The 454,326-nt window shown below is 61.5% G+C and carries 425 protein-coding genes, 1 tRNA gene, 1 pseudogene and 3 riboswitches (2 of these 430 only partly in view); of the genes and pseudogenes, 214 read left to right on the top strand and 213 right to left on the bottom strand.

What is annotated here, in order from left to right; all coding sequences use genetic code 11:
- Positions 1-1,232, top strand: the final stretch of a protein-coding gene (locus ALTER154_RS10000) for a class I adenylate cyclase (RefSeq protein ID WP_160086681.1). Its footprint begins 1,624 nt before the window's first position; only the last 1,232 of its 2,856 coding nucleotides appear in the window; its start codon lies off the left edge, out of view; it ends in the stop codon at positions 1,230-1,232.
- Positions 1,233-1,241: 9 nt separating this feature from the next.
- Here ALTER154_RS10000 and rnk read toward each other — a convergent pair whose 3' ends face one another.
- The 4 genes from rnk to ALTER154_RS09980 all read right to left on the bottom strand — a co-directional run bounded on the left by rnk (position 1,242) and on the right by ALTER154_RS09980 (position 3,383).
- Positions 1,242-1,652, bottom strand: a complete 411-nt coding sequence (gene rnk / locus ALTER154_RS09995; protein WP_090254613.1) for a nucleoside diphosphate kinase regulator — start codon at positions 1,650-1,652, stop codon at positions 1,242-1,244.
- A gap of 118 nt (positions 1,653-1,770) precedes the next feature.
- Positions 1,771-1,977 (bottom strand): DUF1289 domain-containing protein, encoded by a 207-nt coding sequence (locus ALTER154_RS09990; RefSeq protein WP_160086679.1) that lies wholly within the window; start codon positions 1,975-1,977, stop codon positions 1,771-1,773.
- Positions 1,958-2,290 carry an iron donor protein CyaY gene (cyaY, locus tag ALTER154_RS09985; RefSeq protein ID WP_090254611.1) on the bottom strand — a complete coding sequence of 111 codons (333 nt, stop codon included), beginning with the start codon at positions 2,288-2,290 and terminating at the stop codon, positions 1,958-1,960. Before cyaY ends, ALTER154_RS09990 begins: the two co-directional genes overlap by 20 nt.
- A 52-nt stretch (positions 2,291-2,342) precedes the next feature.
- Complete coding sequence (locus tag ALTER154_RS09980) at positions 2,343-3,383, bottom strand: AraC family transcriptional regulator (protein WP_160086677.1); 1,041 nt, start codon at positions 3,381-3,383, stop codon at positions 2,343-2,345.
- 258 nt (positions 3,384-3,641) lie between these two features.
- Here ALTER154_RS09980 and ALTER154_RS09975 point away from each other — a divergent pair, with 258 nt between their 5' ends.
- From ALTER154_RS09975 to ALTER154_RS09950, 6 genes are read left to right on the top strand one after another with little or no spacing between them, the layout of a single operon-like run.
- Positions 3,642-3,767 carry a lipoprotein gene (locus ALTER154_RS09975; protein WP_090254607.1) on the top strand — a complete coding sequence of 42 codons (126 nt, stop codon included), beginning with the start codon at positions 3,642-3,644 and terminating at the stop codon, positions 3,765-3,767.
- Between the two features lie 9 nt (positions 3,768-3,776).
- Complete coding sequence (gene lysA, locus ALTER154_RS09970) at positions 3,777-5,024, top strand: diaminopimelate decarboxylase (RefSeq protein WP_160086675.1); 1,248 nt, start codon at positions 3,777-3,779, stop codon at positions 5,022-5,024.
- A gap of 5 nt (positions 5,025-5,029) precedes the next feature.
- On the top strand, positions 5,030-5,860 hold the full coding sequence (gene dapF, locus ALTER154_RS09965) for a diaminopimelate epimerase (protein ID WP_160086673.1): 831 nt from the start codon (positions 5,030-5,032) through the stop codon (positions 5,858-5,860).
- Positions 5,857-6,555, top strand: coding sequence for a DUF484 family protein (locus ALTER154_RS09960; RefSeq protein WP_160086671.1), 699 nt, complete (start codon positions 5,857-5,859; stop codon positions 6,553-6,555). Before dapF ends, ALTER154_RS09960 begins: the two co-directional genes overlap by 4 nt.
- Positions 6,556-6,593: 38 nt before the next feature.
- Positions 6,594-7,490: a tyrosine recombinase XerC gene (xerC, locus tag ALTER154_RS09955; protein ID WP_160086669.1), complete on the top strand. Its 897-nt coding sequence runs from the start codon at positions 6,594-6,596 to the stop codon at positions 7,488-7,490.
- Positions 7,487-8,182, top strand: a complete 696-nt coding sequence (locus ALTER154_RS09950; RefSeq protein ID WP_160086667.1) for an HAD family hydrolase — start codon at positions 7,487-7,489, stop codon at positions 8,180-8,182. The genes xerC and ALTER154_RS09950 overlap by 4 nt, the downstream gene beginning before the upstream one ends.
- 151 nt (positions 8,183-8,333) lie before the next feature.
- Here the strand turns inward: ALTER154_RS09950 and sutA are convergent, their stop codons facing one another.
- The 4 genes from sutA to glnK form a co-directional block, all read right to left on the bottom strand.
- Complete coding sequence (gene sutA / locus ALTER154_RS09945; protein ID WP_160014953.1) at positions 8,334-8,663, bottom strand: transcriptional regulator SutA; 330 nt, start codon at positions 8,661-8,663, stop codon at positions 8,334-8,336.
- Positions 8,664-8,921: 258 nt separating this feature from the next.
- Complete coding sequence (locus tag ALTER154_RS09940) at positions 8,922-10,172, bottom strand: ammonium transporter (protein ID WP_160086665.1); 1,251 nt, start codon at positions 10,170-10,172, stop codon at positions 8,922-8,924.
- A 78-nt stretch (positions 10,173-10,250) separates the two neighbouring features.
- Positions 10,251-11,564: an ammonium transporter gene (locus ALTER154_RS09935; protein ID WP_160086663.1), complete on the bottom strand. Its 1,314-nt coding sequence runs from the start codon at positions 11,562-11,564 to the stop codon at positions 10,251-10,253.
- 36 nt (positions 11,565-11,600) lie between these two features.
- Positions 11,601-11,939 (bottom strand): P-II family nitrogen regulator, encoded by a 339-nt coding sequence (gene glnK, locus ALTER154_RS09930; protein ID WP_021700071.1) that lies wholly within the window; start codon positions 11,937-11,939, stop codon positions 11,601-11,603.
- 426 nt (positions 11,940-12,365) lie between these two features.
- Here glnK and ALTER154_RS09925 point away from each other — a divergent pair, with 426 nt between their 5' ends.
- Positions 12,366-12,635 carry an accessory factor UbiK family protein gene (locus ALTER154_RS09925; protein ID WP_090254591.1) on the top strand — a complete coding sequence of 90 codons (270 nt, stop codon included), beginning with the start codon at positions 12,366-12,368 and terminating at the stop codon, positions 12,633-12,635.
- Positions 12,636-12,674: 39 nt separating this feature from the next.
- Positions 12,675-14,174, top strand: coding sequence for a YifB family Mg chelatase-like AAA ATPase (locus ALTER154_RS09920; protein ID WP_160086661.1), 1,500 nt, complete (start codon positions 12,675-12,677; stop codon positions 14,172-14,174).
- A gap of 56 nt (positions 14,175-14,230) precedes the next feature.
- On the opposite strand, the gene ALTER154_RS09915 is transcribed toward ALTER154_RS09920, so the two are convergent.
- Together ALTER154_RS09915 and ALTER154_RS09910 are read right to left on the bottom strand one after the other, a co-directional pair.
- Complete coding sequence (locus tag ALTER154_RS09915) at positions 14,231-15,019, bottom strand: gamma-glutamyl-gamma-aminobutyrate hydrolase family protein (protein ID WP_160086659.1); 789 nt, start codon at positions 15,017-15,019, stop codon at positions 14,231-14,233.
- Between the two features lie 338 nt (positions 15,020-15,357).
- On the bottom strand, positions 15,358-16,287 hold the full coding sequence (locus tag ALTER154_RS09910; protein ID WP_160086657.1) for a LysR substrate-binding domain-containing protein: 930 nt from the start codon (positions 16,285-16,287) through the stop codon (positions 15,358-15,360).
- A gap of 138 nt (positions 16,288-16,425) precedes the next feature.
- Between ALTER154_RS09910 and ALTER154_RS09905 the strand changes: the two genes are divergently transcribed.
- Positions 16,426-17,823, top strand: coding sequence for a NorM family multidrug efflux MATE transporter (locus ALTER154_RS09905; protein WP_160086655.1), 1,398 nt, complete (start codon positions 16,426-16,428; stop codon positions 17,821-17,823).
- On the opposite strand, the gene ALTER154_RS09900 is transcribed toward ALTER154_RS09905, so the two are convergent.
- From ALTER154_RS09900 to ALTER154_RS09880, 5 genes are all read right to left on the bottom strand, one after another.
- Positions 17,804-18,724, bottom strand: a complete 921-nt coding sequence (locus tag ALTER154_RS09900) for an SdiA-regulated domain-containing protein (RefSeq protein WP_160086653.1) — start codon at positions 18,722-18,724, stop codon at positions 17,804-17,806. The two genes, ALTER154_RS09905 and ALTER154_RS09900, sit on opposite strands and share 20 nt — an antisense overlap.
- An 88-nt stretch (positions 18,725-18,812) precedes the next feature.
- Complete coding sequence (locus ALTER154_RS09895; protein ID WP_160086651.1) at positions 18,813-19,160, bottom strand: NirD/YgiW/YdeI family stress tolerance protein; 348 nt, start codon at positions 19,158-19,160, stop codon at positions 18,813-18,815.
- A gap of 84 nt (positions 19,161-19,244) precedes the next feature.
- A complete protein-coding gene (locus ALTER154_RS09890) occupies positions 19,245-20,180 on the bottom strand; it encodes an SdiA-regulated domain-containing protein (protein ID WP_160086649.1) in 936 nt (311 codons plus the stop codon).
- Positions 20,181-20,293: 113 nt separating this feature from the next.
- Positions 20,294-20,959 (bottom strand): fumarylacetoacetate hydrolase family protein, encoded by a 666-nt coding sequence (locus ALTER154_RS09885; RefSeq protein ID WP_160086647.1) that lies wholly within the window; start codon positions 20,957-20,959, stop codon positions 20,294-20,296.
- A 272-nt stretch (positions 20,960-21,231) separates the two neighbouring features.
- Positions 21,232-22,626 (bottom strand): FAD-binding oxidoreductase, encoded by a 1,395-nt coding sequence (locus tag ALTER154_RS09880; RefSeq protein ID WP_160086645.1) that lies wholly within the window; start codon positions 22,624-22,626, stop codon positions 21,232-21,234.
- Between the two features lie 185 nt (positions 22,627-22,811).
- Between ALTER154_RS09880 and serA the strand changes: the two genes are divergently transcribed.
- Together serA and ALTER154_RS09870 are read left to right on the top strand one after the other, a co-directional pair.
- Positions 22,812-24,041, top strand: coding sequence for a phosphoglycerate dehydrogenase (gene serA, locus ALTER154_RS09875; RefSeq protein ID WP_108486783.1), 1,230 nt, complete (start codon positions 22,812-22,814; stop codon positions 24,039-24,041).
- Positions 24,042-24,112: 71 nt separating this feature from the next.
- Positions 24,113-24,895, top strand: a complete 783-nt coding sequence (locus tag ALTER154_RS09870; protein ID WP_160086643.1) for a DUF4344 domain-containing metallopeptidase — start codon at positions 24,113-24,115, stop codon at positions 24,893-24,895.
- On the opposite strand, the gene ALTER154_RS09865 is transcribed toward ALTER154_RS09870, so the two are convergent.
- Complete coding sequence (locus ALTER154_RS09865; RefSeq protein WP_160086641.1) at positions 24,892-25,386, bottom strand: DUF523 domain-containing protein; 495 nt, start codon at positions 25,384-25,386, stop codon at positions 24,892-24,894. The genes ALTER154_RS09870 and ALTER154_RS09865 overlap by 4 nt on opposite strands.
- Positions 25,387-25,605: 219 nt before the next feature.
- Here ALTER154_RS09865 and ALTER154_RS09860 point away from each other — a divergent pair, with 219 nt between their 5' ends.
- Positions 25,606-26,163 (top strand): DUF6160 family protein, encoded by a 558-nt coding sequence (locus ALTER154_RS09860; protein WP_160086639.1) that lies wholly within the window; start codon positions 25,606-25,608, stop codon positions 26,161-26,163.
- Positions 26,164-26,315: 152 nt separating this feature from the next.
- Here the strand turns inward: ALTER154_RS09860 and ALTER154_RS09855 are convergent, their stop codons facing one another.
- Entirely contained in the window at positions 26,316-26,939 is a 624-nt protein-coding gene (locus ALTER154_RS09855; protein ID WP_160086637.1) for a 2OG-Fe(II) oxygenase, read from the bottom strand.
- Between the two features lie 84 nt (positions 26,940-27,023).
- On the opposite strand from ALTER154_RS09855, the gene ALTER154_RS09850 reads away from it, so the two are divergent.
- Entirely contained in the window at positions 27,024-27,791 is a 768-nt protein-coding gene (locus ALTER154_RS09850) for a hypothetical protein (RefSeq protein WP_160086635.1), read from the top strand.
- Here the strand turns inward: ALTER154_RS09850 and ALTER154_RS09845 are convergent, their stop codons facing one another.
- On the bottom strand, positions 27,792-28,724 hold the full coding sequence (locus tag ALTER154_RS09845; protein WP_160086633.1) for an alpha/beta hydrolase: 933 nt from the start codon (positions 28,722-28,724) through the stop codon (positions 27,792-27,794).
- An 85-nt stretch (positions 28,725-28,809) separates the two neighbouring features.
- Here ALTER154_RS09845 and ALTER154_RS09840 point away from each other — a divergent pair, with 85 nt between their 5' ends.
- Positions 28,810-29,418, top strand: a complete 609-nt coding sequence (locus ALTER154_RS09840) for a DUF6436 domain-containing protein (protein WP_160086631.1) — start codon at positions 28,810-28,812, stop codon at positions 29,416-29,418.
- Here the strand turns inward: ALTER154_RS09840 and ALTER154_RS09835 are convergent, their stop codons facing one another.
- Positions 29,419-30,207 carry an ABC transporter substrate-binding protein gene (locus tag ALTER154_RS09835; protein WP_160086629.1) on the bottom strand — a complete coding sequence of 263 codons (789 nt, stop codon included), beginning with the start codon at positions 30,205-30,207 and terminating at the stop codon, positions 29,419-29,421.
- A gap of 219 nt (positions 30,208-30,426) precedes the next feature.
- Between ALTER154_RS09835 and ALTER154_RS09830 the strand changes: the two genes are divergently transcribed.
- Positions 30,427-31,926: a methyl-accepting chemotaxis protein gene (locus tag ALTER154_RS09830; RefSeq protein ID WP_090254556.1), complete on the top strand. Its 1,500-nt coding sequence runs from the start codon at positions 30,427-30,429 to the stop codon at positions 31,924-31,926.
- Here the strand turns inward: ALTER154_RS09830 and ALTER154_RS09825 are convergent.
- Complete coding sequence (locus ALTER154_RS09825; protein ID WP_160086627.1) at positions 31,916-32,944, bottom strand: AraC family transcriptional regulator; 1,029 nt, start codon at positions 32,942-32,944, stop codon at positions 31,916-31,918. The genes ALTER154_RS09830 and ALTER154_RS09825 overlap by 11 nt on opposite strands.
- A 115-nt stretch (positions 32,945-33,059) precedes the next feature.
- Between ALTER154_RS09825 and ALTER154_RS09820 the strand changes: the two genes are divergently transcribed.
- The 7 genes from ALTER154_RS09820 (at position 33,060) to ALTER154_RS09790 (ending at position 41,239) form a co-directional block, all read left to right on the top strand.
- Positions 33,060-35,435: a penicillin acylase family protein gene (locus tag ALTER154_RS09820; protein ID WP_160086625.1), complete on the top strand. Its 2,376-nt coding sequence runs from the start codon at positions 33,060-33,062 to the stop codon at positions 35,433-35,435.
- Positions 35,436-35,451: 16 nt separating this feature from the next.
- A complete protein-coding gene (locus tag ALTER154_RS09815; RefSeq protein ID WP_160086623.1) occupies positions 35,452-36,945 on the top strand; it encodes a M20 family peptidase in 1,494 nt (497 codons plus the stop codon).
- Between the two features lie 144 nt (positions 36,946-37,089).
- Complete coding sequence (locus tag ALTER154_RS09810; protein WP_160086621.1) at positions 37,090-37,305, top strand: hypothetical protein; 216 nt, start codon at positions 37,090-37,092, stop codon at positions 37,303-37,305.
- 208 nt (positions 37,306-37,513) lie between these two features.
- Positions 37,514-37,984: a hypothetical protein gene (locus ALTER154_RS09805; protein ID WP_160086619.1), complete on the top strand. Its 471-nt coding sequence runs from the start codon at positions 37,514-37,516 to the stop codon at positions 37,982-37,984.
- Between the two features lie 93 nt (positions 37,985-38,077).
- Complete coding sequence (locus ALTER154_RS09800; protein ID WP_160086617.1) at positions 38,078-38,527, top strand: hypothetical protein; 450 nt, start codon at positions 38,078-38,080, stop codon at positions 38,525-38,527.
- A gap of 189 nt (positions 38,528-38,716) precedes the next feature.
- A complete protein-coding gene (locus ALTER154_RS09795; RefSeq protein WP_160086615.1) occupies positions 38,717-40,915 on the top strand; it encodes an OsmC domain/YcaO domain-containing protein in 2,199 nt (732 codons plus the stop codon).
- Positions 40,916-40,987: 72 nt separating this feature from the next.
- Entirely contained in the window at positions 40,988-41,239 is a 252-nt protein-coding gene (locus ALTER154_RS09790; protein WP_090254542.1) for a TIGR03643 family protein, read from the top strand.
- Positions 41,240-41,255: 16 nt separating this feature from the next.
- Here ALTER154_RS09790 and ALTER154_RS09785 read toward each other — a convergent pair whose 3' ends face one another.
- The 9 genes from ALTER154_RS09785 to ALTER154_RS09745 all read right to left on the bottom strand — a co-directional run bounded on the left by ALTER154_RS09785 (position 41,256) and on the right by ALTER154_RS09745 (position 51,433).
- Positions 41,256-42,194 (bottom strand): sensor domain-containing diguanylate cyclase, encoded by a 939-nt coding sequence (locus ALTER154_RS09785; protein ID WP_160086613.1) that lies wholly within the window; start codon positions 42,192-42,194, stop codon positions 41,256-41,258.
- A 143-nt stretch (positions 42,195-42,337) separates the two neighbouring features.
- The gene (locus ALTER154_RS09780) at positions 42,338-43,231 is read right to left on the bottom strand and encodes an ABC transporter permease subunit (RefSeq protein ID WP_090254539.1); all 894 of its coding nucleotides are present in this window, start codon (positions 43,229-43,231) and stop codon (positions 42,338-42,340) included.
- Entirely contained in the window at positions 43,228-44,109 is an 882-nt protein-coding gene (locus ALTER154_RS09775; RefSeq protein WP_167147075.1) for an ABC transporter permease subunit, read from the bottom strand. Before ALTER154_RS09775 ends, ALTER154_RS09780 begins: the two co-directional genes overlap by 4 nt.
- Positions 44,110-44,135: 26 nt before the next feature.
- On the bottom strand, positions 44,136-45,278 hold the full coding sequence (gene potA, locus ALTER154_RS09770) for a polyamine ABC transporter ATP-binding protein (protein WP_090254534.1): 1,143 nt from the start codon (positions 45,276-45,278) through the stop codon (positions 44,136-44,138).
- Between the two features lie 113 nt (positions 45,279-45,391).
- Positions 45,392-46,483 (bottom strand): polyamine ABC transporter substrate-binding protein, encoded by a 1,092-nt coding sequence (locus ALTER154_RS09765; protein ID WP_160086611.1) that lies wholly within the window; start codon positions 46,481-46,483, stop codon positions 45,392-45,394.
- 68 nt (positions 46,484-46,551) lie between these two features.
- Positions 46,552-47,649: an extracellular solute-binding protein gene (locus ALTER154_RS09760; protein ID WP_160086609.1), complete on the bottom strand. Its 1,098-nt coding sequence runs from the start codon at positions 47,647-47,649 to the stop codon at positions 46,552-46,554.
- A gap of 158 nt (positions 47,650-47,807) precedes the next feature.
- Positions 47,808-49,181 carry an aspartate aminotransferase family protein gene (locus ALTER154_RS09755; protein WP_160086607.1) on the bottom strand — a complete coding sequence of 458 codons (1,374 nt, stop codon included), beginning with the start codon at positions 49,179-49,181 and terminating at the stop codon, positions 47,808-47,810.
- 97 nt (positions 49,182-49,278) lie between these two features.
- Positions 49,279-50,637 carry a glutamine synthetase family protein gene (locus ALTER154_RS09750; protein ID WP_090254525.1) on the bottom strand — a complete coding sequence of 453 codons (1,359 nt, stop codon included), beginning with the start codon at positions 50,635-50,637 and terminating at the stop codon, positions 49,279-49,281.
- Between the two features lie 43 nt (positions 50,638-50,680).
- Complete coding sequence (locus ALTER154_RS09745; RefSeq protein WP_160086605.1) at positions 50,681-51,433, bottom strand: gamma-glutamyl-gamma-aminobutyrate hydrolase family protein; 753 nt, start codon at positions 51,431-51,433, stop codon at positions 50,681-50,683.
- A 276-nt stretch (positions 51,434-51,709) separates the two neighbouring features.
- Here ALTER154_RS09745 and ALTER154_RS09740 point away from each other — a divergent pair, with 276 nt between their 5' ends.
- Both ALTER154_RS09740 and ALTER154_RS09735 read left to right on the top strand, forming a co-directional pair.
- Complete coding sequence (locus ALTER154_RS09740; RefSeq protein ID WP_090254520.1) at positions 51,710-53,086, top strand: glutamine synthetase family protein; 1,377 nt, start codon at positions 51,710-51,712, stop codon at positions 53,084-53,086.
- Positions 53,087-53,250: 164 nt separating this feature from the next.
- A complete protein-coding gene (locus tag ALTER154_RS09735) occupies positions 53,251-54,309 on the top strand; it encodes an extracellular solute-binding protein (RefSeq protein WP_160086603.1) in 1,059 nt (352 codons plus the stop codon).
- Between the two features lie 62 nt (positions 54,310-54,371).
- Here the strand turns inward: ALTER154_RS09735 and ALTER154_RS09730 are convergent, their stop codons facing one another.
- A complete protein-coding gene (locus tag ALTER154_RS09730; protein WP_160086601.1) occupies positions 54,372-55,736 on the bottom strand; it encodes an inorganic triphosphatase in 1,365 nt (454 codons plus the stop codon).
- A gap of 112 nt (positions 55,737-55,848) precedes the next feature.
- Here ALTER154_RS09730 and ALTER154_RS09725 point away from each other — a divergent pair, with 112 nt between their 5' ends.
- The 4 genes from ALTER154_RS09725 (at position 55,849) to argA (ending at position 60,481) form a co-directional block, all read left to right on the top strand.
- On the top strand, positions 55,849-56,526 hold the full coding sequence (locus ALTER154_RS09725) for a TIGR00153 family protein (RefSeq protein WP_160014094.1): 678 nt from the start codon (positions 55,849-55,851) through the stop codon (positions 56,524-56,526).
- Between the two features lie 39 nt (positions 56,527-56,565).
- Positions 56,566-57,831, top strand: coding sequence for an inorganic phosphate transporter (locus ALTER154_RS09720; protein ID WP_160086599.1), 1,266 nt, complete (start codon positions 56,566-56,568; stop codon positions 57,829-57,831).
- Positions 57,832-57,900: 69 nt separating this feature from the next.
- Entirely contained in the window at positions 57,901-59,079 is a 1,179-nt protein-coding gene (gene argE, locus ALTER154_RS09715; protein ID WP_160086597.1) for an acetylornithine deacetylase, read from the top strand.
- Between the two features lie 103 nt (positions 59,080-59,182).
- Positions 59,183-60,481 (top strand): amino-acid N-acetyltransferase, encoded by a 1,299-nt coding sequence (gene argA, locus ALTER154_RS09710; RefSeq protein ID WP_090254507.1) that lies wholly within the window; start codon positions 59,183-59,185, stop codon positions 60,479-60,481.
- 30 nt (positions 60,482-60,511) lie between these two features.
- Here the strand turns inward: argA and ALTER154_RS09705 are convergent, their stop codons facing one another.
- The 3 genes from ALTER154_RS09705 to trpB form a co-directional block, all read right to left on the bottom strand.
- Positions 60,512-61,144: a TetR/AcrR family transcriptional regulator gene (locus tag ALTER154_RS09705; protein ID WP_160086595.1), complete on the bottom strand. Its 633-nt coding sequence runs from the start codon at positions 61,142-61,144 to the stop codon at positions 60,512-60,514.
- Between the two features lie 242 nt (positions 61,145-61,386).
- Positions 61,387-62,196 carry a tryptophan synthase subunit alpha gene (gene trpA / locus ALTER154_RS09700; protein WP_160086593.1) on the bottom strand — a complete coding sequence of 270 codons (810 nt, stop codon included), beginning with the start codon at positions 62,194-62,196 and terminating at the stop codon, positions 61,387-61,389.
- Complete coding sequence (gene trpB / locus ALTER154_RS09695; protein WP_090254501.1) at positions 62,193-63,404, bottom strand: tryptophan synthase subunit beta; 1,212 nt, start codon at positions 63,402-63,404, stop codon at positions 62,193-62,195. The genes trpA and trpB overlap by 4 nt, the downstream gene beginning before the upstream one ends.
- 134 nt (positions 63,405-63,538) lie before the next feature.
- On the opposite strand from trpB, the gene ALTER154_RS09690 reads away from it, so the two are divergent.
- The 4 genes from ALTER154_RS09690 (at position 63,539) to ALTER154_RS09675 (ending at position 66,407) form a co-directional block, all read left to right on the top strand.
- The gene (locus ALTER154_RS09690; RefSeq protein WP_160086591.1) at positions 63,539-64,426 is read left to right on the top strand and encodes a LysR family transcriptional regulator; all 888 of its coding nucleotides are present in this window, start codon (positions 63,539-63,541) and stop codon (positions 64,424-64,426) included.
- 110 nt (positions 64,427-64,536) lie between these two features.
- Entirely contained in the window at positions 64,537-64,752 is a 216-nt protein-coding gene (locus ALTER154_RS09685) for a dodecin (protein WP_090254497.1), read from the top strand.
- Positions 64,753-64,904: 152 nt separating this feature from the next.
- On the top strand, positions 64,905-65,900 hold the full coding sequence (locus ALTER154_RS09680; RefSeq protein ID WP_160086589.1) for an LLM class flavin-dependent oxidoreductase: 996 nt from the start codon (positions 64,905-64,907) through the stop codon (positions 65,898-65,900).
- Between the two features lie 81 nt (positions 65,901-65,981).
- Complete coding sequence (locus ALTER154_RS09675) at positions 65,982-66,407, top strand: OsmC family protein (RefSeq protein WP_160086587.1); 426 nt, start codon at positions 65,982-65,984, stop codon at positions 66,405-66,407.
- Here ALTER154_RS09675 and ALTER154_RS09670 read toward each other — a convergent pair whose 3' ends face one another.
- The gene (locus ALTER154_RS09670) at positions 66,408-66,827 is read right to left on the bottom strand and encodes a hypothetical protein (protein ID WP_160086585.1); all 420 of its coding nucleotides are present in this window, start codon (positions 66,825-66,827) and stop codon (positions 66,408-66,410) included. It abuts the gene before it with no gap.
- A 109-nt stretch (positions 66,828-66,936) separates the two neighbouring features.
- Here ALTER154_RS09670 and ALTER154_RS09665 point away from each other — a divergent pair, with 109 nt between their 5' ends.
- Positions 66,937-67,989 carry an aminopeptidase gene (locus ALTER154_RS09665; RefSeq protein ID WP_160086583.1) on the top strand — a complete coding sequence of 351 codons (1,053 nt, stop codon included), beginning with the start codon at positions 66,937-66,939 and terminating at the stop codon, positions 67,987-67,989.
- 64 nt (positions 67,990-68,053) lie between these two features.
- Positions 68,054-68,284, top strand: coding sequence for a DUF1161 domain-containing protein (locus ALTER154_RS09660; protein WP_090254486.1), 231 nt, complete (start codon positions 68,054-68,056; stop codon positions 68,282-68,284).
- Positions 68,285-68,329: 45 nt separating this feature from the next.
- Here the strand turns inward: ALTER154_RS09660 and ALTER154_RS09655 are convergent, their stop codons facing one another.
- Both ALTER154_RS09655 and ALTER154_RS09650 read right to left on the bottom strand, forming a co-directional pair.
- A complete protein-coding gene (locus ALTER154_RS09655; protein WP_160090092.1) occupies positions 68,330-68,977 on the bottom strand; it encodes an HAD family hydrolase in 648 nt (215 codons plus the stop codon).
- A gap of 14 nt (positions 68,978-68,991) precedes the next feature.
- Positions 68,992-69,534 carry a gamma carbonic anhydrase family protein gene (locus tag ALTER154_RS09650; protein ID WP_160086581.1) on the bottom strand — a complete coding sequence of 181 codons (543 nt, stop codon included), beginning with the start codon at positions 69,532-69,534 and terminating at the stop codon, positions 68,992-68,994.
- Between the two features lie 171 nt (positions 69,535-69,705).
- Here ALTER154_RS09650 and prlC point away from each other — a divergent pair, with 171 nt between their 5' ends.
- Positions 69,706-71,754 carry an oligopeptidase A gene (prlC, locus tag ALTER154_RS09645; RefSeq protein ID WP_160086579.1) on the top strand — a complete coding sequence of 683 codons (2,049 nt, stop codon included), beginning with the start codon at positions 69,706-69,708 and terminating at the stop codon, positions 71,752-71,754.
- Entirely contained in the window at positions 71,751-72,029 is a 279-nt protein-coding gene (locus ALTER154_RS09640; RefSeq protein WP_160086577.1) for a YheV family putative zinc ribbon protein, read from the top strand. The genes prlC and ALTER154_RS09640 overlap by 4 nt, the downstream gene beginning before the upstream one ends.
- A 46-nt stretch (positions 72,030-72,075) precedes the next feature.
- Here ALTER154_RS09640 and ALTER154_RS09635 read toward each other — a convergent pair whose 3' ends face one another.
- The 5 genes from ALTER154_RS09635 to recC form a co-directional block, all read right to left on the bottom strand.
- Positions 72,076-72,840, bottom strand: coding sequence for an ABC transporter substrate-binding protein (locus tag ALTER154_RS09635; RefSeq protein WP_160086574.1), 765 nt, complete (start codon positions 72,838-72,840; stop codon positions 72,076-72,078).
- Positions 72,841-72,944: 104 nt separating this feature from the next.
- A complete protein-coding gene (locus ALTER154_RS09630; RefSeq protein ID WP_160086572.1) occupies positions 72,945-73,385 on the bottom strand; it encodes a hypothetical protein in 441 nt (146 codons plus the stop codon).
- Between the two features lie 7 nt (positions 73,386-73,392).
- Positions 73,393-75,237, bottom strand: coding sequence for an exodeoxyribonuclease V subunit alpha (gene recD, locus ALTER154_RS09625; RefSeq protein ID WP_160086570.1), 1,845 nt, complete (start codon positions 75,235-75,237; stop codon positions 73,393-73,395).
- Positions 75,238-75,327: 90 nt separating this feature from the next.
- Positions 75,328-78,873, bottom strand: a complete 3,546-nt coding sequence (gene recB, locus ALTER154_RS09620; RefSeq protein WP_160086568.1) for an exodeoxyribonuclease V subunit beta — start codon at positions 78,871-78,873, stop codon at positions 75,328-75,330.
- The gene (gene recC, locus ALTER154_RS09615; RefSeq protein WP_160086566.1) at positions 78,870-82,124 is read right to left on the bottom strand and encodes an exodeoxyribonuclease V subunit gamma; all 3,255 of its coding nucleotides are present in this window, start codon (positions 82,122-82,124) and stop codon (positions 78,870-78,872) included. Before recC ends, recB begins: the two co-directional genes overlap by 4 nt.
- Before the next feature lie 192 nt (positions 82,125-82,316).
- Here recC and ALTER154_RS09610 point away from each other — a divergent pair, with 192 nt between their 5' ends.
- The 4 genes from ALTER154_RS09610 to ALTER154_RS09595 all read left to right on the top strand — a co-directional run bounded on the left by ALTER154_RS09610 (position 82,317) and on the right by ALTER154_RS09595 (position 86,915).
- Positions 82,317-83,963 (top strand): Na/Pi cotransporter family protein, encoded by a 1,647-nt coding sequence (locus tag ALTER154_RS09610; RefSeq protein WP_160086564.1) that lies wholly within the window; start codon positions 82,317-82,319, stop codon positions 83,961-83,963.
- 153 nt (positions 83,964-84,116) lie between these two features.
- Positions 84,117-85,106 (top strand): phospholipase, encoded by a 990-nt coding sequence (locus tag ALTER154_RS09605; protein ID WP_160086562.1) that lies wholly within the window; start codon positions 84,117-84,119, stop codon positions 85,104-85,106.
- A 1-nt stretch (position 85,107) separates the two neighbouring features.
- Positions 85,108-86,358 carry a peptidyl-prolyl cis-trans isomerase gene (locus tag ALTER154_RS09600; RefSeq protein ID WP_178126337.1) on the top strand — a complete coding sequence of 417 codons (1,251 nt, stop codon included), beginning with the start codon at positions 85,108-85,110 and terminating at the stop codon, positions 86,356-86,358.
- Positions 86,355-86,915 (top strand): hypothetical protein, encoded by a 561-nt coding sequence (locus ALTER154_RS09595; protein WP_160086560.1) that lies wholly within the window; start codon positions 86,355-86,357, stop codon positions 86,913-86,915. The genes ALTER154_RS09600 and ALTER154_RS09595 overlap by 4 nt, the downstream gene beginning before the upstream one ends.
- Positions 86,916-86,921: 6 nt before the next feature.
- Here the strand turns inward: ALTER154_RS09595 and ALTER154_RS21000 are convergent, their stop codons facing one another.
- From ALTER154_RS21000 to ALTER154_RS09565, 6 genes are all read right to left on the bottom strand, one after another.
- Positions 86,922-88,178 carry a hypothetical protein gene (locus tag ALTER154_RS21000; RefSeq protein ID WP_256665624.1) on the bottom strand — a complete coding sequence of 419 codons (1,257 nt, stop codon included), beginning with the start codon at positions 88,176-88,178 and terminating at the stop codon, positions 86,922-86,924.
- Entirely contained in the window at positions 88,175-91,387 is a 3,213-nt protein-coding gene (locus tag ALTER154_RS09585; RefSeq protein ID WP_160086558.1) for a hypothetical protein, read from the bottom strand. Before ALTER154_RS09585 ends, ALTER154_RS21000 begins: the two co-directional genes overlap by 4 nt.
- Positions 91,384-93,474, bottom strand: a complete 2,091-nt coding sequence (tssI, locus tag ALTER154_RS09580) for a type VI secretion system tip protein TssI/VgrG (RefSeq protein WP_160086556.1) — start codon at positions 93,472-93,474, stop codon at positions 91,384-91,386. The genes ALTER154_RS09585 and tssI (ALTER154_RS09580) overlap by 4 nt, the downstream gene beginning before the upstream one ends.
- A 189-nt stretch (positions 93,475-93,663) precedes the next feature.
- A complete protein-coding gene (locus ALTER154_RS09575; RefSeq protein WP_108490538.1) occupies positions 93,664-94,182 on the bottom strand; it encodes an Hcp family type VI secretion system effector in 519 nt (172 codons plus the stop codon).
- 302 nt (positions 94,183-94,484) lie between these two features.
- Positions 94,485-97,043, bottom strand: a complete 2,559-nt coding sequence (locus ALTER154_RS09570) for a TRAP transporter permease (RefSeq protein WP_160086554.1) — start codon at positions 97,041-97,043, stop codon at positions 94,485-94,487.
- Between the two features lie 109 nt (positions 97,044-97,152).
- Positions 97,153-98,124: a TAXI family TRAP transporter solute-binding subunit gene (locus ALTER154_RS09565; protein WP_160086552.1), complete on the bottom strand. Its 972-nt coding sequence runs from the start codon at positions 98,122-98,124 to the stop codon at positions 97,153-97,155.
- 227 nt (positions 98,125-98,351) lie between these two features.
- Here ALTER154_RS09565 and ALTER154_RS09560 point away from each other — a divergent pair, with 227 nt between their 5' ends.
- Together ALTER154_RS09560 and ALTER154_RS09555 are read left to right on the top strand one after the other, a co-directional pair.
- Positions 98,352-99,377 (top strand): AraC family transcriptional regulator, encoded by a 1,026-nt coding sequence (locus ALTER154_RS09560; protein WP_160086550.1) that lies wholly within the window; start codon positions 98,352-98,354, stop codon positions 99,375-99,377.
- Positions 99,378-99,407: 30 nt separating this feature from the next.
- Complete coding sequence (locus ALTER154_RS09555; protein WP_160086548.1) at positions 99,408-99,890, top strand: hypothetical protein; 483 nt, start codon at positions 99,408-99,410, stop codon at positions 99,888-99,890.
- 25 nt (positions 99,891-99,915) lie between these two features.
- Here the strand turns inward: ALTER154_RS09555 and ALTER154_RS09550 are convergent, their stop codons facing one another.
- Entirely contained in the window at positions 99,916-100,878 is a 963-nt protein-coding gene (locus ALTER154_RS09550; protein WP_160086546.1) for an SDR family oxidoreductase, read from the bottom strand.
- A 205-nt stretch (positions 100,879-101,083) separates the two neighbouring features.
- Here ALTER154_RS09550 and ALTER154_RS09545 point away from each other — a divergent pair, with 205 nt between their 5' ends.
- The gene (locus ALTER154_RS09545; RefSeq protein WP_160086544.1) at positions 101,084-101,431 is read left to right on the top strand and encodes a VOC family protein; all 348 of its coding nucleotides are present in this window, start codon (positions 101,084-101,086) and stop codon (positions 101,429-101,431) included.
- Between the two features lie 11 nt (positions 101,432-101,442).
- Positions 101,443-102,456: a DUF5924 family protein gene (locus tag ALTER154_RS09540; RefSeq protein ID WP_160086542.1), complete on the top strand. Its 1,014-nt coding sequence runs from the start codon at positions 101,443-101,445 to the stop codon at positions 102,454-102,456.
- 334 nt (positions 102,457-102,790) lie between these two features.
- On the opposite strand, the gene ALTER154_RS09535 is transcribed toward ALTER154_RS09540, so the two are convergent.
- From ALTER154_RS09535 to ALTER154_RS09515, 5 genes are all read right to left on the bottom strand, one after another.
- Positions 102,791-104,020 carry a nucleoside recognition domain-containing protein gene (locus tag ALTER154_RS09535; RefSeq protein ID WP_160086540.1) on the bottom strand — a complete coding sequence of 410 codons (1,230 nt, stop codon included), beginning with the start codon at positions 104,018-104,020 and terminating at the stop codon, positions 102,791-102,793.
- Between the two features lie 327 nt (positions 104,021-104,347).
- On the bottom strand, positions 104,348-104,806 hold the full coding sequence (locus ALTER154_RS09530) for an inhibitor of vertebrate lysozyme family protein (RefSeq protein WP_160086538.1): 459 nt from the start codon (positions 104,804-104,806) through the stop codon (positions 104,348-104,350).
- Between the two features lie 181 nt (positions 104,807-104,987).
- On the bottom strand, positions 104,988-105,152 hold the full coding sequence (locus tag ALTER154_RS09525) for a DUF1328 domain-containing protein (protein WP_069521449.1): 165 nt from the start codon (positions 105,150-105,152) through the stop codon (positions 104,988-104,990).
- A gap of 77 nt (positions 105,153-105,229) precedes the next feature.
- Entirely contained in the window at positions 105,230-105,664 is a 435-nt protein-coding gene (locus ALTER154_RS09520) for a PA2169 family four-helix-bundle protein (protein ID WP_090254447.1), read from the bottom strand.
- 83 nt (positions 105,665-105,747) lie between these two features.
- A complete protein-coding gene (locus ALTER154_RS09515; protein ID WP_090254445.1) occupies positions 105,748-106,584 on the bottom strand; it encodes a BON domain-containing protein in 837 nt (278 codons plus the stop codon).
- A gap of 252 nt (positions 106,585-106,836) precedes the next feature.
- Here ALTER154_RS09515 and algB point away from each other — a divergent pair, with 252 nt between their 5' ends.
- From algB to ALTER154_RS09500, 3 genes are all read left to right on the top strand, one after another.
- Positions 106,837-108,189, top strand: coding sequence for a sigma-54-dependent response regulator transcription factor AlgB (algB, locus tag ALTER154_RS09510; RefSeq protein WP_160086536.1), 1,353 nt, complete (start codon positions 106,837-106,839; stop codon positions 108,187-108,189).
- Positions 108,186-109,961 carry a KinB sensor domain-containing domain gene (locus ALTER154_RS09505; protein ID WP_256665623.1) on the top strand — a complete coding sequence of 592 codons (1,776 nt, stop codon included), beginning with the start codon at positions 108,186-108,188 and terminating at the stop codon, positions 109,959-109,961. Before algB ends, ALTER154_RS09505 begins: the two co-directional genes overlap by 4 nt.
- 94 nt (positions 109,962-110,055) lie before the next feature.
- Positions 110,056-110,460, top strand: coding sequence for a DUF1330 domain-containing protein (locus tag ALTER154_RS09500; protein ID WP_160086534.1), 405 nt, complete (start codon positions 110,056-110,058; stop codon positions 110,458-110,460).
- Positions 110,461-110,480: 20 nt separating this feature from the next.
- Here the strand turns inward: ALTER154_RS09500 and ALTER154_RS09495 are convergent, their stop codons facing one another.
- The 3 genes from ALTER154_RS09495 to ALTER154_RS09485 all read right to left on the bottom strand — a co-directional run bounded on the left by ALTER154_RS09495 (position 110,481) and on the right by ALTER154_RS09485 (position 113,539).
- Entirely contained in the window at positions 110,481-111,965 is a 1,485-nt protein-coding gene (locus tag ALTER154_RS09495; protein ID WP_160086532.1) for a nucleobase:cation symporter-2 family protein, read from the bottom strand.
- A 207-nt stretch (positions 111,966-112,172) separates the two neighbouring features.
- Positions 112,173-112,949, bottom strand: a complete 777-nt coding sequence (locus ALTER154_RS09490; RefSeq protein WP_160086530.1) for an N-acetylmuramoyl-L-alanine amidase — start codon at positions 112,947-112,949, stop codon at positions 112,173-112,175.
- Positions 112,946-113,539 (bottom strand): MarC family protein, encoded by a 594-nt coding sequence (locus tag ALTER154_RS09485; protein ID WP_090254436.1) that lies wholly within the window; start codon positions 113,537-113,539, stop codon positions 112,946-112,948. Before ALTER154_RS09485 ends, ALTER154_RS09490 begins: the two co-directional genes overlap by 4 nt.
- A gap of 310 nt (positions 113,540-113,849) precedes the next feature.
- Here ALTER154_RS09485 and ALTER154_RS09480 point away from each other — a divergent pair, with 310 nt between their 5' ends.
- Positions 113,850-115,268 carry a DASH family cryptochrome gene (locus ALTER154_RS09480; protein WP_160086528.1) on the top strand — a complete coding sequence of 473 codons (1,419 nt, stop codon included), beginning with the start codon at positions 113,850-113,852 and terminating at the stop codon, positions 115,266-115,268.
- Between the two features lie 6 nt (positions 115,269-115,274).
- On the opposite strand, the gene ALTER154_RS09475 is transcribed toward ALTER154_RS09480, so the two are convergent.
- The 5 genes from ALTER154_RS09475 to ALTER154_RS09455 form a co-directional block, all read right to left on the bottom strand.
- Positions 115,275-117,137 (bottom strand): GGDEF domain-containing protein, encoded by a 1,863-nt coding sequence (locus ALTER154_RS09475; protein WP_160086526.1) that lies wholly within the window; start codon positions 117,135-117,137, stop codon positions 115,275-115,277.
- A 15-nt stretch (positions 117,138-117,152) separates the two neighbouring features.
- Entirely contained in the window at positions 117,153-118,016 is an 864-nt protein-coding gene (locus ALTER154_RS09470) for an endonuclease/exonuclease/phosphatase family protein (RefSeq protein ID WP_160086524.1), read from the bottom strand.
- Between the two features lie 23 nt (positions 118,017-118,039).
- Complete coding sequence (locus ALTER154_RS09465) at positions 118,040-118,669, bottom strand: thiol:disulfide interchange protein DsbA/DsbL (RefSeq protein ID WP_160086522.1); 630 nt, start codon at positions 118,667-118,669, stop codon at positions 118,040-118,042.
- 154 nt (positions 118,670-118,823) lie between these two features.
- Positions 118,824-119,429, bottom strand: a complete 606-nt coding sequence (locus ALTER154_RS09460; protein ID WP_160086520.1) for a cytochrome c — start codon at positions 119,427-119,429, stop codon at positions 118,824-118,826.
- 45 nt (positions 119,430-119,474) lie between these two features.
- Positions 119,475-119,765: a cytochrome c5 family protein gene (locus ALTER154_RS09455; RefSeq protein WP_090254425.1), complete on the bottom strand. Its 291-nt coding sequence runs from the start codon at positions 119,763-119,765 to the stop codon at positions 119,475-119,477.
- 246 nt (positions 119,766-120,011) lie between these two features.
- On the opposite strand from ALTER154_RS09455, the gene yihA reads away from it, so the two are divergent.
- Complete coding sequence (gene yihA / locus ALTER154_RS09450; protein WP_160086518.1) at positions 120,012-120,665, top strand: ribosome biogenesis GTP-binding protein YihA/YsxC; 654 nt, start codon at positions 120,012-120,014, stop codon at positions 120,663-120,665.
- Positions 120,666-120,971: 306 nt separating this feature from the next.
- Here the strand turns inward: yihA and polA are convergent, their stop codons facing one another.
- Positions 120,972-123,824 carry a DNA polymerase I gene (polA, locus tag ALTER154_RS09445; protein ID WP_160086516.1) on the bottom strand — a complete coding sequence of 951 codons (2,853 nt, stop codon included), beginning with the start codon at positions 123,822-123,824 and terminating at the stop codon, positions 120,972-120,974.
- A gap of 74 nt (positions 123,825-123,898) precedes the next feature.
- Between polA and ALTER154_RS09440 the strand changes: the two genes are divergently transcribed.
- Positions 123,899-124,183 (top strand): DUF2782 domain-containing protein, encoded by a 285-nt coding sequence (locus ALTER154_RS09440; RefSeq protein ID WP_090254419.1) that lies wholly within the window; start codon positions 123,899-123,901, stop codon positions 124,181-124,183.
- Between the two features lie 15 nt (positions 124,184-124,198).
- Positions 124,199-125,149 (top strand): homoserine kinase, encoded by a 951-nt coding sequence (locus tag ALTER154_RS09435; RefSeq protein WP_090254417.1) that lies wholly within the window; start codon positions 124,199-124,201, stop codon positions 125,147-125,149.
- 14 nt (positions 125,150-125,163) lie between these two features.
- On the opposite strand, the gene znuA is transcribed toward ALTER154_RS09435, so the two are convergent.
- Complete coding sequence (gene znuA / locus ALTER154_RS09430) at positions 125,164-126,177, bottom strand: zinc ABC transporter substrate-binding protein ZnuA (RefSeq protein WP_160086514.1); 1,014 nt, start codon at positions 126,175-126,177, stop codon at positions 125,164-125,166.
- A 66-nt stretch (positions 126,178-126,243) separates the two neighbouring features.
- Here znuA and ALTER154_RS09425 point away from each other — a divergent pair, with 66 nt between their 5' ends.
- From ALTER154_RS09425 to ALTER154_RS09395, 7 genes are all read left to right on the top strand, one after another.
- Positions 126,244-126,729, top strand: coding sequence for a Fur family transcriptional regulator (locus ALTER154_RS09425; protein WP_160086512.1), 486 nt, complete (start codon positions 126,244-126,246; stop codon positions 126,727-126,729).
- Complete coding sequence (znuC, locus tag ALTER154_RS09420; RefSeq protein WP_160086510.1) at positions 126,726-127,532, top strand: zinc ABC transporter ATP-binding protein ZnuC; 807 nt, start codon at positions 126,726-126,728, stop codon at positions 127,530-127,532. The genes ALTER154_RS09425 and znuC overlap by 4 nt, the downstream gene beginning before the upstream one ends.
- Complete coding sequence (gene znuB, locus ALTER154_RS09415; RefSeq protein WP_160086508.1) at positions 127,525-128,313, top strand: zinc ABC transporter permease subunit ZnuB; 789 nt, start codon at positions 127,525-127,527, stop codon at positions 128,311-128,313. Before znuC ends, znuB begins: the two co-directional genes overlap by 8 nt.
- A 68-nt stretch (positions 128,314-128,381) precedes the next feature.
- On the top strand, positions 128,382-129,236 hold the full coding sequence (locus ALTER154_RS09410; RefSeq protein ID WP_090254408.1) for a PA5502 family lipoprotein: 855 nt from the start codon (positions 128,382-128,384) through the stop codon (positions 129,234-129,236).
- A gap of 201 nt (positions 129,237-129,437) precedes the next feature.
- A complete protein-coding gene (locus ALTER154_RS09405) occupies positions 129,438-130,445 on the top strand; it encodes a methionine ABC transporter ATP-binding protein (RefSeq protein ID WP_160086506.1) in 1,008 nt (335 codons plus the stop codon).
- Positions 130,445-131,122 (top strand): methionine ABC transporter permease, encoded by a 678-nt coding sequence (locus tag ALTER154_RS09400; protein ID WP_090254404.1) that lies wholly within the window; start codon positions 130,445-130,447, stop codon positions 131,120-131,122. The genes ALTER154_RS09405 and ALTER154_RS09400 overlap by 1 nt, the downstream gene beginning before the upstream one ends.
- A gap of 79 nt (positions 131,123-131,201) precedes the next feature.
- Positions 131,202-131,972 (top strand): MetQ/NlpA family ABC transporter substrate-binding protein, encoded by a 771-nt coding sequence (locus tag ALTER154_RS09395; RefSeq protein WP_160086504.1) that lies wholly within the window; start codon positions 131,202-131,204, stop codon positions 131,970-131,972.
- Here ALTER154_RS09395 and ALTER154_RS09390 read toward each other — a convergent pair.
- Entirely contained in the window at positions 131,969-132,889 is a 921-nt protein-coding gene (locus tag ALTER154_RS09390) for a LysR substrate-binding domain-containing protein (protein ID WP_160086502.1), read from the bottom strand. The genes ALTER154_RS09395 and ALTER154_RS09390 overlap by 4 nt on opposite strands.
- A gap of 110 nt (positions 132,890-132,999) precedes the next feature.
- On the opposite strand from ALTER154_RS09390, the gene ALTER154_RS09385 reads away from it, so the two are divergent.
- Positions 133,000-133,425, top strand: a complete 426-nt coding sequence (locus ALTER154_RS09385) for a VOC family protein (protein WP_160086500.1) — start codon at positions 133,000-133,002, stop codon at positions 133,423-133,425.
- Positions 133,426-133,429: 4 nt separating this feature from the next.
- On the opposite strand, the gene ALTER154_RS09380 is transcribed toward ALTER154_RS09385, so the two are convergent.
- From ALTER154_RS09380 to ALTER154_RS09360, 5 genes are read right to left on the bottom strand one after another with little or no spacing between them, the layout of a single operon-like run.
- Complete coding sequence (locus ALTER154_RS09380) at positions 133,430-134,062, bottom strand: SCO family protein (RefSeq protein WP_160086498.1); 633 nt, start codon at positions 134,060-134,062, stop codon at positions 133,430-133,432.
- Between the two features lie 11 nt (positions 134,063-134,073).
- Positions 134,074-134,973, bottom strand: coding sequence for a heme o synthase (cyoE, locus tag ALTER154_RS09375; protein WP_160086496.1), 900 nt, complete (start codon positions 134,971-134,973; stop codon positions 134,074-134,076).
- A gap of 24 nt (positions 134,974-134,997) precedes the next feature.
- Entirely contained in the window at positions 134,998-136,038 is a 1,041-nt protein-coding gene (locus ALTER154_RS09370; protein WP_160086494.1) for a heme A synthase, read from the bottom strand.
- Between the two features lie 25 nt (positions 136,039-136,063).
- Entirely contained in the window at positions 136,064-136,648 is a 585-nt protein-coding gene (locus tag ALTER154_RS09365; RefSeq protein ID WP_160086492.1) for a hypothetical protein, read from the bottom strand.
- Positions 136,623-137,354 (bottom strand): SURF1 family protein, encoded by a 732-nt coding sequence (locus ALTER154_RS09360; RefSeq protein WP_160086490.1) that lies wholly within the window; start codon positions 137,352-137,354, stop codon positions 136,623-136,625. The genes ALTER154_RS09365 and ALTER154_RS09360 overlap by 26 nt, the downstream gene beginning before the upstream one ends.
- Before the next feature lie 88 nt (positions 137,355-137,442).
- Here ALTER154_RS09360 and ALTER154_RS09355 point away from each other — a divergent pair, with 88 nt between their 5' ends.
- Positions 137,443-137,646, top strand: a complete 204-nt coding sequence (locus ALTER154_RS09355; protein WP_090254385.1) for a twin transmembrane helix small protein — start codon at positions 137,443-137,445, stop codon at positions 137,644-137,646.
- Between the two features lie 6 nt (positions 137,647-137,652).
- Here the strand turns inward: ALTER154_RS09355 and ALTER154_RS09350 are convergent, their stop codons facing one another.
- Genes ALTER154_RS09350 through coxB form a run of 4 tightly spaced genes read right to left on the bottom strand, consistent with a single transcriptional unit; the run spans position 137,653 to position 141,873 of the window.
- Positions 137,653-138,549, bottom strand: coding sequence for a cytochrome c oxidase subunit 3 (locus ALTER154_RS09350; protein WP_090254383.1), 897 nt, complete (start codon positions 138,547-138,549; stop codon positions 137,653-137,655).
- Positions 138,550-138,561: 12 nt separating this feature from the next.
- Positions 138,562-139,128, bottom strand: coding sequence for a cytochrome c oxidase assembly protein (locus ALTER154_RS09345; RefSeq protein ID WP_160086488.1), 567 nt, complete (start codon positions 139,126-139,128; stop codon positions 138,562-138,564).
- Between the two features lie 11 nt (positions 139,129-139,139).
- On the bottom strand, positions 139,140-140,744 hold the full coding sequence (gene ctaD / locus ALTER154_RS09340; protein ID WP_160086486.1) for a cytochrome c oxidase subunit I: 1,605 nt from the start codon (positions 140,742-140,744) through the stop codon (positions 139,140-139,142).
- Between the two features lie 4 nt (positions 140,745-140,748).
- Complete coding sequence (coxB, locus tag ALTER154_RS09335) at positions 140,749-141,873, bottom strand: cytochrome c oxidase subunit II (protein ID WP_178126336.1); 1,125 nt, start codon at positions 141,871-141,873, stop codon at positions 140,749-140,751.
- Positions 141,874-142,235: 362 nt separating this feature from the next.
- On the opposite strand from coxB, the gene ALTER154_RS09330 reads away from it, so the two are divergent.
- Positions 142,236-142,892 carry a hypothetical protein gene (locus tag ALTER154_RS09330; RefSeq protein WP_160086482.1) on the top strand — a complete coding sequence of 219 codons (657 nt, stop codon included), beginning with the start codon at positions 142,236-142,238 and terminating at the stop codon, positions 142,890-142,892.
- Positions 142,893-142,946: 54 nt separating this feature from the next.
- Here the strand turns inward: ALTER154_RS09330 and ALTER154_RS09325 are convergent, their stop codons facing one another.
- The 3 genes from ALTER154_RS09325 to ALTER154_RS09315 all read right to left on the bottom strand — a co-directional run bounded on the left by ALTER154_RS09325 (position 142,947) and on the right by ALTER154_RS09315 (position 145,871).
- Entirely contained in the window at positions 142,947-143,675 is a 729-nt protein-coding gene (locus ALTER154_RS09325; RefSeq protein ID WP_160086480.1) for a carbonic anhydrase, read from the bottom strand.
- A 118-nt stretch (positions 143,676-143,793) separates the two neighbouring features.
- The gene (locus tag ALTER154_RS09320) at positions 143,794-144,852 is read right to left on the bottom strand and encodes a PA0069 family radical SAM protein (protein ID WP_160086478.1); all 1,059 of its coding nucleotides are present in this window, start codon (positions 144,850-144,852) and stop codon (positions 143,794-143,796) included.
- Between the two features lie 92 nt (positions 144,853-144,944).
- On the bottom strand, positions 144,945-145,871 hold the full coding sequence (locus tag ALTER154_RS09315; RefSeq protein ID WP_256665696.1) for an AEC family transporter: 927 nt from the start codon (positions 145,869-145,871) through the stop codon (positions 144,945-144,947).
- 91 nt (positions 145,872-145,962) lie between these two features.
- Between ALTER154_RS09315 and ALTER154_RS09310 the strand changes: the two genes are divergently transcribed.
- Positions 145,963-146,367 carry a GFA family protein gene (locus ALTER154_RS09310; protein ID WP_160086474.1) on the top strand — a complete coding sequence of 135 codons (405 nt, stop codon included), beginning with the start codon at positions 145,963-145,965 and terminating at the stop codon, positions 146,365-146,367.
- Here the strand turns inward: ALTER154_RS09310 and ALTER154_RS09305 are convergent.
- The 9 genes from ALTER154_RS09305 to ALTER154_RS09265 form a co-directional block, all read right to left on the bottom strand.
- Positions 146,364-148,316, bottom strand: a complete 1,953-nt coding sequence (locus ALTER154_RS09305) for a DUF4105 domain-containing protein (RefSeq protein WP_160086472.1) — start codon at positions 148,314-148,316, stop codon at positions 146,364-146,366. The two genes, ALTER154_RS09310 and ALTER154_RS09305, sit on opposite strands and share 4 nt — an antisense overlap.
- Complete coding sequence (locus tag ALTER154_RS09300) at positions 148,313-148,633, bottom strand: DUF2388 domain-containing protein (protein ID WP_090254365.1); 321 nt, start codon at positions 148,631-148,633, stop codon at positions 148,313-148,315. The genes ALTER154_RS09305 and ALTER154_RS09300 overlap by 4 nt, the downstream gene beginning before the upstream one ends.
- Positions 148,634-148,737: 104 nt before the next feature.
- The gene (locus tag ALTER154_RS09295) at positions 148,738-149,055 is read right to left on the bottom strand and encodes a DUF2388 domain-containing protein (RefSeq protein ID WP_090254363.1); all 318 of its coding nucleotides are present in this window, start codon (positions 149,053-149,055) and stop codon (positions 148,738-148,740) included.
- 79 nt (positions 149,056-149,134) lie between these two features.
- The gene (locus tag ALTER154_RS09290; protein ID WP_160086470.1) at positions 149,135-149,341 is read right to left on the bottom strand and encodes a DUF1127 domain-containing protein; all 207 of its coding nucleotides are present in this window, start codon (positions 149,339-149,341) and stop codon (positions 149,135-149,137) included.
- Between the two features lie 265 nt (positions 149,342-149,606).
- Positions 149,607-149,822, bottom strand: coding sequence for a DUF1127 domain-containing protein (locus ALTER154_RS09285; RefSeq protein WP_090254359.1), 216 nt, complete (start codon positions 149,820-149,822; stop codon positions 149,607-149,609).
- Between the two features lie 381 nt (positions 149,823-150,203).
- Positions 150,204-151,640, bottom strand: a complete 1,437-nt coding sequence (locus tag ALTER154_RS09280) for an NAD(P)(+) transhydrogenase (Re/Si-specific) subunit beta (protein WP_090254357.1) — start codon at positions 151,638-151,640, stop codon at positions 150,204-150,206.
- Positions 151,640-151,954 (bottom strand): NAD(P) transhydrogenase subunit alpha, encoded by a 315-nt coding sequence (locus ALTER154_RS09275; RefSeq protein WP_090254355.1) that lies wholly within the window; start codon positions 151,952-151,954, stop codon positions 151,640-151,642. Before ALTER154_RS09275 ends, ALTER154_RS09280 begins: the two co-directional genes overlap by 1 nt.
- A gap of 14 nt (positions 151,955-151,968) precedes the next feature.
- Complete coding sequence (locus ALTER154_RS09270; RefSeq protein ID WP_090254353.1) at positions 151,969-153,090, bottom strand: Re/Si-specific NAD(P)(+) transhydrogenase subunit alpha; 1,122 nt, start codon at positions 153,088-153,090, stop codon at positions 151,969-151,971.
- Between the two features lie 554 nt (positions 153,091-153,644).
- Positions 153,645-154,553 carry a LysR family transcriptional regulator gene (locus ALTER154_RS09265; RefSeq protein WP_160086468.1) on the bottom strand — a complete coding sequence of 303 codons (909 nt, stop codon included), beginning with the start codon at positions 154,551-154,553 and terminating at the stop codon, positions 153,645-153,647.
- A 196-nt stretch (positions 154,554-154,749) separates the two neighbouring features.
- Between ALTER154_RS09265 and ALTER154_RS09260 the strand changes: the two genes are divergently transcribed.
- On the top strand, positions 154,750-155,928 hold the full coding sequence (locus ALTER154_RS09260) for an acyl-CoA dehydrogenase (protein WP_160086466.1): 1,179 nt from the start codon (positions 154,750-154,752) through the stop codon (positions 155,926-155,928).
- 120 nt (positions 155,929-156,048) lie between these two features.
- The gene (locus ALTER154_RS09255; protein WP_160086464.1) at positions 156,049-157,272 is read left to right on the top strand and encodes a CaiB/BaiF CoA-transferase family protein; all 1,224 of its coding nucleotides are present in this window, start codon (positions 156,049-156,051) and stop codon (positions 157,270-157,272) included.
- A 6-nt stretch (positions 157,273-157,278) separates the two neighbouring features.
- On the opposite strand, the gene ALTER154_RS09250 is transcribed toward ALTER154_RS09255, so the two are convergent.
- Genes ALTER154_RS09250 through hmpA form a run of 3 tightly spaced genes read right to left on the bottom strand, consistent with a single transcriptional unit; the run spans position 157,279 to position 159,922 of the window.
- The gene (locus ALTER154_RS09250; RefSeq protein WP_160086462.1) at positions 157,279-158,469 is read right to left on the bottom strand and encodes an NnrS family protein; all 1,191 of its coding nucleotides are present in this window, start codon (positions 158,467-158,469) and stop codon (positions 157,279-157,281) included.
- Entirely contained in the window at positions 158,456-158,710 is a 255-nt protein-coding gene (locus ALTER154_RS09245) for a transmembrane sensor/regulator PpyR (RefSeq protein ID WP_160086460.1), read from the bottom strand. Before ALTER154_RS09245 ends, ALTER154_RS09250 begins: the two co-directional genes overlap by 14 nt.
- A 30-nt stretch (positions 158,711-158,740) precedes the next feature.
- A complete protein-coding gene (gene hmpA / locus ALTER154_RS09240; protein ID WP_160086458.1) occupies positions 158,741-159,922 on the bottom strand; it encodes an NO-inducible flavohemoprotein in 1,182 nt (393 codons plus the stop codon).
- Positions 159,923-160,096: 174 nt separating this feature from the next.
- Between hmpA and norR the strand changes: the two genes are divergently transcribed.
- From norR to ALTER154_RS09225, 3 genes are all read left to right on the top strand, one after another.
- A complete protein-coding gene (gene norR / locus ALTER154_RS09235; RefSeq protein WP_160086456.1) occupies positions 160,097-161,650 on the top strand; it encodes a nitric oxide reductase transcriptional regulator NorR in 1,554 nt (517 codons plus the stop codon).
- A gap of 180 nt (positions 161,651-161,830) precedes the next feature.
- On the top strand, positions 161,831-163,066 hold the full coding sequence (locus ALTER154_RS09230; RefSeq protein WP_160086454.1) for an HD-GYP domain-containing protein: 1,236 nt from the start codon (positions 161,831-161,833) through the stop codon (positions 163,064-163,066).
- Between the two features lie 143 nt (positions 163,067-163,209).
- Entirely contained in the window at positions 163,210-163,722 is a 513-nt protein-coding gene (locus ALTER154_RS09225; RefSeq protein WP_160086452.1) for a DUF4410 domain-containing protein, read from the top strand.
- A gap of 273 nt (positions 163,723-163,995) precedes the next feature.
- Here the strand turns inward: ALTER154_RS09225 and ALTER154_RS09220 are convergent.
- Positions 163,996-164,072 (bottom strand) — tRNA-Arg (locus tag ALTER154_RS09220).
- 336 nt (positions 164,073-164,408) lie between these two features.
- Between ALTER154_RS09220 and gabD the strand changes: the two genes are divergently transcribed.
- The 3 genes from gabD to ALTER154_RS09205 all read left to right on the top strand — a co-directional run bounded on the left by gabD (position 164,409) and on the right by ALTER154_RS09205 (position 168,765).
- Positions 164,409-165,857 (top strand): NADP-dependent succinate-semialdehyde dehydrogenase, encoded by a 1,449-nt coding sequence (gene gabD, locus ALTER154_RS09215; RefSeq protein WP_160086450.1) that lies wholly within the window; start codon positions 164,409-164,411, stop codon positions 165,855-165,857.
- Positions 165,858-166,025: 168 nt separating this feature from the next.
- The gene (gabT, locus tag ALTER154_RS09210; RefSeq protein ID WP_160086448.1) at positions 166,026-167,306 is read left to right on the top strand and encodes a 4-aminobutyrate--2-oxoglutarate transaminase; all 1,281 of its coding nucleotides are present in this window, start codon (positions 166,026-166,028) and stop codon (positions 167,304-167,306) included.
- A gap of 256 nt (positions 167,307-167,562) precedes the next feature.
- Positions 167,563-168,765 (top strand): HDOD domain-containing protein, encoded by a 1,203-nt coding sequence (locus ALTER154_RS09205; RefSeq protein ID WP_160086446.1) that lies wholly within the window; start codon positions 167,563-167,565, stop codon positions 168,763-168,765.
- A 28-nt stretch (positions 168,766-168,793) separates the two neighbouring features.
- On the opposite strand, the gene ALTER154_RS21245 is transcribed toward ALTER154_RS09205, so the two are convergent.
- The 5 genes and pseudogenes from ALTER154_RS21245 to ALTER154_RS09185 all read right to left on the bottom strand — a co-directional run bounded on the left by ALTER154_RS21245 (position 168,794) and on the right by ALTER154_RS09185 (position 173,810).
- Complete coding sequence (locus ALTER154_RS21245; protein ID WP_256665695.1) at positions 168,794-169,159, bottom strand: CZB domain-containing protein; 366 nt, start codon at positions 169,157-169,159, stop codon at positions 168,794-168,796.
- A 27-nt stretch (positions 169,160-169,186) separates the two neighbouring features.
- Positions 169,187-169,459, bottom strand: a pseudogene (locus ALTER154_RS21240) (methyl-accepting chemotaxis protein); the annotation flags it as partial.
- A gap of 511 nt (positions 169,460-169,970) precedes the next feature.
- Positions 169,971-172,862 (bottom strand): EAL domain-containing protein, encoded by a 2,892-nt coding sequence (locus ALTER154_RS09195; protein ID WP_160086442.1) that lies wholly within the window; start codon positions 172,860-172,862, stop codon positions 169,971-169,973.
- A gap of 85 nt (positions 172,863-172,947) precedes the next feature.
- On the bottom strand, positions 172,948-173,382 hold the full coding sequence (locus ALTER154_RS09190) for a BLUF domain-containing protein (protein WP_160086440.1): 435 nt from the start codon (positions 173,380-173,382) through the stop codon (positions 172,948-172,950).
- 11 nt (positions 173,383-173,393) lie between these two features.
- The gene (locus tag ALTER154_RS09185; protein WP_090254313.1) at positions 173,394-173,810 is read right to left on the bottom strand and encodes a hypothetical protein; all 417 of its coding nucleotides are present in this window, start codon (positions 173,808-173,810) and stop codon (positions 173,394-173,396) included.
- A 190-nt stretch (positions 173,811-174,000) separates the two neighbouring features.
- On the opposite strand from ALTER154_RS09185, the gene arsS reads away from it, so the two are divergent.
- The 9 genes from arsS (at position 174,001) to ALTER154_RS09140 (ending at position 184,625) form a co-directional block, all read left to right on the top strand.
- Positions 174,001-174,966, top strand: a complete 966-nt coding sequence (gene arsS, locus ALTER154_RS09180) for an arsenosugar biosynthesis radical SAM (seleno)protein ArsS (RefSeq protein WP_218585099.1) — start codon at positions 174,001-174,003, stop codon at positions 174,964-174,966.
- 10 nt (positions 174,967-174,976) lie between these two features.
- Positions 174,977-176,368 carry a sodium:solute symporter gene (locus tag ALTER154_RS09175; RefSeq protein ID WP_160086436.1) on the top strand — a complete coding sequence of 464 codons (1,392 nt, stop codon included), beginning with the start codon at positions 174,977-174,979 and terminating at the stop codon, positions 176,366-176,368.
- Positions 176,368-177,336 (top strand): hypothetical protein, encoded by a 969-nt coding sequence (locus tag ALTER154_RS09170; RefSeq protein ID WP_160086434.1) that lies wholly within the window; start codon positions 176,368-176,370, stop codon positions 177,334-177,336. Before ALTER154_RS09175 ends, ALTER154_RS09170 begins: the two co-directional genes overlap by 1 nt.
- On the top strand, positions 177,329-179,470 hold the full coding sequence (locus ALTER154_RS09165) for an FAD-dependent oxidoreductase (protein ID WP_160086432.1): 2,142 nt from the start codon (positions 177,329-177,331) through the stop codon (positions 179,468-179,470). The genes ALTER154_RS09170 and ALTER154_RS09165 overlap by 8 nt, the downstream gene beginning before the upstream one ends.
- Positions 179,470-180,174: a DUF3047 domain-containing protein gene (locus tag ALTER154_RS09160; RefSeq protein ID WP_160086430.1), complete on the top strand. Its 705-nt coding sequence runs from the start codon at positions 179,470-179,472 to the stop codon at positions 180,172-180,174. Before ALTER154_RS09165 ends, ALTER154_RS09160 begins: the two co-directional genes overlap by 1 nt.
- Before the next feature lie 60 nt (positions 180,175-180,234).
- Positions 180,235-181,308: an FAD-dependent oxidoreductase gene (locus tag ALTER154_RS09155; RefSeq protein WP_160086428.1), complete on the top strand. Its 1,074-nt coding sequence runs from the start codon at positions 180,235-180,237 to the stop codon at positions 181,306-181,308.
- A 28-nt stretch (positions 181,309-181,336) separates the two neighbouring features.
- Positions 181,337-183,139: a methyl-accepting chemotaxis protein gene (locus ALTER154_RS09150; RefSeq protein WP_372239923.1), complete on the top strand. Its 1,803-nt coding sequence runs from the start codon at positions 181,337-181,339 to the stop codon at positions 183,137-183,139.
- 120 nt (positions 183,140-183,259) lie between these two features.
- Complete coding sequence (locus ALTER154_RS09145) at positions 183,260-183,943, top strand: type 1 glutamine amidotransferase domain-containing protein (RefSeq protein ID WP_160086426.1); 684 nt, start codon at positions 183,260-183,262, stop codon at positions 183,941-183,943.
- A 25-nt stretch (positions 183,944-183,968) separates the two neighbouring features.
- Positions 183,969-184,625: a cupin domain-containing protein gene (locus tag ALTER154_RS09140; RefSeq protein WP_160086424.1), complete on the top strand. Its 657-nt coding sequence runs from the start codon at positions 183,969-183,971 to the stop codon at positions 184,623-184,625.
- Here ALTER154_RS09140 and ALTER154_RS09135 read toward each other — a convergent pair.
- A complete protein-coding gene (locus tag ALTER154_RS09135; protein ID WP_160086422.1) occupies positions 184,622-185,848 on the bottom strand; it encodes an NADH:flavin oxidoreductase/NADH oxidase family protein in 1,227 nt (408 codons plus the stop codon). The genes ALTER154_RS09140 and ALTER154_RS09135 overlap by 4 nt on opposite strands.
- A gap of 77 nt (positions 185,849-185,925) precedes the next feature.
- On the opposite strand from ALTER154_RS09135, the gene ALTER154_RS09130 reads away from it, so the two are divergent.
- From ALTER154_RS09130 to ALTER154_RS09090, 9 genes are all read left to right on the top strand, one after another.
- The gene (locus ALTER154_RS09130) at positions 185,926-186,330 is read left to right on the top strand and encodes a MerR family transcriptional regulator (RefSeq protein WP_160086420.1); all 405 of its coding nucleotides are present in this window, start codon (positions 185,926-185,928) and stop codon (positions 186,328-186,330) included.
- Between the two features lie 89 nt (positions 186,331-186,419).
- Entirely contained in the window at positions 186,420-186,566 is a 147-nt protein-coding gene (locus ALTER154_RS09125) for a hypothetical protein (protein WP_160086418.1), read from the top strand.
- 39 nt (positions 186,567-186,605) lie between these two features.
- Positions 186,606-187,919, top strand: a complete 1,314-nt coding sequence (locus ALTER154_RS09120; protein ID WP_160086416.1) for an FAD-binding oxidoreductase — start codon at positions 186,606-186,608, stop codon at positions 187,917-187,919.
- 135 nt (positions 187,920-188,054) lie between these two features.
- The gene (locus ALTER154_RS09115) at positions 188,055-188,564 is read left to right on the top strand and encodes a sigma-70 family RNA polymerase sigma factor (RefSeq protein ID WP_160086414.1); all 510 of its coding nucleotides are present in this window, start codon (positions 188,055-188,057) and stop codon (positions 188,562-188,564) included.
- A gap of 1 nt (position 188,565) precedes the next feature.
- Positions 188,566-189,597 carry a FecR domain-containing protein gene (locus tag ALTER154_RS09110; RefSeq protein ID WP_160086412.1) on the top strand — a complete coding sequence of 344 codons (1,032 nt, stop codon included), beginning with the start codon at positions 188,566-188,568 and terminating at the stop codon, positions 189,595-189,597.
- A 122-nt stretch (positions 189,598-189,719) separates the two neighbouring features.
- Positions 189,720-192,182, top strand: coding sequence for a TonB-dependent siderophore receptor (locus tag ALTER154_RS09105; protein ID WP_160086410.1), 2,463 nt, complete (start codon positions 189,720-189,722; stop codon positions 192,180-192,182).
- 7 nt (positions 192,183-192,189) lie between these two features.
- Positions 192,190-192,486 carry a hypothetical protein gene (locus ALTER154_RS09100; RefSeq protein ID WP_160086408.1) on the top strand — a complete coding sequence of 99 codons (297 nt, stop codon included), beginning with the start codon at positions 192,190-192,192 and terminating at the stop codon, positions 192,484-192,486.
- Complete coding sequence (locus tag ALTER154_RS09095) at positions 192,483-194,078, top strand: PepSY domain-containing protein (protein WP_160086406.1); 1,596 nt, start codon at positions 192,483-192,485, stop codon at positions 194,076-194,078. The genes ALTER154_RS09100 and ALTER154_RS09095 overlap by 4 nt, the downstream gene beginning before the upstream one ends.
- Positions 194,071-194,409, top strand: a complete 339-nt coding sequence (locus ALTER154_RS09090) for a DUF3325 domain-containing protein (protein ID WP_160086404.1) — start codon at positions 194,071-194,073, stop codon at positions 194,407-194,409. The genes ALTER154_RS09095 and ALTER154_RS09090 overlap by 8 nt, the downstream gene beginning before the upstream one ends.
- On the opposite strand, the gene ALTER154_RS09085 is transcribed toward ALTER154_RS09090, so the two are convergent.
- Together ALTER154_RS09085 and ALTER154_RS09080 are read right to left on the bottom strand one after the other, a co-directional pair.
- Positions 194,385-196,391: an alkaline phosphatase D family protein gene (locus tag ALTER154_RS09085; protein ID WP_160086402.1), complete on the bottom strand. Its 2,007-nt coding sequence runs from the start codon at positions 196,389-196,391 to the stop codon at positions 194,385-194,387. The two genes, ALTER154_RS09090 and ALTER154_RS09085, sit on opposite strands and share 25 nt — an antisense overlap.
- Positions 196,392-196,472: 81 nt before the next feature.
- Positions 196,473-197,156, bottom strand: a complete 684-nt coding sequence (locus tag ALTER154_RS09080) for a Crp/Fnr family transcriptional regulator (protein WP_160086400.1) — start codon at positions 197,154-197,156, stop codon at positions 196,473-196,475.
- A 92-nt stretch (positions 197,157-197,248) separates the two neighbouring features.
- Here ALTER154_RS09080 and ALTER154_RS09075 point away from each other — a divergent pair, with 92 nt between their 5' ends.
- Positions 197,249-197,773: a DUF962 domain-containing protein gene (locus tag ALTER154_RS09075; protein ID WP_160086398.1), complete on the top strand. Its 525-nt coding sequence runs from the start codon at positions 197,249-197,251 to the stop codon at positions 197,771-197,773.
- 60 nt (positions 197,774-197,833) lie between these two features.
- On the opposite strand, the gene ALTER154_RS09070 is transcribed toward ALTER154_RS09075, so the two are convergent.
- The gene (locus ALTER154_RS09070) at positions 197,834-198,577 is read right to left on the bottom strand and encodes a hypothetical protein (RefSeq protein WP_160086396.1); all 744 of its coding nucleotides are present in this window, start codon (positions 198,575-198,577) and stop codon (positions 197,834-197,836) included.
- A 102-nt stretch (positions 198,578-198,679) separates the two neighbouring features.
- On the bottom strand, positions 198,680-199,492 hold the full coding sequence (locus ALTER154_RS09065) for a helix-turn-helix domain-containing protein (RefSeq protein ID WP_160086394.1): 813 nt from the start codon (positions 199,490-199,492) through the stop codon (positions 198,680-198,682).
- Between the two features lie 125 nt (positions 199,493-199,617).
- Between ALTER154_RS09065 and ALTER154_RS09060 the strand changes: the two genes are divergently transcribed.
- Complete coding sequence (locus ALTER154_RS09060; RefSeq protein ID WP_160086392.1) at positions 199,618-200,049, top strand: hypothetical protein; 432 nt, start codon at positions 199,618-199,620, stop codon at positions 200,047-200,049.
- On the opposite strand, the gene modC is transcribed toward ALTER154_RS09060, so the two are convergent.
- From modC to nirB, 5 genes are all read right to left on the bottom strand, one after another.
- The gene (gene modC, locus ALTER154_RS09055) at positions 200,032-201,174 is read right to left on the bottom strand and encodes a molybdenum ABC transporter ATP-binding protein (protein WP_160086390.1); all 1,143 of its coding nucleotides are present in this window, start codon (positions 201,172-201,174) and stop codon (positions 200,032-200,034) included. The two genes, ALTER154_RS09060 and modC, sit on opposite strands and share 18 nt — an antisense overlap.
- Positions 201,171-201,851, bottom strand: a complete 681-nt coding sequence (gene modB / locus ALTER154_RS09050; RefSeq protein WP_160086388.1) for a molybdate ABC transporter permease subunit — start codon at positions 201,849-201,851, stop codon at positions 201,171-201,173. Before modB ends, modC begins: the two co-directional genes overlap by 4 nt.
- Positions 201,852-201,863: 12 nt before the next feature.
- Positions 201,864-202,610, bottom strand: coding sequence for a molybdate ABC transporter substrate-binding protein (gene modA / locus ALTER154_RS09045; RefSeq protein WP_160086386.1), 747 nt, complete (start codon positions 202,608-202,610; stop codon positions 201,864-201,866).
- Between the two features lie 259 nt (positions 202,611-202,869).
- A complete protein-coding gene (nirD, locus tag ALTER154_RS09040; RefSeq protein WP_160086384.1) occupies positions 202,870-203,247 on the bottom strand; it encodes a nitrite reductase small subunit NirD in 378 nt (125 codons plus the stop codon).
- The gene (gene nirB, locus ALTER154_RS09035; RefSeq protein ID WP_160086382.1) at positions 203,247-205,802 is read right to left on the bottom strand and encodes a nitrite reductase large subunit NirB; all 2,556 of its coding nucleotides are present in this window, start codon (positions 205,800-205,802) and stop codon (positions 203,247-203,249) included. Before nirB ends, nirD begins: the two co-directional genes overlap by 1 nt.
- Positions 205,803-206,346: 544 nt before the next feature.
- On the opposite strand from nirB, the gene ALTER154_RS09030 reads away from it, so the two are divergent.
- The gene (locus ALTER154_RS09030; RefSeq protein ID WP_160086380.1) at positions 206,347-210,417 is read left to right on the top strand and encodes a bifunctional nitrate reductase/sulfite reductase flavoprotein subunit alpha; all 4,071 of its coding nucleotides are present in this window, start codon (positions 206,347-206,349) and stop codon (positions 210,415-210,417) included.
- A 4-nt stretch (positions 210,418-210,421) separates the two neighbouring features.
- Here the strand turns inward: ALTER154_RS09030 and ALTER154_RS09025 are convergent, their stop codons facing one another.
- The 3 genes from ALTER154_RS09025 to hemF form a co-directional block, all read right to left on the bottom strand.
- On the bottom strand, positions 210,422-211,048 hold the full coding sequence (locus ALTER154_RS09025; protein WP_160086378.1) for a bifunctional 2-polyprenyl-6-hydroxyphenol methylase/3-demethylubiquinol 3-O-methyltransferase UbiG: 627 nt from the start codon (positions 211,046-211,048) through the stop codon (positions 210,422-210,424).
- Positions 211,049-211,052: 4 nt separating this feature from the next.
- A complete protein-coding gene (gene aroE / locus ALTER154_RS09020; RefSeq protein WP_160086376.1) occupies positions 211,053-211,877 on the bottom strand; it encodes a shikimate dehydrogenase in 825 nt (274 codons plus the stop codon).
- A gap of 144 nt (positions 211,878-212,021) precedes the next feature.
- Complete coding sequence (gene hemF / locus ALTER154_RS09015) at positions 212,022-212,939, bottom strand: oxygen-dependent coproporphyrinogen oxidase (protein WP_160086374.1); 918 nt, start codon at positions 212,937-212,939, stop codon at positions 212,022-212,024.
- Positions 212,940-213,121: 182 nt separating this feature from the next.
- Between hemF and ALTER154_RS09010 the strand changes: the two genes are divergently transcribed.
- Positions 213,122-214,099, top strand: coding sequence for an NADPH:quinone reductase (locus ALTER154_RS09010; protein WP_160086372.1), 978 nt, complete (start codon positions 213,122-213,124; stop codon positions 214,097-214,099).
- Positions 214,100-214,114: 15 nt separating this feature from the next.
- Here ALTER154_RS09010 and ALTER154_RS09005 read toward each other — a convergent pair whose 3' ends face one another.
- The 3 genes from ALTER154_RS09005 to ALTER154_RS08995 all read right to left on the bottom strand — a co-directional run bounded on the left by ALTER154_RS09005 (position 214,115) and on the right by ALTER154_RS08995 (position 216,944).
- Positions 214,115-214,672, bottom strand: a complete 558-nt coding sequence (locus ALTER154_RS09005) for an L-threonylcarbamoyladenylate synthase (RefSeq protein ID WP_160086370.1) — start codon at positions 214,670-214,672, stop codon at positions 214,115-214,117.
- 41 nt (positions 214,673-214,713) lie between these two features.
- A complete protein-coding gene (gene dprA, locus ALTER154_RS09000; protein ID WP_160086368.1) occupies positions 214,714-215,829 on the bottom strand; it encodes a DNA-processing protein DprA in 1,116 nt (371 codons plus the stop codon).
- An 89-nt stretch (positions 215,830-215,918) separates the two neighbouring features.
- Positions 215,919-216,944, bottom strand: coding sequence for a LysM peptidoglycan-binding domain-containing protein (locus ALTER154_RS08995; RefSeq protein WP_160086366.1), 1,026 nt, complete (start codon positions 216,942-216,944; stop codon positions 215,919-215,921).
- Between the two features lie 152 nt (positions 216,945-217,096).
- Here ALTER154_RS08995 and def point away from each other — a divergent pair, with 152 nt between their 5' ends.
- The 5 genes from def to ALTER154_RS08970 are packed head-to-tail and all read left to right on the top strand — an operon-like array spanning position 217,097 to position 221,629.
- A complete protein-coding gene (def, locus tag ALTER154_RS08990; RefSeq protein ID WP_160086364.1) occupies positions 217,097-217,603 on the top strand; it encodes a peptide deformylase in 507 nt (168 codons plus the stop codon).
- A 58-nt stretch (positions 217,604-217,661) separates the two neighbouring features.
- Positions 217,662-218,606, top strand: coding sequence for a methionyl-tRNA formyltransferase (fmt, locus tag ALTER154_RS08985; RefSeq protein ID WP_160086362.1), 945 nt, complete (start codon positions 217,662-217,664; stop codon positions 218,604-218,606).
- A complete protein-coding gene (gene rsmB / locus ALTER154_RS08980; protein WP_160086360.1) occupies positions 218,603-219,916 on the top strand; it encodes a 16S rRNA (cytosine(967)-C(5))-methyltransferase RsmB in 1,314 nt (437 codons plus the stop codon). The genes fmt and rsmB overlap by 4 nt, the downstream gene beginning before the upstream one ends.
- A 12-nt stretch (positions 219,917-219,928) precedes the next feature.
- On the top strand, positions 219,929-221,302 hold the full coding sequence (gene trkA / locus ALTER154_RS08975) for a Trk system potassium transporter TrkA (protein WP_090254226.1): 1,374 nt from the start codon (positions 219,929-219,931) through the stop codon (positions 221,300-221,302).
- A 9-nt stretch (positions 221,303-221,311) separates the two neighbouring features.
- The gene (locus ALTER154_RS08970) at positions 221,312-221,629 is read left to right on the top strand and encodes a hypothetical protein (RefSeq protein WP_160086358.1); all 318 of its coding nucleotides are present in this window, start codon (positions 221,312-221,314) and stop codon (positions 221,627-221,629) included.
- Between the two features lie 18 nt (positions 221,630-221,647).
- On the opposite strand, the gene ALTER154_RS08965 is transcribed toward ALTER154_RS08970, so the two are convergent.
- The 3 genes from ALTER154_RS08965 to ALTER154_RS08955 all read right to left on the bottom strand — a co-directional run bounded on the left by ALTER154_RS08965 (position 221,648) and on the right by ALTER154_RS08955 (position 223,479).
- Positions 221,648-221,920 carry a PilZ domain-containing protein gene (locus ALTER154_RS08965; protein WP_160086356.1) on the bottom strand — a complete coding sequence of 91 codons (273 nt, stop codon included), beginning with the start codon at positions 221,918-221,920 and terminating at the stop codon, positions 221,648-221,650.
- A gap of 68 nt (positions 221,921-221,988) precedes the next feature.
- Entirely contained in the window at positions 221,989-222,876 is an 888-nt protein-coding gene (locus ALTER154_RS08960) for a lysophospholipid acyltransferase (protein WP_160086352.1), read from the bottom strand.
- Positions 222,877-222,921: 45 nt separating this feature from the next.
- The gene (locus ALTER154_RS08955) at positions 222,922-223,479 is read right to left on the bottom strand and encodes a DNA-3-methyladenine glycosylase I (protein ID WP_160086350.1); all 558 of its coding nucleotides are present in this window, start codon (positions 223,477-223,479) and stop codon (positions 222,922-222,924) included.
- A 66-nt stretch (positions 223,480-223,545) separates the two neighbouring features.
- On the opposite strand from ALTER154_RS08955, the gene glyQ reads away from it, so the two are divergent.
- The 4 genes from glyQ (at position 223,546) to ALTER154_RS08935 (ending at position 227,974) form a co-directional block, all read left to right on the top strand.
- On the top strand, positions 223,546-224,493 hold the full coding sequence (gene glyQ, locus ALTER154_RS08950) for a glycine--tRNA ligase subunit alpha (protein WP_160086348.1): 948 nt from the start codon (positions 223,546-223,548) through the stop codon (positions 224,491-224,493).
- On the top strand, positions 224,490-226,544 hold the full coding sequence (gene glyS, locus ALTER154_RS08945; RefSeq protein WP_160086346.1) for a glycine--tRNA ligase subunit beta: 2,055 nt from the start codon (positions 224,490-224,492) through the stop codon (positions 226,542-226,544). Before glyQ ends, glyS begins: the two co-directional genes overlap by 4 nt.
- Before the next feature lie 90 nt (positions 226,545-226,634).
- Entirely contained in the window at positions 226,635-227,168 is a 534-nt protein-coding gene (gene gmhB / locus ALTER154_RS08940) for a D-glycero-beta-D-manno-heptose 1,7-bisphosphate 7-phosphatase (protein WP_160086344.1), read from the top strand.
- 32 nt (positions 227,169-227,200) lie between these two features.
- Positions 227,201-227,974: a 1-acyl-sn-glycerol-3-phosphate acyltransferase gene (locus tag ALTER154_RS08935; RefSeq protein ID WP_160086342.1), complete on the top strand. Its 774-nt coding sequence runs from the start codon at positions 227,201-227,203 to the stop codon at positions 227,972-227,974.
- Positions 227,975-228,272: 298 nt separating this feature from the next.
- Here the strand turns inward: ALTER154_RS08935 and gyrB are convergent, their stop codons facing one another.
- From gyrB to dnaA, 4 genes are read right to left on the bottom strand one after another with little or no spacing between them, the layout of a single operon-like run.
- Positions 228,273-230,690, bottom strand: coding sequence for a DNA topoisomerase (ATP-hydrolyzing) subunit B (gene gyrB, locus ALTER154_RS08930; RefSeq protein ID WP_160086340.1), 2,418 nt, complete (start codon positions 230,688-230,690; stop codon positions 228,273-228,275).
- Positions 230,691-230,694: 4 nt separating this feature from the next.
- On the bottom strand, positions 230,695-231,798 hold the full coding sequence (gene recF, locus ALTER154_RS08925; RefSeq protein WP_160086338.1) for a DNA replication/repair protein RecF: 1,104 nt from the start codon (positions 231,796-231,798) through the stop codon (positions 230,695-230,697).
- A 7-nt stretch (positions 231,799-231,805) separates the two neighbouring features.
- On the bottom strand, positions 231,806-232,909 hold the full coding sequence (gene dnaN, locus ALTER154_RS08920; protein WP_160086336.1) for a DNA polymerase III subunit beta: 1,104 nt from the start codon (positions 232,907-232,909) through the stop codon (positions 231,806-231,808).
- 31 nt (positions 232,910-232,940) lie between these two features.
- Complete coding sequence (gene dnaA / locus ALTER154_RS08915) at positions 232,941-234,410, bottom strand: chromosomal replication initiator protein DnaA (protein ID WP_160086334.1); 1,470 nt, start codon at positions 234,408-234,410, stop codon at positions 232,941-232,943.
- 522 nt (positions 234,411-234,932) lie between these two features.
- Between dnaA and rpmH the strand changes: the two genes are divergently transcribed.
- The 23 genes from rpmH (at position 234,933) to ALTER154_RS08800 (ending at position 256,347) form a co-directional block, all read left to right on the top strand.
- Complete coding sequence (rpmH, locus tag ALTER154_RS08910; protein ID WP_002551315.1) at positions 234,933-235,067, top strand: 50S ribosomal protein L34; 135 nt, start codon at positions 234,933-234,935, stop codon at positions 235,065-235,067.
- An 11-nt stretch (positions 235,068-235,078) separates the two neighbouring features.
- The gene (gene rnpA, locus ALTER154_RS08905) at positions 235,079-235,483 is read left to right on the top strand and encodes a ribonuclease P protein component (RefSeq protein ID WP_372239922.1); all 405 of its coding nucleotides are present in this window, start codon (positions 235,079-235,081) and stop codon (positions 235,481-235,483) included.
- Complete coding sequence (gene yidD / locus ALTER154_RS08900) at positions 235,476-235,721, top strand: membrane protein insertion efficiency factor YidD (RefSeq protein ID WP_090254202.1); 246 nt, start codon at positions 235,476-235,478, stop codon at positions 235,719-235,721. The genes rnpA and yidD (ALTER154_RS08900) overlap by 8 nt, the downstream gene beginning before the upstream one ends.
- Before the next feature lie 2 nt (positions 235,722-235,723).
- Positions 235,724-237,475 (top strand): membrane protein insertase YidC, encoded by a 1,752-nt coding sequence (yidC, locus tag ALTER154_RS08895; RefSeq protein ID WP_160086330.1) that lies wholly within the window; start codon positions 235,724-235,726, stop codon positions 237,473-237,475.
- A 75-nt stretch (positions 237,476-237,550) separates the two neighbouring features.
- Positions 237,551-238,918: a tRNA uridine-5-carboxymethylaminomethyl(34) synthesis GTPase MnmE gene (mnmE, locus tag ALTER154_RS08890; protein WP_160086328.1), complete on the top strand. Its 1,368-nt coding sequence runs from the start codon at positions 237,551-237,553 to the stop codon at positions 238,916-238,918.
- A 626-nt stretch (positions 238,919-239,544) separates the two neighbouring features.
- Entirely contained in the window at positions 239,545-241,437 is a 1,893-nt protein-coding gene (gene mnmG, locus ALTER154_RS08885; protein ID WP_160086326.1) for a tRNA uridine-5-carboxymethylaminomethyl(34) synthesis enzyme MnmG, read from the top strand.
- The gene (gene rsmG / locus ALTER154_RS08880) at positions 241,437-242,084 is read left to right on the top strand and encodes a 16S rRNA (guanine(527)-N(7))-methyltransferase RsmG (protein WP_160086324.1); all 648 of its coding nucleotides are present in this window, start codon (positions 241,437-241,439) and stop codon (positions 242,082-242,084) included. The genes mnmG and rsmG overlap by 1 nt, the downstream gene beginning before the upstream one ends.
- Positions 242,085-242,096: 12 nt before the next feature.
- Positions 242,097-242,885, top strand: coding sequence for a ParA family protein (locus ALTER154_RS08875; RefSeq protein WP_090254191.1), 789 nt, complete (start codon positions 242,097-242,099; stop codon positions 242,883-242,885).
- Positions 242,886-242,895: 10 nt separating this feature from the next.
- Positions 242,896-243,768: a ParB/RepB/Spo0J family partition protein gene (locus ALTER154_RS08870; RefSeq protein WP_090378678.1), complete on the top strand. Its 873-nt coding sequence runs from the start codon at positions 242,896-242,898 to the stop codon at positions 243,766-243,768.
- A 157-nt stretch (positions 243,769-243,925) separates the two neighbouring features.
- Positions 243,926-244,333, top strand: coding sequence for a F0F1 ATP synthase subunit I (locus tag ALTER154_RS08865; RefSeq protein WP_160086322.1), 408 nt, complete (start codon positions 243,926-243,928; stop codon positions 244,331-244,333).
- Positions 244,334-244,347: 14 nt separating this feature from the next.
- Positions 244,348-245,217, top strand: coding sequence for a F0F1 ATP synthase subunit A (gene atpB, locus ALTER154_RS08860; protein ID WP_160086320.1), 870 nt, complete (start codon positions 244,348-244,350; stop codon positions 245,215-245,217).
- 116 nt (positions 245,218-245,333) lie between these two features.
- Positions 245,334-245,591, top strand: coding sequence for a F0F1 ATP synthase subunit C (gene atpE / locus ALTER154_RS08855; RefSeq protein WP_003097235.1), 258 nt, complete (start codon positions 245,334-245,336; stop codon positions 245,589-245,591).
- Positions 245,592-245,647: 56 nt separating this feature from the next.
- Positions 245,648-246,118 carry a F0F1 ATP synthase subunit B gene (locus tag ALTER154_RS08850; protein WP_090254183.1) on the top strand — a complete coding sequence of 157 codons (471 nt, stop codon included), beginning with the start codon at positions 245,648-245,650 and terminating at the stop codon, positions 246,116-246,118.
- Positions 246,119-246,133: 15 nt separating this feature from the next.
- Positions 246,134-246,670 carry a F0F1 ATP synthase subunit delta gene (locus ALTER154_RS08845; protein ID WP_090254181.1) on the top strand — a complete coding sequence of 179 codons (537 nt, stop codon included), beginning with the start codon at positions 246,134-246,136 and terminating at the stop codon, positions 246,668-246,670.
- 21 nt (positions 246,671-246,691) lie between these two features.
- Complete coding sequence (gene atpA, locus ALTER154_RS08840; RefSeq protein WP_090254179.1) at positions 246,692-248,236, top strand: F0F1 ATP synthase subunit alpha; 1,545 nt, start codon at positions 246,692-246,694, stop codon at positions 248,234-248,236.
- 50 nt (positions 248,237-248,286) lie between these two features.
- Positions 248,287-249,147 carry a F0F1 ATP synthase subunit gamma gene (atpG, locus tag ALTER154_RS08835; RefSeq protein ID WP_090254176.1) on the top strand — a complete coding sequence of 287 codons (861 nt, stop codon included), beginning with the start codon at positions 248,287-248,289 and terminating at the stop codon, positions 249,145-249,147.
- Positions 249,148-249,177: 30 nt separating this feature from the next.
- Positions 249,178-250,554: a F0F1 ATP synthase subunit beta gene (gene atpD / locus ALTER154_RS08830; RefSeq protein ID WP_090378655.1), complete on the top strand. Its 1,377-nt coding sequence runs from the start codon at positions 249,178-249,180 to the stop codon at positions 250,552-250,554.
- 83 nt (positions 250,555-250,637) lie between these two features.
- The gene (locus ALTER154_RS08825) at positions 250,638-251,063 is read left to right on the top strand and encodes a F0F1 ATP synthase subunit epsilon (RefSeq protein WP_090254171.1); all 426 of its coding nucleotides are present in this window, start codon (positions 250,638-250,640) and stop codon (positions 251,061-251,063) included.
- A 130-nt stretch (positions 251,064-251,193) separates the two neighbouring features.
- The gene (gene glmU / locus ALTER154_RS08820) at positions 251,194-252,558 is read left to right on the top strand and encodes a bifunctional UDP-N-acetylglucosamine diphosphorylase/glucosamine-1-phosphate N-acetyltransferase GlmU (RefSeq protein WP_160086318.1); all 1,365 of its coding nucleotides are present in this window, start codon (positions 251,194-251,196) and stop codon (positions 252,556-252,558) included.
- 128 nt (positions 252,559-252,686) lie between these two features.
- On the top strand, positions 252,687-253,454 hold the full coding sequence (locus ALTER154_RS08815; protein ID WP_160086316.1) for a DeoR/GlpR family DNA-binding transcription regulator: 768 nt from the start codon (positions 252,687-252,689) through the stop codon (positions 253,452-253,454).
- A 10-nt stretch (positions 253,455-253,464) separates the two neighbouring features.
- The gene (glmS, locus tag ALTER154_RS08810; RefSeq protein ID WP_160086314.1) at positions 253,465-255,315 is read left to right on the top strand and encodes a glutamine--fructose-6-phosphate transaminase (isomerizing); all 1,851 of its coding nucleotides are present in this window, start codon (positions 253,465-253,467) and stop codon (positions 255,313-255,315) included.
- Positions 255,316-255,329: 14 nt separating this feature from the next.
- Entirely contained in the window at positions 255,330-255,560 is a 231-nt protein-coding gene (locus tag ALTER154_RS08805; protein WP_160086312.1) for a hypothetical protein, read from the top strand.
- Positions 255,561-255,585: 25 nt separating this feature from the next.
- Entirely contained in the window at positions 255,586-256,347 is a 762-nt protein-coding gene (locus ALTER154_RS08800; RefSeq protein WP_160086310.1) for a YoaK family protein, read from the top strand.
- Positions 256,348-256,368: 21 nt separating this feature from the next.
- Here the strand turns inward: ALTER154_RS08800 and cobM are convergent, their stop codons facing one another.
- The gene (gene cobM / locus ALTER154_RS08795; protein WP_160086308.1) at positions 256,369-257,124 is read right to left on the bottom strand and encodes a precorrin-4 C(11)-methyltransferase; all 756 of its coding nucleotides are present in this window, start codon (positions 257,122-257,124) and stop codon (positions 256,369-256,371) included.
- Positions 257,121-257,564, bottom strand: a complete 444-nt coding sequence (locus ALTER154_RS08790; protein WP_160090082.1) for a cobalamin biosynthesis protein — start codon at positions 257,562-257,564, stop codon at positions 257,121-257,123. The genes cobM and ALTER154_RS08790 overlap by 4 nt, the downstream gene beginning before the upstream one ends.
- Before the next feature lie 86 nt (positions 257,565-257,650).
- A riboswitch (cobalamin riboswitch) is annotated at positions 257,651-257,845 on the top strand.
- A 100-nt stretch (positions 257,846-257,945) separates the two neighbouring features.
- Between ALTER154_RS08790 and cobW the strand changes: the two genes are divergently transcribed.
- From cobW to cobF, 5 genes are all read left to right on the top strand, one after another.
- Positions 257,946-259,001: a cobalamin biosynthesis protein CobW gene (gene cobW, locus ALTER154_RS08785; protein WP_160086306.1), complete on the top strand. Its 1,056-nt coding sequence runs from the start codon at positions 257,946-257,948 to the stop codon at positions 258,999-259,001.
- 6 nt (positions 259,002-259,007) lie between these two features.
- On the top strand, positions 259,008-262,742 hold the full coding sequence (gene cobN / locus ALTER154_RS08780; protein ID WP_160086304.1) for a cobaltochelatase subunit CobN: 3,735 nt from the start codon (positions 259,008-259,010) through the stop codon (positions 262,740-262,742).
- Between the two features lie 144 nt (positions 262,743-262,886).
- On the top strand, positions 262,887-263,900 hold the full coding sequence (locus ALTER154_RS08775; RefSeq protein ID WP_160086302.1) for an ATP-binding protein: 1,014 nt from the start codon (positions 262,887-262,889) through the stop codon (positions 263,898-263,900).
- Positions 263,882-264,589: a VWA domain-containing protein gene (locus ALTER154_RS08770; RefSeq protein ID WP_372239947.1), complete on the top strand. Its 708-nt coding sequence runs from the start codon at positions 263,882-263,884 to the stop codon at positions 264,587-264,589. The genes ALTER154_RS08775 and ALTER154_RS08770 overlap by 19 nt, the downstream gene beginning before the upstream one ends.
- Positions 264,586-265,359: a precorrin-6A synthase (deacetylating) gene (cobF, locus tag ALTER154_RS08765; protein ID WP_160086300.1), complete on the top strand. Its 774-nt coding sequence runs from the start codon at positions 264,586-264,588 to the stop codon at positions 265,357-265,359. Before ALTER154_RS08770 ends, cobF begins: the two co-directional genes overlap by 4 nt.
- A 54-nt stretch (positions 265,360-265,413) precedes the next feature.
- Here the strand turns inward: cobF and ALTER154_RS08760 are convergent, their stop codons facing one another.
- The 5 genes from ALTER154_RS08760 to cobG are packed head-to-tail and all read right to left on the bottom strand — an operon-like array spanning position 265,414 to position 270,859.
- Entirely contained in the window at positions 265,414-266,379 is a 966-nt protein-coding gene (locus ALTER154_RS08760; RefSeq protein WP_160086298.1) for a hypothetical protein, read from the bottom strand.
- A gap of 37 nt (positions 266,380-266,416) precedes the next feature.
- Complete coding sequence (gene cobJ, locus ALTER154_RS08755) at positions 266,417-268,111, bottom strand: precorrin-3B C(17)-methyltransferase (RefSeq protein WP_160086296.1); 1,695 nt, start codon at positions 268,109-268,111, stop codon at positions 266,417-266,419.
- A gap of 36 nt (positions 268,112-268,147) precedes the next feature.
- The gene (locus ALTER154_RS08750) at positions 268,148-268,900 is read right to left on the bottom strand and encodes a precorrin-2 C(20)-methyltransferase (RefSeq protein WP_160086294.1); all 753 of its coding nucleotides are present in this window, start codon (positions 268,898-268,900) and stop codon (positions 268,148-268,150) included.
- Entirely contained in the window at positions 268,897-269,523 is a 627-nt protein-coding gene (locus ALTER154_RS08745; protein WP_090251038.1) for a precorrin-8X methylmutase, read from the bottom strand. The genes ALTER154_RS08750 and ALTER154_RS08745 overlap by 4 nt, the downstream gene beginning before the upstream one ends.
- Complete coding sequence (gene cobG / locus ALTER154_RS08740; RefSeq protein ID WP_256665622.1) at positions 269,516-270,859, bottom strand: precorrin-3B synthase; 1,344 nt, start codon at positions 270,857-270,859, stop codon at positions 269,516-269,518. The genes ALTER154_RS08745 and cobG overlap by 8 nt, the downstream gene beginning before the upstream one ends.
- A gap of 95 nt (positions 270,860-270,954) precedes the next feature.
- Positions 270,955-271,156: riboswitch (cobalamin riboswitch) on the bottom strand.
- Between the two features lie 58 nt (positions 271,157-271,214).
- Between cobG and cbiE the strand changes: the two genes are divergently transcribed.
- The 11 genes from cbiE (at position 271,215) to ALTER154_RS08685 (ending at position 282,097) form a co-directional block, all read left to right on the top strand.
- Entirely contained in the window at positions 271,215-272,417 is a 1,203-nt protein-coding gene (gene cbiE / locus ALTER154_RS08735) for a precorrin-6y C5,15-methyltransferase (decarboxylating) subunit CbiE (RefSeq protein ID WP_160086292.1), read from the top strand.
- A complete protein-coding gene (locus tag ALTER154_RS08730) occupies positions 272,414-273,133 on the top strand; it encodes a cobalt-precorrin-6A reductase (RefSeq protein WP_160086290.1) in 720 nt (239 codons plus the stop codon). The genes cbiE and ALTER154_RS08730 overlap by 4 nt, the downstream gene beginning before the upstream one ends.
- Positions 273,134-273,216: 83 nt before the next feature.
- On the top strand, positions 273,217-273,927 hold the full coding sequence (locus tag ALTER154_RS08725; RefSeq protein ID WP_160090076.1) for a (2Fe-2S) ferredoxin domain-containing protein: 711 nt from the start codon (positions 273,217-273,219) through the stop codon (positions 273,925-273,927).
- Between the two features lie 62 nt (positions 273,928-273,989).
- Positions 273,990-274,195, top strand: a riboswitch (cobalamin riboswitch).
- 296 nt (positions 274,196-274,491) lie between these two features.
- Entirely contained in the window at positions 274,492-276,603 is a 2,112-nt protein-coding gene (locus ALTER154_RS08720; protein WP_160086288.1) for a TonB-dependent siderophore receptor, read from the top strand.
- On the top strand, positions 276,603-277,373 hold the full coding sequence (locus ALTER154_RS08715) for an ABC transporter ATP-binding protein (RefSeq protein WP_160086286.1): 771 nt from the start codon (positions 276,603-276,605) through the stop codon (positions 277,371-277,373). Before ALTER154_RS08720 ends, ALTER154_RS08715 begins: the two co-directional genes overlap by 1 nt.
- Positions 277,370-278,323 carry an ABC transporter substrate-binding protein gene (locus tag ALTER154_RS08710; RefSeq protein WP_160086284.1) on the top strand — a complete coding sequence of 318 codons (954 nt, stop codon included), beginning with the start codon at positions 277,370-277,372 and terminating at the stop codon, positions 278,321-278,323. The genes ALTER154_RS08715 and ALTER154_RS08710 overlap by 4 nt, the downstream gene beginning before the upstream one ends.
- Positions 278,320-279,339 carry an iron ABC transporter permease gene (locus ALTER154_RS08705; protein ID WP_160086282.1) on the top strand — a complete coding sequence of 340 codons (1,020 nt, stop codon included), beginning with the start codon at positions 278,320-278,322 and terminating at the stop codon, positions 279,337-279,339. The genes ALTER154_RS08710 and ALTER154_RS08705 overlap by 4 nt, the downstream gene beginning before the upstream one ends.
- Before the next feature lie 117 nt (positions 279,340-279,456).
- Positions 279,457-279,714, top strand: coding sequence for a hypothetical protein (locus ALTER154_RS08700; protein ID WP_090378569.1), 258 nt, complete (start codon positions 279,457-279,459; stop codon positions 279,712-279,714).
- A gap of 56 nt (positions 279,715-279,770) precedes the next feature.
- Positions 279,771-280,607 (top strand): DUF692 domain-containing protein, encoded by an 837-nt coding sequence (locus tag ALTER154_RS08695; RefSeq protein ID WP_160086280.1) that lies wholly within the window; start codon positions 279,771-279,773, stop codon positions 280,605-280,607.
- Complete coding sequence (locus ALTER154_RS08690) at positions 280,607-281,401, top strand: DUF2063 domain-containing protein (protein ID WP_160086278.1); 795 nt, start codon at positions 280,607-280,609, stop codon at positions 281,399-281,401. The genes ALTER154_RS08695 and ALTER154_RS08690 overlap by 1 nt, the downstream gene beginning before the upstream one ends.
- Positions 281,402-281,509: 108 nt before the next feature.
- Positions 281,510-282,097, top strand: coding sequence for a LysE family translocator (locus tag ALTER154_RS08685; protein WP_160086276.1), 588 nt, complete (start codon positions 281,510-281,512; stop codon positions 282,095-282,097).
- On the opposite strand, the gene ALTER154_RS08680 is transcribed toward ALTER154_RS08685, so the two are convergent.
- The gene (locus tag ALTER154_RS08680) at positions 282,098-282,925 is read right to left on the bottom strand and encodes an AraC family transcriptional regulator (protein ID WP_256665621.1); all 828 of its coding nucleotides are present in this window, start codon (positions 282,923-282,925) and stop codon (positions 282,098-282,100) included.
- Positions 282,926-283,067: 142 nt separating this feature from the next.
- Between ALTER154_RS08680 and ALTER154_RS08675 the strand changes: the two genes are divergently transcribed.
- The 7 genes from ALTER154_RS08675 (at position 283,068) to ALTER154_RS08645 (ending at position 291,394) form a co-directional block, all read left to right on the top strand.
- Complete coding sequence (locus ALTER154_RS08675; protein WP_160086272.1) at positions 283,068-284,822, top strand: ATP-binding protein; 1,755 nt, start codon at positions 283,068-283,070, stop codon at positions 284,820-284,822.
- Between the two features lie 66 nt (positions 284,823-284,888).
- Positions 284,889-286,241 carry a sigma-54 dependent transcriptional regulator gene (locus ALTER154_RS08670; protein WP_160086270.1) on the top strand — a complete coding sequence of 451 codons (1,353 nt, stop codon included), beginning with the start codon at positions 284,889-284,891 and terminating at the stop codon, positions 286,239-286,241.
- A 403-nt stretch (positions 286,242-286,644) separates the two neighbouring features.
- Entirely contained in the window at positions 286,645-287,598 is a 954-nt protein-coding gene (locus tag ALTER154_RS08665) for a TAXI family TRAP transporter solute-binding subunit (RefSeq protein WP_160086268.1), read from the top strand.
- Positions 287,599-287,753: 155 nt separating this feature from the next.
- Positions 287,754-289,781 (top strand): TRAP transporter permease, encoded by a 2,028-nt coding sequence (locus tag ALTER154_RS08660; RefSeq protein WP_160086266.1) that lies wholly within the window; start codon positions 287,754-287,756, stop codon positions 289,779-289,781.
- A complete protein-coding gene (locus ALTER154_RS08655; RefSeq protein WP_160086264.1) occupies positions 289,778-290,200 on the top strand; it encodes a DUF1850 domain-containing protein in 423 nt (140 codons plus the stop codon). Before ALTER154_RS08660 ends, ALTER154_RS08655 begins: the two co-directional genes overlap by 4 nt.
- A gap of 131 nt (positions 290,201-290,331) precedes the next feature.
- Positions 290,332-290,832 (top strand): GNAT family N-acetyltransferase, encoded by a 501-nt coding sequence (locus tag ALTER154_RS08650; RefSeq protein WP_160086262.1) that lies wholly within the window; start codon positions 290,332-290,334, stop codon positions 290,830-290,832.
- A 46-nt stretch (positions 290,833-290,878) separates the two neighbouring features.
- Complete coding sequence (locus ALTER154_RS08645) at positions 290,879-291,394, top strand: DUF3617 domain-containing protein (protein WP_160086260.1); 516 nt, start codon at positions 290,879-290,881, stop codon at positions 291,392-291,394.
- Positions 291,395-291,408: 14 nt separating this feature from the next.
- Here ALTER154_RS08645 and ALTER154_RS08640 read toward each other — a convergent pair whose 3' ends face one another.
- Positions 291,409-292,155 (bottom strand): ABC transporter substrate-binding protein, encoded by a 747-nt coding sequence (locus tag ALTER154_RS08640; RefSeq protein ID WP_160086258.1) that lies wholly within the window; start codon positions 292,153-292,155, stop codon positions 291,409-291,411.
- A gap of 276 nt (positions 292,156-292,431) precedes the next feature.
- Here ALTER154_RS08640 and ALTER154_RS08635 point away from each other — a divergent pair, with 276 nt between their 5' ends.
- Positions 292,432-294,099: a BCCT family transporter gene (locus ALTER154_RS08635; RefSeq protein WP_090250981.1), complete on the top strand. Its 1,668-nt coding sequence runs from the start codon at positions 292,432-292,434 to the stop codon at positions 294,097-294,099.
- Positions 294,100-294,201: 102 nt separating this feature from the next.
- Here ALTER154_RS08635 and ALTER154_RS08630 read toward each other — a convergent pair whose 3' ends face one another.
- The 3 genes from ALTER154_RS08630 to ALTER154_RS08620 form a co-directional block, all read right to left on the bottom strand.
- Positions 294,202-294,414: a DUF6434 domain-containing protein gene (locus ALTER154_RS08630; protein WP_160086256.1), complete on the bottom strand. Its 213-nt coding sequence runs from the start codon at positions 294,412-294,414 to the stop codon at positions 294,202-294,204.
- 109 nt (positions 294,415-294,523) lie between these two features.
- Positions 294,524-295,234 (bottom strand): 3'-5' exonuclease, encoded by a 711-nt coding sequence (locus tag ALTER154_RS08625; protein ID WP_160086254.1) that lies wholly within the window; start codon positions 295,232-295,234, stop codon positions 294,524-294,526.
- Positions 295,231-297,105 carry a DUF294 nucleotidyltransferase-like domain-containing protein gene (locus ALTER154_RS08620; RefSeq protein ID WP_160086252.1) on the bottom strand — a complete coding sequence of 625 codons (1,875 nt, stop codon included), beginning with the start codon at positions 297,103-297,105 and terminating at the stop codon, positions 295,231-295,233. Before ALTER154_RS08620 ends, ALTER154_RS08625 begins: the two co-directional genes overlap by 4 nt.
- A gap of 164 nt (positions 297,106-297,269) precedes the next feature.
- Here ALTER154_RS08620 and ALTER154_RS08615 point away from each other — a divergent pair, with 164 nt between their 5' ends.
- Entirely contained in the window at positions 297,270-297,836 is a 567-nt protein-coding gene (locus tag ALTER154_RS08615) for a LemA family protein (protein ID WP_160086250.1), read from the top strand.
- A 1-nt stretch (position 297,837) separates the two neighbouring features.
- Complete coding sequence (locus ALTER154_RS08610) at positions 297,838-299,766, top strand: DUF2207 domain-containing protein (protein WP_160086248.1); 1,929 nt, start codon at positions 297,838-297,840, stop codon at positions 299,764-299,766.
- Between the two features lie 130 nt (positions 299,767-299,896).
- Here the strand turns inward: ALTER154_RS08610 and ALTER154_RS08605 are convergent, their stop codons facing one another.
- The 12 genes from ALTER154_RS08605 to folE2 all read right to left on the bottom strand — a co-directional run bounded on the left by ALTER154_RS08605 (position 299,897) and on the right by folE2 (position 308,626).
- On the bottom strand, positions 299,897-300,133 hold the full coding sequence (locus ALTER154_RS08605) for a hypothetical protein (protein ID WP_160086246.1): 237 nt from the start codon (positions 300,131-300,133) through the stop codon (positions 299,897-299,899).
- Complete coding sequence (locus tag ALTER154_RS08600; RefSeq protein WP_218585080.1) at positions 300,130-300,618, bottom strand: GNAT family N-acetyltransferase; 489 nt, start codon at positions 300,616-300,618, stop codon at positions 300,130-300,132. Before ALTER154_RS08600 ends, ALTER154_RS08605 begins: the two co-directional genes overlap by 4 nt.
- An 89-nt stretch (positions 300,619-300,707) precedes the next feature.
- Entirely contained in the window at positions 300,708-300,890 is a 183-nt protein-coding gene (locus ALTER154_RS08595) for a DUF1289 domain-containing protein (protein ID WP_160086244.1), read from the bottom strand.
- Between the two features lie 3 nt (positions 300,891-300,893).
- Complete coding sequence (locus tag ALTER154_RS08590; protein ID WP_160086242.1) at positions 300,894-301,265, bottom strand: hypothetical protein; 372 nt, start codon at positions 301,263-301,265, stop codon at positions 300,894-300,896.
- A gap of 107 nt (positions 301,266-301,372) precedes the next feature.
- Positions 301,373-303,298, bottom strand: coding sequence for a threonine--tRNA ligase (gene thrS / locus ALTER154_RS08585; protein ID WP_160086240.1), 1,926 nt, complete (start codon positions 303,296-303,298; stop codon positions 301,373-301,375).
- Positions 303,299-303,334: 36 nt separating this feature from the next.
- Positions 303,335-304,675, bottom strand: a complete 1,341-nt coding sequence (locus tag ALTER154_RS08580; RefSeq protein ID WP_160086238.1) for a dihydroorotase — start codon at positions 304,673-304,675, stop codon at positions 303,335-303,337.
- The gene (yidD, locus tag ALTER154_RS08575; protein ID WP_218585079.1) at positions 304,668-304,916 is read right to left on the bottom strand and encodes a membrane protein insertion efficiency factor YidD; all 249 of its coding nucleotides are present in this window, start codon (positions 304,914-304,916) and stop codon (positions 304,668-304,670) included. Before yidD (ALTER154_RS08575) ends, ALTER154_RS08580 begins: the two co-directional genes overlap by 8 nt.
- On the bottom strand, positions 304,913-305,320 hold the full coding sequence (hisI, locus tag ALTER154_RS08570; protein WP_160086234.1) for a phosphoribosyl-AMP cyclohydrolase: 408 nt from the start codon (positions 305,318-305,320) through the stop codon (positions 304,913-304,915). The genes yidD (ALTER154_RS08575) and hisI overlap by 4 nt, the downstream gene beginning before the upstream one ends.
- Positions 305,317-306,189, bottom strand: coding sequence for a metal ABC transporter substrate-binding protein (locus ALTER154_RS08565; RefSeq protein ID WP_160086232.1), 873 nt, complete (start codon positions 306,187-306,189; stop codon positions 305,317-305,319). The genes hisI and ALTER154_RS08565 overlap by 4 nt, the downstream gene beginning before the upstream one ends.
- 9 nt (positions 306,190-306,198) lie before the next feature.
- Positions 306,199-307,020 carry a metal ABC transporter permease gene (locus ALTER154_RS08560; RefSeq protein ID WP_160090072.1) on the bottom strand — a complete coding sequence of 274 codons (822 nt, stop codon included), beginning with the start codon at positions 307,018-307,020 and terminating at the stop codon, positions 306,199-306,201.
- Between the two features lie 41 nt (positions 307,021-307,061).
- Positions 307,062-307,733 carry a metal ABC transporter ATP-binding protein gene (locus tag ALTER154_RS08555; protein ID WP_160086230.1) on the bottom strand — a complete coding sequence of 224 codons (672 nt, stop codon included), beginning with the start codon at positions 307,731-307,733 and terminating at the stop codon, positions 307,062-307,064.
- The gene (gene folE2 / locus ALTER154_RS08550) at positions 307,730-308,626 is read right to left on the bottom strand and encodes a GTP cyclohydrolase FolE2 (RefSeq protein ID WP_160086228.1); all 897 of its coding nucleotides are present in this window, start codon (positions 308,624-308,626) and stop codon (positions 307,730-307,732) included. Before folE2 ends, ALTER154_RS08555 begins: the two co-directional genes overlap by 4 nt.
- Before the next feature lie 76 nt (positions 308,627-308,702).
- Between folE2 and dksA the strand changes: the two genes are divergently transcribed.
- Genes dksA through ALTER154_RS08535 form a run of 3 tightly spaced genes read left to right on the top strand, consistent with a single transcriptional unit; the run spans position 308,703 to position 310,992 of the window.
- The gene (gene dksA / locus ALTER154_RS08545) at positions 308,703-309,128 is read left to right on the top strand and encodes an RNA polymerase-binding protein DksA (RefSeq protein WP_372239921.1); all 426 of its coding nucleotides are present in this window, start codon (positions 308,703-308,705) and stop codon (positions 309,126-309,128) included.
- Positions 309,129-309,142: 14 nt separating this feature from the next.
- Positions 309,143-310,348, top strand: a complete 1,206-nt coding sequence (gene zigA, locus ALTER154_RS08540; RefSeq protein ID WP_160086226.1) for a zinc metallochaperone GTPase ZigA — start codon at positions 309,143-309,145, stop codon at positions 310,346-310,348.
- Positions 310,348-310,992 carry a DUF1826 domain-containing protein gene (locus ALTER154_RS08535; RefSeq protein WP_160086224.1) on the top strand — a complete coding sequence of 215 codons (645 nt, stop codon included), beginning with the start codon at positions 310,348-310,350 and terminating at the stop codon, positions 310,990-310,992. The genes zigA and ALTER154_RS08535 overlap by 1 nt, the downstream gene beginning before the upstream one ends.
- 134 nt (positions 310,993-311,126) lie before the next feature.
- Here the strand turns inward: ALTER154_RS08535 and ALTER154_RS08530 are convergent, their stop codons facing one another.
- Positions 311,127-311,480 carry an NADH:ubiquinone oxidoreductase gene (locus ALTER154_RS08530; RefSeq protein ID WP_090250956.1) on the bottom strand — a complete coding sequence of 118 codons (354 nt, stop codon included), beginning with the start codon at positions 311,478-311,480 and terminating at the stop codon, positions 311,127-311,129.
- A 143-nt stretch (positions 311,481-311,623) separates the two neighbouring features.
- On the opposite strand from ALTER154_RS08530, the gene ALTER154_RS08525 reads away from it, so the two are divergent.
- Positions 311,624-312,661 (top strand): GTP-binding protein, encoded by a 1,038-nt coding sequence (locus ALTER154_RS08525; RefSeq protein WP_160086222.1) that lies wholly within the window; start codon positions 311,624-311,626, stop codon positions 312,659-312,661.
- On the opposite strand, the gene ALTER154_RS08520 is transcribed toward ALTER154_RS08525, so the two are convergent.
- Positions 312,581-312,940 carry a hypothetical protein gene (locus ALTER154_RS08520; protein WP_160086220.1) on the bottom strand — a complete coding sequence of 120 codons (360 nt, stop codon included), beginning with the start codon at positions 312,938-312,940 and terminating at the stop codon, positions 312,581-312,583. The two genes, ALTER154_RS08525 and ALTER154_RS08520, sit on opposite strands and share 81 nt — an antisense overlap.
- A 114-nt stretch (positions 312,941-313,054) precedes the next feature.
- Between ALTER154_RS08520 and ALTER154_RS08515 the strand changes: the two genes are divergently transcribed.
- Positions 313,055-313,933 carry an alpha/beta fold hydrolase gene (locus ALTER154_RS08515; RefSeq protein WP_160086218.1) on the top strand — a complete coding sequence of 293 codons (879 nt, stop codon included), beginning with the start codon at positions 313,055-313,057 and terminating at the stop codon, positions 313,931-313,933.
- Positions 313,934-313,938: 5 nt separating this feature from the next.
- Positions 313,939-314,298, top strand: a complete 360-nt coding sequence (locus ALTER154_RS08510) for a hypothetical protein (protein ID WP_160086216.1) — start codon at positions 313,939-313,941, stop codon at positions 314,296-314,298.
- A gap of 6 nt (positions 314,299-314,304) precedes the next feature.
- Here ALTER154_RS08510 and ALTER154_RS08505 read toward each other — a convergent pair whose 3' ends face one another.
- The 6 genes from ALTER154_RS08505 to ALTER154_RS08480 form a co-directional block, all read right to left on the bottom strand.
- Positions 314,305-314,706: a DUF3301 domain-containing protein gene (locus ALTER154_RS08505; RefSeq protein WP_160086214.1), complete on the bottom strand. Its 402-nt coding sequence runs from the start codon at positions 314,704-314,706 to the stop codon at positions 314,305-314,307.
- Positions 314,707-314,754: 48 nt separating this feature from the next.
- Positions 314,755-316,293 (bottom strand): sensor domain-containing diguanylate cyclase, encoded by a 1,539-nt coding sequence (locus ALTER154_RS08500; RefSeq protein ID WP_160086212.1) that lies wholly within the window; start codon positions 316,291-316,293, stop codon positions 314,755-314,757.
- A 64-nt stretch (positions 316,294-316,357) separates the two neighbouring features.
- Positions 316,358-316,843, bottom strand: coding sequence for an acyl-CoA thioesterase (locus ALTER154_RS08495; protein ID WP_090250937.1), 486 nt, complete (start codon positions 316,841-316,843; stop codon positions 316,358-316,360).
- 63 nt (positions 316,844-316,906) lie between these two features.
- Entirely contained in the window at positions 316,907-317,638 is a 732-nt protein-coding gene (locus ALTER154_RS08490) for an ABC transporter substrate-binding protein (RefSeq protein WP_160086210.1), read from the bottom strand.
- 55 nt (positions 317,639-317,693) lie between these two features.
- Positions 317,694-319,061, bottom strand: coding sequence for a glutamine synthetase family protein (locus tag ALTER154_RS08485; protein WP_160086208.1), 1,368 nt, complete (start codon positions 319,059-319,061; stop codon positions 317,694-317,696).
- Positions 319,062-319,151: 90 nt separating this feature from the next.
- Positions 319,152-320,543 (bottom strand): aspartate aminotransferase family protein, encoded by a 1,392-nt coding sequence (locus ALTER154_RS08480; protein ID WP_160086206.1) that lies wholly within the window; start codon positions 320,541-320,543, stop codon positions 319,152-319,154.
- Between the two features lie 122 nt (positions 320,544-320,665).
- On the opposite strand from ALTER154_RS08480, the gene ALTER154_RS08475 reads away from it, so the two are divergent.
- The 4 genes from ALTER154_RS08475 (at position 320,666) to ALTER154_RS08460 (ending at position 324,587) form a co-directional block, all read left to right on the top strand.
- Entirely contained in the window at positions 320,666-321,436 is a 771-nt protein-coding gene (locus ALTER154_RS08475; RefSeq protein WP_160086204.1) for an SDR family NAD(P)-dependent oxidoreductase, read from the top strand.
- A gap of 123 nt (positions 321,437-321,559) precedes the next feature.
- Entirely contained in the window at positions 321,560-322,213 is a 654-nt protein-coding gene (locus ALTER154_RS08470; protein ID WP_160086202.1) for a GntR family transcriptional regulator, read from the top strand.
- An 80-nt stretch (positions 322,214-322,293) separates the two neighbouring features.
- Positions 322,294-323,898 (top strand): tetratricopeptide repeat-containing response regulator, encoded by a 1,605-nt coding sequence (locus ALTER154_RS08465; protein WP_160086200.1) that lies wholly within the window; start codon positions 322,294-322,296, stop codon positions 323,896-323,898.
- Positions 323,895-324,587: a sensor histidine kinase KdpD gene (locus tag ALTER154_RS08460; protein ID WP_160086198.1), complete on the top strand. Its 693-nt coding sequence runs from the start codon at positions 323,895-323,897 to the stop codon at positions 324,585-324,587. The genes ALTER154_RS08465 and ALTER154_RS08460 overlap by 4 nt, the downstream gene beginning before the upstream one ends.
- A 23-nt stretch (positions 324,588-324,610) precedes the next feature.
- Here the strand turns inward: ALTER154_RS08460 and ALTER154_RS08455 are convergent, their stop codons facing one another.
- The 3 genes from ALTER154_RS08455 to ALTER154_RS08445 all read right to left on the bottom strand — a co-directional run bounded on the left by ALTER154_RS08455 (position 324,611) and on the right by ALTER154_RS08445 (position 328,645).
- Positions 324,611-325,474, bottom strand: a complete 864-nt coding sequence (locus ALTER154_RS08455) for an alpha/beta hydrolase (RefSeq protein ID WP_178126333.1) — start codon at positions 325,472-325,474, stop codon at positions 324,611-324,613.
- Positions 325,474-328,044 carry an autotransporter outer membrane beta-barrel domain-containing protein gene (locus ALTER154_RS08450; protein ID WP_160086196.1) on the bottom strand — a complete coding sequence of 857 codons (2,571 nt, stop codon included), beginning with the start codon at positions 328,042-328,044 and terminating at the stop codon, positions 325,474-325,476. Before ALTER154_RS08450 ends, ALTER154_RS08455 begins: the two co-directional genes overlap by 1 nt.
- 190 nt (positions 328,045-328,234) lie before the next feature.
- A complete protein-coding gene (locus ALTER154_RS08445; protein ID WP_090250916.1) occupies positions 328,235-328,645 on the bottom strand; it encodes an SMI1/KNR4 family protein in 411 nt (136 codons plus the stop codon).
- Between the two features lie 131 nt (positions 328,646-328,776).
- Here ALTER154_RS08445 and ALTER154_RS08440 point away from each other — a divergent pair, with 131 nt between their 5' ends.
- Positions 328,777-329,370: a hypothetical protein gene (locus ALTER154_RS08440; RefSeq protein WP_160086194.1), complete on the top strand. Its 594-nt coding sequence runs from the start codon at positions 328,777-328,779 to the stop codon at positions 329,368-329,370.
- A 3-nt stretch (positions 329,371-329,373) separates the two neighbouring features.
- Here the strand turns inward: ALTER154_RS08440 and ALTER154_RS08435 are convergent, their stop codons facing one another.
- The 5 genes from ALTER154_RS08435 to uvrD form a co-directional block, all read right to left on the bottom strand.
- A complete protein-coding gene (locus ALTER154_RS08435) occupies positions 329,374-329,742 on the bottom strand; it encodes a VOC family protein (RefSeq protein ID WP_160086192.1) in 369 nt (122 codons plus the stop codon).
- Between the two features lie 137 nt (positions 329,743-329,879).
- Positions 329,880-330,725, bottom strand: a complete 846-nt coding sequence (locus tag ALTER154_RS08430; RefSeq protein ID WP_160086190.1) for a Tim44 domain-containing protein — start codon at positions 330,723-330,725, stop codon at positions 329,880-329,882.
- Positions 330,726-330,829: 104 nt separating this feature from the next.
- The gene (locus tag ALTER154_RS08425) at positions 330,830-331,408 is read right to left on the bottom strand and encodes a TetR/AcrR family transcriptional regulator (protein WP_160086188.1); all 579 of its coding nucleotides are present in this window, start codon (positions 331,406-331,408) and stop codon (positions 330,830-330,832) included.
- 103 nt (positions 331,409-331,511) lie between these two features.
- Positions 331,512-332,603, bottom strand: a complete 1,092-nt coding sequence (locus ALTER154_RS08420) for a TRAP transporter substrate-binding protein (RefSeq protein ID WP_160086186.1) — start codon at positions 332,601-332,603, stop codon at positions 331,512-331,514.
- A 32-nt stretch (positions 332,604-332,635) separates the two neighbouring features.
- The gene (gene uvrD / locus ALTER154_RS08415) at positions 332,636-334,840 is read right to left on the bottom strand and encodes a DNA helicase II (protein WP_160086184.1); all 2,205 of its coding nucleotides are present in this window, start codon (positions 334,838-334,840) and stop codon (positions 332,636-332,638) included.
- A 222-nt stretch (positions 334,841-335,062) separates the two neighbouring features.
- On the opposite strand from uvrD, the gene ALTER154_RS08410 reads away from it, so the two are divergent.
- From ALTER154_RS08410 to ALTER154_RS08400, 3 genes are all read left to right on the top strand, one after another.
- Positions 335,063-337,945 (top strand): EAL domain-containing protein, encoded by a 2,883-nt coding sequence (locus ALTER154_RS08410; RefSeq protein WP_160086182.1) that lies wholly within the window; start codon positions 335,063-335,065, stop codon positions 337,943-337,945.
- A gap of 74 nt (positions 337,946-338,019) precedes the next feature.
- Positions 338,020-339,288, top strand: coding sequence for an MFS transporter (locus ALTER154_RS08405; protein ID WP_160086180.1), 1,269 nt, complete (start codon positions 338,020-338,022; stop codon positions 339,286-339,288).
- Between the two features lie 163 nt (positions 339,289-339,451).
- A complete protein-coding gene (locus ALTER154_RS08400; RefSeq protein ID WP_090250891.1) occupies positions 339,452-340,126 on the top strand; it encodes a hypothetical protein in 675 nt (224 codons plus the stop codon).
- An 8-nt stretch (positions 340,127-340,134) separates the two neighbouring features.
- Here the strand turns inward: ALTER154_RS08400 and zwf are convergent, their stop codons facing one another.
- Positions 340,135-341,622, bottom strand: a complete 1,488-nt coding sequence (gene zwf, locus ALTER154_RS08395; protein WP_178126332.1) for a glucose-6-phosphate dehydrogenase — start codon at positions 341,620-341,622, stop codon at positions 340,135-340,137.
- A 111-nt stretch (positions 341,623-341,733) separates the two neighbouring features.
- On the opposite strand from zwf, the gene hexR reads away from it, so the two are divergent.
- The gene (hexR, locus tag ALTER154_RS08390) at positions 341,734-342,600 is read left to right on the top strand and encodes a transcriptional regulator HexR (RefSeq protein WP_090250886.1); all 867 of its coding nucleotides are present in this window, start codon (positions 341,734-341,736) and stop codon (positions 342,598-342,600) included.
- An 89-nt stretch (positions 342,601-342,689) separates the two neighbouring features.
- Positions 342,690-342,914, top strand: a complete 225-nt coding sequence (locus tag ALTER154_RS08385) for a PA3496 family putative envelope integrity protein (protein WP_160086176.1) — start codon at positions 342,690-342,692, stop codon at positions 342,912-342,914.
- Here the strand turns inward: ALTER154_RS08385 and ALTER154_RS08380 are convergent.
- Positions 342,856-343,818: a LysR family transcriptional regulator gene (locus ALTER154_RS08380; protein ID WP_090250880.1), complete on the bottom strand. Its 963-nt coding sequence runs from the start codon at positions 343,816-343,818 to the stop codon at positions 342,856-342,858. The genes ALTER154_RS08385 and ALTER154_RS08380 overlap by 59 nt on opposite strands.
- 189 nt (positions 343,819-344,007) lie before the next feature.
- On the opposite strand from ALTER154_RS08380, the gene ALTER154_RS08375 reads away from it, so the two are divergent.
- The 4 genes from ALTER154_RS08375 to ALTER154_RS08360 all read left to right on the top strand — a co-directional run bounded on the left by ALTER154_RS08375 (position 344,008) and on the right by ALTER154_RS08360 (position 348,799).
- Entirely contained in the window at positions 344,008-345,426 is a 1,419-nt protein-coding gene (locus tag ALTER154_RS08375; RefSeq protein ID WP_090250877.1) for an acetyl-CoA carboxylase biotin carboxylase subunit, read from the top strand.
- A 16-nt stretch (positions 345,427-345,442) separates the two neighbouring features.
- The gene (oadA, locus tag ALTER154_RS08370) at positions 345,443-347,251 is read left to right on the top strand and encodes a sodium-extruding oxaloacetate decarboxylase subunit alpha (protein WP_160086174.1); all 1,809 of its coding nucleotides are present in this window, start codon (positions 345,443-345,445) and stop codon (positions 347,249-347,251) included.
- Between the two features lie 303 nt (positions 347,252-347,554).
- Entirely contained in the window at positions 347,555-348,496 is a 942-nt protein-coding gene (locus tag ALTER154_RS08365; protein ID WP_090250873.1) for a sodium-dependent bicarbonate transport family permease, read from the top strand.
- Positions 348,497-348,799: a DUF3240 family protein gene (locus tag ALTER154_RS08360; RefSeq protein ID WP_160086172.1), complete on the top strand. Its 303-nt coding sequence runs from the start codon at positions 348,497-348,499 to the stop codon at positions 348,797-348,799.
- On the opposite strand, the gene ALTER154_RS08355 is transcribed toward ALTER154_RS08360, so the two are convergent.
- Complete coding sequence (locus ALTER154_RS08355) at positions 348,796-349,191, bottom strand: hypothetical protein (protein WP_160086170.1); 396 nt, start codon at positions 349,189-349,191, stop codon at positions 348,796-348,798. The two genes, ALTER154_RS08360 and ALTER154_RS08355, sit on opposite strands and share 4 nt — an antisense overlap.
- Before the next feature lie 216 nt (positions 349,192-349,407).
- On the opposite strand from ALTER154_RS08355, the gene glsB reads away from it, so the two are divergent.
- Positions 349,408-350,316, top strand: coding sequence for a glutaminase B (glsB, locus tag ALTER154_RS08350; protein ID WP_090250868.1), 909 nt, complete (start codon positions 349,408-349,410; stop codon positions 350,314-350,316).
- 55 nt (positions 350,317-350,371) lie between these two features.
- Here the strand turns inward: glsB and ALTER154_RS08345 are convergent, their stop codons facing one another.
- From ALTER154_RS08345 to ALTER154_RS08330, 4 genes are all read right to left on the bottom strand, one after another.
- Positions 350,372-351,727 carry an 8-oxoguanine deaminase gene (locus ALTER154_RS08345; protein WP_160086168.1) on the bottom strand — a complete coding sequence of 452 codons (1,356 nt, stop codon included), beginning with the start codon at positions 351,725-351,727 and terminating at the stop codon, positions 350,372-350,374.
- Between the two features lie 169 nt (positions 351,728-351,896).
- Complete coding sequence (locus ALTER154_RS08340) at positions 351,897-352,352, bottom strand: GNAT family N-acetyltransferase (protein ID WP_160086166.1); 456 nt, start codon at positions 352,350-352,352, stop codon at positions 351,897-351,899.
- A gap of 58 nt (positions 352,353-352,410) precedes the next feature.
- Positions 352,411-353,397 carry an asparaginase gene (locus tag ALTER154_RS08335; RefSeq protein ID WP_160086164.1) on the bottom strand — a complete coding sequence of 329 codons (987 nt, stop codon included), beginning with the start codon at positions 353,395-353,397 and terminating at the stop codon, positions 352,411-352,413.
- Positions 353,398-353,485: 88 nt separating this feature from the next.
- Positions 353,486-354,928: a sodium:alanine symporter family protein gene (locus ALTER154_RS08330; RefSeq protein WP_160086162.1), complete on the bottom strand. Its 1,443-nt coding sequence runs from the start codon at positions 354,926-354,928 to the stop codon at positions 353,486-353,488.
- A gap of 152 nt (positions 354,929-355,080) precedes the next feature.
- Here ALTER154_RS08330 and ALTER154_RS08325 point away from each other — a divergent pair, with 152 nt between their 5' ends.
- The gene (locus tag ALTER154_RS08325) at positions 355,081-355,899 is read left to right on the top strand and encodes a helix-turn-helix transcriptional regulator (RefSeq protein WP_160086160.1); all 819 of its coding nucleotides are present in this window, start codon (positions 355,081-355,083) and stop codon (positions 355,897-355,899) included.
- A 12-nt stretch (positions 355,900-355,911) separates the two neighbouring features.
- Here ALTER154_RS08325 and ALTER154_RS08320 read toward each other — a convergent pair whose 3' ends face one another.
- The 3 genes from ALTER154_RS08320 to ALTER154_RS08310 are packed head-to-tail and all read right to left on the bottom strand — an operon-like array spanning position 355,912 to position 357,694.
- Entirely contained in the window at positions 355,912-356,589 is a 678-nt protein-coding gene (locus tag ALTER154_RS08320) for a GNAT family N-acetyltransferase (RefSeq protein ID WP_160086158.1), read from the bottom strand.
- A gap of 14 nt (positions 356,590-356,603) precedes the next feature.
- A complete protein-coding gene (locus ALTER154_RS08315; protein ID WP_160086156.1) occupies positions 356,604-357,047 on the bottom strand; it encodes a GNAT family N-acetyltransferase in 444 nt (147 codons plus the stop codon).
- 14 nt (positions 357,048-357,061) lie between these two features.
- A complete protein-coding gene (locus ALTER154_RS08310) occupies positions 357,062-357,694 on the bottom strand; it encodes an FMN-binding negative transcriptional regulator (protein ID WP_160086154.1) in 633 nt (210 codons plus the stop codon).
- 103 nt (positions 357,695-357,797) lie between these two features.
- On the opposite strand from ALTER154_RS08310, the gene ALTER154_RS08305 reads away from it, so the two are divergent.
- Positions 357,798-359,282, top strand: coding sequence for a PLP-dependent aminotransferase family protein (locus tag ALTER154_RS08305; RefSeq protein WP_372239920.1), 1,485 nt, complete (start codon positions 357,798-357,800; stop codon positions 359,280-359,282).
- A gap of 6 nt (positions 359,283-359,288) precedes the next feature.
- Here ALTER154_RS08305 and ALTER154_RS08300 read toward each other — a convergent pair whose 3' ends face one another.
- Positions 359,289-359,906 (bottom strand): LysE family translocator, encoded by a 618-nt coding sequence (locus ALTER154_RS08300; protein ID WP_160086152.1) that lies wholly within the window; start codon positions 359,904-359,906, stop codon positions 359,289-359,291.
- A 183-nt stretch (positions 359,907-360,089) separates the two neighbouring features.
- Here ALTER154_RS08300 and ALTER154_RS08295 point away from each other — a divergent pair, with 183 nt between their 5' ends.
- The gene (locus ALTER154_RS08295; protein WP_160086150.1) at positions 360,090-361,127 is read left to right on the top strand and encodes a helix-turn-helix domain-containing protein; all 1,038 of its coding nucleotides are present in this window, start codon (positions 360,090-360,092) and stop codon (positions 361,125-361,127) included.
- Positions 361,128-361,262: 135 nt separating this feature from the next.
- Here the strand turns inward: ALTER154_RS08295 and ALTER154_RS08290 are convergent, their stop codons facing one another.
- Entirely contained in the window at positions 361,263-362,687 is a 1,425-nt protein-coding gene (locus ALTER154_RS08290) for an aspartate ammonia-lyase (protein WP_160086148.1), read from the bottom strand.
- Between the two features lie 169 nt (positions 362,688-362,856).
- On the opposite strand from ALTER154_RS08290, the gene ALTER154_RS08285 reads away from it, so the two are divergent.
- From ALTER154_RS08285 to ALTER154_RS08275, 3 genes are all read left to right on the top strand, one after another.
- Positions 362,857-363,765 carry a LysR substrate-binding domain-containing protein gene (locus tag ALTER154_RS08285; protein WP_160086146.1) on the top strand — a complete coding sequence of 303 codons (909 nt, stop codon included), beginning with the start codon at positions 362,857-362,859 and terminating at the stop codon, positions 363,763-363,765.
- Between the two features lie 109 nt (positions 363,766-363,874).
- Positions 363,875-366,745, top strand: coding sequence for an ATP-binding protein (locus ALTER154_RS08280; RefSeq protein WP_160086144.1), 2,871 nt, complete (start codon positions 363,875-363,877; stop codon positions 366,743-366,745).
- Complete coding sequence (locus ALTER154_RS08275; protein WP_160086142.1) at positions 366,735-367,805, top strand: HD domain-containing phosphohydrolase; 1,071 nt, start codon at positions 366,735-366,737, stop codon at positions 367,803-367,805. The genes ALTER154_RS08280 and ALTER154_RS08275 overlap by 11 nt, the downstream gene beginning before the upstream one ends.
- Before the next feature lie 109 nt (positions 367,806-367,914).
- On the opposite strand, the gene ALTER154_RS08270 is transcribed toward ALTER154_RS08275, so the two are convergent.
- Together ALTER154_RS08270 and ALTER154_RS08265 are read right to left on the bottom strand one after the other, a co-directional pair.
- A complete protein-coding gene (locus ALTER154_RS08270) occupies positions 367,915-369,039 on the bottom strand; it encodes a polyamine ABC transporter substrate-binding protein (protein ID WP_090250835.1) in 1,125 nt (374 codons plus the stop codon).
- Positions 369,040-369,077: 38 nt separating this feature from the next.
- Positions 369,078-370,118, bottom strand: a complete 1,041-nt coding sequence (locus tag ALTER154_RS08265; RefSeq protein ID WP_160086140.1) for a histone deacetylase family protein — start codon at positions 370,116-370,118, stop codon at positions 369,078-369,080.
- A 235-nt stretch (positions 370,119-370,353) separates the two neighbouring features.
- Between ALTER154_RS08265 and ALTER154_RS08260 the strand changes: the two genes are divergently transcribed.
- The 4 genes from ALTER154_RS08260 to ALTER154_RS08245 are packed head-to-tail and all read left to right on the top strand — an operon-like array spanning position 370,354 to position 374,555.
- Entirely contained in the window at positions 370,354-370,647 is a 294-nt protein-coding gene (locus ALTER154_RS08260) for a PepSY domain-containing protein (RefSeq protein WP_160086138.1), read from the top strand.
- Positions 370,648-370,670: 23 nt separating this feature from the next.
- Positions 370,671-371,918, top strand: coding sequence for an exo-alpha-sialidase (locus tag ALTER154_RS08255; protein WP_178126362.1), 1,248 nt, complete (start codon positions 370,671-370,673; stop codon positions 371,916-371,918).
- Positions 371,911-372,522: a hypothetical protein gene (locus tag ALTER154_RS08250; protein WP_160086134.1), complete on the top strand. Its 612-nt coding sequence runs from the start codon at positions 371,911-371,913 to the stop codon at positions 372,520-372,522. Before ALTER154_RS08255 ends, ALTER154_RS08250 begins: the two co-directional genes overlap by 8 nt.
- Positions 372,519-374,555, top strand: a complete 2,037-nt coding sequence (locus ALTER154_RS08245; protein WP_160086132.1) for an LTA synthase family protein — start codon at positions 372,519-372,521, stop codon at positions 374,553-374,555. The genes ALTER154_RS08250 and ALTER154_RS08245 overlap by 4 nt, the downstream gene beginning before the upstream one ends.
- 21 nt (positions 374,556-374,576) lie before the next feature.
- Here ALTER154_RS08245 and ALTER154_RS08240 read toward each other — a convergent pair whose 3' ends face one another.
- Together ALTER154_RS08240 and ALTER154_RS08235 are read right to left on the bottom strand one after the other, a co-directional pair.
- Entirely contained in the window at positions 374,577-375,569 is a 993-nt protein-coding gene (locus ALTER154_RS08240; RefSeq protein ID WP_160086130.1) for an AraC family transcriptional regulator, read from the bottom strand.
- Between the two features lie 101 nt (positions 375,570-375,670).
- Complete coding sequence (locus ALTER154_RS08235) at positions 375,671-376,465, bottom strand: hypothetical protein (protein WP_160086128.1); 795 nt, start codon at positions 376,463-376,465, stop codon at positions 375,671-375,673.
- A 292-nt stretch (positions 376,466-376,757) separates the two neighbouring features.
- Between ALTER154_RS08235 and purE the strand changes: the two genes are divergently transcribed.
- The 6 genes from purE to ALTER154_RS08205 all read left to right on the top strand — a co-directional run bounded on the left by purE (position 376,758) and on the right by ALTER154_RS08205 (position 380,512).
- Positions 376,758-377,249, top strand: a complete 492-nt coding sequence (gene purE / locus ALTER154_RS08230) for a 5-(carboxyamino)imidazole ribonucleotide mutase (protein WP_090250815.1) — start codon at positions 376,758-376,760, stop codon at positions 377,247-377,249.
- A 3-nt stretch (positions 377,250-377,252) separates the two neighbouring features.
- Positions 377,253-378,338 carry a 5-(carboxyamino)imidazole ribonucleotide synthase gene (locus ALTER154_RS08225; protein WP_160086126.1) on the top strand — a complete coding sequence of 362 codons (1,086 nt, stop codon included), beginning with the start codon at positions 377,253-377,255 and terminating at the stop codon, positions 378,336-378,338.
- A 49-nt stretch (positions 378,339-378,387) separates the two neighbouring features.
- The gene (locus ALTER154_RS08220; protein ID WP_160086124.1) at positions 378,388-379,146 is read left to right on the top strand and encodes an ABC transporter substrate-binding protein; all 759 of its coding nucleotides are present in this window, start codon (positions 378,388-378,390) and stop codon (positions 379,144-379,146) included.
- 68 nt (positions 379,147-379,214) lie between these two features.
- The gene (locus ALTER154_RS08215) at positions 379,215-379,460 is read left to right on the top strand and encodes a GlsB/YeaQ/YmgE family stress response membrane protein (protein ID WP_090250808.1); all 246 of its coding nucleotides are present in this window, start codon (positions 379,215-379,217) and stop codon (positions 379,458-379,460) included.
- Between the two features lie 34 nt (positions 379,461-379,494).
- Positions 379,495-380,028, top strand: a complete 534-nt coding sequence (locus ALTER154_RS08210; protein ID WP_160086122.1) for a DUF3299 domain-containing protein — start codon at positions 379,495-379,497, stop codon at positions 380,026-380,028.
- Positions 380,029-380,044: 16 nt separating this feature from the next.
- Positions 380,045-380,512 carry an FAD/FMN-containing dehydrogenase gene (locus ALTER154_RS08205; protein ID WP_160086120.1) on the top strand — a complete coding sequence of 156 codons (468 nt, stop codon included), beginning with the start codon at positions 380,045-380,047 and terminating at the stop codon, positions 380,510-380,512.
- Positions 380,513-380,556: 44 nt separating this feature from the next.
- Here the strand turns inward: ALTER154_RS08205 and ALTER154_RS08200 are convergent, their stop codons facing one another.
- The 31 genes from ALTER154_RS08200 to ALTER154_RS08050 all read right to left on the bottom strand — a co-directional run bounded on the left by ALTER154_RS08200 (position 380,557) and on the right by ALTER154_RS08050 (position 416,863).
- A complete protein-coding gene (locus ALTER154_RS08200; RefSeq protein ID WP_160086118.1) occupies positions 380,557-381,318 on the bottom strand; it encodes a hypothetical protein in 762 nt (253 codons plus the stop codon).
- Positions 381,319-381,354: 36 nt separating this feature from the next.
- The gene (locus tag ALTER154_RS08195) at positions 381,355-381,606 is read right to left on the bottom strand and encodes a hypothetical protein (protein WP_160086116.1); all 252 of its coding nucleotides are present in this window, start codon (positions 381,604-381,606) and stop codon (positions 381,355-381,357) included.
- Positions 381,607-381,780: 174 nt separating this feature from the next.
- Positions 381,781-382,200 (bottom strand): lysozyme inhibitor LprI family protein, encoded by a 420-nt coding sequence (locus tag ALTER154_RS08190; RefSeq protein ID WP_160086114.1) that lies wholly within the window; start codon positions 382,198-382,200, stop codon positions 381,781-381,783.
- A 9-nt stretch (positions 382,201-382,209) separates the two neighbouring features.
- Complete coding sequence (locus ALTER154_RS20985; protein WP_256665620.1) at positions 382,210-385,602, bottom strand: hypothetical protein; 3,393 nt, start codon at positions 385,600-385,602, stop codon at positions 382,210-382,212.
- A 45-nt stretch (positions 385,603-385,647) separates the two neighbouring features.
- Complete coding sequence (locus ALTER154_RS08180) at positions 385,648-386,151, bottom strand: hypothetical protein (RefSeq protein ID WP_160086112.1); 504 nt, start codon at positions 386,149-386,151, stop codon at positions 385,648-385,650.
- Positions 386,152-386,195: 44 nt separating this feature from the next.
- Positions 386,196-388,244 carry a type VI secretion system tip protein TssI/VgrG gene (gene tssI, locus ALTER154_RS08175; RefSeq protein WP_160086110.1) on the bottom strand — a complete coding sequence of 683 codons (2,049 nt, stop codon included), beginning with the start codon at positions 388,242-388,244 and terminating at the stop codon, positions 386,196-386,198.
- 54 nt (positions 388,245-388,298) lie between these two features.
- On the bottom strand, positions 388,299-389,294 hold the full coding sequence (locus ALTER154_RS08170; protein ID WP_160086108.1) for a serine/threonine-protein kinase: 996 nt from the start codon (positions 389,292-389,294) through the stop codon (positions 388,299-388,301).
- Between the two features lie 10 nt (positions 389,295-389,304).
- The gene (locus ALTER154_RS08165; protein ID WP_160086106.1) at positions 389,305-390,033 is read right to left on the bottom strand and encodes a PP2C family serine/threonine-protein phosphatase; all 729 of its coding nucleotides are present in this window, start codon (positions 390,031-390,033) and stop codon (positions 389,305-389,307) included.
- Positions 390,033-393,572, bottom strand: a complete 3,540-nt coding sequence (tssM, locus tag ALTER154_RS08160) for a type VI secretion system membrane subunit TssM (RefSeq protein WP_160086104.1) — start codon at positions 393,570-393,572, stop codon at positions 390,033-390,035. Before tssM ends, ALTER154_RS08165 begins: the two co-directional genes overlap by 1 nt.
- The gene (gene icmH, locus ALTER154_RS08155; RefSeq protein WP_160086102.1) at positions 393,569-394,450 is read right to left on the bottom strand and encodes a type IVB secretion system protein IcmH/DotU; all 882 of its coding nucleotides are present in this window, start codon (positions 394,448-394,450) and stop codon (positions 393,569-393,571) included. Before icmH ends, tssM begins: the two co-directional genes overlap by 4 nt.
- Before the next feature lie 2 nt (positions 394,451-394,452).
- Positions 394,453-395,784, bottom strand: coding sequence for a type VI secretion system baseplate subunit TssK (tssK, locus tag ALTER154_RS08150; RefSeq protein WP_160086100.1), 1,332 nt, complete (start codon positions 395,782-395,784; stop codon positions 394,453-394,455).
- Positions 395,785-395,787: 3 nt separating this feature from the next.
- A complete protein-coding gene (gene tssJ, locus ALTER154_RS08145) occupies positions 395,788-396,270 on the bottom strand; it encodes a type VI secretion system lipoprotein TssJ (RefSeq protein ID WP_160086098.1) in 483 nt (160 codons plus the stop codon).
- A gap of 5 nt (positions 396,271-396,275) precedes the next feature.
- A complete protein-coding gene (gene tagH / locus ALTER154_RS08140) occupies positions 396,276-397,472 on the bottom strand; it encodes a type VI secretion system-associated FHA domain protein TagH (RefSeq protein ID WP_160086096.1) in 1,197 nt (398 codons plus the stop codon).
- A gap of 19 nt (positions 397,473-397,491) precedes the next feature.
- Positions 397,492-397,626, bottom strand: a complete 135-nt coding sequence (locus ALTER154_RS08135; protein WP_160086094.1) for a type VI secretion protein — start codon at positions 397,624-397,626, stop codon at positions 397,492-397,494.
- 54 nt (positions 397,627-397,680) lie between these two features.
- On the bottom strand, positions 397,681-398,418 hold the full coding sequence (locus ALTER154_RS08130; RefSeq protein ID WP_160086092.1) for an Imm52 family immunity protein: 738 nt from the start codon (positions 398,416-398,418) through the stop codon (positions 397,681-397,683).
- Complete coding sequence (locus tag ALTER154_RS20980; RefSeq protein ID WP_256665619.1) at positions 398,415-398,768, bottom strand: Tox-REase-5 domain-containing protein; 354 nt, start codon at positions 398,766-398,768, stop codon at positions 398,415-398,417. The genes ALTER154_RS08130 and ALTER154_RS20980 overlap by 4 nt, the downstream gene beginning before the upstream one ends.
- Positions 398,769-399,070: 302 nt before the next feature.
- A complete protein-coding gene (locus tag ALTER154_RS08120) occupies positions 399,071-399,409 on the bottom strand; it encodes a hypothetical protein (protein WP_160086090.1) in 339 nt (112 codons plus the stop codon).
- Positions 399,402-399,896, bottom strand: a complete 495-nt coding sequence (locus ALTER154_RS08115) for a DUF4123 domain-containing protein (protein ID WP_160086088.1) — start codon at positions 399,894-399,896, stop codon at positions 399,402-399,404. The genes ALTER154_RS08120 and ALTER154_RS08115 overlap by 8 nt, the downstream gene beginning before the upstream one ends.
- A gap of 5 nt (positions 399,897-399,901) precedes the next feature.
- A complete protein-coding gene (locus tag ALTER154_RS08110) occupies positions 399,902-401,956 on the bottom strand; it encodes a type VI secretion system tip protein VgrG (RefSeq protein ID WP_160086086.1) in 2,055 nt (684 codons plus the stop codon).
- 17 nt (positions 401,957-401,973) lie between these two features.
- Positions 401,974-403,485, bottom strand: a complete 1,512-nt coding sequence (locus ALTER154_RS08105; protein ID WP_160090062.1) for a sigma-54-dependent Fis family transcriptional regulator — start codon at positions 403,483-403,485, stop codon at positions 401,974-401,976.
- 10 nt (positions 403,486-403,495) lie between these two features.
- Positions 403,496-406,099 carry a type VI secretion system ATPase TssH gene (gene tssH, locus ALTER154_RS08100; protein ID WP_160086084.1) on the bottom strand — a complete coding sequence of 868 codons (2,604 nt, stop codon included), beginning with the start codon at positions 406,097-406,099 and terminating at the stop codon, positions 403,496-403,498.
- An 11-nt stretch (positions 406,100-406,110) separates the two neighbouring features.
- Positions 406,111-407,118 (bottom strand): type VI secretion system baseplate subunit TssG, encoded by a 1,008-nt coding sequence (gene tssG / locus ALTER154_RS08095; protein ID WP_160086082.1) that lies wholly within the window; start codon positions 407,116-407,118, stop codon positions 406,111-406,113.
- Positions 407,082-408,872 carry a type VI secretion system baseplate subunit TssF gene (tssF, locus tag ALTER154_RS08090; RefSeq protein ID WP_160086080.1) on the bottom strand — a complete coding sequence of 597 codons (1,791 nt, stop codon included), beginning with the start codon at positions 408,870-408,872 and terminating at the stop codon, positions 407,082-407,084. Before tssF ends, tssG begins: the two co-directional genes overlap by 37 nt.
- A gap of 31 nt (positions 408,873-408,903) precedes the next feature.
- Positions 408,904-409,179 carry a PAAR domain-containing protein gene (locus ALTER154_RS08085; RefSeq protein ID WP_160086078.1) on the bottom strand — a complete coding sequence of 92 codons (276 nt, stop codon included), beginning with the start codon at positions 409,177-409,179 and terminating at the stop codon, positions 408,904-408,906.
- A gap of 9 nt (positions 409,180-409,188) precedes the next feature.
- A complete protein-coding gene (tssE, locus tag ALTER154_RS08080; protein ID WP_160086076.1) occupies positions 409,189-409,596 on the bottom strand; it encodes a type VI secretion system baseplate subunit TssE in 408 nt (135 codons plus the stop codon).
- Between the two features lie 270 nt (positions 409,597-409,866).
- Positions 409,867-411,342: a type VI secretion system contractile sheath large subunit gene (tssC, locus tag ALTER154_RS08075; protein WP_108489172.1), complete on the bottom strand. Its 1,476-nt coding sequence runs from the start codon at positions 411,340-411,342 to the stop codon at positions 409,867-409,869.
- Positions 411,343-411,366: 24 nt separating this feature from the next.
- Positions 411,367-411,873: a type VI secretion system contractile sheath small subunit gene (gene tssB / locus ALTER154_RS08070; protein WP_160086074.1), complete on the bottom strand. Its 507-nt coding sequence runs from the start codon at positions 411,871-411,873 to the stop codon at positions 411,367-411,369.
- A gap of 33 nt (positions 411,874-411,906) precedes the next feature.
- Positions 411,907-413,469, bottom strand: coding sequence for a type VI secretion system protein TssA (gene tssA / locus ALTER154_RS08065; RefSeq protein ID WP_160086072.1), 1,563 nt, complete (start codon positions 413,467-413,469; stop codon positions 411,907-411,909).
- A 468-nt stretch (positions 413,470-413,937) separates the two neighbouring features.
- Positions 413,938-414,843: a D-hexose-6-phosphate mutarotase gene (locus ALTER154_RS08060; RefSeq protein ID WP_160086070.1), complete on the bottom strand. Its 906-nt coding sequence runs from the start codon at positions 414,841-414,843 to the stop codon at positions 413,938-413,940.
- Positions 414,844-414,948: 105 nt separating this feature from the next.
- Positions 414,949-416,325 (bottom strand): TRAP transporter large permease subunit, encoded by a 1,377-nt coding sequence (locus ALTER154_RS08055; RefSeq protein ID WP_160086068.1) that lies wholly within the window; start codon positions 416,323-416,325, stop codon positions 414,949-414,951.
- Entirely contained in the window at positions 416,318-416,863 is a 546-nt protein-coding gene (locus ALTER154_RS08050) for a TRAP transporter small permease subunit (RefSeq protein ID WP_160086066.1), read from the bottom strand. The genes ALTER154_RS08055 and ALTER154_RS08050 overlap by 8 nt, the downstream gene beginning before the upstream one ends.
- A 196-nt stretch (positions 416,864-417,059) precedes the next feature.
- Here ALTER154_RS08050 and ALTER154_RS08045 point away from each other — a divergent pair, with 196 nt between their 5' ends.
- Positions 417,060-418,160 (top strand): TRAP transporter substrate-binding protein, encoded by a 1,101-nt coding sequence (locus ALTER154_RS08045; protein ID WP_090250792.1) that lies wholly within the window; start codon positions 417,060-417,062, stop codon positions 418,158-418,160.
- A 60-nt stretch (positions 418,161-418,220) separates the two neighbouring features.
- Here ALTER154_RS08045 and ALTER154_RS08040 read toward each other — a convergent pair whose 3' ends face one another.
- Positions 418,221-418,622: an acyl-CoA thioesterase gene (locus ALTER154_RS08040; protein ID WP_090250791.1), complete on the bottom strand. Its 402-nt coding sequence runs from the start codon at positions 418,620-418,622 to the stop codon at positions 418,221-418,223.
- Between the two features lie 311 nt (positions 418,623-418,933).
- On the opposite strand from ALTER154_RS08040, the gene ALTER154_RS08035 reads away from it, so the two are divergent.
- From ALTER154_RS08035 to ALTER154_RS08005, 7 genes are all read left to right on the top strand, one after another.
- Positions 418,934-419,905: a PstS family phosphate ABC transporter substrate-binding protein gene (locus ALTER154_RS08035; RefSeq protein ID WP_160086064.1), complete on the top strand. Its 972-nt coding sequence runs from the start codon at positions 418,934-418,936 to the stop codon at positions 419,903-419,905.
- A 180-nt stretch (positions 419,906-420,085) separates the two neighbouring features.
- The gene (locus ALTER154_RS08030) at positions 420,086-422,371 is read left to right on the top strand and encodes an ABC transporter permease subunit (protein WP_160086062.1); all 2,286 of its coding nucleotides are present in this window, start codon (positions 420,086-420,088) and stop codon (positions 422,369-422,371) included.
- Positions 422,372-422,386: 15 nt separating this feature from the next.
- Complete coding sequence (gene pstA, locus ALTER154_RS08025; protein WP_178126331.1) at positions 422,387-424,063, top strand: phosphate ABC transporter permease PstA; 1,677 nt, start codon at positions 422,387-422,389, stop codon at positions 424,061-424,063.
- A 63-nt stretch (positions 424,064-424,126) separates the two neighbouring features.
- Complete coding sequence (pstB, locus tag ALTER154_RS08020; RefSeq protein WP_090250782.1) at positions 424,127-424,960, top strand: phosphate ABC transporter ATP-binding protein PstB; 834 nt, start codon at positions 424,127-424,129, stop codon at positions 424,958-424,960.
- A gap of 53 nt (positions 424,961-425,013) precedes the next feature.
- A complete protein-coding gene (gene phoU, locus ALTER154_RS08015; RefSeq protein WP_160086060.1) occupies positions 425,014-425,745 on the top strand; it encodes a phosphate signaling complex protein PhoU in 732 nt (243 codons plus the stop codon).
- A gap of 132 nt (positions 425,746-425,877) precedes the next feature.
- Positions 425,878-426,780, top strand: a complete 903-nt coding sequence (locus ALTER154_RS08010; RefSeq protein ID WP_160086058.1) for a response regulator — start codon at positions 425,878-425,880, stop codon at positions 426,778-426,780.
- Positions 426,781-426,901: 121 nt separating this feature from the next.
- Positions 426,902-427,798, top strand: a complete 897-nt coding sequence (locus tag ALTER154_RS08005) for a peptidoglycan DD-metalloendopeptidase family protein (RefSeq protein ID WP_160086056.1) — start codon at positions 426,902-426,904, stop codon at positions 427,796-427,798.
- 252 nt (positions 427,799-428,050) lie between these two features.
- On the opposite strand, the gene ALTER154_RS08000 is transcribed toward ALTER154_RS08005, so the two are convergent.
- The 5 genes from ALTER154_RS08000 to ALTER154_RS07980 form a co-directional block, all read right to left on the bottom strand.
- Entirely contained in the window at positions 428,051-429,391 is a 1,341-nt protein-coding gene (locus ALTER154_RS08000; protein ID WP_160086054.1) for a hemolysin family protein, read from the bottom strand.
- Between the two features lie 69 nt (positions 429,392-429,460).
- The gene (phoR, locus tag ALTER154_RS07995; protein WP_160086052.1) at positions 429,461-430,768 is read right to left on the bottom strand and encodes a phosphate regulon sensor histidine kinase PhoR; all 1,308 of its coding nucleotides are present in this window, start codon (positions 430,766-430,768) and stop codon (positions 429,461-429,463) included.
- A gap of 69 nt (positions 430,769-430,837) precedes the next feature.
- The gene (phoB, locus tag ALTER154_RS07990) at positions 430,838-431,527 is read right to left on the bottom strand and encodes a phosphate regulon transcriptional regulator PhoB (RefSeq protein ID WP_090250769.1); all 690 of its coding nucleotides are present in this window, start codon (positions 431,525-431,527) and stop codon (positions 430,838-430,840) included.
- Between the two features lie 91 nt (positions 431,528-431,618).
- Positions 431,619-432,512 (bottom strand): 4-hydroxybenzoate octaprenyltransferase, encoded by an 894-nt coding sequence (gene ubiA / locus ALTER154_RS07985; RefSeq protein ID WP_160086050.1) that lies wholly within the window; start codon positions 432,510-432,512, stop codon positions 431,619-431,621.
- Between the two features lie 110 nt (positions 432,513-432,622).
- Entirely contained in the window at positions 432,623-433,177 is a 555-nt protein-coding gene (locus ALTER154_RS07980) for a chorismate lyase (protein WP_160086048.1), read from the bottom strand.
- A gap of 214 nt (positions 433,178-433,391) precedes the next feature.
- On the opposite strand from ALTER154_RS07980, the gene ALTER154_RS07975 reads away from it, so the two are divergent.
- The 6 genes from ALTER154_RS07975 (at position 433,392) to ALTER154_RS07950 (ending at position 436,843) form a co-directional block, all read left to right on the top strand.
- Entirely contained in the window at positions 433,392-433,559 is a 168-nt protein-coding gene (locus tag ALTER154_RS07975; protein ID WP_090250760.1) for a rubredoxin, read from the top strand.
- 97 nt (positions 433,560-433,656) lie between these two features.
- Complete coding sequence (locus ALTER154_RS07970; RefSeq protein WP_160086046.1) at positions 433,657-433,824, top strand: rubredoxin; 168 nt, start codon at positions 433,657-433,659, stop codon at positions 433,822-433,824.
- Between the two features lie 63 nt (positions 433,825-433,887).
- Positions 433,888-435,036, top strand: coding sequence for an NAD(P)/FAD-dependent oxidoreductase (locus ALTER154_RS07965; protein WP_160086044.1), 1,149 nt, complete (start codon positions 433,888-433,890; stop codon positions 435,034-435,036).
- A gap of 186 nt (positions 435,037-435,222) precedes the next feature.
- Positions 435,223-435,495 carry an HU family DNA-binding protein gene (locus ALTER154_RS07960; RefSeq protein ID WP_090250753.1) on the top strand — a complete coding sequence of 91 codons (273 nt, stop codon included), beginning with the start codon at positions 435,223-435,225 and terminating at the stop codon, positions 435,493-435,495.
- Between the two features lie 138 nt (positions 435,496-435,633).
- Complete coding sequence (locus tag ALTER154_RS07955) at positions 435,634-436,026, top strand: helicase (protein WP_160086042.1); 393 nt, start codon at positions 435,634-435,636, stop codon at positions 436,024-436,026.
- Between the two features lie 79 nt (positions 436,027-436,105).
- Positions 436,106-436,843 (top strand): hypothetical protein, encoded by a 738-nt coding sequence (locus ALTER154_RS07950; protein ID WP_160086040.1) that lies wholly within the window; start codon positions 436,106-436,108, stop codon positions 436,841-436,843.
- Positions 436,844-436,899: 56 nt separating this feature from the next.
- On the opposite strand, the gene ALTER154_RS07945 is transcribed toward ALTER154_RS07950, so the two are convergent.
- The 3 genes from ALTER154_RS07945 to ALTER154_RS07935 form a co-directional block, all read right to left on the bottom strand.
- Positions 436,900-438,306, bottom strand: a complete 1,407-nt coding sequence (locus tag ALTER154_RS07945) for an aminoacyl-tRNA deacylase and HDOD domain-containing protein (RefSeq protein ID WP_160086038.1) — start codon at positions 438,304-438,306, stop codon at positions 436,900-436,902.
- Positions 438,307-438,658: 352 nt separating this feature from the next.
- A complete protein-coding gene (gene recG, locus ALTER154_RS07940) occupies positions 438,659-440,734 on the bottom strand; it encodes an ATP-dependent DNA helicase RecG (protein ID WP_178126330.1) in 2,076 nt (691 codons plus the stop codon).
- Positions 440,735-440,742: 8 nt separating this feature from the next.
- On the bottom strand, positions 440,743-441,669 hold the full coding sequence (locus ALTER154_RS07935; protein ID WP_090250610.1) for a hydrogen peroxide-inducible genes activator: 927 nt from the start codon (positions 441,667-441,669) through the stop codon (positions 440,743-440,745).
- A gap of 266 nt (positions 441,670-441,935) precedes the next feature.
- On the opposite strand from ALTER154_RS07935, the gene ALTER154_RS07930 reads away from it, so the two are divergent.
- From ALTER154_RS07930 to nuoM, 12 genes are all read left to right on the top strand, one after another.
- Positions 441,936-442,349 (top strand): NADH-quinone oxidoreductase subunit A, encoded by a 414-nt coding sequence (locus ALTER154_RS07930; protein WP_090250607.1) that lies wholly within the window; start codon positions 441,936-441,938, stop codon positions 442,347-442,349.
- Positions 442,350-442,359: 10 nt separating this feature from the next.
- Positions 442,360-443,037, top strand: a complete 678-nt coding sequence (locus ALTER154_RS07925; RefSeq protein WP_090250605.1) for an NADH-quinone oxidoreductase subunit B family protein — start codon at positions 442,360-442,362, stop codon at positions 443,035-443,037.
- A gap of 56 nt (positions 443,038-443,093) precedes the next feature.
- Positions 443,094-444,875 (top strand): NADH-quinone oxidoreductase subunit C/D, encoded by a 1,782-nt coding sequence (nuoC, locus tag ALTER154_RS07920; RefSeq protein ID WP_160086034.1) that lies wholly within the window; start codon positions 443,094-443,096, stop codon positions 444,873-444,875.
- Between the two features lies 1 nt (position 444,876).
- Positions 444,877-445,377 carry an NADH-quinone oxidoreductase subunit NuoE gene (gene nuoE, locus ALTER154_RS07915; protein WP_160086032.1) on the top strand — a complete coding sequence of 167 codons (501 nt, stop codon included), beginning with the start codon at positions 444,877-444,879 and terminating at the stop codon, positions 445,375-445,377.
- Positions 445,374-446,729: an NADH-quinone oxidoreductase subunit NuoF gene (gene nuoF / locus ALTER154_RS07910; RefSeq protein ID WP_178126329.1), complete on the top strand. Its 1,356-nt coding sequence runs from the start codon at positions 445,374-445,376 to the stop codon at positions 446,727-446,729. The genes nuoE and nuoF overlap by 4 nt, the downstream gene beginning before the upstream one ends.
- Positions 446,730-446,825: 96 nt before the next feature.
- A complete protein-coding gene (nuoG, locus tag ALTER154_RS07905; RefSeq protein WP_160086030.1) occupies positions 446,826-449,546 on the top strand; it encodes an NADH-quinone oxidoreductase subunit NuoG in 2,721 nt (906 codons plus the stop codon).
- Positions 449,543-450,535: an NADH-quinone oxidoreductase subunit NuoH gene (gene nuoH / locus ALTER154_RS07900; RefSeq protein WP_160086028.1), complete on the top strand. Its 993-nt coding sequence runs from the start codon at positions 449,543-449,545 to the stop codon at positions 450,533-450,535. The genes nuoG and nuoH overlap by 4 nt, the downstream gene beginning before the upstream one ends.
- Positions 450,536-450,548: 13 nt before the next feature.
- Positions 450,549-451,097 (top strand): NADH-quinone oxidoreductase subunit NuoI, encoded by a 549-nt coding sequence (gene nuoI, locus ALTER154_RS07895; RefSeq protein ID WP_160086025.1) that lies wholly within the window; start codon positions 450,549-450,551, stop codon positions 451,095-451,097.
- Between the two features lie 9 nt (positions 451,098-451,106).
- The gene (nuoJ, locus tag ALTER154_RS07890; RefSeq protein ID WP_160086023.1) at positions 451,107-451,616 is read left to right on the top strand and encodes an NADH-quinone oxidoreductase subunit J; all 510 of its coding nucleotides are present in this window, start codon (positions 451,107-451,109) and stop codon (positions 451,614-451,616) included.
- The gene (nuoK, locus tag ALTER154_RS07885; RefSeq protein WP_090250586.1) at positions 451,613-451,921 is read left to right on the top strand and encodes an NADH-quinone oxidoreductase subunit NuoK; all 309 of its coding nucleotides are present in this window, start codon (positions 451,613-451,615) and stop codon (positions 451,919-451,921) included. The genes nuoJ and nuoK overlap by 4 nt, the downstream gene beginning before the upstream one ends.
- Complete coding sequence (gene nuoL, locus ALTER154_RS07880) at positions 451,918-453,768, top strand: NADH-quinone oxidoreductase subunit L (RefSeq protein ID WP_160086021.1); 1,851 nt, start codon at positions 451,918-451,920, stop codon at positions 453,766-453,768. The genes nuoK and nuoL overlap by 4 nt, the downstream gene beginning before the upstream one ends.
- 15 nt (positions 453,769-453,783) lie before the next feature.
- A protein-coding gene (nuoM, locus tag ALTER154_RS07875; RefSeq protein ID WP_160086019.1) for an NADH-quinone oxidoreductase subunit M crosses the window boundary here: on the top strand, positions 453,784-454,326 show its 5' end (the start). The gene runs 987 nt beyond the window's last position; 543 of the gene's 1,530 nt are visible here — the first part of the coding sequence; its start codon is at positions 453,784-453,786; its stop codon lies off the right edge, out of view.

The raw sequence follows: 454,326 nt of genomic DNA, 5'->3' as shown, positions 1-454,326 counted from the left end.
TGCTCAACAGCTTGCAGCAGGTGGTGCCACTGCCCTTGCCGGCCGTTGACGAGGCGGCACTACTGAGCGCCAGCGTACCCGGCGAGGTGCTGCTGCTGGTCAACGTTGGCGTCGACCCGCTCAGGCAGTTCAGCCAGATGAACATGCACATGACCACCGAGCGCACCGATGCACTGGGCTACTCTGGGGTGCGCGAGAACCTGATTCTGACCATCGACCAGGTCACGCTGAACAGCTGGAATGAGCTGCTGGTGACCCGCTATGACGGTCCGCACGCACTGCTCGACTGCCTGCGCGACTTCCTCAACGCCCTGCCCGCCCGGGGTAGGAAGCCGAACCTTCGCGTACGCTGTTTCTGCCGCAACCGCGCCACAGCGATTGCCGAGCGGGTGGAAGAGCTGTTCCGCGAAACCCTGGGTAGCTTCAGCAGCGATCAGGCCAACCGCTACCTGCTGCAGATCAAACAGCAGTATCACCTGCTCGAATTGAAGCCTGGCCATGTCAGCCACACCAGCCTGAAAGACCTACCCAGCCTGATCGAGCACTTGGGTGAGGAGCTGCCCGGCTACAGCGAACTGCACCTGGACCGCAGCGCCCTGGAAGGGGAAGACCTGGCGCTGATTTTGCCCGTGGGTCGGCCGCAGTGCATTCAAGTGTTCTACCGGTTGAATGAAGCCAGCGCCACGGCTGAGCTGAGCGTACTCGATGAACACAACGCCCTGTGGCGCCAGCAGATGCCGTTCCGCGATGAACAGAGCCTGCTGACCCCGCTGCAACGTTTTCTGCAATCGGTGCTGTACCGGCGCAACGCCTTGCTGCCGCTGGATAACCTGCCGGCGCATCAGCCGCTGGAGGTGCTGTATTACCAGGTGCTACCGGACGCACCTTTGCGCGCCCAGCGCCTGGAGCGCCGACCGCCGCCACTGTCACCGATCAGCCACCCGTTCTATGACGTACAGGCCATCGTCGAGCCTGGCGATGGCAAGCGCTCACACGTCAGCCTGTACTGTAATCACCGCGAATTTTCCGAGCTGGAGTACGCTGGCGACCTATACGCCGCCGTGGCCCAGCACATCCTCGCGCAGCGCCGCGATGGTGCGCGCTACCCCTGCTACATCACCGACCTTGATCTGTCGGCAGTGCTGGGCGAAGGGCACATGCAGAGCGTGCATTACCTGCGCTACAAGAGCCGCCTGGAGGCGGCGCTGAATCAAGCCCTGCAAAAGGCCTGACCGGCCTACTCAAGCACGGCTGTACTCACCCGCCGCTTCCGGCTGATATTCCACCGCCAGCAGGGTCAGCTTGAGTACTTTGCCGCCGGGCGCGGCCCAGTCGATATGCTGACCCACGGACAGCCCCAGCAGGGCCGTGCCGACCGGCGCCAGCACCGACACACAGCCTTCGCCGCCGGCGTCCTGCGGATAGACCAGGGTCAGGTGGTAATCCTTGCCGCTGCTTTCCTCACGGCAATGCACCCGCGAATTCATGGTCACCACCCCGGCCGGCACCTCGTCGTGGCCAACCACATCGGCGCGGTCCAGTTCGGCCTGCAACGCGATGGCACTGGGGCCGAAGTCGTCCAGGCTGTCGAGCAGATGCTCCAAGCGCTGCAGGTCAAGACGGGTGATGGTGAGCGAAGGTGCGCTGGTCATGGTGCGGGTATGTCCCCTTTACGGATCGTGAAAAAAGCAAAACCCCATCACTAAGACGGGGTTTTGCAAGGCTTGGGCTGACCGTACCACAGCTAGTCAAATAAACAAGACCGCCCGGTCAAGGTGCCGCGCTACGCTGTTGCAAGCGCGCTTCAGCAGCCGCGCAGATGCTGCGTTTGCCCGCTATATCGGCTTTGCCCCAGTCGAGAATCTCCTGCAGCGAACGGCCACAGCCCAGGCATATATCCTGATCATCCAGACAACACTGGCGGCGGCAGGGCGAGGCGACCTCCTGGCCCGCGCCGTCAGAGCTCTTCGAACTCAAGGTCGGCACCGGATTGTTCCAGGGTGATACGCGCCAGCATTTCGCCCAGCTGCTCGTCGCTGCTGTCGCAGATCCAGCGCTCGCTGGCCTGGTCGTAATCGAAGTGGAAGCCGCCCGAACGCGCCGCCAGCCACAGCTGACGCAGCGGCTCCTGACGACTGAAGATCAGCTGAGTGCCGTTTTCAAAACGCACAGTCAGCACCCCGGCGGAGTTTTCCAGGTCGAGGTCCAGGTCGCTGTCATCGAAGATATCTTCCACCGCCTGCTGGGTGGCATCGACCAGATCGTGAAAGCGGGCTTCGGTCAAACTCATTGCGACTTACCTCAAAAAATTCAGCGACTGCAAAAGTCTTGGGCTGCGGTGATTAATGTTCTTTCAAGCTACGGCGATATTCGCCTGGGCTTTGCCCGGTCCAACGGCGAAACGCGCGGGCCAGTGAACCGGGCTCGCTGAAACCGACCAGGAAGGCGATTTCTGCCAGTTCGAGCGCCGGGTCGCGCAGGTAATGCAACACCAGTTGCTGACGGGTTTCATCCACCAACTGATTGAAGGATAACCCGGCTTCGCGCAAACGCCGCTGCAGGGTACGCGGACTAAGCGCCAAACGCGCGGCGATTTGCTGCAGATCGGCGCCCACTTCCGGCAGCTGGCGGGACAATTCCAGGCGCGCGCGGTCGAGCACGCTATGGCCCTGCTGAATCTCGCCAAGCAGGCGATCAGCATAGGCATCGAGCGTCAGGCGCACCTGCGCATCGGCCTGACCGAGGGGCGTGGCGAGCAGGCGTTTGGGGAATACCAGGGCGTTATCGGCCTGATCGAACAGCACCGGACAACGGAAGATCCGTTGATATTCGGAGGCATCCACCGGGGCCGAATGCTGGAAGCGTACCTCGGTCGGAGGAATATCCAGGCCGCTGATCCAGTGGCCGAAGGTTACCCAACCGGCCAGAGTTTCCTCGCTGAGCTGACGCTTCTGCTGCGGCAGCAACGGCTGCCAGCTATGCGCCACCTGCGGCTCCAGCCCTGCACGCGGCGGCTCATCGGCAAGATCAACCTGGCCCAGGTTACCGACCAGCGCGGCATAGCGCGCTTGGCGATGCAACGCGTCGGCGAGGGTCGCGCAGCTCATGATCAGATAACCCAAAACGCCGTAATAACCGGGACGCACCGCCTCACCCAAATGCAGGCCCAGCTGCTCATCGCCGGTCAACCGCACGCCATGGCCGAGCAGCTCTAGATAAGTGCTGGCGGCAATGCGCTGATCTCGCTGAGCAAGAATCTGCGGGCTGAGCTGCACTCGTTCCAGCAGCTCTGCGCTGTCGACACCCTGGCGCGTCAGGTAATCGAGCAAACCTTGCAGGTAGGCAACGGAAACCGAGCTGCTCGTGGGTACGGGGTTGTCCATCCAGTCTCCTGATCGCTGGCGATGGGTGCAAAGCGAGGGTCTGTTCCCGTTTCGTTCGCGGCCGCGCTAAAACTAGCCCGGCCCTTCGGGTTGCGCGAAAAATCTCGCCAGGCAACGCGGCTCGTGACGAAATGGGAACAGACCCTAGCGCCAAAGATACAGGCAAAGCCCCGCCCGACGGGAACCCCGGCGCATAGGCAAGGCGCCGGGGGGTCGGTATACTCCGGCGCAATCATGCTTTATTACAAGGATTCCACCATGAAGCGGTTATTTACTGCCTTTATCGCGATGCTTGCCGTCAGCGCCCTGCTCGCTGGCTGCGGCCAGAAAGGCCCGCTGTACCTGCCGGAAGAAAGCCAGCCAGCGCCTGCGCAAACCGAATAAGGACAGCTTATGAACGCCTTCAACTACCGCGACGGTGCGCTGTTCGCGGAAGGCGTGGCGTTGTCCGCCATCGCCCAACGCTTCGGTACGCCGACCTACGTTTACTCGCGTGCGCACATCGAAGCGCAGTACCGCGCCTATGCCGATGCCCTGCAGGGCATGCCGCATCTGGTGTGCTTTGCGGTTAAAGCCAACTCCAATATCGGCGTGCTGAATGTCCTGGCGCGCCTAGGTGCCGGTTTCGACATCGTCTCCCGTGGCGAGCTGGAACGCGTACTGAGCGCCGGTGGCGAGCCGAGCAAGATCGTCTTCTCTGGCGTTGGCAAGAGCCGCGATGACATGCGCCGCGCCCTGGAAGTTGGCGTGCACTGCTTCAACGTCGAGTCCACTGACGAGCTGGAGCGCCTGCAACTGGTGGCCGCCGAGTTGGGCAAGACTGCGGCGATCTCGCTGCGGGTCAACCCGGACGTCGACGCCGGCACCCACCCGTATATCTCCACGGGCCTTAAAGAAAACAAATTCGGCATCGATATCGAGCAGGCTCCGGCCGTTTATGCCCGCGCCGCTGCGCTGCCGAACCTGCAGGTGGTTGGTGTCGATTGCCATATCGGCTCGCAGCTGACCACGTTGCCACCGTTTCTCGATGCCCTCGACCGTCTGCTCGCGCTGATCGATCAGCTCGCAGCTGACGGCATCCGCATCAAGCACCTGGACCTGGGCGGCGGTCTCGGCGTGCAATACCGCGACGAGCAGCCGCCACTGGCCGGCGATTACATCAAGGCCGTGCGCGAACGCATTGCTGGCCGCGACCTGGCCCTGGTGTTCGAGCCGGGCCGCTCGATCGTCGCCAACGCTGGCGTGCTGCTGACCCAGGTCGAGTACCTCAAGCACACTGAGCACAAGGACTTCGCCATCGTCGATGCGGCGATGAACGACCTGATCCGCCCGGCCCTGTACCAGGCCTGGATGGACGTGGTCGCAGTTCAGCCGCGCGACAGTGCGCCGCGCAACTATGACATCGTCGGGCCGATCTGCGAGACCGGCGACTTCCTTGCCAAGGATCGCCAGCTAGCCCTGGCCGAAGGTGACCTGCTGGCTGTGCGCTCGGCCGGTGCCTACGGTTTTGTCATGAGCTCCAACTACAACACCCGCGGCCGCGCCGCCGAGGTGATGGTGGATGGTGATCAAGCCTTCGAAGTGCGTCGCCGTGAGACGCTCAGCGAACTCTTTGCGGGCGAAAGCCGCCTGCCGGAGTAGTGGCGATGTTATTGCGCTTTACCAAGATGCACGGCCTCGGCAATGACTTTATGGTCCTCGACCTGGTCAGCCAGCACGCGCATATCCAGCCGAAGAACGCCAAGCAGTGGGGCGACCGCCACACCGGCGTAGGTTTCGATCAGCTGCTGCTGGTCGAGCCACCGAGTAACCCGGACGTGGATTTCCGCTACCGCATCTTCAATGCCGACGGTTCGGAAGTGGAGCAGTGCGGTAACGGTGCGCGCTGCTTCGCCCGCTTCGTGCTGGACAAGCGCCTGACGGTGAAGAAGCAGATGCGCGTGGAAACCAAGGGCGGCATCATCGAACTGGACGTGCGCAACGACGGGCAGATCAGCGTCAACATGGGCGCACCGCGCCTGGTGCCAGCCGAGATCCCGTTCCAGGCCGAACAGCAAGCACTGAGCTACAGCTTGGCCGTCGATGGTCAGACCGTTGAGCTGGCTGCCGTATCCATGGGCAACCCGCATGCCGTGCTGCGCGTCGACAACGTCGACAACGCACCAGTGCACAGCCTGGGGGCAAAACTCGAACACCATTCGCGCTTTCCGCAGCGGGTGAACGTCGGTTTCCTGCAAGTGGTCGACCGCCAACGCGCCAAGCTACGCGTCTGGGAACGTGGCGCCGGGGAAACCCAGGCCTGCGGTACCGGCGCCTGCGCTGCGGCAGTGGCGGCAATCAGCCAGGGCTGGATGGACTCACCGGTGCAGATCGAACTGCCCGGCGGCAAACTGAGCATCGAGTGGGCAGGTCCTGGCCAGCCCGTTATGATGACCGGACCCGCAGTACGTGTGTACGAAGGACAGGTTCGCCTATGACCGACAAGCAGGATTCACCCAAGCCATTGGATTCGGAAACGGTTGCCGCTTATCTGCGTCTGCATCCGGAATTCTTTATCGACCACGACGAGTTGATCCCCGAGCTGCGCATTCCGCACCAGCGCGGCGATACCGTATCGTTGGTCGAGCGCCAGGTGAAACTGCTGCGCGAGCGCAATATCGAAATGCGCCACCGCCTCTCGCAACTGATGGACGTGGCCCGCGACAACGATCGTTTGTTCGACAAGACCCGCCGCCTGGTGCTCGACCTACTCGACGCCAGTAGCCTGGAAGAAGTGGTCAGTTGCGTCGAAGACAGCCTGCGCCGCGAGTTTCAGGTGCCTTTTGTCAGCTTGATTCTGTTCAGTGATACGCCCATACCGGTCGGCCGTTCAGTCAGCAGCGCTGAAGCGCATCAAGCCATCGGCGGCCTGCTGGCTGGTGGCAAAACCATTTGTGGCGTGCTGCGCGAGCATGAACTGAACTTCCTGTTCGGCAACGAAGACGGTGCCCAGGTGGGCTCAGCGGCGGTGGTCAGCATCAGCCATCAGGGCCTGCATGGCGTGCTGGCGATTGGCAGCGCCGATCCGCAGCATTACAAAAGCTCGCTGGGCACGCTGTTCCTCGGTTACATCGCCGAAGTACTGGCACGCGTCGCTCCAGGCTTTGCCACACCTTTGCGCTCGGTGCGCTAGCGCTAAACATTGCACCGACCGCACCGCAGGGAGCTTCCATGCAAGACCTCTTGGACGCCTACCTTGAACACCTGCGCAGCGAACGTCAGCTGTCCCCGCACACCCTGATTGGCTATCGCCACGACCTCAGCACGCTGTTGGCGCTCTGCACCCAAGAGCAGATCGACAGCTGGCGTACGCTCGATACCCCACGCCTACGCCGCATGGTCGGTCGCCTGCACATGCAGGGCCAGTCCAGCCGCAGCCTGGCGCGCCTGCTCTCGGCCACCCGTGGCCTCTATCGTTATCTGATTCGTGAGGGCCACTGCGACAGCGATCCAGCCAGCGGGCTGACGCCGCCCAAGGGCGAGCGCCGCTTGCCAAAGACCCTGGACGCTGACCGCACCGCACAACTGCTCGACGGCGCCTTGGAAGATGACTTTATCGCCCGCCGCGATCAGGCCATGCTGGAGCTGTTCTACTCGTCAGGCTTGCGTCTGTCGGAGCTGGTGAGCCTCAACCTCGACGGCCTCGATCTGCCCGCCGGATTGGTAAGGGTTATCGGCAAGGGCAACAAGACCCGCGAGCTGCCGCTTGGGCGCATGGCACGTGAAGCGATGCAGCAGTGGCTGCCACTGCGTGCGCTGGCGAACCCGAGCGACGGCGCGGTATTTATCAGCCAGCAAGGTCGGCGTATTGGTCCACGCGCGGTGCAACTGCGCGTGCGCCAGGCCGGCGTGCGTGAGCTGGGCCAGCACCTGCACCCGCATATGCTGCGCCACAGCTTCGCCAGTCATATGCTCGAATCATCCCAGGACCTGCGCGCGGTGCAGGAGCTGCTCGGCCATGCCGACATCGCCACCACCCAGGTTTATACCCACCTGGATTTCCAGCACCTGGCCACTGTTTATGACCAGGCCCACCCAAGGGCCAAACGCAAAGGCAACACAGAATGAGCATTCAGCTGATCACTTTCGACCTCGACGACACTCTGTGGGATGTCACCCCAGTGATGCAGGACGCCGAAGCGGCGCTGCGCAACTGGCTGGCGATGCACGCGCCGCGGCTGGGTGCGGTGCCGGTGGAGCATCTGTGGTCGATTCGCGCCACCTTGCTGCAGGCCGAGCCGATGCTCAAGCATCGCCTCAGCGAACTGCGCCGGCGCATTCTGCTGCATGCCCTAACAGACGCTGGCTATGCGCACGCGGATGCGCAGGCGCTGGCCGAAGCGGGCTTTCAGGTATTTCTCGCCGCGCGCCATCAGGTCGAACTGTTTGCCGAGGTGCATCCAACCCTTGAAGCTTTGGCCAACCGCTTCCAGCTCGGGGTCATCACCAACGGCAATGCCGATGTGCGTCGTCTGGGCCTGGCCGACTACTTCCAGTTCGCCCTGTGCGCCGAAGAGCTTGGGATTGGCAAACCCGACCCGAAGCCCTTCGAGGAAGCGCTCAAGCGCGCCGGGATAGCCGCCGAACACGCGGTACACATCGGCGACCACCCCAGCGATGACATCGCCGGAGCCAAGGCCGCCGGGCTGCGGGCGATCTGGTTCAACCCGCAGGGTAAGACCTGGAGCGACGCGATTACGCCTGATGGCGAGATCCGCAGCCTGGCCGAACTGCCGGCGCTGCTGCACAGCTGGGCATAGGCTGCAGACGCGCGGCGCTGGCCGACGATGAACGGTGGATGGATAAAGCGCCATCCACCCTACAAAGCCATCTGCCTGCCTTAACAAGGCATCGCGCACAAAAAAGCCCGCACGCGGATGGCATGCGGGCTTTTTGTTTTACAGCAGGCCCTTAGATAGGGCGGCTGCCGTACTTGCTGTCCGGCTTTTTGGGCGGATCAGATACCACATTCGGCTCGACTTCCTGCACCTTGCCACCACGGGAGAGGAACTCTTCCATGGCGCGGGCCAGTGCATCACGCTCTTTCTGCTTGGCTTCGATGCTCGGCAGTTCTTCTACGTCGACGGCGGCTTTGGCTTTTTTGCCTTTGCTGGCGGGTACGACTTCGTCGTCACCATCGCCATCATCGCTGCTGTCGCCATCATCGGCGGCAGCCAGCTCCTCGCCTTCGTCTTCGTCAGCGCCTTCTAATTCGTCGTGTTCCAGATCTTCGTCGCTCATGTTCCAACCTCATGACTTGCGAAAAGCAGAGTAGTTATAGCCCAGCTGCGTCAGCTTTCTAACGTCGCTGATAAAAAATCCCGTGGCCTTGCCTAGGGCTGAGCGCCGCGCATCGGCGAACTGCGCTCAACGGCGCGCATTCTAGGGTCTGTTGCCGCTCCATCACAACCGCGCACACGCTGAAAAACCACAACCTTTAATGGGCATTCAGAAAAAACAAAGGGCGCCCTAAGGCGCCCTTGTCGAAACCAGAGGAAATCAACGCTTGGTGAATTCCGGGTAGGCTTCCATACCGCATTCGGCGATGTCCACGCCTTCGTACTCTTCTTCCTCGCTGACGCGCAGACCAATCACCAACTTAATGATGGACCAGACAATCAGGCTGCAGACGAAGACCCAAGCGAAGATCGAACCTATACCCAGCAGCTGTGCGCCGAGAGTAGCGTCGCTATTGGTCAGGCAGACCGCCAGCAGGCCCCAGATACCGACCACGCCGTGTACGGAGATGGCACCGACTGGATCGTCGAGCTTGAGTTTGTCCAGACCGAGGATCGAGAACACCACCAGCACGCCACCCACGCCACCGATCAGGGTTGCTTGCAGGGCAGTCGGGGTCAGCGGCTCGGCAGTGATTGCCACCAGGCCAGCCAGGGCACCGTTGAGGGCCATGGTCAGGTCAGCCTTGCCGAACAGGATGCGTGCCACGATCAGCGCAGCGATCAAGCCACCGGCAGCCGCCATGTTGGTGTTAACAAACACGTTAGCCACGGCGTTGGCGTCTTCGATGGTGCTCATCTTCAGCTGCGAGCCACCGTTGAAGCCGAACCAGCCCATCCACAGGATGAAAGTACCCAGCGCGGCCATCGGCAGGTTGGCACCCGGAATGGCGTTGACCTGGCCATTCGGGCCGTACTTGCCTTTACGTGCGCCGAGCAGCAGTACGCCAGCCAGAGCAGCAGTAGCGCCAGCCATGTGCACCACGCCAGAACCGGCGAAGTCGAGGAAGCCAGCTTCGTTGAGGAAGCCCGAACCCCATTTCCAGAAGCCCTGTACCGGGTAGATGAAACCGGTCATGACCACAGCGAATGCCAGGAAGGCAAACAGCTTCATGCGCTCAGCAACGGCACCGGAAACGATCGACATACAGGTCGCGGCAAACACTACCTGGAAGAAGAAGTCCGAACGAGCCGAGTAGTAAGGGGCATCGTCACCGCCGGCCAGAACCGACTCAACGCTGTTCTCTTCACCCAGCAGGAAACCCAGGCTTGGCAGGATGCCGCCTTCCGGGCTGGAGTACATGATGTGGTAGCCGATCACCAGGTACATGATGCTCGCCACTGCGTACAGGGCGATGTTCTTGGTAAGAATTTCAGTGGTGTTCTTGGCTCGCACCAGACCGGATTCGAGCATGGCAAAACCCGCTGCCATCCACATTACCAGGGCGCCGCAAACCAAAAAGTAGAAGGTATCAAAACCGTACTGCAGTGCAGTCAATGCTGTGTTGTCCATGGTTCACCTCTTGCCGTTGCGCTTTTTAGCGCTATTCGGTTAAGACGTCCGGGTTGGCTCCGGACGCGCTCCGTGTGCTTACAGGTTGTAGCCGCGCTCGTTATGCAGGGCGAGATCGAGACCGATGGTCTCTTCCTCTTCGCTGACACGCAGGCCCATTACTAGGTCGATCACTTTCAGAATCACGAAGGTCACCACTGCGGTGTACACCACGGTGAAGGCCACCCCCTCGAACTGGATCCACAGCTGCGCCGGAATATTTTCCACCGTGCCGAAGCCACCCAAGGCCGGTGCGGCGAACGCCCCGGTGAGAATGGCGCCGACAATGCCGCCCACGGCGTGCACGCCGAACACGTCGAGGGAATCGTCATAACCCAGCTTGCGTTTCAGGCTGGTGGCGCAGAAGAAGCAGATCGCCCCACTTGCCAGGCCAATCGCCAGAGCGCCCATAGGCCCCGCCGTGCCGGACGCCGGAGTGATCGCCACCAAACCCGCCACAGCGCCCGAGGCAATGCCCAGAACGCTTGGTTTGCGGTGAGTGATCCACTCGGCGAACATCCAGCTCAGCGCCGCTGTAGCGGTGGCAATCTGGGTTACCAGCATGGCCATACCGGCGCTGCCGTTGGCTGCCAGCGCAGAACCTGCGTTGAAGCCGAACCAGCCGACCCAGAGCATGCTTGCGCCGATCAGGGTGTAGCCGAGGTTGTGCGGCGGCATGGCGGTCGTTGGGAAACCCTTGCGCTTGCCCAGCACCAAGCAGGCCACCAGACCGGCGATACCGGCGTTGATGTGCACCACGGTGCCGCCCGCAAAGTCGAGCACGCCCCAGTCCCACATCAGCGCCCCGTTGCCGCCCCAAACCATGTGCGCGATAGGCGCATAGACCAGGGTGAACCACACGGCCATGAAGATCAGCATGGCCGAGAACTTCATGCGCTCAGCGAAGGCACCGACGATCAGCGCCGGAGTGATGATGGCGAAGGTCATCTGAAAGGTGATGAACACGCTCTCTGGAATCCCAGCCACCAGGCTGTCCAGGGTCAAACCAGATAGGAAGGCTTTGGAGAAACCGCCGACGAAGGAGTTGAAGTTGACGACTCCCTGCTCCATGCCAGTGGTATCAAAGGCCAGGCTGTAGCCGTAAACGACCCACAGAATGCTGATCAACCCGGTTACTGCAAAACACTGCATCAACACCGATAGCACGTTCTTCGAACGCACCATGCCAGCGTAGAAAAGCGCCAGACCGGGGATGGTCATAAACAGCACCAGTACAGTGGCGACCAACATCCAAGCGGTGTCGCCGCTGTTCAGGCTTGCCTCTTCGGCCATGGCAAAGCCAGGAACGAGAGACAAAAGGGCTCCTAGCCCTGCGATTTTTCGCAGAGTCATGGTTTAACTCCTGGGGCGTGGGGTTCGTTCGGAGGCTTAAACTGCGTCGGTGCCGGTTTCGCCGGTACGGATGCGGATCGCCTGTTCCAGGTTTACAACGAAAATCTTGCCGTCACCGATCTTGCCGGTGTTAGCAGCTTTGGTGATGGCCTCGATGACGCGATCGAGTTGATCGTCAGCGATGGCCACGTCGATTTTCACTTTTGGCAAGAAATCGACCACGTATTCAGCACCGCGATACAGCTCGGTATGGCCTTTCTGGCGACCGAAGCCTTTGACTTCAGTGACGGTGATACCCTGCACGCCGATCTCCGACAGTGACTCACGGACGTCGTCCAGCTTGAACGGCTTGATGATGGCAGTGACTAGCTTCATGTAACTCTCTCCCGTGTAAGGTGGACATGCCCCAGGAATTGCGAACCCGGACCAAGTCTAAGCGCAGTGCCTGGCTTTTGTAATGCATCGCCGCCCTGATCCAGCAGCACCGATACTCACCAACCGCTCCCGACGAAGCACTTCCCCGCTTCGCCTGACGCACCGGAACTGCATCGGTGCATGCGTCGCAAGAGACAAAGCAGAAAGCTTGCCAGATCAGGTAAAACCGATTTATTTCATGCAGTTACCCGGCAAACGGGCGTTTTAGCCCGGTAATAGCCAACCGCCAGCGCACAACAACGGTGCAACAGCCTGCCAAGCAGCGCGCGAAAACCGTGCAGAAGCCGCCAACCCGTTCCGGACCCGGCCGGCAAGCCCGATAAAGCTGCGTGCTACACTGCCGCCATCTGTAAACGGAACCTCATCATGCTGCCACCTAAAGCCCTACTAGACGCCCTGACCACCCACGCCTCGCGCCTGTTCAACGGTGACGCGCCCTTGCCGCGCGGCGAGTTCGAAGCCCAGTTCAAAGTGCTGCTGCAAAGCGCCTTCAGCAAACTCGACTTGGTCAGCCGCGACGAATTCGACAGCCAGATGGTCGTACTCGCCCGCACCCGCGCCCGCCTGGAAGCTCTCGAGGCCAAGGTTGCCGAAATGGAAGCACGCAGCGCAGACGCCCCAGCCACCCGCGAGTAACACCCGCAGCGGATGCATCAGCCGATCAAGGAGTGATCGATGTCCCTGGCCATAGTCCACAGCCGCGCCCAAGTAGGTGTTGAAGCCCCCGCCGTCACCGTCGAAGCCCACTTGGCCAACGGCCTGCCCTCGCTGGCCCTAGTTGGTTTGCCGGAAACCGCCGTCAAGGAAAGCAAGGACCGGGTGCGCAGCGCCATCCTCAATTGCGCCTTCGAGTTCCCGCCCAGGCGGATTACCTTGAATCTGGCACCGGCCGATTTACCCAAGGACGGCGGGCGCTTCGACCTGGCGATTGCCCTCGGCATTCTCGCCGCCAGCGGACAGGTGCCAAGCACCGCACTGGAGCCGCTTGAGTGCCTGGGTGAACTGGCGCTGTCCGGGGCGATTCGCCCGGTACAAGGCGTCTTACCCGCCGCGCTAGCCGCCCGCGCCGCCGGACGCACCTTAGTAGTGCCCAAGGCCAATGCCGAGGAAGCCAGCCTAGCCTCGGGACTCACGGTGATTGCCGTCGAGCACCTGCTGGAAGTCGCCGCCCACCTCAATGGCCAAACACCGATTGCGCCCTATCAGGCCCAGGGCTTGCTGCGACAAGTGCTGCCCTATCCCGATCTGGCCGAGGTGCAAGGACAGATCGCCGCCAAACGCGCGCTGCTGGTCGCAGCGGCCGGCTCGCACAACCTTCTATTTACCGGGCCACCCGGCACGGGAAAAACCCTGCTGGCCAGCCGCCTGCCCGGCTTGTTGCCGCCACTGGATGAACAGGAAGCATTGGAAGTCGCTGCAATTCATTCCGTGGCCAGCCACGTTCCGCTTAACGCCTGGCCGCAACGCCCCTTCAGAACCCCGCACCACAGTGCCTCCGGTCCCGCGCTGGTCGGTGGCGGCAGTCGCCCGCAACCGGGTGAAATCACGTTGGCTCATCACGGCGTTTTATTCCTCGATGAGCTCCCCGAATTTGATCGCAAGGTTTTGGAGGTGCTGCGCGAGCCCCTGGAAAGTGGCCAGATCGTGATTGCTCGGGCACGCGACAAAGTGCGTTTTCCTGCGCGCTTTCAGCTGGTGGCGGCGATGAATCCGTGCCCCTGTGGGCATCTGGGCGATCCATCCGGGCGCTGCCGCTGTTCCACTGAACAGATCCAGCGCTACCGCGGCAAACTCTCAGGCCCGCTGCTCGACCGCATCGATCTGCACCTCAGCGTGCCGCGGGAAACCACCCGACTGAACGCTGACGCCGAGCCCAGCCCAAGCAGCGCCGAACTGGCCGAGCAGGTGGTGCAGGCACGCCAGCAGCAACTGGCTCGCCAGGGCTGCGCCAATGCCCACCTCGATCTCAATGGCGTGCAGCAACATTGCAGCCTGCCGGGCGAAGACCGCCAGTGGCTGGAAAATGCCTGCGAGCGCCTGGGACTGAGCCTGCGTGCAGCACACCGCGTATTGAAAGTGGCACGCACCCTGGCCGACTTGGACAGTGCTGCACATATTCGCCGCAGCCACTTGGGTGAAGCCCTGCAGTACCGACCCAGCATCAGCGGGGCCTGAATCGCAGCCATAAAAAAGCCCCGCATGCGGGGCTTCTTAATGTGCAGTTGGAACGCTTACTGGTCGCGGCGGGCTACCTGCTCACGACACGCATCACCGAACGCCTTGAAGATTTTCACCGAATGCGGGTTCTGCGCCGCCTGCCACTCCGGGTGCCATTGCACCGCCAGGGTGAACTGCTCGGCGCCCGGCAGGTGAATCGCCTCAACCAGACCGTCCTCGGCATGGGCTAGCGCCTCGACGCCCTCACCCAGCTGATCCAACGCCTGGCCGTGCAGCGAGTTGACCGGGAACTCGGCCTCACCCATCAGCTCGGCAAACCAGCTACCCGGCAGCGCGCGCACGCTGTGGCTGTCGGCGTATTGCACCTCCACCGGAGCACTGGTGTCTTCGCGGTGGTCATTCATGCCCGGGACTTCGTAGACCTTCTGGTGGATATTGCCGCCCAGGGCCACGTTGATTTCCTGCATGCCACGGCAGATCGCGAACAGCGGCAGACCACGGGCCAACGCAGCGCGAATCAGTGGAATATCAAACAGATCACGGTCCTTATCCTGGCCCTTAGTCGGGGTCAGGTTTTCCTGGCCGTAGAGGGCCGGATCGATATTGCTGCCCGCACCGGTCAGGTACACGCCATCGACCATCGACAGGTACTGCTCGATGTCATCCGCGCCGCAGCAGCTGGGCGCCAGCAGCGGCACACAGCCCGACAGTTCGACCAGCGGGGTTATGTATTTGTGGGTCATGACTTGATAGGCATGCCCTTTGCGCTCTTGAGCGCCCATGGACATCAGGACAACCGGTTTACGCGCGCCTGGGCGCTGTTTCGTATTGTTGTTGGACATACATCACCTTGGGGCAGCCGGGATTGGCTGCCGTTGTTGTGCAGAAGGGCTGACGGTTGTCGCGCACCTTCTGTTTTACGGCTGATTGCGCCTGTCTAGATGCCCGCCGCAGCGGCATCAGATGCACGATAAGCGCTCATCTGGCAGCCACAATCCTGAAGCCAGTCTGCCAAAGCCGTAAAATATGTCAAACGAATACGCTCGGATCGTTAAGAAATCAGACCGCAAGCAGCAGACAGCTCAATCTAAAATCGCATTAACCCTATGTTTTAAAAGCGTTAATACGAATAAGCCAACAAACGATAGTCCAATATTTTTTACGCTCTGCGCGTAACCCGCTAACGTGCCCGACTTCCCACCCGCTCAACCACCGGCAGTTGCATGGCTGCCACATCAGCCACGAGATAATCGCGCAAGCGGCGAAAACGCTCCTGGCCTCGGCGCGCTTTTGGCCATACCAGGTAGTAGCTGTAGCCACTGGGCACGGCGCTAGGCCAGGGCAGACCGAGACGGCCCTGGGCGACATCCTCGGCGACCATTACCAAATCGCCGATCGACACGCCATAGCCACGCGCCGCAGCCACCATGCCCAGCTCCAAGGTATCGAACACCTGGCCACCCTTGAGCGGCACCTGATCCGCCAGGCCCATGGCCATCAACCACTGCCGCCAGTCGCGGCGATCCGGGGTCGGGTGCAGCAGTTCGGCGGCCTGCAGACGTGCCAGACCCCAAGGTTGTTCGCCCAAGACTTCTGGCGCGCAGACCGGAATCAACCATTCGGCAAACAGCTCGGTGCTTTCCCATTCCTCCGGGAAATCGCCCTGACTCAGCAGGACGGCGCAGTCGAATGGCTCATGCAGAAAGTCCACCTTATCCACATCCATCCAGGCGCTGGTCAGTTGCACCTCACTGGCGCTTAGCAGGCGATAGCGCGACAGGCGCGCCAGTAACCAGCGCATGGTCAGCGTCGACGGGGCTTTCAGGCGCAGCACCGCGTCGTCGACACGCAGGGTGTTACAGGCGCGTTCCAGCGCCTCGAAGCCATCGCGCAGCCCAGGCAGCAACATGCGCGCCGTTTCGGTGAGTTGCAGGCTGCGGCCTCGACGCTCGAACAGCCGGCAAGCGAAATGATCTTCCAGGGTGCGCACATGTCGGCTGACTGCACTCTGGGTAATCGCCAGCTCTTCGGCGGCGCGGGTAAAGGAGCTGTGCCGCGCCGCGGCCTCGAATGCGCGCAGGGCATACAGCGGTGGCAGGCGCTGGCTCATACACCTAACCCATGAGTAATAGTCATGCCTGTCATCGCTATTATCCTTTTGTGCTGCCACGGCTGGCTTATGAGAATAGGCGTATTCTCTGCCTGCGCGGATCACCCGAGCAAGCCTTCTAACTGAGTAGAACTCATCATGCTGCATCCGCTTCGTGGCGAACTGCGCGCCATCCTGAAACTTGCCGGGCCGCTGATTGCCGCGCAACTGGCACATGTGCTGATGGTGTTTACCGATACGGTGATGATGGGTCTGCTTGGCCCCGCCACCCTGGCCGCTGGCGGCCTGGGCGCAGCCAGTTACTCCTTTGTCTCAATCTTCTGCGTCGGGGTGATTGCCTCGGTTGGCAACCTGGTGGCCATCCGCCACGGCGCGCAGGACGCGGCCGGCGTCACCCGGCTGACGCAGAACGGCCTGTGGCTCGGCTGGGGTCTGGCGTTGTTGGCTGGCCTGGCGCTGTGGAACCTGGGCCCAGCATTGCTGTACTTCGGCCAGAAGCCGGAGAACGTCAGCGGCGGCATGCAGTTTCTCTCCACCCTGGTGTTTGCCCTGCCTGGCTATATGAGCTTTATGGCGCTGCGTGGCTTTACCAGCGCCATCGGCCGCCCTGGCCCGGTAATGGCCATCAGCATTGGCGGCGCGCTGGCCAACTTCGTCCTCAACTATGCACTGATCAAGGGCTGGTTCGGCCTGCCGCCACTGGGCCTGGCCGGAATCGGCCTAGTGACGGCCGTGGTGATGAATGTCATGGCGCTGCTGCTGGCTTGGCATGTGCTGCACCACAGTGCCTACAGCCCTTATCCGCTGTGGCGCGGCTTGTTGCGGCCGGTGTGGGGCGAGCTGAAAGAGCTGCTGCGTCTAGGCCTGCCGATTGGCGGCACCTATGCGGTGGAATCAGGCCTGTTTGCCTTTGCCGCACTGTGCATGGGCGCGCTGGGCAGCACGCAACTGGCGGCGCACCAGATCGCAATCATGTCGGTGTACGTGGCGTTTATGGTGCCAGTGGGAATTTCCTATGCGGTGACCTTCCGCATCGGCCAGCACTTTGGTGCCGGCCGCCTGCAGCAGGCACGCCAAGCCGGTCGCCTGGGCCTTGGCCTCGGTGCGCTGTGCATGCTCGGTTTCGCCTGCCTGTTCTGGCTGGCGCCGCATTGGGTAGTGGGGCTGTTTCTCGACCACAACGACAGCGCCTATGCCGAGGTGGTGAGCCTGGCCGTGGCACTGCTAGCGATTGCTGCCTGGTTCGAGTTCTTCGATGGGATCCAGACCATCGCCATGGGCGCAATTCGCGGCCTAAAGGACGCCAAGACCACCTTCTGGGTTGGCCTCGGCTGCTACTGGGCAGTTGGCGCGCCATTGGCCTGGGCTCTAGCCTTCCCGCTGGGCTGGGGCGCAGAAGGCGTTTGGTGGGGATTAGCCGGCGGCCTGGCCTGCGCCGCCATCGGCCTGACCCTGGGTTTTGAGTGGAAAACCGCGCGCCTGCTGCAACCGGCGGCCGCAGCCTTTACGCCACAGCCTAAGCGCCTGGTTTCTTGAAGCGATAGAACAGATTCGGCTCGCTAACCAGATAGAGCACGCCCTGGTTATCCATGGCGATGCCTTCGCCCTGCGGTACGCTGCGTTTGAGGCCGTTACGTCCACCAAGCAGCGACAGGCTGCTGATCGGTTTGCCCTCGACATTCAGCTCCAGCACCAGGCGTGACTCGTCGGACAGCGCCAGCAAATGCCCGCTGCGCTCATCAAATTGCAGGCTGGAGAGGTCACGTACAAATAGCCCAGCGTCACGCTGCTGATCATCCACCACGTGCACGGCAAAGGGGCTCTGTGGGTCTCGCTGAGGAAAACCGTGAATCTCATAGATGCGCATCGGATCGCGCTCTTTGGCAACAAACAGACGCTGCCCAGCCGAATCGTAGGCCAAGCCCTCAAACCCCTTGTTGCCATTCAGGCCAATGCTCAACGAGAACTGCTGAGCCTGGTCGGCATGCAACTCGGTGGTGGCATCATCCACCCGCACCTTGATCAGGCGCTGCTTACGCTCATCAGTGATCACATACAGGCCTGGGCTGATGTACTCAACCGCTTCAGCATCGCCAAAACCGTGCAAATCGATACGCCGTAGCAGCTCACCATCCAGCGATAACTCCAGCAGCTGCGGCTTCTGGTTGGTCACGGTGAACAGGCTGTTGCGGTCTGGGTCGAAGGTCAGCGCCGAGACATCATCGTTCAGGCCCTCGATCACGCGGGCCTCAAGGTCCACCTGATAATCCGCCAACAGCATGGAGCCCTGCTGCCCGCTACCGGCTTTCTGCCACTGCTGCACATTGAACCAAGCCCGCTCGAACAAACGGTACTCCTGCGCAAACAAGCCCAGCAGCAGCAAGGACAGCGCGACAAGGCTCAGCAGCAGACGTTTCAGGGTGAAATGATCTCGCATGACGCTTCACTCTCAACAGTAACGGGTGGCGCAACGGCGTCAGCCCGAAGCAGGGCTTCGGGCTGACATGGGCACATGATCGAGTGATTTACTTGACCAGTTCGAGGTACTCGACATCGATTTCGCGGCTGGTTAGGTCACGATCCACTTCACCACTGATCTTGACCACGGCCTTTTCAGAAATGGCCTGGGCCGGCCAATGCTCGTCGTCGATTTCGACGTTGATGGTGCCGCTGGCGTCTTTGAATTCGTACAACTCATCCTGCAGACGCTTGACGATCTGCCCTTGCAACACCACCGGTGTATCGTCGGCAGCGTCCAATGCGGCCGCTACGGTGGTGACCTGAGCAGTGGCGCCTGGGCCGGTATAACCGGTGGCCATGGCGGCGGTGGAGAACAGTGGAGCCAGCAGCAGAGCCAAGGTGAAACGCTTCATGGGGTAACCCTCTAATCAGTTAGGTGATGGGGCCAGAGTAGAGGGCCTAGCTGAAGCCAGGCTTAATCGGTGCTTAAGCCAAACTTAATCCGCAACAGCGGGCTGTTCGGCCGCCGGGTCCTTGCGCAGGACGTAGAACAGGTTGGGCTCGCTGACGATATAGATATTGCCTGCCGCATCCATTGTTACCCCTTCGGCCTGCTCAATGCCGCCATGCAGGCCATTCATGCCGCGACTCAGGCTGATAAAGCTGACGGGCTCGCCCAGAGCATCCACCTCCAGCAGCAGGCTGGATTCATCGGAAAGCACCAACGCATGCCCAGTCCGAGGATCGTAGGTCAGTGAGGAAATATCACGCAGAAACAGGTGCCCGGAACTCATCGGCTCAAGGGTGCCCGTGGCACCGTCCTCGCCTGGAAACGGCAGGCTAAACAACCCCAGCGGACCACGCTCCTTACCCAGCAGCACGCGCTCATTGCGCGAATCCCAGGCAATGCCCTCGAAGCCCTTATTGCCGGCATCAATAAAACCCAGGTCGAACGACGGTAGATCGGCAAACTCCAGGCGGCGTGTCAGGGCGCTGAGTTTGAAGGTGGTCAAGGTGCGCTTGCGCTCATCGATAATCGCCAGGCGGCCGTCGGACAGCATCTCGACCCCTTCGGGATTGGCGAAGCCGAGCAGATCGATACGCCGGAGCACCTGACCATCCAGGGTCAGCTCGATCAACTGTGGGTATTTCCCAGTCACGGTAAACAGGGTGTCGCTTTCCGCGCTGTAGGTCAGCCCGGACACCTCGTCGTCTTCCAGCCCTTGCAGTGGTTTGCCTTGCAGCACGGCCCGGTAACCCGGCAGCCAGATGCTCTGCTGTTGCTCGGCAACGCCCACCTGCTGCTGCTGAATCCAGAAGGACAGGCGATCGTCCCAATGGCGGTAATTCATCGCCAGTAATGCCACCACTAGCAGGCACAACACCCCAACCAACCAGCGCACACGCACCAGCCGAGTAATCCAGATCGACATCGCACACAACTCAGCAGAACGATGGCTATCAGACTAGAGAGCAACCCTTAAGTTTCTATGACGCCACCCAACCAACAGGCACCTCCAGGTGCCTGCGTACATGGCCAGATGACCTAGAGCGCGCGACTGGCGAAAAGGCTGTGGCCGACCAGTTCCAGCACCAGCTCATCGCCCTTGTGCAGTGGGCCGACACCCACTGGCGTACCGGTGAGGATCACATCGCCCGGCTGCAGGCTGAAGTGGCCGCAGATGTGCTGGATCATCGGCAGAATCGGGTTAAGCATGTCACGGCTGTTGCCGTCCTGACGCACTTCACCGTTGATCGCCAGGCGGATGCCGATATCGGCAAGGTCTTCAACGGCATCACCCGGCACGAACGGCGCCAGCACGCAGGCACCGTCGAAGGATTTGGCGGTTTCCCAGGGGTAACCCTTGGCCTTGAGCGTGGCCTGTAGGTCACGCAGCGTCAGGTCCAACGCCGGGGCGAAGCCGGAAATGGCATCACGTACTTCTTCAGCGTTCGGCGTGCGCGACAGCGGCTTGCCGATCAGCACGGCGATTTCCGCCTCGTAATGCACATCACCCTTACCTTCAACCAGGGTAAAACCGTCATCCAGCGGCACCACACAGCTGCCCGCTTTGATAAACAGCAAGGGCTCGGTCGGCACCGGGTTGTTCAGTTCCTTGGCATGCTCGGCGTAGTTACGGCCGATGCACACCACCTTGCCCATGGGGAAGTGGATATGGGTGCCATCGACATACTGATGCTGGTAGCTCATAAGCAACTCCTGATGGGAATGCATGACGCCGCTCGTTGTGCGAGCAGACGGCGTAGAGCGGTAGCCCCGCCCTACGCTCTGAATCGTTGATAGCCCATGGTGGACGACCTCTCACGGGCTGTCGTTTCGACTAAAGACTTAATTCAGCTTGCTGAAAGCGTTGCGAGCGAAGGCCAGGCAAGGCGGCGAAGTCGGGAAAAAGCGGAGTTGGCTTGTGCCAATGAGCATTTTTCCTGACTTCGCCAACGCAGCATGACCGAGCGCAGCAGCTTTCAGAGCGGGAAGATCTTGCCCGGGTTCATGATGCCGTTGGGGTCAAACACTGCCTTGATCGCCTTCATATAACCAATCTCGGCTTCCGAACGGCTGTAGGTCAGGTAATCGCGCTTGGTCATGCCCACACCGTGTTCGGCGCTGATCGAGCCGTTGTACTTCTGTACGGTCTCGAACACCCACTTGTTGACGGTGGCGCACTTGGCGAAGAACTCGTCCTTGGACAGGTTCTCCGGCTTCAAGATGTTCAGGTGCAGGTTGCCGTCACCGATATGGCCGAACCAGACGATTTCGAAGTCCGGGTAGTGTTCGCCGACGATACGATCGATATCGTGCAGGAAAGCCGGCACCTTGGAGACGGTGACCGAAATATCGTTCTTGTACGGCGTCCAGTGGCTGATGGTTTCCGAGATGTACTCGCGCAGCTTCCACAGGTTCTGCAGCTGCTGCTCGCTCTGGCTCATCACGCCATCCAGTACCCAGCCCTGCTCGACGCAATGCTCGAAGGTGGCCAGGGCCGCTTCGGCGACTTCCTCGGTGGTGGCTTCGAATTCCAGCAGAGCGTAGAACGGGCAATCGGTTTCAAACGCCGCCGGCACGTCACCACGGGCCATGATCTTGGCCAGGGCCTTGTCGGAGAAGAACTCGAAGGCGGTCAGGTCCAGCTTGTTCTGGAAGGCATGCAGCACCGGCATGATCGAGTCGAAGTCCGGGGTGCCGAGCACCATTGCGGTGAGGTTCTTCGGCGCACGGTCCAGGCGCATGGTGGCCTCGACGACGAAGCCCAGGGTGCCTTCAGCGCCGATAAACAGCTGACGCATGTCGTAGCCGGTGGCGTTCTTGATCAGGTCCTTGTTCAGTTCCAGCAGCTCGCCGGTGCCGGTGACGACCTTCAGGCCAGCCACCCAGTTGCGGGTCATGCCGTAGCGAATCACCTTGATGCCACCGGCATTGGTGCCGATATTGCCGCCGATCTGGCTGGAACCCGCCGAGGCGAAGTCCACCGGGTAATACAGGCCCTTGTCCTCAGCGAACATCTGCAGCTGCTTGGTCACCACGCCGGGCTGGCATACCGCCGTGCGATCGAATTCGTTGAAGTCGAGAATCTGGTTCATGTAGTCGAAGGCCACAACCACTTCACCATTGGCCGCCACCGCGCCGGCGGACAAACCGGTGCGGCCACCCGACGGCACCAGCGCGACCTTGTGCTGATTGGCCCAGCGAACGATGGCCTGCACCTGCTCGATGCTCTTGGGGAAGGCAATCGCCAGCGGCGCTGGGGCGAAGTGCTTGGTCCAGTCCTTACCGTAGGTATTGAGGGAATCGGCATCGGTCAGCACCTTGCCGGGCTCAACCAGGGTCTTCAGCTCTTCGATCAGCGCAGGGTTGGTCATCTACGGAACTCTCAAACGATTCATGGTCACCCTGAGCACGCTTCATCTGCCAGGGTAGGTGTTTCGCGGGGCTCGTATGCTAGCATACGCCCCCCGTGAATCGTGCCCCCGCGCCGATCTGCGGGCTGCGGCCGGCGGCGCTCGGCCTCTTCCCTGACACTATTTGTGGGACAACAGGTACTCCGATGAGCAAGACCTCTCTCGACAAGAGCAAGATCAAGTTCCTTCTTCTTGAAGGCGTCCACCAGAATGCAGTGGACACCCTGAAGGCCGCTGGTTACACCAACATCGAGTACCTCAAGGGCGCACTCTCCGACGACGAACTGAAAGAAAAGATCGCCGACGCGCACTTTATCGGTATCCGTTCGCGCACCCAGCTGACCGCCGAAGTCTTTGACTGCGCCAAGCGCCTGGTAGCTGTGGGCTGCTTCTGCATCGGCACCAACCAGGTTGACCTCGACGCCGCTCGCGAGCGCGGTATCGCCGTGTTCAACGCACCGTATTCGAACACCCGCTCGGTGGCCGAGCTGGTATTGGCCCAGGCCATCCTGCTGCTGCGCGGCATCCCCGAGAAAAACGCCTCCTGCCACCGTGGTGGCTGGATCAAATCGGCGGCCAACTCCTTCGAAATCCGCGGCAAAAAGCTGGGTATCGTCGGTTACGGCTCGATCGGCACCCAACTCTCGGTACTCGCCGAAGCCATGGGCATGCAGGTGTTCTTCTACGACACCGTGACCAAGCTGCCACTGGGCAACGCCACCCAGATCGCCAAGCTGCATGACCTGCTGGGCATGTGCGACATCGTGTCGCTGCACGTGCCTGAGCTGCCGTCCACCCAGTGGATGATCGGCGAGAAGGAAATCCGCGCGATGAAAAAAGGCGGCATTCTGATCAACGCCGCACGTGGCACCGTGGTCGAGCTGGAGCACCTGGCCGCCGCGATCAAGGACGAGCACCTGATCGGCGCCGCCATCGACGTGTTCCCGGTCGAGCCGAAATCCAACGACGAAGAGTTCGAAAGCCCGCTGCGTGGCCTGGATCGCGTGATCCTGACTCCGCACATCGGTGGTTCGACTGCAGAAGCGCAGGCCAATATCGGCCTGGAAGTGGCCGAGAAGCTGGTCAAGTACAGCGACAACGGTACCTCGGTGTCCTCGGTCAACTTCCCCGAAGTGGCCCTGCCGGCGCACCCGGGCAAGCATCGCCTGTTGCACATCCACGCCAACATCCCGGGCGTGATGAGCGAGATCAACAACGTGTTTGCCGAAAACGGCATCAACATCTCTGGCCAGTTCCTGCAGACCAACGACAAGGTCGGCTATGTGGTCATCGACGTCGACGCCGATTACTCCGATCTGGCGCTGGAGAAGCTGCAGCACGTTAAAGGCACCATCCGTAGCCGCGTCTTGTTCTAACGCGGCGCAGACATTAAAAAGGCGACTTCGGTCGCCTTTTTAGTGCGCGCTCGACACACCCAGGAATTCCTATGCTCACCCTTCCAGCCCGTTTTGCCCTGCTATTGGCCGGCTTACTAGCCCTCGATTGCACTCAGGCCCAATCCAATTCCAACAAGTTGAGCGTGCGCTACGAGGCTGCGCCGCTTGAGCTGCGAGACATCGCTGCACAGGCCGAACAGGATGCCATTCTCGAGGGTTGGCGTGAGCATATCGACGCGTTGCTGCCGGATCAGGGCCTGCAACTGCTGCTGACGATGCGCACATGCGATGAGGCCAACGCTTTTTACGACAGCGACGAACAGAGCATCATTTATTGCTATGAAGAGCTGCAAGACACGCAAAACAACTTCGCTCAATTTGAAGCCGAGGGCCAACTCAATGCCGAAGAGGCGCAGGCGTTCGCCGTCGGCTGGAGCGACTACCTGTTCTTCCACGAACTGGGCCACGCGCTGATCGATCAATTGGAAATCCCCATGCTGGGGCGCGAAGAAGATGTGGCCGATCAGATCAGCACCTACATTTGGGTGCACCGTGAAGATGGCGAGCACATACTCAACGGCACCATTTTCAGCTTTGGCGCGTGGGAAGACGACATCAGCGAAGACGGGCTGGCCGCGACGCACAGCCTGAACGGGCAACGCTATTACAACGTCATGTGCTGGGCATACGGTGCCGACATCGAGCGCTACAGCGATGCGGGCGATCAGCTCCCTGAGGAGCGCCGGGACAGTTGTGAAGAGGAGTATTGGCAGCTGGCCAATGCCATCGAACAGCTTCTGCCACTGCACTTCGATGATGATCAAGCGCCTTAATCAGTGCCATCCAGCACCGCCAGAAAGGCCTGCGCCGCCGCCAGTTCTTCTTCACTGAACACCCGCACCCCGGCGCGGCGCAAGGCCGCGGCCGTCACGCCTTCGCCAGCGACCTTGGTGCCGCTAAAACTGCCGTCATACGCCTCGAAATTGCCACACGAGGGACTGCGCGCCTTGAGCAGTGCCAGTCGGATGCCATGCTGCGCCACCAAGGCCAAAGCCTGCTGTGCGCCGTCAACAAAAGCCGCCGTGACATCCTCGCCAGTCACCGTCAGCACCGGCAGCTGCCCGTCGAGTACTTTTGCCCCCTGACCACCGGCAATTTCCGCAGGTGCGCGCGGAGTTGGCAGGCCACCGGCGACTTCCGGGCACAGCGGCACAATGCGCCCCTCCTGCTGCCAGCGCTCCAGCAGGCTGAACGGGCCATGGGCGCCACCGTCATAACGTACGCGCTGGCCCAACAGGCAACGGCTCACCAGAATCTTCTGCATCACTCTCTCATTAGTCACCCGCCGTAACACCGTCAGGTTACTGCGCTTGCTGGCCGCCGATCAAAGGGACGGGCTGCCGAGCAGATTGCCAAGCACATCACGCCGGCAGCGCCATTCGCGCGCACCGCCGGCCTATCCTTCGGCGGGAAGCAACGCGGCCCGATGGCGCGCGCGCCAGGCCCAGCACAGACTCTCGGCACTCTAGTCGAGGACACTTCCATGCATCGCCCACTTCGCACCCTTGCCCTGTCACTCGCCGCCAGCCTTGCGGTCTGCACCCTGCCAAGCCAGGCGGCCCTGCTGCCGATGGACAACCAGAGCCTGAGCGAGATCAGCGGTCAGGCCGGTATCAGCATCCGTGCCGACGTGCTGGCGACGATCAACCGGATCAGCTGGAATGACGATGGCGGCAGTGCATCACTGCGCAACGTGAAAATCGACAACGGCTGCCTCACCCCCGCCAGCTGCCCGAACGGCTCTGGCGGCAGCTTCGCCTTCGGCGCGGCGCAACTGGGGCTGACCCTGCCAATCTTCGGCGTCAACCTGCCCACCTTGAAAATCGATGTGGTGTCCAATGGCAGCGGCCAACAGCAACTGCAACTAACCCTCCCCGACCTCACCACCATCAATGATCAACTGGTGGCCAGCGGTATCCCGGCGCAGCGCATTCGCGTGCGGGTGGCGGCTGATATGTACGTCGGCGAAAGCCGTCTGGGCAGCATCGAGATGCGCGACATCACTGATTTGCGGGGGACCTTCAAGGTCTGGGGCCACTAAGAACCTCCTCACGATCTGCTGCGCGTCGGCCCTGCAGCGTTAAAAACAGGCTCGGAATGCTCATGTACAAAAGTACACTCCGCTTCCTCGCCTGTTTTTGCCTTGCATGGCTCTAGCTCGCGAGATCGTGAACAGGTTCTAGCCAATCTTGACTAGAACGGCCCATTGCCCCGCCGGCGAAACCAGCCGGTCAGCGACAGTCGATCACGGCTGGCCGGCAAGACCTCATGGGGCATGTCGGCGGATAGAAACAACAGCAGGCTGCCCGCTTGCGGCAATACGTCGCGAGTCTCGCCATTCGGTAGGTACAGGCGCAGCGCGCCGCCTTGTTCGGCCTGCCAATCCTCATTGAGGTAGAACACCGCGGACACCGCGCGGCGGTCGTCATCACGAAAGCGGTCCACGTGCTTCTGGTAGAACGCACCCGGTGGATACAGGGCGAAATGCCCCTCGAAATCCTCCAGCCCCAGGTACAAGCCCTGGTTCAGCGCCACGCGCAGCTCATCAAACGCCTGTAGATATTGATCACAGGCCTCAGCCTGACCGGCCTCCAGCCACTGGATATGATCGCCGCGCACCCCTTCGCGGATCTGCTGCTGCACGCCACGGCCGACGCCGGCGGGTGCCAATGCACCGTGTGCGGCACGTTTACGGCACTCTTCGGCCAGGTCGAGGGTCAGAGAGGGGGCAATAAACTGCGGCTGCAGTGACCACCCCTGTTCGGCCAGGTCGTCAACGATGCGGGTCAGGAGCGCGGTATGGGTATCGGTCGTCATGCCGGCAATTCTACCAGCGCCCTGCCGAGCCTCGACAAGCGTCAGCATGCCGCAGAAAATAGCCGCCCCTGAATGGAGTCCCTAATGCGCGCCCTTTCCGTTGTACTGACCCTGCTGCTCAGCCTGCCCGCCCTGGCCGACGATTACCTGCAGCTGTATCAGGCGGCCGGCTGGCCGCAACAGCGCATGCACTTCAGCGATGCCTTGCAGGCCGCCCAGGAACGCTACCGCAGCAGCCTGCCGCCGGCGGTGCATCAAGCATTGGTGAACAACAGCAACCAGCGCTTTGCCGCAGCGGCCGTGGATCAGCGCGCGCAACAAGGTCTGCGTGACAACCTCGGCGAGCCGGGCAGCGCCCTGCAGTTTTTCCTGTCGCCACTGGGGCGCAAGATTGTCGATGCCGAGCTGCTCGCCACCCGCAGCGATCAACTGGCGCGCTACGCCAACGGCCTGCCACGCAGTGAGGCCAGCGCCACCCGCCGCCTGCTGATTCGCCACCTTGCCCAGGCCCTGCCGGCGCGGGAAGCCGGTGCCGAAGTCAGCCTGGCCCTGGCCGGTGTAGCCGCCGACAGCCTCAGCCAGATGCTCCCCGGTCTGCTCGGGGGCGACAGCGCCCAGGCCATGCTTAATGGCCAGCGCCAGCGGTTGATGGAGCAAATCGGGGCGGATCTGGATAACACCCTGCTGCACGTCTACCGCGAGCTGAGCGACCCGGAGCTGGAAGAGTTCGTCAGTTTCGCCCAGTCCGATGCCGGCAAGGCCTACTACCAGGCCGCCCTGGCGGCGATCCGCAGCGGCCTGGCGGTTGGCCAGAGCAGCGCAGCGCTGGCTCCGGCGCCGCGCGGTATCTGATTAGCTCAACCGCTGGCTAAGAAACTCGAAATAGCGCTGGCGCAAGGCCGGCGTTTCGTTGGCCAGGTGGTGCCGCGCCTCGGGCAGACGCAGCATCTGCGGGTCAGCGAACTTGTCCTGCAGCACCCGCAGGTTGTAGCGCCAGGCCACCGTCATGTCGGCTTCCCCCTGAATGATCAGAGGGCTGCGCGTACTGCGCGGCGCGGCTTCGATGTGCGGCACCCATCGGCTGAGCGCCCCAACCCAGGCGGTCGGCAAATTGCGCGGCTGCAGCGGATCCTGGTGGTGAACGAAATCGATAAACTCGGCATCGCTGGAATTGACGCTGAAACGCCGAGGAATCTCGCTGACAAAGCGCTTCATGATGCGGTAACTGAACTGTGACCAGCCCCAGGCGCGTGGCCGCACCAGCGGTGCCAGCAGAATGGTTTCACCAATTTCCGACCTCGGTGCGCCGGTCAGCAGGTAATCAATCAGAATCGCCCCACCCGTACTCTGCCCGCACAGGTGCCAGGGCTGCGGCAACGCCAGGGCTGCCGCTTCGGCCAGCACTGCGCGCAACACCGTTTGATACTCGCTGAACGCACCGATGCTCGCCCGCGCACCGCTGGACAAGCCATGCCCCGGCAAGTCGAAGGCCAGCACGGCAAAACCCATTCCAAGAGCCCATTCGATCACATGGCGATACAGGCCAACGTGGTCGTAATAGCCATGCAGCAGCACCAGCGTGGCGCGCGGCTGCTCAGGCCACCAAGCCTGCACAGCAATCTGGTAACCGGCGGCCTGCAGCGTACCCATGCGGGTGTGCGTCGCCCAAGTATCGCTGAAGCCGTAAAACTGTCGGTAGGCCTGTTCGGCCGGTAAAAGCGCAGCGGCTGCGGCCAAGGGTCGCAGAGTGGCAAGCAGGTTTTCGGGCTGAAACGGCTCTGGCATAGGGCTTCCATCAAACTTACGGGGTAATCACAGGCCATCCTGGGCCGCGCAATCAGGTTGCGGATATTCAGCTGTCGCGCCAGTCATGGCAAGCTGCGCGCCTGTTTGCCGAAGGCTGCTCATGACTCGACCCACGCGCAAGACCCTACTCGCCAGCCTACTGATTCTGTTCTGGGCAGCCGCCATGCTGGCCGCCTACTGGTGGTACGAAGCACGCTACCTGCGCAGCTTCAGTGAACAAACCGCGCTGTTCTATGGCGAACAACTGCGTCTGCCCGACGAGCTGGCCGGCCCTGGGCCAATTCGCCTGGTGCATTTTTGGGACCCCGCCTGCCCGTGCAATGTTGGCAATCAACAGCACCTGGCCGAATTGATCGAACGCTTCGGCGCCCAGGACGTTACCTTCTATGCCTTACAAAAACCCGGTACCAACGGTCAACTGCCCAGCACCCTGAGCGCCCTGCAACCCCTGGCTGAACTGGCTGGCAGCGAGCAAATTCCCGCCAGCCCGGCGGTGGCGATCTGGGACCGCAATGGCCAACTGGCGTACTTCGGCCCCTACAGCGAAGGCGCTACCTGTACCTCCAGCAACAGTTTTATCGAGCCGATTCTCGACGCCTTGGTCGCCAACCGCCCGGTCAACGCCAGCAACACCCTGGCGGTGGGCTGTTTCTGCGACTGGCAACGCCACTGACTAGCGCAGACCATCCGGGGTAAAGCGCTGAAAGATCTGCTGCGCTTCACCGCTGGCCTGCAGTTGCTTGAGTTGATGATCAAACTGCGAGATAAGCCGTTCACCACGCGGCGAGCCCCTACTGACCAGCAGATAGAACGCTTTGCTTGCGACCAGTGGCATATGCCGCAACTGCTCATGGCCCTGATAAATACCCAGCGCCAGGCCGCCATACAACGGCTCAATCTCGCTGGGGAAGAAGTCGCAACGTTGGCGCTGCAGCATATCCAGGTTCTGCTGAATGCTGGGGAAGCGCTTGATCGGCTCGCCCAAGCCAAACGGCTGGTAGTTGTAGCCAATCACACCGCACACCCGATAGGGCTGTAGGTTCTGCAGCAAGGCGGGCAACGGCACTTCGGCAAAGCGCTGCGCGGAGTAAAACAGCCCCAGGCGCGCTTCATACAACTGCGCGCTGTAATAGGCATAGGCGGCACGCTCCGCGTTGTAGCTGGCATCCCAGGTCAGCTCGCAGCGACCCTTTTCAGCAAAGTCTGCCAGCTCCTGCTGCACCCGCGCCCAGGGCATGTAGTGCACCTCATAGGGCAGCTGCAAACGCTGCAGAATCGCCAGCACCAGGGTGCTGGCCGACCCAGTCAGACGGCTGCGGTCCACCTCGCCATCGCTGCGCTGCCAATAGGTATAGGGCGGCCACTCGTTACTATCGCCCAAGCAGATCTGCACTGGCGGCGTTGCGGCCAGACAGGGCAGCCCGATCAGGGTAAACCACGCACCGACTAGCACCTGCTGCATAAGCATGACCTCCTTGCGTGCTTATGAGGCTAGATCAGTCTGAAACCAGCACGGTACCCACTGACCGCCGGCGACATGCACTGAGCCCTGTATGTTTACCGAATAAAATTGTACAAATGACATACCATGTACAACTTCTAACCATAGAAAAGCCCTGCGCACCCACGGACGGCTGCCATACTTGATCCGAATACCACGCTACTTTTTAGGTCTTTCGCCATGCCTAGCCGTCTTTCACCCTTAGAGCTGCACTACCGTAAAGCGGACCGCATCATGCTGATGGTGCTGTGGCTGATGTTTCTTTACTCGCTGGGTCTGGCGCTCTGGCACGGTACCTGGGGCCAAGCCTTGCTGGTGGGCGGTGGAACAGCGGCGGTGATGACCGTACTGCAGCAGCTGATTGCCGGGCGCCGTCTGCTGCGCTGTGCGATTGGTGCGGCGTTTATGGTGATGTCCGCACTGCACATCAACCAGGCCGGCGGCATGCTGGAAATGCACTTCGGTATTTTCGTGTTGCTGGCGTTTCTGGTGTATTACCGCGACTGGCTGCCGATCGTGGTGGCGGCTGCAGTGATTGCAGTTCACCACCTGGGCTTCTATGCCCTGCAAACCCAAGGGTTCAGCGTCACAGTGGTGGCACAAGGCAGCTGGCCCATCATCTTCCTGCATGCGTTCTACGTGGTGTTGGAAAGCGCGATTCTGATTTACCTGGCCCTGCAAACCCATGCCGAAGCCGTGGAGGGGGCCGCCCTGATGCAAACCGCCGAACAACTCACCGAAAATGACGACGCCATTGACCTGAGCTACCGCAGCAATGCTGAAGGCAAGGTCAGCAAGCGCTTTAACCGCTTCCTCGACACCCTGGATGAGCTGGTTGGCGAAGTGATCAAAGACACCCAGGGCCTGCAAACGATGGGCGACAACCTGGCCCAAGCCACCGGTCATCTGCGCAGTGGCGCCGATCGCCAGCAGGGTGAAATCGTCTACATGAGTTCAGCCATGCAGCAGATGAGCAGCGCCATTGATGAAGTGGCCGGGCATGCCGATGGGGCTGCCAGTGCCGCGCAAACGGCCAACCAGCAAGCCGCCGAAGGCAGCCGTTCGGTCAATCATGTACGCAGCGAAATCGGTAAGCTGGCCGCTCAGATCGACGTCACCGAAGGTGAAGTGCAGGCGTTGGCCAACCAATCTGAACAGATCGGTAAGGTGCTGGAAGTGATCCGTTCGATTGCCGAACAGACCAACCTGCTGGCCCTCAACGCCGCCATCGAAGCTGCTCGCGCCGGTGATCAGGGCCGTGGCTTTGCTGTGGTCGCCGACGAGGTGCGTAACCTGGCACAGAAAACCGCCCTGTCCACCGCTGAAATTCAGCAGATCATCAGCCGCTTGCAACAAGGCAGCCGTCAGGCCGCCGAAGCCATGCAGCAGAGCCGCGACAGCGTGCGCAGTTGCGTACAGGACAGCCAGGCCACTGCCGATCTGCTCGGCGCCGTGGCGCAGGACATCAGCTCGATCACTCAGATGAACGAGCTGATTGCCGCCGCCACCCACCAGCAGGCGGCCGTCAGCGCGGAGGTCAGCCAGCACCTGACCAGCGTGCAACAGGTCGCTGAACAAAACCTCAGTGATGCCGAAGCCCTGAGTCACGATGGCCAGCAACTCAGCCACTTATCTGAGCGGTTGAGCGACCTGAGCCGGCGCTTCCGCGTCAGCCGCTAGTGCGGTAAGCCTGCGGGGTCGCGCCCTGCCAGCGCTTGAACGCACGGTAGAACGGCGACAGCTCGGCAAAACCACAGGCGCGGGCCACTTCACGGATAGCCAGGCCGCTTTCCAGCAGAGTCTGCGCACGCAAGCGACGCACCTCATCGTGCAGCTGGCGAAAGCTCTGCTGCTGTTCGGTCAACGCCCGCTGAAGCCCGCTGACGCTGTAACCCAGCGCGGTGGCGCAGCGGGGCAGGTCGCACAGCTGTACGCCCAGATTGACCTCCAGCCAATAGCGCACGCGGTTGAGCAGCTGGTTTTCTTCCAGCTCGGCCAGCTCCACTTCCGCCTGCGCCCAGAGCACCGCGAACAACCGTGGGTTGGCGCTGCGCGAGGGCCGGCTGAGCCAGGCGCGCGGGAAGATCAGCGCATCATGCGCCTGGGCAAAACGCGGCAGCAGGCCAAACAGCCGGCGATGCTCACTCAGCCGACGCGGGGCCGGGTGGCGAAACTCCACACCATCGAGCGCAAAGCCGCCGTCGTTGACGCTGGCGAGCATTTTCTGCAGCAGCAGCGCCAGGCACTCCATCTGCTGGCGCAACGAACCCACGCCACGGTAATTGAGGTCGAAGATCAGCCGCGCCTGCTCGCCCTCCAGCTCCAGGCGCGCGGCAAAACCGCCGGAGAGGATGTGCTGAAAGCGTACAAAACTCTCCACTGCCTGGCCTAGGTCACGGCTGGCCAGCAGCAGGTAACCCACCACATCCATCGGCCGAGGCTGCATGGTTTCACCCAGGTGCAGACCGATGTCAGGATCACCGCTGATGCCCGCCAGCGCCTGCCAGAAACGTGGCGCGTTGTCGTGGTCCTCACGGGCATTGAGCAGCGGCGGCGCCAGTACTACGCCCTGATACGCCTGGCGATAGGTGTCGGTGGGGTCCAGCCCCAACCCCGCCAAGGCTTCGTAGAGCAGCCGGCGCAAGGTTGAAGAATGGGTCAACGCGCTGGCAATGCTGTTGTGCGGATCGTGTGGCATAGCGGCCTCTTGGATTGACCAAAGACTTTCACTCTTGCCGTATTGGGTCAATGCCTGCGCAGTCGGCAGTGCGCACAATGGCCAGGCTGATAAAACCTATAACAAGGAAAACCCCATGAAACGCACCCTGACTGCCCTGGCTCTGATCGTCGCGGCCTCTACCGCCGGCGCTTACTGGTACATCGACAGCAAGCAGCCGCAACGTGACGGCGAGCTGCAGCTGAGCCATCTGCAGGCCGCAGTCACGGTGGATTACGACGAACGCGGCGTACCGCATATCCAGGCGCAGAACGAGGCTGATATGTACCGCGCGCTCGGTTATGTGCACGCCCAGGACCGTCTGTTTCAGATGGAAATCCTGCGGCGCCTGGCCCGTGGCGAGCTGGCCGAGGTGCTCGGCAGCAAACTGGTCGACACCGACCGCCTGTTCCGCACCCTGGGCATCCGCGAACACGCCGACCGCTACGCCGCGAAGATGGACATGAACGCCCCGGCCAGCCAGGCGTTGCAGGCTTATCTGGATGGCATCAACCAATACCAGGCCAACCACCCGGCGCCGATCGAGTTCGATGTGCTGGGCATTGAAAAACGCCCGTTCAACGTCGCCGACACCCTCAGCGTCGCCGGCTATATGGCCTACAGCTTTGCTGCCGCCTTCCGCACCGAGCCGGTGCTGACGCACATCCGCGATCAGCTGGGCGCCGATTACCTCAAGGTCTTTGACCTCGACTGGCACCCGCAGGGCGTGGTCGGGCAAAACCTCGCGGCCGGCGACTGGCAGGACCTCAATGCCATCGCCGAGCTGAGCCACGCCGCGCTGCTGGATGCCGGCCTGCCGCAGTTCGAGGGCAGTAACGCCTGGGCGATCTCCGGCAGCCGCACCGCCAGCGGCAAACCGCTGCTGGCCGGCGACCCGCATATCCGCTTCGCCGTGCCGTCGGTGTGGTACGAGGCCAACCTGAGTTACCCCGGTTTCAGCCTGTACGGCCATCACCAAGCGCTTAACCCAGTGGCCTCGCTGGGCCACAACCGCGACTTTGCCTGGAGCATCACCATGTTCCAGAACGACGACCTCGACCTGATCGCCGAGAAAACCAACCCGGACAACCCCAACCAGGTCTGGTACCGCGGCCAGTGGGTCGAGCTGCAAAGCCGTGAGGAGCTGATCAGCGTCAAGGATGCTGAGCCAGTGCGCCTGACCATCCGCCGCTCGCCGCACGGCCCGATCATCAACAGCGCCCTGGGCGAAACCGTCGGCAGCACGCCGATTGCCATGTGGTGGGCGTTCCTCGAGACCGAGAACCCGATCCTCGATGGTTTCTATCAGCTCAACCGCGCCGCCACGCTGGAGCAAGCCCGCGTCGCCGCCGAGCACATCGAAGCGCCCGGATTGAACGTGGTGTGGGCCAACGCCACAGGTGATATCGGCTGGTGGGCGGCGGCGAAACTGCCGCGCCGCCCGGCCGGGATCAACCCGAGCTTTATCCTCGACGGCAGCAACGGTGAAGCGGAAAAAGACGGCTACTACCCGTTCAGCGCCAACCCGCAGGAAGAGAACCCCGCGCGCGGCTATATCCTCTCCGCCAACTACCAGCCCGTATCGCCGACTGGCATGGAAGTGCCGGGCTACTACAACCTGGCCGATCGCGGCCAGCGCCTCGACGAACGCCTGCGCGACACCAGCGTGAAGTGGGACGTACACAACAGCCAGGCGCTGCAACTGGAGCCAGGCACCGGCTACCCGCAACGCCTGCTCGCCCCGCTGGCAGCTGACCTGCGGGCCGCCGCCACTGGCAGCGAAGAGCAGGCGCTGGTCGAGCAGCTGCTCAACTGGGATGGCCAGCATCAGGTCGAGAACACTGCGGCTACGCTGTTCAACCAGCTGGTTTACCAGTTGGCGCGCGAAGCCATGGCCGATGAACTGAGCGACGCCTTCTTCGCCAACCTGCTGCAAACCCGCGTGCTCGACAGCGCCCTGCCGCGCCTGGCCGCCGATGCCAGTTCACCCTGGTGGGACAACCGCGGCAGCGAGGCCGTGGAAAGCCGCGCCGATACCGTCAAAGCCGCCTGGCAGGCCAGCCTTGCCCACCTGCGCAGCACCCTCGGTGAAGACAGCGCGAAATGGGCCTGGGGCAGCGCACATACCCTTACGCACAGCCACCCGCTGGGCCAGCAAAAGCCGCTGGATAAGCTGTTCAACGTCGGTGCCTTTGCCGCACCGGGTGGCCATGAAACACCGAACAACCTCTCGCAACCGGTCGGCCCGGCGCCCTGGTCGGTGGTCTACGGCCCCTCGACCCGCCGCCTGATCGATATGGCAGACGCCAACAAAGCCCTGGGCATCAACCCGGTGGGCCAGAGCGGCGTATTGTTCGATCGGCATTACAAGGATCAGGCCGATGCCTATATGCGCGGCGAGTACGTGCCGATGCACCTGGATGCCGAAGCGATCAAAGCCAACAGTCGCAGCCAGCTGATTCTGCGCCCATAAGCCAAGGAGAACGGCGATGAAACGTCTGTTACTGCTTCTGCTGCTCATCCTGCTCGGCCTGCTGGCCGTGGTAGTCGGCCGCACCCTGCTGCTACCGGCTGCGGCTTACAACAGCGCGCCGGTCAGTCTGCCTGAAGGGCTGGATGGCCAACGCGCTGCCGAAAGCCTGGCGGCTGCCATTCGTCTGCCGACCCTGTCGCATCAGGTCGGCGCACCGGCCAGCCAACTGGCCGCCAGCGACGCCGCGTTCGCCGGGCTGCGCGAATGGCTGGCACTGCGCTACCCACAGGTCACCGCCAACACCGAGCCGCTCGCCACTGGCAGCCCGAGCATCCTGCTGCGCTGGCCGGGCAAGGACGCTCAATTACCCGCTGCCCTGCTGATGGCGCACCAGGACGTGGTGCCCGTCGCACCGGGCACCGAAGAGCTGTGGACCCATCCGCCGTTCTCCGGGGCGATTGCCTATGGCTTTGTCTGGGGCCGTGGCGCCATCGACAGCAAAGGCTCGATGGTGGCCATTCTCGAAGCGGTGGAAACCCTGATCGCCCAGGGCTTCCAACCACAACGCGATGTGCTACTGGCCTTCGGTCACGATGAAGAAATCGGCGGCCACCAGGGCAACCGACGCATCGCCGCGCAGTTGCAGGAACAGGGCAAACGCCTCGCTTGGGTCAGCGATGAAGGCGGCTTTGTGGTGCGCGGGCAAATCCCCGGCGTCAGCCAGGATGTCGCCGTGATCGGTATCGCAGAAAAGGGCTACGTCAGCCTGACCCTGCAAGCTAACGCACAGGGTGGCCACTCCTCGCAGCCGCCCGCCTTTGATGAAACCGCCATCGGCCGTCTCAGCCAAGCCCTGCAGCGGGTGGGCGATGCGCCCTTCCAGCGCGGTTTCGACGGTCCCACCGGCGACCTACTGGCCAGCTTTACCCCGGCGCAATCTTTCGGCTACCGGCTGATCTTCGCCAACCTCTGGCTGTTTGGCCCGCTGGTGGAACAACAACTGGCCGCATCGCCAGCCGGTGCCGCGCAGCTGCAAACCTCATTGTCGCCAACCCTGCTGCGCGCCGGGATCAAGGAAAACGTACTGCCGCCCAGCGCCCGCGCCACCCTTAACCTGCGCATCCACCCGCGCGACAGCATCGCCAGCGTGGCCACACATGTGCGCAGCGCCGTGGCGGATGAACAGATTCAGGTCAAAGTCATGCCCGGCGGGCGCGAGCCATCGGCGGTATCCGATGTCAGAGGCGAGGCCTATCAGCAGTTCGCCGAGGTGATCCGCCAGAGCTTCAGCAATACCCTTGTCAGCCCCAACCTCACCGTCGGCGGCACTGATTCGCGCTATTACGAGCCGCTGACCGACAACGTCTTCCGCTTCAGCCCACTGCTGATGGAGCGCGACGACCTGCCGCGTATGCACGGCACCAACGAGCGCGTAGCGATCGATACGCTGGCCAATGCCAGTGGGTTTTACTACCGCCTGCTGCAGACTCTGAACACCTCGGCCAACTAGGCCCAGACCACACGAGGGGCGCAATGCCCCTTGCCCGCACGGTAAGGTGGACAACGCGAAGCGAGCCCACCTTATGCTCACTTGAGCCCCCCAGTGGATACAGGCAGACTGCCGGCAGGACACTGCCACCCCACGAGGCACGATATGGACGTTGTAAAAAGCCTCAAGTCAGGCAAGAACGGCAGCAAACGCTTTGTCGAACGCTACGACGCCGAACAACAGATCAGCTACAACACCGTCGAACTGATCGTCGAACGCAAACACAAACCACCCAAACCCGCACCCAACCGCCCAAACAACCAGCGGCGCTGGTATTCGTACGCGTCGGTTTTCACGAGAAAGATATGCAATTGGCGGTAAAGCAGGCGGGTGGTAAATGGCAACCTGAAGAATAAGCCTGGTTGCTGAGTTGCAAAGCAGCAGTCGAGCTTGGGCTGCAAGAACGGATCATCAACCGCTGATGGTCAGATATGGATACGAGATAGCCAGATTTGGATACTTATTGCCAGCAGTGGCAACAGTGTGCAGATATGGATATGTCGTCTAATTATAGTTTGCTGCCATCTAAATGCCATCTCTACAGTCCATTACAGAAATTGAAGTCAGATATGTCGAGCTTAAGCACAGTCCTTCATTAGGTGAGGCGCTAATACTTTTGCGTATGCGTTGGCGCGAGGGGAAGAAAGATCGTGAGACAGCGCTCAGGCTTGCCTTTCTTGCATGGTACTCCTACACAGAGCCTGCATTTCTAACTGGCTTGCCATTAGATGAGGATCTATCTGGTATTTTCGTGGAATCATTTAATTCACTGGGTGGCGAACAATCAACTGACGCCGAGGTGTGCTTCGTATTCGGCACCATGATTGAAATTTCCACGCTATGTATGGGCGATAACTCGCATTGGCCAGCAATTGGGAAAAAGCTTATGTCACGATTTAGCGCGATTTGCCCGCAAGGCTTACCTCAGGAAATATTTTCTCAACGAGGTGCCTATGGCGCTTACTTTGGTCACATCTCACACATTCGCCCACACAGCTAACAACTTGTTCAAACCGTTCGCTTCGCTCACTGGGACGGGCTAAAGCCCGCCCCTTAACCAAACGTTATAAGTCATAGGGAATCGTTAAACCGCATGAAGAAAGCAACAATATTTATTGCAGCACTTCTGTCTGGCTGCGCTGAAATGCCAGCATATAGCAACATTGAATCTGATTTCATTGATGAATCAAAATATGTGACTCTGGAAACAGACACCTATGCTGAAAGAAAGAGCAGATCGCTTCTAAGCTTAGAAGCAAATCTAAACATAATAAGAATAAATGGAAAGAAAGTAGGCGACATCCCGTTTTCAACATATTACTACAGAAATGACTCCCCTCAGAAAGCACTATTAAAACCTGGAAAATACACAATACAACTTGAATACAAACTACCAAGTCATTTTTTGTTTGCTAACTTAGAATTCTTGGGGCACGCCGGACAAAAAATCTTAGCAAAATCAGCTTATATTGGTTTAAATCGAGTTGATGTATGGCTTGAGGACGCTGAGACAGGAAAGAAAATAAGCAGTCGCGTTAAATAACGTCCAGCAATGCTCACTGGGGCGGACTAAAGCACGCCTCAGTGAGCCCTGCACTCCAATCGACACAATTGGTGGTCGGCGCCAGTAGCACTGCGCGCTCGTCAGTCCTACCCCGCACCGCGCACCACTTCCCGCCGAAAACCCGGATAATGGCCGCCATTCGTTTAGCCCGTATTCTGGTAATCCCGCATGGAAATCAAGGTCAAGTTTCTCGACAACCTCCGACTTGAAGCCAAGTTCGATGACTTCACGGTGGTGGCTGACCAGCCCATCCGCTACAAGGGCGATGGCTCGGCGCCGGGGCCGTTTGATTACTTCCTGGCCTCCTCGGCGCTGTGTGCGGCGTACTTTGTGAAGCTGTATTGCGATACGCGCAATATCCCCACCGACAACATCCGCCTGTCGCAGAACAACATCGTTGACCCGGAAAACCGCTACCAGCAGATCTTCAAGATTCAGGTCGAGCTGCCGGCGGATATCTCCGAGAAGGACCGCCTGGGCATTCTGCGTTCCATCGATCGTTGCACGGTGAAGAAGGTGGTGCAGGCCGGGCCGGAGTTCGTAATCGAAGAGGTGGACAACCTCGATGCCGATGCCCAGGCATTGTTGATCCCCGCACTGACAGCCGGTGAAGGCACGCGCATCCTCGGCAAGGACCTGCCGCTGGAAGAAACCATCGCCAATATGTCGGGCATCATGGCCAAGCTCGGCATGAAGATTGAGATCGCCTCGTGGCGCAATATCGTGCCCAACGTCTGGTCGCTGCATATCCGCGATGCGCATTCGCCGATGTGTTTTACCAACGGCAAGGGCGCAACCAAGGAGAGCGCGCTGGCCTCGGCGCTGGGCGAGTTTATCGAGCGGCTTAACTGCAACTTCTTCTACAACGATCAGTTCTGGGGCGAGGAGATCGCCAATGCGGCGTTCGTGCATTACCCGGACGAGCGCTGGTTCAAGCCGGGGCCCAAGGATGCACTGCCGGCAGAGATTCTCGACGATTACTGCCTGGCGATTTACAACCCGGACGACGAGCTGCGCGGCTCGCACCTGTATGACACCAACTCCGGCAACACGCTGCGCGGCATCTGCTCGTTGCCGTTTGTACGCCAGTCGGATGGCGAGGTGGTGTATTTCCCTTCCAACCTGATCGAAAACCTCTACCTCAGTAATGGCATGAGTGCCGGCAATACCCTGGCCGAGGCGCAGGTGCAGTGCCTGTCGGAAATCTTCGAGCGTGCGGTCAAACGCGAAATCCTCGAAGGCGAGTTGTGCCTGCCGGACGTGCCAGCCGAGGTGCTGGCCAAGTACCCGGGCATCGTTGCCGGCATTCAGGGCCTGGAAGCCCAGGGCTTCCCGGTATTGGTGAAGGATGCTTCCTTGGGCGGCGAATTCCCGGTGATGTGTGTGACCCTGATGAACCCACGCACTGGCGGCGTATTCGCCTCGTTCGGCGCGCACCCAAGCTTTGAAGTGGCGCTGGAGCGCAGCCTGACTGAGTTGCTGCAGGGCCGTAGCTTCGAGGGCCTGAATGATCTGCCCCCGCCGACCTTTGAAAGCCAGGCGCTGATGGAGCCGAATAACTTCGTCGAGCATTTCATCGACTCCAGCGGCGTGGTGTCGTGGCGCTTCTTCAGCGCTAAAGCCGATTACGAATTCGTCGAGTGGGACTTCTCCAGCGAAGGCGAACAGGCCAACGCCGAGGAAGCCGCGACCCTGTTCGGTATTCTCGAGGCCATGGGCAAAGAAGCCTATATGGCGGTGTACGAACACCTGGGCGCCACGGCCTGCCGCATCCTGGTGCCGGGCTATTCGGAGATCTACCCGGTTGAGGACCTGATCTGGGACAACACCAACAAGGCGCTGCTGTTCCGCGCGGACATCCTCAACCTGCACAGCCTGAATGATCGCGGCTTGAAATCCCTGCTGCGCAACCTGGAAAACAGCGATGTTGACGATTACACCGATATCACCACGCTGATCGGCGTCGAGTTCGACGACAACACGGTGTGGGGCCAGCTGACGATTCTGGAGCTGAAGCTGCTGATCCACCTGGCACTGAAGAAGTACGACGACGCTAAGGAGCTGACGGAGACCTTCCTGCAGTACAACGACAACACCGTCGAGCGCGGTCTGTTCTATCAGGCACTGAATGCCGCGCTGGAAGTACAGATGGACAGCGAGCTGGAGATGAGCGACTTCGAGCCGAACTTCCGCCGCATGTTTGGCAATGAGCGCATGGACGCAGTACTGGGCTCACTGGACGGCAGCGTGCGCTTCCACGGGCTGATGCCAACCAACATGCAGCTGGAAGGGCTGGACCGTCACCTGCGCCTGATTGAAAGCTACAAGAAGCTGCATGCCGCGCGGGCCCAGGCAGTGCTGGGCTGACCGCTTGAATAACCTGCAAGCTGGCGCAGCTCGTGGGGCTGCCCGACGTGCTCAGACGGATTGAGGTGCAAGATGCTGCAATCAGCAGATGAGGTGTCACGGGTGATCGAGATGGCCTGGGAAGATCGCACCCCATTTGAGGCCATTGAGGTGCAGTTTGGCCTGCCCGAAGCGCAGGTGATCGCCTTGATGCGGCGCCACCTCAAACCGAGCAGCTTCAAACTGTGGCGTGAACGGGTCAGTGGTCGGCAGACCAAGCACCTGCAGCTGCGTGACCCGCAGGTGTCACGGGCGTATTGCCCAAGCCAATACAAGCCGCGTTAGCGCCTAACCAGGCGCCTTAAGGGGCTGCGGCCAGCATGGCCTGGTTACGCCCGGCGTGCTTGGCCTTGTAGAGCAGGCGATCAACCTGCTCGAGGAAGGCCTGAGGCGTGTCGAGCGGGCCCGGTGTCAGGGTGCCTACACCGAGGCTCAGGGTCAGCCATGCACTGACGCGCGAATGCGCGTGGTGAATCTGCTGCTCATGAATCAGCTGGCGGCAGCGCTCGGCAACCTGGGCCGCCGCCTGGGCATCGGTTTCCGGCAGCAGCAGAACAAACTCCTCACCGCCATAGCGGGCCATCAGGTCACGCGGGCGCACGGCGGCGGCGCTCAAGGCCCGAGCAACGCCTTTCAGGCAATCATCGCCCTGGATATGCCCGTAGTGATCGTTGTATTCCTTGAAGTAGTCGATATCCAGCAGGATCAGTGACAGCGGCTGACCGGTACGCTGAGCGTTGCTCCACTCCAGCTGTAAGCGGCTGTCGAACATGCGTCGGTTGGCCACGCCGGTGAGGCCGTCGAGGTAGGAGAGCTCTTCCAACTGTTGCTGCAATTGCTGCAGCTGCTGTTCGGTCTGCTTACGCTCGCTGATGTCGAACATAAAGCCAATCAGCGACTCCACCTCGCCCGCTTCATTACGCAGCACGTGCACCACATCGCGAATCCACACATAACCGCCATCTCGGGTCAGGGCGCGGTAGTCAGCCTCATGGTCGGTGCCCGCCTGGGACTGCGACACACAGAAGGCCACAACGCTGTCGCGGTCTTCGGGATGCATACGCTCTGCCCAGTCGTTGGCGCTGACCCAGCTGGCCTGCGGCCAACCGAGTAGGGTTTCGATCTGCGGGCCGATATAGGCGAAGGTCATGCTCGCCCAGTCGATCTTCCAGGGGATGGCCTTGGTCGACTCCAGCAGGGTCTTGTACACCGCGCTTTCGGTGCTGTTCGAGTCGGTCATGGCAGGCAATCCGGACGGCTGATAGCTGAGGTTGTAACCAAGATCAGCGGGCGGCGCAACACTGGCCGGGCTGACTGGTCAGTGCTGCCGCAGAATGCACAAGGGCCGCTAATGCGGCCCTTGTGGGTTACTCCGAGGTGCGATCAGGCATGCACCTGGGATGGGTCACGACGGCTGTCGGGGCCGTTCATCAGCGCGGCACCGGTGGTTTCATCCATGGCCTGCTGCAGGGCCTTCTTGCGCTTCTCTTCGGCACGGTGGGCGAAGAACCACACCAGGAAGGTGGCGAAGGACACTGCCAGCAGGATCAGGCTGGCCACGGCGTTGATTTCCGGCTTCACGCCCAGACGCACGGCAGAGAAGACTTCCATCGGCAAAGTCGTGGAACCTGGACCGGAGACGAAGCTGGCGAGTACCAGATCGTCCAGCGACAAGGCAAAGGACATCATGCCGCCGGCCGCCAACGAAGGCGCAATCATCGGGATGGTGATCAGGAAGAACACCTTCCACGGTTTGGCGCCCAGGTCCATGGCCGCTTCTTCGATGGACAGGTCCAGCTCACGCAGACGCGACGACACCACCACGGCCACATAGGCCGAACAGAAGGTGGTGTGAGCGATCCAGATGGTCAGCACACCACGCTCAGCAGGCCAGCCGATCAGCTGGGCCATGGCCACGAATAGCAGCAGCAGCGATAGACCGGTGATCACCTCAGGCATTACCAGCGGCGCGGTGACCAGGCCACCGAACAGCGTACGCCCCTTGAAGCGAGTGACGCGGGTCAGCACGAAGGCGGCCATAGTGCCCAGCGCTACGGCGGCAATCGCGGTGTAGCAGGCGATTTCCAACGAGCGCATGACCGAGTTCATCAGCTGGGTGTTGTCCAGCAGACCCATGTACCACTTCAGCGACCAGCCGCCCCACACCGTTACCAGCCGCGAGGCGTTGAACGAGTAGATGACCAGAATCAGCATGGGCAGGTAGATAAAGGTCAGGCCGGCCCACAGCATGAAGTTGGAGAAACTGAAACGCTTCATGGTCGACCCTCCATCTCTTTCGCTTGGTTACGGTTAAACAGGATGATGGGCACGATCAGGATCGCCAGCATCACCACCGCCAAGGCAGAGGCTACAGGCCAGTCGCGGTTGTTGAAGAACTCTTGCCACAGCACCTTACCAATCATCAGGGTTTCGGGGCCGCCCAGCAGTTCCGGAATCACGAACTCACCCACCACCGGGATAAACACCAGCATGCAGCCGGCGATGATGCCGTTCTTGGCCAACGGCACGGTGATTTTCCAGAAGCTGTTATAGGTGCTCGAACCCAGATCCGCGGCCGCTTCCAGCAAGCTCTGGTCGTGTTTCACCAGGTTGGCGAACAGCGGCAGAATCATGAAGGGTAGGTACGAATAAACGATACCGATGTACACCGCCAAGTTGGTGTTGAGGATCTGCAACGGCTCGTTGATCAACCCCAACCACATCAGGAAGCCATTGAGCAGGCCGTTGTTGCTGAGAATACCCATCCAGGCGTACACGCGGATCAGGATGGCCGTCCAGGTCGGCATCATGATCAGCAGCAACAGGACCATCTGCTTGTCCTTGTCGGCGCGGGCAATCGCATACGCCATCGGGAAGCCGATGACCAAACACAACAAGGTGCTGACCGCGGCCATTTTCAGGGAGCCCAGGTAAGCAGCCAGGTACAACGCATCTTCGCTGAGGAAGATGTAGTTACCCAGGTTGAGTACCAGGGTGAATTTGTTTTCCACCCAGGTGTACACGTCGGTGTACGGCGGGATGGCCACGTCGGCTTCGGCGAAGCTGATCTTCAGAACAATGAAGAACGGCAACATAAAGAACAGGAACAGCCAGAGGAACGGCACCCCGATAACCAGGTGCCGGCCCTTGGGCATACGGCGGCTGATGCTTCGGATAATGTTCATGAGCGCAATGCCACCCCGCTATCGTCCTCCCACCAGACGAACACTTCATCGTCCCAGGTAGGTCGGGCGCCACGCCGCTCGGCGTTGGCAACGAAGGATTGCACCACTTTGCCGCTTGGCAGCAGCACGTGGAATACCGAGTGGCCGCCGAGGTAGGCGATGTCATGCACGGTGCCGCGCGACCAGTTGTATTCGCAGGTCGGTTGCTCGGTGGTGACGATCAACTTCTCCGGGCGAATCGCGTAGGTGATGCTCTTATCCTGCACCGAGGTGCTGACGCCGTGGCCAACGTAGATGTTGCGTTCCAGATCCGGGCTGGCGATCAGTGCATGGCCTTCCATGTCCTCGACCACCTGGCCTTCGAACAGGTTGACGTTGCCGATAAATTCGCAGACCAGGCGGCTGGTCGGGGTTTCGTAGATGTCCACCGGACTGCCGATTTGGGCGATCCAGCCCAGGTGCATGATGGCAATACGCTGGGCCATGGTCATGGCCTCTTCCTGGTCGTGGGTCACCATGACGCAGGTTACGCCGACGCGCTCGATGATCTCGACAAGCTCAAGCTGCATCTGCGAGCGCAGCTTCTTGTCCAAAGCACCCATAGGTTCGTCGAGCAGCAACAGTTTCGGGCGCTTGGCCAGCGAACGGGCCAGAGCCACACGCTGACGCTGACCACCAGACAACTGGTGCGGCTTGCGCTTGGCGTACTGGGTCATGTGCACCAGTTTGAGCATCTCGTCGACGCGGGCGTCGATTTCAGCCTTAGGCAGTTTGTCCTGCTTGAGGCCGAAGGCGATGTTGTCAGCCACGCTCATGTGCGGGAACAGCGCGTAGGACTGGAACATCATGTTGATCGGCCGCTCGTAGGGCGGCAGGTCGGTGATGTCGACACCGTCCAGAATGATGCGCCCTTCTGTCGGTCGCTCGAAGCCGGCAAGCATGCGCAGCAGGGTCGATTTACCCGAGCCGGAACCGCCGAGCAGGGCGAAGATTTCGCCTTTGTTGATGGTCAGCGAAACGTCATCAACGGCGATGGTTTCATCAAATTTCTTGGTTACGCGCTCGATCTTGACCAGCACCTCTTTCGGTTGCTGATCACCCTCGAGAACCTTTTTATAGGCACTGGAAGCAACTGCCATTACCAAAACTCCCGCAAATAATGGGTCGTGGACCCGAATAAAATCTGCCGCGCATCACGCAGCGGGCCGTACGGTCAGGCAAAGCCTGCCGTACGCTGTGTTTCAGCTTCCGCTTACTGGCCTGACTTAATCTTCGACCAGGCGCGCGTCATCGCACGCTGGATCTTCGGAGGCAGCTCAGCAGAGATGTAGAGACGGTCCAGCACGGCTTGCGCTGGATAGACCGACGGATCGTTACGCACTTCCTGATCCATCAGTTCGCCCGCCTTGAGGTTCGGGTTGGCGTAACCCACATAGTCACTGACCTTGGCGATCACCGCAGGGTCAAGCAAGTAGTTGATGAAGGCATGCGCTTCCTTGACGTTCTTCGCATCGGCCGGAATGGCCATCAGGTCGAACCACAGGTTGGCGCCTTCCTTGGGAATACTGTAGGCAATCTCGATGCCTTTACCGGCTTCTTCAGCGCGCGCCGCTGCTTGGAATACGTCGCCGGAATAACCGAATGCCACACAGATGTCGCCGTTGGCCAGGTCGCCGATGTACTTCGAGGAATGGAAGTAGGTGACGTAAGGACGCACGGCCATCAGCTTGGCTTCGGCTTTCTGATAGTCCTCGGCATTGGTGCTGCGTGGGTCAAGGCCCAGGTAGTTAAGGACGGCCGGGAACATCTCGTCGGGCGAATCCATGAAGGCCACACCGCAGGCGTTGAGCTTCTTCAGGTTCTCTGGCTCGAAGAGCATGGCCCAGGAGTCGATCTCGTCGACGCCGAGTACTTCTTTGACCTTGGCCACGTTGTAGCCAATGCCATTGGTGCCCCACAGGTAGGGCACCGAATACAGGTTGCCAGGATCGTTGACCTCCAGCTGCTTGAGCAGCGCGGGATCAAGGTTCTCCCAGTTCGGCAGCAGACTGCGGTCGAGCTTCTGGAACGCGCCCGCTTTGATCTGCTTGCCAAGGAAATGGTTGGACGGCACCACGATGTCGTAGCCGGAACGGCCCGCCAGCAGTTTGCCTTCCAGGGTTTCATTGGAGTCGAACACGTCATACATGGCTTTGATGCCAGTAGCCTTCTGGAAGTCGGCCAGGGTGGTTTCGCCGATGTAGTCAGACCAGTTGTAGACATTGACTACGGGTTCAGCGGCTTGCACAGCGCTGATGCTGACGGCGGCGGCCAGCAGGCCAGCCAGAAGTGGGGTACGACGCATAGGAGCTTCCTTATTGTTGTGGGTGAATGCGGCGGAGCAACCCGCCGCACACCGTTAGGTCTATGGCATTACTTACCCGATTTGATCTTGGTCCAGCTGCGGTTCATCGCGCGTTGCGCGTTAGCTGGCAGATCCGGGAAGGTGTAGATCTTGGCCATGGTGGCCGCGTCCGGGTAAATGCCCGGGTCGTTGCGCAGCACTTCGTCGACCAGCGGAGTAGCCGCCGCGTTGCCGTTCGGGAACTGCACGAAGTTGGTGATGTTGGCCATGACTTCTGGCTTCATCAGGTAGTTGAGGAACACGTGAGCGGCTTCGACGTTTTTCGCATCAGCCGGGATGGCCATCATGTCGAAGAAGCTACCAGCACCTTCTTTCGGGATGCTGTAGGAGATGTTCACGCCGTTCTTGGCTTCTTCAGCGCGGGACTTGGACTGGTACAGGTCGCCCGAGTAGCCGATGGCCACACAGATGTTGCCGTTGGCCAGGTCACCGATGTACTTGGAGCTGTGGAAGTAGGAGGTCGAGGAACGGATCGAAAGGAACAGTTCTTCGGCTTTCTTCAGCTCGGCAGCATTGGTGCTATCGGATTTGAAGCCCAGGTAGTTAAGGGCTGCCGGGAGGATTTCGGTCGGTGAATCGAGGAAGGACACACCGCAGTCTTTCAGCTTGGCGATGTTTTCTGGTTTGAACACCAGGTCCCAGGAATTGACCGGTGCGTCTTCGCCCAGAGCCGCTTTAACCTTGTCGACGTTGTAACCGATGCCGATGGTGCCCCACATGTAAGGGATCGAGTACTGATTGCCCGGATCGCTTGGGTCGAGGGCCTTGAGCAGGCTCTTGTCGAGGTTTTCCCAGTTTGGCAGCTTGGACTTATCCAGCTTCTGGAACACACCGGCCTTGATCTGCTTGGCCAGGAATGGGTTGGACGGTACCACGATGTCGTAACCGGAGCTGCCGGCCAGCAGTTTGGCTTCCAGGGTTTCGTTGCTGTCAAAGACGTCGTAGACGACCTTGATACCAGTTTCCTTCTGGAAGTTGTCGAGGGTGTCTTCTGCGATGTAGTCGGACCAGTTGTAAACGTGCAGGACCTTGTCATCCGCGTGTGCGGCACTCACTACGGCCCCAGCAAGGGACAACGCGAGAAGGGTTTTGCCGAATGTGTTCATGCGTACAGCTCCTGTTGTTGTAGTCGTTTTCCGGAAGATGCGCAGCCATCTGCAGCACCTTCCGGTGAGCCTGACCTACGCATTGGCGCAGTCTGGCAAGGTCACCACCCGTTGACAACTTTCAGACGTAAGCATCTGAAACCAAAGGTAATTGAACCTTAAACCAGCACCTCTGCGGCAGTCAGGTCGAGGCATTTACGGGCCTTTTCAACCAGTTCGTCGATTTCCGCGTGGCTGATTACCAGCGGCGGCGAGATGATCATGGTGTCGCCCACGGCGCGCATGATCAGCCCGTTATTAAAGCAGTGACCGCGGCAGATCATGCCAACGCCGACATCTCCGGCAAAACGTTGGCGGCTTGCCTTGTCCTGCACCAACTCAATGGCGCCCAACATGCCAACGCCACGCACTTCACCCACCAGCGGGTGATCGGCCAGTTCACGCAAACGCTTTTGCAAATACGGTGCCGTTTCTGCCTTGACGCGCTCAACAATCTTTTCTTCGCGCAGAATCCGCAGGTTTTCCAGCGCCACAGCCGCCGCAACCGGGTGCCCGGAATAAGTGAAACCGTGGTTGAAGTCACCGCCCTGGTTGAGAACCTCGACGATATCGTCGCGCACGATCAGCCCGCCCATGGGGATGTAGCCACTGGTCAGGCCTTTGGCGATGGTCATCATGTGCGGCGTATTACCGAAGTAATCGCTACCGAACCACTCGCCGGTACGGCCAAAACCGCAGATCACTTCATCGGCAACAAACAGAATGTCGTACTTGGCGAGGATCTCGCGAATACGCGGCCAGTAGCTGTCCGGCGGGATGATCACGCCGCCCGCGCCCTGGATCGGCTCGGCAATAAAGGCGGCAACATTCTCTTCGCCGACTTCGAGGATCTTCTGCTCCAGCTGGTCAGCGGCCCAGATACCGAACGCTTCGGGGCTCATATCGCCGCCTTCACCGAACCAGTACGGCTGCGGGATGTGCACGATGCCCGGAATCGGCAGGTCGCCCTGCTCATGCATGTACTTCATGCCGCCCAGGCTGGCGCCAGCCACGGTAGAGCCGTGGTAACCGTTAACCCGGCTGATAATGACCTTCTTGTTTGGCTGCCCCTTGATCGCCCAGTAATGGCGCACCATCCGCAGCATGGTGTCGTTGCCTTCCGAACCTGAACCGGTGAAGAACACGTGGTTCATGCCGGCCGGAGCCAGCTCAGAAATCGCCTTGGCCAGCTCCAGCGCGGGCGGCGTGGCGGTCTGGAAGAACATGTTGTAGTAGGGCAGCTCTTGCATCTGTTTCGCGGCGGCGTCTGCCAGTTCCTTGCGACCATAACCAATCGCCACACACCAGAGCCCGGCCATGGCATCGAGGATCTTGTTGCCCTCGCTGTCCCACAGGTACACCCCGTCGGCCTTGGTGATGATGCGCGGCCCATTTTCCGCCAGCTGTTTGAAATCGCTGAACGGCGCGAGGTGGTGTTCGCGGCTCATGGCCTGCCACTCGCGGGTTTTCGGGTTGGTCACTTGACTGTTCATAACAACACCTTGATTACACAGGCCGCGTATTGCCGCAGCCCCAGAAAATTCTTGGTGGCGGCTGGCGCAGGGATCACCCACGCCAGCCGCCTGAGGGTTACACCGACAGCAGCAGGAACTCACGCTCCCAGGAGCTGATGACCCGCTTGTAGTTTTCGTGCTCGGCGCGCTTCACCGCGACGTAGCCGCGCATGAATTTTTCACCCAGGAACTTCTCTGCATCCTTACAGGCTTCCATGCGTTCCAGCGCGTGCTCGATGGTGATCGGCAGACGCAGGTTACGGCGCTCGTAAGCACGGCCTTTGACCGGCGCGCTTGGCTTGAAGTCGCCGACCATGCCCATGTAGCCACACAGCAGCGAAGCCGCCAGCACCAGATAAGGGTTGGCGTCGGCACCGGCCAGACGGTTTTCCACGCGGCGGTTCTGCGGCGTGGCTTCCGGTACGCGCAGACCCACGGTGCGGTTCTCTTCGCCCCACTCGACGTTCACCGGCGCCGAGGTATCCGGCAGGAAGCGGCGGAACGAGTTGACGTTAGGTGCGAACAGCGGCAGCAGCTCGGGGATGTATTTCTGCAGGCCACCGATGTGCAGCATGAACAGTTCGCTCATGCTGCCATCCGGGTTGGAGAACAGGTTCTTGCCGGTTTTGATGTCAACCACGCTCTGGTGGATGTGCATCGCGCTGCCTGGCTGATCAGTGATCGGCTTGGCCATAAAGGTCGCGGCCACATCGTGCTTGAGCGCCGCTTCACGCATGGTGCGCTTGAACACGGTGATCTGGTCGGCCAGGTGCAGGGCCTCGCCATGACGGAAGTTAATTTCCATCTGCGCCGGGCCGTCTTCGTGAATCAGCGTGTCGAGGTCCAGGCCCTGGATTTCACACCAGTCGTAGACGTCTTCAAACAGCGGATCGAATTCGTTGGCGGCATCGATGGAAAACGACTGACGGCCCACTTCCGGACGCCCGGAACGGCCCATCGGCGCGACCAGCGGGAAGTCCGGGTCACTGTTGCGCTTGGTCAGGTAGAACTCCATTTCCGGCGCGACGATTGGCTTCCAGCCCTTGTCCGCGTAGAGCTTGAGCACATTCTTGAGAATATTGCGCGGCGACAGCTCGATCGGGTTGCCCTGCTTATCAAAGGTGTCGTGAATCACCATCGCAGTCGGCTCAATGGCCCAGGGCACGAGGAATACGGCGTTCTCGTCCGGGCGGCAGAACATATCGATGTCCGCTTCGTCGAGCAGGTCGTAATAGATGTCGTCCTCGACGTAGTCGCCGGTCACGGTCTGCAGCAGCACACTCTCGGGGAGGCGCATGCCCTTCTCGTCGAGGAACTTGTTGGTCGGCGAAATCTTGCCACGGGCAATGCCGGTAAGATCGCTGATCAGGCATTCAACTTCGGTGATTTTGCGTTCTTTCAGCCAGCTCGAAAGCTGGTCTAATTTGGTGCTCATAGAGACCTCAGGGTTGGTTAGAGCCGACTTATATATAGTCGGCTCAGCGTTGCCCCGCCGTCTTCCTGCAAGCCTCACCAAAGGCCTGGAAGATGGCGAGATAATTCGGGTTGGATCGTACCTGCCATTCAGGGTGCCATTGCACCCCCAATGCGAAGCTTTTGGCACCTTCGACGGAGAAGGCTTCGATCAACCCGTCAGGCGCCAGTGCTTCTACGCGAAGGCCCGGCGCCAGACGCTGAACGCCCTGGCCATGAATGGAATTGACTTGAATCTCGTCCGGCAAGCCGATGCCGGCGAGCAGCCCGCCCGGCTGCACATGCAGCGCGTGACGCAGGCCATATTGCTGTTCTGCGGGCAGGTCACTCGGCTCGCGGTGATCCATAAGCCCAGCAACCTCGTGTACACGCTGGTGCAGCGCGCCACCGAAGGCCACATTCATCTCCTGAAAGCCACGGCAAATGCCAAGCACCGGGATACCGGCGGCAATTGCTGCTTTAATCAAGGGAAGGGTTGTACTGTCACGCGCCGGGTCATGGGCTGTGCCGGGTTCGCTGGCGTCGCCAGCGTAGTGGTGCGGTTCGACGTTGGATGGCGAGCCGGTAAAAACCAGGCCATCGAGGTGCTGCAGCAGGTAAGCCTGATCCAGTTGCTCACCCAGCGCAGGAATGATCACTGGCATACCGCCAACCACCTGTACGATGGCCTGCAAGTATTTATCGCCTGCGGTGTGGTAGATGTTGTGCCCGATCTGCTTGGTGCAGGCACTAACGCCGATAATCGGCTGGCGCGACATGAGACACCCGTTTTATTGCTGTTATGGGTTTCGACCGAGCTTAGCCTTGTTCATTTTTTTTCACAATAGTCATGTAAAAAATTGAACACACCCGACTGAGCACCCCGGCAGGCAAGGCTTTGAGGAGGGCTGCACTGCCCTGTAATGCCCTAAAACTGGCCATCAAGCACCCTTTTGGGGCAAAATGCGCCTCTCTTGACAGCACCAGGTGTTTAAGATTGACTCACACCTGTGCAGTTGCATGATTGATATTTTTAACAAAAAAGGTGTTGCATCATGTCGGTACCCCCGCGTGCCGTTCAGCTTAACGAAGCGAACGCGTTCCTTAAGAAACATCCTGAGGTCCTGTTCGTCGACCTTCTGATCGCAGATATGAATGGTGTGGTGCGCGGCAAGCGTATCGAGCGTGCGAGCCTGCATAAGGTTTACGAGCGCGGCATTAATCTCCCGGCGTCCCTTTTCGCCCTCGATATCAACGGCTCAACAGTGGAAAGCACTGGTCTGGGTCTGGATATCGGTGACGCTGACCGGGTCTGCTTTCCCATCCCCAACACCCTGAGCAATGAGCCTTGGCAGAAGCGCCCAACTGCGCAACTGTTGATGACCATGCACGAAATGGAAGGCGAGCCGTTCTTTGCCGACCCACGGGAAGTGTTGCGTCAGGTGGTGGCGAAGTTCGACGAACTGGGCCTTACGATTTGCGCAGCCTTTGAACTTGAGTTCTACCTGATCGACCAAGCCAACGTGAACGGCCGGCCGCAGCCACCGCTGTCGCCGCTGTCAGGCAAGCGCCCACAGTCGACCCAGGTGTACCTGATTGACGACCTCGACGAATACGCCGAGTGCCTGCAGGACATCCTTGAAGGCGCCAAAGAGCAGGGCATTCCTGCTGACGCCATCGTCAAGGAAAGCGCCCCGGCCCAGTTCGAAGTGAACCTGCACCACGTGGCAGACCCGATCAAGGCCTGCGACCACGCGCTGCTGCTCAAGCGCCTGGTGAAAAACATCGCTTACGACCATGAGATGGACACCACCTTCATGGCCAAACCGTACCCCAACCAGGCGGGTAACGGTCTGCATGTTCACATTTCGATTCTCGACAAGCAGGGCAACAATATCTTCGCCTGCGATGACCCCGAGCAGAATGACGCCTTGCGCCATGCCATCGGCGGCGTATTGGAAACCATGCCCGCGTCAATGGCGTTCCTCTGCCCGAACGTCAACTCCTACCGTCGTTTCGGCGCGCAGTACTACGTGCCGAACTCGCCATGCTGGGGCATCGACAACCGCACCGTGGCCTTGCGTGTGCCGAACGACACAGCCGACGCGGTGCGCATCGAACATCGCGTTGCCGGTGCCGATGCCAACCCGTACCTGCTGATGTCAGCCGTGCTGGCGGGCGTTCACCATGGCCTGACCAACAAGATCGAGCCAAACGCCCCCGTAGAAGGCAACTCCTACGAGCAGAACGAGCAGAGCCTGCCGAACAACCTGCGCGATGCCCTGCGCGAGCTGGACGACAGTGAAGTGCTGGCTCGTTATATCGACCCGAAATACATCGACATCTTCGTCGCCTGTAAGGAAAGCGAGTTGGCCGAGTTTGAAAACTCGATCTCCGACCTCGAATACAACTGGTACTTGCACACGGTTTGATGCAACACCCAACGCCGGCCATTGAGCCGGCGTTTTTTATGGCCCTGGCCATTTTATTCCGCGCGTTGCGCAGCCCTGCCGCTTATTCACGCCCCGGCGTGATGACGGACAGATTGCGCCGCGCGTTTCAGTTGACGCGACATCACCCTACTCAGGAGACCTCCATGCCTCGCCTGTTTGCCGCATTGCTACTTGCCTTGACGCCCATGCTGGCCAGCGCCGAAGAGGTGATTCGCGTCTACAACTGGAACGACTACATCGCCCCGCAGGTGCTGAAAGACTTCGAGGCCGAAACCGGCATCCGCGTCGACTACCACACCTACAGCACCGCTGAAGAGTTGGCGGCGGTTCTGGCAACCGGTGAAGCCATTGATGTTGCCGTGCCGTCGCACGACGCCCTGCCAGCGATGATCAAGAGCGGCACCCTGCAACCGCTGGATTTCAGCCTGCTGCCCAACCGCAAGCACCTCGACAAGCAGCTGCTCAGTACCTTGGTCGCCCTTGACCCCGCCAATCGCCATGCAGTGCCCTACCTATGGGGCGCGGTCGGGCTGGCGATCAACACGCCGCAGGCCGAAGCAGCCTTTGGCGGCCCACTGCCCAATAGCTGGAGCCTGCTATTTGATGCGGAGCAAAGTGCGCGCCTCGCCAGTTGCGGCATTAGCGTGCTGGACGCTCCTGACGAAACCTTGACGCTGCTGCTCAACTATCAGGGCCGCAGCCTGGCGCGTAGCGCACCGAGCCGTATCGAACGGTCCAGCCGTGTCTTGGATGGTTTGCGGCCGAGCCTGCGCTACGTCGACAGCGAGCGCTACATCGAGGACCTCAACCAGGGCAAGTTGTGTGTAGCCATGGCCTGGGTCGGTGATGCCTTGGCCGCCGCGGATGCCGGGCAGCCCGTGCGCTTTTTAGTGCCGGATGAAGGCTCGATCCTGTTTATCGACAACCTGGTGATTCCCAGCAGCGCCACGCGCGTCGATCTGGCGCATCGTTTTATCGATTACCTGATGCAGCCCAAGGTGGCGGCATTGATCACCGCCGAAACCCTGTACCCCAGTGGCAATGCCGACTCCCGCGAGTTTCTTGACGAAGCCCTGCGCAACCAGCCCGACCTCTACCCGGACCGCGATACCAAACGCCGCTTGCATCCGCTGGAAACCCTGCCAGAAAAGCACAGCGCAACGCGCGACGCCGTGTGGACGCGCTTTCGGGATGGCAGTTGAGTGATGCGAAAAGAGCCCGGGGATGATCCGGGCTCCTGAAAAAGCCGACAGCAACGCGGCCGTTACTTGACCAGCTGACGCCAGGCTTTCAGCGAACCAATGGTCAGCAGCTGCGCCTTGCGCGCCTCTAGCACGTCCGGATCGATGGACTGATTGGCCAGCTCCACCAACTTGTTGAGCTCGCCATACAGGCGATCGACCTCGGGTACCTCCAGCACACCACGCGCCAGGTGCAACCAAACCAGCAGACGCTCGATACGTGGCAGCTGCTCGGCAAGGTCTTCCGGCTGCTGCACATAACGCCGCAGCTGCAGGGCCTCGCCTTCATCCGCAACCAGAGTCGGCAGCCAGTTGCCCAAGGGCGCTGCGCCCTGACGATTGCCCCGGTTGTTACGCTCCACCGTCCAGCTGCGCGCCAGCAACCAGCGCGACAGGTTCAACGAAAATAGCCCCCAGCGATTACCCAGCAACTCGGCAGCGAACAACGCCGGTGCATTCTTGCGCAGACTGTCATTGTCCTGGCCGGCCAGAACACGTGGGCGCCACTCCAACAACAGGGCATCCAGTAGCTCGCGCAGCGCATGACTGCTGGCGCGCGGCGCCGCCTGGCCCAGACTGCCGAGCAATGCACGCAGACCGATCAGTTGCTCCAGCCAATCGACCAGCAAACGCCAGTGGCCATTAAAGCGGTACTGTTCGGCCAGGCGTTGGCTGCTGCCCAGTAGGTGCCAGGCCAGTGCCGCAACGCTGTCATCCAGGCTGGTTTGCGCAGTCAGGCTCGGCGCCGGCAGATTCAGGCTGTAGCTGCCGGCATCGAACAGGCGATAACCGCGCTCGGCCTTGCTGATATCGCAGGGCATCAACGCCAGGTCGGCCGCCAACTCAGCGGCCAGCTCCAGCAATGCCTCAGGCTCACCCTGGCGCAGCTCCAGCTCCAGCTCACAGATTTCCTCTTCGCCTTCACCAGCAATCACCTTACCGAGGTCCAGCGCCGCCTCAATCACCACCTTGGCCTTGCCGCGACCCCAGGCGATTTCCGCCTTCTCACGGATAAAGTCCGTGGTGAAGATCGGCATCAGCTGTTTCTTGTCCAGGTCGGCCAAGGCCGCCGGCCAGCAGCTGTCATCGAGTTTTTTCAGGTCCAGCTTGGCCTTGGCCAGGTTCCAATCCCACTCATTGCGCTCGGACAAACCGGCCACGCTCTGCCCGCGGGTTTTCAGGGTCTGGATGAACTGCTCGCCGTCACGGCGCACGCGCAGGGCGACCTTGGCCGCCGCGAGGTCACGCTCAGGGGTATCGAAGTACTGATTGAACAGTTCGCGCTGCTCCCAACCACTCTTGTTGCGCTTCTTCAGCAACGGGTGATCACGCAGGGCGGCCAGGGTTTCACGGCTAACCCGCAGTTTGATTTCGGTTTCTTTGTTCATGATGGTGGGAATCAACGCCTACTATGAAATTGTGACAGTCCGATTACATGCGCTGGCGACCCTGCGGACTGATCCGTATACTTGCCGCCTTCTTAACGCCGGGGTTCACCCTATGCCAGTCAATCCATTTGCCAGCCTGTTTGGCCGTTCACCGATTGGGCCGATGCAAAAACACTTTGCTAAAGCCCACGAGTGCGCAGCCAATCTGGTGCCTTTCTTCGAAGCCGTGATGGTTGAAGATTGGGCCAAGGTGGAACAGGTACAACAGGAAATGGCCAGCCTCGAACATGAGGCCGACAAGCTCAAGAAAAGCGTGCGTTTGCACCTGCCCAAGAGCCTGTTCCTGCCCGTACCGCGCTCGGATCTGCTTGAGCTGCTGAGTGTACAGGACAAAGTCGCCAACCGCGCCAAGGACATCGCCGGCCTTATGCTGGGCCGCGAAATGGCCATTCCACAGGCTCTGCAGCCGCTGATGCGGGCCTTTGTGCAGCGCACTGTAGATGCCAGCGCACAAGCGCTGAAAGCCATGAACGAGCTCGACGAGCTGTTGGAAACCGGCTTCGGTGGCCGTGAAGCGGCGCTGGTCGAATCCATGGTCATGGAGCTGGAACAAATCGAACGCGATACCGACAAGATGCAAATCGAAGTGCGGCGTGCGCTGTTCAAACTGGAAAAGGACCTTCCCGCTGTCGATGTGATGTTCCTCTACAAGATCATCGAATGGATCGGCGACGTAGCCGACCGTGCCGAACGTGTCGGCAACCGACTGGAACAACTGCTGGCGCGCTAAGCGCCAGTGTCCTTTCTGGAATCTACGGATTAATTATTTATGTCTTTGATTGCGGACTACGGCCTCGTATTGCTGCTGCTTGCCTGTCTCTTTGGTTTTTTCATGGCCTGGGGTGTGGGCGCCAACGACGTGGCCAACGCCATGGGTACTTCGGTCGGCTCTAAAGCCCTGACCATCAAACAGGCGATCCTGATCGCCATGGTCTTCGAGTTCGCCGGCGCCTACCTTGCCGGCGGTGAGGTGACCGAAACCATCAAGAGCGGCATTGTCGATGCGTCGATGATCAGCCCGGACCTGATGGTGCTGGGCATGATGTCGGCCCTGCTGGCGGCCGGCACCTGGCTGCTGGTGGCGTCGACCAAGGGCTGGCCGGTGTCGACCACTCACTCCATCGTCGGCGCAGTCATCGGCTTCGCAGCCGTTGGTGTGTCCATGGACGCGGTGCACTGGGACGGCGTGGGTCCCATCGTCGCCAGCTGGGTGGTGTCCCCAGTGCTGTCGGGTATCGTCGCCTTTGGCCTGTTCGTCAGCGTACAGAAGCTGATTATCGACACCGATAATCCCTTCCTCAACGCCAAACGCTTCGTGCCGCTGTACATGTTTGCCACCGGCTTCATGGTAAGCATCATGACCCTGACCAAAGGCCTCAAGCACATTGGCCTGGACCTCTCCACGACCGAGGGCTTCTTCCTGTCGCTCGGTGTCGGTGGCCTGATCATGCTGCTGGGCATCGTCCTGCTTAGCCGAATCAAGATCGATGTCGAAGCAGACAAAGACTTCCACTACGCCAGCGTGGAGAAAGTCTTCGCCGTGCTGATGATCTTCACCGCATGCGCCATGGCCTTCGCCCACGGCTCCAACGACGTAGCCAACGCCGTAGGCCCACTGGCGGCCATTGTCGGGGTGATCCAGTCCGGTGGCGAAATGGCCGTTGGCGCCAAATCGGCCGTACCCGGCTGGGTATTGCTGCTCGGCGCCGTGGGTATCGTCATTGGCCTAGCCACCTACGGCTACAAGGTGATCGCGACCATCGGCAAGGAAATCACCGAGCTGACCCCAAGCCGTGGTTTTGCCGCTGAACTGGCCACCGCCACCACCGTGGTTGGCGCCTCGGCCATCGGCCTGCCGGTGTCCACCACCCACACCCTGGTCGGTGCGGTACTCGGTGTCGGCCTGGCGCGCGGCATTGGCGCGCTGAACCTTGGCGTGATTGGCAAGATCTTTATGTCCTGGCTGATCACCCTGCCCGTGGGTGCTGCGCTGTCGATTCTTTTCTTCTACATCCTGCGCGGCGTTTTCCTCTAAACACCCGCTGCACGGTTTTATCTGCGCAGGCGATGGCCCTATGATGGGTCTCGCTTGCGGAGATGACCGATGCCCCTGCCTTCTTTCAAAGACCAATTCGCCGCCCTGATCGCCGCGCCATCGGTGAGCTGCACCCAGGCGCATTGGGACCAGTCCAACCGCGCCGTTATTGAGCTGCTAGCAAGCTGGCTCGGCGACCTCGGTTTCGCCTGCGATATGCAGCAAGTCGCCCCCGGCAAATTCAATCTGCTTGCCAGCTATGGCAGCGGCCCTGGCGGCCTGGTGCTGGCCGGGCACAGCGACACCGTGCCATTCGACGCCGCGCTGTGGCAGACCGATCCGCTCAAGCTCACCGAAGTCGATGGCCGCTGGGTGGGCCTCGGCAGTTGCGACATGAAGGGCTTTTTCGCCCTGATCATCGAAGCCGTGCAACCCTTGCTGACGCAGCGTTTCCAACAGCCGCTGCTGATTCTCGCCACCTGCGATGAAGAGAGCTCGATGTCCGGGGCCCGCGCCCTGGCGCAAGCCGGACAGCCGCTGGGCCGTGCGGCAGTGATCGGCGAGCCGACCGGCCTCAAGCCCATCCGCCTGCACAAGGGCATTATGATGGAGCGCATCGATATTCTTGGGCAAAGCGGCCACTCTTCCGATCCGAGCCTCGGCCACAGCGCCCTGGAAGCCATGCAGGACGTGATGATCGAGCTGCGCGGCCTGCGTGCGCAGTGGCAGCGCGAGTACAACAATCCGCAATTCAGCGTGCCCACGCCGACCCTGAACTTCGGCTGCATCCACGGCGGCGACAACCCCAACCGCATCTGCGGCCAATGCTCGCTGGAATTCGACCTGCGCCCGCTGCCGGGCATGCAGCCAGAAGCCCTGCGCGCGGCGATCCGGCAGAAGCTGCAACCGTTAGCTGAGCAGCATCAGGTGAAGATCGATTTCGCCCCGCTGTTTCCCAGCGTGCCGCCCTTCGAGCAAAACGCCGACAGTGAGCTGGTGCGCATTGCCGAGCGCCTGACCGGACACAGCGCCACAGCGGTGGCATTTGCCACCGAAGCGCCTTATCTTCAGCAGCTTGGCTGCGAAACCCTGGTGCTCGGCCCTGGCGATATCGACTGCGCCCACCAGCCTGGCGAGTACCTGGAAATGTCACGTTTGCAGCCTACTGTGCGTCTGCTGCAACAGCTGATCGAACACTACTGCCTGCAAACCAAACAACCTGAGTCATCCGGAGGAGAGAACGCGTGAAGCTGCCCCAACTGCGACGATAAAACCGCTGCTCTCGGCTGCCGCCTGGCGCAACCTTGCGCCCTTCCCATGCGTTCCGTATTCGACACAGGTTCTTCAAGCAATGCACGACCACGTTAACTGGCTCCGCCACGCTTCGCCCTATATCAATGCCCACCGTGACTGCACCTTTGTGGTGATGCTGCCGGGCGAGGGTGTTGCCCACCCGAATTTCGGCAATATCGTCCACGACCTAGTGCTGCTGCACAGCCTCGGCGTACGCCTGGTACTGGTGCACGGCTCGCGCCCGCAGATCGAAGCACGCCTGGCCAACAACGGCCTCACTCCACGCTTTCACCGTGACCTGCGGATCACCGACAGCCCGACCCTGGAATGCGTGATCGATGCCGTCGGCCAGCTGCGCATCGCCATCGAAGCACGCCTATCGATGGACATGGCGCGCTCGCCGATGCAGGGCTCGCGCCTGCGCATTACTAGCGGTAACTTCGTCACTGCGCGGCCGATTGGCGTGGTCGATGGCGTCGACTATCACCACACCGGCGAAGTTCGCCGCATCGACCGCAAAGGCATCAATCGCCAGCTGGATGAGCGCAGCATCGTGTTGCTGTCGCCACTGGGTTATTCGCCTACCGGGGAGATCTTCAACCTCGCCTGCGAAGACGTCGCCACCCGCGCCGCCATCGACCTGGACGCAGACAAGCTGCTGCTGTTCGGCGCCGAGTGCGGCCTGCTCGACGAAGCCGGCAAGCTGGTGCGTGAACTGCGCCCGCAGCAGGTGCCCGCGCACCTGCTGCGCCTGGGCAGCAGCTACCAGGCTGAACTGCTGGATGCCGCCGCCGAAGCCTGCAAAGCCGGAGTACGCCGCAGCCATATCGTCAGTTATGCGGAAGACGGGGCATTGCTTAGCGAGCTGTTTACCCGCACCGGCAACGGCACTCTGGTGGCGCAGGAGCAGTTTGAATCGCTGCGCGAAGCGACAATCGAGGATGTTGGCGGGCTGATGGAGCTGATCACCCCGCTGGAAGACCAGGGCATTCTGGTGCGCCGCTCACGCGAGGTGCTGGAGCGTGAGATCGAGCAGTTCAGCATCGTCGAACGTGAAGGGCTGATCATCGCCTGCGCCGCGCTGTACCAGATTGCCGACTCGGATTTCGGCGAGCTGGCGTGCCTGGCGGTCAACCCAGCCTACCGCCATGGCGGACGCGGTGACGAGCTGCTCGAACGCATCGAGGAACGCGCCCGCGCCCAGGGCCTGAAAACACTCTTCGTACTTACCACGCGCACCGCACATTGGTTCCGCGAACGCGGCTTTATGCCCAGCAGTGTCGACCGCCTGCCAGCTGCGCGCGCCTCGCTGTACAACTACCAGCGCAACTCGCAGGTGTTTGAAAAGGCGCTCTGAACGAGCTGTGGTGGAAATTGAAAAGGACGCTTAGAGCGCCCTTTTTGGTAGATGGGGTGGCAGATAAAGACTGAGATAGGCATCGAACACCCGCATGCCTTCCTCAGCCATGCGCGGGGTAATGGCGCCGTGCAGCTGCACCGAGCGGGCATAAACGCGGTCACCCAGCTCCATGGCCAGGGCGAACACATCAACATCTTGTGGCAGCTGCGGCAGCGGGAAGTGGTGATCGAACAACTGCTGCATCAACTGGCCCAGCTCGATATCGTGCTGACGGTCCGCCTGGGTGACTTCGGCTAGGCCGTGCTGCGCCAAAATCAACTGGCGCGCGGCGGCATCAGCCGCGTAGATCGCCAGCATTCGCTGCTCCACTAAACGCGACAGGTCACGCCAATCGCGCAGTTGCGCATGTTCAATCGGTTCCTGCAGACAGGCGCGAAACGCGCTGTGAATGTCTGCCGTCAGCCCTTCCAGTAAGGCGGGCACACTGGCGAAGAAGTGGTACACCGAAGACGGCGGAATCTGCGCGCGCTCCGCCACGCTGTAAATCGACAGGCTGGCCACGCCCTGCTCGGCCAGCAACTCACGGGCAGCAGCCAGAATGCCGGCGATGCGACTCTGGCTACTGGCGCGTGGTTTGCGAGCTACAGGGGAGCGTGACATGGCGAGACTCGGAGCAGGGAAATAGGGCGGATGACATTTCACCGCCTACCCTACACCGAACCCATAGCCCGGATAAAATCCAGGAACGCTTTTCATGGCAAGAAATGCTGCGAATGACCTCCGGCAGAGCGGGAGCCATACGAGTTAGATCGGGGTGAGAAGGGTGGATGACACTTTTTTCATCCACCGATGCAGCGGTGGATGGGTGGAGCGTCCGTTACGAGCTCCGCCCACCCTAGGACTCAGCGGCGCGCGCCGCGCACCCCTTCAGCCAACGCCGCACATAGGCTCAGCACACCGTCTACGGCCTGCTCGTTGCTGCTGGCATTGGCGATCTGGTCGATCAATGCCGAGCCGACCACCACGCCTTCGGCCAGACGGGCGATGGTCGCCGCATGCTCCGGGGTGCGGATGCCGAAGCCGATACACAGCGGCAGGTCAGTGTGGCGACGCAGGCGGGTGACCGCTTGTTCTACGTGGTCCAGAGTGGCCGAGCCAGCACCGGTCACACCGGCAACCGATACGTAGTAGACAAAGCCAGAGCTGCCGTTCAGCACTTTCGGCAGGCGTTTGTCGTCGGTGGTCGGGGTGGTCAGACGGATAAAGTCCAGGCCAGCAGCCTGAGCTGGGTCGCACAGGTCAGCGTTATGCTCGGGCGGCAGGTCGACCACGATCAAGCCGTCGACGCCGGCGTCTTTGGCTTCGGCAATAAACCGCGCCACGCCGTATTTGTGGATTGGGTTGAAGTAGCCCATCAGCACCAGCGGGGTGACCTGCTCGCCTTCGCGGAACTCACGAACCATCTGCAGGGTTTTCGCCAGGTCCTGACCGTTGTCCAAGGCGCGAATATTGGCCAGTTGGATCGCCGGACCATCGGCCATTGGATCGGTGAAGGGCATACCCAGCTCAATCACATCCGCGCCGGCGGCAGGCAGACCCTTGAGGATGGCCAGCGAGGTGTCGTAGTTCGGGTCGCCACCGGTGACGAAGGTCACCAGGGCCGCGCGGTTCTGTTGTTTCAGCTCGGCAAAGCGGCTTTGCAGGCGGCTCATGCGTGCTTCTCCTGTTGTTCCATGTGGTGCACGATGGTTTGCATGTCCTTGTCGCCGCGGCCGGAAAGGTTAATCACCATCAGGTGATCCTTGGGCAGCTTCGGCGCGCGCTTGAACACTTCCGCCAGGGCGTGAGCGGTTTCCAGAGCGGGGATGATGCCCTCCTGACGGCAGCAGATGTGGAAGGCTTCCAGGGCTTCGGTGTCGGTCACCGAGGTGTATTCGACGCGGCCGACTTCATGCAACCAGGCGTGTTCCGGGCCGATGCCGGGGTAATCCAGGCCCGCGGAAATCGAGTGGGCGTCGATGATCTGGCCATCGTCGCTTTGCAGCAAGAAGGTACGGTTACCGTGCAGCACGCCCGGTACGCCGCCGTTGAGGCTGGCCGCGTGTTTGCCGGTTTCGATGCCGTGGCCAGCCGCTTCCACGCCGATGATCTTCACGTCTTTGTCATCGAGGAAGGGGTGGAACAGGCCGATGGCATTCGAGCCACCGCCGATGCAGGCGATCAAGCTGTCCGGCAGGCGACCTTCCTGGGCGAGCATCTGGTCGCGGGTTTCCTTGCCGATTACGGCCTGGAAGTCACGGACCATCGCCGGGTACGGGTGCGGGCCGGCCACAGTGCCGATCATGTAGAAGGTGGTGTCGACGTTGGTCACCCAGTCACGCAGGGCTTCGTTCATCGCATCTTTCAAGGTCCCAGTACCGGCGACTACAGGCACCACGGTGGCGCCCATCAGCTTCATGCGCAGTACGTTGGCGTTCTGCCGATGGATGTCGGTGCTGCCCATAAAGATCACGCATTCCATGCCGAAGCGCGCTGCGACGGTGGCAGTGGCCACGCCGTGCATGCCGGCGCCGGTCTCGGCGATGATGCGTTTTTTGCCCATGCGCTTGGCCAACAGCACCTGGCCGATGCAGTTGTTGATCTTGTGCGCGCCGGTGTGATTCAACTCTTCACGCTTGAAGTAGATCTTCGCGCCGCCGCACATCTCGGTCAGGCGCTCGGCGAAATACAGCGGGCTGGGACGGCCGACGAAATCACGCTGGAAGTACGCCAGCTCTTTCTGGAACTCGGGGTCGAGCTTGGCTTTCTCGTACTCATCGGCCAGGTCGTGGATCAGCGGCATCAAGGTTTCAGCGACGTATTGGCCGCCGAACGAGCCGAACAGGCCGTTGGCATCAGGACCAGCGCGGAAGGAAGTCATGGCGTTCTCCTCAGAAAATTCGGGCGCGCTTGGCAGGCCATCGGCCTGCTTCTACGGCAATGGACACAGGATAAAGCTGTGGCGTGCGCGGCAAAAGCGATAAGATTGCCGCAACCTGTTAGGAAAACTCACAGATGAGCCAAGACCTTCCGCCACTTAATGCCTTGCGCGCCTTCGAAGCGGCTGCCCGATTGAACAGCGTCAGCCAGGCGGCTAACGAACTGAACGTCACTCATGGCGCAGTCAGCCGGCAAGTGCGCAGCCTGGAAGAGCACCTGGGCGTGGCCTTGTTCAGCAAGGAAGGTCGAGGCCTTAAACTCACAGATGCGGGCATTCGTCTGCGCGATATCAGCGCCGAACTGTTCAACCGCCTGCGCAGCACCTGCGCTGAACTGCAGCAGGGGCAGGCCGACGCGCCGTTTGTGCTGGCCTGCCCGGGCAGCCTGTTGGCGCGCTGGTTTATTCCGCGCCTGGACCGGCTCAACCGCGAGCTGCCAGAACTGCGCCTGCAGCTGTCCGCCAGCGAAGGTGAACTCGACCCGCGCCGCAGCGGGGTGGACGCCACACTGTGGTTCGCCGAACCGCCGTGGCCGGCGGATATGCAGGTGTTCGAGCTGGCCGCCGAGCGCATCGGCCCGGTGCTCAGCCCGCGTTATGCGCAGTTCGCGACACTGCATCAGGCTGCCGCTGCCGTCCTGCTCGGCGAGCCCTTGCTGCACACCAGCTCGCGCCCGCAAGCCTGGCCCAGCTGGGCCGCCAGTAACGGGCTGGATTCCAGCGCGCTGAAGCTCGGCCAGGGTTTCGAGCATCTTTATTACTTGCTGGAAGCCGCCGCGGCAGGCCTCGGCGTGGCCATCGCACCGCAGCAACTGGTCGCCGATGATCTGACCGCCGGTCGCCTGGTCGCGCCCTGGGGCTTTGTCGAAACCAGCGCACGCTTGGCGCTTTGGGTGCCAATACGCAGCCGCAATAACCGCGCCGAACGCCTGGCACAGTGGCTGCGCAAGGAGCTGGAGCGCTAGCAGCAGTCACCGGCAAACGGGCAGACCAAGTGCGACTAATCTGAACTTTAGCGTTCAGGGGTGGGACTCAACTAGATGACCCACCTGTTCAACCACCTGGGAGAGCTGCAATGTCCGATCATCACACCTACAAGAAAATCGAAATCGTCGGTTCCTCGAAAGTCAGCATCGAAGATGCCATCGAAAATGCCCTGGCCGAATGCGCCAAGTCGGTGCGTAACATGGACTGGTTCGAGGTAGTGGAAACCCGCGGGCACATCGTGGATGGCAAGGTCGGTCATTACCAGGTCACCCTGAAAATCGGCTTCCGCCTGAGCAATAGCTGAGTCCATAGGCATGCGGTCATGCCACACATGGCCGCCGATCCACCCACCCCACGCACATTGCCCCTTGGAATCTGCAGAATAAGCCCCACTATCTAACTCAGGTATTGGCGCTTTGTGGCGCCCGAACACACGGATAACCCACAGGCAGCCCGATGAGCGCACTCGCACAGAGCAAATTCTCCACCCTGGACCTCGCCCCGATTCGCGATGACGGCAACGCCGCCCAGGCTCTGCACAACTCCCTGGCGCTGGCGCAGCATGTCGAACGCCTGGGCTTCGAGCGTTTCTGGGTGGCCGAACACCACAATATGGATGGCATCGCCAGTTCAGCCACCGCCGTGCTGCTCGGCTACCTGGCAGCTGGTACATCGAAGATTCGCCTGGGCTCCGGCGGGGTAATGCTGCCCAACCATGCGCCGCTGGTGATCGCCGAGCAGTTCGGCACCCTGGCCACGCTCTATCCCGGCCGCATCGAGCTGGGCCTGGGTCGCGCGCCGGGGGCCGATCACTTCACCGCCCAGGCGCTTCGCCGCGACCGGATTGGCAACGCCGATGACTTCCCAGCGGATGTTGCAGAGCTGCAGCGCTACCTTGGGCCACGCACGCCGGATCAGCGGGTGATCGCCATGCCTGGCAGCGACACCAATGTGCCAATCTGGCTGCTCGGCTCCAGCCTGTTCAGCGCCCAGCTGGCTGGCGAAAGGGGCCTGCCTTACGCCTTCGCCTCGCACTTCGCGCCGCGCTTTATGCATGAGGCGATTCGCGTCTACCGCAATCACTTCAAGCCCTCGGCGGTGCTCGACAAACCCTATGTGATGCTCGGCGTGCCGCTGATCACTGCCGACACGGATGAACAGGCTGAATACCTGGCAACCTCGGCCTACCAGCGCATCCTCGCGCTGATTCGTGGCCAGAGCCTGGTGCAGAGACCGCCCGTTACCAACATGCAGGGTTTGTGGTTGCCGCATGAGAAAGAAGCAGTGAGCAGCTTCCTCGGCATGGCGATGATCGGCGGCCCGGAGAAGGTGCGCGCACGCCTGGAAGTGCTATTGGAACAGACCGGTGCCGATGAACTGATTTTCACCTGCGACCTGTACGACTTTGCCGACCGACTGCATGCATTCGAGCTGGTCGCGCAACTGCGTTAACCGACTAGCGGGACTTATTTTTCGAACTTGTGCCACCTCAGCCTGCTCTCAACCTAGTAACCCACGCACTGGAGAACTCGGATGAAGAAGACAGCATCAGCCCACTGGCAAGGTGGCATCAAGGACGGCAAAGGTACGATTTCGACCCAGAGCGGCGCCCTGAAAAGCGCGCCCTATGGCTTCAACACCCGCTTCGAAGATCAGCCTGGCACCAACCCGGAGGAACTGCTGGGCGCCGCTCACGCCGGCTGCTTTTCCATGGCGCTGTCAAAGGAGCTGGGCGAAGCCGGAATGACCGCTGAGCGTATCGACACACAAGCGGAAGTCACCCTGGACAAAGCCGACGGCGGTTTTTCCATCACCGCCGTGCATCTGACGCTCAAGGCGCGCATCCCCGGCGCCGACCGCGCGGCCTTCGAGAAAGCCGTAGAAACCGCCAAGAACGGCTGTCCGGTGTCCAAGGTACTGAACGCCGATATCACCCTGGAAGCGGTGCTCGACAGCTGATCAGAAGGTGCCGCAGCGCAAAACCTTACCGCGCGCCAGCACATTGCGCTGCTCGTCATACAGCCAGGCCTGCGCCTTCATCTGCATGGGCCTGGCTTCCAGCCGGTAGCGCTGGCCGGCCACGAAATTGTCATGCCGCACGCGAATCTCACAGGTCACCTGACGCGGCTCATAGGCGCCATCCAGGCCACCGCCGCCATTCACCTCGAACTGAAAACGCGCCTGCAGCTCATGAGCACCAGCAGGCACCTGAAAGTAACGACCATCGTTGAGGCGCTGGCCATCAAGGCGATCGGCCATCAGCAGGGTGCCGGCATTACTGCGCAGGTCCACCCAAGCCTGGCTCGGATCAGGCGCAGGCACGGCAGAGGCGCAGGCGCTGAGCACCAGCACACCGCCAAGCAAAGCCAGGTAACGCATGGGACACCTCCATAAATCGCAACGACAGTTAGCCTACGCCGATCCCGTGCTGGAGGCAGCAGCGCCGATGCGCTAGCGTGACAGCCTGTTTACTCACGGGTACTGATCCATGTTCGACGCTCTGCTCTGGCGCTGGGTTCCGCTGGCCGCTGCGCTGCTGCTGAACGGCTGTAGCACCCTGGACTACTACAGCCACCTGGCCGGCGGGCAACTGCACCTGCTGCAGGCGCGCGAGCCGATTGCCGAGCTGCTGGAGAACCCGACTGCCGACCCCGAACTCAAGCAACGCCTGGCACGTGCTCAACAGGCGCGGGATTTCGCCAGCGCCCAGCTGAGCCTGCCCGACAATGACAGCTACCGCCTGTACGCCGATATTCAGCGGCCGTTTGTAGTGTGGAATGTGTTTGCCACACCGGAATTTTCCCTGTCGCCCGAGCTGCACTGTTTTCCCATCGCCGGTTGCGTGGCCTATCGCGGTTTCTACAGCCAAGGCCGCGCGCGTGGTTCGGCAGCACTGCTGAAACAGCAGGGCCTGGACACCTATCTGGGCGGCGTCGAGGCCTACTCCACCCTCGGCTGGTTCGATGACCCGATTCTCAACACCATGCTGCGCTGGAGCGATGAGCGCCTGGTGGCGGTGATCTTCCACGAACTGGCGCACCAGCAGCTGTATGTGGCCAACGACACCGCGTTCAACGAATCCTTCGCCAGCTTTGTCGAGCGTGAAGGCCTAAGCCAATGGCGCATCAAACAGGGGCTGCCGCCTAACGATCCGCAGGGCGAACAACAGCGCGAGCAATTTATCGCCCTGGTGCTGGCCAGCCGAACACGCCTGCAGCAGCTCTATGCCAGCGATCTGCCACCCGCACAGATGCGCAGTGGCAAGCAGGCCGAGATCGCCCGCCTGCGCGCCGAATACCATGCACTCAGAAAGCGCGAGTGGGGCGGTAGCGGGCGTTACGACGACTGGATCAACGCGCCGATAAACAACGCCAAGCTGCTGCCGTTTGGCCTCTATGATCAATGGGTGCCGGCCTTCGCCGCGCTGTTTGAACACGTTGAGCGCGATTGGCCTCGCTTTTATCAGCGTGTCGCCGCCTTGGGCGAGTTGCCCGAACGCGAACGGCATCAGGCGCTGATGGACTTATCTGCGGGCTCTTAGAACTTACGTACCGAGTTCCCACTCCAACATCAGTAGTTTCTGTTCACGCAAAAGGAGCGATGCAATGAACAAATTCACCCTGGCCGTGCTGCTTGGCCTACTCAGCACCAGCGTGTTGGCCGCACCCAAGCCCTGCGAAGAGCTGCGTGCGGAGATCGAAGTGAAAATCCAGGCCGCCGGCGTTGCCAGCTACACCCTGGAAATCGTGCCCAACGAAGACGCCCAAGACCCCAATATGGTGGTCGGCAGCTGCGACGGCGGCACCAAGAAGATCATCTACCAGAAAAACGGCTAATCCTCGTATGCGGGCTGCCTGATGTAGGCAGCCCGCATACGACACCTACCGCACAAACGCCTGGTGCAACTCGGCCAGACTGTGGAAGTGATAGGTCGGCGCTTCGGCCTGCAATTCGGCGAGGCTGCCAAAGCCATAGCCCACCGCGGCCACATCCAGGCCATTACGTCGCGCGCCGATCAAGTCGTGCTTACGATCCCCGATCATCAGCGTGCTCTGCACCGGCAATTGTTCTTTTTCCAGCAGGTGGGCGATCAGCTCAACCTTGTCGGTACGCGTGCCGTCCAGTTCGCTGCCGTAGATCACCTTGAAGTGCTTCGCAAAACCAAAGTGCTTAGCAATTTGCTCGGCAAACACCGTCGGTTTGCTGGTGGCGATATACAAGGTGCGCTGCTGGTTCTGCAGCAGCTGCAACAGTTCGCCCACGCCGTCGAATAGCTGGTTTTCATACAACCCGACCTCGCGGAAGCGCTCGCGGTAATGGTTCACCGCCTGCCAGGCGGTGGCCTCGTCGAACTGGTAGGTCTGCATAAAACACTGCAGCAGCGGTGGGCCGATAAAGTGCTCCAGCGCCTGTAAGTCAGGCTCATCGATGCCCAGCTTGGCCAGCGCATGCTGCACCGAGCGGGTAATCCCCTCACGCGGATCGGTCAGTGTGCCGTCGAGGTCAAACAGGATGTTCTGGTAATGCATGACAGGTTCGCTCATCAGCCGGCATAACCTTCCAGCAGATGCTGGTCCTTTAGCCGCACGTAGTTGGCCGCGCTGTAGCCGAAGTAACTGCGCTCCTTGTCTGTCAGTGGCCGCGCCTGTTTCACCGGGCTGCCGACGTACAGGTAACCGCTTTCCAACAATTTTCCCGGCGGCACCAGGGAGCCTGCACCGATCACCACCTCATCCTGCACCACAGCACCGTCCATGATGATGCTGCCCATGCCGACCAGAATGCGGTTACCCAGGCTGCAACCGTGCAAAGTGACATTGTGGCCGATGGTCACCTCCTCGCCGATATTCAGCGGAAAACCCTGCGGGTTGAACGGCCCGGCATGGGTGATGTGCAACACGCTGCCGTCCTGCACACTGCTGCGCTCACCGATGCGGATGCTGTGCATGTCACCGCGAATCACCACCAGCGGCCACACCGAGCTGTCGGTGCCAATCTCCACATCGCCCAGCACCACCGCCGAGGCATCGACAAATACCCGCTCGCCAAGCTGCGGGGTGAACTGCTGGTAAGTACGAATCGCCACGATAGAAACCTCTTAAGCTGCGTCTGGCCTTGATTGTAATTAAGATGGCACCCATGTTCAGGACAACTGCGCTGCTTTATGGCGCCGCTGTCCACTCAAGCCTGCCCCTGGGAGCCTTTTGCGCCCCCCAGGGTCACAGCTGCAAACCCATTTCGTAACAGGTGACCTGTCGTGACTGCCACTAACCCGCTGCTGCAAGCCTTCGATCTGCCCCCCTACAGCGCCATCCGTCCGGAGCATGTCGAGCCCGCCGTCGAGCAGATTCTGGCCGACAACCGCGCCGCCATGAGCCGTCTGCTGGAACAACAGGCCGCTGACCCAAGCTGGGACGGCCTGGTGCTGGCCCTGGACGAACTGGGCGCGCGCCTGGGCCGCGCCTGGAGCCCGGTCAGCCACCTGAACGCCGTGTGCAACAGCGCTGAACTGCGCGCAGCTTATGAGGCCTGCCTGCCCAAGCTGTCTGAATACTGGACCGAAATCGGCCAGAACCAACCGCTGTTCCAGGCGTATCAAGCGCTGGCCGAGAGCCCTGCAGCAGCCGGTTTCGACGTGGCGCAGAAGACCATCCTCGAACATGCCCTGCGCGATTTCCGCCTGTCCGGTATCGACTTGCCGGCCGAGCAGCAGAAGCGCTACGGCGAGATCCAGATGAAGCTCTCCGAACTGGCCAGCAAGTTCTCCAACCAGCTGCTGGATGCCACCCAGGCCTGGACCAAGCACGTCACCGACGAGGCCGCTCTGGATGGCCTGACCGATTCGGCCAAGGCGCAGATGAAGCAAGCCGCAGAGGCCAAGGGCCTGGACGGCTGGCTGATCAGCCTGGAATTCCCCAGCTATTTTGCGGTGATGACCTACGCTAACGACCGCGCGCTGCGTGAAGAGCTATATGCCGCTTACTGCACCCGTGCCTCCGACCAGGGGCCGAATGCCGGGCAGAACGACAATGGCCCGGTGATGCAGGAGATTCTCGTCTTGCGTCAGGAACTGGCCAAGCTGCTGGGTTTCGGCAACTACGCAGAACTGAGCCTGGCCAGCAAAATGGCTGAAACCACCGATCAGGTGCTGCACTTCCTGCGCGACCTGGGCACTCGCGGCAAGCCATTTGCCGAGCAGGACCTGCGCGAACTACAAGCCTTCGCCAGTGAGCAGGGCTGCAGCGAGCTGCAAAGCTGGGACGTCGGCTACTACAGCGAGAAACTGCGCGAGCAGCGCTACAGCATTTCCCAGGAAATCCTGCGTGCCTACTTCCCCATCGACAAGGTGCTGACTGGCCTGTTCGCTATCGTTGAAAAACTCTACGGCATCCAGATCGAGGAATTGAGTGGCTTCGACACCTGGCACCCGGATGTGCGCCTGTTTGAAATCACCGAAAACGGTGCGCACGTCGGGCGCTTTTTCTTCGACCTCTACGCCCGCGCCAACAAGCGCGGCGGCGCCTGGATGGACGGCGCGCGTGACAAACGTCGCACCGCCGATGGCACGCTGATCAGCCCAGTGGCCAATCTGGTGTGTAACTTCACCCCTGCCGTCGGCGACAAGCCAGCGCTACTCACCCACGATGAAGTCACCACCCTGTTCCACGAATTCGGCCATGGTTTGCATCACCTGTTGACCCGCGTCGAACACGCCGGTGCGTCCGGTATCAACGGCGTGGCCTGGGATGCGGTCGAGCTGCCGAGCCAGTTTATGGAGAACTGGTGCTGGGAACCGGAAGGTCTGGCGCTGATCTCCGGTCACTACGAGACTGGCGAACCGCTGCCGCAGGACCTGCTGGACAAGATGCTGGCGGCGAAGAACTTCCAGTCCGGCTTGATGATGGTGCGGCAGATCGAGTTCAGCCTGTTCGACTTCGAACTGCACGCCACCCACGGCGACGGCCGCAGCGTGCTCGACGTACTCGAAGGCATCCGCGCGGAAGTCTCGGTGCTGCGTCCACCGGCCTACAACCGCTTCCCCAACAGCTTCGCGCACATCTTCGCCGGCGGTTACGCGGCCGGTTACTACAGCTACAAATGGGCCGAAGTGCTGAGCGCCGATGCCTTCTCCAAGTTCGAGGAAGAAGGCGTATTCAATAGCGCCACTGGGCAAGCCTTCCGTGAAGCCATCCTGGCGCGCGGCGGCTCGCAGGCACCGATGGTGCTGTTTGTGGATTTCCGTGGCCGCGAGCCGTCGATCGACGCGCTGCTGCGCCACCTTGGTTTGAGCCAGGAGGCCGCATGACAGATGCACCTGTGAATATCAGCGCAAAACGCTTTATCGCCGGCGCGGTCTGCCCGGCGTGCAGCGAAATGGACAAGATCCAGATGTGGAACGTGGACGGCGTGCCGCACCGCGAGTGCATCGGCTGCGGCTACGCCGACACCCTGGACGAACGCGGCAACTCAGTGCCGCGTGAACTGCCCACACGGGTCAATATCAGCGCCCTGAAACCCAAGATTGCCGACCCCAAAGTGCAAGTCGTGCAGTTCTTTCCTAACCCCAAACTTAAGAAATAGCTGGGTGGCCGCCAGGGATGGCCGGCCATAAAGCCACTGCGCTAACTCAGGGCGCAGCGACCTCACTCTGCTGCAGGTTGCGCTCAAGCATGCGCTGATAATCGCCACTGGCGCGCAACTGCGCCAAGCCCTGATTGAACTGCGCGATGATCACCGCCGCCTGCGGGTGGCTGCGCGGCACGATCAGGTGCAGGGTGCTGCGGTTAATGGCGCTGTTGGAGCGACGAAAGCGTTCTAAAGGCACACCGCTCAATTGCAACGCGGTCTCGCCCAGGCGTCGATCCGAGATAAAAAAATCATCGCGGTCCATCAACAGCAAACGGGCGCACTCATTCAATCCGGTAGGGGAATGCCGGCGTAACTGCCCATCATCCAGCAACTGCTGAATGGTGGGTGGCGGCTGCCAACCCAGCGGGTAGCAGAGTCGCAACCCTTGCATACTGGGGACATCATCGAGCTCGATTACCTCACCTGCCCGGCTGAAAATATACTGCTCGGCAGTAAACAACGGCTCCGAGTAGAGAAACACCTCTTCACGCTGCGCAGTGCGGACATACGGGAATGTCGCGTCGTAATCGCCTTGCAGGGTTTTCAGGTAACCGCGCTTCCAGGGCTGCCAGTCCAGGCTGCTGGCGATGCTGCTGCGCTGCAACGCCGCACGCACCAACTGCGTCAGCATGCCACCTGCAGGCAGCGCCTTACCGGTAAAGGGCGCGTAGTCATCGCCGGTGACTAGACGCAACGGCGCCGCCAGGACGCCGGTGCAGAGCGCCTGGCTTAAGAACAAACAGATAAGTGTTCGAATGCGCATTGCGCCTCAACCTTAGCGGTCAGCACCGCGGCGGATCGCAAAACTCAGTAATTGCTTTCGCAGTGTAGGCGTTCAGACGGATTACACGGCAGCCTACCGCAACGTCAGCGGCGGTATTGACGGATCACGCCCAGCAGAAAAAACATCATCCCCAGCCCAAATGCCAACAACGCGATGATCGGCCCCCAGTGACCGACCAAAGCTTGCAAACCCTCCAGTAGCAAACTGCTCAAGTATGTCTTACGCCCTGAAGAGCTGGGTACATAAATACCCTGCAACCAGGTTTCGTAGGCACCGTATAAGGGCAGCAAGCACAATGGCAACAGCAGCAGGCATAACCAGAAGCCCACATTGCTGGAACCAAATAAAGCTTTGCTACGGTAGCCTTCTTGAATCAACTTGAAGCTACAAACCGCGGCATAGGCCACGCCGGCAAAAAGCAGATAACTCTGATAGCTACCGGGGCTTCTCCACAGACCAAGGCTGGCGACACACCCCAACGGCAAAAAAAGCACGGCCCATATCGTCAGAAAAACATACTTCATACGGTCCTTAGAAAAGCGAAAATTGAGTGGATCCGTCTGCTGCGAATGGCTGCGGCGTTGCTATTAAAGACGTTGCGGCTAACCGCTCAGCCAACCCCGCTGCCCGTTCCGCGCGGGTGGCCACGGCTTCGCTTAAACGCGCCGGAAAACCCCAGATTTCCACCTTATGTTTGGCGCGGGTGATGCCGGTGTAGAACAGGCTACGGGTCAGCAGGGGGCTGGGTTGTTCGGGCAGCACCAGCAGCACTTCGCTGAACTCTGAGCCCTGGCTTTTATGCACAGTCATGGCAAAGGCGCTGTCGTGGCTGGGCAGGCGCGCCGGGGCAAAGGGGCGGTAGCCGTCCTCACCTTCAAAGAACACTCGCAGGCCGTACTCAGTGTGTAAGCAAATACCGATATCGCCGTTAAACAGGCCGAGTGCGTAGTCGTTCTGCCGCACCATCACCGGCCGGCCTACATACCAGCGTTCGCGGCTAGGCACCTGGCTGCGGCGCTTGATCCGTGCCTCCAGGGCTTCGTTGATCCCGGCCACGCCCCAGGCCCCTTCACGTTGAGCGCAGAGCGCGCGAAAGGCATTGAACGCGGCAAAGGCGGCGGCGGGGTCGGCGCTTTTGGCGGCGCTGATATAGGGCGCGTAGCCCTGATCCAGACGCTCCAGCAAATCATTGGGCGTCGGCGTGGCCATCCAGGTCAGGTCGCTGCGGCCTTCCTTGAGCAGGTTGAGCGTGCCGCTGACATCGCCGCCATTAATGCGCCGCGCCAGTTCGCCAATGCCGCTGTCACCGGCAAAGCGGTGACTGTGAGTCAGCAGCACCACGGCGTCGCCCAGTTGCGAGGTCGGCTGGCTGATCGGCACTTGCTGGCCGGTGATGCGTTGCAGTTCGCTCGCCGCCTGAGCATCAAAGCCACGGCCCTCGCAGAGTTCGGCAAACACCGCACCGGCTTCCACGGCGCACAGTTGGTCTTTATCGCCGAGCAGGATCAATCGTGCAGTGGGCGGCAGTGCATCAAGCAGCTTGGCCATCAGCGCCAGATCGACCATCGAGGCTTCGTCCACCACCAGCACATCCAGCGCCAGCGGGTTGGCCGCGTGATGGCGCACTTGCGGGCTGTCGCCCCGGCTGCCGAGCAGGCGGTGCAGGGTGCGCGCCTCATCCGGCAGCGCGGCTTTGATTGCCTCGCTGACCGGCAACTCGGCTTTGGCATTACGGATCGCCTCGGCCATGCGCGCAGCGGCTTTACCGGTAGGCGCGGCCAGGCCGATGGCCAGCGGAGCGCCGCCCGGATGTTCGCAACCGGGCTGTTCAAGCAGCGCCGCCAGCAAGCGCACCACGGTGGTGGTTTTACCGGTGCCGGGGCCGCCGGAGATCACCGCCAGCTTGCGCCGCACCGCTTGCGCGGCGGCCAGGCGCTGCCAGTCGGGTTGCTGTTGGTTAAAGGCAAATAGTCGGATCAGGCTTTCACTGAGCTGGGCTTCATCCACCTCGGGCAAATCGGCGGCACGTTGCAGCAACTGCTCGGCCAACTGGCGCTCATAGGCCTGATACCGTGCCAGGTAGAGGCGGCCGTGCTCAAGGATCAGCGGTGTGAAAGCGCCCTCGCCGCCTACCAACGCGGATGCCTGCAACTGCGCTTGCCAGTCCGCCAGTTTCGGCAGGTTGAAGGCATGCTCCGGCCAAGGCCGCTGCCCGGCCATGCGCACCAAAGGCAGGCAGACATCGCCTTTGTCCAAGGCCATGCACAGCAGCGCCGCTGACGCCAAAACCACAGGTGACGCCTGCGGGTCGAGACGCTGCAAGCTGGCGACCAGCGCGCGTTCCAACGGGCCAAGAGGCAGATCAGCAAGCGTCATCGTTCACTCCCGTAGCCCGGATGTAATCCGGGGCATGTGTGAGGCGGTGCGATGACCGTTCCCGGATTGCACCCGGGCTACTCGGCAACATCATTTACCCTCCGCAAACAAGGTATCCAGCGCATCCAACAGTCCATCGCTGGGCCGTGAGAAATACACCCCGGCGCTCGGCATGCCGCGCAGAAACAGGTAATACGCGCCGCCCAGCTGCTCATTCTTGAAATCGTCCAGACGCTGCCGCAGGAAGCGTCGCAGCGCCACCAGGTAGATCAGGTATTGCAGGTAGTAATGCTCGGCGGCCAGGGCTTGCAGCAGGCGTTCGCCGCCGTAGTAGCTGGCGTCCGGGCCGAGCCAGTTGGACTTGTAGTCGGCGATGTACCAGCGTCCGTCGTGCTCGAAGGTCAGGTCGATAAAGCCCTTGAGAAAGCCCTTGAGGCTGTCGAATTCCAGCCGCGCCGCCGCCTCGCGCATCGGTGCCGCCAGGCCATGCGCCGGGTCGCAGAGAATGGCGCGCATGCGCTGCACATCCAGCCCGGCCAGGGGAAAGGTAAAGCCCAGTTCGGGCAAGCGCCGGGTTGGATTCAAGCCGGCGAGGGTCAGCCCCTTGCCATCCAGATCGGCGTCGATCACCTGTTGCAGATGCTCAAGCGCCACGGCCTGCCAGTCGTTGCTGATGCCGTGGCCGCTCAGCCCCGGTTCGATCAGTTCAGCCAGCGCGCCTTTGCCGCGCGCCCAATCTTCCAGAATGGCATGCAGGCAAGTACCGGCCCGCGCACCACGGGGGAAGGCGAAGAAGCCAGTGCCCGGTTCGCTGGCGTCCGGCAGCACCAGGCCGTCACGGTCCGGCGCTTCCATATGCATACCGGCGGCCAGCCCTGAGAAGCTGCCGATGCGCCAGGCGCTGTGCAGGCTGCGTTGCAAGGTAGCGAGTTGCTGCGGGGCCGGGCCGCGTTGCTCACCGGCGGCGCTGGCTTCGCTGTCACGCAACGGCTGAAGGGTCATCTGGCCTTGGCTGCTGGAAATTAACTGTTCGACTTCCGCACGCAAACCCTGCGGACTGAGGTTTTGCAGGTGGCCGGCCAGTTCGCTCAGGGCATCCTCACCCGATAACCCACGGCCGTGCAGCAGCCAGGCCAGGGCGCTGCTGTGCAGGCCGCTGTCGCCGAGGGTGCCGTCCTTTTTCGGTTTGCAGTCCACCGGCCCCCAGTGCAGCCACAGGCGATCACGCGCGCGGGTCAGGGCGACGTAGGTCAGGCGCAGTTTTTCGGCGAAACGCTCATGGCGGGCGCGCTCGCGGTGCACGTCGAGCTGCTCGCTGCCCAGGTCCAACAGTGGTGTGCCGTCGTCGGCGTGGCAGCTGATGTCCTCATGCTGGCGCAGCAGTGCGCCGTCCCACAGGTAGGGGCAGAACACCAGCGGGTATTCCAGGCCTTTGGAGGTGTGGATGGTGACGATCTGCACCCGCTCGGCATCGCTTTCCAAACGCAGCAAGGCGTCTTCGCCGTGGGCCTCGGCGCTGCGCTGGGCGTTGAACCAGGCGAGTAATTGCTCCAGACCGGGGCGTTGCAGGCTTTCGGTTTGCAGCAGCTCGGCCAGGTGCAGCAGGTTGGTCAGGCGGCGCTCGCCATCGACCAACGCCAGCAGCCGCTGAGCCACGTGTTGCTCATCCAGCCAGGCGCGGAAAGCGCGCATAAAGCCCTGTTGTTGCCAGAGTTGGTGGTAGCGCTCGGCGGCTTCGCGCTCGCGGTCCCAGGCTTGAGCGTCCTCGCTGCAGGCGGCCAGATCGGCAGCGCTACGGCCCAGCAAACGGCTGGCCAGGGCATAACGCAATGCGCCCTCGCGGCCCGGTTCGGCGTAGGCGGCGAGCACGGCGGACAGCTCATCGGCCTCTTCGCTGTGCCAGACGTTCTCCTTGCCTCGGCGCACACTGGGCACGCCACGGGCGGCCAGCTCGGCGGCCACTTCGCCAGCCTGACGGTGGCTGGCCACAAGCACGGCGATATCGCCACCTTTGAGCGGTATGCGCGTGCCGTCTTGCTCAAAAAAGGCTTGGCCCTGACTGCTCGCGCTTAGCACCGCCGCAATGCGCCGCGCCGTATCCCGTGCCACCAGTGCGCCCGCTTCGCCCTTGCCCAGGTAGTCGTTATCCAGCCAGACCAACGCCAGCGGTGCGTCAGTTTCATCCTCAATACGCGGCAATACCAACTGTGCCCGCGCCTTGCTGCTGGCCCCGACCTGCTGGTAAGCCAAGCCTTGCTCGGCAAAGGGCATGGGCCGGTCGAACAGCTGATTCAGCGCGGCGATCAGCTCGGGCGTGGATCTATGGTTGGTGGCCAGGCTGTATTGCCGCGCGGCTTCGCTGCGGGCTTTTAAATACGTGGCTAAGTCGGCACCGCGAAACGCATAGATGGCCTGCTTCGGATCGCCGACGAAACACAGATCGCCGGCGTCCTGATAAATGCGATGAAACACCCGGTACTGCACCGGATCGGTGTCCTGAAACTCGTCGATCAGCGCCACCGGATACTGCGTGCGCAGGGTGCTGGCCAGGTGCTCGCCGCCCTCGCTCTGCAAGGCTTGCTGCAGCTTGTTGAGCAGGTCATCGAAGGCCAGCAGGCGTTGCGCCGCTTTGCGCGCGGGCAGTTGTTCGTTGAGCTGATGAATCAAGCGCACCTGCAGGTCGATCAGGCGTTGCTCGGCCTCGGGTTGTGCGGCATCCAGCGCATCGCAGAGTTCCTGTAGCGCAGCGGCCAGCGGATTGGCCGGGGCTTCGCAGCCCTTTTTGCTGGCCTTGTTCAGCCCTTCGCGGGCCAGCCGACGGTGCGCTTCGGTTTTGCTGAACAGCGCAGCGGCGTCGCTGAAATAACCGTCCAGCTCGGACTGCCAGACGCCCAGTTTGGCCGCGTTGCACATATTGCTCTTGAAACCGTCAAAGGCCTTGAGCTGCGCCAGCCAGCCGGCGCTTTCGCCCTGCCAAAGACGTTGCGCCTGCTGCCAGGCGGCGCGCAGAGCGCTCATCTCACTGCGCGTACCGGGTTGCGGTTCGATGCGCAGGTACGGCTTGCCCAGGTGGTTGCGCAAACGCTGACGCAAGACCTGCGGAGTGATTTTCTGCTGCACCAGAAACGCCGCCCATTCCGGCTCGGCGCTGGCCAGCTCATGCCGCCAAAGATCGGCGAGCAGGGCATCGATAATCTCGCGGTCGTCGTGGGTCAGCTCGTTGTCGAAATCGCCACCCGCTTCAAACGCGGCGTCCTGCAAAGCCCGCTGGCAGAAGCCGTGGATGGTGAAGATCGCCGCCTCGTCAAAACCGTGCACCGCCAGCAGCAAACGCCGGTGGCTGGCTGCATCCGGGTACTGGGCGTGCAGTTCATTGAGCAAGGCGTCGTCACCCGGCCCTTGTTCATACACCGCCAGCAACTCGGCCAGGCGCATACGAATGCGCTCGCGCAGCTCGGCGGTGGCAGCGGTGGTAAAGGTCACCACCAGAATCTGGCTGACGCTGAGCTGCTTCTCCAGTAACAGGCGCGCGTATAACGCGGTCAGGGTCCAGGTTTTGCCGGTGCCGGCGCTGGCTTCGATCAGCGAGCGGCCGGTGAAGCTGTCGTGCAGCAGGTTCAGGCTGGCGCTGCTCATGCTTCGTCCTCGTCACTGTCTTGCAGGGCGTCCAGCGCTGGGCCGTAGAGTTGTTCGGCCAACACCTCAAAGCGCTCATCCAGCGCTTCACGGTCGCGGAAGGCCAGGGCATTCCAGGGGTCTTGGCCTTCGCCGGCCATAAAGTCATTGCCTTGCCACATCACCCGCGCTTCGCTGCGGGCGGCGTCAATCGGCTCCTTGCGCCCGGGGTTGCGCCATTTGCGGGCGAAACCGTGGCTGCATTTGGCGAACAGCGGCAGCGGCTCGCACAGCGCGCTTTTGTAGGCTTCGAGCCAGGGTAAGAGCAGCTCACGGGCATTGGTCAACGCGCCCAGACGCCATTCGCTTTTTGGTGAGAGCAGGCGGCTGTCGCGGCTGATGTCAGGCGTGGCAGCGCAGTTGAGCAGCAGATGGCGCAACCAGAACGGCGCCAGCTCCCAGGCGCCGAGATCACGCAGGCGGTAATCAAACAACCCCTCACTGGTCACGCCATCCAGCCAGCCGTGGATGTGCACACCCGCCAGCTCGATATCGACCAACAGCGGTTGCGGCGCGTCATCCGGGCGCTCGTCAAACAGGGTTGGCGCAAAGGCGCGGATTGGCCCGCGAATCTGCCCCCAATGTGCCTGGCCCAGTTCGCCCACCGGTAGCCAGCTGGAAGCCGCCGCCACGGCGCGCTCTTCACGCTCGCTCCAGACGCGTTCGACGGCCTGCAATGCCAGCTGGCGCAGGCCGTGCTGGCGGGTCCACTCGACGCTGAACGGCTCGTCGCCGGCCAGGGTTTCCTCGCTCTGCGCTAGGCGCAGGCCGAGACGTTGTTCCAGCAGGTAGCGCGCTGGATGTTTAAAGCAGTGGATCAGCTGGCTGGGTTCGATGCTCAGCCAGTCTTGATCCGGCTTATCCAACGGACTGGCAAAGGGCGCGGGGGCTTGCACCGCCTGACTCAAACGCTGCGCAGCGTGGAACCAGGGCGCGGCAAAGCCGGCATGGCGGTTGCCGGCGAAGTTACCCGGCGCGAAGGGTTGCAATGGATGGTGGTGAGTAACCCTTGCGCTGGCCGGGCCGTTGCCATCTACCGCCGTGAGGTCGACCACATCCAGCAATTCGCTGACCAACACCGAAGGCGGCAGCTCGGCGTTGCTGCGCGGGTCGCGGCCGACGTAGCTCAGGTATAGGCCGCCACGGGCCGAGAGCAAGGTTTCCAGCAGCAGGTAACGGTCGTCCAGACGGCGTGCGCGGTCGCCACGGCGGGGTTTCTGGCCGATCAGGTCAAAGCCTGCTGCCGGGGTGCGGCGCGGCAAGGCACCGTCATCCAGACCGAGCAGGCAGACCAGACGAAACGGCAGGCTGCGCATCGGCACCATGGTGCAGAAGGTCACTGCGCCGGTGAGAAAGCCCGAAGCGGCGCTGCCCTGCTCCAAGGCGGCGGTCAGTTGCTGACGAATCAGCGCCAGTTCAATTGGCCGCTCAACCCCCGAGGCGTCGCCCTGTTCTTTGAGCGCTGCGCAGGCCTTGGACAGCAGCAACAGGGTGTCGCCGGCCTCGTGCTCATCGAACAACTGTTCGATCAGTCCTTGCAGGGATTCGGCCCATTCGCCCAGGGCGCGTGGCCGTTGCAGGCTCTGCGCCAGCGCGGCCAAGCGCTCGACAAAACCGGCCAAGCGCCCGAGCAGTTGTGCGCGGCCGCCTTCCAGCGCATCCAGCGGCCAACTGGCACCCAGCAGCGGCGCGGCCAGGCCCGCAAGCTGCGGCGGCGCAGCAAAGCCCAGTAGCAGGCGATCCAGCCCTTGCCGCCAGGTAAAGGCCGCATCCGCCGGCAGGCCCAGTTGCTCGCGGTGCGTTTCATCGCGGCCCCAGCGCACGCCGGCGTCGCGCAGCCAGTCGCGTAGCAGCGGTAAATCTTCGGCTTCGATACCTGCGCGGCGGGCAATAGACGGCTGTTCCAGCCAGGCCAGAATTTCTTCGGCAGCAAAGCGGCTGTCCGGCAGCGCAAGCAGGTTGAGGAAGGCTTCGATCAGCGGAATTTCTGCGCGCAGGCTGCGGTCTGCCAGGCTGAACGGCACGCGCGGCACACCTTCACGCGGGGCAAACACCGCTTCGATATAGGGCGCATACCGCTCGATGTCCGGGGTCAGCACCACCACCTGATCGGGCGTCAGCGCGGGGTCGGCGGCAAAGCGGGCGAGCAGTTGGTCATGCAGGATTTCCACCTCGCGCAGCGGCGAGTGGGCGACGTGCAGTTCCAGCGAGCGATCGTCCTCACGCAGCACCATGCGTTCAGCCGCCGTTCGGGTGCGCAGGCGCAGGATATCGTTCTGCAATGCCTGCAACAGGCTGGCGTCGTGCAGGTCAGCGTCTTCGGAATACAGGCCGATTTCCTGACTGCCCTCGCTGGAGGCCAGGCTAAACAGGCTGTCGAAAAAATCGCGGCCCTGTTTGCCCAGGCTGGCCAGCAGCGGATGGCCGACATCCAGGTACCAGTCTTCTGGACTGGCTTCGGGTTGCCGCGCCAGCTCGCGGATATCACGAATCTCACCCCAGGCTTCGCGGCACGGGTTGAGGGCGAAAACAATCACCTGGGTGTGCCGCGCCAAGCCTTCCAATACCCGCATATGGTGCGGCGGCAGCGAACTGATGCCGAACACCAGCACGCGCTCGGGCAGCCCGGCGATGGGCGTGGCGTCATACAGGCGGGTGAGCAGCTCTTCCAGCAACCGCGCGCGGTGTGGATGGCCGTCTTTGGTCAGCTCGCGCCAGAGCAGCGCCTGCCAGGCTTCATCCGGGCCGAGATCGAGCAAGTCGTTGCGCTCCCAGGCGGCCAGCCAGTCGTCGCGATACAGCAGGTATTGGTCGAATACGTCGGCGATCTTCACGGCCAATGACAGCCTGCGGCGCTCATCGCCACCTTCCAGGTAATGCGCCAGACGCGGTGCTTCAGCCAGGTGGGCCGGCTCGCACAGCCAGTCATACAAACGCCAGCTCAAACTGCTGGGGCTGAACGCCGACTGCTCCGGCAACTGCCCCAGGCACAGGCGCGAGAGGTCCCAGACGAACTTGGCCGGCAGCTGCACCTCCAGCTGCATGGCAATGCCCTGCTTGCGCGCCAGCTCCAGCGTCAGCCAGCGCCCCATACCCTGGCTCGGCACCACCACCAGGGCCGGCGCAAAGGGATCACGCATCGGCGTAGCGAGCAGCGTGGTGGCCAGCTCGCCAAGGGTTTCCAGATCGGGGGCGTGATAAAGCGTCAGCATCGGAGGGCATCCATTCAGTAGCGAGCAAGGTTATCAGCTCACGCAGCTTGACGGGATTACGCGACAGCCTGTGTCGTTCGCTGGCGCGCAGCGCCAACCCCAGCTAAAGCTAAACATAGGGCTTTAGCCTTTATAACAAGTAAAAACCACGCGTCACGCTGCAACCGGGCGGGCGCGCCAGGGAGCAGCACCATGCTCACCCTGCTTAATCTTCTGTCTGCCGTCGCCTTGCTGATCTGGGGCACCCATATCGTCCGTACCGGCATCCTGCGGGTGTATGGCTCGCACCTGCGCAAGGTGCTTAGCCATAACGTCAGCAAGCGCCCACTAGCCTTTGCTGCCGGCATCGGCGTGACCGCGCTGGTGCAGAGCAGCAACGCCACCGCGCTGCTGGTTACTTCATTTGTCGCTCAGGGCCTGATGGCGCTGACCCCGGCGCTGGCGATCATGCTCGGTGCGGACGTCGGCACGGCGTTGATGGCGCGGGTGCTGACCCTCGACCTGAGCTGGCTAAGCCCGCTGCTGATTTTCCTCGGTGTGATCTTCTTTCTCTCGCGCAAGCAGACCCGCGCCGGCCAGCTCGGCCGCGTGGCCATCGGCCTGGGGCTTATGCTGCTGGCGCTTGAGCTGATCGTTGCCGCCGCTACGCCGATAACCCAGGAGCAGGGGATCCGCGTGCTGTTCGCCTCACTGACCGGCGACCTGCTGCTGGATGCGCTGGTCGGCGCGCTGTTTGCGCTGATTTCCTATTCCAGCCTGGCCGCCGTGCTGCTTACCGCGACGCTGACCGGCGCCGGTTTGATTGGCCTGCCGGTGGCCATTGGCCTGGTGATTGGCGCCAATATCGGCAGCGGCGTGCTGGCCTTTCTCACCAGCAGCCTGCAAACCCCAGCCGGGCGGCGCGTGGCCCTGGGCAGCCTGCTGTACAAACTGATCGGCCTGCTGCTGGTGATGCCGTTTCTCGATCCGCTGGCCAACTGGCTAGACAGCCTGAAGTGGCGGCCCGAGGAGTTGGTGATCGGCTTTCACCTGCTCTACAACGGCCTGCGCTGCGTGCTGATGCTGCCCACAGTCGGGCTGATGGCGCGCTTCTGTAATTGGCTGCTGCCGGATCGCCCGGACGAAAACGGCGTCGCCCGCCCGCGCCACCTCGACCCCACCGCGCTGGCAACACCAAGCCTGGCGCTGGCCAATGCAGTGCGCGAAACCCTGCGCATCGGCGACCTGATCGAGACCATGCTCAACCATTTGCTGGAAGTACTAAGTGGCGGGCAAACCGCCCTGGGCAAGGAGCTGCGCCGCCTGGATGACGATGTCGATGCGCTCTATAGCGCGGTCAAACTCTATCTGGCGCAGGTGCCACGCGAGGTGTTGAGTGAGCACGACAGCCGGCGCTGGGCGGAGATCATCGAGCTGGCCGTCAACCTGGAGCAGGCCGGCGACATCATCGAACGCATGCTCGGCAAAGTGCAGGATCAGAAAACCGCGCAGCGCCATTCGTTTTCAGACAGCGGCCTGGAGGAACTCACCACCCTGCACGCCCAACTGCTGGCCAACCTGCGCCTTGGCCTCTCGGTGTTTCTCTCTGCCGACAAAGAAAGCGCGCGCCAGCTGCTGCGCGAAAAACGCCGCTTCCGCGCCCAGGAGCGACGACTGGCACACGCGCATGTCAGCCGTCTGCACCATCAGGTGGTGCAAAGCATCGAAACCAGCGCCCTGCACATGGAGCTGATCGCCGACATGAAACGCCTCAACTCACTGTTCTGCGCCAGCGCCTATGTGGTGCTGGAAAGCAGCGAGACAGGGGCCTTGCATCAGGAAGACAACGGCGCGGATTAAGACGTACAAGAAAATTGGTCTATACCACCAAACCTTAGTTGGGTTGAGGCAACACAGCGCATCAGCTTTAAGTTGGCGTGCGGCATTGCAACAGTTCTGCCATCAATGACCGCTAATACTGCTCAACTCCAACAACAAAAGAGCGCCTTCCCTATGAAAAACCTCACCTCCCTGGTCGTTGGTCTAGGCCTGGCATTCAGCGCCAGCCACGCCAGCGCCTGGTCGCAACCGACGCACAAGAACATCGTCAAAGACGCCCTGGCCTTCCTCAACTCGGCCCATGCCACGCCCGAGATGAGACGCGCCTACCAGTTCTACGTCGGCGCAGCCGGCAGCGAAGCCCGCGCGGGGGAAATCCTCGGCCAGGCGGCCTATGACGTTGACGATTTCCAGGACACCCGCCTGGGCGGCTGGTGGGTCGGCTACGAGCATGCGCCGGTGTATGGCGCCGCCGCTTCGCTGGTCAACTACACCTCGTACTGGCACTTCATCAACATGGCCCGCCAGGGCGACGCCCACGGTAACGACCACGGCGGCTACGACTACCGCTACCGCAAGGTAGATGGCAGCTGGAGCGGCGACGTTGACTGGTACGCCATGGTTTACCTGTACAACCGCGAGCTGAAGAAGAGCGACTTCGACACCACCGAAGCGCATTACCGCCAGGGCACCTCCTCCAACTGGCAAACGCACTACGGCGACTTCCAGACGGCGGCCTTCCAGCCCATCGATAACCTGGCCAAGTACTGGTTCGATCAGTTCAAGAACGCGCCGTCCCTGCAAACCATCGGCTACTCGTTGCACACCACCGGCGATGTCGCGCAGCCGCACCATGCCTGGGTTACGTCGGGCAATGGCCACTCCGGCTGGGAAGGCTGGGTGGATGACCATTACTTCAGCGAAGGCCTGAACAATATGGCGGCAGTGGCCAACCGGGTCGGCAGCTATAACGCGCAGAAGCCGATCCGCGATCTGCTGACCCAGACCGCCCAGGTCGCCTACCAGCGTCCCGAGCCGCTGTATGACACCAGCTACGCCACCCGCCTGCGAGTGGCCAAGGAGCTGATTCCGGAGTCCATCGCCCTCACCGTCAGCGTGCTGACCAAGGGTGCCAACACCTTCTACGGCCAGGGTGGCCTGTAAGGTGCGCTCGATCATCCAGCGCAGTTTGCTGGTACTGGGGCTGACCGGCATCTGCCTGTCAGCCCTGGGCAGCCAGGACATGCGCATCAACGGTGAACGCCTGCCCGGTAAAAGCATCGGCCTGCTGGAGCAGGCCATGACCCGGGTCAAATTCAACACCGACCTGCGCTTGCTGCGTACAGGCCTGGCGGAAAACCACCTGCTGGCCCGCGAAGTGGAAGCCGAGCTGAGCAGCAAATACAGCAGCGATCTGGATGCCTTGGTCGAACGCGAAGCCGCCAACCTGATCGAGCAGGTCTACGGCCGCCAGTTCGATCACGATGTACGGCCCTTTCTGCGCCAGCCACAGGCGCTGAGCAGCGCCCGCCTGCGCCAAGTACTAACCGCGCCAACCCAAGGCGTGGTGCTCGATAGCCTGCAGTTGAGCCCCCAGCAACAAGTCGATGCCGCCCAGGTGCAGCTAATCAGTTGGCAATTCCCCGGTCAGGCCGAACAACGCCTGAACCTGCTCGAGCTGTATCAGGGCGATAACGTACAAGGCCGCGTGGAGCTGCAACAGGGCAACCTGGTGTACCTGGCAGAACAGGTGCGTCAGCGAGCGCTGCGCGACTACCTCTGGTATCAACTCGGAGAGAAGGGCTTCAGCGCGGACGAACAGGCCGGCATCCGCCAGCTGGTGCGCGACAAACTGGTCCGCCACAAGTACCTGCACCAACTCGGCCTGCACAACGACTTTCACCATGAAACCGCCAGCCTGCGCGAACGCGCCAGCCGGGTCAGCGATGCGGACGCCGAGGCCTACTACCAGCGCAACCTGCAGCTCTACCTGAACGTTGCTCAGGTGCAAGCCAGCCATATCCGCCTGACTGATCAAGCCAGTGCCGACCGGGTGTATGCCGAACTGCAAAAGGGCCTGAGCTTCGATGACGCCGTACACCGCTATTCACTGGCTGACAGCAAAAGCCACACGCCACCCGGCGACCTTGGCCTGATTCGTCCGCAGGATGCGCAGCTGGACTTTCTGCGCAAGACCGCCCTGTTGCAGAAGGCAGGCAGCTTGTCCCAACCGATGCTGATCGACGGCGCGTTCGAGATCGTCCAGGTGCGCAGCCGTGAGGATAAGCAACTGCCGCTTAGCGACCCCAGCGTGCGTTATGAAGTCAACCAGGCCGTGGCCAAGGAGCAGCTGACCCAAGCCTTCCAAGCCCGCGTGAACGCCCTGCTGACCAACGCCAAGGTAGAAGGACTATGAGGGCCTGGCTCGGCATCGGTCTTCTCGGCGTGATCACGGCGGTGACCATAGTCGTTGTGCGCACGCCCCAGGCCGACACCGCGCCAGCCGCTGCAGCACAGGCTGCAACGCCGATCAGCCCGCCTATCCGCTTGCCAGAGATGCCCGCCGCCTTGCCGGCACAGCAACCTGTAGCAATCCCAGCGCCTGCAGAAAAATCGGTGGAAGAACCGCCAAGCGAGCCGCAACTGAATGCCCAGGAAGCGCAAATGCTGATTCAGCTAATGGCCGACCAAGGCGACCCTCGCAGCCCGGCCCTCGGCCAACTCAAACCCCGCCAACCCGCATCCGCCGCACAGCTGGCCGACCCGACGCAGTACAGCGCCTTCGAAGACCAACAAACCCGCGACCAGATCATGGCCTACGCCAGCGGCGTGCAGCAGATCCCCGCCATCCGCGAACGCATCGAACAAGCTGCGCAATCTGGAGAACACAGCCAAATCGAACTAGACGAAGCCCGCGCCGCACTGGAGCAGCTGGAAATGTTGCAGAGCAAACTGCAGAGGGAGAGGCCATAACATTTATCAGCGGCGATGGACGTTATCGAAATCATCGCCCTTGGGGGTGGCCTGCATGCCTTTGGCCTCTTGCTGACGGTAATAAACTTCGATGCTGAGGTTCGGGTCGATCTTGGATTGGAGAATGCAGGGTTGCTCTTGCCACTTGTATTCACGGTTACGTTTCATCATCTCTGCACGACCGCGGCGCTCCCAAACTTTGTAAGGCATATCACGCCAACGGCGAGGGTCGCGCTTGCTCTGCCGGTCGTGCTCGGCAGTGGTGGGGTCGAGGTGGCGGAACTGTTCGAGGATCGGCAGTTCGGGTAAGGGCTGGGTCACGTCCATATAGCGTTGCAAGGTATCCCAAAAGGCCAGCGCCTCTTCAAGGTTCATACCCAGGGACTGAATTTTGCCACCGAGAAACACCTCGACCGAGGTGTAACGGTGATGCAGCCAGATAGCGAAACCGCTATTACCGTGGGGGCCGGGGCGAAACTCCAGGGTGGCGTCGAACTCGTAGAGGGGGGCGCTAAAGGGCCTTTGAAAGCGCCGGCCGATGCTCAGCATGCCGGTCTGGCGGTTAAAGCCGCTGCCATCGTGAGCGAATACGCGTAAATAGAGGTCTTGTAAGTAATCCCAGCCGATCAGACCCATAAAGACGCTAAAGGCCATATATGCGCAGAGCCAGAACATGTTCGTACCAGTAGAGGTACTTTGGAAGGTAAATAGCGATGCTATCAAAGCTAAGGCAAGGCCGGCGCCGACTTGGATTAGATATCTTTTATAACGCGGGTTATCTCCCCCCCATATATACCAGGCACTAAGACCTACAAAGAAGAAAGCTATTATGAGAGAGATAAAAGTAATAACCACGTAAGAATTTACACTATTTATTCCTGTGGCCCACGCCATGGCTGCAGCAAGAGCTTCTGTAATCACAAACCCCCAGAGAACCCATGGGATGAAAAATAAAAACGAATATTTTAAATATGGAATCAAAATCATCCATTTACTGGTGTTATCGAAGTTCCAGCGCTTTTGATTTATATAAAGGTCATCTTCTTTTTTCCCGTCTAGATAATCACGCATACCGGACTGCAACTGAGCATCCACATCCTGCCACGGCTCTAAGTTGGCGTAATGCCCCCAGCGCAATTGGGTACGAGTGGTGCCAGTACGGTTGGCATCCTGCGACCACTTATGCGGAGGCTGCGCTGGAATGGCACTGCTGCGGTAGGCCGAATCAGCATAAGGCGCTGTCGGTTTAACGGGGGCATTCATACTTTGGCAAAGTCCCTTTGGGTGATCAGCCAATAGGCTACGTCATCGGCATTGTCGCCGTCTGCGGGTCGCTTAGCTGTAAACACTTGCCAGTTACGCGGCTTCGGCTGGGGTAGGGTGATGCGGTTATAGCCAGGGAAAGGGTCGTCTGCGTAGCAGATGTTTTCTCCCAGATGGAACTGGCCACAGACCTTAAGGCTGTATTCGATGGCTTGCCGGTAGCGCAGCGGGTCATCTACTGAGGCCACAGCAAACTGTGCAGGCAGTACAAAAAGCAAGCGATTACCGTCGAGCACCACAGCGCCAAGCTTTTCCTTGGGGATAGGCTGGTAACGGTAAGTCCAACCCGAGGTATGGCCACGGGTGCGCACGATTTCCCTGGCGATTAGGTTGAAGTCAAGGCCATTGCGGAACTGACCTAGCAACGGGGTGCTGAGTTCAACTACCCAATCTTGCGGAGCCAATTGGGCTCGCGATTGAGTTTGCGCATCGAGCAGGCGAGCCTTGTCCGCCGTATTGGCCTTATCTTGCCAATGCTGCAAACGCTGGATATGGAAACGAGGTTCGCCCAAGGCGCCAAGCAGTTGCTGGTAGGCCTGCAAGGGGCTGCTCATCTGCGATAGACGCTGTTTTTTCCCAAAAGGGCCATGCTTGATGGCCTGCTCCACTGCACTATCGGCCAGCAATACCGTGCCGATAACGCCAGCGACCAGCAACCCGACACCAAGCCCGAGCAGCCAAGGACTGGCTAAGAGGCCAATGGTATAGAGCGCCCAGATCCCCGAGCCGCTGGCTGCAATCATATTGGCCACAGCAACATCGTCGTCACCGTCACGTAGGGCGCGGCCGGCATCCCAGGCAAACAAGCCAGCGGTAATAATGCCCATTGCGATAAATGAGCCGACACGTGACGCATTCAGCCATGTGCTGCCGGTGCGCTTTAGCAGGTTGTCAGCCCAAAAGCCTGAGGTTTGGAAGCGGCCTCGCTCCCAGAACACATGCCAGGGATTGCCGCTACGCTTGGCATCGGCTAGCAGCTTAAGTGCAACGTTATTGCTGGCTAAACCGAGATCAGCCAAAGCCCCGCCTACACCAAGGAAATATCTCCCTTCCTCGTTTTGGCTGACTAAATCTTTTGCTCCCCATAAATTCGCATACAAACTAAACCCTGCACACACAGTCGCCAATATGGGTAGCGTTTTACTGTTAGCGAGAGCCTTGGCCGTATCCAGATGACCTGCAGCGGTGCGCCACTGTTTGTAGTCCGCCACTAAGGGATCGTTAGCCTCGGCGGCGATAACCATAACCTGGCCCAGGTCTTTACGGGCAAAGCCCAAGCGCTCCGCTAGCTTGCCGCTGCTTGTTACCTGCACCTTGCCATTTTTCGCTTCCAAGCTGGCATAGAGATAATTATCGCGGGTCAGCGTGGCGCGTTCGGCAGCCGTGATGCCAAAGCTGAAGCCATCGCCATGCACGCCCAGCACGACCATATTCTTGGCGAGTGCTTCACCTTGGGGCAGCAGCTTTAACCCTTTGGCACGACTATGCAGTTTGTTCAGCACATCGAAGGTCGGCGCAAAGCTACGGTGCAGTTGCACCTGAGTAACGCTAGTGCTTTCACTAATACGCTTAACCGCGAGCATACTGGCCGTGGCGACATGGTTAAGTAACTCATCCACTGACGACAGCAGGTTCTGGCCAATATAGGCATTGTTGAGAAAGCTCAGTGCGCTCAAGCCCAGCCGCTCTGGTTTTATCGCGATACCGCTCGCCACAAGTGCCTGTAAGCGCTTGGCGGTTTCTGGTAATTCACCTTGGACATTGGCCAACAAGCCTTTGGTCAACACGTGGGTGGCTTCAATCAGTTGGCGGCTGAGCTTGTCCACCGCAGCACTGACTTTCATATCCTGCGCTTCAATACAGCGTGGATCGCACCCCTTTGGCGAGCGGTTCAGCACTTCCAGTAATTCACACAACTGGGCATAAGGCTCAAGCAGACGCTCATCACGGCTGTGTTGGAAATCATTCCATACCGCAGGCAAGCGTTTAACCAACTCCAGCATGCGTTCTTGTTGGCGATAAAGCTGTTCTCGGGCTTGCTCTCGCTCCACATGCAAGGTGGCTTTCTTCAGAGCAGCAATATCAATGTGCGCCTTGAACTCTTGCAGGGGACCATTTGCCCGCATGGCCTCGCTGTAAAGCACCTCGGCATAACGGCCAAAAGGCTGGTGCGGAACCAAGGCATTAAGGGTTTGCAACAGCTCAGCACATAGCCTCGACTGAGCAACCACATGCCGTAGGGCAAAAATGGGGTCATCGAGTATCACGCCAACCAGTTGCGGATGACCGCGCAGCTGGTACTCCGTCAGCAAGTCTTTACCGGCCGGCATTGTGGGCAGAGGTGCGGGTGGCGTGGTCTTAATAAAACCTGCCAACTCTTTTTGTCGCTGCTCAAGCTGTTTAACCAACGAGGTAGCGGGTAACTCCTTGAGGCCGGAATTAAATAGCAGAGGGTCTTCAAGCAGGGTTTCCAGATGCAACTCGCGGGCACACATACCTTTGCTAATACGTGTGATCTGAATAATTGGCATCGCTTGAGTCGCTTTCCATTGCTCAGGACCTACAACAGCAGCAGCCCAAGCAGGGGCGATGCTCTGACAACGTTGCTTGATTCGTCCAGAACTGGCTTCTAGCCACTCGATGTATTCCCACGTCCAAGGCAATTCGCTGTACGCCATGGCAAGCTGGTCACCCACAAAACGCCCTTGCAGCAACATGGGTACAAGGATCAGATGCTGCCTGGCACCAACAGGCTTACGCTCATCTGCCTTGCCGCCACTTTTTGCCGTTTTACGCCAGTGCGCGACATCCACCTCGAAAAGCTGACCTTTGCCGTCACTTTCCAGCTCACGCCACAGCTTGCCCTTGCGGAAAACGTAAAGACGACCGGGTCGCAGCAGCCCGCCTTTAGGGGCTTCATTGTATTTCTCATAACCCGGCAGACGTGCCATAGGCACCACAGCAAGAAAGGTATTTTGCTGAATCTCTGGCTCTTCTTCGTGGCTGCGCATATCCAGTTCGACAGGAATCTGCAGCATCCCACCATCAGTGCGCTCGATATTCAGAGCCAACCGAGCACGGCGTGTATTGTCGTACTCTGCGCGTTTGCGGATCCCCTGCTTGATTGGCTGATCCTTTAGCTCACTCATGCGTCACCTTCCGGGTCGAGCAGTTGTACTTGGCCACCGAAGGCGGGGTCGCCCCATACATCGATAATCAGTTGTTGTGGCCCTTGCTCACCCAGACTCGCTAGCGGCAGCAACGGATTGATATTGGCCTGGCCGGTCTTTTCACCCACAGGTGCGGTATCTGCGGGTTTGGGAATAACCGGCAATACCGGCGCAGCCCCAGAGCCACTCCCCGGCGCGCCGCCGGAGTTGAATTTGATGATCGGGCCGACCATGGTGATGCCGCTGGCGTCGAGTTTGATAAAGCTGCCGGCGGCTTTTAAGGTCAGTTCGCTGCCGGCTTCGAGTACGACTTTCTGGCCGCTGGACAGATGGATCTCTTGGCCTGCGTTAATAAATTGGCCGGTGCCGATTTTAATGTGCTGGTTGTTGCCGACGGTGAGGTGGTCGTTAGCTTTGATCTCGCTTTTACGGTCCGCGTGGGTGGTGCGGTGTTCTTCGGCTTTGAATTCGCTGTAGCTGTTGGCTTCGACGGTGTCGTGGCGTTCGTTGCCGATGCGGATTTTCTGGTCGTGCTCGATGTTCTCATCCCAATCGCGCTCGGCGTGGATGTAGATCTGTTCAGCGCCCTTCTTATCTTCGATACGCAGCTCGTTATAGCCGCCACCGCCGGGGCTGCTGAGGGTCTTGAACAGGCTGCGGGTCTTGTTCGCCGGCAGGGCGTAGGGCACCACGTGTTCAGCGTGGTACAGGCAGCCGGTGACCAGCGGTTGATCGGGGTCGCCTTCGAGGAAGGTGACCAGCACCTCCATGCCCACCCGCGGGATGGCGATGCCGCCGTAGCGGTCGCCGGCCCAGCTTGAACTCACGCGCAGCCAGCAGCTGGTTTTGTCGTCGGCTTGGCCTTCGCGGTCCCAGAAGAACTGCACCTTGATCCGGCCGTATTCGTCGCAGTGAATCTCTTCACCCGCAGGCCCGGTGACCACCGCGCTTTGGTTGCCGAGGATGCGCGGTTTCGGGTGGTTAAGCGGCGGGCGATACAACACTGTCCAGGGCGTGGCGGTGAAGCGGTTGCGGTAGCCCTGCTGGAAGCCATCGCTGACTTCGGTGTGGCTGGTCACCGACTCTTCCAGCACCTGCGGCTGCTTGCCCTCGTGGTGGATTTCGGTGAGCAGCCAGAGGTCGTTCCAGCTGGCGCGCGGGTGCTCGGTCAACGCCAGGAAATGGCCGCTGACCAGCAGCGGCTGATCGCCGTCGCCTTGCGCCAGTTCGAAGTCGTGACGATGGCGTTCGAGGCTGCGCTGGCTCAGGTGTTTGCCGCGCTCGCGGTCGACAAAGCGGCCGGGGTAGTCGTAATCCTCAAGGTCGGGCTTGAACGCACTCTTGGCGTCCGCCTCCATCAGCAGCTTGGGCTTCTCGAAATCGTAATCGCGGCGGGTCACCCGGCTCGAGCGGGTTTCCACGCGCACGCCGAAGCGCTTGATTACCGGCTGATCGGCGACCAGGCCGCTGTCTTGTTGATAGGCCGTTGGCGCCAGTTTGGGGAAGACCGTTTGGTCGTCGCCAAAGGTCAGTACATGGCCTTGTTCGCTGTGCTGGAAGTGGTAGTGAATACCTTCTTCCTCGCACAGGCGCTGAACGAAGTGCAGATCGGATTCGTCGTACTGCACGCAGTACTCGCGCTCGGGGTAAATCGAGCCGAGTTGGAATTGGTAGGCATTGGCCTGAATACCGTGCTCTTGCAGCACTTGGCTAATGATCTTCTCCACCGTCAGGTGCTGGAAGATGCGTTGGTTGCTGCGGTGCGCCAGGTACACCAGTTGCGGGCGCAAGGTGACATGGTAGCGGGTCAGGCGCTTGCCGGATTCGCCCTGAGCGACGCGGTAGATCTGCCCGTGAATGCCGTGGCCGGCCTGATCGAACGCAAGAAAAGCGGCCTGATGCAGCAGGCTTTCCAGATCCAGGTCAGGACGTTCGCTGACCAGTTCCAGTTCGAACTCGAAGGGCTGACTGATCGCCTCGCGACCGTTGAATTCGAGCACCTGCAGGTCGTGGTTTACACCTTCGATCGTCAGGCTGAAATGAGTCTGGTTGGCGGCGGCGAACATTCGTTGTTCCTCTCGTTTCGTTCCATGAATCAAACCACTGCGCATTTCTAAACCAGGCCTGGCCTGGCAGCCGTGCCTGTTCGCGGTTTTGCGCGATGCCTGTCAGCGTTTGGCGACGCAGGTCTCACTGAAAACGCAGCGGCCAGGACAAGCCTGGCCGAAGCGGTATTACGCGAGCTCAGCCAATGCTTAGGCGGAGATCGGGGTACGCCAGTCGTCGGAACCGGAAGTACCGGAGACTTCGTGGGTCCAGACGATTTTGCGGTAGGTGAAGTACACGTCTTCGAGGTGAGTGAAGTGCGACATGTTCGGATCCTGGCAGTTCGGCATACGCGACTGCACGTCAACGATCACGGCATCTTCCAACTCGATGGTGAAGTAGTGCTCTTGAGTACCGGTGGAGGAAGTGCGGTACCACTCCAGACGGCACTTGGACAGACGCTCACCGGAGGTCAGGGAGTTGAAGATCAGCGGCGAGGATTTGTCGAAGACTTTGGTGATCATCAGCGGCTTGTGGACGCGCTGGCCAGTCGGCTGACCGGACTGCGGATCACGCGGGATGATGACCTGGTGGTTGAAGGCTTGAACCAAGATCTGGTCTTCATGACCTTCCTGGAAGATGTTACCGACGGAATCTTCGGTGAAGGTGCCGGCAGTGATCAGGCCTTGTTTGGTGCCTTCGAGGGACAGATACGCGGGTGTTGGCATGAGTGCTTTCCTTGCCTTGGGTCATGGATCTGCAGTGATCCGGGAACTCCCCATATAGCGACAAGCATGCCAATTAAATAAAAACCTTATAAATCAGTATCTTGCAATCTTTTAAAGCGCGAACTCAAACCCACTGTGCGCCAGATCACTAAAAGCTGAGCAACTTGTTGCGCAGGGCTGCGCAAGTTTCTGCGCAGCCCGCTCAAAGCCAATGGCGACAAGACCTACAGCCTGATCCCCAGAGACTTATCAACAATCCGCTGCGCAACAAGCTGCGCAGCGGGTAGGGCGTCAGGCTCGACTCAAGCCGCACCGTTGGCCCGCCGGCGACGCTGCAACCAGACCACCAGGGCGAACACCAGGAAGCCAGGAATCCACATCAGCTCCTTGGTCCAGCGATCCGTTGGCGCGCGCACCTTGAGGATTTCCTGATCGAACTCCAGGCCGGCTTCGGCTGCTGGGCTGCCGAAGGTGACGCTGTCGACCAGCACCTTGCCGCCCTCTTCATAGGTCAGCAGGCCGAGCTTCTCCAGGCGCTCTTCACCCGTGGCGCCTTCCGGCACAGGCAGCAGCAGGCTGAATTCGCGGGCATCGCCCACGGCATCCTCACCTTTGATGCGCAAACGCAGCTGGCTGCCATCGGCTACATCACCCAGGGCCTGGGCCAGTTGCGCGGGCGGGATGTCGCGGTAAGGGTCGTGCACGATGTCCATCCAGAAGCCCGGACGGAACAGGGTGAAGGCCACCAGCAGCAGCAGCAGGTTCTCGTACCAGCGGCTGCGCACCAGGAAGTAACCCTGAGTGCCAGCCGCGAAGATCAGCATGGCAACGGTGGCGATGATAAATATCAGCACACCGTGCCAGAAATCCACGTCGATCAGCAGCAAGTCGGTGTTGAAGATAAACAGGAACGGCAACACCGCTGTGCGCAGGCTGTAGTAGAAGGCCTGAATCCCGGTACTGATCGGGTCGCCCTTGGACACTGCCGCCGCCGCGAACGAAGCCAGGCCCACCGGCGGCGTCACGTCGGCCATGATGCCGAAGTAGAAGACGAACAGGTGCACCGCGATCAGCGGCACGATCAGGCCGTTCTGCTGGCCGAGGGTGACGATCACCGGCACCAGCAGGCTGGACACCACAATGTAGTTGGCAGTGGTCGGCAAGCCCATGCCCAGCACCAGGCTGAAGATTGCCGTCAGCACCAGCATCAGCAGCAGATTGCCCATCGACAGCAATTCGACCAGATCGGCCAACACCAGGCCAACCCCGGTTTGCGACACCGCGCCGACGATGATGCCCGCCGCCGCCGTGGCAATACCGATGCCAATCATATTGCGCGCACCGGCAATCAGGCCTTCACGCAGGTCGATCACGCCGTCCATAAACGAGCCGTGAGCATGCGTGCCATCGGTGCGCAGCCAGGTCAGCAACGGGCGCTGGGTCAGCAGGATGATCACCAGCATCACGCTGCCCCAGAAGGCCGACAGGCCGGGGGACAGGCGCTCGATCATCAAGCACCAGACCAGCACCACCACTGGCAGCAGGAAGTGCAGGCCGGAGAGCAGCACGGCGCGGGTTTGCGGCAGTTTGTCGAGCGGCGCGTCTGGGTCTTCAGCCGGCAGCACCGGCACGCTAGCGGCGATTTTCAGCAGGCCCAGGTAGACCAGCGCCAACAGCGCGCCGATACCCGGCAGGGCATATTCACCCAGCGCCGGCTTGAGCCAGCCAAGGCCGTAATACACCGCCAGCGACAGGCCGCTGATCAGCGCCGCACCAAAGGCGAAGCCGGTTAGGCGACGCAGCCAGGGCTTGGGCTGATGCCCGCCCACCGGCTGCAGGCCGAGCTTCAGCGCTTCCAGATGGACGATATACAGCAGGGCGATATAGGAAATCGCCGCCGGCAGGAAGGCGTGCTTGATGATCTCGACATAGGGCATGCCGATGTACTCGACCATCAGAAAGGCCGCTGCGCCCATCACCGGCGGCATGATTTGACCATTCACCGACGACGCCACTTCCACCGCGCCGGCCTTCTCGGCCGAGAAGCCAGTGCGCTTCATCATCGGAATGGTGAAGGTGCCGGTGGTCACTACGTTGGCAATCGACGAGCCGGAGATCAGACCGGTCAGCCCCGACGCCACCACTGCGGCCTTGGCCGGACCACCGCGGAAGTGACCAAGCATGCTGAAAGCCAGCTGAATAAAGTAATGCCCCGCGCCGGCCCGTTCGAGCAAGGCACCGAACAGCACAAAGAGAAACACGAAGCTGGTGGATACGCCAAGGGCGATGCCGAACACCCCTTCGGTGGTGATCCACTGGTGGTTGGCCATGGCATTGAAGCTGACCCCACGGTGCGCCAGCATCCCCGGCATATATGGCCCGGCCAAGCTGTAGACGAGGAACAGCAGGGCGATGATCGCCAGTGGCGGGCCGAGCACTCGGCGGGTGGCTTCCAGCAGCAACGGGATGCCGATGCACGCGGTCAGCATGTCCGCAGTGGTCAGGCTACCGGGGCGCAACGCCAACTGCTGGTAGAAAATAAACAGGTAGGCGGCGCTGGCGGCAGCGACCAGACCTAGGGCGATATCCAGCAGCGGCACGCGGTCACGCGGCGACTTGCGAAAGGCCGGGTAGGCGAGAAACGCCAGCAACAGGGCAAACGCCAGGTGGATAGAGCGGGTTTCGGTGTCATTGAATACACCAATGCCGAACACGAACGGCAGCGGCGAGGCGATCCACAGTTGAAACAGCGACCAGAGCAGGGCCAGGCCGGTGATTACCTGGGCCATCGCCCCCAATGGGGTACGCGCACCGACATCCTGGGCGATCAGTTCTTCGGTGGACAGTTGCTTGTCATGCATGGGTTGAACCTGCATTCGAGAGTACGGAAACGGCAAAACCCGCAGCCTTGCAGCTGCGGGTTTGCTTATCTAGATACACTAGCCCGTTTGGGCGGGTAGCGTGGGCCGCTTACAGCCAGCCGCGCTCTTTGTAATAGCGCACGGCACCTTCGTGCAGCTCTGCGCTAAGACCGACTTTGATCATGTCTGCTTCTTTCAGGTCGGCAAATGCAGGGTGCAGACGCTTGAAGCGATCAATGTTGTCGAAGACCGATTTAACCAGCTGGTAAACCACTTCCGGGCTGGCCTTGGCCGAGGTGGAAAGCACCGCTTTGCCGCCGATCGACGGGGTTGGCGCGTCGTTGCCCTTGTACACGCCGCCGGGGATATCAGCCTTGGTGTAGTAGCTCTTCGCAGCCAGCAGTTTGTCGATTTCCGCACCGGTCACCGGCACCAGTACCGCATCGGTAGTGGTGGTGGCTTCCTGGATGGCACCGTTCGGGTGGCCAACGAAGTAGGTCATCGCGTCGATATTGTTGTCGCCCAGGGCAGAAGCCTGCTCAGCTGGCTTCAACTCGGCGGCCAGGGAGAAGGCGGAGCGATCCCAGCCCTTGACCTGCATGATCTCTTCCAGGGTGTCGCGCTGACCGGAACCTGGGTTGCCGATGTTTACGCGCTTGCCTTTGAGGTCATCGAAGCTGGCGATGTTGGCATCACGGCGGGCGAGGATGGTGAACACCTCACTCTGCAGCGAGAACACCGCACGGATGTCCTCCATGGCGCCTTCTTTCTCGAACGGCGCAACGCCCTTCATGGCCTTGAACTGGTGGTCCGACTGCATGATGCCGAAATTGAATTCGCCACTGCGGATGCCGTTGACGTTGGCCACACCGCCGCCGCTGGCTGGGGCGTTGCACTTGATGCCGTGCTCAGCCGCACCGCGATTGAGGAAGCGGCAGATCGATTGGCCGGCAACGTAATAAACGCCGGTTTGACCACCGGTGCCGATGGTGACGAATTTCTCTTCGGCCTGTACGGCGCTGCTCAGGGTAATACCTGCGAGTGCAGCCGACAGGGCCCATGCCAGGGATTTACCTTTCATGGGAGTTCTCCTTTTCTGTTTATTTTTGAGCCGGCCGCACCTTTTGAGTGCGCCCGGAGGACAAGAGTCTAACCGCTCAGCCACAGGTTGCACGGAGTAATACCGACGCTCCTGGTAACCAAGTGTTAGAGAGAGTCGTTGCCGTTTCGTTCGCTGCTGCGCGAATGGAACAGATTCTAGACGTCTTAACGCTACCTTCAGGCCACAGCTTTGGGCAGAATCGAGCCATGCCCAAGCACACACTCGACTCGCAACACACCTCCGTCAGCGCCAGCATCACCCTGGCGGTACTGCATGCCGCCAGCCGCCTGGGCGTTGATCGCGCTCAATTGATGAGCGCCTGCGAACTGCACGACAGCCAACTCAGCGACCCCGATGCGCGCGTGCCTTTCGCCACTCAGGAACAACTGTGGCAACACCTCAGCCGTATCGAACATGCCGAACCCGGCCTGGCCCTGGGCTGCAACCTCGCCCCTGGCCCGTTCAGCGTGCTCGGTTACCTGTTGCAGAGTAGCCCGACCCTTGGCGACGCGCTGGCCGCCGGGCTGCGCTATCAGCGTCTAGTGGGTGAGGGCGGCGAGGTGCAATTGCGTGAGCAAGGCGAGGAGCTGCAACTGCTCTACCGCCCGCTGCATCCCGAGCTGCCGGCCACCCGCACCCGCGTACTGGCACTGATGGCCTGCTGGGTACAGATGCTGCATCCGCTGCTGGATAACTGGCAGCTGCTGCGCGCGCAGTTCGTTCACCCCGAGCCGCCGACGCTGGACAGCTACCGCGAGACTTTCGCCTGCCCGCTGCAATTTGCCGCCAGTGATTACGGCATCGTCCTGCCACGCAGCCTGGCCCGCGCGCCGCTGATCCAGGCCAACCCGCCGCTGCAAAACCTGCTGCGCCAGCATGCCGAAGCCCTGCTGGCACGCCTGCCCAGCGAAGGACTAAGCGCCCGCGTGGTGGCTTTACTCGGCGAACAACTGGCGCGCGGCGAGCCGGACCGCAGCGAACTGGCGCGCCATCTGCACCTGAGCGAACGCACCCTGCAGCGACGTCTGGCCGATGAAGGCTGCAACTACCAGCAACTGCTTAACGACACCCGCCAGCAACTGGCCGAACAACACCTGAGCACCGGCGACTTACCCGCCGCAGAAATCGCCCTGCTGCTGGGCTACTCGGAACCCAGCGTGTTCTTTCGCGCGTTTCGCCAATGGACTGGGTTAACGCCAGGCGAGTATCGGGCGCGGCAGAAAGCCAAGTAACTATCTATTAAGTATCTTCAAGGGAGCAACATGGAACTTAAAGTAGGAAACTTCACCTTCGGAAGGTGCGACAAAATGGCTGCAGAATGGATGCATCAACACGGCCAAGTTTTACTGAAGTATTCTTTATCAATCATATTTATTTGGCTTGGAGCGCTGAAACCGCTTGGCTTGAGCCCAGTAAATGATCTGATAACCAACACAATAACCTGGCTTCCTCCCGACATCTTTATCCCTATCCTGGGGTACTGGGAGATTGCCATCGGTATATGCCTGCTTTTTAGACCCCTCCTGAGAATTGCCCTGACCCTACTGTTCTTACAGTTGTTCGGAACTATCCTCCCGTTATTTGTACTGCCTGAAATCTGCTTTATAAAATTCCCTTACGCCTTAACTCTTGAAGGGCAATACATAATTAAAAATTGCGTGATCTTGAGCGCGGCCCTTGTGGTTGGCGGTGGCTTAAGCAAAGACAGCTCGCTGCATACCAACCAATGTGTTCAAGAAACCTAACGTGTGTTCAAGTTGCTAGCGAGAATCAAGCCTGCCCTTCAATCCCCTGCGCCCGTAAAAACGCCAGAAACGCTTCGCGCGAGCTGTAGCGCGGGCTAAAGCCGAAGTCCTGTTTCAGCCGGCGGTTACTCAGCACCGGGCGATAACGCAGAAAATCCACTTGCTCAGGACCGTAGGGGCTTAAGCCCAGTGGCTTGAGCACGCGCAACGCGGCGCGGATCAGCCAGGCTGGCAAGGGGCGGTAGGGTTTGCCCAGCAGCTCGGCGATTTCCTTGAGCGACAGGGCACCGTCGCCAGCCAGGTTGAAGATGCCGGCGCTCTGCTGGCGCAGGCCGCGGCAGATGATGTCCACCACATCCTGATCCCAGATAAATACGAAGCGGCTATCGCTGCCGCGAATACCCAGCACTGACGGCTTTTTGAACAGCTCGGTGATCTGGTTGTTCACCTGTTTGCCGAGAATGGTGCCGGGGCGCAGCACCAGCTGCTTGAGGTGCGGGTGCTGCGTGCGGGCCTCGGCCAGCAGCACCTCCACTTCACGTTTGTGCTTGGCGTAGGCGAACTGTGCATGGCCGCGCAGCGGCTGGTCTTCATCCAGCCACTCGGCATTCTGCGGGTCATAGCCATAGGCGGCGCCGGAGCTGGTAACGATCAACTGTTCGACGCCATGGGCCGCAGCCGCCTGGATCAACGATTGGGTGCCGCCGACATCGATGGCATGCAACTGTTCTTCGCTCATGCCTGGCGGCGGGGTGACCACCGAGGCCAGGTGAACGATCGCCTGCGGCAGCCAAGTGGCGACACAACTCGCCACGGCGGCTGAGTTGCTGATATCAAGCAGTACCGGTTCGATATTCAGTTTTAGCCCCGCGCGGCTTTGCGGGCGGATATCAGCGGCAATCAGCGTCCACTGCGGGTGCTGTATGGCCAGTTGGTTAAGCAGCTGCTGGCCAATATAGCCAGCGGCGCCGGTGATCAAGACACGCATTTCCCTCTCCGTACCCAGCACCGCACAAAGGCGCGAGCGCTGCATTTCTAAAGACTGTGATACCCCATTGCAGGCTATCCAGCGGGTTGCACGGAGGCAGTGGCAAGGCTGGCCAAACAGCGTGGCGAAAGGCGACAGATGCGTGTGCCCTGGCCGGCTGGGCGCGCTATGCTCTGCGCCCCCGCCATTCCCCAGGTATGCTGCCATGAGCCAAACCGAACAGAATCTGCGTATCGACTACATCGAGTTCGCCGCCGTCGACCTGCCGGCGCTCAAGCATTTTTATGAACAGGTCTTTGGCTGGCGCTTTACCGACTATGGCCCGCACTACAGCAGCTTTACCGACGGACGCATGACGGGTGGCTTTACCACTGACAGCGCAGCGGGTAGCGGGCCGCTGGTGGTGATCTACGCCACAGACCTGCAGGCTGTGTGCACCCAGGTGGCGGCGGCAGGCGGGCAGATCACTCAGGAAATTTTCAGCTTCCCCGGCGGGCGACGCTTCGAGTTCAGCGATCCCAGTGGTAATCGTCTGGCCGTGTGGTCGGAGTAATCGGACGTCCCATGCAAGCAGTGAAACAACAGGTGTTCAAACTGATCGCCCTGATTCAGCGCAATCCGGGGATGGTGGCGATCTTTGGCTTTGCCTCGGGGTTGGCGAGCTTTCTGCTGGTCGAGCGGCATGCCGGACTGGCGCAGGTGCTGGCGCTGGTGATGCTGGTCAGCTGGTTGTGGCTAATTCTGGAAAACATCCTGCGCGAGCGCATCGCCCAGTGGTTCGGTTTCGAATTACCGCCGCCGCTGCTGCGCTATGCCACGCAGATGATCCACCAGGAGAGCCTGTTCTTCGTTCTGCCGTTCTTCTTTATCACCACCACCTGGAACAGCGGCCAGTTGCTGTTCAGCGGCCTACTGGCTTGCGCGGCGCTGATTTCGATCATTGATCCGCTGTACTACAAGTGGCTGGCGCCCAAGCGCTGGCTGTTTCTCGCCTATCACACCCTGGCGCTGTTCGCGGTGCTGCTCACCGCGCTGCCGATCATCTTCAAACTGACCACTCCGCAGAGTTACCAGCTGGCACTGGCGGCGGCGGTATTGCTGTCGTTTCCCTCGCTGTTCGCGATCATCACCGTGCGCCGTTGGTGGCGTGGCCTGCTGTTGGTGGGCATGACCCTGGCCATCGGTGCTGGCGGCTGGTTGGCGCGCACCTGGGTGCCACCGGCGACCTTGTGGCTGACCGAGGTGGCGGTCACCAGTGAATTCGACAACCAAAACCGCGCGCCGGGCGAGAGCATCAAGGAGCTGAGCGTGACGCAGCTGCGCAGTCAGGGCTTGTTCGCCTACACCGCGATCAACGCACCGCGTGGGCTGAATGAGCGGATTTATCACGTCTGGCGCCGCGATGGCGGCGAGGTCGAGCGCATCGCCCTGGATATTCACGGCGGGCGCAAGGAAGGCTACCGCGCCTGGACCCACAAACAGAACTTCCCCGCCGACGCCGTAGGCCGCTGGCAGGTGCAGGTGCTGACCGAAGCCGGGCAGATGATTGGGGTGCTTCGGTTTAAGGTGGTGGAGTAGCGGGTAGGTTGGCGTTGAGGAGCACAGCGACGAAGCCCAACGCGGCTACAACGCTTCCGCGTGGAGGAATAACGTGGCTAAACCAATCTGAGATCTCGCGAGCTAGAGTCCTGCAAGGCAAAAACAGGCGAGAAACGTAGCGCAGCGGAGTAACAGCCAACGGCTGGCCCGTAGGGTGAGCGCAGCGAATCAAGCGGAGTGAATGAGCTGTACATGAGCATTACTCGTTTCACTCGCCCCTTCGGGGTCGCGCTGAAGCGCGTTAGCCGCAAGCGGCTTCCGAGCCTGTTTTTAACGCCGCAGGGCCGACGCGCAGCAGATCGTTGCCGAACACCTAGCCGAAGAACCAGTAGCAGACGAAGATCGCCGCCACCACGCCGGCAAACTCGGCCAGCAGCGCACAGCCCACGGCGTGGCGCACACGCTGGATACCGACCGCACCGAAGTACACCGCCAGCACATAGAAGGTGGTTTCCGTGCTGCCCTGGATGGTCGCGGCCACCAGCGCGGCGAAGCTGTCGACGCCCTGGGTTTGCATGGTTTCGATCAGCATGGCGCGCGCCGCGCTGCCGGAGAAGGGTTTGACCAGCGCGGTGGGCAGCGCTTCGACAAAGCGCGTATCCCAACCGAACACCTCGACCAGCCAGCGAATACCGTCGAGGCCGAATTCCAAGGCGCCAGATGCGCGTAATACGCCAATCGCACAGAGCATCGCCACCAAGTAGGGCAGCAGGCTTTTGGCCACGTCGAAGCCTTCTTTCGCGCCTTCGACAAACTCCTCGTACACCGCCACCTTCTTCAGCGCGCCGAGCAGCAGAAACAGCATGATGATGCCGAACAGGGTGAGGTTACCGGCCAGTGACGACAGGGCCGCCAGCGCCGTGGCGGACATGGTCGCCAGCACAGCCATAAAGCTGCCCAGCAGCAGCGCGCCGGGGATCAGGTACGCCAGCACCACCGGGTCCCACAGGCGCAGGCGCTGCATCAGCGCCACCGACAGCAGACCGACCAGGGTTGAGGCGCTGGTGGCCAGCAGGATCGGCAGAAACACCAGAGTCGGGTCAGGCGCACCCTGCTGGGCGCGGTACATAAAGATGGTCACCGGCAGCAGGGTCAGCGACGAGGCGTTAAGCACCAGAAACAGGATCTGCGCATTACTCGCCGTGGTGCTGCTGGGGTTGAGCGTCTGCAGGGAGCGCATGGCTTTCAGGCCAATCGGCGTGGCGGCGTTGTCCAGGCCCAGGCCATTGGCGGCGAAGTTCATGGTGATCAGGCCGAGGGCCGGATGGCCGCGCGGCACTTCCGGCATCAGTCGCGCAAACAGCGGGCCGAGCATGCGTGCCAGGGCATCGACCAGGCCGGCTTTCTCGGCGATACGCAGCAGGCCGAGCCAGAGGGTCAGGGTGCCGAACAGCAGCACCATGACCTCGACCGACAGCTTGGCCATGGCAAACAGGCTTTCGACCATGGCAGCGAACACCGCCGGGTCGTCACCGAGCAACCAGCGCGACAGACCGGCAATGGCCGCCACCACGAAAAACCCCAGCCACAGCCAATTGAGCATGCCGTATCTCCCCCAGATCAATGGGCGGGATGATAGCGCGGCTTATACAGCGGCTTATACAAAGGAGATGGAGAGAGTCTTTTTACGAGCTTGCGAGCTAGAGTCCTGCAAGGCAAAAACAGGCGAGAAACGAAGCGCAGCGGAGTAACAGCCAACGGCTGGCCCGTAGGGTGAGCGCAGCGAATCAAGCGAAGTGTACTGTTGTACATGAGCAGTACTCTTTCTACTCGCCCTCCGGGCCGCGCTAAAGCGCGTTAGCCGCAAGCGGCTTACCGAGCCTGTTTTTAACGCAGCAGGGCCGACGCGCAGCAGATCGTAAATAGACTCTTAGTACCAATTCGGGTCGCTTTTCAGTTGCTCTTGAAGCAACTGCTGAGTCGCTTCATCCGGTTCGCCGAGCCAGCGCAGGGTGGCGTGCTGGCTGGGTGCCTTGTCCGTCGGCAGGCCCTCGGGCAGTTGCACATAGAGAGCGTAGGCGTCCTCCTTGTCCCAGCTGAAGGCCACGTAGAGGCGCTGGTTGAAGCAGTTGTGCGCTTCACACAGCTGGCCGACCAGGTACTTGTCGCCGTCGTCATCCAGGCCCTGCATGGGGCTGGCGATGCCGCTGAGGTTCATCACCCACTCCGGCAAACGGCTTTCGTCTTCCACCAGTTCTTGCCAGCTTTCTTGATAGGCAGGGTCACTGGCGAGCAGTTCATTGAGGCGGAATTGGCCATCGGTATCCGCGGCCAAAGCCGCCGCACTGCCGCCCAGCAACAGGGCGGCAAGCAGCGTCTTGATGGTCATGGTTGCTCCTCTAGAAGGTCGTTGGAAAAACGTAGGCGAGGCAGGCAAGACAAGGCGCAACGTAGTAACAGCCGAAGGCTGGTCAAAGCGACCTAGAAAGCGGAGTTTACGGCTGTAAATGAGCATTTCTAGGGCGCTTTTAACGCGGTATTGCCAACGCAGGTAGTTTTTCAACGACCGGCTATCCACGTGGGCGACGGCCCATGATGAACGAGACAACAAACATCACCAGGAACACCACGAAGAGAATTTTCGCGATACCCGTGGCGGTGCCGGCGATACCACCGAAGCCCAGGACTGCAGCGATGATGGCGATAATCAGAAAGGTAATGGCCCAACTCAGCATGGCGATACTCCTTGTTTACTCAGTGTGCGCCGTGGCGCGGTAAGACCCGGTGTGGCGCAAACCACACCGGACCGGGCTTACTGCATGGACTGTTTCAGGGTACGCATGCGGTCATGGTTGGCGCGCACTTTCGGCATTTCTGCGGTCAGTAGAGCCTGTACATCGGGCTCGGCGCTTTCCAGAGCATCCTCGAAGGCATGCAGGATGCGGTCTTCGGCTTCTTCCAGCTGCGACACGTAGGTGGCTTCGGTGTCGCTGACCAGGGTCGCTTTGGTATCGGCGTAAACCTGACGCAGCTTGCCGACAAAGGTGCCGCCGCTGGCCGGGACTTCCTGGTTGGCAGCAACTTTTACCGACAGCGCGCGGATCAGCTCACTCTTGCTCTGCGACATGTCGCGGAACAGCACCTGCAGGCGCACGTCCTTCACTTCATCGTGGGCGTGCTGGTAGAAGCGCTGGCCGTCACGGGTGATTTCGATCAGTTCGTTAAGTTGCTCTGTTTTATCAGTCATGGTGGATCTCCTATGAGTTGTATTGGCTGCCAAGGCAGCCTCAGACAACAGGCCGCGACCGGTATGGCCGCCGCCCGGATGAATTAGCTATCGATGCGCAGAGCATCGGCGTCAACGCCGCGCACGCCACGAATATTGCGGGCGGTTTCAATCGCCAGTTGCTTCTCGGCGTTGCTCAGCACGGTGCCGCTGAGGCTGACCATGCCCTTCTGGGTGTCGACGGAAATATCCAGACCGTCGAGGTTACGGCTGTAGATAAAGCTGGATTTCACCTTGCTGGTGATCCACGCATCGCTGATCACCGCAGCGGTGTCATCGGCCGCGTTCTGCGCCTTGGCAGCGGTGCTGTCAGTGGCGCTGACGCTGAGCTGATTGTTCACTGCACGCACGCCATCGGTGTTGGCCGCCAAACGACCAGCCAGCTCCTTGGCTTCAGCGGTCTGCGCGTTACCGGTCAGGCTGACTTTGCCGTTGTCCGCATTAACGTTGATATCCAGACCTTCGGTATTGCTGTTCCACAGCAGCTTGGATTTCACCGTGGCGACCAGGGTCGCGTCGTCAAAACGCTGCGACAGGTTCGGCTCGGCGCTGGCCTTGGCTTCAAAGGCCGGGTCGAGGGTCAGCTGGTTGTCGACCTTCTTCACCCCTTCGATACCCAGGGCAATCTGCTCGGCCAGGTCACGCTCAACATCGGTTTCCACCTTGCCGGTCAGCTTGGCGCTGCCGTTCTCCACATCCACATCGATGGTGAAGGGGTTGAGGTGGCGGTTAAGGGCAAACGCGGTCCAGATCGAGCCTTCCTGGCGCGCCTCGCTCAGCTCGCGGCTGGCATCGCCCTCGGCAGCATAGGCAGCGAAAGGCGCCAGACCGATCAGGCCGGCGGTCGCAGTGGCCAGGGCCAGAGTTTTCAATTGATGCATGGCAGTTCCTCCAATGGATAACGATCAAGCAGACGGCCGTTTGTCGCCGTCGTTACTGATAGATCGCAAGCCGCATGCCAGCTTTTTTAATCTTAATAAATCCATATAAATCAGTTACTTAACCTTGATTAGCGCACACGCAAAGCTTGCAGCTTGCATGATCGCCACAGAACAGCCGTGCAACTTGCACGACGCGCCGCGGACTAACCCTGTGCACGCAATGACTGCGTGCGGGATAAGAAGGAGATGGCTATGCACGCAAGCACGGAAGAACACAGCCTGGGGCGCATTTTGCTGGTGGATGACGAGACCGCCATCCTGCGCACCTTCCGCTACTGCCTGGAAGATCAGGGTTATCAGGTGAGTACCGCGAGCAGCGCGGCACAGGCCGATGCCCTGCTGCTGCGGCAGGTATTCGATCTGTGCTTTCTCGATCTGCGCCTGGGCGCAGACGACGGCCTGGAGGTGCTGGCGCAGATGCGTCTGCAGGCGCCCTGGATGCGTGTAGTGATCGTCACCGCGCACTCGGCGGTAGACACTGCGGTGGATGCCATTCAAGCCGGCGCGGCGGATTATCTGGTCAAGCCCTGCAGCCCGGAGCAGCTACGCCTGGCCGCCGCCAAACAGCTGGAAGCGCGCCAACTGGTTGAACGCCTGGAGCGTCTGGAAGGCTATGCGCGCAAGCCCGGCGATGGCCTCGACTCGCAGAGCCCGGCGCTGATGGCGGTGCTGCAAACAGCCAAGCAGGTGGCTGATACCGACGCCAACATTCTGATTCTCGGCGAGTCCGGCACCGGCAAGGGTGAGCTGGCGCAAGCCATTCACCGCTGGAGCAAGCGTGCGAAGAAATCCTGCATCACCATCAACTGCCCGTCGCTGAGCGCCGAGCTGATGGAAAGCGAGCTATTCGGGCATAACCGCGGCGCCTTTACCGGTGCCAGCGAGAGTACTCTGGGCCGGGTCAACCAGGCCGATGGCGGCAGCCTGTTCCTTGACGAGATCGGTGACTTCCCATTGGCGCTGCAGCCCAAGCTGCTGCGCTTTATTCAGGACAAGCAATACGAGCGCATCGGCGACCCGGTAACCCGTCAGGCCGATGTGCGGATTCTCGCGGCCACTAACCTCAACCTGGATGAAATGGTCCAGCAAGGGCGCTTCCGTGAAGACCTGCTGTATCGCCTCAACGTCATTACCCTGACCCTGCCGCCGTTGCGCGAGCGCCGCGAGGACATCCTCGACCTGGCCGAGCGTTTTCTGGCGCGCTTTGTCGTCGAGTACGCGCGGCCGGCACGCAACTTCAGCGAGGAAGCGCGCGAGGCGCTGCTCACCTACGCCTGGCCGGGCAATATCCGCGAGCTGCGCAACGTGATTGAGCGCGCCAGCATCATCTGCAGCGAAGAACTGGTGCAGGTCAGCCACCTCGGGCTCAACGCCCAGGCCAACCCATGTGCACCACAAATCGGTGACCAGCTGAGCCTTGAAGCCCTGGAAAAAGCCCACATCAGCGCCGTGATGGCCAACAGCGAAAGCCTCGACCAGGCGGCAAAAACCCTCGGCATCGATGCCTCGACCCTATACCGCAAACGCAAGCAGCTCAGCCTGTGAACCTGCGCAGCCGGCTGTTTATCAGCAGCAGTGCGCTGCTCACCGTCGCCTTGGTCGGGTTGTTATTGGGGATGTTCAGCGTGCTACAGCTGACCCAGGTGCAGAGCCAGGCGATGACCCGCAACCTGCAGATCATCGATGCCAGCCTGGGCCTGCGTCAGGAGCTGGGCAAACAGGTGATTCTGCTGCTCGCCGAAGACCTCGACCGTGAGGCACTGAAAGCCTCCGATGAGCAGTTCAAGCTCTGGCTACAGCGCGCCGCCGAAAGCGCCACCGATGACAGCGACCGTCAGGCGGTTGCCGAAATTGAGCGCGCCTACGCCAGCTTCGATGACCTGCTAGCCAAGCCCTTGACCGTGCGCCGTGAGCTGCTTAGCAATGACAGCTTCGGCCTGGCCATTGAGGCCCTGCGCGACCGCATCAACGCGGTGCAAACGCGTTACGTCGACGCCGCCGCGCTCGAAGAAACCCGCGCACGCGAGCGTGCCTGGCTGATCGCCGGCCTGCTCGGACTGATCTGCATGGCCGTACTGGTGATCGGTTTTGTCACCGCGCACAACATCGCCCAACGTTTCGGCCGGCCCATTGAGGCGCTGGCGCGCGCCGCCGACCAGATCGGCAAGGGCGATTTCCAGGTCACTCTGCCGCTGACCCCGGTGGCGGAAATGTCTGCCCTGAGTCAGCGTTTTGGCCTGATGGCCGAGGCCCTGCGCGAGTTCAAGAGCAGCGATGTGGCCGCCCTGCAGGCCGAGCAACAGCGCCTGCAAGCGGTGCTCGACAGCATCGACGACGGCCTGCTGATCTTCGATTGCGCCGGCCGGGTCGAGCACGTCAACCCGGTGGCCCTGCGCCAGTTGGGCTGGGGTGCCGAGCAGCTCGGGCAGACCCTCGACGTGGCCCTGAATCGCGCCGATCTGGCCGAGCAGTTGCACAAGGTGCTGCAGGGCGAAAGCCTGGATGAGGTGCTGGACGATGTGCAGACCGAGGTCGATGGCGAGCAACGTGTGCTGGCCTACAGCCTGTCTGGCGTCCATCACAGCGAAGGGCGCTTTATGTGCGCGGTGATGGTGCTGCGCGATGTGACCGAGCAGCGCGCCTTTGAACGGGTGCGCAGCGAGTTCGTGCTGCGCGCCTCGCATGAACTGCGTACGCCGGTGACCGGCATGCTGATGGCGTTCGGCCTGCTGCAGGAGCGCCTGCAGTTTGCCGCAGAATCCCGTGAAGCCGACCTACTGAATACCGTGGATGAGGAGATGCACCGCCTGCTGCGCCTGATCAACGATCTGCTGAATTTCTCGCGCTACCAGAATGGCCTGCAGACCCTGGAGCTTTCTACCTGTGCCCTAGGCACGCTGCTGCAACAGACCCAGCAACGCTTCACCACCCAGGCCGACGAGCTGCAGATCAGCCTGGCCTGTGAAGTGCACGGCGATCTGCCGGACGTGCAGATCGATCCGCTGCAGATCGAGCGGGTGCTCGATAACCTGATCGGCAACGCCCTGCGCCACAGCCACCCCGGCGGGCACATCCGTCTGCAGGCACGGCAGCAGGATGATCGGGTGGTGCTCAGTGTGGAAGACAACGGCGAGGGCATTCCCTATCGCCAGCAGGCGCGAATCTTCGAGCCCTTCGTGCAGGTCAGCCGCAAGAAAGGCGGCGCCGGCCTCGGCCTGGCGCTGTGCAAGGAAATCATCCAGCTGCATGGCGGACAGATCGGCGTGCATTCACGCGCCGGTCAGGGTGCGCAGTTTTATGTGGCGTTGCCGGTTTAAGGCTTCGATTACAGGCAATCAGCCTGGCTGATGCAGATTGCCTGTGAGCCTACGCAGGCCGACACTGGGCGCTCCACACATGAGGATCGCTGTCATGCCCAGCATCAACCCCAGCCCTGCCCAACTGGCTGCCTTTAGCGCTGCAGTAGCCGACGATACGCCATTGCTGATGCTCAACCTGCTGCGCTTTCAGTCCCAGGCCAGCTACTCCAGCGGCAGCAGCCATACTCCCTGCAGCGGGCGCGAAGCCTATGCACGCTACAGCCAAAAGGCGCTGCGCAAAGTGCGCGGGGTGGGGGGTGAGGTGCAGGTCATGGCCGCCGCACAAGCGGCCCTGATTGCCCCGGAGGGTGAACAGTGGGATGAACTGCTGTTGGTACGCTACCCCTCCAAGGCGGCCTTTCTCAGCATGCTTGCCGACCCGGAGTACCGCGCGGCCACCGAACACCGCACGGCCGCTCTGGCCGACTCACGCCTGATCGCCACCACGCCGCGTTAAACGCGTGGTGGCAAGCCCGGCTAGTGCCCTGACGCTTCCTTGATCAGCGGCACTTCCTTGCCTTCGGCATCGAACAGCTTGCCGCCTTTGAAGTAATCGCCATCGTTCAGTGCGGCAATGTCCTGGTAACGCAGGGTGCGCTCGTGGCCGGCCACGAAGACCGATTGCTGGTCCGAGTTGCCGGTTTTGAAGTGGTTGAAGGCCAGGTTGAGCACAATCGCCATGATCGCCGCCGAACTGATGCCCGAATGGAAAATGGTTTCGAACCAGGCCGGGAAGTGGTGGTAGAAGGTCGGCGCAGCAATCGGGATCATGCCGAAACCGATCGATGTGGCGACGATGATCAGGTTCATGTTGTTGCGGTAATCAACTTTGGACAGGGTACGGATACCGCTGGCCGCCACGGTGCCGAACAGCACCACGCCAGCACCGCCGAGCACCGCCGTGGGCACGGCAGCGACCAGACGGCCCATCACCGGCAGCAGGCCGAGGGTCACCAGAATCAAGCCGGCCGAGGCCACCACATAGCGACTCTTCACCCCGGTCACCGCCACCAGGCCGACGTTCTGGGCAAAGGCACTCTGGGTGAACGAGCCAAAGATCGGTGCAAACACGCTGGAGATCATGTCCGCACGCAGGCCGTTGCCGAGGCGCTTGGAGTCGACCTTGGTTTCGATGATGTCACCGACCGCAAGGATGTCCGCCGAAGTTTCCACCAGGGTGACGATGATCACGATCAGCATCGAAATGATGGCCGCGACATGGAAGGTCGGCATGCCGAAATGGAACGGACTGGGCAGCGCCACCATCGGCCCTTCAGTCACCTTGGAAAAATCCGCCATACCCAGGGCCACGGCCACCAGGGTGCCGATGACCATGGCCAGCAGGATCGACAGGCGCGAGATGCTCGAACTGCCCAGTTTGCTCAACAGCAGCACGGTAACCAGGGTCAGCGCGGCCAGACCGATATTGGCCATGCTACCGAAATCCACCGCGGCACTGTTGCCGCCCATGGCCCAGCGCGCCGCCACCGGCATCAGCGTCAGGCCAATGATGGTGATGACAATGCCATTGACCAGTGGCGGGAAGAATTTGGTGATGCGTGAGAACACGGGCGTGATCAGCAAGCCGATCAGCGACGCCGCAATTACCGCGCCGAACACTGCCGGGAGACCGCCGGCACCATCGCTACCGATAATCGCGATCATGGTCGCCACACCGGCAAAGGACACGCCCTGCACCAGCGGCAGCTGCGAGCCGAAGAACGGCAGGCCGAGGGTTTGCAGCAGGGTCGCCAGGCCACCGGCAAACAATGAGGCGGCAATCAGCAGACCAATATCCGCCGGCGACAGTCCAGCCGCCTGACCGACAATCAACGGAACCGCGACAATCCCGCCGTACATGGTCAGCACATGCTGCAGGCCATAGGCGAGGTTGGCACCGATACCGAGGTTTTCGTCTTCCGGACGCTGCGCGGAGGACGGCGTAACAGGTGAAGTCGTCATGCTGAGTTACTCGCTGTTGTTCTTGTCCGGCTAATGTAGACAAACCAAAAAGCTCTTGGCTACAACTTTGTATACATTTTTAGACAAAAGAGCATCGGCAGAACGATTATCGAATACACAGTCTAGAAAAGAACATGCACACATAAAAAACCGCCGAAACACACGTTGTTTCGGCGGTCGTTTATCACCAACGCTGCGGGCCTCGGTTTAGAGCATTGCGGCCAGTACCACCAGCAGCGCTGCCGTCTGGGCATCCGGCTCGCCGTCATAACGTGCCGGGCGGTATTTCATCTGAAAGGCCGCGATGACATTGCGCGTGGCTTGATCCAGCTCACCATTCAGCGGCACCGCGTAGCCCTGCCGCATCAATTGCTCTTGAAACCATTGCACGCTTGGCAGACTGGCGCTGAACAGCGCCTGCTGACGCGCCACAGCCTTGGCATCCGGCCAAGGCATCAGACCGGCATCGGCCAAGCGTTTCCAGGGGAACAGCGGACCGGGGTCAACCTTGCGCTGCGGCGCGACATCACTGTGCGCCAGGATGCTGCCAGGCGGCAGTTGGTGGCGTTGCATGATGTCTTTAAGCAGCTCGATCAGCGCGTCGATCTGCGCCGGAGCAAAGGGCTGCCAGTAACGGCCGCTGGGCGTGTCATAAAACCCCTGGTTAACCAGCTCGATGCCAATCGTGGTGCCATTGAGCCAGGTCCGCCCCTGCCACTGGCTGTCACCGGCATGCCAGGCACGGCGGTTCTCGTCGACCAGGCGGTAGATGGTCGGCGGGGCTTCGTCGATCAGGTAATGACTGCTGACGTCGGTCTCGGTCAGCAATTGCAGCGAGCGCGCCATGTCGGTAGAGGTGTAGTGCAGCACGATGTACTGCACGCGGCTGTTCTGCCCGGTGGCGGTATAGCTATCATCGATGCGCAGGCCACTGCTACAGCCGGCCAGCCATAGCACCAGAATACTTAAACACAGAGCTTTCATGGGCTGATATGCAACACGCTTTGCAGGTTATCCAGCAGCATATCGACGCTGAGCATGATCAACAGCATGCCCATCAACCGCTCCACTGCGGTCAACCCGCGAGGTCCGAGAAACCGCTGCAGCCATGAAGCCTGCAGCAAAATGAATGCAGTCGCCGCCCAGGCCAACACGACGGCGGCATAGAGCTCCCAAAGCTCACCCTCGTGGGTATTGCGCAGGGTCATCAACACCGCCAAGGCGGAAGGTCCGGCAACCGCCGGAGTGGCCAGTGGCACCAGCATGGGCTCGCCATCCGGCACATCACCCAATACCCCTTGCGGGCCGGGGAAGATCAGGCGCATGGCGATCACAAACAGGATGATACCGCCGGCAATCGCAGTTGCCTCCCGCGACAGCCCCAGCGCGCTGAGCACTTTGTCACCAAAGGTAAGAAACAGCAGCAACAACGCCAGCGCAAACAGCAACTCACGTGCTGCAACCCATAGGCGACGTTTGGCCGGTACGTTTTTCAATGCGGCGATAAAGATGGCGATATTGCCGAAGGGATCGGTGACCAGAAAGATCAACGCAGCGATGCCGAAAATATCCATAGTGACTCCTCAACAGATCGGCAGAGTTTAGGGCCTGTTGCCGTTGCAATGCGAACGCGCCTTACTGTGCGCAGGCATGGGGCCTAGCAAGCATGGCGGTCGTGCTGAGTCACATTCGCCACCGAGCACCACAGCCACACGCTCAACCAGCGCTCTGCGGTTAGCCGTCGGTGTAGAAAAGACCTTTGATCCGGCAGATTTGCCGCGCTGGTCTATTGCCCGGGCAAGACACAATTGGCGCTGCTAGACTAGAAGCTGTACAAATATGGATATCTTGTACAGTTTTTGTATTGCTTAGGAGGCCAGCACCATGCGCGCACTGCTGTGGTTCAAACAGGATCTACGCCTTGATGACCACCCCGCCTTACAGGCGGGCCTAACGGCTGAATGCCTGTTACCGGTGTATGTGCTGGACCCGGCACTGCTGCAACTCAACGCGTTTGGCATGCGCCGCATGGGCGTCCATCGTGCGCGCTTTCTGCTGGAAAGCCTGGTGGCGCTGGAAGGTGAATTGCGCCAACGCGGCTCACATCTGCTGCTGGTAATCGGCGAGGCGGAGCAGGTGATCCCGCAACTGGTAGCCCAGTTTAATCTGGATCAAGTGCTGACCCTGGAGGAAATCGCGCCCGACGAACGTGCCCAGGTGGCCCGAGTCGCCCGACAACTCGGCGATGTCACGTTGCAACAGGCGCCCGCCAACAATCTGTTGCGCCCAGATGAACTGCCCTTCAGTGTCGATCAGCTGCCACATGTGTTCAGCCGTTTCCGCAGCCTAGTGGAAGAGCGCCTGCAGGTATTCCAACCGCGCCATGCGCCCGACCGCTTACCGGGGCTACCAGATGGTGCGCTGGCGTTGATGCAGCCGCTGCCGACCTTGTCGCAGCTGGGCCTCGGCGAACCGCTCAGCGTGGCCGCCAGTGCGTTCCCATTCGCCGGCGGCGAACCCGCGGCGCTGGGCCGGTTACGCGACTACTTGTGGAAAACCCAGGCGGTACGGCAATACAAAGACACCCGCAACGGCATGATCGGCAGTGAGTACTCCTCAAAATTCTCACCCTGGTTGGCCAACGGCAGCCTCTCGGCACGCCGCGTGGTGGCCGAACTGCGTCGGCATGAAGCGCAGTTCAAACGCAATGATTCGACCTACTGGCTATGGGTCGAAATGCTCTGGCGCGACTTCTTCCGCTGGACCCTGCTTCGCCATGGCAGCACACTGTTCAAGGCGGGCGGCCTGAAAGCCACTGAACGGGCACCGCAGCAGCTGGACCAGCGGTTTCAGGACTGGTCACGCGGTCGCACGGGCATGCCGCTGGTGGATGCCAATATGCGCGAACTGGCCGCCACCGGCTTTATGTCCAATCGCGGTCGTCAGGTGGTCGCCAGCTACCTGATCAATGATTTACAGCAGGACTGGCGCCACGGCGCGGCCTGGTTTGAAGAGCATCTGATCGATTACGACCCGGCCAGCAACTGGGGTAACTGGGCCTACCTGGCCGGCGTGGGCAACGACCCACGGCACAACCGTGTCTTCAATGCCCTGCGCCAGGCCCGTGAATATGACCCTGAAGCGCAGTACGTCAGCCTTTGGCTACCGGAACTGCGTGACGTGCCGCAAGCGCTGCGCCATACGCCTTTCTTACTTGCGGGGGGACACCTGCGCAGCCTTGGCTACCCGCAGTTGGACAGCATTCCGGAGAGCTGGAAGCCTTACCTGCACGCAGTGGCCTGAATCGGCTCAGTTCAGTTCAACGCGATTGCGCCCGCCGCTCTTGGCGCGATACAGCGCCTGATCGGCCCGCTCGAAGACCTTGTCGCTGTCTTCTCCACTGGCAAAGGCCGTCAGACCGGCCGACAGGGTGATGGTCACGCGCTCTCCCCGAAAGTGAAAAGGGCACTGCTCCACGCCATCCAGCAGGGTTTGCAACAGCTGGTGACCGCCCTCTAACGGGGTGGAAGGAATCAGCAGAACAAATTCCTCACCGCCAAAACGGGCAATAAAGTCTGTCTTGCGCAAACGTTTGGCCAACTCACCGGCGATGATCTTCAATACTTTGTCGCCCGCCAGATGACCGTAGCCATCGTTGATCCGCTTGAAGTGGTCAATATCCAGTACCGCCAGCAGCAACTCGCCGCCATAGCGTTTCCAGCGTGCCATCTCCAGCTCAAGGCGCTCACTCCAGCCGGCACGGTTGGGTAGGCCGGTGAGCGGGTCGATCAGGGCTTTCTGCCGCTGCTCTTCGAGGTGATCACGGAAGCTCTGCGCTTCCTGCTCCATATCGGCAACCTTCTGGGTCAGGCTTTGCAGCCGCTGCGCCACGGCCTCTTCGTGGCCATCACGTTGCTTCTGGTGCTCGCTGACCGTGCTGAGTAAGCCATCCAGGCGGGCCTCCAGTGATTGCTTGAGCGTCGGCAGATCAACCGCATCCTGTACACTGGCCTGCAAACCGCTGACCTGATCGCGCAGCTCCTGATTGAACGTGCGCGCACTCTCCGCCGACTCGCTGTAGCCCTCGTGAGCCTCGCTGAGGGTGCTGAGAAACGATGCCAGACGCTCATTGAGCTGCTTGAGGTAGCTGGCAAACTCACGCTGACCGCTGTCAGTAACGGCCAAGACCAGCACAGCCAGATCGTCCAGCACCGACACCAGCTCATACCAGTTCAAACCACCCTGCACGCGCTGACGCAACACCTCACCCTGCGGCCGATGACGCTCCGGCAAGTCCAACTCATCGAGCAAGCCCATCAGGCTATCGCCAATATGCGGCGCTACCGCGCTGTAACCCGGCTCGGGAATTTCTGGCAGCGCATACGCCGGGTCCCCGGAGGCCTGGGCTGGCATTGCGGACACGGGCGTCACGGCGGCGATGGACGTTACGGCGGCAGGTGATGGCGTAGGGGCGGGATTTGGCGTGACCGGCGCCACAACCGCAGCCGCTTCACTGCTCGCCTTCAGCGTTGGTTCAACCGCCTGCGCAAGAGGCTCAGGCTGTGCGACAGCGTTTGGAGCAGGGGCAACGGGCGGCGCATCATCAGCGGTTGCCGGCTCGCTATCGGCGGGGCTAACGGGTGCAGCATCCTTGCCCCCAAACAGGCGCTGGAGGAACCCCGGACGGGCCTGAGTAGCCTCGTCATCAAGCGCCGCCAGGGCTTGCTGCTGCAGGCTGCTCAACTCGCTCAGCAGTGCCGGCAGCTCACGCGGTTGGCTGGCACGCTCTTCAATGCGCTTAGCAAACTGCTTGAGCGCTTTGCGCACTTCGCGCGGAGGCTCCAGGGCAAGCAATTGATCGGTCAGGCTGGTGACGCCGGAGATGTTCTGCTCGACGCGATCCTGGCGGCGCTTTTCCGAATCCAGCACGGCTTTTTCCAGCCGAGGAATCAGCCCCGACAGACCGGCGTCAATATCATCGCGACGCAGAATGTCGCGCAGCTCCTGCATGCACTGGTCAACCGACTTGTCACTGCCTTCGGCGGCCAGCGAACTGCGCACCAGGCCACGTCGTAGCAGATCGAGCCGGGCATCCCAACGGCGTTCTAGCTTTTCTTGTTGTTCCAGGCTTTCCAGGTACTTGCTTTTCCAGCGCTGGGCATCGTCAGTCATGGTTGCAGTCCACGTTTAAGGCTCACTCAGCATAGGCGTTGCCGGCCCATAGAGTGAAGTGGGCAAACGAATTTGCACGGCCACGGGCAAGTGATCGGAAATAGGCTGCGACAGCACTTCACAGCGTTCCAGGGGTAAATCCGGGCTGAGCAGAATGTGGTCCAGGCAGCGCTGCGGCCGCCAGCTTGGAAAGGTCGCCTCGATCTGCGGAGCAACCAGGCCAAGGTCGCGCAGCGGTGAATGCAGCAGCAAATCATTGGCATGGGTGTTCATATCACCCATCAGCACCATGTGCCGGTAGTCACTGAGCAGTTCGCGGATATAAGCCAGCTGACGGGTACGAGTACGCGCGCCAAGGGACAGGTGCATCATCACCACGGCAATCGCGTCCGGTCCGTCACCGATGCGCAGCAACATCGCGCCTCGGCCGGGCGGGCCGGGCAGCGGGTGGTCTTCCAGCAAACTAGGACGCAAACGACTGAGCACACCGTTGCTATGCTGCGCGAAACGGCCAAGGTTACGGTTGAGTTGCTGGTACCAGTAAGGGAAGGCGCCGAGATGCGCGAGGTGCTCGACCTGATTGACGTAGCCCGAGCGCAGGCTGCCGCCATCGACCTCCTGAAGCGCGACCAAGTCGAAATCACCAAGCAGATCGCCAATCCGTTGCAGATTGCCGCTGCGCCCGGCATGCGGCAACAAATGCTGCCAGCTGCGTGTCAGGTAGTGGTGATAACGCTGGGTGCTGATGCCGACCTGAATGTTGAAACTGAGCAACCGCAGGCTGCCATTTTGCGGCCAGTCGTCGGCTGGCGCGCAACGTGGATTGACCTGTGGATCACACAGGTCAATCGCCCGTCTGGCCGGCCAGCGCCTGAGCATTACGCGTTATCCGCGCACGCCGATTACTGCGCGGCGCGTTCTTTGGCGATCAGATGATCCGCCACTTGCAGGGTTTGCTGCGGGCCGCCCGAACTGCTGATGTCGAAACGGTATTTGCCGTTGACGATCATCACCGGTACACCAGTGATCTGGTAAGCCATAGCGAGTTTCTTGGCCTTTTCCAGCTGGCTCTTCACGCCAAACGAGTTGTAGGTTTTGAGGAAGGCGTCCTTGTCGATGCCTTCGGCAGCCAGGAAGTCGGCCATTTCTTCCGGGGTGGCGAGCTTCTTGCCCTGTACGTGGATGGCGTCAAACACTGCGGCATGCACCTTGTGCTCGGCTTTCATCGCTTCCAGGGTGATAAACATCTGACCATGTACGTTCCACATGCCACCGAACATGGCCGGAATGCGGACGAAGTTGACGTCATCCGGCAGGGTATCGATCCATGGGTTGATGGTTTCTTCAAATTTGTAGCAATGGCCACAGCCGTACCAGAACAGCTCAACCACTTCGATCTTGCCAGGCTTGGCAACCGGTACTGGATTGCCCAGCTCAACATACTGCTTGCCCGCTTCAATTGGCTCGGCATGAGCGCTCAAGCCAAACAGGCTGGCGGTGACGAGAGTGGCACTGAGGATCAGGTTACGCATGCATTACTCCTTGGCTATAAACGGCGCGTGATGGCGAACCGGAGTTCGACCTGCGAAGCAAACTGGGGTTCCGTGCATTGTAGCGATGCCCACAATGAAAAAGGGTGGCCTGGGCCACCCTAATTTCATCACAACATGTCGCAGTATTCGCGAATCAATGCAGACCTTGGATAAAGCTGGAAACCGCTTCGATATCCTTGTTGCTCAGCTTGGCCGCGATGGAACGCATGATCATGGTGTCACCATCATTGGTGCGGTTGCCTTCGCGGAAATCCGTCAGCTGCTTGGCGATATAGGTTGCATGCTGACCACCCAGTTGCGGGTAACCGGCGGCATCCAGGCCAGCACCATTCGGCGAATGGCAGCCGGTGCAGGCCGGCATGCCTTCATCCAATTTGCCACCTCGGAACAGCTCGCCGCCCCGCGCGACCAATTTCGGGTCAGCGGCGCCCACGCTCATTTGCTGGCTAGCAAAGTAAGCCGAGATGTCCTGCAGGTCCTGATCACTCAGGTTATCCAGCAAACCGGTCATTTCCACAATTGGACGGGCACCCGACTTGATGTCCTTCAGCTGCTTGAGCAAGTAGCGCTCGCCTTGCCCAGCCAGTTTCGGGAAGTTCGGTGCAGCACTGTTGCCATCGGCACCATGGCACGCACCACACACAACCACCTTACCCTGGCCAGCTTCAGCATTGCCTGCAGCATGTGCGAAGCCAGTGAGGCCCAGGGTCAACAGCAGACTCACGAGTACTTTGTTCATCAGCTAATCCAATTTGCGACTAAGAAAAAGAGTTTGTGCCCAGGCCTACTCGGACATCAGTTTGATGACCGCTTGGTAATCCTCGGCCGAGCAATCCATGCACAGGCCGCGAGGCGGCATGGCATTTAGACCATTGGTGACGCTCAGTACCAGCGCATCCATGCCCTTGGCCAGACGCGGCTCCCATGCAGCTTTATCACCACGCTTGGGCGCAGTTGGGATGGCGCCGCTATGGCACACACCGCACGCACGGGCGTAGACGGCTTCCGGGTCCTGCGCAGCTTGAGCACTCAACGACAGCATCAACGCACTGGCTGCAATCAGCAATTTTTTCATCAGATCAACCTCATCAGGGAGGGGAACGTACTGCTTTCTATGGGCAGATGATCTAAATCGTTCCCGTGAACACTTATCCAAAAGCGGGAGAAAGCGCACACAAAATCTGCGCCATTATATACTGGCGTCATTGAAACGGAAACGACGCAGCTTGCCCGCTATGCGGCAACAGGCAGGCTGCGCGCAAATGTCGCAAGGGCATCGCGCCTGTAACGCCACTCTATGCCCGCCCTCACGGATACCCAGATGCAAGCCAAGAACCCCATTATCGGTCTGTGCCAACAGGCTACTTTCCTTATCAGCGCGGCCAAAGTCGACCAGTGCCCTGAAGATTTCGGCCATGAAGTGGCCTTCGCCGGGCGCTCTAACGCCGGTAAATCCAGCGCGCTGAACACCCTGACCCACGCCAGCCTGGCACGCACCTCGAAGACGCCGGGGCGCACCCAGCTGCTCAACTTCTTCAAACTTGACGAAGAGCGCCGCCTGGTCGACTTGCCGGGTTACGGGTATGCCAAGGTGCCGATCCCGTTGAAACTGCACTGGCAGAAACACTTGGAAGCCTACCTGGGCAGCCGCGAATGCTTGCGCGGGTTGATGCTGATGATGGACATCCGCAAACCGCTGACCGAGTTCGATATCCTCATGTTGGATTGGTCGGTTGCCAGCGAAATGCCCATGCATATCCTGCTGACCAAGGCCGATAAGCTGGCTTTTGGTGCAGCGAAGAACACCTTGCTCAAAGTGCGTCAGGATATTCAAAAGGGCTGGGGTGATCGCGTCAGCATCCAATTGTTCTCTGCGCCCAAGCGCATTGGCATCGAAGACGCTCAGGAAGTACTGGCGCAATGGATGCAACTGGGCGAGTTTGCCCTGCCGGATGACGAAGAAACCGAAGCCTGATCCAGACGGCCGAAGGGCAGCCACCCCGGATAGCAGGCAAAAAAAACCCCGAAACTTCTTATGGGGGAGGGAAGTTTCGGGGTTCAACATCCGAACCGCTAGGGCGGGGTCCAGAATCTGCCAACACTTAACACAACAAAGGAGCATCGAATGGTTGTCTAGGCCATTCATAAACTCTGAGTGGTTAAGCCGAGGCAAAGTTCAGGATCGCGGCGTAATTAATTAGTTATAAGCGCGCCCGTATTGATACTCATACGCCTTTAGCACCCGCCATATGGGCGCTGCAGCCAAATTGCGGCGCGCGAATCAATGGGCTTCATCCCAGTTATCGCCCACACCTACTTCCACCAGCAACGGAACATCCAGCGCGGCGGCATTGCCCATCAGCGGCTTGATCTGCTCGCTGACCTGCGCGACAAGATCCTCACGCACCTCCAACACCAGTTCGTCGTGCACCTGCAGGATGACTTTGGCGTCCAGGCCGGATTCGCTCAGCCAGTTGTCCACGGTGACCATGGCGCGCTTGATGATGTCCGCCGCCGTGCCCTGCATCGGCGCATTGATCGCGGTGCGCTCGGCGCCTTTACGCAGCGCCTGGTTCTTCGCGTGGATATCCGGCAGGTACAGGCGGCGGCCGAACAGGGTTTCGACAAAACCCTGCTCGGAGGCCTGCTCGCGGGTACGTTCCATATAAGCCAGCACGCCGGGGTAACGGGCGAAATACACATCGATATAGGCCTGCGCCTGCTTGCGGTCGCAGCCGATCTGCTTAGCCAGGCCGAACGCGCTCATACCGTAGATCAGGCCGAAGTTGATCGCCTTGGCGCTGCGGCGCTGATCACTGGTGACCTCCTCCAACGGCACGCCGAACACTTCGGCAGCGGTGGCCTTGTGCACATCGCGGCCATGGCGGAAGGCATCCAGCAGGCTTTCGTCCTTAGCCAGGTGGGCCATGATGCGCAGCTCGATCTGCGAATAGTCCGCCGCCAGCAGCTTATAGCCCTTCGGCGCGACAAAGGCCTGGCGAATACGCCGGCCTTCAGCGGTGCGGATCGGGATGTTCTGCAGGTTCGGGTCGGTGGACGACAAGCGTCCGGTCGCCGCCACCGCCTGGTGATAACTGGTGTGGATACGCCCGGTGCGCGGGTTGATCTGCTCTGGCAGACGGTCGGTGTAGGTACTTTTCAGCTTGCTTAAGGAACGGTACTGCATCAGCACCTTGGGCAGCTCGAAGTCCTGTTCGGCCAGTTCGGCCAACACCGCTTCAGCCGTAGAAGCCTGACCCTTGGCGGTTTTGCTAAGCACAGGCAAACCCAGTTTCTCGTAGAGAATTACGCCCAGCTGCTTGGGTGACGCCAGGTTGAATTCCTCACCAGCAATTTCGAAGGCCTGACGCTCCAGGGCCACCAGCTTTTCGCCCAATTCGTTGCTTTGCAGGCCGAGCAGGTTGGCATCCACCAACGCCCCCTGGCGTTCGATACGCGCCAGCACCGGCACCAGTGGCATTTCGATTTCCTGCAGCACCTTGGCCAGGCTCGGCTCGGTCGACAGTTTGCTCCACAGGTGCTGGTGCAGACGCAGGGTCACATCGGCATCTTCAGCGGCATAGGGCGAAGCCTGGGCCAGGTCAATCTGGTCGAAGGTCAGCTGCTTGGCGCCTTTGCCGGCGATGTCCTCAAAGCGGATATTGCTGTGATCCAGGTACTTGAGCGCCAGGCTATCCATATCGTGACGGGTGGCAGTGGAATCCAGCACATAGGATTCGAGCATGGTGTCGAAGGCAACGCCCTGCACCTCGATGGGCGTGCTGGCATTGGCGAGAATATTGATGTCGTACTTGGCGTGCTGGCCGACCTTGGCTTTGTTCGGGTCTTCGAGAATCGGCTTCAGCGCCTTGAGCACCGCATCGCGGTCGAGCTGAGTCGGTACACCCATATAGGAATGCGCGACCGGGATATAAGCCGCTTCGCCGGCCTTGACCGCAAAGGACAGGCCGACCAACTGGGCCTTTTGTGCATCCAGGCCGGTGGTTTCAGTGTCGAACGCGATCAGCTCGGCGTTGCGCAGTTTTTCCAGCCACTGATCGAACTGCGCCTGATCGAGGATGCACTGGTAATCGCCCAACGCTGCCGCGGCGGGCAATTCGGCAACAACCACTTCGGCAGTCGGTGCATCAGCGGCCGAATTGGCCGGCGTAACGACAGCAGCACTGGCTCTGGGCGCCAGAGCAAACAGGTCATCGGCAGGCGCTGCGACCGGGGCTTTGACCGCCGGGGCCGGGTTGCTGCGCAGCAACTCATCGCGCCAAGTCTTGAATTCCAGCTCGGCGTACAGCTCCATCAGGGCCGGAACATCCATCTCACCCGGGTGCAGCGAGTCGATGGCGATATTCAGCGGCACATCCAGTTTGATTGTCGCCAGGGCGTAGGACAGGTAGGCCATGTCCTTGTGCTCGGCGAGTTTGGCCGGCAGGGTCTTGGCCCCACGAATCGGCAATTCCGGCACCTTGTCGAGATTGGCGTAGAGCACATCCAGACCGCCGCCGACGCCGACCAGCAGGCCCAGCGCGGTCTTCTCGCCCACGCCCGGCACGCCGGGAATGTTGTCGACCTTATCGCCCATCAGCGCCAGGTAGTCGATGATCAGCTCAGGACCGACACCGAATTTCGCTTTCACGCCATCGATGTCGTAGACGCTACCGGTCATGGTGTTGACCAGCGTAACGTGCGGGCAAACCAGCTGCGCCATGTCCTTGTCGCCGGTGGAGATCACCACGTCACGGCCCTCGGCTGCGCACTGGCGGGCCAGGGTGCCGATCACGTCATCGGCCTCAACGCCCTCGACACACAGCAGCGGGTAGCCCATGGCCTTGACGCTGGCGTGCAGCGGCTCGACCTGGACGCGCAACTCATCGGGCATCGACGGGCGATTGGCCTTGTACTCGGCGAACATTTCATCGCGGAAGGTCCCGCCCTTGGCGTCGAACACCACAGCAAACGGGCTTTTCGGGTACTGCTTGCGCAGGCTCTTGAGCATGTTCAGCACGCCCTTCACCGCGCCGGTGGGTAAGCCCTTGGAGGTGGTCAGCGGCGGCAGGGCGTGGAAGGCACGGTAAAGGTAAGACGAACCGTCAACCAGAACGAGAGGGGCTTGGCTCATGAGCAGGATCAACCTTTTCGGCGGGGGCGGCGGTAGAATGGCCGCACCATTGGAATCAAAGGGACAAGGTTATCATGCGCGCACTCAATCGCCTGTTGCTCGCCAGCCTGCTGGCATTCACCACCCTAGTCGCCCACGCCGAAGATCCGGTTTCGGCCGATCCGGATGTAACCATTCGCCAGGACGGCGACCGCACCATCCATGAATACCGGGTCAACGGTTTTCTCTACGCGGTCAAGGTCATCCCTAAAGGCGGCAAACCGTACTTCTTGGTACGCGCCGATGGCAGCGATGGCAACTTCGTCCGCTCGGACAGCCCGGATATGTTGATTCCGGCCTGGGAAATTTTCAGCTGGTAAGAAGGCAGTTCTGCAATGTCGGTGTTTACCCCGCTTGAGCGCCACGAGCTCGAGGCGTTTCTCGCCCCCTATGGCCTGGGTCGCTTGCGCGACTTCCAGGGCATTGCTGCTGGCAGCGAGAACAGCAATTTCTTCGTCAGCCTAGAGCAGGGCGAGTTCGTTCTGACCCTGATCGAGCGCGGCCCAAGCGCCGACTTGCCATTCTTTATCGAGTTGCTCGACGTATTGCACGACGCGGGGCTGCCCGTGCCTTACGCCCTGCGCACGACCAGCGGTGAAGCGCTGCGCAGCCTGGCGGCAAAACCGGCGCTGCTGCAACCGCGCCTGGCCGGCAAGCATGTACATGAGGCCAACCCGCATCACTGTCAGGAAGTCGGTGCGCTGCTGGCGCGCATTCACCTGGCCACGCGCAATCAGCCGCTGCCGCGCAAGAGTGATCGGGGACTGGACTGGATGCTCGCCGAAGGGCCAAGCCTGGCCCTGAAGTTGCCTGATGAACAGGTGCCACTGCTGCGTGATGCACTGGCGGAGATCCACACGCTCAAGCCGCGCATCCTCGCCTTGCCGCAGGCCAACCTGCATGCCGACCTGTTCCGCGACAACGTGCTGTTCGATGGTAACCACTTGGCCGGGGTGATCGACTTCTACAACGCCTGTTCGGGGCCGATGCTCTATGACTTGGCGATTGCCCTGAACGACTGGTGCTCGCGGGATGACGGCAGCCTCGACAGCAAGCGCGCGCAGGCACTGCTAGGCGCCTACGCTGGTTTGCGACCGTTTACTGCGGCCGAAGCTGAATTGTGGCCGGCCATGCTACGCATCGCCTGTGTGCGCTTCTGGCTGTCACGCCTGATCGCTGCCGAATCCTTCGCCGGCCAGGAAGTGCTGATCCACGACCCGGCAGAATTCCAGCGCCGCCTGGCACAGCGTCAGCAGGTCGAGCTGGCGCTACCGTTCGCCTTCTAAAGTCAGGGCGCTAATTACAGCGCTTCGAGACACCCGGCCAATTCGCCCGCCATGTTTTCCAGCAGGGCTTCGTAGCCGCCAGTATCCACTGGCAAAGCGCCGCCCATAGCGTCTAACTCAGCCAGGGTGACCGGCAGGCCGCCGGTCAGGGTTTGCGCCAGGCGCGGGCGAAACGGCGGCTCGCTGAACACACAACTCGGGCCGGCCTGCTGCAAGCGTTCGCGCATGGCAGCCACGTGCTGGGCGCCGGGCTGCACCTCGCCAAGCACACTGAATACCCCCGCGTGCTTGAGGCCATAGGCGGCCTCGAAGTAGTCGTAGGCTTCGTGGAAAACGAAGTAGGGCTTGCCAGCCAGACCATTCAGGCGACTTTTCAGGCGCTGATCCAGAGCATCCAGGCGCGCGCCAAAAGCCTTGGCATTGGCCTGGTAACGCGCGGCATTGGCCGGGTCGGCTTGCGCCAGGTCGGTGGCGATCTTGCCGGCAATCACCCGGGCATTGGCCGGCAGCAACCAGAGGTGCGCGTCCAGGCTGCCGGGGCGGTGGGCGTGGTCATGCTGGTCAGCGGCATGCGCGTGATCTGCGTGATCTGCGTGATCTGCGTGATCTGCGTGATCTGCGTGATCTGCGTGATCTGCGTGATCTGCGTGATCATCCTCATGCTCGGCGTGTTGCGCATCGCTGTCGCCAAAATGACGCAAGGACATACCTGGAACATCCTGCACCGCCACACTCGGCTTATCGCGGCCAGCCAGCACGCGCGGTAGGAAGCTTTCCAGATCCGGGCCGATCCAGTACAGCAGGTCGGCTTCGCGCACGCTGCGCACATCGGAGGGGCGCAGCGCATAGTGGTGCGGTGAAGCGCCAGGCGGCAGCAGTACATCAGGCTGGCCAACGCCATCCTGCACAGCAGCGGCAATCAGCTGCAGCGGCTTGATGCTGGTCAGCACGCGCACATCGGCGTGAACCCCGAAACTCAGGGGAAAAGTGATAAACAACAGGGCAAAAGCCGGAAAAAGACGCAACACGGAGAGCACTCAAGCGGGAAGGAACAGGTAATATAATAACGTCTCTCACCTTATTCGTCGTTGCCCATGACTCAAGCGCCCCTGGCCTCACGCCCACACGACCATTCTCATTGCGTCAGCCATGCCCTGGCAGAGGCGGAGAGCATCTGCACGCGCCAGGGGCTGCGCCTGACCACCTTGCGTAAACGCGTGCTGGAACTGGTCTGGGCCAGCCACAAACCGCTGGGCGCCTACGACATTCTCGGCGTGTTGAGCGACGAAGACGGCCGCCGCGCCGCGCCGCCGACGGTGTACCGCGCCCTGGATTTCCTGCTGGAAAACGGCCTGGTGCACCGCATCGCCTCGCTTAACGCCTTTGTCGGCTGCAGCCACCCGGAACACGCCCACCAGGGCCAGTTCCTGATCTGCCGAAGCTGCAATGCGGCCATCGAGCTGGAACAGGCCACGATCAGCAACGCCATTATCAGCAGCGCGGCCGGTGTCGGCTTTGCCGTGGAAAGCCAGACGGTGGAAGTGGTCGGCCTGTGCGCAGGCTGCCAGGAGCCCGCATGAGCGATGCCCTGATCAGTCTCGCCGGGGTGGGTGTGACCTTCGCCGGGCAGAATGTGCTGCAGGATGTACAGCTCAGCGTAAAGCCGGGTGAAATCGTCACCCTGATCGGCCCCAACGGCGCCGGTAAAACCACGCTGGTGCGCGCTGTACTCGGTCTGCTCAAGCCGGACAGCGGCAGCGTCTGGCGCAAGCCCAAACTGCGCGTCGGCTATATGCCGCAGAAGCTGCATGTGGATGCCACCCTGCCGCTCTCGGTGCTGCGCTTTCTGCGCCTGGTGCCGGGCGTCAGCCGTACGGATGTGCAAGCAGCGCTGGCCGAAGTGGGCGCGGAACAGGTAATCGACAGCCCGCTGCAAAGCATCTCCGGCGGCGAACTGCAGCGCGTGCTGCTAGCACGTGCCCTGCTGCGCAAGCCAGAACTGTTGGTGCTGGATGAGCCGGTACAGGGCGTCGACGTTGCCGGCCAGGCTGAGTTGTACCGCTTGATCACCCAGCTGCGCGATCGCCATGGTTGCGGTGTGCTGATGGTCTCCCACGACCTGCACCTGGTGATGAGCACCACTGATCAGGTGGTCTGCCTCAACCGTCACGTCTGCTGTTCCGGCCATCCGGAACAGGTCAGCTTCGATCCGGCCTTTGTCGAGCTGTTCGGCGAGGACGCCAAGAGCCTGGCCGTCTACACCCACCACCATGACCATGAGCACGATCTGCATGGCGCGGTAGTTACCGAGGCACCTGCGGGCCTGAGCATCAAAGGCCCGGTAAAACCGCATATTCACGGAGATGGCTGCAAGCATGGCTGATTTTCTGCTCAACGCCCTGCTCGCCGGCCTCGCCCTGGCGTTAGTCGCCGGCCCGCTGGGTTCCTTTGTGGTGTGGCGGCGCATGGCTTATTTCGGCGACACCCTGTCGCATGCCGCGTTGCTCGGCGTGGCACTCGGCCTGATGCTCGACGTCAGCCCGACCCTGGCGGTGACCGTCGGCTGCGTGCTCCTGGCGGTATTGCTGGTGACCCTGCAAAGCCGCCAGCCGCTGGCCTCCGACACCCTGCTCGGCATCCTCGCCCACAGCACCTTGTCGCTGGGCCTGGTGGTGCTGAGCTTTATGCAGGATGTACGCATCGACCTGATGGGCTATTTATTCGGCGACCTGCTGGCGGTCGGCCCCACTGATCTCGCCTGGATCATCGGCGGCAGCGCCCTGGTGCTGGTGCTGCTGGCCCTGCTGTGGCGGCCGTTGCTCGCGATTACCGTGCATGAAGAGCTGGCCAAGGTCGAAGGTCTACCGGTGGCGGCAATTCGTCTGAGCCTGATGCTGCTGATCGCCGTGGTGATCGCCGTGGCGATGAAGATCGTCGGCGTGCTGCTGATCACCTCCCTGCTGATCATTCCCGCCGCTGCCGCCCAACGCCATGCGCGCACCCCGGAACAGATGGCGTTCGGCGCCAGCCTACTGGGCATCGTCGCGGTATGCGGTGGGCTGAGCCTGTCTTGGTTTCAGGACACGCCGGCCGGTCCGTCCATTGTGGTCAACGCCGCAGCATTGTTTCTACTGAGTTTTGCCCTTCCCAGACGCACCGCCTGAAAAATTGGTTGTGTCAGGCGGCGCAGTGTAAACTTGCGCGTTTTTTGCACAACTCGAGACGCGCAGTCATGAAATCGTTCGTTTTCCGTGGTTTTGCCCTGAGCCTGGTTCTGCTGCTGGCCGGCTGCCAAAGTGCGCCGCAGCAACCGGCCAACTTGCCGGTGGATGACCTGGTCAGCGCTTTTCGCCAGCTCGATCAGAGCCTGGCCAGCGGCGACCTGAGCAGCGCCGAGAGCCAGCTTGGCAGCCTGCAGCAACGCGCCGCCGGCGATACCCGCCTGGAGCAATACCAGCGCCAACTCGCCGAAGCCCATCTGCAACAGGGCCAGAAAGCCCTGCAGGCCGGTGATCTGGATAACGCCACCAAAGCCCTGAGCCGCGCTCGCAGCCTGATGCCGCAGGCGCCGGCACTGACCACCGGCCTGGATGGCGCCATCGCCCAGGCCCGTGAAGCCGAACTGGCCGCTGCCGAACAACGTCGCCGTGCCGCCGAGCAAGCGGCTGCCCAGGCCGAAGCCGCCCGTCTGGAGCAAGCGCGTCAGTTGCGCCTGGCGGCCGAACGGCAGGCCGCCGCGATTCAGGCCACTCAGCTACCGAATACCCCGCCAGCCGAAGAGCCCGCACCAGCCAAGCCGCAAGCGAGGCTGATCAACCCCGCCGCCGCCAGCAGCGTGATTGGCATGCCGATGCTGGATAACCAGGACAACGAGCGCCTGCGCAGCCTGCTCGACGGTGTGGCGGCGGATATGGTCGCGTTCAATTGCGCGGTGCGCATCGAAGTACGCCAGGCCAAGGATTTCCCCTGGGTCGCCTCCCTGCTCAATGCGCGGATCAAGCGCCTAGACCCGAGTTTCAGCCCGCGCATAAGCCAGGTGATCAAGCCCGCTCAGGTGCCGCAGCTGGTGCTTAGCCCGCAGCGTTAACCACGTTGCGCTGCGATCACGACCGGGCTTGCCCGGTCGTTTGCATTGGCGCTGGCTACACTGCCCATAGCAGTCAGCCATCTAATGCAATTTAGCTATAACCATAGGTCTACAAAGATTTTTGCGACCTAAACAGCGCCGGGTAGACTAGCCGCCGTTTCGGCCTACCCGGCAGCCCGAAAAACCCAAAAGGTTTATCCCGTGATCAATTTTCACCAGGTCCACAAGGCGTATCGCGTCGGTGGTCAGGACATCCCCGCGTTGCAACCGAGCGATCTGCAGATTGCCCGGGGCGAAGTGTTCGGCATCATCGGTCACTCCGGCGCCGGCAAAAGCACCCTGCTGCGTCTGATCAACCGCCTGGAACAGCCCTCCGGCGGGCGCATCGAGATCGACGGTGAAGACGTCACCGCGCTCGATGCCACAGGCCTGCGGCGTTTCCGCCAACAGGTCGGGATGATCTTCCAGCACTTCAATCTGCTGTATTCCAAGACCGTTGCCGACAACGTCGCTCTGCCGCTGAAACTGGCCGGCGAGTTGCCGCGCAGCGCGATCAATGCCCGCGTTGCCGAGTTGCTGGCGCGGGTCGGCCTGCAGGATCACGCCAACAAGTACCCGGCGCAGCTCTCCGGTGGACAGAAACAACGCGTCGGCATTGCCCGCGCCCTGGCCACCGAACCGAAAATTCTGCTGTGCGACGAAGCCACCAGCGCCCTCGACCCGCAGACCACCGCCTCAGTGTTGCAGCTGCTGGCCGAGATCAACCGCGAGCTGAACCTGACCATCGTGTTGATCACCCACGAGATGGACGTGATCCGCCGCGTCTGCGACCGCGTTGCCGTCATGGATGCCGGCGTTATCGTCGAATCCGGCCCGGTGGCCGAAGTGTTTCTGCATCCGCAGCACGCCACCACCAAACGCTTCGTGCAGGAAGCCGAGCAGATCGACGAGAACGAACAGCGTGACGATTTTGCCCATGTCGCCGGGCGCATCCTGCGCCTGACCTTCCAGGGCGAGGCCACCTACGCGCCGCTGCTGGGCACCGTGGCCCGCGAAACCGGAGTGGATTACAGCATCCTCGCGGGGCGTATCGACCGCATCAAGGACACCCCCTACGGCCAGCTGACCCTGGCCCTGACCGGCGGTGATCTCGACGCCGCGCTGGCGCGTTTCGAAGCCGCCGACGTTCATCTGGAGGTGCTGCGCTAATGGAAGCCTTACTGACTCGCCTGCTACCCAACGTTGATTGGGCGGAGATAGGCTACGCCAGCCTGGACACCCTGAGCATGCTCGGCGGCTCCATGCTGTTTACTGTGCTGCTCGGCCTACCGCTGGGTGTGCTGCTGTTTCTCACCAGCCCACGGCAGATGTTCGAACAGAAGGCCTTCTACGGTTTTCTGTCGCTGCTGGTGAACATTCTGCGTTCGGTGCCGTTCGTGATCCTGCTGATCGTGATGATCCCCTTCACGGTAATCGTCACCGGCACCTCGCTGGGCGTCGCCGGGGCCATCCCGCCGCTGGTAGTCGGGGCCACGCCGTTCTTCGCGCGGCTGGTGGAAACCGCGCTGCGTGAAGTCGACCGCGGCATTATCGAAGCGACCCAGGCCATGGGCGCGACCACCCGGCAGATCGTGGTCAACGCGCTGCTGCCCGAGGCGCTGCCCGGCATTATCGCGGCCATCACCGTAACGGCGATCACCTTGGTGTCCTACACCGCCATGAGCGGCCTGATTGGCGGCGGAGGCCTCGGCGACCTGGCCGTGCGTTATGGCTATCAGCGTTATCAGCCGGACGTGATGGCGGTGACGGTGATCCTGCTGCTGGTGCTGGTACAGATTCTACAAACCGTCGGCGACAAGCTGGTGGTGCACTTTTCCAGAAAATAAGGTGCCCCACGGGGCACACAAAATAGCGGAATACCGGTTACCTGCCGGACTCCGCACACATCCCACAAGGAGCTTTACGATGAAAAAACTGATCGCTGCATTCGCTGCCCTGGCAGCCTTCTCCGCCCAGGCCGAAAGCCTGAGCGTCGCGGCCACTGCCGTACCGCACGCGGAAATCCTCGAGTTCGTTAAGCCGGCCCTGGCCAAAGAAGGCGTTGAGCTGAACATCAAGGTATTCACTGACTACGTGCAGCCGAACGTGCAAGTTGCCGAGAAGCGCCTGGATGCCAATTTCTTCCAGCATCAGCCGTACCTGGATGAATTCAACAAGAGCCGTGGCACCGAGCTGGTCAGCGTAGCCGGCGTACACGTCGAGCCATTCGGCGCCTACTCCAGCCAACACAAAACCCTGGCCGACCTGCCGCAAGGCGCCAACGTGGTCATCCCTAACGACGCCACCAACGGCGGCCGCGCCCTGTTGCTGCTGCAAAAGGCCGGGGTGATTACCCTGAAGCCGGAAGCCGGCATCCTCGCCACGCCAAAAGACATCGTCGAGAACCCGAAAACCATCAAGGTGCGTGAACTGGAAGCGGCCACCCTGCCGCGCGTGCTGACCCAGGTCGACCTGGCGCTGATCAACACCAACTACGCCCTGGAAGCCAAGCTCAACCCGACCAAGGATGCGCTGATCATCGAAGGTAACGACTCGCCGTACGTCAACATCCTGGTTGCGCGTGCCGACAACAAGGACAACGCCGCCCTGCAGAAACTGGCCAAGGCGCTGAACAGCGCTGAAGTGAAAGTCTTTATCGCTGAGAAGTACCAGGGCGCCGTAGTTCCGGCGTTCTAAGACGCCGCGTTATCTGCACCCTCTGCCAAACCCCGCCTCGTGCGGGGTTTGTCGTTTAGGGCCGCCTCGCGCAAGCACTCCAGCAGGCAGTCCAGAGCCGGCTGACGCTGAGCGCGGCGCAATATCGCCACCAACTCGCGGTGAAAGGTCAGCTCGCCCAGCTCGATCACCCGCAACTGCGTCGGCCGCTGCAGCCACAGACCGGCACGCGGAACCAGCGACACACCGAGGCCGCACTCGACCATCCGTACGATGGCCTCCAGCTCATCCAGTTCCAGCGCTTCCTGCACCACCAGACGCTGCTCGCGGAGGAACTGGTTGACCCGTCGCCCGCCAAACGAGCGTCGGTCGTAACGCACGAACGGCTGCTCGGCAAGGATCTGCAACGGATCATCCGCCGTTACGCCGAGCGGGGTGATCAGCACAAACGGCTCGCGCGCCAAGCTGATCTGCAACAGCTCTTTGGGTAGCTCGAACGGCGGCTTGATCAGCAGCGCCAGGTCCAGTTCGCCGGCATCGATCTGGCTCAGCAGATTCAGCGATACGCCCGGCACCAGCTTCAGCTCGACGCGTGGGGCGGCCGCGCGGAAACGCGGCAGGGCTTCGGGCAGCAGCCCCGTCTGCAACGTGGCAATCGCGCCGACCTTGAGCTCGCCCTGCCACTCGGCCGCGCTGGTCGGCAGGGCCATCTGCGCATAGAGCCCAAGCATCTGCTCCGCCAGCGGCAAGGCATGCCGACCGGCCGCATTGAGCACCGCCGAGCGTCCACTGCGCTCGAACAGGCGGACGCCCAGCCCCTGCTCCAGCACACGCATCTGCGCGCTCACCGCCGACTGAGTCAGGCCAACCTGCTGACCCGCCGCCGCGAAGGTGCCATGCCGCGCCACCGCCACAAAGGTTTTCAATTCGCGCAGCATCGACGCCTCGACTGATCAATTTTGTTTGTGCTTGCGAACAAGGATATTCGCTTTTAATCAGAATCGCTGTTGCTGAGAATCAGCAGACCTCCCTTTCAAGGAACTCCAGCATGGCGCTCGCACCCTTTCACCTGGCAATTCCCGTTTACGACCTGGCAGCTGCACGGCACTTCTACGGCGAAGTGTTCGGCTGTGCCGAGGGCCGTAGTAGCGACCACTGGGTGGATTTCGACTTCTTCGGCCACCAGCTGGTGATCCACCAGGCGCCGAAGATGGCCTATCAGGAAGCCGCGCACAGCAACCCGGTGGACGGCCACAACGTACCGGTGCCGCATTTCGGTGTGGTGCTGGGCTGGGAGGATTGGCAGGTACTGGCGGCGCGACTACAGGCCAAGGGCACGCCATTTGTGATCGAGCCCTATGTGCGCTTCGCCGGCCAGGTTGGCGAGCAAGCCACGTTGTTCCTGCTCGACCCGTGCGGCAACGCCCTGGAGTTCAAGGCGTTCAAGGACATCAGCCAGCTATTCGCCAAATAGTTGGCTATGGGCGATCGAGTAGGCTGGGCAGCTGCGCAGCCAGCTTGGTATTGTTGATCGGCGCGCGGATAAAGCCACGCTGCTTGCCGTCCGGGCCGATCAGCACCAGGTTGCCGCTGTGATCGACGGTGTAGTTTTCCTTGCTGGTATCGGCAGGGATAAACGGAATGCTGACACCGTTGGCCAGCTTCTGGATGATCGCCTCTTCGCCGGTCAGGCCGATAAAACCGGCATCGAAATACTCCAGGTATTTCTTCAACTGCTCCGGGGTGTCGCGATGCGGATCCACCGTGACCAGCACGATGCGCAGCTTGGCCAGGGTTTCCGGCGGTAGCTGGCCCTGCAGCTGGCGCAGCTGGGCGAGGGTGGCCGGGCAAATGTCCGGGCAGAAGGTGTAACCGAAGAACAGCAGGCTCCACTGGTCCTTGAGCTGATCAACCGCCACGGTCTGCCCATCCTGATTGGTCAGGCTTAGCTCCGGCAGGCTGCGACTTTGTGGCAGCAGGACGATGCCGGCATCGAGCAGAACGGTGGGATCACCCTGGCCCTTGCTGGTCAGCACCTTGTTGACGGTCAGGCCCAGCACCAGGGCGACGATGGCAACGAGAACAAAAACGGTGATCTGGGTTCGGGTCATGGCACCAACGATTACAGGTTTAACAGCAGATAGTGGTCGATCAGCAGGGCGATAAACAGCGCGAAAAGATACCAGATGCTGTACTTGAAGGTGCTGATCGCCGCATGCGGTTTGCTGTCACGGTACAGCACCACCGCCCAGTACAGAAAGCGCCCGCCCAACACCACGGCGCAGGCGAGATAGAGCAGCCCGCTCATATGGATGGCATAAGGCAGCAGGGTCACGGCAAACATCACCAGGGTGTACAGCAGGATATGCACCTTGGTGTAGTGCTCGCCGTGGGTCACCGGCAGCATGGGGATATCGGCCTTGGCATATTCCTCCTTGCGGTGGATGGCCAGGGCCCAGAAATGCGGCGGCGTCCAGGCGAAAATGATCAGCACCAGCAGCAGCGGTTCGGCGCTGATATGCCCGGTAACCGCGACCCAGCCGAGCAACGGCGGCGCAGCACCGGCCAGGCCGCCGATGACAATGTTCTGCGGCGTGGCGCGCTTGAGAAAGCCGGTGTAGAGCACCGCGTAACCGAGCAAGGAGGCCAGGGTCAGCCAGGCGGCCAGCTCGTTGGTGAAGGTCAGCAGCAGGACCATCCCGGCCACCGCCAGCAGCAGGGCAAAGCCCAGCGCCGCAGTCGGCGACAAACGCCCGGCCGTAACTGGCCGCTTGTGGGTGCGCGCCATAATCGAATCGATACGCCGATCGACCACATGGTTAACCGCTGCCGCAGCCCCCGCGCACAGGCCGATACCCAGGTTGCCGAAAATAAGAACCGGCCAAGCGACACCTGCGCGGGTGGCGAGAAACATGCCGACCAAGGAGGTGATCAGCATCAGCACCACCACGCGGGGTTTGGTCAGCTCCAGATAATCGCGCCACGTGGCGTGGGCTTGCTGTTCGCGCACTAGAGTAGCCATAAGGTCTCTCCTCGATTGTTCTGCTTATTTGCCGGGCAGCGCAGTGAAGCCGACGGGCGTATCTGTAGCGGGGGATGCCAGCCGTGCAGTGCTGCGCAACCGGTAATTGATCAGTACCAGGGTCAGCAGCAGCGCCGCGCCGCCGAGGTTGTGCGCCACCGCCACCAGCAACGGCAGGTGAAACACCACGTTGCTGATGCCCAGGCTGATCTGCACAGTCAGCGCCAGCACCAGCAACCCGGCCAACCGCGCCAGGCCATGGCGTTTGAGTTGCCAGGCCAACAGCAGCAGCACCAGGGTCACCAGCAGCGCGCCAATGCGGTGGGTCATATGAATGGCGGTGCGCGCGTCGCTGTCGAGCTGGCCACCGAGATAATTAGGGCCGATATGCTGGGTCAGGTGAAAGCCATTGGCGAAGTCCATCGCTGGCCACCATTCGCCGTGACAGGTCGGCAGATCGACGCAGGCGACCGCCGCATAGTTGCTGCTGACCCAGCCACCGAGGGCGATCTGCCCGACAACCAGCAGCAAACCAAGCGCCGCCAGGCTGCGCAGTCGTGCGGGAAGATTGGCCAAGGCGGCCGCCTTACCGGATAGACGTAGCGTTAGAAGAAACAACAGGCTAAGGGTGGCGAAACCACCGAGCAGGTGCGCGGTAACGACTTGCGGCCAGAGTTTCAGGGTCACCGTCCACATGCCGAAGGCTGCTTGCAGCGTCACCAAGCCCAGCAAAAACAGGGGCAGTTTGAGTGGCTGATCTACTTCGCCACGGCGGCGCAGCGCCTGTACCGCCAGACCGAGAATCACCAAGCCCAGGGCGCCGGCAAAATAGCGGTGGATCATCTCGTACCAGCCCTTGGCGACTTCGACCGGCGCTTCGGGGAAACGCGCCTCGGCCAGGGTCTGTTTATGCTCGCTCATCGGCACGCCGATAAAGCCGTAGCAGCCCGGCCAGTCCGGGCAACCGAGGCCGGCGTGGGTCAAGCGGGTATAGGCACCGAGCAGCACCACCACGACCGCCAACAGCGTGGCGAACAGGGCAAAACGGTAACCAGGCTTGCTCATCATCAGTCCTTAGCCGTGGGCAGCATTAACCAATTTGCGAGATTTTCAACAGGTGCCGCAGGTCGTTGAGAATCGCCTTGCCCTTGCTGGTGGCGTCATAACGCAGCACCAGATTGCCGTGTGGATCAACGATCCACAGCTGCGCGCCGGAGGCGGAGCCGGCGGTTTTGCCGTAAGCATCCAGCTGCAGCTGATAGCGGGTCAGCTGCGGGTATTCGCGGCGTAGCTGGGCGTCATAGTCGCCGACGATGGGCTGGGCAGTTGCCAAGCCATGGGCAGCGCGGCCGACATCACGGTTTAGACCGATATGCACCTGGCGGGAGAGGAACACCAACTCCTTGCAGGCGGCATCACAGACATCCGGCACGGTCACCAACAGTTGCCAGCGCTGCTCATCGGCACCGACCACACCGAGGTCGGCGCGGGTCTGCCCGGTGCCGATCAGCTCACCGTGATAGCTGCGGGTTTCCGGCACCCAGAAACGCCACTGATACATGGCGCTGGCGAGAATCATCGGGCCGATAACCACGGCCAGAATCAGGATCAGCTGCAGCCGCCCACGGCGACGCTGGCTGGGCGACACTTCAGGCAGGGCGATGGCTGGGTTCATGGCGAGTCTCCCGCGCGTTAGATAGACCTAAATAGATAAACAGGCAGAGCAAGGCCGCGGCCAGGGCGAACCATTGCACGGCATAACCGAGATGTTTGTCGGGGCTCATGGCGATAACCGGCCAATCGCTTTGAAATGAGGCGGGGCCAGGCTCGAGGCGCACCTCATAGCTCAGGCCACCACGCCCCAGTTGCTGCCAGAGGTCGTCCGGCTTGACCTCACTGATCACCTGCGGCCAGCCTGCAGTCGGTTGCGCATCCTGCAGCTGAAACGCTTCGCCCAGCGGCACATACACCGTGGCCTGCAGACGCAGCGGTGTATCCGGGGTGGCGAAGGTTGGGCTGATGCGCCGATCCGGCCAGGGCAGCCAGCCGCGATTGAGCAACAGCCACAGGCCGCTGGTTTGGTCATAGAAGGGTTGCAGCACTTCCACGCCAACCTTACCGTCGCGGGTGCGGTTGTCGAGCAGCAAGGTATGCCGCGCGTCGAAGAAACCCTGCAACTGTACGCGCTGGTAAGCCGGATTGGGCTGGCGCTCCAGCTCATCAATGCTGATCGGTGCGGCCAGTTGCTGGGCTTGATGCGCAGCCAACAGCTCGCGCTTTTCTTCGGCCCGCGACAGCTGCCAGAAGCCTAGAGCGACCAGGCACGGAAATAGCAGCAGCACCAGTACGCTGGGCAGCCAGCCAGGACGGAAGGCGCTCATAGCAACCTTCCTAAAGCCCTGAACAAGCTGGCTATACTGCAGCTGAAGCGCATTTCCCTTCCCCCGAAGTTCCGCTTGGGAGTCACGCATGCTCAAAGCCGCGATCGTCCTGTTACTACTGGCTACTCTGGTCAGCCTATTCAGTGGCCTGTTCTTTCTGGTCAAGGACGAAGGTAGAACCTCCCGTGTGGTCAACGCGCTGACAGTACGCGTGAGCCTCACTGCCTTGACCGTCGCCCTTATTGCCTGGGGTTTCTACAGTGGCCAACTGGTCTCGCATGTCACCTGGTAAGGCTCGTCACAGCACATAAACGAAGACGAACAAACCAATCCACACCACATCGACAAAGTGCCAATACCAGGCCGCCGCTTCGAAGCCGAAGTGCTGCTCGGGGCTGAAATGGCCGCGAATAACCCGAATCAACATAATGCTCAGCATCAGCGCGCCCAGGGTTACGTGGGCGCCGTGGAAGCCGGTGAGCATAAAGAAAGTCGCGCCGTAGATGCCCGAACCCAGGGTCAGCCCCAGTTCGGTGTAGGCGTGGATATATTCCTCGACCTGCAGCACCAGAAAGGCGATGCCGAGAATCACCGTTAGAGCCAGCCACAGGGTCAGCGGCTTGCGGTGGTTCTTGCGCAGCGCGTGGTGGGCGAAGGTCAGGGTAAAACTGGAAGTGACCAGCAGAATGGTGTTGATCAGCGGCAAACCCCAAGCGCTGATGGTGCCACTCGGCGCCGGATAGAGTTTCGGGTCAGGCGTATTGAGCAGCGGCCAGGTGTATTCGAAGCCCGGCCAGAGCATATTGCTCACCCCTTTGTCGCCCTCACCGCCGAGCCAGGGACCAGCCCAGGTACGCACGTAAAACAGCACGCCGAAGAAGGCGGCAAAGAACATCACCTCGGAGAAAATAAACCAGCTCATGCCCCAGCGGAACGAGCGGTCCATCTGCGGGCTGTACATGCCGGAGCGGCTTTCCTTGATCACATTGCCAAACCAGCCGAACAGCATATAGGCGAGAAACAGGCCGCCGATAAAGAAGATCAGCGGGCCGTTGGAATCGGCGCGATCGGCCTTCATGTCGTTGAACCAGGTGCCTACGCCGTACACCGAGAACAGCATGCCCAGGGTGGCAATGATCGGCCACTTGCTCTGGGCCGGGACGTAATAGCTTTCGTGAGTTTCGTGACTCGACATTTATTGTTCTCCTTATGGAGCCGCCCGGGTAAGGGTCGCTTGTGTCACCGGCGGTTTGCGCACGGTGATATCAAACAAGGTGTAGGCCAGGGTCAGGTGGCGAACATCTGCCGGCAAGTCTCTATCGACGATAAACCGCACCGGCATTTCGATACGCTCACCGGGTTGCAGTACCTGCTGGGTAAAGCAAAAACACTCGGTCTTGTGAAAATAGGCAGCGGCTTTGGACGGCGCCACACTGGGGATCGCCTGCGCGGTCATCGGCTTGTCGGTGGGGTTGTAGGCGACAAACAGCATCTGCGTGCTGTCACCCGGATGCACCAGAACCTCGTCGGCCTGAGGACCGAACTCCCAGACCATCTCAGCGGCATTGGTGGCGAGAAACTGCACCCGCACCTGGCGCGACTCATCGGTGCTTTGCAGCCCAGCCTCATAGGCACCGGCGGTTTTGCCGTTGATGCCAAAGGCCTGGCACATCACGTCATAGATCGGCACCAGAGCGAAGCCGAAGCCGAACATGCCGACCACCACCAGTGACAGGCGGATAACTAGACGGCGAGTCGACAGGGCTTCACTCATCGGTCGGCCCCCTATTTCACTTCAGGTGGTGTGGAGAAGGTGTGATAAGGCGCCGGCGACGGCACGGTCCACTCCAGCCCCTCGGCACCATCCCAAGGCTTGGCCGCAGCGGGTTTGCCGCCACGGATGCACTTGATGACGATAAACAGGAACAGCAACTGAGTGGCGCCGAACATAAAGGCGCCGATGCTCGAGACCATGTTGAAGTTGGCGAACATCATGTTGTAGTCCGGGATACGTCGCGGCATGCCGGCCAGACCAACAAAGTGCATCGGGAAGAACGCCATGTTCATGCCGATAAAGCTCATCCAGAAATGCAGCTTGCCGAGGGTTTCGTCATACATATGCCCGGTCCACTTCGGCAGCCAGTAGTAGGCCGAGGCGAAGATGCCGAAGATCGCCCCAGGCACCAACACATAGTGGAAATGCGCCACCACGAAGTAGGTGTCGTGGTACTGGAAGTCCGCCGGGGCGATGGCCAGCATCAGGCCGGAAAAGCCACCGATGGTGAACAGGATGACGAAGGCCACCGAAAACAGCATGGGCGTTTCAAAGGTCATCGAGCCGCGCCACATGGTGCTGGCCCAGTTGAACACCTTCACCCCAGTCGGCACGGCGATCAGCATGGTCGCGTACATAAAAAACAGCTCACCGGTCAGCGGGATGCCGACGGTGAACATGTGGTGCGCCCAGACGATAAACGACAGGAAGGCGATGCTCGCCGTCGCATAAACCATCGAGGTGTAGCCAAACAGCGGCTTACGGGCGAAGGCAGGAATGATCGCACTGACCGCGCCGAACGCCGGCAGGATCATGATGTACACCTCGGGGTGACCGAAGAACCAGAAAACGTGCTGGAACAGCACTGGGTCACCGCCACCGGCGGCACTGAAGAAGCTGGTGCCGAAGTGGATGTCCATCAACATCATAGTTACGCAGCCGGCGAGTACCGGCATTACCGCGATCAGCAGGAAGGCCGTGATCAGCCAGGTCCAGACGAACAGCGGCATCTTCATCAGGGTCATGCCGGGGGCGCGCAGGTTGAGGATGGTGGCGACCACGTTGATCGCGCCCATGATCGAACTGATGCCCATCAGGTGCACAGCGAAGATAAAGAAGGTTACCGATTCCGGCGCGTAGGTGGTCGACAGCGGTGCATAGAAGGTCCAGCCGAAGTTCGGTCCGCCGCCCTCCATAAACAATGTGCTGATCAACATGCCGAACGCAGCAGGCAGCAGCCAGAAGCTGAAGTTGTTCATCCGTGGCAGGGCCATGTCCGGCGCGCCGATCATCAGCGGAATCATCCAGTTGGCCAGGCCAACAAACGCCGGCATCACCGCACCGAAGACCATGATCAGGCCGTGCATGGTGGTCATTTGGTTGAAGAATTCCGGCTGCACGATCTGCAGGCCCGGCTGGAACAGCTCGGCACGAATCACCATGGCCATGCTGCCACCCAGCAGGAACATGGCGAAGCTGAACCACAGGTACATGGTGCCGATGTCTTTGTGGTTGGTGGTCAATACCCAGCGCATCAGGCCTTTGGCCGGGCCGTGGTGATGGTCATGTCCGGCATGACCGTGGCCAACGTGGCCCGGATCGATCACTGCACTCATGTCCTTACTCCTGAGCCTGTTTGAACGCGAGGATGTCTTTCGGCGTGACCATGTCGCCTACCGCATTGCCCCAGGCATTGCGTTCGTAGGTGATGATCGCGGCGATATCGACTTCCGAGAGTTGCTTGCCAAAAGCGGCCATCGAAGTGCCCGACTTGCCGTTGACCACGATGCCGATATGACCGGCCGCAGGTCCGGTAGCAATCGCCGAGCCTTTGAGTGCAGGGAACATCGGCGGCAGGCCTTCACCGGTTGGCTGGTGGCAGGAGGCGCAGTTGGTCTGGTAGGACTTCTCGCCACGCGCCATCAGCTCGTCCATGGTCCACTCTTTAGTGGTCAGCTCACGTTCGGCAGCCGCTGCAACCTTGCGCTCGGCGATCCAGGTGGCGTAGTCCTCTTTCGACTTGGCTTCTACCACCACGGGCATAAAACCGTGATCCTTGCCGCACAACTCGGTGCACTGGCCACGGTAGATGCCCGGCTCGTCGATACGTGTCCAGGATTCGTTGATAAAACCAGGGATGGCGTCCTTCTTCACCGCAAGTGCCGGCACCCACCAGGAGTGAATCACGTCGGCGGCGGTGATCAGAAAGCGTACTTTGGTGCCGACCGGCACCACCAGCGGCTCATCCACCTCGAGCAGGTAGTGCTCGCCCTTGGTGGCTTTGTTGTTGATTTGATCCTTGGGCGTTGTGAGGTTGCTGAAGAACTCGACGTCTTCACCCAAGTATTTGTAGTGCCATTTCCATTGATAACCCGTGACCTGAATATCCAGCTCGGATTCGCTGGAGTCATAGATCTCGATCAGGGTCTTGGTCGCCGGTATCGCCATCAGCACCAGAATCACCAACGGCACAACCGTCCAGAGAATCTCGACCGTGGTGCTTTCATGGAAGTGTGCGGGCTGCTGGCCTGTTGAGCGACGGTGGACGAGCATCGACCAGAACATCGCGCCGAACACGATCACGCCGATGACGACGCAGATCCAGAAGATGGTCATGTGCAAATCAAATACTGAGCGGCTGACCTCGGTGGCACCGGGCGTCATATTGATGCCCCAGCTGGCGTGTGCCGAGCTGAATACCAACCACAACAGGAGGCCCATCCAGACTCGTGGATGTCGCATCATTGCGGGTTCCCCTTAATTGTTCTTGTTATCCCGCCGAATCGGTCAGTGGCTCAGCAAGCGCAGATCTTTGCGGTGAAAATGCCTGCGAGGACTGTCCATGCCAGAGCCGATTCGGAGTTATCAGGTACTGCCTTTCGAATTCGAGTATAGACACGGACTTACACCTGGCAACGCGAAAGCCGAAATGAGCCATGCACTGCAGACCACACGCTAAAGACCACGGCTGACGCGGGATCGGCGGAGGTTGGCGCTGCGACATATAGCCGACTCGCATAACTGTTTAATAATTATGACAATCGGGTCTTAGCCAAGACGTTCAGCCAGCTAAGGTTCTCGCCCATGTCCTCATTTCAGGAGCAGTCATGAACATCGCCGCTTTGCACGTACTGATTCAGCGTGCGCACCAACACGAAGCCAGCACGGATCAGCTGGCCAGTCAGATGCAAGCCCACCTGGGTCAATTGCACCCCTCCATTCGCCTGCCCAATGAAGACACCCACGGCGTGTTGCAGCGTTTTGTCAGCGCGTATATCGAACAGGTGCCAGAACTGTTGCAGGCGGCCCATGAGGTTTCGCTGGAAGCAGGAATCGAGGCGCAGATCAAACCGGTGCTCAAGGTGGCTGAGCAGTTTTTTCTGCAACCGCCAGCGCTGATGGCCGGCCATGAGGGGCTGGAGGGATTACTCGACGAGGCCTATCTGGCCCATCGCTTGGTCGAGGAAGTGAATGATCGCTACATCGCCCACCTGGGCGCGCCGTTGATTCCGCTGGATACCACAGTGGCCAATCTGATCGCCCACCAATTGATTGGCGAGGCCTTTGCCAACCAATTGGACGAGGCCGTGCACCATGCGGTCGACGGCATGCTCGACGAGGCCAGCTTTGCTCAGGACTCAGTGCAAGCCTACCGCGAACGCTTGAACAACCCGCAGACAGATGCGGCCTGGAAGCGCTGGCCATGCCTATCTCGGCAGCTCGGTGTGGAGCTGCAGCTGAATGAAACCCGCGCGACGGGTTGACTGGCCTTAAACCCAGCGCGCGTTTGCCTAGGCCGGTGGTTATTCAATAGCCTGCTAGCTGTTCGGCAGATAGCGCGCACGGGGGGTGGCCATCGGCAGCGGACCGTCGCCAATCAAGCGAAACTCACCTTTCACCGCGTCGTACGCTTTGATCTCGCTGGTCTCGATGTCGTACACCCAGCCGTGAATAAACAATTGGCCGCTGGCCACCCGCGCCGCCACCGACGGGTGAGTGCACAGGTGATTGAGCTGAGCCACCACGTTCTCCTCGGTGAGAATGCCCAGCCTGTCATGGCCTTCACAGCCGCAGTTCGCCTCGACCACCTTGAGCGCCACTTCGCTGTGACGCAGCCAGGCTTTCACCGTCGGCATGCTCTCCAGGGTCTCGGGGGCCAATACGGCCTTCATCGCACCGCAGTCAGAGTGGCCACAGACGATGATGTGTTGCACGCCCAGCGCCAGCACCGCGTACTCGATGGCGGTGGACACCCCCCCCATCATCTGGCCGTAAGCCGGCACCACGTTACCAACGTTGCGGTTGACGAACAGGTCGCCCGGCGAGCTTTGAGTGATCAACTCCGGCACCACCCGCGAGTCGGCGCAGGTGATAAACATCGCACGCGGGTTCTGCGCAGTGGCGAGCTTTTTGAACAGGTCTTCCTGCTGCGGAAAGATTTCGCTGCGAAAGCGCTTGAAACCATCAACGATGGTCTGCAGGGCTTCCTCGGCACTCTCAGTGCCTGTGCGACCTTGCAGCGGAATCAACTGATGCTTGTATGGCATGTTTGCGACCTCTGAACCTGAAAAAACCTGCTAAAGCGACAGCCAAGCAGGCTGGCAAGTCACATGCCAAGTGTTACTGCCCTGAACCCTCACGGCAATCTTTAACGGTACCTGCCCATTAGAGCAGCGCCAGCTGACCACCCGGCGGACAGAAGCGCGTGCAGTCCAGGTTTAACCCCTCACGTCGATTCAGGCCCAGGCGCTTGCTGGCCAGGGCAAAGCGTTGCGCAAGCAATTCGGCAAACGCCCCTTCACCCCGAAAACGCTGACCGAAGCGGCTGTCATACAGCGCACCACCACGGCTCTGCCGGATCAGGCTGAGCACATGCTCAGCGCGCTGCGGGTAGTGCGCCTGCAACCACTCCTCGAATAACGGTGCCACTTCGCGCGGCAGACGAAGCAGCATGTAATTGGCGCTCTGCGCGCCAGCATCCTTGGCCGCTGCCAGCAAGTGCTCCAGCTCCATATCGTTGATCATCGGGATCATCGGTGAGCACAGCACGCCGACCGGAATACGGTTTTCACGCAACACACGGATCGCCCGCAAACGCGCCGCAGGTGCCGCTGCGCGCGGCTCCATGATGCGTTTGAGTTCGTCATCCAGGGTGGTCAGGCTGATCATCACCGCCACCAGCCGCTGCTGCGCCAGCTCAGTAAGCAGATCAAGGTCACGCAGAATCAAGGCACCCTTGGTGATGATGGTCACGGGATGACGGTAGTCGAGCAGCACCTTGAGGCTGTTGCGGGTCAGCAGGTGCTGGCGTTCGATCGGTTGATAGGGATCGGTATTGGAACCCAGGTTGATCGGCGCGCAGACATAGCCAGGCTTGCTCAGCTGCTGTTCGAGCAGGGCCACGGCATTGGTCTTGGCGATCAGCTTGGTTTCAAAATCCAGCCCCGGCGACAGATCCCAGTAAGCGTGGCTGGGCCTGGCGTAACAATAAATGCAGCCATGTTCACAGCCACGGTAGGGATTGAGCGAACGGTCGAAGGGCAGATCCGGCGACTGGTTACGGGTGATAATGCTTTTTGCGGTTTCGCTGCGCACCTCGGTCGCCCGGCTCGCCGGCACCTCCTGAAACCAGCCGTCATCGCTGGCGATAATGCGCAGCGGCGCAAAACGGTTATGCGGATTACTGGCGGTACCGCGACCGCGCGGCGGCAGAGCAATGGACATGGGCTGACTCCATAAATTACTGTATATAAATACAGTAATTTATATGTACCACCAAGCACCGACCATCCGCCCGACCTTTCCTGGGATATGAATCAGCCAACCACCAGTAGCAACAGCAGCGGCAAACTGGCCGCTGCCAGCAGGGTTTGCAGGGTGATGATGCCGGCCATCAATTGGCTGTCACCGCCCAGCTGTCGGGTTAATACATAGGCTGTAGGTGCAGTTGGCAGAGCAAAGAACAGCACCAATACGGTGCTTTCCATCGCCGGCAACTGCAGACCGTAGGCCACCGCCCAGGCCAGCATCGGCATGCCCAGCAGGCGCAGCAGGCTGTTCCACCCCAGGGCCGGAATCTCACCACCCAACTGTTCAGGTTTCAGCGCCGCACCAACGCAAAGCAGGCCCAGCGGTAGGCTGGCGGCAGCCAACAGACTGAGCAGCCGATCACTGCCGCCCGGTAGGCCGAGACCGCTGAGGTTGACCAGCGCGCCGCCCAGGCAGGCGAGGATCAACGGATTCTTCAGAATCGGCAGCAACAGACTGCGCGCACTGACGCCACGTTCGGCGGTCAGCGACCAGACGGAGAGCACATTCACTGTTGGCACCATCAGGGCGAGCATGATGGCCGCCAGGGTCAGGCCTTCCTGGCCAAACAGGCTGCCCACCGCTGCCAGGCCGAGGTAAGTGTTGAACCGCAGAATGCCCTGGCTAAATGCCCCAAAACGTCCTGCTGGCCAGCCCCGTATGCGCCGTGCCAGCAACAGCGCCAGCCAGGCGATGCCCAGCGCCAGCAGCACGGCCAAACCCAGGCGCGGCAACGCTGGATTATCCAGTGGCGCAGTCGCCAGGCTGCTGAACAGCAGCGCCGGGAACAGCATGAAATAGTTCAGCCGCTCAGCACCCGGCCAGAACGCCTCATTGGGGAACGCCCGGCGTCGCAGGTAATACCCAGCGACGATTAAGGCAAACAACGGCCACAAGGCCAACAGCAACTCCAGCACGGCAACCTCCAGCCACAGCTAAGCCGCCATCTTGAGCAGCCAACAGGGGTGACGCAAGGATGATATCGGGATTAGGCTGGCTTACCTGCCCTTTGCGATGAGGACACCCATGCCTGCTATTCATCAAGGTGGCTGCCAGTGCGGCGCATTGCGCTATCAGTTCGCGGCGCCACTGCAGGACATTGCCCACTGCCATTGCTCGATCTGTCGACGCAGTACAGGGGGCATCGTTACCACCTGGGTTACCGTGCCGCTGGCGAGCTTTCGCTGGCTGACCGACATGCCACGTGAGTACGCCTCATCATCCAGCTGCACGCGTTATTTCTGTGGGCAATGCGGCGCGCATCTGGCGTTGTTCACACAGCTCAGTCCAGAGACACTGGATGTGACCGTCGCTACGCTGGACGAGCCGGAGCAGGCCCCAGCGGATCGACATATCTGGGTGCAAAGCCGTCTGCCGTGGCTGCACCTCGACCCGCAGTTGCCCGAGGAAGATCAGGAACTCATGGACTAGGGCAACTGCAGGCCGCCGCCGGCTTTGTGCAGCGTGCGCAGATGCTTGCCCAGTTGCGTCAGGTTGGCTTCAGTGGCCTGTAATTCGGCCAGTCGCGCCGGCGCCAACAGGGTGCGCACTTCCTGGTCGAGGTTGTCGCTGAGCTGGCGCAGTTGCTGCTGACGCGCCTGGCTTTCGGTTTCCAGGCGCTGCCATTCGGCGCGCTGCGGCAGGCCGTAGCCACCCTCGAGCAACTCGGCCGGGCGACTGAGAAAGCCGCTGTTGGCGAGGATCTGCTGCAGCGCGCCGCCGGCCTTGTTCACCGTGGGATCAACGCCCTCACGGCCGCTGAGGTAGCGGCGCTTGAGTTCATCCTGAGCCAATAACAGTTGCCGACGCAGTGCCGCCTGTTCGAGCAACAACAGCGCCGCGCTGGTGCGCAGATCGGCGCGGTCAAACCAGGGTTGGCGCTTCTCGGCTGGCTGGGTCAGCCAGTCCTCAACCTGCGTTTGCTCAATCGGCAGCTGCGCCTGCAGCACGCTGAACATGGCCTGGTAACGGTCACGGAACGAGTCGAAGCGATAACCCAGGCGCAGGGCTTCGGTGGAGTCGTTCAGCACATTGCGGTCGGCCAAATCGCGCGCCACCAGCGTGTCGAGCAAGCCGTTGGGCATGATGCTGTCGAGCGCGTGCAGGCGCGGGTGCTGGCTGCCGCTGCGCAGCAGCTTGAGGGTTTCCACGGCGCAGTTGTTGGAGATAAACCAGTAGTTTCCGTCGTAACTCCAGTGCTGCTCAGCAGCGCGGGTCACCAGTTGTTCCAGCTGCATACGGTCCAGTTTGAGCGGCACCGAGGCCAGGCTGCGCAGCTCGACCTTGGTGTATTCCTCGATCACCTGCTCCAGCGGCAGAACGAACAGCCGCGACGGATAAACACCGGTCAGACCATCCCAACTCGATAGCTGCACGTCGCCGACAAAGGCGCGGTAGGACAGCACCAGATGCTCCTGCAGATCCAGCCGACAGTCCGGCCCCAGCGGCCGGCCGGGCGCGCAGATGACCAGGCGCAGCATGCTGTGGCCCCAGCGGCTGGCCAGTGCATCGTTGGCTTCGGCCAGCAGGTAATCCACCTGATAAACCCGCTGCGGATCGATGCTGCCCAGCGGTTGGCGGGCAAAGTCCCGCCCGGCATTCAGGTAAGCCAGACCTTCGGCGCAAGGCTGCAGATTGGCCGGCGTCCAAGCGAAATGCGCACTCAGGTAACGCGCCAGCGAGGGCCGGCGACAGGCGTAGCTGGGGTCGAGGATGAAGTACTCCATATTCACCGCAAGAAACTCGCGCGGGTTGCTCAGCTCATAGCTATCCGGGCTGCGCGCGACCTGATGATTGTCCGGCTCGCGCGCACCACGCCGCCCGACCTGCTGTGGCCAGCCGGCCAGGTCCAGCAGTAGCGGATCATCGCTCAGGGTGAAGCGCCGCGTGGTTTGCCCGCGGCAGTGATCCGGCAAGCCAACGGCTCCAAGACTCTGTTCGCGTTGGCGACACTGGCGCTGCAACTGCCGATCCTCCGGCGGCCAGAGCTGGGCACGGTCATATAGATGGGTGATTTCATGCAGCACGGTCGCCAGCAACTCTTGGCGCACGCTGCCATGGGGTCGATTGGTTAGGCTGGTGGCGCTGCTACCGTCACTTAACCCTGGCAGCAACGCGGCATTCAGTTCGATGCCGCTGAACCGCCCTGCGCGGCCATACACCTGCGCAGGCAAACTACGCCAGCGCACTCTGACGCTACGGTCGAGTTGCTGTTTGAGCTTTGGCGGCAAGGCGGCCAGCGCGTCTTGCAACAGTTGCTGGCTGGCCTGGCGCTCAGCAGGGCTGAGCTCGGCGCCCGCGAGCTGCAGGCGCAACTCGGCCTGGCTGCAGGTGCTGGCCAGTAGCGCCAGCCAGAGCAGCCAGGTACGCGGCCAACTCACAGCGCCAGAATGGCTTCGGCCAATACCAGGTCGGAAGCGCCTTGCGCCTCAGGCACTTGGCTGCGGATGGTGCTTATAGCGGCTTCCAGCTGAGCGCCGCGGATCTGCCCTTGGCTGGCGACGAAACTGGCCGCATCGTCACGCGCCGCGAGCACGACTTTCGAGTCGCGCACCGAGGTGGTGGTATCCGAGGTGAAGTCGAAGGTGCGATCCAGCGCGCGTACGATGATATTGCTGGTCGCCACCAGGGTTTGCGCCTGTGCGGTGGCACTGAACAGAACAACTGCAACTACGGCACTGAGCAAGATAGGGCGCATATACATCTCCAATAATCAGCCATCACATCGTTTGGACTGGCTTAGACGAGCAGTGTGCCACACAGTTCCGCCAGCGCTTCTGGCTAAGCGCCGGCGGTGTGCGCTCAAAGGCTGAGGATGGCCGTCGCCAACTGCATATCGTCGCCCTGTAACGTCGGCACCTGCTGACGGATATGTTGCAGAGCGGCCTCCAGGCGCGCCCCACGGATGTCGCCCTGACTGGCGACAAACGCGGCGGCATCGTCGCGCGCAGCCAGCACAATCTTGTCATCGGTAAAGGACGAGGACACATCGGAACTCGCCTCCGAGGTCGCCCCGACCGCACCCACCACCGCATCAGTGGTGACCACAAAGCTGGTGGCGCTAGCCGTGCCGGTCAACGCCAGTAATGCCGCAAGGCTCAAGGTCTTTATCGCATTCATATCCACGCTCCTGAAAAGGCCCAACAGACAGGCTGGGTTCAGTGTAGACCTTGACGATGCGGGTTGGTTGCCAGGCAATTTATCTCCAGAACGGCTTTGCCAGCTCCGCCTGTCGTTGCGCCTCCGTAATACCTGCGTCGGCCAGCTGACGACTATCGAGGCGCGCCAATTGGCTTCGAGTCCGCAGATTACGCTGCCAGCCACAGAGCGCGGCATAGACACGCAACCAGAGCGGTTGGTTTACCCGAGCCGTTGCGTTGGATGAGTGTTTGAGTGTGCGTTCCATGGCGCAATTCCTTGTCAGAGACAAAAGAGGGCAGTCCATGGTGCGCGCAAGCTGACAGCAGGGTCAGAGACAGCACCTGAAAATTGTTATGGCGCAGTAAGCTTTTTATAAGAACTGTACCGCTTAACAGCACAGCAGACTGTTGCAGCTACGTAGTTGCTTCAGCACTTTCCACGGCACATAAAAAGAAAGCCCCAACACGCAGGGCGCTGGAGCTTTCAAAAATCCCATTAAGGGAGGAGCAGAAATCGATGTCTGGCAGCAGTTAACGCCAGAAGGGCTTGCTCAGTTCAGCGTGACGCTGTGCTTCGCTGATACCGGCGTCTGCGAGCAGACGGGAGTCCAGACGAGCCAGCTGGCGGCGGCTAACAACGCGGCGCTGCCATTGCAGAACAGAAGCCAGCATGCGCAGCGGCAACGCGCTGGAGCCGGTGGATTGGCTGTGATCAAAAAACAGGTCGGAACTGAGGGTACGTTCCATGGTGGTCATCCTTCCGCTTGTGGCGGGTCAGTGGTGTGTTGCGATGGGAGAATTATTGCCGTTGCCCCCACTTCGCTGTAGCCACAGCTGAATGAAATTGCAGCACAAATAGATAGTTTGCTTTGTAACTGTTTGACCTATTTTACACTCAGCTGTACTGGCCATAAGTGCTTTAGACTAAAAATGGTACAAAAGCAGATGAAAGACCTGCGTTTAACACTGAATTTCAGTGAAACCATATAGGTACAGTTTCAAATTGCACTTATGTGACAGCTGACCTGTTTTTCAGATTTTGCCTTGAGAAAAACACTTTTCTGATCGAGTGGACAGAAAAAAGCCCGGCTATTGAGCCGGGCTTTTTCTACAGCGTCGCAGCGAGGATTAGTCGACCGCTTTAACCATGTCTTCGATGACTTTCTTGGCGTCGCCGAAAACCATCATGGTCTTGTCCAGGTAGAACAGTTCGTTGTCCAGGCCGGCGTAGCCGCTGGCCATCGAGCGCTTGTTGACGATCACGGTCTTGGCTTTATAAGCCTCGAGGATCGGCATGCCAGCGATCGGCGACTTCGGATCGTTCTTCGCCGCCGGATTGACCACGTCGTTGGCACCGAGCACCAGCACCACGTCGGCCTGGCCGAACTCGGAGTTGATGTCGTCCATTTCGAACACCTGCTCGTAAGGCACTTCAGCCTCAGCCAGCAGTACGTTCATGTGGCCAGGCATACGACCGGCAACCGGGTGGATCGCGTACTTCACGGTCACGCCACGGTGGGTCAGCTTCTCAGCCAGCTCCATCAGCGCGTGCTGGGCACGGGCTACTGCCAGGCCGTAACCCGGAACGATGATCACGGTGTCGGCGTTGGTCAGCAGGAAAGCCGCATCGTCGGACGAGCCAGACTTAACCGGACGCGCTTCCTGAGCACCGGCAGGGCCAGCTGCTTCAGCCGCGCCACCGAAACCACCGAGGATCACGTTGAAGAACGAACGGTTCATCGCCTTGCACATGATGTACGAGAGGATCGCGCCCGAAGAACCTACCAGCGAACCGGCAATGATCAGCATCGAGTTGTTCAGCGAGAAGCCGATACCAGCAGCCGCCCAGCCCGAGTAGCTGTTGAGCATCGACACGACGACCGGCATGTCCGCGCCACCAATCGGGATGATGATCAGCACGCCGATGACGAAGGCCAGGGCCAGCAGGATGGCGAAGGCGGTGATATCACCGGTGAAGGTGTACACCAAACCCAAGCCCAGAATCGCCAGACCGATGGCCAGGTTCACCCAGTGTTGGCCCTTGAACTGTACCGGGGCGCCCTGGAACAGGCGGAACTTGTACTTGCCCGAGAGTTTACCGAAGGCGATCACCGATCCGGAGAAGGTGATGGCACCGATGGCCGCACCGAGAAACAGCTCCAGACGGTTACCGGCCGGAATCGCATCGCCCAGCGCCGCAACGATACCCAGCGACTGCGGTTCAACGACAGCGGCAATGGCGATAAACACCGCGGCCAGGCCGATCATGCTGTGCATGAAGGCGACCAGTTCCGGCATCTTGGTCATTTCCACGCGCTTGGCCATGATCGAACCGGCAGTGCCACCGACCAACAGGCCAACAATCACGTAGCCAATGCCCTGGGTGGCGATTTCCGCACCCAGCTTGTAGATCAGGCCGACGGTGGTGAGCACGGCAATGCCCATACCGATCATGCCGAACAGGTTGCCGCGACGCGACGTGGTCGGGTGCGACAGACCTTTAAGCGCCTGGATAAAGCAGATCGAGGCGACGAGGTAGAGAACAGTGATCAGATTCATGCTCATCAGTGCTTCTCCACCTGCGCCTTAGGCGCTTTCTTCTTGAACATTTCCAGCATGCGCCGGGTTACCAGGAAGCCACCGAACACGTTAACCGCAGCCAGAGCCACCGCCAGGGTGCCCATGGTCTTGCCCAGCGGGGTCACGGTCAGCGCGGCAGCCAACATGGCGCCGACGATAACGATGGCGGAAATTGCGTTGGTCACTGCCATCAACGGGGTGTGCAGGGCCGGTGTCACGTTCCATACCACGTGGTAGCCCACGTAAATGGCCAGCACGAAGATGATCAGGTTGTAGATGCCGTCAGAAATCATATCCATGAGCGGTGCTCCCCTTAGCCGTTAGTGCGCACGACGTTGCCGTCACGGCACATCAGGCACGCAGCGACGATGTCGTCTTCAAGGTTGAGGTGGAACTTGCCTTCGCCGTCGATAACCAGCTTGAGGAAGTCCAGCAGATTGCGTGCGTACAGCGCCGAAGCATCAGCCGGCACCAGGGCCGCCAGGTTGCTGTGGCCGACGATGGTCACGCCATGCTGCACCACCACCTGTTCAGCGACGGTCAGCGGGCAGTTGCCGCCTTGCGCTGCAGCCAGGTCGATGATCACCGAGCCAGGCTTCATTTCCGCCACGGTGGCGGCATGCAGCAGGGTCGGTGCCTTGCGGCCCGGGATCAGTGCAGTGGTGATGACGATATCAGCCTGCTTGGCGCGCTCATGCACCGCCTTGGCCTGACGCTCCATCCACGAAGCCGGCATCGGCCGCGCGTAGCCGCCAACACCCTGGGCGCATTCGCGCTCTTCATCGGTCTCGAATGGCACATCGACGAACTTGGCGCCGAGCGACTCAATCTGCTCTTTCACCGCCGGACGCACGTCCGAAGCCTCGATCACCGCACCCAGGCGCTTGGCCGTGGCGATGGCCTGCAGGCCAGCTACACCCGCGCCGAGAATCAGAATACGCGCGGCCTTCACGGTACCGGCAGCAGTCATCAACATCGGCATAAAGCGCGGGTAGTGATGCGCGGCCAGCAGCACAGCTTTGTAGCCGGCGATGTTGGCCTGCGAGCTGAGCACGTCCAGGCTCTGCGCGCGGGACGTGCGCGGGGCAGCTTCCAGGGCGAAGGCGGTCACGCCGCGAGCATTGATGCGCGCGATGGTCTCGTTGCTGAACGGATTGAGCATGCCCACCAATACGGCACCGGCTTTCATGTGCGCCAGCTCAGCATCGGTTGGGGCAACCACTTTCAGCACCAGATCGGCACCAAAAGCAGCAGCGTCGTTGCCGATAGCCGCGCCAACCGCTTCATAGGCGCTGTCCGGAATGCTCGCGCTAACGCCAGCACCGGTCTGAACAGTCACCTGATGGCCTTGGCCGATCAGCTTCTTGATGGTTTCGGGAGTTGCGGCAACGCGCGTCTCACCAGCATGGGTTTCGAGAGGAACACCGATGTGCACTTCAATTCTCCTGCGTGATCTTTTTGGTGAACCGGCGCACTGCGGGTGGCACGCGGGCATTAGGGAGGATCAGCACAAACCCGCTCAGGCTTCAGTTGCACAATGGCGGGGCGCGGCATTTTGCAGGCGATAGCCATTGCCTTCAAGGCGTTATGAAGTAAAACCTTGCGATAACTACAAGTCACTGCATGACCTTATAGGCAGCCAATTCCTTGCAAGCCTTTTGGATAAAGGCCTGCAGCGTTTTCGCTGGGATAAATCGAGACCGATGCATTCTTGAAACAAATACAGCGCCATCAGATCAACGGCGTTGCCGTTATTCGCGCAGTAAACCCCTGTTTCAGTGGGCTGCAGCGGTTTTTGTGTGCAAAAAATGCAACACCCTGTACCTGCTGTAGGCAGCGAAAGTGTAGCCATCCAGATAGCTGACTACGGGGTCAACATACCTCCGGCGCGCACTCTAGACGGCCAGTCTCAGGAGGTAAAGTATTTTACGACCAGTTGCCGCCGAAGCCTTGACGGTCTTTTTCGCCAACAACCTGACAGGCTGTTGTCTATTTCAGGCCATGGGCCAATGCATAAGCGTGTGCCTCGCGCACCAACCAATCCCGCAAAAGCATAAGGGCTGCTGACTCCAACTTGCGCTCCGGAATCATCAGGTAATACGCCTTGTCCGTCGGCAGACTGAGTGGCGCGGCAATCACCAACCGCCCCTCATCCAACTCACGGCGAATCAGAAACGGTGGAATCAGCGCCACGCCCATCTCGTGCATGGCCGCCTGGGCCAGCATGGAGAACAGCTCATAGCGTGGCCCGGCCATATCCCGTGCGGTATTCAGGCCCTGGGCGCTGAACCACTGACGCCAGGCATAAGGCCGCGTGGTCTGCTGCAACAGCGGCAGGCTGGCGATCTGCTCGGCGCTTAGCTGCGTCTGTTCAGCCAGCAACGCCGGGCTGCATACCGGCATGGGGTTCTCGCCCATCAGCAAATGGGCCTGAGTACCGGACCAATCGCCATCGCCGAAGTACACCGCCGCGTCGAACTCGGTATCGGCAAACAGAAAGGGCCGCGTGCGGTTGGTCAGGTTGACCGTGATCTCCGGGTGCAGGCGCTGAAAATCCTTCAAGCGTGGCAGCAACCACTGCGTACCGAAGGTCGGCACCACCGCCAGCTCGATGCTCATCGCGCCCTGCTGGCCCATCACCGCCAGGGTGTCGCGCTCCACTGCATCGAGCTGGCCGGCCACTCGCCGCGCGTAGGACTGCCCGGCTTCTGTGAGCACCACGCCACGCCGCGAACGGCGAAACAGCTCGATATTAAGGAAGGCCTCCAGCGCGGCGATCTGCCGGCACACCGCGCCCTGGGTCAGGCTCAGCTCCTGCGCGGCCTTGGTAAAACTCTGATGGCGAGCGGCGGACTCGAAGGCGATCAGGGCGGCGGTGCTGGGGATCTTGCGGCGCATCTGTGCGTCACCCTCACTTTGATCGGTTAAATAGGCTGACTAAAGCTATCCCGAAGTGAGCAAATCGCACAACTACGTGCGCAATACTCGTTTGCCTGCCTGCCACAAGCGGCCTAGGATCAATCCACTCACCGGCGAGCGCAGCGCGGCTGCGCAGATACCCGCCCTATCACTGTCTGATTTCGAGGTTTTCGCGATGGCCAAGGCAAGCTTCAACTGGATCGACCCGCTGCTGCTCGACCAGCAACTGACCGAAGAAGAACGCATGGTGCGTGACAGCGCTCAGCAGTTCGCCGCCGACAAGCTGGCCCCACGTGTACTGGAAGCCTTCCGCCATGAGCAGACCGACCCGAAAATCTTCCGTGAAATGGGCGATACCGGCCTGCTCGGCGCCACCATCCCCTCTGAGTACGGCGGCAGCGGCCTGAACTACGTGTGCTACGGCCTGATTGCTCGCGAAGTCGAGCGCATCGACTCCGGCTACCGCTCGATGATGAGCGTGCAGTCGTCGCTGGTAATGGTGCCGATCTATGAATTCGGCAACGAAGCGACCAAGCAGAAATACCTGCCCAAACTGGCCAGCGGCGAATACATCGGCTGCTTCGGCCTCACCGAGCCGGATCACGGCTCCGACCCTGGCTCGATGATCACCCGCGCGAAAAAGGTCGACGGCGGCTACCGCCTGACCGGCGCGAAGATGTGGATCACCAACAGCCCGATCGCCGATGTGTTTGTGGTCTGGGCCAAGGATGATGCCGGGGAGATTCGCGGCTTTGTCCTGGAAAAAGGCTGGCAGGGCCTGAGCACCCCGGCGATTCACGGCAAGGTTGGTCTGCGTGCGTCGATCACCGGTGAAATCGTCATGGACAACGTGTTCTGCCCGGAAGAAAACGCCTTCCCCGACGTACGCGGCCTGAAAGGCCCGTTCACCTGCCTCAACTCCGCCCGTTACGGCATCAGCTGGGGCGCGCTGGGGGCCGCCGAGTTTTGCTGGCACACCGCGCGTCAGTACACCCTCGACCGCAAACAGTTCGGCCGCCCGCTGGCGCAGACCCAACTGATCCAGAAGAAGCTCGCCGATATGCAGACCGAGATCACCATGGCCCTGCAAGGCTGCCTGCGTCTGGGCCGGATGAAGGACGAAGGCACCGCTGCGGTGGAAATCACCTCGATGATGAAACGCAACAGCTGCGGCAAGTCCCTGGATATCGCGCGCATGGCCCGCGACATGCTCGGCGGCAACGGCATCAGCGACGAGTACGGCGTGGCCCGCCACCTAGTCAACCTGGAAGTGGTCAACACCTATGAAGGCACCCACGACGTCCACGCGCTGATCCTCGGCCGCGCGCAGACCGGCCTGCAGGCGTTCTTCTAAAACGCTTCGGAGGATGGGTTAGCCGCGCAGCGGCGTAACCCATCACTCGGCCGATGGGTATCGCTGCGCTCAACCTGCACGGCCCGACCCATCCTACGTTTCCACTTTCGAGATATCCCTATGCCCGGCGCACTCTCGCATATCCGCGTACTCGACCTGTCCCGCGTACTCGCCGGGCCCTGGGCCGGGCAGATTCTCGGTGACCTCGGTGCCGAGGTGATCAAGGTCGAGCGCCCCGGCAGCGGCGACGACACCCGCCATTGGGGTCCGCCCTATGTGAAAGATGCCGAAGGCAACGACTCACGCGAGGCGGCCTACTTCCAGAGCGCCAACCGCAACAAACAGTCGGTGACGCTGGATTTCACCCAACCGGAAGGCCAACGCCTGGTGCGCGAGCTGGTGCAGAACTGCGATGTGCTGTTGGAGAACTTCAAGGTCGGCGGCCTAGCGGCCTACGGTCTCGATTATGCCTCACTGAAAGCCATCAACCCACGGCTGATCTACTGCTCCATCACTGGCTTCGGGCAAAACGGGCCCTACGCCAAGCGAGCAGGTTATGACTTTATGATCCAGGGCCTCGGCGGGCTGATGAGCCTGACCGGCAAGCCCGACGGCGAGGAGGGCGCCGGCCCCATAAAGGTCGGCGTCGCCCTCACCGATATTCTCACCGGCCTGTACGCCACGGTCGGCGTGCTGGCGGCACTCAACCAACGTGAACAATCCGGCCTCGGTCAGCATATCGACGTCGCACTGCTCGACGTGCAGGTGGCCTGCCTGGCCAATCAGGCGATGAACTACCTGAATACCGGGGTCGCGCCCAAACGCTTGGGCAACGCTCACCCGAATATCGTGCCTTATCAGGATTTCCCCTCGGCCGATGGCAACTTCATTATCGCCGTGGGTAACGACGGACAATTCCGCAAGCTGTGCGAGGTTGCCGGCCTGACGGCGCTGGCCGATGACCCGCGTTTTTCTTCAAACAAGGCCCGCGTCGCCCATCGCGCCGAGTTGATACCGCTGCTGCGTCAGGCCACGGTGTTCAAAACCACCGCCGAATGGGTAACGCTACTGGAAGCCGCCGGCGTACCGTGTGGGCCGATCAACGACCTGGCTCAGGTCTTCAACGACCCACAGGTCAAAGCCCGCGGCCTGCGTATCGACCTGCCCAATAGCCTGGGCAGCACAACACCCCAGGTCGCCAGCCCGCTACGCCTGTCCGAAACCCCGGTGGAATACCGCAACGCACCACCCCTGCTCGGCGAACATACCGAGCAGGTACTCACCCGACACCTGGGCCTAAGCCCGGAACAGATAGCCACCTTGCGTGAAGCTGGGGTGCTGTAGAGCGCGCTAACCCGGCTGCCCATCCACGCGCGAAGTGCAGAACATCACCGCGTAGTAGCGTACGAACAGGGCAAAGGCCGCGATCCACAACAGGCTGGAAAGCCCCAGTCCAGCAGCGGGCGCAAACGGCACCAGCAGCACCCGTGCCAAAACCGCCAGCTGGAGACTGGCAAACGCCCAGCCCATCGCGACCGGCGGCTGCAACGGCCGACCGGTATGCCCAAGGCTGACCCGCGCCAACATCGCCAAAATCGCACCGCCGACCGTACCCAGCGCCAGGGCGTGATAAGCCAGGCTAGCGTTGTTCAGCCAGCCGGCATGCCAGGCCGCCAGAGCCAGTAACGCCAGCGGCAACCAGGCATAGGCCAGGTGCAACGACCAGAGCAGCGGTACGCGCCAGATTCCGCCGTTGTACCAGTGCCACAGACGCAAGCCGTGCAGCGCAGCCAGGGCCAGCAACAGCGGCAACATCCATAGCGATGGCTGCAAGGCCAGGCCACTGGCAAACAGCAGCGCCAGGCTTAGCGACAGCACCAGTACCAGCAGATCCAGCCGTGGTCTTGGGCTAGCAGGCGCAAGCTGGTTGAGGCCGCGTTGGGTAAAGAACGGAATCACCCGCCCGCCGATAATGCTCACCAGCGCCGCGATCAGCCATAAACCGGCCAATGCACCGCGCCGCTGTAGAGCGTCATCACCCAACGCCAGACCATACAGCAGTAACCACTCGCAACCGGCCATCAGCAACAGCACGACTACCAGCGGGTAATTGCGCCGCTGGCGCACCACCCACAGCTGCCGCCCAAGCAACAACGCCAGCAGCGGTAGAAAGGGCAGCTGCAGCACCAGCAAGAGTGGCAACGGCGCACCGAACAGCCAGGCCAGTCGCGCCAGTAACCACAAGCCGAACAGCGCCGCCAGCGGCCAACCGCTCAGGCCTGGCAGCCCCGTCCAGTTCTGCACGGCGGTGAGCAGAAAGCCGGCAATGATCGCCACGGCAAAGCCGAACGGCAGCTCATGCCGGTGCCAGGCCAAACTCCCGCCCACCGGCTGCCAACCCGGCAGATAGCCCAGCAGCACCGCCGCCCACAGGCCAATCGCCAACATGGCAAACAGCGCGCCGCCGAGAAAAAACGGGCGAAAGCCCAGCCGCCACAGTGGCGCAATGGCCAGTTCCTGCTGCCGATCACGCAATTGCACAGCAAGGCTCCTGTTGCTTGCGCAGATGCTGCTGCGCGGCCAGGCGCAGCACATAACCGAGCTTGAGCAGGCCTGGGCCGATGATCGTCAGCGAGTGCGCCGTGACCAGGCCGCCCATGCTCAACTGCGCCTCAAGGCCATAGGCACCCAGTAAGCCGCTGAGCAACAGCAGCACGCCGACCAGCAGCATGCGGTTCGCCAGTTGCAGCACCCGCAAAGGGCAGGATAGATAAGCCAACATAATCACCTCCCAGGCTGTTAAGCCTCTGTTTTAGCTATCCAGCGCGCTGGCCGGGCCAAAGAACTCGTAATGGCTCTGCGCCGCCGGCACACCGAGGCTGTGCAGATGGCGTTTGACCTGCGCCATAAACGGCTTGGGGCCGAGGAAGTAGGCATCCAGATCGCGTTGCTCAGGCAGCCATTGCTCCAGCTGTTCCAGGCTGAGCAGGCCTTCGGCATCGCCCACATCGCCTGCGCGCGGCTCGCTATAGCACACGTAATGACGCAGCTGCGGACGCTCGGCGCGCTGCGCCTCAACCCAGTCGCGGAAGGCATGCACCCCGGCGTGACGCGCGCAGTGGATAAAGTGGATATCGCGGCCCGTGTCGCGCGCCGCTTCCAGCATGCTCAGCGCCGGAGTGATACCGACACCCGCAGTGATCAACACCAGCGGCTTGGCCGACTCACGCAGAACGAAATTCCCTGCTGGCGCGAACAGCTCCAGGCTGTCGCCGACCTGCAGCTGGTCATGCAGGTAATTGGAGACCTTGCCGCCCACCTCGCGCTTGACGCTGATGCGGTACTCGCGGCCATTGCTCAAGGCCGACAGCGAGTAGTTGCGGCGCTGCTCGCCACCGTCCAGCAGCAGGCGCAGGCCGATGTACTGGCCGGGCTGGAATGCCGCCAGCGCGCCACCGTCGGCCGGCACCAGGTACAGCGAGACAATCTCCTCGCTTTCCTGCACCTTGCGGCTCAGGCGGAAACTGCGCGCCCCGCGCCAGCCACCCTCGGCAGTGGCGTTGGCGCTATACGCGGCCTCTTCGGCACCGATGAGGATGTCCGCCAGTTGCCCATAAGCCACGGCCCAGGCCTCGATCACCGCATCGGTGGCGATCTCTTCACCAAGCACTTCACGAATCGCCCGCAACAGGCAGCTGCCGACAATCGGGTAATGCTCGGGCAGGATCTGCAGCGACACATGCTTGTTGACGATCTGCCCAACCAACGGCCCCAGCGCCTCCAACCGGTCGATATGCCGGGCGTACATCAGCACCGCATTGGCCAGGGCCCGCTGTTGGCCGCCGCTGGCCTGGTGCGCCTGATTGAACAGCGCGCGCACCTCGGGGTATTCGCTCAGCATCATCTGGTAGAAGTGCCGGGTCAGGGCTTCACCGCCGCTTTCCAGCAGCGGTACGGTGGCTTTGATCAGGGCGTTTTGGCCAGGGGTCAACATAGGGCTTCCTCGTCAGGGCGACACGCTGCACTTGCGCAGCGCTTCGGTTCATATCACCCTGACTACTACAGGAAGCGTGCCAATTATTTTTAATATATAAATCATAGACTTATAAATACTTGTGTCTTTATGACAGCAAGCATTCCGAGTCTTAATGACAACTAGTGTGTCCTTATGACAGCAAATCCACTGCTTACCGCCCTGATTCCCCTGGTCGCCGATCTGTCCCGCGAACTGCCGGAAGCCGAGCGCTATCGCCGCCTGCTACAGGCGCTGCGGCAGCTGCTGCCGTGCGACGCCGTGGCGCTGCTCAAGCTCGACGGCGATGTGCTGATTCCGCTGGCCGTTGAAGGGCTGAGCGCCGACACCCTCGGCCGGCGTTTCAAGCTCGACGAACACCCGCGCCTGCAGGCGCTGCTGGCGCAACGCGGGCCGACCCGCTTTGCCACCGATTGCGAGATGCCCGACCCCTATGACGGCCTGGTCGACGGCCATCGCGGCCACCTGCCCGTGCATGACTGCCTCGGCTGCCCGTTGTATGTGCAGGACCAGCCCTGGGGGCTGCTGACCCTCGACTCGCTCGATCCGGCGAGCTTCGGCCGCGTCGATCTGGACAACCTGCAGGCTTTCGCCAGCCTGGCCGCTGCTACCGTGATGGCCAGCGAGCGGATCAACGCACTGCTGCAACGCGCCGAGGATCAGCACCAGTTGGCCGAGGCTTACAAGCAGGCCGCCGTCCAGCAACGCCCGCGCGAACTGATCGGCCAGAGCGCTGTGCACAAGCGCCTGGCAGCGGAGATTGCGCTGGTCGGCAACAGTGAACTGAGCGTGCTGATCAGCGGTGAAACTGGGGTCGGTAAAGAGCTGGTTGCCGAAGCCCTGCATGCCGCATCCCAGCGCGCAGCCAAGCCGCTGATCAGCCTCAACTGCGCGGCGCTGCCCGATAACCTGGTGGAAAGCGAACTGTTCGGCCATGTACGCGGGGCCTTTACCGGCGCGCACAACGAACGGCGCGGCAAGTTCGAACTGGCCGATGGCGGCAGCCTGTTTCTCGATGAAATCGGCGAGCTGCCGCTGGCCGCGCAAGCCAAGCTGTTGCGCGTACTGCAGAGCGGCCAGCTGCAACGGGTCGGTGCCGACCAGGAGCAGCGGGTCAACGTACGCGTGCTGGCCGCCAGCAACCGCGACCTGGCCGAGGAGGTGCGCGCCGGGCGTTTTCGCGCCGACCTCTACCACCGCCTCAGCGTCTACCCGCTGAAAGTCCCGGCGCTGCGCGAACGCGGTCGCGATGTGTTGCTGCTGGCCGGCTACTTCCTCGAAGAAAACCGCGCCCGGCTGGGGCTGCGCAGCCTGCGCCTGACGACCGACGCCCAGGCCAGCCTGCTGGCGTACAGCTGGCCGGGCAACGTGCGCGAACTCGAACACCTGATCGGCCGCGCCGCGCTCAAGGCACTGGCCGGCTGCAGCGAGCGCCCACGCATCCTCAGCATTGACAGCACCCATCTGGATTTGCCGAGCAGCCAGCCAACAGCAGCACCTGCGACTCAACGCACAGCAGAGCCACACAGCCAACTGCTACTGCGCGAAGCCCTCGACGCCTACCAGAAACAGCTGATCAGCCAGGCGCTGGAGCGCCACCAACACAAATGGGCCCCCGCCGCCCGCGAGCTGGGCATCGACCGCGCCAACCTGATCCGCCTGGCCAAGCGCCTGGGCCTGTCCCATTAATCGCCCAGCAGCCGACGGTGTGCTCCACAACAGCCGATTGGTGGCTAACCTTGAGGGAGTGGCACACGTTCAGCACGCTGATGCTGCAACCCAACGCCATCAATAGGTAAATGCAATTTGCTGCCCACACACCACGGGTAGCTAATGGCCAGTATTTAGCGACTTCCTTTGGAAAGCCCCATGGCCGACGAAGCCAAACCAGACCGTATCAAAGTTGACGCTGCGCAACTGACCATCGGCATGTACGTGGTGGAGCTGGATCGGCCCTGGACAGACACCACCTTCCTCTTTCAAGGCTTTCGCATCCGCCAGCAGCTGGACATACGCCTGCTGCAGGAAGTCTGCAGCTACGTCTGGGTGGATGCTCGGCAATCTGTAACGGTACACGATCAGGTCACGGCCAATATCGCCCAGCCCGAAGCCCTGCAACCGGCCATCGCCAAGGTCGATTTCAACTTGGAAATGCTCCAGGCCGCTCCCACCTGGAGCGCTGCACGCGACGAGTCGTTGCGAATTCTGCAAGCGGTCAAGCTCGGCCAGGAGCTGGATGTTGAAGCGGTCAAAGCCGTCATCAAAGACTGTGTTGAAAGCATCCTGCGCAACCCGGCGGCGATGCTCTGGCTGGCGCGCATCAAGAACAGCGACGAATACACCGCCGAGCACTCGCTGCGTGTGTCCATCCTTTCAATTGCCCTGGCCAAGGAACTGGGTCTGCCGGTCTATCAGCTTGAGCAAATCGGCATATGCGGCATGCTCCATGATGTCGGCAAGATCAAGGTGCCCAACGAAATCCTCAACAAACCCGGCGCGCTGACCGCCGAAGAGCTATGCATCATGCAGAGCCACGCCGCCGAGGGCCGCAAACTGCTGATGAGTAACCAGCAGGTCACTGCCGCCACCGTCGACGTCGCCTACTCGCACCATGAGCGCCTGGATGGCCAGGGTTACCCACGCGGTCTGGATGCCAGCAAGATCCCTTATTTCGCCAAGATCATCGCGGTGGCCGACAGCTATGACGCGATCAACAGCGACCGCGTATACAGCAAGGGCAAATCCAGCCTGGAGTCATTGCGCATCCTGCTGGAAGCGGTCAACAGCCATTTCGACGAAGAGATTGTGGGCTGCTTTATCCGTATGGTCGGCATCTACCCGCCAGGGGAAATCGTCGAGCTGACCAATGGCGAAGTCGGCATCATCATCGGCTGCCCGCCTGGCAACAAACTCAAACCCAGGGTACTGCGCGTGCTCGACGGGCAGAAGCAACCCTGCAAGGAAAGCATCATCGACCTGGGCAAAACTGCCAAGGACCCAAGCGGCAAACCCTACCGCATCCATGAGGTGCATAGCAGCGGCGCCTTTGGCATTGATATAGAGGCATACCGACGCAAAGGCTTGGTGATTCCAAACACACTCTGAGGGTCGCCACGGTATCGCCGGGCGTCGCTCATCACAGCCACTGGGCAACTCGCTGCCTGCGGCTCGACAGTTCTTCGTGCATGTTCTAGCGTCGCAGCTTCCACACTCTGCCAATGGTTTCTATGCGCCCGATTCTGCTCGCTATGTTTGCCCTCTTGCTGCCGATGATCGCGGCCGCCACTGAACCCACCAACGTCATCTACCTGACGGCTTTCGCGGTGGACAACCCGGCAGACAGCCAACAGCGTGAGCGTGCGGCGCAGTTGGATGACGCCCTTCTTCGGGCGCTGCAGGCTCGCCAGATTCAGGTCAAGCCCGTCAGTCAGCAGGCGGCATTGCCGACCAGCGGCTGGTTAGTGCAAGGGCAGGTGTCCAGCGAAGCCGGTCGGCGCCTGGTGCGCACGGTTGTTGGCTTCGGCGCCGGCGCCAGTAATGTTGAAGCGCACGTCTGGATCAGTGACCTTGCCGCCGAAGAACAGCAGCAACTGACAGCCCAGGACCGCTCCAAACGCCTGCCGGGTGCGCTGGTTACACGCAACCCTCAGCTGGCAGCGGCAAAATTCCTGCTGGAACGTCGCGCACTGAACCGCAACATTGATGAAGTGGCGGCCGATCTGGCGGACGACATAAACAAAGCATTGGCCAACGCGTACTGAGTGGCAGGCCCAGGACGGTCCTGGCAACAAGCATCTGCAAACGGGCTCAGCCCTTGAAGCACTGAACGCCTGCGTTGCCTGGATTCAGCACATCGATAGAACGCGCGCCACATCAGGCAATGGCGTGCAGCGATTGAGCCGACGGGTCGATATGGCCAAACAATGAACCGATTTTTCAACATCGGATCACTGGCAGGGCTAAAAAGACGGCAGCGCGCATAATCATTCAGGCAAAAAAAGGGCCTAGGTTTTCACCTAAGCCCTTGCTTTATATGGCGCACCAGGCGGGATTCGAACCCACGACCCCTGCCTTCGGAGGGCAGTACTCTATCCAGCTGAGCTACTGGTGCAGCGCGGGCGCAATCATACGCATGTCGCTGGCGGGCGTCCATGCCGCTGCCTTGTTCGCGATTCTGCACGCAATCATCCCTGCAGCTGTCTATGTCTATAAAGGCCTTGAATAAACGCATTATTGCGTTAATTTTTTCGAACAGGCTCTTGCCCTTTACCCCTCTTGACCCTAGGATTCGTTTGAGATTTCAAACGCTCTTGCTGAAAATCCTATGCGGCTCGTACTTCCCCGCTGATTTGCAGCCTGAGCCAACGGATAAAGCCCAGGTGTGCCGCCGTGCGGTGCATTCGATGACACGTACCGATGCCAGGGTGTCGGAATTTAGGAGACTGCCATGCAACTGAAAGACACCCAGCTGTTCCGTCAGCAGGCTTATATCGACGGTACCTGGCTGGACGCCGACAACGGCCAGACCATCAAGGTCAACAACCCGGCCACCGGCGAGATCATTGGCAGCGTGCCGAAGATGGGCGCTGCGGAAACCCGTCGTGCCATCGAAGCCGCCGACCGTGCCTTGCCGGCCTGGCGCGCGCTGACTGCCAAGGAGCGTGCGGGCAAGCTGCGCCGCTGGTTCGAACTGCTGATGGAGAACCAGGACGACCTCGGCCGCCTGATGACCCTGGAACAGGGCAAGCCGCTGGCCGAAGCCAAGGGCGAGATCGCCTATGCAGCGTCCTTTATCGAGTGGTTCGCCGAAGAAGCCAAACGCGTGTATGGCGATGTGATCCCAGGCCACCAGCCGGACAAGCGCCTGATCGTCATTAAACAGCCAATCGGCGTCACTGCCGCCATTACCCCGTGGAACTTCCCGGCGGCGATGATCACCCGTAAAGCCGGCCCAGCCCTGGCCGCCGGTTGCACCATGGTGATCAAGCCGGCTTCGCAAACGCCGTTCTCCGCCCTGGCCCTGGTCGAACTGGCGCACCGCGCCGGCATCCCGAAAGGCGTATTGAGCGTGGTCACCGGCAGTGCCGGCGAAGTCGGCGGCGAGCTGACCAGCAACCCGATCGTGCGCAAGCTGAGCTTCACCGGCTCGACCGAAATCGGTCGCCAGCTGATGGCCGAATGCGCCAAGGACATCAAGAAGGTCTCGCTGGAACTGGGCGGCAACGCGCCGTTTATCGTGTTCGACGATGCCGACCTGGACAAGGCCGTCGAAGGCGCGCTGATCTCCAAATACCGCAACAACGGCCAGACCTGCGTGTGCGCCAACCGCCTGTACATTCAGGACGGCGTGTACGACGCCTTCGCCGAGAAGCTGGCCGCCGCCGTGGCCAAACTGCAGATCGGTAATGGCCTGGATGAAGACACCACCACTGGTCCGCTGATCGACGACAAGGCCATGGCCAAGGTTCAGGAACACATCGAGGACGCCGTCAGCAAAGGCGCGCGCCTGCTCGCCGGCGGCAAGCCGCACGCCCTGGGTGGCAGCTTCTTCGAGCCGACCATTCTGGTCGACGTGCCGAAAACTGCTGCGGTGGCCAAGGAAGAAACCTTCGGCCCGTTGGCGCCGCTGTTCCGCTTCAAGGACGAGGCCGAAGTGATCGCCATGTCCAACGACACCGAGTTCGGCCTGGCCTCGTATTTCTATGCCCGTGACCTGGGTCGCGTGTTCCGTGTGGCGGAAGCCTTGGAATACGGTATGGTCGGCGTCAACACCGGGTTGATCTCCAATGAAGTCGCGCCGTTCGGCGGCGTGAAAGCCTCGGGCCTCGGCCGTGAAGGCTCGAAGTACGGCATTGAGGACTACCTGGAAATCAAATACCTCTGCCTGGGCATCTAACCCGGCGAAGTAACCCCGCAGAGGCGCACGAGAGCGCTGCGCCTCCTGCGTTTATATGGACATAGCTGTGCCCGGGCGTACTGTGGCAGTCGATCATCGAATACTGCCAAGCCGCACCGGTGACACATCCTTGAACCACGCCGAGATTGACCGGCGAATGAGGACATCATGAGCAAGACCAACGAATCCCTGATGCAACGCCGCACCGCTGCCGTTCCGCGCGGCGTGGGCCAGATCCACCCGATTTTTGCCGAACGCGCGGAAAACGCCAGCGTGTGGGACGTCGAAGGCCGCGAGTACATCGACTTCGCCGGCGGCATCGCCGTGCTGAACACCGGCCACCTGCACCCGAAAGTGGTTGCGGCGGTGCAAGAGCAGCTGACCAAGCTGTCGCACACCTGTTTCCAGGTGCTGGCCTATGAGCCCTACGTCGAGCTGTGCGAAGAAATCGCCAAGCGCGTACCGGGCAACTTTGCCAAAAAGACCCTGCTGGTTACCTCCGGCTCCGAAGCCGTCGAGAACGCCGTGAAGATTGCCCGCGCCGCCACTGGCCGTGCCGGCGTGATCGCCTTCACCGGGGCCTATCACGGCCGCACCATGATGACCCTGAGCCTGACCGGCAAGGTTGTACCGTACTCCGCCGGCATGGGCCTGATGCCGGCCGGTGTGTACCGCGCCCAGTCGCCGTGCGAACTGCATGGCGTGAGCGAGGACGAGTCCATCGCCAGCATCGAGCGCATTTTCAAGAACGATGCGCAGCCGCAAGACATCGCCGCGATCATCATCGAGCCGGTGCAGGGTGAAGGCGGTTTCTACACCAACTCCCCGGCCTTTATGCAGCGCCTGCGTGCCCTGTGCGACGAGCACGGCATCCTGCTGATCGCTGACGAAGTGCAAACCGGCGCAGGCCGTACCGGTACCTTCTTCGCCACCGAACAACTGGGTGTGGTGCCGGACCTGACCACTTTCGCCAAATCCGTTGGCGGCGGCTTCCCGATCTCCGGCGTGTGCGGCAAAGCCGAGATCATGGACGTGATCGCACCTGGCGGCCTGGGCGGCACCTATGCCGGTAGTCCGATTGCCTGCGCAGCAGCCCTGGCCGTACTCAAGGTGTTCGACGAAGAAAAACTGCTGGAGCGCTCGCAGGCACTGGGCGAGAAGGTCAAGGCTGGGCTGCGCGCGATCCAGGCCAAGCACAAGGTGATTGGCGACGTACGCGGCCTGGGCTCGATGATTGCCATCGAACTGTTCGAGACCGACGAGAAGCGCACGCCGGCAGCTGCCCTGGTCGGCAAGATCGTCGCCCGCGCCCGCGAGAAAGGCCTGATCCTGCTGTCGTGCGGCACCTACTACAACGTGATCCGCTTCCTGATGCCCGTCACCATCCCTGACGCGCAACTGGAAAAAGGCCTCGCCATCGTCGCCGAGTGCTTCGACGAACTGGCCTGATAGACCGCTGCAATAAAAAAACCCGCTTCGGCGGGTTTTTTTATTGCACGCCATCTTGCCCAAAGCCCCTTGCAAAGGCTCTTTGTAGGACAAACAAGCCGCTCTAGCACGGCTCATTCAGCTATGATGCAAAACCTGACGAAGTGATCAACAGTTCGTCGGCCTGCGCTGGTTATTCACGGGTTGCTGGGTAGACTGCGCGCCGCCATCACGATGACGCCATTATTTTGCCATTACGCTTTTTCCTGAGGTTTCCATGACTGCCCCGGCCAAGGCTCCGGAGATTCTGATCGCCGAAGCAGACCCCTGGACTGCTGACCTGCTCGTGCAACTGGTACGCGATGTGCGGCCGGATGCGCGCATTCTGCAGGTCACCGACGGCGAAGCCGCATTGGCCAAATGCAAGCGCCGCCTGCCCAGCCTGGTGATCGCCGATGGCGACCTGCCCGCCGTGGATGGTCTGGAACTGCTGCGCCAGCTGCGCCGCCACCCGCGCACGCCGGCCCTGCCGTTTATCCTGATCAGCGGCCGCCTGGACGCCAACAGCGTGCGCGCCGCGCGGCCGCTGGCACCCACCGCCTACCTGGCCAAACCCTTCAATGCCGAACAACTGCGTCAGCGCCTGCTCGGCATTCTTGGCAGCGCCGCCGCCAGCGAAACAGCGATAGCGGCACCCTTGCTGGTCGACAGCCTGGATGATTACCTCAATGCGGTGCGCGAAGAAGGTCAGGGCGCGCCGTTGCTGGCTTCGGTACGCGACTCGGTGAGCCAGTGCCTCAACGGTGACGACAGCGATCTGCGTGAGCTGGAAGAGGTGTTTGCCCGTGATCCGCAGATCACCGCGCGACTGATCGCCGCCGCCAATAGCGCCGCCCAGCACCAGGGCGCACCCTGCCAGACCCTCAGCCAGGCACTGCCGCGCCTGGGCCTGGCGCGTACGCTGAATCTGGTACTGGGCATGGCCGTGCAACGCAATGCACTGCTCAGTGATCCGCGCCTCGCCGAGCTGGCCAGCAGCGCCTGGGACAGCGCACAGCGCAGCGCCGAACTGGCGCGCTGGCTGGCAGATGAGCTGCAACTGGATGCCGAGCTGTGCTTTACCGCCGGCCTACTGCACAACATCGGCGAACTGGCTCTACTGCGCAGCCTGCAGGATTGGCAGGACGCTGGCGGCGTATTGCGCGATGAGGATATTCACCAGAGCTTCCAGCAACGCGCCGCCGGCTTCGGTTCGGCGCTGCGCATCCGTTGGCGCCTGCCGTTCGGCCTGCGTGAGCTGATCGCGGCGTTCTACAACCTCGGCAGCGGAGTGTTTAGTCGCGAGGCGCTGGTGCTCAATCTGGTCTGCCAGGTGCTGCGCCTGCGCAGTAACCAGTCGCCCAAAGAGCTACGCGATGAACGCTGTGTGCGCATGCTGCGCTTGGACCTCAGCCTGCTGGAACGCATGCCTTCGGTGTAGCGTGCAGGTAACGCTGCATAGCAGCGAATCAGCTACCCGCCAACTCCGAAATCAGCGAATTGACCTCCATGCTGGCCTTCTCCATATCGCTGACGGCGCGCAGCACCTTGCTCCACTCCTTCGCCTGGGCGGCGTGCAGGGCCTCATGCGCGCTGTCATGGACCACCCGATGTGGCTGCTCCAGCTGCTGGAAGCTGCGCTGCTTGCCGTAGCGCACGTTGGTGTCGCTGCTCTGGTACCACTGACCCAGGCGACAGCTGGTGTGGCTGCTCAGCTGGGTGTTGCCGTCATGCAGGAACAGGCGCTGGTAGACCGTGAGTTTGAACAGCAGATGATCGAGTTTGACCGCCTCGCAGAACGAGCCCAGGGCGATGCTTTCGATCAGCTGGCTCATGTGTTCGCCCAGCACGACCATTTCATCCAGGGTCTGCGCCGAGTGCGAAACATCCCCGGATAAGCGCGTAGCCTCACTGGACAGGCTGCCGATGGAACGGCTGGCACTGTCGGTTTCCTGATTGATGCTGCCGACCAGGGTGCTGATTTCCTGGGTAGCCTGACTGGTGCGCTGCGCCAGCGCGCGAACCTCATCGGCTACTACGGCAAAGCCACGGCCCTGTTCACCGGCGCGGGCTGCTTCGATGGCGGCGTTCAACGCGAGCAGGTTGGTCTGGTCGGAAATCGCCTTGATCAGCTCAACAATCCGGCTGATCTCGCTGACCCGCTGCTGCAGCAGATCGACACTTTGCACGCTGCTCACACCCTGCACCGCCATGCTGCTCAGGGAGTCCGAGAAGCCTGCCAGCAGCACTGAGGTTTGCTGGAAGATGCCGCTGTGCTGTTCGAGCTTGGCGACTTCCTGGTTCAGCTGTTCGGCCTGGGCCACCACGCCATCACGGGTCTGCGAGAGGGAATCTTCAAAGCGGCTCAGTTTGCCATGCAGCTCATGCTGATAACGGGTTACACCATTGAGCTCGTTGCGCTCCTGCTGGCTCTGTTGATGCAAGCTGCGCAGCTCGTCCAACTCGCGCTGCATGGCGGATTTTTCCTGACTTAGACGACTGACTTCCTGCTCCAGACTCTCACAACGCAAACGCCATTTACGGTCAAACATGATGCACGCAACTCCAAAAAGACGGCAGGAGACAGCAGCCGGAACTACCGGCGATAAGCTTATTTCGGCAACCTCAGATAAAGGTTGAGCAGGATCAACGACGGTCGAGGGCGAGCTGCATCTGCACTTCTGCATCGGCCGCATCGCTTAGCTGAGTCAGTGGTTGCGGATGGCCGATGCAATAGCCCTGGGCATAGTCGAGGCCCAGTTTGCGCACACACTCAAGCGTCTCCGGGCTTTCGACGAATTCAGCCACGGTACTCAGACCCAGCTGGCTGGCGATCTGCTGCATCGAGCCGACCATGGCCTGGTTGATCGGGTCACTCTCGATACCGCGGATAAAACTGCCGTCGATCTTGACGATATCCAGCGGCAGATGGCGCAGGTAAGCGTAGGAGGCAAAGCCGCTGCCAAAGTCATCCAGCGCCACTTTCAGGCCCAGGCTGCGCAACTGCTTGATCCACTGCGCAGACACCCCCAGCTCGCCCAGCGCGACCATCTCGGTCACTTCGATGCACAGCTTGTGCGCCGGCAAGTTGTGCCGCAGAAGCTCGCTGTGGAGCATCTCGTGGAAGTGCGCGTTGAGCAGCGAGCTGGCAGTCAGGTTGAAATTCACCTGAGCCAATTGCTGGACATGCCGTGGGTTGTCCGCCAGCCATTGCAGCAGGCGCATCACCACCCAGCGGTCGATGGCACCGAGAAAGCCGTAGCGCTCGGCGGCACCGAGAAACTGCCCCGGGCTGATCCACTCACCACTGTGCGGGTCGTGGTAGCGCAGCAGCACTTCATAGCGCAGGCCATCGCTGGCGTTCTGCAGCGCCATTACCGGCTGATAGAACAGCTCGAAATGGCCCAGTTCGATGGCCTCACGCAGGCGGGTGATCCATTGCAGCTGGCGCTGATGCTCCAGCAGCACGCCATCGGCCGGGTTGAACTGCTGCACGCGGTTGCGGCCGAGGTGTTTGGCCAACTGGCTGGCGCTGTCGGCCCAGTTCAATGCGGTTTCCCAGTCGCTTACGCCGCTGTCCAGCTCCAGCAGGCCGATGCTGGCCTGCACACGGAATGGTCGGCCTTGCCAGCTGAAGACGAATTGCTCAACGCAGTGGCGCAGATTTTCGGCATGTTCCAGAGCGGCGTCGTTATTGATTTCACGCAGCAGCACGGCGAATTCATCGCCACCAATGCGCGCCAGTTCGGCATGCCGCGGCAGTTGGTGCCGTAAGTGGCCGGACAGTTGGCGCAGCAGCTGATCACCCGCCGAGTGCCCGCAGAGGTCATTGACCTGCTTGAACTGATCCAGGTCCAGGCACAGCAAATGGCTGTAACGCGGTGCGCTCTGGCCCTTGAGGCTTTCACGCAGCAGACGCTCTAACTCGCGGCGGTTGAGCAGGCCGGTCAGCGAGTCATGTGCCGCCAGGTACTGCAGGCGCTCTTCCAGCGCGCGGCGCTCACTGAGGTCGACCACGATGCCTTCGATGCAGTCCTGGGTCGGGCGCAGGTGCAGCGACAGGTACACCCAATGGCTCTGCCCATCGAGACCATGAATCTGACATTCCTGGCTGGTGGCCGGTTGCTCGTTGTGCAGTTGCGCCACGTGCTCGGCCCACTGTTCGGTGCCCAACAGCTGCTGCATCGACAGCTCACGGCTGTCCTGGGTCAGCCCCAATAGCGCGGTAAAACTGGGGTTGGCTTCAATCAGGGCGCCGCTGCGGGTGCAACGGAAAATGCCTTCGCCACTGCTGCTGAACAACGCCTGGTACTGCTCCAGATTCCCCAGCGCCTGGGCCTTGCTCTGCAACAAGGCACGGCGGATATGTTCCAGTTGCTTATCGAGGATGGCGCCAAACAGCAGCATGCTCAGCACCGGCAGGTAGGCATGCATGTAATTAAACCCCGGCGGCAAGGGAATCACTCCCGTGCGGCCCAGGGGTACCAAGAGCATCAGCAACAGGGCCGAACTCCAGCACAACAGGTAACCGATGGCATAAGGCCGCCGCTGACGCACGCCGAGAATCAACAAGAGCAGCTGGAACATGCCGTTAAACAGGATCAGCACATTCAATGCCTGGTAGGAGCGGAAGTGGCCATAACTGACCATAGTCCAACCGCACACCAGCAGGGTCACGGCAAACAGCACGTTGCGTAGATGGCGCACACGGCCCAGCTCCAGTTTCAGCGAGCTGGCAAGAAACAGGCTGCTGAAGATCAACATGCCAGGGTTGGCCAAATTGGCCATCTGAGCCGACAACCACACCCACTGCGGCGCCAGCAGGCTGATGACACCGTGCATGCTGGCGTTGTACAGCGCCACACTGGCCACCGTCAGGCAAAACCACACCAGCTGCGTTTCGCGCAACGCGCTGTATTTCACCAGGAAGAACAGGGTCAAGCTGAGCAGCGCACCCAACAACAAGCCGCTGCGCATCCAGTGTTCGGCCAGCAATAGCGGGCTTTGTTCGGCCGCCACCAGCTGCATCGGCACACTCACCGACGAACCGCTTTGCACCCGCAGTAACAAGGTATGCGGACCTTCGCCAAGGCGCGGCAGGTTGAGCAGAAAATGTGGAGAGGGCGCACCACGCAAAAGAAAATCGCGGTGGTCACCGCTGTAGAAGGGCGCGATCAACCGCTCACGGTCGTATAGCCAGACTTCGATGTCGTCGAGAAAAGGCCGGTCGATCATCAGGTCGAGGCGTTCGGCCACCGGTGCATCAAGGCGAAACGCCAGCCACCAGGCGCTGGCGGAGTAACCCAGGCGCGGCACGCCATCCATTCGCGTGCCTTCGCGGTCAATTCGCTGCTGCACTTCGGCCGCGGTCAAATTGCCACTGGGGTCTTCCAGCACCAAACTGGCGGGCACTTCTACCGGCCGCGTGAGCTGTTCGTTGCTCAGCACCAACAATGGCAGCTCAGCAAACGCCGAAGCGCTGCCCAGTGCAAAGCAGAGCAATGCAGCCAGCAAAGGAAGGTTGAGCAAACGGAGCATCCTGGCGCCTCAATAAACTGCGAGGTGCGCCAAGGCTCAGGGTGAACACAGCTCGCCGGCTAGAGCGAGTTGACGCTCGGGAATTCTAGCTGAGAACTGGCGATTTGATTGCGCTGACGGTCTCACTCAGCTCCAGTAGCAGCCCGGTAATTTGCTCGGCACTCATGTTGAAGGGGTCAAAACGGTCGCTGGAGGAATATTTCAGAAACAACTCGCGGTTGGCCTGCTTCGCACCAGCCCAGCCCATGCTCCAGTTGCCGTAACGGCGCATGCTGATTTCCGCGTAATCGAGGATGGTCAGGTCCTTGTGCCGGCTGTCATCTGCCAATCGGTTGTACAGGGCGTTCACCTCTGCACGCGGGCCTTCCAGCGCCTGCAGGAAGATATCCGCGTTGCAACAGAGGATGCCGGTCAGTCCTTTGCCTGGATTGTTGCGCTGTGAACTGTCGAGAATCTCGCGGATCAGCTCGGAAGTAACGCCGTGACTGGCACGGCTGGCGTAGGTGAGGCGCACAAGCATGGTGATCTCCTTTAGCGCGGAAGCAGGGTCCGGGCCAGAATCAGGGTGCCCACGCCCCAGGTGGCGTTGAGCAGAAAGCCAATCAAAAAGCGGCCCGGCAACTGCGCCGGATCAACCCCCATACCCTTGAGCGGAAACACCACCAGCAGGGCAACAGTAGTCAGGGCGATACCACCAAACAGCAGAGCCTTGATCCAGGGTTGTGGCTTGTGTGCATCCCAGCGCAACACCAGCAGCATCACCACCGCCCAGACACCGCCCCAGAAGGATGCCGAAAGCAATGACGGCACTCCCAGCGGCGCCGTTGGAGTCAAGTTGAACGGCGCAAACGGCACCACAGCCAAGGCATGCAGCACGCCCAAAACCGGCTGATGAAAGAACGGCACGGCCAGAAAACCCGCTACAAAGAACAAGCTAAGACGTAGCATCGACACATCTCTCGCTGAGAATTATCAGCCGATACTGCCCTATCTGTATAAGATTTGTATAACTAATTGCGTAACATTCTTCTGCCTACACGCGTAACAAAAGCCCTCGGGCACTCTCTATAGTGGCTACTTAGCGGCTGACATAATCAACCGACGCATCAGCATCAAGGAAACAGACACCGTGCATGCCATGCTTCCCTTGCTCGACCAACTGGCGTTTCCGGCCATCCGCCGTGGCCAGCTGGAAGCACTGCAGATCAACCTGACCTACCGCTGCAACCAGCGCTGCCTGCATTGCCATGTCAATGCCGGGCCGACCCGCACCGAGGCCATGACCGATGAAAGCCTGGCCCTGCTGCATCAGGTGATCGACGCCCACCCTGTGCACACCCTCGACCTCACCGGCGGTGCGCCGGAGATGCACCCGCGTTTTCGCGAAATCGTCAGCCACGCGCGCCGCGAAGGCCTGCGGGTGATCGATCGCTGCAACCTGACCATCCTCAGTGAACCGGGCTATGAAGACCTGGCGCAGTTTCTCGCCGACCAGGGCGTAGAAATCAGTGCTTCGCTGCCTTGTTACTCACGCGATAACGTCGACAAGCAGCGCGGCGACGGCGTGTTTGATGCCAGCATCAAAGGCCTGCAACAGCTCAATGCCCTGGGCTACGGCCAGCCGGGTAGCGGCCTGATCCTCAACCTGGTGTACAACCCGCAAGGGCCGAGCCTGCCGCCACCGCAAGCGGCGCTGGAAGCCGATTACAAACGCCATCTGGTCGAGGACTTCGGCATCGTCTTCAACCACCTGCTGACCATCACCAACCAGCCGATTGCGCGCTTTGGCAGCACCCTGGTCAGCAAGGGCCAGTTCGACGGCTACATGCAGCTGTTGCGCGACAGCTACCGGCCGGAAAACCTCGAACCCTTGATGTGCCGCAGTCTGGTCAGCGTCGATTGGCAGGGCTACCTGTACGACTGCGATTTCAACCAGATGCTCGATCTGCCGCTGCAACTGCCAGAGGTGATCGGCCGTGATCGGCCGCACCTGCGCGATCTGCTTAGTGCAACACTGGCCGGCAACCCCATCGTGACCCGTGATCATTGTTATGCCTGCACCGCCGGCCAGGGCTCCAGCTGCGGCGGCTCGTTAACTTCCTAAGGATCAATCCATGCAACCAACCAGTCTCACCGGGCTGTTCTTCTGGGGCTTTCTTGTGGTCTACGGCGCGCTGATGCTGGCCTTGTCGCCACGCGCCGTAACCCTGGGCGGGTTCTTTAATGGCGAGGACAACCAGGGCCGCAGCGCCAGCCCGTGGTTGATCACCTCCAGCATCTTTATCAGCTGGATCTTCGCCAAATCGGTGACCAATGCCGCCAATCTGGGGGCGACTTATGGCCTGGTCGGCGGCTTGGCCTATGCCATGTACTGGCTGTCAATTCCGCTCACTGGCTTTGTCATCTACCGCCTGCGTCGGCGCTTTGCGGCGACCGGCCTGGTCAGCTTCCTGAGCAGTCACTACGGCCGTGGCGCAGCGCTGGCGTTTTCCGCGGCGATTCTGATTCGCCTGTTCAACGAGGTGTGGAGCAACACGGCCGTGGTCGGCGGTTATTACGGCGACTCGGGCAGCTTCGAATTTATTGCCTCGGCTTTGCTGTTTACCGCAGTGACTCTGGCCTACAGCCTGCGCGGCGGGCTGCGCAGCTCGATCCTTACCGACGCGGCGCAAGCGGCGATCTTCGTGATTGCCCTGGTCTGGGTTCTCGGCCTGGTGCTGCCGCAGCATTCGCCGACTGAGCTGGCCAGCACCAGCAACTGGGCACTAAATGCCGGCGTCGATCTGCTGCTGGTCGCCGGCCTGCAGGCCTTCAGCTACGGCTTCCATGATCCGGTACTGACAGATAGGGGCTTTATCAGCGAAGAGAAGGCCATGCGCCGCTCCTTCGTGATTGCCGGGGTGCTGGGCTTTATCGCCATCCTCGCCTTTAGCCTGATCGGCGTGCACGCCCAACTTACCGGCCTGGCCGCCTCCGACAACGTACCCGCCGCCCTGGCTAAGAGCCTGGGCATCGGCGCGCTACTGGTGATGACCGTGGTGATGGTTTCCGCTGCTGGTTCGACCCTGGATTCGACCTTCTCCAGCCTGGCAAAACTGGCCGGACGCGAGTTGCCGAAGCTGGCCGGGCGAGACCTCGGACAGAAAGCCATTGGCGTCGGCATGGCGGTGATGGTGGTGTTCGCACTGCTCGGTAACCTGCCAATGATCGCCGGCACCGATATTCTCAAGGCCACCACCATCAGCGGCACCATGGTCATTGGCCTGGCCCCGGTATTCGTCCTGCACGGCCTGACCACTCCGACGCGGTTGGGCTTTCACCTGAGCTTCTGGACTGGCCTGGGTCTGGGCGTTGCCCTGACCTTGAACTGGATTCCGCAAAGCTGGGCCATCGGTGATGGTAAATACGCGCTGTTGTTGGGCACCAACCTGTATGGCTTGGGCCTCTGCGTGCTGGGTTATCTATTGCCAGGTTGGTTACAGCAGCGCAAAGAAGGTACAGCCTGATGCGCGCCGGCCGCGACTGCCCGCTGGACTATCGCCTGACGCGGGATGCCTTTAGCGGCGAGCCGCTATTCGAGTGCGACACCCTCTATGTGGTCGGCGGCCTGTATGGCAATCGCCAGGCCCTGGCCGCCCTGCAACGGCGCCTAGCCGCCGAACCACAGGCGCGTGTGGTGTTTAACGGCGACGCGCACTGGTTTGACCGCGACCCGCAGATTTTCCAGCAGATTGAGCAGGGCATCAGCGCCCATATGGCCCTGCGCGGCAATGTTGAGACCGAACTCGGTCGTGCCGACGACAGCGGAGCCGGTTGCGGCTGCGCTTACCCGATGACTGTGGATGAGGCAGTGGTCGAGCGCTCCAATGCCATTCAGCAGGAATTGAACCGCACCGTGCAGGGCTTGCCGGGCATGGCCGAGCGCCTGGCAGCGCGGCCGAGTACGGCGCTGGTCAGCGTCGGCGGGCAGCGCGTGGCGATCAGCCATGGCGACGAGCAGTCACTGGCTGGCTGGAGCTGCTCGCGGGAATCGCTCAGCGAGCCGGAGCGTCAGCAGCAACTGGATGCCTGGTTTACCGCCAACAGGGTGCAGGTGCTCGCCACCAGCCATACCTGCTCGGCGGTGGCCTTGAACCTTGAGCACGGCGCGCTGATCAATAACGGCGCGGCCGGACTGCCGAACTTTGCCGGCGGCCGCTATGGCCTGCTCAGTCGCATCGCCACCACGCCACACCCGGCGGCCCTTTACCGTTGCCAGCGTGACGGCCTGTTTATCGAAGCGCTGCCGCTGAACTACGACCACACTACTTTTCTCGCCGACTTCGACCGCCAGTGGCCTGCCCATAGCCCGGCGGCGTTGTCCTATCGTTCGCGGGTGCTCGGCCAACTGACCGACCGCCCCGAGACTGCTCTGCTGGCCGGTTTTAGCCTGTGCCAAAGCCTTTGCGCCTTGGAGGCGCTGACTGATGAATAGCCGCAAACTCGCCCTGATGGGCCTGATCCTCGCGCTGCTGGGCAGCTTCTTTGTCTTCGACATCGGCCAGTACCTCAACCTGGAAGCACTCAAGGCGCAGCAAGCGGCGCTGAATGCTCAAGTGGCCGCGCAGCCCTGGCTAGCGGCGGGGCTGTTCTTTATCGCTTACGTCGCGGTCACGGCGCTGTCGCTGCCCGGCGCGGCCTTGATGACCTTGCTGGCCGGCGCACTGTTCGGTCTGCTCGAAGGCTTTGTGCTGGTGTCATTCGCCTCGACGATGGGCGCGACCCTGGCCATGCTCAGCAGCCGTTTTCTGCTGCGCGATTGGGTGCAAAGCCGCTTCGGCCAGCGCCTGGCCGGTATTGATGCGGGCATCGAACGTGAAGGCGCGTTCTACCTGTTCGCTCTGCGCCTGGTGCCGCTGTTTCCGTTCTTTCTGATCAACCTGGCCATGGGCCTGACCCGCCTGCCGGCGCGCACCTACTGGTGGGTCAGCCAGCTCGGCATGCTGCCGGGCACCCTGGTCTTCGTAAATGCCGGCCGCGAACTGGGCCAGCTGGACTCCTTGGCTGGCATCCTCTCGCCGGGGCTACTGGGTGCCTTCGTGCTGCTGGGGGTATTCCCGCTGATCGCGCGCAAGCTGCTCGGCCTGATTCAGGCGCGGCGGGTGTATGCCGGTTGGCACAAACCGAAAACCTTCGACCGTAACCTGCTGGTGATCGGTGCGGGTGCCGGTGGCTTGGTCAGCGCCTATATTGCGGCGGCGGTGAAGGCCAAGGTCAGCCTGATCGAAAAACACCAGATGGGCGGCGACTGCCTGAACACCGGTTGCGTGCCATCCAAGGCGCTGCTGCGTTCGGCCAAGCTGGCCAATGAACTGAAAAAGGGCCAGGCATTGGGCTTTACCGGCGTGCAGGGCACGGTGGATTTCCCGGCCGTGATGCAGCGCATCCAGCGGGTGATCGCCGACATCGAACCGCATGATTCAGTGGAGCGTTACACCGGCCTTGGCGTCGAAGTGATTCAGGGCGAAGCGAAGATCCTCTCGCCCTGGAGCGTGGAAGTGAATGGCCAGACCCTGACCAGCCGCAACCTGATCATCGCGGCCGGGGCGCGGCCGCTGGTGCCGAAGATTCCTGGCCTGGAGCAGGTGCAGAGTTACACATCGGACAGCATCTGGAGCCTGCGTGAACAGCCGCGCTGGCTACTGGTGCTCGGTGGCGGACCGATTGGCTGCGAGCTGGCCCAGGCCTTCCAGCGCCTCGGCAGCCAGGTGATTCAGGTGGAGCTGGCCGAACGCCTGCTGCCGCGCGAGGATGCCGACGCCAGCGAGTTGGTACTGAATAGCCTGCGTGCCGACGGCGTGGATGTGCGCCTGCAACACCGTGCCGAACGCTTTGAAGTGGTCAATGGCGAACAACGCATGGTCGCCCGCCGCGTGGACACCGGTGAGGAGGTGACCATCGCCTTCGACGGCCTGCTGCTGGCCCTCGGCCGGGTGGCCAATGTCAGCGGCTACGGCGTCGAGGAACTGGGCCTGACGGTGCGGCCTAACGGCACCCTGGAAACCGACGAATACCTGGCGACACGCTTCCCCAATATCTACGCGGTGGGCGATGTCACCGGGCCGTACCAGTTCACCCATGTGGCGGCGCACCAAGCCTGGTATGCGGCGGTCAATGCGCTGTTCTCAGGTTTCAAGCGCTTCAAGGTGGATTACCGGGTGATTCCTGCCTGCACCTTTACCGACCCCGAAGTCGCCCGCGTCGGCCTCTCCGAAGGCGAAGCCAAGGCGCAGAATATCGCCTATGAGGTGACCCGCTACGGCATCGATGACCTCGACCGGGCGATTGCCGACGAGGCTGCCCACGGCTTTGTCAAAGTGCTGACCGTGCCGGGCAAGGACCAGATTCTCGGTGTGACCATCGTCGGCGAACACGCCGGGGAGCTGCTCGCCGAATACGTGCTGGCGATGAAGCATGGCCTGGGTCTGAACAAGATTCTCGGCACCATTCACACCTACCCGACCATGGCTGAGGCCAACAAATACGCAGCCGGCGAATGGAAGCGCGCCCATGCTCCGCAAGGCCTGCTGCGCCTGGTCGAGCGTTTCCATACCTGGCGCCGCAGCTGATGCGCGGGTTACTGCTGGCCCTGCTGATGCTGACGCCGCTGGCGCAAGCCGAAAACCAACTGACGCCCTGGACGGCCGGCCAGCCCAGCGGCGAATGGTCAGCGCCCTGGCGCCTGGCGGATATCCCCAAACTCAAACCGTCCGCGCGCACACTGGTCGAGCAGGATGGCCAGCAGGTGTTGCGGATTACGGCCGATGCTGCCGCCGGTGGCTTACTGCATCCGCTGGACCTGCCCGGCGATCAGCCCTGGCAACTGAGCTGGCAGTGGCGCACCGAGCGCAAACTGGAGCAGGCGCGCTTCGCCACCCGTGAAGGAGACGACTACGCCGCGCGGGTTTATGTGCTGCTGGATTACCCGCTGGATTCGCTGAGCTTCGTCACCCGGCAGAAGCTTCGCTTGGCGCGTACGTTCTTTGATCCCGACCTGCCAGCGGCAACCCTCAGCTACGTCTGGGACAACCGCGCCGCCCCCGGTACCCATGCCCGCAGCGCCTATACCGAGACGGTGGAAATGCACGTGCTGCGCGGCCCGGAAGCGCCGCTGGGGCAATGGCTCAGCGAAAGCCGCGATGTGAATGCCGATGCCATCGCCGCCTTTGGCAGCGCACCTCGCAGGATTCTTGGTGTGGTGTTTGCCGCCGACAGCGACAACACCAAGGAGTTGGCCGAAAGCTATTTTGCCTTGCCGCAGTTGCAGCGCTAACGGGCCGAGGCGCAAGCCCGTACCATTAGCGCACACCGATTACCTGATGGACGTCCGCGTGTGAGCACTCATTACGACCTTCTATTGATCGGCGCCGGCCACGCCCACCTCGGCGTGCTGCGGCGCTGGGCCCTGGTCGAGCGGCCGCCAGGGCGCATTGCGCTGCTCAGTGCCGGTCCGGTGGCCTGGTATTCCGGCATGCTACCGGGGCTGCTGGCTGGGCGGCATCGGCCAGAGGATTGCCAGGTCGAGCTGCAGGCGCTGTGCCGCGCGGCAAAGGTCGAGTTGATTGTCAGCCCGCTGGAAAGCCTGTCCGCCGCACAGCAACAGGTGCAACTGGCCAATGGGCAAACCTTGAATGGCAGCTGGCTGTCGCTGAATGTCGGCGCGCAGGTCTCTGCACCTGCGCAGCACGGTGATGGCATGCAGGTGCTGGCAGTAAAACCCTTCGCGGCATTTCTTGATGGTTGGCAACGCTGGCAGGCCGAGCCTCAGCCCTTGGCGATTCTCGGCGGCGGCGCGGCGGGAGTTGAACTGGCGCTGGCCTTGGCCGGGAAGGTGCCGCAACAGGCGCTGTTCTGTGCCGGGCATCTGCTCGATGGTTTGTCTGCTGGCGTGCGTCTGCGGGCCCTCGGCCATCTGCGTCAGCGTGGTGTGTGGGTGCGCGAGGATTGCCCAATCGACCGCATCGAGGACGACTGCCTGTTCAGCGGCGACGAACCGGTCTGGCGCGGTCAACGGCTGCTGCTGGCCAGCGGTGCCAAGGCCTTTGCCTGGCCAGCGCACAGTGGCCTGGGCTGCGATGAGCAGGGCTTTGTATTGATTGCGCCGACGCTGCAGAGCTACACCCACCCGACGATTTTCGCCGTGGGCGACTGCGCCAGCCTGCCCGGCGCACGCAAAAGCGGGGTGTACGCGGTGCGTCAGGGGCCGGTGCTGGCGAATAACCTCAGCGCCGCCTTGCGCGGCCTGCCCCTCAAACGCTACCGGCCGCAACGCCAGAGCTTAGCGCTGCTGGCCACCGGCGACGGCGGTGCCCTGTTGGACTGGCATGGACACAGTGCCGGCGGGCGTTTCTACGGGCGCTGGAAGGATTTTCTCGACAAGGGTTTTATTCAGCGCCATCGCCTGTAAGGACTGATCCACCTGCGACCAAAGTGCCATGGCCCTGAACCGCCACGGGTGCTCGAATCATCCTCCCAGCAAAGGTTGGCCGCAGGGAGCGACACCCGCTATGGTCTATAGATTCGCTGACAGCGGCCGATTGCCTACCCAGGCATCTCCAGCTGCACGCACTCCCATTTCAGCAGGCATGGCCCGTCCACTTCATGGTGGCGTGCCGCAGGCAGTTTCTGGCCGTGGTTCGACCAGAATAAAAATAACGAGGTTTGTCATGCGTTCTGCGTTTATTACCTACCCTAAGGCCTGCCTGCTGCATGCCATCGGGCTGGCCGGGTTGATGGTGACGTACCAGCAGATCCAGCTGCCCTGGTTTATCAGCATTCCGTCCTTTCTGCTGCTGGCCCTGTGGCCCTGGCTAGGGCCCTGGCAGCGCCAGCATGAAGACCATCCAGCGCCCGCCAATGCGCAGCACGACACGTTCAGCACCCTCAGCCAGAGCCTGTCGCGTCACACCTGCCACAACGCCCTGGCCGCCGCCGAAGTGGCGCATGCGGCGCAGCAGCTGGCCGGCAAACTGCAATCGCAACTGAGCGCCACCGAGCAGATCAACCAGGCCGCCGAGGCCATCACCCACACCGAACAGGACAGTGCCCAGCGCGCCGAACAGACCCTGATTGCCGCGCAGAGCGTGCGGCAAGACAGCAGCAGCGGGCAGCAGGAGCTGCGTCAGGCAATCGATGCCATGCAGCACCTGAGTGCGCAGACCGCCACCAGCCGCGAACTGATTGACGGCCTGAGCAGCCGCACCGAGCAGATCGAGAAAGTCACCCAGGTCATCCAGTCGATTGCCAGCCAGACCAACCTGCTGGCGCTCAATGCGGCCATCGAGGCGGCACGCGCCGGTGAACTCGGCCGCGGCTTTGCGGTGGTCGCCGATGAGGTGCGTAACCTGGCCGGCCGCACCAGCAGCGCCACCGAGGAAGTCGGGCAGATCGTCAGCGATATCCGCCAGCAGAGCGCGGCGGTGGTCAGCCATATGCAGCAGCAGGCCGAACAACTGACCCTGGCCGCGCAGCAGGTCGAGCACACCGGCGCGCAACTGCAAGGCATTGCTGGATTGGCAGCGAATGTAGAGGATCAGGTCAGCCAGATCGACAGCGGCACCCGGCAGAACCACGAACGCCTGGCTGAGCTGTCCGTGGCGGTCGGCCAGCTGCGCGGCGATGTCAGCGACAGCGAAGGGCAGACGCGTCAACTCAGCAGCGCCGCCGAGCGGTTAGTCGCGCAGGCCGAAAGCGTCAGCGAACAACTCGCCGAAGTCGGCCTGGATGACTACCACCAGCGCATCTACGACCTCGCGCGCAGCGCCGCGGTGCAGATTGCCGCGCAGTTCGAGGCTGACCTGCAAAGCGGACGGATCAGCGCCAGTGACCTGTTCGACCGTCACTATCAACCGATTGCCGGCAGCTTCCCGGCCAAGTACAAAACGCGCTTTGACGGCTATGCCGATCAGGTACTGCCGGCCATTCAGGAACCCCTGCTCAGCCAGCACGAGGGCCTGGTGTTCGCCATCGCCTGCACCGCCGAAGGCTACGTGCCAACGCACAACAATGCCTTCAACCACCCACCATGCGGGGACCGCGCGGTGGACACGCTGAAGAGTCGCAGCAAGCGCCTGTTCAACGACCGCACCGGCATCCGCTGTGGCAGCCATCAGAAACCGGTGCTGCTGCAGACCTATATGCGCGACACCGGTGAGCTGATGCATGACCTGTCGGTGCCGATTATGGTCAACGGCCGGCATTGGGGCGGCATTCGCCTCGGATACAAACCCGAACCCTGATCGGCGCTGTATGCCTGCACGTGATAGGCACCATCAAGCCGTTTAAATTATCGCCAGCGGCTAACGCGCGTAAGCTGCATGCCTCTTTGCTCATCAGGGCCTGCGCCCCAAGGAATACCCATGAAGATCCTGCTGGTACTGACTTCTCACGACCAACTGGGCAACACCGGGCAGAAGACCGGTTTCTGGCTGGAGGAATTCGCCTCGCCGTACTACGTGTTCAAGGATGCCGGCGCGCAACTGACCCTGGCCTCGCCCAAAGGCGGCCAGCCGCCCTTGGACCCTAAGAGCGACGCCCCTGATGCACAGACAGCCGCTACCGAGCGCTTCCGTGCTGATCCGGCAGCGCAACAGGCGCTGGCCAACACCGTGCCGCTGAGCCAGGTGAAGGCCGATGATTTCGACGCCGTGTTCTATCCAGGCGGCCATGGCCCACTGTGGGATTTGGCCGAAGACCGCACCTCCATCGCACTGATCGAACACTTCCAGGCACAAAACAAACCGGTAGCGGCGGTCTGTCACGCTCCGGGTGTGCTGCGTCATGTCAAAGCGCCCAACGGTCTGCCGCTGGTCAGCGGCAAGAAAGTCACCGGCTTTAGCAACAGCGAAGAGGCTGCGGTGCAGCTAACCGACGTGGTGCCATTCCTGGTGCAGGATATGCTCATCGCCAACGGTGGCCATTACACCAGCACGAACGATTGGCAGAGCCATGTAGCCGTAGATGGTCTGCTGATCACCGGGCAAAACCCGGCCTCATCGGATGCCACCGCAGACGCGTTGATCCACCTGCTCAAGCAGGCCTGAATCAGACGGAGTTAAGGGGGCGACCATGCAACTGAATGCCGACTTTAGTCAGCGCGCCTTGATCCGTCCGGCCGACAGCCCCTGGGTGGCTTCACCCATGCCAGGGGTGGAGCGGCGCATGCTGGACCGCATCGGCGAGGAGGTGGCACGCGCCACCAGCATCGTGCGCTACGCGGCAGGTTCGCGCTTCAGCGAGCATCACCACCCCGGCGGCGAGGAGTTTCTCGTACTCGACGGGGTGTTCTCCGATGAACGCGGCGATTACCCCGCCGGCACTTACGTACGTAACCCCATCGGCAGCCATCACGCGCCTTTCAGCCGTGAAGGCTGCACGATCTTCGTCAAACTGATGCAGTTCGATGCGGCCGATAACAAGCCTGTAGTGATCGACAGCACCCAGGCACAATGGCGGCCCGGACTGGTGCCGGGCCTGCAGGTGTTGCCGTTGCACCAGCACGGTACCGAGCACGTGGCGCTGGTGCGTTGGGCCCCCGGCACCTACTTCAATGCACACCGGCATTGGGGCGGCGAAGAAATCCTGGTACTCGAAGGCACCTTTCAGGACGAGTTCGGCGACTACCCGGCCGGCAGCTGGCTGCGCAGCCCACACCTGTCACAGCACACACCGTTCAGCGAAGCAGGCTGCCTGATCTGGGTCAAAACCGGGCATTTGCCCGATTAACCCGCTGCCATCAGGCGTTTGTAGTGGCGGGTACGTCGCGCGCTTTTCAGCTGTTCCAGCACCAGCGCGCGTAGCGGCGAGACCCCAGCGTGGGTGTGCTTGCCCAGGCTGAGCTGGCGCAGTTGATACTTCACCACGGCCATGTATGCCAGGGAGGCAAACGCCTTGTTCTTCCAATGGATTGCTGGCAACTCGGCGCTGCTGGGCTGCCCGGCCTGCCATTGTTTCGGCAGCGCTGGGTTGATCGCCAAGGCCGTGGCTATCCCAGCCATAGCCACGCCGCTGGCCAGCACCTGCTCGACCACTGGCAGACGGCGAATCCCACCGGTGACCATCACCGGCATGCTCGCCACAGCGGCAATCTCACCGGCGAACTCCAGGAAGTAGGCTTCGCGCGCCAGGGTACGGCCGTCGCGGGCATCGCCCTGCATAGCCGGCGCTTCATAGCTGCCGCCGGACAGCTCGACCAGATCAACCGCCAGCTCATTGAGCAACTGCACCACCTGCTTGGCATCGGCCGCGTCGAAGCCGCCACGCTGGAAGTCCGCCGAATTGAGTTTGACCGCCACGCAGAAGCTGGGGGCCACCACAGCCCGTACCGCCTTGACCACCTCAAGCAGAAAGCGCGCACGGTTTTCCAGCGGGCCGCCCCAGCGATCGCTGCGCTTGTTGCTGATCGGCGAAAGGAATTGGCTGAGCAGATAACCGTGCGCCGCATGAACCTGCACGCCCGTAAAGCCGGCCTGTTCGGCCAACTGTGCGGTGCGCGCATAGCGCTGAATCAGACTTTGGATTTCTGCTTCATCCAACGCCTTGGGCACGGGGAACATTTTCGACAGGCCACCCAGCTCCAGCGCGACCGCTGACGGCGCGACGGTCTGCTGGCCAAGGTTGGCCTGCATCTGCCGGCCGGGATGGTTGATCTGCATCCAGACCTGCCCACCTTGAGCGCGGCTGATCCGGGCCCACTCGCGGAATTTATCCAGCTGGCGCTCATCCTCCAGCACCACGCCGCCGGGGCCGGTCATGGCTCGGCGGTCGACCATCACGTTACCGGTGATCAGCAACCCGGCACCACCCTCGGCCCAGGCCTGGTAAAGGCGCAGCAATTCAGCGGACGGGCCTTGGCTGGCGTCCGCCAAGTTCTCTTCCATCGCCGCCTTGGCAATGCGGTTGGGGATGACAGTACCGTTGGGCAGGTGCAGCGGTTGAAAGGCAGTCATGGCGTACTCCGAGGTAGCAGGTGGAGCAAGGCTAAGGTTAAAGTCAACTTTAAGGTCAATAGCCCGGAGTACTGAGGATGAAAATCGGTGAACTGGCCAGCCGCACGGGGCTGGCGGCATCGCGCATACGTTTCTATGAGGCCAGTGGGTTGATCAGCGCCCAACGTCAGGCCAACGGCTACCGCCGCTACCCGGAACAGGCGGTGCAGACCCTGGGTATCATCAGCTGCGCGCAGCAGGCCGGATTCAGCCTCGACGAAATCCGCCGGCTGCTGCCGCAAGGCGACTCACAGGGCCTGGCGCACGCGGAGCTGCTGGCCAGCCTGCAGCGTAAAGTCGGTGAGATCGAGGCCATGCAACAACGGCTGGCGCAGAACAAGGCGCAGCTGCTGAGCATCATCGCCAGCATCGAAAGCAAACCCGAGGGCATGCCCTGCGCCGAGAATGCCGAGCGGGTGATGGCGCAGTTACGCGGTGGCTGATGGACGCGCGTAATGTTTAGCCCAACAGCAACCAAGCATGTAAAAAACCGCATTTAACCAACGCATGGCCCTGTGTGAACCTTGTGGCCATGCGCTTTTCTCATGTGTTTTCCCCCGTTTCCCTGCACGCAGCCGCGCCGCGTGACCAGGTCAAACTGCCGCATACCCTGGCGTTCTGGGCGTTGTGGCATTGCCGTCACGCGCGCCCGCCGGATGACTGGACCGCTCTGCCCTGACTGCTCTGCCCATTCCCGTCGTCTACCAGGAAGCTGCTTATGAATGCCGCCCTCAAACCTGTTACCCCGGCTGCTGTGCGCTGCCCGTCCTACTACAGCGCCACCCTCAATGAAGAAACCGATTACCCGCCCCTGCAAGGCGAGGTCAGCGTCGATGTGGTGATCATCGGCGGCGGCTTTACCGGCGTGGCGTCTGCCGTGGAGCTGGCCGAGCGCGGCCTCAAGGTGGCGATTGTCGAAGCCAACAAGATCGGCTGGGGTGCCACCGGGCGCAACGGCGGCCAGGTCACTGGCAGCCTGTCGGGCGACGCGGCGATGACCAAGCAGATGCGCAACACCCTCGGCGAGGAAGTCGAAGACTTTATCTGGCACCTGCGCTGGCGCGGTCACGAGATCATCAAGAACCGCGTGGAAAAGTACGGCATTCAGTGCGACCTCAAGCACGGCCACCTGCATGCGGCGATGAAGCCCACGCACATGCAGGAACTAGAAGCCACCTACGCCGAAGCACAGCGTCGCGGCATGGGCGCTGATGTGACCCTGCTCGACCGCGCCGGCGTGCGCAGCCACCTGGCCAGCGACCTGTACAGCGGCGCGCTGAAGAACACCCGCAACATGCACCTGCACCCGCTGAACCTGTGCATCGGCGAAGCCAAGGCCGCCGCCAGCCTGGGCGCGCTGATATTCGAGCACTCCGAAGTGCTGGAGATTGTGCATGGCACCAAGCCGGCGGTGGTCACAGCCCAAGGCCGGATCAACGCCAAGCAGGTGCTGCTGGCCGGCGATGTGTACCACAAGCTGGAGCCGAAAAAGCTCAAGGGCATGATCTTCCCGGCCATGGGCGGCATCGTCACCACCGCGCCGCTGGGTGAACTGGCGAAAGAAATCAATCCGCAGGACCTGGCCGTGTACGACTGCCGCTTCGTCCTCGACTACTACCGCATGACCGCCGACGGCCGCCTGCTGTTCGGCGGTGGCTGCAACTACTCCGGGCGCGACTCACGGGATATCGCCGCCGAACTGCGCCCCGGTATCGAACAGACCTTCCCGCAGCTCAAGGGCATCGATATCGACTTCCAGTGGAGCTGCGCCATGGGCATCGTGATCAACCGCATCCCGCAACTCGGCAAACTCTCGGACAACGTCTGGTACTGCCAGGGCTACTCCGGCCACGGCATCGCCACCACCCACATCATGGGCGAGATCATGGCCAACGCCCTGACCGGCACCCTGGGCCACTACGACACCTTTGCCGCCTGCAAACACATCAAGGTGCCGCTGGGTGATGTGTTCGGCAACCCGATGCTGGCCGCCGGCATGTGGTACTACCAGATGCTGGAAAAGCTGCGTTAAGAACGCTGCGGCGCTGACGCGTGAGCGCAGTCCGCTGATCAGCTGCCGGGGCACACGTCACCGGCAGCATTGAGTTTTTAATAATAATAATTATCATGTGCGCCTGAGTAGCCATCCGGCTGACCGGAGCTCACTGTGCCTGCCTCTGAATTTGACCTGTCTACCGACCTCGACACGCTCTACCGCCAGCACCACGGCTGGCTGGAAGGCTGGTTGCGGCGCAAGCTGAACGACACCTTTGCCGCCGCAGACCTGGCCCAGGACACCTTCGTCAGCGTTATTCATTCCGGTCAGGCCCATGAAATTCGCGAACCCCGGCCCTTTCTGGCGACCATTGCGCGCCGGCTGATTGCCCATCGTCATCGCCGCCAGCGCCTCGAAGACGCCTACCTTGAAGTGCTCGCCAGCCTGCCGGAAGCGGTTTACCCCTCGCCGGAAGAACAGCTGCAGGCACTGGAAACCCTGCGTCAGATCGACAGCGCCCTCGACGGTCTGCCGGCCCAGGTCAAGGAAGCATTCCTGCTCGCCCACCTGGAAGAACTTAGCTATGCCGAGATCGCCGAACGCCTGGGCGTGTCCAGCAGCTCGGTGAAGCAGTACCTGATGCGCGCCAACCGCCAATACCTGTTTGCCCTGGCCAGCTGAGATGAACGGACAGCACAGCACGGTTTACCCCAACACACCCGCCAGGCTCTTGGCCGAAGGCCAGCCGATCAGCGCAGCCGTGGCCGACCAGGCAGTGGAATGGCTGACATTGCTGATGTCCGGCGCAACCAGCGCGCAGGAGCAGCTGGCTTGGCAGACCTGGCGCGCGGCCAGCCCTGAGCACGAACGCGCCTGGCGGCATATCGAGGCCATGACCGGACGGCTCAAGGCATTGCCGGCCAAGAGTGCCTACCAGACGCTCTCGCCCTATGCCCGCCAAACCGCTCAGGCCAGCCGCCGCACGCTGCTGCGCTCGCTGTTCTGGGGTGGGTTGCTGGCCGGCTCTGGGCTGCTGGCCAGCCGCACCAATACCTGGCAGGAACAGCTGGCCGAACACCGCACCGGCACGGGCGAGCAACGCCGCGTGACCCTCAGCGACGGCACCCGCGTGACGCTCAACACCGCCACGGCGCTCGATTTGCAGTTCGATGCGCAGACCCGCCTGCTGCACCTGCGCGCAGGCGAAATCATGGTCGTCACCGCTGCGGCTCAAGGCCTGCAGCCTGTCGACCCACGTCCGCTGGAGGTGCAGACCGCACAAGGGCGTATCCGCGCGCTGGGCACGCGTTTCAGCGTGCGCCAGAACGACGGCCACACCCAGGTGGCCGTGCAGGAAAGTGCCGTACAGCTCCACCCGATCCGCAGTGACCGTGTGCAGGTGCTGCTGGCCGGGCAACGCACCGGCTTCAGCCGCACCCATATCGACCCGCTGCGCCCGCTGCATGAGGCTGATCTGGCCTGGACCCGTGGGCAGATCATTGCCGACGACATGCCCCTGGGCGAATTCATCGCCGAGCTTGATCGCTACCGCCCCGGGGTGCTGCGCTGCGATCCGCACGTGGCCGGGTTACGCCTGTCAGGGGTGTTCCCGGTGCACGACAGCGATCGCATTCTCGCCACCCTACCCAGCGTGCTGCCCGTGCAGGTGCGCACGCGCAGCCGCTACTGGGTGCTGATCGAACAGGCCGGCTAGGCCCGCGTCGCAGCGGATAGCCGAGCGCGGCGAAAAATAATTCAGCCGCGCACTGCCCGATTGCCATTCTCGCGGCACCTACACAGCAAGAACCTCATTCGCTTTCTGTGCCAGGAGCCCCCATGCACCGTGCCAATCGCCCCGTGACGCCGCCGCGTCACACCGCGCACAACTTCCAACTGCGACCGAGTGGCCGCCTGCTCTTGGCCCTGGCCTGCAGCCTGGCGCTCCAGCAACTGCCGGGCGTGGCCCTGGCCGCAGGCACCGCGCCGGCCCAACAGCAGGGGCAGCAAACCTTCGCGATTGCCGCCGGGCCTTTGGCACCGGCGCTGCGCATCCTGTCGAGCAGCGCCAACCTGTTGCTCAGCTATACCGCCGAGCAAACGGCCGACAAGGTAACCGCAGGTCTTCAAGGCCACTACACCGTGCCCGAAGCACTGGCGGCGCTGCTGGCCGGTACCGGCTTGCAGGCTGTGCAGGTAGAGGCCGGTGGTTATGTGCTACGGCCCGCACCCGCGCAAACGAACAACGCAGCGGCCCGCACCGAGCTGCCCGCCATGACCATTTCCGGCAAGGCCAGCCGTTACCAGAGCAGCGTGCCGGTGAGCAGCGCCACCCGCACCGATGCCGACTCGCTGGATGTACCGCAGACGGTCGATGCGGTCCCGGCCGCGGTGCTGCGTGATCGTGGCGCGCGCTCCATCAAGGAAGCCCTGGCCTACACCCCTGGCGTGACCAGCAGCACCGGCGAGGGCATTCGCGAGCAGTTCATTATCCGTGGCTTCTCAGCTATTTCTGATACCTATGTAGACGGCATGCGCGATGGCGGTAATACCTTCCGCGACACCTTCAACCTGGAGCAGGTCGAAGTGGTCAAAGGCCCCAGCGGCGTGCTCTACGGCCGGGGGTCGGCCGGTGGCTTGATCAACCTGGTGAGCAAGCGCCCGCACCAGCAAGCGCAGACTGACCTAGCGGCCAGTCTGGGCTCCTACGATGCCCGGCGCCTGACCCTCGATGTCAACCAGCCTATCAACGAAGCGGTGCAGGTGCGCATCAATGCCATGGCCGACGAAGGCGACTCGTACCGCGATGAGGTCTGGTACAAGAAGCACGGCCTGGCGCTGGCCTCTACCCTGCGTTTCAACGATGACGTGACCCTCGACCTGCGCGCCCAGCACCTGGCGGATGAACGCGTGTTCGACGCCGGTATTCCCGGCATCAACGGCAAGCCGGCGGATGTCTCGCGCTCGACCTATTACGGCTCGGCCAACCCCGGCGATAACGACAGCGGCACCAGCGCCGACAGCACCTTCCAGGCCGACCTCAAGGTGGACCTGAGCGACAGCCTGCAACTGCGCAACACCCTGAGCTACCGCACCCTGGACCTTGAACGTAACCAGACCACCATCAACCGCCTGCTACTCAACACCGCCACGCCCACCGTGCGCCTGTCGCGCAGCAACTTCGACAGTCAGCAGACTGACCTGGCCAACAAGCTGGAGCTGAGCAAGCAGGTCGAGTGGCTGGGCATCCAGCACGAGCTGATGGTCGGTGCCGAGTACGCTATCGAGGAACGCGACACCCTGTCACGCGGCGGCGACCTGCCCGCCGCCTACAACCTGTCGGTGTACAACCCGGTGCTCAAGACCGTGCCCTACAGCGCTGCCTCCGTGCGCCGCGATGGCATCTATGAAACCCATACCGCCGGCTATTACATCCAGGACCTGATGCGCTTCAACGAGCACTGGGTGATGCTGCTGGGCCTGCGCGAAGATCAGCTGGAGCGCGACTTCGACAACCGCGTCGGCAGTGATTACAGCCGTGATGATGATTACCGCAGCCCGCGCGCCGGCCTGGTCTATCAGCCCAATGACTGGTCGTCCTACTACCTGTCCGCCTCGCGCTCCTACCAGCCAGGCAGCGCCACCGGGGTGATTGATCCCGGCAACGCCATCCAGCCGCCGGAGATCACCACCAGCTATGAGCTGGGCAGCAAGCTGCGCCTGAATGACGGTGCCTTGGAGCTGGGCCTGAGCCTGTTCCAGATCATCAAGGAAAACGTACCGACTCGAGACCCCAGCGACCCCAATGGCCCGTCGCTGTATGTCGGTGAAATCACCGCCGAAGGCGTCGAACTGTCGGCCCTCGGCGATCTCGGCCACGGCCTGAGCCTGCAGGGCGGGCTCACCTACCTGGATGCACGGGTGACCCAGTCGAACAACACCACGGCGCCGGCGATCACCCCGACGCAGCCGGCCACGCCGCTGGAAGGCAAACGGGCGGCCAACGCCCCACGCTTTAGCGCCACCCTGTGGGGCGTCAAAGAGCTGGGTAACGGCTGGCGCGTCGGCCTCGGTGTGCGCCATCAGGGCGATTCCTTCGCCTCGACCACCAACGCCGTCACCCTGCCGGCCTACACCGTGCTGGATGCCGGGCTGTTCCATGAGCGCGGCCCCTGGGCGTTTGCCCTCAACGCCCGCAACCTGGGCAACAAGACCTACTACGAGTCGGCCACCAATGACCTCGGCATCCTGCCGGGCGAACCGCGTTCGCTGCAATTCAGCACCAGCTACCGCTTCGAGTGAGGCCGTCATGCACCTGCGCGATGTTATCCAACCGGCCGTGACGGCTACCCACGTTGTCGGCCTATGTGCGCTGGCCTATTTCGCCAGCGCACAACTGGTTGGCCTGAGCGGCCTGCTGGCCTGGTGGGCCGGTATGAGTCAGGGCGATGCGGTGATGCTGGCGCTCATGCTCGGCTTCATTTACCTGTTGCTGTTGCTGCTCTGGGGCTTTTCCCGCGAGCGCCGGCGTAACGCATGGTTGTTGCTCAGCGGCCTGAGCCTGCTGGCCTGGGGCACACCACTGCTGCTGCAGGGGCACCCATGAAAACAGGATTCAGAAGCCGCATGGGCGAGCTGCACACCTGGGCCGGCGTGTTGCTCGGCGTCTTGCTGTTCGCCGTATTCTGGACCGGCAGCCTGTCGGTGTTCGACAAGGAAATCGACCGCTGGATGATGCCCAGCACGCGTCTGCACTGGGATGACAGCATGCAGCGGCCGTCGCTGGACCGTGACATTCGCCCACTGCTGGAACAACGCGCCGCCAACGCGCCCGTCTGGACCATCATCCTGCCCCTGGAACGCACACCGTTTCTGACCCTGACTTACGGCAGCGAAGAGTCGCGCAAGAGCAGCCGCGACCTGTTCCACCCGATCACTCTTGAGCCGCTGGCCAAGCCGTTGACCCTGGGGGCCAGTGGCTTTATCTACCCCTTCCACCACAACCTGACGCTGCGCTACAAAAACATCGGTGCCTGGCTGGTGGGCATCGCCGGCATGGCCATGCTCTGCCTGCTGGTGTCCGGCGTGGTCATCCACCGCAAGCTGTTCAGCGAGTTCTTCACCCTGCGTCTGCACCGCGCCTTCGGCCGCAGCACTCTGGATGTGCATAACGTGGTCGGTGTGGCGCTGCTGCCGTTCCACCTGATGATCACCCTGTCCGGGCTGATCGTCGCGTTCGCCATCTACTACCCCGATGCGCCGCAACAGACTTACCGCGAGCAGGTGCAAAGCGGCGTCAGCGCCGAACGCGCCTTCCTCGGTGAAGCACTCGGCCGTATCCGCCTGCGGGCCGCCAAAGAGCCGGGCGAACTGGCACCGTTGGAGCCCATGGTGACCAGGGCCGAACAATATTGGGGGCCGGGCTCGGTGTACCTACTGCGGGTTAACAATCCCAAGGATGCCAACGGCAATGTGCTGCTGCGCCGCACCAGCCACAGCAGCGTGACCAAGGACATCGACAACTTCCGCTTTGCCAACGTCAGCGGTGAGGTCATGGGTCGCTTTCAGGCCTCAGCCACGGTGAACACCTGGAACTTCATTGCCGGCCTGCACTACATCCAGTTCCGCCACGACGCCCTGCGCTGGCTGTACTTCCTTGGCGGGCTAGGCGGCTGTGTGGTGATCGCCACCGGGCTGTTCTTCTGGACCCAGGCCCGGCGCAAGAAGCAGCAGCGCCACGGCCATCTCGGTGTCTCGCTGCTGGATGCCCTGAGTGTTGCCGGCGTGTGCGGGGTGATTCTCGCCACCCTGGCGTTTCTGCTCGCCAACCGCTGGCTGCCCATGCAGGAGCAGCTGTTTGGCCTGGGCCGCGCCCGCGTCGAAATCCTGAGCTTCTATGCCCTGTGGCTCGTGGCGAGCGCCCATGCCGTGTGGCGCGTGATGCATGACCAGCGCCTCGGTTACCTGCAGGCCTGGCGCGAGCAGTGCACGGCGATTGCGCTGCTGGCCGTGCTGGCCGTTCTAGCCAACTGGCTGACCACCGGCGATCACCTGCTGGCCACCCTGCGCAGCGGTAACGGCCCGGTGGCCGGCACCGACTTGTGCCTGCTCGCTGCAGCCGCACTCGCCCTGCTGGCCGCGCACAAGCTGCGCCGCCGCGTGCCGCAGGAAGAAACGCTGGAGGTCGCCCATGTCTGACGCCGCTCTGTACTCGCTGTTGGCCCTGCTGCTGGCGGTGCTGGGCTTTGCCTGGCTCGCCCTGGCCTTGCCCAACCATTGGCGTCAGGTGCATCAAGGCGTGCAACAGACGGCGTCACGGCAAGTCGCCCTGCGCAGCGGCGCCAGCCTGATGCTCGGGCTGTCATTGGTGTGCAGCCTGGCGGGCGATTCGCCGGCCATGGCCATCCTGCTGTGGCTGATGCTGCTGGGCGTCGCCACGCTGATCGTCGCCCTGACCTTAAGCTGGCGCGCGCAATGGCTGGCCCTGCTCTGGCCAGTGCGGCCTCAGGCCGAGCGATCTGCCGACTGAGCTGGCGCGCGGCGGGCAGGCGCCGTGCTCGGTGCGTTATCACGGTCATCGACAAACGCCACCGCGGGAGAGCCATCGGCATTCAGCTGGTAGATCGCGCTCGGCTGGCCGTTGTCGTTGAACCACACCTGACCGAGCCCCGCCCCATTCCACAGGCGTTCGCCGGCCTTGCTGCGCGAGGGGATGCGCGGTTTGACCTGCATGCGCCGGCGCGTGGTCAGCCAGTTGAGCGGTGACCACGGCGCGTAGAGCCAGCGGTTGAGGCGGTCGAACCAGTCGAGCAGGCGCGGCGGGAATTCGTTTTTCAGGCCGCTGCTGGTGATCTGCCAAAGCTTCGGCCCGCGCTTGCGCTGGCGAATCAGCACCTCGTAGACAAACGAGTAATGCACATCGCCGGAGAGAATCACGTAGTTACCCGGCGTGCGCGAGTGGCGGAAGATGTTCAGCATCACCTGCGCTGCGCCCCGATGGGCCATCCAGTTTTCGGCGTCGACCATCAGCGGATGGCCGGCCCAGCTGAAGACCTTCTGGATGGTCTCGATCAGCTTGACGCCAAACATCGGCGCGGGGGAGACGATGATCGCTGCCGGATGATCCAGCAGCTCTTGCTGAAACTCGCACAGCGCTTCCCAATCCAGCAGGCCGGACGGCCGCTTGAGGTTGCGCTCGCTGCGCCAGCGCCGCGTACGCGTGTCGAGCACCACCAGCGCCGGGCTGCTCGGCAGAACGAATTGCCACTGGTGAAAGCTCAGCAAGGTGTCGATCAGCGAATCCTGCGGCTCACTGTCCATGTGGTTTGCAGTATCGCGGCCCTCGGTCATCGCGCGGATCATCTGTAGCGGCTCAGCAAACACATCCGGGTTATTGCCCCAACCCTGGCACAGCAAGTAGGCGATCAGCGCATTGCCGATGATGCGTTTGGAAAACGGGTGGCCGTAGGCCGTCTCTTCCCACTGCGCGGAGAGGTTCCAGTCATCGGTGATGTCGTGATCATCGAAGATCATCAGCGTCGGCAAGTGGGCGAGGGCACGGGCGACCTGGCCCAGACCGCAGCGAAACGCTTCAATGCGCTCACGCTCGGCTTGATAACGCGGCACTTCCTCGGCGCTGAGCGCCGGCATTTCCGCATCCAGCAACGTCCATGGCGTCGGCGACCAGACCAGCAGGTACATGGCCAATACTTCGGCGCAGGTCACCAGGTGGTTGTCGGCGCTGCTGGTGGTGAACACCGGTTTTTCCACGCCGCCGAAGAAGCGCTCGCGCAGGGTTTCGTTGCTCTTCAGCGCAGGCAGCAGCTCGGCGCGCTGGTAGTAGCTGGCCGGGTGCTGGTACAGCGCCGTGCTGTCATCGACCACCGCGCCTTCCAGGTGCTCGCCGAACAGGCCGAGACGCTCAATCACCTGATGAATCGCCCGCAGTATCGGCCCGCTGACATCATCGGCGTAGATCTGATCGCCACTCATCAGCAGCAAGGCCGGGCGCTGCTCGGGGGCATGTGCTTCGGCCAGCAGACGGTCGGCGCAGAGCAAGCCGTCAGCCGCCGGGTGATGCGGCTTGCGGCAAGAGCCGTGGAGGAGATGATCCAGCTGCGCGCGCAGGACGAAATTGGCCTGGGTCACGCCGTCGTACAGCAAGTGCGGCGCCCAGTCGGCGATGCCCATTTCAGACTGATCCGGCTGTTCAATCAGCAGGTCGTAGTCGATCTGCACATCGCAGGGCAGCGGCGCTTCCAGCTTGAGGTCAATCAGGTGGATAAATGCCTGTTCGCCAATCTGGATAACCTGGCAGCTGTCACCGTGCAGCGGTAAGCGCTGTGGCTCGGGTGAATCACCATGGCTCAGCTGCAGGGTTAGCGATAAGGGCCGGCTGCCAACCAGCCAGAGCACCAGGCGCTGCGCTTCCATGCGGCGCAGCAGCGGGCCGGCCAGCACCAGGGGCAGGTCAGCGTGGATGGCAGGGAGTGTCTCAGCGGTTATCGGCATCAGTACATCGGGCTCTGGCGGCAAACAGGTCGGCAATAGAGCGTCATTCTGCGCCAGAGGTTCAGTCTTTGCAGCCGCTGCCTACTGCGCCGCCTGACGTAAGCGCGGCAGATCGAGGAGTTCGATCTCGCCATAGGTCAGGCGCAGAATGCCCTGGGCCTCCAACTCCTTGAGTATCTGGTTGGTGGTCTGCCGGGAGATCGCCAGCATCAGCGCCAGCTGTTCCTGCGGCAGGTGCAGCACGCGGCGCGGCTCGCCTTCACCGTAGTTCTCGGCAATCAGCAGCAGGCGCCGGGCCAGACGCGGGGCGGCGGGCAGCAGGCTCATTTCTTCCAGGGCGATAAACGCCAGGCGCAGTTTATGGCTCATCAGCAGGGCGAAATCACGCCAGTACTGCGGTTGCTGTTCGAGCAGCGCCAGCAGCCGCGCCTGCGGCACCAGCAACAAAGTGGTGGGGCCTTCGGCAAAGGCATCGTGGGTACGCGGCTGGCCATCGAACAGGGAAATCTCACCAAACCAGTAGGGCGGCTCGACCAGGGTCAGCAGCGCTTCCTTGCCGGTGGCACTGACCGCGCCGATGCGCATGCCGCCCTCGACCACCGCATACAGCCCGCAGGGTTTGTCGCCCCGACGAAACAGCACCTGACCAGGCGCCAGTTGCTGCACCTGGGCGGCGGCCAGCAGCGCCTCCTGTAATGCAGCGGGCAGGGCGCTGAACCAGTGGCCCTGACGCAGACGTGCCTGATAGTGGTGGCCGCTGTTCATCGACGGCTCCAGGCGGTTTGTCGGCTAGCTGACAGAGCGCTGCGTGGGCGTGGGTTCATGCTGGCCACCTGTCTTGCATGAGGAAAATAATAATGAAAACCCTGGTTGATCATCTGGCTCAATACGCGGCCTATCACCGCGACCAACGCAATATTCTCAGCCACTTTATCGGTATTCCACTGATCGTTGTGGCGGTGGCCGTGTTGTTGTCACGCCCCGGCTTCGAGCTGCTGGGCCTTTGGCTGTCCCCCGCGCTGCTGGTGGCCGTGGCGGCGGGCGTGTTTTACCTGCGCCTGGACCTGCGCTTCGGCCTGCTGATGGCGCTGCTGCTGGTGCTCAGCCTGTGGGCAGCGGCGGGCCTGGCAGTGCAATCAACGGCGGTGTGGCTGAGCAGCGGCATCGGCCTGTTTGTGATCGGCTGGATTATTCAGTTTGTCGGCCATTACTACGAAGGGCGCAAACCGGCGTTTGTCGATGACGTGATGGGCCTGGTGATCGGCCCCCTGTTTGTCGCCGCCGAAGCAGCCTTCCTGCTGGGCCTGCGCAAAGAAGTCGAACAGGCCATCGTCGAACGCGCCGGCCCGACCTGTATTCGCGAGAAGAAAGCGACTGCCTGATCGCTGCAGGGCCGCCATTGATTGGCGGCCTTGTACCGACTTCGCTCTTACGAGCGAGTTCTAGTACATCGCCATCCATTGCGTGGTCAGTGAGCGGGTATGGCGATACACGGTGATCGGCGCAAATGGTCGGCCCGAGGCGCTCTGCAGGGCGCTGCTCTGGCTGTTGAGGTCAACCAGCGCGGCCTTGAGGTAATCCCAGCGGGTTTTCAGCTTGCCCACCTGCGGGTCGGCCTTGCCATCCAGTGCGGCCAGCTGCGCATCGACTGACGGCACGATCTTGCGTTCATCCTGACCGAGGTAGGTGTCGGGCTGCTCGCGGGCGGTTTCGAAATTGCCGAAGTAGGCGCGGCTGAGGTACTGCACCGAGAGGTATTCGAGCTTGGCGGACAGTTCGCTGTCAGCCGGGCCGGCCAGCTTGCGGGTTTCCTCGAGCACGCCGAGCAGGGCTTTGCTGAGGTCCTCGGGGTAGCGCCAGGGCATGTCATCTTCACTCGGGCCAAAGGCCACGCCACGGCGAATCTGCACCACCAGTTCCTGATGGGCACTGCGCAGGGCATCGCTGCTTTGCGGCAGGCTCTGCACGGCGGCGGCCAGGGCCTGCAGATCAGTTTCCAGGGCGTCCTGGTGTTTCTTTTGGAAACCCTCACCGCGTAACAGCATCAGGCTGCTGGTAACCCGGCTGGCCTGCACCTGAACCTGTTCCTGGGGGGTAACGGCCTGGGCAAAGGTCAGCGGCGAGAGGCCGGCCAACAACCCGATAACCGCGAGCAATAGCGAGCGAGACAGCGTTATAGAACGCATACGTGGTGTGCTCCTTATTATTTTTGTGAGCAGTGCTGAACGAGGTCAGCTTATACAATCGCGCGCAACAGGGTACTGCACTGAATACGGGATAAAAGCAGCCTAAAGAGTGATTTCGTCGGAAAGATGCGTCGATTCGGCCAAGTCACGCAGGTACTGCGCGCTGAAGGCATCGGCCGGAAAGAAGGTTTCCAGCGCCAGTTCCGCCAGGGTGATGTCGTTGGCGGTGCCAAACACCGTGGTGGTGCCGATCAGGCTGACCACGCCCTGCTCGCTGGCAAACTGCAACGGCATCAGCACCGTGTCGCTGTCGAATTGCGCGGGTGCCGCCGGCCCTGGATAGGCGTTCAGCTCATCCCACAGCGCGTGCAACTGAGCATCGCCGCTGGCCTGAAAATCGCGCTGCAACCGCGCCAACAGGTAGGCGCGCCAGGCGCCCAGGTTGACGATACGCGGTGCCAGCCCTTGCGGGTGCAGACTCAGGCGCATGACGTTGATCGGTGGCGTCAGCAGCTCAGGCGCAATGCCCTGCAGAAAGGGCGCGAGGGCACTGTTGGCCGCCAGCAGGTTCCAGTGACGGTCGATGGTCAGTGCCGGGTAGGGCTCGTGGGCCTTGAGCAGCAGGTCGATGGCGCTGCGCGCGGCCGCCATGGCTGGCTCGGACAGCGCATGCTGAGTGAACAGCGGCGCATAGCCTGCGGCGCTGAGCAGGCGATTGCGTTCGCGCAGGGGAATCTCCAGCTGCTCGGCGAGCAACAGCAGCATCTCGCGGCTGGGCTGGGCGCGCCCGGTTTCAACAAAGCTCAAGTGGCGGGTGGAGATATCGGCCTCGCAGGCGAGGTCGAGCTGGCTAAGACGACGGTGCTGGCGCCACTGGCGCAGCAGGGCCCCGACGGGCTGGATTTGGCTGTTCATGGGCATCGACGATAGACCAGCAAGGTCATTGCAGCCATTACCTGCGAGGTAATCGACGTAACGCACAGATCGGCGAAATCTAGGGCCAAGCCGCCATTTCGACGGTTCTTTACGGAGACTTCGCCATGACCACCTTGCAACCTTCACTGTTACTGCGCCGTGCCCTGCTCGCCGATGGCCTGGTCGGCGTGATCACCACGGCGCAACTCCTGCTGCTGGCTGACTGGCTCAGCAGCCTGTTGGCCCTGCCGGGTGAATTCCTCTTCGGCGTTGGCGTGGTGCTGATTCCGCTGGTGGCCTTTCTGCTCTGGCTGTCGCGCCGTGAAAGCATGGCGCGGGCAGCGGTCTACACAGTACTCGGCCTGAATGCGCTATGGGTGGTGCTCAGCCTACTGGTGCTGCTCAGCGGCTGGTTCACGCCGAACGCGCTGGGCTACGCCTTTGTGATCGCCCAGGCTGTTGTGGTAGTGGTGTTTATCGAGTTGGAGTGGCTGGGCCTGAAGCGCTCGCAGGTCATCCCCGGCGCGTTTGCCCAGGCATCAGTGAGTGCTCAGTAGCGACACCGACTTGACCTGCGCCCACAGCAACTGCTCACGCTGGATCTGCAGACGGTCGAAGGAGTAACGGGTGATGCGGGCGATCAGCTGCTCGCCGCCCACTTGCACGCGCACCAGCACGTGAGCCTGCTCGGCAACGTTGATCCAGTCCACTACTCGCGCTGGCAAGAGGTTAAGCACGCTGCTGTCCTCGGCCTGTTGCAGGCAAAGACTGACATCCCGCGCCTTAACCTTGATCCGCACCGACTGGCCTAACGGTAAAGGCCCGTGGGGCAAGCGCAGGTTGATCTGGCTATCCGGCAATTGCAGGTAGAGCAGCCCGTAAGCCTGGTCATGCACTGTAACTACGCCGTCGACCACCGCCTCGGCATCGTCCTCGAAGACAAACGGCAGATCGGCGCGCAGTAGGGTTTCCTTCAGCGGGCCGCTGGCGCTGACCTTGCCGTCCTCCAGCAACACCAGGTGATCGGCCAGGCGCGCCACCTCATCCGGCGAGTGGCTGACGTAAACAATCGGAATTTCCAGCTCCTGGTGCAGGCGCTCCAGATAGGGCAGCACCTCCTGTTTGCGTTTGAGGTCGAGGGACGCCAGCGGCTCGTCCAGCAGCAGCAGGCGTGGGCTGGTCAGCAGGGCGCGGGCGATGCCAACGCGCTGCTGCTCGCCGCCGGACAGCTTGCCCGGCAAGCGTTCCAGCAGATGCTCAATACCGAGCAGTTCCACCGCCTGGTCCAGGGCAATCCGCCGCTGCGCTGCGGGGATGCGCTTCAACCCGTACTGCAAATTGCCCCGCACGGTGAGGTGGGCAAACAGGTTGGCATCCTGAAACACGTAACCCACGGCACGTTGATGCGCCGGGACGAAGACGCCCTGGGCGCTGCCCTGCCACAGCTCGCCGTTGACCTGCAGGTAGCCTTTGCTCGGCTGATCCAGCCCGGCAAAACAGCGCAGGCAGCTGGTCTTGCCGGAACCGGAATGGCCGAACAGGGCGCTGACACCACGGCCGGGCAGGTTCAGCTCAACATCCAGGGTAAAACCTGGGTGTGCAACCTTGAAGCGCGCCTGGATTGCTCCCGGCTCGGCGACTGTGCGAATCGCCGGATTGCGCCGCGCCAAAGGCCAGATCATTGCCACACCCGCATGCGGCTACGCCCGGAATACAGTGCCAGCAGCACGATAAAGGAGAACAGCACCATACCGCCCGCCAGCCAGTGGGCCTGGGCGTACTGCATGGTTTCCACATGGTTGTAGATCTGCACCGACGCCACTTGGGTCTTGCCGGGGATATTGCCGCCAATCATCAGCACCACGCCGAACTCGCCCACGGTATGCGCGAAGCCGAGAATCGCCGCGGTGACAAAACCCGGTTTGGCCAGCGGCAACACCACCGTGAAGAACGCATCCCACGGCCCGGCGCGCAGCGTCGCCGCCGCCTCCAGCGGGGCACGGCCAATCGCCTCGAAAGCGTTCTGCAGCGGCTGCACGACAAAGGGCAGGGAATAGAACACCGAGCCGATCACCAGCCCGGTAAAGGTAAACGTCAGAGTGCCGAGGCCCAGGCTCTGGGTCAGCTGACCGACAAAACCGTGCGGGCCCATGCTCACCAGCAGGTAGAAGCCAATCACCGTCGGCGGCAGCACCAGCGGCAGCGCGACGATCGCACCAATCGGCTGCTTCCAGCGCGAATCAGTGCGCGCCAGCCACCAGGCAATCGGCGTACCGATCAACAGCAGCAACAAGGTGGTCAGCGATGCCAGCTCCAGGGTCAGCAGGACCGCGGCGAAATCGGCTTTAGTCAGTGGCATCGCAACAGCCTTTTAAAGTTGGTAGCCGTAAGACTTGATGATCTTCGCCGCCTTCTCACCTTTCAGGTACTCGGTCAGGGCTGCCGCGGCGGGATTCTGTTCGCCTTTCTTGAGGATCAGCGCATCCTGCTTGATCGGCGTGTGCATCTGCGCCGGCACCATCCAGGCCGAGCCACTGCTGAGCTGGCCATCCTTGTACACCTGTGACAGCGCAACAAAGCCCAGTTCGGCATTGCCGGTGGCAATGAATTGATGCGCCTGGGTGATGTTCTGCCCTTCGACCAGCTTGTCTTTAACCGCAGCACTCAGGCCGAGCTTTTCCAGCACTTCGGTAGCCGCCAAGCCGTAGGGTGCGGCTTTCGGGTTAGCGATCGCCAAGTGTTTGTACTGGTTGGCCTTGAGCACTGCGTCGCTGCCATCCAGATAACCCGGCGTGGCCGACCACAGCACCAAGCTGCCAACTGCGTAGGTAAAGCGCGAACCGCTAACGCCAACGCCTTCGCTGTCGAGCTTGGCCGGGGTGCTTTCATCGGCGCTTAAGAACACCTCGAACGGCGCGCCATTTTGAATCTGCGCATACAGCTGGCCAGTGGCGCCGAAAGAGGCGAGTACGCTGTGCCCAGTGTCTTTCTCGAACTCGGCGGCAATCGCCTGCAGCGGCGCGGTGAAGTTGGCGGCCACCGCTACCTGAACCTGTTCGGCCAGGGCGTGACTGCTGATAGCAAAAACGGCGAATAACGCCGCGATACGCGCGTGCATGGATACCTCCTGGGTGTGCGGCTGCGGGGAAACGGCTGTTCTGTCGACGCTGATTCGCCTGGCTACTCTACCTTCGCTATATCTCATGAGATATAGCGATTTGCGTACCAAGACACTCTGTAGAGCAACAAAAACAGGGTTGCCGAGATAATCGACAACCCTGTTACACAGGCATCAGCGCTGCGGGCTGAGGCGCATAAAGCCAATTACTGACTCAATAGTCAAGTAGCGCCCTATTAGCCCCGCTCACCCACTCGTCTTAGCTCAGGCCGATCTCCACCCGGTCGCCCTGCAAGCGTACTGGCCAGGTACGCAGTTGCTGCTCGGGATATTCCAGGCAGCTGCCGTCTTCCAGGCGGTAGTGCTGTTTGTACAGCGGCGCGGCGATCACTAAGTCGCCAGCCAGGCTGCCAACAATGCCGCGGCCAATAACGTTGGCGCCGGACTTGGGGTCGCGGTTATCGACGGCATACAGCTGTTTGCCGCTGGTCTCGTCTGGTAGATAGAACAGCGCCACCTGATCGCCATCGACCCAGGCGACCACGCCGGAGTTGGCCACCAAGTCGGCACGGCTGCACAGGGCGCGCCATTGCACACTGGTTTGTTCGATTGTTGCGGTTGCGCTCGACTGGCCCATCAGACCACCTCCTCGGCTGGAATACGTTGCAGTTCGGCGGCGCTGATCGGGCGGCGCTGGCCGCGTTCCTCGACAAACTGGATATCCGGGTCGCCACCCTGCTGGTTGACGAAGGTGCGGAAGCGCTTGAGCTTCTCCGGGTCCTTCAGGGCGTTGGCCCACTCGCACTCGTAGCGGTCGATCACCAGCTGCATCTGCGCTTCCAGTTCGGCGGCGAGATTGAGGCTATCGTCGATGATCACTTCCTTCAGGTAATCCAGGCCGCCTTCCAGCGACTCGCGCCACACGGAGGTGCGTTGCAGGCGGTCTGCGGTGCGCACGTAGAACATCAGGAAGCGGTCGATATAGCGGATCAGGGTTTCATCATCCAGATCGGTGGCGAACAGCTCGGCATGGCGTGGGCGCATGCCGCCGTTACCGGCGATATAGAGGTTCCAGCCGTTCTCGGTGGCGATCACGCCCACATCCTTGCTCTGCGCCTCGGCGCATTCGCGGGTGCAGCCGCTGACCGCGAACTTGATCTTGTGCGGCGAGCGCAGGCCCTTGTAGCGGTCCTCCAGCAACAGAGCCATGGCCACGCTGTCCTGCACGCCGTAACGGCACCAGGTGCTGCCAACGCAGCTCTTCACCGTGCGCAGCGACTTGCCGTAGGCGTGGCCGGTTTCGAAACCAGCGGCGATCAGTTCGGCCCAGATATCCGGCAGTTCGTGCAGCTGCGCGCCGAACAGGTCGATACGCTGGCCGCCGGTGATCTTGGTATAGAGGTCGTATTTCTTCGCCACCGCGCCGATGGCCAGCAGGCCGTCCGGGGTGATTTCGCCACCGGGAATGCGCGGCACCACCGAGTAGGTGCCGTTCTTCTGCATGTTGGCCATGAAGGTGTCGTTGGTGTCCTGCAGCGGCACCAGCGCCGGATCGGTGATCGAGCGGTTCCAGCAGGAGGCGAGGATCGAACCCACCGCCGGCTTGCAGATGTCGCAGCCGACATGGCCGCGGCCGTGCTTGGCCAGCAGCGCCTCGAAGCTCTCGATGCCTTCCACGCGGACGATGCCGTACAGCTCCTGGCGGGTGTAGGCGAAGTGTTCACACAGGCTCTTGTCCACCACCACGCCGCGCGCAGTCAGCTCGTGCTCGAACACTTGCTTAAGCAGCGCCGAGCAGCCGCCGCAACCGGTGGCGGCCTTGGTGCAGGCCTTGAGCCCGGCCAGATCGCCACAGCCAGCGTCGATTGCCGAGCAGATCGCGCCCTTGCTGACGTTGTGGCAGGAACAGATGGTGGCGGTGTCCGGCAGCGCGTCGGCACCCAGCGCCGGGGAGCCTTCGCCTTGCGGCAGGATCAGACAAGACGGGTCGGCCGGCAGCTTGATGCCGTTCTGCACGTACTGCAGCAGGGTGTCGTAGTAGCTGTTGTCGCCGACCAGCACGGCGCCGATGGCCTGCTTGCCGTCGGCAGATACGACCAAGCGGCGGTAGCTGGCGTTGGCTTCATCGATAAAGCGGTAGCTGCGCGAGCCGGCGGTGGCGCCGTGGGCATCGCCGATAGAGCCGACGTCGACGCCGAGCAGCTTGAGCTTGGTCGACATGTCCGCGCCCATAAACGGCTCGCTGTCTTCGCCGCACAGCTGGGTGGCGACGCTACGGGCCATCTGGTAGCCAGGCGCAACCAGGCCGAAGATCCCGCCGTTCCACGCCGCGCACTCGCCGATGGCGTAGATGGCCGGGTCACTGGTGCGGCACTGACTGTCGATGGCCACACCGCCGCGCGGGCCGAGTTCCAGGCCGCACTGCTTGGCGATGGCGTCCTGCGGACGGATGCCGGCGGAGAACACGATCAGGTCGGTTTCCAGGAACTCTTCACCGGCGAAATTCATCCGGTAGCGGTACTCGCTGCCCGGGGTGATCGACTGGGTGCCGCGCGACAGGTGCACGCTAACGCCCAGGGCTTCGATCTGCGCTTTGAGTGCCAGGCCACCGTGGTCATCCAGCTGCACCGGCATCAGCCGTGGGGCGAATTCCACCACATGGGCTTCCAGGCCCAGAGACTTCAATGCGTTGGCCGCTTCCAGGCCGAGCAGGCCGCCGCCAACCACCACACCACGGCGCGCGTTCTTGGCGGCGGCCTGAATGGTGTCGAGATCAGCCAGGGTGCGGTAGACCAGGCGCGAATCGCCTTCGGCGCCTTCAATCGGCGGCACGAAGGGGTAGGAGCCGCTGGCCAGCACCAGCTGGTCGTAGGGGAAGCTGCCTTCGGCGGTAATCACTTCGCGGCGTTCGCGATCGATTTCCAGCACCGGCACGCCGAGGTGCAGGGTCACCCCCGGCGTCTGGTACAGCTCGGCACCGCTGAGGGCCAGGGATTCGGCATCGCGGCCGGTGAAATACTCGGAGAGGTGCACGCGGTCATAGGCGCGCAGCGGCTCTTCGCTGAATACCTGCACGCGGTACTGCGCCAGAGCGCCACGCTCGATCAGTTGCTCGACGCAGTGATGGCCGACCATGCCGTTGCCGATGATGATCAGCCGTTGCTGGTCTGTGGAGGTATCTGTGCTGTTCATGGCATTTCCCGGCCGAAGCTCATCAGGTTTTTCTGCGGCAATAAAAAAGGCGCCTGAAACCTTGCGGTTTCAGGCGCCTTTGCCTGTTCTGTGCGGTGCCTGCGAGTGGCACCTGATACCCATTGCCTATAGAGGCTGGCGATCGCCATTGATCGAATGGGCGGCCCGAATGTGGCGGGCTCGCTGGGGCTCATGCAGCGCCTGTGCCAGTTTCCCCGCAGCGGCCTGCGGCCCGCATTGCAGCGGGCTACAGGCGCAGTTGCAGGCTCACCTGCCCGGCGCGATAAAGACCCAAAAAGAGGCGAGAAGAGCACCCTGCGCCCCATTATGAGTCGCGCAAAATCTAGCCAGCAGCCTCGCACACATCTCGCCAGGCCTTGCCACGCGGGCGTTCAAGCCGCCCTGGCGAACCCTGGCGCGTGCCTTGCTATAGACCAATCCAGGTAATCAACGCTGATTGCCCATCCACGACAAAGACGCCGTGCCACTCCCGTTTCGACGGAGGGTTGCATGGCGTTTTGCGTTTCAGGTGCAGGAGAGGGGTGTGGCGAACAAAACGGTTCGGAGTGTCTGTCCCTATTGCGGCGTCGGCTGCGGCATCGTCATGCATGTGGAAAACGGCAAGATCGCCAAGGTCAGCGGTGACCAACAGCATCCGAGCAACTTCGGCCGCCTGTGCACCAAGGGCAGCACCTGCGCCCAGCCGCTGAACGAATCCGGCCGCATGCAGCACGCCTACCTGCGCAGCGAACGCAGCCGCGACCCGGGGCAAATCGCCATGGATGCAGCCATCAGCGCGGCCGCCGCCAGACTGCGCGCGATTCTCGACGAGCACGGCCCAGATGCCATCGCCCTGTATGTCTCCGGGCAAATGTCGCTGGAGGCGCAGTACCTGGCCAACAAGTTGGTCAAGGGCTACCTGGGCAGCAACCAGATCGAATCCAACTCGCGCCTGTGCATGGCCAGCGCCGGTAGCGGCTACAAGTTGTCGCTGGGCGCCGACGGCCCGCCCGGCTCGTACCAGGATTTCGACCGCGCGGATGTGCTGCTGGTGATCGGCGCGAATATGGCCGACTGCCATCCAATCCTGTTTCTACGGCTGATGGCGCGGGTCAAGGCCGGCGCCAAGCTGATCGTCGTCGACCCCCGGCGCAATGCCACGGCGGACAAGGCCGACCTGTTTCTGCAGATCAAACCGGGCAGCGACCTGCTGCTGCTCAATGGCCTGCTGCACCTGCTGCACAAGAATGGCCACACCGATCCGGCCTTTATTGCCGAGTTCACCGAAGGCTGGGAGGTCATGCCGGACTTCCTTGAGAGCTACACCCCCGAATACGTCGCCGCCCATACCGGGCTCAGCGAAGCAGCGATCCGCCAGGCCGCACGCTGGATCGGCGAAGCCGGCGAGTGGATGAGCTGCTGGACCATGGGCCTCAACCAGAGCACCCACGGCACCTGGAACACCAACGCCCTGTGCAACCTGCACCTGGCCACCGGCAAGATCTGCCGCCCCGGCAGCGGGCCGTTCTCCCTCACCGGCCAACCCAACGCCATGGGCGGCCGCGAGATGGGCTATATGGGGCCAGGTCTGCCCGGCCAGCGCAGTGTACTGGTGGACGACGACCGCGCCTTTGTCGAGCAGATCTGGGGCGTGCCGGCCGGCACCCTGCACACCCGCCTGGGCGGCGGCAGCGTGACGCTGTTCGAGGATCTGGCAGCCGGTAAGGTCAAGGCCTGCTGGATCATCTGCACCAATCCGGTGGCGAGTATGGCCAACCGTAGCAAGGTGATCGAAGGGCTGAAGGCCGCCGAACTGGTGATCGCCCAGGACGCTTTTCTCGATACCGAAACCAATCGCTACGCCGATATCCTCCTCCCCGGCGCGCTGTGGGCCGAAGCCGAGGGGGTGATGATCAACTCCGAACGCAACCTGACCCTGATGCCGCAAGCCGTCGAGCCGCCCGGCGAGGCCATGGCTGACTGGCGCATCATCGCCGAAGTGGCCTGCGCCATGGGCTTTGCCGACGGCTTCAGCTACAGCTCGGCCGAGCAGGTGTTCGAGGAAATCAAACGCTTCCACAACCGCAAAACCGGTTATGACCTGCGCGGCGCCAGCTACCCGCGCCTGCGCCAAACGCCGCTGCAATGGCCCTGCGCCAATGAGACAGGCGACGGGCGCACACCGATCCGCTATCAGAACGACGGTATCAGCCAGACCCTGCGTAGCCACGCAGACGGCAGCACGCCGCGCCTGGCCTTTGCCACGCCAAGCGGCAAGGCACAGTTCTTCCCGCGCCCGCACCTCGACCCGGCGGAAATGCCCGATGCCGATTTCCCCTTTGTGCTCAATACCGGGCGCCTGCAGCACCAGTGGCACACCCTGACCAAGACCGGCAAGGTCGCCACGCTGAACAAGCTCAACCCCGACCCGTTTATCGAAGTGCATCCGCAGGACGCGGCCGCCCTCGGCGTGCGCGACCGCGATCAGCTGGAAGTCCGCTCACGGCGTGGCCATGCCGTGCTGCCGGTACAGATCAGCGACCGCGTGCTGCCCGGCGGCTGCTTTGCGCCGTTCCACTGGAACGATGTGTACGGCGACAACCTGGCGATCAACGCGGTGACCAGCGACGCCATCGACCCCATCTCGCAGCAGCCGGAGTTCAAGTTCTGCGCCGTCAGCCTGCGACGTATCGAGCTGATCGCCCATCAGCATCTCGATACGCCCGCCGCCGAGGCAGTCGCCAGCACTCGCCTCTCTCACCCGCCCGAGGAACTCGCGATGTCGAGTATCGAAACCTTTGCGGCCCTGATCGGCGTCGATTGCAGCGCGCCGCCGCACCTCAGTGACAGCGAGCGCAGCTATATGGCCGGCTATATCAGCGGTTTACGCAGCAACCCCGGCGGCGGTGTACCCAGCCTGCCGAGCCAGGCGCCCCTGGCCGAGCCGACCCGCTTGTGGCTCGACGGCATGCTCGCCGGAATATTCAGCCGCGTCGCGCCAGCGTCGCTGGCAGCAAACCCTGCAGTGACGCTGCTGTGGGCCTCGCAAACCGGCAATGCCGAAGCACTGGCCGAACGCCTGGCCGCCTACCTGAATGAAGCCGGGGTGGCCGTGGCGCTCAGCTGCATGGCCGATTACCCACCGCAGCAACTGGCCAGCGCCGGCTCGGTGTTGCTGCTCAGCAGCACCTTCGGCGACGGCGATGCACCGGACAACGGCCAGGCCTTCTGGAACGCCCTGCAGACCAGCGACCTGCGCCTGGAAAATCTGCGTTATGCGGTACTGGCGCTTGGCGACCCCAACTACGAGCAGTTCTGCCAGCACGGCAAAAACCTCGACCGGCGTATGGCCGAACTCGGCGCCACGCCACTGCGGCCTTGCCTGGATTGCGACAGCGATTTCGACGACGCAGCGGCGGCCTGGCTAAGCGAGCTGCTGCCGTTGCTGCGCCCGGTTGCAACGCCGGCTCCCGCACACAGCGCAGCCGCAACTGAGCCCGTCTGCCCTCAGCCGGTGAGCAAGACCCAGCCGCTGCCCGCGCGCCTGGCGCTTAACCTACGCCTGAACGCAGAAGGCGCGAGCAAGGACACCCGTCAGTTTGCCTTCGATCTGGGTGACTCCGGCCTGACCTACGAAGCCGGCGATGCCCTCGGCGTATGGCCGCGCAACTGCCCGGAGCTGGTCGAGGAAGTGCTCGAACTGGCGCGCCTGGACGGCGAGCAACTGGTCAACGTGGCCAAGATCGGCGACCTGCCGCTGCGCGAGGCGCTTAGCAGTCATTTCGAAATCGCCCGGCCAAGCAACGAGGCCCTCGCCCTGGTCGCCGAACGCAGCGCCAGCAGTGAGCTGCGCAGCCTGCTTGGCGAGCGCAAGGCCGAACTGAAGGACTGGCTGTGGGGCCGCCAACTGGCCGATGTGCTGCAGGCCTATCCGGCTGAACACACGGCTGGCGAGCTGCTGGGCAGCCTCAAACGTTTGCAACCGCGCCTGTATTCGATCTCTTCGAGCCCCAAGGCGCATGCCGGCGAAGTGCACCTGACCGTGTCCGCCGTGCGCTACGGCAAGCGCAAGGGCGTGGCCTCGACCTTTCTCGCCGACCGTGCGGATAATGGCGAAGTGCCGCTATTTGTGCAGAGCAGCAAATACTTCCGTGTACCGCGCGATGGCGACGTGCCGATGATCATGATCGGCCCCGGCACCGGCGTGGCGCCGTTCCGTGGCTTCCTTCACGAACGCCGCGCGCGCGGCGATACCGGCAAGAACTGGCTGTTCTTCGGCGAGCAGCATGCGGCCAGCGACTTCTACTACCGCGACGAGCTGACGGCGATGCAGCACGACGGCCTGCTAAGCAATCTCAGCCTGGCCTTCTCCCGCGATCAGGCGCAAAAGATCTACGTGCAGGATCGTATTCGCGAGCAGGGCGCAGAGCTTTGGCGCTGGTTGGAAGAGGGCGCTCAGCTATACGTCTGCGGCGACGCCAACCGCATGGCCAAGGATGTCGAACAGGCGCTACAGGATGTGGCGCGCGAGCACGGTGGTTTGAGCGAGGAGCGCGCCGCCGAGCATATTCGCCGTCTGGCCGAACAGAAGCGTTATCTGCGCGACGTGTACTGAAGGCTCAAAGTTTGCGCCAGACACTGGCCAGCCAGGGCTGCTGGTCACGCGGCAGGCCTGCCGGGCGGTAGTAATGCTGCAGCTCGCTAAAGCCGGCGGCGTTAAGCAGTACGCGCCAGTTGGCCAGGTCGTGATAGGTACCGTAGCGCTCACCATTCCAGCCTTCCTGATTCTCACCCCGAGGGTTGGAGCTAAACAGCACGCCGCCGGGTTTAAGGGTGGCATGCAGCTGCTTCAGCACCCGTGGCAGTTCCTGGCGGGGAATATGAAACAGCGAGGCATTGGCGAACACCCCGTCGAAGCGCTCAGGCGGCAGATCTAGGGCAAGAAAGTCCTGCTGCCAGGCTTCGCAACCACTGTCGGCGCGAGCCATTTCGACAAAGCGCGCGCAGCCGTCCAAACCGACAGCAGTGTGGCCCATGACGCTAAAGGTGCGCAGATCGCGGCCCGGCCCGCAGCCGAGATCGAGAATCTGGTAGGGCGCAGTCGCCTGGATAGCCGCGAGCAGAGCGGCGATATTCTGGCTGACATCGTGGTCGCGGGTGCCCTCGCGAAAGTCTTCGGCGCAGTCCTGATAATGGCGCAGGGTTAGCGCGCTGATCTGCGCCAGTTCGTCGGCACTCAATCCCACAGTCTTAGCCCTCGGCCAGCAGGCGACGCAGTTCGGCCAACACCGGCGCGCTGGCTGGACGCACATCGCGCCACAGAGCAAAGGCTTCGGCGGCTTGCTCGACCAGCATGCCCAAGCCATCCAGAGTGCGCGCTGCGCCGTGCTCGGCAGCCCAGCGGTTAAAGGCGGTCAATTCCTTGCCGTACATCATGTCGTAGCACAGGGTATGCCCAGGCTGGATCAGGCTCGGCGCAATCGGCGGCAACTCGCCGGCCAGGCTGGCCGAGGTGCCGTTGATAATCAGGTCCACCGGCGCATCAATCCAGTCATAACCGCTGGCAACCACCGGGCCCAGGTCGGCGAATTCGCGGGCCAGTTGCTCGGCCTTTTCCACCGTGCGGTTGGCAATCACCAGCGCCGCCGGCTGCTCGGCCAACAATGGCTCCAGCACCCCGCGCACCGCACCACCAGCGCCGAGCAGGAGAATACGTTTGCCCTTGAGGTTTACCCCGGCATTCACCGTCAGATCACGTACCAGGCCAGCACCGTCGGTGTTATCGCCAAGCAGGCTGCCGTCTGCTAGCTTCTTCAGGGTATTTACCGCGCCAGCGCGGCGCGCGCGATCACTCAGACTGTCAGCCAGGGCAAACGCCTGCTCCTTGAACGGCACGGTGACATTCGCCCCCAACCCTTCGGCAAAGAATGCGCGGGCGAAGCCGGGGAAGTCGTCCAGCGGCGCAAGCAGGGCTTCATAACTCAGCTGCTCGCCAGTTTGCTGAGCAAACAGGCGATGGATCAGCGGTGATTTGCTGTGGCCGATGGGGTTGCCGAATACGCCGTAGCGGTCCATCAATAATCCTCTTTGAAATTTGCCTTCAGCGCGTCGCGAGCGACGGTCAGGCAAGGCGAGAGCAGGCGAGGAAGCGGAGTTTACGAGCTGTAAATGAGCATTCCGAGCCTGCTCTCAACGCAGCATGGCCTAGCGCAGCAGCGATCAAGGCAAATTTGCAAGCCAATCACGGTCGGTCAGGAAGTACTCGGTCAGCCGCGCTTCTTCACTGCCCGGCTCTGGCTTCCAGTCGTAGCCCCAGCGTACGTACGGCGGCAGCGACATCAGGATTGATTCGGTACGCCCGCCGGACTGCAGACCGAACAGCGTGCCACGGTCGAACACCAGGTTGAACTCGACATAGCGGCCACGGCGGAAGGCCTGGAACTCACGCTCGCGCTCACCATAGGGGGTCAGCTTGCGGCGCTGCACGATGGGCAGATAGGCGGCGATATAGGCATCGCCGATGGCACGCATAAAGGCGAAGCTGGTGTCGAAATCCCACTGGTTCAGGTCATCGAAGAACAGCCCGCCAATGCCGCGTGGCTCACCACGGTGCTTGAGGTGGAAGTAGCGATCACACCAGGCCTTGAACTTCGGATAGACCTCGGCACCGAAGGGCGCGCAGGCGTCATGGGCGACCTGGTGCCAGTGGCGGCAGTCTTCTTCATTGCCGTAGTAGGGCGTCAGGTCGAAGCCGCCGCCAAACCACCAGACTGGCTCTTCGCCTTCTTTCTCGGCGCTGAAGAAACGCACGTTGGCGTGGGAGGTCGGTACGTAGGGGTTTTCCGGGTGGATCACCAGCGATACGCCAAGGGCCTCGAAGCCACGCCCAGCCAGTTCCGGACGATGCGCGCTGGCCGAGGGAGGGAGGCTGTCGCCGAACACATGGGAGAAGTTCACCCCGCCCTTTTCGATCAGCGCGCCGTTCTCCATCACCCGCGTGCGCCCGCCACCGCCGGCTGGCCGCTGCCAGGCATCCTCGAAGAAGTCGGCACCGCCGTCTTCGGCTTGCAGAGCAGTGCAGATACGGTCTTGCAGATCCAGCAGGTAGGCTTTGACGGCCTCAGTACGGTCACTCACGGCGGCACCTTGAAAGCGGGTAAGGCCAGGCGGCACGTGGCCGCGGGAAAAAATGGGCGGCCAGCATAACACCAGCCACCCCACGGCCGCAGTTGACGGCGGTCAATGCAGACGATTGGATAACGGCACGTTTCTGCCCGTGCGGGCATCATCCAGGCATTCAATCGCGGAAGACTCTGAAAATGGCCATGCGTATCCAGTTCAACCGTCACGGCGGCCCGGACGTTCTCGACTACACCGACTACACACCCGCAGCCCCAGGTCCCAATGAGGTAAGGGTGCAGAACCAGGCGATCGGCCTGAATTTTATCGACACCTATTTCCGCAGCGGCCTGTATGCGCCACCAAGCTTGCCGTCCAGCCTGGGCACCGAGGGTGCGGGTATCGTCGAGGCGGTGGGGGCTGCGGTCAGCGGCTTTCAGGTGGGTGACCGCGTGGCCTATGCCACCGGACCGCTGGGCGCGTATAGCGAGCTGCATGTGCTGCAGGCCGAGAAGCTGGTGAAACTGCCGGATGCAATCAGCTTCGAGCAGGCCGCCGCAGTGATGCTCAAGGGCCTGACGGTGCAGTATCTGCTGCGCCAAACGTTCCCTCTGCAAGGTGGCGAAACCATTCTGTTTCATGCCGCCGCCGGCGGGGTCGGCTCCTTTGCCTGCCAGTGGGCCAAGGCGCTTGGGGTCAAGCTGATCGGCACCGTCAGCTCGGCGGAAAAAGCGGCGCGGGCCTTAGAGCAGGGCGCCTGGGCGACCATCGACTACAGCCATGAGAACGTCGCCCAGCGCGTACTGGAACTGACTAACGGCAATAAGTGCCCGGTGGTCTACGACGGCGTCGGCAAGGATACCTGGGAAACCTCGCTGGACTGCGTGGCACCGCGCGGCCTGCTGGTCAGTTTCGGTAATGCGTCGGGCGCCGTAACCGGCGTCAACCTGGGCATCCTCGCGCAAAAAGGCTCACTGTTCGTCACCCGCCCAACCCTGGTCGGTTACGCCGATACGCCTTCCCGGCTGCAGGCGATGGCTGACGAACTGTTCGCAATGATCGCCAGCGGCCAGCTACAGGTAGAGATCAGCAACCGCTATGCGCTCAAGGATGCCGCGCTGGCGCAAACTGCGCTGAGCGCGCGGCAAACCACCGGTTCGAGCATTCTGCTGCCCTAGACGGTTTGGCTGTGATCAGGACGGTCTGATCACATCACCGCTGATCAAGTCGCGAATCAGACTCGGGTTCTTGCGGCCGCCCAACGCTCCCCCCAGCACCGCATCCAGCTGGCCGGGAAAGTACTGCTCAACACGCAGACGCGAACGCGCAGACGGTCGGCCAGCCGGATTGGCCGAGGTCGACACCAGCGGCCCGGTCAGGCGACACAGCGCACGCACCTGCGGATGATCGCTGACGCGCAGGGCCACGCTGTCGTGTTGGCCGCTGATCCATTCGGGCAGCCGGTTCTGGTGCGGCACCAGCCAGGTGTTGGGCCCCGGCCAGCTGCCGGCCAGGCGCGCCAGCCAGATTTCTGGCAGGTCTTCGAGAAGAAAATCAAACTGCTCAACCTCGGCGGCGACCAGAATCAGCCCCTTGTGCACCGGCCGATCCTTCAGCGCCAGCAAGCGCTCCACCGCTTCGTCATTCCAGGGATCACAACCCAGCCCCCATACCGCTTCGGTCGGATAGGCAATCACTCCGCCATTGCGCACTACGCGTGCGGCTTGCTGTATCTGCCAGTTGCTGACCATTCACTGCTCTCCACTAAGGCCTGGCAGGCAGTGTATCCAAGCTAAAGCGCGCGGCCCACCCAGCGGCCATTTTCGCAGGCAACCCGGCCGTCCAGTTCTAATTCCGTCAGTGCCGCCAGCACCTCGGTCAGAGGCAATCCACTGGCGATTACCAGCGCCTCACTGCTATGCGGCGCGGCATGCAACAGGGCCAGTAATGGGTGACTGGGCGACTCTGACCTGTGTGGGGCGTTGACAGGTGGCTGCGCTTGCCAGCCGCGCAGAGCCTGCAGAATGTCTTCGATACTCTCCACCAGCGTCGCCCCTTCGCGGATCAGCTGATGGCAGCCACGCGCGCCGGGATGATGGATCGAACCGGGAATGGCATAGACCTCACGCCCCTGTTCGGCGGCCAGGCGCGCGGTAATCAGCGAGCCGCTGGACGGGCTGGCTTCCACCACCAGTACACCCACGGATAGGCCACTGATGATGCGATTGCGCCGGGGAAAATTGCTAGCCTGGGGCGGGCAATCCAACGGCAACTCGGACACCAGCGCGCCACCACGGGTGACGATATCGGCGGCAAGTAGCATGTGCCGCGCCGGATACAGGCACTGCAAGCCGGTACCAAGCACTGCGACCGTCTTGCCATTGGCATCCAGCGCGCCCTGATGGGCCGCGCCATCGATACCCAAGGCCAGGCCGCTGGTAATCACAAAGCCGCCACCCGCCAGGCTGCGAGCAAAGCTCTGCGCGGTATCCAATCCTGGCCGCGATGCACGCCGACTGCCGACCATGGCCAGTTGTGGCTGCTCCAGCAAAGTCGGGTCACCTGCAACAAACAGCAACGGTGGTGCATCCACCAACTCGGCCAGCAACCCTGGATAAATCGCGTCATCCCACATCAACAAATGATGCGTATCGACGTCCAACCAGGCCAGGCTCCGCGCCGCACGCTCACGCACCTCAGCGCTACGTCGCGCGTCGCTGCACGCCTGCGGCAGACCCAGAGAACGCCAGGCACTAGCAGGCGCGCTGAGCGCAGCTGAAGCACTGTCGAAGGCCCTGAGGAGTTTGCGAAAGCGGCGAGGACCCAGCTCCGGCAAGCAGTGCAAACGCAGACGCGCTTCCAGTTCAGCGGGAGAGATAGCAGGGGAAATAGCAGAAGACTGCGACATGCGGATCATCCTTGATCGGTCGCGCCGCGTGGGCGGCAGGAAATTCAGACGGGAATAAAAAAGCCCCGCGTTTGCGGGGCTTTTCGGTGTTACGGGTTACGCACTTTGTCCATGATCGCCAGTGAGCGAGAAGCTCCCAGCACCAGGCCATAGCTGAGCTTGTCATAGGTGCGGAACACCATCAGCAGGCCCGAACGCTCGTCCGGAATTTTCACCGACTCACCAGTTACCCGGTCACGTACGGTTTCGCCCGTTTTGTAGATTGCCAGCACGTTACCTTCGCTCAGACCGTCACGGGCACCTTTATTGATGGTCACCACATCGAACTGACCGACCTGCGTAACACCACGTGGCACATCGAGGATCACACCATTGATCTCGCCAGCCGGCTCGCTCGGCATAAAGGTCGAATTGATGGCCCGCTCTTCCGTTGGGAACAACCGGTCGCCAAGGCGAACTTCCTGAGTCGAACGCGTCAGGCCCATAGTGCCGACATCGCCTTCCTCAGCCACGATTTCTCCCGAACCGATGTCGTCGGCGTTAATACCGAGGAATTCCTGGGTTTCCGGATCCACGTAGGTTTTGCCCTGGCGGAAGATGCCATAAGCCGGCGCCGACTCGTCGAAGCTGCCACGGGCATAAACACGATCACCAGCACCACTTACAACGCGCTCGGCGTTGCCGGCCACGATATAGGGCGCACCCTGGAACTGCTCAGGGGTATCAACAATACGGTTGCTCAGCAGGAAGCTGTTGATCGCCTCCAGCGGAATCGCCGGAATAGCTTCAGCCATCGGCGTACTGCGCACCTGCGGCGACAGCTTGATGGTGCCGCGCGACTCGCCGCGATTGAGCATCAGCCGTGGCTGACCATCGATATACACCAGGCTGAGTTGATCGCCTGGATAAATCAAATGGGGGTTTTCCACCTGTGGGTTGGCGTGCCAGATTTCAGGCCACTTCCACGGCTGACTTAGAAATTTGCCAGAGATATCCCAGAGGGTATCGCCCTTGACCACGGTATAACGGTCTGGGTGACCGTCCTTGAGTTGCACGGCGGCCTGGGCCAAGCCACTTGCCGCAACCAGCAGCAGGGCGAGTAGTGATTTCCTCATGCGGTGAATCCCTTTATTATGTGTCTTCACGTGGAGCGCCCTAGCGCCGCGACATAACCCAGTCGTGCTGCGGCGTGAAGCCGTTTTTCAATGCTGCTCATCATCTTAGCAGCGGATTTTGACTTTATTCCACAAGTGCATCACAAACGCATATGGCGATCCTGAATATCCTCGAATTTCCCGATCCGCGCCTGCGCACCATCGCCAAGCCGGTGGACGTGGTCGATGACGCCTTGCGTCAACTGATCGATGACATGTTTGAAACCATGTACGACGCACCGGGTATCGGCCTGGCCGCGACGCAGGTCAACGTGCACAAACGTCTGGTGGTGATGGACCTGTCCGAAGACAAATCCGAGCCCCGGGTGTTTATCAACCCCGAGTTCGAGCCGCTGACCGAGGAAATGGATCAGTACCAGGAAGGTTGCCTGTCAGTGCCAGGCTTCTACGAAAACGTCGACCGCCCGCAGAAGGTCAAGATCAAGGCGCTGGACCGCGATGGCAAGCCCTACGAGCTGATCGCAGAAGGCCTGCTGGCCGTATGCATCCAGCACGAGTGCGACCACCTCAATGGCAAGCTGTTTGTCGATTACCTGTCTAATCTCAAACGCGACCGCATCAAGAAGAAGCTGGAAAAGCAGCACCGCCAGCAGGCTTAAGCCACACCTTTCAAAGGCTTGCTACGGCAAGCCTTTTTCTTTCTAGCAGTGAGAACCCATGTCTGAGTCTTTGCGTATTGTCTTTGCCGGCACCCCGGAATTCGCCGCCGAACACCTCAAGGCCTTGCTCGACACGCCACACCAGATCATTGCCGTCTACAGCCAGCCTGATCGCCCGGCCGGCCGCGGACAGAAGCTCACACCCAGCCCGGTCAAGCAGCTCGCCCTGCAGCACGATATTCCGGTGCACCAGCCGCAGACCCTGCGCGACCCCTCAGCCCAAGCCGAGCTAGCGGCACTCAAGCCCGATCTGATGGTGGTGGTGGCTTACGGCCTGATCCTGCCGCAAGTGGTGCTGGATATCCCGCGCCTGGGCTGTATCAACAGTCACGCCTCGCTGCTGCCACGCTGGCGTGGCGCCGCACCGATCCAGCGCGCGGTGGAGGCCGGTGATGCTGAGTCCGGCGTTACCGTGATGCAGATGGAAGCCGGCCTGGACACAGGGCCGATGCTGCTGAAAGTCAGCACGCCCATTTCTGCCGAAGATACCGGAGGCAGCCTGCACGACCGTCTCGCCAGTCTCGGCCCGCAGGCGGTGATTCAGGCCATCAGCGGCTTGGCCAGCGGTAGTCTGTTTGGCGAGGTGCAGGATGACAGCCTGGCGACCTATGCACACAAACTGAACAAGGATGAAGCGCGCCTCGACTGGAGCCGCCCGGCCATTGAGCTGGAGCGCCTGGTACGCGCCTTTCACCCCTGGCCGATCTGCCATAGCACGCTAGGTGGCGAAGCCATCAAGGTGCACGCAGCCGCACTGGGCGAAGGGCAGGGCCAACCCGGCAGCATCCTCGCCGCCGATAAATCCGGCCTGACCGTGGCCTGTGGCGAAGGCGCGCTGCGTCTGACACGCCTGCAACTGCCCGGCGGCAAGGCGCTGAACTTCAGTGACCTGTACAACAGCCGCCGCGAGCAGTTCGCACCTGGCTTGGTGCTCGGTCTATGAACCCACGTCTGGCCGCCGCCCGCGCCCTGGCCGTGGTGCTCAATGGCAAAGCCTCGCTGGGCAGTAGCCTGCCGCCGTTGCTGGATAAGGTCGAGCAGCGCGACCGTGGCCTAGCCCAGGATCTGGCCTTTGGCACCGCACGCTGGCAGCCACGCCTGGCATTGATCGCCGAGAAGCTGCTGCAGAAACCCTTCAAAGCCGCCGACCGTGATGTCGAAGCGCTGCTGCTGATCGGCCTCTATCAGCTGTTCTACACACGCATCCCGGCCCACGCCGCCATCGGCGAGACGGTAGCCTGTGTCGACAAGCTGAAGAAGCCTTCACTCAAGGGCCTGCTGAATGCCGTGCTGCGCAATGCCCAGCGCGAGCATGAGTCACTGCTGGCCGAGCTGGATCGCGATCCGGTGCTGCATACTGCCCACCCGCGCTGGCTGCAGAAGGCCCTGAAAGCTCAGTGGCCGGAACACTGGGAGGCCATCTGCGCGGCCAACAATGCCCATCCGCCGCTGATTCTGCGGGTCAACCGCGGCCTCGGCAGTGGCGATGACTACCTGGCCGAACTGCGCCGCGTAGGCTTTGAGGCGGAGCCTTGCACGTTTAGCCGTGACGGCATTCGCCTGCTGCAGGCATGCGATGTCACCACCCTGCCGGGTTTTGCCGAAGGCCGCGTCAGCGTGCAGGACGAAGCAGCACAGCTGGCGGCCGAACTGCTCGACCTGGCGCCCGGCCAACGCGTGCTGGACGCCTGCGCCGCGCCAGGCGGTAAAACCTGTCATCTGCTCGAAGCCGAGCCCGCGCTGGCCGGCGTAGTGGCGGTGGATCTGGAAGAAAAACGCCTGGTACGCGTACGCGAGAACCTCAAACGTCTGGGCCTAGAGGCCGAGCTGATCGCCGCCGATGGCCGTGACCTGGCCGCCTGGTGGGACGGCAAGCCGTTCCAGCGCATCCTGCTCGATGCGCCCTGCTCGGCCACCGGGGTGATCCGCCGTCACCCGGATATCAAACTGACCCGTCAGGCCGATGATATTCCCGCGCTGGCCAAGCTGCAGGGCGAGCTGCTGGATAGCCTGTGGCAGACTCTGGAAGTCGGCGGCATCCTGCTCTACGCCACCTGTTCGGTGATGCCGGCGGAAAACAGCGAGAATATTGCTGCCTTCCTGGCGCGCACGCCGGGCGCCCGTGAGCTGGATATTGCCGGAGCGTTCGGCCATAAAACCGCCCACGGCCGTCAGCTATTCCCGCAAGTCGACGGCCACGACGGCTTTTACTATGCCAAGCTGATGAAAATCGCTGCCGCTCCGCGCGGCTGAGGAACAGACTGCATGAAAATCATCATTCTCGGTGCAGGCCAGGTTGGCGGCACCCTGGCGGAACACCTGGCCAGCGAAGCCAACGACATCACCGTGGTCGACACCGACGGTGACCGTCTGCGCGACCTCGGCGACCGCCTGGATATTCGTACCGTACAAGGTCGTGGCTCGTTTCCCACGGTGCTGCGCCAGGCCGGCGCAGACGATGCTGACATGCTGGTGGCAGTGACCAACAGCGATGAAATCAACATGATCGCCTGCCAGGTGGCCTACAGCCTGTTCCACACCCCGACCAAGATTGCCCGGGTGCGCGAGGCGGCTTACCTGACCCGCAGCGGCCTGTTCAGCAACGAATCGATCCCAGTCGACGTCCTGATCAGCCCTGAGCAGGTGGTGACCAACTACATCAAGCGCCTGATCGAATACCCCGGCGCCCTGCAGGTGATCGACTTCGCTGAGGGCAAGGCCCAGCTGGTGGCGGTCAAGGCCTACTACGGCGGCCCATTGGTCGGTCAGCAGCTGCGTCAATTGCGCGAGCACATGCCGAATGTCGACACCCGGGTGGCCGCGATCTTCCGCCGCAACCGGGCGATCATGCCGCAAGGCGATACAGTGATCGAAGCCGATGACGAAGTATTCTTTATCGCCGCCAAGGCGCATATCCGCGCGGTGATGAGCGAAATGCGCCGCATGGAAGATAGCTACAAAAAGGTAGTGATCGCCGGCGGCGGGCATATCGGCGAACGTCTGGCCGAAGCCATCGAGAGCCGCTACCAGGTGAAGATCATCGAGATGAACCCGGCGCGCTGCCGCTACCTCTCGGAAACCCTCGACAGCACCATCGTGCTACAAGGCAGCGCCTCGGACCGCGACTTACTGGTGGAAGAGAACATCAGCGACGCTGACATCTTCCTGGCCCTGACCAACGACGACGAAGCCAACATCATGTCCTCCTTGCTGGCCAAGCGCCTGGGTGCGCGCAAGGTGATGACCATCATCAACAATCCGGCCTACGTTGACCTGGTGCAAGGCGGCGAAATCGACATCGCCATCAGCCCGCAGCTGGCCACCATCGGTACCCTGCTGACCCACGTGCGCCGTGGTGATATCGAAAGCGTGCACTCCCTGCGCCGCGGTGCAGCCGAAGCCATTGAGGCGATTGCCCATGGTGATGCCAAATCGAGCAAGGTAGTCGGCCGCGCCATCGCTGATATCGCGTTGCCGCCGGGCACCACCATCGGGGCGATCATCCGCAACGAAGAGGTGTTGATCGCCCACGACAACACGGTGATCGAGACGGGCGACCATGTGATCCTGTTCCTGGTCGACAAAAAGTACATCCGCGATGCCGAGCGTCTGTTCCAAGTCGGCCTGACCTTCTTTTAGGAATCGACCATGAGCACCGAAGCCCTGGAGAAGATGCTGGCCAAAGGCATGGACAATGCCCTGCTGCGTTTTGGTCTGGGTAAGGGTTATCTAGATGCGGCGGAGTTCGCCCAGGCGGCTGAGCATTTGCAGCGCTGCGTTGAGTTCGATGCGCAGTATTCAGCTGCCTGGAAGCTGCTCGGCCAGGCGCTGATCAAGCAGGGGCTCAGCGCCGAGGCGCGGGCGGCCTGGACGCAAGGCTTGCGGGTGGCAGAAGAGAAGGGTGACAAGCAGGCGGGCAAAGAAATTAGCGTATTTCTCAAACGCCTGGATAAGCCGGCTCAGTAACTCAGGAAATAGCTTGAACTATTCCTCGGTTTGCACAAAGCGCAGGCCAACGCCCAGGGCCTCGACGCGTACCACTTCGAGCGTGAGGATCGGCGCTTCCATCGGCAAGCCCTGCACTTGGCCTTGCACTTGCTCACCCATGCTGAGCATATTTTGCGCCTGGTCCATCAGCACATAGACGCCGCATTCGGAAATATCCCGCGTGGTGACCATCAGCTCACCGTGCACCGGATGGTCGATACGCAGGCGTACCTTCAGGGGTGTGCGGATATTCTTTCGACTATTGCTCATGCGCCGTCCGTCAGAGTGGGTTCCTCCAGCCTAGTCGAGAGCAGGCTTCGCCTGCAACTCAGACCCATTCAATACCACTTGGCTTCGCCGGCAGGGCGCTTCTTGAAGCGCTTCATGCTCCACATGTACTGACTCGGGTAAGTACGCACATAGCGTTCAATCACCGAACTCATCGCCGCAACAGCGGTTTCCGTCTCGGTGCTGTACATCGCTTCGGGCGCAGCTTCGAGGATGACCTTGAAGCCCGAACCATCCGGCAAACGCAGCGCATGCAGGAATACCCCACAGGCCTTACCGCCACTCAACATGCCGGCAACAAACTTGCTGGTAAGCGCTTCGGTGCCGAGAAAGGGCACGAATACCCCGGAAGACAGGCTCGGCTCAGGGTCGGCGGGAATACCCACTGCACCGCCTTTGCGCACTTCCTTAATCACGCTGAGGATGCCTTCCTTGGTCGACGGCGCAACACGGTTACCCAACTGCACACGCTGCTGGCGCAGCAGCTCATCAACAGCCTTCAGCTTCGGCGGACGGTAGAAAATGATCGGTTTGCACTGCGCGCAGTAGAAGTGGTTAAGCACTTCCCAGTTACCCAGGTGGCTGGTGATGCCGACCACGCCCTTGCCGCTGGCCAGAGCCTCCTTGAGCACCTCCAGACCCTCGACTTCACGCACCAGGCCGATGGATTTCTGCGCCGGCCAGATCCAGGCACAGGCGCTTTCTGTAAGGGTTCTGCCGATATCCATCAGCGATTGGCCCAGTAGACGCTGGTGCGCGGCCTCATCCAGTTCGGGAAAGCATTTGCGCAGGTTGATGCTGGCCACTTCGCGTGAGCCGTTCGGCAGCTTCCACATCAGCCAGCCAATCGCTGCGCCCACGGCCTGCACGGCGCGCCACGGCAGCAAGGCAAACAAACGCAGAAAGCCCACCACCAGGGCACCTTTGAGCTTTTCCACAGGCAACTCCAGCCGATCAAAAGGCGCTTATTGTAACCACCCGAGCTAGCGAGTGGTCAGTTGCGCGTAGCGGTCACAATCAACGGTGTGATCCATGACCATGCCGGTCGCCTGCATATAGGCGTAGCAGATGGTCGGGCCGACAAAGGTGAAGCCGGCCTTCTTCAGCGCCTTGCTCATCGCTTCGGCTTCCGGGGTTACCGCCGGCACCTGGCCGCGCTCGCTGAAGTGGTTGATCTTCGGCACGCCGCCGACAAACGACCAGAGCAACGCCACTGGGTCTTCCAGCGTGAGCCAGGCCTGAGCGTTTTTGCGCACAGCCTTGAGCTTGAGGCGGTTGCGGATGATGCCGGGGTCCTGCATTAGAGTTTCTTCGATGTACTCGTCGGTGAGCATGGCCAGACGCTGCACATCAAACCCGAACAGCACCTTGCGGTAGTGCTCGCGCTTCTTCAGCACGGTGATCCACGACAGACCTGCCTGAAAACCCTCCAGCAACAGTAACTCGAACAGCACCTGGGGGTCGCGTTGCGGCACGCCCCATTCTTCATCGTGGTACGCCTGATACAGCGGATCGTCATTGCACCAGAAACAGCGTGGCATGCGGGTTTTCCTGAGCTTCGGTATACTCGCGGACTTTCTGAAGCCGCCAAAGTACGGGTGAAATTTGTGAGCCAGACTACGCCTGCCGTGCGCACCTTCCAAGACTTGATCCTCGCCCTGCAACAGTACTGGGCCGAGCAGGGCTGTGTGGTGTTGCAGCCCTACGATATGGAAGTTGGCGCGGGCACCTTCCACACCGCCACGTTTCTCCGTGCCATCGGCCCAGAGACCTGGAACGCCGCCTATGTGCAGCCTTCCCGTCGTCCGGCTGACGGCCGCTACGGCGAAAACCCCAACCGCCTGCAGCACTACTACCAGTTCCAGGTGGTACTCAAGCCGAACCCGGAAAACTTCCAGGAGCTGTACTTGGGCTCGCTGAAGTCGATCGGCATCGACCCTCTGGTGCACGACATCCGCTTCGTCGAAGACAACTGGGAATCGCCGACGCTCGGCGCCTGGGGTCTGGGCTGGGAAATCTGGCTGAACGGTATGGAAGTCACCCAGTTCACCTACTTCCAGCAGGTCGGCGGCATCGAGTGCTACCCGGTAACCGGTGAGATCACCTACGGTCTCGAGCGCCTGGCCATGTACCTGCAGGGCGTCGACTCGGTGTACGACCTGGTTTGGACCGACGGCCAGTTCGGCAAGGTCACCTACGGCGATGTGTTCCACCAGAACGAGGTGGAGCAATCGACCTACAACTTCGAACACGCCAACGTCGAAAAACTCTTCGAGCTGTTCGACTTCTACGAAAGCGAAGCCAACCGCCTGATCGAACTGGAGCTGCCGCTGCCAACCTACGAGATGGTGCTCAAGGCCTCGCACACCTTCAACCTGCTGGATGCGCGCCGCGCCATCTCGGTGACCGCGCGTCAGCAATACATCCTGCGCGTGCGTGCCCTGGCCCGCTCGGTGGCGCAGAGCTACCTGCAAGCGCGGCGCAAACTCGGCTTCCCGCTCGCCGCACCCGACCTGCGTGATGAAGTATTGGCCAAGCTGGAGGCAGCAGAATGAGTGCGCGTGATTTCCTGGTAGAGCTGGGCACCGAAGAGCTGCCACCGAAAGCCCTGAAAACCCTGGGTGAAGCTTTCCTCGCCGGTATCGAAAAAGGCCTGAAAGCCGCTGGACTGAGCTATGGCCAAGTGCGCTATTACGCCGCGCCGCGCCGTTTGGCCGTGCTCATCGGGCAGCTTGAAGAGCAGCAAGCCGACCGTACTCAGAACCTCGACGGCCCACCCGTGCAGGCGGCGTTCGACAAGGACGGCAACCCGACTCAGGCAGCGCTGGGCTTCGCCAAGAAGTGCGGTGTCGAGCTGAGCCAAATCGACCAAAGCGGCCCCAAACTGAAATTCAGCCAGAGCATTCCGGGTCAAGCAGCCGCTGGCCTGCTGCCGGGCATCGTCGAAACCTCGCTGAACGAGCTGCCGATTCCCAAGCGCATGCGTTGGGGCGCGCGCAAGACCGAATTCGTCCGCCCGAGCCAGTGGCTGGTGATGCTGTTCGGTGACGAGGTGATCGACTGCGAAATCCTCGCCCAGCAAGCTGGTCGAGTTTCCCGTGGCCATCGCTTCCACGCCAACCACGAGGTGCGCATCAGCGCGCCGGCCAACTACGCCGAAGACCTGCGCAGCGCCTATGTGATTGCCGACTTCGCCGAGCGCCGCGCGCAAATCATCGCCCGGGTCAATGAACTGGCTGCAGCAGAGCAGGGCACAGCCATCGTGCCGCCTGCGCTGCTGGATGAAGTCAGTGCCCTGGTCGAATGGCCGGTGCCGCTGGTCTGCTCGTTCGAGGAACGCTTCCTTGAAGTGCCGCAGGAAGCGCTGATCACCACCATGCAGGACAACCAGAAGTACTTCTGTCTGCTCGATGGCAACGGCAAGCTGCTGCCGCGCTTTATCACCGTGGCCAACGTCGAGAGCAAAGACCCGGCGCAGATTATTTCCGGTAACGAGAAAGTAGTTCGCCCGCGCCTGACCGACGCCGAGTTCTTCTTCAAGCAGGACAAGAAGCAAAAGCTTGAGACCTTCAACCAGCGCCTGGCCAACGTGGTGTTCCAGGCCCAGCTGGGTTCGGTCTATGACAAGGCCCAGCGCGTCTCGGCCCTGGCTGGTTTTATCGCCCAGCGCATTGGTGGCGACGCCACTCGCGCGGCGCGGGCCGGCATTCTCTGCAAGTGCGACCTGGCCAGTGAAATGGTCGGCGAGTTCCCGGAAATGCAGGGCATCGCCGGTTACTACTACGCCAAGCATGATGGCGAAGCCGAAGACGTCGCCCTGGCGCTGAACGAGCAGTACATGCCGCGCGGCGCCGGCGCTGAGCTGCCAAGCACCCTCACTGGTGCTGCCGTGGCCCTGGCCGACAAGCTGGATACCCTGGTCGGGATCTTCGGCATCGGCATGCTGCCCACCGGCAGCAAAGACCCCTATGCCCTGCGTCGCGCCGCCCTTGGCGTGCTGCGCATCCTGATCGAGAAGCAGCTGGATCTGGATCTGGTTGAAGCCGTTGGTTTTGCAATCGAGCAATTCGGCGACAAGATCAAAGCCGATGGCCTGGCTCCCCAGGTGCAGGACTTTATCTTCGACCGTCTGCGCGCGCGTTATGAGGACGAAGGCGTCGAAGTGGCCGTGTACCAGGCCGTGCGTGCGGTCAGTCCGACTTCACCGCTGGATTTCGATCAACGCGTACAGGCCGTGCAGGCCTTCCGGGCACTGCCGCAGGCGGCCGCTCTGGCGGCGGCGAACAAGCGCGTGTCCAACTTGCTGAGCAAGGCCGAAGGTCAGGTCGCGGCGAGCGTCGAAGCCCATCACTTCGACAACCCCAGCGAGTTTGCCCTCAACGCCGCTATCCAGCAGGCCGAGCATGCAGTACGGCCGCTGGCTGCAGGGCGTCAGTACAACCTGGCACTGAGTCAGTTGGCCAACCTGCGCGAGCCGGTGGATGCCTTCTTCGAGGCTGTACTGGTCAACGCCGAAGACCCTGCCGTACGGGCCAATCGCTATGCGCTGCTGGCCAAGCTGCGTGGCCTGTTCCTCGGTGTGGCCGATATCTCAGTACTCGGCTAACGCTTGCCGCGAGTCCGATGGGCTACGCGCAGCCCATCATCACCTTTACCGGCTGGCGGCCATCACCGCCAGCCGGTTACGGATTTCCCCATGAAACTGCTGATTCTCGACCGCGACGGCGTCATCAATTACGACTCCGACGCCTATATCAAAAGCCTCGCCGAGTGGATTCCGTTGCCCGGCGCTATCGAAGCCATCGCGCGCCTGTCGCAAGCCGGCTGGACGATCGCCGTGGCCACCAATCAATCCGGGGTCGCCCGCGGCTATTACGACCTGGCCACCCTGGAAGCCATGCACGCGCGCCTGCGTGAACTGGTGACAGCGCAGGGCGGCGAGCTGGGCCTGATCGTGCACTGCATCCACGGCCCGGATGAGGGCTGCGCCTGCCGCAAACCGAAACCCGGCATGCTCGAGCAGATTGCTGCGTACTATGGCGTAGCACTTAAGGGCGTGTGGTTTGTCGGAGACAGCAGCGGTGACCTGACAGCGGCCGGCGCCGTCGATTGTCAGCCAGTTTTGGTAAAGACCGGCAAGGGCGAACGCACCCTGGCGAAAGGATTGCCAGCGGGCACCCTGGTATTCGATGATCTGGCGGCGGTTGCCGCACAGCTTCTCCACTTATAAAGCAGGCGCTGCCTGCGACGGTAAAAGCTCCCATGTCGACAGTGCAGACCCTCAGAACCGTTCTCTTCTATCTGTTGTTGTCTTCCAGCGCCTTTGTCTGGTGCACCCTCAGCGTCTTCGTTGCACCCTTCCTACCGTTTCGCGCGCGCTATCGCTTTGTTATCCAGAACTGGTGCCGGTGCGCCACCTGGCTGGCCAAGGTGGTAGCCGGCATCAACTATGAGATCAAGGGCCTGGAGAATATCCCCGAGCAGCCCTGCGTGATCCTCGCCAAGCACCAAAGCACCTGGGAGACCTTCTTCCTCTGCGGCTACTTTGAGCCGCTCAGCCAAGTGGTCAAGCGCGAGCTGCTGTATGTACCGTTCTTCGGCTGGGCGATGGCCATGCTTAAACCTATCGCGATTGACCGCAGTAACCCCAAGGCGGCGCTCAAGCAGCTGGCCAAGCTTGGCCACAAACGCCTGGGGCAGGGCGCCTGGGTGCTGGTATTCCCGGAAGGCACGCGTATTCCGCCCGGGCAGATCGGCAAGTTCAGCCGCGGCGGCGCCTCCCTCGCAGTGAATGCCAATCTGCCGGTGCTGCCGATTGCCCACAACGCTGGTGAGTTCTGGCCCAAGTTGGGATGGCGCAAAACCCCAGGTACCGTTCAAGTAGTGATTGGCCCACTGATGCACGCTGAAGGTACCGGTCCGCGCGCCATCGCCGAGCTCAATGATCGTGCGTTTGCCTGGGTCAGCCAGGCGCAACGCGATATCGGCTCACTGGATGCACAGAGCCAGCCTCTGGAAGCCCAGGAGCCGGCCTAGCTCAATTGTGGATAACCTGTGCGCGAAATACCGGCAGAGTGCTATTAAGCCTTTCAAGGTAATGATTTATAAGCAGTTTTAATGAGCATCTAACCAACTGCTTTTCGTGCATAAGTTTTCCGACGTAACTTCAAGCCGGCCTCAGTGTCGGCTTTTTTATCGCTCAAATTTGCTCAGGTACGGATGTGCGCTGCATCCCTCGCTATGTTCCATGTGGAACAAAAAAGCCCCTGCTGAAGTTAATCAGCAGGGGCTTTGTAAACAGAAACCAGCGTATGTCTGGCGTCCTCTGGCTGTTTTAGAAGTCCAGGTTGGACACAGCCAGCGCGTTGGTCTCGATAAAGTCGCGACGCGGTTCAACGGCATCACCCATCAGGGTGTTGAAGATCTGATCGGCAGCAATCGCGTCTTCGATACGCACCTTGAGCATGCGGCGTACTTCCGGGTCCATGGTGGTTTCCCAGAGTTGGTCCGGATTCATTTCACCGAGACCCTTATAGCGCTGAATGCTGTGGCGTTTGGTGCTTTCGGCCATCAGCCAAGCCAGTGCATCTTTGAACGTGCTGACGTGCTTTTTGCGCTCGCCGCGCTGCACAAAGGCACCTTCTTCCAGCAGGCTGTTGAGCTGATCGCCCAGGGTGGTAACGGTCTTGTAGTCGTTACTGGCGAAGAAGTCGCGGTTGAAGATGATGTAGCTGGAAACCCCATGGGAAACCAGTTCCACCTGCGGCAGCCAGAGGTGACGCTCCTGGTCTTCGTGCAGACTGGTTTTGTACACCAGACCGGACTTCTCCATACCCTTGAGGCGCGCATCAAGCAGGCCCAGCCATTGCTCCATGGCTGCCTTGTCCGCCAGTTGCTCGGTTTCCACGCGCGGGATGTAGACGAAGTGCTCGGTGAGCTCCAGCGGGTACAGACGCGACAATCGGTTGAGGGTCTTCATCACCAGGCGGTAATCGTTGACCAGGCGCTCCAGCGCTTCACCAGACAAGCCTGGCGCGCTTTCGTTGACGTGTAGGCTGGCATCTTCCAGGGCCGACTGGGTCATGTATTCATCCATAGCCTCGTCGTCCTTGATGTACTGCTCCTGCTTGCCCTTCTTGACCTTGTACAGCGGCGGCTGAGCGATATAGATGTAGCCACGCTCGACCAGCTCCGGCAGCTGACGGAAGAAGAAGGTCAGCAGCAGGGTACGGATGTGCGAACCGTCGACGTCGGCATCGGTCATGATGATGATGTTGTGGTAGCGCAGCTTGTCGATGTTGTACTCATCGCGGCCGATACCACAGCCCAGGGCAGTGATCAGGGTGCCGACTTCCTGGGAGGAAATCATCTTGTCGAAACGCGCTTTCTCGACGTTGAGAATCTTACCCTTGAGCGGCAGAATCGCCTGGGTCTTGCGGTTACGGCCCTGCTTGGCAGAACCGCCCGCGGAGTCCCCTTCCACGATATAGAGTTCGGAAAGGGCAGGGTCTTTCTCCTGGCAGTCGGCCAGTTTGCCCGGCAGCCCGGCGATATCCAGCGCGCCTTTACGGCGGGTCATTTCACGAGCCTTACGCGCGGCTTCACGGGCGCGCGCAGCGTCGATCATCTTGCCGACTACGGCCTTGGCCTCGTTGGGGTTTTCCAACAGGAAGTCGGAGAAGTACTTGCCCATTTCCTGCTCGACCGCAGTTTTCACTTCGCTGGAAACCAGCTTGTCTTTGGTCTGCGAGCTGAACTTTGGGTCCGGTACTTTTACCGAAATAATCGCGGTCAGGCCTTCACGAGCATCGTCACCGGTGGTGGCGATCTTGTGCTTTTTGGCCAAACCTTCCTGCTCAATATAGGCATTCAGGTTACGCGTCAGCGCCGAACGGAAGCCGGCCAGGTGAGTACCACCATCGCGCTGCGGAATGTTGTTGGTGAAGCACAACAGGTTCTCGTTGAAGCTGTCGTTCCACTGCAGGGCGACTTCTACACCGACACCGTCGTCACGCTGCACGGTGAAGTGGAACACCTGGTTGACCGCAGTCTTGTTGTGGTTGAGGTATTCAACGAAGGCACGCAAACCGCCTTCGTACTTGAACAGCTCTTCCTTGCCGCTGCGTTCATCCTTGAGCAGGATGCCCACGCCGGAGTTGAGGAACGACAGTTCGCGCAGACGCTTGGCCAGAATGTCCCAGCTGAAATGGATATTGGCGAAGGTGTCTTCAGACGGCTTGAAGTGGATCTGCGTACCGGTGACATCGCTGTCGCCGACCGCGGCGATCGGCGCCTGAGGCACGCCGTGGATGTATGTCTGCTCCCAGATCTTGCCGCTACGGCGGATGGTCAGGATCAATTCCTTGGACAGGGCGTTAACCACGGAAACGCCCACGCCGTGCAGACCACCGGAAACCTTATAGCTGTTGTCATCGAACTTACCGCCTGCGTGCAGGACGGTCATGATCACTTCAGCAGCAGAAACGCCTTCTTCCTTGTGCATATCGACCGGAATACCACGGCCGTTATCGCGCACGCTGATCGACTCATCCGGGTGGATGGTGATGGTGATTTCGCTGCAATGCCCAGCCAACGCCTCGTCAATCGAGTTGTCGACCACCTCGAACACCATGTGGTGCAGACCGCTGCCATCGTCGGTATCGCCGATGTACATACCAGGCCGCTTGCGTACGGCATCCAGGCCCTTGAGGACCTTAATGTTATTGGAGTCGTACGTTTGGTTTTCGCTCATGCCTTCACTCCCGGTGGTCGTGGGTCTGGGTAATGCCACCATGTTCCACGTGGAACATGGCAACTGGCGTATCCGTGCGCCAGCCTTCCCTCAACAATTCATGGTCTACACAGGTGATAAACACCTGGCAGTGCAAGTCTTCCAACAATCGGCACAACGCACGACGATGCTGTTCATCCAGTTCTGACGGCAGGTCATCCACCAGATAGATGCATTGGCCGTGCTTGGCCTGATTGACTAAATGGCCCTGCGCAATGCGCAGGGCACATACAACTAATTTTTGCTGACCGCGCGAGAGTATCTCGGCGGCATTGTGTGCTCCTAAACGCAGCCTTAAATCGGCGCGCTGCGGACCTGCCTGGGTGTGACCCAGTTGCTGATCGCGGGCGAGGGTAGAGGCAAGCACCGTATTGAGCTCGCGCTCTTTATCCCAACCGCGGTAGTAACTGAGTGTCAAACCTTGCAGCTCAACCAGCTCATTCAGAGTGCGCTCGAAAACCGGTTTCAGGGCCTGGATATAGGCACGCCGATAACCGTCAATTTCGTCGCTGGCCAGGCACAACTCTCGGTCCCAGGCCGCCTGCGAAGCGGCGTCAAGTGTACCATGCCGCAGCCATGAGTTCCGCTGACGCAGGGCCTTCTGCAGGCGCTGCCAGGCCGGCAGAAAACGAGGTTCCACGTGGAACACTCCCCAATCGAGAAACTGCCTACGAATCTTCGGCGCACCCTCGAGCAGACGGAAACTGTCCGGATTGATCAGTTGCAGCGGCAAGGTCTCGGCCAGTTGCGCAGCACTGCGCGCATTCTGCCCATCGATACGAATCTGAAACTCACCCTGACGATCCCGTGAAATCCCCAGATTGCTTTGCCGACCATCGGACATCTGCACCTGGCCGAAAATCGTGCAGGCGAGTTGATCGTATTGAATGACCGGAAGCAGGCGAGTGCTACGAAAGGAGCGAGCAAGACCCAGCAGATGAATGGCTTCGAGCAGGCTGGTTTTGCCGCTGCCATTGTCGCCGGAAAGGATGTTGATACGCGGGGAGGGGGAGAGGGTCACCGGGTGCAGATTACGCACCGCGGTGACGGTAAAGCGAGTAAGGGACATTCAGCGATTACAGACGCATCGGCATAACGACATAAGAGGAGTCGTCGTTGTCAGCTTCCTGCACTAGGGCACTGCTGTTGGCATCGGAGAGAATCAGACGCACCTGGTCGGTGGTCATCACGCTCAGCACGTCGAGCAGGTAGCTGACGTTGAAACCAATTTCCAGCGAGCTGCCGCTGTAGTCCACGGCGATCTCTTCTTCTGCTTCTTCCTGCTCGGGGTTGTTAGCCTGAATTTTCAGCAAGCCAGATTCCAGTTGCAGGCGAATGCCGCGGTACTTTTCGTTGGACAGAATCGCGGTCCGGCTGAACGCTTCACGCAGGCCCTGACGATCGGCAACCACCAGCTTGTCACCACCACGCGGCAACACACGCTCGTAGTCGGGGAACTTGCCGTCGACCAGTTTCGAGGTGAAGGTGAACTCGCCGGTGGTAGCGCGGATGTGGTGCTGACCGAGAACGATGCTGACGCTGCCATCCTGCTCAGTGAGCAGACGAGCCAGTTCGAGAATACCTTTGCGCGGCACGATGACCTGATGGCGTTCAACCTGCTCGATCGCCGCTTCCATGGAGCACATGGCCAGGCGGTGACCGTCTGTGGCAACGGCGCGGAGGATGCCGGTCTGTACTTCTAGCAGCATGCCATTGAGGTAATAACGCACGTCCTGCTGGGCCATGGCAAAGCTGGTGCGTTCGATCAAACGGCGCAGTCTGCTTTGTACCAGGCTGAAGGTCAGCGAACCTGGGCCTTCTTCGACAGTAGGGAAATCATTGGCGGGCAGGGTGGACAGACTGAAGCGGCTGCGGCCGGCTTTGACCAGCAGCTTCTGCTCGTCGATACGGATATCGATCAGAGCGTCAGCCGGCAGGCTTTTGCAGATATCCATAAGCTTGCGCGCCGGCACGGTGATCTCACCGGACTCCGCTGGCTCTTCCAGGGTGACGCGACCAACCAGCTCGACTTCCAGGTCGGTACCGGTCAGCGACAGCTGCTGGCCTTCGACCACTAGCAGCACGTTAGAGAGAACCGGCAAGGTCTGACGGCGTTCCACGACGCCGGCGACCAGTTGCAGAGGTTTCAACAAGGCTTCGCGTTGAATGGTGAAATGCATGGTCTAGTCCCTTGCCTAGTGGAGTTGCGTATTAGGTTGTAAGCGTACGCAGCAAATTCTTATAGTCCTCGCGGATGTCCGCGTCGGATTCCTTAAGTTCAGCAATCTTACGGCATGCATGCAATACCGTTGTGTGATCGCGGCCGCCGAAGGCATCACCAATTTCCGGCAGGCTGTGGTTGGTCAGCTCTTTGGACAAGGCCATGGCCACCTGACGCGGACGCGCGACTGAACGTGAGCGGCGCTTGGACAGCAGATCAGAAATCTTGATCTTGTAGTACTCGGCGACCGTGCGCTGAATATTGTCGATGCTGACCAGCTTGTCCTGCAGGGCCAACAGGTCCTTGAGCGATTCGCGGATCAGCTCGATGGTAATGTCACGGCCCATGAAGTGCGAGTGGGCGATAACGCGCTTCAACGCACCTTCCAGCTCACGCACGTTGGAACGAATACGCTGGGCAATAAAGAAGGCAGCATCATGCGGCAGGTCGACTTTGGCCTGATCAGCCTTCTTCATCAGAATCGCCACGCGGGTTTCCAGCTCAGGTGGCTCGACGGCTACCGTCAGACCCCAACCGAAACGTGACTTGAGACGTTCTTCCAGGCCTTCGATTTCTTTCGGGTAACGGTCGCTGGTGAGAATCACCTGCTGGCCGCCTTCGAGCAAAGCGTTGAAGGTGTGGAAGAACTCTTCCTGGGAACGCTCTTTCTTGGCGAAGAATTGAATGTCATCAATCAGCAGTGCATCCACCGAACGGTAGAAGCGCTTGAACTCGTTGATGGCGTTCAGCTGCAACGCCTTGACCATGTCCGCGACGAAACGCTCGGAATGCAGGTACACCACCTTGGCATTCGGGTTCTTCGCCAGCAGATGGTTACCCACTGCATGCATTAAGTGAGTCTTACCCAAGCCCACGCCGCCATAAAGGAACAGCGGGTTGTAACCGTGCTTGGGATTGTCCGCTACCTGCCAGGCCGCTGCGCGGGCCAGCTGGTTGGATTTACCTTCGACGAAGTTATCAAAGGTAAAGGTGCGATTCAGGTAACTGGTGTGTTTCAACCCGCCTTCAACCTGCACCGAACGCTCAGTACGCGCCGGGGCCTGCTGGCTGGCGGCACCGGCCATAGGGTCAAAGCTCGCGCGCGAGGGTTCTGCCTGCGCGGTAGCGGTCGCTGCTGTGGTGACTGCAGCAGGTGCTGGCGTGCTCGGTGTAGCTGGCTGCGTGCTGACAGCCGCAGCACGAGGAGCCGAGCTGCGTTTGCTACCTATTAATAAGGAGAGCGCCGGAACCAGACCGTTGGTCCGTTCGGTGAGTAGCTCGAGCAAACGGCTGAGGTACTTCTCATTAACCCAGTCGAGGACAAAACGGTTCGGCGCATAGACGCGGAGCTCGTCGCCTTCGGCTTCGACCTGCAGTGGACGGATCCAGGTGTTGAATTGCTGAGCAGGCAGCTCATCGCGCAGAAGCTCGACGCACTGCTGCCAAAGTTCCACAGACACGGACATCCCCTAAATCGCAAGGCGCGAGGCAAAAAACAGCCGTCATTGTAGCCGCCGAGGCTTGAGTTATCCACATGTAAGCTTGCTTATGCGCAAGGAAAATCAACGTGTTAATAGCGATCAAGGCTTATAAGGGAGGTGGAATAAGGGCTGTGGATAACCACCCGCAAGCTCATTGGATAAACCAGGGTAAAACCCGGTGGAAAACCCTGCTGTGGGTAAAATGGCATTCCATCCTCAGCTTGTGCGCTGCTTCCACACAGTTGCAGCACGCCTTTTCGACAGACTTACCCTTGGCTGAACAGCTCTAATCTGTTGGCCTTCAGGTACTTATGCACAGATGAATGGCCAGCTAATAGCTACTAACATTACTAAACATCTTTAAATATTCTCTTCTTTATATTTCTTTATGCAGGAAAAGCCTGGTTGGAAATTGACCTGACCCTCGGGTTTCTCTAGAATTGCCGGTCTCTTAAAACGGGGGCCATTCCGGCCCGTAGTCGACCACCCAGGTACCGCACCATGAAACGTACTTTCCAACCCAGCACTATCAAACGCGCTCGCACCCACGGTTTCCGTGCTCGTATGGCCACCAAGAACGGCCGTGCTGTCCTGTCGCGTCGCCGCGCCAAGGGCCGTAAGCGTCTCGCCGTCTAAATTTCGGTCTTGTGGTGAGTCGAGACTTCAGTCGGGAAAAGCGTCTGCTAACCCCCCGGCAATTCAAGGCAGTCTTCGACTCCCCTAGCGGCAAAGCTCCGGGCAAAAATGTCCTGCTGCTGGCGCGCAACAACGAACTTGATCACCCCCGTCTGGGATTAGTGATCGGCAAGAAGAGCGTAAAGCTCTCTGTTGAGCGCAATCGTCTGAAACGCCAGATCCGCGAATCGTTCCGTCTGAATCAGGATAACCTGGTGGGATGGGACATCGTGGTGGTTGCGCGTAAAGGCCTTGGTGATCTGGAAAATATCGAACTGGCTCGCCAGTTTGGCAAACTCTGGAAACGCCTCGAACGCAGTAAGCCAAGCCCGGAAGCCGTCGCAACACCTGGGGTGAACGACAGTCCCCATGCGTAAACTGGCTTTGCTTCCTATCCAGTTCTACCGCTACGCCATCAGCCCCTTGATGGCCAGTCACTGTCGTTTCTACCCAAGCTGTTCTTGCTACGCGCTTGAAGCCATTGAACATCATGGCGTCATGCGCGGTGGCTGGCTGACCTTGCGTCGGCTTGGCCGCTGTCACCCGTGGAATCCCGGTGGCTACGACCCGGTTCCCTGCGTGAAAACCTCCCGTTCCTCTTCGATGGCCGAATAATCATGGATATTCAACGCTCGATCCTGATCGTCGCCCTGGCAATCGTGTCCTATATGATGGTTCTCCAGTGGAACCAGGACTACGGTCAAGCTGCCCTGCCGACAGAAATTGCCGCGACCAGCAGCACCGTACCCGGCCTGCCGGATACCACTGCCACCACTTCAACTCCAGCTGGCGGCGACGATATTCCGAGCGCCACCCCTGCAGTTGAACCCAGCGCTATCAGTGCCGCACCTGCTGCTGCCAGTGATGAGCTGATTCGGGTGAAGACCGATGTACTGGATCTGGCCATCGACCCGCGCGGGGGTGATGTGGTGCAACTGCGTTTGCCGCAGTACCCACGTCGTCAGGATCGTCCGGATGTACCTTTCCAGCTGTTCGACAACGGCGGTGAGCGTACCTACCTGGCACAGAGCGGTTTGATCGGCAGCAATGCGCCGGACAAATCCAGCGGCCGTGCTCTGTGGAGCAGCGAGCAGAAGAGCTATGAACTGGCCGACGGTCAGGATCAGCTTCAGGTTGATCTCAAACTCAGCGAAGACGGCGTCAACTACATCAAGCGCTTCACCTTCAAGCGTGGTCTGAACGCTGAATGTGCGGCCAAGGACCAACAGCAGAAGAAACCTGGCTGCGTTGATCCATCGTCCTATCAGGTAACCGTCAGCTACCTGATCGACAACCAAAGTGGTCAGACCTGGAGCGGCAACATGTTTGCCCAGCTCAAGCGTGATGGCAGCGACGATCCGTCCTCCACCACCGCGACCGGCACTGCGACCTACCTCGGTGGCGCACTGTGGACTAGCGAAGAGCCGTACAAAAAAGTGTCGATGAAAGACATCGACAAACAAGCCTTCAAAGAAACCGTTCAAGGAGGCTGGGTTGCCTGGCTACAGCATTACTTCGTCACTGCCTGGATTCCAAGCAAAGACAGCACTAACCAAGTACAGACCCGTAAAGACAGCCAAGGCAACTACATTGTCGGCTTTACCGGCCCGGCCATTCAGGTTGCTGCCGGCGCTCAAGGTGAAACCAGTGCAGTTCTGTATGCCGGCCCGAAGCTACAAGGCCATCTGAAGACGCTGTCTCCAGGTCTTGAGCTGACTGTCGACTACGGCATTCTGTGGTTCTTGGCTCAGCCGATCTTCTGGCTGCTGGAAGTTATCCACAACCTACTGGGTAACTGGGGCTGGTCGATCATCATGTTGACCGTGATCATCAAGCTGATCTTCTTCCCGTTGTCTGCTGCCAGCTACAAATCCATGGCGCGCATGCGTGCCGTGGCACCAAAACTCGCTCAGCTTAAAGAGCAGTTCGGTGACGATCGCCAGAAGATGTCTCAGGCGATGATGGAGCTGTACAAGAAAGAGAAGATCAATCCGCTGGGCGGTTGCTTGCCGATCCTGGTGCAGATGCCGGTATTCCTTGCGCTCTACTGGGTGCTGCTGGAATCCGTGGAAATGCGCCAAGCACCATGGCTGCTGTGGATAACCGACCTGGCGATCAAGGACCCATACTTCATCCTGCCGATCATCATGGGCGCGACCATGTTTATCCAGCAGCAGCTCAACCCAACACCGCCGGACCCGATGCAAGCCAAGGTACTGAAAATGATGCCGATCATTTTCACCTTCTTCTTCCTCTGGTTCCCGGCTGGTCTGGTGCTGTACTGGGTGGTCAACAACGTCTTGTCCATCGCCCAGCAGTGGTACATTACCCGCAAGATCGAAGCCGCAGCCAAGGCCGCAGACGCCTAAGCAGTGATTGCTTCTAAGCTGTAACAAACGCCCCTTTTCAGGGGCGTTTTGCTATGTCGTATTCAGGAGAAGCGCATGCCCCCCGTTGTTGAAACCATTGCTGCCGTCGCAACCGCCCAGGGCCGGGGTGGCGTTGGCATCGTGCGAGTTTCCGGGCCGCTGGCCAGCACATTGGCGCAGGCGATCTGCCAGCGTGAGTTGCAACCGCGTTACGCCCACTACGGGCCGTTCTTCGCCGATGCCCAGCAGGTGCTGGATGAAGGCCTGGCCCTGTACTTCCCCGGCCCCAACTCCTTTACCGGCGAAGACGTGCTGGAACTGCAAGGCCATGGCGGGCCAGTGGTGCTCGATCTGCTGCTGCGCCGCTGTGTACAACTCGGCGCACGCCTGGCGCGCCCTGGTGAGTTCAGCGAACGCGCCTTTCTCAATGACAAACTCGACCTGGCCCAGGCCGAGGCGATTGCCGACCTGATCGAAGCCAGCTCCGAGCAGGCCGCGCGCAATGCATTGCGCTCGCTGCAGGGTGAGTTCTCGCGTCGCGTGCATGGCCTGACCGAGCGGCTGATCAGCCTGCGTATCTATGTTGAAGCGGCCATCGACTTCCCCGAAGAGGAAATCGACTTTCTCGCCGATGGCCATGTACTCAGCCTGCTCGATGGCGTGCGTGCCGACCTTGCCGAGGTGCTGCGTGAGGCCGGACAAGGGGCCTTGCTGCGCGATGGCATGACGGTGGTGATCGCCGGACGGCCAAATGCCGGCAAGTCCAGCCTGCTCAATGCCCTGGCCGGTCGTGAAGCGGCCATCGTTACCGAGATCGCCGGCACCACCCGCGATGTGCTGCGCGAACATATCCACATCGATGGCATGCCGTTGCACGTGGTGGACACCGCCGGCCTGCGTGATACCGACGATCAAGTCGAACGCATCGGCGTCGAGCGTGCGCTGAAAGCCATTGGTGAAGCTGACCGCATTTTGCTGGTGGTGGATGCCACCGCACCGGAAGCCGACGATCCCTTTGCCCTGTGGCCGGAGTTTCTCGACCAACGCCCTGATCCGGCCAAGGTCACCCTGATTCGCAACAAGGCCGACCTGTCCGGCGAGTCGGTGGTGCTGGAAGTCTGCAATGACGGCCACGTCACCATCAGCCTGTCGGCCAAATCCACCGAGGGCCTGGACCTGCTCAGGGAACACCTCAAGGCCTGTATGGGTTATGAACAGACCTCAGAGAGCAGCTTCAGTGCGCGCAGACGTCACTTGGAAGCGCTGCGTCAGGCCTCCACACATCTGGAACACGGCCATGCTCAGCTGACCCTAGCCGGCGCTGGCGAACTGCTGGCCGAAGACCTGCGTATGGCTCAGCAGGCCCTGGGCGAAATCACCGGTGCGTTCAGTTCCGATGACCTGCTGGGGCGGATCTTTTCCAGCTTCTGTATCGGCAAATAGGCTGGGCGGCGCACGCCGTCTCACCTGCCAACGCATCGCCTATCCCATCAGCTGCAGGATATTTCTGATGGGTTACGGCGCATCGAATCATGCCCCGCATCCGCAATATCCTCCCTGCACCCACCCCATCCTAAGTTCTGAAATCCCAACTAATGTCGTTCGGGAAGGCTTTTGCCTGAGCGAAATATGCATGTTCAGCCACTTATTTATCCACCTAAGCTCTGTGGAAAACCGAGCCTAAGCCCTGCCTATAACCCGGTGATAAAACTGAGGATAACCGCCCCTGTGGATAACCATGCATTTAATCCACAGCTTGCGTACGGCAACTGAACAGGCAGATGGCAGGATCAGCACAGACTTTTTAAACGCTGTAAGCATTGAATCCATTGATCTGTAGCGATCTATCCACAGAAAAGCCGTTGCTAAGTAATAAACATATAAACAAGGCTTTATAAAAATTCTCTCTTTTATTCTTTATTAACCGACACACCAGAACAGCACCCAAGCGAACTGGCTATTTTTTGTGCAAAAGGCTTCTTTCACACCGGCTAAATCCCTATACTTGCCGCCTTTCCCGCTTTTCAACCCAAAAAGCCCCCCATTTCTCAACAGGCACGAGGTGCGTGGTGGATTTCCCTTCCCGTTTTCAGGTGATCGTCATCGGCGGCGGTCATGCCGGTACCGAAGCTGCGTTGGCAGCTGCACGCATGGGGGTAAAAACCCTGCTGCTGACCCATAACGTGGAAACACTCGGGCAGATGAGCTGCAACCCGGCCATTGGCGGGATCGGCAAGAGCCATCTGGTTAAGGAAATCGACGCCCTCGGCGGCGCCATGGCTGAAGCCACCGACAAAGGTGGTATCCAGTTCCGTGTACTGAACAGCCGCAAGGGCCCTGCGGTACGTGCCACTCGCGCCCAGGCTGATCGCGTGCTGTACAAAGCCGCGATTCGCGAAACATTGGAAAACCAGGCCAACCTGTGGATATTTCAGCAGGCAGCCGATGACCTGATCGTCGAAAACGACGAAGTCAAAGGCGTAGTCACCCAGATGGGCCTGCGTTTCCTCGCAGATTCGGTGGTGTTGACCACTGGCACCTTCCTCGGTGGACTTATCCACATCGGTCTGCAGAATTACTCCGGCGGCCGCGCGGGTGATCCACCCTCGATTGCCTTGGCGCAACGTCTGCGTGAATTGCCACTGCGTGTTGGTCGCCTGAAAACCGGTACGCCGCCACGCATCGACGGTCGTTCGGTGGATTTCTCGGTGATGACCGAGCAGCCGGGCGATACACCAACGCCGCTGATGTCCTTCCTCGGTCGTGCCGAGCAGCAACCGCGTCAAGTCAGCTGCTGGATCACCCACACCAACGCGCGTACCCACGAAATCATCGCGGCCAACCTCGATCGTTCGCCGATGTATTCGGGCGTGATCGAAGGTGTCGGCCCGCGTTATTGCCCATCGATCGAAGACAAGATCCACCGCTTCGCCGACAAGGACAGCCATCAGGTATTTATCGAGCCAGAAGGCCTGAATACCCATGAGCTGTATCCGAATGGCATCTCCACCTCGCTGCCGTTCGATGTGCAATTGCAGATCGTGCGCAGCATCCGTGGCATGGAGAACGCGCATATCGTCCGTCCCGGTTACGCCATTGAGTACGACTACTTCGACCCGCGCGATCTCAAGTACAGCCTGGAAACCAAGGTGATTGCGGGGCTGTTCTTCGCCGGGCAGATCAACGGCACCACCGGTTACGAAGAAGCCGGTGCGCAAGGTTTGCTCGCTGGTTGCAACGCCGCATTGCGCGCCCAGGGCAAGGACAGCTGGTGCCCGCGTCGCGACGAGGCCTACATCGGCGTGTTGGTCGACGACCTGATTACCCTGGGTACCCAGGAGCCGTACCGCATGTTCACTTCGCGCGCCGAATACCGGCTGATCCTGCGCGAAGACAACGCCGACCTGCGCCTGACTGAGAAAGGCCGAGAGCTGGGTCTGGTCGATGATGTGCGTTGGGCCGCGTTCGAAACCAAGCGCGAAGCCATTGCTCTGGAAGAACAGCGCCTGAAAAGCACCTGGGTACGCCCGGGCACGCCTCAAGGCGATGCAATTGCCGCCCACTTCGGCACGCCGCTGACCCACGAATACAACCTGCTCAACCTGCTCGCCCGCCCGGAAATCGATTACGCCGGGCTGGTAACCATCACCGGCGGTAGCGCGCAGGACCCCCAAGTGGCCGAGCAGGTCGAAATCAAGACCAAGTACGCCGGTTATATCGATCGCCAGCAGGATGAAATCGCCCGCCTACGCGCCAGTGAAGACACCAAGCTACCGCTTGATATCGACTACGCAGGCATTTCCGGCTTGTCCAAGGAAATCCAGCACAAACTTGGTAACAACCGCCCGGAAACCCTTGGCCAGGCCTCGCGGATTCCCGGCGTCACCCCGGCAGCGATTTCCCTGCTGCTGATCCACCTGAAAAAGCGCACTGCCGGTCAGCAGTTGGAGCACAGCGCCTGATGTCGTTGGTCACCGCACGTCACGCCGAAGAATTGAGCCAGGGCGCTCTGGAGCTGGGTGTCGAACTCAGCGCGCAGCAGCACGAACAGTTGCTGGCCTATCTGGCCCTATTGATCAAGTGGAACAAGGCTTACAACCTCACAGCAGTACGCGACCCGAATGAAATGGTGTCGCGCCATCTGCTCGACAGCCTCTCTGTGGTGCCTTTCGTCACCGAGGCTGGGGATAACTGGCTGGACGTCGGCAGCGGCGGCGGCATGCCGGGCATTCCCCTGGCTATCCTGTTTCCCGAGCGGCAGTTCACCCTGCTCGACTCCAATGGTAAGAAGACCCGCTTCCTGACCCAGGTAAAGCTGGAGTTGAAACTGGCCAACCTGCAAGTTATCCACAGCCGCGTTGAAGAATTCCGTCCCGAGCAGCCGTTTAGCGGTATTTGTTCGCGGGCGTTCAGTTCGCTGGAAGATTTCAGCAATTGGACCCGCCATCTCGGCGACGACCACACGCAGTGGCTGGCGATGAAAGGCGTACACCCGGATGACGAGCTGCAAGCCCTGCCAGCGGACTTTCGTCTCACCGCTACCCATGTACTCAAGGTTCCCGGTTGCCAAGGTCAGCGCCATCTGTTGATACTGCGTCGCTCGGTTTAGGGGGAACGCAGCATGGCTAAGGTATTCGCAATCGCTAACCAGAAAGGCGGCGTGGGCAAAACCACCACCTGCATAAATCTGGCTGCTTCGCTGGTGGCGACCAAGCGCCGCGTGCTGTTGATCGACCTCGACCCCCAGGGCAACGCGACCATGGGCAGCGGTGTGGATAAACACGGCCTGGAGCATTCGATCTACGACGTGCTGATCGGTGAATGCAACCTGGTCGATGCCATGCAGTTCTCCGAGCACGGCGGCTACCAGTTGCTGCCGGCCAACCGGGACCTGACTGCCGCCGAGGTCTCGCTGCTGGAAATGAAAATGAAGGAAAGCCGCCTGCGTTATGCGTTGGCGCCAATCCGCGAGAATTACGATTACATCCTCATCGACTGCCCACCGGCACTGTCGATGTTGACGATCAACGCCCTGGTGGCCGCTGATGGGGTGATCATCCCCATGCAGTGCGAGTACTACGCGCTGGAAGGCTTGAGCGACCTGGTAAACAGCATTCAGCGCATCGCCGAGATACTCAATCCCAAGCTGAAGATTGAAGGCCTGCTGCGCACCATGTACGACCCGCGCATCAGCCTGACTAACGATGTGTCGGCGCAGTTGAAGCAGCATTTCCCTGACCAGCTCTACGACGTAGTCATCCCGCGTAACGTGCGTCTGGCCGAGGCGCCAAGCTTTGGTATGCCGGCGCTGGTGTATGACAAGCAATCCCGTGGTGCCATTGCCTACCTGGCGCTGGCCGGCGAATTGGTTCGCCGCCAACGCGCAAGTGCCCACACCGCAACCGCATAAGGAAATACCCATGGCTGTGAAAAAACGAGGACTCGGACGCGGTCTGGATGCCCTGCTGGGCGGCACCAGTGTCAGCGCCTTGCAGGAAGAGGCCGCGCAGGTCGACAGCCGTGAACTGCAATACGTGCCCCTGGACCTGATCCAGCGCGGCAAATACCAGCCGCGCCGCGACATGGACGCCACTGCCCTGGAAGAACTGGCGCAGTCGATCAAGGCTCACGGCGTGATGCAGCCGATCGTGGTGCGGCCGATTGGCGAAGGACGTTTTGAGATCGTTGCCGGTGAACGCCGCTGGCGTGCCAGTCAGCAAGCCGGCCTGGATAAGATCCCGGCCATGGTCCGTGAGCTACCGGACGAAGCCGCCATCGCCATGGCGCTGATCGAGAACATCCAGCGCGAAGACCTCAACCCCATCGAAGAAGCCATGGCCTTGCAACGCCTGCAGCAGGAGTTCCAGCTGACTCAGCAGCAGGTCGCCGATGCGGTGGGCAAGTCGCGGGTGACCATCAGCAACTTGCTACGCCTGATTGCCCTGCCGGAAGAGATCAAAACCCTGCTGTCCCACGGTGATCTGGAAATGGGCCATGCCCGCGCCTTGCTCGGTTTGCCGGCAGAACAGCAGACCGAAGGTGCGCGACATGTTGTCGCACGCGGCCTCACCGTGCGCCAAACCGAAGCACTGGTACGTCAGTGGTTGAACAGCAAAGAGAAGCCGGCGGCAGTGGTCAAAGCCGATCCGGACATTACCCGGCTGGAACAGCGCCTGGCTGAGCGCCTGGGCTCGCCAGTGCAGATCAAGCATGGGCAGAAAGGCAAAGGCCAGTTGGTGATCAGCTACAGCTCCCTGGATGAACTGCAGGGTGTGCTCGCCCACATTCGTTGAAACAATTGAGCGTGTAGCGACTAGTCGGAAATCACTACCCGGCAGTTGAATGGGGGGGGAAGCGCCCCTATACTCTGCGCGCATTTCGTCGGCACAAAGTATGCCAAGTTATTGATTTCAGGTGCCGACGCCCGAGTTCAGCTTTCAGGAAAACAAGATGGACGTTCGCACGCCGAATCGCCTGCCCTTCCATCGCTTAGCTGTTTTCCCGGTACTGCTGGTGCAACTGCTGGTACTGCTGTTGCTGGCCCTGGTGTTGTGGCAGTGGCAAGGCTCAGTAGCAGGCTACTCAGGGTTGTGTGGTGGCCTGATTGCCTGGCTGCCGAATCTGTACTTTGCCCACAAGGCGTTCCGTTTCAGTGGAGCGCGGGCTGCTCAAGCCATCGTCCGGTCTTTTTATGCCGGTGAGGCGGGCAAACTGGTTTTAACGGCAGTGCTGTTTGCACTGACCTTTGCAGGTGTGAAACCTCTGGAACCGCTGGCAGTATTTGGCGTGTTCGTCCTGACCCAGTTGGTCAATTGGTTTTCGCCCCTGCTGATGAAAACAAGACTTTTAAGACCTTAGCGCTCGAGGGATATATGGCAGCAGCAGAAACCGCTTCGGGTTATATCCAGCACCACTTGACCAACCTGACCTACGGTCAGCACCCGGTCAACGGCTGGAGTTTCGCCCACAACGCAAAAGAAGCTCAGGAAATGGGCTTCTGGGCATTTCACGTCGACACCTTGGCCGTGTCTGTCGTGTTGGGCCTGTTCTTTATCCTGCTGTTCCGTGCCGCTGCTAAACGCGCCACTTCCGGGCAACCAGGCAAGCTGCAGAACTTCGTTGAAGTCCTGGTTGAGTTCGTTGACGGCAGCGTCAAGGACACCTTCCACGGCCGCAACGCGCTGATCGCACCGCTGGGTCTGACCATCTTCGTCTGGGTTTTCCTGATGAACTTTATGGATCTGATCCCGGTAGATTGGTTGCCAATGCTGGCGGCAAAAATTTCCGGCGACCCGCACCTGTACTTCCGTGTCGTGCCGACCACTGATCCAAACGCTACCCTGGGCCTGGCCCTGTCGGTATTTGCCCTGATTCTGTACTACAGCATCAAGGTCAAAGGCATTGGCGGTTTCATCGGCGAGCTGACCCTGCACCCGTTCGGCAGCAAGAACGTGTTTGTTCAAGCTCTGCTGATTCCGGTCAACTTCCTGCTTGAATTCGTGACCCTGATCGCCAAGCCGATTTCCCTGGCATTGCGTCTGTTCGGCAACCTGTATGCCGGCGAGTTGATCTTTATCCTCATCGCGATCATGTTTGGCGGCGGTTTGCTGCTGGGCGCGCTGGGTATTGCCCTGCAGTGGGCGTGGGCTGTGTTCCACATCCTGATCATTGTGCTGCAGGCGTTCATCTTCATGATGCTGACCATCGTCTACCTGTCGATGGCGCACGAAGACAACCACTAAGAGCGCTTAGGCGCTCGCAGTGGACGCCCGCAAGGGCAACCAGAAGTACCGATTTTGCTTTACCGCTTTACCTTAGAAAACCTTAACCAATACGACATAAAAAGTCGGGAGGAAAGATGGAAACTGTAGTTGGTCTGACCGCTATCGCTGTAGCACTGCTGATTGGCCTGGGTGCCCTGGGTACCGCCATTGGTTTCGGCCTGCTGGGCGGCAAGTTCCTGGAAGGCGCTGCGCGTCAGCCAGAAATGGTTCCGATGCTGCAAGTGAAAATGTTCATCGTCGCCGGTCTGCTCGACGCCGTGACCATGATCGGTGTTGGTATCGCACTGTTCTTCACCTTCGCGAACCCTTTCGTTGGTCAAATCGCAGGCTAATTCACTCGTTTTCGAGTGAATTGGTTTGATGGACAACGAACGAGCGAGGTGTTGGCGTGAACATTAATGCAACCCTGATTGGCCAGTCCGTTGCCTTCTTCATCTTCGTGCTGTTCTGCATGAAGTACGTGTGGCCTCCGGTCATTACGGCTTTGCAAGAACGTCAGAAGAAGATCGCAGACGGCCTGGACGCTGCTAGCCGTGCGGCTCGTGACCTGGAGTTGGCCCAAGAGAAAGTGGGTCAGCAACTGCGCGAAGCCAAAGGCCAAGCAGCCGAGATCATTGAGCAAGCCAAGAAACGCGGTACCCAGATCGTCGACGAAGCCCGTGAACAGGCCCGCGTCGAAGCTGACCGTGTGAAGGCCCAGGCTCTGGCCGAGATCGAGCAGGAACTGAATGGTGTCAAAGACGCGCTGCGTGCCCAACTGGGTAGCCTGGCCGTTAGCGGTGCCGAGAAGATCCTGGGCGCATCTATCGACCAAAACGCGCATGCGGAGCTGGTTTCCAAACTGGCAGCCGAAATTTAAGCGAGGGGCGCGATCATGGCAGAACTGACCACGCTGGCCCGACCTTACGCTAAGGCTGCTTTTGAGCACGCCCAGGCCCACCAGCAGCTGGCCAATTGGTCAGCCATGCTCGGCCTGGCTGCAGCGGTGTCGCAAGACGACACCATGCAACGCGTGCTTAAGACACCGCGTTTGACGAGTACAGACAAGGCCACCACGTTCATTGACGTGTGTGGTGACAAGTTCGACGCCCAGGTACGCAATTTCATTCATATCGTCGCTGAAAACGATCGCCTGGCTTTATTGCCACAGATCGTTGAACTGTTCGAGCTGTACAAAGCCGAGCAGGAAAAGTCGATCGACGTGGACGTTACCAGTGCCTTCGCATTGAGCGATGAACAGCAAGACAAACTCGCCAAGGTTCTCAGTGCACGGCTCGGCCGAGAAGTGCGTCTGCACGCCGCGGAGGATGCCACCCTGATCGGTGGTGTCGTGATCCGCGCCGGCGACCTGGTTATCGATGGCTCAGTTCGCGGCAAAATCGCGAAGCTGGCCGAAGCATTGAAATCTTGAGTTTGAAGGGGCAGCAGAGCTATGCAGCAACTCAATCCTTCCGAAATAAGTGAAATCATCAAGGGGCGTATCGAGAATCTCGATGTCGCCTCTCAAGCCCGTAACGAAGGCACTGTCGTCAGCGTATCTGACGGTATCGTGCGTATTCACGGTCTCGCCGACGTAATGTACGGCGAAATGATCGAGTTCCCGGGCGGCGTCTACGGTATGGCACTGAACCTGGAGCAAGACTCCGTTGGTGCTGTTGTGCTGGGTGCTTACACCAGTCTTGCCGAAGGCATGAGCGCCAAGTGCACCGGCCGTATCCTCGAAGTTCCGGTTGGTCCGGAACTGCTGGGTCGCGTTGTCGACGCACTGGGTAACCCAATTGACGGCAAAGGCCCGCTGAACAACGTCGCTACCGACGCTGTTGAAAAGGTTGCGCCGGGCGTGATCTGGCGTAAGTCGGTCGACCAGCCGGTGCAAACCGGTTACAAGTCGGTCGATGCCATGATCCCGGTTGGCCGTGGCCAGCGTGAGCTGATCATCGGTGACCGTCAGATCGGTAAAACCGCTCTGGCCATCGACGCCATCATCAACCAGAAGAACAGCGGCATTAAGTGCGTCTACGTAGCCATTGGTCAGAAGCAATCGACCATCGCCAACGTGGTACGCAAGCTGGAAGAAAACGGCGCGCTGGCTAACACCATCGTTGTCGCGGCTTCCGCTTCCGAATCCGCTGCTCTGCAGTTCATTGCACCGTACGCCGGTTGCACCATGGGCGAATACTTCCGCGACCGCGGTGAAGACGCGCTGATCGTTTATGACGATCTGTCCAAGCAAGCAGTGGCTTACCGCCAGATTTCCCTGCTGCTGCGCCGTCCGCCAGGCCGTGAAGCCTACCCAGGCGACGTGTTCTATCTCCACAGCCGTCTGCTGGAGCGCGCTTCCCGCGTTTCCGAAGAGTATGTTGAGAAGTTCACCAATGGCGCTGTGACTGGCAAAACCGGTTCCCTGACCGCTCTGCCGATCATCGAAACCCAGGCGGGCGACGTTTCCGCGTTCGTTCCGACCAACGTGATCTCGATCACCGACGGTCAGATCTTCCTGGAATCGGCCATGTTCAACTCGGGTATCCGTCCTGCGGTCAACGCCGGTATTTCGGTATCCCGCGTGGGTGGTGCTGCACAGACCAAGATCATCAAGAAGCTTTCCGGTGGTATCCGTACCGCTCTGGCTCAGTACCGTGAACTGGCAGCATTCGCCCAGTTTGCTTCTGACCTGGACGAAGCCACTCGTAAGCAACTTGAGCACGGTCAGCGCGTTACTGAGCTGATGAAGCAGAAGCAATATGCGCCAATGTCGATCGCTGACATGTCGCTGTCGCTGTATGCCGCCGAGCGTGGTTTCCTGGTCGATATCGAAGTCGCCAAGATTGGTGCATTCGAGCAGGCCCTGATTGCTTACTTCAACCGGGATCACGCCGCACTGCTGGCGAAGATCAACGAGAAGGGTGACTTTAATGACGAAATCGACGCTGGCCTGAAAGCCGGTATCGAGAAGTTCAAGGCCACCCAAACCTGGTAAGCCGCAGCGGGGGCCGTGAGGTCCCCGCTTGCTAACCCGATAGGTGTCAAATGGCAGGCGCAAAAGAGATTCGCAGCAAGATTGCGAGCATCAAAAGCACGCAGAAGATCACCAGCGCCATGGAAAAGGTGGCGGTCAGCAAAATGCGCAGAGCACAAATGCGCATGGCTGCTAGCCGTCCCTACGCGGAGCGTATCCGCCAGGTGATTGGTCATCTGGCCAACGCCAACCCGGAATACCGTCACCCGTTCATGATCGAGCGCGAAGTTAAGCGCGTAGGTTATATCGTGGTGAGCTCGGACCGTGGTCTGTGTGGTGGTCTGAACACCAACCTGTTCAAGGCTCTGGTCAAAGACATGGCGAGCAATCGCGAGCAAGGCGTGGAGATTGATCTCTGCGTAGTTGGCAGCAAAGGCGCGGCGTTCTTCCGCAACTTTGGTGGCAACATCGTTGCTGCGATCAGCCACCTGGGCGAAGAACCGTCGATCAATGATCTGATTGGTAGCGTCAAGGTAATGCTCGATGCCTACCTCGATGGTCGCATCGATCGTTTGTCCGTGGTCTCGAACAAGTTCATCAATACCATGACGCAAAAGCCGACAGTGGAGCAGTTGATTCCGCTGGTGGCCGATCCGGATAAAGAACTCAAGCACCACTGGGATTACCTGTACGAACCCGACGCCAAAGAGCTGCTCGACGGCTTGATGGTGCGTTACGTGGAGTCGCAGGTTTACCAGGCAGTGGTTGAGAACAACGCGGCTGAACAAGCGGCCCGGATGATCGCAATGAAGAACGCCACCGACAACGCTGGCGATATCATCAAAGACCTGCAGTTGGTTTACAACAAGGCACGTCAGGCAGCGATCACCCAGGAAATTTCGGAAATCGTCGGCGGCGCTGCCGCGGTTTAAGCACGGTTCAAATATTCAGAGGAACCAAAGATGAGTAGCGGACGTATCGTTCAAATCATCGGCGCCGTTATCGACGTGGAATTCCCGCGTGATCAAGTGCCGAGTGTTTATGAAGCGCTGAAAGTAGTCGGCGCCGAAACCACCCTGGAAGTTCAGCAGCAGCTGGGCGACGGCGTGGTACGTACCATTGCGATGGGTTCGACCGAAGGCCTCAAGCGTGGCCTGAGCGTCGGCAGCACTGGCGCAGGTATCCAGGTACCGGTTGGGGTGAAAACCCTCGGCCGTATCATGGACGTGCTGGGCAACCCAATCGACGAAGCTGGCCCGATTGGCGAAGAAGAGCGTTGGGGCATTCACCGTGCCGCGCCTTCCTATGCCGAACAAGCTGGCTCCAACGAGTTGCTGGAAACCGGCATCAAGGTTATCGACCTGGTTTGCCCGTTCGCCAAGGGCGGTAAAGTTGGTCTGTTCGGTGGTGCCGGTGTAGGCAAAACCGTAAACATGATGGAACTGATCCGTAACATCGCCATCGAGCACAGCGGTTATTCCGTGTTCGCCGGTGTGGGTGAGCGTACTCGTGAGGGTAACGACTTCTACCACGAGATGAAGGACTCCAACGTTCTCGACAAGGTAGCCCTGGTTTACGGTCAGATGAACGAGCCACCAGGCAACCGTCTGCGCGTAGCACTGACCGGCCTGACCATGGCCGAGAAGTTCCGTGACGAAGGCCGTGATGTTCTGTTCTTCGTGGACAACATCTACCGTTACACCCTGGCCGGTACTGAAGTATCCGCATTGCTGGGCCGTATGCCGTCGGCAGTGGGTTATCAGCCGACCCTGGCCGAAGAAATGGGCGTTCTGCAAGAGCGTATTACTTCGACCAAGACCGGTTCGATCACCTCGATCCAGGCCGTATACGTACCTGCGGACGACCTGACCGACCCAAGCCCGGCGACCACCTTCGCCCACTTGGACGCCACCGTTGTACTGTCCCGTGACATCGCTTCCCTGGGTATCTACCCAGCGGTCGATCCACTCGACTCGACGTCGCGCCAGCTGGACCCGATGGTTATCGGCCAGGAGCACTACGACACCGCTCGCGGCGTGCAGTACGTACTGCAGCGCTACAAAGAGCTGAAGGACATCATCGCGATTCTGGGTATGGACGAACTGTCCGAAGCAGACAAGCAGCTGGTATCCCGTGCTCGTAAGATCCAGCGCTTCCTGTCCCAGCCGTTCTTCGTGGCCGAAGTCTTCACCGGTTCGCCAGGCAAGTACGTTTCCCTGAAGGACACCATTGCCGGCTTCAGCGGCATTCTGAAAGGTGACTACGATCACCTGCCAGAGCAGGCGTTCTACATGGTTGGCAGCATCGAAGAAGCTGTTGAGAAAGCGAAGAAACTGTAATCACCCGTGCGCCCGGCAACGGGCGCTTACGGTCTGTTTATTCACGTAGTAGTGGTTAAACAGATCGATACGTGAGGTTAGACATGGCTATGACAGTCCATTGCGACATCGTCAGCGCAGAAGGCGAGATCTTCTCCGGTCTGGTCGAGATGGTGATTGCGCACGGCAACCTGGGTGATATCGGTATCGCTCCAGGCCACGCGCCGCTGATCACCGACCTCAAACCGGGTCCGATTCGTCTGGTCAAGCTGGGTGGCGAAACCGAGGTGTTTTACATCTCCGGTGGCTTCCTCGAAGTTCAGCCGAGTGTGGTGAAAGTTCTCGCCGATACCGTGCAGCGTGCTGCCGATATCGATGAAGCTGCTGCTCAGGAAGCCCTCCGGGCTGCCGAGAATGCCTTGAATGAGAAGGGCGCGGAGTTCGATTACGGTTCCGCAGCCGCTCACCTGGCTGAGGTCGCGGCTCAGCTGCGTACCGTTCAGCAGTTGCGCAAGAAGTTCGGCGGTTAATTCCGACGCTTCATCGCAAACGAGTAAAAGGGTAGCCTTGGCTACCCTTTTTCTTTGCCTGCTGTTTTTACCTTTTCAGTTGGCCGGGCTAGGGATTTAGCCCGCCTTCGTCTGCCTGGAATCCGCTCTTATGTCGCTCGATATCGTTATCCTCGCCGCCGGCCAAGGCACCCGCATGCGTTCCGCCTTGCCGAAAGTGCTGCACCCGGTTGCTGGCAAAGCCATGCTTGGCCATGTAATCGACACCGCCCGCCTGCTGAAACCGCAAGGCATCCATGTGGTGATCGGCCATGGCGCGGAATTGGTGCGCGAGCGACTGGCGGCGGATGACCTGAATTTCGTGCTGCAGAGCGAACAACTGGGCACCGGCCATGCCGTGGCTCAAGCGCTGCCGGCGTTGAGCGCCGAGCGTGTGCTGATTCTCTACGGTGATGTGCCGCTGATCGAAGTGGAAACCCTGCAGCGTCTGTTACAGCAGGTCAGCGAACAGCAACTTGGCTTGCTCACGGTCAATCTGAACGACCCAACTGGCTACGGCCGCATCGTGCGTGATGAGCAGGGTGTGGTGAAGGCCATCGTCGAGCACAAGGACGCCAGCGCCGAGCAGCGCCTGATCCGTGAAGGCAACACCGGCATTCTCGCCGTCCCAGGGAAAAAACTGGGCGACTGGCTCGGTCGTCTGTCCAACAGCAACGCCCAGGGTGAGTACTACCTGACGGACGTAATCGCCATGGCCGTAGCCGATGGCCTGGTGGTCGCCACCGAACAGGCGGCTGACGAGATGGAAGTGCTGGGAGCCAACGATCGCATCCAACTTTCGCAGCTGGAGCGCCACTATCAGTACCGCGCCGCGCGCCGCTTGATGGTGCAGGGCGTAACCCTGATCGACCCGGCGCGTTTCGACCTGCGCGGTGAAGCCACGGTAGGTCGTGATGTGTCGATCGATATCAACGTAATCCTCGAAGGCCAGGTGGTGATCGAAGATGGCGTGCAGATCGGGCCGAACTGCGTGATCAAAAACTCGATCCTGCGCAAAGGCGCCATCGTCAAAGCCAACAGCCATCTGGAAGGTGCCGAAGTGGGTGAGGGTGCCGATTGCGGTCCGTTCGCTCGCCTGCGTCCAGGTTCGGTGCTGGGCGCCAAAGCCCATGTGGGTAACTTCGTCGAGCTGAAGAACGCCAAGCTGGGGGAAGGCGCCAAGGCTGGCCATTTGAGCTACCTAGGCGACGCCGAAATCGGCGCGCGGAGCAATATCGGCGCCGGCACCATCACCTGCAATTACGACGGCGCCAACAAGTTCAAGACCGTACTGGGTGAGGACGTGTTTATCGGCTCCAACAGCGCCCTGGTCGCTCCGGTGACGCTGGGTGATCGCGCCACCACCGGTGCCGGCTCGGTGATTACTGGTGATGTGCCGGATAACACCCTGGCCGTTGGGCGCGCTAAGCAGCGCAATATCGAAGGCTGGAAGCGCCCAGTGAAAATCACCAAGTAGGCTGCTTTGGCTGCTGTGTGAGCAGCAACACAAAAGGTGGCTCTGCCGCCTTTTGTCGTTTTCAGGCTTGACGAAAAAGCTTCATTAGGTTTTGATTCGCGCCAATATCTTTCGAATCGAAACTTAGCATGTCGAAACGCAACACTCCGCAGCGACGCCACACCATTCTTGCCCTGCTCGCCGAGCAAGGCGAGGTGAGCGTGGACGAGTTGTCGAAGGCGTTCGCCACCTCGGAAGTGACCATTCGCAAAGACCTCGCCGCCCTCGAAAAGAGCGGCCTGCTGCTGCGTCGTTACGGCGGTGCAGTACCCATGCCGCAAGAGCTGATCAGCGATATCCAGCCGATCTCTCAGTACAAGCAGGCCATCGCCCGTGCCGGGGTGGCGCGCATTCGCGAACATGCGCGGATCATTATCGACAGCGGCACCACCACCGCGGCGATGATCCCGCAGCTAGGCCACAAGCCTGGTCTGGTGGTGATGACCAACTCGCTGAATGTGGCCCGCGCCATCAGCGAGCTGGAGCACGAGCCGGTATTGTTGATGACCGGCGGCACCTGGGACCCGCATTCCGAGTCGTTCCAGGGCCAGGTCGCTGAGCAGGTGCTGCGCTCTTACGATTTCGACCAGTTGTTTATTGGCGCCGATGGCATCGACCTGAACCGTGGCACCACCACTTTCAATGAATTGCTCGGGCTAAGCCGAGTGATGGCGGATGTGGCGCGTGAAGTGGTGGTGATGGTCGAGAGCGACAAGATCGGCCGCAAGATTCCTAACCTGGAGCTGCCCTGGAGCGGTATCCATACCCTGATAACCGACGAACGCCTCAGCCCTGAGGCGCGTGAACAATTGACCGAGCGCGGCATCAAGCTGATTTGCGCGGCTGTTGAAGCTTAAGGAGAAGATTATGTGTGGCATCGTAGGCGCAGTCGCCGAACGCAATATCACCGCTGTGCTGGTTGAAGGCCTCAAGCGCCTGGAATACCGCGGCTACGACAGCGCCGGCGTGGCGCTGCTGACGGATAAAGGCGACCTCGACCGTCGCCGCCGCGTGGGCAAGGTCAGCGAGCTGGAAAGCGCACTAAGTGCCGAGCCGTTGGCCGGTCGCCTGGGTATCGCGCACACCCGCTGGGCCACCCACGGTGCGCCAAGCGAGCGCAATGCCCACCCACACTTCTCTGGCCATGATCTGGCAGTGGTGCACAACGGCATCATCGAGAACCACGAAGAACTGCGTGCCCAGCTCAAGGGGCTGGGTTACGTGTTCAGCTCCGATACCGACACCGAAGTGATTGTGCACCTGCTCGACCACAAGCTGAAAACTCAGCCGGACCTGACCGCAGCACTGAAAGAGGCGGTCAAGGAATTGCATGGTGCCTACGGTCTGGCGGTTATCAGCGCCAAGCAACCAGATCGCCTGCTCGCCGCTCGTAGCGGCAGCCCGCTGGTGATCGGCCTGGGCCTGGGTGAGAACTTCCTTGCCTCCGACCAGCTGGCTCTGCGTCAGGTCACCGACCGCTTTATGTACTTGGAAGAAGGCGATATCGCCGAAATCCAGCGCGACAGCGTGCAGATCTGGGATGTATCCGGCCAGCCGGTGGTACGCGAGAGCGTGCAATACCACGAAGGTGCGGAAGCCGCTGACAAGGGCGAGTACCGCCACTTTATGCTCAAGGAAATCCATGAGCAGCCCAAGGTCGTACAGCGCAATCTGGAAGGCCGTCTGGGTTCCGATCACGTGCTGGTTCAGGCTTTCGGTCCGCAAGCCGCCGAGCTGTTCGCCAAGGTGCGCAACGTGCAGATCGTTGCCTGCGGCACCAGTTATCACGCCGGTATGGTCGCCCGTTACTGGCTGGAAGGTCTTGCTGGGATTCCTTGCCAGATCGAAGTGGCCAGCGAGTTCCGCTACCGCAAGGTGGTGGTGCAGCCGGACACCCTGTTTGTCAGCATCTCCCAGTCCGGCGAAACCGCCGACACCCTGGCAGCCCTGCGCAATGCCAAAGAGCATGCGCCTGGCCAGGGCGGTTACCTGGCCAGCCTGGCGATTTGCAACGTTGGCATCAGCTCGCTGGTGCGTGAATCTGACCTGACCCTGCTGACCCAGGCCGGCCCGGAAATCGGAGTGGCTTCAACCAAGGCCTTCACCACCCAGCTGGTCGCGCTAATGCTGCTGACCCTGTCCCTCGGCCAGGTGCGTGGCACTCTGGATAAAGCTCTGGAAGCCGAGCTGGTGGACGAACTGCGCCGCCTGCCAACCCGCCTGGGCGAAGCCCTGGCCATGGACAGCGTGGTCGAGAAAGTCTCCGAATTGTTCGCCGAGAAGCACCACAGCCTGTTTCTCGGCCGTGGCGCGCAGTATCCGGTGGCGATGGAAGGCGCGCTCAAGCTCAAGGAAATTTCCTATATCCACGCCGAAGCCTACCCGGCTGGCGAGCTTAAGCACGGCCCGCTGGCGTTGGTCGACAGCGATATGCCGGTGGTCACCGTGGCGCCGAACAACGAGCTGCTGGAAAAGCTCAAATCCAACCTGCAGGAAGTGCGCGCCCGTGGCGGCGAGCTGCTGGTGTTTGCCGACGAGCAGGCCGGCATGAGCAATGGCGAGGGCACCCATGTGGTGAACATGCCGCACATCCACGACGCCCTGGCGCCGATCCTCTACACCATTCCGCTGCAGCTGCTGTCCTACTACGTCGCTGTGCTCAAGGGCACCGACGTCGACCAGCCGCGTAACCTGGCCAAGAGCGTAACGGTTGAGTAAGCAGGAGCCAGCTGATGCGGCGTGAAGATATAAAGAGCAAGCAGGCTCAGGGCGTGCTCTTTGATACCCATATCATCGTCAACCCGGCCAATACCCGGGAATGGATCGTGCTGTTGAAGAAAGGCGCGGGCACCAGCTTCTTTCTGGTCGATGACCAGGAGCAGGTGGAGTCCTTCGCTGATCTCAATGGTCTGATCGAAGAGCTGCGCCTACTCGGCATAAAGGGCGCGGAGATTCATCTCTAAGCCCTGCCGTTCACCCGAGGCACTTATGCCTATTCGCTATGCGAGAAGCCTGACCGGTCGTACGCGCAGTGTCGCAGCCAATCGGCATCTGGGTTTTGCCCTGGCTTTCGTTGCAGGAGCGATCAATGCCGGCGGCTTTCTTGCCGTGCAGCAATACACCTCGCATATGACCGGCATCGTCTCGGCCATGGCGGACAACATTGCTCTGGGTGCCTATAGCCTGGTGTGGAGTGGTCTCGGCGGTGTGCTGTCATTCCTACTGGGTGCAGCCTGCTCAACGGTGATGATCAATTACTCGCGGCGCCGCCAGCTGCACAGCGAATACGCCCTGCCGTTGCTGCTCGAGGCTGCGCTGTTGCTGTGTTTTGGCTTTCTTGGCGCGTCGCTGGCGCAGATTACCGGCCTGTTCGTGCCGCTGACGGTGATGCTGCTGTGTTTCATCATGGGCCTGCAGAACGCGCTGATTACCAAACTCTCCAGGGCGGAAATCCGCACCACCCATATCACCGGAATCATTACCGACATCGGTATCGAGCTAGGCAAGCTGTTCTATTGGAATCGCACGCGTGGCCCTGATATCGCTCGGGTGATGGCCGACCGCCAACGTTTGCGGGTGCTCAGCCTGTTGGCGCTGTACTTCTTCCTCGGCGGGGTGATCGGCGCACTGGGTTTTAACCACCTGGGTTATATCGCCACCGTGCCGCTGGCCTTGCTGCTGGTGTTATTGGCCAGCGTGCCGGCGCTGGATGATCTGCTGCTGCTCACACGGCGCGTATTGCGTCGATAAGCTTGGCCGACTGCCTGCTGCTTAGTCTTCTGCCGACCTGAACAGGTGGCGATGCTCGGCGTTGTACAGCGCCGAGTCGGCGAACTGTTCGGCGTGCAGCACGCGGCCGACGAGGATCAGCGCGGTGCGGCGAAAGCCCTTGGCGCGCACCTGTTCTTCGATGGTGGCCAGGGTGCCGCTGACCCAATCCTGATCCGGCCAGCTGGCGCGATGGACCACGGCAATCGGGCAGTCCGCGCCGTAATGCGGCAGCAACTCAGTAACGATCTTGCTCAGGTGCACCACGCCCAGGTGGATGGCCATGGTCGCACCGTGGCGCGCCAAGTCGCCCAATGCCTCGCCCTCGGGCATGTTCGACTTGCTCGCATAGCGGGTGAGGATCAGCGTCTGCGACACCTCGGGCAGGGTCAGTTCGCTTTCCAGCAGGGCGGCGCAGGCGGCGGTGGCGGTCACCCCGGGAATGATTTCGAAGGCAATGTTCAGCCGGCGCAGGTGGCGGATCTGCTCGCCAATCGCGCCATACAGCGACGGGTCCCCGGAATGCACGCGGGCCACATCCTGGCCTTTGCCATCGGCCTGGCGGATCAGCTCGATGATTTCATCCAGATGCAGCTCGGCGGTGTTGATCACCTGCTCGGCGCTATGGCCTTCGAGCACCGCTGCCGGCACCAGCGAGCCGGCGTAGAGAATCATCGGGCAGCTGCGCAGCAGGCGCTGGCCTTTGACGGTGATCAGCTCAGGGTCGCCGGGGCCGGCGCCGATAAAATAAACGGTCATGACACATCCTTGGGTGCAAGCGACGCCAGCGCACAGGTGGCGCTGGCGTCGCGGGTTTTCTCACCGAGCAACTGGGCTGGTTGGCCGCTCAGGCGTTCGGCTAGGGCCAGCGCACAGGGTTCAGCGACGGCGGGGCTGCCGGTGGCGGCCAGGGTAAGCGGCGAGCCTTGCACACCGTTCTGATAGGGCTGCAGTTCTTCCGCACTAAAGCAGCTCAGCTGCAAGCCGAGGCGCTCGGCCAGCGCCAGCAGGCCCGGTTCGTCACGTTTGTGCGTGATGCTCGCCAGCCCGGTTAAGTTATCCACAGTCAGCCCTTGTGCGTGCAGGCTGCCTATTAGCACTGTGGATAAGTCCTCTACGCTGCAGCCGCGGCGGCAACCCAGCCCGGCCACCACCTGAACAGCGGCAGCAAAGGGGTTATGAACAGGGCTGGGTATCATCAACAAGGCTCGGTGTGGGCGGCGGCGTAGCTCATCATGGCGACCGGCAACGGTCAACCGCGATTGACCGGCCGCCATGGCCTGCGTAGCCTTGTCGCGTTCGAGGTTCTGCACCCAGCGGGGTGCAGCTAAGAGGGAACAGGGTTGATGCCCTGGCTGCCCCCGCAACTGTGAACGGTCCAAAGCCCTTCGATACACCACTGCCGCCAGGCGGGAAGGTGAAGGGTCGCGCAAGGCGCAGACCGTGAGCCAGGAGACCTGCCTCGTCACGCTTTCGACAACCGGGCGGGGTGATCCGGTGGTGTTGGCTGACGCCTGCGTGGCTGTCATGTCTGTGCCGCCTCCTGCTCGTCTTTCTTTCGACGTCATGCAGGACTCGCCATGCAAACCCTCGCCAAACTTCCCGTCACCATCGTTACCGGCTTTCTCGGCGCCGGCAAAACCACCCTGCTGCGGCATATGCTCGGCCATGCCGACGGGCGGCGTATTGCAGTGATCGTCAACGAGTTTGGCGAGCTGGGCATTGACGGCGAAATCCTCAAGCAGTGTTCCATCGGTTGCAGCGAAGAAGAGGCCAATGGGCGCATCTTCGAACTGGCCAACGGCTGCCTGTGTTGCACCGTGCAGGAGGAATTCTTCCCGGTGATGCGCGAGCTGGTGGCGCGTCGCGGCGAGCTGGACCATATCCTCATTGAAACCTCCGGCCTGGCCCTGCCCAAGCCGCTGGTACAAGCCTTTAACTGGCCGGAAATCCGCAACGCCTGCACGGTGGATGCGGTCATCACCGTAGTCGACAGCCCGGCCGTGGCCGCCGGCACCTTCGCCGCCTTCCCTGATCAGGTCGATGCGCAGCGCAAGCTCGACCCCAATCTCGATCACGAATCGCCGCTGCACGAGTTGTTCGCCGACCAGCTGGCCAGCGCCGACCTGGTGATCCTCAACAAGGCCGACCTGCTCGACGCCGCCGCCCTGGCTGCGGTGCGCGCGGAAGTGGCGGAAGAACTGCCGCCGGCGGTGAAAATCATCGAAGCCCATGGCGGCGAGCTGCCGTTGGACGTGCTGCTGGGCCTGAACTGCGAGACCGAGCTGCATATCGAGGGGCGCAAGACCCACCATGATCTGGAAGGCCATGAAGACCACGATCACGACGAATTCGCCTCGTTCCACGTGGAACTGCCTGAAGCCGAGGAAGCGCGTTTGCTGCAAGCGCTGAAGGAGGCGGTCAGCAAACACGGCATTCTGCGCATCAAGGGTTTTGCGGCGATTCCCGGCAAGCCGATGCGCCTGCTGTTGCAAGGCGTTGGCCAGCGTTTCGACAAACACTTCGACCGCGCCTGGCAGGCCGATGAGCCGCGCATCACCCGCCTGGTGGTGATTGGCCAGACGTTGAATCAGGCCACTATCGAAGCCGAGCTTAACGCCGCGCTGGCAGGCTAAGCCCGCATGCACCTGCTGCGCACCCAGCCCGGCAGCCAGCTGCCGGTCGACAGCATTGCCGACCTTGGCCAGACCCCAGCCGAGCTGGTGATTCTGTGCACCGGCGATTCACATCTGTCGTTGCTGGCTGAAGTGGCGCGGCAGCTGCCGGCGGATTACCCCAGCCTGCGCCTGGCCAGCCCGGCGCAGCTGAGCAATCACGCTTCGGTGGATCTCTACGTCGAGCAGGTGTTGCAGCATGCCAAGGTCATCCTGATTTCCGTGCACGGCGGCGTCAGTTATTGGCGTTACGGCATCGAGCGGCTGGTCGAGTTGGCCGAGCGCGGTGCGCAGGTGATTATGGTGCCGGGTTGCGACAACCCTGATCCGGAGCTGATGGCCTTGAGCACTGTGCCAGTGACCGAGGCTGAGCGGCTTTGGCAGTTTCTCCGCCAGGGCGGTGCAGGCAATGCGCTGCAGCTGTTTAACTGCATCGCCAGCCAGTGGCTGCAGCGCGAGTATTCTTGGGTAGAACCGCAGCCGCTGCCGCGCGTGGGCCTGTATCACCCGCACTTGGCCAATCCGAGCCTGGCCGATTGGCAAGCCAACTGGCAGGTTGATGCGCCGGTGGCGGCGCTGCTGTTCTACCGCACCCAGGTGCAGGCGGCGAATACCGGGTTTATCGATGTGTTCTGCCAGCGTTTGCAGGCCCAGGGCCTTAATCCGCTGCCGATTGCCGTGGCCAGCCTTAAAGAGGCGGCTTGCCTGGCCCAGGTCGAAACCTGGCTGGACGAGACTGACACTGCGCTGATCATCAACACCACCGCATTCGCTTTATCCAACCCGGAAGCGCCGAGCGCACGGCCCTTTCGCCGTGATATCCCGGTGCTGCAAGCCATTTGCTCGCTGGACAACCACGGACAATGGCAGGCCAATGCCCAGGGCCTAGGCGGTCGCGACCTGGCCATGCACATCGTGCTGCCCGAGCTGGACGGCCGCCTGATCACCCAGCCGATCAGCTTTAAGGGCTTGGCCTGGCGCAGCGAGCGTAGCCAGAGCGATGTGGTCTGTTACCAGCCCCATCTGCCGGGGATGGATTTCGTCGCCGAGCTGGCGCGCAACTGGATTGCCCTGGCGCACAAAGCCAACGCTGACAAGCGCATCGCCCTGGTGCTGGCCAACTACCCGACCCGCGATGGGCGCATCGGCAATGGCGTCGGCCTGGATACCCCGGCGGCGGCGCTGAATATCCTCAAGGCCCTGCAAGAGCAGGGCTACCCGGTGGATAACCTGCCGGTGAGCGGCACTGCACTTATCCACAGTCTGCTCGGCGGGGTGACTAATGACCTCGATAACCTCGACCTGCGCCCCTGTGCGCAAAGTCTGGCGCTGGCCGACTACCTGGCTTTTTTTCACAGCCTGCCGCTGGCCAACCAGCAGGCGGTGCTGGCGCGCTGGGGCAGCCCGGAGCACGACCCGATGTTCCGCAGTGGTCGGTTGATGATCGCCGGCCTGCGCTTTGGCCTGACCTTTGTCGGCATCCAGCCGGCCCGCGGTTATCAGGTAGACGCAGCGGCGGTGTATCACGATCCCGATCTGGTGCCGCCGCACGGCTACCTGGCGTTTTATTGCTGGATTCGTACGGCATTTGCGGCGAACGCCGTCATACACGTAGGAAAACACGGCAATCTGGAATGGCTGCCGGGCAAGAGCGTTGGCCTGTCCGAGCAGTGCTGGCCGAACGCGATTCTCGGCCCGCTGCCGAATATCTACCCCTTTATCGTCAACGATCCGGGCGAGGGCGCCCAGGCCAAACGCCGTACCCAGGCGGTGATCATCGACCATCTGATGCCGCCGCTGACCCGTGCGGAAAGTTACGGCCCGCTGCGCGATCTGGAGCGCCTGGCCGACGAATACTACGAAGCCAGCCAGCTCGACCTGCGCCGCGCCGCCGAGCTGCGTGGCGAGATTCTGCTCAAGGTGCGCGAGGCCAGCCTCGATCGCGAGCTGGGTCTGCAACTCAACGCAGACCCCAATAGCTGGCTGCCGCAGCTCGATGCCTACCTGTGTGATTTGAAGGAATCGCAGATCCGCGATGGTTTGCATGTATTCGGTGAATCACCGGCCGGCAAGCTGCGCCGCGACACCCTGCTGGCGCTGTTGCGTATTCCCCGTGGCGACGGCCAGGGCGGCAACGCCAGCCTGCTGCGCGCCCTGGCCCACGATCTGGAACTGGACTTCGATCCGCTCGATTGCGAGATGGCCGCGCCTTGGCAGGGCGCGCGCCCGGCAGTGTTGCAGAGCCTGAGCGATGACAGCTGGCGCAGTGCCGGAGATACCCGTGAACGCTTGGAACTGCTGGCCTTGCAGCTGATTAGCGCGGCGGATTTTGAGTCCGTGGGTGCAGAAAGTACCCAGGTGCTGCAGCGTTTGCGTGAGCAGATCGCGCCGTTGCTGGATGCCTGTGGCCTGGCAGAAATGCACGCCCTGCTGGCGGCGCTAAGCGGGCGTTTTGTTCCCGCCGGGCCCAGCGGCGCGCCGAGTCGCGGGCGGCTGGATGTGCTGCCCACCGGGCGCAACTTCTACAGCGTCGATGTGCGCAACCTGCCGACGCCGACCGCCTGGCGCATCGGCGTGCAGGCGGCGGACCGTCTGCTGGAGCGCCATCTGCAGGACCATGGCGACCACCTGCGTCAGCTCGGCCTGTCGATGTGGGGCACCGCGACCATGCGCACCGGTGGCGACGACATGGCCCAGGCCTTGGCGCTGCTCGGTGTGCGCCCGGTGTGGCAGGCCGGCAGCCAGCGCGTCGAACGCTTTGAAGTGTTGCCGCTGGCGCAACTCGGCCGCCCACGGGTGGACGTGACCCTGCGCGTGTCCGGGTTCTTCCGCGATGCCTTTAGCAACCTGATCCGCCTGTTCGACGACGCGGTACAGGCGGTGGTTGATCTCGATGAGCCGGAAGAGATGAACCCGCTGTCGGCGCGGGTCTGGCGCGAATCCCTTACCCTGCAGGACAGCGGCCTGGATGAAGCCGAGGCGCGTAAGCAAGCCGGCTGGCGGGTGTTCGGCTCTAAGCCCGGTGCCTATGGCGCGGGCGTGCAGAACGCCATCGAAGAACGCCTGTGGCAAACCCGCGAAGACCTCGCCGAGGTCTATCTGAATTGGGGCGGCTACGCCTACGGCACCCACAGCGAAGGCACCCCGGCGCGCGCGCAGTTCGCCGAGCGCCTGGAGCAGATGCAGGCGGTGCTGCACAACCAGGACAACCGCGAGCACGACATTCTCGATTCCAACGACTACTACCAGTTCCAGGGCGGCATGCTCGCGGCCGTGGAAACCCTGCGCGGCGCCAAGGTGGCCAGCTACCACGGCGACAACAGCCAGCCGGACACGCCGCGTATCCGCACCCTGAAGGAAGAACTCAATCGCGTGGTGCGCGCTCGCGCGGCCAATCCCAAGTGGATCGACGGCATGAAGCGCCACGGCTACAAGGGCGCGTTCGAACTGGCGGCGACCATCGACTACCTGTTCGCCTTCGATGCCACCAGTGAGCTGGTCGATGACCACCAGTACGCGTTACTCACCGATGCCTATCTGCTCGACAAAGACACCCGCGACTTTATCCAGCAACACAACCCCGGCGCCCTGCAGGACATCCTCGAACGCCTGCTCGAAGCCCAGCAACGCGGCCTCTGGCAAGATCCCGGCGAGTACCGCGAAGCCCTGGAAAATCTGCTGATTGATAGCGAGGAAAGCTGATGCAGGTGCCGCGCTGTTTATTCTCCCCTCGCCCATTTATGGGAGAGGGGCCGGGGGAGAGGGTAAGTCGTTTTGCCGTCTCCCCAACCCTCTCCCGCAAGCGGGAGAGGGAGCTAAAGCAACCCGCATACGCAGGATATAGCCATGACCGATAGCCACTTTCCCCTCGCTGCCGTGGTCGCCGCCGATGACCTGAAACTTGCGCTGTGTCTGGCGGCCATCGATCCGGCGATTGGCGGTGTGCTGATCGAAGGGCCGCGCGGTATGGCCAAATCGACCCTGGCCCGTGGCCTGGCCGATCTGCTGGCCAGCGGCACCTTTGTCACCCTGCCGCTGGGCGCGAGCGAGGAGCGCATCGTCGGCACCCTCGATCTGGACGCTGCGCTGGGCGAGGGCCGCGCGCAGTTTTCTCCCGGCCTGTTGGCCAAGGCCAATGGCGGCGTGCTGTATGTCGATGAGGTCAATCTGCTGCCCGATCATCTGGTCGACCTGCTGCTGGATGCCGCCGCCAGCGGGGTCAACCATATCGAGCGCGATGGCATCTCCCATCGGCATGCCGCGCGCTTTGTGCTGATCGGCACGATGAACGGCGAGGAGGGCGAGCTGCGCCCGCAGCTGCTCGATCGCTTCGGTCTTAACCTGACCCTGGACGCCCAGCCGCAACCGGCCCAGCGCGCCGAAATCGTCCGCCGCCGCCTGGCCTTTGATGCCGATCCGCAGGCGTTTCTGCAGCGCTGGCAGGTGCAGCAGGATGAGCTGCGTGAACGTTGCCAGAGCGCCCGTGCGCGGCTGGCGGCGATTCCACTGGATGACGCCGCTCTGGAGCAGATCAGCCAGCGCTGTTTCGCCGCCGCCGTCGATGGTCTGCGCGCCGATTTGGTCTGGCTGCGCGCCGCCCGTGCGCATGCCGCCTGGCGCGGTGCCGAACACATTGAATCTGTGGATATCAATGCGGTGGCAGACTTCGTGCTGCGTCACCGTCGCCGGCAGAATCCGCCGCCTGTCGCACAACCGCCACAACCCCAGTCGCAATCTCAGCCCAGCAGCGATAAGCCCAGCGAGCAGCCGCAAGGCGAAGGCCAGTGGGGCGAATTACCCGCCCAGGCGCAAAGCCTCGGCGAACGGCGTGAACCGCCGCGCTGGGCAAAAAAGCCCTAGGCATCCGCCCGCGCACAGCCCCAGGCGCGGATGCCCGGGCCGCTCCCGGCAAATTAGGCAATGGTCGCAACGGTGCCAGTCGCAGTGGCGCGACGGGTCGTATCGACTGGCCGGCGAGCCTGCTTAAAGGCCGCCCGCGCAGCCGGCAGGATCTGCTGTTGCGTCCACGCAGCAGCAAGCCGTCAGAGCTCTGGCTGGTAATAGTCGACGCCTCGGCCTCGACCCGTCGCCATGGCGCGCTGAGCAAGGCCAAGGGTTTGCTCAGTGAAGTGTTCGAGCAGGCACGTCGGCAACGCGCGCGCCTGGCCGTGCTGCACGCCACCGGCCGCCAGGCGCAATGGTTGTGGCAGGGACAGAAAGCCTCCCAGGCATTGCAAGATTGGCTCGCCGAGCTGGGCGCGGGCGGCGGCACGCCGTTGCTGGCTGCCATACATCAGGCCGCCGACTGGCAGGCGCGGCGCCAGCGGTTGCATCCGGCCGAGCGTCAGCGTGTGTTGATCATCACCGATGGCCGTTTGCGCGACTGGCCGGCGTTAACCCCGAGCGCCTGCCCGGCGCTGCTGGTGGATATCGAAAGCGCGCCGATCCGTCTCGGCCGCGCGCGCCAATTGGCCGTCGAGTTGGGTGCCGACTACCGACATATTGATTCGCTGCCGGTTGTAGCCGGCAGCCTGGAGACTGCCTTATGAAAACCCTGTTGATAATCGGCATCGGTGCCGGCGACCCGGACTACTTGACCGTGCAGGCGATCAACGCGCTCAACCGCACGGACGTGTTCTTTCTGATGGACAAGGGCAGCGCAAAGGACAGCCTGATTGGCCTGCGCAAGACCATCTGCGAGCGCTTTATCCTGGGCCGCGATTACCGCTTTGTCAGCGCCGACTGCCCGGAGCGGGTGCGCGATGTGCCGGACTATCGCGGCAGCGTGGTCGACCTCAATCAGGACAAGCAGCAGGTGTTCGAGGGCATGATTCGCGAGCAGATGCGCGATGGCGAAACCGGCGCATTTCTGGTCTGGGGCGACCCGGCGCTGTACGACAGCACCCTGCGCATCGTCGAACAGATAGTTAGCAACAGCAGCGAACAGATTGAATACGAGGTGATCCCCGGCATCACCAGCCTGCAAGCCCTGGCGGCCAAGCATAAGGTCTGCTTTAACAGCATCGGCCAGGCCTTCCAGATCACCCCGGCGCGGCGCCTGGCCGAAGGCGGTTTTCCTGAGGGGCTGGACAGCGTGCTGGTGATGCTCGACGCCCAGGACACCTACCAGCGCTTTGCCGACCAGGCCATGCAGATCTACTGGGGCGCCTATATCGGCACCCCGGATGAAGTGCTGATCGCAGGCCCGCTAAGTGAGGTCGCCGAAGCCATCCGCACCCGCCGCGCCGAACTGCGCGAGCAGCATGGGTGGATTATGGATAGCTATCTGTTGCGGAAGCTGGGAAAGGAGAGTGCTTGAGGGATTGGTGGACAAGCGAAGCGTTGTCCACCATAGATTTCCTCGGGGCGTTTACTAACCTATTTGTTCTATCTTCACTGAGTCAAATTTAATATCGCCATCTATTTTTGTTATTGAGATGCAGGATTTTTTTAAGAATTTGCTCTCTCTTCCTAACCATCTACATATCTCGGCTTTTTCATCTTCTACCAATATTTCATCATTGAAATATTGGTATGAGAGTAAGTCTTGTGTCATGCCTGCTGCTAAGTCAGCTAAGCTTAAAAGGTCTGTAAAGTGTCCAGGTTTCTCAAAGGTTTTTGCAAATCCAAATAGCGGATAACTCTTGTCGGTAAATTCTGATAGAAATCGAATGAAATGTTGTTGTGATTGGCTAAAATTTCCTTTTTTGCCTTCTTCATTTATTTTGTCAGTATCGCTTTGCCAAAGTATTTTATGTGCGTTAGTAGTTGTCAGGTCGAGTAGCAAAACAATTATGCAGTATATCCTATACATTCTTTCAAGCTTTTGGTGACTCCAGTCTCCGCCAGAATCTATTTGTTTTGAAAGCTGAAGAAGATTGTTTTTAGCTCCTGTTTTATCAGCAGCAAAAACACTCTTAATGTTGTTATCTATGCAGACCGTAAGAATAAGGCCATGGATATATTGGTCAGCGATTTTTAGATAGTCTTTTATAGATCTTTTTAGCGGGCCGAAAGAGATATCTTTATACGATATCTCTTTTTCTCCAAGAGAGTGTGATTCGCGAAATAGCATAGATTCTTTTTCAAAAACTGATGACTTGTCGCCGGACATCAAGAGAAAAGAGTACGTACTAAATCTTGCGCCTTTATGGTCGCCGCTGTAGTCAGAAAATATATATATGGAGCTGTCTTCTTCGAAATTAGGTAGTTTTTCAAAGCCTTCAAGTTGAATTGCTAGGTGTTTTAAATAGGTGGCCCAATCTTCATTGAATTTACTAAGCTTGAAGGGGCCGCTCTTGAAAGGCTCAGCTAAAAAAGGTTTTCTACGATTGCTCACAATACCAAGCCCATCATTTGTTCTATTCGATAGGGCGTTACTTTACGGCATTATTTTCCTGATGGATTCCGTTGTCCGAAGGATAACTCCGCGGCGTATACACCCACTCCCCACCCTCGGTACGGGGGAAGCGGCAGGTCTGGCTGGAGCCGATAATCACCAACGTGCGCATATCGACCATTTCTGGGGTGAGTTCGCCCAAGGTTAGGGTGCGCAGGGTTTCGCCGGGGCGGCCGATATCGCGGCCGAGCACCACCAGGGTTTCCGGCGTGCGTTGCTGGCGTAGAATGTCTAGCGCGCTGCCGAGCTGCCAGGGGCGGGCTTTGGAGATGGGGTTGTAGAAGGCCATCACCAGGTCGGCGGCGGCGGCGTGGGCCAGGCGTTTTTCGATAATCGCCCAGGGCTTGAGGTTGTCCGATAGGGAGATCAGGCAGAAGTCGTGGCCCAGTGGTGCGCCTGCTTTGGCGGCGGTGGCCAGCGCAGCGGAAACGCCGGGGAATACCTGTAGATCGACGCGCTGCCATTCTGCGTCGACCGATTCATGCAGGGCTTCCAGCACGGCGGCGGCCATGGCGAACACGCCAGGGTCGCCGGACGACACCACCACCACGCGCCGGCCGCTGGCGGCCAGCTCAAAGGCATGGCGGGCTCGCTGCATTTCCTCGCGGTTATCGGTGCAGTGACGCACCTGCTCCGGGCGCAGTGGGCCGGCCATCTTGATATAGGTTTCGTAGCCGAGCAGGTCTTGCGCCTCATCCAGCGCCTGGCGCGCGGCGGGCACCATAAATTCGGCGGCACCGGGGCCGAGGCCGATCACGGTCAGGCGGCCTCGCGGGCGGCCGAGTTGGTTGGCGTCGATCGGTGCGGCGGCCAGCAGCAGGCGCAGGTTGGCGTGCTGGCTATGCAGCGGCGGCAGCTGCGTGGCGTCGTCGACAAAGCGCAGCGGCAAGTTGAGCTGCGCGGCGGCGGCGTGCAGCTCGGCTTTGGCCATCAGTTCCGGCGCGGCCAGCAGGCAGGCCAGGCTCTGCGGTGCCAGGTTGCTGGTTTGCAGTGCCTGCTGCAGTTCGCTAAGTAAATCGGCGTTGGCCTGTTCGACCCACACGGCCACTTGCTGGGGGTGGATCAGCAGTTCATCGGCATTGGCCGCGCGGCTGTGCGGGCTAATGTGGATAACCCGGTTGGCCTGGTTATCCACAGGCAGCTTGGCCTGGGCCAGCCAGGGCGCGTCGCCCTCAATCCGCACGGCCTGGCCGCCGAGCAGGTCGCTGACAAAGCCTTTGCCTTGCTCAAGATCGGCCAGCATATAGCCGGCCGGCGGCTCCAGCAGGCAGGTGCCAAAACGCAGTTCGCCGCTGGTGGTGATCGCCGCGCTGACCTGCAGGTGCGCAGCAATCTCCCGCGCCATCCGGTTAACCCCGCCCAGGCCGCCGAGCAGCGGCACTACCGCGCTGCCATCTTCGGCCACGGCCAGCACGGGCGGTTCGCTGTCTTTCTCGCCGAGCACGGCGGCCAGGCTGCGAATCACGATACCGGCGGCGCACAGGACGATCAGCGGCGTACCGGTGCGGTAGAGCGCACGCAGGTTATCGCCAAAGTCCTCATAGGTCCGTTCAACGTCCGCCACCCGGCTGTGCAGGCCGTAGATCTCGGCCTCTGGATAAAGCACCTGGATACGCCGCGCGCAAGGCAGGGCGGAGGGGCCGAGGATGATGATGGCGGGAGCGGCGGTCATAAGGTGTTCCATAGTGGGCGGGGCGCGGTGGACGGATCAACCGCGCCATTTCTCGCCGGGGATGACGATCATCGAGAAGTAGGGCGAGGACATCGGCTCCACTTCATCCAGCGGCACGATGCGCTGGTTGCCCATGGTCGCGCGCTCGACGTAGTGCGCGCGCTGGTCGATACCCAGCTCCTGCAGCACGCGGCGGACTTTCTCGAAGTTGCGCCCCAACTTCATCACCACAGCAGCTTCGGCATCGCGCAGGCGCTGCTTGAGTTCGTCTTCGGGGAGCACGCCGGAGAGCACGCTTAACGATTGGTTGCGGTATACCAGCGGGGTGCCGAGCACCGAGGCGCAGCCGAGCATGGAGCACACGCCGGGCACCACCTCTACGTCGTACTGGCCGGCCAAACGGTCGTGCAGGTACATGTAGGAGCCGTAGAAAAACGGGTCGCCTTCGCAGATAACTGCTACGTCTTGGCCAGCGTCCAGGCGGGCAGCGATCTGCACCGCGCAGGTGTCGTAGAAGTCGCTGATCACATCTTCATAGCTGAGCGGCGCGGCGAGTTTTTCCGTGGTCACCGGGTACACCAGCGGCAGGCGCTGCTGGGTGTCGGTCAGGTGCTGTTCGATGATGCCGAAGGCGTTGCCGCCATGGCCTTTATTGGCTTTAGCCTTGGCCACAAAGTAGCCGACCACCGCTGCCGATTGCAGCAAACGCAGGGCTTTGAGGGTGATCAGCTCCGGGTCGCCGGGGCCGACGCCGATGCCAAGCAGACGGCCTTTTTGCACGCTCATCACTCCACCTCCGTGGCCAGGGCGTTGACCGCTGCCACCGCCATAGCGCTACCGCCACGGCGGCCGCGCACGATCACATAGGGCACGCCACGGCTGTCGGCGGCGAGGGCGTCCTTCGATTCCGCCGCGCCGATAAAGCCCACCGGCATGCCGATAATCAGCGCCGGTTTCGGTGCGCCGGCGTCGAGCATTTCCAGCAGGTAAAACAGCGCGGTGGGGGCGTTGCCGATCACCACCACGCTGCCTTCCAGGTGCTCGCGCCAATGTTCCAATGCGACTGCCGAACGGGTATTGCCCAGTGCGCGGGCCTGCTCAATCACGCCGTCGTTATGCAGCGTGCAGATCACCGGGTTGTTGGCGGCCAGGCGCGGGCGGGTGATGCCTTCGGCGACCATCCGCGCATCGCAGAGAATCGCCGCACCTTTGGCCAGCGCGGCGCGGCCGGCGGCACCGGCGCCGGGGGAGAAGCGCAGGTCCTGCACCACATCGACCATGCCGCAGGCGTGGATAACCCGCACGGCAAGCTTTTCCAGATCAGCCGGAATGGCGCTTAGGTCAGCCTCGGCGCGGATGGTGGCGAAGGACTGGCGGTAGATTTCCTGGCCGTCGCGGATGTACTCAAGCATCACTGTTTCCTGTTGCGCAGTGGGCGGCGAACCAGTCGCCGGCCTCGTCGATAGTCATGGCGCTGGCCAGCAGCTGACCGAAACCGGCCGCCTCGGGCGTGCGTTGATAAAGCTGGTAATGCCCGGCGCTGCTGGCCAGCAGGGTAAAGGGCGCGGTGTGCGCGGCGGCGCAGGAGCGTGGGCAGGCGCTGAGATGCACCTGCGGCCGCGCTGTGCTGGCGCGCAGGCGCTTGACGAGCAGCAAGGCGTCGGCTTTGCTGTCGGCCAGGCCCTTGGCGCAGGCGGTTGACCCGGTGCAGGCGATCAGATTGCTAAGTGGTTCCTGCGCATCGATCAGCAGGCCCAGTTCGCCCAGTGCGTGCAGCAGGTTGTCTGCCGAGTGCTCTGGGATATTCGGCAGCAGCAGACCCTGCCAGGGTGTCAGGCGCAGGCTGGCATCGCCGTAGTACTCAGCCAAATCGGCCAGGGCGTTGAGTTGCGCAGCGTCGATTCGGCCCAGACGTGAAGCGGCGGCAACCATGCAAAGGGCGTTTTGCTGCTGTGGATAAATGCCCATCGGCGCGCGTGGGCTGACTGGTTTGTGTTGCCAATCGGTCGGTGGCGCCTGCACGGAAAAGGGCAGGCGCGTTTGCAGTTGTTGCAGCAGTTGGTGGGCGGGAGTCACGCTTAGCAGCTGGCGCATCCGGCTGTGTTCGTTGCCAGCCAGATCGAGGAACAGTCTGAGTAGCTGTTCCACCAGCGGCACGGCTTGCTCAACGTCGACCACGCCCAGCGGCGTGTCAGTCGGGCAGCCAGCCAGGCCAAACGCCAGTCGTGCAGGCGTGCCCGGCAGTGCGCTTAGCCAGACATCGTGAGGGTGTTCGAGCATCGCCAGGGCTTCGCCGCCGTCCAGCTGAATGGCGAACTTGGCCGACAGTCCATGCAGCGCCGGGGTGGTTTGCAGCAGGTCGAGCAGCGCGGCGGCCAGTGGGCGGGTGTCGAGCAGGGCCTGCGGGTCGAGGCCTGCGGCGGGGCTGAGCAGCAGGTTGCGCACATCGTCGGCAGCCGGGTTGCTCGGGCCAAGGCCGGCAGCCAGCAGGCGCTCTATCAACTCGGCTTGCTGGCCGGGCAATACGCCGCGAATCTGCAGATTGCTGCGGTTGGTCAGCTCCAGCACGCCGTTGGCGCAGCGCTCGGCCGCCTCGGCGATGGCGCGAGCCTGCTGACTTCTGAGTACGCCGCCGGCCAGCTTGACCCGGCAGATGCCGCCATCCAGCGCTTGGACGATGCGCAGCAGGCCGGGGCACGCGCTAGGGCGTGGGTCGGGCAGGTCGGCGGAGGTTGGACGGTCGTGCAAAAAGGGTCACCAACAACAAAGACGCGGCGACCGAACCAGCGAAACCCGCCCACAGGGGATTTCATGGCATCGGTACACCCCGCCCGATGTTGGCACTCGCGACTAGCGTCGTCGGCAGGTCTCCTGGCTGACAGGTCATCATCTGGCGCGGCCTTCCCAGTTTCCCAGTGGCGCAGTGGCGGCAGACTCGCTGTTTACAGTTGCGGGGGCAGCTCGGTCACGATCAGCGGATCGCTCCGGATTCCCTCTTAGGCCCCTCGCACCATGGCGGTGGGCACCGACGAAGGCTGTATTATGCCCGCTTTGTTTGATGCGCTGACACCCTTGCTCGTCGGGCGGGCGCAGAGGAGTAGGTATGACGGCCTGGTTAACCCTGGTGGGTATCGGTGAAGACGGCTATGCCGGCCTGGGTGAGGCGGCGCGGCTGGCGCTGGGCGAGGCGCAGTGGATTGTTGGCAGCCCACGGCAGCTGGCGCTATTGCCTAGCGACCTGCCAGGGCAGCATGAGCTGTGGCCCAGCCCATTCAGCCTGGAGCCGGTAATGGTGCGGCGCGGGATGCCGGTGTGTGTGCTGGCCAGCGGTGATCCACTGTTCTATGGCGTTGGCGCGAGCCTGGCGCGGCAGCTGCCGGCGGATGAATTGCGGGTGTTCTCTGCGCCCTCATCCGTCTCACTGGCTGCTGCTCGCCTGGGTTGGCCACTGCAGGACGTGACGGTGCTGTCGCTGGTGGCGCGGCCGTTGGCGGCGCTGCAGGCGCAGATTTTCCCCGGTGCGCGGCTGCTGCTGTTGAGCAATGACGGTGACAGCCCGGCGGCAGTGGCCGAGCTGCTGCGTGAACGTGGTTTTGGCCCCAGCCGTTTGACCGTGCTGGAGCATCTGGGCGGCGATCAGGAACGGCGCATGGATGGTCTGGCCAGTGACTGGGCGCTGCCGCGCGCCGCTGACCTCAATCTGCTGGCAATCGACTGTGTGGCCGCCGCCGATGCGCGTTTGCTGCAGCTAACGCCGGGTTTGCCGGACGACGCCTATCAGCACGACGGCCAGCTGACCAAGCGCGACGTGCGCGCCATTACCCTGGCGCGCCTGGCGCCGCAACCTGGCGAGCTGCTCTGGGATGTCGGCGCGGGCTGCGGTTCCATCGGCATCGAATGGATGCGCACACACCCCAGCTGCCGGGCGCTTGCCATCGAAGCTGACGCTGGCCGTCAGGCGCATATTCAGCACAACCGCGATGCCCTCGGCGTGCCTGGCCTGCAACTGATCGCCGGCCGTGCGCCCGAGGCATTGAGCGGATTGGCCGCGCCGGATGCGATCTTTATCGGCGGCGGGGTGACCATCCCCGGTGTGCTGGAGCAGTGCTGGGCCAGCCTCAAGCCGGGCGGGCGCCTGGTGGCCAATGCCGTGACCCTGCAAAGCGAAGCGGCGCTGGTGGCCTGGCGCGAGCAGGTGGGCGGTGAGCTGACCCGCATCAGCGTGGCCCAGGCGCAGCCCTTGGGCGGTTTCGATACCTGGCGCAGCGCCTTGCCGATTACCTTGCTGGAGGTGCGCAAGCCGTGAGCCCGCGCATCCTGCTGTTGGGCGGCACCACCGAGGCCCTGCGTCTGGCGCGTCGCCTGAGTACTGAAGCGATCTATAGCCTGGCCGGTCTCGGCCGGGTGCCGGATGACTTGCCCTGTCAGGTGCGCGTTGGCGGCTTTGGCGGAGCCGAAGGGCTGGCGGCGTTTATCCGCGAACAGGGCGTCGAACTGCTGCTGGATCTGACCCACCCCTATGCCGCGCAGATCAGCGCCAATGCCGCCCGCGCCGCCGAGTTGAGCGGAATCGCCTGCTGGGCGCTGCGCCGTCCCGGTTGGCAGGCCGGAGAGGGCGATGACTGGCGTGAAGTGGATAACTGGGCCGGTTTGGTCGAAGCCCTGAAGGATTTCCGCCGTCCGCTGTTTACCCTGGGCCGCGAGCCGCTGGAACACCTGCACGAGATACCCCTGCATCAGCACTGGACCGTACGTTGTCTGACGGCCCAGCAAGGCGTGCCGCGTGCCGAGATTATCGGGGCGCGCGGGCCGTTCGCGCTGGACGAGGAACGCGCGCTATTCGCCCGCCTGGGCACCGATGTGCTGATCAGCAAGAACAGCGGCAGCCAGTCCACCGAGCCGAAATTGCAGGTGGCGCGGGAGATGAGCCTGCCGGTGCTGCTGCTGCGCCGGCCGCTCTTGCCGAGTGTGGACCGCGAGTTTGTTAGCCTCGAAGCGCTGACCGAGGCGCTGCAGTTATAGGGCGAGTTGCCCGCCGAGCGGTTGCCCCCCAAGCAAAAAATCCCCTGTTAGACTGCCGCCCCGCTTTGGAGGCCGCCATGACCATGCCCGTTTCGCCCTACGCCCGCATTCTGTTTGTCGGCCCCGACCTGACCGAGGGCTCGTTCGCTGAGCTGCTGCGCCGTCGTCTGGCTGAGCTGCGTGGCGAAGCGGCGCTGGCCGATATCGTCGACACCAGCGCAGGCTATGCGCCGCTCTGGCAGCGCGTGGCTGAGGGCGAGCGGCCGTTGCTGGTGATCGACCTCGAGCCGCAGAGCAGCAGCCCGCACCTCGATTGGCTGCGCAGCGAACTGTGCCAGCAGGCCAACCCTGAGCAACTGTTTGTCGCCAGCGCCATTGGCCAGGCTGAAGGCCTGCCGGTGGAGGCCGCCTGCGCGCTGATCGAGCGCCCCGAGCTGCACCTGCCCTGTGTGGGGGTGGCCGCCGTGCCGGGGCATCACGCCTGGTCGCAGATTCCGCCGCACGCGCAGCGCCTGCTGCTGTGCAACGGCCCGCGCTGTACCCGGCGCGGTGCACTGGACCTGTGGAAAACCCTGCGCCAACGGCTCAAGGCCGCCGGCAAGCTGGAGTGCGAGGGCGGGGTGCATATCACCCGTACACAGTGCCAGTTCCCCTGCGATCTGGGCCCGACGGCCAGTCTCTATCCGGCCGGCGAGTGGTTCCGTGTGCGCGACGAAGCCGAGCTGATCCGCCTGGTCGACGAGCGCCTGGTGGCCGGTCGCGCGGTGCCTGAGCTGCGTATCGATCAGGGCTGAGAAGACCGCTGTAGAGCCATTCGGTAACAGCTAAAAACTTGACGCGGATCGGCCTGAATGGTCATATCCGCGCCGTTTCAGGTGTCTCACGCCGCCGTGCGTGAGGTTAAACGGGAAGTCGGTGCGCCCTTTGGGCTAGTCCGACGCTGCCCCCGCAACGGTAAGCGAGCGAAGTCATCACGATGCCACTGTGCAGTTTCTGCATGGGAAGGCGATGGCTTCATGACCCTCGTAAGCCCGGAGACCGGCCTGATTCTTAGAACCTGTCTACCATCTGCTGCGCGTCGGCACTGCTGCGTTAAAAACAGGCTCGGAATGCTCATGTACAAAAGTACACTCCGCTTCCTTGCCTCTTTTTGCCTTGCATTGCTCTAGCTCGCGGAATCGTAAACAGGTTCTTAGGGATGTTGTGCGCTGCCCGTGATGCAGCGGCAACCCCCAACTGTTTGGCAACCCGCGGTGGGCGGGCGTTGACGCCGATCGTGGGTGCCTGCGCGCCCGTGTTTTGCTGTTGCGCGTTTCCATCGGGATTGCCGTGCCTATCCCTTTTGCGATGGAAGCATCATGGCGCGCTATCCCCTGTCTCAACTCTCTGTTTCCCTTGCCCTGTGCCTGGCCGGTTCGGCTGTGGCGGGCGAATCTCCAGTCAATCTGCCGGCCACGACCGTTCAGGCCAAGGCTGCTGCGGAGGGCGAAAGCGATCTGCATACGCCCAGCAGCAGTGGTTCGCGCTTGGGCCTGAGCGCCCTGCAAACCCCGGCCAGCACCAGCAGCCTGAGCGGCGCGCAGGTGCGCGGACGCAACAACCTCAGCGTGCAGGATGCGGTCACCCGCACCCCTGGCATCAGCAGCATCGGCAGCCCCGGCAATGGCGGCACCGCACTGTCGGCGCGCGGCTTTACCGGGCACAGCGCGACCATGCAGCTGTACGACGGCACCCGCCAGTATGTCGGGGCCGGCACCGTGACCTTCCCGGTCGACACCTGGTCGGTGGAGCGCGTTGACGTGCTGCGCGGCCCGGCCTCGGTTCTCTTCGGTGAAGGCGCGACGGGCGCGGTGATCAACGTGGTGCCGAAAAAGCCGTTTAGCGGCGCCATCAGCAACCAGCTGCGTATCGGCTACGGCAGCGACGACCGTCGCCAGGCCGCGCTGGACAGCGGCGGCTCGCTGAGTGATGCGTTGAGCTACCGGCTCAACCTCAATCAACAGGCCAGCAATGGCTGGGTCGATGATGGCGAGTCGCAGAGCCAGGCGTTGAGCGCGGCCCTGCGCTGGGATGCCAGCGATGCGCTGAGTTTCACCCTGTCCCATGATCAGGGCGATCAGGACCCGCAGCGTTACCTGGGCACACCGCTGGTCGCCGGCCAGTACCGCGAGAGCCTGCGCGAGCGCAATTACAACGTCGATAACGCCGAGATTCGCTACAACGACCAGATCACCCGACTGGTCAGCGACTGGCGCATCAACGATGCCCTGACCGCCAGCAACCAGCTGTACTACATCAAAACCCAACGCTACTGGCGCAATGCCGAGTCCTACCGCTGGCAGCCGGGCGATCAGGTCAAGCGCAGTGACTTCTACGAGATCAAGCACACCCAGGAGCAGGTCGGCGACCGTCAGACCTTCACCTTGGAACACGCTCTGTTTGGCCTGGACAGCCGCAGCGTGGTGGGCGTGGACTACAACCGTATTCACTTCGCCCGTCAGCACGATTTTTCCAGCAGCTTTACTGACAGCGTGCCGCTCGCCGGCAGCGGTGGCGGTCAGTATCAGAGCACCGATCCACTGGGGTACGGCCCGCGCGAACGTAACTTGGCGCGGCAGTTCTCGCTGTTCGCCGAGAACCGCACCCAGCTGACCGAACGCCTGTCGCTGGTCAGCGGCGTGCGCCGCGATCAGCTGCATATCCAGCGCGACAACCTGCTCACCGACAGCAGCGCCGACCGCAGCCTGACGGGTGATAACTGGCGCGCTGGGTTGGTCTTCGAGGTCACGCCCGAGCTGTCGCTGTACGGCCAGTACGCCACCAGCACCGAGGGCGTGAGCAACTTGCTGACGCTCAATCCGAGCCAGCAACAGTTCGACCTCAGCGAGGCCAAGCAAACCGAAATCGGCCTTAAGCAGGCGTTCTGGAATGGCCAGGGCGAATGGACGCTGGCCGCATACCACATCGTCAAGGAGAAACTACTCAGCCGCGCCACCCCGACCGCGCCGACCGAGCAGATCGGCCAGCAGTCTTCCGACGGCCTGGAAGCCACCCTGGAGCTGGCGCTGGGGCAGGGCTGGCAGGTGTCGGCCAACGCCGCGTGGGTACGCGCCGAGTACGACGACTTCCGCGAGGCCGGTGGTGACCGCAGCGGCAACCGGCCGACCAACGTGCCACGGCGCACCGCCAACCTGTGGTTGAGCAAGGCGCTGAGCGAGCAGGTGCAGGCAGGCATCGGCGCGCGTTATGTCGATTCGCGCTACTCCGATACGGCGAACAGCGTGGCGCTGCCGAGCTACACCCTGGTCGATGCCAACATTGCCTGGCAGGTGCAGGCGGCTGTGCGTCTGGGCCTGGAGCTAAACAACCTGTTCGACCGCCAGTACGCCACTACCGGCAGCAGCGACGGCCAGCAGTGGTACCTGGGCGCGCCGCGTTCGTTCTTTGTCACTGCCGATTACCGTTTCTGATGTCGCGCTTGCAGATCAGCGAGCTGGCCTGGTCGCCCAATGGCGAGCGGGCCTTGCTCGACGGCATTGAACTGGCAGTCGGCGATGGCCAGCTGGTCGGCCTGCTCGGCCCCAACGGCAGCGGTAAGACCAGCCTGCTGCGCTGTGCCTACCGCTTTCAGCGGCCCGATCAGGGTTCGGTTGAGCTGGACGGCGAAGCGCTGTGGAGCCGCTCGCCGCGCTGGTGCGCACAGCGGGTGGCGGTGGTGCTGCAGGAGTTTCCCCAGGACTTCGGCCTGACCGTGGCCGAAGTCGCCGCCATGGGCCGCACGCCGCACAAGGGCCTGTTCGATGGCGATGACCAGGCCGATGTTGCTCTGGTCGAGCAGGCCCTGGCGCGGGTGGGTTTGACTGAGCACAAGCGCCAGGCGTTCGCCCATCTCTCCGGCGGCGAGAAGCAGCGCGTGCTGTTGGCCCGCGCGCTGGTGCAGCAACCGACGCTGCTGATCCTCGACGAGCCGACCAACCACCTTGACCCGCGCTACCAGCTGGAGCTGCTGCGGCTGATCAAAACCCTTGGCCTGGCGACCCTGGCCAGCTTTCACGATCTCAATTTGGCGGCGGCCTTCTGCGACCGCCTGTATGTGCTCGACCACGGCCGCGTGGTGGCCAGCGGTACGCCGGCTGAGGTGCTGACTGAAGCGCTGCTGGCCGAGGTGTATGGCGTGCAGGCGCTGGTCGACCGTCATCCCCTCGCGGGGCACCCGCGTATTACCTGGATCAATCCATGAAGCGTTTTCTGCGTTACGCCCTGTGCATTCCGTTGCTGGGCGCGGCCCTGTCCGCCCAGGCGGTTACCGTCACCAGCTGCGACCGTCAGCTGACCATCGAGCAGCCGCCGCAGCGCGCAGTCAGCCAGGACATCAATCTGACCGGCATGCTGCTGGCCCTCGGGCTGAAATCGCGGATGGTCGGTTACAGCGGCATCAGCGCCTGGAAAACTCCCAACCCCGAGCTGATGGCGCAGCTGGCCGATTTGCCCGAGCTGGCGGCGCGGCACCCGTCGCTGGAAAACCTGCTTAACGCCGAGGCGGATTTCTTCTTCGCCGGCTGGAACTACGGCATGCGCGTCGGCGGTGAAGTCACCCCGGCCAGCCTGACGCATTTCGGCATCCCGGTGTACGAGCTGAGCGAGTCCTGCGCCCATGTCATGCCACGCCGGGTGGCCAGCCTGGAGGATGTCTACAACGATCTGCATAACCTCGGCCGCATCTTCGCGGTTGAGTCGCGCGCCGAGGCGCTGGTGCTGGGCATGCAGCAACGGGTGGCGGCGGTGCGTGAGCGCCTGGCCGACAGCGGCCCGGCGCCACGGGTGTTTCTCTACGACAGCGGCGAGGAAAGCCCCTTTACCGCCGGCCGCCTGGCCATGCCGCAGGCGCTGATCGAAGCCGCTGGCGGGCGCAATGTGATGGATGAGCTGGCCGCGAGCTGGGTGCGCGTTGGCTGGGAAGCGGTGATCAGCAGCGACCCCGAGGTGATTCTGATCGTCGATTACGGCGAGCGCAGTGCGGCGCAGAAGCGTGACTTTCTGCTGCAGCATCCGGCTTTGCAGGGGCTGACGGCGATTCGTGAACAGCGCTTTGTGGTGCTGCCGTACCTGGCGGTGACGCCGAGCCTGGAAAACGCTGCCGCCATCGAGACCCTGGCCGCCGCGCTGCACCCGCAGGCCTTCGGCCAATGATTCGCAGCCCGCGCGCCTACCGCCTGTTGCTGCTGGTGCTGGCCTTGGCGTTGGCCTTGTCCTGTGCCGCATCCCTGGGCTTTGGCGCCGCGCCGGTGCCACTGCCGCGCGTGCTGGAGATCCTCGGCCAGCGCCTGTTTGACTTGCAGTCGGCGCAGGCGGTGAGCAGCGCCCAGGACAGCATCGTCTGGCTGATCCGTGCGCCACGGGTGGTGCTCGGTGCACTGGTCGGTGCCGGGCTGGCGCTGGTCGGCACGGCGCTGCAGGCGGTGACCCGCAATCCATTGGCCGATCCACATCTGCTCGGCGTCAGCTCCGGTGCGGCGCTCGGCGCGGTGATTGTGGTGCTGTACCTGGGTGAATTTATCGGCCTGCTCAGCCTACCGTTGGCGGCCTTTGTCGGCGCGCTGGTGAGCATGCTGCTGGTGCTGGCGATTGCCAGTCGCGGCGGCCGGCTGGAGAGTGACCGCCTGTTGCTGGCCGGGGTGGCGGTGTCGTTTGTGATGATGGCGGCAAGCAACCTGCTGCTGTTTCTTGGCGATCACCATGCCGCCAGCTCGGTGATCTTCTGGATGCTCGGCGGCCTCGGGCTAGCGCGTTGGGAACTACTCTGGCTGCCAGCGCTGTGCCTGGCGCTGGCCCTGCTGCTGTTACTCGGTCTGGCGCGGGCGCTGAATGCGCTGATGGCCGGTGAACACAGCGCGGTCAGCCTCGGTCTGGAACCGCGTCGGGTGCGTTTGCTTGTGTTTGTTTGCGCTTCGCTGCTGACCGGGGTGCTGGTGTCACTGAGCGGTGCCATCGGCTTTGTCGGGCTGATTCTGCCGCACGTGGCGCGCTTTCTGGTGGGCGCCGAGCACCGTCGCCTGCTGCCGGTCAGTGCGTTACTCGGTGCGCTGTTTCTGGTCTGGGTGGATGTCGCCGCGCGCACCCTGCTGGCGCCGCAGGACCTGCCCATCGGCATCGCCACGGCGGCGATTGGCGGGGTGTTTTTCGTGCTTTTGCTGCGTCGGCGCTGAATCGCTGAAGTTTTTTTCAGCGCTGCTGTAACGTCTGTTCGTCTCGTCGCTCTAGTTGAATGCCGGCACACAAAACCCTTTTCGTCCGGCCAACCCAGATCACCCGAGGATACGCACATGAACATGAAATCTACCGCTGCTACCGGTGCTGCTATCGCTTTCGCTGCTGCCAGCCTGTTCGCTGGTCTCTCAAGCACCGTAGCAGTGGCTGAAGAAGCCAAAGTACATTGTTACGGCGTCACGTCCTGCAAAGGCCAGAATGACTGCAAGACCGCCGAAAACAGCTGCAAGGGTCAGGGTGCTTGCAAAGGTCACGGCTTCAAGTCGATGACCCTCGCTGAGTGCAATGCCGCCAAAGGTACTGTCGGCGAGTAAGTGAGCCGGGGCGGCCGCCGCGCGGTTGCCCCGCATCACCCTGCAAGGAGCCAGCAATGAATGCTCAACGCGGCAATCTGGGCTTTGGCCTCGGCCTGCGCAGCACCTATTACCAAGCCATTCTCGAACAACAGCCGGCGATCGACTGGTTCGAGATCGTCTCGGAAAATTACCTGGTAGCGGGCGGCAAGGCCCTCTACTTTCTCGATGCCATCGGCGAGCAGTACCCGCTGGTGATGCATGGCGTGTCGCTTTCGATTGGCGGCCCGCATGAGCTGGACCGCGACTACCTGCGTCAGCTCAAACACCTCGCCGCGCGCGTGCAGCCAGCGTGGATCTCCGATCACCTGTGCTGGAGCCGGGGCAATGCCCATCAACTGCACGACCTGCTGCCGCTGCCTTATACCGAGGAGAGCCTGCAGCATGTGGCCGAGCGTGTGCGCCAGGTGCAGGACGTGATCGAACGGCCTCTGGTGCTGGAAAACGTCTCCAGTTACCTGCGCTGCGCCGATGATCAGTTCAGCGAATGGCAGTTCCTTGCCGCACTCAGCGAGTTGAGCGGCTGCGAGCTGTTGCTGGACGTTAACAATGTGTACGTCAGTGCACGCAACCATGGCTTTGATGCCTGGACCTTTATCAGCACCCTGCCCAAGCAGCGCATTCGTCAGCTGCACCTGGCCGGCCACAGCGATTACGGCAGCTACCTGATTGACACCCATGATCAGCCGGTCAGCGATCCGGTCTGGCAGCTTTATCAACGCACCCTGCAGCACCTCGGCCCGGTGTCCACGCTACTGGAGCGCGACGATCATTTTCCCGATCTGGATGTGCTGCTCGACGAGCTGAATACCGCGCGCCGGTTTGCCGCCCAAGCACTGCAAGGCACAGCGTAATGCGCCTGAGTGACTGGCAGGCGCAGGTGCAGGCCTACCTGCTCAAACCCGATGCCCAGCCCAATCCGGCGCTGCAGGCCAGTCTGCTGGGTAGTGCGGCGCTGAGTGCCGAACAGGGCCTGGCGATTTACCACAACGCTTACCGCGCGCGCCTGCTGGAAGCCTTGCGTGGTGACTATCCGGCGGTGCATGGCTGGCTCGGTGATGAAGAATTCGATGCCCTGGCCCTGGCCTATCTCGCTGCGCACCCCTCGCAGCATTTCAGCCTGCGCTGGTTAGGCGCACAGTTTGCGGACTTTATCGACGGCTACCTGATTCCCGCACAGGCCGCGCCGCTCAGCGAACTGGCGCGGCTGGAATGGGCCTTTACCCTGGCCTTCGATGCGCCAGAAGGCCAGCCCCTGAGCCTGACGCAGATGGCCGAACTGCCGGCTGAAGACTGGCCGACCCTGCAGGTGCGTTTGTTACCGAGCGTGCAGTGGCTGGCGTGCCGGCATAACAGCCTGGCGCTCTGGCGTGCGTGCAAGGAGCAGGGTGACTTCCCCGGCAGCCAAGCATTGGTTGAGGTGGAGACCTGTGTGGTCTGGCGCGATCAGCTGATTACCCGCTACCGCAGCCTGGCGGCCGATGAAGCGGCGGCACTGCAGGGCATGACTGTGCAGGGTTGGAGCTTCGCTGAGCTGTGCGGCGAGCTGGCGCACCTCGGCGAACAGGCACCCGTGCAGGCGGTGAGCTGGTTGCGTCAGTGGCTGGCGGATGGGCTGTTGCAGCGGGCGGATCACGTCCAGCCGTGATGATCTCTGCCCTGTCGGCACATACCCGTACAGGGCATTTTCCTTCAATACCTTGCGCGGTGGGCCTGTCAGCCTGGCACCTCCTTTGGTTGTGCTGACAGGTGTGTGATGAATACGCTGTTTTACTCCATGGCAGGTTTTGCCCTCGCTGCTTCGATCTCTCCCGGCCCGGTCAACCTGCTGGCGCTTAGTGCCGGCGCGACCCATGGGCTGCGCAGCAGCATGCGCCATGTCACCGGGGCGACGTTCGGCTTTACCGCGTTGTTGCTGGCCATGGGCCTGGGTTTGCAACAGCTGTTGCAGCAGTGGCCGGTACTGACGCAATGGGTGGCCTGGTTTGGCGTCGCCTTTCTGCTGTACATGGCCTACGGCCTGGCCCGGTCTGACGGACAGCTGAGCGGCAATGCCGCGCAGCAGCGCCCGTCGCTGTTCAACGGCGCGCTGATGCAGTGGCTCAACCCCAAGGCCTGGCTGGCCTCGATGGCAGGCATGGGCGCCTATGCGGCGGATGGTGATCTGTGGCGGGTGGGGCAGTTCGCGGCGCTGTATTTCGTGATCTGTTATCTATCGATCAGCTGCTGGGCGCTGGCCGGGGTTTACCTGCGCCAGTACCTGGAGAATCCGCTGTACCTGCGCCGGTTCAATCGCGGCCTGGCCTTGCTGCTGGTGCTCTCGGCGGTTTATCTGCTGGTTTGATCAGGCGCGGCGGTATTGCCCGGGGGTGGCGGCGAGCAGCTGTTTGAAGGTGCGCTGCAAGTGCGCCTGGTCGGCAAAGCCGGCGTCCAGCGCCACCTCGGCAATCGACTCGCCGCGTTTCAGTCCGGCCTGGGCCACTTGCACACGGCAGTTGAGCAGGTAGGCATGTGGGGTCATACCGTAGTGCTGGCGGAAACTGCGAATCAGGTATGAGGGCGACAGCTCGGCGGCACTGCAGATGGCGTCCAGCTTGAGCGTCTGGGTGCAGTGCGCGCGGATAAATTCTGCCGCCAGACGAATGCGCGGGTTGTCCTCGCGGATGGGTGCCGGCGCGGGTGCCAGGCGCTGTTGCAGGGTGCTGAAATAGTCGATCAGAGCGCACTCTTTGCGCAGCTGATCGACCGATGCGGCATTGAGCAGGTCGTACAGCTGGTTGAGGCCGTTGAACAGCTCAGGGTCGCGGCTGAGGATGGCGGAGAAGGGCTGCAGTTGCGGGTTGTGGCCGAACCCTAGCTGGTGTTGCAGCTCGCCCAGCCAGGCGCTGTCGATATAGAACATGCGATACGACCAGGGCTGCCCGTCCACGGGGTTGCAGGCATGCACGTCACCCGGATTCATCAGCACCAGCGTGCCGGCGGCCACCTGCTCGCGCGCTTTTTCATTGAAGTAGGTGCTGCGGCCCCGGGTGATAGTGCCGATCGAAAAACACTCATGGGAATGCTTGGCGTAGCACAACAGACGGCCATCAAGGGCTTCGCGCGTTTCCACGAAGGGCAGCGCCGGGTCGCGCCAGAAGCGTGGGGTGGTGGCCTGTTGCTCAGTGCTCATCATGCGTCCCTGGCGTAATCGCCGTATAGCCAGCGCTGACTATAGCGGCCGCAGGCGCTTGTTCAAACAGTCGAGCCGCTGCGCACTGCGCGGCGCGGTGCTTTGTCTTACCATGCCGGCTCCACCGTGTTGCGAGCCGCGCATGTCTGCCTTTTTGTTGCGTTACCGCGTTGCCCTGATCGTCCTGCTGATTCTACTCGGCCTGCTGGCGAGCATCTGGCTGGCCGGGCGTTACGCCGAGCAGCGCGCCTGGCAGGAGCGCAGTCTGGAGGCGCGCGGGCAGTTGCAGCTGTATGCGCAGTCGATCCACACCCTGGTCGAACGCTTCCGCTCGGTACCCGAGGTGCTGGCGCTGGACAGCGATATCAAGTCGCTGCTGCGCGCGCCGGATGACAGCTTGCTGCGCAGCACACTCAACGAGCGGTTGGAGCAGCTCAATACGGCCGCCGGCTCCAACGTGCTGTATCTGCTCAACGACCAAGGCGAAACCCTGGTGGCGAGCAACTGGCGCGACTGGAGCAGTTTTGTCGGCAACAACTACGCCTTCCGCCCGTACTTTCAGGACGCTGTACGCCAGTCCTCCGGGCGTTATTTTGCGGTGGGCGTGACCACCGGCATCCCTGGTTATTTCCTCTCCCATGCGGTGCGCGACGACGACGGCACGGTGCTCGGCGTGCTGGTGGTCAAGCTGGAACTGGAAGAGTTGCAGCGCGAATGGGCCAGCCAGCCTGGTGTGCTGCTGGTGGCCGACAGCTACTCGGTGGTGATCCTCAGCAACCGTCCGGCCTGGCGTTTTCTCGCCCTCGACAGTTTGAGCGAGCAGGCCCGCGCCGAGCTGGTGGAGGTGCGCAAATACGCCGAACAGGCGCTGCAACCGCTGGCCAGCACGCTGCGCCGGCAGATCGATAGCGACAGCCAGTGGCGCCGGGTCGAGGGACCGGATGGCCCGCGTGACTACCTCTGGCAGCGCCAGGCCCTGGGCGATGAAGGCTGGACCCTGCACCTGCTGCACGAGCCGAAAACCCTGGTCGACAGCGTGCGCAGCTACCGCCTGGCCGCCGCCGGGGTATGGATGACCCTGGCCTTTCTGCTGCTCTACCTGGCCCAGCGGCGCAAGACTCAGCGCTTGCAGGCCGGTATTCGTGAGCGCCTGGAGCGTGAAGTGGCGCTGCGCACCGCCGAGTTGCGCGAGGCTCAGGAAGGCCTGGTGCACGCTGCGAAGATGGCGGCGCTGGGGCAGATGTCGGCGGCCATGGCCCATGAAATCAATCAGCCGCTAACGGCCATGCAGATGCAGCTGGGCAGCTTGCGCCTGTTGCTCGATAGCGGTCGCCAGGACGATGTGCGCGAAGGGCTGCAGCGCATCGATGGCCTGCTGCAACGCATTGCCGGGCTCACCGGCCACCTGAAGACCTTTGCTCGTAAAAGCCCGGCGGGGCTGAGCGAGCGTCTGCGGTTGAGCGATGTGCTGGAGCAAGCCTTGCAGCTGTTGGCGCCGCGCCTGCGCAGCGAACAGGTGCAGCTGCACAACGAGATCGACACCGAGGCGCGGGTGCTGGGCGATGCGATTCGCCTGGAACAGGTGCTGCTCAATCTGCTGAATAACGCCCTGGATGCCATGGCGGACAGTACCGTGCGGCAACTGCAGATTCGTATCGAGCGTCAGGCCGAGCAGTGTCTGCTGAGCATCGCCGATAGCGGCGGCGGAATCGCCAGCGAGGCGCTGGGGCATGTGTTCGAACCGTTCTTTACCACCAAGCCGGTGGGCGCCGGCTTGGGCCTCGGCTTGGCGGTGTCCTACGGCATCGTCCGCGAACTGGGCGGCAGCCTGGAGGCGGCCAATGGCGAGCAAGGCGCGGTGTTTATCCTGCGTCTGCCGGCAGCACCGAATGCGTAGTGCGGGTTATTTCCCGGATTTTATCCGGGCTACACTGCCCGCCGATTTAAAGAGGGGGGAGGTGATATGACTGGGCATGTAATAGTCGTCGACGATGAAGCGGCCATCCGCGAGGCGGTGCAGCAGTGGCTGGAGCTGTCCGGCTTCAGCGTGCACAGCTGCGCCACGGCGCAGGCCGCGCTGGCGCTGGTCGACCGTGACTACCCCGGCATCATCATCAGCGATGTGCGCATGCCCGGCACCGATGGCCTGCAGCTGCTCGACAGCGTGCTGGAGCGCGACCGCGATCTGCCGGTGATTCTGATCACCGGGCATGGCGATGTGCCGATGGCGGTGCAGGCGCTGCGCCAGGGCGCGTATGACTTTATCGAAAAGCCCTTTACCCCCGAACGCCTGCTCGACAGCGTGCGCCGCGCGTTGGATAAGCGCCGCCTGGTCTGTGAGAACCGCCAGCTGCGTCAGCAGTTCGCCCTCAAGGACCATATCGAGGCGCAGCTTTTGGGCGTCTCGCGGCCGATGGAAACCCTGCGCCGGCAGATCCTTGAGCTGGCCGGCACCTCGGTGAATATCCTCCTGCGCGGCGACACCGGCAGCGGCAAGGAGCGGGTTGCCCGTTGTCTGCATGATTTCAGCAACCGCGCCGGCAAGCCGTTTGTCGCGCTGAACTGCGCGGCGATTCCCGAGCACCTGTTCGAGAGCGAACTGTTCGGCCATGAAAGCGGCGCCTTTACCGGCGCCCAGGGCAAGCGCATCGGCCGCATCGAACATGCCGACGGCGGCACGCTGTTTCTCGATGAGGTGGAAAGCCTGCCGTTGGCCCAGCAGGTCAAGCTGCTGCGCGTGTTGCAGGAGAAAACCCTGGAGCGCCTCGGCTCCAACCGCAGCATTCAGGTCGACTTGCGGGTGATCAGCGCGGTCAAGCCAGACCTGCTCGATGAGGTCAAAGCCGGGCGTTTCCGTGAAGACCTCTACTACCGGCTGAATGTCGCCACCCTGCGGATTCCGCCGCTGCGCGAGCGCCGTGAAGACATTCCGCTGCTGTTCGAACACTTCGCCAACCAGGCCGCGCAACGCCATGGACGCGAGACGCCAAGCCTGCCACCGAGCGAGCTGACCCGGCTGCTCGGGCATGACTGGCCGGGCAACGTGCGCGAGCTGATCAACGCCGCCGAACGCCATGCCCTGGGCTTGAGTGGCGGTGTGGAGGGCGACGATGGCCTGCCGCAACAGTCGCTGGCCGAGCAGATGGAAGCCTTCGAAGCACAATGCCTGCACCGCGCCCTGCAGCACTGCCAGGGCAATATCGCCGAAGTCATGACGCTGCTGCAGCTGCCACGCCGCACCCTTAACGAGAAAATGCAGCGCCACGGCTTGCAGCGCAGCAGCTATCGGCCGGCCGGCAGTGCTGATGACGAGTGAGAACTAGTCGGCGGAATTTCGCTTATCTGAGTTTTTTCACTGGCGGATTTCCGCTTACTACAGCCGCCAGGCGGGCCGTGTTTTGCACGCTGAAGGCTCTAGCACGGGCTTTTCTCTCACTGGCACGGCATCTGCTATAGCTCTTGTCAGCCTGGCACTCGATTGCCTCGGCCTCTATAAGAAAGACAAGAGGTGAATCCCATGCACTGCCCCGCATCGTCTGCGCGCCTGTCGCGCTCGGCATCCACTGCCCACCTCTTGTGCGCTCGGCTCAGGCCGCGCGCGAGCCTCTGCTCCTTTTCGCTATTGCGTTAGTCCTGGCGCTGCACCGCTGCCTGGGCGGCGCGCAGTGTCTACAGTGAAAACCTCTGCATAAAGCCATAACAACGACGGAGATTCTTCCATGCGAATGACCAAACGATTCAGCCTGTTTGCTGCTGCCGCAGCCTTTACCGCGAGCACCGCGGTACTCGCCGCCCCAACCTTTATCAACGTGCTGACCGGTGGCACCAGCGGTGTGTACTACCCGATTGGCGTAGGCCTGTCGCAGCTGTACAGCAACGGCATCGAAGGTTCGAAGACCTCGGTGCAAGCCACCAAGGCCTCGGTGGAAAACCTCAACCTGCTGCAAGCCGGTCGCGGCGAGCTGGCTTTCGCCCTCGGTGACTCGGTTGCCGATGCCTGGAATGGCGTGGAAGACGCCGGCTTCAAGGCGCCACTGAAAAAGCTGCGGGCGATTGCCGGCACCTACCCGAACTACATCCAGATCGTCGCCAGCAAGGAATCCGGCATCACCACTCTGGCTGACCTGAAGGGCAAGCGCATCTCCGTCGGCGCGCCGAAATCCGGCACCGAGCTGAACGCCCGCGCCATCTTCAAGGCCGCCGGCCTGAGCTATGAAGATATGGGCAAGGTTGAGTTTCTGCCCTACGCCGAGTCGGTCGAGCTGATCAAGAACCGTCAGCTGGATGCCACCCTGCAGTCTTCGGGCCTGGGCATGGCGGCGATTCGCGACCTGGCCGCGACCCTGCCGATCAACTTCGTGGCCATCCCGGCCGAGATCACCGCGAAAATCGACAACGCCGCTTACCAGGCGGCCTCGATTCCAGCCGGCACCTACGACGGTCAGGACAGCGATGTACCGACCGTGGCCATCACCAACATCCTGGTCAGCCATGAAGGCGTGTCCGATGAAGTGGCCTATCAGATGACCAAACTGATGTTCGACAACCTCGAGCGCCTGGGTAACGCCCACTCGGCGGCCAAGGACATCAAACTGGAAGGCGCGGCCAAGGATCTGCCTATCCCGCTGCATCCGGGTGCCGAGCGCTTCTACAAAGAAGCCGGCGCACTGTAAGGCTGCTGAAGGGTTGAGGGTGTAGGTTGGCGCTGTGCGCAGCGTCAACCTCTCCGGACACGAGCTAGAGCTGCGAATAAAACCGGCGTGCAGGCCACGGCAGGTTTTGTTGGCGACTCTTGCGCTATCGACGTTGTAACGAGGGTGTGACCTTCATGAGTGAGCAAAACCAAGGCCTCGCCGCTAACCCCAGCGATTGGCCGAAAGCGCTGTTTTATGTCGCGCTGCTGTTCTCCATCTTCCAGATCATCACCGCGGCCTTCCACCCGGTATCCAGCCAGATTCTGCGTGCCGTGCATGTGGGCTTTCTGCTGTTGGTGGTGTTTCTCTGTTTTCCCGCCCGTGGCAAGGAGCAGCCCTGGCAGCCGCTGGCTTGGCTACTGGGCCTGGCCGGCATGGCCACGGCGTTCTACCAGTGGTATTTCGAAGCCGATCTGATTCAACGCTCCGGTGACCTGACTAGCAGCGACATGGTCGTCGGCCTGGTGCTGATCGTGCTGGTGTTTGAAGCCGCTCGGCGGGTGATGGGCATTGCCCTGCCGCTGATCTGCGCGCTGTTTCTCGCCTACGGCCTGTTCGGCCAGTACCTGCCGGGCGACCTGATGCACCGTGGCTATGCCATCGACCAGATCGTCAACCAGCTGGCCTTTGGCACCGAGGGCCTGTACGGCACGCCGACCTATGTATCGGCCACCTATATCTTCCTGTTTATCCTGTTCGGCGCGTTCCTCGAACAGGCCGGCATGATCAAGCTGTTTACCGATTTCGCCATGGGCCTGTTCGGCCACAAACTCGGCGGCCCGGCCAAGGTGTCGGTGGTGTCGTCGGCGCTGATGGGCACCATCACCGGTTCGGGCGTGGCCAACGTGGTGACTACCGGCCAGTTCACCATCCCGCTGATGAAGCGCTTCGGCTACAAGCCGGCGTTTGCCGGCGGCGTGGAAGCAACCTCGTCGATGGGCAGCCAGATCATGCCGCCGATCATGGGTGCGGTGGCCTTTATCATGGCCGAGACGATTAACGTGCCGTTCTTCGAGGTGGCCAAGGCCGCGCTGATTCCGGCGCTGCTGTATTTCGGTTCGGTGTTCTGGATGGTTCACCTGGAAGCCAAGCGCGCCAACCTGCGCGGCCTGCCTAAAGAGGAATGCCCGAACCCCTGGGCGGCGGTGAAACAGCGCTGGTACCTGCTGATTCCGCTGTTCATCCTGATCTACCTACTGTTCTCCGGGCGCACGCCGCTGTTCTCCGGCATGGTCGGCCTGGCCCTGACCGCCATCGTGATTCTCGGCTCGGCGATCATCCTGCGGGTGTCGTCCAAGGTCATGCGCTTTGCCTTCTGGATTGCCCTGGGCGTGCTCTGCGCCGGCTTCTTCCAGCTCGGTATCGGTGTGGTGTTTGGCGTCGTCGCGCTATTGGTGGCGGTGTGCTGGTTTATCAAAGGCGGCCGCGACACTCTGGTGATCTGCCTGCATGCGCTGGTGGAAGGTGCACGCCATGCGGTGCCCGTGGGTATCGCCTGCGCCCTGGTCGGGGTGATCATCGGCGTGGTCTCGCTGACCGGGGTAGCCTCGACTTTCGCCGGCTACATCCTCGCCATCGGCCAGGACAACCTGTTCCTCTCGCTGATCCTCACCATGCTTACCTGCCTGGTGCTGGGCATGGGCATCCCGACTATTCCCAACTACATCATCACCAGCTCGATTGCCGCGCCGGCGTTGCTGGAGCTGGGCGTGCCGCTGATCGTGTCACACATGTTCGTGTTCTATTTCGGCATCATGGCCGACCTTACGCCGCCGGTGGCGCTGGCTTGTTTCGCAGCTGCACCGATTGCCAAGGAAAGCGGGCTGAAGATCAGCCTGTGGGCGATTCGCATCGCCGTGGCCGGGTTTGTGGTGCCGTTTATGGCGGTCTATGAGCCGGCGCTGATGCTGCAGGGCGACAGTCTGTTGGCCACCCTTTATGTGGTGCTCAAGGCACTGCTGGCCATCGGCATCTGGGGCGTGGTGTTTACCGGTTACCTGCAGGCCAAACTGAGCTGGTGGGAGCGCGCGCTGGGCTTTGCTGCCGGTGCCAGCCTGATCCTGGCGACACCGATGAGTGACGAGATCGGCTTCGCCCTGGCGGCGCTGTTTATCGTCCAGCATGTCTGGCGTGCTCGTCGCGCTCAGCTGGCCACTGCATGATCGGCCTGTGCCTGGGTTTGGCGGGCGCGGTATGGGCAGAAGTGCCCACGCCCAGCTTTACCCTGGCCTGGACACACACCATCGAGAAAATTCGTTGGGAAGAGGATTACCGCGTGACGCCTGAGGGGTTGCTTCTCGGCGAAGCGCGGGTCAAGGGTTCCGGGGCCGGTATGGAGATTCCAGACGGCGCCGAACTGCGCGAGGGCAGCTGGCATTACCAGCGTCAGCTACCCCCCTTGCAACCACTGCGTTTGGGGCGAACCCCCGAGGCAGGGGATTATCAACTGTGTTTCAACCAGCGTTGCCACTCGATGAGTGAATGGCTCGGCCCGCCACAAGCGACCCAGCCGGCGTTGGAACTCTGGAGCTGTGAGCAAAGCTCCCCGGCCGCCTCGGCGGCAGGCCAGGACGACAGCTAAGGCGGCGTCTGCTCCCGGGCCACAAGCCCTGGTTGTTGTAGAGGAGAACCCCCATTTGGCACAGCCGGTGGGGGTTTTGTTCGTTTGCAGTAAGGGTTAGCTTCAGCAGATTGACTGACAAGCAGGATGTTATGAGCACCATCACCTATTACCTGGACATGCAGCACCCCGAGCAGATCCGCGCCAAGCCGCTGCCCCCCGAGCTGAGCGTGGTGGAATGCCAGCTCAAGCAGTTTCAGCTCAACCGCTTTCTCTACCAGCTAGTCGGTGAGCCCTGGCAGTGGACCGACAAACTCAGCTGGAGCGACGCGCAGTGGCGCGAGTTGATCGAGCAGCCCCATCACCGCACCTGGGTGGCCTATCACCAGGGCGCCATCGCCGGTTACTACGAGCTGCTGCGCGATGCGGACGGCGCGGTGGAGATTCTCTATTTCGGCCTGGCCGAGGCGTTCTTCGGTCAGGGCTTTGGCGGCCCGTTGCTGATCCACGCGCTGCAGTCCGCCTGGGCCTGGCCGGGTACCACGCGGGTCTGGGTGCATACCTGCAGCCTCGATCACCCCAGCGCCCTGGCCAACTACCAGGCGCGCGGCCTGCGTATCTATCGTGAAGAGGTCGAGGCGAACGCTTCCTAAGAGGGTCTACGCTTGCAGGGTCGCCCACTCACCTCAGGAGTCGATCATGCACCGCGGTGTTAGCAAACCTCTGTTTCTTAGCCTTTGCCTGCTGCCCGCCCTGGCCAGCGCGCTGGATATACAGCCCGGCCTCTGGGAAATCAGCTCGAACACGATGCAGGTCGGCGGCCAGGCGGTGCCGGAGATGGAGCAGATGCTTGAGCAGATGAAAAACCTGCCGCCCGAGCAACGGCAAATGATGGAGCAGATGCTGGCTCAGCAGGGCGTTCAGCTGGGCGACAAGGGTGTGCGTATCTGCATGAGCGAAGCGCAGATCAAGGCCCAGCAGATCCCCCTGCAAGACCCCGAGTCCGGCTGCAGCAATGAAGTCACCGAGCGCAGCGCCGAGCTGTGGAAATTCCGTTTCAGCTGCCCCAACGGCCAGGGCGAAGGTGAGACACGCTTTGTCAGCGACAAGGAGTTCACCTCAACGGTCAACGGCACCTTCGACGGCCAGAGCAGCAGCATGCAAAGCCAAGCGCGCTGGGTGACGGCGGATTGCGGAACCTTGCAGCCGCAATAAGCAGTCGAGGTGAGTTATTGGCCGCTAAGCGGGTCGCTAATGCCATGGCGGTCTTTGAGCATTTGCACCAGTTCGGCCTGACTGCTGAGGAAGGCGTCGAACTGCTTGACCACCTCGGGGTGGCGGATGCTCGACAGGAAGTAGTGGTCATCCTGGTAGGGCAGTTTGGGGTCGAACACCAGACTTTTTTCCGCGCTGTTGTAGAACTGGTGCTGGATCACTTGTGGGTTGAGGCAAACGCCGTCGATCCGGTCGTTCATGGCCATGGCCAGTAGTGAATCGATCTGGTTGGCCTGGATCAGCAGAATCTTGCCGGCCTTGATTTCATCCAGATAGGGCCAAGGGGTAAAGCCGCGCTGGGTGCCGAGACGGTGTAAGCGTGCAGAGCCCTGGCCGAGAAACTCGGGCTTGACCAGTACGCCGTCTATCGCCGGTGCAGCGGCTTGGCTGTAGTGCAGCGCATAGCCTTTTTTCTGATCAGCGTTCCAGCGCGGGTTATCCGGGTATTTGAAATCTACCCGGTCGTTGAGAAAGTCACTGAGCAGGCGCCGTACCGGCAGCGGTTGGTAGATAAATTCATGGCCCTGGTGCGCCGCAAAGGCGTCGAGCAAGTCGCGGCCATAGCCCAGGTATTGGCCGTCCTGCACGTTGGAATACGGCAGGTAGGGCTGCAGCTCGACCCCGACCTTGAAGGTCTCAGCCTGCGTCAGCGCAGCCAGGGTAAAGGGCAGGCAAGCCAGCAGCGTCAGCAATGCTCTCATCAGCGACTTCTCAAACAACGACCCCGAGCAGGCCATAGGCCAACCATAGCTAATTGCCTCGCCCAGCGGGAGGCAATGTGCGGAGAAAATCTGACTCAAAAGACCAAATAACCGCCGCATGACGGGCCGTAATGGCCGCCAATACTGGCCTTGCGCCTGCACGAATGTGCCATGGCTGTTACCCTGTACCCCGCAGCCGCCGGCTTGGTGGCTGTACGAGTAGGGCAATCCCGTCCTCGTGCGCGTAAAGCGTGCCACACGTCAAAGGAGTCCCCCATGGGTCAAAACCCTTCGTCTGACACGACCCCGCAACCAGAAGCGGCAACTCTGGACGGCATCCCGGCACCCACCGGCGACGCCAATCTGATCGACACCGATTACGTGATCGGTCAGGACAACATCAAAGGCAAGTTCCTGTTCAACCTGGACATCCACGGCAAGGTCTTCACCATCTCGGCAGTTGTCGCCGTGCTGTTCGTGGTGCTGACCCTGGCCCTGCAAACCCAGGTCGAGCCGCTGTTCAGCGCCCTGCGCGACTGGCTCACCCACCACATGGCCTGGTTCTTTATTGGCTCCGCGAACATCTTTGTGCTGCTCTGCCTCGGCCTGATCGTTTCCCCTCTGGGCAAAGTGCGCCTCGGCGGCATGGACGCAAAACCGGATTACACCTACCTCGGCTGGTTCTCCATGCTGTTTGCCGCCGGTATGGGTATTGGCCTGATGTTCTATGGCGTCTCTGAGCCGATGTCGCACTTCAGTGCGGCCATGGGCGGTATCAGCGTTGGCGCAGATGGTGTGCGCACCGACTGGGCGCCGTTGGGCGGCGCGGCCGGTAATGCCGAAGAGGCCGTGCGCCTGGGCATGGCCGCAACCATCTTCCACTGGGGCCTGCACCCTTGGGCCATCTACGCCATTGTCGCCCTGTCGCTGGCGCTGTTCTCCTTCAACAAGGGCCTGCCGCTGTCGATTCGCTCGATCTTCTACCCGATTCTTGGTGAGCGGGTGTGGGGTTGGCCGGGCCATGTGATCGACATCCTCGCGGTGTTCGCCACCCTGTTTGGTCTGGTCACCTCCCTCGGTTTGGGCGCAGAACAGGCCGCAGCAGGCGTCGAATACCTGTTCGGGATCAGTGCCACCGACACCAGCAAGGTGCTGCTGATTATCGTCGTCACCATCATCGCCCTGGTTTCGGTGGTTGCGGGGTTGGACAAGGGTGTTAAGCGCCTCTCCGAGCTGAATATGGGCCTGGCCATGGCCCTGCTGCTGTTTGTGATTATCGCCGGGCCGACCCTGGCGATTCTCACCGGCTTCTTCGACAACCTTCTGGCCTACCTGCAATACCTGCCCGCGCTGGCCAACCCGATTGGCCGGGAAGACGCCAACTTCAGCCAGGGCTGGACGGCCTTCTACTGGGCGTGGTGGATCAGCTGGTCGCCGTTCGTGGGCATGTTTATCGCCCGCGTCAGCCGTGGCCGTACCGTGCGCGAGTTCCTGGTTGCTGTCTTGCTGGTGCCGTCCCTGGTCTCGGTGCTGTGGATGACCGCGTTCGGCGGCACCGCGATCAATCAGTTGCTGGTTGATGGTTTTACCGGCGCGCAGGAGGCCGGCCTGGAGCTGAAGCTGTTCAGCATGCTTGGTGAGATGCCGCTGACCAGCATCACCTCGCTGATCGGCATCGTCCTGGTGGTGGTGTTCTTTATCACCTCGTCGGACTCCGGCTCGCTGGTGATCGACACCATCACCGCCGGCGGCAAGGTCAATGCACCGACCCCGCAGCGGATTTTCTGGGCCAGCATCGAGGGCGTTATCGCCATCGCCCTGCTGCTTGGCGGCGGCCTGGTGGCCCTGCAGGCCATGGCGGTGTCGACGGGATTGCCGTTTACCATCGTGCTGCTGGTGGGCTGTATTTCCATCGTCAAAGGCCTGATGAGCGAACCGCGCTGACCCTTGCTGTTGAGCCGTACATGAGCGCGCCTTCGGGCGCGCTTTTTTATGCCCGGCGTTTGGGGGGCGTGGCGTCGGACACCTGTGCTGTTTGTCCCTTCGCTACTGCTGCTGACGCCGCAGCCATTCTGCCGCCACGTCGCCCATTGTTTTGGGCGCCCCATCTTTTATCCACGCCATAAACGCGCGATTAAATTGGAAGCTAGGGCCGCAAGCTTGCGTCAAAAACCGGCGAACATTTTGCGTATTGCGATAGGTCGTAGTGACCGGTGTTTCTGCCGTAATCGTGTCGCTGTGCCAGTCGAAACTATTCATCCCGGTTTCTCGAATTAGTCAATGCGGGCGCGTTTATTTGCAGGGTGTGTACGGCTTATAAATCAATCGTGGTGGTGTGCGCCGCCCAAGTCGTTTCTGAGTCACTGCCTCAACTCCACAATTCCCCCACCGGCGTATCCAACGCATAGCGCGTCGCCACCTGCGCCTGCAGCAGCTCGGCGGTGGCCAGTGCATCGGTCAGCGCATGGTGCGCCTGGTACATCGGCAGGTTGTAACGCAGGCGGCTATCGGCCAAACGGATCGACACCGGCTGGCGGCCCAACAAACGGTCCAGCCAGCCGGGTTGGCGTTTGGGGTACAGGCGTGCCTCCAGCTGCATGGTGTCGATCACCGGGAACTGCAAACCCTCACCCACCTGCTGGCGCAGCGCTTGGTCGAGGAAGCTGCGCTCGATGTTGCGGTAGTGCACCACCATCACCTTGCCGGCCATGGCGGTCAGCAGCTCGTCGAGAATCTGCCCCAGGCGCGGCGCGTGGCGGATGTCGGAGTGGGTGATGTGGTGAAAGGTCACCGATTCGCCACTCAACTCGCTGGCCGGTTTGACCACCCAGTAGCGCGCCGCACCGCAGCGGATGCGTTGCAGGGTAAAGGGCAGCAGGCCGAGGCTGACGATGGCGTGCTGGTTGGCGTCCAGGCCGGTGGTTTCCACGTCCAGGGCCAACAGCGGCACCTGCTCCAGAGGGGTGTCGGCGGTTACGCAGCCGGCCTGGTAGAAGCTTTGCAGGCGCGGGTCGCGGGCGCTGGCGGCGAGTTCGGCAAACTGCGCGGCCCAGTCCAGCGCTGTAGCAGGCGCTGTCACCGTTTGTTGCTCGGTTGCGCGGGGTAGCGAAAGCGCAGGAATTTCTGCGCGTTGCTGAGTACCTGAAAGGCTTCCTTGAGGTTGTGGCGGTCACTGGCGGAGACTTTTTCCGGCTCGATGTAGTTGTTTGGCTGCGCGCCTTCGGCCGCCGCCATGGCCTGGTGGCGCACGCGCACCAGGCTGAGAAATTCCAGGGCGTAGCGCAATTGGCCGAGGGCTTCGGGTTGCAGCAGCTTGGTTTTGCCGATGGCGTCGAGGCGTTCCAGGGAGTTCTGCGCCTTGCTGCCGCAGGCCAGGGCGTGCACGCGGATCAGGTCGGTGAGCGGCGCGGTGCCACGGCCTTTGAGGTTGATGATGTGTTTCTGCTGGCCGTCGGTTTCCATCACAAAGGTGCGGAAGAAGCCCAGCGGCGGCGTGCGGTTGAGGGCGTTGCGCGCCAGGGCGGCGAGGAAGGCCGGGTTGCAGCTGGCTTTCTGCGCGAGCAGGTCTTTGAGGTTTTCCACCAGTTCGACCTCGCCATACACGCCGTCGAGGTCGAAGAAGATGCAGCTGTGCAGCAGGGTTTGCGGCTTGGGATTGTCGATCCATTGCTGGAAGTAATCGCGCCAGACACTCAGCGGCTGCCGCCACTGGGCGTTGCTGGCCATGATGCCGCCCTTGCAGTAGCTGTAGCCGCAGGCGGCCAGGCCGTCGCTGACAAACTGGGCAAGGGCGGCGAAGTAGGCGTCGTGCAGCGCGGGGTCAAAGCTGTCGTCGAGCACCAGGGCGTTGTCCTGATCCGTCACCAGCAACTGTTCGTCGCGGGCCATGGAGCCGGCGACCATAAAGCAGTAGGGCACCGGCGGCGGGCCGAGTGTCTGCTCGGCCAGTTCCAGCAGGCGCTGGGTAAAGGCGCGGCCAATGCCGGCCATGGCGCTGCCGACCATGTGCGCGGTGGCGCGGTCGTTGACCATGCGTATAAAGGTAGCGCGCAGGTCCGGCAGCAGGCTCTGCAGGCCGGTGACATCGGGCTGGTTGAAGATCGAGTTGACCAGGTACAGGCTGCTTTGCGACTCGTAGCGGATGATGTCGCTGAGATTGATGATGCCGATGGGCTGGCGCCGCTGCACCACCGGCAGGTAGTGGATGTTGTGGCGCAGCATGGACAACATGGCATCGAACACGCTGTCATCGGCTTGAATTGTGATGGGATTAGGCGACATCACCTCACTGACGTGCGTTGTGCTGTCCAGCCCCATGGCGAGCACGCGGGTGCGCAGGTCGCGGTCCGTGAGGATGCCCACCATGCCGGCAGCGGGCGCGCTGTCGTCGACGATCACCAGTGAGGATACGCTCTGCTCGGTCATCAGCTGGGCGGCCTGTTGCACTGAGGTGTGCGGGCTGGCGGTGACTGGTTTGCGCGAGATCAGCTTGCGTACTTTTATCTGGATCAGCTCGCTGGCCTGGCCCTGGCTTTCCACCGCCGACTTGAGTCGCGATTGGCCTTCGGCTTCGACGAATTCGGCAAAGCCGTCGTGCTCTTCGCACAGCTGGGCAAACACAGTGGCGGGGATGAAGTAGATCAGGCTGTCTTCAATCGCCCGCGCCGGAAAGCGCACTTTGTTGCTGCGCAGCAGGCCGGCTTGGCCGAAGATATCGCCCTCGCTCAGGCGGTTGTACAGCTCGCCGTTGCGTCGGTAGATTTCCACCGCGCCGCTGCGTACATAGTGCAGTTCGTGAATCGCAGCGCCATACAGCAGGATGTCTGTGCCGGCCTTGAAGTAGGCCACCTCAACCTGCCGGGCAATGGCGTCGAGGTTGTCATCGGGCAACGCATCGAAGGGCGGGAAGCGCTGCAGGTGATCGCGGATTTCCAGTAACTCGATCTGCATGGGGTGCCTCGCAGTGGCTGGCACTCAAGGATACGGCGATTGCTGGGTGCTGTCCGCCCTGCTGGCGTTACCGGGTGTGGCGGCAGGCGCAGTCGAAGCCAGCTAGGGTGTGAGGGGCGAACAGGTAGCGCAGGCGTTCAGCGGGCTTTTATCAAGGAGTGGTTATGCAAGGGGCAGGATTCTGGGTGGTGCTGGCGCTGCTGGTGGCGTTCGCTGGTTTGGCGATTTATTACTACAACCGCCTGGTGTTCAACCGCGCGCGGGTGGCTGAAGCGTGGAGTGGCATTGATGTGCAACTCAAGCGCCGCGCCAGCCTGATTCCGGCACTGGTCGAGTGCGTGCGCCAGTACATGAGCTACGAGCAGGGCACCCTGCAGGCGCTGGTGCAGGAGCGTATGCGCGCGGTGCAGCTGGCCGATTCGCCGCTGGGCGAGCGGGCGCCGGTGGAGGCGCATCTGGGTACTCAGCTGCGTCAGCTGTTTGCCCTGGTCGAGGATTACCCGGCGCTCAAGGCGGATGGTCAATTTCTCGACCTGCAACGCACCATCACCGAGGTCGAGAACCATATCCAGATGGCCCGGCGTTATTACAACGGCGCGGTGCGCGAGTTGAATGTGCTGGTGGAATCTGTACCGAGCAACCTAGTGGCGCGGCCTTTTGCCTTTACCCAGGCGGAGTACTTCAGCCTGGATGACCCGCGTGACGCCCAGTCGCCAAAAATGGAGTTTTGACATGCTGCGAGTGCTGCGTTTTGCCCTGTTGAGCCTGTGCCTGCTGCCGCTATGGACTGCTGCGGCCGAGGTGATTGAAGACTTTGCCGTGACCCTGCAGGTGCAGGCGGACGGCAACCTGCTGGTGACCGAGCGGATCACCGTGCAGGCCGAGGGTGAGCAGATCAAGCGCGGCATCTACCGCGATCTGCCGGTCAGCTACAGCTTGCCCTTCGGCCTGTTACAGAGCAGCCCGATCACCTTGCTTGCGGTGAGCCGCGATGGTCAGGCGGAGCGGGCGCGGGTCGAGCAGAACGGCACCTGGGTGCGCTATTACCTAGGCTCGGCCAACCAGCTGCTGCAGCCGGGGCGCTATCAGTACGAACTGCGTTACCGGGTTGAGCGCCAGCTGTTGCACCACCTCAATACCGATGAGCTGTACTGGAACGTCACCGGTAATCAGTGGGTCTTTCCGATTCTCCAGGCCTCGGTCGAGGTCAAGCTGCCGCCGGGTGCGCGGATGGGGGATGTGGCCGCCTATACCGGGGCCAGCGGTGATCAGGGCAAGGCCTATGAGGTGCTCGAACAGCGCGACGATTATCTGCGCCTGACCACCACCCAAGCCTTGCCGGCCTACCACGGCCTGACGGTCGCCGTGGATTGGCCAGCCGGTCTGGTGGAGCGGCCGGGTGTAACGCAGCGCCTGGGCTCGGTGCTGCTGGATAACCTTGGCCTGTGCCTGGGCGCGCTGCTGCTGGTCGGCTTAGTGATTTTTTATCTGCGTGCCTGGGATCGAGTCGGCCGTGACCCCGAAAAAGGTCTGATCATTCCACTTTTCGAAGCACCGGAAGGCATGAGCGCGGTGCAGGCCGGCTACCTCTGGCATCGCGGTTTCAAAGGGGCTTATCAGGATGCGCGGGCGTTCAGTGTGTGGCTCACCGATATGGCCATCCGCAAGCACCTGCATCTTGAAGACAAGCCGCGCGGCGGCGGTTTTACCCTGGCCCGTGGCACGGGTGAGCGGGATGACTTCAGTGAGGGTGATCGCGACCTGCGCAAGCGCCTGTTTCCCGCCAATAAGGAAGGCATCGCCCTGGAGATTGGCAGCGACTACGAGCCGCGCCTGGCCGATGCCGTGGCTGGGCTGAAAACCCAGCTGCAAACCCAGGGCAAGGCCTGGTTCAGCAATAACCGTGGCATCTGGACCTGGGGCCTGATCTGGGCGCTGGTTGGCTGCTTGGTAATGGTGCTGACCGGCGCGCGTAACGCGGACGATGTGGCTGTCGGCCTGGCCGGCGTGGTGTTCACCCTGGGCTTTGGTGTGCCGTCGCTGTTTGTGCTGTACATGGCCTGGAATCAGCCCAGTTTGGGCAAGCAGATCGGTCTGGGTCTGGCGGGGTTGATGTTTGTCTGGCCAGTGCCGATTGGCTTGTGGATGCTCAGTGATGCGGCGTCGGTGCCGGCCTTGCTGCTGCTCTGCGTGTATGTGCTGGTGGTGGTGCTGTTCTATTACCTGCTGCCGGCGCCATCGGTTGAAGGGCGGCGTTTGCTCGATCAGCTGGAAGGCTACCGCGACTACCTGCAACTGGCGGAAAGCGACGCACTGGCCCTTGCCGGCAATGCCCCGGCGATGAGCATTGCGCTGTACGAGAAACACCTGCCCTACGCCATGGCCCTGGGTGTGGAGGACAAGTGGAGCGCGCGCTTCAGCACGGCGTTGGCCAATGGCCTGATCGACCCGGCGCAGCGTGACTATCAACCGGACTGGTACCACAGCCGCAGTTCATTCAGCACACCGCTGGCCATGAGCGCCGCTTTGGCTGCCGGCCTTAGCAGCGCCACGGCACTGGCTTCATCGCCCCCGTCGAGCAGCTCGTCAGGTGGGGGCGGTTCATCCGGCGGTGGTTCGTCAGGTGGTGGCGGCGGTGGTGGGGGAGGCGGCGGTTGGTAGGAAGCTTCTGTGGGAGGGGCTTGAGCCGCGACTAACGTTGATCGCGGCTACGACTGCATGGATGCAGGAGGTAGCGCGAAGCAGGATGCCCAAGCCGAAAGCCCCCCCACACATCATGACCTCAGCAGCACTAAGGCTTTCGAGTTTCCTGCAGCTTGGCCAGCAAGGCTTCGCTTTTCGCCAACTGCTCGGCTTCACTGAGCTGCGGGTTTTCCAGCACGCTGTCGAGTTGTGCGATCAGCTCGCTCTGCCGGTTGATCCGTTCATCGAGTTTTTCCAGTTTGCGCTGGTTGTACCAGCTCCACAGTGCCAGGGCGCAGGCGGCCAGCACCACGGCGGTTAGCACGATAATCGTCAGGGTGTTCATCGCAGCTCCAGGGTTTTGCACATCAGCATGCGCGGCAAGTTAACAGTGCCGCGCGTCACCGTCTGTGCCTGCTGCACAGAAAATCCCTGACCGGCAAAAAATGCCTGGGCCACTAGGCTGGCTTCGGTAAACAGCTCGCGCACCCCCGCCGCGCGCAAGCGTTGCTCGGCAGCGGCATACAAGGCGCTGGCCACACCCTGGCGGGCACAAGCGGGTGCGCAGTACAGCAGGTCGATATGCCCATCCAGGCTAAATCCGATAAATCCGGCCATTGAGCTGCCATCTTCGGCGATAAGTAAATTAAGTGACATCAAACGTGTTTGCCAGACCGATAGGTCTGCAACCTCGGGAGACCAGGCCTGTCGCTGCGCTGCGTCGTAATGCTGCGCAGTCAACTGGCTGACCGAGGCCTGAAACAGCGCGACGATGGCGGGCAGGTCGTGAGGTTGGTAGGGCCGCAGATGGATCATGGAGGGGCTGGGCATTCGGCGCGTCTGTCGCTATGAGTGCTAAGCATTGTCGGCGTGCAGCGGCGTATTGCTCAAGTGGATGGGTTGCGTCCGGGTTGGAGCTTTCAGGATTTATTCTTGTTCAGACTTTTCAGGCGTTGGCTGGCGCGCTGCACGGCGGCCATCTTTTCCGGGCGCTTCATGCGTTTCCATTGCTTGATCTCAGCCTTGCTGCGCCCGCAGCTCAGACACAGGTCACCGCTCAACTGGCAGACGGAAATACAGGGGTTCTCAATCTCCTTAGCCATGCCTTAGTGCTTGCTCGAACGTTGGCGCGTCAGGCGTTGTTGCCAGTTGCCGCCGTCGACCCTCAGGCACTGTTGTTCATTGTCGAGGCGGACCTGGACGGCCGGGTTTTCGAGTGCAATGTCGGCGGCCTGCAAGGCAGCAGCGGTCAGTTCTTGCATCAGGCGCTCCTGGCCCTTGGCGATGGCGGCGTCCTGTTCCGCCTGGCTGGCGAACACCCAGATCACCCGCAGGCTGGCCGGGAAACGCTGGTAGTCGACGTCATGGGTTAGCCATTCGAAGCCGACAATCTCGGCCTTGGCGGCTTCGCAGGCATCGGTGAGGGTTGCGGCCAGCGTCCGTTCGATTCGGCTTTGCTCGCGCTTGGTCAGGCTCATGGGGTTCCTTGGTGGTCTGCGGTTGCCGTGCAGGATAACGCCTGGCCAACGGGTTTATGCAGGTTGCTAAACGGTGCACCGCCAGCAACCTGCCGACCAGCATGTGTTTAGTCTGTCGCGTCCTGACCGGGCATGCGCGCCTCGTTGCGCAAGCGTTCGACCAGCTCAGCCAACGGCAGACTGCCAAGGTTGTCGCCAGCGCGGCTGCGCAGGGTGACGCGGCCTTCGGCTTTTTCCTGCTCGCCGATGACCAGCAGGTAGGGCACTTTCTGCAGGGTGGCTTCGCGGATTTTGTAGCCGATCTTCTCGTTGCGCAGGTCCGCCGCCGCGCGCAGGCCGGCGCGTTTGAGGGTGGCGAGCACCTGGCGGGCGTAGTCGTTCTGCCCTTCGGAAATGGTTAGCACCACGGCCTGCTGCGGGGCCAGCCACAGCGGGAACAGGCCGCTGTAGTGCTCGATGAGAATGCCGGTGAAGCGTTCCAGCGAGCCGAACAGGGCGCGGTGCAGCATCACCGGGCGTTCGCGTTCGCCCTGTTCGTTGACGTAGCTGATGTCGAAGCGCTCCGGCAGGTTGAGGTCCACCTGCAGGGTGCCGCACTGCCAGTCGCGGCCGATGGCGTCGCGCAGCACGAACTCCAGCTTGGGCCCGTAGAACGCGCCTTCACCGGGGTTGAGCTGATAGTCGATGCCCATGTGCTGCAGTGCGCCGGATAGCGCGACTTCCAGCTGATCCCAGGTGGCGTCGCTGCCGATGCGGTTGGTCGGGCGGGTGGAGAGCTTGACCGCCACTTCGTTGAAACCGAAGTCACGGTAGATGGCGAACACCAGGGCGATGGTGTCGGCGCATTCCTGCTCCATCTGCGCTGCGGTGCAGAAGATGTGCGCATCGTCCTGGGTGAAGTGACGCACGCGCAGCAGGCCGTGCAGCGCGCCGGAGGGTTCGTAGCGGTGCACCTTGCCGAATTCGGCCATGCGCAGCGGCAGGTCGCGGTAGCTCTTCAGGCCACGGGCGTAGAGCGCCACCGCGCCGGGGCAGTTCATTGGTTTGAGGGCGAACACGCGTTCGTCTTCGGTGCTGGTGGTGAACATGGCCTCGCGGTAGTTGAACCAGTGCCCGGAGGTTTCCCACAGGCTGCGGTCCATCACGTCGGGGGTGTTGACCTCGACATAACCGGCGGCGTCCTGCTGCTGGCGCATGTAGTTGATCAGCTGTTGGAAAAGCGTCCAGCCCTTGGGGTGCCAGAACACCGAGCCGGGGGCGCAGTCGTCGAAGTGGAACAGGTCGAGCTGGGCGCCGAGCTTGCGGTGGTCGCGTTTGCCGGCTTCTTCCAGGCGGGTGAGGTAGGCCTTGAGTTCTTTCGGCGTCCCCCAGCAGGTGCCGTAGATGCGTTGCAGCGCGACGTTCTTGGCGTCGCCACGCCAGTAGGCACCGGCCACCTTGGTCAGCTTGAACGCCTGCAGATGGCCGGTGCGCGGAATATGCGGGCCGCGGCAGAGGTCTTCGAAGTCGCCCTGGCGGTACAGCGACAGCATCTCGCCGGCAGGAACGTCGCGGATCAGCTCGGCCTTGTAGTGCTCACCCTGGGCCGCGAAATGGGCGATGGCTTCATCACGTGGCAGCTCGCGGCGGCTGACCGGCAGATCGGCAGCGGCCAGCTCCAACATGCGCGCTTCGATGCGTTCGAGATCGTCGGGGGTAAAGGGCCGCGCGAAGGCAAAGTCGTAAAAAAAGCCGTCTTCGATCACCGGGCCGATGGTCACCTGGGCACTCGGGTACAGCTGCTTTACGGCCATGGCCAGCAGGTGCGCGCAGGAGTGGCGCAGCAGCTCGAGACCTTCGCTGTCGCGGGCGGTGATCAGGCTGAGCTGGGCGTCGTGGTCGATCAGGGCGCTGGTGTCCACCAGGCGGCCATCGAGGCGGCCAGCCAAGGCGGCTTTAGCCAGGCCGGGGCCGATATCGGCGGCGACGTCGGCCACGCATAGCGGTTGGGCATACTGACGCTGGCTGCCGTCGGGCAGGGTGATGCTGGGCATATCGGTTCTCTAATCACGGGTAAAGGATAGGCGAGGTCAGCCGCGTCTATAGCGCAGCGGCAAGCCCTCGCACTCGTCATGCACCTGCCCGTTGTGCCAGGCCAGTTGGCCAGAGACGATGGTGCTGCGTACGGCATGGCGGAAGGCGCGACCCTGGAAGGGCGTCCAGCCGCAGTGGGCGAGCACCGGGTCGGCTTCGACCGGGCGCGGTTCGGCCAGGCGTTCGATCAGTATCAGGTCGGCCCAGTAGCCTTCGCGAAGGTAGCCGCGTTGCTCGATGGCAAAGCGCTGTGCTATGGCATGGCTGGTTTTCTCGACCAAGGTGGTCAGGGGCAGCAGGCCGTCGGCCACCAGTTCCAGTAGGGCGGGCAGGGCGTGCTGTACCAGCGGCAGGCCGGACGGGGCCTGCAGGTAGGGGCGCTGCTTCTCCTCCAGGGTGTGCGGCGCGTGGTCGGTGCCGATGATGTCCAGCCGCCCGCACAGCAGGGCCTGGCGCAGGGCATCGCGGTCGGCCTGGGTCTTGATCGCCGGGTTGCATTTGATCAGGTGGCCGAGCGCCGCGTAGTCGCGGTCATCGAAGTACAGGTGGTGCGCGCAGACCTCGGCGGTGATCTGCTTGCCGGCCAGAGGGCCTGGCTGGAACAGGCTCAGCTCGCGGGCAGTGGTGATATGCAGCACATGCAGTTGGGTGCCATAGCGGCGGGCCAGGCTGACGGCGAGGCTGGAGGACTGGTAGCAGGCCTCGGCATCGCGGATTAGCGGATGCTGCTCGGCGGGAATCTGCTCGCCGTACTGTGCCTGCCATTGCTGTTCGCGTTCGCGGATGCGCGGCGTGTGTTCGCAGTGGGTGAGGAGGATGGTCGGGCAATCGCGGAACAGCCGTTCCAGCGAGGGCAGGTCATCGACCAGCATGTTGCCGGTGCTGGCCCCCATAAACACTTTCACCGCTGCCACGCGTTTGGGTTCGAGCGCTGCGACGATGTCGAGGTTGTCCTGGCTGACGCCAAAGTGGAAACCGAAGTTGGTTTTCGAGCAGTTGGCGGCGCGCCGCTCTTTGGCTTCCAACGCCTCCAGGTTAAGGGTCGGCGGGTTGGTGTTGGGCATGTCCATGACGCTGGTGATGCCGCCGGCCACTGCCGCCCGCGATTCCGTGGCGAAGCTGCCCTTGTGCGGCGCACCGGGATCACGGAAGTGCACCTGATCGTCGATCATCCCCGGCAGCAGAAACTGTCCGGCGGCGTCGATCTCAACCTTGGCATTCACGCCGGTCAGGCTGCTGGCGATGGTTTCGATGCGGCCGTGGCGCACCAACAGGTCGGCCTCAAACTCACGGCCTTCGTTGACCAGGCGCGCGTTGCGGATCAGCAGGTCAGTCATGGTGATGCTCTCGCGGGCAGTGTGTATGGGGCAGTGGGACCGGGTCGTAGCCGCCCGGATGCCAGGGGTGGCAGCGGCCCAGGCGACGCACGGCCAGCCAGCTGCCGCGCCGCGCGCCGTGACGCTCAAGGGCCTCGATGGCGTAGTGCGAGCAACTGGGATGGAAGCGGCAACGCGGCCCCAGTAATGGACTGATCAGGTACTGATAAAGCCGTACCAGGCTCAGCAGCAGACGCTTCATTGCGCCACGCTGATGACGCATACCCGCTTGTCGCGGATGGCGTTGTAGAAGCAGTTGGGTCGCCCGGTATGACAGGCCGGGCCCTGCTGCTCGACCAGCAGCAAAAGGGCGTCGCCGTCGCAATCCAGGCGTGCCTCCCGCAAATGTTGGCGGTGGCCGCTGGTCTCGCCTTTGCGCCACAACTGCTGGCGTGAGCGCGACCAGTAGCAGACCTGGCCGCTGGCGAGGGTTTCCGCCAGCGCTGTGCGGTTCATCCAGGCCAGCATCAGCACCTCGCCGCTGTCGTGCTGCTGGGCGATGGCGGCGATCAGGCCGTCGGCATTCCAGGGGATGGCGTCCAGGGCCTCGGCCAGTGGGCGGCTGTCGCCCAGCCCGGCTTGCTCCAGTTCAAGCCATAGGTTCATGGTTTGAGCGCAGCCAGCAGGGTGTCGAGGTTGTACTTGAACATGCCCAGGTAGGTGCTGGCCGGCCCTGCGCTGGCCAGGGCATCCGAGTACAGCGTGCCGCCGACCTTGGCTCCAGCTTCGTTGGCGATCTGCTGGATCAGGCGTGGGTCGCGGATATTCTCGACAAACACGGCCTTTACCCCGTCGGCGCGAATCTGCCGGATCAGCGCGGCGACCTCGGCGGCGGACGCTTCGTCGGCCGTGCTCAGGCCCAGCGGCGCGATAAATTTCAGGCCGTAGGCCTGGCCCAGGTAAGCGAAGGCGTCATGGCTGGTGATGATGGTGCGCTGCGCCGGGGGCAACTGGCCCAACCCGGTCTTGGCTTCTGCTAGCAGGCTGCGGATCTGCGTCAGGTAGGCATCGCGCCCGGCGTTGTAATGCGCGGCGTTGTTCGGGTCGGCCTGGACCAGCGCCTTGGCGATGTTCTGCACGTAAATTTCGGCATTGGCCAGGTTCTGCCAGGCATGCGGGTCGGCCACCTGCTGACCGTCCTCATCGAGCATCAGCGGCAGCACTCCGGCGCTGGCATCAATGCGTGTGCCAGGCGCTTCGCTGCTGTCGATTAGGCGCGCTAGCCACGGCTCGAAGCCCATGCCGTTGGCGATAATCAGGTCGGCGGCGAACACCGCTTTGGCGTCTTCGGCGCTGGGTTGGTAGATGTGAGCGTCGGCATCGGCACCGACAAGATTGCGAAGCTCTAGCTTATCTCCGGCAATTTGCTGGGTAATGTCGGCCAAAATGCTGAAGCTGGTAACAACCTTGAGTTTGTCCTCGGCGTTGGCGCAAAGGCTAAGGCTTAGGGTTAGCAGGGCAATCAGGATGCGCATGGTGGTTCCTCAATGAGCAGGCGATAAACGGAGTTGGCGGCGCAGCAGGCCATTTAGCGGCCCGAGCAGTACGGAACAGATGTAGGCCAGGCCAGCGAGCAGCACGATGCACGGGCCGCTCGGCAGGTTGGCGTAGTAGGAGAGCAGCAGCCCAAGCCAGACGCAGACCGCGCCGGTGAGTGCGGCGAGCAGCAACATGCGCGGCAGGCGGCGGCTCCAGAAACGTGCGGCGGCAGCTGGCAACATCATCAGCCCGACCACCATCAGCGCGCCGATGGCCTGAAAACCGACCACTAAATTGAGCACCACCAAACCCAGAAATAGCCCGTAGGCCAGCGGCCCGAAGCGGCTGACCCCGCCGAGAAACAGCGGGTCGAGGCTGTCCATCAGCAGCCAGCGGTAAATCAGGGCGAGCAGCAACAGGCTGCCGATGGACACCAGCAACATGCCGTTCAGGGTGGGCGGGTCCACGGCCAACACCGAGCCGAACAGCAGGTGCAGCAGGTCGAGCTTGTTCCCGGCCAGACCCAGCAGCAACACGCCGCTGGCCAGCGAAATCGGGTAAATGGCGGCCAGGCTGGCGTCTTCACGCAGGCCGGTGCGCCGCGTCACCCAAGCGGCGATTCCGGCCATGCCAAGGCCAGCGACCAGCCCGCCAATCGTCAACGCTGGCAGGCTCAGGCCAAACAGCCAGAAGCCCACTGCCGCGCCAGGCAAGATGCCGTGGGCAATCGCATCGCCCATCAGGCTCAAGCGCCGCAACACCAGAAACACCCCCAGTGGTGCGGCACTGATCGCCAGCGCCACGCCGCCCAGTAACGCGCGGCGCATAAAGGCGAACTCGACGAAGGGCGTCCACAGCAGTTCCAGGCTCACGCCACGTGCTCCAGCGGCGAGTGTTGGCCCATCAGCTCGCGAATCGGCGCGAAGATGCAGCCGCTGCGCGACACCAGCAGGGCGTTGTCCAAGTGCTGACTCATGTGACTGAGGGAATGGCTGACGACAATCTGTGTGCGGCCCTCTGCCTGCCAGCGGGCGATGTGCTGCCAGAGCAGAGTTAGACCGTGTTCATCCAGCGCCGCTTCGGGTTCGTCGAGCAACAGCACCTGCGCATCGGTCAGGCTCAGGCGGGCGAGCAGGGCGCGCTGCAATTCACCGCCGGACAACGCTTGCAGGCTGTGCTGGTGCAGCTCGCTCAGCCCCCAGTCGGCCAATGCCTGCTCTAAGCGCGCCTGACGTTGCGGGCGACCTAGGCGGTTGCGCCACAACCCGGCGCTGACCAGCTCCTGCAGGGTGATCGGGAATTGCCGGTCCAGCGCCTGCTGCTGCACCAGATAGGCCACGCCACCCAGGCGCGGCACGGCCAGTTCGACCTGCCCGCGCAAGGGCTGAACGATGCCCGCGATGACCTTGAGCAGGCTGCTTTTGCCACAGCCGTTGCTGCCGATCACCCCGGTCAGGCTGGCACGGGCCAGGTGCAGATTAAGCGGCGGGGTCAGCGGGTGACCCGCAGGACCCCATTGCAGGTTGTGGCAGTGGATCATGCCGGGCTCCAGTTCCAACGGCTGACGGCAACCGCATCGTGGGCGTGCAGACTTTCCGCGTGCACCACGCGTAGGTGAAAGGCGCTGAAGGCCGGTTGTTCGCGCAGGGCGCTGTGCAGGCGTCGGGCAGCGTCTTCGCAGAACATCAGGTTTTGTCCGTTGGCCAGGGCAAAGGCCTGCTCATCGGCGCGCTTTACCGCCGTCTGTACGGCGGTGCCGAGGGCCTGTTCAGCGGCGTCGATCAGCTCCACCAGCGGCAATGCTGTGCTGTCGGCGTGCAAGCGCACCTGCAAGGTGGCGTAGCTGCGCTGGCTGTGTGGGGTGGCAACGATGCCTTGAGGCGAACCGAGCCATGCCAGCACCTGTTCATGGCTGAGCGGCTGGTTGGCGAAGTCGTGAGCGAATTGCTGCTGAATCAACTGGCGGGCCAGCGCGGCTGAGCAGGGGCACGTTGAGGAATAGGCCACCTGCACCTGTAGTTCCACGTGAAACCCCCATGAATCCTGGCGTGCACGCACTTCGAAGGGATAGGACTTCCATCCGGACAACGGGCTGACCAGCGCCGGACGACTCAATAAGGCATCGCCGTTGAGGGTCACGCTGGCTTCTTGCGACAGGCCTTCGTGGCTGTGCAAAAAATTGTTGAGCAACTGTTGCAGCACGGCCGGGGTCAGGGGTTGTGCTTCCAACGCATGCAGCGCCAGGTACAGCCGCGACATATGAATGCCACGGGCGCTGGCGTCATCCAGGCTGACGCCAGCGCTGGCGCGGGCATTGATGCGTTGATCGGCCAGCAACACAGGCAGGGCAATGCCGCCCATGCCCACCCAGTCTAGGCGCTGTGCATGGTGGCTGGCCTGGCTGGCGATATCCGGCAGGGTGAGTGCATTCATCTGAAAATCCGAGGTGGCGGCGGGTGATAAATGTTATGTTATAACAATTGAAGCCGCATACCAGTGAATTCGCATCATGAGCACGACCCTGATTAGCCAAGAACAACTGCTGGCCCAGCCGGCAGATGACTACATGAACGACGCCCAGCAGCAGTTCTTTCGCGCACTGCTGTTGCAGCAGCGCAGCGAGTTACAGGCGCGCATCGCTGAGGAGTTCGAGGCCCTGCGCGAACGGGAAACCAGCAGCGACCCGGCCGATATCGGCAGCGCCGAGGAGCAGCGACAGTGGCAACTGCGCTTGCTGGAGCGGGAAAAAAAGCTGCTCGACAAAATCGACGAAGCCCTTGAGCGGCTGGCCCGTGGTGAATACGGCTGGTGCGTGGAGACCGGCGAGCCAATCGGTCTCAAGCGCCTGTTGCTACGGCCTACCGCCAGCCTGTGTATCGAAGCCAAAGAGCGTCAGGAACAACGCGAAAAACACCTGCGCCACGCAGAATTCTGATGGAGCCTGAAACCATGACCAATCGCCTTCCCGTAACCGTGCTGTCCGGCTTTCTCGGTGCCGGTAAAAGCACCTTGCTCAACGCCATTCTGAAAAACCGCCAGGGTTTGAAAGTGGCGGTGATCGTCAACGATATGAGCGAGATCAACATCGATGGCAGCGAAGTTCAGCGCGATGTAAGCCTGAACCGTGCCGAAGAAAAACTCGTGGAAATGAGCAACGGCTGCATTTGCTGCACCCTGCGCGAAGACCTGCTGGAAGAAGTCGGCCGCCTGGCCCGCGATGGGCGTTTCGATTACTTACTGATCGAATCCACCGGGATCAGCGAACCGCTGCCGGTGGCGGAAACCTTTACCTTCCGCGGTGAAGACGGCCAGAGCCTGGCCGATGTGGCGCGCCTGGACTGCATGGTGACGGTGGTCGACGGGGTGAACTTTCTGCGCGATTTCCACGAAGCAGAAAGTCTGGCCAGCCGTGGCGAAACCCTCGGTGAGGAGGACGAGCGTTCGATCACCGACCTGCTGATCGAGCAGGTGGAATTCGCCGATGTGCTGCTGGTGAGCAAGATCGACCTGATCAGCAGCCACGAGCGTGAAGAGCTGATGGCCATCCTCAAGGGCCTTAATACCCACGCCGAAATCGTGCCGATGGCCATGGGCGCGGTGCCGCTGGAGAAGATCCTCAACACCGGCCGTTTCGACTTCGAGCGCGCCGCCCAGGCACCCGGCTGGCTCAAGGAGCTGCGCGGCGAACACGTCCCGGAAACCGAGGAATACGGCATTGCTTCCACGGCTTACCGGGCGCGCAAGCCGCTGCATCCAGAGCGCTTCTTCAATTTCATCAACCGCGAATGGACCAATGGCCGCTTGCTGCGCAGCAAGGGCTTCTTCTGGCTGGCGAGCAAGTACCAGGAGGCCGGCAGCTGGTCCCAGGCTGGCGGTTTGATGCGCCACGGTTTTGCCGGGCGCTGGTGGCGCTTCGTGCCGAAAAGTCAGTGGCCGCAGGATGAGGAAGGCCTGCAGGCGATTATGAAAAACTGGCAAACGCAGACCGGCGACTGCCGCCAGGAACTGGTGTTTATCGGCCAGAACATCGACTTCGCCCAGCTGACCGCCGAGCTGGATGCCTGCCTGCTGACCGATGCGGAAATGGCCCTCGGCGTGGACGCCTGGCAGGCGCTGCCCGACCCGTTTGGCCCCTGGCATGAGGAGGCTGCCTGATGCTTGCAGCTGTTCTGAGGCAGCCGTTGCAGCAGGTCAGCAGCGAGCAGATCGACGTGCTCGGCGAGGTGCTGCGTGAGGAGGTCAATCTGGCCGTCTGGCAGCGCCAGTTGCCGGCGCAGATCAGCGATTTTGCCAGCGCCTTGCTGGCCCGGGGTGAGCCGCTGGGGCAATCCATCGTGCTCGAGTTGGCCAGCCCGGAGAGCACGCCGAACCTCAATGGCCTGGTCGATGGTTACAGCGATCTACCGGGTCAGGCGGCCTTTCTGCAGGATCTGAGTTGGTTGGTCGGCGCCTTTGCCTGCCTGTTCGACGCCAAACGCATCGGCCTGCGTCTGCGCATTCTCGACAAGGCCATGTGTCCGCGCTTTCACGTTGATCATGTGCCGGTACGGCTGATTACCAGCTACGCCGGGGTTGGCAGTGAGTGGCTGCAGGAGGGCGTAATGGCGCGTCGTCGCCTCGGCGACCCGGCCGCCGAACCCAGCGATGCCGCGTTGATCGAGCGCGCCGAGACCGGCCATGTGCTGCTGGCCAAGGGTGAGAAATGGATAGGCAACGAGGGCGGCGGCTTGATCCACCGCTCGCCGCAACCACCGGCCGGTGAGCGTCGATTGCTCTTGACCCTGGACTGGCTGGCTTAAATTTCAGACAAAAAAATAGGCTGCGGGGAAAGTAGCCTTAAGCACCAGAAAGGCACACCGGCGCGTGACCCGGTATGCAGGGGTGAGGTACCCAAGGCCACTAGAACATAGAGAGGATTACGCTTTGATGACGGCTAGCGCGCCATCCACACGCCCTTGCTCTGCTGCTCGCAGAAGGGCTTGAGGTAGGTGGCGTCGCTAGCAACGCCGTAATAATGCACATCCTGCTTATAGGGCGTGCCGCCCACCGTTGAGTTGCGGCATACACCGAAGGAGCCCATCGGGCACTGCTCGACAAACTCCACCTCGACCTTCTGGCCCTGCAGCTGCGGCTGACAGAAACCGGTGCGGAACAGGTTGGGCGGGATGCTACGGTTCTGCTGGCAGACCTTCACATCCAGGCGCTCGGCCTGGCTATGCACCACACAGGCTTCACCCCAGGCCAAGCCGGACAGTGTGAACAGGCTCAGCAGCAGAAAAACGCGCATCCATTGACCCTCTGAAAATATGCCGGCGACTCTAGCATGCTGTTTTTAATCAGTCTGCGTAGGCCCGCTCTAACGATGCTCTACACCGCTAGAATGGCCGCAGCAGGACTCTTCTTCTCGATAGACAGTGGCAAGCGCCGACCATGCTGAACAATATCCCTACTCACGTAATTGCCGGGCCGCTCGGCGCTGGCAAGACCAGCCTGATCCGTAATCTGCTGGCGCAGCGTCCGGCGCACGAACGTTGGGCGGTGCTGATCAATGAATTCGGCCTGGTTGGTTTGGATGCCGCGCTGCTGACCACCGACGACGATGGCGTGGCCCTAGGCGAAGTGGCGGGCGGTTGCCTGTGCTGCGTTAACGGCGTGCCGTTTCAGGTTGGCCTCGGCCGGCTGTTGCGCCAAGCCAAACCGCATCGCCTACTGATCGAACCGTCCGGCCTCGGCCATCCTCTGGTACTGCTTGAGCAACTGCGTGAAATGCCCTGGGCTGGGGTTTTGGCGGTGCAGGCACCGCTGCTGGTGCTGGACGCTCAGGCCCTTGCTGCGGGTGAAGCGCTGCCGGAGAGCCAGCAGGCGACGCTTAGCCGTGCCGGGCTGCTGCTGTTGAACAAGGCCGAAGACCTAGATGAAGCCACCAAGGCGCGCATCCAGGTGCAACTGCCCGCTCGCCCGATTTACTGGACCAGTCAGGGTTCCTTGCCGCTCGCAGCGCTGCCCGGCTTTAGCGCCCAGGCCGATAGCGAAGCTACGCCGGATAACCTGCCCACGGCTGCGGCGCCATTGCCGCAACTGTGGCGCAGCTCAAGCGAGCCGATCTGCCAGGTGCAGCAGCAGGCCGAAGGCTGGAGCATCGGTTGGCGCTGGCACCCCAGCCAGCAGTTCGAGCTGATGCGTGTACAAGAGTGGCTGAGCAGCTTGCCCTGGCGCCGCGCCAAGCTGGTGCTACACACCAACGCCGGCTGGCTGTCCGCCAACGCCCTCAACAGTGATGCCCTGCATTGGCAAAACAGCGAATGGCGCAAGGACTCGCGGCTGGAGCTGATTTTCAGCGAGGCGCAGGAGGTGTCGGCGTTGCAGGCCGGGTTCGCGTCCTGTGCATTAGCGCCAGAGCATTTCGGCCAGGCTGCCGAACAGCAGAATCAGCACAGCCACGGCGCTGATACGCAAAGCCAGGGGTGAGCTGACCCACTGCAACACTTGCTGTTTGGGTGCTTCGCGCAGTGCATGCCACTCTTGGCGGAACGCAGGGTCGATGCGCAGGGCAAATAGCCTGTCGCGGTACAGCAGGTGCCGAGCGTGGCTCATCTGGCTGTAAAGCGGCAGGCGAATAGCAAAGTGCAGTTCGCCGTCTGCGGCACGTCCCATGTCCAGTACATGGCAGTCGATGCCGGCGCTGCTGAGTTGTTCTTGCAAGTGCTCGATAAAGCCTGCATGACTGGATTCCAGTAAAACAAACACCCTGACGTCCTCCCTGATAGGTCTGCGGCCAGGATGCCGGAGTCAGATAGAACTGACGAGTCCTCTGGCGATGCGGATAATCCCCACCTGAATACGATCACGCAAGGCACGCTCATGCATCTCCACCCCTGGTCACACGACAGCAGCGCCGGCTTTACCTTGCGCGGTTGGCATTCACCGCCTTCGGGCAAGCCCGTGCTGCATTTTCTGCATGGCAACGGCTACTGCGGGCGGGTCTACACACCATTGCTGGCGCTGTTGGCCGAGGATTTCGACCTGTGGTTATGCGATGTACAGGGCCACGGTGAGAGTGATCACGGTGGCCGCTTCCACGGTTGGAACCGCAGCGCCGAACTGGCAGTAGAAGCTTTTAACGCCGGGCGTGAGCGGTTTGGCGATGCGCCGGCTTATGCCTTGGGCCACAGCTTTGGCGGGGTGTTGACCAGCCTGATCCTGGCCCAGCAACCGCAACTGTTTCAGCGTGCGGTGTTGCTTGATCCGGTGCTGTTCAGCCCAGCGATGATCGGCGTTATGGCGCTGTCCGATGTTGTGGGCCTGAGCCGGCGCACCACGTTGGCCAGCAAGGCGCTCAAGCGCCGCAGCAGCTGGCCAGATCGCGCCGCTGCGTATGACGCGTTGCATGGTCGTGGGATGTTCCGTGGCTGGACCGAAGAAGCGTTTGCCGCGTATATCCAGCATGCCTTGAAAGACAGCGACAAGGGCGCCGAGCTGCGTTGCCGGCCAAGTCGCGAAGCCGATATTTTCAGCTCCATGCCCAAGCGCCTGTGGCCGTCACTGGCCAAGGTGACGACGCCGACGCAGGTTCTTTATGGCGAGCGCAGCTACCCCTTTGTCGCTAAATCGGTGGCACGTTGGTGCGCCAGTAACGCCCATGTCAGCGCCCATGTGGTACCCGGCGGACACTGCTTTATGCAGGAGCACCCGACCGACAGCGCCGCGCGGGTTATGCATTTTTTGTTGCAGCGCGATTAAGCCCGATGAGCTGCCGTGAGGATGCCTGGCTGGCGCTCTCCGAGCTGTGGCTGGACACTGAGCTGGATGAGTCGGCGCTCCGATCTATCGCCACCCGGCTGCGCGCCAGTGGTTTGAGCCTGGATGAATTGCAGCAGATCTACGCGTATGAGGTTGCACCGCAGGTCTGGCTTAACCACTGGGCCGTCGCCGGGGTGTGGGAGGGGTTCGAGCCACAATGGCTGTTGGCGGGTTGCCGGTGCAATCAGTTGGGCGGGCGTTGGCATCGGTTGAAATGCCGCGTGCTACGCCGGCCGATGACCTACGGCTGTCGCGCTGAATGGCAGCAGATCTTGGCCTTTCTGGCTGATCGGGATTTTAACTAGTCGGCCTTAATGCGGCGTGTTGTTGTCCGAATCCTGACGCTGACTGCGCCACTGCTGCATCTCAATCACCTGAGCGCTGGGTGCCGGCGGTTCACGGAAAGGGTGCGGCGCCAGTTCGATACGCCCCAGCTGTTTGCCAAACAGGGTGATGCTGCCGACATGCCGCTGCTCGCCGGTGACGGTGAATTCGAAGCCATACACCCGCGCCAGGCGCTTGCGCCCGCGTGCATCGGGTAACAGGGCGAGCCGTCGCAGGGCGACATTCTCATCCAGCAACTCGATGTCGGATTTGACGCAATGTTGTTTCACCAACCCCAGTGCATGTTCACGCAGACCATGGGCATGCCACAGCCAGGCGCACGCGGTGGCGAACAGCATCAGCAGAAATACATCGAAGAGGTCGATCATGGCGGCTCCGGCGGCAGGAGGCTGAGCTTAACAGAGCCTGTCGTTCGCTTACGCATCCACGCAGATACGGTTTCGCCCCTGCGCTTTGGCGTTGTACAGCTGGTTGTCCGCGCGTTGCAGCAGCTGTTGCAGGCTGTCGCCGGGACGAGCGCAGGTCAGGCCCATGCTGACGGTGGCGTGCAACGGGCCCTGAACGGTGGCGAGGGGCTGCGTGTGCAGGGCATTGCGTAGGCGTTCCAGGCGCTGCTGCGCAGCGTTGAGGTCGCTGTCGGGCAGGAGGATGACGAATTCTTCACCGCCGAAGCGGGCGAACAGGTCGGTGCTGCGCGCCTGCTGCCGGCACAGCTCGCTGAACGCCACCAGCACCTGATCGCCGACGGCATGGCCGTACTGGTCGTTGACCCGTTTGAAGTGATCGAGGTCGAGCATCGCTAAGCACAGCGGGGTGCCTTGGCGTTGACTACGGCTCAGCTCGTGTTCGGCACGTTGCTGGAAGGCGCGGCGGTTCAGGGCGCTGGTCAGCGGGTCGGTGGTGGCGAGTTGGCGCAGCTGTTCTTCCAGAGCCTTGCGCTGGCTGACATCGCGGATCTCGGCGACCTGCTGCTGCGCTTCGGCCAGGCGCGCGATGCTCAGCTCGGCGGCGAATGGCTGGCCGTCCGCACGTTGAGCAAGCAGGTCGTGGGGACGACCATCAGCCTGTTGCAGCAGTTCGCTGAGCGGCTGTTGGCTGCTGCTGTCGAAAAGCCGCGATAGCGGTTGGCCGAGCAGTTGCTCACGGGTTTGCGCAAACAGCTGTTCCAGCTTGGGGTTGCTGTCGATGATGCGCTCGCCGTCGAGCACCATCACCCCGGCGTTGCTCACGCTCATCAGGCGTTCGAAACGTTCGGCGTTGGCAGCGGCCTGCTGGGCGTTACGCTGGCTGTCGGCGAGGATGCGGCGCATGGTCAGCAGCACCAGGCCGACCAAGGCCATAAGCCACAGGGGAATGCCGAAGTTGTAGGGCAGCAGGTAGCTTACCGAGCGCGTGACGTCGTCATGGACGATGCCTTGCAGGCCATCGTGCAGGCCGATCACGCCACGCAGCAGGGTGACCAGGGCATAACCCAGCAAGGCGATGGCGACAAACTGGCAGACGCCGCGCAGTTCCACCTCGCTGGGCGCACGCCATAGCGCCCAGCAGGCTTGCAGGGGCAGTAGGCCGCCAATGGCGGCGTACAGCGCGACGAGGTATTCCGAGTTGATGGGGCTGAGCCACCAGTGCCAGCTTAGGGCCAGGCTCATCAATCCGGCGCTGGCGGGTACGGTCCACCAGGGCAGCGGCAGGCCGAGAAAGCGGAACACGCCGAGCAGGATGATCGCCTCGCCGGCCAGTTGCAGGGCATTGCCAAGAATATTCAGCAGTTTGCTGCCACTGGCCATAAAACCCATGAACAGCAGGATGCCGATGATCAGGGTCCAGCTGCCCAGCATCCACAAACCGGGGCCACGGTAGGGGCGGGAGAAATACCAGAGCCCGCTGCAGGCAATGGCGTTCGCCAGCATCAGGTTCAGGCCCAGCAGCATGGGGGAGAAATACAGGCTTTCCATGGCCTTACTCGGTGTTATGCACGGGGCGTAATTGTGCCGCTGGCGTGTGGTGTTGTCTGCTCGTTCAGCTTTTTTCTTCGTTCAGTGCCTGGTAGCGCTGTTGCAGCTCGTGGCGGATCTGCCGGCGTTGCAGGGCCTGGCGCTGTCGCCGCAAGGCGTCCGCAGTGGTCGGTTCCAGGGCGGGAATAGGCACCGGCTTGCCCTGTTCATCCACCGCCACCATGGTGAAGAAGCAGCTGTTGGTGTGACGCACCGAGCGCTCGCGGATGTTTTCGGTGATCACCTTGATGCCGACTTCCATCGACGTACGCCCGGCGTAATTGACCGAGGCGAGGAAGGTCACCAGTTCGCCAACATGGATGGGCTCGCGAAAGATCACCTGATCCACCGACAACGTGACCACATAGCGCCCGGCAAAACGGCTGGCACAGGCGTAGGCGACTTCATCGAGGTATTTGAGCAGGGTGCCGCCGTGCACATTGCCGGAGAAGTTGGCCATGTCCGGGGTCATCAGTACGGTCATCGACAGCTGGGCGTTTCCGGGTTCCATAGCGGGCTCTGTGCTGGGTTTGTGGCAACCATAGCAGGTGCAGGGGCAGGCCCGCGCGGTTGATCAGGGCAAGTCGAACTGCTGGCGCAGCTGGTTGAGCATGGGGGCCTGCTCGCTCAGGAAGTGATCGAAGCGTTTGATCAGCTGGTCATACCGGTAACTGCTCAGGTGAAAGCTGGTGGTGATCTGCGGTAATTGCGGGTCACGCTGCAGTTGCTGCGGGGCGATGCCGAGCAGTTGCATATGGTGTTCCACCACCTGCGGGTTGGCGTAGATGGCATCCAGGCGGCCCCGTTCGAGCATGCGGATCAGGCTCTGGATGTCCTGCACTTCCACCAGTTCGATGCTGTGTTGATCCAACAGTGGTTGCCAGGCCTCGGCGGTAAAGCCGCGCACGATACCCACCCGGTTGATCGCATTCAGGCCCTGAGCGAGCTGCTCGCGGCGCACCACGGTGGCGTCGACGATCTCCACCACGGCTTGGCTGTAGTACAGCGGCTGGCCGTCACGGGCTTTACGGGGCCAGGCCGGATTATCGGGGAACAGCAGGTCGAGGCTATGTTCACCCAGCATATTGCGGTATAGACGGTTGACCGGTTGCGGGCGTAATTCCAGTTCAAGGCCTTCGTGCTTGGCGAAGGCCTGCAGCAGGGCGATGCAGTAACCGTCATAGGCCTGCCCCTCTACGGCCTTGTAGTAGGGGTAGTAGTCGTGGTTTTCCAGGCCAACACGCAGCGGCTCGGCCAGGGCAACTACGCTGTACAGCCAGCAGACCAGGATAATGCAGAGGCGCATGGGCCACTCCAGGGTGCTCAGATCCAATACAGCGTAGCCTGCGCCGCCGTTGTCGTCAGGCGTGGGTCAGGTACCAGCGCCAGTCCTGCTCGCCGACTTCGCCCATAAACTGGCGGAACTCGTTCCATTTGATCGCCAGGAACACCTTGAGGAAGTCCTCGCCGAGTGCGTCCTTGGCCCAGGCCGAGTTCTCCAGCGCGCGCAATGCCGTCAGCCAGTCGGTGGGCAGGGTTTCGCGGGCCTGTTCGTAACCGTTGCCGATGATCTCCTCGCCCGGATCGATCTGATTTTTGATGCCGTGATGAATACCGGAAAGAATCGCTGCCGCCGCTAGATAGGGGTTGGCATCGGCGCCGCAGATGCGGTGCTCCACATGTCGGCTCTTGGCCGGGCCACCGGGCACGCGGAACGATACGGTGCGGTTGTTAACCCCCCAGCTTTTGGCCAGCGGCGCGTAACTATTGGCCTGGAAGCGGCGGAAGGAGTTGGCGTTGGGGCAGAAGATCGCCAGGGCGTCGTTGAGCGTGGCCATCATGCCGCCGATGGCGTGCTTGAGCAGCGGCGTGCCGTATGGGTCTTCGGAAGCCATCAGGTTATTGCCTTCGGCGTCGGCCAGGCTGACGTGCATGTGCATCCCGCTACCGGCCAGGTCGCCGAACGGCTTGGCCATAAAGCAGGCCTGCAGCCCGTGCTTGTTGGCCACGCCCTTGACCAGGCGCTTGTAGCGCACGCCTTCATCCACCGCTTGCAACGCGTCGAAGCGGTGCTCCAGGGTCAGCTCCAGCTGGCCGGGCGCGTATTCAGAGATCGCGGTGCGCACGGGCAGGCCCTGCACTTCGCAGGCGGCGTAGAGGTCGTCGAGGAAGGCTTGCTGCTGCTCCAGCTCCAGCACGCCATACACCTGTGGCGCCTGCGGGCGCACGCCGTTGGCTTGCAGCGCCGGCTGCGGACGGCCATTGGCGTCGCGGGTCTTGTCCAGCAGGTAGAACTCCAGCTCGACCGCCATTACCGGGTGGTAGCCGTCGGCCTTGAGCCGGTCGATGGCGCGCACCAGCACATGCCGCGGATCGGCGGGCGCTGCCGGCAGGCCCTGGGTCGGATGCATGCTCACCTGTAACTGGCCGGTCGGTGTGCTGCGCCAGGGTTGCAGGGTCAGGCTGCCGGGCAGCGGGTAGGTCCAGCAGTCGGCATCGGCGACTTCCCAGACCAGGCCGCTTTCCTCCACGTCCTCGCCCTGAATGGTCAATGCCAGGATCGAGCTGGGCAGCGGTCGGCCGTTCTCATAAATGGCCAGCAGTTCATCGCGGTGCAGCAGCTTGCCGCGCGGGATGCCGTTGGCATCGATCAACATGAGTTCGATCAGGCGCACGTCGGGGTGGGCGGTAAGGAAATCGCGGGCTTCCTGGGGATTGGCGAATTGCATGGTGATTCTCACAGTGAGTCGTCATTTCGTGGGAGGCGCTTTAGCGGCGATTGTTGCGGCTGAAGCCCCTCCTACAGGCTGATCGATGAGTTACTCGCGGGCGCCGGGGATGGCCAGCAGTTCGGTCAGGGCCTGGTCGAGCATGCTGATCAGCTTGTCCACATCGTCCGCTGTGGTGCTTGGGCAGCACAGGGTCATGTTATGGAAGGGCGTGATCAGGATGCCGCGGTTGATCAGGTACAGGTGCAGGGCCATCTGCAGCTCGTCGTGGAACGCTGCTTCGGCTTCGGCGCCGGTCTTCGGCGACACCGGGCAGAACTGGAACTCACTGCGCGCGCCCAGTTCGGTCACCGACCATTGCAGGTCGTGCTTGCTGATCAGCGTGCGGAAGCCGTCGGCCAGGCGCTTGGCCAGCGGTAGCATGTGTGCGTAGGCGGCCGGGGTCATCACCTCTTCCAAGTTGGCGCGCATGCAGTGCATGGCCAGGGCGTTGGCCGACAGGGTGGTGCCCATGCCGCTGTGACCGTGGCCATGGCTGCCTTCGCTGGCGCGTTTGCGCGCGGCGGTCATGGCTTCGGCCATCGCTGCGCTACAGCCGAAGATGCCGCACGGTACGCCGCCGGCAATCGGCTTGCCGACCACGAAGAAGTCCGGGTCGAGGTTCCACAGCTTCGTGCAGCCACCTATATCGGTGGAGATGGTATGGGTTTCGTCGATGATCAGCAGCGCGCCGTATTTGCGGGTCAGCTCGCGGCACGTCTGCATAAAGCCCGGCTCAGGGAGGACCATGCCGATGTTGGTCATCGCCGGTTCGCAGATCAGGGCGCAGACGTCGCCCTGGGCCAGTGCGGTTTCCAACGCTGCCACATCATTAAACGGCACGGAGCGGCTGTACTGGGTCAGGTCGTAGGCCTGGCCAACCAGGCCGGAGCGCGGCACGGTTTCGCCGTCGATGCAGCGCACCATCACGTCATCCACGGTGCCGTGGTAGCAGCCGTCGAACACCAGTAATGTCTTGCGCTGGGTGATCGCGCGGGCCCAGCGCAGCACGTAGCGGTTCGAGTCCGTGGCGGTGGCGGTGACCTGCCAGAACGGCAGGCCGAAGCGCGCGGCCAGCAGCTCGCCGCAGACTACGGCGTCTTCGCCCGGCAGCATGGTGGTCAGGCCGTTGTTGCCTTGTTCGGCGATGGCCTTGGCGATCGGATCCGGCGAGTGGCCGAACATGGTGCCGGTATCGCCCAGGCAGAAGTCGATGTATTCGTGGCCGTCGACGTCATAGAAGCGTGCGCCCTTGGCCCGCTCGACAAACAGCGGCACCGGGGTCGACCAGTCGGCCATCCAGTGCATCGGTACGCCGCCGTATAGGGAGTTACGTGCGCGCTCGGCCAACGCCACAGATTTCGGGTTACGCGCGATAAAGCGTTCACGCTCACGTTGGGCGAAGGTTTCTACGGCGGATGGGTGGATACCACTGGCAGTCATGTTGAACACCTCGTTCGAATATCTGCACATGCTATTTTGTGATCACAGAAAACTCAAGCATTGGTTTTATTAGGCTTTATTGCTAGATTATCGCCATATTTGTGATCACAGGATTCTATGAAATGGTCTTTCAACAGCACGTTGCGTTAATCAGCGGCGCGGGCAGTGAATCCGGTATCGGTCTGGCGATCGCGCGCCGGCTGGGCCGTGCCGGTGCGCGAGTGTTATTAACCGCCAGCAGTGCGCGGGTCGAGCAACGGGTCGCTGAATTATGTGCAGAAGGTATTCAAGCACGGGGTCGCGCCGCTGACCTCACTGATGAGCAGCAGGTCGCTGAATTACTCGACTGGGCCCACGCACAGTGGGGGCAGATCGACATTCTGGTGAACAATGCCGGCATGGCCATGCAGGGCAGCCCCGAACCGTTTGCCGAGTTGGCGGACATGGACCTGGCGACCTGGAACCTGTCCATCGCGCGCAACCTCGGCACGGCATTCTTGCTCACGCGCGCGGTCCTGCCAAGCATGCGTGCACGCGGCTACGGGCGCATCGTCAATATCAGCTCGACCACCGGCACCCGTGGCAGCAACCCTGGTGAGGCGGCCTACAGCGCGGCCAAGGCTGGCATGCTCGGCCTGTCCATGGGGCTGGCGCTGGAAGTGGCCAAACAGGGCATTACGGTCAACAGCGTGGCGCCGGGTTGGATTGCCACCGGCTCCAGCACCGACGAAGAACGCCATGCCGCCGAGTACACCCCGCTGGGTCGCGCCGGTCGCCCCGAAGAAGTCGCTGCCGCCGTGGCCTTTCTTGCGTCACCGGAAGCCAGTTACATCACCGGTGAAGTGCTGGTGGTGGATGGCGGGAACTGCCTGATCGAAAACAAGACGCCGTGAACCAGTAGAATTCATTCCGCCGCTCAATTGTGGCGCTCTTCGTTAGAAGGAATACCCATGCGCAACTGCTCGCTGACACTTGCCCAACTCCCTGCCCCGCCGGCACAAGGATGCTGCTGAACCATGGCCGATAACCTGCAGGATCAGCTCTACCAACGTATTCGAGAAGGTTTGCTGGCTGGGCGCTTTCAGCCCGGTGAGCGCTTGAAAATCCGTGATCTGGCTGCCGAGTGGGGCACCAGCCCGATGCCGGTACGTGCCGCCTTGCAGCGGCTGGTCGCCGAGGGTGCGCTGGAAGGCGAGCCACAGCGCTCGGTGCGCGTGCCGCCGATGACCCGCGAGCGTTACCAGAACATTTTCCAGGTGCGTCTGGGCCTTGAAGGCTTAGCTGTAGAGCTGGCCACCCCGCGCCTGACTGCGGCCAACCTGACCGAGTTGCGCGAATGCGTGGCGCGCATGGATCAGGCCATCGAGCAGCGGCAGGTGCAGGCCTATCTAGATGCCAACAGCCAGTTCCACCTGCACCTCTACAGCGCTTGCGGCAACCCGGTGTTGCTGCGCTCAATCGAGTCGTTGTGGTTGCAGGTTGGGCCGTTTTTCAACCGATTGTTCACCGGTGCCGATCTGTCGCTGCGCCTCAATGACTTTCACGAGGAAGCCTTTGCCTCCATCGAAGCCGGCGATGCCAAGGCTGCGCGCCAGGCCATGGAGCAGGACCTGACTTACTTCGCGCGCTTTCTGCTCAACCTGCTCGACCTTGAGCCGGGCCAGCGTTGACTGGATGCTGAAGCGCTGGCAGCTCGATAGCCGACAACTACACTGATGCGATTCTGAGACGACAGTACAAGGGCTCTTCAATGCTGGATTACGGCAGTAAACGCATTCTGATCGTCGATGACTTCACCGACTTTCGCAGCTCGCTGAAGGCCATGCTGCGCGATATGGGCGCGCGGGATGTGGACACCGCCGACCGCGGCGAAGAAGCCCTGAGCATGTGCCGCAACAAGCGCTACGACATCATCCTGCACGACTACAACCTGGGTGGCGGCAAGAACGGCCAGCAGGTGCTGGAAGAGTTGATCGCCGGCAAGCTGATCAGTCATCAGTGCATCTTTGTCATGGTCACCGCCGAAAGCAGCCAGGCCATGGTCCTCAGCGCTCTTGAGCATGAGCCGGATGCCTACCTGACCAAGCCGTTCAACCGCGCCAGCCTCGATCAGCGCCTGGACAAGCTGGTGGAGCGCAAGACTGCGCTCAAGGGCATTCTTCAAGGCCTCGACAAACAGGACCCAGCCGCCGTACTGGATGCCTGCAAAACCCTCAGCCAGCAGGACAAGCGCTACCTGCCCTTGTGCCAGCGCTACCAAGCCACGGCGCTGCGTGAGCTGGGGCGTCTGGATGAGCTGGAGCAGCTGCTCAATGGCGTATTGGCCGAGCGACCGTTGCCCTGGGCGCAGGTGGCGCTGGCCGGCCTGATGCACAAGCGCGGCGAGTTGAGCCGTGCGCAGAGCCTCTACGAGAAGGGTTTGCAGCTATTCCCGATGATGCCGGCACTGTACGACGGCCTGGCCGCCGTGCTGCTGGCGCAGGGCGAGAGCCAGCGCGCTCAGCAAGCTCTGGAAGATGCGGTCAAATTGGCTCCGCTGGCGATTCGCCGGCAGATGCAGCTGGGCAAACTGGCCTTGGATAACCAGGACTTCGACAGCGCCGGCAAGGCCTATCGACAAGCCATGGAGCAAGGTCGCACCTCCAAATTCAAGAGCCCGGAAAACTACCTTGGTCTGGCCCAGGCGATCACCGCCCAGGCCGGTGACGGCTCGCTCGATAAGCGCTTGCAGATCGAGGTCAGTCAGGCCCTCGGTGAGCTGGATAAAATCTATGCCCATGACCCCAATGTGCAGGTGCGCTCACGCCTGGCTTTGGCCAGCAGCTTGAATAAATCCGGCGAGCCCAAGCGTGCTGCGCAACTGGCTGCGGAAGCTGCTGCGGCGATGGAAAAGCTGCCGCAGCTGTTTGCCGCCGATACTGCCCTCAGCGTCGCCAGCCAGCTGCGCGCGCTGGGCCAGACGGCAGCCAGTGATGCCTTGCTGAAAAGCTGTGTCGAGGTATACGGCGACGACCCGCAGGTGATGCAAGGCGTGGCCCGGCAGACTGACAACGCCGAGATTCTCTCTGGCGGCAAAGAGGCCGTGGAGCTCAATCGCCAAGGTGTGCGCTGCTACCAGCAGAAGCAGTTCGACGAGGCGCTCAGGCTGTTCCGACAGGCCTTTGCCCTGCAACCGAAGAACATCAGCATCGCCCTCAATACCGCGCAATCGCTGTTGCAATCGGCCAGCGGCGAAGCGTCTGCTGCTTTACTCGAGGAGTGTCGGCGTTGCCTGGCCGTGGTCAGCCAGATGCCCGAGACGGATGCCCGGCATGCGCGTTACCTGCAACTGCAACGGCGAGCGTCCGGCCAATGAGTGATTCCCCCGGAGGACTGGACTTCTCCACGGTGATCGCCTCCACCGTACACGACATGAAAAACTCCCTGGCTATGCTCACCCGCGCCCATGCGCAGTGGCAGTCGCAGCTGCCGCCTGAGCAGCAGCAGGCCAGCGAGCAGGGCGTGATCGAGTACGAGTTTGCCCGCCTCAACGGCATGCTGGTGCAACTACTCGGCCTGTATAAGCTCGGCGTCAACCAGTTGCCCATGCGGCCCGGTTATCACGAGGTTGAGGATTTTCTTCAGTCGCAGCTGGCGCGGCACTTCGAGGTGCTGCAAAGCCGGCAGATCAGCGCTCGCTGCGAGGTGGAAAGTTTCGATCTGATGGGTTTCTTCGATGAAGAACTACTTGGCTCGGTGGTCGCCAACATCATCACCAACTCCATCCGTTACGCCCACAGCGCCTTGCTGATTCGGGCCTGGGAGGAAGGCGGCAAGCTGGTGCTGGCGATCTGCGACGACGGCCAGGGCTACCCGCAGGAGATGCTCAGCCAGCAATCCAACTACGTCCTCGGCCTCAAGCACAGCACCGGCAGCACCGGCCTGGGCCTCTACTTCGCCGGTCGCATCGCCGAGCTGCACGAACGCCAGGGCGTACGCGGGCATATCGAGTTGGCCAACGGCGCGCCTCTGGGTGGTGGGGTATTCAGGATTTATCTGCCCTGAAGCATCGAAGATTGTTCGGGCTTCTATAGGTTTGATCCACTACTACAGTCGAGTGGTATAGCCCGCCAAACCTCCCAGGCTTGCTGCCAGCCCGCATTGTGGCTGATGTTTGGCAGCACCATGCTTTGAAGGCATTCTGCTGAGCCAAGTTCGTTGAGGTAATGCTGCATAAGCACGGGAGGTGTGATGTGATCATCTGCCCCTGCTATATGTCGCTGCGCAATTTTGGCCAGTTTTTTGCGTTGATCCAGTGGTTCTAGAGAGCCTGTCAGCGGGCTGAGTTTCAGCTTCCGTGTCCAGGTTCGCGGGCTTAGGTTGCCAGCTAAAGTTTGTACCTGCTCTACATCATCACGTTTAACAGCCAGCAACAGCGCCAGGGCTGCGCCGCCAGAGTAACCAATCAGTTCAAATTCTTGATTGCCATAGCGTGATTTGATCAACGTGAGGGCATGGTCGAGGCTACTCAGAATTTCAGGAGCAAAACGCCGGTTTGTCCATATCGCGGTTGAGCAGTTCGTTGATTTAAAAAACTGACAAGGACGTGCGAGATAAATGCTGGGTGTTGGATCACTGAACGCGAGTTGTGCGGTCAGTAGGTTACGTGGGCTAGGATCCAGGCTGGGCTGGCGAGCAGTGGCCCAGGCGTGACCATCACCTTCTAGATAGACGCGAATTCGTGACGCGCTAGGGCGCATTGTTGGGGCACCCAAAACCAGGGGAAAGGGGTGTGTGGGAATTATTTCTAATTGCCGATCATGCTGTTCAGAGAGGTGCTGCAGTGTTTGATACGGTGACTGGCAACCACTCAGCGTGGCACTAACCAGCAGTGCCACGCCATGCAGCCAAACACCGACCCGCATGCGCGAGCCGAGGTTTTTACGCTTCATCAGAAGTCGTAGCGTACTTTTGCGGTGAAGGTGTCAGCATTGAAATCAGACTTACCAAGGTAGTCATAGCTGGCGCCCACAGTCATCGCGCCCAAGCGGTAGTCCACACCCACACCGGCCTCATAGCTGTTGCGCGCTGGCTTAGCGCCCGAGGTGGCAAAAGGCGTACCGCCTAACACGAAAGTAGAGGTGCTAGAGGCTTGGTCTGCAGCGAAATCATGGTATGCCATCAGCTTGGCTTGCGGCTCAATGGTGCCTTGACCCAGCGGATAGTTGGCGGCAACACGTACACCAGCACCCAGATCTAAGACTTCATAACGCTGGTCTTTGACCTTAAGCGCAGCAGACGAGCCCTTCTCACTGAAACCGTCGATATCCACCATGCTGTAACGGGCTGCGACGCGCGGCTCGATCAGCAGTTCATTGCTGATGTTATAGCTGTAGCCACCGACCAGATTCACACCCAGCAGATTACTGTCGTAATTACCTTTGGCGGTGGTGCTGGCGATGTTTCGCTGGCTACCGTTATCGTTGATGCCGTAAGTCAGGCTGCCGTCTGCAAAGTAGTTGCCGTGCTCAAAGCCGCCGTACAGGGTGAAGGCGTGGCTATCGACTTCGGTGGTGTTGCCGTTATCGCTGTTGACGTCGGTATTGAGGAAGCTGTACGCCAGACCCAGAGTCACCTGCTCGTTCAACTTGCCATCAGCACCCACTGCGATACCGCGGCTGTAAGCGTTGTAGCCGGTAATGCCATCGCGTAGGTCTTGGTTGGCGTCGCTGTAGAGGGTTTGTACCCAGACGCCGGTCTCTGTGAAGGCGTCGCCGGAGGACAAGCCCTGGCGTGCGCTACTGGTGCGGCTGCCGGTCACGTTGCTGATCAGTGCTTGGCCCGAAGTGGCCGCTTGGGTGGCGCCACCGTTGGACTCCGGAGCAAGTTGTTCAGCTAGTTTGGCTAGTGCGGCCGGGTTTTGCGAGGCTGCAATAAAGGCCTGGCGTACTGGATCGCTCGGATTGCTTTGTGCCAGCTGATTTAGGACGAGTTGGCTGAAAGCCGCGCCCGCAGCTTGCGCGTTACTCGAACCGCCATTGTTACCGATGACTTGGCCAACTTCGCCCACGCTCTTGCCCGTGACTTTGGCTACAACCTGATTACCTTCTACTGCAAAGGTATCGACGTTCAACAAAGACGAACTGCTAACAACGCGCAAGCCATTATCGTCAATCTCAGCGGCTTGAATAAGCTTGTAGTTAGAGCCTTTGGCAGTGAAGTCACTGTCTTTGGCCGCCAACTTGATTTGAGCACCGTTGCCGAACTCGGCCGTACCAGACACGTCAAGGATAGCCTTGCTTGGGTCGGTTGCGTTGCTCAGGCTCATACCCAGCGATGAGTTGCCGGCGACATAGATATTTCCATCGATGCTGGTGTGGGTTTGTCCCAGTTCGAGGTGGCCGATGATTTGATCGGACACGCTGCCCACATCGATCCATCCACCGTTTTTCATGCGAATATTCGCGCCGTCGGCAGTTGCGTCGGTTCCTTTAAAGGTCACGTTACCGAGGATCTCGATATTGCTCAGATCGATCAGGTTGCCAGTGATGGTGCCGGCTTCCCAGTCTAAGTAAACAGGGTCAGTGGCTTCTGACGCGTCGATGGCTTCATCTTGAGACGTGATGGTACCGCTGTTGCGGATTCTCAAGGGGAAGGGATTGTTCTGACCGTCGATATCAAAGCCGCCGATCTCGATTGCCGCATCCGTAGCTTCAATCAATCCAGTGTTGATCACGTGTGCTGCGGAACTGGCGAAGCTTACGCCGTCGAGCATCATGCCTACCGCGTTGTCGCCTTGGGCGATGATGCTGCCGTGGTTTTCGATACCGCCGATGTCTACTCGGTCGTTCGCGTGTCCGTTTTCGTTGGAGGTAGCATCAATTGCCGTAGCTTCTGCTCCGCTGACCTGAATCAGCCCGTGGTTGATCAGCTTGCCGTTGATTTGACCACCTTCCAGCAGGATACCGGTGGCATGACTGCCTTCGGCAATGATCTTGCCTGAGGTGGCATTTATAAGGTCGCCATATAGCTCAGACTCGCCGGAGAACTCCAGCGCGCGAACGCCATCGCCATCAAGCAACCCACCTTTAGCGCTGAGTGTGCCTTGGTTGAGGAGATTACTCTCAATGAGCGCAGGGTCAATAAGCATGGCGGCGGAGCCGTCACCTACGACCGAGATGCTGCCTTGATTGATCAGGCTGCCCTTGATCATAGTTCTTGGGCCAAATGGCGCCGGATCTTCGCCAGACATTGACAGATCCAAACCATCGGCATTTGCACCGTTGGCGTTAATAACCGCGTTTAGTGTCAGGTCACCATTAATGGTAGCGCTGTTGAGCTCAATGGCATCTAGGTCGCTGTTGTTGCTTGTAAATGAGCCGGTTATCTCAACGCTTTCGCTAAATGTTTCGTCATTTTTCTCAATACCTGCATTGTTCAGAACTAGAGACTCTGCGTACACAGGCAAAGTAGCGGTAACAGCGAGAGCAAGAAGAGTCTTACGGAACGATGTGGGGCTCATTGTTTCTTCCTTAAAAATACGGGCAAGTATCCGCATCCATGCGAAGCAAAGGGGGGAGGGGCTTGGAGGGTTGTGTGATGGCTCTTGGCCATGCATGAATGCCGCGGCACTCTAACAAAATGGCTTGCGTGTGGGTATTAGATATTTGGCGCCATAAATACGTGCTTCATATCTGGGTTCTTTCACGAGCTTAGCTCTCAAGCCAGACGTCACGCACCCAGTGCCAGACCGACTCCCAGGTTTCGTCTTCGTTGATTTCGCCGGTTTCCGCTTCCCACAGCAGCACGGTGCCGTCTTCTTCGACCACGTAGTAGTTGCCGTGGTCTTCGCACAGCGGCACGAATTCGCGCGGTACGCCCAGGGACCAGGCGGTGGCGGCGACTTCCGGTAGGTAGGTATGCGATTGCGGGTCGCTGGCGGTTACCGGTTCCAGGCGGCCGTAGACTACATCGCTGACCTGCAGCAGGTATTCGCGCAGGGCGAAGGGCAGATGGATAAGGATCTGCTCCTGAATCTCCACCAGGGTTTCTTCTTCCGGCAACTCCAGCGGGACGGGCACCGGCTCGTTGAGTTCGCGCAACTGTTCGATGACTTCTTCCACGGGGTTGGCCTCTTTTGCAGGTAATACGGGAGCGTCTTATACCTTAGACGGGTCTAAGCAAAAAGCTGGCACAGTGCTATTGTTCATGTGGACAGTGCGTCAATTTTTGAACGTCATTAATTGGTCGAGTCATGAAAAGTGAAACGCAAGAACCCGAAGGCGGTGCGCTCAGCGAGGAGGAGCGACTCCAACTGCTGACCACCGCTGGCAAGCGCAACCGGCTGTTTATCCTGGCGTTGGCCGGGGTGCTGGGTAGTCTGATGCTGGTTTCGGTCGGGCTGAATATTCACAGCGTGTTTAGTGCCGGTGATGGGCCGCGTATTCAGGCGCTGGAAAAACAGCTCCTGCAGCTTGAGCAGCAACTGGCCGTGCAGCAGACCGCATTGAGCAATCAGGAAGAGCTGTTGGCCAGTCAACAAGCCTCACAACTGACCGGGTTATTTGAGCGTGCGGAGAACCCAGACACCATCGCTGAAGTGAGCAAGGTATTGCAGGCTCAGGAGCGTGATTATCAGCAAGTGATGCAGGGGCTGAAGGCCGGTATGCGTGATTTGGCCAACATGCTGCCGGGCTCGCGCAGCTGGCTGGCTGATTACAATGAAATGATTGATCGCGCGGAACTGAACAGCCGTCAGCGCCGTGAAGAAATCCAGGCGTGGAGTGAAAAGGCCCAGCAGCCAGCCCCGGCGGCCAAGCCACCGGGTACGAGCGTCGATCCGGGCTAGCGGTTAGCCCATGTGGAAGAAGGCCAGTTTATTGCCGTCCGGGTCACGGAAATAGCCGCCATAGAAGCCCGGTATGCGTTCGCCCGGCGCCCCTTCGTCGCTTGCGCCTAACGCGATGGCTTTGGCGTACAGTTTGTCCACACCCTCGCGTGATCCGCCAGGCAGCGCGATCATCTGGCCATTGCCTGGCGTCGGTGCTTGCTTGTCATGGGGAATACAGATGGCAAACATCGGCTGCCCCTTGGCGATGCCATAGAACGCGATGCGGCCCAAATCCATGACGATTTTGGCACCCATCTCTGCCAGCAAAGGGGTGTAGAACGACTTGGCTTTTTCCATGTCGGTGGTGCCCACAGTGGTGTATCCGATCATTGCTTAATCCTCAGGGTGGTGTGCTTGGCGCGGATCAGATTGCACTTTGAGTAGGCCGCGCGCCAGTCCATACAGTTGCTGAATGATAGACAAAGAAAACCCGGGACTTGCCCGGGTTTTCTCAGCATAGCGAGGGATCAGCCGTTCTGGCGGATACCGGCCACCAGCCACGGCTGGTTGTCACCCACGGCCCGCTCCAGACGCCAGCTTTCGCTGAACACTTCGCCTTGGTCAAAGCGCGAAGTCTTGGCCACGCCGGTAAAGGTCAGGGTGGCGACGGTCTTGTCGCTGAGGTCATCGACGCCATCCAGCTGCACATCGAGGTTGTCGACGTAGGTGGACTGGAAGCCATCACCCAGGTCAGCCCGCTCGCGGCTGAGGAACTCCAGCAGCTGCGGGGTGACGAACTCGGCGATCTTGTCCATCTCGTTGGCATCCCAGTGCTGTTGCAAGCTGAGGAAGTGCTCACGACCGGCGCTGATAAAGCTCTGCTCGTTGAACCAGGCCGGGGCGTTGATCACCGGCTTGATCGCAGCCGCTGCACTGCTGCCGCCGAAGATCGAGGCTGGAGCCGCTGGCATTTCACGCTGCATCGGTGCGCCGTTGGCAGTCGCCGGGCTGGCTTGCTGGCGACGGGCGGCGAGGAAGCGGAACAGCAGGAAGGCGATCAGGCCGAAGATCAGCATGTCCATGATCTGCAGGCCTTCGAAGCCGTCACCCATAAACATCGAGGCCAGCAGACCACCTGCGGCCAGACCGGCCAATGGGCCCAACCACTTCGATGCACCGCTGGCTGCTGCAGGCTGACGGCCCGCCGCTGCAGGTGCTGCACTTTGCTGGGCTGGCGCTTGGCGAGCCTGGTGGCTTGGCGCGGAACCGAAGGATTTGCCGCCGCCCATACGTTTGGCTTCGGCGTCGAAACTCATGGTGGTCAGTCCCAGGCTGAGGAACATGGCCAGGGCGATACTAAGGAAACGCTGCATGGTTAGCTGTCTCTTGGTGATTGGATCTACGCGCGGCATCTTGCCCGGCGTGAGCGGCGCTGGCTAGGCCTAGAATGTTTCGAGCTTTTGCCCGTGCGCCTGAGTCAGCGGCGCAGCAGCACCAGTAGCGGCCCGCAGCGTAACTGCCGGCGCAGCAGGGCGCGGAAGTCGGCTGGGTCTTCCTCGGGGTGGCGCAGCCAGTGGATAAAGCAGCGCAGGTAGACGCCGGTCAGCAGGCTTTCCTCGGCGATGCGGCACAGGTGCAGGGTTTCCCGCCGCGCCGCTTCACGCCACCACTGCACGGTGCGGCTGATGCGCAGCAGGCCGCCAAGCTGCAGGTGGATATGCCCCGGTTCCAGCTTGTACAGCAGCATCTGTCCGCTCACTGCGCGGTGCGCGGCCAGGCTGTCGAGCCAGGCGATCAGCAGCTCTTCCAGGCGTTTGGCCGGCTCAAGCGTCAGCAGGTCTGCGCCGTTGCCGCGCGCCAGCAGCGCCTTGTCGGCACGGTCGAACCAGGCTTCCACCAGTTGATCCTTCTCGCGGTAATGCACGGCGATGGCATCCAGCCCCACACCCAGGTCGGCCGCCACATCGAACAGATGCAGGCGTTCCCAGCCGCAAACATCGGCCAGTTGCAGGGCGGTATCGAGTATCTGTGACGCGGAGACAGTTGTGCGTTTCATCGGCTCACCTCGCCAAGCAGTATGGGCGGCGAGCGCCGTCGGGCTGGTCTGAAACGACAAACGGAACCCGAAGGTTCCGTTTGTTTGTGCGTAGGGCGGGTACTTAGCGCCAGTTGTACAACTCTTTCTCCGACAGCTGGTGCATCTGGCTGACTTGGGCCTGGAAGGCCTGCATCGAAGCCCAGATGCGCCCATTCAGCTCGCTCTGCGCGGCCAGCTCGCCGAGCACCACGGCGGATTCGCGCTGCATGGCGGCGAGTACGTCGTCGGGGAAGCGTTTGAGCAAGGTGCCTTGCTGTTTCAGCTCATCCAGCGCCATGGCGTTGTGGTAGACGTAATCGTCGAGCATGTCTTGGCTGGCAGCGCGGGTGGCTTCCGTGAGGATCGCCTGCAGATCGGCTGGCAGGCTGTCGAGGGCTTTCTGGTTGATCAGCAGCTCCAGCACCGCCTGGGGTTCCTGCCAGCCCGGGTAGTAGTAGAACTTGGCGGCTTTGTGCAGGCCGAAGGCCAGGTCGTTGTAGGGGCTGACCCAGTCAGTGGCGTCGATGGCGTTGGTTTGCAGGGCGGTGAATACCTCGCCGCCTGGCAGGTTCACGGTGGTCGCGCCGAGTTTACTCAGCACTTCGCCGCCCAGGCCCGGCATGCGGATCTTCAGGCCCTTGAGGTCATCCAGCGAGTTGATTTCCTTGTTGTACCAGCCGCCCATCTGCATGCCGGTGTTGCCCACCACCATGGGTTTTACGCCATAGGGGGCATAGGCTTCATCCCACAGCGCCTGACCGCCGCCCTTGCTTAGCCAGGCATTCATTTCGCTGGTGGACAGGCCGAATGGCACGGCGGTGAAGAACTGCGCCGCGGGCACCTTGCCCTTCCAGTAATAAGCGGCGCCGTGACCCAGCTCGGCGGTGCCGCGCGATACCGCATCGAATACCTCCAGCGGCGGCACCAGTTCGCCACCGGCATACACCTTGATGGTCAGGCGACCGTTGCTCATGGTCTTGACCCGCTCGGCCAAACGCTCAGCGGCGGTGCCCAGGCCGGGGTAGTTCTTCGGCCAGGCGGTGACCATCTTCCAATGGAAGCTTTCTGCGGCAGGCGTGCCTGTGGCTTGCGGTGCAGCAGGTTCTTCCTTGCAGCCGGCCAGCCCGAAAGCGGCGAGCAGGGCGCTGGCAAGCAGCAGAGGGCGGCGGATCATGGGGGCTCCTTATTGTTTGAATAGACTGTCGATTACAGCGCCTGCAGCTTGGCGTAGCTGAGCATCAGCCACTTGCTGCCTTCGCTCTCGAAATTCACCTGCACCCGCGCCTGCGCGCCGGAGCCTTCGAAGTTGAGGATGGTGCCTTCACCAAACAGTGAGTGCTGCACGCGCTGGCCGAGGTTGAAGCCGGTGTCCGGCACCGCGCTGCCGGCGAACATGCTGTCGCCGCTCATGCTGTTGCTGCCCACATTGCGGCTGACCGCGCCGAACGGCCGGCTGACGCTGTTGGACAGGCGCACTTCCTGAATCAGCTGCGGTGGAATCTCGCGGACGAAGCGCGACACCTTGTTGTAGGTCTCGCTGCCGTACAGACGGCGCGTTTCGGCGTAGGTAATCACCAGCTTGCTCATGGCGCGGGTGATGCCGACGTAGGCCAGACGACGCTCTTCTTCCAGGCGACCGGGCTCTTCCAGGCTCATCTTGTGTGGGAACAGGCCTTCTTCCATGCCCACCAGAAACACCTGGGGGAATTCCAGGCCCTTGGCGCTGTGCAGGGTCATCAGCTGCACGCTGTCTTCGTTTTCTGCCGCCTGGGTGTCGCCGGCTTCCAGCGAGGCGTGGCTGAGGAAGGCCTGCAGCGGCGTCAGCTCGTCATCCTCGGTGTTGTCGAAAGTGCGCGCGGCACTCACCAGTTCTTCCAAGTTCTCGATGCGTGCCTGGGCTTTTTCGCCTTTTTCGGCCTTGTGGTAGGCAATCAGTCCGCTCTGCTCAATGACGGTCTGGGTCATCAGGTGCAGCGGCATGCTCAACACTTTGGCGGCGAGGTTTTCGACCAGTTCGATAAACCCGGCCAGGGCACCCGACGCACGGGCCGGTAAGGCCTTGGCGGCGACCATCAGGCGAATGGCTTCCCACATCGACACATCATGGGCGCGGGCGTATTCGCGGATGGTTTCGACGCTCTTCTCGCCAATGCCGCGCGCCGGCACGTTGATCACCCGCTCCAGTGCCGCATCGTTGCCGCGGCCGTCGAGCAGGCGCAGGTAGGCCATGGCGTTCTTGATTTCCGCGCGTTCGAAGAAGCGCTGGCCACCATAGATGCGGTAGGGGATTTTCTCGCGCAGCAGCGCTTCTTCAAGCACCCGTGACTGGGCGTTGGAGCGGTAGAGAATGGCGATTTCGCTGCGCTTAAGGCCGTCCTTGCGCAGGGCATCCTCAATCGATTCCACCACATAGCGGGCTTCATCGTGCTCGTTGAACGCGGAATACAGGTTGATCGGCTCGCCATCGCCGTCTTCGGTCCACAGTTCTTTGCCCAGGCGGCCCTGGTTATTGGCGATCAGGGCGTTGGCGGCCTTGAGGATGCCGGCGGTGGAGCGGTAGTTCTGCTCCAGGCGGATCACTTCGGCATCGCTGAAGTCATCAGAGAACTGCTGGATGTTTTCGATCTTCGCGCCGCGCCAGCCATAGATCGACTGGTCATCGTCGCCCACCACCATCATGCTGTCGCCCCCCTTGGCGAGCAGGCGCAGCCAGGCGTACTGGACGGCGTTGGTGTCCTGGAACTCGTCGACCAGGATGTGCCGGAAGCGCCGCTGGTAATGCTCCAACAAGCCCGGCTTATCCCGCCACAAGTCGAGGGCACGCAGCAGCAGCTCGGAGAAGTCGATGACCCCGGCGCGCGCGCAGGCCGCTTCGTAGCCTTCGTAGATCTTCAGCATGGTGGCGAGGAACAGGTCGCCGCCGGGCTGGATGTTCTTTGGCCGTAGGCCTTCGTCCTTCTGCCCGTTGATAAACCACTGCGCCTGTTTAGGCGGCCAGCGCTGTTCATCCAGGCCGAGGTCGCGGATCACCCGCTTAACGATGCGCTGCTGGTCGTCGGAATCGAGAATCTGGAAGTTTTCCGCCAGGCCGGCTTCCTGCCAGTGCGCGCGCAGCAGGCGGTGGGCCAGGCCGTGGAAGGTGCCGACCCACATGCCCGCCGGGCTGACACCGAGCATGTGCTCAATGCGATGACGCATTTCGGCGGCAGCCTTGTTGGTGAACGTCACCGACAGGATGCTGTGCGGCGAGGCATTCTCGATCTGGATCAACCAAGCAATGCGGTGCACCAGCACGCGAGTTTTACCGGAGCCGGCGCCGGCCAGTACCAGTTGGCGGCCCACACGCGCGGCAACAGCCTGGCGTTGGGCATCATTAAGAGAGGCAATCAGGAGTTCGGGGTCATTTTGCATCGCGGCATTCTAGGGGGCTGCGTCAGGCAGGGCAAACCAGGCTGTTGTGGCGGTTTTATTGGACGACTGGTGAGTCAGCTCAACGAGCGTAGATGGGCTATGGCTGTGACCATCGAAAGTTGGGTATTTGTACTGTGAATTGGCGCACATCCGGCTTGGGCGAAGCGTCTAGCTCGCGTATGCTGCGCCGACGTTTAGGCAACCACTATAAGAAAATCGCCTATGACCGCATCGACTTCATTTGCTGCCGCCAATAGCCTCAAGCCGACTTCCGGGCGGGAAGTGGCTCAGCTGTTCGCGACAGATATCGCCGCCGAACGCACCCGCATGCTCTATCAGGGCTCGCAGGTGCCAACCTTGTTCATGCTGCTTAGCGGCGTGGTGTGTGCCTTCCTGTTATGGGGCGCGCTGCCACCGGTGCTGCTGGTCAGCTGGGCAATCTGGCTGGTGATCCTCGCCGTGCTGCGTTTGGTGCAGGTCCGGGCCTTCAATACTGCATTGCCCAGCCGTCAGGCTGAACGCTCCTGGCGTCTGCTGTTCCTGTTTGGCGCGGGCGCTTCGGGACTGACGTTGGCGTTTGCGGCTATCGCTCTGGTGCCGGCGGATGTGTTTTACCTGCAAGCCCTGGTCTACGGCCTGATTGCCGCGGCGATTCTTTCAGCCAGCGTGGCCTATGCCATCAGTTTTACCGCCTTCCTCAGTTTTGCTTTGCCCTGCCTGCTGCCTTCGGTGGGCTATCTGCTGCTCAGCGAGCATCCGTTGCAACAGGGCTGGGGTGTGCTCGGCAGTATTCTGCTGCTGGCCCTGCTGGTGGTGGCCTGGCAGGTCAATCGGCTGGTGCAGCGCAGCTTGCTGCAGCGGTTTCACAACCAGGCACTGATCAGCAACCTGGAGCACGCCAAGCAGCAGGCTGAAGGCCTCAATGGTGAGCTGGCCCATGAAGTGGAACAGCGTCGGCGTGCCGAGCACGAGTTACGCCTGGCCCATGATGAGCTGGAAATGCGCGTTGCTGAGCGCACGCTTGAACTGGATGAAACCACCTACGCCCTGAGCAAGAGCCGCGCGCGCCTGACCCTGGCGATTGAGGCCAGTGAGCTGGGCCTGTGGGACTGGGACCTGCAGAGCGATGAGGTGCACCACTCGCGCCTCAAGGAAATCTTCGGCCTGGAGCCCCATGAAGTACAGGTGATGCTGCGCGACCTCAAGCCGCGGCTGCATCCGGATGACCTGCCAGTGCTGCGTCGTGCACTGGTCGAGCATATGAAAGGACGCAGTGACGACTATCAGGTGGAATACCGCATCAAGCACGCCGCCGGTCATTGGGTGTGGATCGAAGACCGTGGTCGCGCGGTCGAGCGCGACGCCGAAGGCCGCGTGCTGCGCATGCTCGGCACCCGTCGCGATATCAGTGCGCGCAAGGTGCAGGAGCAGCAGCAACAGCTGGCCGCCACAGTGTTCGAGGCCGCCAGCGAAGGCATCGTGATTCTCGACCCGGACTACCGCCTGCTGTCGGTCAACCAGGCCTTCAGCGACGTGACCGGTTATCGCCAGGACGAAGTGGTAGGCAAAAGCGTAATCAGCCTGATCAGCAGCAGCGATAGCCGTCGGCAGTATCAGATGATCCGCCTGGAGCTGGAAAACAGCGGCACCTGGTGCGGTGAGCTGATCGAAACGCGCAAGAACGGCGAGCTATATCCGCAGTGGCTGCAACTCAATGTAGTGCGCGATGCGCGGGGCAGTGTCAGCCATATCGTCGGCTTCTTCGCCGACCTGTCGTCGCGCCGGGAAGCCGAAGAGCGGCTGCGTTACTTGTCGCACTACGACGAACTGACCGGCCTGGCCAACCGCAGCCTTTTCAAGGAGCGCCTGCACGACGCCAGCCAGCGGGCGCGACAGAGCGGGCGCAGCATCGCCTTGCTGCACGTCGACCTGGACCGTTTCAAATTGCTCAACGACAGCCTCGGCCATGAAGTCGCCGACCAGCTGCTGCGCCAGGTCAGCCGGCGCCTGACTCAGGCCGTGCCCGAGGCCGATACCCTGGCGCGTCTGTCCGGTGACGAATTCGCCATCCTGATCGACGCCTACGGCAGCCTCTCCAGCCTGGCACGGCTGGCCAGCCGCCTATTGAGCAAGCTGCGCGTGCCGATGACCGTGGGCGGACATGAGCTGGTGGTCAGCGCCTCCCTGGGCATCAGCTTGCTGCCGGATAACGCGCGGGAAATCTCCGCTCTGGTCAGCCAGGCCAATATGGCCATGCAACACGCCAAGCACCTGGGCGGCAACACCTTCCAGTTCTTCACTGACAACCTGCAGGCCTGCACCCTGGAGCGCCTGCAGCTGGAAAACCAGCTGCGCAAAGGCATCGACGAAGGCCAGTTGGAAGTGTTCTACCAGCCCAAGCTGTGCCTGGCGTCCGACAGCCTCAATGCGGCCGAGGCGCTGGTGCGCTGGCGGCATCCGGAGCTGGGCCTGGTGCCGCCGAGCGACTTTATCGGGCTGGCCGAAGAAACCGGGCTGATCGGCGCGATTGGTGAATTCGTCCTGCGCCAAGCCTGCCTGCAGGCGCGTACCTGGCAACTGCAGGGCTTGGCGCATATTCGCGTGTCGGTAAACCTCTCGGTGCATCAGCTGCGCCAGGGCAACCTGCTCAGCCTGGTGCGCCAGGTGCTCGATGAAACCGGCCTTGAGGCGCAGTACCTTGAGCTGGAGTTGACCGAAAGCCAGTTGCTGGACAACGTTGAAAGTGTGATCAGCACCTTCCAGCAATTGCGCGAGCTGGGGGTCAAACTGGCCATCGACGACTTCGGCACCGGCTATTCCTCGCTCAGCTACCTCAAGCGTTTCCCGGTGGATTACGTCAAGATCGACCAGACCTTTATCCGCGATCTGACCCCCGGCAGCGAAGATGCCGCGATCACCCGCGCGATCATCGCCATGGCCCACAGCCTGGAGCTCAAGGTGGTCGCCGAGGGCGTGGAAACCCAGGCGCAGATGGATTTCCTCAAGAGCCAGCGCTGCGACGAGATCCAGGGTTATCTGATCAGCAAGCCGGTGCCGGTTGAGCAGTTCGCCCAGTTACTGCGCGAACAGGCCAGCAAGTTTTGATTGGCCGGCCGGCGGCTTGTCTGCCGCCGGCCTGGCCGCTACTGTCGCGCTTTCGCTGATTTGCAGGATGCTCCATGCAGCCCACTTCTTCCGCCGCCGCGGCTCGCCCGGCCAATGCCACTCTGATTCTGCTGGCCTCGCTGTATTGCGCCCAGGGCTTGCCCTCGGGGTTACTGGCGCATTCGCTGCCGGTGTTGCTGCGTCAGCATGGCGTAGACCTGGCGTTGATTGGCCTGCTCAAGTTGTTGGCCTTGCCCTGGTTGCTCAAGGTGCTCTGGGCGCCGTGGGTGGATCGGCTGGCTTCGCCGCGCTTGGGTCATCACCGCGGTTGGATTCTGCCGTTGCAGCTTGGCGTCATTACGGTGATTGCGACGCTGGCGCTGATGAGTCCCGAGCGGCTGTTCGACAGTCATTTTTTCTTGCTGATTGGCCTGTTACTGCTGGTCAATCTGGCAGCCTCGACTCAGGACATTGCCACTGATGGGCTGGCCGTACGCCTGCTGCCAGAGCGCTGGCGCGGGCTGGGCAACAGCTTGCAGGTAGGCGGCTACAAGGTCGGCATGCTGGTCAGCGGCAGTGGTCTGCTGCTGGCGATGGATGCGCTGGGCTGGAACCTGAGTGTGGCGCTGGTGGCGCTGCTGCTGGTGCTGATGACGCTGCCTATCTGGCGTTTTAACGAGCGACGCGAGCTGCCGTTTCAACCGGCGCAGGCGGAGCCGGCCGGGCCTGGGCTGTTGCTGCGGCATTACCGTGGCTTGCTGCTGCAGCCCGGCATGCTGTTCTGGCTGGCGGTGCTGCTGAGTTTCAAGCTGGGCGATGCGCTGGGTTCGCCGATGATCAAACCGATGTTGGTGGATCAGGGCTGGAGCAATGCTGAGCTGGGCCAGCTGACTCTGATCAGCAGCCTGGCCGGCATCGCCGGGGCGTTTCTCGGCGGCCTGCTCTATGCGCGTATCGGCGCGTTACGGGCGCTGCTGCTGTTCGGCCTGTTGCAGGCTTGTGGGATCGCCGCCATGGCTCTTTTGGTAAATGCCGGCAGCAGCACCGGCTTGGTCTACCTGGTGGCGTTGTTCGAGCAGACCGCCGATGGCATGTCCACGGTGGCGCTGTTCGCGGTGATGATGCGCCAGTGCCGGCCCGAGCATGAGGGCGCGGACTTTACCCTGCAGGCCAGCGTGCAACTGCTGCTGGCCGGGCTGGTGGGCGCCACCAGCGGTTGGCTGGCCGAGCAACTGGGTTTTGCCACGTTGTTTATCAGCGCCGGTGTGCTGGGGCTGCTGGCGCTGCCCATCGTGCTGCTGTACTTCTGGCGTGGTGCTCGGCCGGCTACCAGCGCCGTATAGTTCACCGGTCGGTTTCCGGGCCGTGCCATCGCGGTGTTTCCTCTATTCCCACCTGAATCGGTCGACAGCGTGCCCGCCCGCTGTGCAACCGGATCAAAGATGGCTGCCTTTGCACCTCACGCGAGTAATCCTGCACGCCTGTCTGGATTGAATCGAGGTGCGTATGCGCAAACCCGCGAGCCTGAGTGTCGGCCTGCGCCTGTTGTTGGCGTCCCAGGCCATGGCCCCGTTAAGCGTCAAACTGGGGCTGGTGCAGCAATTGGGAGCCGAGAAAGCCGCGCTGCTGGCGCCGCATATGCCGCCGGGGCAGTTGCGTGAGCTGATCATGGTTATGCCCATTGAGTTTGCGGCGGCTGTGACCACCCACTTGGACCCGCGACTGATCCTCGATACCTACCTCAGCCTGCCCGATAGCTTGCACCTGGAAGTGGCGCGCCAGCTCTGCGCCGATGGTGCGTTTGCCACGGCGGCGCTGTATGCCGAGTGCTTGTCGGCCAAGCAGATCAAGGTGCTGATTTACGGCATCAACGATGTTGACCATGTGCTGCAGATTGCTCGGCACATCGTCGATATGCCGCTGATCAGCGAGAGCCTACGCAGCTTCTCTACCGGCTACCTGTGCAAGCTCACCGAGGCTGCGGTGGTGGACCGCAACCTGCCGGTAGCAGCGCAGGTGCTGGGCGGTTTGTCCTTGGCGCGGCAAGCCGATGTGTGCGCGGGGTTGCAGCCAGCGACCCTGCGTAAACTGCTGCCGCTGCTGCTGTTGATCAGCGGCGAGGGCTTACGTCAGCAACTGCCAGAAGCGGTGTTGCAAGTGTTTGAAGAGCAACTGGCCTAGCCGCTGGGCTATTCCATCCACTGCCGTTCGTGGCGTTCAAGCAGGTTGCTGGCTTGCTCCGGGCCGTCGCTGCCGGCCGGGTAGGGGCGTGGGCTCTGGTAGTGCTGGTGCCAGCCTTTGATGATCGGGTCGACCCAGCTCCAGGCGGCTTCCACTTCGTCGCGGCGCATAAACAGCGTTGAGTCGCCTTCGATGACGTCGAGCAACAGGCGCTCGTAGGCATCCCAGCGGCGCTGTTTATGGAAGGCATCCGCCAGGTTGAGGTCAAGCTCAACCGGCTGCAGGTGCATGCCCTTACCGGGGCTCTTGCCCATCAGTTGCAGGCTGATGCGTTCTTCCGGTTGCAGGCGAATCAACAGGCGGTTGGCTTCGCCGCCGCCGAACAGTTGATGTGGTACTGGCTTGAACTGGATGAGTATTTCCGAGGTTTTACGCGCCAAACGTTTGCCCGTGCGCAGGTAGAACGGCACGCCGGCCCAGCGCCAGTTGTCGATTTCGGCTTGCACGGCGACAAAGGTTTCGGTGTCGCTGTCGTTGTCGACGTTCTTCTCGAAATAGTAGGCCGGCACTTCCTGGCCGCCGATCTTGCCGGCGGTGTATTGGCCGCGCACGGTCTTGTCCTGAACGTCGAGACCGGTGATGGGTTTCAGGGCTTCGAGGATTTTCACCTTCTCGTTACGCACCGCCTCGGCGTCGAAACGCACCGGCGCTTCCATGGCCACCAGGCACAGCAGCTGCAGCAGGTGGTTCTGGATCATGTCGCGCATGGCGCCGGCTTTTTCGTAGTAAGCGCCGCGATTTTCCACGCCGAGGGTTTCGCACACGCTGATCTGCACGTGATCAATATGCCCGGCGCGCCAGATCGGCTCGAACAGGGCGTTGGCAAAGCGCAGTGCCATCAGGTTCTGCACCGTCTCTTTGCCCAGGTAGTGGTCGATGCGGAACACCCGCGACTCATCGAACACGGCGCCAATGGCCGCGTTGATGGCCTTAGCTGACTCCAGCGAATGGCCAATCGGCTTTTCCAGCACGATGCGCGCCTTGGGCCCAGCCAGGCTGGCGATTTTCAGGTGCGAGGCGATGTCTTCAAACAAATCCGGCGCGGTGGCCAGGTAGTAAATGCGCACCCGCTCTGGATCGTTGCCCAAGCGTTTGCCCAGGCGGCCGAAATCGGCGCTCTGGCTGGCATCCATGGCGAAGTAATCAAGCCGTGCGGCGAAGCTGGCCCAGGTGTCATTGTCGAAGTCGTTGCGCGCTACTTGAGCGCGGCAATGGCGCTCGGCCAGGGCCTGAAACGCTGAGCGGCTGAGCGCGCTGCGCGCCAGGGCCAGAATACGCGTGTCGCCATGCAGGCGACCGGCGCGATGCAGGTGATAGAGCGCTGGCAGCAGTTTATGCAGGGCCAGGTCGCCGGTGCCGCCAAACACCAGCATGTCGCAGGGAATGCTCAAGGTGGGAACTCCGACTCGGTTTAACCGTGCGGCGGCGGCGGCCATGTAGTATAACTACAAGACCACTACAACCTGTCTTTCGCCGATCATAACCGAGTCATGACTCCGATGCGGCGTGCTAGATGGATTCGTTAGCCAAAAGCCGAGCCTAAACCTGTGAACCTGTTGCAGCACATTGCCCAGTCGCGTCATCTACTCCGCAAATCGGAACTCAAGGTCGCCGACCATGTTCTGCTTGATCCGGCTTCGGTCATGCACAGCTCCATGGCTGAGCTGGCCCATAGCGTCGGCATCAGCGAGCCGACGATCGTACGGTTCTGTCGGGCGATTGGCTGCACCGGTTTTCAGGACCTCAAGCTCAAATTGGCGCAAAGCCTGGCGGCCGGTGCCAGCTTCGGCCAGTTCGCCATCCATGAAGACGACTCGGTGGCCGACTTCAGCCTGAAAATCTTCGACACCACCCTGCACACCCTGATCGAAGTGCGCGAAAAGCTCGACACCCAGGCCTTGCAGCAGGCCATTGCCGCGATTGCCAATGCTCAGCGTGTGGAGTTCTATGGTTTTGGCGCGTCCGGCGCGGTGGCGGCGGATGCCCAGCACAAGTTCTTCCGCCTGCTGCTCACGGCCGCAGCCTATTCCGACCCGCACATGCAGGCGATGAGCGCGGTGACCTTGAAACCCACTGATGTGGCCATCTGCATCTCGCAGTCCGGGCGCTCCAAGGATTTGCTGATCACCGCCAACCTGGTGCGTGAAACCGGCGCGACGTTGATCACCCTGTGCCCGAGTCAGACACCGCTGGCGGATCTGGCCACGGTCAACCTGGCCATCGACGTGCAGGAAGACACTGAAATCTACACCCCGCTGACTTCGCGCATCGCCCACCTGGTGGTGATTGACGTGCTCGCCATGGGCGTGGCCATGGCCCGTGGCCCTGGCCTGGTGAATCACCTGAAGAGTGTCAAACGCAGTCTGCGCAGCCTGCGTCTGTCGCCGAAGTCGCATAAAACCGTCGAAGACTGATGTCATCGCCACGTTATCGCGTGGCCATCAAAGCGTCATATCCAGGGTCGATGCTGGTACTCCCTTACTCAGCTTGGGAGTTGCACCCTATGTCTGGCTATCTGGATAAACCGCAGTCTCACGAAAGCAGCGATGCAAAAGCTCGGCGCAAGCTGATCGACCAGCGCCGCATGGAATACCGTCGCGCCATTGAAAGCTATGCCGAGCAGCGTCAGCTGCAACATGAGTTGGTCGACTTTCCGGAGTTGATTGCAGCTAATTACCTGGCGGGCAAGCAGGCATTGGCGCAGCAAACCGCTCAGCCAGCGTGTTGATCAGGCTGCGTTGATCGCGCACGAAGGCGAAAAACGCTTGGGCCACCGGTGACAGGTATTTGCTGCGCGGGTGCACCAGGCACCAGCTGCGCAGCAGCGGCAGCTCGCTCACCGGCAGCTCACGCAGGACGCCGCATTCCAACTCGCGGCGCACCGCGTGACGTGGCAGCAGGGCAAGGCCAAGGCCGGCGATGACGCCTTCGCACTGACCTTCCATGGAGCCGACTTCCAAGGTTTGCGCGAAGTGCGCGCGCTTCTGGTGGCAATACTCCTCACAGGCCTGGCGCGTGCCGGAGCCCGCTTCGCGGATCAGCAGCGGAAACGCGGTGAGGTCCTGCAGGCTCAGTGGGCCCTGGCTACACAACGGGTGATCGGCGGGCGCCACGGCGATGATCGGGTTCGTCAGAAAGGGCAGAAACTCCAGGTTCATGTCCGTTGGCACCCGCGACATGATCAACAGGTCATCACGGTTGGCGTTCAGGCGCTTGAGGGCCTGGGTGTGATTGGTGACCACCAGCTGTAAGTTGACTTCCGGGTATTGTTGGCGAAAAGCGGCGAACAGGTGCGGAATGAAGTACTTGGCGCTGGATTCGATCGCCAGGCTCAATTGCCCTTGCAGTGAGCCCTGGAGGTCAGAGAGCTGCATGTCGAGGCTTTCCAAGCGGCCGAAAATATCCGCGCTGGCGCGTTGCAGGGCTTCGGCGGCTTCGGTCAGGTACAGCTTCTTGCCGATGTAATCAAACAGCGGCTGGCCGATCAGCTCTTCCAACTGGCGAATCTGCAGGCTTACGGCGGGTTGGGTCAGGGCCATTTCCTCTGCGGCGCGGCTGTAGGACAGATGGCTGCACACTGAGCGAAACACCTGAATCTGACGAAAAGTCATACGCAGCAAGGACTTACGCACAAATTTCACCTGTGTGAGGGTAGTGGCCAGGCTTAACTATAAGCTTTAGCTAATGCCTAACCCAATAATAATTGATTTTGGTTAATCACCAAGCCGGCGTAGCGTGAGCACCTGACCGCTGCTGCTGTTGCGGTCACACGTCGACCGGTTTTGCCGTTCGCCTGCTCACGTGATCGAGGACGCTGGCTCGTGATCAAGAAAATCCTGATAGCCAACCGCGGTGAGATTGCCGTACGCATCGTGCGAGCGTGTGCCGAAATGGGTATTCGCTCGGTGGCGGTGTACTCCGATGCCGACCGCCACGCCTTGCACGTCAAGCGCGCCGACGAAGCCCACAGCATTGGCGAGGAACCGCTGGCCGGCTATCTGAACCCGCGCAAGCTGGTCAACCTGGCGGTGGAAACCGGCTGTGATGCACTGCATCCCGGCTATGGCTTTCTCTCGGAAAACGCCGAGCTGGCGGACATCTGTGTCGAACGGGGCATCAAGTTTATCGGCCCGAGCGCGGAAGTGATCCGGCGCATGGGCGACAAGACCGAAGCGCGGCGCAGCATGATCGCCGCCGGCGTACCCTGCACCCCCGGCACCGAAGGCAACGTGGCGGATATCGCCGAGGCACTGCGCGAAGGCGACCGCATCGGCTACCCGGTGATGCTCAAGGCTACCAATGGCGGCGGCGGGCGCGGTATCCGCCGCTGTAACAGCCGCGACGAGCTGGAGCAGGCCTACCCACGGGTGATCTCCGAGGCGACCAAGGCCTTCGGTCGTGCCGAAGTGTTTCTGGAAAAGTGCATCGTCAACCCCAAGCACATTGAGGCGCAGGTACTTGCCGACAGTTTTGGCAACACCGTGCACCTGTTCGAGCGCGATTGCTCAATTCAGCGGCGTAACCAGAAGCTGATTGAGATCGCCCCCAGCCCCCAGCTGACCCCTGAGCAGCGCGCTTACATCGGCGACCTGTCGGTACGCGCCGCCAAAGCGGTGGGTTACGAGAACGCCGGTACCGTGGAGTTCCTGCTGGCCGAGGACGGCGAGCTGTACTTCATGGAGATGAACACCCGGGTTCAGGTGGAGCACACCATCACCGAAGAAATCACCGGCATCGATATCGTCCGTGAGCAGATCCGTATCGCCTCGGGGTTGGAGTTGTCGATCAAGCAGGAAGACATCATCCACCGGGGTTTCGCTCTGCAGTTCCGTATCAATGCCGAAGACCCGAAGAACAACTTTTTGCCCTCGTTCGGCAAGATCACCCGTTACTACGCCCCCGGCGGTCCTGGGGTACGCACCGACACGGCGATCTACACCGGCTACACCATTCCGCCGCACTACGACTCCATGTGCCTGAAGCTGATCGTCTGGGCGCTGACCTGGGAAGAAGCCCTGGCCCGTGGCCTGCGCGCCCTGGATGACATGCGCGTGCAAGGGGTCAAGACCACCGCTGCCTATTACCAGGAAATCCTGCGTAACCCGGAATTTCGCAGCGGCCAGTTCAACACCAGTTTTGTCGAGTCGCACCCGGAGCTGACCGAATACTCGATCAAGCGCAACCCGTCGCACCTGGCCATCGCCATTGCCACCGCCATCGCTGCCCACGCCGGCCTGTAGGGGAAGGAATCAGACCATGAACAAGAAGATCACCATCACCGATACCATCCTGCGCGATGCCCACCAGTCGATCATCGCTACACGCATGCGCCTGGATGACATGCTGCCGATCTGCGCCAAGCTTGATCAGGTCGGTTACTGGTCGCTGGAGGTCTGGGGCGGCGCGACCTTCGATTCCTGCGTGCGCTTCCTCAAGGAAGATCCCTGGGAGCGCCTGCGCAAACTCAAGGCCGGTCTGCCGAACACCCGCTTGCAGATGCTCCTGCGTGGACAGAACCTGCTCGGTTATCGCCACTACAGTGATGACGTGGTGCGCGCCTTTGTGGCCAAAGCCGCCGTCAATGGTATCGACGTGTTCCGCATCTTTGATGCGATGAACGACGTGCGTAACCTGCGCGTGTCCATTGAGGCGGTGAAGGCCGCCGGTAAGCACGCACAAGGTACCATCGCGTACACCACCAGCCCCGTGCACACCGTTGAGGCGTTTGTGAAACAGGCCAAGGCCATGCAGGCCATGGGCATCGACTCTATCGCGATCAAGGATATGGCCGGTCTGCTCACCCCGTACGCCACTGCTGATCTGGTGCGGGCGCTGAAGGCGGAAGTCGACCTGCCGGTGTTTATTCACAGCCATGACACCGCTGGCATGGGTTCGATGTGCCAGCTCAAGGCGATTGAAGCCGGTGCTGACCATATCGACACCGCTATCTCCAGCTTCGCCTGGGGCACCAGCCATCCGGGTACCGAGTCGATGGTCGCCGCGCTCAAGGGCAGCCCCTACGACACCGGGCTGGACCTGGCGCTGATTCAGGAGATCGGCCTGTACTTCCACGCCGTGCGCAAGAAGTACCACCAGTTCGAGAGCGAGTTCACCGCCGTGGACACCCGCGTGCAGGTCAACCAGGTGCCGGGCGGGATGATGTCCAACCTGGCTAACCAGCTGAAAGAGCAGGGCGCGTTAAACCGCATCAACGAGGTCTTCGCGGAAATCCCGCGGGTGCGTGAAGACCTCGGCTTCCCGCCGCTGGTGACGCCGACCTCGCAGATTGTCGGCACCCAGGCGGTGTTCAACGTGCTCGCCGGTGAGCGTTATAAAACCATCACCAACGAGGTGAAGCTCTACCTGCAAGGTCGCTACGGCCTGGCGCCGGGCAAGGTCAACGAACAGCTGCGCAAGCAGGCGATTGGTAGCGAAGAAGTCATCGAAGTACGTCCGGCCGACCTAATCAAGCCGGAGATGGCCAAATTGCGCGAGGAAATCGGCAGCCTGGCCAAGTCCGAAGAAGACGTGTTGACCTACGCCATGTTCCCGGATATCGGCCGCAAGTTCCTTGAAGACCGTGCTGCCGGCACCCTGACGCCGGAAGTGCTGCTGCCGATCCCGGAAGCCGGCGGTGTGGCCCCCGCGGGTGGTGAAGGTGTACCGACCGAATTCGTGGTGGATGTACACGGCGAAAGCTACCGCGTCGACATCACCGGCGTTGGCGTGAAGAGCGACGGCAAGCGCCACTTCTACCTGTCGATCGACGGCATGCCGGAAGAAGTGGTGTTTGAACCGCTGAATGATTTTGTCGCGGGCAGTTCTGGCAAGCGTAAGCAGGCCAGTGCGCCGGGCGATGTCAGCACCAGCATGCCAGGCAATATCGTCGATGTACTGGTCAAGGTCGGTGACACGGTCAAGGCCGGTCAGGCGGTACTGATCAGCGAAGCGATGAAGATGGAAACCGAAGTGCAGGCGCCGATTGCCGGTACCGTGACGGCGGTGCATGTGGCCAAGGGCGATCGGGTCAATCCAGGCGACGTACTGGTGGAAATCGAAGGTTAACCTCGGAAGCCCCGGCTGTTTGAACAGGCATTTGAATGGCTTTTTTGGGGCTTCTTTTTACACCGCAGGCGCGGCTTATTCTTCGCGCCTGCATGGGTTTTTAGGCCCAGTGCCTGAGTCCCCGGAGCCGTAAGGCTCCTTTTTTCGGTTATGCCCCGCTGTGCAGGGTTCTGCTGTTCTCAGCAGGAGACTGGGCAAAACTGCGGGTATCAGCACAACGCGTGGTGGGGGCATGACCTTTTATTCGAGCAGGTGTGACGCGACAGGCGTCTCAATAGCAGTTCAATACGGGAGCAATGCGCGGTGAGTCTGGATCCGGTGGTGCTGTTCTTTGTGTTCGGCCTGTTGGCGGGTTTGCTGAAAAGCGAGCTGAAATTGCCACCTGCGCTGTATGAAACCCTCTCCATCATTCTGCTGCTGGCCATTGGTCTGCACGGCGGTGTGGAGTTGGCCGAGCAGGCCAGCTGGCAGTTGCTCGGGCAGGCCGCCTGGGTGCTGGGGCTGGGTGTGGCGCTGCCGCTGCTGGCCTTTGCCGTGCTGCGCGGTCTGGGCTTCGACCGGGTCAACGCCGCGGCAGTGGCGGCGCACTATGGTTCGGTCAGCGCCGGGACCTTTGCTGTGGTAGTGGCCTACATGCTGGCCAAGGGCATCGAGTTCGAAAGCTACATGCCACTGTTTGTCGCCATTCTGGAAATCCCGGCGATTCTGGTCGGCATCCTGTTGGCTAAGGGGATTGCCCGCGACACCGATTGGGGCGAGTTGGGCCGGGAAATCTTTCTCGGCAAGAGCATCATGCTGCTGCTCGGCGGCCTGATCATCGGTGCGATTGCCGGAAAAGAGGCAATCAAGCCGCTGGAGCCGTTCTACACCAGCATGTTCAAACCGGTGCTGGCGCTGTTCCTGCTGGAGATGGGGCTGATTGCCTCCGGTCAGCTCGGCTCGCTCAAGCAGTTCGGTCTGCGCCTGCTGGGTTTTGCCTTGCTGATGCCATTGTTCGGTGCGTTGATCGGCGCGCTACTCGGTCGTTTTATGGGCCTGAGCCTCGGCGGTACAGCGGTGCTGGCTACGCTGGCGGCGTCCGCGTCCTATATCGCCGTGCCGGCGGCCTTGCGTCTGGCCTTGCCCGAGGCCAACCCGTCGCTGTCGCTGACGGCGTCGCTGGGCATTACCTTTCCCTTCAATATCATCGTCGGCATCCCGTTGTACCTGATGCTGGCCGAACAGCTGATGGCCTGGGGGCTCTAGATGGACGCGCATATCCGCACCCTGCTTACCGTGATCTGCGAAGCGGCGCTGGAGAAAAAGCTGGTGGCTGACCTGGAACAGCTTGGCGCGCCGGGCTGGACCATCTCCGATGCGCGCGGCCGGGGTGGCCGCGGCGTGCGCAGTGCCGGCTGGGACACCGAAGGCAATATCCGCGTGGAGATCATCTGCACCCGCGATATCGCTGAACGCATCGCCGGCCACCTGCAGGCGCGCTACTACGCCAACTACGCCATGGTCTGCTACCTGGCGCAGGTTGAAGTGCTGCGCGCGGAAAAGTTTTAGCGGCGCAGGCGATGGGCGGTGCGCAGTTCCAGCAGGTCTTGATAGGTGCAGGTCTGTGGTGCTTCGCCGGTCAGATCAAAGCAGCGTTGACCGAAACCCATTGGCCAGTAAGCGATGCCGACTGGTGGCCAAAAGATCGAGGCCACTCGGAAACGGCTCTTCAATTTGCCAGAGCGGATGGTATTGGCCTGATTGTCTTCGATACGGTAGGGAATACCAGCGCTGGCGCCCCAGGAGAAGGGACGGCTGCGGACAAGCCCCTGGTTGTTCTTCGCCGGTCGTTCGTTAATCACCAGGGTGCTGTTTTCCGGCAGTTTGAACCAGGCGCCGGTGGAGCAGCCTGCGCAGGCGAGGGCGATGAGTAACAGGGTGCTGAGGCGGAGTGCGGACATGCGTGTCGATCCTTATGGTCATCCGTGAACATTCACGAGCAGGCGTCAATCTGGCCATTGGCCAGCTGCGCGGCGCGCAATATACCCAGTTTTGATCGGGTTTGCCTGCGCCACGGGCGTTCCTGACAAGTTTTCCGGGCCTGGCTGTGATCAGCGTCTTGCCGCCAGCGTCTAGCCACAGAGCCCGGGCGTCTGGGCGCCGCTAAGGGCCTGAGTATGCAAGCGCTGTTGAATGAAATTCTTGATCAAGTCCGCCCGCTGATCGGGCAAGGGAAAGTGGCCGATTACATCCCGGCGCTGGCCGATGTGCCGGCCAATCAGCTGGGCATCGCGGTGTACAGCAACGACGGCGAGTTGTACTGCGCCGGTGATGCGCACACGCCGTTCTCCGTGCAGAGCATTTCCAAGGTGTTCAGCCTGGTGCAGGCGATCGAGCATTCCGGTGAGGATATCTGGCAGCGTTTGGGTCATGAGCCCTCCGGCCAGCCCTTCAATTCGTTGGTGCAGCTGGAGTTCGAGCGAGGCAAGCCGCGCAATCCGTTTATCAATGCCGGCGCGCTGGTGATCTGCGACATCAATCAGTCGCGCTTTGCTGCGCCAGTGCTGTCGATGCGTGACTTTGTGCGCCGTCTGGCGGGTAACCCGGAGGTGGCGGTGGACCAGCGGGTGGCCGAGTCGGAATACCAGCACCGCGCGCGCAATGCGGCGGCGGCTTACCTGATGCAGTCCTTCGGCAATTTTCACAACGATGTGGAAGCGGTGCTGCGCAGCTATTTCAGTTACTGCGCGCTGCGCATGAGCTGCGTCGACTTGGCGCGGGCGTTCTGCTTTCTGGCTAACGACGGCTTCTGCAAGCACAGCAGTCAGTCGATTTTGAGTGCGCGGCAGAGCAAACAGGTCAACGCGATCATGGCCACCAGTGGGCTGTACGACGAAGCCGGTAACTTTGCCTACCGTGTCGGCCTGCCGGGCAAGAGTGGTGTTGGCGGCGGTATTGTCGCGGTGGTACCGGGGCGTTTCAGCGTGTGCGTGTGGTCACCGGAGCTGAACGCCGCCGGCAACTCCCTGGCCGGGATCAAGGCCCTGGAGCTGCTGAGCGAGCGGATCGGCTGGTCGGTGTTTTAACTGCCGCAGTAGGAGCGGCGGGGTACCGCCCAGCAGCTCCTTCAGGGTGGATGCATCACCCAGCAATCAACTCCTTGGCCGCCTGGCGGTGATCGGCGATCAGCTTGGCCACGTCGAGTCCTTCGATCTGGCCGTCGATCACGCGCCACTGGCCGCCAATCATCATACGGTCGGCCTTGTCGGCGCCGCACAGCAGCAGGGCGGAGATTGGGTCGTGGCTGCCGGAGAAGCGCAGCTCGTCGAGTTTGAAGAAGGCCAGGTCGGCCTGCTTGCCCACCGCCAGCTCGCCAATATCGCTGCGCCCCAGCAGCTTGGCCGAGCCCTTGCTAGCCCAGCCCAGCACCAGTTCCGGGGTGATATTCTCGGCGCCGTAGCGCAGGCGCTGGATATACAAAGCCTGACGCGCTTCGAGAATCATATTCGAGGCATCGTTGGAGGCCGAGCCATCCACGCCGAGGCCGATCGGTGCGCCGGCGGCTTCCAGGTCGAGGGTCGGACAGATGCCCGAGGCCAGGCGCATATTCGAGCTTGGGCAATGGCAGATGCCGGTGCCGGCCTGGCCCAGGCGGGTGATTTCATCCGGGTTGAAGTGGATGCCGTGGGCCAGCCAGGTGCGCGAGCTGAGCCAGCCGACGCTGTCCAGATAATCCACGGTACGCAGGCCGAAGCGCTGCAGGCAGAAGTCTTCTTCGTCGAGGGTTTCGGCCAGGTGGGTGTGCAGGCGCACGTCCAGTTCTTCGGCCAGTTCGGCGCTCTGGCGCATGATTTCCTGGGTCACCGAGAACGGTGAGCAGGGCGCCAGGGCGATCTGGATCTGCGCGCCGTCGCCGCGCTGATGGTAGTCCTGGATCAGCCGTTGGCTGTCGGCCAGGATCACTTCGCCCTGTTGCACGGTCTGTTGCGGCGGCAGGCCGCCGTCGGCTTCGCCCAGGCTCATCGAACCACGGGTGAGCATGGCGCGCATGCCCAGCTCGCGCACCGCTTCGACCTGCACGTCGATGGCGTTTTCCAGGCCGCCTGGGAACAGGTAGTGGTGGTCCGCCGCGGTGCTGCAACCGGACAGCAGCAGTTCGGCCAGGGCCACTTTACTGGCCAGGGCGAGCTTCTCGGGGGTCAGGCGTGCCCACACCGGGTAGAGGGTTTTCAGCCAGGGAAACAACGGCTGATTGACCACTGGGCCCCAGGCGCGGGTGAGGGTTTGATAGAAGTGGTGGTGGGTGTTGATCAGCCCCGGGAGCACCACATGTTCGCGGGCATCGAAGGTGCGATTGCAGGGTTGGCTCGGCTGCTGGCCAGCCTTGAGCAGTTCACTGATCACACCGTCTTCAATCACCAGGCCGCCGGCAGCGTCGAGGTTGTTGGCAGTGAAGATGGCGAGGGGGTTTTTGATCCAGATACGTGTAGCAGCCATTGAGTTGGCTCCTCTGAAGTTGGGTTCAGGTTAGCCAGCTCAGTGTTTACCCTGTCTGCTGATCCAGGTGCGCGGCCGGCGCAGGTGGCCGGGCGTGGCGCAAAAGATAACGCCGTAATCTGCCTGCGGCAAGAGCGCATGGCAGAATTTCTGACCGCGAAGTCAGTGCTTAGAACACTTTGCGGTATTGGATGAAACCAGAGCGTTCAGCGATACGTTCATACAGCAGCATGGCTTTGCTGTTGCTCTCGTGGGTCATCCAGTAGGTACGCGAGCAGCCCTGTACCTGGGCTTCGCGGTAGACGTGCTCGATCAGCTTACGGCCGGCACCACTGCTGCGTACATCCTTGCTGATAAACAGGTCCTGCAGGTAGCAGTAGTCGCCGGGTGTCCAGGTCGAGCGGTGGTAGATCCAGTGCACCAGGCCAATCGCCTGGCCATCATGCCAGGCCAACGCGGCATGCATCGGCTCGGCCGGATCGAGAAAGCGCTGCCAGGTAATGTCGCTGGTCGCGGCGGCGATCTCGGTCATATAGAACCGTTGATAGCCCTGCCACAGTGGCAGCCAGACCGCATGATCGGCGGCAGTTACAGGGCGGATCTCGACGGGGATGCGAACGGGCATGGCGACACTCTCCTTGGCTGGGTAAAGCCCTTACAGCCTAGCCGTAAGGGCCCAAGCTTCAATCGGCGCGTTCACCACAGACATCCAGGGCGAACCAGTGTTCCACCTCAGCCTGGCTCAGGCCCGTGCCGAGCAGGGCGAACAGCTTGCCCAGAGCCGCTTCACGGGTCATACCGCCGGCGGAAATCAGCCCGGCACTGGCCAGTTGGCTGCCGGCGGCATACACGCCAAACTCGACATGGCCGTGCGGGCACTGGCTGATTGCGGCCAGTACCACGCCACGTGCATGGGCGGCCTTGAGCACATCGAGCAGTTCAGCGTTATCTGACGGGCCTGTGCCGCTGCCGTAGCACTCCAGCAGCAGACCTTGCACGCCGCTGTCCAGCAAGGTGCGCACGTGGTTTGCCTGGATGCCGGGGTAGAACGGTAGTACGGCCAGATTCACCGGCTGGCGCGGTTGGCGGTAGTCGATATTCGCTGGAATGCTTTCCGCACGTGGGCTCTGGCGCTGGCGTGGCAGCACGTGGAAGGCATCGAAGGCATCGCTGCGCAGCTTGCTCACCCGCGCGCCATGCAGCAGCTCACCGTTGAAATACAGGTGCACGCCCGGCGTGACGCCGGCCTGCAGCGCGCGCATGGCGCCGAACAGGTTGCCCCAGGCATCGCTGCCCTCGGCACCGGCCGGCAGCATTGAACCGCTGAGAATCACTGGTACGGGCAAACCCAGCAGCAGAAAGCTCAAGGCGGCAGCGCTGTAGGCCAGGGTGTCGGTGCCGTGCAGCAGCAGTACGCCGTCGCAGCCGTCCTGCTCGATGCCGGCGCGAATCGCCGTGACCATCGCCAGCCAGTTGTGCTGGTTCATATTGGCGCTGTCGATTGGCGGCAGCAGCTCGCGGAAGGTCCATTGCGGCAGCGGCTGAGACTCCAGCGCTTGCTGGCGGCGCAGGCGCTCATCGAAACCGGACGCTGGGGCCAGGCCCGTGGCGCTCATTTGCATACCGATGGTGCCACCGGTGTAGAGCACCAGAAGATTGCTACAACCCATCAGGGGTCTCCGTATTTTCATTGTTCTTATAAGAAAACAGGGGGCCAAGCCCCCTGTTTATTACAGCGTATGCAGCGTTAGCAATGACTTAGCGCTGATGCACGCTGTTGCCAATTTCCGCATGGTTGGCCGGGGCGTTTTGCGCCGCGTTAGGCCATGCAGCTGGGTCGAGGTCCAGGTCGGCGAAGTTTTTCGCATCGAATACGGGCGATTCCACGCCGGCCTTGATCTGGCTGTCGTAGTCGCGCATCAGACGCAGGCCGACCTTGAACAGCAGCACCAGGGCAATCAGGTTGCAGATGGCCAACAGACCCATGGTCACATCGGCGAAGGCGAACACCGTGCCCAGATCCTGTACCGAACCCCAGAGTACCAGAGCCACCACCAGCACGCGGTAGACCATCACTGGCGCGCGTTTCTTGCTGAAGAAGCCCAGGGCGTTTTCGCCGAGGTAGTAGTTGTAGATCAGGGTGGTGAACACAAACAGCAGCAGCGCCACGGTCACGAACACCCGGCCCCACTCACCGACCACGCTGGCGACGGCAGTTTGGGTCAGCACAACGCCGGCCATTTCGGTGCCCGGTGTATACACACCCGACAGCAGGATGATCAGCGCGGTGCAGCTGCACAGAATGATGGTGTCGATAAACACGCTGAGCGACTGCACGATGCCCTGAGCTACCGGGTGCTTGACCTCGGCAACGGCGGCGACGTTTGGCGCACTGCCCAGGCCGGCTTCGTTGGAGAACAGGCCGCGTTTTACGCCCATCAGGATTGCCGCGCCGATACCGCCGGCAAAAGCAGGCTCCAGACCGAAAGCGCTCTTGAAGATCAGCGCCAAGGTGGCCGGGATAGCGTCGACGTTGCTGCCAATCACGAACAGCGCCATGGCGATGTAGGAGAAGGCCATCACGGGTACCAGCACGTCAGCAAATTTGGCGATGCGCTTGATGCCGCCGAAGATGATCAGGCCAATCACCACGGTCAGAATCAGGCCGCTGACGTAGGTCGGCAGGCCGAAGGTGTCATGCATGGAGCTGGCTACGGTGAACGATTGCACGGCGTTGAAGCCGAAACCGAAGGTCACCAGCAGCAGGATCGAAACGACGATGCCCAACCAGCGCTGGCCGAGGCCGTGCTGAATGTAGAAGGCCGGGCCACCGCGGTAGGTGCCGTCGTCTTCGCGGCGCTTGTACAGCTGCGCCAGGGAGCATTCGAAGTAGCTGGTGGCCATGCCGACCAACGCCACGACCCACATCCAGAAGATCGCGCCTGGGCCACCGAGCATGATTGCCACCGAGACACCAGCGATGTTGCCGGCGCCGACGCGACCGGCTACCGAGAGCATCAGCGCCTGGAACGAGCTGAGCTGGCCAGGCTGACGCTGGAAGGCTTCGGCGAAGATGCGAAACATGCTGCCGAAGTAACGGAACTGGACGAAACGCGAGGCGATGGTGAAGTACAGACCAAGGCCGATCAGCATCACGATCAGGAGCTTGCTCCAGATCAGGTCGTTGAGAATATCGAGCATGGCAGTGAGGTCTCTCTTGTTGTTTTGTGAAGGAAATATGGGCGGGGCCGAATGGTTGAGCAGACGCGCGCGTGGTGCAATTTCGCGGGTCGCGGCGAACTGATGCGAGTTGATGCTAGAATCGCGTCGCTCGCATCACCAGGAAATCCGCCATGTCCGACCATCTAGGGTCCAATCTAAAGCTGTTGTGCAGCCATTACCGGTCAATCGCCGAGGTTTGCCGCAAGCTCGCGATCAATCGCGCCCAGTTCAACAAATACCTGAGCGGACAAAGCCGACCGACGGCTTATAACCTCAAGCGGATCTGCGATTTCTTCGGTGTAGAGGCCTACGAGCTGAGCCTGCCGGCCGAGCAGTTCGCCGACCTGATTGGTGCGCGTACGCCGGGCCAGGTTTCCGGCGCGCGTACCGACGCATTGGTGGAGCTGCTCAAGCCCCTACGCGCGCATGCTGGCAACCTGTCGCGTTACTGCGGCTACTACTTCGAATACTCCAACTGCATGTCGGTGCCGGGCACCGTGCTGTTGTCGCTGGTGCATCTGTGGGAGGAGGACGGTGACTTCCTGTTCGAGCGCCAGGAGCGTCAGGAGCGATCCGCCAGCGCCGACGTGCAGGGCGAAGACTGGGTGCGCTGCCGTTACCTGGGCGCCGCGTTCCAGCTGCAGGACCGGCTGTTTCTGATGGACTACGAATCGCTGACCCTCAACGAAATGAGCCAGACCATTCTGATTCCCAGCTACAAGAGCCGCATCACCCGCTTGAACGGCCTGAAAACCGGCGTCTCCAGCGGCGACCGCCGTAGCCCGGCCTGTACCCGCGTGGTGTGGGAATACCTAGGCACCGAGATCAACCGCATCAGCGCCTACCGCCAGGTGCGCCTGTACCGCCCGGACGATCCGCGCATCGACGACGACGTGCGCCAGCGGCTGGCCGATGCACCGCTAAAGAACGGGCTGTTCGAGATCGAATAAACCGCTGCGCTATTACCGCAGGTCTTGCAGACGCTGCTGCTGCCGCCCCTCTGCATCGAAATTGTCCGCCGCCAGCCAGCGTTCAAAGGCCGCGTTGCAGGCCTGCCATTCGCTGTCGAGGATGGCAAACCAGGCGGTGTCGCGGTTACGCCCTTTGACCACCATATGCTGGCGAAACAGCCCTTCGTAGCTGAAGCCCAGACGCTTGGCGGCGCGCATCGAGCGGGCATTGTCAGCGTTGCATTTCCATTCCAGGCGGCGGTAACCAAGCTCGCCCAATGCCAGCTTGGCCAGCAGATACACCGCCTCGGTCGACGCCGGGCTGCGCTGCATGGTGCGGCCGAAAGCGATATGACCGATCTCGATACAGCCATCCTTGGGCGCAATGCGCAGATAGCTCAGCAGACCAACTGCACGCTGCTGGCTCAGGTCGATCACGCTAAAGAACAACGGATCGCGACTGGTCGCATGACCGCTCAGCCAGGCATCGAACCCCGCGCGTTCGCTGAATGGACCGTAGGGCAGGTAATCCCAGAGTGCCGGGTCGCTATCCGGGCCTTGCAACGCCTGCCACAGGTCGTCGCCATGGTGCGTCGAGTCGAGCGGTTCGAGGTGCACATACTGGCCGTCCACGGGTTGATGGGCTGGGGTAGGCGCGAGCTGCCAGCCGATTAGCGGTTGCTGGGGCATGCGACGGCTCCTGCTTAGAACTGTTTGCGGTATTGGATAAAGCCCGAGCGCTCGGCGATGCGGTCGTAGAGCTGGCGGCCTGTGTAATTGGTTTCCTGGGTCAGCCAATGCACGCGGCTGGAGCCGGCCGCTTGGGCCTGGGTATAGACGTGCTCAATCAGCAGGCGACCGATGCCGCCGCCGCGTTGATCGGCACCGACAAATAGATCCTGCAGGTAGCAGCTGTTCTCCACCGACCAGTTGCTGCGGTGGAAGATCCACTGCACCAGCCCCACGGCCTGGCCGTCGCGCCAGGCGAGGGCGGCATGGGTGGGCTCGCTCGGGTCGAGAAAGCGCTGCCAGGTCATGGCGCTGACCTCGGCGGGCAACTCGCTCTGGTAAAAGTGCAAATAGCCCTGCCACAGCGGTAACCAGGCGGCGTGATCGGCGGGAGTGACAGGTCGGATGTCGATAGACATGGTTCTTCCCTGGGTTAGTGACTGTCGTTTATTCGTGCGGCCAGTTCGCGGTCGCGTGGGTCATGGCTGGCTTGCAGGCCCTCGCGCACGCCGGTTTGGTCGGCTTGGCTGCGGTTTTGCCCGAGCTTCCATTTGCCTTCCAGGCGCTCAATGGGCAGGGCGAAGCCGACGATGGCGCGCAGCATGCTGTCGATGTAATCGCGCGGTGCATCGCTGACCGCCCAGGGCTGCGGACGCTCGGCTTCGTGCAGCGCGCTGAGGCGGCTGACCAGCTGCAGCAGACGCTCGGCGTCATCGAACACTTCGGCGCGGCCATGGGCCTGCACGCTGATGTAGTTCCAGGTCGGCACCACCTTGCCGTGCTCGGCCTTGGCGGCGTACCAGGACGGGCTGATATAGGCCTCCGCGCCCTGGAAGATCACCAGCGCCATGTTGCCTTCAGCGAGGTCACGCCACTGCGGATTGGCCTTGGCGAAGTGGCCGTACAGCGTGCCATAGGGGCCCTCATCGGTATCCAGCAGCAACGGCAGATGGCTGGCGAGCAGGCCCTGAGTACCGTGGCTGACCAGCGTAGGCAGGCGGGTGGCGCGTATCTGCTGGTGCAGCGTGGCGAGGTCGTCCTGGCGGAAGGCGGCGGGCGTGTACATGGCTGCTTCTCCGAAACGGGACCTGAGCTGATGGAGCCATGCTAGGCCGCCTATTGGCCTGTTGTAAGATCCACTTTCTGCGACTTCTATGGAGCCAATCGGCATGGCCATTCCGTCCGCTGCGCCGCTGCCGGTCGATCTATCCGGCATTCACCTCGACCCACAGCGCGGCCTGGCGCGTCAGCTGTATCAGGCGCTGCGCGAGCGCATCCTCGATGGTCGCCTGCAAAGCCGTACACGCCTGCCGGCCAGCCGTGATCTGGCGAACCTGCTGGGTATCTCGCGCAACACCGTGACCCGCGCCTTCGATCAGCTGTATGCCGAGGGCTATATCGAGGGGCGCATCGGCGCCGGCACTTATGTGGTCGAGTTAAGCGGGGCGACGCGGCCAACGCCCGCGCGCTCTGCCCAGGCTCAGCTGTCTGGCAGCACGCAGAGTGCCGCTTTGCAGCTGTTACAGAATCATCATCTGAACCCGCCATTGAGCGGCGCGCCACGGGCGTTTCGCGTCGGTGTGCCGGCCTTTGATCTGTTTCCCTTCGAGACCTGGGCACGTTTGTCCGCGCGCTTCTGGCGCAAGCCATCGCCGGCGCGCCTGGGCTACGGCGACCCGGCTGGCGACTGGCAGCTGCGCGAGCTGATTGCCGCCTATCTGCGCAACAGTCGCGGGCTGCACTGCGATCCGGCGCAGATCGTCGTCACCAATGGTGCGCAGCAGGCCATCAGCCTGTGCGCGCAGTTGCTGGTTAGCCCTGGGGCGCGGGTGGCCGTAGAGAACCCCGGTTACCGCGCCGCCGGCCATGCCCTGGCGATAGCTGGAGCGCAACTGTGCGGTGTGGCGGTGGATGGCGAAGGGCTGAACACCGCCGCGCTGGAGCAGATTGAAGAGTGCCGGTTGGTCTACGTGACGCCATCGCACCAGTACCCGACTGGCGTCACCCTGTCGCTGGCGCGGCGCCTGCAACTGCTGGAGTGGGCCGAGCGTAATAACGGCCTGATTATCGAGGACGATTACGACGGCGAGTACCGCTACAGCGGCACGCCGTTAGCGCCCCTGGCGGCCCTCGACCGCCAGGGCCGGGTGCTCTACGTCGGCACCTTCTGCAAGATTGCTTTTCCGGCGTTGCGTCTGGGTTATCTGGTATTGCCGCCGGCGCTGGCCGAAGCCTTTGCCCAGCGTCGCGCCCTGGATATGCGCCATTCGGAAATCGGCACCCAGGCGGTGATGGCCGAATTTATCGCCGCCGGGCATTTTCAGCGGCATATCCGCCGTATGCGCGGCGCCGCGCGCAGCCGTCGCGATGCACTGTTGGCGGGCTGGCCTGCGGATGTGCCGGGCTGTGCGCCGCTACCGGTGGTGGAGGCTGGGTTGCATCTGTGTGTCCGGGTCGACAGCCTGGCCCGCGAGCGTGAGCTGATCAGCGCCGCCGAGCGGGTTGGTGTGGAGATCAGCGCGCTTAGCAGTTACTGGCTGCCCGACAGCCGCACGCCGGACGATCAGCGCGCCGGGCTGGTGCTGGGCTTTGCCGCGGTGCCTGAAGCGCAGATCAGCGAGGCATTGCAGGCGCTGCGCCGGGCTTGGGGCTAGCGCGCCTTAGAGTGCGCTGAGGTGGGCGTAGAGCGGTTGCGTTTCGAGCAGTAGCGCTGCGCTGCCGAAGGCGCCCAGTAGCACCGCGCAGCATCGGGATAACTGACGGCCGTCGAGTAGCCGCTGATGCCGAGCGAACCAGGCATACCCGAGCATGATCACGAGGTCGACCAGCACCCAGACCAGCACGATCTGGCTGTGCAGCAACAGGCTGCCGTTCTGAGGGACCAGCAAGCTGAGAAAAGAGGAGAAAAAAAGAATGTCCTTGGGATTGCTCATGCCGACCAGAAACGCTGACAGGAATAACCGCTGGTGGGGTGCACTGGGGCTCTGGGTCTGCAGTGGCGCCGCCTGGCGCCATTGGCTGATACCGGCGTAGAGCAGATACAGGCCTCCGCAGAGGCGCAGCAGGCCGAGCAGATCCTCTCCGGCCAGGCGCGCCAGCCCAGCCAGCGACACACAGATGAGGATCAGCGCCGACAGGCTGCCGCCAAGGATGACTCGGATGGCTGCGACAAAACCCAGGCTGCTGGCGGTGCGCACCACCAGTAACGCCGAGGGGCCTGGCGAGATGATCAGCGCGCTGATCGCCGCGAGGTAGGCCAACCAGGCGGCACCACTCATGGCTGCCGCTCCGGGCAATCACCGAATGCCTGTGCTGACATTGCGTCTCCTGTCATGTGCTCACGGAATATCCAGGCGGTGACTGTATGTTGGCGCTTTGCCGGTGTACTTGGATTGCTGTCCCAGTTTCTTGACGGTTTGTCCCTGATGCACAAGACTCTGCCGCGTCCCAGGGATGGAGGTTTGGCATTGGACTCAGAGAAGCTGCCGGTCAGTCGCTTCAGCACCCGCGAACTGCCCGGCACGGATAGTTTTGAGGCGTGGCGACAGAGCATCGGGGTGATGTTCGAGGCGCAGATATTCCCTGGGAGCGAGCCGTCTGCTGATTTTCATGCGGAAGTCGAGGCCTACCACCTGGGGGACCTGGTGTTCGGCACGGCTGTGCTTGATGCGCAGCGTCTGTGTCGTGGCGCACGGCGTATTCATGCTGATCAGCTCGACCATGTGCTGCTCCAGGTCTACCGCTCTGGCGGACAACGCGGCGATTTTGCCGGCACACCCTTTTGCGTCGAGCCAGGCGAGCTGTTTGTGCTGGACCTCACGCGCAGTTTCGACACCCTGGCCAGTCGCGCCCACATCACCAACCTGGTGGTTCCGCGCGAGTGCCTGGAGAGCCGTCGACCACTGCGTGATATTCATGGACGGATTCTGCGCGGCGGCCTGGGTAGTCTGTTCGGTGATTACCTCAATGCCCTTGAGCAGCGTTTGCCGCAGCTTCACCTAAATGAGGCGGGCGACGTCGCGCGGGCCACTGTCGATCTACTCGGCGCCTGCCTGAACCCCAGCCTGGACAGTTTCGAACAGGCGCGTCAGCCCATTGAGGCCGGTCAGCTGAATCGGATTAAGGGGGCCATTGAACAGGCGTTGGCCGACCCCGGGCTTTCTCCGCAATGGTTGTGTCGCCAGCTTGGTTTGTCGCGGTCGCGGCTCTACCGGTTGTTCGAGCCGCTGGGCGGGGTGGCGGCCTACATTCGCCAGCGCCGGCTGGAGCGCATCCATGGCCAGCTCTGTCAGCCGCATGAGCAGCGGCATATCGGGGTGATTGCCTATCAGTGGGGCTTCGCCGATGAGGCGCATTTTAGCCGGGCATTTCGCCACCATTTTGGGTACAGCCCCAGCGAGGCGCGCGAGCTGCGCTGGGCATCGTCGGGATGCGGCACCAGGGCTACCCAGGTTGATGCGGCGGGCTATGAACAATGGATTCGTCAGCTCGGCAGCTAATCGTTGCCGCGCGGCAACAGCGCATCCATGCAGACCTCTCTACCCAGGCGCGGGTATGACACAAAAAAAGGGATGGTCGTGGCCATCCCTTGAGGAGTGGAGGCGGGGGTAGCCTCCTGTAACGCAGAAGTTCGCTTACTGGCTGAGGGGCACCAGGCGCGGGGCGATCATATTTTCCGGGCGCAGGATGTCGGCCAGCTCGGCGTCGCCCAGCAGCTTCTCCTCGCGCACCAGTTCCAGCACGCCACGGCCGCTGTCCAGCGCTACTTTGGCGATGCGCGTGGCGTTCTCGTAGCCGATGTAAGGGTTCAGCGCGGTGATCAGGCCGATGGAGTTTTCCATCAGTTCGCGGCAGCGCGCTTCGTTGGCGGTGATGCCGTCGATGCACAGCTCGCGCAGCATATCCATGGCGCGGGTCAGCAGGCGGATCGAGTCAAAGATCTTGTAGGCGATCAGCGGCTCCATCACGTTCAGCTGCAGCTGGCCACCTTCGGCTGCCATGGTCAGCGCCAGGTCGTTGCCGATCACTTCGAAGGCCACCTGGTTGACCGCTTCCGGAATCACCGGGTTGACCTTGCCGGGCATGATCGAGCTGCCCGGCTGGCGCGCGGGCAGATTGATTTCGTTGATGCCGGTGCGCGGGCCACTGGAGAGCAGGCGCAGGTCGTTGCAGATCTTCGACAGCTTCACCGCGGTGCGCTTGAGCATGCCGGAGAACAGTACAAAGGCGCCCATGTCCGACGTGGCTTCGATCAGGTCGGCGGCCGGGGTCAGCGGCTGGCCGCTGATAATCGCCAGGCGTTTAACCGCCAGCAGCTGGTATTGCGGGTCGGCGTTGATGCCGGTGCCAATCGCGGTGCCGCCCAGGTTGACTTCGGTGAGCAGGGTCGGGGCGAGCAGCTTGAGGTGCTGCAGGTCTTCGCCGAGGGTGGTGGCGAAGGCGCGGAACTCCTGACCGAGAGTCATCGGTACGGCATCCTGTAGCTGGGTGCGGCCCATTTTCAGCACATGGCTGAATTCCAGGTGCTTTTTCGACAGCGACTGGATCAGCTTGTCCAGCGCGGTCAGCAGGCTGTCGTGGCCGAGCAGCAGGCCGAGGCGGATGGCGGTCGGGTAGGCGTCGTTGGTTGACTGCGCCATGTTCACGTCGTTGTTCGGGTGCAGCTGCTTGTAGTCACCTTTCTCGAAACCCATGGCTTCGAGGGCGATATTGGCGATGACTTCGTTGGCATTCATGTTGGTCGAGGTGCCAGCGCCGCCTTGAATCATGTCGACCACGAACTGGTCGTGAAACTCGCCCTGAATGATGCGTGCGCACGCGGTGCTGATCGCCGTGTGCTTGGCGGCGGACAGGTGTCCTAGCTCGCGGTTGGCGTCGGCAGCGGCCTGTTTGACCATGGCCAGGGCAACCACCAGTTTCGGGTAGTGCGACAGCGTCACGCCGGACAGGCGGAAGTTCTGCACGGCGCGCAGGGTCTGGATGCCGTAATAAGCATCAGCGGGAACGTCGAGGGTGCCGAGCAGGTCTTTTTCGAGGCGAGTAGATGCAGCAGGGGACATGATCAAGGTCAACTCAGGAAATACGGCATATGCCGCGATAGCCCGTAGGTTAGGGGCTGCAGCTTGGTGCTGGCCAATGCTGTTAAGCACTGGGTCATGCATAATCGGCATAACGTTGGTGTGACCGCTCAGCGGCGACCGACGTATTCGCATGCACAAGGGCTGATCCATGAACCTCGAAAGCAAATGGCTGGAAGACTTTGTCACCCTGGCCGCCACCCGCAGCTTCTCCCAGGCAGCGCAAAAGCGCTTTGTCACTCAGCCGGCATTCAGCCGGCGGATTCGCAGCCTGGAGAACATGCTCGGGCTGACGCTGGTCAACCGCGCCTGCACGCCCATTGAGCTGACCGAGTCCGGCCAGCTGTTTCTGGTCACCGCACGGAGCATGGTCGAGCAGCTCGGTGAGGTGGTGCGTCATCTGCATAACCTCGAAGGCCAGCAGGGTGAGGTGATGCAGATTGCCGCCGCGCACTCGCTGACCCTGGGCTTTTTCCCCGAGTGGATTGCCCGCCTGCGCCGTGAAGGTCTGCCGTTGACCACCCGTCTGGTGGCGACCAACGTCGGTGAAGCGGTGCATGCGCTGCGTGAAGGCGCTTGCGACCTGATTCTCGCCTACTACGACCCGGATGCTGCGCTGCAGATGGACCCGGAAATCTTCCCTTCGCTGCACCTGGGCCGCACGGAAATGCTCCCGGTGTGCGCGGTGGGTGAAGACGGCGCGCCGCTGTTCGACCTCAACAGCGGCCAGAGCGTGCCGCTGCTGGCCTACAGCGCCGGGGCGTTTCTCGGTCGTTCGGTCAACCTGCTGCTGCGCCAACGCGCGCTGCGCTCGACCACGGTGTACGAAACGGCGATGGCCGACAGCCTGAAAAGCATGGCCTTGCAAGGTATGGGCGTGGCCTGGGTGCCGCGTTTGAGCGTGACCGCCGAACTGGCCCGCGGCGAGCTGGTGGTGTGCGGTGATGAACAGTGGCAAGCGCCGCTGGAGATTCGCCTGTACCGCTGCGCCCTGGTGCGCAAGGCCTCGGTGCGCTTGCTGTGGCGCAAACTGGAGGGAGGATTGGGCGGCCTTGGGTAGGGGGTGACTAAGGGCTAATAAGCCCTTAAGGATTGCGTTGATATCATCCTGGCATCACGCGGCAACGACTACGCTTGCCGTCTGTGACTGTTAACAGGAGTCAGCCCTCGTGCCGCTAAAACCTCCTCTCGGTCTGAGCCAATGGATTTGGCGGGCCTTTGTGCAAAGTGCTTTGATCCCACTGATCGTGGTGGAGACAGCACTGATAGCCATCTATCTCTTCAGCAACAGCGCCATTCGTGATGCCCAGATTGATTATTTACGACAGACGGCCCTGAGCGACCTGCAAGCCTCTGCGAACCTGGAAGCGCGGATCATCGAGGGTCAACTGACCCAAATCGAAGCCCTGACAACCACCTATCGCAACCTGACGCAGCACGCCTTGCTGCAGCCTGCGGTCAGCGTGCCGACTCTGGCAATCACCGACAGCGGTGTGCGTTACAGCCCGCAGGACACGGGCGGCGCGGCGTTCTTCTACTCGGCGGCCACGCCCGCCGCCCAGCAGGACCTGAACAAGGCGGCTCGGTTGGCAACGCTCGACCCATTGATGCGCGAACTCAAACAGAGCAGCCCATTGGTGGCCAGCCTGTACTTCAACAGCTGGGACAGCCTCAACCACATCTACCCCTGGTTCCGCACACCGGACCAGTACCCGCATGACATGGTCATCCCCGATTTCAATTTCTATTACCTCGCGGATGCGGCGCATAACCCGACGCGTGAGGTGGTGTGGACCAATGTCTACCTCGACCCCGCTGGCCAAGGGTGGATGATGTCGGCTGTCGCCCCGGTGTACCGCGGTGATTTCCTTGAGGGCGTCAGCGGTGTGGACATCACCGTGGGCGGCATTCTCGAGCAGATCAACCAGCTGCAAGTGCCCTGGGACGGCTACGCCATGCTGGTCAGCCAGGACCTGAACATCATGGCCATGCCGAAGGCGGGCGAAGACGACTTTGCGTTGAATGAACTGACGACGCACTCCTATGAGGAAGCGATCCGCCGCGAGATGTTCAAGCCCGAAGATTTCAACCTGGGCAAACATGCACAGACCCGTGTTCTGGCCGAGGCCATGGCGCGCCAACCGCAGGGCGTGCAATCGGTCAGCCTCGGCGGGCGCACGCATATGGTGGCCTGGACCACCATCGAGGCCACCGGTTGGCAGCTGCTGACCGTGGTGGACGAGGCACAGGTCTTCAGTCAGACCAATTTGCTGGCGACGCATTATCAGCAGATCGGCTTTCTGTTGATCGCCGGGCTGGTGATGTTCTACCTGCTGTTCTTTGCCTTTATGTGGGTGCGTTCACGGCGCCTGAGTCAGTACTTGCTCAGGCCGATTGCCGGTATTTCCACGATGATGGCGGCAATTGGTCAGGGCCAGTGGCATCCCGCGCGGGTAACTGCGGACATCCGTGAACTGGATGATATGGCCGGACAGGCCGCGCAAATGGGCATCACCCTTGAGCAGAGTGAAGCGCGCAACCACGAGGCCCAGCAGCGGCTTGAAGTGGTGTTGGAAGGGGCGACGGAGAGTCTCTGGGAGCGCCACTTTGATACGGGGCTGGTGCATGTGCGTGGGCGCTTCTGCAAACGGTTTGGCTTTGCTGAGGACGTCCTCACTGAGGAGCAGTTTCTGCAGCGCGTTCACCCGGACGATGTCAGGGGTATTCGCGACGCCGTGCAGCGCGTACGTGAAGGCAGCAGTCAGCGCTATGAAGCCGAGTTTCGGTTTGCCGATGCCGGAGGTAAATACTCCTGGCTAATGGGGCGTGGCCGGGTGGTGGAGTATGACCCATACACGGGCCAAGCACGCGTGCTGGCAGGCACACACGTGGATATTGATGCCCTCAAGAAGGGTGAGGGAGCCCTGCGCCAAGCCACTGCGGAGGCGCAGGCGGCCAACCAGGCCAAGTCGCGCTTTATTTCCAGCATGAGCCATGAACTGCGCACCCCGCTCAATGCCATTCAGGGCTTTAGCCAGTTGATGCGCATGGGGGATCTGCCGCCCACCACTCAGGACGAATACCTCAAAGAAATCCTCCAGGCCAGCCAGCACCTCAATCAGCTGGTTGGCGACATCCTCGACTGGTCGAGCATCCAGGCGCAGAAGCCGCAGCTGGAGCTGCAGGCGGTAGACCTCGGCACGCTTATGAATGAGTGCGCCGACCTGGTGCGTCAGGAGATCAAGCGCGAAGGCTTGCAGTTCAATGTGCAGCTGCCAGACCTGCCGTTGCAGGTCCGCGCCGAGCCTCGCCGACTGCGCCAGGTGCTGCTCAATCTGTTATCCAATGCCATGAAATACAACAGCCCCAATGGGCAGATCACCTTCAGCGTCCGGGTATTCGACGGGCATGTGCGCGTGCAGGTTGATGACACCGGGCTGGGCATCAGTGCCGAACAGCAGGCGCTGTTGTTTACCCCGTTCCAGCGCCTGGGGCGTGAAAACACCGCGATTCAGGGCACCGGCATTGGCCTGTCGCTGTGCCGTGAATACGCCAGCCTGATGGGTGCCAGCGTCGGTGTTAGCAGCCAGCCAGGCATGGGCAGCAGCTTCTGGATTGAGCTGATGTCATTTGTCGCGCCTGACAGGTCACGTCGTGCCGGTCAGGGCGTGCATATCTTCTACGCTGAAGACGACGCCGCGAATCAGCAGGCCGTCGCTGCGGCATTGGCTGAGCTAGGCCGTGTCAGCGTGGCCAGTGATGGCCAGGTGGCGCTGGCGCGGTTGCTGAGTGATCCCGCCGACCTCTTGTTACTGGACCTGGATTTGCCGGGATTAAGCGGCCAGGAGTTGCTTGCGCAGCTACGCCGCCACCCGCACACCGAGCATTTGCCCGTGGTGTTGCTAACGGCTGGGATGAGTGCGGAGGTTACCGCTGCAGCGGCTAATTGCCAGGGCTTGCTGCGCAAGCCGCTGGATATGAAGGAATTGCATGACCTGGTCGAGGCCCTGCTGAGTGAGGTAATGGAAGATGCTGAGTGAATCCTTACGGTTTTCCCGGGTGGTGGTGATTGATGATGTCACCGCCAACCTGCGTCTACTGGAGTCGAGTTTGCGAGTGCTCGGGCTGCGAGAGGTCAAAGGCTTTAGTGACTCGGCAGCGGGGCTGGAGTGGCTGCAGAACCAGCATTGGGACCTGCTGCTGCTGGATCTGGACATGCCGGCCCCGGACGGTTTCGAGATTTTGCGGCAACTGGCGGCCCGTGATCGACACTGTGCACCGGTGATCCTGGTGACGGCTCTGAATGACGTGGAAAACCGCCGCAAAGGCCTAGAACTGGGGGCCAATGATTACGTCTGCAAGCCGCTGGACCTGCCCGAACTGCTGCTGCGGGTGTGCAATAACCTGCAACTGAGCGAGGCCAGCCAAGCCCTGCAGCGTGAGCGGGGTGAGTTGGAAGACAGGGTTGTGCGGCGGACTGAGCAGCTGGGGGCCAGCTATCAGGCGGTAATCCGCTGCCTGGCGCGTGCGGCGGATTACAAGGACAACGAAACCGGCAATCACATCATGCGCATCGGTGAGTCGGCTGCACTGCTGGCACGCGCCTACGGTATGGATGCTCCGTGGGTGGAGTTGCTGCGCCAGGCTGCACCCATGCACGACGTAGGCAAGATCGGCATTCCCGATAGCATCCTCTGCAAACCCGGCAAACTGACGGATGACGAGCGCCTGGTGATGAACACCCATGCGCAAATCGGCCACGATATTTTGCAGGACAGTGCGGCCTCGCCGTTGCTCGTTCTGGCCGCAGAGATTGCCCTGCACCACCATGAGAAGTGGGATGGAAGCGGTTACCCCCAGGGCCTGGCGGGTGAGGCCATTCCGCTGTCAGCGCGCATTGTGGCGCTGTGCGATGTGTATGACGCGCTGCGCTCCACGCGCCCTTACAAGCCCGCCTGGTCGGCGGAAAAGGCTCAGGCGTTGATTCGTGAGCAAGCCGGGCAGCATTTCGATCCAGCGCTGGTGCAGCTGATGGAATCACTGTTCGAGCATATTGAAGGGGTGCACCGTCGCCTGGCGGATGAGCCAGTGTTCTGCTGAGCCGGGATGCGTTAAGCGCATTGCAGAAAAAACGCCCCGCCATTTGGCGGGGCGTTTTTTATCTACCGGCGCTCCTAGAGCCGAACGCCTTATCAGCGATGAGTGGCCATCAGGTGCCTGATTTGATGGTGTTCCACACGCGGGTGCGGATGCGTTCAGTCTTCTGCGGCAGGGGCTGCAGCACATAGAGGGTTTTCTGCGCCTCGGCGGTAGGGGTCAGGCCAGGGTTGTCGCGGATTGCCGCGCCAACCAGCGGCATGCCGTCCTTGTTCGGGTTGGGGTAGCCGAGGAAGTCGCTGATGGGGGCAATCACCGTGGGGTCGAGCAGGTGGTTGAGGAACTCATGGGCTTCGGCGACGTTCAGTGCGCTTTTCGGAATGGCGAAGGAGTCGTACCACAGTGGTGCACCTTCTTTCGGCAAGCGCCAATCAACTACCACGCCGTTGCCTGCTTCTTTGGCGCGGTTGGCGAACTGGTAGAAGCTGCCCGAATAGCCGATGGCCACGCAGATGTCGCCGTTGGCGATATCGGTCATGTACTTGGCGGAGTTGAAATAAGCCACGTGAGGGCGGATTTTCAGCATTAACGCGCTGGCTTTCTCATAGTCCTCAGGCTTGGTGCTGTTGGGGTCCAGGCCCAGGTAGTGCAGGGCGATCGGCAGAATTTCACCGGGCGAGTCGAGCATGGCCACGCCGCACTGCTTGAGTTTGCTGATGTTCTCTTCTTTGAAAATCAGGTCCCAGCTGTCCACCGGGGCGTCAGCGCCGAGGGCTTCTTTGACTTTGGCCGGGTTGAAGCCGATCAGCACGGTGCCGTACATGTAAGGCACGGCGAACTGGTTACCGGGGTCGTTGGCGGTCATCAACTTCAGCAGGCCTGGGTCGAGGTGCTGCCAATTGGGCAACTTGCTCTTGTCCAGCTTCTGGAACACCCCGGCTTTGATTTCGTTTTCCAGGAAGGTGTTGGTTGGCACCACCAGGTCGTAACCCGAGTTGCCAGTGAGCAGCTTGGCTTCCAGGCCTTCGTTGGTGTCGAAAATATCCCAGGTCAGCTTGATGCCGCTGTTGGCAGCAAAATCCTTGGGCACTGAGGGCAACATGTAGTCGGCCCAGTTGTACACGCGCAGCTCGCGCTGCTTGCCCGGCGATTGCTCCGGGGTTTGTGCCTGTGCCGCCGTGGCCAGCAGGGTTGCGCCGCAGACGGCGACAGCGAGCAGGTGTTTGATCGTGTTCATCGTGTCTCACCCCTGAATCATTATTGATGTTGTGTTGGCTAGGCCTGTACGTGAGCTGCTTCGAACCCTTCCAGCACGTTGACCGCGTTGACGCCGATGGCCTCCACTGCATAACCGCCTTCCATAACGAACAGGGTCGGCTTGCCGAGGGCGGCGATGCGTTTGCCCATGGCCAGGTAATCCGGGCTGTCGAGCTTGAACTGAGAAATCGGATCGTCCTTGAAGGTGTCCACACCCAGCGACACCACGATCACCTCGGCATCAAATTCGGCGATGCGCTGGCAGGCGTCATCAAGCGCCGCGCTCCACACCGCCCAGGGGCTGCCCATGGCCAATGGGTAGTTGAAGTTGCAGCCCTCGCCAGCCCCTTCACCGCGTTCATCGGCATAGCCGAGGAAGAAGGGGAACTCGTCAGCCGGATCGCCGTGGATCGAGGCGAACAGCACATCGTTGCGGGTGTAGAAGATGTCCTGGGTACCGTTGCCGTGGTGGTAGTCGACATCGAGGATCGCCACGCGCTGCTTGCCGTGGTCGAGAAAGGCCTGTGCAGCGATAGCGGCGTTGTTCAGGTAGCAGTAACCGCCCATCAACTCGCCTGCGGCGTGATGGCCCGGTGGGCGGCACAAGGCAAACGCACTGTGGGCGCCGGCGGCGATTTCAGCCTGGGCGCTCAAGGCCACTTGGGCCGCGCTGTAAGCCGCCTGCCAGGTGCCGGCGGTAATCGGCGCGCCGCCGTCGAAGCTGTAATAGCCAAGCTGGCCGTGCAAATCACGCGGGATGACTTGGCGCAGGGTGCGTGCCGGCCAGGTGAAGGGCAGCAAATCGCCAGTGCCGTTCTGCGCTTGCCAGCGATCCCAGGCACCTTTGAAGAAGTTCAGGTAGGCGGCGCTGTGGATGCGCTCAATCGGCGCCAGGCCGAAGTCCTGGGGCGGGCGCACCTCGCCGAGCTGACGGTCCTTGACGCGTTGCAGGATGTGGTCGGCGCGTTGTGGCTTCTCGAAACACGGCATCAGCTGGCCATCGATCAGCTCGCAGCTGCCGTGGTGCAGGTGATGGTCGTCGCTGTAAAAGGTGAGCATGTGGCGCGGCTCCAGGCTTGTTGTTGTGCCTGCATTGTTCGCCTGCATCGCCGGATGGAGAACGCTGACAACGGCCAAAAGGGGATCGATGTGGCCAAATTTCATGGCCGCCACGGCTGAGCGAGCCGCGCAAACTGTAACAAGCCATGAACCTTAAGCCTTTCTTAAGCTTGGAAAACGCATGGTGCGCCCCGCCGGGGGCGTTGCCCCTTAATTGCCGATAAGGGGGCAGAGCATGCTCAATCAGACTCGCCAGGTACTGCCGCTGTTGTGTGCTTGGCTGGCCACGCCTGTGCTGGCGGATGTGGAATGCCCAAGCGCCGACCGCGCAGACTGGATGCCCGAATCGCACTTTCGTCAGCAGATGAAAAACCAGGGCGTACAGATCACCAAATTCCGCATCACTCCGGGTAACTGTTACGAGATTTACGGTTTCGACGTGAACGGCGAGAAAGTCGAAATTTATTACAACCCGGTCGATGCCACGCCCGTGGCTGAAGTCGCCACCGCGCATGTGGCCAAGCCATGACGCCAAAACTGCTCATCCCCCTCATGCTCACGGCGGTACTGGCAGTGTTCGCCGGGGCGTGGCAGCGCGCACCTGCACAGCCGCCTGCCGCCTTCGCCGCGCTACCGGCGCCGACGCTCAGTGCGCCGGAATTCAGCGCGAAATTCGCCTCGTCGGACATGGACGACTTTGTGCACTCCGCCTCCATTACCGGGCTGCCTGGCGGTGACCTGATGGCCGCCTGGTTTGCGGGCAGTCGCGAAGGCGCGGCGGATGTGCAAATTCGCGCTGCACGCTTTGACGCCCGCAGCGGCCAGTGGAGTGCCGAGCGCGTGCTGGCCACTCGCGAATCCACCCAGCGCGCGGTCGGTAAGCACATCCGTAAGCTGGGCAACCCGGTGATCAGCCTGGCACCGGACCAGCGGCTGTGGCTGTTTTATGTCTCGGTTTCGCTTGGCGGCTGGGCCGGCAGTGCGGTCAATGCCATGGTGTCCGACGACCTGGGCAAGACCTGGTCGGCACCGCGCCAGTTGGTGACCAGCCCGTTTCTCAACATCAGCACCCTGGTGCGCGCCGCGCCGGTGTTTCATGCCGATGGCAGCATTGGCCTGCCGGTGTATCACGAATTTCTCGGCAAATTCCCCGAGTACCTGCACCTGAGCGCACGCGGTGAGGTGCTGGGCAAGTACCGCATCGGCAAGGGCCGCTACTCGCTGCAGCCAACCGTGGTGGCGCTGGATGAGCAGCGTGCCGTGGCGTTACTGCGCTATGCCGGCGAGCAGCATCACCGTGTGCTGGCCAGCCACACCACGGACAGCGGGCGCACCTGGAGTACGCCGCAACCGCTGGAACCGAGCAACCCCAACTCATCGCTGGCCGCCGTCGGTCGTCCCGATGGCAGCCTGCTGGTGGCGATGAATGATCTGGAGGATGGTCGCTTCCGCCTGACCCTCTACGCCACCGACAGCCAGCTGGCGAACTGGCGCACCCTCGGTGAGCTGGATGAAAGCCCCAACCCTTGGGGGGAACCCATCGCGCTGGCGGAATTCCCGACGGTGATCCGCGAGAAGTTCCGCGCCAGCGGCGGCCGCCCCGAGCAGGAGGCGCGCTTTCTTGAGCAGGTCAGTGCCCGGATGTGCAGCCCGACGGGGTGCGACTTCGATTACGAATACCCCTATTTCACCCGTGACACCGATGGCACGTATCACTTGGTCTATTCGTGGAACGACATGTTTATCAAGCACCTGGCCTTCAATGAAGCCTGGCTGACGGAGCGCCGCCCACATGACTGACTTCTGGTTGCCGCACCTGGCGTTCACTCTGCTGGTTTTCCTGATCTTCGTTCGACTGGCGCGCAATGCGGCGCAGCGCGGCATCCTGCTGGCGGGTAGTCTGCTGCTGAGCCTGCTACCAGTACAGGGCATCAGCCTGGCGCTGCAGTTGCGCACCTACATCGGTGACCTGTCGATCAGCAGTTTGGTGCTGCTGAGCTGGGCGATGCTGTGTCGTTTTGGCTTGCCGGGTGCCAGCCCCCGTGATCGCCTGGCCAGCCTGGCGCTGTTCGCCGGCCTGGCTGTACTGCTCTACCCGGCAGCCCTAGGCTTGAGCTACAGCGACCCGTACCAGCTGGGTTTTGCGCCGCGGCCCATGCTGCTGGTACTGGGCGTGCTGAGCCTGGTGCTGATCATCCAGCGCAGCTGGCTCGGCGCGTTGGCGCTGGTGCTGGCGACCTTGGCGTTTAGCCTGCGTCTGAACGCCTCGGAAAACTACTGGGACTACCTGATTGACCCCTACTTGGCCCTCTACAGCCTTGGCGCACTGCTGAGTTCCGGCCTGCACGGGTTGCTGGCGCGGCGTCAGGGCACGCCTGCAACTGACACAAGGAACGTCGTATGAGCTGGCTGAAATCCCGTCGCCTGCATTATCTGGCAGGCCTGACAGCGCTGCTGCTCATACTCTTCGCCAGCTTGCGCGTGCTGTTCCTGCTGGGCTTCTCCGCCGTCGAAAGCATCAGCGAGTCGGACGTACTGCCCACCCTCGGCATCGGTCTGCGCTTCGACCTGCGCCTGGCCCTGCTGCTGATGCTGCCGGCAGGCATCCTGCTGGCTCTGCCCAAGCTGCGCCTGGCGCGCTTTCGCGCCGTGCGCTGGTTGCTGCGTGTCTACCTAGTGCTGGCTGTGGCGGCGCTGGGCCTGCTGTATATCCTCGACTTCGGCCACTACGCCTACCTGGGCGTTCGCCTCAACGCCACGGTGCTGCGCTTTGCCGGCGACGCGCAGATCTCCGCCGGCATGCTCTGGCAAACCTATCCGGTACTGTGGATCACCCTTGCCTGGCTGGCCGGTGCGGCGCTGTGGGCCTGGGCGCTGCTGCGCCTGGAGCGTGCCACCCTGGATCGGCCGCCAGCGCAACGTGTTGGCGTGTTGCCGACCCTCGGCGGCGCGGCGGTGGTGGGCGTGCTGGTGTTTTTTGGCCTGCTCGGTCGCGCCACGGCGTTGAACCTGGAGAACCCGGTGCCGCTGCGCTGGAGCGATGCCTTCTTCAGCGGTAACAGCCAAGTGGCGGCGCTGGGCCTTAATCCGGCGTTGTTTCTGTTCGACACCCTCACGCTTGAACCCAGCGCCTTCGATGAGGTGGCCACCCGTGAGCATTACGCGGTGGTGGCTGACTACCTGGGTGTCAGCGACCGCGACGCGGAGGGGTTGAACTTCTTCCGTCAGCAACCGCTACAGGCGCACCGCATCCAGGCCGAGCGCCCGCCCAACGTGGTCTTCGTTATGCTCGAATCGCTCGGCACCAGTGCCGTCGGGGCTTACGGCAACCCGTTGAACCCGACACCGAATCTGGATCGCCTGGCCAAGGAAAGCTGGTTCTTCCGGCACTTCTATGTGCCGGTGACCGGCACTGCCAAGACGGTGTGGGCGAGCATCACCGGCATTCCCGACGTGTCGCGCCAGGAGACTGCCACGCGCAACCCGTTGATTGCTCGCCAGCGCACGCTGATCAACCAGCTTGCAGGCTACGAGAAGTTCTACATGATCGGCGGCAACGCCGGCTGGGCCAACATCAATGCGCTGATTCGCCAGAGCATCGACGGCGTGCGGCTCTATGAGGAGCGTGATTGGCAGTCACCTCAAGTCGACGTGTGGGGCATCTCGGATCTGGATTTCTTCAAGGAGAGCAGCCGCATCCTCGGCGCGGTGCCCAAGGATCAACCGTTCTTCGCTTACCTGCAGACCTCCGGCAACCACCGGCCCTTCACCATCCCCAAGAACAACGATGGTTTCCAGGCGCTCGATCTACCGCTGGAGCAGGTGCAGCAGGCCGGTTCGCGCAGCGTGGAGCAGTTCAATGCCGTGCGCTTGCTGGACTTCAACATCGGCCGCCTGATGGAGCTGGCCAAGGAGCAGGGCTTTTACGACAACACCATTTTCGTATTCTTTGGCGACCACAACACGCGTATCAGCCAGATCCCGCACATGGCGCCGGCCTTCGAGCAGTTGGGGCTGGAGAGCAACAACGTGCCACTTTTGATCCACGCGCCGCAGTGGTTGGCGCCACGCGAGTTTGATGAGGCGGTGGGGCTGGCCGATCTGCTGCCTACCGTGGCGGGCATGCTTGGCGTGCCGTTCAGCAACGCCAGCCTGGGGCGTGATATCCAGCAGCCGGCGCCAGAAGGCGAACGGGTGGTACCCCTGGTGTTGCAGGAAGGCAGCTTCCCGGTGATCGGCGCGGTGACCCGCGACTTCCTCTTACAGATGCAGCATGACGGCAGCTCGCCGACCTTGCACAGCCTGCACTCGCTCACCCCGCGCGCTAACGTGGCTGCGGATCACCCGCAGGAGTTCCAGCGCCTGTTGGCGCTCAGCCGCGGCCTGCATGAAGCCTCACGCTTGCAGATGTACCGCAATGTTCTGCCCGAGGAATGAGCATCCCACAAGCCTACGAACCTAAGCACGGAAACGGCTTGGTGGTACGCCGCTCCAGCGCTGGAAGGCATGGCGGAAGCTGGCTGTTTCGCTAAAGCCGAGGTATTCGGCGATGCGGCAGATCGGCCATTCCTCTTGGCCAAGCAGGGTTTTTGCCCGCTCAAAACGCAGCTCATCAAGCAGTTCCTGGTAGTGCGTGCCCAATTCCTGCAGATGCCGGCGCAGTGTGCGCGGCGAGCAGTGCATCTGCTGTGCCAGCTGTTCCAGGCCGGGTGGCGCGGTGAGCTGCTCGGTCAATAACTGGCGGATACGCGCGAGCCAGGCCTGGCGTGTGTTGAACTCGCTGTTTTGCTTGCGACAGCGCTCAAGCATTTCCCGGTGGGTCACCGCATCGGCCAGCGGTAGTGGTTGTTGCAGCCAGCTGGCGGGAAAGGCGAAGGCGTTGCGTGCCGCGTCAAACTGCAACGGGCAGGCGAAGCTGTGCGGGTAGCGCGCGCTGTAGTCGGGTTCGCCATAGCGGAACTGCGCGGCGCTCAGCGGCAGAGGTTGGCCGAGCAGGTCATCACTGATCAGCTTGAGTGAGGCCAGGCACATTTCCACGTTGAACACTTCCAGTGCCGGGCTGTGCTGGTAGTCGCTGGCACTGACCCAGGCCAACTCGCCTTCAATCTGCAGGTCCATTTTGAAGTAGGTGCCGAGCAGGGCGGGGTACTGCAGCAGCAAGCGCCAAGCGTCACCAAAGGTGGCACTCGATAGCGCGGCGTAACCGACCATGCCATACGCCGACACATGCATGCGCCGGCCCAATTCCAGGCCCAGATCGCTGCGCACTTTCAGGGCATTGGCGCACACCTGCAATTCCTGCGCGCGGGTGATACGGGTGTCTGCGCAGGCCAGATCAGCCGTGGTGATGCCGCTGCCCGCCAGCAAGGGCTCGGTCAGCTCGGGCTGTGCGGCAAATAACTCCAGAATCATGGAAACCACATGCAGGGTGGTCAGGTGGGCGTGCAACATCGGGACAACCGCAACAGTTCAGGATGCCTGAATGAGGCAAGAACTATGCCGCGGTACCGCAGCGGCCGGGGCTGATCCGGACCGCTGTGATCTAGGATGATTTAGCGATTACGCAGGAAGGCGTTGATAAAGTCGCCCTGATTGGGTGCTTTTTCATGGGTGGTGAAGGTCAGGGTCGCCTCGTTTTCGCGCAGCTTGAGCTTCTGCGCAAAGCTGCACTGCACGGTTTTCAGACCCTTGGCGACAGCCTGTTGCTCGTCGCCGTTCTGGCACAGGTTAGCCAGCTGGTTGACCACTTCACCGCAGAAGCTCGGCACGCTAAGGCGCTTGAGTTTGTCGTCGTCGATGGCGTTCCAGTCAACCTGGGTGGTCAGCGGTGTGTTGCAGGCTTTCGAGGCGTCCTGATCAATCTGCTGCAGCTGCTGGGTGAAGTCGGCCACGCGCTTTTCCCGGTCGAAGCTGCTCAGCTTGTCCTGTATGCCTTTTTTCTTCTGCTGCTCGTAGAGCGCCAGAAGGTTGGCTGGTTTGGTCTGTTTGCTCTTGGCTTCATCAAAACCCAGCTCGAAGCCGTCGGTGCTCGGCAGGTACAGCTGGTATTGCTCGCCACCCCAGCCCTGGCGCTTGATCAGCATGTTGTAGGCGCTGCCGTCGAGGGTGATGGTGTAGTCGCGCTCATCGCTGCCGTGCTCGTTGACCGTGCTCAGCAGTACCACTTCATCCAATGGGTGGTTGATGCCGCTGACCTGGATCAGTGCTTGTTTGCCGTCGCTGGTCGGCGCGACGGTCACGCTGATGCCATTGCCGGCATCGAATACTTGCGGGTATTTGGCCAGTTCGAGGGCGTTAGCGTTGAGGGTGAAGAGGGCAGCGGCGAGGAGCAGTGACAGCCTTGTCATGGTGGTGTCCTGGGGCATTTAAAGGATGCCCAGTATAGCCAGGCCGCCCGCCGCGATTTGTGCGCCAGGTCTGCTCGTGGCGTTCGCTGACTTGTCACTGGGCATCATGGCGTGCGGCCCGCGACAAACGGTGCGTCGGTGTGCACGCCAGCCCAGGCTTTACGGTATACTGCGCGGCCTTTGGCGGTCCGCACCGCCATAATTCATTCCCTAACAAGCCACGCCTGGTTTCCAGCGTGGCTTGTTAGTTTCTGCAGCGCCTACGGGCACTTGATGAAGAAGAGGCACGACGATGAGCGCACTGGTTGGCGTGATCATGGGCTCCAAGTCCGATTGGTCCACCCTTAGCCACACCGCCGAGATGCTGGACAAGCTGGGCATTCCGTACGAAGTGAAGGTGGTTTCCGCCCACCGCACCCCGGACCTGCTGTTCCAGTACGCCGAACAGGCTGAAGAGCGCGGCATTCAGGTGATCATCGCCGGTGCCGGCGGCGCGGCGCATCTGCCGGGCATGTGTGCGGCCAAGACCCACCTGCCGGTCCTCGGTGTGCCGGTGCAATCGGCGGTGCTGTCGGGCGTCGATTCGCTGCTGTCGATCGTGCAGATGCCGGCCGGCATTCCAGTCGCTACCCTGGCCATCGGCAAGGCTGGTGCCGTAAACGCCGCGCTGCTTGCCGCGAGCATCCTCGGTCACCAGCATCCGCAGTTTCATGCGGCGCTCAAGCAGTTCCGCCAGGAACAGACTGAAACCGTACTGGACAATCCGGACCCGCGTGAGGCCTAACCCATGAAGATCGGCGTAATCGGTGGCGGCCAGCTGGGTCGCATGTTGGCCCTGGCAGGTACGCCGCTGGGGATGAACTTCGCTTTTCTCGACCCTGCGCCGGATGCCTGTGCGCAAGCGCTGGGCGAACATATCCGCGCCGATTACGGCGATCAGGATCACCTGCGTCAGCTGGCTGATGAAGTTGACCTGGTGACCTTCGAGTTCGAAAGCGTGCCGGCCGAGACCGTGGCCTTCCTCTCGCAGTTCGTCCCGGTGTACCCGAGCGCGGACGCGCTGCGTATCGCCCGTGATCGCTGGTTTGAAAAATCCATGTTCAAGGACCTCGGCATTCCGACCCCGGATTTCGCCGATATCCAGTCGCAGGCTGACCTCGACGCTGCTGTGGCGAGCATTGGCCTACCGGCTGTGATGAAGACCCGCACCCTGGGTTACGACGGCAAGGGCCAGAAAGTCCTGCGCAAGCCCGAAGACGTAACCGGCGCTTTTGCTGAGCTGGGCAGCGTGCCGTGCATCCTTGAAGGCTTCGTGCCGTTTACCGGCGAAGTGTCGCTGGTGGCGGTGCGTGCCCGTGATGGCGAAACGCGCTTCTACCCGCTGGTGCATAACCGCCACGACAGCGGCGTGCTGGCACTGTCCATCGCCAGCACCGATCACCCGCTGCAGGCGCTGGCCGAAGATTACGTCAGCCGCGTGCTGACCAAGCTCGATTACGTCGGCGTGCTGGCCTTCGAGTTCTTCGAAGTCGATGGCGGCCTGAAAGCCAACGAAATCGCCCCGCGCGTGCACAACTCCGGGCATTGGACCATCGAAGGCGCCGAGTGCAGCCAGTTTGAGAACCACCTGCGCGCCGTTGCCGGCCTGCCGTTGGGGTCGACTGCTAAGGTCGGTGAGAGCGCGATGCTTAACTTTATCGGTGTGGTTCCGCCGGTCGAGCAGGTTATCGCCATCGCGGACTGCCGCTTGCACCACTACGGCAAGGCCTTCAAGGCTGGGCGCAAGGTCGGTCACGCCACCTTGCGCTGTGCGGATCGTGCCACTCTGGATAAGCAGATCGCGGCTGTCGAAGCGCTGATCGCCAAGGCCTGACCCCTGCTTTGTGACTAGGCTCTTGCGTAGAACACACAAGAGCCTAGTCATGAAGTGTCTACTGCTGTTGTCTCTATGCTTCCTGCCGTTGTGCCATGCCGAACAGGTGTTGCGCGCCGATTACCGCGAGCGCCCGCCAGAGATGCAGGCCATCGACGCGCTGCCCGTTGGCCCGTTGATTGAAGTCTTGGATACGGCTGCGCAACGCGTCGGTGCACGAATCGAATGGCGCTACGCGCCCTTCGTGCGCAGCCTGGAAGACCTCAAATCCGGGCGGATTGATCTAGCCCCCCGTGTGTTGTTCACCACCGAGCGCATGGACTACGTGCACTTTCTGCCGTCCATCGGTACCCAGCGCAAAAGCATCCGCTTTATCGTCAAGACCGGTCAGCAGGCCAGCCTGCGCAGCTATGCCGACTTGCAGGGCAAGGTGATCGGGGTCAAACGCGGCACCGCTTATTTCGATCAGTTCGACGGCGACAGCGCCCTGACAAAAAGCCTGGCGACGGACGACTACCTGCTGGCCGGGATGTTTCGCGCCGGACGCCTGGATGTGATGGTGGTGCTGGATGCCGAAGCCATTGAGGCGCAGTTCAACAAGATTGGCTTTAGCGACTACAGCTATGCCGAGTACCAGTACGAGCAATCCGTTGGTAACTATTACGGTGCCTCGAAGCGCCACTATCTGGGTGACAAAAGGGCCCTCTATGAGCAGTTGGGACAGACGCTGCGCGGCATGCGCGAGAGTGGCGAGATTGCCCGCATCTACCACCGCTACGGTGTCGTGCCACCCGAGACCGAAGAGTAGCGAACTGCCAGCATTTCCCGTGGTCAGATCAACGGTCGCAAATCCCACCGTCCATTGAGGAGGCTCGCATGAGCATTATTGGCATCATTTTTATCGGCTTGATCGTCGGTCTGATCGCGCGCTTTATCAAGCCGGGTAACGACAGCATGGGCTGGATCATGACCATCCTGCTGGGTGTCGGCGGCTCGATTGCTGCGACCTATGGCGGCCAGGCGCTGGGCATCTACAAGGTGGGCGAGTCCGCCGGTTTTATCGGTGCAGTAATCGGCGCGGTGGTGCTGCTGGTAATCTACGGCGCTGTTAAAAAGGGCTAAGGCCCTGTCACTTCGCTGCCCTGTGAGCTCACCGATGCGCTACCTGTTGTTACCTCTGCTGCTGCTCAGCACCCTGGCCTATGCCGAACTACCGGAAACCGATTGGCTGGAGTTGATGCCACCGGAAGACCGCCAGGCCCTGGAAGACATGCCCGAGATCAGCCACCAAGGCCTTGAGCAGGACAGTGGCTTCTATAACCCCGGTGGCCTCAAGCAGCAGGATCAGAACTTGCCGGCGGTGATGTATTCGACGAAAACCGTCGCCGCCTTCGATGGTAAGGCGGTGCGCCTGGGCGGCTATCCGGTGCCACTGGAAACCGACGGCAAGGGCCATAGCACGCTGTTTTTCCTGGTTCCCTACCCCGGCGCCTGCATCCACGTGCCGCCGCCGCCACCCAATCAACTGGTGCTGGTGCGCTACCCCAAAGGTATTGAGCTGGAAGACATCTACGCCCCGCTCTGGGTCAGCGGCACGCTGAAGATTGAACAGGTCAACAACGAGTTGGCGGATGCCGCATATGCCATGCAGGCGGATCTGGTTAGAGTGGTGAGCGATGACGACCTATAAAGCCGGAGTGCCCACCATGAAAGCCGCTATTGCTCTGCTGTTGTGCCTGTTCTCCGCCACCAGCATGGCCCTGGAAACCGGTGAGCGTTTGGCGCCCTGGACTCTGCTCGATCAGCATGACCAGGCCTACACCTTAGACGATCAGCTGCAAGTATTGCTGGTAGCCCGCAGCATGGACGCCGCCAAACTCGTTGACGCCGCCCTGCAGGGCAAGCCCAAGGGCTATCTGGAGCAGCGCCACACGGTGTTTCTCGCCGATATCAGCCGCATGCCGAGCATCATCGGCAAACTCTTCGCCATCCCCAAAATGCGCGACTACAACTACCGCGTCCTCCTCGACCGCGACGCCCGCATTGCACCCCGATACCCGGCGGACAATGCCAGCGTACTTTGGCTCGATCTGCGCCAGGGCCAGCTACAGGGGCAGCGCAGTTTTACTGATGCTACCGAGTTGGCGCAGGCGTTGAAGGCGGTGGGGCGCTAGGTAACCTTTCGCTCAGCGCGTTGGCGTAATCAGCTTGGAGCCACTCAGTTGGCTTCGATGCTGCGCAGCAGCTCTGCTGCTGTCAGGCGTTTGAGCGTGTGTGTGGCCGGTTCCGTCTCCACGTCCAGCGCCAGCGGCGTGATGCCATCAGCCTCATAAACGAAGTACGCATTGCCGTTGCTCACCTCATGGGTTTTCTTTCCCAACGTCGCGATGGTTTTCGGGGCAGCGGACATCAGCTCGTCGAGCGTGCTGTAGCGCAATACGATATCAACCTCGCCTAGGCGGCCAAGAGGCGCATCGGCTGGCTGCGAGGGCTCCGCCATAACGGATTGCAGGGATACCGAATTAGAGGCTTCGATCCACTTGTCCGAGTAGGCGAAAATCAGATCCTGATACTCGCTCGACAGCGGCTTATTCAGATTGCACACAGCCTTGCGTATAGAGACACCGTTCTGCCCATTGCGGATATTGCCGTACAGGCAATCGATGACCGGAGCTTTTTCTTTTAGCGCGAGGGTGTAGAACACCTCGAAAGAAGTAATTGATCCGGCGTTTTCATAAACCAGTGCAGGAACCCCGTTGAACGAAACCAAGGCTCTGGACGTCTGGCCTGCATAGCCAACGAGATCTGCGAATACCTTGGTTTCCGTTCCCCGACTGATCGTCAACTCGCCGGTGTCCATGTCCGCACGATAGGTTTCAGTGCTGCCGCCTCTATCGAATGTGAGGGGTGTCGCCTGTGCTTGTGCGGGGGTGGCCAGCACAAGCATTAGCAGTAAGGTCATTGGAATGACGTAGGGCAAAGCGACGGCTCCATCAATAAAAACTGAGATCGTATTTCAGCGGTTTATGCACGTTTCATATTCGGTAGCGAACGATGCATCGAACGTCAGGTCTTGCGGTTCCTCCATATCGCCTGAAACGTTGAATAGCTGTCGCTGGGGCACGTCGTATTGCACCCAACCGATGGTGCCGGTGCCGCCTGTCTCGAAAAACAACTGGGCCATCACGCGATCACCAGTGTCTTTGTCGATCAGCAGATTAGCTTTTTCCTTGCTTACATATGTGAACGGAAAATTACTGCTTCTCACCAGTCTTGTCAGGTATTCATAGCAAGACCTTTTTCCGTGATTCTGGTTTGTGACGAATGACTCTTTCGAAGATTGAGTGGTGTATGTGGAGTTACCAAAAAATGCAAGCAGAAGTATAATTTGGTGCAGTATGCTTCTAGTTCTGTTTATTTGTATTTTTATAAGTTCTAGGGTTTATAGCGTTTCTGGGGCAATGCCTTTCAAGTATTGCGTACGCTCAGAGCTCATGCGGGCGATACATTGATTTATTGTGGCCGTATGGGCTTGGCTTCCTGTTTCAATTTCAAATGCTTCAAGTACACAATTAGTGTCTCTTAGCTTTATCCAGGCACGTTGAGAGTCTTTTATTGTGGCAATGTATTCAGTTCCAAGTTTTTTGTTTGCATGGTACTGTAAGTTTATCTTTTTTATTAGTGTGCGGTATTCCTCGTTGAGTTTGTTGTCGGCCTCTATTTTGTTTTGTGTAGAACATTCTAAAATTTGCTGGCTATGCTCTATTGAATCGCAAGGATCATTACGATGCTCGGCGCAATAAGCCGCGGAGGAAATAGCTAGCGGGAGTATAAAAATAATCTGAGGTAGATAAAATTTCATAACCTATCCTTATCTGTGGTTTCTTAAATATTTAGCTCTACGTCTACCTGGCTCATATTGACTAATGGCCGGGGTGTTCTCGATGTAGCGTATCAGTTCATCAATATCGTTATTCATTCCTGCTTTCATGGGGTTTGGACCCTTGGTGAAACCTTGGTAGACAAAGTCCGTAAGAATATCTCGTATTACTTGCTTAAGACCTGTCCATTCAACTCGCCCTGGCTCGGCAGAGGTCCACGTATTATAGTTCGTAATGGCCCTGGCTACATAATCAGGATATATAATTTTAAATAATGAAACTTGCTGGCTGTAAGTTATCTCACCAATATCATTTTTGTTGCTGGTGACAAATTGATGCGCATTAACTCCTTTGAGTCCGCGTGCCTTGGAAATTTTTCCTGCTTGAGTGTTATCGATGCCGGAACTGATCATGTGATTATATATTTCTGACTCACTTCTAGTGCCCATATCATACCCACGTCCTAAGGTGACGCCTGATAGATCATTTCCTGGCCAATGTACTACTCGACTAAAATAAGGCGACCCTGGGATGTCGTTTCCCTCAGCGTCAAATGTAATTTGACCTTCCATGACAACCGATTCTGCTTTCTGAATAGTAAGAGTATCTATAAAACTGAGCGGGTGGAAATGGTGAACTTGCTTTGGTAGCGCAACTTGCATCGCCCCTTCCAGCTCATCCCAGAACACCAGATTATCAATACGTTCCTTTTCATGGCGAAGCACTTCCGGGGCATCCTTGAGTAACTCTTCTAATCGCTGCCATTTAGGGGCAGATGATTTTGCTTGCCACTCGGTCGGATGGTAGCCAATTAGTTTCGACCAACGGTCGCGGAGCTTGTGGTTTTTCAAGGCAAGGGGTATTTCGTCAGCAGTGACCTTGCCATCCTTGTTACCCAGTTGATCGATCTTTAGGTAGAGGTTCTGAAAGAAATCCGGCATTTTCTTCGGGTCGAGAAAGCCGTCGGCGTTATCGTTGCTTTCCTTGATAATTTGGAAGCCCAATTTTTCCCTATCGTGCTGGCTGATAATTTCTCCGTCAGCCTTGGCGATATAACCATCTACGGGGGGGGTGGCGCTGTTGACTTTGATCGGGTACCACTCTTTGCTGTCTGGGGCCTTGAACAACTTTGCCTGGCTCGCAGCAATCAGGTAGTTCTCGTTTATGACCAGTCCGCTCGGTGTAAACGTCGGGGTTTCTGCAGTACCGCCTTTGTTATAGATGGTCTTGCCCTTGGCAACGCGTAAGTATTGCTTACCGTCCTTCAATCCCGCCGGGTTCTTCAGGAATGCTTCCAGATTGGGGTCTGTAGCGAACAGCTCTACGTGAACCTGATGTCGGCTTTTCACCCCGCCTTTGGCGCTGGCGAGTGTCTCGTAGAGACCGAGGTAGCCAATAGGATCACCTGCTTTGATTGGGATTGCGCAGGTGACGACAGAGTCGAAGTCGCTTGGAACATCGGGTTTAAGCTCAGCCGCATCAGTATCGATGACGACCCAAATAGGGCCTGAAGGACACATTGGGGTGTCCCAGAATCCTCCGCTAACAATGGTGCAGGGGGCCATGATCTGCGGGCGGCCTGCCTGAATGACTCGCTTTACTGTGCCTGTGGCATATTCCAATACGGTATTTTCTGCAAGCAAACCGATTTTTTTATCGACTGGGTCTTCTGGTTTATTGAAGGCAGGAACTCGTTTTTTCAGTTGAGCTTTGACCTGGCCTTTCCAGTAGGTGGGGCGAATGCGTTTTTGTGGCGGGATTTCTTCCGCATAGTGCTCGTCTGTTTTGCCTGGTTCCGCCTTGCTGATGGCCATCCAGACCACGTCACCTTCTTTGGCTGTTTGTACGCCGCTCTTTTTCACGCCCTTGCTGAGAATCTTTATCTGAGCCAGTTCATAGGTAGCGGTATCACCGGGCTTTATCTGATGCCCGGATGTGATTGAGATCAACTCGAATTCCGCACCGCTATCAATCTGCCCTAGTACGGTACCAGTCAGGTTCGCTTCCTTGCGTACATTGCGGCCTTTGACCTTTACCTTGAAACGGCGCTGACTCTCACCATCCTGTAGCGGGTAATGCTCAAAAGGCAGCAGGTGCATATACAGGCTGAAGAATTCAAGTTTGTTGGTTTCTGGCTTCTTGTCTTCTGTCTTCGCTTCAGCTGGGGGCGCAGGCGTTACATCCTTAAAGATGGCTTGCTTGTTTCGATCCTTGAGAATCGCATCTTGTTTGTCGAATGCGGCGAACCAGATTTCGCTCGTTGCGGCACGAGTTACCGGATTACCAGCTCGATCTTTACCGGGCAATGCAGTCTTGATCGTGGCCAAGGCGAAACGCATATCTTTGGTGTCATGGATTTTGAGAATCTGCAGCTCTGTGCCTGCCGGCATAAGCGCTTCGAAGTTACCCGTATTACCCAGGACTGTGCTTGCGATATCGCGTCCATAGCGCGAGCTGATGAGTTGCACGGTCTTACCTACCCACTCGATTTTGGCAGCAGGTTTGCTCTCCGCCGGACGCTTTTGCGATTCATAGGTGTGGCGAACCAGACAGAAGGACGTGGAGTAGCGCAGGTTGTCGCAGCCTTTTTCGCCCATGAATGTGGACGATAGATAATCCTTGTTCAGCCGGTAGGCGACCACTTCGCCATCTGCCATGCAGCGCACGGCCTGTTTGAGCTTGGCGTGTGGCACGCTGGCATCGCTGAAGTGGATGCCCCCATGCCAGAAACCGTTGTTGCCTAGGATGTAGTGGCCGGATTTTTCCTTCTCTAATTCTTTGTAAAGCTCTTCAAGGGTGTAGTGGTTGCCGTCGACCTTGCGAATGGGGAATTGATATTTCTTGTCATCGGTCGATGAGGTATTTGACGGCCATGTGCCGGGCTTTATATTGCCGTCCACGATGTCTTTTATGTATTTTTCGAACTGTGTACGCTCAAGTTCGGCGTGTGTATGTATTGCGTATGTTGGTTTTCCTTCGCCATCAGTCCTGTACTGAATACCTATGGGCTGCCCGTACTCTACGTATTGTCCATCTTTGACTTTGAAATTGGTATCTAAATGAAGTACTTGTCCAAGCAGGTCATCGTATTTTTCGGTGCTATATATTTTAACTGTGCCGTAAGACTTAAAAGTCTTTACAAAGCCTGCGACAGGGCACGGAACATCAATAGACTTGTTGCTGCCATTTACAAGTAAAACGAAATCTTTTTTTACCAGTCTGCGGCCGCCTGGCTCATTTGTTCGGATTTCTTCTAGATGCCCATCAGTTTCGTCATACTCACGCTTTGGCTCTCTAGCTTTTGATGGATGGTGTTTCTCCAGGTCTTCATAGGATTTGACCGGTTCAATACCATTTGTTCCGCTCTCTACTATTGTGTACATGCTAATTCCTTGTCGCGTTGTGCAACTATAATCTTGTAATGTCTATTAAATTCCGCATGCTTCTCCAAGAAGCTGTAGTTTATAAATTTTTCCTGAGGCCTCTAGTTCTGCTTCTATTGTCCGGTCATGCGACTCTTGATATTCGCTGTAATTAATTTTATTGATTATATTTATTTTCAGCGATAGACCTTCTTGTTTGTTTTTGTAGGTCGATTTTTCATTGTCCCTAGTTGTTAGGGATAGTTCGGTGATTTGATTGTTATGTTTTACATATATGTATTTTTCATCTACCTCTACTAATAACGATTCAGCATTCGTGCTGGGTCTGACTTTGCTGTTTTCAGTGTAGCTGCAAGTCCATACGCCAGGTGTGTCATGCTGTTGCTCTTGGAATGCGCGAATGGCTTCCTTGTACTCAAAGCTTTGAAATTCATTTAATGGTTTGCTACTGCAAGCGGTGCTGAACAGTAATATACTTACTAGAAAAACTAGTTTAGTTGTTTTCTCTGTGAAATTATTTTTGCTTTGTATTTTGGTACTTGTTTTCATCGAAGTTCGCTCGTTTAAATTTTGGTTAATTAGTTATGAAGTAATTATTCAGAAAAAAGGAAAAATGCCTGAGGCTGGTTTTCAGTTTTTTGCAGTGAGTTCACCAACGCCTCATCCAACAAACTCCCCGCCTTATCGCTATCCGCCGCACCCGGCAGCACCGGTGGTTTGATCTTGATCCCCGAGCCTTTGCCCGGCGAACCACCGGCGTTGATTTTGGCCAGGGGGCCGAGCAAGGTAATGCCGCCGGGGTCGAGTTTGATAAAGCTGCCGCCGGCTTTGAGGGTGAGTTCGGTGCCGGCTTCGATGACCATCTTCTGCCCGGCTTTGAGGTGGATTTCGCGGCCGGCTTTGGTCAGTTGGGCGGTGCCGAGTTTGATGTGCTGGTTCTGTCCGACGGTGAGGTGATCGTCGGGTTTGACCTCGACCTTGCGCTCGGTTTTGACGGTGAGGTTTTCTTCGGCTTTGAACTCGGTGTAGCTCTTGGCTACGACGGTGTCGTGGCGTTCGTTACCGACGCGGATCTTCTGGTCGTGCTCGATATTTTCGTCCCAGTCGCGCTGGGCGTGCAGGTAGATCTGCTCGGCACCTTTCTTGTCTTCGATGCGCAGCTCGTTGTAACCGCCACCGCCTGGTGTGCTGAGAGTTTTGAATACGGTGCGGGTCTTGTTCGCCGGCAGGTCGTAAGGCACCACGTGTTCGGCGTGGTACAGGCAGCCGGTTACCAGCGGTTGGTCGGGGTCGCCTTCGAGGAAGGTCACCAGTACTTCCATGCCGATGCGCGGGATGGCGATGCCGCCGTAGCCATCACCGGCCCAGCTGGAGGCCACGCGCAGCCAGCAGCTGGTTTTGTCGTCGGCCTGGCCTTCGCGGTCCCAGAAGAATTGCACCTTGATCCGACCGTACTCGTCGCAGTGGATTTCCTCACCCGCTGGGCCGGTGACTACGGCGGTCTGGCTACCGAGTACCCTGGGTTTCGGATGGGCCAATGGCGGGCGGAAGGGCACGTCCCAGGGTGTGGCGGTGAAGTGGTTGCGGTAGCCCTGGGTGAAGCCGTCGCTGGCTGCGGTATGGCTGGTGACCGACTCTTCCAACACCTGGGGTTGTTTGCCCTGGTGAATCACCTCGTGCAGCAGCCAGAGGTCGTTGTAGTCCTGGCGCGGGTGGTCGGAGAGTTCCAGGAAGTGCCCGCTGAGCAGTTTTGGCTGATCGCCACGGCCTTCAGCCAGGCGGTAGTCGGCGCGGTGGCGTTCCAGATGGCGTTGGCTGAGGTGCTTGCCGCGCGCACGGTCGACAAAGCGGCCTGGGTAGTCGTAATCCTCAAGATCCGGTAGCGGCTTGGCCTCGGGATCGCGATCTTCCTTGAAGGCGGCTTCCATCAGCAGACGCGGTTGCTCGAAGTCGTAATCGCGGCGGGTGATGCGGCTGGTACGGGTTTCCAGGCGTACGGCGAAGCGCTTGATCACCGGCTCGTCGGCGGTCATGCCGTTGTCCTGCAGGTAGGCGGTGGGCTGGCCGAGTTTGCCGAAGGCGCTCTGGTCATCGCCGAAGAGCAGCACATGGCCCTGCTCGTTGTGCTGGAAGTGGTAGTGAATACCTTCTTCCTCGCACAGGCGCTGGACGAAGTGCAGATCGCTTTCGTCGTACTGCACGCAGTAATCGCGCTTGGGATAAACCGTTGGGCCGAGCTGGAATTGGTAACCGCCAAGGGCGATGCCGTGTTCCTGCAGCACCTGGGCGACGATCTGCGGCACCGTTAGATGCTGGAAAATTCGCTGATTGGTGCGCAGGGCCAGGTAGCTCAGCTGCGGCACGATGCTCAGCTTGTAGCGGGTCAGGCGCTTGCCGGATTCGGCCTGGGCGACCTGGTAGATCAGGCCGTGAATGCCCAAGCTGTCTGGGGTAAAAGCGAGAAAAGCGCGCTGATGCAGCAGGCTTTGCAGATCCAGCTCGGCGTTCTCGCTGATCAGTTCCACCTCGAAACGATAGGGCTGACTGATGGCTTCGCGGCCGCTGAACTCGAGCACTTGCAGGTCGTGCTCAAGGCCTTCGATGCTCAGGCTGAAGTGGGTTTCATTGGCCGGGTTGAACATAGTCATTTCCTTGTTAAAAGATCATCCATTGATGCTGCTGTGCGCGTGCTGCCTTCAACTGCGCCGGAGCCAGCGCCGCCAGCCGCTGGGCGTGGGCTGGCGAAATACCTCAAGCAACTGCGTGCAACTGATGCTGCGCTGCGCCTCATCGAACGCCAGCGCGGTGCGCAGGGCGGGCCAGCAATGCGCCGGTAACTGCTCGGGGCGTTGCAGCTGTTTATCCAGCTCCATGGCCTTGGCCTGTTTGGCGCTCTGCCGGCTGAACGGGTGGCGACCGCTAGCCAGCTCATACAGCACACAGGCCACGGCATAGACATCGGCAGCGGCGGTTAGCGGCGCACCGTCGAGCAGTTCCAGGGCGGCGTAACGCGGCGTCCAGGCGGTAAAACGGTTGCGGCACAGGCGCGGCAGGCCGGGTAACAGCCCTTCCACGGGCTGGCCGAGACCATAATCGAACAGGCGCAGGCCGTCTTCGGCGAGCATCACATTGCTGGGTTTCAGGTCGCCATGCAGCACGCCGAGGCTGTGTGAATAGCTCAGGGCATCGAGCAGGGCGATGGCGATTTCCTGCAGCTCGCTCCAAGGCAGGCCCTCGGGACGTTCGCTAAGCAGCTGATCAAGCGTAAGGCCCTTAAGCAGCTCCAGGGTGAGGAAGGCGCGCTGGCTTGGCACATCCACCTCGAAGCCGAACAGGCGCACCACATGCGGGTGATTCAGCCGCGCGGTGAGGGCGAACTCGCTGTACAGCAGCGCGTTGGCGTCCGGGTATTCGGCGAAGTCATCGCTGAGGGTTTTCAGCGCGACATACGGTTCGGGGTCACCGAACTGTTCGCGCAGCAGATCACGAGCGCGATACACCGCACCCATGCCGCCGACGCCGAGCAAGCGCTCGATCTTGTAGCGGCCGCCGAGCACTTCCGGCAGTTCGCTGAGTACTTCGCGCGGGGCTTGCGCTACCGGTTTGGCAGCCGTCGCGGCCAGGGCGAAGTAGGTCAGGTCGCTGGCCGGGCTGTTGGCCTGCTGCAGTTCGTCGAGCAGCTGTTCACTCATCCGTGAGTCCTCATCGGCGAATCACCACCGCACTCAGGTTGTCCCGCGCCGGGCCGTCGAGGGCCTGCTGGAACAACCGATTCAGCGTCAGCTGCGGTGAAGGCAGGTTCAGCGCAGCGCCCAAAGCATCGGCCGAAAGACCTTGGTAAAGGCCATCGCTGCACAGCAGAAAGGCATCGCCGGGCAGCACATCGAGTTCGAGAATTTCCAGCTTCAGCTCGTCACTGGCACCGATGGCGCGGGTCAGGGCGTGCGCTGCCGGATGCCGTGCAGCTTCGCTGGGGCTGAGTTGCTGTTCATCAATCAGTTGCTGTAAGAGCGAGTGATCGCGGCTGAGCTGATACAGCCGGCTGCCGCGCCACAGGTAGCAGCGGCTGTCGCCGGCCCACACGCAGGCGGCGCGGTCACCCTCGATCAGCAGAGCCACCACCGTGCTGCCGATCACCGGGTCCGGATGGGCGGCGGTGACCGTCAGTTCCTGACCCAGGCGGCGGTTGAGGGCGTGCAGGCGCTTGCGCAGCTCATCCAGACGCTGCGGCAAATCGCCTGCGCTCGGCTCGGCCAGCTGCTCGACAATCAGGCGGCTGGCCAGGGCACCGTTCTGGTGCCCGCCCATGCCGTCGGCAACTACCCACAGGCCCTGTTCCGGCAGGGCCAGAAAGGCATCCTCGTTGCGCGCCCGCACCTTGCCGGTGTCGGTGCGCGCAGCGCTGCGCCAGAGGTTGGCAACCTCTTGCATCAGAGCGTGGCCGGCAGTTTGAAGCTGCGCAGCTGGTCCAGGTCAAACGGGTTCGGCGAGCGCTGGCTGTGCAACAGGTAGTTGGCGCGCAGGCCGCCGAGGTCGGCCTTGAGCATCAGCACATCGCGGCCGCTGTGATAGTCCACGCTCATCAGGTCGAGCAGGCGGAACAGCGACCAGGGACCGGTGTTCTTCTCGATACCCACCTTACGTCCACCGAGCTCTTCGACCACCAGGCTGGTGCGCCCTTCATTGGCTTCAGCCGGCCAGCTGAAGGCGGTCTGCACGATGGGCCCGTGGCGGTATTCCATTTGCTGGTTGCCGAAGCGGAAATCGGCGCGACCCAGGCTGGAGTCCAGCGAGTAGGGTTCCAGCTTGAACAGCACTTTCGGCTCGTTGGGGTTCTCGGCGAAGAAGCTGCGGCGGATGGTTTGCGTGTGGCTCATCTGCAGCAGGAACTCGCGCGACAACGGCAGGCCACGGCCATCCACGCGGCGCAGTTGATACTGGCCGGCGGTACCGCTGACGAACGGCTTGAGGTAGTTGTCGAAGAAGCGCTCGGCAATCCCCTGAGCCTTGAAGAACTCGCGGAAGTCGGCAATCGCCACATCGCTTTCGCTGTGCGCGCTGAACGGATAACGCTGCTTCAACGAGCCGTCATACGCGGCGTACAGCTCGCTCTTATAACGCTGGTTGAGGTAGTGGTAGGCGTCGTTGAGCACCAGCATCCAGCTGTCTTCGGCGAGCAGGCCGAGCCAGTTGCCGACCGGTTGCGGCAGGCGTGCGGCACTGCTGCGCACCTGGTTGATCGCATCGCGTTGGCCGGCCATACGCGCCTTGGCCAGTTCGAACGCGGCCTGTTCCGGGGCACTGGCGTGCGCCAGGCTGGCCAGTTGCAGTTGCAGTGCATCCAGCGCTTGCAGGGTGGTGGCCAGTTCCGGGCCGGCACCGCCGTTTTCATCAAGCAGGCGGTGCAGCGGTTCGAAGCGACGTTCCAGGGTTTTCCGCGCGGTGTCCGGCAGGTTTTTCACCAGTGCCGCTTGTGCCTGTTCGGCGGCAGCACCGGCGAGCTTGGCGACTTTGCCCAGCTTGCCCTTGGCGCCTTCCAGCGCTTCGGCGGCGGCACCGGCATCATCGGCGGCTTCGGCCATGCCTTTGAAGCGGGTGTTGTCGCGCACTTCCACCAGCAGTTGCAGCAGTGGCGAGTTGGCGGCGGTCAGGCCGGCCAGCTGCAGGGCACCCTGGCCGGCGCTGCCGATTGGGTCCAGCGACAGCTGGGCGAGGGCTTCACCCCAGTAGTTGGCGTAATCGCGGAAGTACAGCTGCTCCATTTCCACCAGCAGACGGCTGAGGTCGCCCGAGCTCAGGGTGTCGCCTTCGCCAAGCACCCAGTTGTCGCGCAGCAGGTCGCGCACCAGGTCGGCGCCCTTGGAGGTGAAGGTTTTCTGGTAGCCAACCTGGGTATAGAAACCCGGAATGGCGTAGTCGCTGCCAATGAACAGCCCGGCCTGCGGGCCGAGTTTCTGGCTCAGGCGATATTCCGGCAGGCTACGCGCTTGATCACGCAGCATGCGGTAGACCACGTTGGCCAGCGACTCGCTGCGCAGGATCTGCCGAGCCTGGGCCACCAGCGGTTCATTCAGCGAATAAGGTGCGAACGACTCGGACAGCAGGCGCTCGAAGTGCTCATTTAGGCCGCGCTGGCCGGCGCTGTTGCCGGCGTAACGCAGCGACCAGTCGGCCGCCAGCCACTCCTGCAGGAAGGCCTTGTCGCGGCGTTCTTCCAGATTGAGCATCAGATAGGCGCGCAGGCTGTTGAGCAGGCGTTCACGGTCACCCAGGTTGGCGCGTACTTGCGCTTCCAGCTGGCGACCGACGCGGCTGAGCAGGAGGTTTTCCAGCTCCGCGCGGTAAGCCTGTTGCAGCGTCGGGTCGACTTTCTCGCCCTGGTACAGGCCGCCGCGTTGCAGGTAGGACACTTCATCCACCGGCGGGAACACCTGGGTGGCGGCGTAGCTATGGTCCAGCGCCTTGAGAGTGCGCAGGGCATCATCCTGAGCGCCGAGGCTGTTGTGTTGCTGGGTCAGTTGTTGAGCGAGGTCGCGCAGTTGCTCCAGACGGCCGTGGTTACCGGAGAAGCCGCCGGCCCAGACCACACCGAATATGCCGAGCACCACCAGGGCGGTGGCGTACATGGCGCGCTGGCCCCAGTCGATACGACGCACTTCCTTCTGATCGAGGCCGGCAAGGTCGGCTTCGGGGAAGATCACTCGGCTGAGCAGGTGATTGATAAAGCGTGCACGACCGGTGCGGAAGGTCGGCAGGGCGCTGCTCGACAGGCCCAGGTTGCGGCCGATGCTGCTGGTGCTCGGGTCGAGCTGGTCGTTCAGTTCCGGCGCGCTGGTCAGGTAGAAGCCGCGCAGCTGGCTGGCACGCTGGTAGCGGTTGCCGCTGAAAGCCAGTTCGCTGAACAGGCACAGACGCTCGCCGAGCAAGCCCAGCTGGTGCGGAAAATCGAGAATGCGGCCACGGCGCTGGGTGTCGCGCTCCTGGTGCATGCGCAGGATCACCTGGCTGTTGAGGCGGCGCAGCAGTTCTTCGAATTCCTGGCGGATCACCTGTACGTCGGTGGCGTTCTGCTCTTTGCGGAAGCTCGCGCCGAGTACCTGATCGCTTTCTTCGCGCGACAGCTGGTCGAAGAACTCATCGAAGCCGAGCACCTTGTCGGCCTTGCTCAGCACCAGGTACACCGGTACATCGGCACCCAGGCGCTGGTGAATATCCTGCAGACGCTGACGGGTCTGGCGGGCGAGGTTTTCCAGTTCGATTTCGCTGCCGCCTTGCAGCTGCTCCACCGGGATATTCACAAGTACACCGTTCAGCGGGCGCGCGCGGCGTTTGCGCAGCAGGCCCAGCAGGGTGTCCCAGGCGCGGCTGTCGATGGCTGGGTCGGGCTGAGTCAGGTAGCGCCCGGCGGTGTCGATTAGCACGGCGTGGTCGGCGAAATACCAGTCGGCATAACGGGTGCCGGAAACGTCTTTGGTCAGGCGTTGCTGGTCACCGCGATTAAGCGGGAAATCCAGGCCGGAGAAGTCCAGCAGGCTGGTCTTGCCGCTGCTCTGCGGGCCGAGCAGCAGGTACCAGGGCAGCTCATTGCGCCACTTCTCACTACGGCCGCGGTACAGGCTGGAGCGTTTGAGGGTGTGCAGGGCCTGCTTGAAACGATTGCGCAGCTCGAGCTGCTCCTCGTTGATCAGGCCTTCGCGGCGCAGGCGCTCTTGGGCGTCGGCATCGTCTTCCTCGGCCTGCTTGCGGGCGGTGGCTTTCCAGCTGGCGAACACCATGGCCAGGCCCCAGATCAGGAACAACCCGCTGATGCTCAGCAGGCGGCTGGTGGCCGATTCCCAGAACTTGTAATCGTTGACCGCCAGCAGCGGGCCGACAAACCACACCAGCAGCGCCAGGACCAATACCAGACACAGGCTCCATACCCAGGTCTTGCGGAAAAATGCGGCTAACTTGCCGAAAAAAGGCTTCATTTCAGATCATCCATGCTTACACCCGCTGACGGGTCGAGTTGCTCGTACGGCTGCAAAATAGTTTCGCGTTGCTCGCCCAATACCCAGGCGAAACCGCCATACATCACCACCAGGCAGACCAGGGTAAACAGCGCCACCAACCACCACGGCACGATGCGCACCAGGCGCCGGCGGGTGTCTTTCAGGCCCTGCCAGTGCGGCGAAACCTCGCGTGGCACATCACCGCGCATCTGGCGGATCTGCCGATAGAGGCTGTCGCGTACCGCTTCAAGTTCAAGCATGCCGCGCGGCAGTACGCGGTACTTGCCCTCGAAACCGAGGGACAGGCATAGGTACATCAGCTCGAGCATCGGCAAGTGCTTGACCGGGTTGCGCGACAGGCGCTCGAGCAGCTGGAAGAACTTCTCGCCGCCGAAGGTCTCGTTGTGGAACGAGGACAGCAGGCTCATCTGCGACCATTCGCTCTCGTTGCCCCAGGGCGTGGTTACCACGGCCTCATCGACCACGGTGCACAGCACGTAACGCGCGGCCATCACCTGGCTGCTTTCCGCGCCTTCATGCAGGGCGCGGTGTTCAAACAGCTTGATGGCGCTGGACAGGCGCTGGTTCAGCGCGTGCATGTCTTCACTGTCGAAGCTGTGCTTGAGACGCACCACTTCCGAGAGCAGGGTGGCGGCGGCGGCGACCAGCGGGTTGAGGCTGATATTGAAGCTCTCGGCCGGGCGCAGGCGCGCGGCGTAGATCATCCGCTCTTCCAGCTGCTCGAATTTCGGCGGCGCGGCGAAGTCAGTCAGCGGGCTGTGGGCGGGGGCATCACCTTTGCGGTTGAGGATGACGGTTTTGTCGTCCTGGCCGTATTCCATTTCCTTGGTAGTCATCGTCAGTTCCTGATCGCCCAGAATTTCATCTCAAGCCCGGAGAACTCGCCGGACACGTGGAAAGCGAAGCCGCCGGAGCGTTCCAGCTGCGCCAGTTCCTCGGAGCCCAGTTCCAGGGCGAAGTAGGTCTTGCCCGAGTGGAAGGGGATCTGCCGTGGCGCCACGGGCATCGGTTTGACCTTGATGCCGGGCAGGTGCAGGTTGACCAGTTGGCGAATCTGCTCCACTGGGCCGACCTTGAGGTGCGCCGGCAGGCGCTGGCGCAGTTCTTCCGAGTCGCACTGGGCGCTGGCGGCGAGGACGAAGGTGGAGGTGGCGAGCAGCTTGTGATCGTGCAGTGGCGACACCTGAATGCCGTACTGACGTTGCTGCAGGAGCATCTCGATGGCGTGCTGTTCCAGCACCATCGACAGCACCTGGCGGATTGCATCCATCAGTTTGCGGAAGCTCACGCCCTGATCGCTGTGCAGATAGCGGCCTTCCAGGCGCGGACGTTTGATCTCGCTGGAGAAGGTCGCCAGCTCGCCGAGCAGGCCGAGCAGCTCACGGTAGATCTGCTCCGGGTGCACCTGCTCGATGCCCAAGTAATGACGTAGCACTGGCTCGAAGCGGTTGATCAGCTGCAGCATCATAAAGTCGCCGACTTCCGCACCGCCGACCTTGCCGGTGGCGCGAATACGTTCGGCGAGGATGTCGCCACGGTGGGCGAGCATGCTGATCACTTCCTTGAGGCAGCTGAGCAGATAGCCGGAAGCCTGGAAGTTGACGTAGGTTGGAATAAATTCCGGGTCGATGCTGATCACCCCATCCGGGGTGGTATCGAGCACGTCGCACAGCTGCAATTTGACGTAGGCCTGGTCGCTCTGTTGCTCGCCGAGCAGCAAACGGAAATCCGGACGGCCGCAGCTGACCTGGCTCGATGCGCTGTCGCCGGCGTTGGAGTCGGTCACTTCTTCATCGAAGGCGGTAAAGCGCGCCAGCACGTCCTGCTGCTCCGGGCGGCGGCTCTCGATATGGTTACCGGTGACCAGGGGCAGGGCCAGATACACCGGGGTATTGCCGGTGTTCGGCGGCACGTCGAGGGCCAGCGGCTCGCGCTCGGCGCCGATGTCGAACAGGGTGCCATCGGGCAGGATGCCGCTGGCCTTGCTCACTACCAGCTTGCCCATATTGAGGAACTGACGGTCGATCTCCAGCTCGAAAAACCCCCAGGCATAGCTGTCGAGCTTCTGCGTGCGAGTTTTCAGCTGATAGTCGTAGTAACGGTCGTTCTGCTGGAAGTGCTGCGGGCGCAGCAACATGCCTTCTTGCCAGACCACTTTATGCATGGCCATGGCTTATTCCTCTTCCTTGTTGGCGTCGTCCTGGGTTTTGATGCCCTGGGCATTGAGGGTTAGCACGCTGCTGTTGCGCTCTTTTTCCTGCAGCGGAATCACCACGCGCCAGTTGCTTTCCGGCAGGTCGCGATAAGCCGCCAGCACGCCGACATAGCGGCTGCCCGGCTGTACCGAGAGCTTCATTTCGCGCTGCTCGCCCGGACGCAGTTCCAGCTCTTCGAGCACCACCATGTCCGGCGACAGGGCTTCTTTCGGGCGCTGATAAAGCGAGAAGAAATCGGCGGTCTCAAAGGCCACCGGGTGCTTCAGCTCAATCAGGCGCAGGACGATCGGCGAGGGGCGGCCATTGAGATCCGGGTTGAGCTCATCGCTGCCGTTGAGCGTCAGGTCGAGCTTGGTCATATCCGAATAGGGCGAAAGCGCCGCGCAGCCAGTCAGGCTGAGCAGGGCGGCCAACAGGGCCAGGCAGGTGAAACGGTGCATGGAGATCATCCTTGAACGTCGGTGTTGAGGGTGGCGATCAGGCGAACCTGTTCTTCGTAGGTGTTGGCGAAGTCGCGGGCGAACAGGCGGTCGCTCCAGTCGTCGTTCTGCTCCAGGGCGCTGTGCAGGCGACGGTAGGCGCGCCAGCGGCTGCCAGCGGTGGTGATCAGCGGCTTGCGGCCTTCGCGCTCGAACCGCAGGCTCAGCTGCTCCGGCGACAGTTGCTCGAACATGCCCTTGACCGCCGCGCGGCTGGCGGCGAGCAGCGCCACCTGGTGCGCCTGCAGATCACGGAAGCTGCGGCTGATGGTCTGCTCGGCGCTCAGTTGCCCGGCCTTGCCGCCACGCAGCAGGGCGCTCAGCGCTTCACTGCTGTCGGCGGTGTGCTTGAGCGGGTTATTGCCGGCGCTTTGCACGGTGGTCAGCGCCAGGCGCAGCTCGTTCTTCAGCTCGCTGCGGGTGCGCAGACTTTGCTGCAGGCTGCCGATGCTCTGCTTGAGCAGCTTGGCGCTGTGAATGGCCAGGGCTTCGCGGGCATCGTCATCGAGGTCATCCAGCTTGACCCCGAGGGACTCGCCGAATTTTTCCCAGAAGGTCGGCGGCAGGCGTACCGGTTCCGGCGCACGCTTGGGCTGCGGTTCAGGCGTTGGCATCACCAGCGCAGGCACCAGCAGGTTTTCTTCATCTATCTGCGCATAGTCGCGCTGCTGAGCCTGCACGTTATGCGGGCGCAGAATCGCCGTCAGGTCATCGACCTCGGCGTATACGCGCTCCTGCTGGTCGATGGCGGTCAGCGGGTCGAGGTCGAGAAAGGCATCGTCCGGAATGATGCTGCCGGCAGGCTGCGCACGGCCGATGTCGCCTGCGAACATTGCAGGGTCCTGAATCAGCCGCGCACGCAACTCGAAATCGCCGAAGCAATACACGCTGCCATGCTCGATACGCTGGGCTTCACCCTTGCGCAGGCTGGCGCCGCTGTCTTTCAGCTGAATGCCATTGCTGCTTGTGTCGGTCAGATAGAAGGAGCCATTGCGATAGCTCACCTCGGCATGCCGGCTGGACAGCACACGCTTGCGATCCGGAATCACCCAGTCGCATTCCTCCGCCCGACCAATAATGCCGCCGGCCTGCTTGAAGGTTTTGGTGGTCAATAGACCTGGCACGAACTGCTGTGCACTGACCACATCGAAGACCAGTTCCATGGTTGTTAACTCCTTGCGGTCAGTTGCCGCGTTTCACTGCTTGCGGTTCGCCCAGGGGGCGATATTCGTCATCGTTGAACTTGTAATTGCCGCTGCAGGCGGAGAGGCATAGGGCCAGGGCGAGCAGGGCGGTTGGCCAGAGGCGTTTCAGCATTGGGTGCTCCTTGTATTCAGTGGGCAGAGGGTGAGCAGTGGTTGGGTAATCAATTCAGAGCGCCGTGTGCAGTGGCAGCAGATCGAGGTCAGCAAGGCTGACCTCGATGGCGTTGGCCGCTTGGATATGCGCTGGGTTACGTACATCGAAGAGTTCATCGCAAACGCTGACGATCAGCGTGCCCAGCTGTGTTTCTGCGCGAGAGACAGGGAAGATGCTGGTGCTAGCAGGGAGTGCGTCTTCTGCAATGATTTGCGGTAAGTACAGAATCCAGCCGGCCCCCAGGCGATCCTTGAAGACCTGATGCATGGCGAAATAGCGGGCAGGCCCAATAGAGGCCATGGTCACAGGCCAGGGCCAGGTACTGATCAGTTCACGCAGTAGTTCAATCAGCGCCTCAAGTCGGTCAAGGCTAGGCAGTGATTTGGTTTGCAATGTCAGGGTGCAAGGTGAACCGGGCATGGTCGACAGGGTCAGGTCGAATGCAGCAGCGCCCCCTTTCTCCAGCCCGTTCCAGACTCCCAGGCTGCGCCAGTTGCCTACCAAGGCATTGGGCGAGTCTTTTTCGGCCTGTAAGGCGGCGTCTACAAGTGCTGGCGAGGCACCGCTTGGCTCGAACGCTTGCAGGGCTATTGATGCCTGTGGCGTATCCGCTGGCGGATGCCATTGATGCTCTGGCAGCCCATAACGCTTCAGCAGTTGCGCCACCTGCCAAAGTGCATCGGCATGTTCTTGGGCACTGGGTAGTGAGGTGGTCAGGCGAAAGGCCAGCGATAGATTGATACTGCTCATGGCTGCAAGAAGGTCCGAATGATGGGGGCTGAAACCCGGAAGCGGCTGCTGAAGTGCAAATAACTGAGCTCCTGCATGAAATACCAATGCAGGCTGCTGGGTGGATTGGCCTGTACCACGGCGCTTTGCGCCGCGGCCTGCTGTAAGACTTTTGCTTCGCCGCTGATCTTGAAGAAGAATTTTGGCTGCCCGTCTTCTGGATCGAAGAATTGGTCATATTTGGCTTTGGCTTCTTGTAACAAACACTGAGAAGCCTTGAACCCGTCAAAGTCCAACGATGCGAAATTCCATTCGGTAAAGGGCGCAAAACCTGTAACTCGCGCTTGGTATTCGCGGGATATGTCAGACATGTTCCATTGGCGCGTAACCAACGAACCGCAATCCGGGGGCACTCTTTGCACGCCTGGCGGGTTGAGGTTTGGCTGGTCGTGGTAGCTACCGGCGTGCTTCGCGACTGTGCGGCCGCATCGCTGCGGCGTTGTACTTCTTCATTAACCAGTACTCCGCCGCCAGCAGCGGCACCTGCGGTGGCTGCACCCTGAGCGGTTTTGTTGGCAGCGGTGCGGGCAGCTGCACGTGTAGCGCCCTGAACGAGGACGCGTCCTGCGGCACCCAGCAACGGCGGCGCGAGTAGTACAAGTGGGCCGGGCATTTAGTGTGCTCCTGAGGCAAGTTGCGCCTGCATGGTGGCTAACAGATCGTTCAGTCGTTGCTCGACGGGTTGTCCGGGCTTACGCAGCCAGGCGTCAACCTGAGGGTCCAGGTAGAAGTCCGGTGCTATGGCCTCGGTATAGAGAAACTGGGTCCTCGCGGCCTGATCGCTGAGTCCCAGTTCTTCCGCATGGTCGTTTGCGGCCTTTAAGCGGGGCAGCAACGGCTCGTCTTTGAGCGAGGGAATGTCCTGAACAATGGCGTCGCGTACCTGAACCAGAAAGTCATTACCTTCCAGCTGTTCCAGATGCCGTAATTGCTCTTCACGCAGCTTAAGCATGTTCACCTCCATGGCGCTTAAGTTGCCCATCTTCCAACCAGAACCAGGCGTGGGCGGCATCGAAAAAACTATGACGCTGCTCCTTGTCCAGCACCGGTTGCAGCTTGCTGAGTACGCGAGGGTCATAGAATCGCAGAAGGGCACGCTGGCCGTCGGGTAGCTCGGTATCGAGGCGCGCCTGCAGCAGTTGGGCAAGGATGTTTAATGGCTTCTCAGTGAGCAGCCAGACGACGGCCGGCCGTTGCTGACTCAGTTCTTCGAAAACTCCAAGCCAGCCACGATCCTGCTCCAGATCAAACAGCCAAGGACCTGCATCTGCCAGGGCCTCTCCATCGGTATCGCGCAACAGCGGCATATTCAGGCCACGCTGGCTATGCAATGGAAAGCCACGGTGTTGCTGGTATTGCAGACCATCGACCAGCGCGTAAAGACGCAGTTCTGGATTTACGGCTTTGAGCTCATCGCAATGGCTCATAAGAGGCAACATCATGTTCATCCTCGAATCACCAGCGAAGCGCCTGATTTGGCGGCCTTGACCAGGCAGCTGAGGCAGATTCCCGATTCAAACGGAGGGTTGACCAATGCTTGCTGTAGCGTGGCTCCCGCCTTATCTGCATCCGCCGCGCCCGGAATAGTGGGCGGCAGAATCGCGATGCCTGAGCCTTTACCCGGCGCCCCCCCCGAATTGATCTTGATCGTCGCACCGCTGAGTGTGACGCCACCTGGGTCGAGTTTGAGGAAGCTGCCGCCGCCTACTGCGGTGAGCTCCATGCCGGCGTCGATCACTACTTTGTTGCCGGCGTAGTAGTGAATTTCGTTGCCGGCTTCGACGAACTGGCCGACGCCGACTTTCACATGTTGTTTCTGCCCGACTGTGAGGTGGTCGTTGCTGCGGGTTTCCACTTTGCGGTCGGCGTGGGTGGTGCGGTGTTCTTCGGCGAGAAACTGGCTGTAGCTGTTGGCTTCGACCGTGTCGTGACGTTCGTGGCCGATGCGGATCTTCTGGTCGTGCTCGATGTTTTCGTCCCAGTCGCGCTGGGCGTGCAGATAGATCTGTTCGGCGCCTTTCTTGTCTTCAATGCGCAGCTCGTTGTAGCCGCCACCGCCTGGGCTACTCAGGGTTTTGAACAGGCTACGGGTCTTGTTTGCTGGCAGCGCGTAGGGCACGACGTGGGCGGTGTGGTACAGGCAACCGGTAACCAGCGGCTGGTCGGGATCGCCTTCGAGGAAGGTCACCAGCACTTCCATGCCGATGCGCGGGATGGCGATAGCGCCGTAGCCATCGCCGGCCCAACTGGAGGACACGCGCAGCCAGCAGCTGGTGGTGTCATCCGCCTGACCTTCGCGGTCCCAGTGAAATTGCACTTTGACCCGGCCGTACTGGTCGCAGTGGATTTCTTCACCCGCTGGCCCGGTGACCACGGCGGTCTGGCTGCCGAGTACCTTGGGTTTCGGGTGCTTCAGCGCTGGGCGATGCAGCACATCCCATGGCGTGGCGCTGAAGCGGTTGCGGTAACCCTGCTGGAAGCCGTCGCTGACCTGGGTGTGGCTGGTGACCGACTCTTCCAGCACTTGCGGCTGTTTGCCTTCATGGCTGATTTCCGTCAGCAACCAGAGCTGGTTCCAGTCATCACGCGGATGCTCGCTGAGGTTGAGGAAGTGGCCGCTGACCAGCAGCGGCTGATCGCTTTCACCAGTGGCCAGTTCGTAGTCGCTGCGGTGGCGTTCCAGGTTGCGTTTGGCCAGGTGTTTGCCGCGCTCGCGTTCAACAAAACTGCCGGGGTAGTCGTAGTCCTCAAGGTCAGGCTGGAACTCGCTGTTGAAGGCGGCTTCCATCAGCAGCTTGGGTTTTTCGAAGTTGTAGTCGCGGCGGGTGACGCGGTTGCTGCGGGTTTCCAGGCGCAGGGCGAAGCGCTTGATCACCGGGTCGTCGGCGACCAGGCCGCTGTCCTGCTGGTACGCGGTGGGCGCTAGTTTGGGGAACACCGTCTGATCATCGCCGAAGACCAGCACATGGCCCTGTTCGCTGTGCTGGAAGTGGTAATGAATACCTTCTTCTTCGCACAGGCGCTGGATAAAGTGCAGGTCGCTTTCGTCGTACTGCACGCAGTATTCGCGCGCCGGGTAGACGCTGGTGCCGAACTGGAATTTGTAGGCATTGCTCTGGATGCCGTGCTCTTCGAGCACCTGGCTGATGATCTTTTCCACGCTCAGGTGCTGGAAGATCCGCTGATTGATGCGGTGCGCCAGATAGGCCAGCTGCGGGCGCAGGGTGACGTGGTAGCGGGTTAGGCGCTGCCCGGAGTCGCCCTGGGCGATGCGGTAGATCAGGCCGTGAATGCCACTGCCGTCCGGGCTGATAGCGAGAAAAGCCGGCTGGTGCAGCAGGCTTTCCAGGTCGAGATCGGGGCGCTCGCTGATCAGCTCCAGCTCGAACACGAACGGCTGGTTGATGGCTTCACGGCCGGTAAATTCGAGCACCTGCAGATCGTGGCTGGCACCTTCGATGCTCAGGCTGAAATGGGACTGATTGGCGGCGTTGAACATGCTCTTCTCCTTAAGCCTTACACGTCAGCCGGGCTGATATTCAGCCGCTGCATGCGGTACAGCAGGGTGCGGCGCGGTAGGCCCAGCTCGCAGGCGGCGCTGGTCTGGTTGCCACGGTTCTTGCGCAGGCAGTCGAGCAGCAGGCTGCGTTCGACGCGCTCCATGCGCTCGCGCAGGTTCATGCCGGGCTCATCGTTGCTGCCGGCCTGGCGCAGGTCGAAATGTTCTGGCAGCAGCTCGCCGCCTTCACACAGCAGCACGGCACGTTCGACCAGACCTTTGAGCTCGCGCACGTTGCCGGGGAAGGGGTAGCGGGCCAGGTGATCGAGGGTGCTATCAGCCCAGCGGCACTGGTTACGCTGCAGAAAGGTGCTGGCCTTGTCGGCGAAGTAGCGCGCCAGAGTGAGGATGTCCTGATCGCGCTCACGCAGGGCCGGCAGTTCGATGGGGAACTGCGCCAGGCGATAGAACAGGTCCTCGCGGAAACGGCCTTCTTCCACCAGGTTGCGCAGGTTGTGGTGAGTGGCGGCGACGATGCGTACATCGACCTTGTGCGTGGCGGTGGAGCCCAGCGGGCGCACGTCGCCTTCCTGCAAGACGCGCAGCAGTTTGGCTTGCAGGCTCAGCGGCATATCACCGATTTCATCAAGGAACAGGGTGCCGCCATTGGCCGCGTCGAACAGGCCCTGATGGTCGCGGTCGGCACCGCTGAAGGCGCCTTTGCGATAGCCGAACAGTTCGCTTTCCAGCAGGTTTTCCGGCAACGAGGCGCAGTTCTGCACGACAAAGGCCTTGCTGCGGCGGAAACCACAATCGTGGATGGCGCGGGCCACCAGTTCCTTGCCGGTGCCGGTTTCGCCCGCCAGCAAAACGCTGACTGGGTTGTGCAGCACTTTGCTGATCAGCTGGTAAACGCTGCGCATCGCCGGGCTGTCGCCAATCAGGCCATAGCCGCTGGCGCAGGGCGTGCTGACCACGGCAACCGGCTGCTCGCTGCGCGGCGAACGCAGGCGCTGCAGCAGATGCAGTTGGGCGACAACAAAGCTACCCAGATGGCCGAGCGAGTCGGCAAAACCCTGCAGTTCACGCGAGCGCTGGCTGGCAATCAGCAGCAGGCCGGTGACGCCTTTCTGTTCATCCAGCAGCGGCTGGCACAGCAGACTGCGCCAGGGTTTTTGTGCCTCGGGGAGGAAGCCGGTCTGGTGCAGGCTGCTGTCCAGTTCATTGAGGCTCAGCGTCTGGTTCTGGCACAGGCAGTACTGCAGCAATTGTTCGCCGTCGTAGTCGCTGGACAGGCTGGCATCCGCGCGCGGCTGCAGCAGGCCGTCCTGCCATTCGGCAGACAGGGTCAGGCGTGTGTGGGTGTCGTCGAGCAGGTACAGCTGGCTCAGTTCGCTGCCCGACAGCTGCGCGGCGCTTTCCACCAGGCCGCCGAGCAGGGCGTCGCTATTGGCCGCGCGCGCCAGCGTGGCGAAGCGTTGCAACAGCGCTTCGGCATAGCGCAGTGGCTGCGGCACCTGGCTGAACATCAGCGACACGTTAAGCGAACTCACAGACCACCGTCCCTTCGCCGTCCAGGGTGGCGTGTACGCGTTGCAGGCTTTCGCCACTGGCCATGGCGTCGAGCAGGCGGTCGACCACCAGCGGTTGCAGGTGCTGGTCGATCAGGTGATCGATCAGGCGCGCGCCGCTGTCGCTGTGGCTGCAACGCTCGGCGAGATTTTCCAGCAGCGCCTGGCAATGGCTGAACTGCAGCTGACGGCGCTGCAGGCGCTCGCCGAAACGCGCGAGTTTGAGGCCGACCAGCTCGTTGAGCACCTCGCCATTGATTGGGTAGTACGGCACCACGCGCATACGGCCGAGCAGCGCCGGCTTGAAGTGCTGGGTCAGAGTCGGGCGAATCGCCTGTTCCAGGGCTTCCGCATCCGGGCGCTGGCCGCCCTGGCAGAGGCTAGCGATGCGCTCGCTGGCCAGGTTGCTGGTCATCAAAATCAGCGTATTGCGGAAGTTGATTTCGCGGCCTTCGCCATCGTTGGCCACGCCTTTGTCGAAGATTTGATAGAAGACGTTCATCACGTCCGGATCGGCTTTCTCCACCTCGTCGAGCAGCACCACCGAGTAAGGCCTCTGCCGCACGGCTTCGGTGAGCATGCCGCCTTCGCCATAGCCGACGTAGCCGGGCGGTGCGCCGATCAGGCGGGAAACCGTGTGCTTCTCCTGGAACTCGGACATGTTGATGGTGGTGAGGAAACGCTCGCCGCCGTACAGCAGATCCGCCAGGGCCAGGGCGGTTTCGGTTTTACCGACGCCGCTGGGGCCGACCAGCAGGAACACGCCGACCGGCGCATCGGCCCGGTTGAGTCCAGCGGCTGTGGCGCGCATGGAGCGGTCCAGCGCGGCGATGGCTTGCGCCTGGCCGCGTACGCGCAGGCCGAGGTCGTGGGCGAAGGTCAGCACCTTGCTGTTGTGTTCGCGGGCCAGCTGGCTCAGCGGCACGCCGGTCCAGTGGCTGATCACTTCGGCAACCAGGCGCGGGCAGACTTCAAAACTGACCAGGCGCTCATTCACCTGAGCGCTGGCCAGCTCGGCTTGCACGGCGCGCAGTTCGCCTTCCAGTTGTTCCAGCTGAGCGGCTTGGCCGTCGCTGTTCTCTGCGTCGCTAGGATTCTGGCGCAGGCTGGCGCATTGCTTGCGCAATTCCAGCAAGCGCTCGGCCAGCTCGCGCTGCACCGCCCAACGGGTTTCGATCTGCTCCAGTTCGGCGCGGGCCTGGCTCAGGCGTGCTTCGAGCTGTTCGAGACTTTCGCTGTCGATGTTCAGGCCGGCTTCCATATCGCGGCCCATAGCCTCGCTCTGCCGCTCGCCCTCGGCGATTTCGCCACGCAGGCGCTCCAGTGCTTCTGGGGCTGCGGCCAGGCTGATACGTACACGGGCGCAGGCTGTGTCGAGTACATCGACGGCTTTATCCGGCAGCTGGCGGCCAGCCAGATAGCGCGCGGACAGCTCGGCAGCAGCGACCACGGCGTCGTCACGCAGGTAGATACCGTGGCTTTTCTCGTAAACAGGCGCCAGGCCACGCAGGATGTTTACGGCTTCATCGACGGTCGGCTCATGCAGTTGCACCAGCTGGAAGCGGCGGGCCAGTGCCGGGTCCTTCTCGAAGTACTTCTTGTATTCGCTCCAAGTGGTGGCGGCGATGGTGCGCAGCTCACCACGTGCCAGGGCGGGTTTGAGCAGGTTGGCCGCGTCACCGCTACCGGCCTGGCCGCCGGCACCGATCAGGGTGTGGGCTTCGTCGATAAACAGGATGATCGGCTTGGGCGAACCTTTGACCTCATCGATCACGCCCTGCAGGCGGCGTTCGAATTCGCCTTTGACGCTGGCGCCGGCTTGCAGCAGGCCGAGGTCCAGGCACAGCAGTTCGACACCCTTGAGCGCCGCCGGCACTTCACCAGCGGCGATGCGCAGGGCCAGGCCTTCGACAATGGCGGTCTTGCCGACACCGGCTTCGCCGACCACGATCGGGTTGCTTTTGCGGCGGCGGGCGAGGATGTCGATCATCTGGCGAATTGCGCCGTCGCGGCACAGCACCGGGTCGAGCTTGCCGTCACGCGCCTGCTGGGTGAAGTTGTGAGTGAAGCGCGAGAGGTTCGATTCGCCACTATTTGCGGGTTTACCTGCAGCGATTTGCGGCTGCTGGGCCAGGGCGAATTCGCGCAGGCGCTCGGTATTCAGCTTGGCCAGCAGTGGTTGATAGTGGCTGCCGGCATAGCGCATCGGATTACGCAGCAGGGCGAGGATCAGCGCGGCTTCATCGACCTGGCTCTGGCCGAGCTCCAGGCTGGCGACCAGCAGAGCGTCCTGCAGCCATTGCACTAGTTCGGTGGCAAATACCGGGTTGCGCGATTCGCTGTGTTCGCCGCGCGGTTGCAGCGCGCGGGCCAGCTCGCCGGCGTCCACTTCGGCATCCTGCAGAGCGCGGGGCAGCAAGCCTTCGGGACGCTCGAGCAGGCCGAGCAACAGGTCTTCCACCAGAATCTTGCTGCCACCGCGGACTACGCAGCGCTCGGCGGCGGTTTCCAGGTCCTGTTTGCTGGCAGCGTCGAGGGCTTGAACCAGTTGCTGTAAGTCGACGTTGATCATTTCATCAATCCTTAATGAGCTTTGCTGCCGAGGGTGACCACGCCGTCGGCGTTGTCACGCCCCAGCCAAGTGGTCCAGCCCAGCAGGCAGGGGTTGTCCGCGCCGAGGCGCAATTCGCGTATTTCGTCCTGGCGCAGTTCCAGGCGGATGTCGTAATCCAGCGGGTCGCGCAGGGTGAAGCGCACCAGCGCGCAGAGCGGTTGGTAGCCGCTGCCGATGGGCAGAAATTCATGGAAGCGATCCCAGTTCAGCTGGCGTACATGGATGCGAAACTTGCCGCCGCGGTCACGCACGAACTCGCCGAGCACCAGGCTTTCACCCAGCTGGCTGTTGGCCAGACCGAGGCGGTTGCGCTGCTCGCCGAGGATTTCCACCTGGCGCTCCAGGCACTGCTCGATATGCAGGTCGGCGTGCTTGAAGTAGTAGCGCAGCACCGACTCGATCAGCGCTGCCGAGTGGGCGCGCAGGCTGAGCAGGCCGAGGTAGGGCAGCAGGCGTTTCCAGTTCAATTCTTGCGCCTGGCGAATGGTTTCACCGCCCAGGCCGATCAGGGCAAACAGGTGCGCGGAGAACGGGTCGACCGCACCGCTCTGGAAGCGTGTGTGGTAGCGGTATTTCTGCCAGGTCGGCAGCAGCAGACGCTGCAGACGGTTGTTGAACAGGTCGAGGAAATCCCGCGTTGGGTTGCCGTCTTCACTGTCACCCAGCGCCTGTTCACCGTAGAACGCCGGCAGCGGCGAGCCGGCGCCAAACAGGCTGACCAGGTTGATGCGTAGGCGCGCGCGCAGCTCGCCGTGCTCTTCGAAAAAATGCACGCGATCGATATCGCTACCTGGGAACCCCATGCTCGGGTTGGCCTGCAGTTCCAGTCGCTGGTACAGCGCTTCCTCATCCAGTTCAGGATGAGCGGCGTGCAAGCGTTCCAGCACCAGCTGCACACCCTGAAACAGGCTGTACTCGCGGATCCCCCGGCTAAGCCGGTTTAGAGCAGGGGCTGTAGCCCCATGCGCGGCGTCCATTGGTACACCTCTCCCTGTGTGCTCTGTACGCGCAGCTCGTGATACGAGTTCAAGCTGGCATACAGGGCGAAAAATTCATTGAGTACGGTGGCGAAGAGGAACAGGTCACCCTCGCCGACATAACCCTCGGGGTTGATCGTCAATTGCGTGCGTACACCGCGCACCGGCAGGCCGCGATGCAGGCGGTCGACGTGCTGATGGCTGATGCTTTTCAGGCCGTCGAGCAGGCGCTTGCTGACCTTCTCCGCGTGCTGGTCGTAGTAGCGCGGCAGGTCGTAGGTTTCGAGGATCACCTTGAGCGCGTCGACGTTGGCCAGCGACAGGTAGTTCAGCGACATATTGCTGATCAGCTTCCAGAGAAAGTCGCGGTGCAGCGGCGGCGCGTAGCTCGGCGTGACCGCGCTGATATTGCGGAAGGTGAGAAACTCCGGGGTGTCCTCGCAGGGCATGCAGATATCACCGAGACCCAGCTGGCGTGGCAGGTTCTGATTGGTACAGGTCAGCTCGATGGACAGCGTTTCGTGCTGATCAAGGTTGCGCAGGCCGAAGCTCAGGTAGGTTTCCAGGCCGTCGCCCAGCAGCGAAGGTTGCTGGCGCACGCTGTAGTGCGGGCGCGCCAGAGGCACATCGAAGCTGGCGTCGTGCTCGAAGGATTCGAACGGCACGTACTCTTCATAGCCCTTGCCGCCGGGCTTCCAGCCGGTGACGCGATCCACCGAGAACACCCCGCAGTGCTCGGAGTCGAGCTCCGAGGGCAGCAGCAGGTACTGGTCTTGCTTGCCGTCGAGGCGAATCGGGATGGCGTCATGGGCGAACAGGTTGACCACCGGCGTGCAATACAGCCGCACGTTATCCAGGGTCGGGCGGATACGTTGCACGCCGGCCTTGTGGATATCGAAACGCAGCTCGATGCCGCGCGCCTGCTTGAGCACGTCCTCGGGAACGCGCTTGAGTACATCCAGGCCGAGCAGGTCGACGAACAGGAACTTGTCCTGGAAGGCGAAGTATTCCTGCAGGTAGCGGTATCCGCGAAAGGTGTTCAGCGGGTAGGGAATCAGTGCCTGATCTTCGGCAAAACCCACCGGCTGAACGTTGCTGGCCGGCAGCTGCAGCGGTATCAATGGACGATCATCAGGCCCTTGCAGCGGCTTACCAGTCGCATTCAGCAGCACCAGCTGCACACCGCCGAGATGGCGCAACAGGCTCAAGTACAGCAACTGGCTGATATAGCGCTCACCGGAAAGGTGCAGACGCAACTGCTTGAGGTTGAGATCACCCAAATGACCATCGGCACTCATCGCCAGACGCAGGCTGAGCAGCGCACCGTCACCCTTTACCGAGTAGTCCAGGCCATTCAGCGCCAGCGGCAGCACCTCGGTGGCAAAGGCGGTGCGGAAACGGCAGGTCACGCCCTGGATCGGTTTGGATTCCACCGGCGTATGGCGCGGCACCAGCAAGGCGCCGCCCGGCCGTTTGAGCGGGTCGAACTGCAACATGCTGAACGCCGGCAGCGGACGCATATAGTTCGGCCACAGCAGGTGCATCAACGAATGGGTCAGCTCCGGCAGCTCATCATCAAGCTTCTGCCGTAGGCGCCCGGTAAGAAAGGCGAAGCCTTCCAGCAGCCGCTCGACATCCGGGTCGCGCCCGCTCTGCCCAAGAAACGGCGCCAACGCCGGGCTGCGCTCGGCAAACCGCTTGCCGAGTTGGCGCAGGGCGGTGAGTTCGCTCTGGTAGTAGTGGTTAAAAGACATCTCAGCGGTTCATCCTTGTGGCTGTATCAGGTCAACCGCCAATCAGCACGGTACCGGAGCCGGCGATCACCGGATTGCCATGGCTACCCACGGTGCCGAGCACTGTGGCCGGTTTGCCGTTGATCAGCACGGTTGGGATTACCGCGCTGGCCAGGGCGCTGCCGCAGCCGGTGGGGTCGCCCATGCGCGCAGCGGGTAGGCTGTCGAACAGCACGTCGGGGGAGCCGGCGACAATTGGATTGGGGCCATGGCCGGGAATCGGGCAGGCGGTTGGGTCGCTGACGCGGGCTGCGGGTTTACCGGACATGGGCTCTCCTTAATTGACCTTGACCTGTCCGCTGCCGTCCAGGCGCGCGGAGAAACTGACTTGGCGTTTAAAGCCGTCCACTTCCAGCAGGCCTTCGATGGCAAAGGCCAGGCTCAGCGGGTTGTTGTCGCGGGGCAGGGAAATCACCCGCACGTCGCTTAAACGCGGTTCGTACGCTTCGATAAAGCGTTCGATGGCGATACGCGCCTGCTGCAGTGAATCGTGCAGCGACAGACGCATATCGTTGAGATCGGGCAACCCGTAGTCGGGCAGCGTTTGCACGCTGCCCGCCCGGGTGCTGAGCATTTTTGCCAGGTGGGTCGCCACCGACGCCATGGCGGCGACCTCGCGGCTCCAGCCAGCGCGTTGGCTGGCTTCACCGCCGAGGCGTTCGAATAGGCTTCCGTACCCGGCCATAGTCAGGTTCTGCCCACGAACAAAACACGGTGGCGACGCTGGCCGTTTTCGCGCAGTGCCAGAAAGGACGAACGTGGTGTGCTGCTTGCCCACGAGTTCGTCATGACGCCGCAATGCGCGAAAACGGACGCGTCCCGAAGGGTTGCGCTCAGAAACTCGCCAGGCTGCGTTAATCGACCCTTATTTGGAACAACCAAACCGCGGGTCTCGCGCCTTGCCTGGCGAGTTTCTGTGCGGCAACGCCAGTGTGTTTTGTTCATGGGCAGAGCCTCATTCCTTGTCCAGCTTGCCGACGAGCGACAGGGTGAAATCGGCACCCATGTACTTGAAGTGCGGGCGCACGTTGAGGCTGACGCGGTACCAGCCCGGCTCACCATCAACATCGCTGACGATCACCTGAGCGGCGCGCAGCGGACGGCGGCTGCGTACTTCGGAGCTCGGGTTTTCCTGGTCGGCAACAAACTGGCGGATCCACTTGTTGAGTTCCAGTTCCAGGTCGGTGCGCTCTTTCCAGGCGCCGATCTGCTCGCGCTGCAGCACTTTCAGGTAGTGGGCCAGACGGTTGATGATGAACATGTACGGCAGCTGGGTGCCGAGCTTGTAGTTCAGTTCAGCCGTTTTTCCTTCTTCGCTGATGCCGAAGAACTTCGGCTTCTGCGCCGAGTTGGCGGAGAAGAATGCGGCGTTGTCGCTGCCTTTGCGCATGGTCAAGGCAATAAAGCCTTCTTCGGCCAGCTCGTATTCACGACGGTCGGAGACCAGCACCTCGGTCGGGATCTTGGTTTCGATCTCGCCCATGCTTTCGAAGTGGTGCAGCGGCAGGTCTTCTACCGCGCCGCCGCTCTGCGGGCCGATGATGTTCGGGCACCAGCGGAACTTGGCGAAGCTGTCGGTCAGCTTGGAGGCGAAGGTGTAGGCGGTGTTGCCCCACAGGTAATGCTCGTGGCTGTTGGCGACGTTCTCTTTGTAGACGAAGGTCTTCACCGGGTTGTCTTCTGGATCGTACGGGTTGCGCAGGAGGAAGCGCGGTACGGTCAGGCCGACGTAGCGAGCATCTTCCTGCTCGCGGAAGCTCTGCCATTTGGCGAATTGCGGGCCTTCGAAGTGATCTTTCAGATCCTTCAGGTCCGGCAGGCCGGTGAAGCTTTCCAGGCCGAAGAATTTCGGACCGGCAGCGGCGATAAACGGTGCGTGGGACATGCTGGCGACGCTGGCAACGTATTGCAGGGTCTTAACGTCCGGCGCGCTCGGGTCGAAGAAGTAGTTGGCGATCAGTGCGCCGACCGGCTGGCCACCGAACTGGCCGTATTCGGCGGTGTAGATGTGCTTGTACAGGCCGGACTGGGTGATTTCCGGGCTGTCTTCGAAGTCATCGAGCAGATCCTGCTTGGAGGCGTTGATGATCTCCAGCTTGATGTTTTCGCGGAAGTTGGTGCGATCCACCAGCAGCTTGAGGCCGCGCCAGGAGGATTCCAGCGCCTGGAATTCGGCGTTGTGGAGGATTTCGTCCATCTGCCGGCTGAGTTTGGCGTCGATCTCCGCGATCATGCGGTCGACCATGGCCTTTTTCACGGGCTCATTTTCGTTCTGCGGCTTCAGCAACTCTTCGATAAAGGCCGACACGCCACGCTTGGCGATGTCATAGGCTTCGTCGTCTGGAGTCAGTTTGGTCTCGGCAATGATGCGGTCGAGGATGCCGAGGTCGGCGGCGCTGCGACCGCTTTCTACTGCTGCACTAGTGCTCATGAATTAGCTTCCTTGTTAATTGAATCAGGAGTCCAGCTTGCCTTGGGCAGCCAGGCCGAGTTCGCCGAGTACGCGGTCACGCGAGTCGTCGTCAGCCAGCACGCTTTCGATGGCTTTGCGGAAGGCCGGGGCGTTGCCCAGTGGGCCTTTCAGAGCCACCAGGGCGTCGCGCAGTTCCATCAGTTTTTTCAACTCAGGGACCTGGTCGACCAGGTTGGCCGGGTTGAAGTCCTTCATCGAGTTGATGCGCAGTTGCACGGCCATGTCGTCGCCTTCGGCGTCGTCTTGCAGACGATTAGGCACGGCGAAAGTCAGGTTGAGTTCCTGCTTGGCCAGCACTTCGTCGAAGCTGTTCTTGTCGATGCTGATCGGCTTGCGGTCTTCGATCTTGCGATCGTCGGCGCGCTGGGTGAAGTCACCCAGAACCATCAGTTTCAGTGGCAGTTCGATCTCTTCCTGAGCACCGCCAGTGGCGGGTTTGAAAGTTACGTTGATGCGTTCCTTGGGGGCTACCGAGCCTTCTTTGGCCATGGTCATTCTCCGTTACGGTTATGGCCCGAGGGCCTAGTCCAGTACCACTTCAAGATCGAGGTGGCACAACCTGCGGTAGATCTCTTCCTTGCTTTCACGTATTGCGTGGTTCTGCGGCAACAGCTCACAACAGCTGTGCAGCATGCGCAGTACGTCCAGGGCGAGATCGGGTTCCCAGTCGCCGAGGCCGGTGGCCTGTAGCGTCTGGTCGAGCGATTCCAGTTGGGTCTTGGCCAGTTCATATTTCTTCGCGCTGTAGCACAGCCGCGCCAGGGTCAGCTGCCAGAAGAAGCGTTCGCGGCCGCCGCGCGCCTTGGCCAGGCCAAGCTTGAGTTGCTGCACGGCGGATTTCAGGCCGTCCTTGCGCAGCTTGGGCAGGGTTTCCTGCAGGGCGATATCCCAGGCCGGTTGACTGCCGCCGTCGTTGGCGGCAGGGGCGCTTTCGCTGACCGGGGCTTGTACATGTGGCATCACGTGGGAGCTGAGCCAGGCGCGGGTCTGCGCATCGGCGAAGGCGCTGCCGTCGTGGAAGCGCAGTTCTTCCAGGCCACTCATGCGCTGCATAAACAGTGCGAGCTGAATCTCCACTTCGCGCATCGCCTGCTCGGCGTCCAGCTCATGCAGGCATTGCCAGACCAGGTGCTGGCCGTCGAGCCAGAAGGGCGCGCGGGCGATGCTGGCTTCCAGGTCGACCAGCAGATCGGCGTATTGGCCGTTCTGGTAGCGCTCTTGATAGCTGGCCAGCTTGTCGGCCGGCAGGCCACGAAGGGCGGTGATCTGTTCGGCGTTGCGTTCCGGCAGGCTGTCGATGGTCAGCCAAAGCAGGGTGCGCGCCAGGCGCAGGGGGCGCAGGTCGCTGGCTTTTTGTTTCAGCCAGTAGGCGCAGAGCGGACGGGCCTGGTCTTGCAGGCTACGCAGGCTCTTGTGCGCTTCCTTTTCGTTTTCCACCGGCGCGCCGGGGGTGAGCATCTGGCTGGCAGCCTGCTTGACCTGAGCAATCGCCGCACCGACCGAGCCGGGCTCTGGCTGACCCTGGCTGGCGCGCTTGACCAGCTCATCCAGGCGACGGCACAGCGGCAGCAGCAGTGGCGCATCTTCACCCAGGTGTTCGGCCAGGCAGGCTTCCAGGGCGCGCAGTTGTTCGGCCAGACTGCGGAACAGCGCCAGCTGCTCGCCAATCGGTACGTGCTCGGCCAGCGCTTGTTCCAGGCGCGGAATCAGCCAGCTGATGGCGGCGGCGCGGGTGCGCGGTTTGCGGGGGTGCAGCTCGGCCCAGTGGTTGAGGCACAGGTAGTGCAGCAGGCTGAAACCGGCCTGCAGACCGGGGAAGGATTCGCGCTGGTAGAGGCCCCAGATCAGCCAGGCGGCGACGCGCAAATCCTTGGAGTGGGCGCTGAGCAATATCTCGCTGTTTTCGCGGACCTTTTGCCAGTCAATCGCCGCCGTTTCGTGCAGCGCCGTGGCTTTTCCCAGCTCATTTTCGAGAACTTCGTATTCGCTGGAATAACGCACGTCATTACCGGCAAAGTTCCCTTCATTAATAGGGAGTTTGGCCAGCTCTAAATAATGAGCAGTGAGCTTGTTTGAATAGGTCATTCCATGACTCGATTATCGCTGCGGGTAACTTCAATAAAGCTGATTAAGCATTTGAAGACCGTCTTGCTGCGCCAGAAGTGCGCAAAAAATTGCGCACTTAAATGTGCAACAAGTTGCGCACGTCCTAGTGAGGTGGGCATCCTAGCCCCATGGGTCGTGCTGGACAACCGTTGAAAGTGTGAAATATGTAACAGTGAGAGATATTCGGGGATTAATAGCTGGGACGATAGTTCCTAAAAATTGTGAGTGTTTCGTCACAATAAGATGTGCCGGGGAAGTTGTGTAGGTATATGGCTCTATATATGTAAGTAATTGCTTACTGGCAAATTAGTGGCTCGTCACAGAAGTTGCCGAATTGCTGCAAGTTACTGTGATGCAATGCAGGTTTTACCGGGTTGGTCTGTGACCGATGTGCTGCGGCCGAGCCCGAACGGGCTCGGCGAAGGGAGGGCGTAAACCGTTGGTCGGTTAATCGCTACAGGATTCAGCCCAGAGACTCAAATCGAGCTGATGTTGCTCGCCCGCGGCCAGTACGCGGATGTCGTCCAGCACGTTGGCGTGTTCGATACACAGCATGCTGGGCCAGGCGTCAGCGGCGAATTGCGAGAGGCGCTGCGCCTTGTCGATCCAGGGGTTCCACAGTACGGCTGAGTTTGAGCCGCTGCTGTGTAGCTGGATGCGCCGCTGCCACGCGCGGTCGAGGATGCTCAACTGCGCCGGGGTGTCCAGGTAGATGCGGTCGGTCTCGCCGCTGAATGTCAACAGACCGTCCTGCTGGCGTTGCTGCCAGTCTTCCAGGGTTTCGATATAGCGGCAGCCGTGCAGGCCTTCGACTGCGACGTTGCGGATATCGCTGACGGCAAAGTAGCTGTGCAGCGCCTGGCTGATGGCCAGCGGCGTGTCGTCCAGGTTGCGGCTGTTCAGCTGGATATGCAGGCGTTCATTCAGGCGAATGTTCAGGCGCAGTTCGGCGGCGTGGGGCCAGTCGGCCAGGGGCTGGGTGGCGCTGTTGTAGACGAACTCCAGCTGGATGCCGTCATCGTGGCTGTCGATGCCCTGTAGCTGCCAGTCGAGGTTGCGCACCAGGCCGTGGGCGGGCGCAGTGTCGGGCTGCAGGTGCATAGCCTGCACCGCCTGCGGGTTGCGTTGCAGGTTGCCGAACCAGGGCCAACACACTGGCACGCCGCCGCGCATACCTTGGCCGCGCTTGTAGGCCGCTTGCTCGCTGAGCCAGATCAACGGCGCCTGGTCATCTTCCTGGTAGCTGAGTATCTGCGCGCCTTGTTGGCTGATCAGCAGCTCGCGGGCACCAACGCGTGCGCGCCAGCAGGTCAGCTCATCCAGCTCAAGGCGTTCAACGTGGGATCTGGCCATTGGCGTACTCGTAGAAGGAAGAATAAAGAAGGCTATTGGAGCCCAGCTTGTGCGCAGAAAGCAAAACGCCCGTCAGTGACGGGCGTTCTGTGGCTGGAGCCAGGCTTACTTGCCGTAGACCTGTTCCGGCAACCAGGTGATCAGCCCCGGGAACTGGTAGGCAATTACCAGCAGCAGGATCTGGATCAGGATAAACGGCAGCACACCCTTATAGATGGTACTGGTAGGCACAGACGCCGGCGTGACCCCGCGCAGGTAGAACAGCGCAAAGCCGAACGGCGGAGTCAGGAAGGAAGTCTGCAGGTTCAGCGCAATCATCACGCCGAGCCACACTGGGTCCAGGCCCATAGCCAGCAATACCGGGCCGACAATCGGCACCACCACGAAGGTGATCTCGATAAAGTCGAGGATAAAGCCGAGCAGGAAGATCACCACCATTACCAGGAAGAACGCGCCAAGCACGCCGCCAGGCAACTGGGCAAAGATGTCCTCGATCATCGCTTCGCCGCCGAAGCCGCGGAACACCAGGGAGAACAGCGAGGCACCGATCAGGATGAGGAACACCATGGCGCTGATTTCGGTGGTGCCGTAGGCCACTTCGCGCAGCTGGCCGAAGTTCAGCTTGCCCTTGTAGAAGGCCAGCAGCATGGCGCCGAGGGCGCCGAGTGCAGCGGCTTCGGTCGGGGTGGCGTAGCCCGCGAGGATCGAGCCGAGTACCGCACCGATCAACAGCAGCGGCGGTACCAGGGCATTGATCAGCTTGCCCCACTCGATCGGGCCCAGCTCTTCCTGCGGCAGAGCCGGCAGCTTCTTCGGTTGCAGGATCGCCACGCCGATGATGTAGAGGATGTACATGCCCACCAGCATCAAACCGGGGATCAGCGCACCGACGAACAGGTCGCCAACCGAGACGGTCTTCGGCGAGAAGATGCCCATCTTCAGCTGCGCCTGTTGGTAGGCGCTGGACATCACGTCACCCAGCAGCACCAGCACGATGGACGGCGGGATGATCTGCCCCAGGGTACCGGTGGCGGCCAGGGTGCCGGTGGCAATCGCCGGGTCATAACCGCGACGCAGCATGGTTGGCAGGGCCAGCAAGCCCATGGTCACTACAGTGGCGCCAACGATACCGGTGGATGCCGCCAGCAACGCGCCGACCACGCACACGGAAATCGCCAGGCCGCCGCGCAGGGTGCCGAACAGCCGCGACATGGATTCGAGCAGGTCTTCGGCGACCCTGGACTTCTCCAGCATCACGCCCATAAAGACGAACAGCGGCACCGCCAGCATGGTCTGGTTGTTCATGATGCCGAACAGGCGGTTGGGCAGGGCGCTCAGGTAGCCGCCATCGAAGGTGCCGGTGAGGATGCCGATACCGGCAAACAGCAGCGACACACCGCCCAGCGTAAAGGCCACCGGGTAGCCGGCCATCAGGGCCGCGCAGATGCTGATAAACAGCAGAATCGCCATCAACTCAGCCATGGTTCACCTCCGCGGCTGGCAGGCGGCCGGTGAGGATGTTGGCGAATTTGATCAAGTCGGAGATTCCTTGTAAGACCAGGCTGATCACCAGCACCAGGATGATGCTCTTCTGCAGGTAGACGAATTTCAGGCCGCCCGACTCGCTGGAGCCTTCCAGGGTCGACCAGGAATTACTGACGTAATCCCAGCTGGCCCAGCCGAGGAACAGGCACACCGGCAGCAGAAACAGCAAGGTGCCGAGGCTGTCGACTAGGGCTTTACGTTTGGCACTGAACTTCTGATAGAAGATGTCCACGCGCACATGGCCGTTGCGTTGCAACACCCAGGCGGCTGCGCCCATGAATACCAGTGCGTGGCTATACAGCACGGCTTCCTGCAGGGCGGTGGCGCCGATGCCGAAGCCGTAACGCAGGACCACCACGATGGCGGTGCCCAGCACCAGAAACAAGGTCAGCCAGGCGCAGGCCTTGCCGAAACGGGCGTTGAATGAATCAATCAGATGAGCAAGGCCGAGCAGCAGAGGAGGTTTATCGGACATTATGAGTCCTTATGGTTATGGGCTTTGTGGGCAGGCAGGCCGGCGATTCTAGGCAGGCCCGGGCACGTGCGGCAATGGCACTACAACTTTAGTCGTATCCGCTAGGCTTGAGAGTCACTTACCCCTATGTTACTCAGGCGCGGTGGGTCCGCAGCGATCCTGTGGTCAGACCACTACAACAATAAAGGAGCTTTGCATGAAACGTCGTCAAATTCTCGCAGCAGCAGGCGTAGGCCTTGCAGCCACGGCACTGGCCGGTTGCAAACAAGAGGCTGAAACCGCTGGTAAGCCCCAAGAAGGCGCGAGCAGCCAAACCTTCAACTGGAAAATGGTCACCTCCTGGCCGAAGAACTTCCCCGGCGTAGGTGTCGGCGCTGAGCGCTTCGCCAAGCTGGTTGAAGAAATGAGTAACGGCCGCTTGAAGGTCAAGGTCTATGCCGCTGGAGAGCTGGTGCCGGCGCTGGAAGTATTCGATGCAGTAAGCCGCGGCACCGCCGAAATGGGCCACGGTGCGCCTTATTACTGGAAAGGCAAAGTGCCGGCCGCACAGTTTTTCTGCGCCCTGCCATTTGGCCCCAATGCCCAGGAAATGAATGCCTGGCTGCACAAGGGCGGCGGTATGCAGCTGTGGGAAGAAACCTACAAGCCGTTCGGCGTACTGCCGATGGCCTGTGGCGCGACGGGCGTGCAAACCGCGGGTTGGTTCAACAAGGAAATCAACGGCGTCGCCGACTTCCAGGGCTTGAAGATGCGTACCCCAGGCCTGGGCGGCGAAGTGCTGACCAAGATGGGCGGTACTGTGGTCAACATGCCGGCCGGTGAGATCTTCACTGCGCTGCAAACTGGTGCTATCGATGCCACCGAGTGGATCGGCCCATACAACGACCAGGCCCTGGGCCTGCACAAAGCCGCCAAGTACTACTACACCCCGGGCTGGCAAGAGCCGAACGTCACCTTCGAGCTGGATATCAACATCAAGGCATGGGAAACCCTGCCGGCTGATCTGCAAGCTATCGTCCGCGCCGCTGCTCGCGAAGTGAATGGCGACATGCTCGACGATTACAACGCGAAGAACATGGAAGCCCTGGAGCAGCTCAAAGGCGAGGGCGTGGAAGTACGCCGTCTGCCAGATGAAGTGCTGGCCAAACTCAAGGAAGTGGCCGCCGAAGTGGTCGACGCCAGCGCCGCCGCCGATCCGGTAGCGAGCAAGGTGTGGGCGCAGCAGAAGGCTTATCTGCAGCGTTTGTACGACTACGCCGAGCTGAACGAGAAGGACATCTACAACATCCGCGGCTGATTCTTAGCGCACAGCAAAACGCCGGCTATTCAGCCGGCGTTTTCGTTTGTGCGTCTGGTATTAGCGACGCGCAGGCACCGGGCGCGTACGGCCGCTGCCGTCAATGGCGACGAAGACGAAGACTGCCTCGGTGACCTTGCGCCATTCGCTGGACAGCGGATCGTCGCTCCACACCTCGACCAGCATCTGGATCGAGCTGCGGCCCACTTCCACGGTTTGCGTATAGAAGGACAGTTGCGCGCCAACCGCCACCGGCACCAGAAAGGCCATGCGATCGATAGCCACCGTGGCTACTCGCCCGCCGGCAACCTTGCAGGCCATGGCCGTGCCGGCCAGGTCCATCTGAGACACCAACCAGCCGCCATAGATATCGCCGAAACCATTGGTTTCACGCGGCAGCGCGGTGATTTGCAAAGCCAGGTCGCCTTGCGGGATAGGGTCTTCCTGTTCGAAATCGTGCATCGGATAGGCTCGCGGCGCGGTTGTTTTTATTGGCGCAGTGCGGGGCTTGGCGGTGGCGGCGAGTCAGGCTCTGCGGCTATCGCGGGTCGGCCCAGCAGGCCCGCGGGAGTGCGGGCGCAGCGAGTATAGCGACTCAGCAGTCGCAGGGCGACCATGGCACTTGGCCGCCTGGGCGTAGCGCGTCAGTGCATCGACTGCGGCAAAATTTCAGCAGCGTTCATCTAACTGTCACATTGCATACATACAGTCGTCATGCGGCCTACAGATACTTGGCCCCGTTCAATCCAACACTAGTTTGCTAGGAGTAAGGCATGAAACTTAAGCGTTTGATGGCGGCCATGACTTTTGTCGCCGCTGGCGTGGCTACCGCCACTGCGGTTGCTGCTGTCGATCCGGCTCTGCCGAGCTACACCAAAACTTCCGGCGTATCGGGCAACCTGTCCAGCGTTGGTTCCGACTCCCTGGCCAACCTGATGACTCTGTGGGCTGAAGAGTTCAAAAAGGAATACCCGAACGTCAACATCCAGATCCAGGCCGCCGGCTCGAGCACTGCGCCGCCCGCTCTGACTGAAGGCACCGCTAGCATGGGCCCGATGAGCCGTGCGATGAAGGATGCCGAGATTCAGGCCTTCGAAGAGAAATACGGCTACAAGCCGACTGCCGTACCGGTGGCTATCGACGCCCTGGCAGTATTCGTACACAAAGATAACCCGATCAAGTCGCTGGACATGGCTCAGGTTGACGCGATCTTCTCCAGCACTCGCCTGTGCGGTGGCGCTACCGATATCAAAACCTGGGGCGACGTGGGTATGACTGGCGAGTGGGCTGCCAAGCCGATTCAGCTGTTCGGTCGTAACTCGGTATCCGGCACTTACGGTTACTTCAAAGAAGAAGCCCTGTGCAAAGGTGACTTCAAGGCTAACGTCAACGAGCAGCCGGGTTCGGCTTCCGTGGTGCAGTCGATCTCCAGCACCATCAACGCCATCGGTTACTCGGGTATCGGCTACAAGACTTCCAGCGTGAAGACTGTGCCACTGTCGAAGAAAGGCGGCGAAGCCTTTGACGCCAACGAAGAAAACGCCCTGGCTGGCAAGTTCCCGCTGGCTCGCTTCTTCTACGTTTACGTCAACAAAGCACCGAACAAGCCGCTGAGCCCGCTGGATGCTGAGTTCATCAAGCTGGTGCTGTCCAAGCAAGGCCAGGAAGTTGTCGTGAAAGACGGCTACATCCCGCTGCCGAGCAAAGTGGCTGCGAAAACCATGAAGGAACTGGGCCTGGAGTAATCCTGGTACAGGCAAGGACGCCTAAGTAAGTCGCACGCCCACCTTCGTTTACGACAGGTGGGCGTTGCTTTGTCAAAGCGCTGTAACTTTTCTGTCACATAGAGTGGCTAGAGTTAACGCCTCGTATAGCGACAGAACTCATTATGGCGCGCTCATGGCTGCGCAGAGACGCTCTTACCTATGAATGACTTGGCTAGTGAAACCATGACCGCCACCTCCAAATCCCTCGGGCTGGACTTCAACACCCCGGCCCTGCAGCGCAAGCGGCGTATCCGCGCGCTGAAAGATCGTTTCGCCCGCTGGGCAGTATCCATCGGTGGTATGGCCGTACTCGGTGCCATTACCCTGATCTTCTTCTACCTGGCCTACGTGGTGCTGCCGATGTTCCAGGGCGCAAGCCTGGAAACTCGCAAGCCGGTGCAGGTTGCCTGGTTGAATGAAGCAGCCGCGCCACTGCTGCTGACTCTTGAAGAACAGAACCAGATGGCAATGCGCCTGGACCAGAGCGGCAAGGTACAGTTCTTCGATGCGAAGAAGATGCAGCCGCTGAACAGCGTGCAACTGCCTATCCCGGCGGATGCGCGGATTGTTTCGGTCGGCCAGGACCAGCCAGGTAGCAACCGCGTTGCCCTGGGCCTATCCAACGGCCAGGTGCTGGTGTTCCAGCATGTCTACAAGCTCAGCTACCCGAATGATGTGCAAACCATTACGCCGAGCATCGAGTACCCGTTCGGCGAAGCGCCGATTGAGCTCGACCCTCAGGGCCGCGAGCTGGATCACATGGGCGTCAGCCTGAACAGCGGCACGCTAATGTTGGCGGGTTCCACCGGTACCGAGCTGCACGTGCTGAGCCTGGGCCGCGAAGAGAACATGATGACCGGCGAGGTGACCCTCAGTGAAGAGCGTGTCGCCCTGCCGCAGATTGCCGAGCCGATCAAGGCACTGATCATCGACCCGCGCCACCTGTGGCTGTATGTGGTCAATGGCCGCGCCACGGCCGATGTCTTCGATATGCGCAGCAACAGCCTGAACGGTCGTTACAAGCTGTTGGAGGACGGCAAGCTGGAAGTCAGCAACGCCACCTCGCTGCTCGGTGGTATCTCGCTGATGATCGGTGACACCAGCGGCGGCATCGCCCAGTGGTTTATGGTGCGCGAAGCAGACGGCAAGGCCGTGCTGAAGTCGATTCGCAGCTTCCAGCTGGCCGATAGCCCGATCATCCAGATTCTCCCGGAAGAGCGCCGCAAGGGCTTCTTTGCCTTGGACGCCAAAGGCAACCTGGGCATCTTCCACAGTACCGCGCACCGCACCCTGCTGGTTGAGCCCGTTGCGGATGGTAAGGCCCTGGCTGCTCTGTCGCCGCGCGCCAACCGCGTGTTGGTTGAGAGCGATGGCCAGCTGCAGCGTTTGATCATCGACAACCCGCACCCGGAAATCTCCTGGAGCTCGCTGTGGGGCAAGGTCTGGTACGAAAACTATGACGCGCCCGGCCACGTCTGGCAGTCGACGTCCGCCAGCACCGACAACGAACCCAAGCTGAGCCTCGCGCCGCTGGCCTTCGGTACGCTGAAAGCCGCGTTCTACGCCATGCTCCTGGCGGCTCCGCTGGCCATCGCGGCTGCGCTGTACACCGCCTACTTCATGGCCCCGGCGCTGCGTCGCAAGGTCAAGCCGGTGATCGAGCTGATGGAAGCGCTGCCAACGGTGATTCTCGGCTTCTTTGCCGGCCTGTTCCTCGCACCTTATGTGGAAGGCCATCTGCCGGGCATCTTCAGCCTGCTGATCTTTACCCCGATCGGCATTCTGCTGGCCGGTTACCTGTGGAGCCGTCTGCCGGAGTCGATCCGCCTGAGCGTGCCGGATGGCTGGGAGTCGGCGATGCTGATCCCGGTAATCCTGCTGGTGGGCTATGTGTCGCTGGCCATGAGCGGTCACGTGGAGAACTGGCTGTTCGACGGCAATATGCGTATGTGGTTGAGCAATGACCTGGGCATTCCGTTCGACCAGCGTAACGCTCTGGTCGTCGGCCTGGCGATGGGCTTTGCGGTGATCCCGACTATCTACTCGATTGCCGAAGACGCTGTGTTCAGCGTGCCGAAGAGCCTGACGTTCGGCTCCCTGGCCCTCGGTGCCACGCCGTGGCAGACCCTGACCCGCGTGGTGATTCTCACCGCCAGCCCAGGCATCTTCTCGGCGGTGATGATCGGCATGGGTCGCGCCGTTGGTGAAACCATGATCGTGCTGATGGCCACCGGCAACACCGCGATCATGGACATGAACATCTTCGAAGGCTTGCGCACCCTGGCCGCCAACGTGGCAGTAGAAATGCCCGAGTCGGAAGTCGGTGGTACTCACTACCGCGTGCTGTTCCTCTCGGCATTGGTGCTGCTGGCTTTCACTTTTGTCATGAACACCCTGGCGGAGCTGGTGCGCCAGCGTCTGCGCGTCAAGTACGCCTCGCTCTAAGGCTTGGGAAGGTATATGTCCGTGAAACAGAACAACCTGAAAACCTGGTTCAAGAGCGGTACGCCGTGGATCTGGATGAACGCCGGTGCAGTGTCGATTGCCGTGATCATGACCCTGGGTCTGATGATGGTGATCGCCGTGCGCGGCCTCGGCCACTTCTGGCCGGCCGATATCGTTGAAGCCGACTACCAGATCCCTGGTCAGGAAGCCCGGGTGATGGCCGGCGAGATCACCCAGATCGAAGAAGTGCCGCGTGCCCGTCTGGCTGCTTCCGGTTTGCCGGTGGAGGCTGAAGGCGGCGAATTCATGACTCGCGAGCTGTTCAAGGTGGGTAACCGCGATGTGTATGGCGCGGACTTCACCTGGGTGGTCGGCGAATGGCTGAGCAACCTGCGTACTCCGGAAAACCTCACGGCGCTGGAGCGCCGCGAGTGGGGAAACTTCTACGGTTACCTGGTCAACGTCAAGGAAGCCGGCGTGTTGGTCGCCGAGGGCGATGCCAGCTGGCCGGCACTGCAGGAGCGTATTGAGCGTGTCGAGCAGTTGCACACTCAGCTGGTTCGCCTGGAGAAGAAGGACATCGGGCGGATCAACGCCGGCCTGGAGCGCATCCGTCTGCAAACCCGCAAGCTGGAACTGCAGGGCAAGCTGGATGATGTTGCGCAGGCCGAACTGGACGCCGAGCGCGCGCAGTGGGATGCCGAATACAAGGTGCTGGAAACCGAGTTGATTGCCCTTAATCAGGCGTTCAATCGCGACAGCGTCACGCTGAAGACCGTTGATGGCCGCGAAGTGACCATCAGCATGGGCAAGGTGGTGCGCGCGTTCCAGCCGAATGCCATGGGCATGGGTGAAAAGCTCGGTTTCTACTTCGCCAAGCTGTGGGAATTCGTCAGCGACGACCCGCGTGAAGCCAACACTGAAGGCGGCATCTTCCCGGCGATTTTCGGCACCGTGATGATGACCCTGATCATGGCCGTGATCGTGACGCCGTTTGGCGTGGTGGCGGCCATCTACCTGCGTGAGTATGCCAAGCAGGGCCCGCTGACCCGGGTGATCCGTATCGCGGTAAACAACCTGGCGGGTGTTCCGGCCATCGTTTACGGGGTGTTCGGCCTGGGCTTCTTCGTCTACGTGCTGGGCGGCTCGCTGGACCGTATGTTCTTCCCCGAAGCCGCGCCGGCGCCAACCTTCGGTACGCCAGGCCTGCTCTGGGCCTCACTGACCCTGGCGATCCTCACCCTGCCGGTGGTGATCGTGGCCACCGAAGAAGGTCTGGCGCGTATTCCGCGTGCCGTGCGTGAAGGCTCCCTGGCCCTTGGCGCAACCAAAGTAGAAACCCTCTGGCGCGTGGTGTTGCCAATGGCCAGCCCGGCCATGATGACCGGCCTGATTCTCGCTGTGGCCCGCGCCGCCGGTGAAGTGGCGCCGCTGATGCTGGTGGGCGTGGTCAAGCTGGCCCCGAGCCTGCCGGTGGATGGCAACTACCCGTACCTGCACCTTGATCAGAAGATCATGCACCTGGGCTTCCACATCTACGACGTCGGCTTCCAGAGCCCCAACGTTGAGGCCGCGCGGCCGCTGGTTTATGCCACTGCGCTGCTGCTGGTGTTGGTCATTGTGGTGCTGAACATGGCGGCGGTTTATATCCGTAACCACCTGCGTGAGAAGTACAAGGCGCTGGATCACTAATCATTGCGCCACGGCCCACTGGCCGTGGCGGCTTAACGAATTTGTTAGCGTAGGGAGCATCCCATGCAGCACGAAGCACACACACACGGTATCGACATGGCGGCCCTCGGCCGCGACCGCCAGGGCTTGAACATGGCTAACGAACGCGTGGCCATCGACGTACCGGGTTTGAACCTGTACTACGGCGAGAAGCAGGCGCTGTTCGACGTCAAGATGACTATCCCCAATCAGCGTGTGACGGCGTTTATCGGCCCGTCTGGTTGCGGTAAATCGACCCTGCTACGCACTTTCAACCGGATGAATGATTTGGTTGACGGCTGCCGTGTAGAAGGCGAAATCAACCTCGACGGCAAGAATATCTACCGTAAAGGCGAAGACGTGGCTGAGCTGCGTCGCCGCGTCGGCATGGTGTTCCAGAAGCCCAACCCGTTCCCCAAGAGCATTTACGAGAACGTGGTTTACGGCCTGCGCATCCAGGGTATTAACCAGAAGCGCGTGCTCGATGAAGCCGTGGAGTGGGCACTGAAAAGCGCAGCACTGTGGGATGAGGTCAAGGACCGTCTGCACGAGTCGGCACTCGGCCTCTCCGGCGGTCAGCAGCAGCGTCTGGTGATCGCCCGTACTGTGGCTGTGCAGCCGGAAGTGCTGCTGCTCGACGAACCCTGCTCGGCCCTCGACCCGATCTCCACGCTGAAAGTCGAAGAGCTGATCTACGAACTGAAATCCAAGTACACCATCGTCATCGTTACCCACAACATGCAGCAGGCGGCGCGGGTCTCGGACTACACGGCGTTTATGTACATGGGCAAACTGATCGAGTTCGGTGATACCGATACACTGTTCACCAATCCGGACAAGAAGCAGACAGAGGACTACATCACCGGTCGTTACGGCTGATGGCAAGCCCATCCTAAGCAGAGACGCTATTCGGTTAATTCAAGGGTTTGCACATGATCAACAAAGAAAACCTTACCCAGCACATCTCCCAGCAGTTCAACGTCGAGCTGGAGGAGGTGCGCAGCCACCTGCTTGCGATGGGCGGCCTGGTCGAGAAGCAGGTTAACGACGCCGTTACCGCACTGATTGACGCCGACTCCGGTCTGGCCCAGCAGGTGCGCGAGATCGATGACCAGATCAACCAGATGGAACGCAATATCGACGAAGAATGCGTGCGCATTCTGGCGCGTCGTCAGCCAGCCGCGTCCGACCTGCGCCTGATCATCAGCATCTCCAAATCGGTGATCGATCTCGAGCGTATCGGCGACGAAGCCACCAAAATCGCCAAGCGGGCGATCCTGTTGTGCGAAGAGGGTGAAGCGCCGCGTGGCTACGTGGAAGTGCGTCATATCGGCGACCAAGTGCGCAAGATGGTGCAGGAGTCGTTGGATGCCTTTGCCCGCTTCGACGCTGACCTGGCGTTGTCTGTGGCCCAGTACGACAAGACAGTCGACCGCGAATACAAGACCGCTCTGCGTGAGCTGGTCACCTATATGATGGAAGATCCGCGTTCGATCGCACGCGTGCTCAACATCATCTGGGCGCTGCGCTCGCTGGAGCGCATCGGTGACCACGCCCGCAACATCGCCGAACTGGTTATCTACCTGGTGCGCGGCACCGACGTGAAGCACCTCGGCCTGACCCGCATGCAGGAAGAAGTGCAGGGCACCAAGAAGGACAGCTGAGTCGGCTGTTGCGGGCAGTGAACGCATTGCCCGATGGCCAAGATGCACCTGATCGCGACATTGGGTGCATTTCGGTTGGCCTTTGGCCAGTAGCCGTGACTATGCTTATGGCCATCAGAACAGGAGTGGCCGATGAGCAAAGTCAGCGTGCTGGTAGTGGACGACGCAACCTTTATCCGTGATTTGGTGAAAAAGGGTTTGCGCGACCACTTTCCAGGTATCCAGATCGAGGAAGCCGTGAATGGGCGCAAAGCCCTGCAGATGCTGACGCGTCAGCCGGTTGACTTGATTCTGTGCGACTGGGAAATGCCGGAAATGTCCGGCCTGGAACTGCTCACCTGGTGCCGCGAGCAAGATGCTCTGAAGATCGTCCCGTTTATCATGGTCACCAGTCGCGGTGACAAAGAGAACGTGGTGCAGGCGATTCAAGCTGGCGTTTCCGATTTCATCGGTAAGCCCTTTTCCAACGAGCAGCTGATCACCAAGGTGAAGAAGGCCCTGAGCCGGGCTGGCAAGTTGCAGGCATTGGTGTCCAGTGCCCCACCGAAAATGCTCAGCAGCGGTGCCTTCGCCAACGATTCGTTGTCCGCACTGACTGGCGGTAAAGCCGATACCGTCAAACCCGCCGCCGTGCAAGCCGCTGCTGCCTTTGCCAGTAAACCCGCCGCCAAGGCACCTGCTACCAGCGCACCCAGCGGGCGCGGGCAGGGCCAACTGCGGTTACCCGGTGGCGCCACCATGTCCTGCGTGATCAAGGCCCTGAGCCTCAAGGAAGCACTGTTGGTGGTTAAACGCACCGAGGAGCTGCCGCAGGTGCTCGACAGTGCGGTGCTAGATCTGGAGCAGGGCGACGCGGCGGAAACCGCTCGGCTCAACGGCTACTTGCATGCCGTGGCGGCCTTCGAGCCGAAGCCAGACAGCGAGTGGCTGCAACTGACCTTCAGATTCGTCGACCGCGACCCGCAGAAGCTCGACTACATCTCCCGGCTGATCGCCCGGGGAACTGCGCAGAAGCATTTCAGCCCCGGCGCCTGAGCAGGCTACCCCGCCGTTGCATGCGAGATGGCTCACAACCCTGGCGCGCCGGTTCGCGTCGCATGGGTTCGGCTGCTAATCTGATTGGCCCGGACAGACAAATCATAAGATCCGAGTCGTTATGCTAGGGCGTCTGATACTTCTCTGCAGTTTGTTGACCCTTGCCGGCCAGGCAGCGGCGTTGACTATTTACAAGTACACCGATGCTAACGGCGTGGTCACCTATACCGACCAAGCCGCGCCTGGTGCGCAGGTGTTCGTGTTTCGCGACCGTATGGTTGAGCGCCTGGACAATCAGGTAAAGCTGGAAACCAAGAAACATGAGGCTGGTGAAACCCTGTTGGTGCGCAATGACCTGCACGCCCCGGTGCAGATTGAACTGCGCCTGGAAGCTACGGATAACGTCACCGGCGTGCCAGACAAGCCGATTAGCTGGGTATTACCGCCGCGCAGCAATATCCGTTTGGCCACCCTGGCCCCGCGTGATGCCAGCAAACCCATGCGGTATACCCCCAAGTTGCGTTATGCGATGGGCGACCCGCGCCTGCTGCCGACGCAGAAAAGCTACCCACTGCCGTGGCGTGGTGGGCCGTTCCGTCTGACTCAAGGGGCTAACGGCCAGTACAGCCACTTCACCCCCAAAGGCCGTTACGCCATGGATATCGCCATGCCCGAGGGCACGCCGATTGTTGCGGCACGCGGTGGCATCGTGGTGAAAACCGAGAATCAGCAAAGTGGGCGCGGCAACAACCCGTCTGGCAACTATGTGCGGATTCTCCACGACGACGGCACCATGGGGGTTTACCTGCACTTGATGCAGGGGTCGGTGGCCGTCAGTGAAGGTGCTCGTGTGCGTGCTGGCAGCCTGCTCGCGCGTTCGGGCAACACGGGCAATAGCACCGGGCCGCATCTGCACTTCGTGGTGCAGCGCAACGTTGGCTTGGCGTTGGAGTCGATCCCGTTCAACTTCGCTCAGCCGGTCAACAGCCTGCCTAATTTCGCCGTCGGCGGCGAGTAAGAACCTGCAACGATCTGCTGCGCTTCGGCCTTACTGGGTTAAAAACAGGCTCGGCAAGCCGCTTACGGCCAACGCGCTTTTGCGCGACCCGAATGGCGAGCGGAATGAGTAATGCTCGTGTACAAAAGCACACTCGCGTGCGAGCCCAGTCCGCTTCCTCGCTGTCTTGACAAGCCGAAGGCTGTTCCTAGGTAGCGCCGTGTAGGACTCTAGCTCGCGAGATCGTAAACACGTTCTACGGCAGTCTGTCCCTCAATCCAGCTTAAGCACCTTGGCCAGCACGATCTTCGGGCCTTTCATCTTCTTGACGATGATGCGCAGGCCGTCGACTTCCAGTACTTCCTCTTCCTCGGGCATGCGCTTGAGGGTGTCGTAAATCAGCCCGGCGAGGGTTTCCGCTTCGACGTGATCGAGGTCGACGCCGAGCAGGCGTTCGACTTTGGCCAGTGGCGTGTCGCCGCGTACCAGCAGTTTCCCCGGCTGGTACGCGAGAATGCCGCGCTCGGCTTTGCGGTGTTCATCCTGAATGTCGCCCACCAGGGCTTCCAGTACGTCTTCCATGGTCAAGTAGCCGATTACCTTGCCGTCGGCTTCTTCGACTAAGGCGAAGTGCGAACCACCCATGCGGAATTGTTCTAGCAGGCTGGACAGCGGCATGTGCCGGCCGACGCGTTCAACAGGGTGCATCAGGTCAGCCAGTTTCAGTGCCGAGGGCAGCATCTCCAGCAGCGACAGGTGCAGCAGCAAGTCCTTGATGTGCAATACGCCAACGTACTCGCCACTGATATCGTCGTAGACCGGGTAGCGGCTGTACTTGTGCCGACGAAACACGCTGAACACTTCATCCAACGCGGCTGTCAGCGGCAGGGACACTAAGTCCTCGCGGGAGTTGGCCCAGTCGACCACCTCCAGTTCGCCCAGCTCCACGGCCGAGGCCAGCACACGCATGTCCTGGTCGCTGGGGTCGCTGGCGCGGCTGGAATGGAGGATCAGCTTGAGTTCGTCGCGGCTGTAGTGGTGCTCATGATGCGGCCCCGGCTCGCCCTGGCCGGCCACGCGCAGAATGGCGTTGGCGCTGGCGTTGAGCAGGAAGATCGCCGGGTACATGGCCCAGTAGAACATGTACAACGGCGCGGCCGTCCACAGCGACAGCAACTCGGGTTTGCGGATAGCCCAGGACTTGGGGGCTAGCTCGCCGACCACGATATGCAGGTAGGAAATGATAAAGAACGCGGTAAAGAAGGCGATGCCATGTATCAGCTTCGGCGATTCGATGCCGATACCCGCCAGCAGTGGTTCGAGCAGGTGAGCAAAGGCCGGTTCGCCGACCCAGCCGAGGCCGAGGGAAGCCAGGGTGATACCCAGCTGACAGGCTGAGAGGTAGGCGTCGAGCTGGTTGTGTACGGTGCGCAGAATATGCCCGCGCCAGCCATTTTTTTCCGCCAGGGCGTCAACCTTGGTGGCGCGCAGTTTGACGATGGCGAACTCGGCGGCAACGAAGAAGCCGTTGAGCAGCACCAGAAACAGAGCGAATAGAACGAGGCCGAAATCGGCGAAATAGTTGCTGGCGACGTAACTCGTGGAGGGGTCCATAAAGGGTTCGGGTAGTGAATGACCGCTAAAGGGTGGGGGCTGACAGCTGGCTTTGCAAGTGGGGCGCGGTTACTGGCCGCGCCGTACCACTTGCAGCGTCGGGAAGTGGCAGGTGAAGGTGCTGCCTTTGCCCAGGGTGCTGGCGATATCCAGGCGCGCGCGGTGGCGCAGCAGCACATGCTTGACGATGGCCAGGCCAAGCCCGGTGCCACCGGTGTTGCTGGCACGGCTGGAGTCGACCCGGTAGAAGCGCTCGGTCAGGCGCGGCAGATGCTTGGCCTCGATACCCAGACCGCTGTCCTGCACGCTGAGGTGCGCGCCCTGTTCATCGCCCCACCAGCGAATCTGGATGCTGCCTTCGTCCGGGGTGTATTTCACGGCGTTGAACACCAGGTTGGAGAAGGCGCTGCGCAGCTCAGTTTCGCTGCCCTTAAGCTTGAGGTGCGGGTCTGCTTCTAGGCTGATGCGATGGTGGCGCTCGCCGGATAGCGCCTGGGCATCGTTCTTGATGCTCAGCAGCAGCAGGTCGACGGCCACTGGTTGATTGTCCGAGGGGTAATCGGTGGCTTCCAGCTTGGCCAGCAACAGCAGATCATTCAGCAGATTCTGCATGCGTCCGCCTTGCTGCTGCATCTGCTGCAGGGCGCGCAGCCAGCGCGGATTCACGTCCTCGACGTTATCCAACAGCGTTTCCAGGTAGCCGCTGATCACCGTCAGCGGGGTGCGCAGCTCGTGGGAGACGTTGGCGACGAAGTCTTTACGCATCTGCTCCAGCTGAAACAGGCGGGTGATGTCGCGTACCAGCATCAGGTGTTCGCGGTTGCCGTACTGGGTGATGTGGAATTGCAGGCGCAGGCGGTCGCTGACTGGTGAGGGCAGCTCCAGCGGCTCGTTGTAATTGTGGTTCTCGAAATATTCGATAAAGCGCGGGTCGCGTACCAGGTTGGTGATCTGCTGGCCGCTGTCCTGTGGAGTTTTCAGGCCCAGCAGTTTCTCGGCGGCGATGTTCCACCATTCTAGGTTGCCATCGCGGTCGAGCATGATCACCGCATCTTTAAGCGCAGCGGTGGACTCCTGGACGCGGTCGATCACTGCCTGCAGGCGGCCACGGACTTTCTGGTCGCGGCGCTGCAGGTGGTAGATGCTGTCGAACACTTCGCCCCACAGGCCGTAGCCATCGGGCGGCGCTTCGTCACCCTGGCGGGTGCGCAGCCATTTGTGCAGACGTAGCAGTTGTTGCAAGTGCCAGCCAAGGTAGCCGGCCAGGCCAATGACCAGTGCCCAGGCGTATTCGCCAGTGATCAGCCCCAGCAGCAGGCAGACACTGACCAGGAGCAACAAGCGACGTATCAGGGGGCCGCGCCAGTCTTGATTCAATTCGAGCTCATCCGCCAATCAATCCTTTTCACCGAGCGCTCATCGCGCCGGCAGGCCATCCTAACCGTGTTAGCTCTTGGTGGAGAAACGATAGCCGGTGCCGCGTACGGTTTGCACCAGGTTTTCGTAGGCTTCGCCGAGGGCTTTGCGCAGGCGACGGATATGCACATCGACGGTGCGCTCCTCCACATACACGTTACCGCCCCAGACTTGGTCCAGCAGCTGGCCACGGGTGTAGGCGCGCTCCTGGTGCGTCATAAAGAACTGCAGCAGGCGGTATTCGGTGGGACCCATCTCGGCCGGTTTACCGTCGATGGTGACGCGGTGGCTGACTGGGTCGAGCAGCAGGCCGCCGACTTCGATCGGCCCTTCACTGTCGGTCGGTCCAGCGCGGCGCAACACGGCTTTCAGGCGGGCGACCAGTTCGCGCGGCGAGAACGGCTTGGTGATGTAGTCGTCGGCGCCGACTTCCAGGCCCTGGATTTTGTTGTCCTCTTCGCCTTTGGCCGTAAGCATGATGATCGGGATGTCGCCGGTCAGCTCATCGCGCTTGAGGCGACGCGCCAGCTCAATGCCGCTGGTGCCGGGGAGCATCCAGTCGAGCAGAATCAAATCAGGTTTACGGTCGACGATGATGGCATGTGCCTGCTGGGTATTTTCCGCTTCCAGGCACTCGTAGCCGGCCATTTCCAGGGCCACGGCGATCATTTCACGGATCGGTGCTTCGTCATCGACGATCAGGATGTTCTTGCCAACCATGGGTCAAGCCTCGGGTCATCTCGCTGTAATGGGCTGCATTAGATAACGGAATTATTGCAGCGATATGACAGGCGCGCGGCAAAGCTTCTTTCTAGCCGCGCACAGCGTAGTCCACTACCAGGCCGATAAAGATCGCCAGGCCAGCCCAATGGTTGTGCAGAAAGGCATTGAAGCAGGCCATTGGCTTGCGGTTGTGGGTCTTGTGAAACTCCCAAGCAAAGCAGCCAGCGGCGACCAGTAGACCGAGGTGGAAGTACAAGCCCAGCTCGAAGCGCGCCGCCGCCAGCAGCAGGCAGAGCAGCGCCAGGCCCTGAAGGATGACGATGATCAGGCGGTCGGCATCGCCAAACAGAATGGCTGTGGAGCGTACGCCGATCTTCAGGTCATCCTCGCGGTCGGCCATGGCGTAGTAGGTGTCGTAGGCCACCGTCCATAGTAGGTTGGCGATATACAGCAGCCAGGCTTCCGGTGGCAGGCTGCCGGTTTCGGCAGTGAAAGCCATGGGCATGCCCCAGGAGAATGCCGCGCCCAACACCACCTGCGGGTAGAAGGTGTAGCGCTTCATAAAGGGGTAGCAGGCGGCCAGAGCCAGGCCGCCGAAGGACAGCCAGATGGTGGTGGCGTTGGTAAACAGCACCAGCACGAAGCTCAGCGCCACCAGCGCGGCGAATAGGATCAGCGCTTCACGCGGCTTGACCCTGCCACTGGCCAGCGGCCGCGCCTTGGTGCGGCTGACGTGGCCGTCGAAGTTGCGGTCGGCGTAATCGTTGATCACGCAGCCAGCAGCGCGCATCAGAATCACCCCGAACACGAAGATCAGCAGGTTCTTCACGCTCGGCACGCCTTCGGCAGCAACCCACAGCGCCCAGAGCGTTGGCCACAGCAGCAGGTAGATGCCGATGGGCTTGTCCAGGCGCATCAGCTGGATAAAGTCCCAGGCGCGTGGGTGCAGGCGATTAAGTGAATGCAGCAGGCGGGTATACATCGAGCGCGTCTCCATGCGAGGTGCGGCTGATTATACGGAGGGAGTAGGGCGGATCACGCTTTATCGATCCGCCCTAGTGCTGCTAGGTGGAGGTAAAAACGACACCCACTCTACGGCGTGTCGATCTCGGCGGCCTGCCAGAATGCGGGTAAGAACACCTCGGCCACCAGCACCCCCAGTGCGCCGCGGCTAAAGCACGAGCGCCGCGCCCACAGGCGCTCGCTGCAGGCGTCTGCTGGCAGCCACTGCGCCGGATAGCGGCACACCTGCAATTCACCACGCTCAAAGGCGCGGTCGCTGAACAGCAATTCACCCAGCGAGCGGCTGCCGAGTTGATCCAGCGCCAAACCGGAGCCTTCCAGTACGCTGCGCGCCGCCACGCTGCGGGCGAATACCCAGGGCTGGCCGTGACCGCGCAGATACACTTCGCGCACCCAGCCCTGGCTGCCGTTGACCACGCCCAGCGCGTTGCATTCATCGCTGCGCAGGCGCTGCCAGCCTTCCTGCAGCGGGGTGACGCTGAAACTATCGGCCGACAGGACGGTGAGCCGCCGCGTCAGCGAATCCTCATTGAATAGCCAGTCGCGCAGCGCAGCAGTGGGCGCAGGGTGCAGTTGGCTGGCAGTCAGCCAGCGCGGCGGGTGGGCGAGGGCGGCGTGGGGCACGAGCGGTTTCACCGTAGGCAGAGGCGCGCGAGTCTAGCATGGGCCTTACGCTTGGATAGATGACGTAAGGCGCGGCGATTGGCCGCTAAGCCGGGCACAACCCGACTTTGGTTGGCCTCAATGACGCGCTATTCATCGCCCGCCGGCTTGGCGCACCTGCGCATATACGGTAGTTTCCCCGGCGCAATAGCCGTGTGATCCACCTGAGGTAGTTATGAAGAAGTGGCAATGTGTGGTCTGTGGACTGATTTACGATGAGAGCCAAGGCTGGCCTGATGACGGTATCGCCGCCGGGACACTCTGGCAGGATGTCCCGGAAGACTGGCTGTGCCCTGACTGTGGCGTGGGTAAATTGGATTTCGAAATGATCGAAATCGGTTGAGTCCAGGCTGTGACAAGCGGCGACCCAAGGGTCGCCGTTTTGTTTAGTGAGTGCGCATACTAAACCCTCGAACGAGCTGAGTAAGCGCGAGGTGGTTATGCGCAAGTGGCAGTGTGTGGTGTGCGGTTTTATCTATGACGAAGCCCTCGGCCTGCCCGATGAAGGCATCGCCCCGGGCACGGCGTGGGAAGATATTCCCGCCGATTGGTTGTGCCCCGATTGCGGCGTCGGCAAGCTGGATTTCGAGATGATCGAAATCGTCTGAGCCGCGCCAGCCCTGAAATCTATTACGGCCGCCGCAATGCGCGGCCTGTGTGAGGAATGCAGCATGAGTGCACCTGTCGTCATCGTCGGCACCGGCTTGGCCGGCTACAACCTGGCCCGTGAATTCCGCAAGCTGGACAGCGAGACCCCGCTGCTGCTGATCACCGCTGATGACGGGCGCTCGTATTCCAAACCGATGCTTTCCACCGGCTTTGCCAAAAACAAGGATGCCGATGGCCTGAGTATGGCCGAGCCGGGCGCCATGGCGGATCAGCTCAACGCGGAAATTCGCACCCACACCCGCATCAGCGGCATTGACCCTGGCCACAAGCAGCTGTGGATTGGCGAAGAGGCTGTGCCTTATCGCGACCTTATCCTGGCTTGGGGTGCCGAGGTGATTCGTGTGCCGGTGGAAGGTGATGCCGACGATGCGATCTTCTCGATCAATGACCTGGAAGACTATGCACGCTTTCGTTCGGCCGCCGCCGGTAAACAGCGGATTCTGCTGTTGGGTGCCGGGCTGATTGGCTGCGAGTTTGCCAATGACCTGAGCCTGGGCGGCTACCAGGTCGAACTGGTCGCACCCTGCGAACAGGTGATGCCCGGTTTGTTGCATCCAGCTGCCGCCGCCGCAGTTCAAGCGGGTCTGGAAGGGCTGGGCGCGCGCTTTCACCTCGGGCCGGTGTTGGCCAGTCTCAATCACAAAGGTGATGCACTGGAAGCGCACCTGTCCGACGGCACGCTGATTGAGTGCGATCTGGTGCTTTCGGCTGTGGGCTTGCGTCCACGTATCGAGCTGGCGGCAGCGGCTGGGCTGGCGGTCAATCGCGGGGTGGTAGTCGACCGCCAGCTGCGCACCTCGCACGCCAATATCTACGCCCTGGGTGATTGCGCCGAAGTCGATGGCATCAACCTGCTCTACGTTATGCCGCTGATGACCGGTGCCCGTGCACTGGCGCAAACCTTGGCCGGTACCCCTACGGCAGTCAGCTACGGGCCGATGCCAGTAACGGTAAAAACTCCGGTCTGTCCGCTGGTGGTCTCGCCGCCACCGCGCGGCCTGCAAGGCGAGTGGAGCGTTGAGGGCAGCGGCGCTGATATCAAGGCGCTGTGCCATGACATCAGCGGTGCGCTACTGGGCTACGCCCTTACCGGTACGGCCGTGCAGGACAAATTGGCGTTGAATAAGCTGCTGCCTGCGCTTTTGGCCTGAATGACGGTCGTTCTGTCGGATATGCCACAAAATTGCCCGGTTTAACTGTCGGACAAGACTGGCGCAGGGCTGGATGGCATGCCATCCTCCCTCAGTCTGCCGCAGCCTAGAGCTGTTGCCGCGCCTTGGTATCTGCTCGCGCAGAGCAGCCCGGACACAACAACAAAAAACCGTAAAGAGGCATTTATGCGTAAACCGGAACTCGCCGCCGCCATCGCCGATAAGGCGGATCTGACCAAAGATCAGGCAAACCGTGTACTTAACGCCGTACTCGAAGAAATCACCAATGCACTGAACCGCAAGGACAGCGTCACATTGGTCGGCTTCGGTACCTTCGTGCAACGCCACCGTGGTGCTCGCACCGGTAAAAATCCGCAAACCGGCGAGCCGGTGAAGATCAAGGCCAGCAACACCGTCGCCTTCAAACCGGGCAAGTCCCTGAAAGATGCGGTTAACTGAGTCCTCAGCCCGGAGCCTTCGGCTCCGGGTCGCTCCTACCGGCTGGCGTGCTCACGCCCTTCTTTCAGCCGGATGTAGTCCCCGCTGCAAACCGCTACAATGCGCCGCCTTTTCCCTACCCTTTGCGAGGCCTTGCGCATGAAATTTCGTTTTCTTCTGTGGATGCTGGGCCGCCTGATGGCCAAGGCAAGCCGTGAAAACCCGGCATTCCAGCAGCAGTTGGTCGATCGCAACATGGTGTTCCAACTGCATACTTTGGATGGCAAAGTTGCCCGTCACTTCATCGTCAAAGATCAGCGCATCACTAGCAAGCGCGGTACGGCCACTGAGCCGGCTTTCGCCCTGGGCTTCAAGGATGCTGCCTATGGTTTCGCTACCATGAGCGCAAAGAACAAGCAGCTGGCGTTTATGCAGGGCATCCAGAACAAGGACATCCAAATCCAGGGCAATCCGGCGCTGGTCATCTGGTTCCAGGGCCTGACCAAATACCTGATGCCGAAGAAGAAAGACGCGGCTAAAAAAGCTGCCTGAGGCTTATCTGCGCGCGCCAGGGCTGGCCGGCGCGCGCTGCTTTCGCTAGGCTGGATACAGCCATCGTGAGAGTTTGCCCATGCGTTTGTTGCTGAGTGCCCTGCTGTTTTCCACCTCCCTTGCCCATGCTACGCCTCCCAAAGCCGAAGCTTTTGCGCCGTTATTCGAGCTGGCAGGCATCCGTTTGCTCTGCGAGCAGAGCGCGCCGCTGGTGCAACGCGGGCTGAGCGATAAACAGCAAGCGCAGTTGGCCAAGGTGTTTGCCGCCGATGGCCTGTGCCTGGACCTGGCCAAGAAGCTGACCGGTAAACTCGATCAAGCCCAGTTGGTTAAGGCCAAGAGCCTGCTGGAAAGCCCGCTGGCGCAGGGCTTTACCGCCGCCGAACGCTCGGTTGGTGAAGGCGGCGCGGAAGGCCTGGCGGCTTACCGCAAACAGCTGGGCGAGCGCCCGCCGCGTGAGGAGCGTCTTGCCTTGGTCCGTCGCCTGGATGCTGCCGCACACACCACGACCCTGGCCACCCTGTTACGCTATGAAGTCGGCAAAACCCAGGCGTTTCTGGCGTTGCAGGGGCGTGGCGAAAGCATCGACGAAAAAGCGCTGAGCACTCAAACCAAGGCCCAGGAAGACGCGCTGCGGGCTTCCAGCGCTCAAGCGGTGGAGTCCTTTATGCTGTATGCCTACCGGCAGATGCCCAGTGAAAAGCTGGCCGAATATGCCGCCCTGTATGAGCAGCCAGCCGTAGCGCAGTTGCTCGATAGCAGTGTGCAGGTGCTGCCGGAGTTGTTTGCCGCGCGGCGCGCGCAGCTGAAGAAATAGTTAGCCGACAGCGATGAAAAAGGGGCCCGTGGGCCCCTTTTTCTGTTCAGCCCGCTTTAGTTCGCAGGGTGAAATTGCGCGGCCAGTTCGCGCAGCGCGACTTCGGCGGCCAGCACCTTGCTCACGGCGTCTTCGGCTTTTTCCCGGCTAATGCCTAGGTTGTCGAACAGGCTTTGTGGAATCTCGCTCTGCGGGCCGGCACCGATACCCCGATTACGCAGCAGGCTGACCGACAGGCACACCAAGTTCGGGTAGGTGGCGTGGGGGCCGGTATATTCCGGGTCATGCTGGAAGCGCAGGGCGCTGGCCAGTTCTTCCGGCATATCCCAGTAACGCATCAGCCAGGCGCCAATCTGTTCGCGGCTGATACCGAGCAGGTGTTGCTCGATATAGCTGTGCGACAGGTGCGGGTTGACCTCCAGGTGCCGGCATATCAGCGAGAAGTGCGGCGGAAACACATGTGCCAGCACCAGATACCCGAAGTTATGCAGCAGGCCGGCAAGGTAGGTCAGGCCGGCTTCCGGGCGCTGCGCGCGCGGGATGGCGCGGGTTAGGCCTTCGATTACGGCTGCGCTGTAGATCGCCTGTTGCCAGTAAGGCGTCGCGTGCTGTGGTTGATCTTTGGGCAGGCTCAGGGTTTTGCCCAGCGCCAGGCCGAGGGCCAGGTTGATCACCAGATCAAAGCCCAGAACACGGACAATGGCATCTTCCACCGAGCGGATCTTACCGGGGGCGGCGTAATAAGGTGAGGCGGCCCAGCTGACCACCTGGGCGGCCAGGGCTGGATCGGTTTCGACAACGCCGGTGATGTCATCGACCGTGGCTTCCGGGTCGACGCGCAGTTTGATGATTTTTTGCGCAGTTTCCGGCAGGGGGGGGATTTCGATGGTTTCTTCCAGGCGCTGCTGGATGCGCCGGGCAGTAAAGGCTTGCACCGCCAGGGTGATTTCCGCGCGGTCGTCGTCTGGGCGGTCGAGGTTCAGGCGGATATTGCTCAGCGGCTCACCAAAGCGTGCGGCGCTGGCTTTGCTCAGCAGGCTTTTGAACGCATCAATGGCCAGTTCCAGCAGCACACCAGGCTGGCCCGACTCGATGTACAGGCTTGGCACGTCCAGCAGGCGTTCGTCATACAGGCACGGCGAGCTGGTCAAAGGCGGTAGGCCGGGTAGCACTTTCAGGTTGTGCTTGCCGAGCATCCGCTCCAGGCGCTCCGGCTTGACGGCCGTTAGCTGGCGGCCGGTCAGTTCAGTCAGGCGGTTGAGGTCGAGTAGCTGACTCTGTGGATAGAGCACCAGCAGGGCGCCCACTGCGTCATCCAGCAACACCGCCTGAAGCCGCTGTGCGACCGCCAGACCGGGTAGATCACGGCAGACTTGATAGGGCAGGCCGAGCTTTTCCAGCAACTGCAGAATCACCGCTGGCGGGCGCAGAGCGGTCTCGGGAGCAAGGGCAAGTTCGGTCATGACGGTATCCAGCAGAAGTAGCAATACCCCGAGTATATACAGCGGGATCAGGAAAATGCGGCGCAGACGACAGTTGTGCTGTTTGGGGCTGTTGGCGTTTCGTTAGCGGCCGCGCTGGAGTCTGTTTTAGCACGAGGCAAGGCACGAGACACGAAGTATGGTGTGCCAAATGAGTGTCGAGAAACGCAGCATCGCGCTAAAACAGATCCCGCCCTTCGGGTTGCGCGAAAAATCTCGCCATGCGCTGTTGGAGGACTTGGCAAGGCAACACCATTACCTGCGTCCTCCGTCTTGCCTGGCGAGATTTTGCACAGCAACGCAGCTTGCGAACGAAACGCCAGCAGACTCTCGCTCACACTTGTCCGTATTGTTGGCCATGCCGTAGCCAGCGTTCAAGTAGCGGGCTGACATGCTGCGGCCAGTGTTCCAGCAGGGTTTGCGCGGCATCGCGCACTGCTGGAAGCAAGTCGGCATCACGCATCAGGTCGGCGACTTTGAACTGCAGCAAGCCGGTCTGGCGAGTACCGAGCATTTCACCGGGCCCGCGCAATTCCAGATCCTTTTCGGCAATCACGAAGCCATCGCAGGTCTCGCGCATGATGGCCAGCCGTTCGCGCCCCAGCTGTGACAATGGCGGGTGATAGAGCAGCAGGCAATGGCTGGCAGCGCTGCCGCGCCCGACCCGGCCGCGCAGCTGATGCAGCTGAGCCAGGCCCAGGCGCTCCGGATTCTCGATGATCATCAGGCTGGCATTGGGTACGTCGACGCCGACTTCGATCACGGTAGTGGCGACCAACAGCTGCAGCCGACCCTGCTTGAACTGGTCCATCACCGCGGCTTTTTCTGCCGGTTTCATGCGCCCGTGAATCAAGCCCACATTCAGCCCGCCGAGCGCCGCCGATAAATCCTCGAAGGTGGTTTCCGCGGCCTGGCAGGTCAGCTCTTCAGATTCCTCGATCAGCGTGCAGACCCAATACGCCTGGCGCCCTTCGTTGCATGCCAGACGCACACGCTCGACCACTTCCAGGCGGCGACTGTCGGCGATGACCAGGGTGTTAACGGGTGTTCGGCCGGGTGGCAGTTCATCAAGGATCGACGTGTCGAGGTCAGCGTAAGCGCTCATCGCCAGGGTTCGTGGGATCGGCGTGGCGGTCATGATCAGTTGGTGCGGGCACATACGCCCGCCGATGCCTTTCTGTCGCAGGGCCAGGCGCTGTTGCACGCCAAAGCGGTGCTGTTCATCGATGATCACCAGCGCCAGTTTGGCAAAGCGCACTTCCTCCTGAAACAGCGCGTGGGTGCCCACCACCATTGGGGCGCCGCCAGCAATCTGCTCCAGGGCGCTGGCGCGGGCCTTGCCCTTTAGCTTGCCGGCCAGCCAGGCGACTTCCAGACCCAGCGGCGCGAGCCATTTGCTGAAGTTGATGAAATGCTGCTCGGCAAGAATCTCGGTGGGGGCCATCAGCGCCACCTGATAGCCGGCCTCCAGTGCCTGCAGCGCGGCAAAAGCGGCGACCACGGTCTTGCCTGCGCCGACATCGCCTTGCACCAGGCGCAGCATAGGCTCGCTCTGGCTGAGGTCGTAGGCGATTTCCGCGCCGACCCGCTGTTGCGCACCGGTGGGGGTAAAACCCAGGTTGGCTAGGTACTGCTGCGGCAGGCGTTTCGCCAGCGGCAGCGCTGGAGCCTGCTGCGCGCGCACGCTTTCGCGCAGACGCTGTAGCGACAGTTGATGGGTCAGCAATTCCTCGAAGGCCAGGCGGTGCTGGGCCCAATGGCGGCCTTCGGCGAGTTCTTCCTGGTCAGCATCCGGCGGAGGTCGATGCAAATAGCGAATGGCTTGATCGAGCGGGTTGAGCTGGTAATCGTCGGCCAGCTCGCGCGGCAGCCAATCCGGCAGGCTGTGCGGGCCGAGGCGCGCCAGAGCTTGTTCACTGAGCTGACGCAGGCGTTGCTGGGTTAGGCCTTCGGTGGTCGGGTAGATCGGCGTCAGGGTCTGTTCCACGGCAATCGGTTCGCTGCCGGACAGCGCGCGGTATTCCGGGTGATAGATTTCCAGGCCTGATGAGCCAGGCCGCACTTCACCGTAGCAGCGCACCTGTGTGCCGCGTTTAAGGCCTTCTTTCTGCGCCTGACTGAAGTGGTAGAAGCGCAAAGACAGGGTGCCGCTGCCGTCCTGCAGGCGTACCAGCAGGCTGCGGCGGCGGCCCATGACCACATCGGCGCCGGCGACGATGCCTTCTACCACGGCATCCTGACCTGGGCGCAGCGCGCCAATCGGCACGATGCGGGTGCGGTCCTGATAGCGCAGCGGCAGGTGGAACAGCACGTCCTGCAGGGTTTCCAGGCCAACCTTGGCGAGCTTTTCAGCCAGGGCAGCGCCCACGCCTTTCAGCGCGGTAACAGAAACCGCGGCCAATTCGGTCATGGCTTGTGTTAACTGCTCTTGGGCAGTGGTTTGGCCACCGAGCACAGGCGGATCGAATCGGTCAGGACTTCGATGGCATTCGGCCGTGGGAAACTGGCGCGCCAGGCGATGGCTACGGTGCGGAACGGTGTGGGCGGGCTGAGCGGGCGCACTTCGATTACCCCAGGGGCGTAATGATGGCTGTCGACAGCGGAGAACGGCAGGATCGACACGCCAAGGCCCGAGGCGACCATGTGGCGGATGGTTTCCAGCGAGCTGGATTCCACGGTGGTGTGCTTGGCACTGTCTTCACCGCCCTTGCGCAGGGTTGGGCAGGCTTCCAGCACCTGATCGCGGAAGCAGTGGCCTTCACCGAGCAACAGCAGGCTCTTGTCATTCAGCAGCTTGCTGTCGATGGTCTTCAGTTCCGCCCACGGATGGCCGGCGGGCAGCAGGGCATAAAAGGGTTCGTCGTACAGCGGCTTGGTCAGCACATCGGCTTCGTGGAACGGCAAGGCGATGATGATCGCGTCCAGCTCACCGTTGCGCAGCTTGTCACGCAATACGTGGGTGAAGTTTTCTTCGATATACAGCGGCATCTGCGGCGCGACGCGGTGCAGCTGCGGAATCAGATGTGGAAACAGGTAAGGGCCGACGGTGTAAATCGCACCGATTTTCAGTGGCGCGGCCATCTGGTTCTTGCCAGCCTGGGCCAGTTCGCGAATGCCTTGGGCCTGTTCTAGCACCTTCTGCGCCTGGGTGACGATGCCTTCACCCACAGGCGTAAGGCGCACTGCGCTTTTGCTGCGTTCGAAGATCAGCACGCCGAGCTCATCTTCGAGTTTTTTCACCCCCACCGACAGCGTGGGTTGGCTGACGTGACAACGTTCGGCTGCACGGCCGAAATGTTGTTCCTGAGCGAGGGTGACTATGTAGCGCAGTTCGGTGAGGGTCATAGTCTTTATCCATTGAGATGCAGCCAAGCATAGCGGCTGTATTCAATCGAACCAACTGCTGATGCGGTTCAGCGCCCGTGGTTGATGTGTTGAGAGGGTTTTGGCGATTGGGTACGCATTTTTGTCGCTTTGTGAACAGAAAATAATTAGTTACTAAAACGTTGTGCGCATAGAATTGCGCCATACTTTGCGAGTGACCCGGTTTGGGGTCGCGTTCGCCATAATAAAATTTTACAAGCCGTTCCTTTTGCCTAAGGAGTACCGGCATGCCTGATGCGGTAACGACCATGTCCCATAACTGGGCTTTTGCTGTTTTCCTGCTCGGAGTCTTCGGGCTGATTGGCTTTATGCTTGGCCTTTCCAGCCTGCTGGGCAGCAAAGCCTGGGGCCGCAGCAAGAACGAACCCTTTGAGTCTGGCATGTTGCCCGTCGGCAGTGCGCGCTTGCGACTGTCAGCTAAATTCTATCTGGTCGCGATGCTCTTCGTGATCTTCGACGTCGAAGCCCTCTTTCTCTTCGCTTGGGCAGTTTCAGTGCGCGAAAGCGGCTGGGCTGGGCTAATCGAAGCTACAGTCTTTATAGCAATTCTGTTGGCAGGTCTTGTCTACCTTTGGCGGATTGGGGCGCTCGATTGGGCACCTCAGGGTCGTCGTGAGCGGCAGGCGAAGCTAAAACAATGAGGCTTTGGCAATGCACTACAAACTTACTCGGATCGATCCGGATGCGCCCAATGAGCGCTATCCGGTCGGCGAGCGGGAGACTGTTTCCGACCCGCTGCTAGATGATCAAGTCCACAAGAACATCTACATGGGCAAGCTCTCAGATGTCCTCAATGGTGCAGTGAACTGGGGGCGCAAGAACTCCCTGTGGCCATACAACTTCGGCCTGTCCTGCTGCTATGTGGAAATGACTACCGCCTTCACCGCGCCACATGACGTGGCCCGGTTTGGTGCAGAAGTGATCCGGGCTTCCCCGCGCCAGGCGGACTTCATGGTCATCGCCGGCACCTGCTTTATCAAGATGGCTCCGGTCATCCAGCGCCTGTACGAGCAGATGCTGGAACCTAAGTGGGTGATCTCGATGGGCTCCTGCGCCAACTCTGGCGGCATGTACGACATCTACTCCGTGGTCCAGGGAGTCGACAAGTTCCTGCCGGTCGACGTCTATATTCCCGGTTGCCCGCCCCGCCCCGAGGCATTTCTGCAAGGCTTGATGCTGCTGCAGGAATCCATTGGTCAGGAGCGCCGGCCGTTGTCCTGGGTGGTCGGTGATCAGGGTGTTTACCGTGCCGAAATGCCTTCGCAGAAAGAACAGCGTCGCGAGCAGCGGATCGCCGTGACCAATCTGCGTAGCCCCGACGAAGTGTGAGCCTGGGCTCGATTGAGCCCGCCTACTGACGCCGTTGACCGATAGCGACCGAGACCATGACTGCAGACAGCATTCTGTCCATACCGCCGTACAAGGCTGACGACCAAGATGTGGTCGTCGAACTGAATTCCCGTTTTGGCGCTGACGCCTTCACCGCACAGAGCACCCGTACCGGTATGCCGGTGCTGTGGGTGGCACGCGAGCGCCTGGTCGAGATCCTGAGTTTCCTGCGCAACCTGCCGCGCCCCTACGTCATGCTGTATGACCTGCATGGTGTCGACGAGCGCCTGCGTACTCAGCGTCGCGGCCTGCCGGGTGCGGATTTCACCGTGTTCTATCACCTGATGTCGCTGGAGCGGAACAGCGACATCATGCTCAAGGTTGCCTTGAACGAGCGTGACCTCAATGTGCCCAGCGTCACCGGCATCTGGCCCAACGCCAACTGGTATGAGCGCGAAGTCTGGGACCTCTACGGCATTCATTTCAGCGGCCACCCGCACCTGACGCGGATCATGATGCCGCCGACCTGGGAAGGTCACCCGCTGCGCAAGGATTACCCGGCGCGTGCCACCGAATTCGATCCGTTCAGCCTGACCCTGGCCAAGCAGCAGCTGGAAGAAGAAGCCGCGCGCTTCAAGCCGGAAGACTGGGGCATGAAGCGCGGCAGCGAGCATGAGGACTATATGTTCCTCAACCTCGGTCCCAATCACCCGTCGGCCCATGGTGCCTTCCGCATCATTCTGCAGCTCGACGGTGAAGAGATCGTCGATTGCGTACCGGAAATCGGTTACCACCACCGTGGTGCCGAGAAAATGGCCGAACGGCAGAGCTGGCACAGTTTTATCCCCTACACCGACCGCATCGACTATCTCGGCGGGGTGATGAACAACCTGCCGTACGTGTTGGCTGTGGAAAAACTTGCGGGCATCACCGTGCCGCAACGGGTCGACGTGATTCGCATCATGCTGGCCGAGTTCTTCCGTATCACCAGTCACCTGCTGTTCCTCGGTACCTATATCCAGGACGTCGGCGCGATGACTCCGGTGTTCTTCACCTTCACCGACCGCCAGCGCGCCTACAAGGTGATCGAAGCCATAACCGGTTTCCGCCTGCACCCGGCCTGGTACCGCATCGGCGGTGTTGCCCACGACCTGCCGCGTGGCTGGGACAAACTGGTCAAGGAGTTCGTCGACTGGCTGCCCAAGCGCCTCGACGAATACGAAAAAGCCGCACTGAAGAACAGCATCCTCAAGGCGCGGACCATTGGTGTGGCGCAGTACAACACCAAGGAAGCGCTGGAGTGGGGCACCACGGGTGCTGGCCTGCGTGCGACGGGCTGCGACTTCGACCTGCGCAAGGCACGGCCGTATTCCGGTTACGAGAACTTCGAGTTCGAAGTGCCGCTGGCCGCCAATGGCGATGCCTACGACCGCTGCATGGTGCGCGTGGAAGAGATGCGCCAGAGCATCAAAATCATCGACCAGTGCCTGCGCAATATGCCGGAAGGCCCGTACAAGGCCGATCACCCGCTGACCACGCCGCCGCCAAAAGAGCGCACGCTGCAGCACATCGAAACCCTGATCACCCACTTCCTGCAGGTTTCCTGGGGCCCGGTGATGCCGGCCAACGAAAGCTTGCAGATGATCGAGGCGACCAAGGGCATCAACAGCTACTACCTGACCAGCGACGGCAGCACCATGAGCTACCGCACGCGCATTCGTACGCCGAGCTTCCCGCACCTGCAGCAGATCCCTTCGGTGATTCGCGGCAGCATGGTCGCCGACCTGATCGCGTACCTGGGCAGTATCGACTTCGTTATGGCTGACGTGGACCGCTGATATGAGCCAGACAACCCTGATTCAAACCGACCGTTTTGCTCTGAGCGAAACCGAGCGTGCGGCCATCGAGCACGAGATGCACCACTACGAAGACCCGCGCGCGGCGTCGATCGAAGCGCTGAAAATCGTGCAGAAAGCCCGTGGCTGGGTGCCGGATGGCGCCGCCGATGCGATTGGCGAAATCCTCGGTATTCCCGCCAGCGACGTCGAAGGTGTGGCCACCTTCTATAGTCAGATTTTCCGTCAGCCGGTTGGCCGTCACATAATCCGCGTATGCGACAGCATGACCTGCTATGTCGGTGGCCATGAGTCGGTCGTCGCCGAAATGCACAAGCAGCTCGGTATCGGCCTCGGTCAGACCACCCACGACAGCCGCTTTACCCTGTTGCCGGTGTGCTGCCTGGGTAACTGCGACAAGGCCCCAGCGCTGATGATCGACGACGATACCTTTGGCGACGTGCAACCTGATGGCGTCGCCAAACTGCTGGAGGCCTACGTATGAGCATCAAAACGCTGACCTCCATCGGCCCGGCCAACAAGATCGCTCGCAGCGAGGAAAGCCATCCGCTGACCTGGCGCCTGCGTGATGACGCCCAGCCGGTGTGGCTGGAGGAATACCAGCAGAAAAACGGCTACGCCGCCGCGCGCAAAGCGCTGAGTGAGATGGCCCAGGCCGACATCGTGCAAACGGTGAAAGACTCCGGCCTCAAGGGCCGTGGCGGTGCTGGTTTCCCCACTGGTGTGAAGTGGGGCCTGATGCCTGCCGACGAATCCATGAACATCCGCTACCTGTTGTGCAATGCGGATGAGATGGAGCCGAATACCTGGAAGGACCGCATGCTGATGGAGCAGCTGCCGCACCTGCTGGTGGAAGGCATGCTGATTTCTGCGCGGGCGCTCAAGGCTTATCGCGGCTATATCTTCCTGCGCGGCGAGTACGTCGATGCGGCGACGAATCTGAACCGCGCCATCGAGGAAGCCAAGGCCGCCGGCCTGCTCGGCAAGAACATTCTCGGCAGCGGTTTTGATTTCGAGCTGTTCGTGCACACCGGTGCCGGGCGCTATATCTGCGGTGAAGAAACCGCGCTGATCAACTCCCTCGAAGGTCGCCGTGCCAACCCGCGCGCGAAGCCGCCGTTCCCTGCCGCCGTCGGTGTGTGGGGCAAGCCTACTTGCGTCAACAACGTCGAGACCCTGTGCAACGTACCGGCCATCGTTGGTAACGGTGTGGATTGGTACAAGAGTCTGGCCCGCCCGGAGAGTGAAGACCACGGCACCAAGCTGATGGGCTTCTCCGGCAAGGTGAAGAACCCTGGCCTGTGGGAGCTGCCTTTCGGCATCAGCGCCCGTGAGCTGTTCGAGGACTACGCTGGCGGCATGCGCGATGGCTACAGGCTCAAATGCTGGCAACCAGGCGGTGCTGGCACCGGCTTTCTGCTCCCCGAACACCTGGATGCGCTGATGTACGCCGGCGGTATCGGCAAGGTCGGCACGCGCATGGGCACCGGCCTGGCGCTGGCGGTGGACGACAGCATCAGCATGGTCTCGCTGTTGCGCAATATGGAAGAGTTCTTCGCCCGTGAGTCGTGCGGCTGGTGTACGCCATGCCGCGACGGCCTGCCCTGGAGCGTGAAGATCCTCCGTGCCCTGGAGCGCAAGCAAGGCACGCAGCAGGACATCGACACGCTGCTTGGCCTGGTCAATTTCCTTGGCCCCGGCAAGACCTTCTGTGCTCACGCACCGGGTGCGGTTGAGCCGCTGGGCAGTGCGATCAAGTATTTCCGTTCGGAGTTCGAGGCTGGCGTGGCCAGCTCGGCGGCTCCGGCGACGACGGGGCAATTCGTCCCCGCGTAAAACAATGGCGCTCTGGCGGCCACTGACCTGGCCCCGCAGCACAACGTGATTCCATTAGCCAAGCCCGCTTCGGTGGGCAAAGAAGAAACCTGAACCATGGCCACTATCCACGTAGACGGCAAAGATTTCGAAGTCGATGGGGCGGACAACCTGCTGCAGGCTTGCCTGTCCCTCGGTCTCGATATCCCTTACTTCTGCTGGCACCCGGCGCTCGGTAGCGTCGGCGCCTGCCGCCAGTGTGCGGTCAAGCAGTACACCGATGAAAACGATACGCGCGGGCGCATCGTCATGTCGTGCATGACGCCGGCCACCGACAACACCTGGATCAGCATCGACGATGAAGAATCCAAGGCGTTCCGCGCCAGCGTCGTCGAGTGGCTGATGACCAACCACCCGCACGACTGTCCGGTGTGCGAGGAGGGCGGTCATTGCCACCTGCAGGACATGACGGTGATGACTGGCCACAACCAGCGTCGTTATCGCTTCACCAAGCGTACTCACCAGAACCAGCAGCTCGGCCCGTTTATCTCCCATGAGATGAACCGCTGCATCGCCTGCTACCGCTGCGTGCGCTACTACAAGGATTACGCCGGCGGTACCGACCTGGGCGTGTATGGCGCGCACGACAACGTGTACTTCGGCCGCGTCGAAGACGGCGTGCTGGAAAGCGAGTTCTCCGGCAACCTGGTCGAGGTCTGCCCGACCGGTGTGTTCACCGACAAGACCCACTCCGAGCGCTACAACCGCAAGTGGGACATGCAGTTTGCCCCGAGCATCTGCCACGGCTGCGCCAGCGGCTGCAACACCAGTCCCGGCGAGCGCTATGGCGAACTGCGCCGCATCGAAAACCGCTTCAACGGTGATGTGAACCAGTACTTCCTCTGCGACCGTGGTCGTTTCGGCTACGGCTACGTCAACCGCGCGGATCGTCCGCGTCAGCCGCTGCTGGTGAATAAAGAGGGTGGCGAAAAGCTCGGCATCGACGCCGCGCTGGACAAGGCCGCCGAGCTGCTCAAGGGCAAACGCGTAATCGGCATCGGCTCGCCCCGCGCCAGCCTGGAAAGCAACTTCGCCCTGCGCGAGCTGGTCGGCGAGGCCAACTACTACTCCGGTATCGCTGCAGGCGAGCTGGAAAATATCCGCCTGATCCGCGACATCCTGCAGAACGGCCCGCTGCCGGTGCCGACTCTGCGTGAAGTGGAGCTGCACGACGCGGTGTTTATCCTTGGTGAAGACCTGACCCAGACTGCTGCACGCATGGCTTTGGCCCTGCGTCAGGCGGTCAAGGGTAAGGCCACTGAAATCGCCGCGTCGATGAAGATTCAGGACTGGCACATGGCTGCCGTGCAGAACGTCGCTCAGGACGCGCTGCATCCGCTGTTTATCGCCAGCGTCACCGCCACGCGTCTGGATGACATCGCCGAAGCCTGCGTGCATGCGGCCCCGGCCGACCTGGCGCGTATCGGTTTCGCTGTCGCCCACGCCATCGACCCGAGCGCACCAGCGGTTAACGGCCTGGACGCCGATGTCGGTGAACTGGTGCAGTTGATTGCCGAAGCGCTGCTTGAAGCCAAGCGTCCGCTGATCGTCTCCGGCGCCTCCTTGGGTGAGAAGAGCCTGATCGAAGCAGCAGCGAATATCGCCAGCGCGCTGAAGAATCGCGAAAAGAACGCCTCCATCAGCCTGGTAGTGCCGGAAGCCAACAGCATGGGCTTGGCCCTGCTGGGTGGCGAGTCCGTCGATGCGGCGCTGCAGGCGCTGACGTCCGGCCAGGCCGATGCCGTGATCGTGCTGGAAAACGATCTGTACCGTCGCGCCGATGCTACCCAGGTCGATGCCGCGCTGGCGGCCGCCAAGCTGGTGATCGTCGCCGACCATCAGCACACAGCCACCAGCGAAAAAGCCCATTTGCTGCTGCCGGTAGCCAGCTTCGCCGAAGGCGATGGCACCCTGGTCAGTTTCGAAGGTCGTGCTCAGCGCTTCTTCCAGGTGTTCGAGCCGAGCTATTACGACGCCAACATCCTGATTCGTGAAGGCTGGCGCTGGCTGCATGCCCTGCACAGCACGCTGCAGGGCAAGCCGCTCGACTGGACCCAGCTGGATGCGGTGACCGCTGCCGTTGCTGCCAGCAACAGCTTGCTGGCACGCATCGGCGAAGCCGCGCCCAATGCCACCTTCCGCATCAAGGGCCTCAAGCTGGCCCGTGAGCCGCACCGTTACAGCGGTCGCACTGCCATGCGCGCCAATATCAGCGTGCACGAGCCGCGTCAGCCGCAGGACCAGGATTCAGCGTTTGCCTTCTCCATGGAAGGCTATTCCGGCAGCAAGGAAGACCGTCAGCAGATTCCATTCGCCTGGTCGCCGGGCTGGAACTCGCCGCAGGCCTGGAACAAGTTTCAGGACGAAGTCGGCGGCCATCTGCGCGCTGGTGACCCCGGTGTGCGTCTGCTGGAAGCCAAAGGCACGGTGCTGCCTTGGTTCAGTGTACCGGCCGCCTTTAACCCGGCTCCGGGTACCTTGCAGGCCGTGGCGCTGCATCACCTGTTCGGCAGTGAAGAAACCTCGGCCGGCGCCGCGCCGCTGCAAGAGCGCATTCCCGCACCTTACGCGCTGCTGGCCAAGGCCGAAGCGGATCGCTTGGGCGTTAATGACGGCGCGCTGCTGAGCCTGACAGTCGCCGGGCAGACTCTGCGCCTGCCGCTGCAGATCACCGAAGAGCTGGCCATTGGTGTGGTCGGTTTGCCCGTCGGTTTGGCGGGCATGCCGGCGCTGATCGCAGGTAGCGTGGTCACCCGCATTGAGGAGGCCGCGCAATGAGTTGGCTGACCCCCGAAGTGCTGGACGTGCTGATCGCCGTACTCAAGGCCATCGTGATTCTGCTGGTGGTGGTGGTTTGCGGCGCGCTGCTGAGCTTTGTCGAACGGCGCCTGCTGGGCTGGTGGCAGGACCGCTACGGCCCCAACCGGGTCGGGCCGTTCGGCATGTTTCAGATCGCGGCCGACATGATCAAGATGTTCTTCAAGGAGGACTGGACGCCGCCGTTCGCCGACAAGTTCATCTTTATCCTGGCGCCGATGATCGCCTTCGCCGCCATGTTGATGGCCTTTGCGATTATCCCGGTCACCCCGAACTGGGGCGTCGCGGACCTGAACATCGGCATTTTGTTCTTCTTCGCCATGGCTGGGCTGTCGGTGTATGCCGTGTTGTTCGCCGGCTGGGCAAGTAATAACAAGTTTGCCCTGCTCGGTGCGCTGCGCGCCTCGGCGCAGACGGTGTCCTACGAGGTGTTTCTGGCGCTGGCGCTGATGGGCATCGTCGCTCAGGTTGGCTCGTTCAACATGCGCGACATTGTCGATTACCAGGCGGAAAACCTCTGGTTCATCATTCCGCAGTTCTTCGGCTTCTGTACCTTCTTTATCGCCGGCGTGGCGGTGACTCACCGTCACCCCTTCGACCAGCCGGAAGCTGAGCAGGAGCTGGCCGACGGTTACCACATCGAATATGCCGGGATGAAATGGGGCATGTTCTTCGTCGGTGAATACATCGGCATCATCACCATCTCGGCGCTGCTGGTAACCCTGTTCTTCGGCGGTTGGCACGGGCCATTTGGCATCCTGCCGCAGATTCCGTTTTTCTGGTTCGCCCTGAAAACCTGCTTCTTCATCATGATCTTCATCCTGCTGCGCGCCTCGATTCCGCGGCCACGGTATGACCAGGTCATGGCCTTCAGCTGGAAGTTCTGCCTGCCGCTGACCCTGATCAACCTGCTGGTGACCGGCGCATTCGTGCTGGCCGCGGCCCAGTAAGGAGAACCACAGAATGTTCAAATACATACGGGATGTGGTGCACGGCACCTACACCCAACTGCGCAGCATGGTCATGGTCTTCAGCCATGGCTTTCGCAAGCGCGACACCCTGCAATACCCGGAAGAGGCGGTGTACCTGCCGCCGCGTTATCGCGGGCGCATCGTCCTGACCCGCGATCCCGACGGCGAAGAGCGCTGCGTGGCCTGCAACCTGTGTGCGGTGGCCTGCCCGGTGGGCTGCATTTCGCTGCAGAAGGCGGAAACCCCGGATGGCCGCTGGTACCCGGATTTTTTCCGCATCAACTTCTCGCGCTGCATCTTCTGTGGCCTGTGCGAAGAAGCCTGCCCGACCACGGCGATTCAGCTCACTCCTGATTTCGAGATGGGCGAGTTCAAACGTCAGGACCTGGTGTACGAGAAGGAAGACTTGCTGATCAGCGGCCCGGGCAAGAATCCGGACTACAACTTCTACCGCGTCGCCGGTATGGCCATTGCCGGCAAGCCGAAAGGCGCCGCGCAGAATGAAGCCGAACCGATCAACGTCAAAGGCCTACTGCCCTAAGGAGGGGACATGGAATTCGCTTTCTACCTCGCCGCCGGCGTTGCCGTGGCGGCCACATTCAGGGTGATCACCGCGAGCAATCCGGTGCATGCCCTGCTGTACCTGATTCTCTCGCTGCTGGCAGTGGCGATGACCTTCTTCGCCCTCGGCGCACCCTTTGCCGGCGCGCTGGAGATCATCGTCTACGCCGGCGCGATCATGGTGCTGTTCGTCTTCGTGGTGATGATGCTCAACCTCGGCCCGGCTGCGGTCGAGCAGGAGCGCCAGTGGCTGACGCCGGGTATCTGGACCGGCCCGGCGATTCTCTCAGCGTTGTTGCTGGGGCAATTGCTCTATGTGCTGTTTCAGTCGCCCAGTGACGCGGCCCTCGGTTTGCAGACCATTGATGCCAAAGCCGTCGGTATCGCCCTGTACGGGCCTTACCTGCTGGCGGTGGAGCTGGCTTCGATGCTGCTGCTCGCTGCGCTGGTCGCGGCCTATCACCTCGGCCGTCACGATGCCAAGGAGCCCACGGCATGAATGCGATTCCCCTGGAGCATGGCCTGGCGTTGGCCGGCGTGCTGTTCAGCCTCGGCCTTATTGGCCTGATGGTGCGGCGCAATATCCTGTTTGTGCTGATGAGCCTGGAAGTGATGATGAATGCTACCGCCCTGGCCTTTGTGGTGGCGGGCAGCCGTTGGGCCCAGCCTGACGGCCAGGTGATGTTTATCCTGGTGATCACCCTGGCCGCCGCCGAAGCCAGTATTGGCTTGGCGATCCTGTTGCAGCTGTATCGCCGCTTCAACACCCTCGATGTCGACGCTGCCAGCGAGATGCGCGGATGAACCTTCTATTCCTGACCTGTGTATTTCCGCTGCTGGGCTGGTTTCTCCTGGCCTTCTCGCGCGGGCGTTTCTCCGAGAACCTCTCCGCGCTGATCGGCGTCGGTTCGGTGGGCTTGTCCGCGCTGACGGCGGCCTGGGTGATCGTGCAGTTCAACCTTAATCCGCCGGAAAACGGCGTGTTTACCCAGATGCTGTGGCAGTGGATGAGCGTGGCCGGTTTTGCGCCGAGCTTCACCCTGTATCTCGATGGCCTGTCGCTGACCATGCTCGGCGTGGTTACCGGCGTGGGTTTCCTGATTCACCTGTTCGCCAGCTGGTACATGCGCGGTGAGGAGGGCTACTCGCGCTTCTTCGCCTACACCAACCTGTTTATCTTCAGCATGCTGCTGCTGGTTCTGGGCGATAACCTGCTGGTGCTGTATTTCGGCTGGGAGGGCGTAGGGCTGTGCTCCTACCTGCTGATCGGCTTCTACTTCAAGCACACCGCCAACGGCAACGCAGCGCTCAAGGCCTTTATCGTCACCCGTATCGGCGACGTGTTTATGGCCATCGGCCTGTTTATCCTGTTCCTCCACCTGGGCACCCTGAATATTCAGGAGCTGATGGTGCTGGCGCCGCAGAAGTACGTGGAAGGCGATAGCTGGCTGTGGATCGCCACGCTGATGCTGCTCGGCGGCGCAGTTGGTAAATCCGCGCAGCTGCCGCTGCAGACCTGGCTGGCCGATGCGATGGCCGGCCCGACCCCGGTTTCTGCGTTGATCCACGCGGCGACCATGGTGACCGCCGGCGTGTACCTGATCGCCCGTACCCACGGCCTGTTCCTGCTGACTCCGGAAATTCTCGAATTGGTTGGCATCGTCGGCGGCGTGACCCTGGTGCTGGCCGGCTTCGCCGCGCTGGTGCAGACCGACATCAAGCGCATCCTCGCCTACTCGACCATGAGCCAGATCGGCTACATGTTCCTCGCTTTGGGCGTTGGCGCCTGGGACGCGGCTATCTTCCACCTGATGACCCACGCCTTCTTCAAGGCCCTGCTATTCCTCGCCTCCGGTGCGGTGATCAACGCCTGCCACCACGAGCAGAACATCTTCAAGATGGGCGGCCTGTGGAAGAAACTGCCGTTGGCCTACGCCAGCTTTATCGCCGGCGGCGCGGCTCTGGCGGCGTTGCCGCTGATCACGGCCGGTTTCTACTCGAAGGACGAGATCCTCTGGGAAGCCTTTGCCAGTGGTCATCAGTGGCTGCTGTACGCCGGCCTGGCGGGCGCCTTCCTGACCTCGATCTACACCTTCCGCCTGATCTTTATCGCCTTCCATGGCGAGCAGAAGACTGAAGCCCATGCCGGCCATGGCATCGCTCACTGGCTGCCGCTGGTCACCCTGATTGTGCTGTCGACCTTTATTGGCGCGCTGATCAGCCCACCGCTGGCCGGCGTTTTGCCACAAAGCGTCGGCCATGCCGGCGGTGACGCCAAGCACAGCCTGGAAATCGCCTCGGGGGCCATTGCCATCATCGGCATCGTTCTGGCCGCGCTGTTGTTCCTCGGCAAGCGCAGCTTCGCCACGGCGGTAGCGCAGAGTGCACCGGGGCGTTTCCTCTCGGCCTGGTGGTTCGCCGCCTGGGGCTTTGACTGGCTCTACGACAAGCTGTTTGTGCGACCGTACCTGTTGCTTTGCCGGTTGCTCGGGCACGACCCGATCGACCGCAGCATTGGCCTGATTCCGCGTCTGGCGCGTGGCGGCAACGCCTTGCTGGCCAGCAGCGAGACCGGCCAGGTGCGTTGGTACGCCACATCGATAGCCGGGGGCGCCGTGCTGGTGCTCGCCGTTCTCCTGTTTCTGAATTAAGGAAAATAGCCCGTCATGATTCTGCCCTGGCTAATCCTGATCCCCTTTATCGGCGGCCTGCTGTGCTGGCAGTGCGAGCGCTTCGGCAACATCCTGCCGCGCTGGATCGCCCTGCTGACCATGGCCTTGCTGTTCGGTCTGAGTCTGTGGCTGTGGGCCACTGGCGACTTCAGCTTGGCGCCTGCGCCGGGTGCTGCGCCGCAATGGGCGGCCGAGTTCCAACTGCCGTGGATCGAGCGCTTCGGCATCAGTGTGCACCTGGCACTGGACGGCCTGTCGGTGCTGATGATCAGCCTCACCGGCCTGCTCGGTGTGCTCTCGGTGCTCTGTTCGTGGAACGAGATCCAGAACCGCGTCGGCTTCTTCCACCTCAACCTGATGTGGATACTCGGCGGCGTGGTCGGCGTGTTCCTCGCTGTCGACCTGTTCCTGTTCTTTTTCTTCTGGGAAATGATGCTGGTGCCGATGTACTTCCTCATCGCGCTCTGGGGGCATAGCGGCAGTGACGGCAAGACGCGGATCTACGCCGCCACCAAGTTCTTCATCTTCACCCAGGCC

Origin of the sequence: Pseudomonas sp. 9AZ (assembly GCF_902506525.1) — a bacterium.
GTDB classification, from domain to species: Bacteria; Pseudomonadota; Gammaproteobacteria; order Pseudomonadales; family Pseudomonadaceae; genus Aquipseudomonas; species Aquipseudomonas peli.
The sequence above is the reverse complement of the archived record's forward strand: the minus strand, read 5'-3'. Positions and strand labels throughout refer to the sequence as shown.

Bases quoted from the DNA above. Each gene is read 5' to 3' on its own strand.
- rnk (WP_090254613.1), bottom strand. From the start codon at position 1,652: ATGACCAGCGCACCTTCGCTCACCATCACCCGTCTTGACCTGCAGCGC.
- cyaY (WP_090254611.1), bottom strand. From the start codon at position 2,290: ATGAGTTTGACCGAAGCCCGCTTTCACGATCTGGTCGATGCCACCCAG.
- ALTER154_RS09980 (WP_160086677.1), bottom strand. From the start codon at position 3,383: ATGGACAACCCCGTACCCACGAGCAGCTCGGTTTCCGTTGCCTACCTG.
- ALTER154_RS09975 (WP_090254607.1), top strand. From the start codon at position 3,642: ATGAAGCGGTTATTTACTGCCTTTATCGCGATGCTTGCCGTCAGCGCC.
- lysA (WP_160086675.1), top strand. From the start codon at position 3,777: ATGAACGCCTTCAACTACCGCGACGGTGCGCTGTTCGCGGAAGGCGTG.
- dapF (WP_160086673.1), top strand. From the start codon at position 5,030: ATGTTATTGCGCTTTACCAAGATGCACGGCCTCGGCAATGACTTTATG.
- ALTER154_RS09960 (WP_160086671.1), top strand. From the start codon at position 5,857: ATGACCGACAAGCAGGATTCACCCAAGCCATTGGATTCGGAAACGGTT.
- xerC (WP_160086669.1), top strand. From the start codon at position 6,594: ATGCAAGACCTCTTGGACGCCTACCTTGAACACCTGCGCAGCGAACGT.
- ALTER154_RS09950 (WP_160086667.1), top strand. From the start codon at position 7,487: ATGAGCATTCAGCTGATCACTTTCGACCTCGACGACACTCTGTGGGAT.
- sutA (WP_160014953.1), bottom strand. From the start codon at position 8,663: ATGAGCGACGAAGATCTGGAACACGACGAATTAGAAGGCGCTGACGAA.
- ALTER154_RS09940 (WP_160086665.1), bottom strand. From the start codon at position 10,172: ATGGACAACACAGCATTGACTGCACTGCAGTACGGTTTTGATACCTTC.
- ALTER154_RS09935 (WP_160086663.1), bottom strand. From the start codon at position 11,564: ATGACTCTGCGAAAAATCGCAGGGCTAGGAGCCCTTTTGTCTCTCGTT.
- glnK (WP_021700071.1), bottom strand. From the start codon at position 11,939: ATGAAGCTAGTCACTGCCATCATCAAGCCGTTCAAGCTGGACGACGTC.
- ALTER154_RS09925 (WP_090254591.1), top strand. From the start codon at position 12,366: ATGCTGCCACCTAAAGCCCTACTAGACGCCCTGACCACCCACGCCTCG.
- ALTER154_RS09920 (WP_160086661.1), top strand. From the start codon at position 12,675: ATGTCCCTGGCCATAGTCCACAGCCGCGCCCAAGTAGGTGTTGAAGCC.
- ALTER154_RS09915 (WP_160086659.1), bottom strand. From the start codon at position 15,019: ATGTCCAACAACAATACGAAACAGCGCCCAGGCGCGCGTAAACCGGTT.
- ALTER154_RS09910 (WP_160086657.1), bottom strand. From the start codon at position 16,287: ATGAGCCAGCGCCTGCCACCGCTGTATGCCCTGCGCGCATTCGAGGCC.
- ALTER154_RS09905 (WP_160086655.1), top strand. From the start codon at position 16,426: ATGCTGCATCCGCTTCGTGGCGAACTGCGCGCCATCCTGAAACTTGCC.
- ALTER154_RS09900 (WP_160086653.1), bottom strand. From the start codon at position 18,724: ATGCGAGATCATTTCACCCTGAAACGTCTGCTGCTGAGCCTTGTCGCG.
- ALTER154_RS09895 (WP_160086651.1), bottom strand. From the start codon at position 19,160: ATGAAGCGTTTCACCTTGGCTCTGCTGCTGGCTCCACTGTTCTCCACC.
- ALTER154_RS09890 (WP_160086649.1), bottom strand. From the start codon at position 20,180: ATGTCGATCTGGATTACTCGGCTGGTGCGTGTGCGCTGGTTGGTTGGG.
- ALTER154_RS09885 (WP_160086647.1), bottom strand. From the start codon at position 20,959: ATGAGCTACCAGCATCAGTATGTCGATGGCACCCATATCCACTTCCCC.
- ALTER154_RS09880 (WP_160086645.1), bottom strand. From the start codon at position 22,626: ATGACCAACCCTGCGCTGATCGAAGAGCTGAAGACCCTGGTTGAGCCC.
- serA (WP_108486783.1), top strand. From the start codon at position 22,812: ATGAGCAAGACCTCTCTCGACAAGAGCAAGATCAAGTTCCTTCTTCTT.
- ALTER154_RS09870 (WP_160086643.1), top strand. From the start codon at position 24,113: ATGCTCACCCTTCCAGCCCGTTTTGCCCTGCTATTGGCCGGCTTACTA.
- ALTER154_RS09865 (WP_160086641.1), bottom strand. From the start codon at position 25,386: ATGCAGAAGATTCTGGTGAGCCGTTGCCTGTTGGGCCAGCGCGTACGT.
- ALTER154_RS09860 (WP_160086639.1), top strand. From the start codon at position 25,606: ATGCATCGCCCACTTCGCACCCTTGCCCTGTCACTCGCCGCCAGCCTT.
- ALTER154_RS09855 (WP_160086637.1), bottom strand. From the start codon at position 26,939: ATGACGACCGATACCCATACCGCGCTCCTGACCCGCATCGTTGACGAC.
- ALTER154_RS09850 (WP_160086635.1), top strand. From the start codon at position 27,024: ATGCGCGCCCTTTCCGTTGTACTGACCCTGCTGCTCAGCCTGCCCGCC.
- ALTER154_RS09845 (WP_160086633.1), bottom strand. From the start codon at position 28,724: ATGCCAGAGCCGTTTCAGCCCGAAAACCTGCTTGCCACTCTGCGACCC.
- ALTER154_RS09840 (WP_160086631.1), top strand. From the start codon at position 28,810: ATGGCAAGCTGCGCGCCTGTTTGCCGAAGGCTGCTCATGACTCGACCC.
- ALTER154_RS09835 (WP_160086629.1), bottom strand. From the start codon at position 30,207: ATGCAGCAGGTGCTAGTCGGTGCGTGGTTTACCCTGATCGGGCTGCCC.
- ALTER154_RS09830 (WP_090254556.1), top strand. From the start codon at position 30,427: ATGCCTAGCCGTCTTTCACCCTTAGAGCTGCACTACCGTAAAGCGGAC.
- ALTER154_RS09825 (WP_160086627.1), bottom strand. From the start codon at position 32,944: ATGCCACACGATCCGCACAACAGCATTGCCAGCGCGTTGACCCATTCT.
- ALTER154_RS09820 (WP_160086625.1), top strand. From the start codon at position 33,060: ATGAAACGCACCCTGACTGCCCTGGCTCTGATCGTCGCGGCCTCTACC.
- ALTER154_RS09815 (WP_160086623.1), top strand. From the start codon at position 35,452: ATGAAACGTCTGTTACTGCTTCTGCTGCTCATCCTGCTCGGCCTGCTG.
- ALTER154_RS09810 (WP_160086621.1), top strand. From the start codon at position 37,090: ATGGACGTTGTAAAAAGCCTCAAGTCAGGCAAGAACGGCAGCAAACGC.
- ALTER154_RS09805 (WP_160086619.1), top strand. From the start codon at position 37,514: ATGCCATCTCTACAGTCCATTACAGAAATTGAAGTCAGATATGTCGAG.
- ALTER154_RS09800 (WP_160086617.1), top strand. From the start codon at position 38,078: ATGAAGAAAGCAACAATATTTATTGCAGCACTTCTGTCTGGCTGCGCT.
- ALTER154_RS09795 (WP_160086615.1), top strand. From the start codon at position 38,717: ATGGAAATCAAGGTCAAGTTTCTCGACAACCTCCGACTTGAAGCCAAG.
- ALTER154_RS09790 (WP_090254542.1), top strand. From the start codon at position 40,988: ATGCTGCAATCAGCAGATGAGGTGTCACGGGTGATCGAGATGGCCTGG.
- ALTER154_RS09785 (WP_160086613.1), bottom strand. From the start codon at position 42,194: ATGACCGACTCGAACAGCACCGAAAGCGCGGTGTACAAGACCCTGCTG.
- ALTER154_RS09780 (WP_090254539.1), bottom strand. From the start codon at position 43,231: ATGAAGCGTTTCAGTTTCTCCAACTTCATGCTGTGGGCCGGCCTGACC.
- ALTER154_RS09775 (WP_167147075.1), bottom strand. From the start codon at position 44,109: ATGCCCAAGGGCCGGCACCTGGTTATCGGGGTGCCGTTCCTCTGGCTG.
- potA (WP_090254534.1), bottom strand. From the start codon at position 45,278: ATGGCAGTTGCTTCCAGTGCCTATAAAAAGGTTCTCGAGGGTGATCAG.
- ALTER154_RS09765 (WP_160086611.1), bottom strand. From the start codon at position 46,483: ATGCGTCGTACCCCACTTCTGGCTGGCCTGCTGGCCGCCGCCGTCAGC.
- ALTER154_RS09760 (WP_160086609.1), bottom strand. From the start codon at position 47,649: ATGAACACATTCGGCAAAACCCTTCTCGCGTTGTCCCTTGCTGGGGCC.
- ALTER154_RS09755 (WP_160086607.1), bottom strand. From the start codon at position 49,181: ATGAACAGTCAAGTGACCAACCCGAAAACCCGCGAGTGGCAGGCCATG.
- ALTER154_RS09750 (WP_090254525.1), bottom strand. From the start codon at position 50,637: ATGAGCACCAAATTAGACCAGCTTTCGAGCTGGCTGAAAGAACGCAAA.
- ALTER154_RS09745 (WP_160086605.1), bottom strand. From the start codon at position 51,433: ATGTCGCGCCAGCCGATTATCGGCGTTAGTGCCTGCACCAAGCAGATC.
- ALTER154_RS09740 (WP_090254520.1), top strand. From the start codon at position 51,710: ATGTCGGTACCCCCGCGTGCCGTTCAGCTTAACGAAGCGAACGCGTTC.
- ALTER154_RS09735 (WP_160086603.1), top strand. From the start codon at position 53,251: ATGCCTCGCCTGTTTGCCGCATTGCTACTTGCCTTGACGCCCATGCTG.
- ALTER154_RS09730 (WP_160086601.1), bottom strand. From the start codon at position 55,736: ATGAACAAAGAAACCGAAATCAAACTGCGGGTTAGCCGTGAAACCCTG.
- ALTER154_RS09725 (WP_160014094.1), top strand. From the start codon at position 55,849: ATGCCAGTCAATCCATTTGCCAGCCTGTTTGGCCGTTCACCGATTGGG.
- ALTER154_RS09720 (WP_160086599.1), top strand. From the start codon at position 56,566: ATGTCTTTGATTGCGGACTACGGCCTCGTATTGCTGCTGCTTGCCTGT.
- argE (WP_160086597.1), top strand. From the start codon at position 57,901: ATGCCCCTGCCTTCTTTCAAAGACCAATTCGCCGCCCTGATCGCCGCG.
- argA (WP_090254507.1), top strand. From the start codon at position 59,183: ATGCACGACCACGTTAACTGGCTCCGCCACGCTTCGCCCTATATCAAT.
- ALTER154_RS09705 (WP_160086595.1), bottom strand. From the start codon at position 61,144: ATGTCACGCTCCCCTGTAGCTCGCAAACCACGCGCCAGTAGCCAGAGT.
- trpA (WP_160086593.1), bottom strand. From the start codon at position 62,196: ATGAGCCGCCTGCAAAGCCGCTTTGCCGAGCTGAAACAACAGAACCGC.
- trpB (WP_090254501.1), bottom strand. From the start codon at position 63,404: ATGACTTCCTTCCGCGCTGGTCCTGATGCCAACGGCCTGTTCGGCTCG.
- ALTER154_RS09690 (WP_160086591.1), top strand. From the start codon at position 63,539: ATGAGCCAAGACCTTCCGCCACTTAATGCCTTGCGCGCCTTCGAAGCG.
- ALTER154_RS09685 (WP_090254497.1), top strand. From the start codon at position 64,537: ATGTCCGATCATCACACCTACAAGAAAATCGAAATCGTCGGTTCCTCG.
- ALTER154_RS09680 (WP_160086589.1), top strand. From the start codon at position 64,905: ATGAGCGCACTCGCACAGAGCAAATTCTCCACCCTGGACCTCGCCCCG.
- ALTER154_RS09675 (WP_160086587.1), top strand. From the start codon at position 65,982: ATGAAGAAGACAGCATCAGCCCACTGGCAAGGTGGCATCAAGGACGGC.
- ALTER154_RS09670 (WP_160086585.1), bottom strand. From the start codon at position 66,827: ATGCGTTACCTGGCTTTGCTTGGCGGTGTGCTGGTGCTCAGCGCCTGC.
- ALTER154_RS09665 (WP_160086583.1), top strand. From the start codon at position 66,937: ATGTTCGACGCTCTGCTCTGGCGCTGGGTTCCGCTGGCCGCTGCGCTG.
- ALTER154_RS09660 (WP_090254486.1), top strand. From the start codon at position 68,054: ATGAACAAATTCACCCTGGCCGTGCTGCTTGGCCTACTCAGCACCAGC.
- ALTER154_RS09655 (WP_160090092.1), bottom strand. From the start codon at position 68,977: ATGCATTACCAGAACATCCTGTTTGACCTCGACGGCACACTGACCGAT.
- ALTER154_RS09640 (WP_160086577.1), top strand. From the start codon at position 71,751: ATGACAGATGCACCTGTGAATATCAGCGCAAAACGCTTTATCGCCGGC.
- ALTER154_RS09635 (WP_160086574.1), bottom strand. From the start codon at position 72,840: ATGCGCATTCGAACACTTATCTGTTTGTTCTTAAGCCAGGCGCTCTGC.
- ALTER154_RS09630 (WP_160086572.1), bottom strand. From the start codon at position 73,385: ATGAAGTATGTTTTTCTGACGATATGGGCCGTGCTTTTTTTGCCGTTG.
- recD (WP_160086570.1), bottom strand. From the start codon at position 75,237: ATGACGCTTGCTGATCTGCCTCTTGGCCCGTTGGAACGCGCGCTGGTC.
- recB (WP_160086568.1), bottom strand. From the start codon at position 78,873: ATGAGCAGCGCCAGCCTGAACCTGCTGCACGACAGCTTCACCGGCCGC.
- recC (WP_160086566.1), bottom strand. From the start codon at position 82,124: ATGCTGACGCTTTATCACGCCCCCGATCTGGAAACCCTTGGCGAGCTG.
- ALTER154_RS09610 (WP_160086564.1), top strand. From the start codon at position 82,317: ATGCTCACCCTGCTTAATCTTCTGTCTGCCGTCGCCTTGCTGATCTGG.
- ALTER154_RS09605 (WP_160086562.1), top strand. From the start codon at position 84,117: ATGAAAAACCTCACCTCCCTGGTCGTTGGTCTAGGCCTGGCATTCAGC.
- ALTER154_RS09595 (WP_160086560.1), top strand. From the start codon at position 86,355: ATGAGGGCCTGGCTCGGCATCGGTCTTCTCGGCGTGATCACGGCGGTG.
- ALTER154_RS21000 (WP_256665624.1), bottom strand. From the start codon at position 88,178: ATGAATGCCCCCGTTAAACCGACAGCGCCTTATGCTGATTCGGCCTAC.
- ALTER154_RS09585 (WP_160086558.1), bottom strand. From the start codon at position 91,387: ATGAGTGAGCTAAAGGATCAGCCAATCAAGCAGGGGATCCGCAAACGC.
- tssI (WP_160086556.1), bottom strand. From the start codon at position 93,474: ATGTTCGCCGCCGCCAACCAGACTCATTTCAGCCTGACGATCGAAGGT.
- ALTER154_RS09575 (WP_108490538.1), bottom strand. From the start codon at position 94,182: ATGCCAACACCCGCGTATCTGTCCCTCGAAGGCACCAAACAAGGCCTG.
- ALTER154_RS09570 (WP_160086554.1), bottom strand. From the start codon at position 97,043: ATGCATGACAAGCAACTGTCCACCGAAGAACTGATCGCCCAGGATGTC.
- ALTER154_RS09565 (WP_160086552.1), bottom strand. From the start codon at position 98,124: ATGAAAGGTAAATCCCTGGCATGGGCCCTGTCGGCTGCACTCGCAGGT.
- ALTER154_RS09560 (WP_160086550.1), top strand. From the start codon at position 98,352: ATGCCCAAGCACACACTCGACTCGCAACACACCTCCGTCAGCGCCAGC.
- ALTER154_RS09555 (WP_160086548.1), top strand. From the start codon at position 99,408: ATGGAACTTAAAGTAGGAAACTTCACCTTCGGAAGGTGCGACAAAATG.
- ALTER154_RS09550 (WP_160086546.1), bottom strand. From the start codon at position 100,878: ATGCGTGTCTTGATCACCGGCGCCGCTGGCTATATTGGCCAGCAGCTG.
- ALTER154_RS09545 (WP_160086544.1), top strand. From the start codon at position 101,084: ATGAGCCAAACCGAACAGAATCTGCGTATCGACTACATCGAGTTCGCC.
- ALTER154_RS09540 (WP_160086542.1), top strand. From the start codon at position 101,443: ATGCAAGCAGTGAAACAACAGGTGTTCAAACTGATCGCCCTGATTCAG.
- ALTER154_RS09535 (WP_160086540.1), bottom strand. From the start codon at position 104,020: ATGCTCAATTGGCTGTGGCTGGGGTTTTTCGTGGTGGCGGCCATTGCC.
- ALTER154_RS09530 (WP_160086538.1), bottom strand. From the start codon at position 104,806: ATGACCATCAAGACGCTGCTTGCCGCCCTGTTGCTGGGCGGCAGTGCG.
- ALTER154_RS09525 (WP_069521449.1), bottom strand. From the start codon at position 105,152: ATGCTGAGTTGGGCCATTACCTTTCTGATTATCGCCATCATCGCTGCA.
- ALTER154_RS09520 (WP_090254447.1), bottom strand. From the start codon at position 105,664: ATGACTGATAAAACAGAGCAACTTAACGAACTGATCGAAATCACCCGT.
- ALTER154_RS09515 (WP_090254445.1), bottom strand. From the start codon at position 106,584: ATGCATCAATTGAAAACTCTGGCCCTGGCCACTGCGACCGCCGGCCTG.
- algB (WP_160086536.1), top strand. From the start codon at position 106,837: ATGCACGCAAGCACGGAAGAACACAGCCTGGGGCGCATTTTGCTGGTG.
- ALTER154_RS09500 (WP_160086534.1), top strand. From the start codon at position 110,056: ATGCCCAGCATCAACCCCAGCCCTGCCCAACTGGCTGCCTTTAGCGCT.
- ALTER154_RS09495 (WP_160086532.1), bottom strand. From the start codon at position 111,965: ATGACGACTTCACCTGTTACGCCGTCCTCCGCGCAGCGTCCGGAAGAC.
- ALTER154_RS09490 (WP_160086530.1), bottom strand. From the start codon at position 112,949: ATGAAAGCTCTGTGTTTAAGTATTCTGGTGCTATGGCTGGCCGGCTGT.
- ALTER154_RS09485 (WP_090254436.1), bottom strand. From the start codon at position 113,539: ATGGATATTTTCGGCATCGCTGCGTTGATCTTTCTGGTCACCGATCCC.
- ALTER154_RS09480 (WP_160086528.1), top strand. From the start codon at position 113,850: ATGCGCGCACTGCTGTGGTTCAAACAGGATCTACGCCTTGATGACCAC.
- ALTER154_RS09475 (WP_160086526.1), bottom strand. From the start codon at position 117,137: ATGACTGACGATGCCCAGCGCTGGAAAAGCAAGTACCTGGAAAGCCTG.
- ALTER154_RS09470 (WP_160086524.1), bottom strand. From the start codon at position 118,016: ATGCTCAGGCGCTGGCCGGCCAGACGGGCGATTGACCTGTGTGATCCA.
- ALTER154_RS09465 (WP_160086522.1), bottom strand. From the start codon at position 118,669: ATGCGTAACCTGATCCTCAGTGCCACTCTCGTCACCGCCAGCCTGTTT.
- ALTER154_RS09460 (WP_160086520.1), bottom strand. From the start codon at position 119,429: ATGAACAAAGTACTCGTGAGTCTGCTGTTGACCCTGGGCCTCACTGGC.
- ALTER154_RS09455 (WP_090254425.1), bottom strand. From the start codon at position 119,765: ATGAAAAAATTGCTGATTGCAGCCAGTGCGTTGATGCTGTCGTTGAGT.
- yihA (WP_160086518.1), top strand. From the start codon at position 120,012: ATGCAAGCCAAGAACCCCATTATCGGTCTGTGCCAACAGGCTACTTTC.
- polA (WP_160086516.1), bottom strand. From the start codon at position 123,824: ATGAGCCAAGCCCCTCTCGTTCTGGTTGACGGTTCGTCTTACCTTTAC.
- ALTER154_RS09440 (WP_090254419.1), top strand. From the start codon at position 123,899: ATGCGCGCACTCAATCGCCTGTTGCTCGCCAGCCTGCTGGCATTCACC.
- ALTER154_RS09435 (WP_090254417.1), top strand. From the start codon at position 124,199: ATGTCGGTGTTTACCCCGCTTGAGCGCCACGAGCTCGAGGCGTTTCTC.
- ALTER154_RS09425 (WP_160086512.1), top strand. From the start codon at position 126,244: ATGACTCAAGCGCCCCTGGCCTCACGCCCACACGACCATTCTCATTGC.
- znuC (WP_160086510.1), top strand. From the start codon at position 126,726: ATGAGCGATGCCCTGATCAGTCTCGCCGGGGTGGGTGTGACCTTCGCC.
- znuB (WP_160086508.1), top strand. From the start codon at position 127,525: ATGGCTGATTTTCTGCTCAACGCCCTGCTCGCCGGCCTCGCCCTGGCG.
- ALTER154_RS09410 (WP_090254408.1), top strand. From the start codon at position 128,382: ATGAAATCGTTCGTTTTCCGTGGTTTTGCCCTGAGCCTGGTTCTGCTG.
- ALTER154_RS09400 (WP_090254404.1), top strand. From the start codon at position 130,445: ATGGAAGCCTTACTGACTCGCCTGCTACCCAACGTTGATTGGGCGGAG.
- ALTER154_RS09395 (WP_160086504.1), top strand. From the start codon at position 131,202: ATGAAAAAACTGATCGCTGCATTCGCTGCCCTGGCAGCCTTCTCCGCC.
- ALTER154_RS09390 (WP_160086502.1), bottom strand. From the start codon at position 132,889: ATGCTGCGCGAATTGAAAACCTTTGTGGCGGTGGCGCGGCATGGCACC.
- ALTER154_RS09385 (WP_160086500.1), top strand. From the start codon at position 133,000: ATGGCGCTCGCACCCTTTCACCTGGCAATTCCCGTTTACGACCTGGCA.
- ALTER154_RS09380 (WP_160086498.1), bottom strand. From the start codon at position 134,062: ATGACCCGAACCCAGATCACCGTTTTTGTTCTCGTTGCCATCGTCGCC.
- cyoE (WP_160086496.1), bottom strand. From the start codon at position 134,973: ATGGCTACTCTAGTGCGCGAACAGCAAGCCCACGCCACGTGGCGCGAT.
- ALTER154_RS09370 (WP_160086494.1), bottom strand. From the start codon at position 136,038: ATGAGCAAGCCTGGTTACCGTTTTGCCCTGTTCGCCACGCTGTTGGCG.
- ALTER154_RS09365 (WP_160086492.1), bottom strand. From the start codon at position 136,648: ATGAACCCAGCCATCGCCCTGCCTGAAGTGTCGCCCAGCCAGCGTCGC.
- ALTER154_RS09360 (WP_160086490.1), bottom strand. From the start codon at position 137,354: ATGAGCGCCTTCCGTCCTGGCTGGCTGCCCAGCGTACTGGTGCTGCTG.
- ALTER154_RS09355 (WP_090254385.1), top strand. From the start codon at position 137,443: ATGCTCAAAGCCGCGATCGTCCTGTTACTACTGGCTACTCTGGTCAGC.
- ALTER154_RS09350 (WP_090254383.1), bottom strand. From the start codon at position 138,549: ATGTCGAGTCACGAAACTCACGAAAGCTATTACGTCCCGGCCCAGAGC.
- ALTER154_RS09345 (WP_160086488.1), bottom strand. From the start codon at position 139,128: ATGAGTGAAGCCCTGTCGACTCGCCGTCTAGTTATCCGCCTGTCACTG.
- ctaD (WP_160086486.1), bottom strand. From the start codon at position 140,744: ATGAGTGCAGTGATCGATCCGGGCCACGTTGGCCACGGTCATGCCGGA.
- coxB (WP_178126336.1), bottom strand. From the start codon at position 141,873: ATGATGCGACATCCACGAGTCTGGATGGGCCTCCTGTTGTGGTTGGTA.
- ALTER154_RS09330 (WP_160086482.1), top strand. From the start codon at position 142,236: ATGAACATCGCCGCTTTGCACGTACTGATTCAGCGTGCGCACCAACAC.
- ALTER154_RS09325 (WP_160086480.1), bottom strand. From the start codon at position 143,675: ATGCCATACAAGCATCAGTTGATTCCGCTGCAAGGTCGCACAGGCACT.
- ALTER154_RS09320 (WP_160086478.1), bottom strand. From the start codon at position 144,852: ATGTCCATTGCTCTGCCGCCGCGCGGTCGCGGTACCGCCAGTAATCCG.
- ALTER154_RS09310 (WP_160086474.1), top strand. From the start codon at position 145,963: ATGCCTGCTATTCATCAAGGTGGCTGCCAGTGCGGCGCATTGCGCTAT.
- ALTER154_RS09300 (WP_090254365.1), bottom strand. From the start codon at position 148,633: ATGCGCCCTATCTTGCTCAGTGCCGTAGTTGCAGTTGTTCTGTTCAGT.
- ALTER154_RS09295 (WP_090254363.1), bottom strand. From the start codon at position 149,055: ATGAATGCGATAAAGACCTTGAGCCTTGCGGCATTACTGGCGTTGACC.
- ALTER154_RS09290 (WP_160086470.1), bottom strand. From the start codon at position 149,341: ATGGAACGCACACTCAAACACTCATCCAACGCAACGGCTCGGGTAAAC.
- ALTER154_RS09285 (WP_090254359.1), bottom strand. From the start codon at position 149,822: ATGGAACGTACCCTCAGTTCCGACCTGTTTTTTGATCACAGCCAATCC.
- ALTER154_RS09280 (WP_090254357.1), bottom strand. From the start codon at position 151,640: ATGAGCATGAATCTGATCACTGTTCTCTACCTCGTCGCCTCGATCTGC.
- ALTER154_RS09275 (WP_090254355.1), bottom strand. From the start codon at position 151,954: ATGGATATGATTTCTGACGGCATCTACAACCTGATCATCTTCGTGCTG.
- ALTER154_RS09265 (WP_160086468.1), bottom strand. From the start codon at position 154,553: ATGCGCCGCAAGATCCCCAGCACCGCCGCCCTGATCGCCTTCGAGTCC.
- ALTER154_RS09260 (WP_160086466.1), top strand. From the start codon at position 154,750: ATGGCCAAGGCAAGCTTCAACTGGATCGACCCGCTGCTGCTCGACCAG.
- ALTER154_RS09255 (WP_160086464.1), top strand. From the start codon at position 156,049: ATGCCCGGCGCACTCTCGCATATCCGCGTACTCGACCTGTCCCGCGTA.
- ALTER154_RS09245 (WP_160086460.1), bottom strand. From the start codon at position 158,710: ATGTTGGCTTATCTATCCTGCCCTTTGCGGGTGCTGCAACTGGCGAAC.
- hmpA (WP_160086458.1), bottom strand. From the start codon at position 159,922: ATGTTGACCCCTGGCCAAAACGCCCTGATCAAAGCCACCGTACCGCTG.
- norR (WP_160086456.1), top strand. From the start codon at position 160,097: ATGACAGCAAATCCACTGCTTACCGCCCTGATTCCCCTGGTCGCCGAT.
- ALTER154_RS09230 (WP_160086454.1), top strand. From the start codon at position 161,831: ATGGCCGACGAAGCCAAACCAGACCGTATCAAAGTTGACGCTGCGCAA.
- ALTER154_RS09225 (WP_160086452.1), top strand. From the start codon at position 163,210: ATGTTTGCCCTCTTGCTGCCGATGATCGCGGCCGCCACTGAACCCACC.
- gabD (WP_160086450.1), top strand. From the start codon at position 164,409: ATGCAACTGAAAGACACCCAGCTGTTCCGTCAGCAGGCTTATATCGAC.
- gabT (WP_160086448.1), top strand. From the start codon at position 166,026: ATGAGCAAGACCAACGAATCCCTGATGCAACGCCGCACCGCTGCCGTT.
- ALTER154_RS09205 (WP_160086446.1), top strand. From the start codon at position 167,563: ATGACTGCCCCGGCCAAGGCTCCGGAGATTCTGATCGCCGAAGCAGAC.
- ALTER154_RS21245 (WP_256665695.1), bottom strand. From the start codon at position 169,159: ATGAGCCAGCTGATCGAAAGCATCGCCCTGGGCTCGTTCTGCGAGGCG.
- ALTER154_RS09195 (WP_160086442.1), bottom strand. From the start codon at position 172,862: ATGCTCCGTTTGCTCAACCTTCCTTTGCTGGCTGCATTGCTCTGCTTT.
- ALTER154_RS09190 (WP_160086440.1), bottom strand. From the start codon at position 173,382: ATGCTTGTGCGCCTCACCTACGCCAGCCGTGCCAGTCACGGCGTTACT.
- ALTER154_RS09185 (WP_090254313.1), bottom strand. From the start codon at position 173,810: ATGCTACGTCTTAGCTTGTTCTTTGTAGCGGGTTTTCTGGCCGTGCCG.
- arsS (WP_218585099.1), top strand. From the start codon at position 174,001: ATGCTTCCCTTGCTCGACCAACTGGCGTTTCCGGCCATCCGCCGTGGC.
- ALTER154_RS09175 (WP_160086436.1), top strand. From the start codon at position 174,977: ATGCAACCAACCAGTCTCACCGGGCTGTTCTTCTGGGGCTTTCTTGTG.
- ALTER154_RS09170 (WP_160086434.1), top strand. From the start codon at position 176,368: ATGCGCGCCGGCCGCGACTGCCCGCTGGACTATCGCCTGACGCGGGAT.
- ALTER154_RS09165 (WP_160086432.1), top strand. From the start codon at position 177,329: ATGAATAGCCGCAAACTCGCCCTGATGGGCCTGATCCTCGCGCTGCTG.
- ALTER154_RS09160 (WP_160086430.1), top strand. From the start codon at position 179,470: ATGCGCGGGTTACTGCTGGCCCTGCTGATGCTGACGCCGCTGGCGCAA.
- ALTER154_RS09150 (WP_372239923.1), top strand. From the start codon at position 181,337: ATGGCCCTGAACCGCCACGGGTGCTCGAATCATCCTCCCAGCAAAGGT.
- ALTER154_RS09145 (WP_160086426.1), top strand. From the start codon at position 183,260: ATGAAGATCCTGCTGGTACTGACTTCTCACGACCAACTGGGCAACACC.
- ALTER154_RS09140 (WP_160086424.1), top strand. From the start codon at position 183,969: ATGCAACTGAATGCCGACTTTAGTCAGCGCGCCTTGATCCGTCCGGCC.
- ALTER154_RS09135 (WP_160086422.1), bottom strand. From the start codon at position 185,848: ATGACTGCCTTTCAACCGCTGCACCTGCCCAACGGTACTGTCATCCCC.
- ALTER154_RS09130 (WP_160086420.1), top strand. From the start codon at position 185,926: ATGAAAATCGGTGAACTGGCCAGCCGCACGGGGCTGGCGGCATCGCGC.
- ALTER154_RS09125 (WP_160086418.1), top strand. From the start codon at position 186,420: ATGCGCTTTTCTCATGTGTTTTCCCCCGTTTCCCTGCACGCAGCCGCG.
- ALTER154_RS09120 (WP_160086416.1), top strand. From the start codon at position 186,606: ATGAATGCCGCCCTCAAACCTGTTACCCCGGCTGCTGTGCGCTGCCCG.
- ALTER154_RS09110 (WP_160086412.1), top strand. From the start codon at position 188,566: ATGAACGGACAGCACAGCACGGTTTACCCCAACACACCCGCCAGGCTC.
- ALTER154_RS09105 (WP_160086410.1), top strand. From the start codon at position 189,720: ATGCACCGTGCCAATCGCCCCGTGACGCCGCCGCGTCACACCGCGCAC.
- ALTER154_RS09100 (WP_160086408.1), top strand. From the start codon at position 192,190: ATGCACCTGCGCGATGTTATCCAACCGGCCGTGACGGCTACCCACGTT.
- ALTER154_RS09095 (WP_160086406.1), top strand. From the start codon at position 192,483: ATGAAAACAGGATTCAGAAGCCGCATGGGCGAGCTGCACACCTGGGCC.
- ALTER154_RS09090 (WP_160086404.1), top strand. From the start codon at position 194,071: ATGTCTGACGCCGCTCTGTACTCGCTGTTGGCCCTGCTGCTGGCGGTG.
- ALTER154_RS09085 (WP_160086402.1), bottom strand. From the start codon at position 196,391: ATGCCGATAACCGCTGAGACACTCCCTGCCATCCACGCTGACCTGCCC.
- ALTER154_RS09080 (WP_160086400.1), bottom strand. From the start codon at position 197,156: ATGAACAGCGGCCACCACTATCAGGCACGTCTGCGTCAGGGCCACTGG.
- ALTER154_RS09075 (WP_160086398.1), top strand. From the start codon at position 197,249: ATGAAAACCCTGGTTGATCATCTGGCTCAATACGCGGCCTATCACCGC.
- ALTER154_RS09070 (WP_160086396.1), bottom strand. From the start codon at position 198,577: ATGCGTTCTATAACGCTGTCTCGCTCGCTATTGCTCGCGGTTATCGGG.
- ALTER154_RS09065 (WP_160086394.1), bottom strand. From the start codon at position 199,492: ATGAACAGCCAAATCCAGCCCGTCGGGGCCCTGCTGCGCCAGTGGCGC.
- ALTER154_RS09060 (WP_160086392.1), top strand. From the start codon at position 199,618: ATGACCACCTTGCAACCTTCACTGTTACTGCGCCGTGCCCTGCTCGCC.
- modC (WP_160086390.1), bottom strand. From the start codon at position 201,174: ATGATCTGGCCTTTGGCGCGGCGCAATCCGGCGATTCGCACAGTCGCC.
- modB (WP_160086388.1), bottom strand. From the start codon at position 201,851: ATGCCACTGACTAAAGCCGATTTCGCCGCGGTCCTGCTGACCCTGGAG.
- modA (WP_160086386.1), bottom strand. From the start codon at position 202,610: ATGCACGCGCGTATCGCGGCGTTATTCGCCGTTTTTGCTATCAGCAGT.
- nirD (WP_160086384.1), bottom strand. From the start codon at position 203,247: ATGGGCCAGTCGAGCGCAACCGCAACAATCGAACAAACCAGTGTGCAA.
- nirB (WP_160086382.1), bottom strand. From the start codon at position 205,802: ATGAACAGCACAGATACCTCCACAGACCAGCAACGGCTGATCATCATC.
- aroE (WP_160086376.1), bottom strand. From the start codon at position 211,877: ATGGACCGCTACGGCGTATTCGGCAACCCCATCGGCCACAGCAAATCA.
- ALTER154_RS09010 (WP_160086372.1), top strand. From the start codon at position 213,122: ATGGCCATGCGTATCCAGTTCAACCGTCACGGCGGCCCGGACGTTCTC.
- ALTER154_RS09005 (WP_160086370.1), bottom strand. From the start codon at position 214,672: ATGGTCAGCAACTGGCAGATACAGCAAGCCGCACGCGTAGTGCGCAAT.
- dprA (WP_160086368.1), bottom strand. From the start codon at position 215,829: ATGTCGCAGTCTTCTGCTATTTCCCCTGCTATCTCTCCCGCTGAACTG.
- ALTER154_RS08995 (WP_160086366.1), bottom strand. From the start codon at position 216,944: ATGAGGAAATCACTACTCGCCCTGCTGCTGGTTGCGGCAAGTGGCTTG.
- def (WP_160086364.1), top strand. From the start codon at position 217,097: ATGGCGATCCTGAATATCCTCGAATTTCCCGATCCGCGCCTGCGCACC.
- fmt (WP_160086362.1), top strand. From the start codon at position 217,662: ATGTCTGAGTCTTTGCGTATTGTCTTTGCCGGCACCCCGGAATTCGCC.
- rsmB (WP_160086360.1), top strand. From the start codon at position 218,603: ATGAACCCACGTCTGGCCGCCGCCCGCGCCCTGGCCGTGGTGCTCAAT.
- trkA (WP_090254226.1), top strand. From the start codon at position 219,929: ATGAAAATCATCATTCTCGGTGCAGGCCAGGTTGGCGGCACCCTGGCG.
- ALTER154_RS08970 (WP_160086358.1), top strand. From the start codon at position 221,312: ATGAGCACCGAAGCCCTGGAGAAGATGCTGGCCAAAGGCATGGACAAT.
- ALTER154_RS08965 (WP_160086356.1), bottom strand. From the start codon at position 221,920: ATGAGCAATAGTCGAAAGAATATCCGCACACCCCTGAAGGTACGCCTG.
- ALTER154_RS08955 (WP_160086350.1), bottom strand. From the start codon at position 223,479: ATGCCACGCTGTTTCTGGTGCAATGACGATCCGCTGTATCAGGCGTAC.
- glyS (WP_160086346.1), top strand. From the start codon at position 224,490: ATGAGTGCGCGTGATTTCCTGGTAGAGCTGGGCACCGAAGAGCTGCCA.
- gmhB (WP_160086344.1), top strand. From the start codon at position 226,635: ATGAAACTGCTGATTCTCGACCGCGACGGCGTCATCAATTACGACTCC.
- ALTER154_RS08935 (WP_160086342.1), top strand. From the start codon at position 227,201: ATGTCGACAGTGCAGACCCTCAGAACCGTTCTCTTCTATCTGTTGTTG.
- gyrB (WP_160086340.1), bottom strand. From the start codon at position 230,690: ATGAGCGAAAACCAAACGTACGACTCCAATAACATTAAGGTCCTCAAG.
- recF (WP_160086338.1), bottom strand. From the start codon at position 231,798: ATGTCCCTTACTCGCTTTACCGTCACCGCGGTGCGTAATCTGCACCCG.
- dnaN (WP_160086336.1), bottom strand. From the start codon at position 232,909: ATGCATTTCACCATTCAACGCGAAGCCTTGTTGAAACCTCTGCAACTG.
- rpmH (WP_002551315.1), top strand. From the start codon at position 234,933: ATGAAACGTACTTTCCAACCCAGCACTATCAAACGCGCTCGCACCCAC.
- yidD (WP_090254202.1), top strand. From the start codon at position 235,476: ATGCGTAAACTGGCTTTGCTTCCTATCCAGTTCTACCGCTACGCCATC.
- yidC (WP_160086330.1), top strand. From the start codon at position 235,724: ATGGATATTCAACGCTCGATCCTGATCGTCGCCCTGGCAATCGTGTCC.
- mnmE (WP_160086328.1), top strand. From the start codon at position 237,551: ATGCCCCCCGTTGTTGAAACCATTGCTGCCGTCGCAACCGCCCAGGGC.
- rsmG (WP_160086324.1), top strand. From the start codon at position 241,437: ATGTCGTTGGTCACCGCACGTCACGCCGAAGAATTGAGCCAGGGCGCT.
- ALTER154_RS08875 (WP_090254191.1), top strand. From the start codon at position 242,097: ATGGCTAAGGTATTCGCAATCGCTAACCAGAAAGGCGGCGTGGGCAAA.
- ALTER154_RS08870 (WP_090378678.1), top strand. From the start codon at position 242,896: ATGGCTGTGAAAAAACGAGGACTCGGACGCGGTCTGGATGCCCTGCTG.
- ALTER154_RS08865 (WP_160086322.1), top strand. From the start codon at position 243,926: ATGGACGTTCGCACGCCGAATCGCCTGCCCTTCCATCGCTTAGCTGTT.
- atpB (WP_160086320.1), top strand. From the start codon at position 244,348: ATGGCAGCAGCAGAAACCGCTTCGGGTTATATCCAGCACCACTTGACC.
- atpE (WP_003097235.1), top strand. From the start codon at position 245,334: ATGGAAACTGTAGTTGGTCTGACCGCTATCGCTGTAGCACTGCTGATT.
- ALTER154_RS08845 (WP_090254181.1), top strand. From the start codon at position 246,134: ATGGCAGAACTGACCACGCTGGCCCGACCTTACGCTAAGGCTGCTTTT.
- atpA (WP_090254179.1), top strand. From the start codon at position 246,692: ATGCAGCAACTCAATCCTTCCGAAATAAGTGAAATCATCAAGGGGCGT.
- atpG (WP_090254176.1), top strand. From the start codon at position 248,287: ATGGCAGGCGCAAAAGAGATTCGCAGCAAGATTGCGAGCATCAAAAGC.
- atpD (WP_090378655.1), top strand. From the start codon at position 249,178: ATGAGTAGCGGACGTATCGTTCAAATCATCGGCGCCGTTATCGACGTG.
- ALTER154_RS08825 (WP_090254171.1), top strand. From the start codon at position 250,638: ATGGCTATGACAGTCCATTGCGACATCGTCAGCGCAGAAGGCGAGATC.
- glmU (WP_160086318.1), top strand. From the start codon at position 251,194: ATGTCGCTCGATATCGTTATCCTCGCCGCCGGCCAAGGCACCCGCATG.
- ALTER154_RS08815 (WP_160086316.1), top strand. From the start codon at position 252,687: ATGTCGAAACGCAACACTCCGCAGCGACGCCACACCATTCTTGCCCTG.
- glmS (WP_160086314.1), top strand. From the start codon at position 253,465: ATGTGTGGCATCGTAGGCGCAGTCGCCGAACGCAATATCACCGCTGTG.
- ALTER154_RS08805 (WP_160086312.1), top strand. From the start codon at position 255,330: ATGCGGCGTGAAGATATAAAGAGCAAGCAGGCTCAGGGCGTGCTCTTT.
- ALTER154_RS08800 (WP_160086310.1), top strand. From the start codon at position 255,586: ATGCCTATTCGCTATGCGAGAAGCCTGACCGGTCGTACGCGCAGTGTC.
- cobM (WP_160086308.1), bottom strand. From the start codon at position 257,124: ATGACCGTTTATTTTATCGGCGCCGGCCCCGGCGACCCTGAGCTGATC.
- ALTER154_RS08790 (WP_160090082.1), bottom strand. From the start codon at position 257,564: ATGATACCCAGCCCTGTTCATAACCCCTTTGCTGCCGCTGTTCAGGTG.
- cobW (WP_160086306.1), top strand. From the start codon at position 257,946: ATGCAAACCCTCGCCAAACTTCCCGTCACCATCGTTACCGGCTTTCTC.
- cobN (WP_160086304.1), top strand. From the start codon at position 259,008: ATGCACCTGCTGCGCACCCAGCCCGGCAGCCAGCTGCCGGTCGACAGC.
- ALTER154_RS08775 (WP_160086302.1), top strand. From the start codon at position 262,887: ATGACCGATAGCCACTTTCCCCTCGCTGCCGTGGTCGCCGCCGATGAC.
- cobF (WP_160086300.1), top strand. From the start codon at position 264,586: ATGAAAACCCTGTTGATAATCGGCATCGGTGCCGGCGACCCGGACTAC.
- cobJ (WP_160086296.1), bottom strand. From the start codon at position 268,111: ATGACCGCCGCTCCCGCCATCATCATCCTCGGCCCCTCCGCCCTGCCT.
- ALTER154_RS08745 (WP_090251038.1), bottom strand. From the start codon at position 269,523: ATGCTTGAGTACATCCGCGACGGCCAGGAAATCTACCGCCAGTCCTTC.
- cbiE (WP_160086292.1), top strand. From the start codon at position 271,215: ATGACGGCCTGGTTAACCCTGGTGGGTATCGGTGAAGACGGCTATGCC.
- ALTER154_RS08725 (WP_160090076.1), top strand. From the start codon at position 273,217: ATGCCCGTTTCGCCCTACGCCCGCATTCTGTTTGTCGGCCCCGACCTG.
- ALTER154_RS08720 (WP_160086288.1), top strand. From the start codon at position 274,492: ATGGCGCGCTATCCCCTGTCTCAACTCTCTGTTTCCCTTGCCCTGTGC.
- ALTER154_RS08715 (WP_160086286.1), top strand. From the start codon at position 276,603: ATGTCGCGCTTGCAGATCAGCGAGCTGGCCTGGTCGCCCAATGGCGAG.
- ALTER154_RS08710 (WP_160086284.1), top strand. From the start codon at position 277,370: ATGAAGCGTTTTCTGCGTTACGCCCTGTGCATTCCGTTGCTGGGCGCG.
- ALTER154_RS08705 (WP_160086282.1), top strand. From the start codon at position 278,320: ATGATTCGCAGCCCGCGCGCCTACCGCCTGTTGCTGCTGGTGCTGGCC.
- ALTER154_RS08700 (WP_090378569.1), top strand. From the start codon at position 279,457: ATGAACATGAAATCTACCGCTGCTACCGGTGCTGCTATCGCTTTCGCT.
- ALTER154_RS08695 (WP_160086280.1), top strand. From the start codon at position 279,771: ATGAATGCTCAACGCGGCAATCTGGGCTTTGGCCTCGGCCTGCGCAGC.
- ALTER154_RS08690 (WP_160086278.1), top strand. From the start codon at position 280,607: ATGCGCCTGAGTGACTGGCAGGCGCAGGTGCAGGCCTACCTGCTCAAA.
- ALTER154_RS08685 (WP_160086276.1), top strand. From the start codon at position 281,510: ATGAATACGCTGTTTTACTCCATGGCAGGTTTTGCCCTCGCTGCTTCG.
- ALTER154_RS08680 (WP_256665621.1), bottom strand. From the start codon at position 282,925: ATGAGCACTGAGCAACAGGCCACCACCCCACGCTTCTGGCGCGACCCG.
- ALTER154_RS08675 (WP_160086272.1), top strand. From the start codon at position 283,068: ATGTCTGCCTTTTTGTTGCGTTACCGCGTTGCCCTGATCGTCCTGCTG.
- ALTER154_RS08670 (WP_160086270.1), top strand. From the start codon at position 284,889: ATGACTGGGCATGTAATAGTCGTCGACGATGAAGCGGCCATCCGCGAG.
- ALTER154_RS08665 (WP_160086268.1), top strand. From the start codon at position 286,645: ATGCGAATGACCAAACGATTCAGCCTGTTTGCTGCTGCCGCAGCCTTT.
- ALTER154_RS08660 (WP_160086266.1), top strand. From the start codon at position 287,754: ATGAGTGAGCAAAACCAAGGCCTCGCCGCTAACCCCAGCGATTGGCCG.
- ALTER154_RS08655 (WP_160086264.1), top strand. From the start codon at position 289,778: ATGATCGGCCTGTGCCTGGGTTTGGCGGGCGCGGTATGGGCAGAAGTG.
- ALTER154_RS08650 (WP_160086262.1), top strand. From the start codon at position 290,332: ATGAGCACCATCACCTATTACCTGGACATGCAGCACCCCGAGCAGATC.
- ALTER154_RS08645 (WP_160086260.1), top strand. From the start codon at position 290,879: ATGCACCGCGGTGTTAGCAAACCTCTGTTTCTTAGCCTTTGCCTGCTG.
- ALTER154_RS08640 (WP_160086258.1), bottom strand. From the start codon at position 292,155: ATGAGAGCATTGCTGACGCTGCTGGCTTGCCTGCCCTTTACCCTGGCT.
- ALTER154_RS08635 (WP_090250981.1), top strand. From the start codon at position 292,432: ATGGGTCAAAACCCTTCGTCTGACACGACCCCGCAACCAGAAGCGGCA.
- ALTER154_RS08630 (WP_160086256.1), bottom strand. From the start codon at position 294,414: ATGAATAGTTTCGACTGGCACAGCGACACGATTACGGCAGAAACACCG.
- ALTER154_RS08620 (WP_160086252.1), bottom strand. From the start codon at position 297,105: ATGCAGATCGAGTTACTGGAAATCCGCGATCACCTGCAGCGCTTCCCG.
- ALTER154_RS08615 (WP_160086250.1), top strand. From the start codon at position 297,270: ATGCAAGGGGCAGGATTCTGGGTGGTGCTGGCGCTGCTGGTGGCGTTC.
- ALTER154_RS08610 (WP_160086248.1), top strand. From the start codon at position 297,838: ATGCTGCGAGTGCTGCGTTTTGCCCTGTTGAGCCTGTGCCTGCTGCCG.
- ALTER154_RS08605 (WP_160086246.1), bottom strand. From the start codon at position 300,133: ATGAACACCCTGACGATTATCGTGCTAACCGCCGTGGTGCTGGCCGCC.
- ALTER154_RS08600 (WP_218585080.1), bottom strand. From the start codon at position 300,618: ATGCCCAGCCCCTCCATGATCCATCTGCGGCCCTACCAACCTCACGAC.
- ALTER154_RS08595 (WP_160086244.1), bottom strand. From the start codon at position 300,890: ATGGCTAAGGAGATTGAGAACCCCTGTATTTCCGTCTGCCAGTTGAGC.
- ALTER154_RS08590 (WP_160086242.1), bottom strand. From the start codon at position 301,265: ATGAGCCTGACCAAGCGCGAGCAAAGCCGAATCGAACGGACGCTGGCC.
- thrS (WP_160086240.1), bottom strand. From the start codon at position 303,298: ATGCCCAGCATCACCCTGCCCGACGGCAGCCAGCGTCAGTATGCCCAA.
- ALTER154_RS08580 (WP_160086238.1), bottom strand. From the start codon at position 304,675: ATGACTGACCTGCTGATCCGCAACGCGCGCCTGGTCAACGAAGGCCGT.
- yidD (WP_218585079.1), bottom strand. From the start codon at position 304,916: ATGAAGCGTCTGCTGCTGAGCCTGGTACGGCTTTATCAGTACCTGATC.
- hisI (WP_160086234.1), bottom strand. From the start codon at position 305,320: ATGAACCTATGGCTTGAACTGGAGCAAGCCGGGCTGGGCGACAGCCGC.
- ALTER154_RS08565 (WP_160086232.1), bottom strand. From the start codon at position 306,189: ATGCGCATCCTGATTGCCCTGCTAACCCTAAGCCTTAGCCTTTGCGCC.
- ALTER154_RS08560 (WP_160090072.1), bottom strand. From the start codon at position 307,020: ATGCGCCGCGCGTTACTGGGCGGCGTGGCGCTGGCGATCAGTGCCGCA.
- ALTER154_RS08555 (WP_160086230.1), bottom strand. From the start codon at position 307,733: ATGATCCACTGCCACAACCTGCAATGGGGTCCTGCGGGTCACCCGCTG.
- folE2 (WP_160086228.1), bottom strand. From the start codon at position 308,626: ATGAATGCACTCACCCTGCCGGATATCGCCAGCCAGGCCAGCCACCAT.
- dksA (WP_372239921.1), top strand. From the start codon at position 308,703: ATGAGCACGACCCTGATTAGCCAAGAACAACTGCTGGCCCAGCCGGCA.
- zigA (WP_160086226.1), top strand. From the start codon at position 309,143: ATGACCAATCGCCTTCCCGTAACCGTGCTGTCCGGCTTTCTCGGTGCC.
- ALTER154_RS08535 (WP_160086224.1), top strand. From the start codon at position 310,348: ATGCTTGCAGCTGTTCTGAGGCAGCCGTTGCAGCAGGTCAGCAGCGAG.
- ALTER154_RS08530 (WP_090250956.1), bottom strand. From the start codon at position 311,480: ATGCGCGTTTTTCTGCTGCTGAGCCTGTTCACACTGTCCGGCTTGGCC.
- ALTER154_RS08525 (WP_160086222.1), top strand. From the start codon at position 311,624: ATGCTGAACAATATCCCTACTCACGTAATTGCCGGGCCGCTCGGCGCT.
- ALTER154_RS08515 (WP_160086218.1), top strand. From the start codon at position 313,055: ATGCATCTCCACCCCTGGTCACACGACAGCAGCGCCGGCTTTACCTTG.
- ALTER154_RS08510 (WP_160086216.1), top strand. From the start codon at position 313,939: ATGAGCTGCCGTGAGGATGCCTGGCTGGCGCTCTCCGAGCTGTGGCTG.
- ALTER154_RS08505 (WP_160086214.1), bottom strand. From the start codon at position 314,706: ATGATCGACCTCTTCGATGTATTTCTGCTGATGCTGTTCGCCACCGCG.
- ALTER154_RS08500 (WP_160086212.1), bottom strand. From the start codon at position 316,293: ATGGAAAGCCTGTATTTCTCCCCCATGCTGCTGGGCCTGAACCTGATG.
- ALTER154_RS08495 (WP_090250937.1), bottom strand. From the start codon at position 316,843: ATGGAACCCGGAAACGCCCAGCTGTCGATGACCGTACTGATGACCCCG.
- ALTER154_RS08490 (WP_160086210.1), bottom strand. From the start codon at position 317,638: ATGCGCCTCTGCATTATCCTGGTCTGCTGGCTGTACAGCGTAGTTGCC.
- ALTER154_RS08485 (WP_160086208.1), bottom strand. From the start codon at position 319,061: ATGCAATTCGCCAATCCCCAGGAAGCCCGCGATTTCCTTACCGCCCAC.
- ALTER154_RS08480 (WP_160086206.1), bottom strand. From the start codon at position 320,543: ATGACTGCCAGTGGTATCCACCCATCCGCCGTAGAAACCTTCGCCCAA.
- ALTER154_RS08475 (WP_160086204.1), top strand. From the start codon at position 320,666: ATGGTCTTTCAACAGCACGTTGCGTTAATCAGCGGCGCGGGCAGTGAA.
- ALTER154_RS08470 (WP_160086202.1), top strand. From the start codon at position 321,560: ATGGCCGATAACCTGCAGGATCAGCTCTACCAACGTATTCGAGAAGGT.
- ALTER154_RS08465 (WP_160086200.1), top strand. From the start codon at position 322,294: ATGCTGGATTACGGCAGTAAACGCATTCTGATCGTCGATGACTTCACC.
- ALTER154_RS08460 (WP_160086198.1), top strand. From the start codon at position 323,895: ATGAGTGATTCCCCCGGAGGACTGGACTTCTCCACGGTGATCGCCTCC.
- ALTER154_RS08455 (WP_178126333.1), bottom strand. From the start codon at position 325,474: ATGAAGCGTAAAAACCTCGGCTCGCGCATGCGGGTCGGTGTTTGGCTG.
- ALTER154_RS08450 (WP_160086196.1), bottom strand. From the start codon at position 328,044: ATGAGCCCCACATCGTTCCGTAAGACTCTTCTTGCTCTCGCTGTTACC.
- ALTER154_RS08440 (WP_160086194.1), top strand. From the start codon at position 328,777: ATGAAAAGTGAAACGCAAGAACCCGAAGGCGGTGCGCTCAGCGAGGAG.
- ALTER154_RS08435 (WP_160086192.1), bottom strand. From the start codon at position 329,742: ATGATCGGATACACCACTGTGGGCACCACCGACATGGAAAAAGCCAAG.
- ALTER154_RS08430 (WP_160086190.1), bottom strand. From the start codon at position 330,725: ATGCAGCGTTTCCTTAGTATCGCCCTGGCCATGTTCCTCAGCCTGGGA.
- ALTER154_RS08425 (WP_160086188.1), bottom strand. From the start codon at position 331,408: ATGAAACGCACAACTGTCTCCGCGTCACAGATACTCGATACCGCCCTG.
- ALTER154_RS08420 (WP_160086186.1), bottom strand. From the start codon at position 332,603: ATGATCCGCCGCCCTCTGCTGCTTGCCAGCGCCCTGCTCGCCGCTTTC.
- uvrD (WP_160086184.1), bottom strand. From the start codon at position 334,840: ATGCAAAATGACCCCGAACTCCTGATTGCCTCTCTTAATGATGCCCAA.
- ALTER154_RS08410 (WP_160086182.1), top strand. From the start codon at position 335,063: ATGACCGCATCGACTTCATTTGCTGCCGCCAATAGCCTCAAGCCGACT.
- ALTER154_RS08405 (WP_160086180.1), top strand. From the start codon at position 338,020: ATGCAGCCCACTTCTTCCGCCGCCGCGGCTCGCCCGGCCAATGCCACT.
- ALTER154_RS08400 (WP_090250891.1), top strand. From the start codon at position 339,452: ATGCGCAAACCCGCGAGCCTGAGTGTCGGCCTGCGCCTGTTGTTGGCG.
- zwf (WP_178126332.1), bottom strand. From the start codon at position 341,622: ATGGCCGCCGCCGCCGCACGGTTAAACCGAGTCGGAGTTCCCACCTTG.
- ALTER154_RS08385 (WP_160086176.1), top strand. From the start codon at position 342,690: ATGTCTGGCTATCTGGATAAACCGCAGTCTCACGAAAGCAGCGATGCA.
- oadA (WP_160086174.1), top strand. From the start codon at position 345,443: ATGAACAAGAAGATCACCATCACCGATACCATCCTGCGCGATGCCCAC.
- ALTER154_RS08360 (WP_160086172.1), top strand. From the start codon at position 348,497: ATGGACGCGCATATCCGCACCCTGCTTACCGTGATCTGCGAAGCGGCG.
- ALTER154_RS08355 (WP_160086170.1), bottom strand. From the start codon at position 349,191: ATGTCCGCACTCCGCCTCAGCACCCTGTTACTCATCGCCCTCGCCTGC.
- glsB (WP_090250868.1), top strand. From the start codon at position 349,408: ATGCAAGCGCTGTTGAATGAAATTCTTGATCAAGTCCGCCCGCTGATC.
- ALTER154_RS08345 (WP_160086168.1), bottom strand. From the start codon at position 351,727: ATGGCTGCTACACGTATCTGGATCAAAAACCCCCTCGCCATCTTCACT.
- ALTER154_RS08340 (WP_160086166.1), bottom strand. From the start codon at position 352,352: ATGCCCGTTCGCATCCCCGTCGAGATCCGCCCTGTAACTGCCGCCGAT.
- ALTER154_RS08335 (WP_160086164.1), bottom strand. From the start codon at position 353,397: ATGGGTTGTAGCAATCTTCTGGTGCTCTACACCGGTGGCACCATCGGT.
- ALTER154_RS08330 (WP_160086162.1), bottom strand. From the start codon at position 354,928: ATGCTCGATATTCTCAACGACCTGATCTGGAGCAAGCTCCTGATCGTG.
- ALTER154_RS08325 (WP_160086160.1), top strand. From the start codon at position 355,081: ATGTCCGACCATCTAGGGTCCAATCTAAAGCTGTTGTGCAGCCATTAC.
- ALTER154_RS08320 (WP_160086158.1), bottom strand. From the start codon at position 356,589: ATGCCCCAGCAACCGCTAATCGGCTGGCAGCTCGCGCCTACCCCAGCC.
- ALTER154_RS08315 (WP_160086156.1), bottom strand. From the start codon at position 357,047: ATGTCTATCGACATCCGACCTGTCACTCCCGCCGATCACGCCGCCTGG.
- ALTER154_RS08310 (WP_160086154.1), bottom strand. From the start codon at position 357,694: ATGTACACGCCCGCCGCCTTCCGCCAGGACGACCTCGCCACGCTGCAC.
- ALTER154_RS08305 (WP_372239920.1), top strand. From the start codon at position 357,798: ATGGCCATTCCGTCCGCTGCGCCGCTGCCGGTCGATCTATCCGGCATT.
- ALTER154_RS08300 (WP_160086152.1), bottom strand. From the start codon at position 359,906: ATGAGTGGTGCCGCCTGGTTGGCCTACCTCGCGGCGATCAGCGCGCTG.
- ALTER154_RS08290 (WP_160086148.1), bottom strand. From the start codon at position 362,687: ATGTCCCCTGCTGCATCTACTCGCCTCGAAAAAGACCTGCTCGGCACC.
- ALTER154_RS08285 (WP_160086146.1), top strand. From the start codon at position 362,857: ATGAACCTCGAAAGCAAATGGCTGGAAGACTTTGTCACCCTGGCCGCC.
- ALTER154_RS08275 (WP_160086142.1), top strand. From the start codon at position 366,735: ATGCTGAGTGAATCCTTACGGTTTTCCCGGGTGGTGGTGATTGATGAT.
- ALTER154_RS08270 (WP_090250835.1), bottom strand. From the start codon at position 369,039: ATGAACACGATCAAACACCTGCTCGCTGTCGCCGTCTGCGGCGCAACC.
- ALTER154_RS08265 (WP_160086140.1), bottom strand. From the start codon at position 370,118: ATGCTCACCTTTTACAGCGACGACCATCACCTGCACCACGGCAGCTGC.
- ALTER154_RS08260 (WP_160086138.1), top strand. From the start codon at position 370,354: ATGCTCAATCAGACTCGCCAGGTACTGCCGCTGTTGTGTGCTTGGCTG.
- ALTER154_RS08255 (WP_178126362.1), top strand. From the start codon at position 370,671: ATGCTCACGGCGGTACTGGCAGTGTTCGCCGGGGCGTGGCAGCGCGCA.
- ALTER154_RS08250 (WP_160086134.1), top strand. From the start codon at position 371,911: ATGACTGACTTCTGGTTGCCGCACCTGGCGTTCACTCTGCTGGTTTTC.
- ALTER154_RS08245 (WP_160086132.1), top strand. From the start codon at position 372,519: ATGAGCTGGCTGAAATCCCGTCGCCTGCATTATCTGGCAGGCCTGACA.
- ALTER154_RS08240 (WP_160086130.1), bottom strand. From the start codon at position 375,569: ATGTTGCACGCCCACCTGACCACCCTGCATGTGGTTTCCATGATTCTG.
- ALTER154_RS08235 (WP_160086128.1), bottom strand. From the start codon at position 376,465: ATGACAAGGCTGTCACTGCTCCTCGCCGCTGCCCTCTTCACCCTCAAC.
- purE (WP_090250815.1), top strand. From the start codon at position 376,758: ATGAGCGCACTGGTTGGCGTGATCATGGGCTCCAAGTCCGATTGGTCC.
- ALTER154_RS08225 (WP_160086126.1), top strand. From the start codon at position 377,253: ATGAAGATCGGCGTAATCGGTGGCGGCCAGCTGGGTCGCATGTTGGCC.
- ALTER154_RS08220 (WP_160086124.1), top strand. From the start codon at position 378,388: ATGAAGTGTCTACTGCTGTTGTCTCTATGCTTCCTGCCGTTGTGCCAT.
- ALTER154_RS08215 (WP_090250808.1), top strand. From the start codon at position 379,215: ATGAGCATTATTGGCATCATTTTTATCGGCTTGATCGTCGGTCTGATC.
- ALTER154_RS08210 (WP_160086122.1), top strand. From the start codon at position 379,495: ATGCGCTACCTGTTGTTACCTCTGCTGCTGCTCAGCACCCTGGCCTAT.
- ALTER154_RS08205 (WP_160086120.1), top strand. From the start codon at position 380,045: ATGAAAGCCGCTATTGCTCTGCTGTTGTGCCTGTTCTCCGCCACCAGC.
- ALTER154_RS08190 (WP_160086114.1), bottom strand. From the start codon at position 382,200: ATGAAATTTTATCTACCTCAGATTATTTTTATACTCCCGCTAGCTATT.
- ALTER154_RS20985 (WP_256665620.1), bottom strand. From the start codon at position 385,602: ATGTACACAATAGTAGAGAGCGGAACAAATGGTATTGAACCGGTCAAA.
- ALTER154_RS08180 (WP_160086112.1), bottom strand. From the start codon at position 386,151: ATGAAAACAAGTACCAAAATACAAAGCAAAAATAATTTCACAGAGAAA.
- tssI (WP_160086110.1), bottom strand. From the start codon at position 388,244: ATGTTCAACCCGGCCAATGAAACCCACTTCAGCCTGAGCATCGAAGGC.
- ALTER154_RS08170 (WP_160086108.1), bottom strand. From the start codon at position 389,294: ATGAGTGAACAGCTGCTCGACGAACTGCAGCAGGCCAACAGCCCGGCC.
- ALTER154_RS08165 (WP_160086106.1), bottom strand. From the start codon at position 390,033: ATGCAAGAGGTTGCCAACCTCTGGCGCAGCGCTGCGCGCACCGACACC.
- tssM (WP_160086104.1), bottom strand. From the start codon at position 393,572: ATGAAGCCTTTTTTCGGCAAGTTAGCCGCATTTTTCCGCAAGACCTGG.
- icmH (WP_160086102.1), bottom strand. From the start codon at position 394,450: ATGACTACCAAGGAAATGGAATACGGCCAGGACGACAAAACCGTCATC.
- tssK (WP_160086100.1), bottom strand. From the start codon at position 395,784: ATGGCCATGCATAAAGTGGTCTGGCAAGAAGGCATGTTGCTGCGCCCG.
- tssJ (WP_160086098.1), bottom strand. From the start codon at position 396,270: ATGCACCGTTTCACCTGCCTGGCCCTGTTGGCCGCCCTGCTCAGCCTG.
- tagH (WP_160086096.1), bottom strand. From the start codon at position 397,472: ATGGAACTGGTCTTCGATGTGGTCAGTGCACAGCAGTTCGTGCCAGGT.
- ALTER154_RS08135 (WP_160086094.1), bottom strand. From the start codon at position 397,626: ATGCTGAAACGCCTCTGGCCAACCGCCCTGCTCGCCCTGGCCCTATGC.
- ALTER154_RS08130 (WP_160086092.1), bottom strand. From the start codon at position 398,418: ATGAGCAGTATCAATCTATCGCTGGCCTTTCGCCTGACCACCTCACTA.
- ALTER154_RS20980 (WP_256665619.1), bottom strand. From the start codon at position 398,768: ATGTCTGACATATCCCGCGAATACCAAGCGCGAGTTACAGGTTTTGCG.
- ALTER154_RS08120 (WP_160086090.1), bottom strand. From the start codon at position 399,409: ATGCTTAAGCTGCGTGAAGAGCAATTACGGCATCTGGAACAGCTGGAA.
- ALTER154_RS08115 (WP_160086088.1), bottom strand. From the start codon at position 399,896: ATGTTGCCTCTTATGAGCCATTGCGATGAGCTCAAAGCCGTAAATCCA.
- ALTER154_RS08110 (WP_160086086.1), bottom strand. From the start codon at position 401,956: ATGTTCAACGCCGCCAATCAGTCCCATTTCAGCCTGAGCATCGAAGGT.
- ALTER154_RS08105 (WP_160090062.1), bottom strand. From the start codon at position 403,485: ATGTTCAGCCAGGTGCCGCAGCCACTGCGCTATGCCGAAGCGCTGTTG.
- tssH (WP_160086084.1), bottom strand. From the start codon at position 406,099: ATGATCAACGTCGACTTACAGCAACTGGTTCAAGCCCTCGACGCTGCC.
- tssG (WP_160086082.1), bottom strand. From the start codon at position 407,118: ATGGACGCCGCGCATGGGGCTACAGCCCCTGCTCTAAACCGGCTTAGC.
- tssF (WP_160086080.1), bottom strand. From the start codon at position 408,872: ATGTCTTTTAACCACTACTACCAGAGCGAACTCACCGCCCTGCGCCAA.
- ALTER154_RS08085 (WP_160086078.1), bottom strand. From the start codon at position 409,179: ATGTCCGGTAAACCCGCAGCCCGCGTCAGCGACCCAACCGCCTGCCCG.
- tssE (WP_160086076.1), bottom strand. From the start codon at position 409,596: ATGGCCGGGTACGGAAGCCTATTCGAACGCCTCGGCGGTGAAGCCAGC.
- tssC (WP_108489172.1), bottom strand. From the start codon at position 411,342: ATGAGCACTAGTGCAGCAGTAGAAAGCGGTCGCAGCGCCGCCGACCTC.
- tssB (WP_160086074.1), bottom strand. From the start codon at position 411,873: ATGGCCAAAGAAGGCTCGGTAGCCCCCAAGGAACGCATCAACGTAACT.
- tssA (WP_160086072.1), bottom strand. From the start codon at position 413,469: ATGACCTATTCAAACAAGCTCACTGCTCATTATTTAGAGCTGGCCAAA.
- ALTER154_RS08060 (WP_160086070.1), bottom strand. From the start codon at position 414,843: ATGGCCAGATCCCACGTTGAACGCCTTGAGCTGGATGAGCTGACCTGC.
- ALTER154_RS08055 (WP_160086068.1), bottom strand. From the start codon at position 416,325: ATGGCTGAGTTGATGGCGATTCTGCTGTTTATCAGCATCTGCGCGGCC.
- ALTER154_RS08050 (WP_160086066.1), bottom strand. From the start codon at position 416,863: ATGTCCGATAAACCTCCTCTGCTGCTCGGCCTTGCTCATCTGATTGAT.
- ALTER154_RS08045 (WP_090250792.1), top strand. From the start codon at position 417,060: ATGAAACGTCGTCAAATTCTCGCAGCAGCAGGCGTAGGCCTTGCAGCC.
- ALTER154_RS08040 (WP_090250791.1), bottom strand. From the start codon at position 418,622: ATGCACGATTTCGAACAGGAAGACCCTATCCCGCAAGGCGACCTGGCT.
- ALTER154_RS08035 (WP_160086064.1), top strand. From the start codon at position 418,934: ATGAAACTTAAGCGTTTGATGGCGGCCATGACTTTTGTCGCCGCTGGC.
- ALTER154_RS08030 (WP_160086062.1), top strand. From the start codon at position 420,086: ATGAATGACTTGGCTAGTGAAACCATGACCGCCACCTCCAAATCCCTC.
- pstA (WP_178126331.1), top strand. From the start codon at position 422,387: ATGTCCGTGAAACAGAACAACCTGAAAACCTGGTTCAAGAGCGGTACG.
- pstB (WP_090250782.1), top strand. From the start codon at position 424,127: ATGCAGCACGAAGCACACACACACGGTATCGACATGGCGGCCCTCGGC.
- phoU (WP_160086060.1), top strand. From the start codon at position 425,014: ATGATCAACAAAGAAAACCTTACCCAGCACATCTCCCAGCAGTTCAAC.
- ALTER154_RS08010 (WP_160086058.1), top strand. From the start codon at position 425,878: ATGAGCAAAGTCAGCGTGCTGGTAGTGGACGACGCAACCTTTATCCGT.
- ALTER154_RS08005 (WP_160086056.1), top strand. From the start codon at position 426,902: ATGCTAGGGCGTCTGATACTTCTCTGCAGTTTGTTGACCCTTGCCGGC.
- ALTER154_RS08000 (WP_160086054.1), bottom strand. From the start codon at position 429,391: ATGGACCCCTCCACGAGTTACGTCGCCAGCAACTATTTCGCCGATTTC.
- phoB (WP_090250769.1), bottom strand. From the start codon at position 431,527: ATGGTTGGCAAGAACATCCTGATCGTCGATGACGAAGCACCGATCCGT.
- ubiA (WP_160086050.1), bottom strand. From the start codon at position 432,512: ATGTATACCCGCCTGCTGCATTCACTTAATCGCCTGCACCCACGCGCC.
- ALTER154_RS07975 (WP_090250760.1), top strand. From the start codon at position 433,392: ATGAAGAAGTGGCAATGTGTGGTCTGTGGACTGATTTACGATGAGAGC.
- ALTER154_RS07970 (WP_160086046.1), top strand. From the start codon at position 433,657: ATGCGCAAGTGGCAGTGTGTGGTGTGCGGTTTTATCTATGACGAAGCC.
- ALTER154_RS07965 (WP_160086044.1), top strand. From the start codon at position 433,888: ATGAGTGCACCTGTCGTCATCGTCGGCACCGGCTTGGCCGGCTACAAC.
- ALTER154_RS07960 (WP_090250753.1), top strand. From the start codon at position 435,223: ATGCGTAAACCGGAACTCGCCGCCGCCATCGCCGATAAGGCGGATCTG.
- ALTER154_RS07955 (WP_160086042.1), top strand. From the start codon at position 435,634: ATGAAATTTCGTTTTCTTCTGTGGATGCTGGGCCGCCTGATGGCCAAG.
- ALTER154_RS07950 (WP_160086040.1), top strand. From the start codon at position 436,106: ATGCGTTTGTTGCTGAGTGCCCTGCTGTTTTCCACCTCCCTTGCCCAT.
- ALTER154_RS07945 (WP_160086038.1), bottom strand. From the start codon at position 438,306: ATGACCGAACTTGCCCTTGCTCCCGAGACCGCTCTGCGCCCGCCAGCG.
- recG (WP_178126330.1), bottom strand. From the start codon at position 440,734: ATGACCGAATTGGCCGCGGTTTCTGTTACCGCGCTGAAAGGCGTGGGC.
- ALTER154_RS07935 (WP_090250610.1), bottom strand. From the start codon at position 441,669: ATGACCCTCACCGAACTGCGCTACATAGTCACCCTCGCTCAGGAACAA.
- ALTER154_RS07930 (WP_090250607.1), top strand. From the start codon at position 441,936: ATGCCTGATGCGGTAACGACCATGTCCCATAACTGGGCTTTTGCTGTT.
- ALTER154_RS07925 (WP_090250605.1), top strand. From the start codon at position 442,360: ATGCACTACAAACTTACTCGGATCGATCCGGATGCGCCCAATGAGCGC.
- nuoC (WP_160086034.1), top strand. From the start codon at position 443,094: ATGACTGCAGACAGCATTCTGTCCATACCGCCGTACAAGGCTGACGAC.
- nuoE (WP_160086032.1), top strand. From the start codon at position 444,877: ATGAGCCAGACAACCCTGATTCAAACCGACCGTTTTGCTCTGAGCGAA.
- nuoF (WP_178126329.1), top strand. From the start codon at position 445,374: ATGAGCATCAAAACGCTGACCTCCATCGGCCCGGCCAACAAGATCGCT.
- nuoG (WP_160086030.1), top strand. From the start codon at position 446,826: ATGGCCACTATCCACGTAGACGGCAAAGATTTCGAAGTCGATGGGGCG.
- nuoH (WP_160086028.1), top strand. From the start codon at position 449,543: ATGAGTTGGCTGACCCCCGAAGTGCTGGACGTGCTGATCGCCGTACTC.
- nuoI (WP_160086025.1), top strand. From the start codon at position 450,549: ATGTTCAAATACATACGGGATGTGGTGCACGGCACCTACACCCAACTG.
- nuoJ (WP_160086023.1), top strand. From the start codon at position 451,107: ATGGAATTCGCTTTCTACCTCGCCGCCGGCGTTGCCGTGGCGGCCACA.
- nuoK (WP_090250586.1), top strand. From the start codon at position 451,613: ATGAATGCGATTCCCCTGGAGCATGGCCTGGCGTTGGCCGGCGTGCTG.
- nuoL (WP_160086021.1), top strand. From the start codon at position 451,918: ATGAACCTTCTATTCCTGACCTGTGTATTTCCGCTGCTGGGCTGGTTT.